The 461373-nt window shown below is 67.6% G+C and carries 425 protein-coding genes, 7 tRNA genes, 3 pseudogenes and 1 riboswitch (2 of these 436 cut by a window edge); of the genes and pseudogenes, 207 read left to right on the top strand and 228 right to left on the bottom strand.

Features of this window, described 5'->3' with window-relative positions; genetic code table 11:
- A protein-coding gene (locus tag ASE95_RS10750; protein ID WP_056635469.1) for a DUF6538 domain-containing protein crosses the window boundary here: on the bottom strand, positions 1-213 show its beginning. The gene continues 1212 nt to the left of window position 1, outside the view; only the first 213 of its 1425 coding nucleotides appear in the window; the start codon lies at positions 211-213; its stop codon lies off the left edge, out of view.
- A gap of 92 nt (positions 214-305) precedes the next feature.
- Positions 306-381: transfer RNA gene (locus ASE95_RS10745), tRNA-Thr, on the bottom strand.
- Between the two features lie 159 nt (positions 382-540).
- On the opposite strand from ASE95_RS10745, the gene ASE95_RS10740 reads away from it, so the two are divergent.
- From ASE95_RS10740 to ASE95_RS10725, 4 genes are all read left to right on the top strand, one after another.
- Positions 541-1773 carry a PAS domain-containing protein gene (locus ASE95_RS10740; protein WP_056635467.1) on the top strand — a complete coding sequence of 411 codons (1233 nt, stop codon included), beginning with the start codon at positions 541-543 and terminating at the stop codon, positions 1771-1773.
- 220 nt (positions 1774-1993) lie between these two features.
- On the top strand, positions 1994-6622 hold the full coding sequence (locus tag ASE95_RS10735; RefSeq protein ID WP_056635464.1) for an NAD-glutamate dehydrogenase: 4629 nt from the start codon (positions 1994-1996) through the stop codon (positions 6620-6622).
- Positions 6623-6807: 185 nt separating this feature from the next.
- Positions 6808-7659 carry a manganese catalase family protein gene (locus ASE95_RS10730; protein WP_056635459.1) on the top strand — a complete coding sequence of 284 codons (852 nt, stop codon included), beginning with the start codon at positions 6808-6810 and terminating at the stop codon, positions 7657-7659.
- Between the two features lie 148 nt (positions 7660-7807).
- Entirely contained in the window at positions 7808-8503 is a 696-nt protein-coding gene (locus ASE95_RS10725) for an FkbM family methyltransferase (protein WP_056635456.1), read from the top strand.
- Between the two features lie 408 nt (positions 8504-8911).
- Here the strand turns inward: ASE95_RS10725 and ASE95_RS10720 are convergent, their stop codons facing one another.
- From ASE95_RS10720 to cobS, 5 genes are all read right to left on the bottom strand, one after another.
- Positions 8912-9595 (bottom strand): Fe2+-dependent dioxygenase, encoded by a 684-nt coding sequence (locus ASE95_RS10720; RefSeq protein WP_056635453.1) that lies wholly within the window; start codon positions 9593-9595, stop codon positions 8912-8914.
- Between the two features lie 190 nt (positions 9596-9785).
- Complete coding sequence (locus ASE95_RS10715) at positions 9786-12185, bottom strand: TonB-dependent receptor (protein WP_056635450.1); 2400 nt, start codon at positions 12183-12185, stop codon at positions 9786-9788.
- Positions 12186-12240: 55 nt separating this feature from the next.
- Positions 12241-12522, bottom strand: a complete 282-nt coding sequence (locus ASE95_RS10710) for a ribbon-helix-helix domain-containing protein (protein WP_056635447.1) — start codon at positions 12520-12522, stop codon at positions 12241-12243.
- Between the two features lie 114 nt (positions 12523-12636).
- Positions 12637-14460, bottom strand: coding sequence for a cobaltochelatase subunit CobT (cobT, locus tag ASE95_RS10705; RefSeq protein ID WP_056635446.1), 1824 nt, complete (start codon positions 14458-14460; stop codon positions 12637-12639).
- A 183-nt stretch (positions 14461-14643) separates the two neighbouring features.
- Positions 14644-15648: a cobaltochelatase subunit CobS gene (gene cobS, locus ASE95_RS10700; RefSeq protein ID WP_056635443.1), complete on the bottom strand. Its 1005-nt coding sequence runs from the start codon at positions 15646-15648 to the stop codon at positions 14644-14646.
- 275 nt (positions 15649-15923) lie between these two features.
- On the opposite strand from cobS, the gene ASE95_RS10695 reads away from it, so the two are divergent.
- From ASE95_RS10695 to mazG, 11 genes are all read left to right on the top strand, one after another.
- Complete coding sequence (locus tag ASE95_RS10695; protein WP_056635442.1) at positions 15924-16325, top strand: VOC family protein; 402 nt, start codon at positions 15924-15926, stop codon at positions 16323-16325.
- Positions 16326-16342: 17 nt separating this feature from the next.
- On the top strand, positions 16343-17119 hold the full coding sequence (locus ASE95_RS10690) for a VOC family protein (RefSeq protein WP_056635438.1): 777 nt from the start codon (positions 16343-16345) through the stop codon (positions 17117-17119).
- A 236-nt stretch (positions 17120-17355) separates the two neighbouring features.
- The gene (locus ASE95_RS10685; RefSeq protein ID WP_056635436.1) at positions 17356-18138 is read left to right on the top strand and encodes a succinate dehydrogenase iron-sulfur subunit; all 783 of its coding nucleotides are present in this window, start codon (positions 17356-17358) and stop codon (positions 18136-18138) included.
- Positions 18139-18291: 153 nt separating this feature from the next.
- Complete coding sequence (gene zapE, locus ASE95_RS10680) at positions 18292-19386, top strand: cell division protein ZapE (RefSeq protein ID WP_056635433.1); 1095 nt, start codon at positions 18292-18294, stop codon at positions 19384-19386.
- A gap of 117 nt (positions 19387-19503) precedes the next feature.
- On the top strand, positions 19504-20469 hold the full coding sequence (gene mdh, locus ASE95_RS10675; RefSeq protein WP_056635430.1) for a malate dehydrogenase: 966 nt from the start codon (positions 19504-19506) through the stop codon (positions 20467-20469).
- A gap of 398 nt (positions 20470-20867) precedes the next feature.
- Positions 20868-21758 (top strand): succinate--CoA ligase subunit alpha, encoded by an 891-nt coding sequence (gene sucD, locus ASE95_RS10670; protein ID WP_056635427.1) that lies wholly within the window; start codon positions 20868-20870, stop codon positions 21756-21758.
- A gap of 126 nt (positions 21759-21884) precedes the next feature.
- The gene (locus ASE95_RS10665) at positions 21885-24854 is read left to right on the top strand and encodes a 2-oxoglutarate dehydrogenase E1 component (RefSeq protein WP_056635424.1); all 2970 of its coding nucleotides are present in this window, start codon (positions 21885-21887) and stop codon (positions 24852-24854) included.
- Positions 24855-24937: 83 nt separating this feature from the next.
- A complete protein-coding gene (gene odhB / locus ASE95_RS10660; RefSeq protein WP_056635421.1) occupies positions 24938-26152 on the top strand; it encodes a 2-oxoglutarate dehydrogenase complex dihydrolipoyllysine-residue succinyltransferase in 1215 nt (404 codons plus the stop codon).
- A gap of 122 nt (positions 26153-26274) precedes the next feature.
- Positions 26275-27675, top strand: coding sequence for a dihydrolipoyl dehydrogenase (gene lpdA, locus ASE95_RS10655; protein WP_056636243.1), 1401 nt, complete (start codon positions 26275-26277; stop codon positions 27673-27675).
- A 7-nt stretch (positions 27676-27682) separates the two neighbouring features.
- A complete protein-coding gene (locus ASE95_RS10650) occupies positions 27683-27994 on the top strand; it encodes a hypothetical protein (protein ID WP_056635419.1) in 312 nt (103 codons plus the stop codon).
- 104 nt (positions 27995-28098) lie between these two features.
- On the top strand, positions 28099-28836 hold the full coding sequence (gene mazG / locus ASE95_RS10645; RefSeq protein WP_056635416.1) for a nucleoside triphosphate pyrophosphohydrolase: 738 nt from the start codon (positions 28099-28101) through the stop codon (positions 28834-28836).
- 243 nt (positions 28837-29079) lie between these two features.
- Here mazG and hflX read toward each other — a convergent pair whose 3' ends face one another.
- The 7 genes from hflX to dusB form a co-directional block, all read right to left on the bottom strand.
- Positions 29080-30372: a GTPase HflX gene (hflX, locus tag ASE95_RS10640; RefSeq protein ID WP_056635414.1), complete on the bottom strand. Its 1293-nt coding sequence runs from the start codon at positions 30370-30372 to the stop codon at positions 29080-29082.
- Between the two features lie 10 nt (positions 30373-30382).
- A complete protein-coding gene (gene hfq, locus ASE95_RS10635; RefSeq protein ID WP_056635411.1) occupies positions 30383-30907 on the bottom strand; it encodes an RNA chaperone Hfq in 525 nt (174 codons plus the stop codon).
- A gap of 536 nt (positions 30908-31443) precedes the next feature.
- On the bottom strand, positions 31444-32814 hold the full coding sequence (gene ntrX, locus ASE95_RS10630) for a nitrogen assimilation response regulator NtrX (RefSeq protein WP_056635408.1): 1371 nt from the start codon (positions 32812-32814) through the stop codon (positions 31444-31446).
- 4 nt (positions 32815-32818) lie between these two features.
- The gene (locus tag ASE95_RS10625; protein ID WP_056635405.1) at positions 32819-35056 is read right to left on the bottom strand and encodes a sensor histidine kinase; all 2238 of its coding nucleotides are present in this window, start codon (positions 35054-35056) and stop codon (positions 32819-32821) included.
- A gap of 98 nt (positions 35057-35154) precedes the next feature.
- Positions 35155-36600, bottom strand: a complete 1446-nt coding sequence (gene ntrC, locus ASE95_RS10620; protein WP_056635402.1) for a nitrogen regulation protein NR(I) — start codon at positions 36598-36600, stop codon at positions 35155-35157.
- Positions 36597-37658 (bottom strand): two-component system sensor histidine kinase NtrB, encoded by a 1062-nt coding sequence (locus ASE95_RS10615; protein WP_056635399.1) that lies wholly within the window; start codon positions 37656-37658, stop codon positions 36597-36599. The genes ntrC and ASE95_RS10615 overlap by 4 nt, the downstream gene beginning before the upstream one ends.
- Positions 37658-38650, bottom strand: a complete 993-nt coding sequence (gene dusB, locus ASE95_RS10610; RefSeq protein ID WP_056635396.1) for a tRNA dihydrouridine synthase DusB — start codon at positions 38648-38650, stop codon at positions 37658-37660. Before dusB ends, ASE95_RS10615 begins: the two co-directional genes overlap by 1 nt.
- A 131-nt stretch (positions 38651-38781) precedes the next feature.
- Here dusB and ASE95_RS10605 point away from each other — a divergent pair, with 131 nt between their 5' ends.
- Genes ASE95_RS10605 through ASE95_RS10595 form a run of 3 tightly spaced genes read left to right on the top strand, consistent with a single transcriptional unit; the run spans position 38782 to position 40936 of the window.
- Positions 38782-39909, top strand: coding sequence for a bifunctional 2-C-methyl-D-erythritol 4-phosphate cytidylyltransferase/2-C-methyl-D-erythritol 2,4-cyclodiphosphate synthase (locus tag ASE95_RS10605; RefSeq protein ID WP_056635393.1), 1128 nt, complete (start codon positions 38782-38784; stop codon positions 39907-39909).
- Positions 39906-40427 carry a hypothetical protein gene (locus ASE95_RS10600; protein ID WP_056636241.1) on the top strand — a complete coding sequence of 174 codons (522 nt, stop codon included), beginning with the start codon at positions 39906-39908 and terminating at the stop codon, positions 40425-40427. The genes ASE95_RS10605 and ASE95_RS10600 overlap by 4 nt, the downstream gene beginning before the upstream one ends.
- Positions 40424-40936 carry a CinA family protein gene (locus tag ASE95_RS10595; protein ID WP_056635390.1) on the top strand — a complete coding sequence of 171 codons (513 nt, stop codon included), beginning with the start codon at positions 40424-40426 and terminating at the stop codon, positions 40934-40936. The genes ASE95_RS10600 and ASE95_RS10595 overlap by 4 nt, the downstream gene beginning before the upstream one ends.
- On the opposite strand, the gene ASE95_RS10590 is transcribed toward ASE95_RS10595, so the two are convergent.
- On the bottom strand, positions 40888-41358 hold the full coding sequence (locus ASE95_RS10590; RefSeq protein WP_056635387.1) for a type II toxin-antitoxin system RatA family toxin: 471 nt from the start codon (positions 41356-41358) through the stop codon (positions 40888-40890). The genes ASE95_RS10595 and ASE95_RS10590 overlap by 49 nt on opposite strands.
- Positions 41351-42280 (bottom strand): lipoyl synthase, encoded by a 930-nt coding sequence (lipA, locus tag ASE95_RS10585; RefSeq protein WP_056635385.1) that lies wholly within the window; start codon positions 42278-42280, stop codon positions 41351-41353. The genes ASE95_RS10590 and lipA overlap by 8 nt, the downstream gene beginning before the upstream one ends.
- 52 nt (positions 42281-42332) lie before the next feature.
- Here lipA and ASE95_RS10580 point away from each other — a divergent pair, with 52 nt between their 5' ends.
- Positions 42333-42962 (top strand): carbonic anhydrase, encoded by a 630-nt coding sequence (locus ASE95_RS10580; protein ID WP_056635382.1) that lies wholly within the window; start codon positions 42333-42335, stop codon positions 42960-42962.
- A gap of 111 nt (positions 42963-43073) precedes the next feature.
- On the opposite strand, the gene aspS is transcribed toward ASE95_RS10580, so the two are convergent.
- Positions 43074-44891: an aspartate--tRNA ligase gene (gene aspS, locus ASE95_RS10575; protein WP_056635378.1), complete on the bottom strand. Its 1818-nt coding sequence runs from the start codon at positions 44889-44891 to the stop codon at positions 43074-43076.
- A gap of 120 nt (positions 44892-45011) precedes the next feature.
- Here aspS and rnd point away from each other — a divergent pair, with 120 nt between their 5' ends.
- The 3 genes from rnd to ASE95_RS10560 all read left to right on the top strand — a co-directional run bounded on the left by rnd (position 45012) and on the right by ASE95_RS10560 (position 47664).
- Positions 45012-46187, top strand: coding sequence for a ribonuclease D (rnd, locus tag ASE95_RS10570; RefSeq protein ID WP_056635374.1), 1176 nt, complete (start codon positions 45012-45014; stop codon positions 46185-46187).
- Entirely contained in the window at positions 46184-46480 is a 297-nt protein-coding gene (locus ASE95_RS10565; RefSeq protein ID WP_056635372.1) for an I78 family peptidase inhibitor, read from the top strand. The genes rnd and ASE95_RS10565 overlap by 4 nt, the downstream gene beginning before the upstream one ends.
- Positions 46481-46809: 329 nt before the next feature.
- Positions 46810-47664 carry an MBL fold metallo-hydrolase gene (locus tag ASE95_RS10560; protein ID WP_056635370.1) on the top strand — a complete coding sequence of 285 codons (855 nt, stop codon included), beginning with the start codon at positions 46810-46812 and terminating at the stop codon, positions 47662-47664.
- A 3-nt stretch (positions 47665-47667) separates the two neighbouring features.
- On the opposite strand, the gene ASE95_RS10555 is transcribed toward ASE95_RS10560, so the two are convergent.
- Entirely contained in the window at positions 47668-48525 is an 858-nt protein-coding gene (locus tag ASE95_RS10555) for an endonuclease/exonuclease/phosphatase family protein (protein ID WP_235528267.1), read from the bottom strand.
- Positions 48526-48717: 192 nt separating this feature from the next.
- On the opposite strand from ASE95_RS10555, the gene cysD reads away from it, so the two are divergent.
- The 4 genes from cysD to ASE95_RS10535 all read left to right on the top strand — a co-directional run bounded on the left by cysD (position 48718) and on the right by ASE95_RS10535 (position 55530).
- Positions 48718-49629 carry a sulfate adenylyltransferase subunit CysD gene (gene cysD / locus ASE95_RS10550; RefSeq protein ID WP_056635368.1) on the top strand — a complete coding sequence of 304 codons (912 nt, stop codon included), beginning with the start codon at positions 48718-48720 and terminating at the stop codon, positions 49627-49629.
- Positions 49629-51539 carry a sulfate adenylyltransferase subunit CysN gene (cysN, locus tag ASE95_RS10545; RefSeq protein ID WP_056635365.1) on the top strand — a complete coding sequence of 637 codons (1911 nt, stop codon included), beginning with the start codon at positions 49629-49631 and terminating at the stop codon, positions 51537-51539. Before cysD ends, cysN begins: the two co-directional genes overlap by 1 nt.
- Positions 51540-51559: 20 nt before the next feature.
- Positions 51560-52288 (top strand): 3'(2'),5'-bisphosphate nucleotidase CysQ, encoded by a 729-nt coding sequence (locus ASE95_RS10540; RefSeq protein WP_056636239.1) that lies wholly within the window; start codon positions 51560-51562, stop codon positions 52286-52288.
- Positions 52289-52632: 344 nt separating this feature from the next.
- A complete protein-coding gene (locus tag ASE95_RS10535) occupies positions 52633-55530 on the top strand; it encodes a TonB-dependent receptor domain-containing protein (RefSeq protein WP_056635362.1) in 2898 nt (965 codons plus the stop codon).
- Between the two features lie 46 nt (positions 55531-55576).
- Here the strand turns inward: ASE95_RS10535 and ASE95_RS10530 are convergent, their stop codons facing one another.
- Both ASE95_RS10530 and ASE95_RS10525 read right to left on the bottom strand, forming a co-directional pair.
- On the bottom strand, positions 55577-55813 hold the full coding sequence (locus ASE95_RS10530; protein WP_056635357.1) for a hypothetical protein: 237 nt from the start codon (positions 55811-55813) through the stop codon (positions 55577-55579).
- 68 nt (positions 55814-55881) lie between these two features.
- Complete coding sequence (locus ASE95_RS10525) at positions 55882-56337, bottom strand: DUF3833 family protein (RefSeq protein WP_056635354.1); 456 nt, start codon at positions 56335-56337, stop codon at positions 55882-55884.
- 103 nt (positions 56338-56440) lie between these two features.
- Between ASE95_RS10525 and lldD the strand changes: the two genes are divergently transcribed.
- Entirely contained in the window at positions 56441-57577 is a 1137-nt protein-coding gene (lldD, locus tag ASE95_RS10520) for an FMN-dependent L-lactate dehydrogenase LldD (protein WP_056635350.1), read from the top strand.
- A 6-nt stretch (positions 57578-57583) separates the two neighbouring features.
- Here lldD and ASE95_RS10515 read toward each other — a convergent pair whose 3' ends face one another.
- The 4 genes from ASE95_RS10515 to ASE95_RS10505 all read right to left on the bottom strand — a co-directional run bounded on the left by ASE95_RS10515 (position 57584) and on the right by ASE95_RS10505 (position 64471).
- Entirely contained in the window at positions 57584-58651 is a 1068-nt protein-coding gene (locus tag ASE95_RS10515; RefSeq protein ID WP_082450093.1) for a YdcF family protein, read from the bottom strand.
- Positions 58651-61206 carry a TonB-dependent receptor gene (locus ASE95_RS10510; protein ID WP_235528266.1) on the bottom strand — a complete coding sequence of 852 codons (2556 nt, stop codon included), beginning with the start codon at positions 61204-61206 and terminating at the stop codon, positions 58651-58653. Before ASE95_RS10510 ends, ASE95_RS10515 begins: the two co-directional genes overlap by 1 nt.
- A gap of 156 nt (positions 61207-61362) precedes the next feature.
- Positions 61363-61500, bottom strand: coding sequence for a hypothetical protein (locus ASE95_RS17640; RefSeq protein WP_156347967.1), 138 nt, complete (start codon positions 61498-61500; stop codon positions 61363-61365).
- 106 nt (positions 61501-61606) lie between these two features.
- A complete protein-coding gene (locus ASE95_RS10505) occupies positions 61607-64471 on the bottom strand; it encodes a TonB-dependent receptor (protein ID WP_056635347.1) in 2865 nt (954 codons plus the stop codon).
- Positions 64472-64725: 254 nt separating this feature from the next.
- Here ASE95_RS10505 and ASE95_RS10500 point away from each other — a divergent pair, with 254 nt between their 5' ends.
- Positions 64726-66321, top strand: coding sequence for a sodium:solute symporter family transporter (locus ASE95_RS10500; RefSeq protein WP_056636235.1), 1596 nt, complete (start codon positions 64726-64728; stop codon positions 66319-66321).
- A 196-nt stretch (positions 66322-66517) separates the two neighbouring features.
- Entirely contained in the window at positions 66518-67864 is a 1347-nt protein-coding gene (locus ASE95_RS10495) for a gluconate:H+ symporter (protein ID WP_056636233.1), read from the top strand.
- A gap of 5 nt (positions 67865-67869) precedes the next feature.
- Here ASE95_RS10495 and ASE95_RS10490 read toward each other — a convergent pair whose 3' ends face one another.
- The 4 genes from ASE95_RS10490 to ASE95_RS10475 all read right to left on the bottom strand — a co-directional run bounded on the left by ASE95_RS10490 (position 67870) and on the right by ASE95_RS10475 (position 70844).
- A complete protein-coding gene (locus tag ASE95_RS10490) occupies positions 67870-68739 on the bottom strand; it encodes an FAD:protein FMN transferase (protein WP_082450092.1) in 870 nt (289 codons plus the stop codon).
- 98 nt (positions 68740-68837) lie between these two features.
- A complete protein-coding gene (locus ASE95_RS10485) occupies positions 68838-69683 on the bottom strand; it encodes a DUF4198 domain-containing protein (protein WP_056635344.1) in 846 nt (281 codons plus the stop codon).
- 20 nt (positions 69684-69703) lie between these two features.
- Positions 69704-70186: a DUF2271 domain-containing protein gene (locus ASE95_RS10480; RefSeq protein ID WP_056635341.1), complete on the bottom strand. Its 483-nt coding sequence runs from the start codon at positions 70184-70186 to the stop codon at positions 69704-69706.
- 10 nt (positions 70187-70196) lie between these two features.
- A complete protein-coding gene (locus ASE95_RS10475; RefSeq protein ID WP_056636229.1) occupies positions 70197-70844 on the bottom strand; it encodes a PepSY-associated TM helix domain-containing protein in 648 nt (215 codons plus the stop codon).
- A gap of 294 nt (positions 70845-71138) precedes the next feature.
- On the opposite strand from ASE95_RS10475, the gene ASE95_RS10470 reads away from it, so the two are divergent.
- Positions 71139-71327, top strand: coding sequence for a hypothetical protein (locus tag ASE95_RS10470; RefSeq protein WP_056635336.1), 189 nt, complete (start codon positions 71139-71141; stop codon positions 71325-71327).
- A 357-nt stretch (positions 71328-71684) separates the two neighbouring features.
- On the opposite strand, the gene ASE95_RS10465 is transcribed toward ASE95_RS10470, so the two are convergent.
- From ASE95_RS10465 to ASE95_RS10455, 3 genes are all read right to left on the bottom strand, one after another.
- Positions 71685-72599 (bottom strand): glycoside hydrolase, encoded by a 915-nt coding sequence (locus tag ASE95_RS10465; RefSeq protein ID WP_235528265.1) that lies wholly within the window; start codon positions 72597-72599, stop codon positions 71685-71687.
- Positions 72600-72853: 254 nt separating this feature from the next.
- Positions 72854-73903: a ferritin-like domain-containing protein gene (locus tag ASE95_RS10460; protein ID WP_162234677.1), complete on the bottom strand. Its 1050-nt coding sequence runs from the start codon at positions 73901-73903 to the stop codon at positions 72854-72856.
- Positions 73904-73944: 41 nt separating this feature from the next.
- The gene (locus ASE95_RS10455) at positions 73945-74904 is read right to left on the bottom strand and encodes a hypothetical protein (RefSeq protein WP_056635330.1); all 960 of its coding nucleotides are present in this window, start codon (positions 74902-74904) and stop codon (positions 73945-73947) included.
- Between the two features lie 246 nt (positions 74905-75150).
- Here ASE95_RS10455 and ASE95_RS10450 point away from each other — a divergent pair, with 246 nt between their 5' ends.
- Together ASE95_RS10450 and ASE95_RS10445 are read left to right on the top strand one after the other, a co-directional pair.
- A complete protein-coding gene (locus ASE95_RS10450; RefSeq protein WP_082450049.1) occupies positions 75151-78054 on the top strand; it encodes a TonB-dependent receptor in 2904 nt (967 codons plus the stop codon).
- A 482-nt stretch (positions 78055-78536) separates the two neighbouring features.
- Positions 78537-80084 carry a family 43 glycosylhydrolase gene (locus tag ASE95_RS10445; protein WP_056635324.1) on the top strand — a complete coding sequence of 516 codons (1548 nt, stop codon included), beginning with the start codon at positions 78537-78539 and terminating at the stop codon, positions 80082-80084.
- Between the two features lie 203 nt (positions 80085-80287).
- Here the strand turns inward: ASE95_RS10445 and ASE95_RS10440 are convergent, their stop codons facing one another.
- Entirely contained in the window at positions 80288-80476 is a 189-nt protein-coding gene (locus ASE95_RS10440) for a hypothetical protein (protein WP_056635321.1), read from the bottom strand.
- A gap of 207 nt (positions 80477-80683) precedes the next feature.
- Here ASE95_RS10440 and ASE95_RS10435 point away from each other — a divergent pair, with 207 nt between their 5' ends.
- The 3 genes from ASE95_RS10435 to ASE95_RS10420 all read left to right on the top strand — a co-directional run bounded on the left by ASE95_RS10435 (position 80684) and on the right by ASE95_RS10420 (position 85109).
- Positions 80684-82546 carry a DUF6055 domain-containing protein gene (locus tag ASE95_RS10435; RefSeq protein WP_156347965.1) on the top strand — a complete coding sequence of 621 codons (1863 nt, stop codon included), beginning with the start codon at positions 80684-80686 and terminating at the stop codon, positions 82544-82546.
- A gap of 518 nt (positions 82547-83064) precedes the next feature.
- Complete coding sequence (locus ASE95_RS10425; protein WP_082450048.1) at positions 83065-84084, top strand: glycoside hydrolase family 5 protein; 1020 nt, start codon at positions 83065-83067, stop codon at positions 84082-84084.
- On the top strand, positions 84081-85109 hold the full coding sequence (locus ASE95_RS10420) for a cupin-like domain-containing protein (protein WP_056635313.1): 1029 nt from the start codon (positions 84081-84083) through the stop codon (positions 85107-85109). Before ASE95_RS10425 ends, ASE95_RS10420 begins: the two co-directional genes overlap by 4 nt.
- Here ASE95_RS10420 and ASE95_RS10415 read toward each other — a convergent pair.
- Genes ASE95_RS10415 through ASE95_RS10395 form a run of 5 tightly spaced genes read right to left on the bottom strand, consistent with a single transcriptional unit; the run spans position 85106 to position 92223 of the window.
- The gene (locus ASE95_RS10415) at positions 85106-86116 is read right to left on the bottom strand and encodes a cupin-like domain-containing protein (protein ID WP_082450047.1); all 1011 of its coding nucleotides are present in this window, start codon (positions 86114-86116) and stop codon (positions 85106-85108) included. The two genes, ASE95_RS10420 and ASE95_RS10415, sit on opposite strands and share 4 nt — an antisense overlap.
- The gene (locus ASE95_RS10410; RefSeq protein ID WP_056636223.1) at positions 86113-87582 is read right to left on the bottom strand and encodes a tryptophan halogenase family protein; all 1470 of its coding nucleotides are present in this window, start codon (positions 87580-87582) and stop codon (positions 86113-86115) included. The genes ASE95_RS10415 and ASE95_RS10410 overlap by 4 nt, the downstream gene beginning before the upstream one ends.
- A 53-nt stretch (positions 87583-87635) precedes the next feature.
- Entirely contained in the window at positions 87636-89231 is a 1596-nt protein-coding gene (locus ASE95_RS10405; protein WP_056635307.1) for a tryptophan halogenase family protein, read from the bottom strand.
- Positions 89228-90712: a tryptophan 7-halogenase gene (locus ASE95_RS10400; protein ID WP_056636221.1), complete on the bottom strand. Its 1485-nt coding sequence runs from the start codon at positions 90710-90712 to the stop codon at positions 89228-89230. Before ASE95_RS10400 ends, ASE95_RS10405 begins: the two co-directional genes overlap by 4 nt.
- Positions 90709-92223 carry a tryptophan halogenase family protein gene (locus tag ASE95_RS10395; RefSeq protein WP_056635303.1) on the bottom strand — a complete coding sequence of 505 codons (1515 nt, stop codon included), beginning with the start codon at positions 92221-92223 and terminating at the stop codon, positions 90709-90711. Before ASE95_RS10395 ends, ASE95_RS10400 begins: the two co-directional genes overlap by 4 nt.
- A gap of 225 nt (positions 92224-92448) precedes the next feature.
- Between ASE95_RS10395 and ASE95_RS10390 the strand changes: the two genes are divergently transcribed.
- Entirely contained in the window at positions 92449-95988 is a 3540-nt protein-coding gene (locus ASE95_RS10390) for a TonB-dependent receptor (protein WP_056635300.1), read from the top strand.
- Between the two features lie 43 nt (positions 95989-96031).
- On the opposite strand, the gene ASE95_RS10385 is transcribed toward ASE95_RS10390, so the two are convergent.
- Positions 96032-97168, bottom strand: coding sequence for an endo-1,4-beta-xylanase (locus tag ASE95_RS10385; RefSeq protein ID WP_056635298.1), 1137 nt, complete (start codon positions 97166-97168; stop codon positions 96032-96034).
- Positions 97169-97687: 519 nt separating this feature from the next.
- Positions 97688-97778: transfer RNA gene (locus tag ASE95_RS10375), tRNA-Ser, on the bottom strand.
- Between the two features lie 93 nt (positions 97779-97871).
- On the opposite strand from ASE95_RS10375, the gene ASE95_RS10370 reads away from it, so the two are divergent.
- On the top strand, positions 97872-98720 hold the full coding sequence (locus ASE95_RS10370; RefSeq protein WP_200918788.1) for a peptidylprolyl isomerase: 849 nt from the start codon (positions 97872-97874) through the stop codon (positions 98718-98720).
- A gap of 5 nt (positions 98721-98725) precedes the next feature.
- Here ASE95_RS10370 and ASE95_RS10365 read toward each other — a convergent pair whose 3' ends face one another.
- The 7 genes from ASE95_RS10365 to ASE95_RS10335 all read right to left on the bottom strand — a co-directional run bounded on the left by ASE95_RS10365 (position 98726) and on the right by ASE95_RS10335 (position 108175).
- Positions 98726-99331: an ABC-type transport auxiliary lipoprotein family protein gene (locus ASE95_RS10365; RefSeq protein WP_056635292.1), complete on the bottom strand. Its 606-nt coding sequence runs from the start codon at positions 99329-99331 to the stop codon at positions 98726-98728.
- On the bottom strand, positions 99328-100293 hold the full coding sequence (locus tag ASE95_RS10360; RefSeq protein WP_056635290.1) for an MlaD family protein: 966 nt from the start codon (positions 100291-100293) through the stop codon (positions 99328-99330). The genes ASE95_RS10365 and ASE95_RS10360 overlap by 4 nt, the downstream gene beginning before the upstream one ends.
- Positions 100294-100296: 3 nt before the next feature.
- A complete protein-coding gene (locus ASE95_RS10355) occupies positions 100297-101247 on the bottom strand; it encodes an ABC transporter ATP-binding protein (RefSeq protein WP_082450045.1) in 951 nt (316 codons plus the stop codon).
- Positions 101247-102380 (bottom strand): ABC transporter permease, encoded by a 1134-nt coding sequence (locus ASE95_RS10350; RefSeq protein ID WP_056636219.1) that lies wholly within the window; start codon positions 102378-102380, stop codon positions 101247-101249. The genes ASE95_RS10355 and ASE95_RS10350 overlap by 1 nt, the downstream gene beginning before the upstream one ends.
- Before the next feature lie 88 nt (positions 102381-102468).
- The gene (locus ASE95_RS10345; protein ID WP_235528264.1) at positions 102469-103719 is read right to left on the bottom strand and encodes a DUF445 domain-containing protein; all 1251 of its coding nucleotides are present in this window, start codon (positions 103717-103719) and stop codon (positions 102469-102471) included.
- 45 nt (positions 103720-103764) lie between these two features.
- Positions 103765-106974 carry an efflux RND transporter permease subunit gene (locus ASE95_RS10340; RefSeq protein ID WP_056635286.1) on the bottom strand — a complete coding sequence of 1070 codons (3210 nt, stop codon included), beginning with the start codon at positions 106972-106974 and terminating at the stop codon, positions 103765-103767.
- Positions 106975-106987: 13 nt separating this feature from the next.
- Entirely contained in the window at positions 106988-108175 is a 1188-nt protein-coding gene (locus tag ASE95_RS10335; RefSeq protein ID WP_056635283.1) for an efflux RND transporter periplasmic adaptor subunit, read from the bottom strand.
- Positions 108176-108338: 163 nt separating this feature from the next.
- On the opposite strand from ASE95_RS10335, the gene ASE95_RS10330 reads away from it, so the two are divergent.
- A complete protein-coding gene (locus ASE95_RS10330) occupies positions 108339-109073 on the top strand; it encodes an SIMPL domain-containing protein (RefSeq protein WP_056635280.1) in 735 nt (244 codons plus the stop codon).
- Positions 109074-109136: 63 nt separating this feature from the next.
- On the opposite strand, the gene ASE95_RS10325 is transcribed toward ASE95_RS10330, so the two are convergent.
- The 3 genes from ASE95_RS10325 to ASE95_RS17635 all read right to left on the bottom strand — a co-directional run bounded on the left by ASE95_RS10325 (position 109137) and on the right by ASE95_RS17635 (position 110125).
- Positions 109137-109394, bottom strand: a complete 258-nt coding sequence (locus tag ASE95_RS10325; RefSeq protein WP_056635276.1) for a GlsB/YeaQ/YmgE family stress response membrane protein — start codon at positions 109392-109394, stop codon at positions 109137-109139.
- Positions 109395-109546: 152 nt separating this feature from the next.
- Positions 109547-109849 (bottom strand): CtrA inhibitor SciP, encoded by a 303-nt coding sequence (sciP, locus tag ASE95_RS10320; RefSeq protein ID WP_056635273.1) that lies wholly within the window; start codon positions 109847-109849, stop codon positions 109547-109549.
- A gap of 102 nt (positions 109850-109951) precedes the next feature.
- The gene (locus tag ASE95_RS17635) at positions 109952-110125 is read right to left on the bottom strand and encodes a hypothetical protein (protein ID WP_156347964.1); all 174 of its coding nucleotides are present in this window, start codon (positions 110123-110125) and stop codon (positions 109952-109954) included.
- A 106-nt stretch (positions 110126-110231) separates the two neighbouring features.
- Here ASE95_RS17635 and mnmA point away from each other — a divergent pair, with 106 nt between their 5' ends.
- The gene (mnmA, locus tag ASE95_RS10315; protein WP_056635270.1) at positions 110232-111329 is read left to right on the top strand and encodes a tRNA 2-thiouridine(34) synthase MnmA; all 1098 of its coding nucleotides are present in this window, start codon (positions 110232-110234) and stop codon (positions 111327-111329) included.
- 101 nt (positions 111330-111430) lie between these two features.
- On the opposite strand, the gene ASE95_RS10310 is transcribed toward mnmA, so the two are convergent.
- Together ASE95_RS10310 and ASE95_RS10305 are read right to left on the bottom strand one after the other, a co-directional pair.
- Complete coding sequence (locus tag ASE95_RS10310; RefSeq protein ID WP_156347963.1) at positions 111431-111673, bottom strand: hypothetical protein; 243 nt, start codon at positions 111671-111673, stop codon at positions 111431-111433.
- Between the two features lie 82 nt (positions 111674-111755).
- The gene (locus ASE95_RS10305; RefSeq protein WP_082450090.1) at positions 111756-112781 is read right to left on the bottom strand and encodes an SMP-30/gluconolactonase/LRE family protein; all 1026 of its coding nucleotides are present in this window, start codon (positions 112779-112781) and stop codon (positions 111756-111758) included.
- A 69-nt stretch (positions 112782-112850) separates the two neighbouring features.
- On the opposite strand from ASE95_RS10305, the gene ASE95_RS17285 reads away from it, so the two are divergent.
- Positions 112851-113015 carry a DUF2256 domain-containing protein gene (locus ASE95_RS17285; RefSeq protein ID WP_443025452.1) on the top strand — a complete coding sequence of 55 codons (165 nt, stop codon included), beginning with the start codon at positions 112851-112853 and terminating at the stop codon, positions 113013-113015.
- A 3-nt stretch (positions 113016-113018) separates the two neighbouring features.
- On the opposite strand, the gene ASE95_RS10300 is transcribed toward ASE95_RS17285, so the two are convergent.
- Complete coding sequence (locus tag ASE95_RS10300) at positions 113019-113873, bottom strand: type 1 glutamine amidotransferase (protein WP_056635261.1); 855 nt, start codon at positions 113871-113873, stop codon at positions 113019-113021.
- Positions 113874-114180: 307 nt separating this feature from the next.
- Between ASE95_RS10300 and ASE95_RS10295 the strand changes: the two genes are divergently transcribed.
- From ASE95_RS10295 to ASE95_RS10275, 5 genes are all read left to right on the top strand, one after another.
- Positions 114181-116616 (top strand): TonB-dependent receptor, encoded by a 2436-nt coding sequence (locus ASE95_RS10295; protein WP_056635258.1) that lies wholly within the window; start codon positions 114181-114183, stop codon positions 116614-116616.
- Positions 116617-116621: 5 nt separating this feature from the next.
- Positions 116622-117713 carry a glycerophosphodiester phosphodiesterase gene (locus ASE95_RS10290; RefSeq protein WP_056635255.1) on the top strand — a complete coding sequence of 364 codons (1092 nt, stop codon included), beginning with the start codon at positions 116622-116624 and terminating at the stop codon, positions 117711-117713.
- A 158-nt stretch (positions 117714-117871) separates the two neighbouring features.
- Complete coding sequence (locus ASE95_RS10285) at positions 117872-118234, top strand: DUF6481 family protein (RefSeq protein WP_056635253.1); 363 nt, start codon at positions 117872-117874, stop codon at positions 118232-118234.
- Entirely contained in the window at positions 118231-118902 is a 672-nt protein-coding gene (locus tag ASE95_RS10280; protein ID WP_056635250.1) for a spermidine synthase, read from the top strand. Before ASE95_RS10285 ends, ASE95_RS10280 begins: the two co-directional genes overlap by 4 nt.
- A 53-nt stretch (positions 118903-118955) precedes the next feature.
- Positions 118956-119924: a cation diffusion facilitator family transporter gene (locus ASE95_RS10275; RefSeq protein ID WP_056635247.1), complete on the top strand. Its 969-nt coding sequence runs from the start codon at positions 118956-118958 to the stop codon at positions 119922-119924.
- Between the two features lie 40 nt (positions 119925-119964).
- Here the strand turns inward: ASE95_RS10275 and ASE95_RS10270 are convergent, their stop codons facing one another.
- The 17 genes from ASE95_RS10270 to ASE95_RS17280 all read right to left on the bottom strand — a co-directional run bounded on the left by ASE95_RS10270 (position 119965) and on the right by ASE95_RS17280 (position 135520).
- Positions 119965-122049, bottom strand: coding sequence for a prolyl oligopeptidase family serine peptidase (locus ASE95_RS10270; RefSeq protein WP_056635244.1), 2085 nt, complete (start codon positions 122047-122049; stop codon positions 119965-119967).
- A 513-nt stretch (positions 122050-122562) separates the two neighbouring features.
- A complete protein-coding gene (nadA, locus tag ASE95_RS10265; RefSeq protein ID WP_056636217.1) occupies positions 122563-123561 on the bottom strand; it encodes a quinolinate synthase NadA in 999 nt (332 codons plus the stop codon).
- Between the two features lie 37 nt (positions 123562-123598).
- On the bottom strand, positions 123599-124306 hold the full coding sequence (locus ASE95_RS10260; RefSeq protein ID WP_056635241.1) for a DUF4230 domain-containing protein: 708 nt from the start codon (positions 124304-124306) through the stop codon (positions 123599-123601).
- Positions 124291-125154, bottom strand: a complete 864-nt coding sequence (locus ASE95_RS10255; protein WP_056635238.1) for an MBL fold metallo-hydrolase — start codon at positions 125152-125154, stop codon at positions 124291-124293. The genes ASE95_RS10260 and ASE95_RS10255 overlap by 16 nt, the downstream gene beginning before the upstream one ends.
- A gap of 63 nt (positions 125155-125217) precedes the next feature.
- Positions 125218-126810: a M56 family metallopeptidase gene (locus ASE95_RS10250; RefSeq protein ID WP_056635235.1), complete on the bottom strand. Its 1593-nt coding sequence runs from the start codon at positions 126808-126810 to the stop codon at positions 125218-125220.
- Positions 126807-127175: a BlaI/MecI/CopY family transcriptional regulator gene (locus ASE95_RS10245; protein ID WP_056635233.1), complete on the bottom strand. Its 369-nt coding sequence runs from the start codon at positions 127173-127175 to the stop codon at positions 126807-126809. The genes ASE95_RS10250 and ASE95_RS10245 overlap by 4 nt, the downstream gene beginning before the upstream one ends.
- Positions 127176-127372: 197 nt before the next feature.
- Positions 127373-127720: a Grx4 family monothiol glutaredoxin gene (grxD, locus tag ASE95_RS10240; RefSeq protein ID WP_056635231.1), complete on the bottom strand. Its 348-nt coding sequence runs from the start codon at positions 127718-127720 to the stop codon at positions 127373-127375.
- Positions 127721-127754: 34 nt separating this feature from the next.
- Positions 127755-127988 carry a BolA/IbaG family iron-sulfur metabolism protein gene (locus tag ASE95_RS10235; protein ID WP_056635228.1) on the bottom strand — a complete coding sequence of 78 codons (234 nt, stop codon included), beginning with the start codon at positions 127986-127988 and terminating at the stop codon, positions 127755-127757.
- Between the two features lie 5 nt (positions 127989-127993).
- A complete protein-coding gene (locus ASE95_RS10230; protein WP_056635225.1) occupies positions 127994-128317 on the bottom strand; it encodes a DUF1476 domain-containing protein in 324 nt (107 codons plus the stop codon).
- A 62-nt stretch (positions 128318-128379) separates the two neighbouring features.
- Positions 128380-129381 carry an NADPH:quinone oxidoreductase family protein gene (locus ASE95_RS10225; RefSeq protein ID WP_200918804.1) on the bottom strand — a complete coding sequence of 334 codons (1002 nt, stop codon included), beginning with the start codon at positions 129379-129381 and terminating at the stop codon, positions 128380-128382.
- Positions 129344-129973, bottom strand: coding sequence for a 3-isopropylmalate dehydratase small subunit (leuD, locus tag ASE95_RS10220; RefSeq protein WP_056635222.1), 630 nt, complete (start codon positions 129971-129973; stop codon positions 129344-129346). The genes ASE95_RS10225 and leuD overlap by 38 nt, the downstream gene beginning before the upstream one ends.
- A gap of 123 nt (positions 129974-130096) precedes the next feature.
- On the bottom strand, positions 130097-131527 hold the full coding sequence (gene leuC / locus ASE95_RS10215) for a 3-isopropylmalate dehydratase large subunit (RefSeq protein ID WP_056635219.1): 1431 nt from the start codon (positions 131525-131527) through the stop codon (positions 130097-130099).
- Between the two features lie 71 nt (positions 131528-131598).
- On the bottom strand, positions 131599-132288 hold the full coding sequence (locus ASE95_RS10210; protein ID WP_056635215.1) for a glutathione S-transferase: 690 nt from the start codon (positions 132286-132288) through the stop codon (positions 131599-131601).
- A 6-nt stretch (positions 132289-132294) separates the two neighbouring features.
- Positions 132295-132945 (bottom strand): 3-oxoacid CoA-transferase subunit B, encoded by a 651-nt coding sequence (locus ASE95_RS10205; protein ID WP_056635211.1) that lies wholly within the window; start codon positions 132943-132945, stop codon positions 132295-132297.
- Positions 132946-132982: 37 nt separating this feature from the next.
- Positions 132983-133927: an HAD family acid phosphatase gene (locus ASE95_RS10200; protein ID WP_235528286.1), complete on the bottom strand. Its 945-nt coding sequence runs from the start codon at positions 133925-133927 to the stop codon at positions 132983-132985.
- Complete coding sequence (locus ASE95_RS10195) at positions 133927-134637, bottom strand: CoA transferase subunit A (RefSeq protein ID WP_082450042.1); 711 nt, start codon at positions 134635-134637, stop codon at positions 133927-133929. Before ASE95_RS10195 ends, ASE95_RS10200 begins: the two co-directional genes overlap by 1 nt.
- 181 nt (positions 134638-134818) lie before the next feature.
- Positions 134819-135520, bottom strand: coding sequence for a peptidoglycan-binding domain-containing protein (locus tag ASE95_RS17280; protein ID WP_082450041.1), 702 nt, complete (start codon positions 135518-135520; stop codon positions 134819-134821).
- A 195-nt stretch (positions 135521-135715) separates the two neighbouring features.
- Here ASE95_RS17280 and ASE95_RS10185 point away from each other — a divergent pair, with 195 nt between their 5' ends.
- The gene (locus ASE95_RS10185; RefSeq protein ID WP_056635206.1) at positions 135716-137362 is read left to right on the top strand and encodes a thiamine pyrophosphate-binding protein; all 1647 of its coding nucleotides are present in this window, start codon (positions 135716-135718) and stop codon (positions 137360-137362) included.
- 58 nt (positions 137363-137420) lie between these two features.
- Positions 137421-138011 (top strand): exopolysaccharide biosynthesis protein, encoded by a 591-nt coding sequence (locus ASE95_RS10180; RefSeq protein WP_056635203.1) that lies wholly within the window; start codon positions 137421-137423, stop codon positions 138009-138011.
- A gap of 131 nt (positions 138012-138142) precedes the next feature.
- On the opposite strand, the gene ASE95_RS10175 is transcribed toward ASE95_RS10180, so the two are convergent.
- Together ASE95_RS10175 and thiS are read right to left on the bottom strand one after the other, a co-directional pair.
- A complete protein-coding gene (locus ASE95_RS10175; RefSeq protein WP_056635200.1) occupies positions 138143-138325 on the bottom strand; it encodes a CsbD family protein in 183 nt (60 codons plus the stop codon).
- 136 nt (positions 138326-138461) lie between these two features.
- A complete protein-coding gene (gene thiS / locus ASE95_RS10170; RefSeq protein ID WP_082450040.1) occupies positions 138462-139487 on the bottom strand; it encodes a sulfur carrier protein ThiS in 1026 nt (341 codons plus the stop codon).
- A gap of 73 nt (positions 139488-139560) precedes the next feature.
- On the opposite strand from thiS, the gene aroQ reads away from it, so the two are divergent.
- The 3 genes from aroQ to accC all read left to right on the top strand — a co-directional run bounded on the left by aroQ (position 139561) and on the right by accC (position 141928).
- Positions 139561-139995, top strand: coding sequence for a type II 3-dehydroquinate dehydratase (aroQ, locus tag ASE95_RS10165; protein WP_056636211.1), 435 nt, complete (start codon positions 139561-139563; stop codon positions 139993-139995).
- Between the two features lie 90 nt (positions 139996-140085).
- Positions 140086-140574 (top strand): acetyl-CoA carboxylase biotin carboxyl carrier protein, encoded by a 489-nt coding sequence (accB, locus tag ASE95_RS10160; RefSeq protein ID WP_056635197.1) that lies wholly within the window; start codon positions 140086-140088, stop codon positions 140572-140574.
- A gap of 4 nt (positions 140575-140578) precedes the next feature.
- A complete protein-coding gene (gene accC, locus ASE95_RS10155) occupies positions 140579-141928 on the top strand; it encodes an acetyl-CoA carboxylase biotin carboxylase subunit (protein ID WP_056635195.1) in 1350 nt (449 codons plus the stop codon).
- A 186-nt stretch (positions 141929-142114) separates the two neighbouring features.
- Here the strand turns inward: accC and ASE95_RS10150 are convergent, their stop codons facing one another.
- A complete protein-coding gene (locus ASE95_RS10150) occupies positions 142115-143134 on the bottom strand; it encodes a glycoside hydrolase family 3 N-terminal domain-containing protein (RefSeq protein ID WP_056635192.1) in 1020 nt (339 codons plus the stop codon).
- Positions 143135-143211: 77 nt separating this feature from the next.
- On the opposite strand from ASE95_RS10150, the gene ASE95_RS10145 reads away from it, so the two are divergent.
- Positions 143212-144096, top strand: a complete 885-nt coding sequence (locus tag ASE95_RS10145) for a MipA/OmpV family protein (RefSeq protein WP_056635189.1) — start codon at positions 143212-143214, stop codon at positions 144094-144096.
- Between the two features lie 21 nt (positions 144097-144117).
- Here the strand turns inward: ASE95_RS10145 and ASE95_RS10140 are convergent, their stop codons facing one another.
- Together ASE95_RS10140 and argS are read right to left on the bottom strand one after the other, a co-directional pair.
- Positions 144118-144852, bottom strand: a complete 735-nt coding sequence (locus tag ASE95_RS10140) for an SPOR domain-containing protein (protein ID WP_056635186.1) — start codon at positions 144850-144852, stop codon at positions 144118-144120.
- Positions 144852-146594 (bottom strand): arginine--tRNA ligase, encoded by a 1743-nt coding sequence (gene argS, locus ASE95_RS10135; RefSeq protein WP_056635183.1) that lies wholly within the window; start codon positions 146592-146594, stop codon positions 144852-144854. Before argS ends, ASE95_RS10140 begins: the two co-directional genes overlap by 1 nt.
- A gap of 158 nt (positions 146595-146752) precedes the next feature.
- On the opposite strand from argS, the gene ASE95_RS10130 reads away from it, so the two are divergent.
- On the top strand, positions 146753-147034 hold the full coding sequence (locus ASE95_RS10130) for a hypothetical protein (RefSeq protein WP_056635180.1): 282 nt from the start codon (positions 146753-146755) through the stop codon (positions 147032-147034).
- A gap of 208 nt (positions 147035-147242) precedes the next feature.
- Here the strand turns inward: ASE95_RS10130 and ASE95_RS10125 are convergent, their stop codons facing one another.
- From ASE95_RS10125 to ASE95_RS10025, 20 genes are all read right to left on the bottom strand, one after another.
- Complete coding sequence (locus tag ASE95_RS10125; RefSeq protein WP_056635177.1) at positions 147243-148406, bottom strand: deoxyguanosinetriphosphate triphosphohydrolase; 1164 nt, start codon at positions 148404-148406, stop codon at positions 147243-147245.
- 1 nt (position 148407) lies between these two features.
- Complete coding sequence (locus ASE95_RS10120; protein ID WP_056635175.1) at positions 148408-150477, bottom strand: SPOR domain-containing protein; 2070 nt, start codon at positions 150475-150477, stop codon at positions 148408-148410.
- Positions 150478-150797: 320 nt separating this feature from the next.
- Positions 150798-152297: a cell division protein FtsZ gene (ftsZ, locus tag ASE95_RS10110; protein ID WP_056635169.1), complete on the bottom strand. Its 1500-nt coding sequence runs from the start codon at positions 152295-152297 to the stop codon at positions 150798-150800.
- A 116-nt stretch (positions 152298-152413) separates the two neighbouring features.
- Positions 152414-153673, bottom strand: coding sequence for a cell division protein FtsA (gene ftsA, locus ASE95_RS10105; RefSeq protein ID WP_056635166.1), 1260 nt, complete (start codon positions 153671-153673; stop codon positions 152414-152416).
- A gap of 12 nt (positions 153674-153685) precedes the next feature.
- Complete coding sequence (locus ASE95_RS10100) at positions 153686-154678, bottom strand: cell division protein FtsQ/DivIB (RefSeq protein WP_056635163.1); 993 nt, start codon at positions 154676-154678, stop codon at positions 153686-153688.
- A complete protein-coding gene (locus ASE95_RS10095) occupies positions 154675-155610 on the bottom strand; it encodes a D-alanine--D-alanine ligase (RefSeq protein WP_056635160.1) in 936 nt (311 codons plus the stop codon). Before ASE95_RS10095 ends, ASE95_RS10100 begins: the two co-directional genes overlap by 4 nt.
- A complete protein-coding gene (gene murB, locus ASE95_RS10090) occupies positions 155607-156536 on the bottom strand; it encodes a UDP-N-acetylmuramate dehydrogenase (protein ID WP_056635157.1) in 930 nt (309 codons plus the stop codon). The genes ASE95_RS10095 and murB overlap by 4 nt, the downstream gene beginning before the upstream one ends.
- Before the next feature lie 100 nt (positions 156537-156636).
- A complete protein-coding gene (murC, locus tag ASE95_RS10085) occupies positions 156637-158040 on the bottom strand; it encodes a UDP-N-acetylmuramate--L-alanine ligase (protein WP_056635154.1) in 1404 nt (467 codons plus the stop codon).
- A gap of 52 nt (positions 158041-158092) precedes the next feature.
- Complete coding sequence (gene murG, locus ASE95_RS10080) at positions 158093-159253, bottom strand: undecaprenyldiphospho-muramoylpentapeptide beta-N-acetylglucosaminyltransferase (RefSeq protein ID WP_056635151.1); 1161 nt, start codon at positions 159251-159253, stop codon at positions 158093-158095.
- Positions 159250-160491 (bottom strand): peptidoglycan glycosyltransferase FtsW, encoded by a 1242-nt coding sequence (locus ASE95_RS10075; RefSeq protein ID WP_056635148.1) that lies wholly within the window; start codon positions 160489-160491, stop codon positions 159250-159252. Before ASE95_RS10075 ends, murG begins: the two co-directional genes overlap by 4 nt.
- Entirely contained in the window at positions 160488-161789 is a 1302-nt protein-coding gene (gene murD / locus ASE95_RS10070; protein ID WP_056635145.1) for a UDP-N-acetylmuramoyl-L-alanine--D-glutamate ligase, read from the bottom strand. The genes ASE95_RS10075 and murD overlap by 4 nt, the downstream gene beginning before the upstream one ends.
- Positions 161786-162856: a phospho-N-acetylmuramoyl-pentapeptide-transferase gene (mraY, locus tag ASE95_RS10065; RefSeq protein WP_056635144.1), complete on the bottom strand. Its 1071-nt coding sequence runs from the start codon at positions 162854-162856 to the stop codon at positions 161786-161788. Before mraY ends, murD begins: the two co-directional genes overlap by 4 nt.
- Position 162857: 1 nt before the next feature.
- A complete protein-coding gene (locus tag ASE95_RS10060; RefSeq protein ID WP_056635143.1) occupies positions 162858-164243 on the bottom strand; it encodes a UDP-N-acetylmuramoyl-tripeptide--D-alanyl-D-alanine ligase in 1386 nt (461 codons plus the stop codon).
- Entirely contained in the window at positions 164240-165655 is a 1416-nt protein-coding gene (locus tag ASE95_RS10055; protein WP_056635141.1) for a UDP-N-acetylmuramoyl-L-alanyl-D-glutamate--2,6-diaminopimelate ligase, read from the bottom strand. The genes ASE95_RS10060 and ASE95_RS10055 overlap by 4 nt, the downstream gene beginning before the upstream one ends.
- A 10-nt stretch (positions 165656-165665) precedes the next feature.
- Positions 165666-167381 carry a peptidoglycan D,D-transpeptidase FtsI family protein gene (locus ASE95_RS10050; RefSeq protein ID WP_056635139.1) on the bottom strand — a complete coding sequence of 572 codons (1716 nt, stop codon included), beginning with the start codon at positions 167379-167381 and terminating at the stop codon, positions 165666-165668.
- Positions 167378-167989, bottom strand: coding sequence for a hypothetical protein (locus tag ASE95_RS10045; RefSeq protein ID WP_056635137.1), 612 nt, complete (start codon positions 167987-167989; stop codon positions 167378-167380). Before ASE95_RS10045 ends, ASE95_RS10050 begins: the two co-directional genes overlap by 4 nt.
- A 2-nt stretch (positions 167990-167991) precedes the next feature.
- Positions 167992-168936 carry a 16S rRNA (cytosine(1402)-N(4))-methyltransferase RsmH gene (gene rsmH, locus ASE95_RS10040; protein ID WP_056636209.1) on the bottom strand — a complete coding sequence of 315 codons (945 nt, stop codon included), beginning with the start codon at positions 168934-168936 and terminating at the stop codon, positions 167992-167994.
- A 29-nt stretch (positions 168937-168965) separates the two neighbouring features.
- Positions 168966-169469: a division/cell wall cluster transcriptional repressor MraZ gene (locus tag ASE95_RS10035; protein ID WP_056636206.1), complete on the bottom strand. Its 504-nt coding sequence runs from the start codon at positions 169467-169469 to the stop codon at positions 168966-168968.
- 361 nt (positions 169470-169830) lie between these two features.
- Positions 169831-170178 carry a hypothetical protein gene (locus ASE95_RS18030; protein WP_200918787.1) on the bottom strand — a complete coding sequence of 116 codons (348 nt, stop codon included), beginning with the start codon at positions 170176-170178 and terminating at the stop codon, positions 169831-169833.
- 39 nt (positions 170179-170217) lie between these two features.
- The gene (locus ASE95_RS10025; RefSeq protein WP_056635135.1) at positions 170218-171207 is read right to left on the bottom strand and encodes a cysteine synthase A; all 990 of its coding nucleotides are present in this window, start codon (positions 171205-171207) and stop codon (positions 170218-170220) included.
- Positions 171208-171340: 133 nt separating this feature from the next.
- On the opposite strand from ASE95_RS10025, the gene ASE95_RS10020 reads away from it, so the two are divergent.
- From ASE95_RS10020 to aat, 4 genes are all read left to right on the top strand, one after another.
- Positions 171341-172624: a Y-family DNA polymerase gene (locus tag ASE95_RS10020; protein ID WP_082450038.1), complete on the top strand. Its 1284-nt coding sequence runs from the start codon at positions 171341-171343 to the stop codon at positions 172622-172624.
- Between the two features lie 69 nt (positions 172625-172693).
- Positions 172694-173080: a hypothetical protein gene (locus ASE95_RS10015; protein WP_056635133.1), complete on the top strand. Its 387-nt coding sequence runs from the start codon at positions 172694-172696 to the stop codon at positions 173078-173080.
- A gap of 291 nt (positions 173081-173371) precedes the next feature.
- Positions 173372-174079 carry a ParA family protein gene (locus tag ASE95_RS10010; protein WP_056635131.1) on the top strand — a complete coding sequence of 236 codons (708 nt, stop codon included), beginning with the start codon at positions 173372-173374 and terminating at the stop codon, positions 174077-174079.
- Complete coding sequence (aat, locus tag ASE95_RS10005) at positions 174076-174816, top strand: leucyl/phenylalanyl-tRNA--protein transferase (protein ID WP_082450037.1); 741 nt, start codon at positions 174076-174078, stop codon at positions 174814-174816. The genes ASE95_RS10010 and aat overlap by 4 nt, the downstream gene beginning before the upstream one ends.
- A 35-nt stretch (positions 174817-174851) precedes the next feature.
- Here aat and ASE95_RS18275 read toward each other — a convergent pair.
- The 4 genes and pseudogenes from ASE95_RS18275 to ASE95_RS09990 all read right to left on the bottom strand — a co-directional run.
- A pseudogene (locus ASE95_RS18275) lies at positions 174852-175085 on the bottom strand (DUF2155 domain-containing protein); the annotation flags it as partial.
- Between the two features lie 215 nt (positions 175086-175300).
- A complete protein-coding gene (locus ASE95_RS10000) occupies positions 175301-175696 on the bottom strand; it encodes an NADH:ubiquinone oxidoreductase subunit NDUFA12 (protein WP_056635128.1) in 396 nt (131 codons plus the stop codon).
- Positions 175697-175757: 61 nt separating this feature from the next.
- A complete protein-coding gene (locus tag ASE95_RS09995) occupies positions 175758-176399 on the bottom strand; it encodes a cold shock domain-containing protein (protein ID WP_082450036.1) in 642 nt (213 codons plus the stop codon).
- A 49-nt stretch (positions 176400-176448) separates the two neighbouring features.
- Positions 176449-176994: a regulatory protein RecX gene (locus ASE95_RS09990; protein ID WP_056635126.1), complete on the bottom strand. Its 546-nt coding sequence runs from the start codon at positions 176992-176994 to the stop codon at positions 176449-176451.
- 120 nt (positions 176995-177114) lie between these two features.
- Here ASE95_RS09990 and ASE95_RS09985 point away from each other — a divergent pair, with 120 nt between their 5' ends.
- The 3 genes from ASE95_RS09985 (at position 177115) to ASE95_RS09975 (ending at position 181593) form a co-directional block, all read left to right on the top strand.
- The gene (locus tag ASE95_RS09985; protein WP_056635124.1) at positions 177115-178878 is read left to right on the top strand and encodes a fatty acyl-AMP ligase; all 1764 of its coding nucleotides are present in this window, start codon (positions 177115-177117) and stop codon (positions 178876-178878) included.
- 233 nt (positions 178879-179111) lie between these two features.
- Positions 179112-181460, top strand: coding sequence for a putative bifunctional diguanylate cyclase/phosphodiesterase (locus tag ASE95_RS09980; protein ID WP_056635122.1), 2349 nt, complete (start codon positions 179112-179114; stop codon positions 181458-181460).
- 57 nt (positions 181461-181517) lie between these two features.
- Positions 181518-181593 (top strand) — tRNA-Trp (locus ASE95_RS09975).
- 335 nt (positions 181594-181928) lie between these two features.
- Here ASE95_RS09975 and ASE95_RS09970 read toward each other — a convergent pair.
- From ASE95_RS09970 to ASE95_RS09965, 3 genes are read right to left on the bottom strand one after another with little or no spacing between them, the layout of a single operon-like run.
- On the bottom strand, positions 181929-182393 hold the full coding sequence (locus ASE95_RS09970) for a hypothetical protein (protein WP_056635121.1): 465 nt from the start codon (positions 182391-182393) through the stop codon (positions 181929-181931).
- Between the two features lie 34 nt (positions 182394-182427).
- A complete protein-coding gene (locus ASE95_RS18440; RefSeq protein WP_268795830.1) occupies positions 182428-182562 on the bottom strand; it encodes a hypothetical protein in 135 nt (44 codons plus the stop codon).
- On the bottom strand, positions 182559-183656 hold the full coding sequence (locus ASE95_RS09965) for a CobW family GTP-binding protein (protein ID WP_056635119.1): 1098 nt from the start codon (positions 183654-183656) through the stop codon (positions 182559-182561). Before ASE95_RS09965 ends, ASE95_RS18440 begins: the two co-directional genes overlap by 4 nt.
- 143 nt (positions 183657-183799) lie before the next feature.
- On the opposite strand from ASE95_RS09965, the gene ASE95_RS09960 reads away from it, so the two are divergent.
- The 9 genes from ASE95_RS09960 (at position 183800) to ASE95_RS09920 (ending at position 194020) form a co-directional block, all read left to right on the top strand.
- Complete coding sequence (locus tag ASE95_RS09960; protein WP_200918786.1) at positions 183800-185035, top strand: GTP-binding protein; 1236 nt, start codon at positions 183800-183802, stop codon at positions 185033-185035.
- Positions 185032-185622: a DUF1826 domain-containing protein gene (locus tag ASE95_RS09955; protein WP_056635115.1), complete on the top strand. Its 591-nt coding sequence runs from the start codon at positions 185032-185034 to the stop codon at positions 185620-185622. Before ASE95_RS09960 ends, ASE95_RS09955 begins: the two co-directional genes overlap by 4 nt.
- A gap of 108 nt (positions 185623-185730) precedes the next feature.
- Positions 185731-187818, top strand: coding sequence for a M3 family metallopeptidase (locus ASE95_RS09950; RefSeq protein ID WP_235528263.1), 2088 nt, complete (start codon positions 185731-185733; stop codon positions 187816-187818).
- Positions 187815-189845 (top strand): TonB-dependent receptor, encoded by a 2031-nt coding sequence (locus ASE95_RS09945; RefSeq protein WP_056635114.1) that lies wholly within the window; start codon positions 187815-187817, stop codon positions 189843-189845. Before ASE95_RS09950 ends, ASE95_RS09945 begins: the two co-directional genes overlap by 4 nt.
- A 13-nt stretch (positions 189846-189858) precedes the next feature.
- Complete coding sequence (locus tag ASE95_RS09940) at positions 189859-190551, top strand: superoxide dismutase (RefSeq protein ID WP_056636191.1); 693 nt, start codon at positions 189859-189861, stop codon at positions 190549-190551.
- 284 nt (positions 190552-190835) lie between these two features.
- Positions 190836-191909, top strand: a complete 1074-nt coding sequence (locus ASE95_RS09935) for a potassium channel family protein (RefSeq protein WP_235528262.1) — start codon at positions 190836-190838, stop codon at positions 191907-191909.
- A 313-nt stretch (positions 191910-192222) separates the two neighbouring features.
- Positions 192223-193008, top strand: a complete 786-nt coding sequence (locus ASE95_RS09930) for an NUDIX hydrolase (RefSeq protein WP_235528261.1) — start codon at positions 192223-192225, stop codon at positions 193006-193008.
- A 35-nt stretch (positions 193009-193043) separates the two neighbouring features.
- On the top strand, positions 193044-193745 hold the full coding sequence (locus tag ASE95_RS09925) for an extensin-like domain-containing protein (protein WP_235528260.1): 702 nt from the start codon (positions 193044-193046) through the stop codon (positions 193743-193745).
- Entirely contained in the window at positions 193736-194020 is a 285-nt protein-coding gene (locus ASE95_RS09920) for a barstar family protein (RefSeq protein ID WP_056635112.1), read from the top strand. Before ASE95_RS09925 ends, ASE95_RS09920 begins: the two co-directional genes overlap by 10 nt.
- Positions 194021-194025: 5 nt before the next feature.
- Here the strand turns inward: ASE95_RS09920 and ASE95_RS09915 are convergent, their stop codons facing one another.
- The 4 genes from ASE95_RS09915 to ASE95_RS09900 form a co-directional block, all read right to left on the bottom strand.
- On the bottom strand, positions 194026-194565 hold the full coding sequence (locus ASE95_RS09915; protein ID WP_156347998.1) for a hypothetical protein: 540 nt from the start codon (positions 194563-194565) through the stop codon (positions 194026-194028).
- Positions 194566-194776: 211 nt separating this feature from the next.
- Positions 194777-195070, bottom strand: a complete 294-nt coding sequence (locus tag ASE95_RS09910; protein ID WP_082450084.1) for a hypothetical protein — start codon at positions 195068-195070, stop codon at positions 194777-194779.
- 33 nt (positions 195071-195103) lie between these two features.
- Positions 195104-195910, bottom strand: a complete 807-nt coding sequence (locus ASE95_RS09905) for a transglutaminase-like domain-containing protein (RefSeq protein WP_056636178.1) — start codon at positions 195908-195910, stop codon at positions 195104-195106.
- A gap of 92 nt (positions 195911-196002) precedes the next feature.
- Positions 196003-196743 carry a Bax inhibitor-1/YccA family protein gene (locus tag ASE95_RS09900; protein WP_056635106.1) on the bottom strand — a complete coding sequence of 247 codons (741 nt, stop codon included), beginning with the start codon at positions 196741-196743 and terminating at the stop codon, positions 196003-196005.
- An 87-nt stretch (positions 196744-196830) separates the two neighbouring features.
- Here ASE95_RS09900 and thpR point away from each other — a divergent pair, with 87 nt between their 5' ends.
- Both thpR and ASE95_RS09890 read left to right on the top strand, forming a co-directional pair.
- Complete coding sequence (gene thpR / locus ASE95_RS09895) at positions 196831-197406, top strand: RNA 2',3'-cyclic phosphodiesterase (protein WP_443025451.1); 576 nt, start codon at positions 196831-196833, stop codon at positions 197404-197406.
- A 63-nt stretch (positions 197407-197469) separates the two neighbouring features.
- Entirely contained in the window at positions 197470-199020 is a 1551-nt protein-coding gene (locus ASE95_RS09890; protein WP_056635105.1) for a spinster family MFS transporter, read from the top strand.
- Between the two features lie 4 nt (positions 199021-199024).
- Here ASE95_RS09890 and ASE95_RS09885 read toward each other — a convergent pair whose 3' ends face one another.
- Both ASE95_RS09885 and ASE95_RS09880 read right to left on the bottom strand, forming a co-directional pair.
- A complete protein-coding gene (locus ASE95_RS09885) occupies positions 199025-199567 on the bottom strand; it encodes a superoxide dismutase family protein (protein ID WP_056635102.1) in 543 nt (180 codons plus the stop codon).
- A 64-nt stretch (positions 199568-199631) separates the two neighbouring features.
- Positions 199632-200738 (bottom strand): CDP-alcohol phosphatidyltransferase family protein, encoded by a 1107-nt coding sequence (locus ASE95_RS09880; RefSeq protein ID WP_156347962.1) that lies wholly within the window; start codon positions 200736-200738, stop codon positions 199632-199634.
- Between ASE95_RS09880 and ASE95_RS09875 the strand changes: the two genes are divergently transcribed.
- The 5 genes from ASE95_RS09875 to ASE95_RS09855 all read left to right on the top strand — a co-directional run bounded on the left by ASE95_RS09875 (position 200631) and on the right by ASE95_RS09855 (position 204314).
- Positions 200631-201737, top strand: a complete 1107-nt coding sequence (locus ASE95_RS09875; RefSeq protein ID WP_056635099.1) for an inositol-3-phosphate synthase — start codon at positions 200631-200633, stop codon at positions 201735-201737. The genes ASE95_RS09880 and ASE95_RS09875 overlap by 108 nt on opposite strands.
- 13 nt (positions 201738-201750) lie before the next feature.
- Positions 201751-202482 carry a phosphocholine cytidylyltransferase family protein gene (locus ASE95_RS09870; RefSeq protein ID WP_056635097.1) on the top strand — a complete coding sequence of 244 codons (732 nt, stop codon included), beginning with the start codon at positions 201751-201753 and terminating at the stop codon, positions 202480-202482.
- An 89-nt stretch (positions 202483-202571) separates the two neighbouring features.
- Entirely contained in the window at positions 202572-202778 is a 207-nt protein-coding gene (locus tag ASE95_RS09865; protein WP_056635096.1) for a hypothetical protein, read from the top strand.
- Positions 202779-202823: 45 nt separating this feature from the next.
- Positions 202824-203156, top strand: coding sequence for a hypothetical protein (locus ASE95_RS09860; RefSeq protein WP_056635095.1), 333 nt, complete (start codon positions 202824-202826; stop codon positions 203154-203156).
- Between the two features lie 6 nt (positions 203157-203162).
- Positions 203163-204314, top strand: a complete 1152-nt coding sequence (locus tag ASE95_RS09855; RefSeq protein ID WP_056635093.1) for a saccharopine dehydrogenase family protein — start codon at positions 203163-203165, stop codon at positions 204312-204314.
- A gap of 15 nt (positions 204315-204329) precedes the next feature.
- Here ASE95_RS09855 and ASE95_RS09850 read toward each other — a convergent pair whose 3' ends face one another.
- Together ASE95_RS09850 and ASE95_RS09845 are read right to left on the bottom strand one after the other, a co-directional pair.
- A complete protein-coding gene (locus tag ASE95_RS09850) occupies positions 204330-207434 on the bottom strand; it encodes a PAS domain-containing protein (RefSeq protein ID WP_235528259.1) in 3105 nt (1034 codons plus the stop codon).
- Between the two features lie 66 nt (positions 207435-207500).
- On the bottom strand, positions 207501-209342 hold the full coding sequence (locus tag ASE95_RS09845; RefSeq protein ID WP_200918785.1) for a M61 family metallopeptidase: 1842 nt from the start codon (positions 209340-209342) through the stop codon (positions 207501-207503).
- Positions 209343-209545: 203 nt separating this feature from the next.
- On the opposite strand from ASE95_RS09845, the gene ASE95_RS09840 reads away from it, so the two are divergent.
- The 7 genes from ASE95_RS09840 (at position 209546) to ASE95_RS09815 (ending at position 213269) form a co-directional block, all read left to right on the top strand.
- Positions 209546-210553: an SDR family oxidoreductase gene (locus tag ASE95_RS09840; RefSeq protein WP_056635089.1), complete on the top strand. Its 1008-nt coding sequence runs from the start codon at positions 209546-209548 to the stop codon at positions 210551-210553.
- Positions 210554-210641: 88 nt separating this feature from the next.
- Positions 210642-211016: a response regulator gene (locus ASE95_RS09835; protein ID WP_056636165.1), complete on the top strand. Its 375-nt coding sequence runs from the start codon at positions 210642-210644 to the stop codon at positions 211014-211016.
- 205 nt (positions 211017-211221) lie between these two features.
- Positions 211222-211467, top strand: coding sequence for a translation initiation factor IF-1 (infA, locus tag ASE95_RS09830; RefSeq protein ID WP_022685627.1), 246 nt, complete (start codon positions 211222-211224; stop codon positions 211465-211467).
- A gap of 37 nt (positions 211468-211504) precedes the next feature.
- Positions 211505-212074, top strand: coding sequence for a Maf family protein (locus tag ASE95_RS09825; RefSeq protein ID WP_056636163.1), 570 nt, complete (start codon positions 211505-211507; stop codon positions 212072-212074).
- A complete protein-coding gene (locus ASE95_RS09820) occupies positions 212067-212993 on the top strand; it encodes a ribonuclease (RefSeq protein ID WP_056635087.1) in 927 nt (308 codons plus the stop codon). The genes ASE95_RS09825 and ASE95_RS09820 overlap by 8 nt, the downstream gene beginning before the upstream one ends.
- The gene (locus ASE95_RS17270) at positions 212990-213163 is read left to right on the top strand and encodes a DNA gyrase inhibitor YacG (protein WP_082450034.1); all 174 of its coding nucleotides are present in this window, start codon (positions 212990-212992) and stop codon (positions 213161-213163) included. Before ASE95_RS09820 ends, ASE95_RS17270 begins: the two co-directional genes overlap by 4 nt.
- 30 nt (positions 213164-213193) lie before the next feature.
- Positions 213194-213269: transfer RNA gene (locus tag ASE95_RS09815), tRNA-Phe, on the top strand.
- 93 nt (positions 213270-213362) lie between these two features.
- Here ASE95_RS09815 and ASE95_RS09810 read toward each other — a convergent pair.
- Positions 213363-214148 (bottom strand): FadR/GntR family transcriptional regulator, encoded by a 786-nt coding sequence (locus ASE95_RS09810; RefSeq protein WP_327196712.1) that lies wholly within the window; start codon positions 214146-214148, stop codon positions 213363-213365.
- A gap of 128 nt (positions 214149-214276) precedes the next feature.
- On the opposite strand from ASE95_RS09810, the gene ASE95_RS09805 reads away from it, so the two are divergent.
- On the top strand, positions 214277-217288 hold the full coding sequence (locus tag ASE95_RS09805; protein WP_056635078.1) for a TonB-dependent receptor: 3012 nt from the start codon (positions 214277-214279) through the stop codon (positions 217286-217288).
- A 113-nt stretch (positions 217289-217401) separates the two neighbouring features.
- Positions 217402-219591 (top strand): GH92 family glycosyl hydrolase, encoded by a 2190-nt coding sequence (locus ASE95_RS09800; protein ID WP_056635075.1) that lies wholly within the window; start codon positions 217402-217404, stop codon positions 219589-219591.
- On the opposite strand, the gene ASE95_RS09795 is transcribed toward ASE95_RS09800, so the two are convergent.
- Positions 219592-220053: an acyl-CoA thioesterase gene (locus ASE95_RS09795; RefSeq protein WP_056635071.1), complete on the bottom strand. Its 462-nt coding sequence runs from the start codon at positions 220051-220053 to the stop codon at positions 219592-219594.
- A 139-nt stretch (positions 220054-220192) separates the two neighbouring features.
- Here ASE95_RS09795 and ASE95_RS09790 point away from each other — a divergent pair, with 139 nt between their 5' ends.
- The 10 genes from ASE95_RS09790 (at position 220193) to nusG (ending at position 229580) form a co-directional block, all read left to right on the top strand.
- Positions 220193-221320 (top strand): zinc-dependent alcohol dehydrogenase family protein, encoded by a 1128-nt coding sequence (locus tag ASE95_RS09790; protein WP_056636159.1) that lies wholly within the window; start codon positions 220193-220195, stop codon positions 221318-221320.
- Positions 221317-222687 (top strand): aldehyde dehydrogenase family protein, encoded by a 1371-nt coding sequence (locus tag ASE95_RS09785; protein ID WP_056635069.1) that lies wholly within the window; start codon positions 221317-221319, stop codon positions 222685-222687. Before ASE95_RS09790 ends, ASE95_RS09785 begins: the two co-directional genes overlap by 4 nt.
- Before the next feature lie 139 nt (positions 222688-222826).
- Positions 222827-224551: a ubiquinone-dependent pyruvate dehydrogenase gene (gene poxB, locus ASE95_RS09780; RefSeq protein ID WP_056636157.1), complete on the top strand. Its 1725-nt coding sequence runs from the start codon at positions 222827-222829 to the stop codon at positions 224549-224551.
- A gap of 181 nt (positions 224552-224732) precedes the next feature.
- Complete coding sequence (locus ASE95_RS17265; protein ID WP_327196715.1) at positions 224733-225884, top strand: glycosyltransferase; 1152 nt, start codon at positions 224733-224735, stop codon at positions 225882-225884.
- On the top strand, positions 225881-226855 hold the full coding sequence (locus tag ASE95_RS09770; RefSeq protein ID WP_156347961.1) for an acyl-CoA dehydrogenase: 975 nt from the start codon (positions 225881-225883) through the stop codon (positions 226853-226855). The genes ASE95_RS17265 and ASE95_RS09770 overlap by 4 nt, the downstream gene beginning before the upstream one ends.
- On the top strand, positions 226852-227496 hold the full coding sequence (locus ASE95_RS09765; protein WP_056635066.1) for a PIG-L deacetylase family protein: 645 nt from the start codon (positions 226852-226854) through the stop codon (positions 227494-227496). The genes ASE95_RS09770 and ASE95_RS09765 overlap by 4 nt, the downstream gene beginning before the upstream one ends.
- Before the next feature lie 14 nt (positions 227497-227510).
- Positions 227511-228122, top strand: a complete 612-nt coding sequence (locus ASE95_RS09760; RefSeq protein WP_235528257.1) for a class I SAM-dependent methyltransferase — start codon at positions 227511-227513, stop codon at positions 228120-228122.
- Between the two features lie 179 nt (positions 228123-228301).
- A complete protein-coding gene (locus ASE95_RS09755) occupies positions 228302-228541 on the top strand; it encodes a hypothetical protein (protein ID WP_056635059.1) in 240 nt (79 codons plus the stop codon).
- A gap of 288 nt (positions 228542-228829) precedes the next feature.
- On the top strand, positions 228830-229027 hold the full coding sequence (gene secE, locus ASE95_RS09750) for a preprotein translocase subunit SecE (RefSeq protein WP_056635054.1): 198 nt from the start codon (positions 228830-228832) through the stop codon (positions 229025-229027).
- A 16-nt stretch (positions 229028-229043) separates the two neighbouring features.
- Positions 229044-229580, top strand: a complete 537-nt coding sequence (gene nusG, locus ASE95_RS09745) for a transcription termination/antitermination protein NusG (RefSeq protein ID WP_022687599.1) — start codon at positions 229044-229046, stop codon at positions 229578-229580.
- Between the two features lie 46 nt (positions 229581-229626).
- Here the strand turns inward: nusG and ASE95_RS09740 are convergent, their stop codons facing one another.
- Positions 229627-230535 (bottom strand): helix-turn-helix domain-containing protein, encoded by a 909-nt coding sequence (locus tag ASE95_RS09740; RefSeq protein WP_156347960.1) that lies wholly within the window; start codon positions 230533-230535, stop codon positions 229627-229629.
- Positions 230536-230851: 316 nt separating this feature from the next.
- On the opposite strand from ASE95_RS09740, the gene rplK reads away from it, so the two are divergent.
- The 5 genes from rplK (at position 230852) to dapF (ending at position 235019) form a co-directional block, all read left to right on the top strand.
- The gene (rplK, locus tag ASE95_RS09735) at positions 230852-231283 is read left to right on the top strand and encodes a 50S ribosomal protein L11 (protein WP_056635049.1); all 432 of its coding nucleotides are present in this window, start codon (positions 230852-230854) and stop codon (positions 231281-231283) included.
- A gap of 4 nt (positions 231284-231287) precedes the next feature.
- Positions 231288-231980, top strand: coding sequence for a 50S ribosomal protein L1 (gene rplA / locus ASE95_RS09730; protein WP_056635046.1), 693 nt, complete (start codon positions 231288-231290; stop codon positions 231978-231980).
- Between the two features lie 346 nt (positions 231981-232326).
- On the top strand, positions 232327-233490 hold the full coding sequence (locus tag ASE95_RS09725; RefSeq protein ID WP_056635042.1) for an alpha-hydroxy-acid oxidizing protein: 1164 nt from the start codon (positions 232327-232329) through the stop codon (positions 233488-233490).
- Between the two features lie 62 nt (positions 233491-233552).
- On the top strand, positions 233553-234023 hold the full coding sequence (locus ASE95_RS09720; RefSeq protein WP_056635039.1) for a DUF6456 domain-containing protein: 471 nt from the start codon (positions 233553-233555) through the stop codon (positions 234021-234023).
- 51 nt (positions 234024-234074) lie between these two features.
- Complete coding sequence (dapF, locus tag ASE95_RS09715; protein WP_056636147.1) at positions 234075-235019, top strand: diaminopimelate epimerase; 945 nt, start codon at positions 234075-234077, stop codon at positions 235017-235019.
- Positions 235020-235145: 126 nt separating this feature from the next.
- Here the strand turns inward: dapF and ASE95_RS09710 are convergent, their stop codons facing one another.
- The 3 genes from ASE95_RS09710 to ASE95_RS09700 all read right to left on the bottom strand — a co-directional run bounded on the left by ASE95_RS09710 (position 235146) and on the right by ASE95_RS09700 (position 238345).
- A complete protein-coding gene (locus ASE95_RS09710; protein WP_156347959.1) occupies positions 235146-236261 on the bottom strand; it encodes a GGDEF domain-containing protein in 1116 nt (371 codons plus the stop codon).
- Positions 236258-237568, bottom strand: a complete 1311-nt coding sequence (locus tag ASE95_RS09705; protein ID WP_056635034.1) for an HD-GYP domain-containing protein — start codon at positions 237566-237568, stop codon at positions 236258-236260. The genes ASE95_RS09710 and ASE95_RS09705 overlap by 4 nt, the downstream gene beginning before the upstream one ends.
- A 228-nt stretch (positions 237569-237796) precedes the next feature.
- Positions 237797-238345, bottom strand: a complete 549-nt coding sequence (locus tag ASE95_RS09700) for a hypothetical protein (RefSeq protein WP_156347957.1) — start codon at positions 238343-238345, stop codon at positions 237797-237799.
- A 286-nt stretch (positions 238346-238631) separates the two neighbouring features.
- On the opposite strand from ASE95_RS09700, the gene ASE95_RS09695 reads away from it, so the two are divergent.
- The gene (locus tag ASE95_RS09695; protein ID WP_156347956.1) at positions 238632-238811 is read left to right on the top strand and encodes a hypothetical protein; all 180 of its coding nucleotides are present in this window, start codon (positions 238632-238634) and stop codon (positions 238809-238811) included.
- Positions 238812-238892: 81 nt separating this feature from the next.
- Positions 238893-239060: a hypothetical protein gene (locus ASE95_RS17630; RefSeq protein WP_156347955.1), complete on the top strand. Its 168-nt coding sequence runs from the start codon at positions 238893-238895 to the stop codon at positions 239058-239060.
- 152 nt (positions 239061-239212) lie between these two features.
- Here the strand turns inward: ASE95_RS17630 and ASE95_RS09690 are convergent, their stop codons facing one another.
- On the bottom strand, positions 239213-239458 hold the full coding sequence (locus ASE95_RS09690; RefSeq protein ID WP_156347954.1) for a hypothetical protein: 246 nt from the start codon (positions 239456-239458) through the stop codon (positions 239213-239215).
- Positions 239459-239856: 398 nt separating this feature from the next.
- Positions 239857-239942: transfer RNA gene (locus ASE95_RS09685), tRNA-Tyr, on the bottom strand.
- A 217-nt stretch (positions 239943-240159) separates the two neighbouring features.
- Between ASE95_RS09685 and ASE95_RS09680 the strand changes: the two genes are divergently transcribed.
- The gene (locus ASE95_RS09680; protein ID WP_056635019.1) at positions 240160-240927 is read left to right on the top strand and encodes a TrmH family RNA methyltransferase; all 768 of its coding nucleotides are present in this window, start codon (positions 240160-240162) and stop codon (positions 240925-240927) included.
- Between the two features lie 44 nt (positions 240928-240971).
- On the opposite strand, the gene ASE95_RS09675 is transcribed toward ASE95_RS09680, so the two are convergent.
- A complete protein-coding gene (locus tag ASE95_RS09675) occupies positions 240972-241289 on the bottom strand; it encodes a 2Fe-2S iron-sulfur cluster-binding protein (protein WP_056636144.1) in 318 nt (105 codons plus the stop codon).
- Between the two features lie 65 nt (positions 241290-241354).
- Here ASE95_RS09675 and ASE95_RS09670 point away from each other — a divergent pair, with 65 nt between their 5' ends.
- Together ASE95_RS09670 and ASE95_RS09665 are read left to right on the top strand one after the other, a co-directional pair.
- The gene (locus ASE95_RS09670; protein WP_056636141.1) at positions 241355-241981 is read left to right on the top strand and encodes a DNA-3-methyladenine glycosylase family protein; all 627 of its coding nucleotides are present in this window, start codon (positions 241355-241357) and stop codon (positions 241979-241981) included.
- 71 nt (positions 241982-242052) lie between these two features.
- Entirely contained in the window at positions 242053-243000 is a 948-nt protein-coding gene (locus ASE95_RS09665) for a GGDEF domain-containing protein (RefSeq protein ID WP_156347953.1), read from the top strand.
- Positions 243001-243085: 85 nt separating this feature from the next.
- On the opposite strand, the gene ASE95_RS09660 is transcribed toward ASE95_RS09665, so the two are convergent.
- On the bottom strand, positions 243086-243514 hold the full coding sequence (locus tag ASE95_RS09660; RefSeq protein ID WP_056635014.1) for a DUF2147 domain-containing protein: 429 nt from the start codon (positions 243512-243514) through the stop codon (positions 243086-243088).
- Between the two features lie 148 nt (positions 243515-243662).
- Here ASE95_RS09660 and ASE95_RS09655 point away from each other — a divergent pair, with 148 nt between their 5' ends.
- Together ASE95_RS09655 and ychF are read left to right on the top strand one after the other, a co-directional pair.
- A complete protein-coding gene (locus ASE95_RS09655) occupies positions 243663-244961 on the top strand; it encodes an Nramp family divalent metal transporter (protein ID WP_056635011.1) in 1299 nt (432 codons plus the stop codon).
- A 70-nt stretch (positions 244962-245031) separates the two neighbouring features.
- The gene (gene ychF / locus ASE95_RS09650) at positions 245032-246132 is read left to right on the top strand and encodes a redox-regulated ATPase YchF (protein ID WP_022687615.1); all 1101 of its coding nucleotides are present in this window, start codon (positions 245032-245034) and stop codon (positions 246130-246132) included.
- 47 nt (positions 246133-246179) lie between these two features.
- Here ychF and ASE95_RS17625 read toward each other — a convergent pair whose 3' ends face one another.
- Positions 246180-246422, bottom strand: coding sequence for a hypothetical protein (locus ASE95_RS17625; protein ID WP_156347952.1), 243 nt, complete (start codon positions 246420-246422; stop codon positions 246180-246182).
- Between the two features lie 89 nt (positions 246423-246511).
- On the opposite strand from ASE95_RS17625, the gene ASE95_RS09645 reads away from it, so the two are divergent.
- From ASE95_RS09645 to bfr, 7 genes are all read left to right on the top strand, one after another.
- A complete protein-coding gene (locus ASE95_RS09645; RefSeq protein ID WP_056635008.1) occupies positions 246512-247858 on the top strand; it encodes an alkaline phosphatase family protein in 1347 nt (448 codons plus the stop codon).
- Positions 247855-248175 carry an ArsC/Spx/MgsR family protein gene (locus ASE95_RS09640; protein ID WP_056635006.1) on the top strand — a complete coding sequence of 107 codons (321 nt, stop codon included), beginning with the start codon at positions 247855-247857 and terminating at the stop codon, positions 248173-248175. Before ASE95_RS09645 ends, ASE95_RS09640 begins: the two co-directional genes overlap by 4 nt.
- Positions 248172-249599: a phospholipase D-like domain-containing protein gene (locus ASE95_RS09635; protein WP_056635003.1), complete on the top strand. Its 1428-nt coding sequence runs from the start codon at positions 248172-248174 to the stop codon at positions 249597-249599. The genes ASE95_RS09640 and ASE95_RS09635 overlap by 4 nt, the downstream gene beginning before the upstream one ends.
- 294 nt (positions 249600-249893) lie before the next feature.
- On the top strand, positions 249894-252125 hold the full coding sequence (gene purL, locus ASE95_RS09630) for a phosphoribosylformylglycinamidine synthase subunit PurL (RefSeq protein ID WP_056634999.1): 2232 nt from the start codon (positions 249894-249896) through the stop codon (positions 252123-252125).
- 340 nt (positions 252126-252465) lie between these two features.
- Positions 252466-253674, top strand: a complete 1209-nt coding sequence (locus ASE95_RS09625) for a DUF418 domain-containing protein (RefSeq protein WP_056634997.1) — start codon at positions 252466-252468, stop codon at positions 253672-253674.
- 54 nt (positions 253675-253728) lie between these two features.
- On the top strand, positions 253729-253899 hold the full coding sequence (locus ASE95_RS18270; protein ID WP_082450032.1) for a (2Fe-2S)-binding protein: 171 nt from the start codon (positions 253729-253731) through the stop codon (positions 253897-253899).
- Positions 253900-253987: 88 nt separating this feature from the next.
- Entirely contained in the window at positions 253988-254503 is a 516-nt protein-coding gene (bfr, locus tag ASE95_RS09620) for a bacterioferritin (RefSeq protein WP_056634995.1), read from the top strand.
- A 38-nt stretch (positions 254504-254541) separates the two neighbouring features.
- On the opposite strand, the gene ASE95_RS09615 is transcribed toward bfr, so the two are convergent.
- The 8 genes from ASE95_RS09615 to ASE95_RS09580 form a co-directional block, all read right to left on the bottom strand.
- Positions 254542-255045, bottom strand: coding sequence for an Hpt domain-containing protein (locus ASE95_RS09615; protein WP_156347951.1), 504 nt, complete (start codon positions 255043-255045; stop codon positions 254542-254544).
- Between the two features lie 66 nt (positions 255046-255111).
- Positions 255112-256479 carry a ribosome biogenesis GTPase Der gene (gene der, locus ASE95_RS09610; RefSeq protein ID WP_056634994.1) on the bottom strand — a complete coding sequence of 456 codons (1368 nt, stop codon included), beginning with the start codon at positions 256477-256479 and terminating at the stop codon, positions 255112-255114.
- A 268-nt stretch (positions 256480-256747) separates the two neighbouring features.
- The gene (locus ASE95_RS09605; RefSeq protein WP_056634991.1) at positions 256748-258073 is read right to left on the bottom strand and encodes a PQQ-like beta-propeller repeat protein; all 1326 of its coding nucleotides are present in this window, start codon (positions 258071-258073) and stop codon (positions 256748-256750) included.
- Positions 258070-258801, bottom strand: coding sequence for a tetratricopeptide repeat protein (locus ASE95_RS09600; RefSeq protein WP_056634989.1), 732 nt, complete (start codon positions 258799-258801; stop codon positions 258070-258072). The genes ASE95_RS09605 and ASE95_RS09600 overlap by 4 nt, the downstream gene beginning before the upstream one ends.
- A gap of 68 nt (positions 258802-258869) precedes the next feature.
- Positions 258870-259748: a 3-methyl-2-oxobutanoate hydroxymethyltransferase gene (gene panB / locus ASE95_RS09595; RefSeq protein WP_056634986.1), complete on the bottom strand. Its 879-nt coding sequence runs from the start codon at positions 259746-259748 to the stop codon at positions 258870-258872.
- Positions 259749-259772: 24 nt separating this feature from the next.
- Entirely contained in the window at positions 259773-260228 is a 456-nt protein-coding gene (locus ASE95_RS09590) for a hypothetical protein (RefSeq protein ID WP_056634981.1), read from the bottom strand.
- Positions 260229-260231: 3 nt separating this feature from the next.
- The gene (locus ASE95_RS09585) at positions 260232-260939 is read right to left on the bottom strand and encodes a Crp/Fnr family transcriptional regulator (protein WP_056634979.1); all 708 of its coding nucleotides are present in this window, start codon (positions 260937-260939) and stop codon (positions 260232-260234) included.
- Between the two features lie 254 nt (positions 260940-261193).
- Positions 261194-261270, bottom strand: a tRNA-Pro gene (locus ASE95_RS09580).
- A 167-nt stretch (positions 261271-261437) separates the two neighbouring features.
- Between ASE95_RS09580 and yajC the strand changes: the two genes are divergently transcribed.
- From yajC to ASE95_RS09560, 4 genes are all read left to right on the top strand, one after another.
- On the top strand, positions 261438-261776 hold the full coding sequence (gene yajC, locus ASE95_RS09575; protein ID WP_056634977.1) for a preprotein translocase subunit YajC: 339 nt from the start codon (positions 261438-261440) through the stop codon (positions 261774-261776).
- Position 261777: 1 nt separating this feature from the next.
- The gene (secD, locus tag ASE95_RS09570) at positions 261778-263379 is read left to right on the top strand and encodes a protein translocase subunit SecD (RefSeq protein WP_056634974.1); all 1602 of its coding nucleotides are present in this window, start codon (positions 261778-261780) and stop codon (positions 263377-263379) included.
- Between the two features lie 70 nt (positions 263380-263449).
- A complete protein-coding gene (secF, locus tag ASE95_RS09565; RefSeq protein ID WP_056636137.1) occupies positions 263450-264418 on the top strand; it encodes a protein translocase subunit SecF in 969 nt (322 codons plus the stop codon).
- A gap of 19 nt (positions 264419-264437) precedes the next feature.
- Entirely contained in the window at positions 264438-264824 is a 387-nt protein-coding gene (locus tag ASE95_RS09560) for an Mth938-like domain-containing protein (protein ID WP_056636134.1), read from the top strand.
- A 28-nt stretch (positions 264825-264852) separates the two neighbouring features.
- Here the strand turns inward: ASE95_RS09560 and ASE95_RS09555 are convergent, their stop codons facing one another.
- From ASE95_RS09555 to ASE95_RS09460, 20 genes are all read right to left on the bottom strand, one after another.
- Positions 264853-265266, bottom strand: a complete 414-nt coding sequence (locus ASE95_RS09555; RefSeq protein ID WP_056636131.1) for a DUF983 domain-containing protein — start codon at positions 265264-265266, stop codon at positions 264853-264855.
- 44 nt (positions 265267-265310) lie between these two features.
- On the bottom strand, positions 265311-265589 hold the full coding sequence (locus tag ASE95_RS09550; protein ID WP_056634972.1) for a DUF1467 family protein: 279 nt from the start codon (positions 265587-265589) through the stop codon (positions 265311-265313).
- Positions 265590-265655: 66 nt separating this feature from the next.
- Positions 265656-267296 (bottom strand): ribonuclease J, encoded by a 1641-nt coding sequence (locus ASE95_RS09545; RefSeq protein WP_056634970.1) that lies wholly within the window; start codon positions 267294-267296, stop codon positions 265656-265658.
- Between the two features lie 86 nt (positions 267297-267382).
- On the bottom strand, positions 267383-268171 hold the full coding sequence (locus ASE95_RS09540) for a type III pantothenate kinase (protein WP_056634968.1): 789 nt from the start codon (positions 268169-268171) through the stop codon (positions 267383-267385).
- 11 nt (positions 268172-268182) lie between these two features.
- Positions 268183-268887, bottom strand: a complete 705-nt coding sequence (locus tag ASE95_RS09535; protein ID WP_082450031.1) for a biotin--[acetyl-CoA-carboxylase] ligase — start codon at positions 268885-268887, stop codon at positions 268183-268185.
- A 19-nt stretch (positions 268888-268906) separates the two neighbouring features.
- Entirely contained in the window at positions 268907-270367 is a 1461-nt protein-coding gene (nuoN, locus tag ASE95_RS09530) for an NADH-quinone oxidoreductase subunit NuoN (RefSeq protein WP_056634966.1), read from the bottom strand.
- Entirely contained in the window at positions 270367-271920 is a 1554-nt protein-coding gene (locus tag ASE95_RS09525) for an NADH-quinone oxidoreductase subunit M (RefSeq protein ID WP_056634963.1), read from the bottom strand. The genes nuoN and ASE95_RS09525 overlap by 1 nt, the downstream gene beginning before the upstream one ends.
- 16 nt (positions 271921-271936) lie before the next feature.
- Positions 271937-274045: an NADH-quinone oxidoreductase subunit L gene (gene nuoL / locus ASE95_RS09520; protein WP_056634960.1), complete on the bottom strand. Its 2109-nt coding sequence runs from the start codon at positions 274043-274045 to the stop codon at positions 271937-271939.
- A gap of 6 nt (positions 274046-274051) precedes the next feature.
- Positions 274052-274366: an NADH-quinone oxidoreductase subunit NuoK gene (nuoK, locus tag ASE95_RS09515; protein ID WP_056636125.1), complete on the bottom strand. Its 315-nt coding sequence runs from the start codon at positions 274364-274366 to the stop codon at positions 274052-274054.
- An 8-nt stretch (positions 274367-274374) separates the two neighbouring features.
- Positions 274375-274986 carry an NADH-quinone oxidoreductase subunit J gene (locus tag ASE95_RS09510; RefSeq protein WP_056634958.1) on the bottom strand — a complete coding sequence of 204 codons (612 nt, stop codon included), beginning with the start codon at positions 274984-274986 and terminating at the stop codon, positions 274375-274377.
- A gap of 85 nt (positions 274987-275071) precedes the next feature.
- Positions 275072-275557 (bottom strand): NADH-quinone oxidoreductase subunit NuoI, encoded by a 486-nt coding sequence (gene nuoI, locus ASE95_RS09505; protein WP_056634953.1) that lies wholly within the window; start codon positions 275555-275557, stop codon positions 275072-275074.
- Position 275558: 1 nt separating this feature from the next.
- Positions 275559-276605, bottom strand: a complete 1047-nt coding sequence (gene nuoH, locus ASE95_RS09500) for an NADH-quinone oxidoreductase subunit NuoH (RefSeq protein ID WP_056634950.1) — start codon at positions 276603-276605, stop codon at positions 275559-275561.
- On the bottom strand, positions 276602-278596 hold the full coding sequence (gene nuoG, locus ASE95_RS09495; protein ID WP_056634946.1) for an NADH-quinone oxidoreductase subunit NuoG: 1995 nt from the start codon (positions 278594-278596) through the stop codon (positions 276602-276604). Before nuoG ends, nuoH begins: the two co-directional genes overlap by 4 nt.
- A complete protein-coding gene (gene nuoF, locus ASE95_RS09490; protein ID WP_056634943.1) occupies positions 278596-279900 on the bottom strand; it encodes an NADH-quinone oxidoreductase subunit NuoF in 1305 nt (434 codons plus the stop codon). The genes nuoG and nuoF overlap by 1 nt, the downstream gene beginning before the upstream one ends.
- Complete coding sequence (locus ASE95_RS09485) at positions 279897-280592, bottom strand: complex I 24 kDa subunit family protein (RefSeq protein ID WP_056634940.1); 696 nt, start codon at positions 280590-280592, stop codon at positions 279897-279899. Before ASE95_RS09485 ends, nuoF begins: the two co-directional genes overlap by 4 nt.
- A complete protein-coding gene (locus tag ASE95_RS09480; protein ID WP_056634936.1) occupies positions 280592-281872 on the bottom strand; it encodes an NADH-quinone oxidoreductase subunit D in 1281 nt (426 codons plus the stop codon). Before ASE95_RS09480 ends, ASE95_RS09485 begins: the two co-directional genes overlap by 1 nt.
- Positions 281869-282717: an NADH-quinone oxidoreductase subunit C gene (locus ASE95_RS09475; RefSeq protein WP_056634932.1), complete on the bottom strand. Its 849-nt coding sequence runs from the start codon at positions 282715-282717 to the stop codon at positions 281869-281871. The genes ASE95_RS09480 and ASE95_RS09475 overlap by 4 nt, the downstream gene beginning before the upstream one ends.
- Positions 282714-283283, bottom strand: a complete 570-nt coding sequence (locus ASE95_RS09470; protein ID WP_443025450.1) for a NuoB/complex I 20 kDa subunit family protein — start codon at positions 283281-283283, stop codon at positions 282714-282716. The genes ASE95_RS09475 and ASE95_RS09470 overlap by 4 nt, the downstream gene beginning before the upstream one ends.
- Positions 283274-283648 carry an NADH-quinone oxidoreductase subunit A gene (gene ndhC, locus ASE95_RS09465; protein WP_056634929.1) on the bottom strand — a complete coding sequence of 125 codons (375 nt, stop codon included), beginning with the start codon at positions 283646-283648 and terminating at the stop codon, positions 283274-283276. The genes ASE95_RS09470 and ndhC overlap by 10 nt, the downstream gene beginning before the upstream one ends.
- Before the next feature lie 106 nt (positions 283649-283754).
- A complete protein-coding gene (locus ASE95_RS09460) occupies positions 283755-284219 on the bottom strand; it encodes an NUDIX domain-containing protein (protein WP_235528255.1) in 465 nt (154 codons plus the stop codon).
- A gap of 111 nt (positions 284220-284330) precedes the next feature.
- On the opposite strand from ASE95_RS09460, the gene dcd reads away from it, so the two are divergent.
- Positions 284331-284885 carry a dCTP deaminase gene (gene dcd, locus ASE95_RS09455; RefSeq protein ID WP_056634928.1) on the top strand — a complete coding sequence of 185 codons (555 nt, stop codon included), beginning with the start codon at positions 284331-284333 and terminating at the stop codon, positions 284883-284885.
- A 627-nt stretch (positions 284886-285512) separates the two neighbouring features.
- Here the strand turns inward: dcd and ASE95_RS09450 are convergent.
- The 5 genes from ASE95_RS09450 to ASE95_RS09430 form a co-directional block, all read right to left on the bottom strand.
- Positions 285513-285863, bottom strand: a complete 351-nt coding sequence (locus ASE95_RS09450) for a tetratricopeptide repeat protein (RefSeq protein WP_235528254.1) — start codon at positions 285861-285863, stop codon at positions 285513-285515.
- Positions 285864-286049: 186 nt separating this feature from the next.
- Complete coding sequence (locus ASE95_RS09445; RefSeq protein WP_056634926.1) at positions 286050-286478, bottom strand: ExbD/TolR family protein; 429 nt, start codon at positions 286476-286478, stop codon at positions 286050-286052.
- A 24-nt stretch (positions 286479-286502) separates the two neighbouring features.
- Positions 286503-286973, bottom strand: a complete 471-nt coding sequence (locus ASE95_RS09440; protein ID WP_056634923.1) for an ExbD/TolR family protein — start codon at positions 286971-286973, stop codon at positions 286503-286505.
- 113 nt (positions 286974-287086) lie between these two features.
- Positions 287087-287878: a MotA/TolQ/ExbB proton channel family protein gene (locus ASE95_RS09435; RefSeq protein WP_056634920.1), complete on the bottom strand. Its 792-nt coding sequence runs from the start codon at positions 287876-287878 to the stop codon at positions 287087-287089.
- A 70-nt stretch (positions 287879-287948) separates the two neighbouring features.
- Positions 287949-288623 carry an energy transducer TonB gene (locus ASE95_RS09430; RefSeq protein WP_056634917.1) on the bottom strand — a complete coding sequence of 225 codons (675 nt, stop codon included), beginning with the start codon at positions 288621-288623 and terminating at the stop codon, positions 287949-287951.
- 223 nt (positions 288624-288846) lie between these two features.
- Between ASE95_RS09430 and ASE95_RS09425 the strand changes: the two genes are divergently transcribed.
- Positions 288847-289731 carry a hypothetical protein gene (locus tag ASE95_RS09425; protein WP_056634913.1) on the top strand — a complete coding sequence of 295 codons (885 nt, stop codon included), beginning with the start codon at positions 288847-288849 and terminating at the stop codon, positions 289729-289731.
- Here ASE95_RS09425 and ASE95_RS09420 read toward each other — a convergent pair.
- Both ASE95_RS09420 and ASE95_RS09415 read right to left on the bottom strand, forming a co-directional pair.
- Complete coding sequence (locus ASE95_RS09420; RefSeq protein ID WP_056634910.1) at positions 289706-290086, bottom strand: dihydroneopterin aldolase; 381 nt, start codon at positions 290084-290086, stop codon at positions 289706-289708. The two genes, ASE95_RS09425 and ASE95_RS09420, sit on opposite strands and share 26 nt — an antisense overlap.
- On the bottom strand, positions 290083-290715 hold the full coding sequence (locus tag ASE95_RS09415; protein ID WP_056634906.1) for a glutathione S-transferase family protein: 633 nt from the start codon (positions 290713-290715) through the stop codon (positions 290083-290085). Before ASE95_RS09415 ends, ASE95_RS09420 begins: the two co-directional genes overlap by 4 nt.
- Before the next feature lie 91 nt (positions 290716-290806).
- Here ASE95_RS09415 and ASE95_RS09410 point away from each other — a divergent pair, with 91 nt between their 5' ends.
- Genes ASE95_RS09410 through ASE95_RS09395 form a run of 4 tightly spaced genes read left to right on the top strand, consistent with a single transcriptional unit; the run spans position 290807 to position 293697 of the window.
- Positions 290807-291358, top strand: a complete 552-nt coding sequence (locus ASE95_RS09410; RefSeq protein WP_056634903.1) for a GNAT family N-acetyltransferase — start codon at positions 290807-290809, stop codon at positions 291356-291358.
- 10 nt (positions 291359-291368) lie between these two features.
- Positions 291369-291923, top strand: a complete 555-nt coding sequence (locus ASE95_RS09405; RefSeq protein WP_056634900.1) for a DUF1285 domain-containing protein — start codon at positions 291369-291371, stop codon at positions 291921-291923.
- 2 nt (positions 291924-291925) lie between these two features.
- On the top strand, positions 291926-292513 hold the full coding sequence (locus ASE95_RS09400; RefSeq protein ID WP_056636114.1) for a CoA pyrophosphatase: 588 nt from the start codon (positions 291926-291928) through the stop codon (positions 292511-292513).
- On the top strand, positions 292501-293697 hold the full coding sequence (locus ASE95_RS09395) for a CCA tRNA nucleotidyltransferase (protein ID WP_056634897.1): 1197 nt from the start codon (positions 292501-292503) through the stop codon (positions 293695-293697). The genes ASE95_RS09400 and ASE95_RS09395 overlap by 13 nt, the downstream gene beginning before the upstream one ends.
- On the opposite strand, the gene ASE95_RS09390 is transcribed toward ASE95_RS09395, so the two are convergent.
- On the bottom strand, positions 293667-295334 hold the full coding sequence (locus tag ASE95_RS09390) for a putative bifunctional diguanylate cyclase/phosphodiesterase (protein ID WP_056634894.1): 1668 nt from the start codon (positions 295332-295334) through the stop codon (positions 293667-293669). The genes ASE95_RS09395 and ASE95_RS09390 overlap by 31 nt on opposite strands.
- Before the next feature lie 93 nt (positions 295335-295427).
- The gene (gene parC, locus ASE95_RS09385; RefSeq protein ID WP_056634891.1) at positions 295428-297677 is read right to left on the bottom strand and encodes a DNA topoisomerase IV subunit A; all 2250 of its coding nucleotides are present in this window, start codon (positions 297675-297677) and stop codon (positions 295428-295430) included.
- Positions 297678-297762: 85 nt separating this feature from the next.
- Here parC and ASE95_RS09380 point away from each other — a divergent pair, with 85 nt between their 5' ends.
- From ASE95_RS09380 to purQ, 6 genes are all read left to right on the top strand, one after another.
- Positions 297763-298920, top strand: a complete 1158-nt coding sequence (locus tag ASE95_RS09380) for an OpgC family protein (RefSeq protein WP_056634888.1) — start codon at positions 297763-297765, stop codon at positions 298918-298920.
- A complete protein-coding gene (locus tag ASE95_RS09375) occupies positions 298899-299798 on the top strand; it encodes an alpha/beta hydrolase (protein ID WP_327196711.1) in 900 nt (299 codons plus the stop codon). Before ASE95_RS09380 ends, ASE95_RS09375 begins: the two co-directional genes overlap by 22 nt.
- Before the next feature lie 11 nt (positions 299799-299809).
- Positions 299810-300637: a DUF4349 domain-containing protein gene (locus ASE95_RS09370; RefSeq protein ID WP_056634884.1), complete on the top strand. Its 828-nt coding sequence runs from the start codon at positions 299810-299812 to the stop codon at positions 300635-300637.
- A 100-nt stretch (positions 300638-300737) separates the two neighbouring features.
- The gene (gene purC / locus ASE95_RS09365; protein ID WP_056634881.1) at positions 300738-301517 is read left to right on the top strand and encodes a phosphoribosylaminoimidazolesuccinocarboxamide synthase; all 780 of its coding nucleotides are present in this window, start codon (positions 300738-300740) and stop codon (positions 301515-301517) included.
- 45 nt (positions 301518-301562) lie between these two features.
- On the top strand, positions 301563-301793 hold the full coding sequence (purS, locus tag ASE95_RS09360; RefSeq protein WP_056634878.1) for a phosphoribosylformylglycinamidine synthase subunit PurS: 231 nt from the start codon (positions 301563-301565) through the stop codon (positions 301791-301793).
- Complete coding sequence (purQ, locus tag ASE95_RS09355; RefSeq protein WP_056634875.1) at positions 301790-302458, top strand: phosphoribosylformylglycinamidine synthase subunit PurQ; 669 nt, start codon at positions 301790-301792, stop codon at positions 302456-302458. The genes purS and purQ overlap by 4 nt, the downstream gene beginning before the upstream one ends.
- Before the next feature lie 34 nt (positions 302459-302492).
- On the opposite strand, the gene ASE95_RS09350 is transcribed toward purQ, so the two are convergent.
- Positions 302493-303236 (bottom strand): queuosine precursor transporter, encoded by a 744-nt coding sequence (locus ASE95_RS09350; RefSeq protein ID WP_056634872.1) that lies wholly within the window; start codon positions 303234-303236, stop codon positions 302493-302495.
- A 57-nt stretch (positions 303237-303293) separates the two neighbouring features.
- On the opposite strand from ASE95_RS09350, the gene ASE95_RS09345 reads away from it, so the two are divergent.
- The 8 genes from ASE95_RS09345 to ASE95_RS09310 all read left to right on the top strand — a co-directional run bounded on the left by ASE95_RS09345 (position 303294) and on the right by ASE95_RS09310 (position 310236).
- A tRNA-Arg gene (locus ASE95_RS09345) sits at positions 303294-303370 on the top strand.
- Positions 303371-303627: 257 nt separating this feature from the next.
- Entirely contained in the window at positions 303628-304068 is a 441-nt protein-coding gene (gene msrB / locus ASE95_RS09340; protein ID WP_056634870.1) for a peptide-methionine (R)-S-oxide reductase MsrB, read from the top strand.
- A gap of 60 nt (positions 304069-304128) precedes the next feature.
- Entirely contained in the window at positions 304129-304530 is a 402-nt protein-coding gene (locus tag ASE95_RS09335) for a hypothetical protein (protein WP_056634867.1), read from the top strand.
- Positions 304531-304552: 22 nt separating this feature from the next.
- Positions 304553-305158, top strand: a complete 606-nt coding sequence (gene cobO / locus ASE95_RS09330) for a cob(I)yrinic acid a,c-diamide adenosyltransferase (RefSeq protein WP_056636108.1) — start codon at positions 304553-304555, stop codon at positions 305156-305158.
- Between the two features lie 58 nt (positions 305159-305216).
- Positions 305217-305375: riboswitch (cobalamin riboswitch) on the top strand.
- Between the two features lie 192 nt (positions 305376-305567).
- Positions 305568-307520, top strand: coding sequence for a TonB-dependent receptor plug domain-containing protein (locus ASE95_RS09325; RefSeq protein ID WP_056636105.1), 1953 nt, complete (start codon positions 305568-305570; stop codon positions 307518-307520).
- Between the two features lie 226 nt (positions 307521-307746).
- Complete coding sequence (gene cobT, locus ASE95_RS09320) at positions 307747-308757, top strand: nicotinate-nucleotide--dimethylbenzimidazole phosphoribosyltransferase (RefSeq protein WP_056634863.1); 1011 nt, start codon at positions 307747-307749, stop codon at positions 308755-308757.
- 229 nt (positions 308758-308986) lie between these two features.
- Entirely contained in the window at positions 308987-309535 is a 549-nt protein-coding gene (locus ASE95_RS09315) for a histidine phosphatase family protein (RefSeq protein WP_327196710.1), read from the top strand.
- Positions 309532-310236: an adenosylcobinamide-GDP ribazoletransferase gene (locus tag ASE95_RS09310; protein ID WP_056634860.1), complete on the top strand. Its 705-nt coding sequence runs from the start codon at positions 309532-309534 to the stop codon at positions 310234-310236. The genes ASE95_RS09315 and ASE95_RS09310 overlap by 4 nt, the downstream gene beginning before the upstream one ends.
- Positions 310237-310239: 3 nt before the next feature.
- Here ASE95_RS09310 and ASE95_RS09305 read toward each other — a convergent pair whose 3' ends face one another.
- From ASE95_RS09305 to ASE95_RS09295, 3 genes are read right to left on the bottom strand one after another with little or no spacing between them, the layout of a single operon-like run.
- The gene (locus ASE95_RS09305; RefSeq protein WP_056634857.1) at positions 310240-311682 is read right to left on the bottom strand and encodes a cobyric acid synthase; all 1443 of its coding nucleotides are present in this window, start codon (positions 311680-311682) and stop codon (positions 310240-310242) included.
- Entirely contained in the window at positions 311670-312593 is a 924-nt protein-coding gene (cbiB, locus tag ASE95_RS09300; RefSeq protein ID WP_056636100.1) for an adenosylcobinamide-phosphate synthase CbiB, read from the bottom strand. Before cbiB ends, ASE95_RS09305 begins: the two co-directional genes overlap by 13 nt.
- A complete protein-coding gene (locus ASE95_RS09295) occupies positions 312586-313602 on the bottom strand; it encodes an aminotransferase class I/II-fold pyridoxal phosphate-dependent enzyme (RefSeq protein ID WP_056634854.1) in 1017 nt (338 codons plus the stop codon). The genes cbiB and ASE95_RS09295 overlap by 8 nt, the downstream gene beginning before the upstream one ends.
- A 37-nt stretch (positions 313603-313639) precedes the next feature.
- Between ASE95_RS09295 and cobU the strand changes: the two genes are divergently transcribed.
- The 4 genes from cobU to mobA all read left to right on the top strand — a co-directional run bounded on the left by cobU (position 313640) and on the right by mobA (position 317522).
- Complete coding sequence (gene cobU / locus ASE95_RS09290) at positions 313640-314155, top strand: bifunctional adenosylcobinamide kinase/adenosylcobinamide-phosphate guanylyltransferase (protein ID WP_056634851.1); 516 nt, start codon at positions 313640-313642, stop codon at positions 314153-314155.
- A 65-nt stretch (positions 314156-314220) separates the two neighbouring features.
- Positions 314221-315312 carry a Gfo/Idh/MocA family protein gene (locus ASE95_RS09285; protein ID WP_056634848.1) on the top strand — a complete coding sequence of 364 codons (1092 nt, stop codon included), beginning with the start codon at positions 314221-314223 and terminating at the stop codon, positions 315310-315312.
- A 74-nt stretch (positions 315313-315386) separates the two neighbouring features.
- Positions 315387-316700: an adenylosuccinate lyase gene (gene purB, locus ASE95_RS09280; protein WP_056634845.1), complete on the top strand. Its 1314-nt coding sequence runs from the start codon at positions 315387-315389 to the stop codon at positions 316698-316700.
- Positions 316701-316991: 291 nt separating this feature from the next.
- The gene (mobA, locus tag ASE95_RS09275; protein WP_056634842.1) at positions 316992-317522 is read left to right on the top strand and encodes a molybdenum cofactor guanylyltransferase; all 531 of its coding nucleotides are present in this window, start codon (positions 316992-316994) and stop codon (positions 317520-317522) included.
- A gap of 193 nt (positions 317523-317715) precedes the next feature.
- On the opposite strand, the gene ASE95_RS09270 is transcribed toward mobA, so the two are convergent.
- The gene (locus ASE95_RS09270; RefSeq protein ID WP_056634839.1) at positions 317716-318372 is read right to left on the bottom strand and encodes an arylesterase; all 657 of its coding nucleotides are present in this window, start codon (positions 318370-318372) and stop codon (positions 317716-317718) included.
- Here ASE95_RS09270 and ASE95_RS09265 point away from each other — a divergent pair.
- Complete coding sequence (locus tag ASE95_RS09265) at positions 318357-319064, top strand: ABC transporter ATP-binding protein (protein ID WP_056634836.1); 708 nt, start codon at positions 318357-318359, stop codon at positions 319062-319064. The genes ASE95_RS09270 and ASE95_RS09265 overlap by 16 nt on opposite strands.
- Positions 319061-321550: an ABC transporter permease gene (locus ASE95_RS09260; RefSeq protein ID WP_056634831.1), complete on the top strand. Its 2490-nt coding sequence runs from the start codon at positions 319061-319063 to the stop codon at positions 321548-321550. The genes ASE95_RS09265 and ASE95_RS09260 overlap by 4 nt, the downstream gene beginning before the upstream one ends.
- Positions 321551-321583: 33 nt before the next feature.
- Here ASE95_RS09260 and ASE95_RS09255 read toward each other — a convergent pair whose 3' ends face one another.
- Complete coding sequence (locus ASE95_RS09255) at positions 321584-322282, bottom strand: FadR/GntR family transcriptional regulator (protein WP_056634828.1); 699 nt, start codon at positions 322280-322282, stop codon at positions 321584-321586.
- A gap of 258 nt (positions 322283-322540) precedes the next feature.
- Here ASE95_RS09255 and ASE95_RS09250 point away from each other — a divergent pair, with 258 nt between their 5' ends.
- Genes ASE95_RS09250 through ASE95_RS09240 form a run of 3 tightly spaced genes read left to right on the top strand, consistent with a single transcriptional unit; the run spans position 322541 to position 326681 of the window.
- The gene (locus ASE95_RS09250) at positions 322541-323656 is read left to right on the top strand and encodes an HlyD family secretion protein (protein ID WP_235528253.1); all 1116 of its coding nucleotides are present in this window, start codon (positions 322541-322543) and stop codon (positions 323654-323656) included.
- A gap of 2 nt (positions 323657-323658) precedes the next feature.
- Positions 323659-325233: an MDR family MFS transporter gene (locus tag ASE95_RS09245; protein ID WP_056634822.1), complete on the top strand. Its 1575-nt coding sequence runs from the start codon at positions 323659-323661 to the stop codon at positions 325231-325233.
- The gene (locus ASE95_RS09240) at positions 325233-326681 is read left to right on the top strand and encodes an efflux transporter outer membrane subunit (protein WP_056634819.1); all 1449 of its coding nucleotides are present in this window, start codon (positions 325233-325235) and stop codon (positions 326679-326681) included. Before ASE95_RS09245 ends, ASE95_RS09240 begins: the two co-directional genes overlap by 1 nt.
- Here ASE95_RS09240 and ASE95_RS09235 read toward each other — a convergent pair.
- The 9 genes from ASE95_RS09235 to coxB form a co-directional block, all read right to left on the bottom strand.
- Entirely contained in the window at positions 326667-327209 is a 543-nt protein-coding gene (locus tag ASE95_RS09235; protein ID WP_056634816.1) for a TetR/AcrR family transcriptional regulator, read from the bottom strand. The two genes, ASE95_RS09240 and ASE95_RS09235, sit on opposite strands and share 15 nt — an antisense overlap.
- A gap of 68 nt (positions 327210-327277) precedes the next feature.
- Positions 327278-327994, bottom strand: coding sequence for a Crp/Fnr family transcriptional regulator (locus ASE95_RS09230; protein ID WP_056634813.1), 717 nt, complete (start codon positions 327992-327994; stop codon positions 327278-327280).
- Positions 327991-328335 (bottom strand): response regulator, encoded by a 345-nt coding sequence (locus ASE95_RS09225; protein WP_268795836.1) that lies wholly within the window; start codon positions 328333-328335, stop codon positions 327991-327993. The genes ASE95_RS09230 and ASE95_RS09225 overlap by 4 nt, the downstream gene beginning before the upstream one ends.
- Positions 328336-328370: 35 nt before the next feature.
- Positions 328371-329927: a sensor histidine kinase gene (locus ASE95_RS09220; RefSeq protein ID WP_056634807.1), complete on the bottom strand. Its 1557-nt coding sequence runs from the start codon at positions 329925-329927 to the stop codon at positions 328371-328373.
- 134 nt (positions 329928-330061) lie between these two features.
- The gene (locus ASE95_RS09215; protein ID WP_056634804.1) at positions 330062-331123 is read right to left on the bottom strand and encodes a c-type cytochrome; all 1062 of its coding nucleotides are present in this window, start codon (positions 331121-331123) and stop codon (positions 330062-330064) included.
- The gene (locus ASE95_RS09210) at positions 331120-331701 is read right to left on the bottom strand and encodes a cytochrome c oxidase assembly protein (RefSeq protein ID WP_235528252.1); all 582 of its coding nucleotides are present in this window, start codon (positions 331699-331701) and stop codon (positions 331120-331122) included. Before ASE95_RS09210 ends, ASE95_RS09215 begins: the two co-directional genes overlap by 4 nt.
- Entirely contained in the window at positions 331698-332105 is a 408-nt protein-coding gene (locus tag ASE95_RS09205; RefSeq protein WP_056634798.1) for a hypothetical protein, read from the bottom strand. Before ASE95_RS09205 ends, ASE95_RS09210 begins: the two co-directional genes overlap by 4 nt.
- Positions 332102-334627, bottom strand: a complete 2526-nt coding sequence (gene ctaD / locus ASE95_RS09200) for a cytochrome c oxidase subunit I (RefSeq protein ID WP_056634795.1) — start codon at positions 334625-334627, stop codon at positions 332102-332104. Before ctaD ends, ASE95_RS09205 begins: the two co-directional genes overlap by 4 nt.
- A complete protein-coding gene (gene coxB, locus ASE95_RS09195) occupies positions 334624-335553 on the bottom strand; it encodes a cytochrome c oxidase subunit II (RefSeq protein WP_235528251.1) in 930 nt (309 codons plus the stop codon). The genes ctaD and coxB overlap by 4 nt, the downstream gene beginning before the upstream one ends.
- A 113-nt stretch (positions 335554-335666) precedes the next feature.
- Between coxB and ASE95_RS09190 the strand changes: the two genes are divergently transcribed.
- Together ASE95_RS09190 and ASE95_RS09185 are read left to right on the top strand one after the other, a co-directional pair.
- Positions 335667-337259, top strand: a complete 1593-nt coding sequence (locus ASE95_RS09190) for an alpha-amylase family glycosyl hydrolase (RefSeq protein ID WP_056636094.1) — start codon at positions 335667-335669, stop codon at positions 337257-337259.
- Positions 337260-337268: 9 nt separating this feature from the next.
- Entirely contained in the window at positions 337269-338273 is a 1005-nt protein-coding gene (locus ASE95_RS09185) for a glycosyltransferase family 4 protein (RefSeq protein ID WP_056634792.1), read from the top strand.
- A 10-nt stretch (positions 338274-338283) separates the two neighbouring features.
- On the opposite strand, the gene ASE95_RS09180 is transcribed toward ASE95_RS09185, so the two are convergent.
- Together ASE95_RS09180 and ASE95_RS09175 are read right to left on the bottom strand one after the other, a co-directional pair.
- On the bottom strand, positions 338284-338814 hold the full coding sequence (locus tag ASE95_RS09180; RefSeq protein WP_056634789.1) for a response regulator transcription factor: 531 nt from the start codon (positions 338812-338814) through the stop codon (positions 338284-338286).
- A complete protein-coding gene (locus ASE95_RS09175) occupies positions 338811-340109 on the bottom strand; it encodes an ATP-binding protein (protein ID WP_056634786.1) in 1299 nt (432 codons plus the stop codon). Before ASE95_RS09175 ends, ASE95_RS09180 begins: the two co-directional genes overlap by 4 nt.
- A 283-nt stretch (positions 340110-340392) precedes the next feature.
- Between ASE95_RS09175 and ASE95_RS09170 the strand changes: the two genes are divergently transcribed.
- On the top strand, positions 340393-341166 hold the full coding sequence (locus ASE95_RS09170; protein WP_056634783.1) for a helix-turn-helix domain-containing protein: 774 nt from the start codon (positions 340393-340395) through the stop codon (positions 341164-341166).
- A gap of 60 nt (positions 341167-341226) precedes the next feature.
- Here ASE95_RS09170 and ASE95_RS09165 read toward each other — a convergent pair whose 3' ends face one another.
- From ASE95_RS09165 to cyoA, 5 genes are read right to left on the bottom strand one after another with little or no spacing between them, the layout of a single operon-like run.
- Entirely contained in the window at positions 341227-341928 is a 702-nt protein-coding gene (locus ASE95_RS09165) for an SURF1 family protein (RefSeq protein WP_056634780.1), read from the bottom strand.
- Entirely contained in the window at positions 341928-342356 is a 429-nt protein-coding gene (gene cyoD, locus ASE95_RS09160) for a cytochrome o ubiquinol oxidase subunit IV (protein ID WP_056634777.1), read from the bottom strand. Before cyoD ends, ASE95_RS09165 begins: the two co-directional genes overlap by 1 nt.
- Positions 342356-342988, bottom strand: a complete 633-nt coding sequence (gene cyoC, locus ASE95_RS09155) for a cytochrome o ubiquinol oxidase subunit III (RefSeq protein ID WP_056634774.1) — start codon at positions 342986-342988, stop codon at positions 342356-342358. The genes cyoD and cyoC overlap by 1 nt, the downstream gene beginning before the upstream one ends.
- Positions 342989-342990: 2 nt before the next feature.
- Positions 342991-344991 carry a cytochrome o ubiquinol oxidase subunit I gene (cyoB, locus tag ASE95_RS09150; RefSeq protein ID WP_156347948.1) on the bottom strand — a complete coding sequence of 667 codons (2001 nt, stop codon included), beginning with the start codon at positions 344989-344991 and terminating at the stop codon, positions 342991-342993.
- A 7-nt stretch (positions 344992-344998) separates the two neighbouring features.
- Positions 344999-346132, bottom strand: coding sequence for a ubiquinol oxidase subunit II (gene cyoA, locus ASE95_RS09145; RefSeq protein ID WP_056634767.1), 1134 nt, complete (start codon positions 346130-346132; stop codon positions 344999-345001).
- Positions 346133-346243: 111 nt separating this feature from the next.
- Between cyoA and ASE95_RS09140 the strand changes: the two genes are divergently transcribed.
- The gene (locus tag ASE95_RS09140; protein ID WP_056634764.1) at positions 346244-347572 is read left to right on the top strand and encodes an MFS transporter; all 1329 of its coding nucleotides are present in this window, start codon (positions 346244-346246) and stop codon (positions 347570-347572) included.
- 150 nt (positions 347573-347722) lie between these two features.
- On the opposite strand, the gene grpE is transcribed toward ASE95_RS09140, so the two are convergent.
- On the bottom strand, positions 347723-348274 hold the full coding sequence (gene grpE / locus ASE95_RS09135) for a nucleotide exchange factor GrpE (protein ID WP_056634760.1): 552 nt from the start codon (positions 348272-348274) through the stop codon (positions 347723-347725).
- 32 nt (positions 348275-348306) lie between these two features.
- Positions 348307-349350 (bottom strand): heat-inducible transcriptional repressor HrcA, encoded by a 1044-nt coding sequence (gene hrcA, locus ASE95_RS09130; RefSeq protein WP_056636091.1) that lies wholly within the window; start codon positions 349348-349350, stop codon positions 348307-348309.
- An 8-nt stretch (positions 349351-349358) separates the two neighbouring features.
- Here hrcA and ASE95_RS09125 point away from each other — a divergent pair, with 8 nt between their 5' ends.
- Positions 349359-349802: an STAS/SEC14 domain-containing protein gene (locus ASE95_RS09125; protein WP_235528250.1), complete on the top strand. Its 444-nt coding sequence runs from the start codon at positions 349359-349361 to the stop codon at positions 349800-349802.
- A 15-nt stretch (positions 349803-349817) separates the two neighbouring features.
- Here the strand turns inward: ASE95_RS09125 and ASE95_RS09120 are convergent, their stop codons facing one another.
- The gene (locus ASE95_RS09120; RefSeq protein ID WP_056634753.1) at positions 349818-350327 is read right to left on the bottom strand and encodes a DUF6438 domain-containing protein; all 510 of its coding nucleotides are present in this window, start codon (positions 350325-350327) and stop codon (positions 349818-349820) included.
- 76 nt (positions 350328-350403) lie between these two features.
- Here ASE95_RS09120 and rph point away from each other — a divergent pair, with 76 nt between their 5' ends.
- Complete coding sequence (gene rph / locus ASE95_RS09115; RefSeq protein ID WP_056634750.1) at positions 350404-351117, top strand: ribonuclease PH; 714 nt, start codon at positions 350404-350406, stop codon at positions 351115-351117.
- Positions 351114-351740 carry an RdgB/HAM1 family non-canonical purine NTP pyrophosphatase gene (rdgB, locus tag ASE95_RS09110; RefSeq protein ID WP_056634747.1) on the top strand — a complete coding sequence of 209 codons (627 nt, stop codon included), beginning with the start codon at positions 351114-351116 and terminating at the stop codon, positions 351738-351740. The genes rph and rdgB overlap by 4 nt, the downstream gene beginning before the upstream one ends.
- A 59-nt stretch (positions 351741-351799) precedes the next feature.
- Here rdgB and ASE95_RS09105 read toward each other — a convergent pair whose 3' ends face one another.
- Complete coding sequence (locus ASE95_RS09105; protein ID WP_235528249.1) at positions 351800-352351, bottom strand: CAP domain-containing protein; 552 nt, start codon at positions 352349-352351, stop codon at positions 351800-351802.
- A 115-nt stretch (positions 352352-352466) separates the two neighbouring features.
- On the opposite strand from ASE95_RS09105, the gene hemW reads away from it, so the two are divergent.
- A complete protein-coding gene (gene hemW, locus ASE95_RS09100) occupies positions 352467-353672 on the top strand; it encodes a radical SAM family heme chaperone HemW (RefSeq protein ID WP_443025457.1) in 1206 nt (401 codons plus the stop codon).
- A 53-nt stretch (positions 353673-353725) separates the two neighbouring features.
- On the opposite strand, the gene ASE95_RS09095 is transcribed toward hemW, so the two are convergent.
- The gene (locus ASE95_RS09095; protein WP_056634744.1) at positions 353726-354886 is read right to left on the bottom strand and encodes a Gfo/Idh/MocA family protein; all 1161 of its coding nucleotides are present in this window, start codon (positions 354884-354886) and stop codon (positions 353726-353728) included.
- A 128-nt stretch (positions 354887-355014) separates the two neighbouring features.
- On the opposite strand from ASE95_RS09095, the gene ASE95_RS09090 reads away from it, so the two are divergent.
- The 8 genes from ASE95_RS09090 to ASE95_RS09055 all read left to right on the top strand — a co-directional run bounded on the left by ASE95_RS09090 (position 355015) and on the right by ASE95_RS09055 (position 363227).
- On the top strand, positions 355015-355395 hold the full coding sequence (locus tag ASE95_RS09090) for a c-type cytochrome (protein WP_056634740.1): 381 nt from the start codon (positions 355015-355017) through the stop codon (positions 355393-355395).
- A gap of 32 nt (positions 355396-355427) precedes the next feature.
- Positions 355428-356471, top strand: a complete 1044-nt coding sequence (locus tag ASE95_RS09085; protein WP_056636081.1) for a sugar phosphate isomerase/epimerase family protein — start codon at positions 355428-355430, stop codon at positions 356469-356471.
- A 56-nt stretch (positions 356472-356527) separates the two neighbouring features.
- On the top strand, positions 356528-357838 hold the full coding sequence (locus ASE95_RS09080; protein ID WP_235528248.1) for an MFS transporter: 1311 nt from the start codon (positions 356528-356530) through the stop codon (positions 357836-357838).
- Entirely contained in the window at positions 357835-358743 is a 909-nt protein-coding gene (locus ASE95_RS09075; RefSeq protein ID WP_056634737.1) for a hydroxypyruvate isomerase family protein, read from the top strand. The genes ASE95_RS09080 and ASE95_RS09075 overlap by 4 nt, the downstream gene beginning before the upstream one ends.
- Positions 358744-358801: 58 nt before the next feature.
- Positions 358802-359383, top strand: coding sequence for a gluconate 2-dehydrogenase subunit 3 family protein (locus tag ASE95_RS09070; protein WP_056634734.1), 582 nt, complete (start codon positions 358802-358804; stop codon positions 359381-359383).
- Positions 359380-360216 carry a sugar phosphate isomerase/epimerase family protein gene (locus tag ASE95_RS09065; protein WP_056634731.1) on the top strand — a complete coding sequence of 279 codons (837 nt, stop codon included), beginning with the start codon at positions 359380-359382 and terminating at the stop codon, positions 360214-360216. The genes ASE95_RS09070 and ASE95_RS09065 overlap by 4 nt, the downstream gene beginning before the upstream one ends.
- 26 nt (positions 360217-360242) lie before the next feature.
- Complete coding sequence (locus ASE95_RS09060) at positions 360243-361922, top strand: GMC family oxidoreductase (RefSeq protein ID WP_056634728.1); 1680 nt, start codon at positions 360243-360245, stop codon at positions 361920-361922.
- 279 nt (positions 361923-362201) lie between these two features.
- Positions 362202-363227, top strand: coding sequence for a LacI family DNA-binding transcriptional regulator (locus ASE95_RS09055; RefSeq protein WP_056636075.1), 1026 nt, complete (start codon positions 362202-362204; stop codon positions 363225-363227).
- Positions 363228-363548: 321 nt separating this feature from the next.
- Here ASE95_RS09055 and ASE95_RS09045 read toward each other — a convergent pair whose 3' ends face one another.
- Both ASE95_RS09045 and ASE95_RS09040 read right to left on the bottom strand, forming a co-directional pair.
- Positions 363549-364052, bottom strand: a complete 504-nt coding sequence (locus ASE95_RS09045; protein ID WP_443025449.1) for a hypothetical protein — start codon at positions 364050-364052, stop codon at positions 363549-363551.
- Positions 364053-364128: 76 nt separating this feature from the next.
- The gene (locus ASE95_RS09040) at positions 364129-364485 is read right to left on the bottom strand and encodes a DNA primase (RefSeq protein ID WP_235528247.1); all 357 of its coding nucleotides are present in this window, start codon (positions 364483-364485) and stop codon (positions 364129-364131) included.
- A gap of 123 nt (positions 364486-364608) precedes the next feature.
- On the opposite strand from ASE95_RS09040, the gene ASE95_RS09035 reads away from it, so the two are divergent.
- Together ASE95_RS09035 and ASE95_RS09030 are read left to right on the top strand one after the other, a co-directional pair.
- Complete coding sequence (locus ASE95_RS09035) at positions 364609-365565, top strand: isopenicillin N synthase family dioxygenase (RefSeq protein WP_056634719.1); 957 nt, start codon at positions 364609-364611, stop codon at positions 365563-365565.
- A complete protein-coding gene (locus ASE95_RS09030; protein WP_056634716.1) occupies positions 365562-365804 on the top strand; it encodes a polymer-forming cytoskeletal protein in 243 nt (80 codons plus the stop codon). Before ASE95_RS09035 ends, ASE95_RS09030 begins: the two co-directional genes overlap by 4 nt.
- Positions 365805-365985: 181 nt before the next feature.
- On the opposite strand, the gene ASE95_RS09025 is transcribed toward ASE95_RS09030, so the two are convergent.
- Positions 365986-366504 carry a phosphoribosyltransferase gene (locus tag ASE95_RS09025; protein WP_056634713.1) on the bottom strand — a complete coding sequence of 173 codons (519 nt, stop codon included), beginning with the start codon at positions 366502-366504 and terminating at the stop codon, positions 365986-365988.
- 75 nt (positions 366505-366579) lie between these two features.
- Positions 366580-367779 carry a penicillin-binding protein activator gene (locus ASE95_RS09020; protein WP_056634710.1) on the bottom strand — a complete coding sequence of 400 codons (1200 nt, stop codon included), beginning with the start codon at positions 367777-367779 and terminating at the stop codon, positions 366580-366582.
- Here ASE95_RS09020 and rsmI point away from each other — a divergent pair.
- The 7 genes from rsmI to ASE95_RS08985 all read left to right on the top strand — a co-directional run bounded on the left by rsmI (position 367778) and on the right by ASE95_RS08985 (position 374413).
- Positions 367778-368632: a 16S rRNA (cytidine(1402)-2'-O)-methyltransferase gene (rsmI, locus tag ASE95_RS09015; RefSeq protein ID WP_056634706.1), complete on the top strand. Its 855-nt coding sequence runs from the start codon at positions 367778-367780 to the stop codon at positions 368630-368632. The two genes, ASE95_RS09020 and rsmI, sit on opposite strands and share 2 nt — an antisense overlap.
- A gap of 100 nt (positions 368633-368732) precedes the next feature.
- On the top strand, positions 368733-369500 hold the full coding sequence (locus ASE95_RS09010; protein WP_056634703.1) for a 3-keto-disaccharide hydrolase: 768 nt from the start codon (positions 368733-368735) through the stop codon (positions 369498-369500).
- Positions 369501-369644: 144 nt separating this feature from the next.
- Positions 369645-371570 (top strand): beta-N-acetylglucosaminidase domain-containing protein, encoded by a 1926-nt coding sequence (locus ASE95_RS09005; protein WP_056634701.1) that lies wholly within the window; start codon positions 369645-369647, stop codon positions 371568-371570.
- A gap of 91 nt (positions 371571-371661) precedes the next feature.
- Positions 371662-372258 (top strand): hypothetical protein, encoded by a 597-nt coding sequence (locus ASE95_RS09000; RefSeq protein ID WP_156347947.1) that lies wholly within the window; start codon positions 371662-371664, stop codon positions 372256-372258.
- Between the two features lie 131 nt (positions 372259-372389).
- The gene (locus tag ASE95_RS08995; RefSeq protein WP_056634696.1) at positions 372390-372770 is read left to right on the top strand and encodes a YraN family protein; all 381 of its coding nucleotides are present in this window, start codon (positions 372390-372392) and stop codon (positions 372768-372770) included.
- 31 nt (positions 372771-372801) lie between these two features.
- Positions 372802-373782, top strand: coding sequence for a glutathione synthase (gene gshB / locus ASE95_RS08990; RefSeq protein WP_056634693.1), 981 nt, complete (start codon positions 372802-372804; stop codon positions 373780-373782).
- A 19-nt stretch (positions 373783-373801) separates the two neighbouring features.
- Positions 373802-374413, top strand: coding sequence for a DedA family protein (locus tag ASE95_RS08985; RefSeq protein WP_056636068.1), 612 nt, complete (start codon positions 373802-373804; stop codon positions 374411-374413).
- Positions 374414-374439: 26 nt separating this feature from the next.
- On the opposite strand, the gene ASE95_RS08980 is transcribed toward ASE95_RS08985, so the two are convergent.
- Entirely contained in the window at positions 374440-375357 is a 918-nt protein-coding gene (locus ASE95_RS08980; protein ID WP_443025456.1) for a tyrosine recombinase XerC, read from the bottom strand.
- A gap of 80 nt (positions 375358-375437) precedes the next feature.
- Here ASE95_RS08980 and ASE95_RS08975 point away from each other — a divergent pair, with 80 nt between their 5' ends.
- Together ASE95_RS08975 and ASE95_RS08970 are read left to right on the top strand one after the other, a co-directional pair.
- Positions 375438-376883: a diguanylate cyclase domain-containing protein gene (locus ASE95_RS08975; RefSeq protein ID WP_056634689.1), complete on the top strand. Its 1446-nt coding sequence runs from the start codon at positions 375438-375440 to the stop codon at positions 376881-376883.
- Between the two features lie 95 nt (positions 376884-376978).
- Entirely contained in the window at positions 376979-379150 is a 2172-nt protein-coding gene (locus ASE95_RS08970; RefSeq protein ID WP_056636062.1) for a primosomal protein N', read from the top strand.
- A gap of 28 nt (positions 379151-379178) precedes the next feature.
- On the opposite strand, the gene ASE95_RS08965 is transcribed toward ASE95_RS08970, so the two are convergent.
- From ASE95_RS08965 to ASE95_RS08955, 3 genes are all read right to left on the bottom strand, one after another.
- Complete coding sequence (locus tag ASE95_RS08965) at positions 379179-380546, bottom strand: dihydrolipoamide acetyltransferase family protein (protein WP_056634686.1); 1368 nt, start codon at positions 380544-380546, stop codon at positions 379179-379181.
- Between the two features lie 4 nt (positions 380547-380550).
- Complete coding sequence (locus tag ASE95_RS08960; RefSeq protein WP_056636059.1) at positions 380551-381555, bottom strand: alpha-ketoacid dehydrogenase subunit beta; 1005 nt, start codon at positions 381553-381555, stop codon at positions 380551-380553.
- A 163-nt stretch (positions 381556-381718) separates the two neighbouring features.
- On the bottom strand, positions 381719-383017 hold the full coding sequence (locus ASE95_RS08955) for a 3-methyl-2-oxobutanoate dehydrogenase (2-methylpropanoyl-transferring) subunit alpha (protein WP_056634683.1): 1299 nt from the start codon (positions 383015-383017) through the stop codon (positions 381719-381721).
- Between the two features lie 195 nt (positions 383018-383212).
- Here ASE95_RS08955 and ASE95_RS08950 point away from each other — a divergent pair, with 195 nt between their 5' ends.
- From ASE95_RS08950 to ASE95_RS08935, 4 genes are all read left to right on the top strand, one after another.
- Positions 383213-383962: an ImuA family protein gene (locus tag ASE95_RS08950; RefSeq protein WP_200918782.1), complete on the top strand. Its 750-nt coding sequence runs from the start codon at positions 383213-383215 to the stop codon at positions 383960-383962.
- A complete protein-coding gene (locus ASE95_RS08945; protein WP_235528245.1) occupies positions 383877-386144 on the top strand; it encodes a Y-family DNA polymerase in 2268 nt (755 codons plus the stop codon). The genes ASE95_RS08950 and ASE95_RS08945 overlap by 86 nt, the downstream gene beginning before the upstream one ends.
- A gap of 36 nt (positions 386145-386180) precedes the next feature.
- Positions 386181-389450, top strand: coding sequence for an error-prone DNA polymerase (locus ASE95_RS08940; RefSeq protein ID WP_056634680.1), 3270 nt, complete (start codon positions 386181-386183; stop codon positions 389448-389450).
- Between the two features lie 65 nt (positions 389451-389515).
- Complete coding sequence (locus tag ASE95_RS08935) at positions 389516-390016, top strand: BLUF domain-containing protein (RefSeq protein ID WP_056634677.1); 501 nt, start codon at positions 389516-389518, stop codon at positions 390014-390016.
- A 34-nt stretch (positions 390017-390050) separates the two neighbouring features.
- On the opposite strand, the gene ASE95_RS08930 is transcribed toward ASE95_RS08935, so the two are convergent.
- The gene (locus ASE95_RS08930; protein WP_056634675.1) at positions 390051-391052 is read right to left on the bottom strand and encodes a fumarylacetoacetate hydrolase family protein; all 1002 of its coding nucleotides are present in this window, start codon (positions 391050-391052) and stop codon (positions 390051-390053) included.
- A 51-nt stretch (positions 391053-391103) separates the two neighbouring features.
- On the bottom strand, positions 391104-391721 hold the full coding sequence (locus ASE95_RS08925) for a S24 family peptidase (RefSeq protein WP_056634672.1): 618 nt from the start codon (positions 391719-391721) through the stop codon (positions 391104-391106).
- 85 nt (positions 391722-391806) lie between these two features.
- Between ASE95_RS08925 and ASE95_RS18025 the strand changes: the two genes are divergently transcribed.
- Positions 391807-391983, top strand: a complete 177-nt coding sequence (locus ASE95_RS18025; RefSeq protein WP_200918780.1) for a hypothetical protein — start codon at positions 391807-391809, stop codon at positions 391981-391983.
- On the top strand, positions 391980-392318 hold the full coding sequence (locus ASE95_RS08920; protein ID WP_056634669.1) for a hypothetical protein: 339 nt from the start codon (positions 391980-391982) through the stop codon (positions 392316-392318). The genes ASE95_RS18025 and ASE95_RS08920 overlap by 4 nt, the downstream gene beginning before the upstream one ends.
- Here the strand turns inward: ASE95_RS08920 and ASE95_RS08915 are convergent.
- The gene (locus tag ASE95_RS08915; RefSeq protein ID WP_056634665.1) at positions 392278-392619 is read right to left on the bottom strand and encodes a hypothetical protein; all 342 of its coding nucleotides are present in this window, start codon (positions 392617-392619) and stop codon (positions 392278-392280) included. The genes ASE95_RS08920 and ASE95_RS08915 overlap by 41 nt on opposite strands.
- 114 nt (positions 392620-392733) lie before the next feature.
- Entirely contained in the window at positions 392734-393291 is a 558-nt protein-coding gene (locus tag ASE95_RS08910; protein ID WP_056634662.1) for a type 1 glutamine amidotransferase domain-containing protein, read from the bottom strand.
- A gap of 129 nt (positions 393292-393420) precedes the next feature.
- On the opposite strand from ASE95_RS08910, the gene ASE95_RS08905 reads away from it, so the two are divergent.
- From ASE95_RS08905 to ASE95_RS08875, 7 genes are all read left to right on the top strand, one after another.
- Positions 393421-394434, top strand: coding sequence for a DNA topoisomerase IB (locus ASE95_RS08905; protein ID WP_056634659.1), 1014 nt, complete (start codon positions 393421-393423; stop codon positions 394432-394434).
- Position 394435: 1 nt separating this feature from the next.
- Positions 394436-395662 carry a mechanosensitive ion channel family protein gene (locus ASE95_RS08900; protein WP_082450023.1) on the top strand — a complete coding sequence of 409 codons (1227 nt, stop codon included), beginning with the start codon at positions 394436-394438 and terminating at the stop codon, positions 395660-395662.
- Between the two features lie 324 nt (positions 395663-395986).
- Positions 395987-397282, top strand: a complete 1296-nt coding sequence (locus ASE95_RS08895) for a dicarboxylate/amino acid:cation symporter (protein WP_056634656.1) — start codon at positions 395987-395989, stop codon at positions 397280-397282.
- Between the two features lie 54 nt (positions 397283-397336).
- Complete coding sequence (locus tag ASE95_RS08890) at positions 397337-397735, top strand: glycine zipper 2TM domain-containing protein (RefSeq protein ID WP_056636051.1); 399 nt, start codon at positions 397337-397339, stop codon at positions 397733-397735.
- Between the two features lie 222 nt (positions 397736-397957).
- Positions 397958-398425: a MaoC family dehydratase gene (locus tag ASE95_RS08885; protein WP_156347945.1), complete on the top strand. Its 468-nt coding sequence runs from the start codon at positions 397958-397960 to the stop codon at positions 398423-398425.
- Positions 398426-398440: 15 nt separating this feature from the next.
- Entirely contained in the window at positions 398441-399619 is a 1179-nt protein-coding gene (locus tag ASE95_RS08880) for an acetyl-CoA C-acyltransferase (RefSeq protein WP_056634653.1), read from the top strand.
- A 310-nt stretch (positions 399620-399929) separates the two neighbouring features.
- The gene (locus ASE95_RS08875; protein WP_056634650.1) at positions 399930-400433 is read left to right on the top strand and encodes a pyridoxamine 5'-phosphate oxidase family protein; all 504 of its coding nucleotides are present in this window, start codon (positions 399930-399932) and stop codon (positions 400431-400433) included.
- 62 nt (positions 400434-400495) lie between these two features.
- Here the strand turns inward: ASE95_RS08875 and ASE95_RS08870 are convergent, their stop codons facing one another.
- On the bottom strand, positions 400496-401740 hold the full coding sequence (locus ASE95_RS08870; RefSeq protein WP_056634647.1) for a polyhydroxyalkanoate depolymerase: 1245 nt from the start codon (positions 401738-401740) through the stop codon (positions 400496-400498).
- A gap of 183 nt (positions 401741-401923) precedes the next feature.
- Here ASE95_RS08870 and ASE95_RS08865 point away from each other — a divergent pair, with 183 nt between their 5' ends.
- Positions 401924-403699 carry an ABC transporter transmembrane domain-containing protein gene (locus ASE95_RS08865; protein WP_056634643.1) on the top strand — a complete coding sequence of 592 codons (1776 nt, stop codon included), beginning with the start codon at positions 401924-401926 and terminating at the stop codon, positions 403697-403699.
- 674 nt (positions 403700-404373) lie between these two features.
- Here the strand turns inward: ASE95_RS08865 and ASE95_RS08860 are convergent.
- The 5 genes from ASE95_RS08860 to ASE95_RS08840 all read right to left on the bottom strand — a co-directional run bounded on the left by ASE95_RS08860 (position 404374) and on the right by ASE95_RS08840 (position 409429).
- The gene (locus ASE95_RS08860; RefSeq protein ID WP_056634640.1) at positions 404374-404625 is read right to left on the bottom strand and encodes an ATP synthase F1 subunit epsilon; all 252 of its coding nucleotides are present in this window, start codon (positions 404623-404625) and stop codon (positions 404374-404376) included.
- Positions 404626-404758: 133 nt separating this feature from the next.
- Complete coding sequence (gene atpD, locus ASE95_RS08855) at positions 404759-406237, bottom strand: F0F1 ATP synthase subunit beta (protein WP_056634637.1); 1479 nt, start codon at positions 406235-406237, stop codon at positions 404759-404761.
- A 110-nt stretch (positions 406238-406347) separates the two neighbouring features.
- On the bottom strand, positions 406348-407226 hold the full coding sequence (locus ASE95_RS08850; protein ID WP_056634634.1) for a F0F1 ATP synthase subunit gamma: 879 nt from the start codon (positions 407224-407226) through the stop codon (positions 406348-406350).
- 99 nt (positions 407227-407325) lie between these two features.
- On the bottom strand, positions 407326-408855 hold the full coding sequence (atpA, locus tag ASE95_RS08845) for a F0F1 ATP synthase subunit alpha (RefSeq protein ID WP_056634631.1): 1530 nt from the start codon (positions 408853-408855) through the stop codon (positions 407326-407328).
- Between the two features lie 4 nt (positions 408856-408859).
- Entirely contained in the window at positions 408860-409429 is a 570-nt protein-coding gene (locus tag ASE95_RS08840) for a F0F1 ATP synthase subunit delta (protein ID WP_056636045.1), read from the bottom strand.
- Between the two features lie 199 nt (positions 409430-409628).
- Here ASE95_RS08840 and ASE95_RS08835 point away from each other — a divergent pair, with 199 nt between their 5' ends.
- The 4 genes from ASE95_RS08835 (at position 409629) to ASE95_RS08820 (ending at position 413714) form a co-directional block, all read left to right on the top strand.
- On the top strand, positions 409629-410453 hold the full coding sequence (locus ASE95_RS08835; RefSeq protein ID WP_056634628.1) for an Ada metal-binding domain-containing protein: 825 nt from the start codon (positions 409629-409631) through the stop codon (positions 410451-410453).
- A gap of 64 nt (positions 410454-410517) precedes the next feature.
- Positions 410518-412065, top strand: coding sequence for a CpaF family protein (locus ASE95_RS08830; protein ID WP_443025448.1), 1548 nt, complete (start codon positions 410518-410520; stop codon positions 412063-412065).
- 89 nt (positions 412066-412154) lie between these two features.
- On the top strand, positions 412155-413396 hold the full coding sequence (locus ASE95_RS08825; protein ID WP_235528244.1) for a retropepsin-like aspartic protease: 1242 nt from the start codon (positions 412155-412157) through the stop codon (positions 413394-413396).
- A 78-nt stretch (positions 413397-413474) separates the two neighbouring features.
- A complete protein-coding gene (locus ASE95_RS08820) occupies positions 413475-413714 on the top strand; it encodes a DUF6894 family protein (protein ID WP_056634625.1) in 240 nt (79 codons plus the stop codon).
- Between the two features lie 3 nt (positions 413715-413717).
- Here ASE95_RS08820 and ASE95_RS08815 read toward each other — a convergent pair whose 3' ends face one another.
- Together ASE95_RS08815 and ASE95_RS08810 are read right to left on the bottom strand one after the other, a co-directional pair.
- Complete coding sequence (locus ASE95_RS08815; RefSeq protein ID WP_056634622.1) at positions 413718-413921, bottom strand: hypothetical protein; 204 nt, start codon at positions 413919-413921, stop codon at positions 413718-413720.
- 146 nt (positions 413922-414067) lie between these two features.
- Positions 414068-414262, bottom strand: coding sequence for a hypothetical protein (locus tag ASE95_RS08810; RefSeq protein WP_156347944.1), 195 nt, complete (start codon positions 414260-414262; stop codon positions 414068-414070).
- A gap of 47 nt (positions 414263-414309) precedes the next feature.
- On the opposite strand from ASE95_RS08810, the gene ASE95_RS08805 reads away from it, so the two are divergent.
- Positions 414310-415119, top strand: a complete 810-nt coding sequence (locus tag ASE95_RS08805) for a class I SAM-dependent methyltransferase (RefSeq protein ID WP_056634617.1) — start codon at positions 414310-414312, stop codon at positions 415117-415119.
- 570 nt (positions 415120-415689) lie between these two features.
- Here the strand turns inward: ASE95_RS08805 and phaR are convergent.
- Complete coding sequence (phaR, locus tag ASE95_RS08800; RefSeq protein WP_056634614.1) at positions 415690-416247, bottom strand: polyhydroxyalkanoate synthesis repressor PhaR; 558 nt, start codon at positions 416245-416247, stop codon at positions 415690-415692.
- Between the two features lie 13 nt (positions 416248-416260).
- Here phaR and ASE95_RS08795 point away from each other — a divergent pair, with 13 nt between their 5' ends.
- Complete coding sequence (locus ASE95_RS08795) at positions 416261-417343, top strand: alpha/beta hydrolase (protein WP_056634611.1); 1083 nt, start codon at positions 416261-416263, stop codon at positions 417341-417343.
- 126 nt (positions 417344-417469) lie between these two features.
- Here the strand turns inward: ASE95_RS08795 and alr are convergent, their stop codons facing one another.
- From alr to ASE95_RS08750, 8 genes are all read right to left on the bottom strand, one after another.
- The gene (gene alr, locus ASE95_RS08790) at positions 417470-418519 is read right to left on the bottom strand and encodes an alanine racemase (protein WP_056634608.1); all 1050 of its coding nucleotides are present in this window, start codon (positions 418517-418519) and stop codon (positions 417470-417472) included.
- A gap of 549 nt (positions 418520-419068) precedes the next feature.
- A complete protein-coding gene (locus ASE95_RS08785) occupies positions 419069-420193 on the bottom strand; it encodes a DUF475 domain-containing protein (RefSeq protein WP_056634605.1) in 1125 nt (374 codons plus the stop codon).
- A 1066-nt stretch (positions 420194-421259) separates the two neighbouring features.
- On the bottom strand, positions 421260-421565 hold the full coding sequence (locus tag ASE95_RS08775) for a hypothetical protein (protein WP_056634600.1): 306 nt from the start codon (positions 421563-421565) through the stop codon (positions 421260-421262).
- 13 nt (positions 421566-421578) lie between these two features.
- Entirely contained in the window at positions 421579-423930 is a 2352-nt protein-coding gene (locus tag ASE95_RS08770; RefSeq protein ID WP_235528243.1) for a ribonuclease R family protein, read from the bottom strand.
- A 101-nt stretch (positions 423931-424031) separates the two neighbouring features.
- Positions 424032-424808 carry a metallophosphoesterase family protein gene (locus tag ASE95_RS08765; protein ID WP_056634597.1) on the bottom strand — a complete coding sequence of 259 codons (777 nt, stop codon included), beginning with the start codon at positions 424806-424808 and terminating at the stop codon, positions 424032-424034.
- A gap of 59 nt (positions 424809-424867) precedes the next feature.
- Positions 424868-425500, bottom strand: coding sequence for a DUF1190 domain-containing protein (locus ASE95_RS08760; protein WP_056634594.1), 633 nt, complete (start codon positions 425498-425500; stop codon positions 424868-424870).
- 10 nt (positions 425501-425510) lie between these two features.
- Positions 425511-425924: a DUF350 domain-containing protein gene (locus ASE95_RS08755; RefSeq protein ID WP_056634591.1), complete on the bottom strand. Its 414-nt coding sequence runs from the start codon at positions 425922-425924 to the stop codon at positions 425511-425513.
- A 22-nt stretch (positions 425925-425946) separates the two neighbouring features.
- Positions 425947-426588, bottom strand: a complete 642-nt coding sequence (locus ASE95_RS08750) for a DUF2491 family protein (RefSeq protein ID WP_156347943.1) — start codon at positions 426586-426588, stop codon at positions 425947-425949.
- An 84-nt stretch (positions 426589-426672) separates the two neighbouring features.
- On the opposite strand from ASE95_RS08750, the gene ASE95_RS08745 reads away from it, so the two are divergent.
- From ASE95_RS08745 to ASE95_RS08735, 3 genes are read left to right on the top strand one after another with little or no spacing between them, the layout of a single operon-like run.
- On the top strand, positions 426673-427098 hold the full coding sequence (locus ASE95_RS08745) for a YjfI family protein (protein WP_056636034.1): 426 nt from the start codon (positions 426673-426675) through the stop codon (positions 427096-427098).
- A 57-nt stretch (positions 427099-427155) separates the two neighbouring features.
- Positions 427156-427896, top strand: coding sequence for a PspA/IM30 family protein (locus tag ASE95_RS08740; RefSeq protein WP_056634588.1), 741 nt, complete (start codon positions 427156-427158; stop codon positions 427894-427896).
- Between the two features lie 6 nt (positions 427897-427902).
- Entirely contained in the window at positions 427903-429066 is a 1164-nt protein-coding gene (locus ASE95_RS08735; RefSeq protein ID WP_056634585.1) for a glutathionylspermidine synthase family protein, read from the top strand.
- Between the two features lie 235 nt (positions 429067-429301).
- Here ASE95_RS08735 and ASE95_RS08730 read toward each other — a convergent pair whose 3' ends face one another.
- The 3 genes from ASE95_RS08730 to ASE95_RS08720 all read right to left on the bottom strand — a co-directional run bounded on the left by ASE95_RS08730 (position 429302) and on the right by ASE95_RS08720 (position 434092).
- Positions 429302-429754, bottom strand: a complete 453-nt coding sequence (locus ASE95_RS08730; protein ID WP_082450021.1) for a VOC family protein — start codon at positions 429752-429754, stop codon at positions 429302-429304.
- A gap of 196 nt (positions 429755-429950) precedes the next feature.
- A complete protein-coding gene (locus tag ASE95_RS08725; RefSeq protein WP_056634579.1) occupies positions 429951-433283 on the bottom strand; it encodes a glycosyltransferase in 3333 nt (1110 codons plus the stop codon).
- A 68-nt stretch (positions 433284-433351) separates the two neighbouring features.
- On the bottom strand, positions 433352-434092 hold the full coding sequence (locus ASE95_RS08720; RefSeq protein ID WP_056634576.1) for a Crp/Fnr family transcriptional regulator: 741 nt from the start codon (positions 434090-434092) through the stop codon (positions 433352-433354).
- 192 nt (positions 434093-434284) lie between these two features.
- Here ASE95_RS08720 and ASE95_RS08715 point away from each other — a divergent pair, with 192 nt between their 5' ends.
- Positions 434285-437668 carry an amidohydrolase family protein gene (locus ASE95_RS08715; RefSeq protein WP_056634573.1) on the top strand — a complete coding sequence of 1128 codons (3384 nt, stop codon included), beginning with the start codon at positions 434285-434287 and terminating at the stop codon, positions 437666-437668.
- Between the two features lie 465 nt (positions 437669-438133).
- Here ASE95_RS08715 and ASE95_RS08710 read toward each other — a convergent pair whose 3' ends face one another.
- The 6 genes from ASE95_RS08710 to ASE95_RS08685 form a co-directional block, all read right to left on the bottom strand.
- Entirely contained in the window at positions 438134-441346 is a 3213-nt protein-coding gene (locus ASE95_RS08710) for a type I restriction endonuclease subunit R (RefSeq protein ID WP_056634570.1), read from the bottom strand.
- 25 nt (positions 441347-441371) lie between these two features.
- A complete protein-coding gene (locus ASE95_RS17255) occupies positions 441372-442646 on the bottom strand; it encodes a restriction endonuclease subunit S (RefSeq protein WP_082450020.1) in 1275 nt (424 codons plus the stop codon).
- Positions 442643-442993, bottom strand: a complete 351-nt coding sequence (locus ASE95_RS08700) for a helix-turn-helix domain-containing protein (RefSeq protein ID WP_056634567.1) — start codon at positions 442991-442993, stop codon at positions 442643-442645. The genes ASE95_RS17255 and ASE95_RS08700 overlap by 4 nt, the downstream gene beginning before the upstream one ends.
- Entirely contained in the window at positions 442990-443313 is a 324-nt protein-coding gene (locus tag ASE95_RS08695; protein ID WP_056634565.1) for a nucleotidyltransferase family protein, read from the bottom strand. Before ASE95_RS08695 ends, ASE95_RS08700 begins: the two co-directional genes overlap by 4 nt.
- Positions 443310-443714, bottom strand: coding sequence for an HI0074 family nucleotidyltransferase substrate-binding subunit (locus ASE95_RS08690; RefSeq protein WP_235528242.1), 405 nt, complete (start codon positions 443712-443714; stop codon positions 443310-443312). Before ASE95_RS08690 ends, ASE95_RS08695 begins: the two co-directional genes overlap by 4 nt.
- Positions 443715-443803: 89 nt before the next feature.
- Positions 443804-445375 carry a class I SAM-dependent DNA methyltransferase gene (locus ASE95_RS08685; RefSeq protein WP_156347989.1) on the bottom strand — a complete coding sequence of 524 codons (1572 nt, stop codon included), beginning with the start codon at positions 445373-445375 and terminating at the stop codon, positions 443804-443806.
- A 322-nt stretch (positions 445376-445697) separates the two neighbouring features.
- Between ASE95_RS08685 and ASE95_RS08680 the strand changes: the two genes are divergently transcribed.
- From ASE95_RS08680 to ASE95_RS08670, 3 genes are all read left to right on the top strand, one after another.
- Entirely contained in the window at positions 445698-448415 is a 2718-nt protein-coding gene (locus ASE95_RS08680; protein WP_056634557.1) for a MobA/MobL family protein, read from the top strand.
- An 84-nt stretch (positions 448416-448499) separates the two neighbouring features.
- On the top strand, positions 448500-449087 hold the full coding sequence (locus ASE95_RS08675; RefSeq protein WP_156347942.1) for a hypothetical protein: 588 nt from the start codon (positions 448500-448502) through the stop codon (positions 449085-449087).
- Positions 449087-449719, top strand: coding sequence for a hypothetical protein (locus tag ASE95_RS08670; RefSeq protein WP_056634552.1), 633 nt, complete (start codon positions 449087-449089; stop codon positions 449717-449719). Before ASE95_RS08675 ends, ASE95_RS08670 begins: the two co-directional genes overlap by 1 nt.
- Before the next feature lie 414 nt (positions 449720-450133).
- Here the strand turns inward: ASE95_RS08670 and ASE95_RS08665 are convergent, their stop codons facing one another.
- Positions 450134-451222 (bottom strand): DNA N-6-adenine-methyltransferase, encoded by a 1089-nt coding sequence (locus ASE95_RS08665; protein ID WP_056634549.1) that lies wholly within the window; start codon positions 451220-451222, stop codon positions 450134-450136.
- A 319-nt stretch (positions 451223-451541) separates the two neighbouring features.
- Here ASE95_RS08665 and ASE95_RS18265 point away from each other — a divergent pair.
- From ASE95_RS18265 to ASE95_RS08645, 5 genes and pseudogenes are all read left to right on the top strand, one after another.
- A pseudogene (locus tag ASE95_RS18265) lies at positions 451542-452845 on the top strand (S8 family serine peptidase); the annotation flags it as partial.
- A 1-nt stretch (position 452846) separates the two neighbouring features.
- Positions 452847-454049, top strand: a pseudogene (locus ASE95_RS18260) (S8 family serine peptidase); the annotation flags it as partial.
- Between the two features lie 21 nt (positions 454050-454070).
- A complete protein-coding gene (locus ASE95_RS08655; RefSeq protein ID WP_056634543.1) occupies positions 454071-454784 on the top strand; it encodes a hypothetical protein in 714 nt (237 codons plus the stop codon).
- 12 nt (positions 454785-454796) lie between these two features.
- Entirely contained in the window at positions 454797-455273 is a 477-nt protein-coding gene (locus ASE95_RS08650) for a hypothetical protein (RefSeq protein ID WP_056634540.1), read from the top strand.
- Positions 455274-455316: 43 nt separating this feature from the next.
- Positions 455317-455712, top strand: a complete 396-nt coding sequence (locus ASE95_RS08645) for a lysozyme inhibitor LprI family protein (protein ID WP_056634537.1) — start codon at positions 455317-455319, stop codon at positions 455710-455712.
- 274 nt (positions 455713-455986) lie between these two features.
- On the opposite strand, the gene ASE95_RS18570 is transcribed toward ASE95_RS08645, so the two are convergent.
- The 3 genes from ASE95_RS18570 to ASE95_RS08630 all read right to left on the bottom strand — a co-directional run bounded on the left by ASE95_RS18570 (position 455987) and on the right by ASE95_RS08630 (position 458915).
- Positions 455987-456166 (bottom strand): DUF6527 family protein, encoded by a 180-nt coding sequence (locus ASE95_RS18570; RefSeq protein ID WP_443025455.1) that lies wholly within the window; start codon positions 456164-456166, stop codon positions 455987-455989.
- Positions 456167-456384: 218 nt separating this feature from the next.
- A complete protein-coding gene (locus ASE95_RS08635; RefSeq protein WP_056634535.1) occupies positions 456385-457758 on the bottom strand; it encodes a ThiF family adenylyltransferase in 1374 nt (457 codons plus the stop codon).
- Entirely contained in the window at positions 457755-458915 is a 1161-nt protein-coding gene (locus ASE95_RS08630; RefSeq protein WP_162234675.1) for a multiubiquitin domain-containing protein, read from the bottom strand. The genes ASE95_RS08635 and ASE95_RS08630 overlap by 4 nt, the downstream gene beginning before the upstream one ends.
- Positions 458916-458994: 79 nt before the next feature.
- Between ASE95_RS08630 and ASE95_RS08625 the strand changes: the two genes are divergently transcribed.
- Both ASE95_RS08625 and ASE95_RS08620 read left to right on the top strand, forming a co-directional pair.
- Positions 458995-459297: a type II toxin-antitoxin system HigB family toxin gene (locus ASE95_RS08625; RefSeq protein WP_156347941.1), complete on the top strand. Its 303-nt coding sequence runs from the start codon at positions 458995-458997 to the stop codon at positions 459295-459297.
- Positions 459294-460442, top strand: a complete 1149-nt coding sequence (locus tag ASE95_RS08620) for an ImmA/IrrE family metallo-endopeptidase (RefSeq protein ID WP_056634525.1) — start codon at positions 459294-459296, stop codon at positions 460440-460442. The genes ASE95_RS08625 and ASE95_RS08620 overlap by 4 nt, the downstream gene beginning before the upstream one ends.
- Before the next feature lie 30 nt (positions 460443-460472).
- Here the strand turns inward: ASE95_RS08620 and ASE95_RS08615 are convergent, their stop codons facing one another.
- Positions 460473-461258, bottom strand: a complete 786-nt coding sequence (locus ASE95_RS08615; RefSeq protein WP_056634522.1) for an HAD family hydrolase — start codon at positions 461256-461258, stop codon at positions 460473-460475.
- A gap of 5 nt (positions 461259-461263) precedes the next feature.
- Positions 461264-461373, bottom strand: the end of a protein-coding gene (locus ASE95_RS08610) for a hypothetical protein (protein ID WP_056634516.1). 811 nt of this gene lie beyond the right edge of the window; the window shows 110 of its 921 coding nt (coding positions 812-921); its start codon lies off the right edge, out of view — the gene reads right to left on this strand; its stop codon occupies positions 461264-461266.

Here is a 461373-nt window from a genome sequence, read left to right as displayed (position 1 = left end):
GCCGCCGTGCTCAGCCAACGCCTTTCTTGCCGCCACCATCTCGGCATCCGTGGACATCGTGAGCGGGGGAATAGCCAGTTTGGCGTCGGCACGATCCTTCGTGCGCAGTGAGATCATCCACTCCCGCCGACCGTCGAGAAAAGGCCGCAGTTCCTCAGGCACGACCCGCCGAAAATAGTAGGTCGCGCCGCGCTTGGAGAGGTGGGTGCACATCGTTGTCGCCTCTGTTACGTTTGTAACAGGCGTCCGTCAAAAAGTGGCTGATTTGCTGAGGTTTTCAGCCTTCTCAGTAGCTTAGAGAAGGGTGGTGCCGCTTACAGGACTCGAACCTGTGACCCCCGCATTACGAATGCGATGCTCTACCAGCTGAGCTAAAGCGGCCTACCACGCACCGCATGCGGTGCGTCGTGGAGGCGGCGCTTAGCAGCGGGAAATGCGGCTGACAAGCGCTTCGCGGCTTTACCGTGCGTTTACCATCCATGGCGCAAAAGCGATCCCGCGATTCGGCTCAATGACAGGCCGCTCGCCGGGACGATGAGCATGGACAGCGCGCGCGGCTACGACGATCTTCGCCAGGACGACGACCCCACCGAGGGCGGCGTGGGCGAACCGCACGCGCCGATCGGCCCCGACGAGCGCCGGATGCATGTCCGCGCGTACAATCACTGGGTGTCGCTGCTGCGCGATCGTCCCTATCCGTCGATCGACGATCTGGAGCCCGACAGCATCGCCGATTTCGGCCCGCACAGCGTGCTGCTCGACTTCTCGGCCGGGGTCGAGGATCCCGCGATCCAGTATCTCGGCCGCACCCTGCGCGAGGAATGCGGGCTGGACCAGTCGATCACGCGCATCGCGGAGGTGCCGTCGCGCTCGCTGCTGTCACGGCTGACCGATCATTACCTGCAGATCATCGCCAATCGCGCGCCGATCGGCTTCGAGGCGGAATTCACCGGCACGCGCGGCCACAACACCATGTATCGCGGCATCCTGATGCCGTTCTCGTCGGACGCGCAGACGATCGACTATATCTACGGCGTCATCAACTGGAAGGAATTGGCGCCGGCCGTCGATCAGGCCGGCCTGGACGCGGAGCTTGCCGTCGCACTGCGCGCGCCGCGCCACGATCCGGTGCCCGGCGGCGTCTGGGCGGATGGCCCCTGCGCGGCGGGGCCGGAGGACGAGCCCGCGTACGAACCCGCACTTGCCACCCTGGACGATCGCCTCGCCGCCGCGCGCGACAGCGCCGCCGCTGCGCGCGCCGCGCATATCCGCAGCCACGCCGCGCTGTACCGCGCGCTGGGTCGCGCGCACGACGTCGCGCTCGCCGCCGACGAGGATCCCGCGCGACTGGCGATCCTCCTTGAGGAGGCCGGCATCCGTCCGCAGGCCCGCGCGCCGATGACCGCGATCGCCAAGCTCGTCTTCGGCACCGATCATGACAAGACCCGGCTGGCAGAGGCGGCGGCCGTACTTGCCTGGGCGCAGCGCACCGGCATCGGTGAGGGCGCGCTGGCCCACGCGCTCGAACGCGTCGAGGGCGGCGTGAAGGGGATCGTCGCGGCCGAGCGCGCCACGCGTCGGCCCGATGCGCCAGCGTCCGCGCTGCCGCTCGCCGATCGCGCCGTGCTCGCCGAACTCGCGATCGACAGCGGGCTGGACGAGGGCGCACCCGTCGTCCTGCTCGGACGCGCAACCGCGCACGGCATCGTCGTCGTCGGCGCGATCGGTGACGATGCGCGGCTCGCCGAACAGGTGCTGCGCCGCCTTTCCTGACGCAGATCCAGCGCGTCTGATAGGTCGTTCGTCATCGCGGACGTGACCCGCCATCCGGCCGCCCGGCCGGCCCGGCCCGGAGGCGAACGCCGTGCCTGAGGTCGTGCATGCCGGCGTCGCATGTCGTTGGCGCGCCGGCCGCGATGCCCCTCCCCTAACCCCTTCATGATGCAGTGCGGCAAGCCTTGAGGTAGCCCGTCAAGGGGCGCATAGCGGCGTCATGGCGGAAAAGTCTCTTCAGATACTGTCTGCGGCGCTGGCGGCGCGGCTCACCTATCGCGCACTGCCGGGCGAACTCGCCGGCTTCGGCGAGGACAAGCAGGCGGAGGCCGCGGCCTTCCTCGCGCAGACCGCGGCGGTGCGCCCCGCGGGTACGCCGGCGCTCGCACTGGAACAGCTGCCCGGCGACGGCGCGCGCCGTCGCATGCGGCTGGCGATCGTCAACGACGACATGCCGTTCCTGGTCGATTCGGTGGCCGCCGCGATCGGGGACCGCGACATCGCGGTCGATCGCGTCATCCACCCGGTGGTGCGCGTCACCCGCGATGCCGAGGGGCGGCTGACCGGGATCGAGGATGCCGACGGCCGACCCGAATCGATGATCTACGTCGAACTGGAACGCGTCGACGCGCGTGACCGGCGCGCACTGACCGATGAGATCGAGCGACTGCTCGCCGACGTCCGCGTCGCGGTACGCGACTGGCGGGCGATGCAGGGCACGCTGGCCGCCGACGCCGGTGTGATCGACGATGTCGGCGGCGATCCGGAAGGTGCGGCGCTGCTGCGCTGGTTCCTCGATCGCCACTTCACGCTGCTCGGGCACGAACGCTGGCATGCGGACGGCCATGCGGACCCGGTCGCGTCGCTCGGCATCGTCACCAACGATCATGAGGTGCCGATCCTCGCCGATCGTTCGCGGCGGCTGGCGGTCGACTATTTCGCGGCGGGCAATTCCGCGCCGCTGTTGCTGAAATCCAGCCTGATCTCGCCGGTCCATCGCCGCGTGCCGCTGGATCTGCTGGTGGTGCCGATCCACACCGGCGGGCGCGTCACCGGCCTGTCGATCCATGCCGGGCTGTGGACGTCCGCCGCGCTCAACGCGCCCCCGCGCAGCGTGCCGGTGCTGCGTCAGCGGCTGGCGGGCAGCGAGGCGAAGTTCGGCTTCGATCCCGCCGGCCACACCGGCAAGGCGCTGACCCACGCCATCGCCACGTTGCCGCACGACCTGATGATCGCGGTCGACGCCGCGTCGATGGAGGAACTGGCGCTCACCGCGATGAGCCTGGCGGATCGTCCCCGGCCCAAACTGGTGCTGGTCCCCTCCCCGCTCGGCCGCCACCTCTATGCTTTCGTGTGGCTGCCGCGCGATGAGATGACGACGGCGCGCCGCATCGCGATCGGTGAGATGCTGAGCGATGCCGCCAATGGTCAGGTGCTCAACTGGTCGACCAGCGTCGAGGATGGCCGTGTCGCGCTCCTGCGTTACACGATCGACCTGCGCGGCGCGGGCGTGCTGCCCGATGCGATGATGCTCGACGCCGCTCTCGAAAAGATGGTGCGCGGCTGGGCGCCGTCGATCGAGGCCGCGCTCACCGAAGAGGTCGGGCCGGCCCGGGCCGCGCGCCTTGCGCTGCGCCACGCCGCCGCCTTCCCCCCGCGCTATCGCACGGGTGCCTCCGCTGACGAGGCGGCGCGCGATATCGTCTCGATCGCCAATCTCGACGGCGACGCCGATCGTGAAGTGCGCTTCACCGCCGGCGGCGACGGCATGCTCCACCTCAAGATCTATCGTCAGGGCGGCGCGCTGGCGCTGTCCGACGCGGTGCCCGCGCTGGAGCATTTCGGGTTCCGCGTGATCGAGGAGATGCCGACCGCGCTGACCGACGAGGAACGCAGCTCGATCCACGACTTCACGCTCGAAACCAGCGCCGACGTGCCCGCCGTTCTCGCCGCCGCCGACACGCTGCAGGAAGCGCTGGCGCAGGTGCTGGAGGGTCGCGCAGAGGATGACGGTTTCAACCGGCTGATGCTGGAGGCCGGGCTGTCGCCCTCCGCGGTGGTGCTGTTCCGCGCATGGTATCGATATCTCCGGCAGGCGGGGATGAGCTACGGCCCGGCGAACGTCGTCGACACGCTCACCCGCGTCCGTGACGTCACCCACGCCCTGATCGACCGGTTCACCGCGATCCACGATCCCGCCTCGACGCTTGACGCCGATGCCGCGCAGGGCGTGATCGACGCCGGGCTGGATGCGGTCACCGGCATCGACGACGATCGTATCCTGCGCGCCTTCCGCGCGGTGATCGATGCCACGTTGCGCACCAATGCCTTCACGGATGCCGCAAACGAGGCGCTGGCTTTCAAGCTGGACAGCGCGAGGATTCCGGGCCTTCCCGCCCCGCTGCCGTGGCGTGAGGTGTGGGTCTATTCGCCGCGGGTCGAGGGTATCCACCTGCGCGCCGGCCCGGTTGCGCGCGGCGGGTTGCGCTGGTCCGATCGCCGCGACGATTTCCGTACCGAGATCCTCGGGCTGATGAAGGCACAGCGGGTCAAGAACGCGGTCATCGTGCCGACCGGTGCGAAGGGCGGCTTCTACGCCAAGCAACTCCCCGCTCCGTCCAATCGCGACGCGTGGCTGGCGGAGGGGACCGAGGCCTATCGCATCTTCATCCGCACCTTGCTGTCGATCACCGACAATATCGTCGCGGGCGAGGTGGTGCATCCCGAAGGGGTGACGATCCTCGACGGGCAGGATCCGTACTTCGTCGTCGCGGCGGACAAGGGCACCGCCACGTTCAGCGACGTGGCGAACCGCATCGCGCTCGATCGTGATTTCTGGCTGGGCGACGCCTTCGCCAGCGGCGGGTCGCAGGGCTACGACCACAAGGCGATGGGCATCACCGCCAAGGGCGCGTGGGTCTCGGTCCAGCGCCACTTCGCCGAACGCGGGCTGGACGTGCAGTCCGAGCCGATCCGCATCGTCGGCTGCGGCGACATGTCGGGTGACGTGTTCGGCAACGGCCTGCTGCTGTCGAAGGCGGTGAAACTGGTCGCGGCGTTCGACCACCGCCACATCTTCCTCGATCCCGATCCCGACCCCGCGACCAGCTGGGCGGAGCGCGCGCGCATGTTCGCGCTGCCGCGCTCCAGCTGGGCTGATTACGACACGGCGCTGATCTCCGCCGGTGGCGGGGTGTTCGCGCGCGATATGAAGTCGGTGCCGTTGTCGCCACAGGTGCAGGCCGCGCTCGGCATCGCCGCCGACCGGCTGGAACCGGCCGCGCTGATCTCCGCGATCCTGAAAAGCCCCGCCGACCTGATCTGGTTCGGCGGCATCGGCACCTATGTGAAGGCGGCGGCGGAAAACAACGCCACCGTCGGCGATCCCGCCAACGACCGGCTGCGCGTCGATGCCGAGGAATTGCGCGCCATCGCGATCGGCGAGGGTGCGAATCTGGGCGTCACCCAGGCGGCGCGCATCGCCTTCGCCGCGCGCGGCGGGCGGATCAACACCGACTTCATCGACAATTCGGCGGGCGTCGACTGCTCGGATAACGAGGTCAACATCAAGATCGCGCTCAACCGCGAGATGATCGAGGGCCGGCTGTCGTTCGAGGATCGCAACACCCTGCTCGGCAGCATGACCGACGACGTCGCGCATCTGGTGCTGGAGGACAACCGCCTCCAGACGCTCGGCCTGTCGATCGCGGAGGGCGGCGGCGCGCAGGCGCTGCCCAGCTATGTCCGCCTGATCGAGGTGTTCGAGGAAGCCGGCCGGCTCGACCGGCGGGTCGAGGGGCTGGCCGGCAACACCGACCTGCTGCGCCGCACCGGCGAGGGCCGCGGGCTGACCCGCCCGGAACTCGCGGTGCTGCTCGCCACTGCCAAGCTGTCGCTGCAGGACTCGATCGAGCAATCGCCGCTCGGCGACGATCCCGCGCTGCTGCCCGACCTCCACGCCGCCTTCCCGCGCGCGATGCAGGACCGGTTCGCCGCCGCGATTGACGCGCACCGGCTGCGTGGCGAGATCGTCGCGACGAAGCTCGCCAATCGCATCATCAACCGCATCGGCATCCTCCACCCCTTCGAACTTGCCGAGGAAGAGGGCGCGACCCTGTCGGACATCGCGGCGATGTTCGTCGTCGCGGAGCGTCAGTTCGATCTCGCCGCGCTGTGGCAGGCGATCGAAACGACCGCGATGCCCGAAAGCGGTCGCCTCGCGCTGTTCGACGAGGTCGCGGTGGCGGTGCGCTCGCAGATCGCCGACCTGCTGCGCGCCACGGCCCCCGGTACGATGCCGTCCACCGCGCTCGCGCGTCTGTCGGGCGGCATCGCGCGGCTTGAGGCGGCCACCGACGACCTGTTGCTCGACGAGACGCGCGCCCATTCGCGCCGCATCGCCGACACGCTGGAGGCGGCCGGCGCGCCGCACGATCTTGCGTTGCGGGTGGTGCGATTGTTCGAGATGGACGGCGCGGTCGGCCTCGCCGACCTCGGCGAGCGCGCAGGCATCGACGAAACGCCGCTCGCGCGCGCCTTCACCCGCCTTGGCGAGGGGCTGGGGCTGGACTGGGCGCAGGGCACCGCCACGCGCATCAACCCCAGCGACCCCTGGGAGCGGCTGTTGATCGCCGGCCTCGCCCGCGATTTCCAGCAACTGCGCCTCGACTTCCTCGGCCGTGGCGGCGGCACCGATCCGGAGGCGCTGGTCGATGAGTGGCTGGCCCGCAACGCCGCGCGCGTCGGTCAATTCCGCGCCGTCATCGATCGCGCGCGCAACGCGCAGGCACCCAATGCGGCGATGCTGGCGCAGATCGCGGGTCAGGCCCGCGTGCTGCTGGGACGCTGAACCGACGCGTCCTGCCCGTCACTCCGGCCCCGCGCCGGGGTGACGCGGCCCGCTGCCCCACAGGGTAGCCCGGCACCCCGCCGTTGATGCAGATCACCCAGAAAAAGCGGCGTTTTATAACGCTAGCTCAACAACTTATCGTGCCCTGATCGGTTGCCCCACCGCACCATAAGCGGAGAAGCAGCATGTATTATCACGACAGGCGTCTTCAATATCCCGTCACCGTCGAGAAGCCCGACCCCGCCTTCGCGCGGATGTTGCAGCAGGCGATCGGCGGCGTGGAGGGCGAGATCCGCGTCTGCATGCAATATTTCTTCCAGGCGTGGGGCAATCGCGCACCGACCTCCAAATATCGCGACATGCTGCTCCACACCGCCACGGAGGAGATCGGCCATATCGAGATGCTGGCGACGGCGGTCGCGCTCAACCTGGACAAGGCACCAGCCTCGCTTCAGGAAGAAGGCGCGGCGGACGGCATCGTCGGCGCGGTGATGGGCGGCGGCAACGGCCGGCAGGAGATCGAGGGGCTGATCCACAAGAACCTGCTGTCCGGCGGGCTGGCGGCCATGCCGATGGACTCCGATGGCGTGCCCTTCAACATGAGCCACATCTACGCCAGCGGCAACGTCGCGGCGGACATGTATTGCAACGTCGCGGCGGAAAGCACCGGCCGCGTGCTGGCGGTGCGGCTGTTCAACGCCGCGCATGACGAGGGCATGAAGAAGATGCTCCACTACATGATCGCGCGTGACACGATGCACCAGCAACAATGGCTGGCGGTGATCGAGGAACTGGGCGGCACGGCCAATCTGCCGATCCCCAATTCCTTCCCGCAGGAAATGGAAGATCAGGAGAACAACTACAATTTCTACGCCACGGCGGCGGACGGCACCTATCCGGAAGGGCGCTGGACCAGCGGTCCGTCGATCGACGGGCGCGGCGAGTTCACCGTCTTTCCGAACCGTCCGCTCGGCGAGGAACCGATCCTCGGCCCGGCACGCCCGGACAGCGGCGCGCAGGACGAGCAGATCGGCTGACGCACACGGTGCCGGGCGGGGTTCGCCCCGCCCGGTCGCCCCCGGCCGACCCCGGCACGTCCCGAAACCGGTCGCGGCGCATCCCAAGAAATCGGTGGCGCGCCCCCGCCCGCTCTGACATGCCGCGACAACGGCAAAGGGGGCTAACATGCTGAGTGCGCTGGCGAACAAGATCATGAACCGCTTCGGCGTGGAGGCGGTACGCGCCGCGACGTTCGGCAATTTCCTGCGCACCCGCGACATCGACCTCGTGGTCGACGTCGGCGCGAACCTCGGCCAATTCGCGGAGGGCGTGCGCGAACGCGGCTTCACCGGGCGGCTGCATTCGTTCGAGCCAGTCGGCAAGGTGTTCAAGGCACTGGAACAACGCGCCGCCAGTGACCCGAAATGGACGGTCACGCGCGCTGCGCTGGGCGCCGCGCCCGGCGCGGTCGAGATCAATCTTTACGACAACCACACGCTCAACTCGCTCCACGCGCTGGACGACGTTACCGCGCGGCGACTGGCGGTCGATCCGACCGTGCTGGGAACCGAGACGGTGCCGATGACCACGCTCGACGCCGCGCTCGCCGGCGATCCCGCACGGTCGATCCTGCTCAAGATCGACACGCAGGGCCACGAACGCGCGGTGCTGGAGGGTGCGGGCGAAACGCTGGCGCGTACCTCCGCGCTGCTGCTCGAACTGCCGGTGGTCGCGCTCTACGAGGGGATCTGGACCTTCAACGAGGCGCTGGCGCAGATCGATGCGCTCGGCTTCACCCCGGCGCAATTCCGCACCGTCAACACGATGCGCGACGATCCCGCCTGCGCGATCGAGTTCGACTGCCTGTTCCGCCGCAAGTAACCACTAACCGTCGAACGCACGGTCCGGACCGCATCGACGGACCGTTCACGACTTCATGCCGCGCCCGTCGCCGGACGCCGCTATTACCGAATGTCGCTCCGGCGGCATCGCCCGACACCGGCAGCCGGACCTGCTTCGGCGTGACGGTCAACGCCGTCAATCGACCGCCCGGCCCTTGCTTCGGGCCGGATCGGCGTTCGGCGCGCCGCAGGTGTCGGACTGATCGCCGATGAAGATGATCCATCGGCTCGGGCAAACCTCACTCGCACGATCGGCCGGCTTTGCCTCGTCCGCCCGTCATTGCGAGTACGACGAGGCGATCCGGCGTTTCGCACGACGTCTCGGCTTGCACCGCGACCCTCGCGATGACGGCGCTTGCAGGCAGACCGGCCGAATGTCGGCCCTCTCCTAGACCTCGGCCCAGCGTCGCAGCAGATTGTGGTACACACCCGTCAGTTGCACCGTGGCCGCCGCGCCATGCCCCTGCGCCGCCGCCACCGCCTGCACGCCACGATCGAGATCGAACAGGATGCGCCGCGCCCCGTCGTCGCGCACCATCGACTGTATCCAGAAGAAGCTCGCCAGCCGCACCCCGCGCGTGACAGCGGCGACGCGGTGCAGGCTGGATGCCGGGTACAGCACCATATGCCCCGCCGGCAGCTTCACCTCCTGCACCCCGAACTGATCCTCGATCACCAGTTCGCCGCCGTCATAGGTGCCCGGATCCTGGAGGAACAATGTCGCGGACAGGTCACTGCGGATCCGGAAGTCGCTGCCGCGCTTCATGCGGATCGCATTGTCGACGTGCAGGCCAAAATCCTCACCGCCCTCATATCGGTTGAACAGCGGCGGGAAGACCTTGGCCGGCAACGCCGCCGCCACGAACAGCGGCGCGCGCCCCAGCGCATCAATGATCGCGGCCCCCGCCTCGCGCGCCGCCGCGCCGTCCTCGGGCAATTGGCGATTGCGCTTGGCCAGCGCGGCCTGCGGCCCGGACGTGGCGTTGCCGTCGATCCACTCGCCCGCTTCCACCACGCCGCGCACCCGCGCCAGCGTCGCGGCATCGAGAACGTCGGGAATGGCGATCAACATGGCGATACGTCCGATAGATGGGTGCGTGATGGCCAGCGTAGCGCAGCGATCCGCACCGGCATACGCCGTGCTTCGATTTGCCGGGTCGCCATGCGCCTCGCGTGGCCGGCGCCGCGGCGCGACTCCGCCCGATCCGACCGCGCCACAACCATCACCCCGGATCACGTCCGGGGTGATGGTCGGCCGGACGTCAGAAGCTGTAGAACACGCTCAGCACCGCCTGCCGCCGGTCGCCGGGCATCGCCCAGCCGCCGGTCACGACGCCGCTGGCGTTCAGGTTGTTGCGCACGTTGGTCAGATATTTTTCGTCGGTGAAGTTCTGGACGTTCAGCTGCATCGTCAACCCCTCGCGGAAGCTGTACGCCATATAGGCGCGATGGATCAGGTAATCGTCCGCCTTCAGCAACGTCGCATTGGCAAGGTTCGGCACATAGGTCGTGATCGCCCCCTGATAGGTCAGGCCGTAGCCGACCTCCAGGCCGAACGGCAGCTTGTAGGTGGTGAACAGGCTGCCCGAATGCGGCGGTGTCTGCACCAGCCGCCGGTCGCGCTGCGGATCGGGGTTGGCCACGCTGTTGCCGCAGCCGGGGCCACCCGGCCGCGCCAGGCAGAAGTCCGATACCGATTGCAGCACCTTGCTGTCGAGATAGGTGTAATTGGCGAAGATCATCCATGCGGGCGTGACGTTGCCCGATACGCCCAGCGCGATACCATCGACGCGGCTGCGCCCGTCCAGAACCTGCACCGTCGGCAGCGCGGGGTCGTTCGATGGAATGCGGTAATTGGTCCGCTCGTTGCGGAACACCGCCGCGGTCAATTCCAGCCGACGCCCGAACAGCCCGGCCTTCGCGCCGATCTCGTAATTCTTCGCGGTCTCCGGTGCGACGTCGCACGTGCTGGTCACCACCGTGCCCGACACGCTGGTGCAGCCCAGCCGCACCGTCGCCGAAGACGGCGTCTTGGCATTGCCATAGCTGGCGTACAGGCTGACATCCTGCACGGGATGATAGACCAGCCCGGCGCGGTAGGAGAACAGCCGCTCGTTGTTACGCTGGCCCAACTGCGCGGGCAACGGCTGGGTCACTCCCGGTGCGACGGGGATCGGCAGCTGGTTGAACTCGGCAAGCTGCTGTTCCCAACGCACGCCGCCGTTCAGCTCGAAATGCCGGCCCAGTTCCAGCGTGTCGAAGGCGTAGACCGCGACGTTGCGCGTCGACGATTGCGCTCGCGACGTCGTCACGTTGTTGATCGGTCCGCGGTATACCGTGTCCGGGTTGCTGATCGCCAGCACCGGCAGCGGCGTCGTCGCCGATCCGTCCGCGTTGCGCAGCAGCGATCCCGCCGCGATCTTGTAATCCTCGACCATCATCGACACGCCGATGTTGGCGACGTTGCGGATGCTTCCCTCCGCGCCATGTTCCAGCCGCAGGTCGGTCTGGTTGGCGAACAGCTGGTTCTCCTGATCGCGCAACAGCCCGCGCGGGCCGGACGGCAGCCACTGGCCGGGGCGTAACGTCGTGGGGCACCCCGAGCCTGACGTGCCACCCGCCACCTGCACCGGCTGCGTGCCGCTCGCCAGACAGAAGGTGCCTTGTGGCGCACTGGTCACGCTATACTGCGCGACGCGCTGCCACCGCGTCAGGTTGCGGACCGACAGATGATCGTTGACCGAATGGCGCAGCGTCGCGGTCAGGCGGTCGATGTTCACGTCCTGCCGGTCGAGGTTGCGATAACCGTAATAATCGCTGCGATCCGCGCCGGTGATTAACCCGCCGACCAGATCGTTGTTGTAGTAAGGCACGCCGTACAACGGCGTGTTGCGATCCTCCTGATGGACATAGGCCAGCGTCAGGCTGGTCGGCGTGCCCATGCCGATCGTCACCGCCGGCGCCACGCCCCATCGCTCATACTTCTCCACGTCGCGGCCCGGCACGCCGTTGCGGTGGTACACCCCGTTCAATCGCACGCCGACCATGTCGGTGACCCGCTCGTTCGCGTCGATCGCGGCGCGGTAATAGTCGTCGGTGCCGATCGCGGCCTGCGCGATGGTCAGATCCTCGGGGCGCGGTTCCTTGCTGACCAGATTGATCGTGCCGCCGACCGATCCCGATCCGTTGAACACCGAATTGGCGCCATTGTAGATCTCGATCTGCTGCAGGTTGAACGGATCGGTGCGGCTGTACTGCGCGCTGTCGCGGATGCCGTCGATCGTGATGTCGTTGTTCGCCGAAAATCCGCGCAGGTTGATGCTGTCGCCATAGCCTCCGCCGCCTTCGCCCGCGCCGAAGGTGATGCCCGGGATCGTCTGCAACGCATCGCGCAGCGTCAGCAGGTTCTGCTTGCGCAGGGTCTGGTCCGAAATCACCGTCACCGTCTGTGGCATGTCGATCAGCGCCGACGTCGCCTTCGGGCTCTCCAGCTCACCCGGCCCCTGCACGCGCGCTCCGGTGACGACCACGTCGTCACGATCGATCCGTGCCCGGCCGTCCTGCGCGGCGGGCGCGCGGTCAGCCGCTTCGGCGGCGGCCGGCGCGCTGGCGATGAAGCCGATGCACGACAACGCAAGGAAGGATGTGGATGACGACGACATGATGACTGAGCCCCGCTTTTTCGTTGGGGCCAGCTATTGCGAGTGACTTTCAAAGTCAATCCTGATGCGAGTTATTCTCACCTCTGTCGCAAAATGTCGACGGATGTGCGACCAGCCACGAACGGATGGCGCTCGCGAGATTGGGTGGATCTCCCTGCGCGACACGCAGCGCATCGATCTGCGCGACCAGCGCCGACAGCGGCAGCGCCCGTTCGCGCGCCGCGCGTTCCAGCGCGCGCCAGAAAACCGGTTCGAGGCTGATCGACGTCGCATGCCCGGCGATCGTCACGGATCGCTTTACCGGCCCCACGAAGCCGCCTTCGGGCGCCGCAATCACGGTTCGCGCACCGCAATATATGCACCCGGCACAAGGCGGCTCCCGCTGGCGAACCGCGGCGTGCAGGCATATGCTGTCTGAGTTAATATCGTGTCGCAGAGGGGGCTGGCGTGCTCACTCGGCATCGAACAACGCGGCAAGCTGTTCGATAATCGTGCCGCCCAATTGCTCGGCATCCATGATCGTGACCGCACGGCTGTAATAGCGCGTCACGTCGTGCCCGATGCCGATTGCGACCAACTCGACCGGCGATTTCTTTTCGATCCAGGCGATTACCTGCCGCAGGTGCCGCTCCAGATACGATCCGGAGTTGACGCTCAACGTCGAATCGTCGACCGGCGCACCGTCCGAGATCACCATCAGGATGCGCCGCTCCTCGGGCCGCGCCATCATCCGCGCATGCGCCCACAACAGCGCTTCGCCGTCGATATTTTCCTTCAGCAACCCCTCGCGCATCATCAACCCCAGGGAGGTACGGGCGCGCCGCCACGGTTCGTCGGCGCGTTTGTAGACGATGTGCCTGATATCGTTGAGCCGTCCCGGCTGCGGCGGCCGCCCCGCCCCCAGCCAGGTTTCGCGACTCTGCCCGCCCTTCCAGGCCCGCGTGGTGAAGCCGAGGATTTCGGTCTTGACCCCGCACCGCTCCAGCGTGCGCGCCAGGATATCCGCGCTGATCGCCGCGATCGAAATCGGCCGGCCGCGCATCGAGCCGGAATTGTCGATTAGCAACGTCACCACGGTGTCGCGGAACTCGGTGTCGCGCTCCACCTTGTAGCTCAGCGATTGCATGGGGTTGACCACGACACGCGCCAGCCGCGCGGCGTCGATCAAGCCTTCCTCCTGATCGAAATCCCACGATCGCGACTGTTGCGCCATCAAACGGCGTTGAAGCCGATTGGCCAGTTTCGAGACAGTAGATTGCAGGTGCACGAGCTGCTGGTCGAGGTAGCCGCGGAGCCGGGTCAGCTCCTCGGCATCACACAATTCCGTCGCCGCCACGACCTCGTCGAACCGCTCGGTCCACACGCGATAATCGAATTGCGCCGACAAATCGTTCGACGGACGATTGGGGCGCACCGGCTGCATCCCTTCCTCGCCATCGTCGCCGGGCTCGCCCTCCGCATCGTCGATGTCGTCGCCCTCGAGTTCCTCGCTCTCGCCCTCCTGCGACCGGTCGTCGCGCTGCTGCCCGCGCGCCTCGACGTCGGTCTCGCCTTCTGCGCCTTCCGCTTCTTCCTCGTCGGCCTGGTCGGTGTCCTGGTTCTCCTCGCCTTCCTCGTCGTCGCCGCCCTCGTCGCTCTCCTGCGGCTCCTGCTCGCCCTCGACCAGCTCAAGCTGCTCGAGCAGCTTACGCGTAAGCCCCTGAAAAGCACGCTGATCGTCCAGCGCCAGCGCCAGGGCGCTCAAGTCTGCCTTCTCGCCGATCCAGTCGCGCACCAGCGCCAGTCCCGGCTCCGCCTCGACCGGCGGCAACCGGCCGGTCAGCGCCTCGCGCACCATCAACCCCAGGGCAGAGGGCAGCGGAACCTCGCTGCGGTTGCGCGCACGGGTGATCGGGTCGCTGCGCAACCGGACGTCGAGCGCGCGCGCCAGGTTGTCGGCGATCCCCGCGTAGCCACGACTGCCCAGCGCCTCCACCCGCGCGCTTTCGACCGCATCATATACCGCCCGCGCGGTCGCCTCTGCCGGTGCGCCGCGAAGGTGAAGTGCGTCGTCGTGGTGCCGCAAGCGCAACGCGAATGCGTCCGCAAAGCCGCGCGCCTCGGCCACCTGATCGGCGGGCAGCGTTCGTGCCGGCATCGGCACGCGCATGTGCTTGCCCGATTGCGCCGGCGCATCCGCGGTATAGGCGAGTTCCACCTCCGCCTCGTCGGACAACGCACGCGCGGTGCCGCCAAGCACGGCCTTGAAGCGATCGATCGGGGTATCAGTGGCCATTGTCGGACTATCTCGCAGCCAGGGTCTGCCAGCGTGCGATCACGCTTGCCCCGTACCAATATGTTGCTCGCTCCATCGACCGGACGTTGATCGACATCCTTGCGCACGGGGGCAGACGCGGACCGCAGCGCCGCCGGGATGGCGACGCGCCCGCACCCCGCAGCGGCCGCATGCCCCGTGCCATCAAGCTTTCGCGACCACGCTCTCGGGCAGATCCTTGCCGAACACGCGCTGGTAATATTCCGCCACCATGGCGCGTTCCGCCTCGTCGCACTTGTTGAGGAACGACAGTCGGAAGGCAAAGCCGACGTCACCGAAGATCAACGCGTTCTGCGCCCACGTTATCACGGTGCGCGGGCTCATAACCGTCGAAATGTCGCCGTTGACGAAACCCTTTCGGGTCAAGTCCGCCACGCGAACCATGTTTTCGACCAGCTTCTTGCCCTCGGGCTTGTCGTATTCGCCGGACTTGGCGAGCACGATTTGCGCCTCGGTCGCCGCGGGCAGGTAGTTGAGGGTGACGACCACGTTCCAGCGATCCATCTGGCCCTGATTGATCTGCTGGGTGCCATGATACAGGCCGCTTGTGTCGCCCAGCCCGACCGTATTGGCGGTTGCGAACAGCCGGAAATACGGGTTCGGGCGGATCACGCGATTTTGGTCGAGCAGCGTCAGCTTGCCTTCGGTCTCCAGCACGCGCTGGATCACGAACATCACGTCGGGACGCCCGGCATCATATTCGTCGAACACCAGCGCGGTCGGCGTCTGCAACGCCCATGGCAGCAATCCCTCGCGGAACTCGGTAACCTGCTGCCCGTCGCGCAGGACAATCGCGTCACGCCCCACCAGATCGATACGGCTGATGTGCGCGTCCAGATTGATGCGAATGCACGGCCATTTCAGCCGCGCGGCGACCTGCTCGATATGGCTCGACTTGCCGGTCCCATGATAGCCTTGCACCATCACGCGGCGATTGTGGGCGAAGCCAGCGGCGATCGCCAGGGTCGTATCCGGATCGAACACATAGGCGGGGTCCAGATCGGGCACACGCTCGTCCGCTTCCGAGAAGGCCGGGACTTCCATGTCCGAGTCGATCCCGAACAGGTCGCGCACGCGCACCATCTTGTCGGGCGCATCCAGAATGGTGGTGTCCCGGCTGTCGGGCTGCGTGTTCGGGATATCGGTCATGCGGTACGCCGTCTTGCTGGAGTGGCCCGAACCACTGCGAAGCCGGCGCGTCCGCGTCAACCCGCCGCGAACACCAGACCCGCCGTGGTTTGGCTGGTGGAACAGATACCGGAACGCCCGCGCCGCCGCCCGGTTGCCCGCCGATTCACCCAGGTGACCGTCGACGTGGCATGTGCCGCCTTTTTTTAGGTCCGACCGCCATTTAGCGATTGCCCGCGCGGACGATGGGCGCATCATCCGCGAAAATAGCGAATCGGAGTGGATGCGCCGTGCGGATGATCTTCGTGAACCTGCCGGTCAGGAACGTGGCCAGCGCCACCGCATTCTACACGGCGCTCGGTTTCGAGAAGAACCCGGCCTTTTCGAACGAGGTCGCATCGGCGATGCGCTGGTCGGACACGATAAGCGTGATGCTGCTCGACCATTCGTTCTACGCCACCTTCACCGACAAGCCGATCGCGGACACCCATGCCGTCAGCGCCGCCTTGCTATGCCTGTCCTTCGACAGCCGCGATTCGGTGGACGCGATCCACGCTGCGTCACGCCAGGCCGGTGGTCGGGAAACCCGCGCGGTGCAGGATCAACACTTCATGTACGGTGGCGCGTTCGAGGATTTCGACGGCCATACCTGGGAAACGATGTTCATGGACATCAGCAACGCCCCCGCAACCGCCTGACCCCAAAAGGAAGCCGCATGAGAAATCCGCACGGCACGCCGATCTGGTACGAATATCAGGCACGTGACGCCGACAGCGCCCAGACTTTCTATGCGGCGGCGCTCGGCTGGACGATCGCTACACCCCCCGCTGGCGGGCTGGACTATCGCATCGTCTCGACGGCCGATGGCGACGGCGTCGGCGGTATCATGACGACCCCTGCGGGCGCGGCGATCCGGCCGGGCTGGCTCCTCTACGTCGGTGTCGACGATGTCGACGTGGCGGTCTCGCAGGCGCTCGCCAGCGGTGGAGCGGTGCGGATGCCGGCCCACGATCTGCCCGGAGTCGGCCGGATCGCGCTGCTTGCCGATCCGGACGGCACGCCGTTCTACATCATGCGAGGTGCGATCGACGAGAGTTCGCGCGCCTTCGCCAGCGCGGACGACGCAACGCCCGGTCACGCCGTCTGGAACGAGTTGACCGCGCCCGATCAGGATGCGGCGATGGCCTTCTACGCCGCATTGTTCGAATGGCGACACGATGGCGCCATGCCGATGGGGCCACTGGGCGACTATCGTTTCGTATACCGCGACACGTCGTGCCTCGGTGCGACGATGCCGGTGTTTCACGGAGCGACGCCCGGTTGGCTGATCTATTTCCAGGTCGACGACGTCGATACCGCCATCGCCCGGCTACGCGATGCGGGTGGCACGTTGGAACAGGGGCCGGATCGGATCCCCGGTGGCGACTATTCGGCAGTCGCGCGGGACGGCGACGGCGCGCGCTTCGGCTTCGTCGGCCCGCGGCGGGGATGAGGGGCAAGGTCAGGGCGCCCGCGTCACGGGGCAAAGGCAATGGACGCGATGGCGCTGATCGCCTTCGCAGCGATAGAGCACGCGATCACCTCTTGAGACTCGGGACATAATGGCTAACTAGGCCAGCGACGGACATGTTTGCGGCCACGCTCGCGATCGTGTACCCGCCGCCCGAGTAATGGCGCCGGTGCGCCTCCTGCGCGCCGACGATCAACCGACGAAGACGAGACGCGCGCATGGCCGAGTTCACGCTCCCGAAAAACAGCAAGATCAAGGGCGGGCAGAAGCACGCCTCCCCGCAGCCAGGCGGAACGATGCGCAATTTCAAGGTGTATCGCTACGATCCCGATTCGGGTGCAAATCCGCGCTACGACACGTTCGAGGTCAATCTCGACGAATGTGGACCGATGGTGCTCGATGCGCTCATCAAGATCAAATCGGAGCAGGATCCGTCGCTCACCTTCCGCCGCTCGTGCCGCGAAGGCATTTGTGGATCGTGCTCGATGAACATCGACGGCCGCAACGGCCTGGCCTGCACCACCGCGATCGAAGACGTGAAGGGCGAGATCAAGATCACGCCGCTGCCTGCGATGGACGTCATCAAGGATCTCGTTCCGGATTTCACGCGCTTCTATGCGCAATATGCGTCGATCACTCCGTGGTTGCAGACGGTGACGCCGCCGCCGGCCGGCAAGGAGAGGCTCCAGTCGCCAGCGGAACGCGCCAAGCTGGATGGATTGTACGAGTGCATCCTGTGCGCCTGCTGCTCGACATCTTGTCCGAGCTACTGGTGGAACTCGGACAAGTTCCTTGGCCCGGCGATCCTGTTGCAGGCATATCGCTGGCTGGCCGACAGTCGCGACGAAATGACCGGCGAGCGGCTGGACGCGTTGGAAGATCCGTTCCGCCTGTATCGCTGTCACACGATCATGAACTGCGCGAACACTTGCCCCAAGGGGCTGTCGCCGGCCAAGGCGATCGCGGAAATCAAGAAGATGGAGGTCGAGCGGCTGGTCTGATCGGCCGCATCTGCGCTTCCCGCGCAAGAACCGGCGGACTGCCAGCAATCATCCGTGGCTTGATCCCGCCGCAATCCTTCCGCATTGCCTCGCGCTTATTGTGCATGGCAACATAAGTCGCGACGTTTCAGCGTTGCGGAAGGGTCGAATGAAATGGGCAAGGTGCTCGCCGCCTATCAGAAGCTGATCGACGCGGACGAGTTGCGGCCCGACGACGAGCAGGCGGCGGGCGCCGTGCGGCTGGATGCCCTTGCCGCCGAACTCGAGAAACCTCGCACGACCGGCGTGTTCCGCAGGCGTGTAATCCCTGCACGCGGCGTTTACCTGTGGGGCGGGGTCGGCCGCGGCAAGTCGATGCTGATGGACCTGTTTTTCACGCACGTCGCGATCACGCGCAAACGCCGCGTCCATTTCGCCGAGTTCATGCTGGAGGTGCACGCGCGGATTGCCGCCGAGCGCCGCAAGGAACAAGGCGACCCGATCGCCCCCGTTGCGGCCGCTTTGGCCGAAGAGGCGCAACTTCTCGCGTTCGACGAGATGATGGTCACCAACTCACCCGATGCGATGATCCTGTCGCGGCTGTTCACGGCGTTGATCGAGGCCGGGGTCACTGTGGTCACCACCTCCAACCGGGCACCCGCCGACCTTTATCGCAACGGATTGAACCGCGAGCATTTTCTCGGCTTTATCGCGTTGGTCGAGGAGCGCCTCGACGTTATCGCGCTCAATGGGCCGGTCGATTATCGCCGCGACCGGCTCGGTACGCAGCAGACCTGGTGCGTACCGAACGGCGAACAGGCCACCGCGGATCTTTCCGCCGCCTTCTTCCGTCTCACCGACTATCCGCCTGAGGATCGCGACCACGTCCCTTCCGAAGAACTGATGGTGCAGGGACGAACGCTGCGTGTGCCCAAGACGCTGAAAGGCGTGGCGGTTTTCGCATTCAAGAAGCTGTGCGGCGAGGCGCGCGGCACCGCCGACTATCTCGCCATCGCGCGTCGCTATCACACGGTGATCCTTGTCGGCATTCCCGTACTCGGGCCGGACAATCGCAACGAGGCGGCGCGCTTCGTCCAGCTGATCGACGCGCTGTACGAACACAAGGTCAAGCTGCTCGCCTCGGCGGATGCTGCGCCCGACCAGCTGTACCCGCACGGCGATGGCGCATTCGAATTCCAGCGAACGGCGAGCAGGCTGGAGGAAATGCGATCGGAAGACTATCTCGCCAAAGGCCATGGCACCGCTTAATGATGTTGCGAACCACTTGCAATTAAACTTTCACCGGTGGCGCTTTACGGGTTGCCCGATGCCCGCGAAGGGCGTAGTCGGCATGACCATTCGAACGTCAACGACGGAAGGGATGGGATGGCCCGCAAGAAGATCGCGCTGATCGGTGCCGGTAATATCGGCGGCACGCTCGCGCACCTCGCAGCACTGAAGGGTCTTGGCGACATCGTCCTGTTCGACGTGGTCGACGGCGTGCCGCAGGGCAAAGCGCTGGACTTGTCGCAATGCAGTCCGGTCGAGGGCTTCGACGCCAAGATCACCGGCACCAACGACTATGCCGATATCGCCGGAGCCGATGTGATCATCGTTACGGCCGGTGTCGCGCGCAAGCCCGGCATGAGCCGCGACGACCTGCTCGGCATCAACCTCAAGGTGATGAAGGCGGTCGGCGAGGGCATCCGCGACAACGCTCCGGAGGCGTTCGTGATTTGCATCACCAACCCGCTCGACGCGATGGTGTGGGCGCTGCGCGAGTTTTCCGGTCTGCCGCACAACAAGGTCGTTGGCATGGCCGGCGTGCTCGATTCCGCGCGCTTCAGCCACTTCCTTGCCGAGGAATTCGCCGTGTCGGTAAAGGACGTGAACACGTTCGTGCTCGGCGGCCACGGCGACACGATGGTGCCGGTGCTGGAATACAGCACCGTCAGCGGCATCCCGGTCAGCGACCTGATCGAGATGGGCTTTTCCACGCAGGAGAAGGTCGACGCGATCATCAAGCGCACCCGCGGCGGCGGCGGCGAGATCGTCGCGCTACTGAAGACCGGCTCGGCCTATTACGCGCCGGCCACCAGCGGCATCGCGATGGCCGAAGCGTATCTCTACGACCAGAAGCGGGTTCTTCCCGCCGCCGCGCATCTGACCGGCCAATACGGCGTGGACGATCTGTACGTCGGCGTACCGGTGGTGATCGGTGCGAATGGCGTCGAGAAGATCGTGGAGGTCAAGCTGTCCGACGAAGCGAAGGCAAACCTTCAGGTGTCGGTCGATGCGGTCAAGGAACTGCTGGTCGCCTGCAAGGGCATCGACCGCTCGTTGGAGAAGTAAGCTATCTTCCTGCCCCGGCAGCGCTCGGGGTTTCGTCCTGGTGGTTACCGGGAGGGCGGATGGTGGAGGAGCGTGGATACGACCATCTTGCGTCGAGCGCCGTAATTGGATGCTCGACGAAGACGTAGCCACCGCCCTGTCGGCGCGTTTCGGAACACCGCGATGACATCGCGAGCGTTTCCGTCGCCGGTACGGGCAAGACGTTGGTCTGGTTCGAGGTTCATGATCGTATCGATGATGCGATGTGTGCGAGAAGCAGACGAAGGAGTGGCGACGGAGCGGGACGCTGCGTCAGATCGTGGTGATGAACCCGGGCTGGCGCGACCTCTTTCCGAAGCTGGCACAGCAACTCGACTCCGGCCCGCGCCGGGGTGATGGCTAAAAGGCACAGGAACCCGATGAGCATCCTCGTCGACAAGAACACCAAGGTCATCACGCAAGGGATGACCGGCAAGACCGGCACTTTCCACACCAAGGCGGCGCTGGAATACGGCACGCAGATGGTCGGTGGCGTGACGCCCGGCAAGGGCGGCACCACTCACGAGGAGCTGGGCCTGCCCAACTTCAACACCGTGCACGAGGCCGTCGCCGCGACCGGTGCGAATGCGTCGGTGATCTACGTTCCGCCTCCCTTCGCCGCGGACTCGATCCTTGAGGCGATCGATGCGGAAGTCCCGCTGATCGTCGCGATCACCGAAGGCATCCCGGTGCTGGACATGGTGCGCGTGAAGCGTGCGCTGTCGGGCAGCAAGTCGCGGCTGATCGGTCCGAACTGCCCGGGCGTGCTGACGCCGGGCGAGTGCAAGATCGGTATCATGCCCGGCAACATCTTCAAGAAGGGCTCGGTCGGCGTCGTTTCTCGTTCGGGTACGCTGACCTATGAGGCGGTGTTCCAGACCTCGAACGCCGGCCTGGGTCAGACCACCGCGGTGGGCATCGGCGGCGATCCGGTCAACGGCACCAACTTCATCGACGTGCTGGAACTGTTTCTGGCCGACGAAGCCACGCAGTCGATCATCATGATCGGCGAGATCGGCGGCGACGCCGAGGAGCAGGCGGCGCAATTCCTGATCGACGAGGCCAAGCGCGGGCGCAAGAAGCCGATGGCCGGCTTCATCGCGGGCCGCACGGCACCGCCGGGACGTCGCATGGGCCACGCCGGCGCGATCGTGTCTGGCGGCAAGGGTGACGCGGAGAGCAAGATCGCGGCGATGGAAGCTGCCGGGATCAAGGTCGCGGCCAGCCCGTCCGAACTCGGCTCGACGCTGTTGAGCGTGCTGAACGGGTAAGATCATCTCGTCATCCCGGCTCGGTCGGGATCCAGAGCGGCAGGCGGGCCGCTCGCGGCTCTGGACCCCGACCTTCGTCGGGGTGACGCATAGAAGAAAAGCCGGGCGGCCCCGAGGAAGCGTGACATGGGCTACGAAGGCCAGGATTTCAGCGACATCGCCGGCGGCGTCAGCCCCGCGTTCATCGACGCGCTCTATGCGCGCTTCAAGGAGTCGCCGGACTCCATCGACACCGGGTGGCGTTCGTTCTTCGAAGGGCTCGAAGGCTCGATGGGCGCCCCGTCCTGGACCAACAAGCGCTGGCCGCTGACCACGACCGACGACCTGACCGCCGGGCTCGACCCGACGCAGATGGAGCCGGCCGCCAAGCCGCAGAAGGGTGGCAAGCCTGCCCCCACCCCGGCTGCCGCCGCACCGTCGCAGGATGAGATCGTCCGCGCCGCTGCGGACTCGATCCGTGCGCAATTGCTGATTCGCACCTACCGTGTCCGCGGCCATCTGGCGGCGAACCTCGATCCGCTCGGGCTGTCGTCGGCGCGCGAACTGCCCGCCGATCTGAAGACGGACTATCACGGCTTCTCGGACGGCGACATCGATCGCCCGGTCTATCTCGGCGGCACGCTGGGCCTGCAATGGGCGACGATCCGCGAACTCGTTGACACGCTGCGCGCCAATTATTGCGGCAACGTCGGCATGGAATACATGCACATCGCCGATGTCGAGGAGCGCAAGTTCCTCCAGGAGCGTATGGAGGGCAAGGACAAGCAGGTCGAATTCACCACGCAGGGCAAGAAGGCGATCCTGAACAAGGTGATCGAGGCCGAGCAGTGGGAGAAGTTCCTCGGTCGCAAGTATGTCGGCACCAAGCGGTTCGGCCTGGACGGCGGCGAAAGCATGATCCCTGCGTTGGAAAGCGTCATCAAATATGGTGGCGCTGCCGGCGTCAACGAAATCGTATTCGGCATGGCGCATCGCGGCCGCTTGAACGTCCTGGCCAATGTAATGGCCAAGCCGTTGCGCGTCATCTTCCATGAATTCGCTGGCGGCAGCGCCAACCCCGACGACATCGGCGGTTCGGGCGACGTCAAATATCACCTCGGCACTTCCACCGATCGCGAATTCGACGGCCACAAGGTTCACATGTCGCTGGTCGCCAACCCGTCACATCTGGAGGCGGCCGATCCGGTCGTGCTCGGCAAGATCCGCGCGATCCAGACGATCGACAAGGATCTGGAAACGCACGCCCGTTCACTGCCCGTGCTGATCCACGGCGATGCCGCCTTCGCGGGCCAGGGCATCGTGTGGGAATGCCTCGGCTTCTCGGGCATTCGCGGTTACAATACCGGTGGCTGCGTTCACTTCGTCATCAACAACCAGATCGGCTTCACGACCAGCCCGCAATTCGCGCGCTCGTCGCCTTACCCGTCCGATGTGGCAAAGGGCGTGCAGGCGCCGATCTTCCACGTCAACGGCGACGATCCGGAGGCGGTGACCTTCGCCACGAAGATCGCAATGGAATACCGTCAGAAGTTCCACCGCGACGTGGTGATCGACATGTGGTGCTACCGCCGCTTCGGCCACAACGAAGGCGACGAGCCCGGCTTCACCCAGCCGTTGATGTACAAGGCGATCCGCGAGCATCCGCCGGTCAGCCAGATCTACAGCCAGCGGCTGATCGCCGAAGGGGTGGTCGATCAGGCGTGGGTCGACGACAATGTGAAGCAATATACGACGTTGCTGGAAGGCGAGTTCGACGCCGGCGGCAGCTACAAGCCGAACAAGGCGGACTGGTTCGCCGGTCGCTGGTCGGGGCTCCACGCGCCCGCCGACGCTGAAAGCGCGCGTCGCAGCGTAGAGACCGGGATAGAACAAAAGCTGCTTGATTCGATCGGTCGCACGCTGACCACGGTTCCCGACAGCATCGCGATCCACAAGACGCTGGCGCGCGTGCTCGATGCCAAGCGCAACATGTTCGAGACCGGCGGCAATTTCGACTGGGCGACCGGCGAGGCACTGGCGTTCGGCTCGCTGCTCCACGAAGGATATGGCGTCCGCCTGTCGGGGCAGGATTCGGGCCGCGGCACCTTCTCGCAACGCCACGCGGTGTGGGTCGACCAGAATGACGAGCACAAATACGTGCCGTTGTGGACCGTGCCGCACGGCAGCTTCGAAGTGCTCGACAGCCCGTTGTCCGAATATGGCGTGCTGGGCTTCGAATATGGTTACGCGCTGGCGGACCCCAAGACGCTGGTGATGTGGGAGGCGCAGTTCGGCGATTTCGTCAACGGCGCTCAGATCATGATCGACCAGTTCATCGCGTCTGGTGAGGCCAAGTGGCTGCGTGCCAACGGCCTGGTGATGCTGCTGCCGCATGGTTACGAGGGTCAGGGGCCGGAACACAGCTCGGCACGTCCCGAGCGGTTCCTGCAACTGTGCGCTGGCGACAACATGCAGGTCGCAAACTGCACGACCCCGGCCAATTACTTCCACCTGCTGCGTCGACAGATGCACCGCAACTTTCGCAAGCCGCTGGTGGTGTTCACGCCCAAGTCGCTCCTGCGTCACAAGCTCGCGGTCAGCAGCGCCGCGGACTTCCTGGGCGACTCTCACTTCCGCCGCCTCCTGTCCGATCCGTCCGCTCCGGCGGACACCGAGACGAAGCGGCTGGTGCTGTGCACCGGCAAGGTTTCGTACGACCTGATGGAAGCGCGGGACGCCGCCGGCGATCAGCACACGCAGATCGTACGCGTCGAGCAGCTTTATCCGTTCCCGGCGGAGGCGCTGGCTAAGCGGATCGCGCGGATGACCAACCTGGAAGAGGTGATCTGGGCGCAGGAAGAGCCGAAAAACAACGGTTACTGGTTCTTCGTCGAACCGTTCATCGAGGAAGCGTTGGGTATCGCGAAGGCACGGGTCGCACGCCCGCGCTATGCCGGACGCACCGCCGCGGCTTCGCCAGCCACCGGGCTGATGAAGCGTCACCAGGCCGAGCAGGGTGCGCTGATCGCCGATGCGCTGGGGCATAACGTGCGCGACGAGATCCGTCGCACCCGTGACGCCGAGACGACCAAGAAGGCTGCGGCACCGTCCGCGTAATCCATTCCGATGTTAGTCGGTCCGGCGCGCGCCGGACCCGCTAACGACATTATCCGGCCACGGCCGCGACGACGAGGTGAGAGATGGCAACCGAAGTTCTGGTCCCGACGCTGGGCGAATCGATCACGGAAGCGACGGTCGGTGAGTGGCTGAAGCAGCCCGGCGACGCGGTCGCCGCCGATGAGCCCATTGCCAGCCTGGAAACCGACAAGGTCTCGGTCGAGGTGCCGTCGCCGGTCGCCGGCGTCATGGGTCAGCATGCCGCCAAGGTCGGCGACACGGTGGAGGTCGGCGCGCTGATCGCGACGATCGAGAGCGGCGATGGTGCGCCCGCGAAGGCCGCGGCACCGCAGCCAGCGGTTACCGAGGCGCCTGCCGCCACGAACGCGGCGCCCCACGACGCCGCCGCGCTTTCGCCGTCGGTGCGCCGTGCTGTCCTGGAGCACGGTGTAGATCCGTCGACGGTCAAGGGCACCGGCAAGGACGGACGCCTGACCAAGGAAGACGTTGCAGCCGCCGCGTCGAGCAAGCCCGTCGCTCCTGCGCCGGCGTCGGCAGCCGCCCCACAGACTCCTTCGGTCGCCGCGTCGACGGGCGGCCGCAAGGAAGAGCGCGTGAAGATGACGCGTCTGCGTCAGACGATCGCCAAGCGGCTGAAGGAAGCGCAGAACAGCGCCGCGATGCTGACGACGTTCAACGACGTCGACATGACCGCGGTGATCGAGGCGCGGGCCAAGTACAAGGATCTGTTCGAAAAGAAGCACGGCGTGCGGCTGGGCTTCATGGGCTTCTTCGTGAAAGCCGCGACGATGGCCTTGAAGGACATCCCTTCGGTCAACGCCAGCATCGAAGGCGACGAAATCGTCTATCACGATTACGCCGACATCTCCGTCGCGGTCAGCGCCCCAAACGGGTTGGTCGTGCCGGTGATCCGCGATGCGCAGGACCTGTCGGTCGCGGGTATCGAGAAGACGATCGGCGACTTCGGCAAGCGCGCCAAGGACGGCACGCTGAAGATGGATGAGATGAAGGGCGGCACCTTCACGATCTCCAACGGCGGTGTGTTCGGCTCGCTGATGTCGACCCCCATCATCAACCCGCCGCAGTCGGCGGTGCTGGGCCTGCACCGTATCGAGGAACGCCCGGTCGTTCGCGACGGACAGGTTGTGGTGCGCCCGATGATGTATCTCGCGCTCAGCTACGACCACCGCCTGATCGATGGCCGGGAGGCGGTGACCTTCCTGGTCGCGCTGAAGAACGCGATCGAGGATCCGACGCGTATCCTGATCGACCTGTAAGATGTGTACCCGGCTCCGGCGACCGCCGGAGCCGGGCATGACGGCGGATGTAAGCGGGCGCGGCGGTCACCATATCCGCCCCGTAACTGGCCCCCGGCCTGCGCCGGGGTGGAGGCATGGAAATGGCTGACGAACAGCAATACGATTATGACGTCCTCGTGATCGGCGCCGGCCCTGGCGGCTATGTGGCCGCGATCCGCGCGGCGCAGCTTGGCTTGCGCACCGCCTGTGCGGAAGCGCGCGAGACGCTGGGCGGGACCTGCCTCAACGTCGGCTGCATCCCGTCGAAGGCGTTGCTTCACGCCTCGGAACTGTACGATCACGCTGCCAACGGAGCGATGGCAAAGCTGGGCATCAAGACTACGGTCGAGCTCGACCTCGATACGATGCATGGCCAGCGCCGCGACGCGGTGAAGCAGTTGACCAGCGGCATCGAGTATCTCTTCAAGAAGAACAAGGTCACGTGGCTGAAGGGTCGCGCCGCGTTCAAGGATGCGCACAGCGTCGATGTCGCGGGCCAGACCGTCACCGCGAAGAACATCGTCATCGCGACCGGTTCCAGCGTCACCCCGTTGCCCGGCGTGGAGATCGATCAGAAGGTGATCGTCGATTCGACCGGCGCGCTCGACCTGCCGACCGTGCCCGAACATCTGGTGGTGATCGGCGGCGGCGTGATCGGGCTGGAGCTTGGCAGCGTGTGGCGCCGACTGGGCGCGAAGGTGACGTGCGTCGAGTATCTCGACCAGATCCTGCCCGGCTTCGATGGCGACATCCGCAAGGAAGCCAACAAGATCTTCAAGAAGCAGGGCATCGAGTTTGAATTGTCGACCAAGGTGACGAAGGTCGCGGTCGAGGGTGACAGCGCGGTGCTGACCGTCGAGCCGGCGCAAGGCGGCGAAGCCACCACGATCGAGGCAAGCCACGTGCTCGTTTCGATCGGACGCCGGCCGAACACGGACGGGCTGAACCTGGAGGCTGCCGGGCTGTCGGCCAATCCGCGTGGACAGGTCGAGATCGACCATGATTTCCGCACGGCGACCGATGGCGTGTGGGCGATCGGCGACGTAGTTCCCGGTCCGATGCTGGCGCACAAGGCAGAGGACGAGGGCATCGCCGTGGCCGAAAACATCGCCGGCCAGCACGGCATCGTGAACCACGACGTGATCCCGTCTGTCGTCTACACCTGGCCCGAAGTGGCCGGCGTCGGGCTGACCGAGGAAGCGGCGCGCGAAAAGGGCGAGATCAAGGTCGGCAAGTTCCCGATGATGGCGAACAGCCGTGCCAAGACCAACCACGAACCCGACGGGTTGGTGAAGATCATCTCCGACGCGAACACCGACCGCGTGCTGGGCGTGTGGTGCATCGCCAGCGTGGCGGGCACGATGATCGCACAGGCCGCGCAGGCGATGGAGTTCGGCGCCACCAGCGAGGACATCGCCTATACCTGCCACGCGCATCCGACCCATTCGGAGGCGATGAAGGAAGCGGCGATGGCCGTGCGCGGCAAGCCGATCCACATCTGACGCCGTCATGTCCGCCAGTGGTCAGACGCCACGTGCCGGGCGTGAACGCTACTGGCTCGCGCTTACCCGGGAGACACTGCCTGCACTGGCAGCCCCGCGTGGCTGGCCGGTGCGGGCAGACCATTGTTTCCAGCGCATCCTGCTCGACCATGCGTGCGGCGGGCGATGGTATGACCATATCGACGGCCGCCCCGCTTATGTTCACGCACCCGATGCCGTGCTGGCGGCGGCGATCGCGCTGGGCGAAGAGGTCGCGGCCGGCACCACGGACCTTGCGGCGCTGAACGACCGGTCGCTACGCTGGCGGGGCAAGCGTTAGGCGCTGGACGACGACCGTCAGCGCGCGTGCTTGCGCCGACGGCCTTCCACCGTCACCAGCGGGCGCGGGTGGCCGCGATCGGCAGCCGGCTACGGAGAACAGCGATGATCGAACGGCTGATCGCCATCATGGCGCGCCTGCGCGGGCCGGACGGCTGCGAATGGGACCGTGCACAGACCTTTGCGACGATCGCGCCCTATACGATCGAGGAAGCCTACGAGGTCGCCGACGCGATCGAACGCAGCAACCTGTCCGAGTTGAAGGATGAACTCGGTGACCTTCTGCTTCAGGTCGTGTTCCACAGCCGCATCGCCGAGGAACAGGGCGTGTTCGGGTTCGGCGACGTCGTGGCGGCGATCAGCGACAAGATGGAGCGCCGCCATCCGCACATTTTCGGCGACGAGGCCGAGGGCGGGCACCATCGCTGGGAAGAGGTAAAGGCTGCCGAGCGCGTGACCAAGGGCGCGACCGGCGCGTTGAGCGGGGTCGCGACCGGGCTGCCGGCGTTGCTGCGAGCCGAAAAGCTACAGAAGCGCGCGGCGCGGGTCGGGTTCGACTGGCCCGACGCTGCGGGGCCACGCGCCAAGATCGACGAGGAGCTGGCCGAAGTCGAGGGCGCCACGACCCCCGAAGATGTGGCCGAGGAGATCGGCGACCTGCTGTTCACGACGGTGAATTGGGCGCGACACCACGGCGTCGATCCGGAAGCGGCGTTGCGGGCCGCGAACGCGAAGTTCGAGCGTCGGTTCGCGGCGATGGAGAAGGAGGCGGGCGCTTCCTTCCCCGCGCTGTCGCTGGACGAGAAGGAAGCACTCTGGGTGCGGGCCAAGGCGGCGGAATAACCATCGTCGCGGGCGGCACGACGAGGATGAAGGTGTCACATTCTCGACCCCAAACAAGGTCTTAGGCCCGCCCGCCCGATCGGGACCGCCTCACGGGATTCGGACTGCACGCCCGTGAAGATACCCATCCGTTCGGACCAAGCGCATTAGCACGACCGGCGGATGGTACCATCCACCCGCCATCCCGTGCGTCGCGAAGCGTTGACGGCCCTTGTTGGCGATCCCGTCGGGCGTCGAACGCTTCTAGTGCTCGCGCGTCAGGAACCGCTCATGATCGGCCGGGGACATCCGCACGTGATAGACCACCTTCGCATCCTCGACATGGCTGTCCAATACCTCCCCATGCGCGTGGAGCCACGCCGCGGCGGCACCGTCGCCGGCATCGAGCGATAGCGCATATCGCTGATGCCCCTGCGTCAGCAGTTCGGCGACCTGCCGCACCAGCGCCTCGACGCCCTCCCCGGTCAATGCGGAGATCGCCACCACGTCATCGCGGCGCTGCGCCTCCGCCAGCAGATCTTCGCGCGTGTCGCCCCCGATCAGGTCGAGCTTGTTCCACGCCTCGATCACCGGCGTCTCATCGGTCACGCCGACCTCTGCCAGCACCGCCTCGACGTCGGCCTTCTGCGCCGCGCTGTCGGGATGTGCCACATCGCGAACGTGCACCAGCAGGTCGGCCGACACGACTTCCTCCAGCGTCGCCTTGAACGCCGCGACCAACTGCGTCGGCAGTTCTGAGACGAAGCCCACCGTGTCCGACAGGATCGCCTTGTCGATCCCCGGCAGGCTGATCTGGCGCAACGTGGGATCGAGCGTGGCGAACAACAGATCCTCCGCCATCACGTGCGCACCGGTCAGGCGGTTGAACAGCGTCGACTTTCCGGCATTGGTATAGCCGACCAGCGCAATGACCGGCCATGGCGCACGTTGCCGCCGCTCGCGATGAAGGCCGCGCGTCCGGGTGACCTGTTCGAGTTCGCGCCGCAACCGCGCCATCCGGTCGCGGATCAAGCGGCGGTCGGCTTCGATCTGCGTCTCGCCGGGACCGCCGAGGAAGCCGAAGCCGCCGCGCTGGCGTTCGAGGTGGGTCCAGCTGCGCACCAGCCGGCCGGACTGATAATCGAGGTGGGCGAGTTCGACCTGCAAGCGCCCCTCGGCGGTCGCGGCGCGTTCACCGAAGATCTCCAGGATCAGCCCGGTGCGATCGATCACCTTGGCCTCAAGCGCGGTTTCCAGATTGCGTTGCTGGATCGGCGTCAGATTGCCGTCGAAGACGACCAGCCCGGCATCCTCCATCCGTGCACGCGCGGCGAGCTCCTCGATCTGGCCCGAGCCGATCAGCGTCGCGGCGCGTGGCGTGCGGACGCGCAACGCCACCCGGTCGACGACGACCACGCCGATCGCGCCAGCCAGACCGGCGGTTTCCTCCAGCCGGGCATCGGCGTCGCGCGACGATCCGCCGAGGTCGGGATAGACGACGATCGCCCGCGCGCCGCGGGTGAATTCGTCGCGGTCGCGATCGAAACCGGTGCTCATGCTGGCCGTCTCACTCCTCCCCGCCGTCATCGTCGGCGTCATGGTCGTCATCTTCGTCCTCGTCCTGATCGCCGGACAGGTTCAGCGGCCGCGATGGCTGGATCGTCGATACCGCATGCTTGTAGACCAGCTGCGCCATGCCATCGCGCTGGAGCAGCATACAGAACAGGTCGAACCCGGCGATCGCACCCTGCAACATGACCCCGTTGACGAGGAACATCGTCACGGGATCTTCGGACTTGCGCACCGCCGTCAGAAAAATGTCCTGCAACAACGGCTGCTTGCGGGTGCTATCGGCCATCTGCCCGACGATTCCCGAGACATCGACCGGCCCGGCGGGCATGATCGTCGAAATGGCATGCTTGTAGATCAGCTGCGATTGGCCGTCGCGACGGAGCAGCACCGAAAAATTGTCGAACCAGGTAACGATGCCCTGGAGCTTGACCCCCTTGACGAGGAACATGGTGACGGGCGTCTTGGACTTGCGGAGCGCATTGAGGAACAGATCCTGAAGCGACGTCTGCTTGTCGGCCATGAATTACGTGTCCTTGTTCTTGGCGGGAGGTTCCCCGCGAGGCGCGCCGTTGCCGGCGTCGGTTGCGCCGCATGGAAGCGACCGAGCCAAGTTAGGGTTCCGCAGGGCCGGCGTCCAGATGACGGCGTCGCAGAAGCGCCGATTCGTCCGGCGACGGCGCGGAAGTTGACAAACCTCACACCACGTCGGGGCTGCCGACGCCCTGCCCGTCTCCCTGTGCGGAGCAGCGCGGTACGCGGGGTTGGCTGATGGTCGGGCATGGGCGCGACGGTAACCGGCGGCGGGAATGTAGGACAGCATAGCGGCTGACGGCGCGACTTCCCTCGCTCCGGACGGAGCGGAGTTGGACCGTACGCGGAACCCGGCCCGCGATCCCGCTTTCGCCACGGGCGGCAAATGATGGTGCCCGGGATCGCGTTCGTTATGACGCAGATCGGAGCGTCGCGCGAACGGCCACGGCGTTGTGGTCCGGCACTGGATTGCTTGGCTACGCTCGCAATGACGGTGTCGATACGGGGCCGACCGCGCCCCTTCAGCTATTCCTCGCGCGTCTCGGTGATCCCGAGCAGCTTCAGCTTGCGATGCAGGGCGGAGCGTTCCATCCCGATGAAGCTGGCGGTGCGTGAGATGTTGCCGGAGAAGCGGCGGATCTGCACGCGCAGATACTCGCGCTCGAACGTCTCGCGCGCCTCGCGGAGCGGCGCACCCATGATCGCGCTGCCGGCGGTCCCGGCATCCTGCGTACCAAGCACTTCAGCTGGCAGCAGATCGAGATCGATGCGCCCGATCCGGTCGCCCGGGGTCAGGATGATGGTACGCTCCACCACGTTGCGCAATTCGCGGACGTTGCCCGGCCATTCGTAGGATTGCAGCGCTACCAGCGCATCGGTGGCGATTTCCGGCGGCGGTACGCGGCGTTCGGCGGCATAATGCGCGACGAAATGCTCGACCAGCGCCGGAATGTCCTCGCGTCGCTCGGCGAGCGGCGGGATCGTCACCGGCACGACGTTGAGCCGATAGTAGAGGTCCTCGCGGAACCGGCCTTCGGCGATTTCGGTGCTCAGGTCGCGCGCGGTGGCGGAAACGACGCGGACATCGACCTTGACCACCCGCGTGCCGCCGACGCGCGTGAAGCTCTGATCGGTCAACACGCGCAGGATGCGGGCCTGCGTGGCCGGCGGCATGTCCGCGATCTCGTCGAGAAACAGCGTGCCGCCATGCGCCTGTTCGAGCAGTCCGGTACGGACGAGGTCACCGCCCTCCTCCACGCCGAACAATTCCTCCTCGATCCGCTCCGGGTTCATCCCCGCGGTGCTGGCGATCGCGAAATTGGCGTGGGCGCGCTGGCTCCAGCCATGGAGCAGGCGTGCCGCGACCTCCTTGCCGACCCCCGCCGGCCCCATGATGAGCACCCGGCTGCCCGTCGCCGCCACGCGCTTCAGGGTAGCGCGCACCGCGTTCACGGCCGTGGAACTGCCGGTCAGGTCGGTGCCGCGCCCGCTGGCGGCGCGCAGCGACTTCACCTCGGCGCGCAGCCGCTCGGTCTCGGTCGCGCGTTCGACCATCAGCAACAGGCGTTCGGCCTGGAACGGCTTTTCGATGAAGTCGGCCGCGCCCTTGCGGATCGCGGCGACCGCGGTGTCGAGCGTGCCGTGGCCCGAGATCACCAGCACCGGGATCGACGGATCGCGACGCTTGATCTCCTCCAGCAGTTCCAAACCGTCGAGCCGCGAGCCTTGCAGCCAGACGTCGAGCAGGACGAGGCTGGGCCGCCGGACGGCGATCGCCTCCAGCGCGGCGCCGCTGTCGCCAGCGGTGCGGGTGCCATAACCCTCGTCCTCCAGCACGCCGGCCACGAGTTCGCGGATGTCGAGTTCGTCATCGACGACGAGGATGTCGAGCGCCATGGGTTCAGATCCGGTTTCTGGTCAACGCGGCGATCATGCGACCGTCGTCGTGGGAAGGATGATCGTCGTCGGTGACCAGCGCGGCGAGCGGGCCGGTATCGAACGACAGGGTGACGATCGTGCCGCCGCCGGGCCGATCGGCGAAGGTCATGGTGCCGAAATGCTCCTCGACGATCTTCTTGACGATCGCGAGGCCCAGCCCCGTACCACGGGCGCGGGTGGTCATATACGGCTCGACGATGCGGTCGCGCTCCAGCGGCAGGCCGATGCCGGTGTCGCTGACCGCGATCGTCACGCGGTCGTCGACGTCGGCCAACGTCATGGTGATGCTGCCCTCGCTCGCGTCGGCCTCCTCGACCGCCTCGACCGCGTTCTTGACGATGTTGGTCAAGGCCTGGCCCAACTGACGGCGATCGCAAACCAGCGAGGGGGCGGGATCGGCGTGTTCCAGCGCGAAGCGGATGCCGGGATGCGCGACTTCGTGGAGGAACATGGTCTGCCGCGCGATGTCGACCAGCGATTCGTCGCGGAACACCGGCTTGGGCATCCGCGCGAACGAGGAGAATTCGTCGACCATCCGCCGCAGGTCGCCCACCTGCCGCACGATCGTGTCGGTCAGCCGCGCGAACGTGGTGTCGCCCGCCTCGATCTTGCTGCCGTAACGGCGTTGCAGGCGTTCGGCGGCGAGCTGGATCGGGGTCAGCGGGTTCTTGATTTCGTGCGCGATACGGCGTGCGACATCCGCCCATGCCGCGCGGCGCTGATCGGTCAGCTGCTGCGTGATGTCGTCGAAGGTGATGATCGGGCCGCTGCCGTCACGCGCGATCCGGGCCGCGAACGTCCGCATTTCACCTTGCACGTTCAGCTGCACCGCCGCTTCGCGCCCCGACTGGTCGAGCAGCGCATCGAGTTCGGGCGCGACGTCGTGCAGCTTGCGCCCGACCGGCGGCTCGGCCAGCCCCATCAGCACCTGCGCCGAGCTGTTGATGAGGCGGATGGTGCGGTCGGTGGCGTCGATGGAGATCACGCCGGCCGACACGCCCGACATCACCGCCTCGATCAACGCGCGGCGGCTGTCGAGTTGCGCGTTAGCGGTGGTGAGCGCGGTATTCTGCGCCACCAGCCGCGCGGTCATGCTGTTGAAGGCGTTGGACAAGGTGCCGATCTCGTCACGTTCGCGCGTTTCGGTGACGCGCGCCGACAAGTCCCCCCCCTCGACACGGCGGGCGGCATCGACAAGCTCGCCGACCGGGCGGACGAGACGATCGGCGACGGTCAACGCGATCCACACCGCGACCCCGACGATCAGCAGCGACACGATCAGGAGCGCGGCGTTGAAGCGCAATTGCAGCGAGCGGGCGCGGGCAATCAGCTGCCGGTAATCGGCCAGCACCGCGCTGCCGCGGTTCATCTGCGCCTCCAGCTGCTGGTCGAACACGCGCGCCGAATAGAGATAGGTGCCGGGTTCGTAGTCGAGCGGGGTCAGCGCGCCCACGCGGTCGGACGCCGGGATCACCACGGTGCGCGCGCCCGCGTCCAGCTTGGCGGTCATCGCGGGGGTGACGTTGCGGTCGAGCGGCCGGTCGTAGGGATTGACCAGCGCCAGCGTGCGCAGCTCGCCGTCCTTCCCACGCTGCACCACCAGCGCCTCAGACAGGTTGCGCAGGTACAATTGGTAGAACAGCCCCTCGGTGAAGCGCTTGCTGTCGATCGCATTGTCGCGCAGGTACCCCGCCAGATCACCCGACATGGTCACCGTCTCACTCGATACGCGGTCCAGTTCCTTGCGATAGCTTTCCTGCGCGATCGAAGCGGCGTTCTCGAACATGCCGCGTGCACGGTCCGAATACCAGAATTGCACGCCGTACTGGAACAGCAGCGAGGCGAAGATCGTCACCAGCAATGCCGGCACGGCGGCGACCAGCGAGAACAACAGCACCAGCCGCACGTGCAGCCGTCCACCGACCCCGACCGGCGAACGCGCGGCGCGGCTGATCGCGATCCGCCGGCCGAGCAGCATCATCAACGCGATCCCGGTGACGATATTGGCGACCAGCAGCGAGGCGACCAGTGGCGGCTGGATCAACCGACCTGGATCCCCCTCCCCACGTAAGGCGAAATAGCTGGCGACCGCCACCGCCACAGCGGCGGCCAGCACCATCAGCTCGATCGCGGGCGTCACGCCGACGCGGCGCCCCGCACCGGTCGGGGAAGAGGAGGAAGAAGTCACTCCTGCGAACATCCCCCTGTTGCTACAACATCAGTGTTGCATGGAAAACACATATTTAACGCACGTGATCGCGATCAAGCCACGGCGTGTCCCGCGCCATGGCGCCGCGGTCAGGCGTCGATCATCCCGCCACCACGCACGCCGACATCGATGCCGAGCATATCGAGCCGCTTGCGCAGCGTGTTGCGGTTCAGTCCGATCGCGCGCGCGGCACGCAGCTGGTTACCGCCGTGCCGTGCCAGCATCGCCTCGATCAGCGGGCGTTCCACCTCGCCGATGATGCGGGCGTAGAGCGACCCATCGTCCAGCGCGCGCGGTTCCTGCCGTGCCAGCCGCTCGATCATCGCGCGCACCGCCGCCTCGATGCCCGGATCGGGCGCGGCGTCCACGGCGTCGCCATTGCCGCGCCCGATCGTCGCGCGCAATTCGCCCGCACCGATCCGGTCGTCGCGCGACAGGGCGGCGAGCCGGCGCATCAGGTTCTCCAGTTCACGCACGTTGCCGGGCCAGTCGTGCGCCTCCAGCACCGCCACCGCCTCGCCCTCCAGCGTCTTGCGCGGCAGCCCCTCGGTCACGGCGCGATCGAGGAAGTGCCGCGCCAGTTCCGCGACATCGCCGCGCCGTTCGCGCAGAGGCGGCAAGGCGATGGGCACGACGTCGAGCCGGTAATAGAGGTCCTCTCGGAACTGCCCCCCGGCCACTGCCTGCCGCAGATCGCGGTTGGTGGCCGCGACGATCCGGACGTCGGCGCGGATCGTACGCGCGCCGCCGACGGTCGTGAACTCGCCAGATTGCAGCACGCGCAACAGCCGGGTCTGCGCCTCGATCGGCATGTCGCCGATCTCGTCGAGGAACAGCGTGCCGCCCGCCGCCTGCTCGAACCGTCCGGCGGTACGCTGCGCCGCGCCGGTGAACGCGCCGCGTTCGTGGCCGAACAATTCCGCCTCGATCAGGTCACGCGGGATCGCGGCCATGTTGATCGGCACGAACGGCGCGGCGCGGCGCGCGCCCAGATCGTGGATCGCGCGCGCCACCAGTTCCTTGCCGGTGCCCGATTCGCCCGACACCAGCACGGTCAGGTCGTTCGAGACGACCCGCGCGATCACCCGGTATACGTCCTGCATCGCCGGCGAACGCCCAATCAGCGGCAGCGAGGGATCGTCATCCGCCACCTGCGCTTCATCGGCGGCGCCGCCGCGCCGCGCCAGCGCCGCCGCAACGGTGCGGGTCAGCGTGTCGAGGTCGAACGGCTTGGGCAGGTAGTCATAGGCGCCCGCCTCCGTCGCGCGCACCGCGGTGGTCAACGTGTTGCGCGCCGACAGCACGATCACCGGCAAGTCGGGGCGTGTCGCCAGCACCCGCGCGACGTGATCGATCCCGTCGCCGTCGGGCAACACCACGTCGGTCAGCAACACGTCGGGAGGATGGCTTGCCAGTTCCCGCCCGAGTTCGGCCAATGTCGCGGCGGTGCGCACCTCATGGCCGGCGCGACGCAGCGCGTGCGCCACGACGGTACGGATCGCATCGTCGTCATCGACCAGCAGGACGCGCGTCATGCCACGGCCCGCGGCAGGAGGATGCGGAACACCGTTTCGTGCGGAATGCCCTCTCGCGAATATTGCACGATCCCGCCCATATCGCGCACCAGCTTGTCGACCAGCGCCAGCCCGAGCCCCTTGCCCTCCGGCCGCCCGGACACGAACGGATCGAACAAATGGTCGGCGATGTCGGCGGGTGCACCCGGCCCGCTGTCGATCACGCAGATCTCGATCGGCAACGGCGTACGTCCGCGCCCCTTGCCGGCGGCGACCGTCACGCCGTGACGGTAGGCGGTGGCCAGCGTGATCCGCCGTTCGCCACGCTCGCCCAGCGCCGCCGCAGCATTCTTGAGCAGATTGACGATCACCTGCAACAACGCGTCGCTGTTCCCCAACGCCTGCGGCAGCGACGGATCGTATCGCTCCTCGATCACGACGCCGCGCGCGAACCCCGCCAGCGCGACTCCGCGGGCATGGGCCAGCAACGGGTAGATGTTCATCGCCGCCACCTCGCGCGGCCGCGTGTCGGTGAAATCCTCCATATGGTCGATCAGCGCCGCGACGCGATCGACCTCGGCGATCATCAACTGGGTCAGCCCGGCGACATCGACGCCGTCCGCGATCAACTGCGCCGCGCCGCGAATGCTGGACAGCGGATTCTTGATCTCATGCGCCAGCATCGCCGCCGCGCCCACCGCCGATCGCGCCGCAGCCGCCCGGTCGGTCGAAACGCCCAGCCGCCGCGACGCGCCGGCATGGTGAAGCGTGATCGTTCGCCAGCCGGGATGGTCGACCACCGCCGCCTCCACCAGGTCGACGCGCAATTGCAGGCCGCGCACCGTCTGGATCGCCGCGTCGTAGATCGCGAAGGCATGCGCGTCGCGGCGCGCGTCGGCATCGGGGAACGACACGATCGCGGTCAGCGGCTGGCCCAGCATCGCGCGTTCGGACAGGTTCAGCAGCGTCTCGCACTCGGCATTCACCCGCGCGATCCGGTCCGCGGCATCGACCACCAGCACCGCGACCGGCAGCGCGGCGAGCAGTTCCGCCGCATCCGGGCCGCGAGTCGCCAGCATCACGCCGCGTCGCTCAACCGGTAGGGAGCGTAGAATTCCGCCAGCATCGCCTTGACGCGATCGGCGTCCGGTTCCTGATTGACACGGTTGCGAAACTCCGCCGAGCCGTTCAGCCCCTTGGTATACCAGCCGATATGCTTGCGAGCCATGTTGACGCCGGTGAAGGTGCCGTAGTGCGTCAGCATCGCATCGTAATGTTCGGCGATGACGCGATATTGCTCGTCCAGCGAAGGATCGGGCAATCGCTCGCCGGTGCGCAGCCAGTGCATGACCTGCGCCAGCACCCATGGCCGGCCATAGGCGCCGCGCCCGATCATCACGCCGTCCGCGCCCGATTGCTCCAGCGCCTCCGCCGCATCCTCGACCGAGCAGATGTCGCCGTTGGCGATCACCGGGATCGACACCGCATTCTTGACGCTGCGGATAAAGCGCCAGTCGGCCACGCCCTTGTACATCTGGTTGCGGGTGCGACCGTGGACTGTCACCATCTTCACGCCCAGATCCTCCGCGATCCGCGCCAGTTCGGGGGCGTTCAGGCTGTCGTGGCACCAACCCATCCGCATCTTCAGCGTCACCGGTGCGTCAACCGCCGCGACGATCGCCTCGATCAGCTGCGTCGCCAGCTTCAGGTCGCGCATCAGCGCCGATCCGGCGTCGCCATTGGTCACCTTGCGTACCGGGCAGCCCATGTTGATGTCGATGATCGCCGCGCCCTTGTCCCGCGCCAGCTTCGCCGCCTCTGCCATCTCGTAGGGAGTGCAGCCGACCAGCTGCATCGACACCGGTTCCTCCGACAGGTGCCAGGCCGCCTTCTGGATCGACTGCCGCGTCTCGCGGATCGCCGCCTGGCTGGCGATCATTTCGGTGACGTTCAGCCCCGAACCGTAGCGACGGACGAGCGTGCGGAACGGCTGGTCGGTCACGCCGGTCATCGGCGCAAGCACGACAGGCTCGTCGATCCGCACATCGCCGATCTGGATGGGTCGAAGCATAAGGGGTGCCGGTACTGCCTTAAAAATAGGCAGATACCCGATAGGGGCCGTGCTGGCAAGGTTGCGGCTGAGCGCTTCCGCGCGCGGCGAAGCCATTTCCTCGGGCCGCAACCTGCTCTAGGGCGCAACGCATGACCACGGTCGCCCTCATCGTCGCCGCCGGTACCGGCTCCCGCAGCGGCAGCGTTCTTCCCAAGCAATTCGCCCCGCTCGCCGGCCGCGCGATGCTGGCGTGGAGCCATGACGCGCTGTCGGGGCATCCCGCGATCGACCGCGTGGTCGTGGCGATCGCGCCCGGTCAGGAGCCGCTGCTGCATGCAGCGCTGCCGGGTGCCGAATGGGTGATCGGCGGGGCCGAGCGGCACGACAGCGTCGCGGCGGGGTTGGCCGCGCTGGGCGAGGCGACGCGCGTGCTGGTGCACGACGCGGCGCGGCCGTTCGTATCGGCGGCGGTGATCGATCGGCTGCTGGCGGCGCTGGACACCGCCGAAGGCGCGATCCCGGTGCTGCCGGTCGCCGACACGCTGGTCGCCATCGATGGTGTCACGGTGGCGCGGGATCGCCTGCGCCGCGTGCAGACCCCGCAGGCGTTTCGTCGCCATGCACTGGCCGAGGCACATGCGCGATGGGACGGAACGGTCGCCACCGACGACGCGCAGATGGTGCGCGCACTGGGCAGGACGGTGGCGATGGTGGAAGGCGATACGATGCTCGAAAAAATTACCTACCCCGCCGATTTCGCCGCCGCGGAGGCGCGCGTCGCCACCGAGACGCGCTCCGCCAGCGGTTTCGACGTCCACCGGCTGGAGGATGGCGAGGAATTGTGGCTGGGTGGCGTGCTGATCCCGCACCATCAGGGGCTGTCGGGGCACAGCGACGCCGATGTCGCGCTGCACGCGATCACCGATGCGGTGCTCGGCACGATCGCCGCCGGTGACATCGGCACGCACTTCCCGCCCAGTGACCCGCAATGGCGGGGCGCGGAATCGGGGCAATTCCTTCGCCATGCGCGATCGCTGGTCGAGCAGCGCGGCGGGCGCATCACCTTCGTGGACGTGACGTTGATGTGCGAAGCGCCGAAGATCGGGCCGCATCGGACAGCGATGCAGGCGCGTATCGCGGAACTTCTGGGCCTGTCGACCGATCGGGTCAGCGTGAAAGCGACCACCACCGAACGACTTGGCTTCACCGGACGCGGTGAAGGGATCGCCGCGCAGGCGATCGCCACCATCGAACTGCCGCGCACGTGGCCGGCATGAGGACGCTTGCCGCGCTTGGCACGATCGTGGCGCTGGTCGCGTCGCCGGTCGCCGCTGCACAGGGCGCGTGCCTGAATGCATCGGATGCCGAGTCGATCGCGCTGGTGGCGATGCCCGACATCATCCGCGATGCCGGGCGCGTGTGCGCCCGCTTGCCGGCCACCAGCCTGCTGCGACGGCAAAGCGGTGAGTTCCTTGCCAAATACGACCGGGAGGCCGATCGCGCCTGGCCGGCGGCACGCACCGCGATCGCCAAGCTCAGCGATCCCGCGGTGGAATTGCTGCTGCTCAGCGACTATGCGCGTCCGATGCTCACCTCGATCTTCGCCCCCCAGATCAGCGGACGCATCCAGCCCGCCGACTGTCCGACGCTGGACCGGCTGGTCACGTTGCTGGAGCCGCTGCCGCCCCGCAACACCGCCGGGATCGTCGTCGCCACCTTGCAATATCTCAAGGCGGAGAAGAACAAGGGCAAGCGCACCGACATTCCCGATCTGCCGGTGTGCCCCGCATCATGAGCGACATGACATTGCCGCCGGAACTGGTCGACGCCGCACGACGCGTGGTGGAGGCGAATCGGGCGCTGGGCCGCCGCGTCGCGGTGGCGGAAAGCTGCACCGGCGGCCTGGTGTCCGCTGCGCTGACCGAGATCCCCGGATCGTCCGAGGTGCTGGAAGCGGGCTTCGTCACATATTCCAATTCCGCCAAGCAACATCTGCTGAGTGTCAGCGGCGACGTGCTCGACACGTTCGGCGCGGTGTCGATCGCGGTGGCGTGGAGCATGGCGCAAGGCGCGCTGATCAAATCCGGCGCGGACGTGGCGGTGGCGATCACCGGGGTCGCCGGACCGGGCGGCGGCAGCGAGAAGAAGCCGGTCGGCACCGTCGTGTTCGCCCGCGCGGAGCGTGGCGGCGACCCGGCGGACGTGGTCGCCGACAAACGTTTCTTCGGCGATCTGGGCCGTGGTGGCGTGCGGCTTCAGGCGGCGCTGTGCGCGCTGGAATTGTTGCTGCCCGACGCGCCGTAGAGGACGGCGGCGCGTTCCTCGAACGCGCCGATCATCCGGCGCAGCGCGACGCCGAACACCTGCCCGGCCAGCATCTCGAACATCCGGTTCTTGAACGCGAAATCCACCGAGAAGTCGACCAGGCAACCGCCGTCACCATCGGCACGGAACCGCCAGTCGTTGTTCAGATACTTCAGCGGACCCTCGATATATTCGACGCGGATCGTGTCGGGATGGTGCTTCGTCACCTTCGACGTGAACGTCTCACGCAGGCCCTTGAAGCCGACGATCATGTCGGCCAGCGTCTCTTCCTCGCCGTCCTTGCGGACGCGCATCGCGCTGACCCACGGCAGGAACTCCGGATAGCGCCGCACGTCCGCGACCAAATCGAACATCTGCTGCGGCGTGTAGGGCAGCCGGCGCGTCTCGCTATGTTTAGGCATTCGGTCGCGTGGCCAGTTTTGCGTCGCGCGCCGCCTTCATCTTCGCGAAATCGTCGCCGGCGTGATAGCTCGACCGCGTCAGCGGGGACGAGGCGACCAGCAGGAACCCCTTGGCCCGCCCGATCGCGGCATAGGCGTCGAACGCCTTGGGGGTCACGAAATCCGCGACTTTCGCATGGCGAGGCGTGGGCTGGAGATACTGGCCCATCGTCAGGAAATCGATGTCGGCCGACCGCATGTCGTCCATCACCTGATGAACCTCCAGCCGCTCCTCGCCCAATCCCAGCATCACGCCGGATTTGGTGAAGATCGAGGGATCGAGTTTCTTGACGCTCTCAAGCAACCGCAGCGACGCATAATAACGAGCGCCAGGGCGGATCGTCGGATACAGCCGCGGCACGGTTTCCAGATTGTGATTATATACGTCCGGACGTGCGGCAACGATTGCCTCTACCGCCGCCTCATGCTTGTTACGGAAGTCGGGAGTCAGGATTTCGATGGTGGTGTTCGGATTGGTACGGCGAATTGCTTCGATGACTTTCACGAACTGCTTCGCCCCGCCGTCCGGCAGATCGTCGCGATCGACCGAGGTGACCACGATATGAGCAAGACCCATCTGCGCCGCCGCATCGGCGACGTTCTGCGGCTCCATCGCGTCGACCGCGCGCGGCATCCCCGTCTTCACGTTGCAGAATGCGCAGGCGCGGGTGCAGGTGTCGCCGAGGATCATCACCGTGGCGTGCTTCTTGGTCCAGCATTCCCCGATGTTCGGGCATGCCGCCTCCTCGCAAACCGTGGTCAGGCTTTTCGAGCGCATCAGCGCCCGGGTAGCCGCGAAGCCTTCACTGGTGGGTGCCTTCACCCGGATCCAGTCCGGCTTGCGTTGACGCACGGGAGCCGGGAGCGGGGTCATGTCGTTCATCACCGACAGATAGCGTTTACTCACTCCGGAAACAACGAAGGGCTTTTGTAGGATGAGAAAGTTCCACGACCTGATCGAGGGCTATTACCGCTTTCGCGGCAACGAATGGATCGAGGAGCGCGAAAGCTGGAGCAAGCTGGCCGATGGACAGCAGCCCAAGGTCATGGTGATCGCCTGTTCCGACAGCCGGGTCGATCCGGCCACGATCTTCGGCACCGTACCCGGCGAGGTGTTCGTGGTACGCAACGTCGCCAATCTGGTGCCGCCGTTCGACCCGTCCGGCGGCCTGCACGGCGTGTCGGCGGCACTGGAGTTCGCGGTCACGGTGCTGAAGGTGGACGAGATCCTGGTGCTGGGCCACGGCCAGTGCGGCGGCGTCAAGGCGTCGCTGTCCGGCGCGCTGCGCGATGCCAAGCCGGGTGAAGGCGGGTTCGTCGCGGAGTGGATCAAGCTGCTCGATGACGCGCGGGAGAAGGTGATCGCGGAGCATGGCGACGGCCCGGCGGGGCAGAAGGCGCTGGAGCAGGAGGGCGTGAAGGTATCGATCGAGAACCTGAAGACCTTCCCGTTCGTCCAGTCGCGCCTCAATGACGGATCACTGGCGCTGCACGGCGCGGTTTTCGCGATCAAGGACGGCAAGCTGAACGTGCTGCAGGAAGACGGACGTTACGAAGCAGCGTAAGCGGCGATCGTTCCGATGAACGCGGCCGCCCGTCCCCATGGCTGGGGCGGGCGGCCGTTTTCTTTGGCGAGCGGTGGACGGAGGGGACGAATTCGCCCCTCTCCCCTCGCCTCACCCGGCGTGCGGGCTGACCGTCGCGCCGACGTCCTTCTTCGGCGCATCCGCCGTCACGCGCACGCTTAGTTCGCGCAATTGCTTGACCGAGGCCGGCGACGGCGCACCCATCAGCAGATCCTCGGCACGCTGGTTCATCGGGAATAGCGAGATTTCGCGCAGATTCTGCGCGTCGCACAACAGCATGACGATCCGGTCGACGCCAGCCGCCATCCCGCCGTGCGGCGGCGCGCCATATTGGAATGCGCGGTACAGGCCGCCGAACCGCTCCTCGACATCCGCCTTGGACAGGCCGACCAGCTCGAACGCCTTGACCATCAGATCAGGGTGCTGGTTGCGGATCGATCCCGACGCGATCTCATAGCCGTTGCACACCAGATCATATTGATACGCCTTGATCGTCAGCGGATCCTGCCCGGTCAGCGCGTCCATCCCGCCCTGCGGCATCGAAAACGGATTGTGCGCGAACTCGACCTTCTTCTCGTCCTCGTCATATTCGTAGAAGGGGAAGTCGACGATCCAGCACAGCCGGAACGCACCCTGTTCGATCAGGCCGAGCTGGTCGGCGACGCGGGTGCGCGCCAGCCCGGCGAGCTTGGCGGCCTGCTCCTCCTTGCCGGCGGCGAAGAACAGGCCGTCGTCCGGTCCCAGCCCGAGCGCGGCATAGAGCGCCTCCATCCCCTCGGCCCCGTGGTTCTTGGCGATCGGCCCACCGAACTCGCCGCCCTTGCGGGTGACATAGCCAAGCCCGGCATGCCCCTCGGCGCGCGCCCATTCGTTCATCTCATCGAAGAACTTGCGGCTCTTCTCCGCGGTGCCCGGTGCCGGGATCGCGCGCACGACGCCGCCCGAGCCGACGATCTTCTCGAACAGCCCGAAGCCGGAGGTCGTGAAATGCGACGACACGTCGGTGATGATGAGCGGGTTGCGCAGGTCGGGCTTGTCGCTGCCGTATTTCAGCATCGCTTCGTGATGCGGGATGCGCGGAAACGCGCCCGACGGCGTCACGGTGCGACCATCGGCGAACTTCTCGAAGATGCCGCCGATCACCGGCTCCATCGTCTCCCACACTTCTTCCTGCGTGACGAAGCTCATTTCGAGGTCGAGCTGGTAGAATTCGCCCGGCAGCCGGTCGGCGCGCGGATCCTCGTCGCGGAAGCACGGCGCGATCTGGAAATACCGATCGAAGCCCGCGACCATCAACAGCTGCTTGTACTGCTGCGGCGCCTGCGGCAGTGCGTAGAACTTGCCGGGATGAATGCGGCTGGGCACCAGGAAGTCGCGCGCGCCCTCCGGCGAGGAGGCGGTGAGGATCGGCGTCGAATATTCGGTGAAGCCGACATCCTCCATGCGGCGGCGCATGTCGGAGATCACCTTGGTGCGGCGCACGATATTGGCGTGCAGCGTTTCGCGGCGCAGGTCGAGGAAGCGATAGCGCAGGCGGATGTCCTCGGGATAATCCTGCTCGCCCGCCACCGGCATCGGCAGTTCCTCGGCCGCCGACAGCACGGTCGCCCCGCGCGCGTAGACCTCGATCTCGCCGGTCGCGAGGTTCGGGTTCACGGTGCCCTCGGAGCGGCGCTTCACGCTGCCGTCGATCGTCACGACCGATTCGACGCGCACGCCGTCGAGGATCGCCAGCGCGGGCGAGTCGCTGTCGGCGACGATCTGCGTGATGCCGTAATGGTCACGCAGGTCGACGAACAGCACGCCGCCGTGGTCGCGCTTGCGATGCACCCAGCCGGACAGGCGGACGGTGTCGCCGGCCTGTTCGGCGGACAGCGCGGCGCAATTGTGGGTGCGATAGGCGTGCATGACGATGGTCTCTGACTAGGCGTCCCACGCAGGCGCGGGACGAAAGGTGCGATGATTGCGCCCTCCCCTTTCGGAACCCTCTTTGTCAACCCGGACGCACGCGGCTATGGACGACCACTTATGCATGTTCATCCGCTCATCACCGACAGCGCTACGCTCGCCAACCTGTGCGCGCGACTTTCCGACGCGCCCTTCATCACCGTCGATACCGAGTTCATGCGCGAGAGCACCTATTACCCGGAGCTCTGCCTGATTCAGATCGCCGATACCGAGGAGGCCGCGGCGATCGACCCGATGGCGCCCGGCATCGACCTGACCCCGCTGCTGAACCTGCTGGTCGACAATGAGGACGTGCTGAAGGTGGTCCATGCCGGCGGGCAGGATATCGAGATCATCTACAACCTGACCGGGCGCACCCCGCACCCGTTGTTCGACACGCAGGTGGCGGCGATGGCGCTAGGGCAAGGCGAGCAGATCGGCTATTCCAACCTGGTCGACAGCTGGCTGGGCATCCAGGTCGACAAGGGCGCGCGTTTCACCGACTGGGCGCGCCGCCCGCTGGACGCGCGGCAGATCGAATATGCGATCGGCGACGTGACGCATCTATCGAATATCTTCCCTAAAATGCTGGATCGGTTGAAGAAGACCGGGCGCGGCGCGTGGCTGGACCAGGAGATGGAGCGGCTGGCCGATCCCGCCAATTACGCCAACGATCCCGACGTGGCGTGGAAGCGCGTCCGCGTATCGAGCCGCAAGGCCGACGTGCTCGGCCGGTTGAAGGCGATCGCCCGGTGGCGGGAGCTGGAGGCGCAGGCCAAGGACCTGCCGCGCGGCCGGATCGTGAAGGACGAGACGATCGCCGATCTCGCCGGCCATCCGCCCCGCAAGCAGGCCGACCTCGCCAAGGTGCGCGGCCTGTCGCAGACGTGGGCGGGCAACGACATCGGCGCACGGTTGCTGGCGGCGATCGACAATGCCGCACCGCTGTCCGACGCGGAGATGCCGCCGCGCGAGGATCGCAAGCCCGGGCTGGGCAAGGAGGGCGCACTGGTCGCCGACCTGTTGAAACTGCTGCTGAAGATCCGCGCGCGCGACATCGACGTCGCGCCGCGGCTGCTGGCGCGCGGCGACGAGCTGGAAGCGCTGGCCGCCGGGCAGCGTGACGGGTTGCAGATCCTGCAGGGCTGGCGGTTCGACCAGTTCGGGCAGGACGCGCTCGATCTGGTCGAAGGACGCCTGGGCTTCGCTGTGCAGGATGGACGGTTGAAGATGACACGAACCGAGGCGGCGGCATGAAGCGCGCGGTCGCGCTGGTCGCCGGGGGGCTGTTGACAGCGGCAGGTTGCGCAAAGCCGGCGCTGCCGGTGGCAGGCAACGTTACACCGGGCGTGCAATGCGATGCCAACGCCGCGCAGGCGCTGGTCGGTCGTCCGGCGGCGCAGGTGGCGGCCGAGGCGCAGCGGCTGAGCGGTGCGCGATCGGTGCGGCGCTATGCCACCGGCGACATGCTGACGATGGATTTCCGTCCCGACCGGCTGAACATCGAAACCGATGCGGCGGGCAATGTGGTGAAGCTGAGCTGCGGTTGACCCGACGCGTCGGCGCTGCGCCGACGCGGAGCCTGGTCGTCGAACGTGAGCGCGGCCGTTCCAGATGCGGTCGCCACCTACGATAGTGGGTCATCGCGATCGCGAGGCCGGTCGCGGCGACGATCGTTACCAGGCCGAGCCGGTCGGTGGCAGGTCGGTAGCATCGCACGGCGACGCGCCCTTACCGGCGCCTGCCATGGTACGTTTGCGACCGATGTTAAGACCACGCGCAAATTGGCGACAGTCGTCAATTCTCGCGGAACGACCTTCCGTTATCGCGGCTTTATCAGTGCCTTACGGTCTGAACTGCCATTCGACGGGAGGCACCGATGCGAATCTTTCATCTGAACTGCGGGACCGATTGCCCGCTGGGCGGTGCGTTGTTCGACGGACGAAGCCGCGGCCCGCTCGGGCACATCGTGTGCCAGTGCCTGTTGATCGAGACCGATGCACATGGGCTGGTGCTCGTCGACACCGGTTACGGCCTGCGCGACGTCGCGCATCCCCACGCGCAGCCCGATCCGCGCATCAGCGTGCCATGGCGGATGATGCTCAACATCCGCCTGCACGAACGCGAGACGGCGATCCGCCAGATCGAGGCGATGGGGTATGCCGCCGGCGACGTGCGGCACATCGTCGCCACCCATCTCGACTTCGATCATGCCGGCGGACTGGAGGATTTTCCCAACGCCACCGTGCACGTGATGCAGCGCGAATATGACGATGCCACCGGCCCGCGTGCCGGGATCGTGGCGCGCAACCGCTGGCGGCCGGCGCAGCTGAACGGAGTGGATCGCTGGCAACGCTATGGTGCGCGCGGCGAGCGCTGGTTCGGGTTCGACGCGGTGCGCGATCTGGAAGGGTTGCCGCCGGAAATCCTGATGGTGCCGTTGCCGGGGCATACGTGGGGCCATGCCGGGGTCGCGGTGCGCAAGGACGACGGGCGGTGGCTGCTCCATGCCGGGGACGCGTATTTCTATCGTGGCGAGATGCGGCAGGCGCGGCGGCGCTGCACGCCGGGCCTGCGCGCATATCAACGGCTGATGGAGGTCGACGCCACCGCGCGGATCGACAACCAGCAACGCCTGCGGCGGTTGTCGATCGAGCGCCGGGACGCGGTGACGGTCACCTGCACCCACGATCCCGTCGAACTGGAACGGTTGCAGGCGGGACGACCGTTGTAACGGTCAGTCCGCCTTCACGACCGCGACGATGGGAAAATGATCGGACGGATAGCGCGCGCCGTCATGCGTGGTCAGCACGCTGGCGGACACCGGACGGAAGCCCTTCACCATGACGTAGTCGATCCACTTGCCCGGCTCGGCCGTGCCGGTGAAATCGTGGAAGGTGCCGGACGGCGCATCCTTCGTGCGCGCGGGTGCGGACGCGTCGGTCATGAACGCGGTCAGGCGACGAACCGCCGCGCTGTCCGGCCGGGTGTTCAGATCGCCGGTCAGCACGATCGGCAGGCCCCTGGCGATCGTTGGCAACCGCTTCGCGATCAACGCGGCGCTGCTGGTGCGCGCTTCCTCGTCCTCCGCACCGCGATGCGCGAAATGGGTGTTCGCCATGACGAAGCGCAGCGGCTTCTTGTCGCGCATCGTCTCGAACACGCCCCAGGTCACCATCCGCGGCAGGTTCGCGCCCCAGCTGATGCTGCCCGGCTTTTCCGGCGTCTCCGACAGCCAGAAGTCGCCGCTGCGCAGCAGCCGCAGCCGGTCGGCACGGTAGAAGATGCCCATATATTCGGTGTCGTGCCCGCCCAGCCGGTCCCGCCCGAACCAGCGATAGCCGGGCAGCGCGGTGACCAGATCCTCGCCCTGCGACCGGAGCAATTCCTGCGTGCCGATCACATCGGCATCCGCCTCCCGCACGGTGCGCATGAAGACCTCGCGCCGCGCCGACCACACGTTGGCGCCATCGGCGGGATTGGCGAAGCGTACGTTGAAGGTCATGACGCGCACTTCCTGCGCCAGCGCGCCGCCCGCGGTCATCAGCCCCGCCGCCAGTGCCGCCATCATCGCGGTCATCTTCACGCTTTTCATCGTAAAACCCTTCGTTTGTAGCGCCTTGCCTGCGACCGTAGCAGCAATGACCCGCGATGGGGACGACGACCGCATAAAAGCTGGCATTGCCGCGGCGCAATCAAATCCACGCCCCGCTCGTGCGCATTTCGGCGCAGGGGATGACAGGCGCATGACGGACCGGGACGCGCGCGCCGGTGCAGAGGTAAGTGAATGCTCGATCCGATCCGACTGACCCATCTCCAGCGGCTGGAAGCCGAGGCGATCCACATCATGCGCGAGGTGGTGGCCGAGGCGGCCAACCCGGTCATGCTGTATTCGGTCGGCAAGGACAGCGCGGTGATGCTGCATCTGGCGCGCAAGGCATTCTTCCCCAGCCCCCCGCCCTTCCCGCTGCTGCACGTCGATACCACGTGGAAGTTCCGGGAGATGTATCGCCTGCGCGACCGGATGGCGACCGAGAGCGGCATGACCCTGCTGATCCACCAGAACCCGGAGGCGATCGAACGCGGGATCAACCCGTTCGATCACGGCGCGGTGCACACCGACATGTGGAAGACCGAGGGGTTGAAGCAGGCGCTCGACAAATGGAGCTTCGACGCCGCATTCGGTGGCGCGCGCCGCGACGAGGAGAAGAGCCGCGCCAAGGAGCGCATCTTCAGTTTCCGCACCGCGACCCATGGCTGGGACCCCAAGAACCAGCGGCCGGAGTTGTGGAACCTGTACAACGCGCGCAAGAACAAGGGCGAAAGCATCCGCGTCTTCCCGATCTCCAACTGGACCGAGCTGGACATCTGGCAATATATCCACCTGAACGACGTGCCGATCGTCCCGCTGTATTTCGCGGCCGAGCGCCCGACCGTCGAGCGGGACGGAATGCTGTTGATGGTCGATGACGATCGTTTTCCGCTGCACCCCGGCGAGACGCCGGTGCTGCGGTCGGTGCGGTTCCGCACGCTGGGCTGCTATCCCCTGACCGGTGCGGTCGAGAGCCGCGCGACGACGTTGCCCGAGATCATCCAGGAAACGTTGCTGACCACCACCAGCGAGCGGCAAGGCCGTGCGATCGACAGGGATGCCGGCGGCGCGGGAATGGAAGTGAAGAAGCAGCAGGGGTATTTCTGATGACCGATGCACCTGCCTATGTCGTCGACGAACTGGTCGCGCGCGACATCGATGCCTACCTCGACAGCCATCGGCACAAGACGATGCTGCGCTTCATCACCTGCGGTTCGGTGGATGACGGCAAATCCACGCTGATCGGGCGGTTGCTGTACGATTCCAAGATGATCTTCGAGGATCAGCTGGCCGCGCTGGAGAGCGATTCGCGCAAGGTCGGCACGCAGGGTGCCGAGATCGACTTCGCGCTGCTGGTCGACGGCCTGGCCGCCGAGCGGGAACAAGGCATCACGATCGACGTCGCCTACCGCTTCTTCAACACCGACAAGCGCAAGTTCATCGTGGCGGATTGCCCCGGCCACGAACAATATACGCGCAACATGGTGACCGGCGCGTCGACCGCCGATCTGGCGGTGATCCTGATCGATGCGCGCAAGGGCGTGCTGACGCAAACCCGGCGGCACAGCTACCTGTGCCACCTGATCGGCATCCGCAACATCGTGCTGGCCGTCAACAAGATGGATCTGGTCGGTTACGATCAGGCGACGTTCGATGCGATCGTCGCGGATTATGCCGCCTTTGCGCGATCGATCGGGATCGAGACGTTCACCGCGCTGCCGATTTCGGGCTTCAGGGGCGACAATATCACGATCCGTTCCGCGCAGACGCCGTGGTACGACGGGCCGACGCTGGTCGAGCATCTGGAAACGGTCGAATTGCTGTCGTCGGTCGACGCCGACAAGCCGTTCCGTTTGCCGGTGCAATGGGTCAACCGCCCGCACCTGGATTTTCGCGGGTTCGCCGGGCTGATCGCGAGCGGCATCGTGCGGGTCGGCGATGCGGTGCGCGTGCTGCCTTCGGGAAAGACCAGTCGGGTCACCCGGATCGTGACGCTGGACGGCGATGTGGAGCAGGCGGTCGCCGGACAGTCGGTGACGCTCTGTTTCGCCGACGAGATCGACTGTTCGCGCGGCGACGTGATCGCCGCCGCCGACCGTCCCCCGCAGGCCGCCGACCAGTTCGAGGCGACGCTGGTGTGGCTGGCCGACGACGCGCTGCGCGTCGGGCGCAGCTACTGGCTGAAACTGGGGACGCAGACGGTGTCGGTGACGGTGCAGCAGCCGAAATACGTCGTGAACGTCAACACGCTGGAACAGCTTGCGGCCAAGACGCTGGATCTGAACGCGATCGGCGTTGTGGAGCTGACCACCGATCGCGCAATCGTATTCGAGCCCTATGCTGACAACCGCACGCTCGGCGGGTTCATCCTGATCGACAAGCTGACCAACGCCACGGTGGCGGCGGGGATGCTGCATTTCAGCCTGCGCCGTGCGCAGAACGTCCACTGGCAGGCGATCGACATCGGGCGCGACGCGCATGCGACGCTGAAGGATCAGCGACCGGCCGTGCTGTGGTTCACCGGCCTGTCGGGATCGGGCAAGTCGACGATCGCCAATCTGGTCGAGAAGAAGCTGCATGCGCTGGGGCGGCACACCTTCCTGCTCGACGGCGACAATGTGCGGCACGGGCTGAACAAGGACCTGGGCTTCACCGAAGCCGACCGGATCGAGAACATCCGCCGCGTCGGCGAGGTCGCGAAGCTGATGACCGATGCGGGGCTGATCGTATTGACCGCTTTCATCAGCCCGTTCCGTGCCGAACGCGAGATGGTGCGCACGATGCTGCCGGGTGGCGAGTTCGTCGAGGTGTTCGTCGACACGCCGTTCGAGGAAGCCGAGCGCCGCGACGTGAAGGGCCTCTATAAGAAGGCGCGGGCCGGGCAGTTGAAGAACTTCACCGGGATCGACAGCCCCTATGAGCGCCCCGAACGACCCGAGGTGCGTATCGACACGACGGCGACGACGCCCGAGGATGCGGCGGAAGAGATCGTCGCACTGCTGCTGCGGCGATCGTGAGCGGGGCTGTGGATGAGTCGATGAACGATGCGGCGCTCGCCGCGCATCTCGCCCGGACGGCGGGCGCGCTGCTGATGACGGTGCGCGACAGCGATACCGTGGCCGGCGCTGCGCTGGGCTGCGCCGGGGATGCGATCGCCAACCGCTTCCTCGTCGAGGCGCTGCGCGCGCAGCGACCCGACGACGCGGTGCTGTCGGAAGAGGAAAAGGACTGCCGCGACCGGCTCGACAGGTCACGGGTGTGGATCGTCGATCCGGTCGACGGTACGCGCGAATATGCCGAGCGGCGCGATGACTGGGCGGTGCATGTCGCGCTGGCGGTGGACGGCGTGCCGGCGATCGGCGCCGTGGCGCTGCCCGCGTCGGGGATCGTGCTACGCAGCGATGTACCGTTGATTGTGCCGCCCGCGCCCGCGCGGTTGCGGATGGTGGTCAGCCGCTCGCGCCCCGCCGCCGAGGCGCTGGCGGTCGCCGCGGCGCTCGAGGCCGAGCTGGTGCCGATGGGCAGTGCGGGAGCCAAGGCGATGAGCGTGATCCTGGGACAGGCCGACATCTACCTGCATTCTGGCGGCCAGTTCGAATGGGACAGCTGCGCCCCGGCCGCCGTCGCGCTGGCGCACGGCCTTCACGCCAGCCGCATCGACGGCAGCCCGCTGACCTACAACCAGTCCGACACGTACCTGCCCGACCTGCTGGTCTGTCGTCGCGAGCATGTGGCGGCGGTGTTGGCGGCGCTGCCACGCGACTAGACCGGATCGTCATCCAGCGCCTCACGGGTGCCGGACCGCTCGCCAGTGAAGATGATCCCCCTGTTCGGGCAAACCGTGTTCGCGCGGTCGGGCGCATTTGCTCGATCACCGCCGATGCATTCGCAATGAAGCGGCCCCACGTTCCACGCAGCGCCGTGAGCGATCCATCGATCCCAGCCCACCCCACACATCTATGAACACATATGTGTTAAATTTGGCACTATTAACGGAATTTAACCATCATCGGGCTGATCTGGCACTATAATTCTTGCAGCATCCACGGGCCGCCGGCCACACTTCTTCCTTCAGGCGCACATTATAAGCGCTCCATAACAGGGGACTTTATGCGGCACTTCCTTGCTCACCGTACCAGCGTCATCGCGTTCATCGCTGCGACCCTCGCGCCGGCCGGCGCCCTGGCGCAGGCTGCGCCCGAGCAAAGCCCCGTCGAAGCCGCAGCGGCCGAGGGGGGCGACATCGTCGTCACCGGCTCGCGTATTCGCCGCGATCCGCTGGACAACCCCTCACCGGTGGTCACTATCGACGACGCCGCAATCGCCAAGACCGGATTGTCGTCGCTCGCCGACGTGCTGCAACGGATCCCCGCATCGTCGGGCGGCCTGAACAGCAAGTTCAACAATTCCGGGAATTTCGGCAATCCGCCCGACGGTGGCGGCGTCGGCGCGGGGTCGGCAGCGATCGACCTGCGTTACCTCGGCGCCAAGCGCACGCTGGTGCTGGTCGACGGCCTCCGCTACGTCAACGGATCCAGCGCCAGCGGCATCCCCGGCACGGTCGACCTCAATTCGATCCCCGACGTGATGATCCAGCGCGTCGAGGTGCTGCAATCCGCCGCCTCCGCGCTGTACGGCTCGGATGCGATCGGCGGCGTGGTGAACATCATCACCAAGTCCGGTCAGAAAGGCTTCCGCGCGCAGGCGCAATATGGCCAGTATCTGCGCGAGAAGGACGGCGGCACGCAGAATTACCAGCTGAGCTGGGGCGGCGGGAACGACCGCGTCCACCTCGACCTCGGCGGCTTCTATACCAAGCAGGACCCGGTTCGCGCCGCCAACCGCTCGATTTCGCAGTTCCCCAATCCCGGCCAGACGAGCTGCACCGACGCGATCGGCGGCTGTTCGGGGGCGGCGCTGAACGGACGCGTCGTGTTCAGTCCGGGCAATCCGTCTCTGCCGGCGGGTGGGACGATCACGGTACGCAACGCGCCGTTGAGCGGGCGCGGCGTCTACGATCCGACGCTGGCCGGCGGGGATTTTCGCGCATTCACCGCGGCCGACCGCTTCAACTTCGCGCCATTCAACTATTTCCTGACCCCGAACGAGCGGTACGGCGGATTCATGAACGCGCGCGCTGAATTCTCGGAAGCGTTCAACCTGCGGCTGAAGGCGACATGGGCACATCGCCAATCGCAGAACCAGGCCGCGTTCCTGCCGCTCAACCTGGGGCCGGACGCCGGCAACGGCAATTTGCTCGACACGATCTCGATCGACGCGACCAACCCGTACAATCCGTTCGGCATCACGCTGAATTCGGGCGCGAATGGCCAGCCGGCGACCTATTCGCTGATCGGCCGCCGCCTGATCGAGGCCGGGCGACGCACCTATAATCAGACCGTGGACACCTTTACTGTCACAGGAACGGTCGACGGGCGCTTCTCGCTGTTCGGACGCAGCTGGTATTATGACGCCAATGCGGTGCTGGGTGCCAATGACGCCCATCAGCTGTTCACCGGCAACCTGAACGCTGCGCGCTTGGCGCAGGCGCTCGGCCCGGTCGCGGCGTGCACCGGCGAGTGCGTGCCCTTCAACGTGTTCGGCGGACAGGGATCGATCACGCCGGAGATGCTGGCCTTCGTCGGTTTCGACGAACGCTCGCGCAGTTCGCAGCGCCTGAAGGACTATACCGTCAACCTTTCAGGCGAGTTGTTCGACCTGCCCGGCGGTGCGGTGGGGGTGGCGCTTGGCTATGAGCATCGCGACCAGGAGGGCAGCTTCACCCCCGATCCGATCATTCAGGCCGGGCTGGGCGCGGACATCCCGGCGCAGGCGGCGCGCGGGCAATTCAACGTCGACGAATTCTACGGGGAAATACGCGTACCGTTGCTGCGCGACCTGCCCTTCATGCAGTCGCTGGAACTGAACGGCGCTGCGCGACACTCCGATTTCTCGACATTCGGCGGCAATACGACGTTCAGCGGCGGCGCGCTGTGGAAGCCGGTGAGTGACCTGTTGCTGCGCGGGCAATATGCCGAAAGCTACCGCGCGCCATCGATCGGTGAATTGTTCGGCGCGCAGTCTCGCTTCGACCAGACGCTCGACGATCCGTGCACCAGCGCGACGGGCGGATCGTTCCAGGGCAATGCCACGGTGCGCGCGAATTGCGTAGCCAACGGCGTGCCAGCCAACGGCAGCTACGTCGAGCCGCAGGGCGGTCAGATCAGCGTGCAGACCGGCGGCAACCGCAACCTTCAGCCGGAAACCGCGCGCACGTTGCTGTTCGGCGGCGTCTACAGCCCGGCATGGGCGCGCAGCGGCTTCGCCAGCGCGTTGAACCTTGAGGTCAATTACTACGACATCAAGGTCGACGGCGCGATCGCGTCGATCCCGGCCGAGGTGCTGCTTGCCCGGTGCGCGCAGTCCGGTGACGCGCTGTCGTGTGCGGCAGTCAATCGTACTCCGAACGGGTTCGTTTCGGCGATCAACGGCGTGCTGCTGAATACCGGCGGCATCCGTACCCGCGGCGTGGACGCGACGTTCACGATGCGCACGCGGCAGACCGGCGCGGGCACGTTCGGTCTGTCGGTCAGCGGCAACTACCTGCTGCGCTACGAAGAGGTCGTGCCCGCCACCACCGGCACCACGACCACCAACTACACCGGGACGGAGCGTGGCAGCCCCGATCAGGCGTATCCGCACTTCAAGGGTCAGGCGACGATCGACTGGGACATCGGCCCGGTCGCGGCGGCGTTCACCGGCCGCTACATCGACAACGTCATCGAGAACCAGGGACGCAACGAACTGGACCGCCGCTTCTACGGCGACGTGCAACTGACCTTTCGCCCGAACTGGGTCGGCGAGCGGGTGGCATTGACGTTGGGCGTCAACAACGTCTTCGACACCGATCCACCGGCATGCTTTTCGTGCAGCCTGAACAATTACGACCCGACCACGTACGACGTGCCGGGGCGGTTCGGCTATGCACGGGTCAGCTACGGCTTCTGACGCAGCAGCCGCCGGGTGGCTTGACGGCCACCCGGCGCGGTTTGCCTCAGTGGCCGGGAGATCCCTCGTGCCGCGCGCCCGCGATCATCCGAGCGGCGATGCGGCGGACCGCCTCGTCATCCTTGGACTCGTCGGTGGCGGGATCGCCGAGGTGATCGAGACTGGCCTCCAGGTGATCGAGCAGCCCGGGATGCCGCGCCTCGACATATTCGATCAGCTTGAACAGCAAGTGTTCGGCAGCGATCTCCCGCTGGCGGGTCTGTACGGATGCGGCGTCGTTCATCTTGTCTCTCCGGTCGCGAGCAGGCCAAACCGCCGGCCGCGGCCGCGCGTTCCGGCCGCCACGGCGGTTCAATCCAGCTTTTCGATCCGTTCGGTCAGTACCGCGACCTTGATGCCGAAACGCTTTGCCACCAGCCGATTGGAGAGGCTGCGCCCATCGGGGGCGAGCGTCAGGGACTGGCTGACGCGGAAGCCGCCGGTGCTGGTGAAGTCGATCTGCATGCGATCGCCCGTCACGACGCCGTCCACCGGGCCACGCGCGTCGGTAAGCGTTCCGGTATAGCGGCCGGGCGCGACACGGCGGAGCCGCCAGTGACGCATGCGCGACGGCTTGTCGCCCTCCTGCACCACCTGATCGAGCGACAGGCTGCCGTCTGGCTGGATGGCGCCGGTGCCGCGCACGGCGACGGGCTGCCGCGCGTGCAGGATCGCCTTCAGCTCAGCGGTGCCGCGCGTCCGACCGGTGAAAAAACGTAGCGGATCGAACGCGGGTGGGGCGGCGGCGAGCATGACGGCGAGCAACATCGCGACTGAACGCCCGTAGACGGGAAACGACCCGTCGACCGCTTTCCGCTTGCCCGCCGCCCACACTGCCCATAGCCCGACAGGGTCAGACCGAGGCCCCAACATGACCATCATTTCCTCGCCGCTCGATTTCCGCCGCGCCGCACAGCGGCGGCTGCCACGCTTCCTGTTCGATTATGCCGATGGCGGCGCGGGCAGCGAGATGACGCTGCGCGCGAACGTCGACGATCTCGCCAGACTGGGGCTGCGGCAACGTGTGCTGCGCAACGTGGCGGACCTCGATCTGTCGACGACGCTGCTCGGCGCGCACCGGCCGCTGCCGCTGGCATTGGGGCCGATCGGGATCGGCGGCATGTACCGCCGACGTGGCGAGGTGCAGGCGGCGCGTGCGGCGAACGCGGCGGGCATTCCGTTCGCGCTGTCGACGGTTAGCCTGTGTTCGCTGGCCGAAGTGCGCGCGGCGACGCCGGGGCCGCTGTGGTTCCAGCTCTACGTGATCCGCGACCGCGCCTTCATGGCCGACCTGATCGCGACCGCGAAGGCGGAGGGTGCGGAGGCGCTGGTCTTCACCGTCGACATGCCGGTGCCGGGATCACGGTACCGGGATGCGCATTCGGGAATGTCGGGGAAGCGTGGGCCGTTACGCCGCGTCATGCAGGCGATCGGCCGGCCCGGTTGGGCATGGGACGTCGGCCTGCACGGGCGCCCGCATCTGCTGGGCAACCTGCGCCCGGTGCTGGGCAATGCGTCGGGCATGAACGACTACATGGGCTGGCTGGGCGCCAATTTCGATCCGTCGATCGCGTGGGACGACATTGCGTGGATTCGCGCCGCCTGGGACGGTCCGCTGGTCATCAAGGGTGTGCTCGACCCCGACGATGCGCGCGCCGCCGCCGATGCCGGCGCGGATGCGATCGTGGTGTCCAACCATGGCGGACGGCAGCTGGACGGCGCATCGTCCACCGCGCGCGCCCTGCCGGCGATCGCGGAGGCGGTGAAGGGGCGGCTGACCGTGCTGGCGGACTCGGGTGTCCGCTCCGGGCTGGACGTCGTGCGGATGCTGGCGCTGGGGGCTGACGGCGTGCTGCTCGGGCGGGCGTGGCTCTACGCGCTGGCGACCGGCGGCGAGGCGGGGGTCGCGACGTTGCTGGCGCTGATCGAAAAAGAGATGCGGGTCGCGATGGCGCTGACGGGCGTTCGCAGCATTGCCGAGATCGACCGCTCGATCCTGCTGGAATAACCCGGTTTACGGGTCCAGCGGGTCGACAGGATCGATGCGCAGCGCAGTCCGCGACGGGCGAACCGCGATGTCGAACGGCGACACCCGCTGTCCCACGGTCGCCGGCTGATAGCCGAGTTCGCGCTGGTTGCGCGTGACGAACGCCGGGCTGGCGATCGCGTCGATATGGCCGGGATTGCTGACGACCAGCATGTCGCGGTCGAGCGGCGCGCCCAGCGCGACCAGCCGGCGGGTCGCGTTGCGCAGGTTGGTGGTGGTGTGGCGCGCATATGGCTCCACCACGATCGCCGAAGCGGGCACGCCGAACCGCTCGATCAGCGCGCGGCGCATCTCCAGCGCCTCGACATGCGGCGTGTCGCGCGGGTGCACCGCGCTGCCGCTGACGATGATAAACGGGGCCAACCCCTGCGCGAAACGCTCTGCCGCGAGGCGGACGTTCAGCTTGCCACGCGGGCTGAGCGGCGTGGCCGTGTCCTCCGGGCCGACACCCAGCGCAAGGATCGCGGCGTAGCGGTGGCGCGTCCAGTCCAGTCGGCGCGCCTTCGCCAGCGCTGCGGCGTTGTAACGGGGGTCGAGCGGCTCGAACGCGATCGCCGCGTCCTTGTCGTTGGCGTCGAGCAGCGCGAGCGCCAGCGACACGCTGGCGTCGCCCCCGATCGCAGGATCGTCCTGCTGCGCGCGCGCCAGCATCACCGCATCGGCGACCCTGACGGCAAAGGCCGGGCTGCCGAACGGTTCGTCGGACCCGTCGACCATCGGATAGCGCGGCAGCTTGCCGACGCCGTAGACGCGCAGCACGTCGTTGAGGCCATCGATCTGGCGACGGACGTCGTCCGAACCACGGGCGCTGGCATCGCGTTCGTCGTCGCGAACGATCGCGGCCTCGACGATGCACGCCGGTGCCTGCTCGCACGCCGCGATCCGCCCGTCGCGCGCGTCCACCGCCAGCGTGCGGCCGTGCAAAGCCGGGAAAAGCCGCGCCGCCATCGCGGCGAGCCGGGCATCGCGCACCGGCGCAGCAGGCGCCGGCGCGGCGACGAGCATCGCCGCCGCCAGCACCGACGCCCCGCGCATCACCATGCCTTGCTGACGATGAAGCGGACGCTGCGCCCGAAGATCGGACGGCCGTAGATCGCGTCTGCGGAGGTCTGCCCGTCGAACTGGTCGATGCGCGGATTACCCTCGGTCAGACCCTTGTTCTGGAAGATATTGTCGCCGACCACCTGGAACTGGAACCCGTCATGAGTCAGCGTCGCGCCCAGCCCGAAGGTGTTGTACGCGGGCAGACGTGTCTTGTTGAGCAGGTCGACGAAACGGCGGCCGGTATATTCATAGCGGCCATACACCTCGACCGTGTCGCCACCGGCATCGAACGAGAAGGTCGGCCGGACGTTGCCGAACACCTTGGGTTCGCGGATGATCTGATTGCCGTTGACGGCCGACGGATCGGCGCCCGAGCTGTTGGCGAGGTTCTTGTACTGCGGGTCCTGATAGGTGAACGAGCCGGAGACGAAGAACCAGCGCACCGGTGCCAGCGTGCCGTCGACCTCCACGCCCTTTACCTCGGCCTGCCCGATGAACGGCACCGCCTGATCGTTGCGGCCGGTTTTCGGGTTGAACGCGACGAACGACGCATTGAACGGATCGAACTTCGTGTAGAAGCCGGTCAGGTACAGATAATTGCGCCCGAACGACGCCTTCAGCCCGGCCTCGTACTGGTCGGCCTGCGTCTTCACCAGCACCGGATTGATGTTGTAATAGCTGCTCGACTGCGGCGGCACTTCGAGGTGCGAGGCACGGACATAGCCGCCGAAATTGTCGGTGACGTCGTAATTGGCTCCGACCGTCCAGTTGAGCGCGGTCGGGTTGTCCTTACGGCTCTGGCGTGCTCCATCGAAGGTGCGCACCGCATTGTCGGCCAGCGTTGCGGAATCGCCGAGGTTGACGCCGTCCTGGGCCGTGGTCAGCCCGTAACCCTCGATATGGTACCATTCGTGGCGGATGCCGCCATCGATGCGCAGACCGGGCAACACTTCCCAGGTGTCGTTGGCGTAAAGCGAGTAGACGGTCGAATCGACATCGCCCTGGTTGAGCGTGGTGCCGTAACGCAGCACGCCCTTGTCGGTGACCGACCCCAGAACCTTGCCGTTCGCATCATAGGCGAGGAGGTCCAGCGTACGCGGCTGCCCACGCACTTCCATCAGGTAATCCTGATACACCGCCTTGTTGGTCAGGCCGTAGGCCGAGGCGTAGGCGCCGACGCGCACGTCATGCGAGCCGATGCCGGTTTCGAACTTGCGCGTCACGCTGACGTCACCCTGCCCCGAATAGAAGCTGGAGCCGACGCCGCGATATTGCGCCGGCACGACCAGCCCCGAATCGGCATAGGGATCGTAGGCGGTCGCGCCGTTGGTGCCGGCGATCGCATAGCCTAGCCGCGCCACGGGATTGGCAGCGGTGCCGAACGCAGTGTTGGCGGCGGCGCGGAAGTCGCCGGCGAACGCATTGGCGTCGCGCGGGTTCGAGGTCGAATACAGCGCGTCGAAGTTCAGTCGGCCTTTCGTATAGCCGCCGCGCACCGCCAGCTGCCAGCCGCCGAACTCGCCGTCATATTGCAGGCCGACGTTGCCATATTCCATGTGCCGCCCATCGGCGAGATCGCGCGTCTCGCTCTGCGTCACACCGGCCGCGTCGCGGTACTTCAGCGTAACGCCGCGGAATGCCGGCGAGTTGAGCGTGCCGTGGAAGAAGTCGATGTAGCGGTTCAGCGACACCGACGGGTTGCGCGGGTCGGCGACCGGGATCGGGAGGTAAAAAGTGTTGTGATCGTTGAGGTAGTTCACGCTCAACCGCACCGAACCATTATCGAGATCGTGCTTGATGTTGGCACGGATCTGCCCGCCGCGATCGTTGGGAAAGCCATTGTCGCGCTGCCCGCCGTCGCGACGCAGGAACCCGCCGATCGCATAATAGGTACGCTCGCCGAGCGGCCCGGACTGCATCGCATCGAGGCGATAGAGATCGGTGGTGCCAGCGGTCAGCTGTACCTTGCCGCGCGTCGTTTCGGTGCCGGTGACGGTGATGTTGTTGACGATCGCTGCCGCCTGGCTGGCGAAGATCGGCGCGGGGCCGCCGCGCACCACTTCGACCCGCTCGGTCATCAGGTCGAACCGGTTGAGGCTGTCGCCGCGGAAGAAATTGCCGTTGATGTCGTGGAACAGCGGCAGGCCGTCCTGCTGGAACACCGCATAGCCGTCATCGGTCGGGATACCGCGGATGCGGGTGACGTTCTGCACCTCGCCGCCGGTCGCCTCGACCTGGATGCCGGGCAGCTTGCCGAGCAGGTCGGCGAAGTTGAGCGGGGCGAGCCGCTTCACATCGTCCTGCCCCAGCGAGTTGATCGCATACGACACGTCGAAGCGCCGCTGGCGACGCGCCGAACCGGTGACGATGATGTCGGTGGAGCCGTCGGTCTCCGCCTCGGCCCCTGCACCGGTTTCCGCGTTGGTCGTCCGGACGGCGGTCGCGGGTTCGGCGGCGGTCTGCGCCGAGGCCGCAGGCGCAACGACGCCCGCGAGCATCGTGAGGTAGGTGGCGCGTAGTAGCGCGCTCTTGGTGAAGGCGGTCATCTGGTCCCCGATACGGCTTTGCTTTGCGTGGCCGTTGGGCGGGAAAGACGACAGTTTTGTGAAATGCGAAAGAGTTATCGCTTGCGTGTCATCGAAGGCGCGCAAGGTGTGGCCGATCGGCCGCATGTCGCAGCGGCGATCGGCCTCCGCTCCGCCTCAGGCGTGACGCGAGGTCAGGCGCTGCGCCATCGCCCGCTCGACCGGGGTCAATCCGGCCATCGGGTCATCGTTGATGCGCCGCTTCGACGGGGGGGCAGCGGTGGGGCGGATCGAACTCCAGGTCGTGCGGGTCATGGCTTCCTCGGAGCCGGCTGGATGCCGACATGGTTAATCCGGTGAAAACATGAACTTGCGATGTTTGTTCCAGCCGCCGTCAGTGGCGGCTGGAACAGAGTGACCGTTACAGCTTGGCGCGGATACCGAAATTGTAGCGTGCGCCCGTGTCCTGCAACAGCAGGAAGCGATCCTCGATCGCGGACCAGTCGTGGACACGCTGATTGGTGACGTTCACGCCCTGCACATAGATCTGGAAGTTCGGCGTGATGTCATAACCGACGTTGAAGTCGAACTGGCCGTAGCTGGAGCGATTGCGCGGCCGCCCCTGATCCGAACGGCAGGCGCGCAGATATTCGGAGCGCCAATTGTACGAGCCGCGCGCCGAAATGCCGTATTTCTCGTAGAACACGCTGCCGTTGGCCGAATGCGGAGACAGTCCGTTATAGCCGCATTCGTAATCGCTCAGCGCCTGATCGCGCTCGGCCTTGCTGGCGACATAGGTGTAATTGCCGGTGACACCCAGGCCGGACAGGGCGCCGGGCGCCCAGTCGAGCGCATATTGGCCGCCGACCTCGATGCCCCGGATATTGCCGGTCTGCCCGTTACGGGTCCGGGTGTCCTGGAATACGCGGTCGAAACGCGCTACCGGCAGCGTCTGGAGTTCGAGGAAGTCGCTGAGGCTTTTGTAGAAGCCGCCCACGCTCAGATAGCTGACCGAGGACAGATACCATTCCAGCGACACGTCGTAATTGGTCGACCGGAACGGGCTGAGCGTCGGGTTGCCGCCGCTCGACAACGGCACCGACACACGCCCGCCGAAGCTGTTGTCGACGCCGAGGTCGGTAAGCGTGGGCCGCGTCACCGTCTGCGAGAAGGCGGCGCGGGCGACGAACTTGTCGGTGACGTTGTACTTGATGTTGGCCGAGGGCAGCGCGTTGACGTAGCTGTTGCGCACGGTGACCGGGCTCGCGGTGCCAAACGTATATTGCAGCGTGTCGTCGCCCGGCGTCTGGCGGATCGCCAGCACCGGCAGCTCGAACCCGCGCGATACCGTCTGCGTCCGCACGACGCGCACGCCGGCATTGCCGCTCCACCGTTCGCCGCCGAAGTTCATCGACATATATCCGGCCAGCACCCGCTCCGTCACGTCGAGGCGGCTGTTCAGGTTTTCACGTACGCCGAACGGCCCGCCGGGCAGCGCGAGCAACCGTGCCGCCTCCTCCGCCTGTTGCTGCGGCGTGCGACCGCCCCGCGCCTGCGCCAACCGCGCGGGATCGGAGAGGTACGCGATGATCGCATTGGGATCGTAGGTGAAGAACTGCTTGGGTGCCGCATCCGCCCCCGACGCGCCGGACAGGAAATTGTCGAGCTTGTACGCCTGGATCAGCGACGGATCGATCGGCAGCTCATAGCCGCAATAGGCGCACTGCCCGTCCTGGTTGTTACGCGAGAAACGCTGCTTCTGCCGATCGGTGTAGCCAAACCCGATGTTGACCGCCCGCAGCACACTGTCCTGTACCTTGTAGGTGGTGTCGAAGTGATATTCCTGCCCGTCGTCGCGCGCGCTGCCGTTCGACACGTCGAGATAATGCGCGGTGGCGATCGCGGGATCGGTGATGTTGCCCAGGTTGGAGACGATCGGCACGTCGCCGCCCTTGTTCAGGTCGAAGGCCGGCGCCGTCTTCGTCCGCGCGCCGACCACGACGAACTGCCCCGGCGTGCGCAGCGTCGCGCGGGTACGCGACACATCGAGCCGCATCTCGATGTCCTCCGTCGGATTCCATTTCAGGTTGCCGCCGACCTGATAGGTCTGCGTCAGCCGGTTGGTCGGGCCGGTGATGTTGTCGACCACCCCGGCCGGGTAGCCGCCCGCCGCGATCGCCGGGTTGGCGGCAAGGAAGTCCAGCCCGAAACGGTTGAAGTTGGTGACGGTGTTATTGGCATCGGTCTGCAAGCCGATGAACGGCTGGGCGAAGAAGGTGACGAAGTAGTTGCGGTCGGTGAAGACGTCGAACTTTGAATAGATGCCGTCGACGGTCAGCAGCAGGTTCTCGGTCAACTGCGCCTGTACCGCGCCCGCGACGTTGATGCGACGGCGGCGTTCCTGAAAGCGGTTGAACTGCACGTTCTGCGGCGTGTGGATCGGACCGCTGGTGGTAACCGCGCTGGCCGGCAAGCCGGTCTGGTCAGGGGAGCCGGCAACGATCTGTTGCGGGCCGAACAGCCAGCCTTCGGTCTGGATGAAATCGAGCTGGCTGTACCGATCGGTGTACGACCCGGACACGACCGCGCCGAACGTCTTGCTGTCGTTGGTCCAGGAAGCGACCGCGGACGTATCCGGCCCGACCTTGTCACGGAGCGAGTCGTAGATCGCGCCGGCCGACGCCGCGAAGTTGAAGCCCTTCTTCCCGTCGAGAGGCCGGGCGGTGATGATGTTCACGGTCGCGCCGATGCCGCCTTCCTGCAACTCCGGCACGCTCGACTTGAACACGTCGGTGCGCTGGATCATGTTCGACGACAGCGTATCGAACGAAAATTCGCGCCCTGGATTGTCGGTCGCCATGACGCGGCCGTTGACCAGCACGGTGTTGAACTCCGGCCCCAGCCCGCGGACGGTGATGAACTGCCCCTCGCCGCCCGAACGGTCGATCGCGACGCCGGTGATGCGCTGGAGCGACTCGGCGATATTGGCGTCGGGGAACTTGCCGACGTCCTCGGCGGAGATCGTGTCGACGATCTGCTGCGCATCACGCTTGATCCGGGCGGATGTCGCCAGACTGCTGCGGATACCGGTGACGACGATGTCCTGACCGGCCGCGCCGGCACTGCCATCGTCCTGCCCGACCTCTGCGCTGGTCGCGGTTGGCTCCCGCGGGGTCGCCGCACCGCCATCCTGCACCGATCCGGCCGGCGCAGCGGCCTGCGCCAGCACCGGGCTGCCCGCGATCACGCTGCCCAGCAGCAGACACACTTTCAGCGACGTTCGCATGACCCGTTCCTCTCCCGTTGACCGCGCAAATACCGCTACGGTTTTGCATTATTCACTCTGCTAAACCGATCCTTATTGTAATATCAATGCTTTATTAACGATCTCGACGACGTCGGGATGAAAAGCCTGCAGCGTGCCGCATGCGCTGGCGCGGGTTCGCAGGCGATCGCGCATTTCGGCTGACAGCCGCGACCGCTCTCGCCTACACATCGTCGCAGGACGAACCGCACGGGCGGTCGCGGGGGAGGACGGGCATGACGTTGCAGACGATCGATCTGGTCGTGGTCATCGGTTATGCGATCGGCATCTTCGCGCTGGCGCAATGGGTCAGCCGCGACAAACCCGGCGAGAGCAAGGATACGTCGGACTATTTCCTGGCGTCCAAATCGCTGCCGTGGTGGGCGGTCGGCGCATCGTTGATCGCCGCCAACATCTCCGCCGAACAGATCGTGGGCATGGCGGGATCAGGCTATGCGATCGGGCTGGCGATCGCGTCATACGAATGGATGGCGGGGGCGACGCTGCTGATCGTCGGCAAGTTCTTCCTGCCGATCTTCCTTCACAATCGCATCTACACGATGCCGCAGTTCCTGGAGCAGCGGTACGGCGGGTCGATCCGCACGATCATGGCGGTGTTCTGGCTGGCGCTGTACATCTTCGTGAATCTGACCTCGATCATCTGGCTCGGCTCCATCGCGGTCAATCAGGTGGCGGGGATCGACCAGAACGTCGCGCTGGTCGGGCTGGGCGCCTTCGCGGTGCTGTACCAGTTGCGGGGCGGGCTGAAGGCGGTGGCGCTGACCGATATCGTGCAAGTGACGCTGCTGGTGCTGGGCGGATTGCTGGTTTCCGCGCTGACGCTGCGCACCATCGGCGGCGAAGCCGGAATCGTCGGCGGCTTCGTGGAGCTGACACGCCGCGTGCCCGGGCATTTCGACATGATCCTGTCGCCGGACAACCCGCATTACAAGGAACTGCCAGGGCTGGCGGTGCTGGTCGGCGGCATGTGGATCGCCAACCTGAGCTATTGGGGATTCAACCAATATATCATCCAGCGCGCACTTGCCGCCAAGAGCCTGCCGGAAGCGCAGAAGGGCATCGTATTCGCGGCGTTCCTGAAATTGCTGATGCCGCTGGTGATCGTCGTTCCGGGGATCGCGGCCGTCGTGCTGGCGCCGGACCTTGCCAAGCCCGATCAGGCATATCCGGCGATGCTGCGGCTGTTGCCGCCAGGCCTGCTCGGGCTGGTGTTCGCAGCGCTGATCGCGGCGATCATCGCGTCGACCGCATCGAAGATCAACGCGATCGCCACGATCTTCACGCTCGATCTCTATGCGAAGCGTCATCGCCAGCCCACCGCCGCGGAAGATGGCCGCGCCGACCCCGCGCACGAGCGCAAGCTGGTGCTGGTCGGCCGGATCGCGGCCTGCGTATCGATCGTCATCGCGATGCTGACCGCCCGGCCGCTGATCGGCCAGTCGGATCAGGCGTTCCAGTTCATCCAGGAATTCTCCGGCTTCTTCACGCCCGGCATCACGGTGATCTTCCTGCTGGGGCTGTTTTGGAAACGCGCCAACGAAGCGGGCGCGATCGGCGCGGCGGTGGGATCGGTGGTGCTGTCCTATGTGTTGCGCGCCGCGTTGCCCGACCTGCCGTTCCTCAATCGCATGAGCCTCGTCTTCCTGCTCAGCCTGGCGCTGGCGATCGCCTTGTCGCTGCTGGTGCGTTCGCGAGCCGACGCCAATCGAGTCACGGTGCAGGGCATCGACTTTCGCACCAGTACGGGGTTCAATGCCGCCAGCCTGGGCCTCGTCCTGATCCTGATCGCGCTATACGCGACATGGTGGTGAGCGCGGCGCGCTTTTCGGATTGACCGAGGACGGTCGAACCGGCGAGCCTGCCGCCAAGCATCATCGAACATTGGATTTTCGCCGACATGACCTTCGATCAGCACCGGCCTGCCCGGCCGGCCATCGCGACGCGGGCACATCGCCGGCCGACCTGTTCGACAATTGCGCGCCTGCTGTGCGCGACGGAGGCCGGCCGTTGACGCTGCTGGCGGTGTTCGTCGCGGTCGGGTTGCTGATTCTGCTGATTACCGTGGCCAAGCTTCATCCGTTCGTCGCCTTCCTGCTGTCGGCGATCGCGGCGGCGCTGCTGCTGGGTAGCCCGCCGGCGGTCATCACCGGCAGCATCACCCGCGGGATCGGCGACATGCTGGGTTCGCTGACCGCCATCCTGTGCCTTGGGGCGATGTTCGGCCGCATCGTTGCCGACAGCGGCGCGGCGCAACGGATCGCGGACACGCTGATCGGGATCGCAGGGCGGCGGTGGATCACGGTCGCGCTGGCGGCGGCGGGATTTCTGGTCGGTATTCCGTTGTTCTATAACGTCGGCTTCGTGTTGATGGTGCCGCTGATCTTCTCGGTGGTGCAGCGTTCGGGCCTGCCGACCATCTACCTTGCCATTCCGATGCTGTCGGGGCTGTCGATCGCCCACGGTTTCCTTCCGCCCCACCCCTCTCCCACTGCGCTCGTCGGGCAATTCGGCGCCGATATGGGCCGGACGTTGCTGTACGGCCTGATCGTCGGCATCCCCACCCTGCTGATCGCCGGGCCGTTGTTCGCGCAAACGCTGAAGCGCGTGGCCGCCCGTCCGGTGCCGATCGTTCCCGCGACCCCGGTTCCGGACGCCGCCGCGATCCCCGCCGTCGAGGTGCCCGAACGACGGCTGCCCGGCACGCTGGTCAGCTTCGCGGTGGCGCTGACCCCGGTCGCCATGCTTGCGTTGGCGACGCTGGTGACGTCAACGGCGGGGATGTCCGAAGCCGCGTTGTCGGTCGCGGCGATCGTCGGGGACGCCAACGTCGTCATGCTCGTCGCGCTGCTGCTGGCGATCGTCGTGCTGGGTGTTGCGCAGGGCCGTGACCGTGCCGCGCTGTCCGCCGGGTGCGCCGACGCGGTCCGGGACATCGCGGGCATCCTGCTGATCGTCGCGGGTGCCGGCGCGCTGAAACAGGTGTTTGTGGACGGCGGGGCCGCGGCGGCGCTCGCATCATGGCTGGGCGGCCTCGACGTACCGCCACTGGTGCTCGGCTGGGGCATCGCGATGGTGATCCGCATCGCTTTGGGATCGGCGACCGTCGCGGGGCTGACCGCAGCTGGTATCGTCCAGCCGATGATGGCGGCAAGCGGTGTGGACCCGTCGTTGATGGTGCTGGCGATCGGCGCGGGCAGCCTGATGTGCAGCCACGTCAACGATTCCGGATTCTGGATGTTCAAGGAATATTTCGGGCTGACCCTGGGCGAGACGTTCCGGTCGTGGTCGGTCATGGAGACGCTGGTCGGCGTCTTCGGACTGGTGTTCACCCTCGCGCTGAGCGCGGTCGTCTAGCCCGTTCAGGGATCGGCCAGCATGGCAAGCAGCGGTGGGGAGAGCACCTCGCCGCCGGCCGGCGACGATGCGGTGACGAGTCGCACCGGATAGGCGCGCGTCACGGCGTCGTTGGGATAGGCGACCAGCACGATCGACGCGAGGGCGTCGGCCAGCGCCGCGGTCGGCGCGATCACGCTGGCGGCGACGATCCCGTTCGTGGGCGGTCGCCCGGTGCGCGGGTCGAGATTGTGCGCGCCGCGGACGTAGCTGCCCGAGGTGGCGACCGCGATACCATGCAGGGCGACGCGCAACGGCGGCAGGATGATGCCGGGTGGCACCTCAAGATCCACCCACCACGGATCGCCATCGGGGCGGACGCCGCGCCCGACGAACTCTCCGCCGATCTCGACGAGGTAATGCCGCGACCCTGTTGCGGCGAGCAGATCGCCGAGCGCATCCACGGCATAGCCCTTGGCGATCCCCGACAGGTCGAGCCGGACGCCACCGGGCTGGAACAACGAGCGTTGCCGCGGTCGCCACGCCAGCCGCCGCCAGCCGCCGCCGGCACGCGTCGCCGCTATCTCCCCGGCGTCCGGTACCGGACGCGGTCCGGGCGGGCCGAAACCCCACAGATCGACCAGCGCCCCGATCGCCGGATCGAACGCGCCGTCGCTTTGCTGGGCGAGTGACAGCGCAAGATCGACGACGCGGGCGAGATCGGGGGGAAGAACGTGCCACGTCCCCGCCGCGGCAGCGTTGAAGCGGCACAATGCCGATTCCGGTGCCCAATGGCTCAGTTGCGCGACGAGATCGGCGAGCCGCGACTCGATCGCGGCGGTCGTTGCCTCCGCCGACACTCGCCCGGCGCAGCGTACGCGCCACGTCGTTCCCATCGTCTCGCCTTCGAGCACGGTAACGGGCGCGGCCCGGTCGATGCCGGCGAATGCGGCGGGATCGATCGCGGCAGGCAGTGCGATCCGTGGAACGCCGGTCAGGGCGTCATTACCTCCAGCGTCGTCGTGTAGCTCATCCGCCGCTGCGTCGCGCGCGGGACGGTTGCCTTGGCGTCGGTCGCGGTCGCGTTCAGCCAGTACATCCCCGCCGTCGGCCATTCGACCGCGACCACGCCGTCCGCGCCCGTCGTCAGCTCGCGCGCACCCTCCGCATCGCGGTAGCGCTTGCCGCCGGGGACGACCGTCACCTTCAGGCCCGGTGCCGGCCGGCCATCGACCAGAAAGCGAAAGCGCGCGGGCTCACCGGCGACCAATTCGTCGGGATGGGTGACCGGATCGAACTCCAGCCCGGTACCGGTCGGCTTCAGCACGATCCGCGTCGGTTCGCCCGCGGTGACGAAGATCTCGTTGCGTGCCGACGTCTGCGTCAACTGCACGTCGGTCGCGTTCCCGGGAATATCGGCCACGGTCAGCGGTGGCTGGCGCTGCCCGCCCACGGCCGGCGGCGGCCCGCCGCGGCCCCCGACCCGCTTCTCCACGCCATCGACCTTGAAACTGCCCATGACGCCCGACATCTCGCTGCCGATCTTCCATGTGCCGGGCTTGTCCAGCCGAACGTCGAAGACCGACCGATAGCGGCCGGTGCTGCCGTTCTGCACCGCGCCCGGGGTGCCATCGGGCTGCCAGACCTTCACGTTCTCCAGTCGACCCGGCTGGTGATCGGCGTAGAACAGGTCGTTCGACACCGCATTGTCGACGGTGACCCAGCCGTCGGTATTGGAAAAGACCGTGCCGGACGGCAGCAGCCACATGCGGTGTGCAGACACCGCGGCAGGCAAGGCGAGCAGCGCGGCGGCGACGAGCAGGCGGTTACGGGTGAGCATCGCGTGGTTCTCCGGGGCGATCAGCGGGTGGTGACGGCGACGGGGCCGAGTTCGTGGCTGCCGCTGGCGCGCGCCGCGCCGGGCACGGTGAGCGGGACCTGCACCAGTTCCCGCCCGCCGGTTTCGCGCGCCGCCTCGACGTTGAGGACGTAGGCGCCCGGCTTCACGTCGGCAGGCAGCGCGATGGTATGCACCCCCGGCGCGCGGGTAGCGCCGCTCACGCCGTCGGCCGGCAGGTTCAGGCTGCGCCCCCCCTTGCGCCACCACGTCCGCAGGTCCGCCAGCCACTTCGTGCCCGGCTCCGCGCGGCCTTTCCGGACGTCGTACCAGAGCGCCAGCGTCCGGGCCGCGCCGCCGCCGACCGGCTCCAGCCACACTGCAACGTACGGGCGATGGTATTCGGCGACGGACAGCTGCGGCACGGTGACCTTGATGGTGCCGGCGTCGGCCGCGGCGGGTGCGGTGAGTACGCCGGCGACCAGAGCAAGGCGGGATAGGCGCATGGGAAACCTCTCAGTGGATCAGGAAGAGGGCGATGATGACGGGTGCGGCGAGACCCAGCGCGACGACCGGCCACGTCGATGGCCGATGCCGCGCGTGAAGCTGGAGCAGCAGCAGCCCGGTCAGGGTGAACAGGATGCAGGCGACGGCGAATACATCGATGAACCAGAACCACGCCGCCCCGGCGTTGCGGCCCTTGTGCAGGTCATTGAGGTACGAGATCCAGCCGCGATCGGTGATCTCCGCCTTGATCGCCCCGGTGGCCCGGTCGATGCTGACCCATGCGTCGCCGCCGGGGCGTGGCAGGGCGACATAGGCTTCCGCATCGGACCATTCGACCGCGTGGCCGGCGGGATCGACCTTCACCGCTTTCGCTACCGCGTCGGCCACCGCGCGCGGTAACGGCGCATCAGCGCCACGCACGCCGGCAAGTTGCGGAAGCAGCACGCGCGGCAGTGTTCCGGAACGATCGGCCACCGTCGGCGAGGCGGCGATACTGCCGGCGTGATTGAGCGTGATGCCGGTCACCGCGAACAGCAGCATCGCGACCAGCGATACGGCAGCGCTGACCCAATGCCACGTATGCAGCTGCTTGAGCCACCACGAGCGCCAGCGCCGCCTCTGCGGCTTGCGCGCTGTGGCCTGGGCTGGCGCTGTCACCGGTCGAAACGCCGGGGCGACCATTCGCGGCGGTCCGAGAGACGATCGACCGCCCGCGACGCAGTGGCTGCGGCGCGTGACGTCATCGGGAAAGTCGATCTTCGGGTCCGCATCTCGTCGAGCGAATATGAGCCAAGTACATGCTTGTCAATGCTATTGCGAGACGTTCTCATGCATCATCGAGTCTATCATCGCCGTTGAAGCGATTTGCGCCGGTGTTGTCTCTCGCCGCGAGAATCGCGACCAATTCGCGGGCCATCGTCCGGCCGAGCGCGTCGAGATCGAGCGTGAAGCATGTCAGATCCGGCGAAAGCGCCCGACCAGTCGGATTGGCGCCAGCCCGGTCACCGCGATGTCGCGCCCCGGCTCTATCGCGAGATCGAGGGCTTCATCGATTCGCTCCCGCAGGTCGTCAGCGTCGAGCCGCGCGACGTGCGTTGGGGAGCCAGCCTGTTGTCGGCGGGGGTGCGGTTCCGCTTCTGACCGGTGGCGGCGAGGAGAAGGTGGATGTTCGGATGCTCGGTCCGTCGGGTCATCTCCTTCTCCGCATGCGTCGTCAGAAGCGCGCCCGCGCCGCGCCGAAGACGCTGCGCGGATCGGCCGGCGCGTGCGGCCGCTGCGTGCCGTCGAACCAGACATATTCGTACCGGCACCTGGTCAGCGCCCTCAGGCTTTCTCGGCTATGCTGTATCGCTCGACGGACTGCTTCCGTCGTCCAGGCGCTGCCGTGTAGACCCTGTTGCATGGTGCATCCGTCCAGGCTTGCGCCGATGACGCGTCATCGAAGCTCGGGACCAAACGCCTGGCCTCTTAACGATGCAACTTGTCCGCCGGTGACGCTCAGCACACCTCGGCGGTCGACACCGGCGGCGCTCCGGGCGGAACGCGCGCCGGGTGCCTGTAAAACACGTCGCCCGGCAAGCGATGTCGCTCGCCATATACCTCCGACAGTACGTTGAAGAGCGCCACGTCATAGCCCGACAGATCGGCGTCGTTCAGGATCCGCCGCCCATCGAGCACAGTCAGCCGGTTGGAGTTGAACCAGGTCTGCGTCCCCTCTGCCCAATATTCGTCGACGGAGGTGGCGCCATATTCGCCCTTCCACAGATTGGCCGCCATCGCCGACACATAGGCACGATCGACGCGCGCATAGAGCGCCGGATCGGCGGTGCGAACCGCCTCAAGGATGGCGTGCGAGAATTCGTGCACGAAGATGTTCTCGCCGAAATACCGTGTGCCCGGCAGCCCCAGCAGGTTCTCGGTCGCGGCGCTGGTCAGATCGCCGCCCATGCCCCGCGCGCGGTCGTTCCAATATTGCGCATCGCTTTGCCGGCCGATCCGCTGGTCGTACAGCTTGCGCTCGCACGCTGTCAGCCGCGGGTCGTCGCGTGCTGGCTTCTTCCAGTCGCGCTGTTCGGGCAGATCGACGGTGCCTTCGTCCTGTCCCATGATCGCGACGCGAAAGCCGCGCGCGATCATCGCGCGGCGCAGGTCGGGGCGCTCGATCAGCATCGCCACGGCGATGTCGCGTGCCGTCAGCAGGGCCGCGTCCGGCACGGCCGCTGAGGAGACGACCGGCAACCCCGCCGCATCGACGTACCGTTTATAGAACGGATCGAGCTTCAGCCTTGCCGGTGGTGGACCGACCGCCTGTGCGACATAGCCTTCGCCACGCGCCGGGATGGCCGCGGCGATCGGCCCGAGTGCCAGTGCCACGACGAGGAAGCGAAGCGCGCGAAGAGTGTTGCTACGCATCGGCCCCTCGGCCCGGCGGCGACGCGGCGGGTGACCCACACCTGCGAGATGGGTCGATGTTCGACACGGCGCAACTCCGCAACGATGCCCGCCCCGCCGAACAACTGTGATGTCCCTGGTAATTCATCATCGTATTTCTTCCGCTCCGAACGGATCATCACGGTAGCGGCAACGCACCGGATACAGCTTCACGACACCTTGCCGCAGTGCCTGCACGCATGCGTGGCGGCATGCGTACGTGCAGGCCCGTTGTCTCAGGACAAGACGTTTGAACCGCTGGTACGAACCGGTCCGTTGACCCCGTTGGGAAAGAATGCGCCGCTGGTCTTCGGACTGGCCGAGGCATAGACCACGGCGAGAGCCTGCTCGGGTGTACGTCGCAAGGCATTGCGGTCTTCGTCTGCCGACAGGATATTGGCGTATTTGTTATCGCCGATACCCTCGTCCTGATTGCGATCGCTGTCATAGGAATCGCGCGCATCGCTCATGAACCCGGAGCGATCGAAGATGGTCGGCTTACCCCGCTCACCCTCGGCAAGCTCCATTTCTGCCGACGCCAACTTGAACAGGGCTGCCCGCAACACGGCATCGCGCGCGCCCGCGGCCGATGCCAGGGCTACGATCCCGGGTAGGAACGCCGCGCCGATCGAGCGGACTATATCGGCGATCGCACTGACCAGGACCCCGCTGAGGGCGATCGAACCCAACAGGAAATCGACCGGGGAGGCGTAGGGATCAAAGAAGACGGGTACACCGGTAGATGCCGGCGTCGGCGCTGCGTTAGGCCCACGAAACGCGACGGTGATCGCCTGAAAGGGGCCGCCCTGACCGCCGGTTATGTCGATCGCTGGCATGGCGGTGGCGCCGCCGCTGAGGATACGGCGCAGATAACCCAATTGCGCGACTGTGTCCGTTACGATCTCCTGCAGCTGCGAAAGCAGAAGCGGGTCGGAAAGGGCCACCCGACGGCCGCCCGTGACCGTACCGGCGGTGCCGCTGCCCCCCGTCAGTGCCGCGGGCAATGTCGTGCCGTTGACCGCTGCCTGAAGATAGGAACCCAACAGATAGTGAAGCTGGAGGACGAAGTTCAGTCGATCGGCGTCGGTGGGCGTATAGGCCGCCACCGTCGCCGCCGGGGTGGGCGCATTCGCGACCGGAACCGCCTCTGAACCCTGCACGTCATCGTCGCACGCTGACAACAGCTGGAGGCCCGCAGCCATTGCCGCGGTTCCACCGGCCAGCCGCATGAAGCGGCGCCGGTCGCCATGCACCATCGGTGCCGTATTGTTTGAAGTGCCCCTCATTTCAAGCTCCCCCCGATTTCCTGCCTGTCGATCACCGCTGCTCATCGGGCAGCACTGGTCTTGATGTTGCCATTCACGCCATCCGGGAAGAAGCCGCCCTTGGTCGTGGCCGTGGACGACATGAAGAGGATGTTGAAGACCTGCTGCGGCGTCATCGTGCCGACCAGGCCGTCGGCATCGAGCGGGCACAGATTCGCCACATCCCCGGTCTGCGCGCCGCCCGGCCAGATGCGTCGGTCCGGTCCGCGCAGGCCCGCGACCTGATCGTGCCACAGCGCTATCTGGTCCGCCATTTCGATCAATTCAGGTCGATCAACGGACATATCGACGATCAAGGCCCGTAGATTGGCCGTGTTGTTGCCGACACCGGCCGCAAACCCGCCCAGCCACGCCCGCGCGATCTCGTTCGTGATCAACGGTGCCATGCCGTGGACAGCCATTGGGTAGAAGTCCGTCAGCGCGAACAGGCCGAGTACGAAATTACCTTCGTTCTCATAGGGATCAAAAGTCTGGTCGGCTTCAATCGCACCCGCCGCCCGAAACATTGCGGTAAATGCCTGCGGCGACAGATCGACCGCCTTCTGCCCCGGCGCCTCGGCCCGCAGAAACCGGCGCGAAACCACCAATCGCCAAAAGCACTCATCGATAATCTCGTTGACGCGCGCCCGAACGCTTTCTGTGTCGATCGGCGTCGGCCGTGCGCCGGTCGCGCGGGTGACCGGCTGTCCGGTCAGTTCGCCCGACCGAATCAGTTCCACCCCCAACTGACGTCCACCTTTTTCGTCGGCATAAAATCCGGTCTGTGAGTAGTTGACGCTTGTGTAGAACATGTTCGTCAGCACCTGGAGCGGATCGATATCCACCCCCGCCGCGATCTGCGCCGATGCCGGCTTGGACGCACCCGCAGCTAATACGCTTCCAACCAGGCTCGCCAGCAACAACCGGCGGCTTTTGTGATCGGAAACGGACGTCACCGTTGGTGCTAGCGTCGATTCCTCCATGCTCCACTCCCTTTCTTAACGATGACCGGAATCATAAAGATTCTCGGCACTTGGCAAATATCCGCAGGCATAAGTCCGCATTTTTGCTTTATTTCAAATGCCCTCATTACGAACCGTAATTACGATAATCGTACAACGTATACGTTGAAGCAAGTCTTTTGTTGATGTATGAGGAACCTTCTAAGCTAGTCTGGTGACGTAACAAGCTACGCTCAGATGATAAAGTTGGTAAGTTAGGGGGGCGACATGATGTTGAGATCATTTCTTTTTGGTGGATCCGGTTTGTTTGCCATCACCATGGCGTCGACAATCCCCTGCACGGCGCAGACGGTCGATCCGCAGCCGGGGAACCCACCGGCGCAGGCCGCCACAGAAAGCCCGCAACAGGCAACGATCGAAATCGACGAAGCCCGTGCGGCGACCCCGAAAGAGCGCGGCGCCACCGCCGGGGCGCAGCGATTGCTGACCGGCAAGCCAGTACCTGCGAAGGCGGCCGTCCGGCAGAATGGCAAGGGTGACGAGGGACCTCGCGTGTCCAACGAAAGCGGTCGCCTGACTGGCGATATCGTCGTTGTGGGCATCAAGGAGAGCGCCGCGTCGGCGCGCAACGCCAAGCGGCGCGCCAGCCAGATCGTCGATGTCATCCTGGCGCAGGACGTCGGCAAACTACCGGATCGGAACGTGACAGAAGCCCTGTCGCGCGTTCCCGGCATCCAGATTACCCGCACCCGGGGCGAGGGCGCCGAGGTAAAGATCCGTGGCCTGAGCGGCGTCATGACGACGGTCAATGGATCGCAGAGCATGACCGGTGAGGGCCGGGGCGCGGCGCTCAATAACATCTCGTCCGATCTGATCGGGTCGATCGAGGTGTTCAAGACACGTACGCCAGACCAGATCGAAGGCAGTCAGACGGGAGTCGTCAACGTCAGCCTGCGCCGGCCGACTGACTTCAAGCAGGGGCCGACCTACATCTTCTCACTGAATTACGATTACGCGGATCAGGTCCGTACGTTCAATCCGACGGCCACGGCGATCGTAGGCTACAACGGAGAAACTGCGCTTGGGCAAATGGGTTTCTTGGTCACCGGCACGTTTTCAAAGTTCCTGTACAACGAATCGACCCGGTGGAACGGCTTTCCGGGGCGCCCAACCGACAATCGACAAATCATCGAGCCCACCGCGACGCCCGCAGACATCTTCATGCCGGGTACTGTCGGCTTCACGACGCAGGATGGCTCCACCCGTCGTACCGGATTACAGATTTCGTCAGAATGGCGCCCGGACGACCACTGGCGCTTCATCGCTGAAGGTGGGTTCAATAATACTCGCGGGACATACGTGGACAGCGACTTCAACATCCCGTTGTTTGATCCACAGCAAAGATTGAGCAATATCGTGCTTTCTGCCGACGGCAGGACGGTTAAGTCCACGTCGGTGGACGGAACGATGCCGTTCGGACCGGGTCGACAATACCGGCCGGGCGAGACACGAGATTACAACGCCAGATTTGAAGTGGATTACAAGAGCGATAGGTTTGAAACTACCGCATGGATGAACTACACGCGCTCCAATGACGAGAACAGCAATCTATACCATTGGGTCCGCTATAACCAGGCTCCGAAATTCGACGTAACGTTCAATACGGATAAAGATCCAAAGGGCGGACCCGACGTTTCCTTTAAGGGCGTAGATCTTCTCGACCGAAAAAACTATCGGTATGTCGATGGATTCACCCAAGGAAGGTACTACGGCTACAGCAAGGAAACCGAATTCAAGGCCGATCTTAAACTCAACACGTTTTCACAATTTATCGATCATTTCAAATTCGGCGTCCGGTACGCAAATCGCACCATTGAGCGCAACGACGCCTATCGGACCTTCGGCGATCTCCGCGTTCCGATGAGCGCACTACCCGGCTACAAGCTGTCGCAGGTCAAGCGCGGGTTCGCCGGCAGCAACGCTGCCGCCAACGCAAGCTGGCTAATGGGCGACGCGTCGTCCTTCGCCAAAGCACTCCCGACATTCCTATCGCTGGTTTCCCATGTTGATCCTGGTCTGACCAGCCTGAAACCACGATATCCGACCAATGAATTTTACGGTGGCGGGGAAAAGAGCTATGCCGTCTACGGCATGCTGCACTACAATATCAAGCTGGGCTTCCCGATCGAGGGCGTACTCGGAGTACGCGCCGTCAACACTCTGAACCAGTTGAAGGCATTTGGCAGCACGCGCGAGAATGTCCTCGAGAACGGCATCACCCGCATTGTCGAACAAACGACTCCGGCAACCGCAGACGGCAACTACCTCGATGTGATGCCGAGCCTTAACGCCGTTGTCCATTTCACCGACAAGATGCAGCTGCGCCTTGCTTATACGCGCGACATCGGGCGACCGGACCTGTTACAGTTGAGCCCACGCATTGCGCTCAATCTGGAAGATCGTGGCGCTCCGACAGCATCAGGAGGCAACCCCAATCTGGGTCCGATCGAGTCGAGCAAGTACGATGCTTCGTTGGAATGGTATTTCGGGCGCACCGGGGTGGTCAGCCTGGCGGCATGGCAGTGGAATCAGGATGGACTGATCGCAAACAGGATTAGGCCTGAGTTTATCGGAAAGCTGGACGGCGTGCCTGTACAGGCTGAGCGCCCGCGCAATTTGGGACGAGGCAAGTTTAGGGGCATCGAAGGTCGCGCCTCTACCTTCTTTTCATTCTTGCCAGGTATATTGCAGTCGTTCGGCGTCGACGTGAATGGTACAATCAACATCACCCGTCAGGCCTACCCGACGTTTGACAAAAATAACAGAGAATCGTTCATTTATGGACCGTACTTGTTCGTTTCCAAGTATGTATACAATGTGCAGGGATTTTACGAACGTAATGGCTTGAACATAAGGGTCGCTTACAACTGGCAGTCTCGCCAACAAATAGAGAGAAGCAAGGACAATCCTTATGCGAACCAGTATCAGGACCCTATAGAAAGACTGGATTCACAGATCGGGTATGACATCAACAAGAACCTGTCTATCGCGCTCCAGGCAAATAACCTCACGCGAAATGGCGTTCAGTGGTATTATGGGTCCCGTGATCTTCCGCGCGATATTCGCTATTTTTCGCGGCAGTATAGTGCCCGTATAACCGCACGATTCTGACGCGAAGTTTGAATTCGCGGATTTGCCAGAATATGACGGCGGCGATCGTAACGGCGTAGAAGAATATCCCGACAGGGATCGTAGCGGGATGTCATGGGGCGCCAGTTTTTGAGGTTGCCAAACATGATCTCGGCGCGGCTACGTCGCCGACAACGCCGCCCGTCATGGTCGATTGGCTCGTTGCATGGAGCCGAACAGCGGCATTTTCAGCATCGGCTCCGGATCGAACAAGGGTTGCCAAGTCGTGCCAGAGCTTGCCGCCAGCGCTTGGCGACATCGGTGAGAGTATGTTCGAAAGCGTACGGTAACGATGAACCGCGAACCCGGGAACGCGCGGAGGTTGAGCCGGAGAATACCGGCATCGACGCCGTCCGGAGGGCTGGACCGAACGGCGCCATTACGGCGCGCGTCGTGCCGCACGAGGGGCAGACCGCCAGGCCGGCGTTCGGCGCGCGCTTGCTCGGCGCCAAGGGAGACGTGAAATGAAGCCGATCCGCGCCGCCATGATGGCTGCCCTGCCCGCGATCGTGCTGGCGCAGGACCGGTCGCCGGTGACCGCACCGGGCAACCCCATCCTGGCCGACGGGCGATATTATTCGACGGACCCCGCGCCCGTGGTCAACGGCGACACGCTGTGGATACTCGCTGGCCGCGACGAGGCACCAGCGGGCGTCAACGATTTCATCATGAATGAATGGCAGCTGCTGTCGACGCAGGATCCTGCGTCAGGTCGATGGCGACACCATCCCGCGATCGCGAAGCCGGAGGCGGTGTTCCCCTGGGCCGAGCCGGGCCGCGCCTATGCCGGACAGATCGTGAAGGGGCCCGACCGTCGCTTCTACCTTTACGCCCCCGTGCTCCAGCGCGTCAGCGCGGCGCAGGACCGGTTCGCGATCGGCGTTGCGGTGGCCGACCGTATCACCGGCCCGTGGCGCGACGCGCATCCCGCCGGCCCGATCGCGTCACAACTGATGCCGGTACGCAACGACATCCAGAACATCGACCCGACCGTACTGATCGACGGCGACGGGCGCGTGTACATGTACTGGGGGACGTTCGGGCAGCTACGCGGCGTCGAGCTGGCGCGCGACATGGTGACGCTGAAGGGGCGACCGGTGTCGGTCGACAAACTGACCGGCTTCTTCGAGGCGCCGTGGCTGATGAAGCGGCGCGGCACCTATTACATGCTGTACGCCGGCAACAATGCCGGGCCGGATTCGCCTTGTACCCCGGCGCTTTACCATGCGTGCATCGCCTATGGCACCGCCTCGTCCCCGCTGGGCCCGTGGACGTGGCGCGGCACGGTGCTGAAACCGGTCAGCTCGACCACCAGCCATGCCGGCGCGGTCGAATTCAGGGGACAGTGGTATCTCGCCTATCACACTGCCGACGCGGTCGGTGGCGGGCATTTTCGCCGCAGCGTGGCGATCGATCGGATGGAATGGGACGACGGCGTCTTCCCCGCCGCGATCCGCCCCGTGACGCCGACGCGCCGCCCGGTCGCGTCCCCTGCCCCGACGCGGAACATCGCCGCTGCCGCACAGGCGCATGCCTCGAACGAGCCGGTCCCGGTTCAATACTGGATGAAGGCGCTGAACGACGGCATGGTGAAGGACGCGCCCCTGCCGCCCGACCTGTGGGGAAGCTGGTCGCCGCAGAACCCGCCGCAGCAATGGATCGAATATCGCTGGTCCCAGCCGGTGACGCTGGACGGCAGCCGCATCCAGTTCTGGGCCGATCACCCGGCCGGCTCGACCGAGGGCGTTGCACCACCGGCGCGGTGGCGACTGGAATATTGGGACGGCAGGTGGAAACCGGTGCGCGGCGTCAGTAGCTACGGCACCGCGCCCGGCACGTGGCAGACGTTGCGCTTCCCGGCGATCGCGACGCGCTGCCTGCGCGCGGTGCTCGACGCCTCGGGTGCGGGCACGAGACATGCGGGGCTGGCAGTGCAGGAATGGGAGGCGCTGGCGCCGCGCGCGGCGGTTCCGAAGGGGCTGGCAGCCGAAACGGTGGCGGCGTGCGGTTGAATGGCTCCCTCCGCCGCCGGGCAGAGGGTTAGGTCGATGCGACGTTACTCTGACTGGTAACGCTGCCCGCGTCAGCATCGCTTTGCGGTCGACACAGGTGGTGGTCCCCGCGAACGCGGACGGGGGTGCATGTCGAACACATCGCCGGCCAGACAGTGGTTGTAGCAGTAGATTTTCGAGAGCACGTGTAACGATGCCGGGTCCTATCCGGCGAGGTCGGCGTCGACCAGGATCAGCCGACCGTCGATTATCGCCAGCCGGTTCGAACTGAACCGCATCTGCGTGGCCGCGGCGCAATATTCGTCGACCGTGAGTGCGGCATATTCTCGCGCCCGCTTGCGCGCCTCGCCGCGCGCCGACCATTGAATGTTGAAGGTGATAGTCTCTGTCACATCTACATTCGTTGTGCAGCAGTCGGTTCAGAATACGAGAAGGCATCAACGGTCAACGCAATGGTGCGGCAAGTCGCGCTACAGCCGCGCTTTCGATCTGCGCACCCCCTGTGTCCCCACAGCCGGCATCAAAGTTACCACCGTGGCAGAGCTTGCAATTCCCCTACGATAAGCCATCGTATAACGGATACAGAAAAGGGGCAACCAATGCGTAAGCGGATGGGGACAGTTGCGCTATTGTCGGTAGCAGGTGCTGCTTTGGCCTGGGTATCGACGACCGAGACTAAGAACGGTCAACGTCAAATTTCAGTTGTCCCTGGCAACCCGAACCAAACATCTCTAATTGCCGGAGAATCCCTATTGGCTGCCGCTGGTACTGAGCGGGCCGCTGCATCGACGATTGGATGTCAGTCCACATCAAGTCGGTACCCGTGGGGCAGTGCTGCATTTCGGACCTGGACGCCGTTAAACGTTGGCAAGAGTGCAGGAACTCCCGGTTCTTACGATACGTCTGGCACCCGTACCGGCAGTCCATTTTCTGCAAGACTTATTCAGGCATACGGTCAGGATGTCGGCGAGTCGCGGCAATCGGTCGTGCTGGAGATGCCGGACGGGTGCCGCCGGCAGTTCAGGTCCTCGTCCTTCATCGCCGCCGATGTGAGTTTCATCCGGGCCGAAATTGACAATCACCCTTCCACATCCGACCCGAATTCCTATGCCGTTTCCGTTGCGGAGCAGAATCTGGTTTCCCTGGATGAGATACGCTCGGGCGCGGTGCGCACATATCAGACGCAACACTTCAACATCATGTACGGCACGAAGACCAGAAATTTCAGTTATCGCCATGAAGCCAGCCTCAACGTTCCATGGAATACCTTCATCGCGGAAGTGGGGCGATCGTTCGAAAGTGCGTGGCAAATCGATCGCCTCATCCTCGAAGCCCCAATGCCGTATTCCGGAAGCTCAGGACGCAAAAAGATCAATATCTACATTTGCGGCACCGGAATGCCGTTCATCGAAAATGGCGACGATACCGGCTGCGGCGCATCCGGTGCAGACGGCATCTTCGTCGATGCGCCCTCCGTGCAGGAAGGATCGCTCACGGCCATTCACGAGTTCGGCCATGCTATACAGTTTTACAGCGGTGGATTTCGCGATCGGGCCAGTGCAGGGCCGATCTGGGAAACCGGCGCCGAATGGACGGCGTTTACACAATCACAAACGGAAGAATACTTCCTGGTCGGATATCTGAGCAATTTGGAAAACGGACCGCTCTGGTCCAACAATCGTTACGGCAGCTTCCCCTTCATGTCGTTCCTGTTCGAGCAGGACAAGACACGACCTTTCCTGTGGTCGGGCTGGACCGGCAACTTGCGAGACGGCGCGGGCGCATCGAAGGAGGACTGGACAGAGACGTTCATTCGACAGGCGCAGGCGGCTGGTGTCTATCCCTCCGGCTACGCTTCGTTCGCCGATGACATGGGATGGTACGGCGCGCGCTTGGTTGCGATGGACTTTCTGCATCAGCAGGCACTGACGGACATTCGGAATTCCGATCTTGCCGGAAACGTCTACACATCCTTGCGAGCAAATGGCGTGGGCAACTACGCCTCGTCAACAGCGCGTCCGTTGCGGCAATGGGGCTCGCACCTCATACCGCTGACGGTCAACGGATCGCAGGTATCGGTGACCTTAAAGGGCGCTACTACCGGCAGTTCGGCCGCATGGCGCACCATGCTGGTTTCGGTCGGCGCAGACGGAACGCCTCGATACTCGACGATGGGCAAGATCACCGGCACGGGTTCGGCAACCATCACGCTCGGGGTGGCGAAACATGAGAAGATGTATCTCGTGGTGACGGCGACCCCGGGCGCATACCAATCGCTGGGCTGGCAGCCGGAAAAGGGCGCCGTCACCGGTGCTGCATTCCCCTATGCAGTGCGGATGACCGGGGCGACGGCCCTGTCCACGCCGGCCACGAAATGCACGTCCGTCATCGAGGGCGTCGATGGAATGAACCTCAATTATAACACCAATGGCAGGGTCGAGAGCAATGTTCCCTGCACGTGACCAGGCGCGAGCTGAAGAACTTTGAGACGTGTCCAATCTGGCTCACGAGTGTGGGAAGCGGTAGCCGACCGGGCAGGCAGCGCCGTCCGCTGCCGGTCTGGGCGGTCACGGCATCGGCGCGATACCTTTGCCGGGACGCGGGCGCCCCCTTTCGGGGCTGGCGGAAGGTGACGATGTCGCCGGGCTGACAGGAGTCGACCTGCTTGGCATGGGCGCGGATAAGACGCGCGGATTCGAGTCCGGTAGCGACCAGCGCGTTCTCCGCCACGTGTCGTCGTCCCGCAGCGCGGGCGGAACCGCTCTCCACACGGTGCAATTGTTCGTCGCCGGCGACGTTCAGCTGACGAGCGCCTGTCATTCCGCCAATGCGGCGGAGCGTCGTTCGCGGTAAGCCTGTCGATCAGTGGGATGGCGTTCCAAGCTGAAAACATCACCCCGCGGGAAATCACGATAAAGGACAAGAGCTTCGGGGTACAGTAATAGCCCGTTATGGTCTCTGATCGTGAAGGATCGGCTTGATGCCCCCAAGTTTTCTCCTGCTGAGCGCCGCCGCGTCCCTCGCCGTCCCGGCCGACAACCCTGCCTCCGTGAAGGCCGGTCCGGCCTGGGCCAGCGCCACGCGACTGAAACGGGGCGTCAACATCATCGGCTATGACCCGATCTGGCAGGATCGATCCAGGGCACGCTTCCAATCGCGCCACTTCAAGATCATCCGGCAAGGCGGCTTCGATTTCGTCCGCGTCGTCCTGCAATCGTTCCGGCACATGAATGCGCAGAACCGGCTCGATCCCAGATGGCTAGAAACGCTCGACTGGGTCGTCAGCGAAGCGTCGGCGGCCGGGCTTAGCGTGATCCTCGACGAACATGATTTCGACGTCTGTTCCAAGGCACCCGATGCCTGCGAGCCGAAGCTGCTCGCCTTCTGGCGCCAGATCGGCGACCGCTACCGCGACGCGCCCGACACCGTGCTGTTCGAGCTGCTGAACGAACCGCATGCGCCACTCGACGCTGCCCGCTGGAACGCGATGCTCGCCCGACTGATCCCGATGGTCCGCGCCACCAACCCGCGGCGGACTCTGGTGATCGGCCCGACGCGCTGGAACAATCTGGAAGAGCTGCCGACGCTACAACTGCCGAAAAGCGACCGAAACATTCTCGTCACCTTCCACTCCTACGAACCGTTCCGCTTCACGCATCAGGGCGCATCATGGGCCGGCGAGGCGGCCGATTTGAAGAACATTCCCTTCACCGTCGCCGACGAAGCACGTATCCGCAGCGATTATGACAAGGTCGCCGCCTGGTCGAAGGCGAACGACCGCCCGGTGCTGATGGGCGAGTTCGGCGCCTATGAGAAAAGCGGCACGCCGGTCGCCGCCCGGGCGCGCTACACCGCGACCGTGCGCCGCGAGGCGGAGGCGCACGGTTTCCCCTGGGCTTACTGGCAATTTGACAGCGACTTCATCGTCTACGACATCGACCGCGACCGGTGGGCCGAACCGATCCGCGCCGCGCTGATCCCCGAGGCAAGCAAGCGATGACAGCGCTGCCCCGCCCGGGTCAGGTCGCGGAACGCATGGCGGTCGATCCTGTGACCTTCGCCGAAGAAGTCGCGAGCGGCTATGCGCCGGTCGTTCTTCGCGGGCAGGTGCGCGACTGGGCGGCGGTGCGCGCCGGCCGCGACGGCGACCGCGCGATCGCCGGATACCTGTCCGGCTTCGGTGGCGGACAGCCACTTGACGTGATGATCGGCGCGCCGGAGATCGGCGGTGGCTTCTTCTACAACGACGATCTCACCGGCTTCAACTTCCACCGGCAGAAGGTCGTGCTGGGTCAGTTGCTCGGGCAGTTACTTCGTTATGCCGAAGACGCGACGATCGCGCCGCACGCACTCTATGCCAACGCGGTAACCGCCCCCGATCATCTGCCCGGCTGGGAGGCCAGCAACGCGCTCGGGCTGCCGACCGGCAATGCATCGGCGCGGCTGTGGATCGGCAATGCGACCCGCGTCGCAACTCATTACGACCAGTCGAACAACATCGCGTGCGTCGTGCACGGGCGCCGACGCTTCACGCTCTTCCCGCCCGATCAGATCGCCAATCTCTACATCGGCCCGCTCGACAACACGCTGGCCGGGCCGCCGTCGAGCATGGTCGATCCCGATGCGCCCGATCTCGCGCGATACCCGCGCTTCGCCGCTGCGCTTGCCGATGCGCAGGTTGCGGAACTGGAGGCAGGAGACGCGATCTTCATCCCGGCGATCTGGTGGCACCATGTCGCCGCGCTCGATCGGCTGAACGTGCTGGTGAACTACTGGTGGACGCACGAGGAAACGGCGTCACCGTTTGGCGCGCTGGTCCATGCGCTGATGGCGATCCGCGACCTGCCACCCGCGCCGCGCGCGGCGTGGCGCGCATGGTTCGACCATTATGTCTTCGATGCCGATGCCGCACAGGCCGGCGCGCATCTGCCGGAAGCGGCACGCGGCATCCTCGCCCCGGCCAGCCCTGCGCGGACCGAGCGCCTGCGCGGCTTCCTGATCCGGTTGCTCGGCGGACGCCCTTAGGACCGCGAGAGACTATCCCGCAGCGTCGCGCGGATGCGCGCCGCGGCCGTCGCGTCGATCGGTCCCAACACCCCCTTCGCGGCGTCCGGCAGATGCGCCGACGGATCGCCGTCGCCGCGGAACACCAATTGCTCGAAGACGGCTCGATAGGCGTTGCGCTGGTCGACGGGCAGCGGCGCGATCGACACCAGCGCGTGCAGCAAGGCATCGTACGGATTGCCTAACCCAACGGGTGCAGGGTTCCACCAGTAATTGACGAAGGCATTGACCGGGTCGAGCGAGTTGACGGCGTGCCACCAGTGAAACGGAATATAGATGCCGTCGCCCGGCTCCAGCGTCGCCGCCTGCGCGAAGCGCGCGGCCTCGGCGAAGCGCGGGTACCGCGCGAGATCTGGATTGTCGGGATCGACCAGGCTGACTGGCGTCCCGGCGGGGGTCAGCTCCAGCGGTCCCATGTAAAGATTCGCCACCTGCTCGGGCGGAAACAAGGTGAAGCGCCGCCGCCCCATCACCACGACGCCGATATTCTCCATCAGGTCGTAATGCGTCGCGACCCGGATCGCATTGCCCAGCCACATGCGCGGCACGACCTCGCCCGAGACCAGAGTGATGGCATTCTCGGCGGCAAACCCCGGCAACAGCTCGGGCAGCGGCACCGACTGGATCGCCATCGCATAGGGCTGCGCATGATCGCGATCGCGCAGCAGGCGGTCGAGGAACGGGTCGAGCGGCGTCTGCCCGCGCACGAAGTTCATCGCGCTTAAATCGGGGGTATAGAAGAACCGGCCGCCGATCGACGGTTCGCCGAGGATCGCCGACACCGGGTCCGGGCGGCTGAACCGTTTCAGATAGCCGACGCCCTCCTCCGCCGACGCGCGCGCCGCCGCCACTGCCGGCCACTCGCGCGCGATGCCGCGGAGCACCACCGGGCGTGCAGCGGGGCGGATCTCCTCCTCGAAGGTGCGGCGGTCGATGTACTCGATCTCGGGCAACGGCGCGGGGGTCATGCGGCAGCTTCCAGCAGGTCGCATCCGATCCGGCGCAGCACATCGTCCTGCGCCGGCAGCAGCGCCGCAGTCTCCGCGACCACGTGACGGATGTGCGCGAGCCGCGCCAGCGTCTCGGCATCCGACAGCAGGTCGGCGGCCGGGTGATAGCCGCTCGCGACCGCCCCCTGTCCGACCATCACCGACAACCAGCTCGTCTCGGTGAACAATTCCTCTCCCTCGCGGAACACCCGGCCGTTCGCACCGAAGATCGCCAGCTTCTCGGCCAGCCCCGGCGGCGGTGCGAGGGTACGGCAATAATCCCAGAACGCGCTGTCGCGGCGTTGCGTCGCCTTGTAGTGGAGGACCAGGAAATCGCGGATGTCGAGATAGTCGGCGACATGCGCGGCGTTGAACCGATCGATTTCGCGCTGGTCGAACCGCTGCGTCGGCCAATAGGTGAGCAATCGCGCGATGGCCGACTGGACGAGGTGGATGCTGGTCGATTCCAGTGGCTCCAGAAAGCCGCCCGCCAATCCGAGCGCCACGACATTACCCACCCACGCGCGGCGACGATGCCCGGCGGCGAAGCGCAGGAAGCGCGGATCGCCGAGCGGCGCGCCGTCCAGATGGGCAAGCAGCGTGGCGGCGGCCTCGTCGTCGGACAGGTGCGCCGAAGCGTAGACATAGCCGTTGCCGATGCGATGCTGGAGCGGGATGCGCCACTGCCAGCCGGCCGCACGAGCGGTCGAGCGCGTCAGCGGTTGCCGGTCGCCGCCGTTCGCACAGGGCACCGCCACCGCGCGGTCGCACGGCAGCCACTGGCTCCAGTCCTCGAACCCGGCCTGCATCTCGCCCTCGATCAGCAACCCGCGAAAGCCCGAGCAGTCGATGAACAGGTCGCCCGCGATCCGCGTGCCGCTGTCGAGCACCACGGCGGCGACATGGCCGTTCTCGGCGTCGCGCTCGGCCGTGACGATCCGCCCCTCGGTACGCCGGACCCCGTTCGCCTCCGCCAGCCGTCGCAGGAAACGCGCGTAAAGCCCCGCATCGAACTGGAAGGCGTAGCCCAGCTTCGACAGCGGCGAGCCGGGCTGATCCGGGCGGGGATGCGCGAAGCGCCCCTGCACGCCGGCGACGATCGCCAGCGAATAGGCATCGAGCGGCGTGGCGTCGCCAAGCGCCCGCCCTTTTAGCCAGAAGTGGTGGAACTCGATCCCCTTCATGTCCAGCCCATAGGAACCGAACGGATGGACGTAGCGGTGCCCGGGGTGGAGCCAGTCGACGAACTCGATCCCCAGCTTGTAGGTCGCGCGGGTCTCGCGCATGAACTCGGCCTCGTCGATGCCGAGCATCTTGTTGAACAACACGATCTGCGGGATCGTCGCCTCGCCCACGCCGACCGTGCCGATCGCTTCGGATTCGACCAGCTCGATGGCCAGCCCCGGCATCTCGCCCAATACGCGCGAGATCGCCGCCGCCGCCATCCACCCGGCGGTGCCGCCGCCGACGATCACGACCCGGCGAAGCGCGTCCGCCCTCACAGCGGGTCGGCCGAGAAGTCGAACGGCGTCTCGGACGCGAACGAGAAGGTCGGCGCTAATTCCGCCGACGGCACGGGCGTGGCAGCGCCCGGCGCGCCAGCGATGTGGCGCAGGAAGTCGCCGTGTGTGGGCAGTTGCGCGGCAACGTCGAGATAATCGCGTCGCATCTGTTCGAGCGCACCCGCCACCTTCTGCTCGTCCAGCGCATCGACGGCGGGCTCATGGCCCTCGGGCAAGACATGCTGCCCCATGCAGACGCTGACCCAGCTGGTCGTCGCGAACAGTTCGCGTCCCTCGCGGAACACGCGCCCCTTGCCGCGAAACAACGCGATCTTGCGCGCCAGGCTGTCGGGGATCGCCATCGTGCGACAACGATCCCAGAACGGGGTGTCGGCGCGGCGCGTGGCCTTGTAATGCAGGATCACGAAGTCGCGCACGTCGGCATAAAGCTCGTGCATCTGCGCGTTATACTCATCGCGCTCCACGGGATCGAAGCGGCGATCCGGGAATAGCGCGATCAGGCGCGCGATCCCCGACTGGACGAGATGGATCGAGGTCGATTCCAGCGGCTCGATGAACCCCGACGCCAGCCCGAGCGCGACCACGTTGCGGTTCCATGCCAGCTTCCGGCGCCCGGTGGTGAAGGCCAGGTGGCGTGGATCGGTGAGCGGCACGCCCTCCAGGTTCGCGAGCAACTCGCGCTCGGCCGCGCCCTGCTGCTGAAACTCGCTGCAATACACGAGGCCGTTGCCCATCCGCTGCTGCAACGGGATCCGCCATTGCCACCCCGCCCCGCGCGCGGTGGCCCGCGTGAAGGGTTCTGGATCGCCGGGATTGGCACTGGGCACGGCGACGGCGCGGTCGCACGGCAACCAGTGCCGCCAGTCCTCATAGCCGGTTTCCAGCGTTTCCTCGATCAACACGCCGCGAAAGCCCGAGCAATCGATGAAGAGGTCGCCGCCGACGATCTGGCCGTCGTCCAGCTTCAACGCGGTGACGTGACCATCCTCGGGACGCTGCGCAACGGCGACGACCTTGCCCTCGACGCGCTGGATGCCGTTGCGTTCGGCGAAGCGGCGCAGAAATCCGGCATAGCGCGCAGCATCGAAATGATAGGCGTAGAACAGGTCTTTTACCGCCGACTGCGCCTGCGGGGCAGGCGGTGCGAACCTGCCCGCCTGCGCTGCCACCGCGCTCATTGACCAGGCGGAAATGTCCGGCAGCACGCGCCGCTGCCGCTCGCGCAGGTACAGCTGGTGGAAATGCACGCCGCCGATATCGTGCCCGTGCGCGCCGAACGGGTGGAAGTACCGCTCGCCGACATCGCCCCAGTCGACGAATTCGATGCCAAGCTTGTACGTTCCGCCGGTCTCGCGGATGAAATCGTGCTCGTCGATGCCCAGCATCTGGTTGAAGGTGCGCAACGGCGGGATCGTCGCCTCCCCCACCCCGACCGTGCCGATCTCTTCGGATTCGATCAGCGTGATCCGGGTGACCCCGTTGTTCAGGAACCGCGACAGCGCCGCCGCCGCCATCCAGCCCGCGGTCCCGCCGCCGAGGATAACGACGCTCCGGATCGTATGTTCGTTCATTGGACCAGCCGTTCCCGCTGCATGTTGTGATATCCGTCGACCGCGGGGCAGCGGAGAACCGCCTGCGCGATCGCCGCCCGGTACGCCGCCATCGCACGGTCGCTGTCTTCGGCCGCGGTCGTGTCGATCAGCGGATCGATGCGGCGCGGCAGCACGCCCTGCCCCAGCAACACCGCCAGCCAGTCGTCGCGCGCGAATGTCTCTTCCTCGAAAAACGGCAGGCGTCCACGCTCTGTGAACAGCGTCAGCGTCCGCGCCAGGCTATCGGGCAAGGCATCTTGCCGCTGCCAGAACGGCCCGGCCCGGCGCGCGGTGGCATAATGGCAGAGCACGAAGTCGCGGACGCGTGTAACTTCGGCCTGCGCCTGCCGGTTGTAGTCTGCCACCTCGAGGGGGTCGCAGGACCGGCCCGGCAACATCGCCACGATCCGGTCGATCGCACTCTGCGCCAGATGCAAATTGGTGAAATCCAGCGGCTCGATGACCGTTGCGGCGTCGCCGACCGCGACGCAGTTGCGCGCCCATGCCGCCCGGCGCGTTCCTTGCCGGAACGAGATCGCGGCGCTCGCCGCCGTGCCGCCGGCCGCGGCCAGTTCGCGGCGCGCCTCGTCATCCGACGACAGATCGCCGGCATAGCACACTCCGTGGAGCGTCCGCCCCGCCGCCGCGCTGCGCCACCGCCATCCTGCCGGCAAGGCCGTGACGCGGTCCAGCGGCGATGCCGGTTCGGCGGCACCCTCCGCCGTCATCAGGCGATCGCAACGCAGCCACCCGCTCCACTCGTCCCAGTCGGCGTCGATCGCACCACGCACCACCGCGCGCGGGCCGCTGGCATCGACGAACAGGTCGGCCTCCACCGCGCGGCCATCGGCCAGCGACAGTCGCTCGACGAACCCGTCCGCCGCGCGCAGCCGCACCGCCGCGACCGCGCCGTCGATCACCTCGACACCCAGATGCCGCGCGAATGCCTCCAACATCGCGCGATACCGCGCGACGTCCAGCACCAGCGCGAGTTGCGTACCGGCGAAAGTCGCCACGGACGGCACCGGCATGCGTCCCGCCCGCGCCAGCACTGCCGCCGGCGCATGCGCATCGAACGGCGCGGCGGTGCCGACGCGCGCCGCACGCAGCCAGTGATGGTGGAAGGATGCAGTCCCGAATGGCTGCCCATATGGCCCGTAGGCGTGGACATAGGACGGCAGGTCCCCTGCCCACCCCTCGAACAGCGTGCCCAGCCGCCACCCGCCGCCGGCGCGCAGCACCGCGTCCTCCTCACGCAGGCCGAGGTCGTCATGGAAGCCGATTGTCGACGGCAAGGTGTGCGGCATGCGATCCGCCAGGGCATCCGCAGTGGGCGGCATCATCACGATGGCCACGGCGAGCCCCGGCACCCGCCGGCGCAGCGCCGCCGCCGCGGACCAGCCGACGATCCCGCCGCCGACGATCACGATCCGGCGGATCGGGGCATCCAGCATCGTCATGCCGCCGCCGGCATCGGACAATAATCCGCCAGGAAGTCGGCGTGATCGCGCATCGCGCCGACCGCACCGGCGATCTCGCCACGCATCCGCTCCAGCCCGGCGACGAGACTGTCGTGCGACGGCCCCTCCGCGCGCGGATCCGCGCCGGCGGGCAGGACGCGCTGTCCGAGGTAGACCGACACCCAGCTCGCGTCGAGGAACGCGCCCTCGCGATACTTCACCACGCGCCCGCGCCGGCGGAACAGCTCCATCTTCTCGGCCAGGCTGTCGGGGATCGCCATCGTCCGGACATAGTTCCAGAACGGGGAATCATCGCGTTCCGTCGCATGATAATGCAGGATCAGAAAGTCGCGGACGCGGTCGTATTCCATGTTGATCAGGCGGTTGAACTCGTCCCGGTCGATGGACGAGATCGCGCGTTCAGGGAAGAGTTCGACCAGCGCGGTGATGGCCTGCTGCACCAGATAGAGGCTGGTCGATTCGAGCGGCTCCAGAAAGCCGGAAGCAAGGCCGATCGCGACGACGTTGCCCACCCAGCTGCGGGTGCGCCGCCCGGCCGTGAACCGCACGGTGCGCGGGGCCACCAGCGGCGTTCCCTCGACCGCGGCGGTCAGCGCATCGGCTGCGGCGGTTTCCGACAGAAAGTGGCTGGCAAAGACGTAGCCGTTTCCGGTGCGATGCTGGAGCGGGATGCGCCAGCGCCAGCCCGACGGCATCGCCACCGCGCTGGTGAACGGCGTGACCGACGTCGCGGTTCGGCACGGCATCGCCACCGCGCGATCGGCCGGCAACCAGCGCGACCAGTCCTCGAACGGTTCGTCCAGTTCCTTGCCGATCAGCAACGCCGCGAACCCCGAGCAATCGACGAACAGGTCGCCCTCTATGCGCCGCCCGTCGTCAAGGAGGATCGCGGTCACGTCGCCGCTCTCCGGATCGCGTTCCGCTGCGACGATCCGCCCTTCGGTGCGGCGCGCGCCCAGTCGCTCGGCGAACCGGCGCAGATAAGGCGCGAAGGCAACCGCGTCGAACTGATAGGCGTAGCCGAAGGTGGAGGCGATCTGCTGCGCGTCACGCGACGGCGGGCCGAAGCGGTTCGCCCTCGCCAGCGCGCACGCCATCGAGAACGCCTCGATCGGTGGCAACGCCACGCCGGCGCACGCGAGCCGCGTGTAGTAATGGTGGAACTGCACGTCGCCGCCGCCGCGACCGAAGGTGCCGAACGGGTGGATGTAGCTGTCACCGATCCGCCCCCAGTCGCGAAACTCGATCCCCAGCTTGAAGGTGGCGCGCGTGGCCGCCATGAACTCGGCCTCGACGATGCCCAGCCGTTCGTTGAACGCGCGGATGTGCGGCAGCGTCGCCTCGCCGACGCCGATGATGCCGATCGCCTCCGACTCGACCAGCTCGACGGAGCAGCGCGTCGGCAGTAGCTTGGCGAGCGCGGCTGCGGTCATCCAGCCGGACGTGCCCCCACCGACGACCACCACGCGCTGTCGCGCTGTTTTCTCCATCCGCTCCACCCCCGCGCCGACACGCTCGTACGTGCCCCGACGACGCTCGTCATACCGCAGTTCCGGCCGCCGGGAAGCGGCATTCCCGCAGCGGCTAAAAGTTTCTGGTAGCGCAAACAAACCATCTTGCGTCAGGTCTATGACGGTCGTACCCAGAACAGGAAGATGCCGCGCGATTTTCGCGATGAGACATCGTTACAGGTTTGAATTAAGGGGGGGGATGTCATGACATTCGACGACGTGGTGCGTGCGCGTGGTGCGCATACCCGGATTCGCAACAAGGCCGTTCTCGCCGGTGTTTCCGCCACCGCGATGTGCGTATTTGCGCTAAGCTCGCCTGCCTATGCGCAGACCGGTGCCGCCAGCGGGCAGAACACCGCCGGCACCGCCCCCTCGGTCAACACGCCCGGCGCCGATCCAGCCGCGCAGCAGGGCACTGACACACCCGCCAGCGACGCCGCCGGCGCCGACGACGTCGTGGTCACCGGCATCCGGCAGAGCCTCGCCAACGCTCAGACGATCAAGCGCAATTCGGACACCGTGGTCGACGCGATCACCGCGCAGGATATCGGCGCGCTGCCCGACCGTTCGGTCACCGAGGCGCTGCAACGCGTGCCCGGCGTGTCGATCAACCGCTTCGCCGGCAACAACGACCCGGATCACTTCTCGGTCGAGGGGTCGGGCGTCAACGTCCGCGGGCTGAACTTCGTTCGCTCTGAATTCAACGGCCGCGACACCTTCTCGGCCGGTATCGGCGGGCAGGCGATCAACTTTGCCGACGTGCCGTCCGAACTGCTCGGATCGGTGGAGGTGTACAAGAACGCCACCGCCGACCTGGTCGAGGGCGGCCTCGCCGGCACCGTCAATCTCAACACGCGCAAGCCGTTCGACAACAAGGGCTTCCATATCGGCGGCGGCGTCGAGGCGAATTACGGCGATTTCGCCAAGAAGTGGGCGCCGACCGGGTCGCTGCTCGTGTCCAACACATGGGAAACGCCGATCGGGCGCTTCGGCATCCTCGCCAACGCCTCCTATTCGCAGCTCAAGAGCCGCGCCGACGGCATCCAGGTCACGAATTTTCAGACCCGCGACGGCGTTCAGGCGGCGACCGGCACCGGCACCAACACGACCGTCACCTGCCGTAACCAATTGCCCGGCAGCACCGATGCGAATTCCCTGCTGCCCGGCACCATCACCGGCGTCGGCGACGCATCCTTCCCCAATCCCGCGAACGTCTGCGGCAGCGCCGGCGTGCCTGGCGCGGACGGGTTCGCGGATCCGACCGGCATCGCTTATGCCCCGATCGGCGGCCAGTTCCGCAGCCAGGACTACAACCGCAAGCGTGATGGCCAGGCGCTGGCGGTGCAATGGCAGAGCACGGACGAGCGCACGACCTTTACGGCGCAGTTCCTGCGCACGCATTCCAGCAACGCATGGGGCGAACACACGTTCGAAACCGCGCCTGACCTGTCGGAATACAGCACCTACCCGGCCGGCTGCCAGCAGAACAGCAACGGCCCGCTCAACGGCGCTGGCAACACCACCACGCGCGCGGAGTGCCAGCTGAACGGGTCGGGCCAGTTCGCCTTCGGCAACAACCAGCGCGGCAACGGCTACAATCCAACCGGCGGGGCCTATCCCAATTACGTCTACGACAGCAACGGGCTGTTCCAGAGCGGTTTCATCACGCTGCCTGGTGCGGGCTGGCGCACCGCGTCGAGCGGCTCGGCCACAACGACGGTCCCGTCGGGCGGCACGCAGCAGTCGCTGTCGCGGCGGCAGGTCTATGACGAGAATCTGGTGAAGGACGCCGGCTTCAACCTGAAGATCAATCCGGACGACCATTGGTCGATCGGCCTCGACGTCGATTACACCTCTGCCAAGCACGACGTCACCGATCTCAGCGTGTTCGGGTCGACCTTCGCGGACACCGAGCTCGACCTGACCGGCAACCTGCCGGTCGTCATCCCGCACAAGCCGCTGACGCTGGCCGCAAATTGGGCGACGCCGAACCCGGCGATGGCGGCAGCCACCGACAGCCAGTATTTCGGCGGCCGCGACTTCCAGTTCTGGCGCGCCGCGATGGACCATATCGAACAGAGCGTCGGCGAGGAATATCAGGTCAAGGGCGACTTCGCCTACAAGTTCGACGACGGCGACTTTCTGCAGCGAGTGAAGTTCGGCGCCCGTTATGCCGAGCGCTCGCAGGACGTGCGCTACACCGCGTACAACTGGGGCGCGATCAGCGAGATCTGGTCCGGCGCCCCGGTGACCTTCAACCAGGGCGACACCAGTAGATCTTCGTTATATTCCTTTGACAACTTCTATCGCGGACAAACCAACGCACCGCCCAGCGCCTATTATTACAACGGCGACCTCATCAACGGCTACAATTCCGCCACGAGCTTCTTCCAGACCCAGAACGATATCTGGCGCAACACCAATGGTGCCACCGCAACCAACCGCTTCCTGGCGGCCGGGCAGCGCGCCGGCGCAATACCGGGTTCGGCGTTCCTGCCCTCCGAAGTGTCCAACGTGCGCCAGATGGACACGGCGGCGTATGCGATGCTGCAATTCGGCAGCAGCGAGCCGCTGTTCGGCGACATCCGCGTCTCCGGCAACGTCGGGCTGCGTTATGTCCGCACCACCGTCAACTCGCGGACCGAAACCGCCGTACCCAATCGCACCGAACTGGGCGTCGTCGATCCCTTCGCCACCCGGTGCGTCGCCACGTCGCGGCAGCTGCCTGACGGAACGACGCAGGTCACCCAGCCCGGCGGCGTCTGCAATCTGGGTGCGACCGAATATGAGCGGCTCCGTACGTTCGCGACCGACGGTTATGCGTCCCAGCCGGCGTTCTTCACCAACAGCTATGGTTATTTCTTGCCCAGCGCTAACCTGAAGCTGGGGGTGACCCGCGACGTCATTGTACGCCTTGCCGGGTCGAAGGTACTGACACGCCCCGACTTTGCGAACATTCGTCCTTATGTGACCTACGCGCTGGAGCCGGGGTCGGGCACGGTCACGATCAACGCCGGCAACCCGTACCTGAGGCCCGCCACAGCGTGGCAGTTCGACGCAACGGTGGAATGGTACTTCGCGCGCGTCGGGCAGCTGTCGATCGACGCCTTCTACAAGACTGTGGACGGCTTCTTCTACCAGTCGCTGGTCAACCGCTCGATCACCAACAACGGTATCACGCAGAACATCCAGGCGCGCGGTCCCGCCAACTTCAGCGGCAAGGGCAAGATCAGGGGCTTCGAGGTTGCATACCAGCAAACCTTCGACTTCCTGCCGGGCTTCCTCAACGGACTCGGATTCAACGGCAACTATACGTTTATCGACAGTTCGGGCCTGCCCAACTCGTTCCTGAACGGCGGCACCCCGTCGTCGGGCTCGACGATCGCGAAGGGGAACCTGCCCTTGGAGGGATTGTCGAAGCATAACTTCAACGCGACGGCCTTTTATGAAAAGGGACCGATTTCGTTACGCGCGGCGTACAACTGGCGCTCGCGTTTCCTGCTGACCGCCGCCGACGTGATCTTCCCGTACACGTCGATCTTCAACGACCAGACCGGGCAACTCGACGCGTCGGCCTTCATCAACATAAACCGCTACGTGAAACTGGGTGTGCAGGGCGTGAACCTCACCAATACGACCACGAAGCTGCTGCAAGCGTACAAGGGCGGCTCCGACGATCTGGCGCCACGGTCGTATTTCACCAACGACCGCCGCTTCTCGATCATCCTGCGCGCCAATTACTGATCCCGCACCGGGGAGGTAGCGTCGCAGCGCTACCTCCCATTTCTCAAGCCGGACGCGGCGGCGCTGCCGCCAGCGCTTGCGCGATCGCCGCGCGCAGCGGCTTGGGTCTGTAGTCGGCATCATAGGGACAGGGTCGCCGTGCCGCTTTGTCGGCACGCGGCTCGAACGGGCCGATCCAGCTGAAACGATCGCACAATCCCCAGGCGACCACGTCACGAAGCTGAGGATAGGAAAACATGACGTCAAGATAGCGCCGTGCATAATCCGCGACACCGCGATCACGCACCACGACGTCCGCCGGCAGGCCGTTGTCGCGCACGTCCAGCTCGGTAATGAGCAACCGATATCCCATGCCGGTCACAACATCGAGGAAGTGCCGCCAGTCGCGCTCATAGGAGCGGGCGCTGCCGTTCGTATCCATTCCGGCGGTCACGAGGTGCGATTGAACGCCGAGCGCATGGACCGGCACCCCGCGCCGCCGAAATCCTTCCAGCAGCCGCAGCACCCCGGCACGATGCGCCGCGTTGCCCGGCTCCCAGCTCATGTAATCGTTATAGACCAGTTCGGCATGGGGCGCCTGTTCGTGCGCGGTTCGGAAGGCGAGGTCGAGCGTCGCTTCCGTGCCTCCGAGCGCATGGCTCAGCGCGGTTTCCTCAAGCGCTCCGGTTTCCGGCGTCACCGCTTCGTTCACCACATCGTAACTGGCGATCCGCTTTCCGTAACGCCGCGTCACCCTGGTGATATGATCGACGAGGATGTCGCTCGCAGACTGTGCCGGACGCGCACCGAAGTCGTATTTTTCGAGCCATGTCGGCATCCACTTGCGGCGCTGCCAAAGCAGATTGTGACCACGTACCGCCATGCGATGCTGCGTCCCCCATGCCATGATGCGGTCGAACGCGGCGAAGTCGAACTGCCCAGGTGCGGGTCTGAGATGCTGCCACTTCATCTCGTTTTCGGCGACGAGCAGCCCGCAATCCTCCCGCAGCAGCGTGGCGTAAGCAGGATTGTCCATCGAAGCACCGTGCGAGAGCGCCGACAAGGCCGAGCCGAAACGCAAACCGCTACGCCGAGCCGCAGCATCAAGCCCCGCCTCACCCGCCGAGACGGCCGCATACGGCGCCAACGGGATGGCAAGTGCGCCCGCCAGGCTTTCCCGTCTCGTAATTTCGTGGATCATTTCAGAATCCTAGGCCATGACACCGCAGAGTACACGGTGTCGCAACGCCAGAACCATTTCCAGCACGATTACCTCATTAGCGGCATGAAGACGCTCCGCCGGGCAAGCGGCGCGGAGTGCGAAGAAATTTGCCACGCCGAGGCCTGGCTTCTCGTTTGTGCACCAACATCGGCTTGGTGTCGTGCATCAGGTCCACGACCGGCGTGTGACCACCCGGCACGAACACGCCCGCGAGCCGGTTGAGCCCGTCCGCGACCCGTTCCGCGTCGATGCCGACCATGCCAAGGCGATGCTGGAGAGCACCGACGAACGGGAGATCACGGCTGGGATGGTCGGCCGGTCGTCAGACGCGGTGCGCGAACGGGTGCGGCGCGATGAGGCGACTATCGGCGGGATTACCTGCGCGCGCTCGCCCGGCGCGTCGAGATCCCCGCATGATGTGATGGGAAAGCGACCTGCTCAGGATGCTCTTGACTCGCGCAAGGAGAGGCATCGGCGGCGCCCAGCCGGGGACCGAAGTGGCGGAGCGGGAGGGATTCGAACCCTCGATACGCTTTTGACGTATACTCACTTTCCAGGCGAGCGCCTTCGACCACTCGGCCACCGCTCCGCATAGCATGGAAGTGCTCGCCCTAGTGGCTGGAACGCGGCAACGCAAGCTGCTCGATTGCACCGTCGTGCGGAATGGGTCACGCTATGTGCCATGACCCTGCTGGCCTCTCTGCTCTCGCTGCTCCAGGCCGCGACCACCACACCCTTGCCACACGATCCGTTACCGCAAGACTGGCGCACGATCCCGGACGATGAAGTGCTTGTGATGCGGTTGTCGGGCGATCGGGTGGTGGTGATCCGCCTTGCCGCCGAACTCTCGCCTGCGCACGTCGATAACATCAGCCGGCTGGCGACGGCGGGCTGGTGGAACGGCGAAAGCGTTTACCGGGTGCAGGAAAATTGGGTGACGCAATGGGGAGACGCCACGGAGAAAAAGACGTTGCCGAGCGGTGTAGCCAGCAGCGTGACGCCCGAGTTCGAGATTGCCCATTTCAGGCCCGCACAGCGGATGTCGCGAACCGACACGCACTCGGCGGTTGCGGGGATCACCGCAGATGGCTGGCCGGTGGCAAGCGACGGGCGGGGGCATCAATGGCTTACGCACTGCTACGGCATGGTGGGCGTGGCGCGCGACGCGCCGCCGACGTCGGGGACGGGAGCGGAGCTGTTCACGCCGATCGGGCAGTCGGCTCGTCGCCTGGACCGGAACTATGCAGTGGCCGGTCGGGTGATCGAGGGAATGTCATACCTGTCGGCACTTACGCGAGGCCCGCCGCCGATGGGTGTTCTCGGCGATGCGAAGGGGCGGACAACGATCATTTCGGTCGCGCTGGCCAGCGACATGCCCCTCGCCACGCGCCCGCGCTTCGAATATCGTGCAGCCGATAACATCCGCTTCGCAGCGCTCGTTCGTCACAGGGAGAACCCACCGGCACCCACAATCGGCTCGGGTGGCGCCGACGTGTGTGAGATACCGCTGGAGGTGCGGCGCGCTCGCTGAGTGGGTCAGCGTTGCGCGGCGACCCAGTCGGCTACCTGCTGCGCGACCTGATTGGCGGCCTGGCTCAGCGCCACTGCCGACTGCGCGGCGTCGATCTCGCCGACCGCCACTCGTGCCTCGAAACGCCGCTTTTCCACGTTGGTCTTGCCAGCCGGCATGAACGTAGCGTCGTAAATCGCCACCGCCTCGCGCCGCGTGGCATCGACCCCGAAACTACGCAATTCGCCGCTCAGCGTCGCGCTGGGATCGTCAATCGACTGCGCGGGCGACAGCACGACCATCTGCGCGCGCGCCGTCAACGTATCCGACAACAGGCGCGCGAACAGCCGTGCCGGCGGCTCGGCCCATTGCGCGTCCTTGATATAGGCGATCGACGTGTCGGTCGCCTGCACCGGCACGCGCGTGCCGGCGATCGATTGGGGAACGGCGGGCACTTCGACCACGATCGAACGCCCGGTTGCCGAGCTCTGCCCGGTTCCCACGGTCGGCTGCACCTGCGGTGCGATCGTCAGCAACGAGGGCGGTGGCGCCGCCCCGAACCGGATGCACCCCGCCAGTGGCATCAGCGCGGCGACGACCAGGAGCTTGTTCGCGAAAGGACGCACGATCATTTCCCCTTATAGTCCGGCAGCGCCGGCTGCCCCACCAGCGAACTGGCACCACCCTGCTCTACTCGCTCCGAAATCGATTTCAGCGAGGAAGCGGTGATGCGCAGGTCGCGCACCAGTTGATTTACCTGCGGGATGGTCTGCTTGCTGAAGGTCGTCAGCCCCGGCCGTGCGTCGCCGATCGCCCCGTTCAGCGTCTCGGCGCTCTGTTGCGCGGCGGTGATCGCCTTGTTTAGATTGGCCATCGCCGGCTGCACGTCGTTGGCGAGCACGCCGTTGGTGGTCTGGGCCAGCGCCCCGATCTGTTCGGCCGCGTTCCCGGCCTGCGCGATCGCGACGCGGGTCTGCGCCAGCGTCGCCGCGATTTCGGGTCCGCGATCGGCCAGCGCGTCGGTCAACCGGTTCGTGTTGTCCAGAATGCCCGCGATCGACGCCTGGTTGCGGTCGCTCAGCATGCCGGTCAACCGTTCCGTAAGGGTCGACAGGCGCTCCAGCAATTGCGGTGCGGAATTCAGGATGGCGCCGATCCCGCCGGTCTTGGTCGGAATGACCGGCACGCCCAGCGGACATACGCTTTTCGCCGCTTCGCCTTCGGGACAGGCGATCGGCTGCGCGCCTTTGGTCGCACCATCGAGGCTGACCGTGCTGGTGCCGGTGAAGCTGCCCAGGATCGTCGCCGTGGTGCCACGCAGGATCGGCGTCTCGTCATTCACGCTGATGCGCACGCGGACATATTGTGGATCAGGCTGCCACAGCGATATGCTTTTCACCTGACCCGAAGGGACGCCTGAAAACGTGACCGACGACCCCTTGGCCAGCCCGTCGACCGCCTGACGGAAGAAGATGTCGTAGTCACGCTCCTCAGCCCCACCGATCCGCGCGATCCACACCGTAAATACCGCAACCAGCGCCAGCAGGATCAGCACCACCGCGCCGACGAGGACATGGTTCGAACGCGTTTCCATCTCTCAGCCCTTCTCGCCGGCCCGATGTGCCGGCCTGGTGACGTCGTCCGTCTTGGTCAGGTCAGTCGGCCCGCCGTGCCGCGCATGATCGTGCGTCGTCGCGCCCGGCGATTGCGCCATCCCGGCCGAGTTCGCGATAGCTGCCCGTTCGGCGCTACGCTCTTGCGAGGAAACGGCGGCGCGCCCACGCGGGCCATTGAAATATTCCTGAATCCACGGGTGATCCAGCGCCAGCAGTTCGTCGATCGTGCCGACCGCGATGACCCTTTTGTCCGCCAGCACCGCCACCCGGTCGCAAATCGCGTACAGTGTATCCAGGTCGTGGGTGATGAGGAACACGGTCAGACCCAGGGTCTTCTGAAGCGACTTGGTCAGGTCGTCGAACGCCGCTGCACCGATCGGATCGAGGCCGGCGGTCGGTTCGTCGAGGAACAGCAATTCCGGATCGAGCGCCAGCGCGCGCGCAAGCCCCGCACGCTTCTTCATCCCACCCGACAGCTCCGCTGGGAACTTCGGGCCGGCGTCTGCGGGCAATCCCGTCATGACGACCTTGTACGATGCGATCTCGTCGAGCAGCGTCAGGTCAAGTTCCGGATAGAATTCGCGCAACGGCACCTGCACGTTCTCGGCGACGGTCAAGGTCGAGAACAGCGCGCCGCCCTGGAACAGCACGCCCCAGCGCTTCCTTATCTCGACGGTATCCAGTTCGCTGCGATCCAGCGTCGGCTCACCGAAAACGTCGACCACTCCGCGGCTGGGCGATTGCAGGCCGATGATCGACCGCATCAGCACCGACTTGCCGGTGCCGGACCCGCCAACCACGCCGAGAATTTCCCCACGCCGGACTTCGAGGTCGAGATCGTCGTGGATCACCTGATCCCCGAAGACATTGCGCAGCCCGCTGACCTTGATGATCGGCGCATCGTCGGCGCGGGCGCGATTGTTCTGCGGCATCAGATCCAGCCGATCTGTTCGAAGAAGACGGCGAAGAACGCGTCGACGACGATCACCATGAAAATCGCCTGCACGACTGCCGAAGTCGTCTTGAGGCCGACCTGCTCGGCATCGCCCTTGACCTGCATTCCCTGGAAGCAGCCGGCGACCGCAATGATCGCCCCGAATACCGGCGCTTTGATCAACCCGACATAGACGTCGGTGATCGGCACGACCTCCCGGATCCGCGAGACGAAGGCGACCGGAGGGATACCAAGCGCGAACCAGCACAACAGACCGCCGCCGATGATCGCGGTGATCGATGCATAGAAGCCCAGCAGCGGCATCAGCATGACCGCGGCGATCGTGCGCGGCAGAACCAGCGCCTCCATCGGTGACACCCCGATCGTCCGCATCGCGTCGATCTCCTCGGTCAGCTTCATCGTGCCGAGTTGCGCCGCAAACGCCGAACCCGATCGGCCGGCGACCATGATCGCGGTCATCAACACGCCCAGTTCCCGCATCGAGATGCGACCGACAAGGTTGATCGTGAACGCTTCCGCCCCGAACTGGCGTAACTGCACGGCGCCCTGCTGCGCGATGACGACGCCGATCAGAAAACTCATCAGGCCGATGATGCCCAGCGCCGACACGCCGACCACCTCGAAGCGCTGGACCGTCGCGTTGAACCGGAAGCGGCTGGGATGGCGCATCACGCCCCAAAAGGCGATCATCGTCTCGCCCATGAATGCAAGCAAGCCGAGCGCTGTACGCCCCGCCTGTGCGCTTGCCTCCCCCACTTCGCCCAGCACGCGCCGGAACGCGGAGTGCGACTGGGGGCGCATCTGCACCGGCTGATCGGCGGCCTGCACCTGTTCGAGCAGGTTCTGACCGTCGCCGCTCAGCCCCTCGATCCGGGCCTGCCGCTCACGGGCGAACCGATGGATCACCCAGGCGCCGATCGTGTCGATCCGCTCGACCTGCGACAGATCGATGGCGGCGATGTCACCGTCCTGCCGCGACAAGCGCGCCGGCAGATCTCCGAGCCGCGAAAGCGAGAGATCGCCAGTGAAGCGAAGCACCTGCCCGCCGCCTCCGGAAGCTCCGTCGCGATCGTCGTCGCGCGCTACGCTGAAGTCGGCTGCCGCACTCATCGATTGGTCCATGCGGCAAAGCTCATCCCGTCACAAGCGCCAAACCCGGCGATCGTTCCGCGCGCGTATTCCTTTTGTGATCGCCCACTCACAAAACGACGTCGATCGTGTGGATGGCCACGCCCACCATCCCACCGACCAACGTCCCGTTGATACGGATGAATTGCAGGTCCTTGCCGACCGCGTTCTCCAGCCGCGCGGTGATCGTGCGTGCGTCCCATCCCCGCACCGTTTCCGATACCAGCCGGACGATCGCATCGCCGTAATCCGCCGCCGCGCCCACCGCCGTGCGGCGCACGAACCGGTTGATGATCCGCCCGAGTCGCGGATCGTTCTGCAAGGTCGCGCCCAGCTGTTGCAGCGCATCGCCCAATTTGCCGCGCATCAGTGCATCGGGATCGCGCGCGGCGCGCAACATCGCCGCCCGTGCCTGTTCCCACAGACCGTTGATCCAGTCCTGCATCGCCGGATTTTCCAGCAACTCGATCTTCAGATCCTCGACCCGTGCACGCATTCCGGGTTCGTGCTGAAGCCGCTCGGCGATGCCGGCCATGGATTCCTCGACCTTCAGACGCAGGGGATGGTCGGGATTGTCCGCCATATCGGCAACCAGTTTGTCGAGGCCGTCGATGATCTTGTTGGCAAGTGTCCCATCCAGACCGGTCCAGCGCAGCACCGCGCCGGCGCGGTCATGAACCATCGCCCGCACCAGATGCTCGTTGTCGGTCAACGCACCGCGCATCCAGCGGATCAGCGCATCGATCACCGGACGATGGCGATCCTCGGCGATGGCCGCCGACAGAGCGCGGCCGAGCATCGGCGACAGCTCCGTCTCACGCACCCGCGTCACCAGCATTGCGCGCACCATGCCGCCAAGACGTTCCTGATCGAGCGCCTGCAGCACCTCGATCGCCAGCCGCGAAGTGCCGCGCGTCAGCCGGCTGCCCCCCGCCCCGCGCGGGTTGGCAAGCCAGCGCCCGGCGGCGGCGGCGACGTCGATCCGCTGCATCCGGCGCGCGACCACCGCGGGAATCAGGAAATATTCACGCAGGAATTGCGCCAGCTGGTCGCCGATACGATCCTTGTTGCGCGGAATGATCGCGGTGTGGGGGATCGGCAGGCCCAGCGGATGGCGAAACAGCGCGGTGACGGCGAACCAGTCCGCCAATCCCCCGACCATCGCCGCTTCGGCGAAGGCGCGAACGAAACCGAAAGCGGGATGACGCGGCTCCAGCGCGCGGGACGCGAAGAACGACGCCGCCATCAGAACCAGCAAGCCGGTGGCGACGCGGCGCATCCGGATCAGGGCAGCAGGTGGGGGAGCGGCGCGAACGATCATTGCCGTAACAATCCCCGATCCGCGCCGAAGTTCACACCCCGCCCGTTACTCCGCGGGATGCGAACCCTCACCGCGGAACGGTATCCGCCCGTGCGGCGCGCCGATCGCATCTTGCGCGACATGGTCGATCACCGGATCGCCATCGCCCGGACGATAGGTGAGCAGCCGCCGGCCCAGCCACGGCCCGACCCGCCGCTCCACCCCGATCGCCAGCGAAAACGCCGCCGGCACGATCAGCAACGTCAGCAGGGTGGAGACGATAAGACCGCCGATCACCACGATCCCCATCGGGGCGCGTGACGCACCGTCGCCCGACAGCGACAGCGCGGTCGGCACCATGCCCGCCACCATCGCCACCGTGGTCATCACGATCGGCTGCGCACGCTTGTGCCCGGCGTCGACGATCGCATCATAGGATGGCACGCCCGACTGCATCTCCTCCAGCGCGAAGTCGATCAGCAGGATCGAGTTCTTCGCGACGATCCCCAGCAGCATCAGCAGCCCGATGAACACGGGCATGGACAAGGGATTGCCGGTCAGCCGAAGGGCGATCAAACCGCCCAACGGCGCCAGCGTCAACGACGCCATGTTGACCAGCGGCGGCAACAGCCGGCGATACAGCAGCACCAGAACGGAGAAGACCAGGAACACGCCTGCCGTCACCGCGATGATGAAGTTCTGAAGCATCTCCATCTGCCATTTGGCCTGTCCGACGCTCAGTTCGCCCACGCCGATCGGCAGGCTCTTCATCGCCGGCAACTGCTTGACCTTGGGCAACATGACGCTGATCGTCTGTCCCGGACTCAGGTCTGCGCCGATCGTCAGCTGCCGTTGCTGGTTGATGCGCTGGATGCGGGTCGGGCCGGAACCGAACCCGATCTCCGCGACCAGGTTCAGCGGCACCGATCCGCCGGTCAGCGTCGGGACGGGCAGGTTCTGGATCGTCGCCAGCCGCGAGCGCGAGCTTTGCTCCAACGCGACGCGGATCGGGATTTGCCGGTCGTTCAACGAGAAGCGCGCGCTGTTCTGGTCGATGTCGCCGATCGTCGCGATCCGGATCGCGTTCGACAAAGCCGCGGTCGTCACGCCAAGGCTGGCGGCCAGGTCCAGCCGTGGCTTGATGATGATCTCCGGCCGATTGAGGTCGCCTGCGATGCGCGGTGCGAGCAGGCCGGGGATCGTCCCCATTTCCTTGACCAGCCGGTCCGCCGCTTCGCGCAGCACGACCGGATCGTCGCCGCCCAGCGTGATCGACACGTCGCGATTGTTGTCGCCCCAGCCGAACTGCGACTGGAAATTGACGCGCGCGTCGGCGATCTTCGCGAGATCGGGCGACAGTGCGCGCTCGAACTCGGTCGAGGTCTTTTCGCGCTTTTCACGCAGCTGCGCGGTGACGCGACCCGATCCGACCAGCGTACGGGTGTAGACGCTCTCCACCTCGGGCTGGCGGCGGATCAGTGCATAGACCTGATCCACTACCGCCTGCGTGGCGTTCAGCGTGCTGCCCGGCGGCATGGTGATCGTAACGGTCGAACGCGGCATGTCGCGCGCGGGCTGGAACGTCATCGCCGAGGTGGCGAACATCGCGACGGTCAGGACGAACGACAGCACGCCCGCGCCGATCATCCACAGCCGGTGATCCCGCCAGTAGCCGAGCACGCGGTGCACCCCGCCTTTGGCACGCGCACGCGCCGCGGCGGTGCTGTCGAGCGTCCACACCAGCAAACGCTGATACCCGTTCAGCAACGGCCCGCCGCCATGTTCCACGTGCCCGCCGGCTTTCAGGAAATAGGCCGCGACCATCGGGGTGATGAGCCGAGCCACCGCAAGGCTCATCAGCACCGCCGCCACGACGGTCAGCCCGAAGTTCTTGAAGAACTGGCCGGCGATGCCCGGCATCAGTCCGACCGGCAGGAACACCGCGACGATCGCCATCGTCGTCGCCAGCACCGCCAGCCCGATCTCGTCCGCGGCGTCGATCGACGCCTGATACGCGCTTTTGCCCATGCGCATATGCCGGACGATGTTCTCGATCTCGACGATCGCATCGTCGACCAGCACGCCCGCGACCAGGCTGAGCGCCAGCATCGTCATGTTGTTGAGCGTGAAGCCCATCAGGTCCATGAACCAGAACGCCGGGATCGCCGACAGCGGGATCGCCAGCGCCGAGATGATCGTCGCCCGCCAGTCGCGCAGGAACAGGAACACGACGATCACTGCCAGGATCGCGCCCTCGATCATCGCGTGGATGGCGGTATTGAACTGCTCCAGCGGATATTTGGACCCGTCCAGACGCAGCTTGAAGCTGACCTGCGGGTTCCGCTTCTCCAGCGCCTCCAGCTTGGCGCGCGCGTCGCGGAACACGGTAACGTCCGATGCGCCCTTCGCACGGGTGAAGTCGAACGACAGCGCCTGCCGCCCGTCGACCGACGCGGCCGAACGCTGTTCCGCGTAAAGGTCGCGGACCGTCGCCACGTCGGACAGCCGGATCGTGCGACCGTTGCCGACGTTGATCTGCAACTGGCCCAGTTCATAGGCGGTTCGGGCGTTGCCCAGCACGCGCACCGATTGTTCCGCACCGGCGATCTCGGCGCGCCCGCCCGGTGCGTTGAGGTTTACCTGTCGCAGCTGGGCGTTGATCTGACTGGCGGTCAGCCCCTGCGCGGCCAGCCGTGCGGGGTTGAGGATCACGCGGATCTCGCGGCTGACTCCGCCATTGCGGGTCACCGATCCGATGCCGGGCACCGACATCAGCTCCTTCGTAACCGTATTGTCGATGTACCAGCTGAGCTGCTCCAACGTCATGTCGGTCGCGACCGCGGTATAGCTGCCCAGATCGTTGTCGTTGATCTTCACCCGCGCGACCTGCGGTTCCAGAATGCCCTCGGGCAGGTTGCCGCGGATCTGGGTGATGGCGTCGCGCGCCTCGTTCACCGCGCGGTCGATCGGCGTGCCGATGTCGAGCTGGACGATCGTGGTCGACGTGCCTTCCGACACGAACGACTGGATTTCGTCGATGCCCTCCAGAGAGCGCACCGCCGCCTCGACACGCTGCGTCACCTGGGTTTCCAGCTCGCTGGGGGCGGCGCCGGGCTGGGTGATGTCGATCGAGACGATCGGGAAGTCGATGTCGGGCTGTTCGTTGATGTCCATCCGCATGAAGCTGACGATCCCCGCCACCGTCAGCATCAGGAACAGGACGATCGACGGCACCGGGTTGCGGATCGACCACGCGGAGATGTTGCGAAAGCCCATGAATGCCGTCCTTTTACCGCGCGGCCGTCTTGCCGGTCGCCTTGGCGCGTTGCGGACGCACCATCTGACCGGGGGTCAGGAACGCGCCCGCGGACTGCACCACGCGCTCGTCGCCGGTCAGCCCGCTGGCCACCGCCACCCGATCCTCGGCGACGCTGCCCAGCGTCACGGCGCGCCGCTGCGCCTTGTTCTGCGCGTCGACGATATAGACGTAATTGCCGCGATCGTCGCTCAGCAGCGCGGATTGCGGCAGCTCCGGCTGGGTCGCCCCGCCGGCGGTGATCGTCGCGGACGCGAAGCCGCCGGGCCGCAGCGCGGTGTCATAGGACAGCCGGATGCGCGCGATACCCTGTCGGGTCTGCGGGTCGATCACCGGCGCCACCTGCCACACGCTGCCCGAAAAGGCGCGCGTATCGCCGACCGGCACGACCTTCGCGGGCGAACCGACGCGCACCCCCTGCAAGTCGCCCTCGGACAATTGCGCGCGCATCTCCATCTCGCCCCCCCTGGCCATGCGGAACAGCATGCCCGTGCCCGAACTGACGATCTGCCCCGGCTCGACCCCGCGGGTCAGGATCAGCCCGGCCGCCGGTGCGCGGATGTCGAGCCGTGCATTGCGCGCGCGCTGCTCCGACAAGGTCGCCTGCGCCACCTGCAAACGGGCACGCGCAGCATCGCGCGTCGCGATCCTACGCTGTACGTCCGCCTTGGAGATGAAGCCGCGGTCGACCAGGCTCTGCGCACGCTCCAGTTCGGACTGAGCGAGCGTCAGATCGGACCGCGCCACGTTGATCTGCGCCGCGAGCGACACCGCGGTTTGCGATTGGACCGAGCGATCAATCGTCGCCAGCACCTGTCCGGCACGCACCCACTGCCCCGGTTCGACCAGTACGCGCGACACCATGCCGCCTTCTCCGGCGACGCCGACCGGCATCTCACGGGTCGCGGCGAGGGTGCCGGTGGCGCTGACGGTGCGCACGACCTGCTGCGCGCCCGGAACGATCACGGTGACGGCCGGAGCCTGGCTGGCGGCGGTGGCAGGTGCCGCCTCGGACGTTCTGGACCGGGTGAAGAACCATGCGGCAGCGGCGGCCAGCAACAGGGCGATTCCACCGATCAGCAGCCAGCGCCGACGCCGACGTGGCGACCGATCCTCGATCACCAGCTGCTCGCCCTGCATCTCCCCGCCCTGATACGTCATGATTTCCCCTTCACGCCCGCGTGTATTACACGCATACGTCACCATGGCAAGCGGCGGACGACGTGAGGTTTCTTATAATCTTTGCAACGCCCTGTCCCGTTCATCTTGCATTCCGCCGCGCCATCGCAAAGGCCGGCTGACAAGGATCAAGGGAGATTTCCGCATGTATCGAATGCTGACCGGCGTGACGCTGGCCATCGGGGCGGGCATGGCCCTGCCTGCTGCGGCCCAGATGACGTCACCGGTTGCGGCCATCGTACCGGAAGGCGCGTTGCTGAACGTCAGCGCGACGGGGCGTGTGTCGCGGACCCCGGATCTGGCGACGATCACCGCGGGCGTGGTCACCCAGGCGACGGTCGCGGCCAATGCCTTGTCCGACAATGCACGGCGAATGGAAGCCGTGACGAAGGCGCTGAAGGCGGCCGGGATCGCGGCGCGCGACCTGTCGACCAGCAACGTCGCGCTGTCGCCGCAGTATCGATATGCCGAGAAACAGCCGCCCGTCATCACCGGTTATCAGGCGAGCAATACGGTGACGATCCGGTTCCGCGAGATCGCGCGCGCTGGAGCGGTGCTCGATGCGCTGGTGCGGGCCGGTGCGAACCAGATCGACGGCCCGCATCTGTCTCTGTCAGACCCCGAGAGCGCGCTGGACGAGGCGCGTAGCCAGGCGGTCGCCCGCGCCCGCGCCCGCGCCGAACTTTACGCCAGGGCCGCGGGATTGTCGGTGACGCGGATCGTCGGCATCGACGAGGCCGGTGAAAACAGTGGCGGTCGGCCGCCGATGATGCCGATGATGCGCGCCAGCATGGTGCAGTCCGCGGATGCCGAAACGACGGTGCTTCCGGGCGAAACGGACGTGACCGCTGCGGTCAACGTTCGTTTCCTTCTCAAATAAACGAAAGCGGCCGCCCGGTTCGCCCGGGCGGCCGCTATCAAGTGCTTCCGCTGCGACGCTGGCTCAGCGCACGCGACCGCGACGTGCCAGATTGACGATCGCCAGCAGTATGACCGCACCCAGCAGCGAAACCAGGAACGAGTAGATCGTCAGCGGCGCGTTGTTGATCGACCCGCCCGAGAAGATCAGACCGCCGAGGAACGCACCGATGATCCCGACGACGATGTTCAGGAAGATGCCCTGTTGCGCATCGGTACGCATGATCATGCTGGCCAACCAGCCGATGACGCCGCCGATGATAAGCCAAAGAATGATACCCATGTTACAACTCCCCTCAGATGCGCCCAAAGTGGCTGCTCTGGCGGGAATTACTCACGAACTCGGCACATTGTTCCGGCCCCGTAATCCCTTAGTCCGAAACCTGTGTTAGCGGGGGTTCCGCATTGTTCCGGTACGGGACGGGGCCGGTCGCATCAGAATTTCTGCTGGCGTTCGTACAACGACTTGTAGTGCTGGATGCGGGTGACCCGCAGCCCGGGCATCCCCGATCGGTCGATGGCGCGTTGCCAGCCGGCGAACTCCTCTACCGTCAGGCCGTAGCGCGCGCAGACGTCGTCGACGCTCAGCAAGCCGCCGCTTACCGCGGCGACCACCTCGGCCTTGCGACGGACCACCCACCGCGTCGTCGATGACGGCGGCAGCGAGTCGAGCGTCAACGGCTCACCCAACGGGCCGATCACCTTTACAGGACGAATGCTATTATGTTGTTCGATCATTCCAAACCTCGGTTCGGGGCCGTGACCCCATCTCCATGTCGTGACTGCTGCGTAACGGCTATGGATTGAACGGCTCCTAAAGCGGTGCGGTAAACGACCTCTTCATTGCTGCTTCCAACTGGAGAGCCGGGCGGCGGCATCGGCGTTGAACGCCCCGCCGGGCGGCGGGGGCGAAACGTCGAGCGCGCGCGCGACCTGCGCCGTGCGCGAGGCACGCTGACGGGCACGCAAACTATCGAGCAGCGGTGCATCGGGAGAAGGCGGTTCAGGAGTCATGTCGCGATCCTAGCCGCCTCGGTCTGAAGGGCGCGTAAAGTCGTTGGAAACGCTTCGTTCATTTCGGTTTACGCGCGGGTCGGGGCGGCTGTATGATGCTATCATCATGGATAGCGGTGAATTTCAGCTCGCGCCGGGCGCGCGGCGCATCGTCGTGGCGATGTCGGGCGGGGTCGACAGCTCGGTCGTTGCGGCGCTGGCCGCGCGCAGCGGTGCCGAAGTGATCGGCGTCACGCTGCAATTATACGACCACGGCGAAGCGACCAAACGCGCCGGCGCATGCTGCGCGGGTCGGGACATCCGCGATGCACGCGCGGTTTGCGACAAGCTGGGCATCGCCCACTATGTCTTCGACCACGAAAGCAGCTTCCGCACGAACGTGGTCGATCGTTTTGCCGACGAGTATCTCGCCGGACGTACGCCGATCCCCTGCGTCCAGTGCAATATGGGGCCGAAGTTCACCGACCTTCTGGCACTCGCCCGCGATCTCGGCGCGGATTGTCTCGCCACGGGTCATTACGTCCGCCGCGTCGAGGGCGCTGGCGGGGCGGAGTTGCACCGTGCCGCCGACCCGGCACGCGACCAAAGCTATTTCCTGTTCGCCACGACGCAGAAGCAGCTCGATTTCCTCCGCTTCCCGCTAGGCGGGCTACCCAAACCGCGGGTGCGCGAACTGGCCGCCGAATTGGCGCTGATGGTCGCCGACAAGCCCGACAGTCAGGACATCTGCTTCGTCCCCGACGGCGACTATGCGGCGTTGGTCAAGAAATTGCGGCCGGAGGCGGCGACGGGCGGCGACATCGTCGATCTGTCAGGAAGCAAGCTGGGCGAACATCGTGGACTGGTCCACTATACCGTCGGTCAGCGGCGCGGGCTGGAGATCGGCGGAAGCGCCGAGCCACTCTATGTCGTCCGGCTTGAGGCAGAGGCGCGGCGCGTCGTCGTCGGTCCCCGTATCGCTTTGGCCGTTGCGGCAGCACGGCTGGACGGCATGAACGTACTGGGTCCGCTGAATGGCCCGCTCACCGCCAAGGTGCGTTCGATGGCGAAGCCGGTTCCGGCGCGAATGGATGGCGACCGGCTGATCTTCGATGCGCCGGAATATGGCGTCGCTCCCGGCCAGGCGGCGGTGCTGTACGCCGGCGACCGCGTACTCGGCGGCGGATGGATCGCAGCGACCGAGCCGGCGCTCGCCGCCGCCTGACAAAAGGCCCGGCACCGCGAGGTGCCGGGCCAGTTTCGTCAGGGAGCAACTCCAGACGGTCCAAGTGACGGACTGCCCTGTATCGGCCGTCCGTAAGAGCATCAGAATGCGTTGGCAGCCACCCCGGTGTCGTTGCCATCCACCGCGTTCGACGGCAGCGCCGCGGCCTCGGCATTGTCGAGCGTGGAGGCGTTCTCATCTACCGGCAGCGCGTCGTTGAGCGCAATCTCGTTGCCGAAGTCGGCATTGACCGCGCTGTCGTTGGCGGTGGTCTTTGAGCCGCAAGCACCCAGCGACAGGGCCAACGCCGCCGCCGACACGCCCAAAACGATCTTCTTCATCAACGCACATCCCCTTCGTGGCCGACAGCCGCACGCTATCGCCCACCGATACTACACCACATCCATGGGATATCAATAGGTGCGGTTATCCCTGCCAGCCGGAACGCAGCGCAACACGCAGCACGCGATCGGACGAGGTGATGAACAGCGCTCGGCCGCCCTCGCCAAACGCCGCATTCGCTGCCGCCATGCCCGTCTCGATCATGCCGATCGCTTCTCCCTCCGGTGTCAGGAACATGATCCCCCCCGGCATCGAGCACACCAGGGTGCCATCGCGGGCCACCTTCATCCCGTCCGGAAGGCCCGGCTTCCCCGCTTGATGCGCCGCCTTGCCCGACACCAGCACGCGGGAGGCGGTCGGCATGCCGTCCCGCCCGAGATCATAGGCCATCACGCGCGGATCGGCGGCATCGGAAACCGCTACGTACAAGCGGCGCTCGTCCGGGGACAACGCGATGCCGTTGGGGCGGGTCAGCCCCGCTTCCACCAGCACCGCCTCACCTCCCTCGCGCCAGCGATACACGCCGTTCACGTCCATCTCGCGTGCCGGCGATGCGTCTTCACCCTTCAACCCGTAGGGTGGATCGGTGAACCAGATCGCTCCATCGCGCGCGACATGCATGTCGTTGGGGCTGTTGAAGCGCTTGCCCCGGTAGCGATCGACCAGCACCGTCCTGCGCCCCGTCGCCAGATCGACGCGGTCGAGCGAGCGTCCTCCGCTGTTGGCGATCAGCAATCGTCCCGCACGATCCAGCACCAGCCCGTTGGCACCGGGCTCGCGCAGGATCGCGGGGTCGGGATCGGGCGCGCCCGAGGGCGAGAGGAACGACGCCGTCCCCGACGTGCGTGACCAGCGGCGCACGATGTTGGCAGGCGGGTCCGAAAACAGAAGATAGCCGCCATCGCGCGCTACCCACACCGGCCCCTCAGCCCAGCGGATGCCGGTCGCGATCACCTCGACCGGCGTGTCCGCCGCGACGATCCGGTCGAACGCCGGAGCCAGCCGCCGTACCCGTGCCGTGACAACCTCCGGCGCGAACCCGGACAGCATCGCCCCCGCCAGACCGGCCACCACCACGCGCCGCCCCGGCCCGCCTGCTTCTGTGCGCATCATCCCGCTCCCTTGTCGTCCATCCAACGCGCGATCGTAGCATCGCCGACCGGGATCGAGCGACCGCCAATGGCTGTTGATGGTGCCATGGCGCACAAGAAACCGCATCTGCCCGAAAAGATCTGCGCGAGCTGCCATCGGCCGTTCGCCTGGCGCAAGAAATGGGCACGCGACTGGGATGCGGTGAAATATTGCTCGGATCGCTGCCGCGGGGTGGGCGAACGCCCCGCATGACAGCTACCGCGCGCCGCGCCGGTCGATCGTCGGCAGTGACGCAAGGAAGTTGACGATCTCACGCCGTCGCCCATCGACGTCGGCCAGTTCCCCATCCACGCCCAGTCGCCAACGCAGCGACCGGCGCTCCGGCGCATGGTGCAATGCCTCGATCACGTCGGCGCGCTCCGCGACCTCCTCTTCTTTCTCGGCCAGCCCCGCCTCGATCAGGCCATCCGCCTGCCGACGCAGCGCGATCGCGATCTCGCCCAGCGACAATTCGGGGTGATATTGCACGCCCCAGAACACGCCCTTGTCATGACGGATCTCGACCGCCTGAACCCGCGTCACGTTGTTGCCGGCCAGCAAGGTCGCACCGTCGGGCAGCGTCTCCACCTCGTCGCCGTGAACCGCCGGCGCGTCCCACGTCGCCGGCCGGCCTGCCAGCAGCGGATGCGCCCGTCCCGCTTCGGTAGCGACGATCCGTCGCGAAAAGCCCGCCTCCATCCGCTGCGGCATCTTGCGCACACTCCCGCCGGCCGCGACGATCGCCACCTGCAACCCGGCGCACGATCCGAACGACGGCGTTCCCGACGCGAACACCGCGCGCATGAACGCCAGCTGCCGGCGCACCTCGGGCGTGTCGTCGTAAACGTGCAGTGGGGATCCGGTGAGGAACACCGCATCGTAGCGCGCCAGACCGTCCGGGGTGAACACCGGCGCGTCCACGTCCGCCGGCTGGCAGATTTCGATCGTCGCCCCGGCATCCAGCTGACGCAACGTATCGGCATAGGTTTCGCCCGAACTTTGCCCGGTGTGCGCACGGCGCGCAGCGCGCTCGTCGGGGGTCTCGCTCTCGGCGACCAGGAATCGACGCATGATCGCTCACCTTTCCACGTCTGGGGAACCGCGCCAACGCACGACCCGGCGTTAAGCCGCCGCGGTCCCCGTAACGCCACCGCCGGGGGGGGCCGCGCCCGGCGGCAACGCTCCAGGCGCATCGCGGAGGGGCAGCGATGTCGGACGAACTTTCGCCCGCCAAGGCCCATGGGCGCGATTGTCACGCCGCCGCCGCGCGATCGTCACGAACGTGCAACCGATCGGTAACGCGCCCGCAAACAGCCGCGCCCAAGGCCGGATCACAATGCCGCGTCAGCCAAGACGCGACACGTAAAGGGAAAAGATCATGCTTCGTTCGATGTTGCTCGCCGGCAGCGCGCTGTTCGCGTGCGCGGCCAGCCCCGTGCTGGCACAAAGCCTCTCGACCGCGCCCGTCCCGACAAACGACGCGGCGGTGCCCGCCGCCGCAGCCGAACCGGCCGGCGGCGACATCGTCGTGACCGGTGCGGCAACCCGGTCGGTCGCGCAGATCACCGGGACCGAGATCCAGAAGATCCTCCCCGGCATCAGCCCGCTCAAGGCGCTTCAGACGCTGCCCGGCGTCACGTATCTGACTGCCGATCCGTGGGGCAACAACGAACAGAACATTTCGCTGTTCGTCCACGGCTTCAACGCGCAACAGCTCGGCTACACACTCGACGGCGTGCCGCTGGGCGACCAGCAATACGGCAATTACAACGGCCTCAGCCCGCAACGGGCCGTGATCTCCGAAAATGTCGGGCGCGTGCTGCTCGCATCGGGTGCGGGTGACCTCGGCACCGCCTCGACCAGCAATCTCGGCGGGACGATCGACACGTTCACCGGCGATCCGCACGTCGACTTCGGCATCACCGCCGCGCAGAGCGTCGGCAGCTACGATTCGACGCGCAGCTACGTTCGCCTCGACAGCGGCGACATCGGCCAGAACACGCGCTTCTACATCTCGGGCGTGCGCCAGCGGGCGCGGGCCTGGGATTTCGAAGGCTATCAAAAGGGCTGGCAGGCGAATGCCAAGCTGGTCCACGACGATGCTGCCGGCAAACTGACCGCATACTTCGCCTTTTCCGACAAGGCCGAGCCGAACGAGGATGCGACGGTCGTCTCCGCCACCCAGACGTACCAGCCCTACATCCGCCCGTTCCTGTATCCGGATTTCACGCGGGCTCGCGCCTATCTCGCCAATCAGCAGCCCTATAACGGCGCTGCCAGCTATGCCGCGGCGGGCGCGAACTACAGTAATTATTACAGCGCCGCGCTGCGCACCGATTATCTCGGCTATCTGAAATACGATTGGCGCGTGAGCGACGGGGTGACCTTCTCCAACCAGGCCTATTTCCACCACAATGATGGTGTCGGCATCGTCGCCGGTCCGATAACCGTCGCCGGGCTGCCGCAATTGTTCTCCTTCTACTATCCCGGCGTCGCGGGGAGCAGCCCGACCTCGGCCACCAATCTGGCGCGACTGTCGACGATCTTCGGCGGTTCGGATCTGGCCACCCGCACCACCGAATATCGCATCGACCGGGCGGGTGGCATTTCCACGCTGCGCGCCGAACTGGGCGACCACCAGATCGAACTCGGCGGCTGGTACGAGCATCAGAGCTCCGCCGCCTATCGCCGCTGGTACGCGCTGGACATCGACAATCCATCGTCGCCGTACAAACGGCCCGGCGACCTCGCCGACCCGCTCATCACGCAATATGGCAGCGAGATCCGGGTGACCGAGATCCAGGCGCATATCCAGGACGCATGGAAGGTCGTTCCGACCCTCACCCTGCAGGCAGGGTTCAAGAGCACCTTCCAGCGCGCTCGCCAGCGCGTGCCGGTGCAGCCGATCCCCGGATCGTTCACCGGATCGCGCGAATTGCCGGTCGGACGGATCGACACCGACGAATGGTTCCTGCCGCAAGCCGGCGCGCTGTGGGATGCGACCGACCATGAACAGGTGTTCGTCAACGCGCAAAAGAACATCCGCCAGTTCCAGACCAGCGCCGCCGCCGGCCTGTCGCCGTTCGCGCTTGGTACGCAAACACTGTTCGAATTCTTCAAGGACAATACCAAGCCGGAGACCAGCTGGACCTACGAAGGCGGTATCCGCACCCGCCGCGCGCTCGATCTTGGCCCGTTGACCGGGTTCGAGGGGCAGATCAGTTACTATCACGTCGACTTCTCGAACCGATTGCTGGCGATCAGTCCGACGCAGACGATCACCGCGATCATCAGCGGCGCGCCGATCATCGCCAACGTCGGCAGCGTGCGCACCGACGGCGTCGATGCGGCGGCGACATTGCGTTTCGGCCAGCGTTTCTCGCTGTACAACGCCTTGTCCTACAACAACTCGCGCTATGCGGACGACTACACCGTGGGGGCTGCGCAAACGGTGGTGCCGACGGCGGGCAAGAAGGTGCCGGGATCGCCCGACTGGCTGAACAAGACGGTCGCGACGCTGAGCGGCGACGGGCTGGAGTTGCAGCTTATCGGCGACTACATCGGTCGGCGATATGCCACGTTCACGAACGACCTGAGGGTGCCGGGCTATTTCACGCTGTCGGGCCGCGTCGGCTTCGACCTGCCGGTGTCCGGCACAGGGCTGGCCAAGAAGTTGAACGTCAGCCTGAACATCACCAACATCACCGACAAGAAGGCATATTCGACGCTGAGCATCGCTGCCGCATCGGGCACGTACAATTTCTTCCCGCTGGCACCGCGTCAGGCGTTCGTCACGCTAAGCGCCGGTTTCTGAGCGTGATGACGCGCCGCGCCGCCATCGGCTCCGCCTTGGCACTGGGGGTTGCGACCTCGGGCGGGGCGGCCGCGCCCGCCCCGCGTCCGCTGGTGTTCGCGCACCGCGGCGCGTCGGCTTTACGCCCTGAACACACGCTGGGTGCCTATGCCAAGGCGATCGCGGACGGCGCGGACTTCATCGAGCCCGATCTGGTGCCGACCAAAGACGGGGTGCTGGTGGCCCGGCACGAGAACAACATCGCCGAAACCACCGACGTCGCCGATCATCCGCGTTTCGCCGATCGCCGGACTACCAGAACGATCGACGGCGACGCGCAGACCGGCTGGTTCACGGAGGATTTCACGCTCGCCGAGCTGAAGACGCTGCGTGCCCGCGAGCGGCTGGGCGCGGTGCGACCGGAAAGTCGCGGCTATGACGACGCGTTCCAGATCGTCACGCTGGACGAGATCATCGACTTTACCGCGGCCGAGGCCGCGGCGCGCGGCCGTTCGATCGGCCTGGTCCCCGAACTCAAGCACTCCACCTATTTCGCCGGCGCCGGCCTGCCGCCGGAGGATCGTTTTCTCGCAGTGCTGGCCGCGCATGCCTATACCCGCCGTGCACCGGTGCAGGTCCAGTCGTTCGAGGTCGCGAACCTGCGCTACCTGCGCGGCAAAGTGCCGGCTGGCGGCAACGTCCGGCTGGTGCAGTTGATCGGCGGCCCCGCGCAGCGCCCCGCCGACGTGGTTCGGGCGAACGGGACGCTCGATTACCGCGCGATGATCGCGCCCGCCGGGCTGCGCGAAATGGCGGGCTACGCCGATGTCGTTGCGCCGAATACCCGTGCGCTGATCCCGCTCGACGCCGCTGGCCGGCTTGCCGCGCCGACCACGCTGGTGGCCGACGCGCATGCCGCCGGGCTACAGGTCTGCCCGTGGACCTTCCGTCCGGAGAACCGGTTCGTCGCCGCCGACTTCCGCAGCGGCGGCGACGAGAACGCCCGCAGCGCCGCCGGTTCGATCGCGGAAATGCGCCGCTATATCGCGCTGGGCATCGACGCGTTCTTCACCGACGACCCCGCGCTGGGGCGGGCCGCGGTCGACGGCGGCCGATAAAGCGGTTGCGTGGTCGCGGCCGTGGACGTATAAATCACGCCCGCCGGTCCAGCAGCTAGCGCTCGTCGGGCGCTCCCGACGGCTCCGCAGCGATGCGGGGCCGTTGTGCTATTTGCCGCCATCGGCGCTATCGTCGTACCCAAGGAGATTCTCGCAGCATGGCAGGTTACAAGGCCCCGGACTTCAACGAGCGCGCCGCCGCCGCCCGCGACGCGAAGGCTCGCGCACTCGACGCGTTGAAGAACAAGGCCGCCCCCGATCCTGCAGAGGTCGCTGCGCGTCTGGCCGCGCGCGAGGCCAAGGAAGCCGCCGAGGCGGAAAAGCGCGCTGCACGCAAGGCCGCGATCGAGGCCGAAAAGGCCGCCAAGGAAGAGGCGCGCGCGCAGGCAGCCGCCGAGGAAGCGGCCGCGGCAGAGGCCGCCGCGGCGTCCAAGCGCCCGCCGGTCCTGCCGACGGCCGCCGAACTCAAGGCCGCTCGCGACGCGCGGTACGCCGCACGCAAGGCCCGTCAGAAGAAGTGATTCGCCCGGAACTGGTCGGCGTGGCGGAGGTGCCGGACGGCCCGCCGCTCCGGCTGTTCCGCCGCGGTGCCGACTTCATGATCGTGCTCGACCGCAACGAATTGATGAGCACGCGGATGAGCGGCTCGGAAGTGGCGCTCGGCACGATGACGTGCGACCGCATCGCCGATCGCCCTGCGCCGCACCTGCTGATCGGCGGCTACGGCATGGGCTTCACGTTGCGAGCGGTCCTTGGACGGCTGGATGCCAAGGCGCGTGTCACCATCGCCGAACTGGTGCCCGGCATCATCGAGTGGGCGCGCGGGCCGATGGCGGCGCTGACCGCCGACTGCCTCGACGACCCCCGCGTCCTGCTGGAGATCGGCGACGTCGGCGCGGCGATCCGGGCCGGTTCCGGCCGTTACGATGCCATCCTGCTCGATGTCGACAATGGCCCCGACGGGTTGACCCGTCCGGGCAATGACGGGCTGTACGGTCCACGCGGGCTCGCCGCGGCGCGCAGCGCCCTACGCTCCGGCGGCGTGCTGGCGGTATGGTCCGCCGCGCCCGATCCGCGCTTCGCACGGCGGCTGGCGGACAGCGGGTTCGCGGTGGACGAGGTGAAGGTCCGTGCCCGCGACAACGGCAAGGGCGCGACCCACGTCATCTGGTTCGCCATCCGCCACTAAGCATCCGTACCGACGCCGTTCCTTCTGATGCGGCGCGATGATAAGGGCGATGCATGGTTTCCGGGCATCACCACCACGGGCATGGCCACGGGCATGACCACGATCACGGCCACGGCCACGGCCACGGCCATTCCCATGCACATCATGCCCCGCCGGAACGTTGGGACCATGTATTCGCGATCGGCATCGGGCTGAACCTCGCCTATGTCGTCGCGGAGGGGGCCGCCGGTTTCCTGTTCGGGTCGGTCGCGCTGCTGGCGGACGCCGGGCACAATCTGTCCGATGTCCTTGGCCTCGCCGTCGCCTGGGGCGGGGCGGCGCTGGCGCGGACCGCACCGTCGAAGCGCTTTACCTATGGGTTGAAGGGGTCGACGATCCTCGCCGCGCTCGCCAACGCCCTGCTGTTGCTGGTCGCGATCGGCGCGATCGCGCTGGAGGCGGTGCAGCGCTTCGGCGCACCCGCGCCGGTTTCCGGACCAAGCGTCTCGGCGGTTGCGGCGGCGGGAATCGTCGTCAACGCCGTCACCGCGTGGTTGTTCGCCAGGGGACGCAAGGGCGATGTCAACGTGCGTGGCGCGTACCTCCACATGCTGGCCGACGCGATCGTATCGGCGGGGGTCGTCGCAGCGGGGGCGGCGATCTGGCTGACCGGGATCGCGTGGATCGATCCGCTGACCAGCCTCGTCATCGCGGTGGTGATCTTCTGGCAAACCTGGGGATTATTGCGCGAGACGGTGGAGATGGCACTGGCCGCCGTGCCACGCGGCATCGACTACGACCGGGTGAAGGAGGCGCTGGCCACGCTGCCGGGCGTCGCCACCGTCCACGATCTGCACATCTGGCCGATGTCGACCACCGAACCGGGGCTGACCGCGCATCTGTCGATGCCCGCCGGTCACCCCGGCGACGGGTTCCTGCATGCTGCGCAGGCCATGCTCCACGACCGGTTCGGGATCGGCCATGCGACCTTGCAGGTCGAAACCGGCGCGGCCTGCGCGCTGGCGGACGACGGGCGGGTATAGTCCCGCTCCGCCACCCCCGGCACCGGGCGTCCGGTTCGGGCTACTTCCCCATCAATTCCCGCCGCAGGAAGGCGTCGAGCAGCGCCGCACGTCGTGCATCCTCCGCATGGTCGGCCCCGACCGAATGGCCGCCCTCAAGATACTCGTGAAAATACACACGGTTACCGTGTTGCTTCAGCAGCGCCGCGAGTTTGCGCGCATGGCCGGGATGGACGCGATCGTCCTTGGTCGAGAGATAGAACAGCACCGGGGGGTAGCGCACCCCGGCCTTGACGTTCTGGTACGGCGAGTAGCGGCGGATGAATGCCCAGTCCGCCGGCTTGTCGGGATCACCATATTCGTCGATCCACGACGCGCCCGCCGACAGATGCGAATAACGCTGCATGTCCTCCAGCGGCGACCCGGCGATCACCGCGCCGTAAAGGTCCGGGCGCTGCTGCATCGCGACACCGACCAGCAACCCGCCGTTGGAGCGGCCGGAGATGGCGATCTTCCCCCTGGTCGACACGCCGGTGCGGACCAGATCGTCGCCGACCGCATGGAGATCGTCGAACACGTTCTGGCGCTTTTCCCGCAACCCGGCCTGATGCCAGCGCGGCCCGTATTCGCCGCCGCCGCGCAGATTGGCGAGCACATAGGCCCCGCCCTGTTCGACCCAGAACAGTGCCAGCGGCCCGGCGCGATATGGCTGGCCGGTCAGATAGGTCGGCGTCTGCGCCGCGCGGAAGCCGCCATAAGCGTGGATCAGCGCCGGCGCACGGGCGCCCGCGCCCTTTTTCGTGACCAGGAAATAGGGCACTTGCGTGCCATCGCGCGAGGTCGCGAACCGCTGCACCACCTGATATTTCGTGGCGTCGAAGCGGGCGGGCAGCGCCTGCACGGTGCGCGGTGCGGCCCCCGCGCGCACGGCATACAGCGTCGGCGGGGTCAGCATCCCCTCCACGGTCACGAACGCCGTGTCGCGCTGGCCGGCGGTGGTGCCGAGATGCACGGTGCTGTTGTCGGGCAGCGCGACCGGCGTCGGCGTCCAGCGCCCGTCGCCCTGCCGGCGCAGCGCCAGCAGCCGGCCCGACACGTCATCGAGCAGCTTGACCCACAACACATGATCGCTGGCGGACACTTCCTCGATCGCCTGCTTGTCGCCCGGCGCCATCACCAGTTCGCCGCGTGTACGACGCCCGGCGACGATATCGTGCAGCGGCCATGCGACCAGCGCGCCGGCAGCGAAGCCATCCGCAGCCTTGTTCAGCTTCGCCACCGCGCGCCCGTCGATCACGTCGAGCACGTCGGCGCCCTTGGGCAGGCCCAGCGGCACGAAACGGCCATCGGCGGCCTGGACCAGCAACTCGCGCTCGAAAAAGGTATGCCCGACGCTGACCACCGGCCAGCGGCGGGTGGCATCGACGAACGATCCCGCGCTGACCTCCACCGCGCTGGCGGGCGATTCATGCACCGTCGTCGCGGCGGCGAGCGGCGTGCCGCGCTTCCACAGCCGGGCGATACGCGGGTAGCCGGAGGTGGTCAGCGACCCCTTTCCCCAATCGGTGGTGACGAGCAACGTGTCGCGATCGACCCACGCCACGTCGCTCTTCGCCTCCGGCAGGACGAAGCCGCCGTCGACGAACCGGCCCGTGGCGAGATCGAATTCGCGAACCACCTGCGCGTCGGTGCCGCCGGGGCTGAGCCGTACCAGACAACGCGCGTAATCCGGCTCCAGACAGCTGGCGCCATGCCATACCCAGCTCTTGCCCTCCGCCTTGCCCAGCGCGTCGACGTCGATCAACGTCCGCCATTGCGGCTTGCCGGCGGTATAGTCGTCCAGCGCGGCGATCCGCCACAGCCCGCGCGGATTCTTCGCATCGCGCCACAGGTTCGTCACCCGATCGCCCAGCACCGCGTCGGCGTCGGCGATCTGCGCCTCGTCGTCGAGGATCGCCTTCGCGCGGGCGCGATCCCGTTCGTAGCGAGGGTCCTTCGTAAGCAACGCCTCGGTCTCGGCATTCCACGCCTTGACCTGCCCCAGCGCGCGCGGCCCATCGATCTCCTCCAGCCAGCGGTACGGATCGGCGGCGGGTGCGGCGGCGAGGACAACGGGGGCGAGCGCGAGCGGGATCAGGCGTTTCATCGCGACGTGGTAACCCGTGCCACGATCGAGAGAAAGGGTCTTGCCGGCCGAGCGGCGGCCGCGCGGAAGTTGACAAACCTCACACCACGTCCCCGTCGGAGACGTTCCGGCGCAAGCGTGATGGGAGGGGATGTGGCGGACGATGCGGTGGGAGCGATCCGAGCCATGACCGGCCGACCTTACCAGCGCACGAATGATGTAGGACAGCGGGAGCAATGCGGGGCGGGGCGGGGCGGTGCGGGGCGCGGCGCGGCGGGATCACCGCGCCCGCCGGGTCCGCGCGACGTCCACGCCGGATCGACGTTCAGCGTCTTACGAGTGCCGAACCGCTCCCCGATGAAGATGATCCACCTGTCGGGGCGAACCGCGCGCGCACAATCTGGCAGGCTTGCGCCGTCCATCCGTTATGGCAAGCGCAAGGAAGCAATCCAGCGTTCCGCATGACGCCTTGGCTGCTTCGCTACGCTCGCCATGACGGCGGTTCCGGGGATCCCCGTCGAAAGTCGATCGGCGCTAGTCGCCGGTCACCTTCACCGGGCCGAGATCGCCCTGCCCGACGCTGGTGTCGGCCATCGCCAGCATTGCGTCGAGGCTCTTCTTGGCCTGCAATCGCAAACCTTCCTCCATCTCGATCCGGGGCGACAGGTCGCGGAGGCTGACGTACAGTTTCTCCAGCGTATTCAGTGCCATGTACGGACAGATGTTGCAGTTGCAATTGCCGTCGGCACCGGGCGCACCGATGAAGGTCTTGCCGGGAAGCGCCTTTTCCATCTGGTGGATGATGTGCGGTTCGGTCGCGACGATCAGCGTGTCGCCGGGCATCGCCATCGCGTAATCGAGGATGCCGCGCGTCGAGCCGACGTAATCGGCATGGTCGAGGATCACCGCCGGGCATTCCGGGTGCGCGGCGATCGGCGCGGCGGGGTGCTGCGCGCGAAGTTTCAGCAATTCGGTTTCGCTGAACGCCTCGTGCACGATGCAGACGCCGGGCCACAGGATCAGGTCGCGTCCGGTCGCGCGTGCCAGATAGCCGCCGAGATTGCGATCCGGGCCGAAGATGATCTTCTGGTCCGCCGGGATCTTCGCAAGGATCGCTTCGGCCGAGGAGGAGGTGACGATGACGTCGCTGAGCGCCTTCACCGCGGCCGAGCAATTTATATAGGTGAGCGCGATCGCATCGGGATGCTGTGCGCGGAACGCCGCGAACTGATCGGGCGGGCAGCTGTCCTCCAGGCTGCATCCGGCATCCATGTCGGGCAGGATCACCGTCTTGTGCGGCGACAGGATCTTGGCGGTTTCCGCCATGAAGCGCACGCCGCAAAAGGCGATCACGTCGGCATCGGTCGCCTGCGCCTTGCGGCTGAGATCCAGGCTGTCGCCGACGAAATCGGCAAGGTCCTGGATCTCGGGCTTTTGATAATAATGCGCGAGGATCACGGCGTTGCGCTCCTTGCGGAGGCGGTCGATCTCGGCGCGCAGGTCGATGCCCGCAAGGTTCGTCGGCTGTTCCATGCCGCAGCAGATGGCCCGCCCGCGCGGCGGGATCAAGTCAGCGTGAGTTGCCGAGCACTTCGTCGAGCGAACGGGTCATGTCCCAGCGGTCGCGATTGTCGGGGCGCGGCTCCCCCGCGAAGCGCACCTCGACCCGAACCGGCAGTCCCGCGGCCTCCAGCGTGCCCGCGAACAGCCGCTCCAGCGCGGCGCGGCCGTTGTCCCGCGCCCTGGCGAGGTTTTCCGGTTCGCGTGCCTTCGCCGCGACGACGTCGGTTGCCTTGGCCGACACGCGTTTCTGCAACTCGGCCATGGCCGCGCGCGTCGGCAGGACGCCGGACGTCGTGTCGAGCGTCACCCGGCTTTCGTCGACATTGGGCGTGCCGACGACGACGTCGGGCACCTCGACCAGCAAGGTGCGCCGTCGTTCGTCATAGCGGAAATCGCGCGGGCGCAGCGATCCGAGCGCGACGAAATAATCGACGTCGTACGGCGCCTTGATCAGGCGGACGTACTTCAGCCACCCGAACATGCGCGTCGTCGCGGCGGTGGATTGCACGGTGCCGGACAGATGACTGACGCGCAATTCGTTGCTGCCGTACAGCCGGCCGGCAACGACGCGGGCAACGGCGAGGCCATCCGCATCGGTGGTGACGGCATAATGTTCGGTATAATGGCGATAGCCGACCCAGGTGGCGACGACGATCGCGCCGGCGATCGCCAGCGATACCAGCAACCTGCCCACGCCGGTCAGACGATCCGCCATACGTCCCCCTCCTGCCCCACCAGCCCGCGCCGCGCCAGATCGAGGAGATGCGCCAGCACCGAGCGCGATGCCGCACCAGCCAGCCGCGAGTCGATGCCGACGTACATCCGCGCGACCATTGCCGGCACCGCGTGCGGCGCGCCGCCCAGTATGCGCATGATCTGGCCCTCACGCTGCTTGCGGTGGCCGAGCATCCCGCGCACCAGCCGCTGCGGTCGATCGACCTGCTCGCCATGGCCGGGATAATAGACGCGATCGTCGCGCAGCAGCAGCTTTTCGAGACTGGCCATATAATCGCCCATGTCGCCGTCGGGCGGCGAGACGACGCTGGTCGCCCAGCCCATCACATGATCGCCGGAGAACAGCGCACCGGTTTCGCGCAGCGCGAAGGCGAGGTGGTTGGAGGTGTGACCGGGGGTCGCGATCGCCTCCAGCATCCAGCCGTCACCCGCGATGCCCTCGCCCTCGATCAACACCCGATCGGGTGCGTAACCAACGTCGAACGCGGCATCGGCTTGCTCGCCCGCCGCGCGCACCACGATCGGGTCGCAACCGACGATCGGCGCGCCGGTCTCTCGCGCCAGCCGCGCTGCGCCGGGCGAATGATCGCGGTGGTGGTGGGTGACCAGGATCGCGCGCACCGGCCGCCCCGCGATCGCGCGCAGCAACGCGGCGTGATGCGCGGGATCGGCCGGGCCGGGATCGATCACCGCGACGTCGCCGGCCGCGTCCCCGACGATATGCGTTTGCGTGCCGGTATGCGTATAGGCCGAAGCGTTGGGGGCCAGCACACGCGTCACCAGCGGTTCCAGCGTCACGGCCACGCCGGTGGGAAGGTCTTCGGCCATCTTGCCGTCACATGGCGGTGCCGCCCGGCGGGTGCAAGCCCCCGCGCGGACGGCACGCCATCGTCAGTCGCGCGTGGCGATCCGCGCGCGCAGTTCGGCGATCGCCTTGTCGATGCCGGCCAGCGCCGCGGCGCGATGTTCCTGCGGGACATCGGCGTTGGCGAACATACCGGCGCGCGTGCTTTGCAAATCGGTCAGCGCGGCGCGCAGCGACTGACGCTCGATCCGGCCGGAGGCGCGCTCCAGTTCGGCGGCGTCGCGGCGGATGCGCGCGACATCGAACCGCGCCGCCTGCCGCTGCATCGCCGCGGCCTGACGCTGCAGGCGGGCGCTGTCGATCGCCGCCGCGCGGCCGAGTTCGGCCGCCCGACGGTGAAGCGCGGCGTCGCGCATCGCCGTCGCTTCAACGGTGCCGGGCGCGGGCGGGACCGGCGGCACCGGGGGCATCGGCGGCACCGGGCCGACGGGCGGTACGTCCGGCATCGGCGGAGCAGGCGGCATCGGCGGAGCAGGCGGCACGTCGGGCATCGATGGCGCGGGTGGCACCGGCGGCACCGGATGCGCGGCGAGATACGCGTCGGCCTGCGCGCCGGTGTAGGTGACGGTGCGCCCATCCGTGGTCACCGTCACCTTCGTCGTGCGCCCGCGCTGGCGGTCGGTGACGATGTGGCGAGTGACGGGGGGCAGCGGCGGCTCCACCGGCATATCCACGCCGGTCGCATCCTCCACACCCGCGCGCACCCGCTCGGCGGCCTGCGTGCCCGATGCGGTGAACGCCAGCCCGATGATCGCGATCGCCGCGATCGCCGCGCCGCCCGCCGCCATCTGCACGCGCGTCGCCTTCTTCCTGCCCAGCATCTTCAGTCTCCCTTTCAGATCCTTCACGGTGTTGAGGTGGCAGGCCGGCGACACCGCCCGCCCATGCGCGGCCTTCACGATCGCGCAGCCATAAGCGTGGCGCGCCGCGCCGTCGGTGCGCGCCAGCACGCGCGCGTCGTTCGCCATTTCCTGATCGGCGCGGAATTTGCGGAAGGCGATCCACGCCAGCGGGTTGAACCAGTGCAAGGCCAGGACGGCGAGCGCGACCCAATTGGCGATCAGGTCGCCGCGCGCATGATGACCCAGTTCGTGTTCGAGCGCGAGCGCGCGTTCCTGCGGGTCGAAGCGCGCCGCGAAGTCGCGCGGGAACGCGACCACCCGGTCGAACACGCCGAACGCCAACGGGCCGTCCGCCGCAATGCTGTGCACCACCGTCACCGATCCGACGCGGTCGACCGCGATGCCGTGACGCAGCACCTTGTAGCGGAACCGCCAATAGCCGAACGCCTGCCACGCCATCAGCGTCGCGGCCCCCGCCAGCCACAGCCACAACGCCACCGACGGCCAGCCGATCGATGCCGCGGTCGTTTCGACCGGCAGCGTGGCGACCGGATGACCCAGCGAGATAATCAGCGGTTCGGCGGCCGGCAGCACCGGCAATGCCTCGCCACGCCACCCTTCCGGCAACGGCGGCAGCAGCAGGCGGAGCACCGGAAGCGCCCACAAGGCATAGGCCACGTGCGCGCCGAACGCGCGGCGCACCGGCGCGCGCAGCACGACGACCGCCAGCATCAGCAGCGCCGACCCCAGCATCGCCTCGATCGCCCAGGCGGTCATTGCTTCAGCGCCTTCAACAGCGCCTCGATCTCGGTGATGTCCTGCGCGCTCAGCGCGTCCCGCTCGGCCAGGTGCGCGACCAGCGGGGTCAACCGCCCGCCGAACAGCCGGTCGATCAGCCGGTCGGACTCGCGCGCGACATAATCCTCGCGCTGCACCGCCGGGCTGTAGAGATAGCGCCGGCCGTCGACCTCGTGCCGGACCGCTTCCTTGGTCAGCAGCCGTCCGAGCAGCGTCTTGACGGTCGCGGCGCTCCACCCCCGCGCGGGGTCCACCCGTTCGGTCACGTCCTGCGCGGTGAGCGGACTATCGTCCCATAACACCTCCATGACCGCATGTTCGGCATCGCTGATCCGCTCGACCACGACTCGCTCCCTCGCTCCAGCCTTCGACTACGCCTGTAATCGTCACGATTACGATTGTAGTCAATAGCGGATCGTTGGCACGACGATGCTTCGACATGGCTGCAGGACGAAACGACCCGGGTGCCGCCATCGGGCACCCGGGTCGTTTCACCACACCAGCCAGGACGAACGCCGTGGAGGCGCTCTGCCGCCGGGCCTTACGCCTGCGGTGCTTCCACCGCCTTCGCGGCACCGGCCTGCTGGAACAATTCACCCAGCTCGCCCGCCTCGTACATCTCCATCATGATGTCCGACCCGCCCACGAACTCGCCGCCGACATACAGCTGCGGGATGGTCGGCCAGTCCGAATAGCCCTTGATCCCCTGACGGATCGCCTGATCCTGCAACACGTCGACGCTCTCGAACGCCACGCCCAGCCGCTCCAGGATCGCGATCGCGCGGCTGGAGAAGCCGCATTGCGGGAACAGCGGCGAGCCCTTCATGAACAGCACCACCGGGTTGCTCTTCACCAGCGCGTCGATGCGGGCATGGGCGTCGTCGGTCATTTGGTCATCCTCACGATACGGTCTTGCTGGTCGCTTACTTCGGGACGGCGGTGGTCAACTGCAAGGCATGCAGCACGCCACCCATCCGCCCGCCCAGCGCGGCATAGACCGCCTGATGCTGTCGCACGCGCGGCATCCCCGCGAACGACGCCGCCGTCACGCGGGCCGCCCAATGATCGTTGTCGCCGGCCAGATCGGTCATCTCGACCTCCGCATCGGGAATCCCGGCCTTGATGAGCGCGACGATCTCGTTACCTTCCATCGGCATCCGCGTTACTCCGGCTGGATCAGTTGACGGCGCGCCTCGATCAGCTGCTCGTCAAGCGCGCGGCGCACCACCGCCTCCTCGACATCGACGTTCGCCGCGGTCAGATCGCCATAGATCTTGCGCACGACGTCATCGTCGCCCGCTTCCTCGAAATCGGCCTGCACCACCGCCTTGGCATAGGCATCGGTTTCGGCCGGGGTCAGCTGCATCAGCTGCGCCGCCCATTGCCCGACCAGCCGGTTGCGCCGCGCGATGATCCGGAACGCCACCTCCTCGTCGCGGGCGTATTTCGCCTCGAACGCGCGTTCTCGATCGTCGAAAAGGGTCATGCTGGCTCCCGTCGGTACATCCGCGATGGATAGTCCGCGCGGGCTCCCTGTGCAACGCCTGCTCAATCCGCGACGCGCACCACCAGCTTGCCGATCGCGGTGCGCGCACCCAGCCGCGCGATCGCCTCTCCGCCGCGCTCCAGCGGAAACACCTGCGTCACGCGCGGTGCGATCCGGCCGTCGCGCCACAGGTCCAGCAACCGCATGATGTGCGCGCGGTTCGCCGCCGGATCGCGCCCCGCGAACGCGCCCCAGAACACGCCGCACACGTCGCAGCTTTTCAGCAGCGTCAGGTTCAGCGGCAGCCGTGGGATGCCAGCGGGAAAGCCGACGACGAGATAGCGGCCCTCCCACCCGATCGAACGCAGCGCCGGCTCGGCATAATCGCCGCCGACCGCGTCGTAGATCAGCTGAAATCCACCTGCGCCGCCCGCCGCCTTGAACCGGTCCGCCAGCGCCTTCGACGCCGGCTTGTCGAACGGCGCATGGGGGTAGACGATCGCCTCGTCCGCGCCGGCCGCCCGCACCGCCGCCGCCTTCTCCTCGCTCGACACCGCGCCGACCACATAGGCGCCGAACGCCTTGCCCAGCTCGACCGCGGCCAGCCCGACACCGCCCGATGCGCCCAGCACCAGCAACCGGTCGCCCGCCGCGATCCGCCCGCGATCGACCAGCGCATGGATGCTGGTGGCATAGGTGAGCAGCAGCGCCGCACCTTCCTCGAACCCGCGCTCGTCGGGCAGCGGGAACAGCGCATCGGCCGGCACCGCGCGCCGTTCGGCGAGGCCGCCCATCAACACGGTGCCGATCACGCGGTCGCCGACCCGCCATTGCGTGACGCCGGCCCCGACCTGCGCGACCACGCCGGCGATATCGCCGCCCGGCGCGAACGGGCGCGGCGGCTGAAACTGATAGCGATCCTCGATCACCAGCACGTCGGGATAGTTGATCGAACAGGCACGTATCGCGACCACCACCTCACCCGGCGCGGCGACCGGATCGGGCAGGTCGCCGACCTCCAGAGTTTCAGGTCCGCCCGGCGCCCTCGACAGCAATGCCCGCATCTGCCCGCTCTCCCATGATCCAGGGGCGCTCTTCATCGAGCAGCTCCTCGAACTTCGAAATCGCGGTATCCTTTGCCAGTGTCAGCCCGACCTCGTCCAGCCCCTCCATCAGGCAACGGCGGCGGAACGCGTCCAGTTCGAACGGGAAGCGATCCTGGAACGGAGTGGTGACGGTCATCGTTTCCAGATCGACCGTCACCGGATCGGTCTTCGCGACCTCGACCAGCCGGTCGACCGCCTCCTGTGACAACACCACCGGCACGATGCCGTTCTTGAACGCATTGCCGGAAAAGATGTCGGAGAAGCTCGGCGCGATCACCGCCCTGACGCCCATGTCGCCCAGCGCCCAGGCGGCGTGCTCGCGGCTCGATCCGCAGCCGAAATTATCCCCCGCGATCAGGATCGGCGCGCCGGCATAGCGCGGATCGTCGAAGATGTTGCCGGGTTGCGCGCGCACCGTCTCGAACGCCCCCTGCCCCAGCCCGGAGCGCTTGATCGTCTTCAGCCAATGCGCCGGGATGATGACGTCGGTGTCGACGTTCTTGGCGCCCCACGGATAAGCGACGCCGGAAACACGGGTGACCGCCTCCATCAGCGCGCCGGACGGCTCGGCGGGATCGCCGGCTTGGCGATCGCGGCATAGGCGGCCACGCCGCTCAGCACCGATCCGGCGATCAGGAACATCAGCACCTTCTTCATTTCACGTTCCTCCGTCTCAGCCCATCAGTTCGCGGACGTCGGCCAGCCTTCCGGTGACCGCCGCCGCCGCCGCCATTGCCGGCGACAACAAATGGGTACGCGCGCCAGGTCCCTGACGTCCCACGAAATTCCTGTTGCTGGTCGAGGCGCAGCGCTCACCCGGCGGCACCTTGTCCGGGTTCATCGCCAGACACATCGAACAGCCCGGTTCGCGCCATTCGAACCCCGCCTCGGTAAAGACGCGGTCCAGCCCCTCGGCCTCGGCCTGTCGCTTGACCAGCCCCGATCCGGGGACGACCATCGCGCGCACGCCATCGGCGACATGCCGCCCGATCGCCACCCCGGCGGCGGCGCGCAGATCCTCGATCCGGCTGTTGGTGCAACTGCCGATGAAGACGTGCTGGACGGGCACGTCCTGCATCCGCATCCCCGGCGCCAGCCCCATGTAATCCAGCGACTTCTGCGCCGCCTCGCGCTTCGACGGGTCGGCGAAGCTTTCGGGCGCCGGCACGACGCCGGTGATCGGCACGACATCCTCCGGGCTGGTGCCCCACGTCAGCACCGGCGCGATCGCGCTGCCATCCAGCACCACGCTGCGGTCGTAACGCGCGCCCGCATCGCTCGGCAACGTCCGCCACCATGCCACGGCCTTGTCCCAGTCCGCGCCGGTGGGTGCCAGCGGGCGGCCCTTCAGATAGGCGAAGGTCGCTTCGTCGGGCGCGATCATCCCGGCGCGCGCACCGCCCTCGATCGACATGTTCGCGATCGTCAGCCGCCCCTCGACCGACAGATGGCGGATGACCTCGCCGGTGAACTCGATTACATGGCCGGTGCCGCCCGCCGCGCCGATCCGTCCGATGATCGCCAGCACGACGTCCTTGGCGCTGACGCCGTAGCCGAGCGTGCCGTCGACGCGCACTTCCATGGTCTTCGACGGCGACAGGATCAGCGTCTGCGTGGCGAGCACATGCTCCACCTCGCTGGTGCCGATGCCGAAGGCGAGCGCCCCCAGCGCACCATGCGCGGAGGTGTGGCTGTCGCCGCACACCATCGTGGTGCCGGGCAGCGTGAAACCCTGTTCAGGACCGACGACGTGGACGATGCCCTGGCGCGCCGACAAGGCGTCGATATAGGGCACGCCGAATTCGGCGACGTTGCGGCGCAGCGCGCCCAGTTGCTCCGCGCTCTCGCGATCCGCGATCGGCAGTTCCTGCCCGTTCGCATCGATGCGCGCGGTCGTGGGCAGGTTGTGATCCGGCACCGCCAGCGTCAGTTCGGGCCGGCGCACGCGGCGACCGGCGGCGCGCAGCCCCTCGAACGCCTGTGGACTGGTCACCTCATGCACGAGGTGCCGGTCGATATAGATCAGGCAGGAGCCATCGTCGCGACGCTCGACCACATGAGCGTCCCAGACCTTTTCGTACAATGTGCGCGGGATGGTGGACATGATGCGCGGCTGTTAAACGAAAAGCATCGTCGCTCCAAGTTCACGCGACACGAAATGTCGTGGCGGCGGCGTCAGGGACGGACGCGATGGTCCGCGGTCACAATGCCCACCGCCGCAACCTCCGCCTCGTGCGTGGCCTCGCGGAAAGTTTCGGCCAGCGCAGCCGCCTCCCACACGCGCATCGCGGGCTGGTCGAGCATCCACGCCACCCAGCGCGCGCCGGCTGCACCGACGTCGATGCCATAGGTGCGCACACGGTAGGCGACCGGCGCGAAAAAGGCGTCGACCGCGCCGAACGCCGCGCCCGCCAGCCACGGGCCGCCGAAACGCGCCAGACCCTCCGCCCACAATTCCGCCAGCCGCTCGACGTCACGCGCCAGCCGCGGCGACGTTTCATCGGGCGTCACCCGCTGCCCGACGGTCATCGTCCGCCCGGCGCGCAGTGCGCCGAACCCGCCATGCATCTCGGTCGCCGCGCACATCGCCCAGGCGCGCGCCGCCGGGTCGGTCGGCCACACGCCATCATGCCGCTCCCCCAGATACAGCGCGATCCCCAGCGAATCCCAGATCGTGCGTCCGTCGTGGAGCAGCACCGGCACCTGCCCGGTCGGGGAAAAGGCGCGGAACGCTGCGTGATTGTCCATTGCCGCGAACGGTTCGATCCGGTCGGTGAACGGAATGTCGAGCATCGTCATCAACAGCCACGGACGCAGCGACCAGCTGGAATAATTCCGGTTCGCGGTGATGAGCGTATAGGCCATCCCCGATCAGTCCACGTAGTGCGCGGTGGTCTTGGCCCTCACCTCGTCGGCGGTCACGCCGGGGGCCAGTTCGACCAGCCGGAACGGCGCGTCGTGACCGGGGCGCTGGAACACCGCCAGATCGGTGACGATCATGTCGACGACGTTGCGCCCGGTCAGCGGCAGGGTGCAGGCGGGGATGAACTTCGGCGTGCCGTCCTTGGACACATGCTCCATCACGACGATGATCTTCCTGACCCCCGCCACCAGATCCATCGCGCCGCCCATGCCCTTGATCATCTTGCCCGGGATCATCCAGTTGGCGATGTCGCCGCCCTGCGACACCTCCATCGCGCCCAGCACGGTCAGGTCGATATGCCCGCCGCGGATCATCGCGAAGCTCTGCTCGCTGCCGAAATAGGCCGAGGAGGGCAGTTCGCTGATCGTCTGCTTGCCGGCGTTGATCAGGTCGGGGTCGACCGCATCGTCATAGGGGAACGGACCGATCCCGAGCATCCCGTTTTCCGATTGCAGCGTCACGGTGATGCCGTCGGGAATGTTGTTGGCGACCAGCGTCGGGATGCCGATGCCGAGGTTGACGTAATAGCCGTCGCGCAACTCGCGTGCGGCGCGCGCGGCCATGCCGTTGCGATCCCAGCCCCTGGCTTCGTGCGGCATCAGTTCAGGCTCCCGTTCCGAAAGATTGTCGTGGCGATCATGGCGCGTCGCTCCAGCGTTTGTCGGGCGGAAAGGTCTCGTCCCAACCCGTGCCAAGCCCGGTGCCGTAGACCGGGTTGGGCAGCACGAACCAGCCGTTGCCCCAGCGTCCCTCGATCGGGCCGACCGCCGTCAGCATCCGCCGCCCGATCGCCGGCGCCGGTCCCGGCGGATTGAACAGATCGGCGAAATCGCCCAGCTGGTCGCCGGCCAGTGCCACCACGCAATACTTCGCGGCGATCGCGGCGCGGCGTCCGTCCTTGCCCGAACGATCGTCGACATCGCCCTTCAGGAACAGCGTGTCGCCGTGGGTGAACGCGCCCAGCCCCGCGGCGGCCAGCGCGCGCACCGTGGCGTCGGCATTGGCGGCGGAACGATTGGTGTTGATGACCATGGTGACGCCCATCGCGCGCAGTGCATGGAACGCCGCCACCGCACCCGGCACCGCCACGACCTTGTCCATGCCGCCCTTTTCCCAGCGCTCCCAACGCTTTTGGTCGAAGGGGCGCGGGTGTTGCCCGTCGTCATATTCGTAGCCGAGGTTCAGCACCGCCGTTTCGTCCATGTCGAGCACCACCGCCGGGGGCAGCGTGCCGCACGGCAACGTCTCCGGCATCGCCGCGGTCGCGCCGGGCACCAGCACCGCCGACCCCGGCCAGCGCGGCAGCGTGCCTGCCCGCCGCTGCGACGGCAGCCGTCCGCGCCGGTCGCGCGCCGATTCCAGCACGTCGCGGACGTAGCGGACCATGCCGTTATACGCCTGTTCCGACAGCGCCGCCGCCTCGCCCGAGCCGTACAGCCACGCCATGCCCGGCGGCACGGCGAGCGGCGCGGGCGGATCGACCGCCGTCGCGGGCGCGCTCGGCCGCCCGAGCAGCACCTGACGCTGCGCCGCGCACCCGCCCAGCGTCGCGGCCAGCGCCAGCAGGACGCCCGCGCGCATCACGCCGCGGCGCGCTCACGCACGGTGCGGAACTCGATCTTCTTGTCGTACGGACTGCCGACGATCATCCGCTTCACATAGATGCCGGGCAAATGGATGTGATCGGGATCGAGGCTGCCGACCGGCACGACTTCCTCCACCTCGGCGACGCAGATCCTGCCGGCGGTCGCCATCGGCTGGTTGAAATTGCGCGCAGTCTTGCGGAAGATCAGGTTGCCGCTCTCGTCCGCCTTCCACCCCTTGATGATCGACAGATCGGCGCGGATGCCACGTTCGAGGATATATTCCTCCCCGTCGAACTCCTTGACCTCCTTGCCCTCGGCCACCTGGGTGCCGACGCCGGTCTTGGTGTAGAAGCCCGGAATACCCGCCCCGCCCGCGCGACAGCGTTCGGCCAGCGTGCCCTGCGGGCAGAATTCGACCTCGAGTTCGCCAGCCAGGAATTGCCGCTCGAACTCCTTGTTCTCGCCGACGTAGCTGGAGATCATCTTCCTGACCTGCCGCGTGCGCAGCAGCTTGCCCAGCCCCTCGCCATCGATGCCGGCATTGTTGCTGGCGATCGTCAGCCCGGTCGTCCCGGCATCGCGGATCGCATCGATCAGCCGTTCGGGGATACCGCACAGCCCGAACCCGCCGGCGCAGATCGTCATGCCATCGAACAGCAGACCGTCCAGCGCGGCGGCGGCATCGTCGTACACCTTGTTGACCACGGCTTGCGCTCTCCCTCGTCAATCGGCCGCGCCGCTTCACCCGCTACGCGGACAGCGGAACTGCCGGGCGGCGACGCGGTATCGCGAACGTCCGTTCATTAGCGCCGGGCACGGCCAAGGCAACGGTCGCGATGCCGCGCCCCCGTACGAATACGGGGACGCGGCGACGAAGGTACACGCTTCAGAGAGGCAGCGCCGCGCGCGTCTCCGCCCCGACCACGCCGTCGACGGCCAGCCCGTGCAGCGCCTGGAAGGCGGCGACCGCGTCGGCCGTGGACGGGCCGTAGACGCCGTCCTGCGGACCCGGATCGATCCCGGCCTGCTTCAGCGCCTGCTGCACCGCGAGCACGGCATCGCCGCGCATGAACGGCGACGCAAGGTGCAGCAGGTCACCGGCCGGCGCGAGCACGACCGTCATGCCGGCGTCGCTGACGTAAGAGACTCCGGGAACGACCGCGCCGGTGGTCCACAAGCGCGACGCCGCATCCTTCACGACCAGCACGCCGTCCTTCGCGCATCGTGCCTCGACCGTCGTGCCGTCTCCGCGCGAGATCGCGACATGCCCGACCTTCATACCGAACGCACCGGGTTTGCGGATCAGGATCGCGCCCGGCGTGGCGATCGCCTGCTCGACCGGGATCAGCAGATCGCCGGCGGCCGCATCCTCATACCACCAACCCGAAAACGACTCGCCGGATTGAATGTTCGGCGGACGCACCGCCATCACCGTCCGGTACGTGTGATAGACGCACCACGCCACGAACTCCGCGCAATCCCATGGTCCTGACCAGTCCGGATTGGCCAGATGAACCCGCGCGCCCAGCACATATCGCTGCCGGTCGCGCGTCATGGCGCGATCGACCAGATCCTGTCCGACGTACATCCTGTCTTCCCCCGTGACGGCAACGAACCCCCCGGCCGGATCGGTCGGAGCCGGCGCGGCTGCCGTCGGGCGAAATGCTATCGATGATGCGGACGGATCGGCGCTCAGGTAGGTCCGAATCGGATCGGTCGACGGGCGTCCCGGCTCCGCGCTTTTCGGGTCGACCGCATCGCTCGGGCGGCATATCAATGACCTATGACCAACCCACGCACCGGCGGCCGCCTCCTCGTAGACCAGCTCGTCGCACAAGGGTGCGACCGGGTGTTCACCGTGCCGGGGGAGAGCTTCCTCGCGGTACTCGATGCGCTGCACGATACGCCCGCGATCGAGGTGGTTACGTGCCGACAGGAAGGCGGCGCGGCGTTCATGGCCTGCGCCGACGGCACGCTGACCCACCGCCCCGGCGTCGCCTTCGTCACGCGCGGCCCCGGCGCGACGAACGCATCGATCGGCGTGCATGTGGCGATGCAGGATTCGCAGCCGATGATCCTGTTCATCGGCGACGTCGATCGCGCGACCCGCAACCGGGAGGCGTTTCAGGAAGTCGATTTCGCGGCGATGTTCGCGCCTTTGTGCAAATGGGCGGCGCGGATCGACGATGCGCGGCGCATTCCCGAATATGTCGCCCGCGCCTATGCCACCGCGATGAACGGCCGCCCCGGCCCGGTCGTGCTGGCATTGCCGGAGGACATGCTGCTCGACACCGTCACCGCCACCGACCGGGCGCGGATCGAGCGCGCGCGACAGGACGTCGACCCCGATACGCTCGATCGCCTGCGCGACCTGCTCGCCACCGCCGAGCATCCGCTGGCGATCGTCGGCGGCGCGGGCTGGGACATTACCGCCGCCACCGCCTTCGCCGATTGGGCAACCCGCGCCGGGGTGCCCGTTGCCGCCGCCTTCCGCCGGCAGGATGCCATCGCCAACGATTGCCCGGCCTATGCCGGCAACCTCGGTTATGGCCCTAACCCGGCACTGGCCGCGCGCGTCCGCGCCGCCGACCTGTTGCTGGTGGTCGGCGCACGGCTGGGCGAGGCGACGACCGACGGCTATGCGCTGATCGCGCCCGATCACCCCGGGCAGCGGCTGGTGCACGTCCATCCCGATCCGGAGGAATTGCACCGCGTCTATGCCACCGATCTCGCGATCTGCGCCGGCATGGCGGAGTTCGCCGAGGCGCTGGTGCCGCTGGACGGCCCCGCGCATCCGCATGCCGCCGAGGCGCGGACCGAGTTCGAGGCGTGGCGCACACCGCATCCGCGCGACGGCGTGGCGCTCGATCTCGGCCCATGTGTCGCGGCGATGCAGGCGGCGCTGCCCGCCGACACGATCATCTGCAACGGCGCGGGCAATTTCTCGGGCTGGTGGCATCGTTACTGGCAGTACGCCGGGCCGGGGACGCAATTGGCGCCGACCGCCGGCGCGATGGGATACGGCCTGCCCGCCGCGGTCGCCGCCGCGCTGCGGCGTCCGGGGCGCAGCGTCGTCGCGGTGGCGGGCGACGGCGACTTCCTGATGAACGGTCAGGAACTGGCGACCGCGATCCAGCACGGTGCCGATCTGCTGGTCGTTGTCGTCGACAACGGCACCTATGGCACGATCCGCATGCATCAGGAGCGCGAATACCCCGGTCGTCCCGCCGCGACCCGGCTGCACAATCCCGATTTCGCCGCACTGGCCCGCGCGTATGGCGCCACCGCAGAGACGGTCGAACGCACTGCGGACTTCGCCCCCGCGCTGGACCGGTTGCTGGCCGCAGGCGGCGTGCGCCTGCTCCATTGCCGCACCGACATCGAAGAGATCACGCCGGCCACCACCCTGTCGGCGATCGCACGACACTGACGCGGGTCCGCACGTCACGGCAGGCAACCGCCGCCGGGCGATGCGGGTTTAGCATCGCATGGCAGACGAACCGCACAGTGTCGGCGACATCCTCGACGCGATCGAGGGTCTGGCGAAAAAGCAGGACGAGGTCGCGGTCGGCGATGTCGTGGAGGCGCTGGGCAGCCGCGGGTTCGGGCCGTTCCTGATCGTCATGCCGTTGATCGACATTTCACCGGTGGGCAGCATCCCCGGGCTGCCCACCGCGATGGCGGCGGTGATCGCGCTTATCGCGGTGCAGATGGCGCTGGGCCGCCGTCACCTGTGGCTGCCCGGTTTCGTGCGCAAGCGCTCGCTGGCGTCCGGGAAGGTGTGCAAGGCAGTCGACAAGACGCGTGGGATCGCGCGCTTCATGGATCGCTGGTTCCACGGTCGCCTGCCCGCGCTGACCAGCGGGCCGTTCGTCCGCGCCGCGGCGTTCGGCGTGATCGCGCTGGCCTGCGCCGTCCCGCCGCTCGAATTGCTTCCGCTCGCCACCACCGCCCCGATGCTGGCAATCGCCGCCTTCGGACTGGCGATCACCGTGCGCGACGGCGCATTGATGATCGTCGCAATGGTATTGGCGATCGCTGCGGTCGGAATCGGGATCGGACTATTGGGAAGCAGGTAACGCCTGCGATATCGCGGCCGACGTGAACGACTTCTCCGGGCGAGCCCGCCTGCGTTTATGATGACCGATAACAAAAAAGGTCGCCCCGCAATTTGCGGGGCGACCCTCGTCAACTTACGTGACGGCAAAGCCTAGATATCGTCGCCAAGTGCGCCCTTGACCTTACCCTTGACTTGCTCGCCCTTGCCTTCGACCTGCTGGGCCTTGCCCTCCGCCGCGAGATCGGCATTCTCGGTATTATTGCCGATCGCTTCCTTCGCCTTGCCGATGGCCTCGTTGACGTTGCCCTTGATCTTGTCGGTCAGCTCGCCCATCGTCGATCTCCTCGTTGAAAACTATCGATGACAGAACGGTGCTGGCACCATGCGGTTCCGGGTCGGCGGCAATTCCCTTGCCTCAGATCAATTCGGGGGATCGGATCAAACCAGAGACTTAGGCCGGATCGCAGGCTCAGATCAGGCCGGAAAGCGGGCTGGACGGATCGGCGTAGCGGCGCTTGCCCATGCGTCCGGCACGATAGCTCATTCGCCCACCCTCGACCGCGGCCTTCATCGCCGCCGCCATCAGCACCGGGTCCTTCGCCTCGGCGATGGCAGTGTTCATCAGCACGCCGTCGCAGCCCAGCTCCATCGCCACCGCCGCGTCGCTCGCCTGTCCGACGCCGGCATCGACCAGCACGGGAACGCCCGCCCCTTCGACGATCAGCCGGATCGTCACCTGGTTCTGGATACCCAGTCCCGAGCCGATCGGCGCGCCCAGCGGCATGATCGCCACCGCGCCCGCCTCTTCCAGTTGCTTCGCCGCGATCGGATCGTCGACGCAATAGACCATCGGCTTGAACCCCTCGCGCACCAGCACCTCGGTCGCGGTCAGCGTCTCGCGCATGTTGGGGTACAGCGTCCGCGCCTCGCCCAGCACCTCCAGCTTGACGAGATCCCAGCCGCCCGCCTCGCGCGCCAGCCGCAGCGTGCGGATCGCGTCGTCGGCGGTGAAACAACCTGCCGTATTGGGCAGATACGTCACCTTCTTCGGGTCGATATAGTCGGTCAGCATCGGGGCGTTCGGATCGCTGACGTTCACGCGGCGCACCGCCACGGTGACGATCTCCGCGCCCGATGCCGCCACCGCCGCTGCGTTCTGCGCGAAATCCTTGTACTTGCCGGTCCCGACGATCAATCGCGACCGGAAGGTGCGGCCCGCGACCGTCCAGCTATCGTTGGCGGTCGCTGCCATCGGATCCGCCGCGACCGGATGGTCGCCGCCGCCGACGAAGTGGACGATCTCCAGCTCGTCGCCGTCCTCCACCGTCACCTGCGCCAGCGTGGAGCGCGGCACGACCTCAAGGTTGCGTTCCACCGCGACCTTTTCAGGGACCAGCCCCAGCGATTGCGCCAGTTCGGCGATGGTGATCCCGGCGGTCACGCGCTTGTGCTCGCCGTTCACGGAAATGGTGATGGTGCCGTCGGTATGTGCCATGCCTGCCATTTAGGCGCGCGGGCGCGGCGGGGCAACGTTGCGCCGGGCGGCGCGGGGTGCGATGGTGCCCGCGATGACCGACACCGTCTATGTCCTGAACGGCCCGAACCTCAACCTGCTCGGCACGCGCGAGCCGGAGATCTATGGCCATGACACGCTGGACGACATCGCCGGGGCGCTGGAGGATCGGGCGCGCGAACTGGGTCTGTCCATCGACATGCGTCAGTCCAACCACGAAGGGCATCTGGTCGACTGGCTGCATGAGGCGCAGGCGCATGATGCGCGCGCGGTTATCCTGAACGCCGGTGCCTTCACCCACACGTCGGTGGCGGTGCACGACGCGATCAAGGCGATCCGCACGCCGGTGATCGAGGTGCATCTGTCGAATCCGCACCTGCGGGAGGAATTTCGCCACGTCTCGTTCGTCGGGCGTGCTGCAAAGGGCACGATCGCGGGGTTCGGCGCATTGTCCTACCAGCTCGCGCTTGAAGCCGCGGCCCGCTTCTGACAGGAGGCGCGCCCGGGCCGACGATGTCGGGTCGAAAAAATCGGGCCAAGGAAATTGGGTCAGGAATCGGGTCAGGGAAATCGGGGTTGCATGTCTGACATCTCTCACAACAGCGGCGCGATGCAGGTCGACGTCGAGCTGGTCCGCCAGCTGGCCGAACTGCTGGATACCACGCAGCTGACCGAAATCGAGGTCGAGGACGGCGACCGCAAGATCCGCGTCGCGCGCAAGGCCGCCGCGATCAACGCCGCGCCGGCGATGCATTACGCGCCTGCGCCGGCCGCTGCCGCGCCCGTCGCCGTCGCGCCGCAGGTAGATGTCGCCGGCCCGTCCGCAGCGTCGGACGCCAATGCGGTGCGCTCGCCGATGGTCGGCACCGTCTATCTCGCCGCGGAACCGGGCGCGAAGCCGTTTTCCAGCGTCGGGCAGAGCGTGGCCGCCGGCGACACGCTGCTGATCGTCGAGGCGATGAAGGTCATGAACCCGATCACCGCCCCTTCGGCGGGCGTGGTCAAGGCGATCCTGGTCGACAACGGCCAGCCGGTCGAGTTCGACCAGCCATTGGTGGTGGTCGAGTAAGCCTGTGGCCCAGATCAAGAAACTACTGATCGCCAACCGCGGCGAGATCGCCTTGCGCATCCACCGCGCCTGTCACGAGATGGGCATCAAGACGGTGGCGGTCCATTCCACCGCCGATGCGGACGCGATGCACGTCCGGCTGGCGGACGAGGCGATCTGCATCGGGCCGCCGGCGGCGACCGACAGCTACCTCAACATCCCGAACATCATTTCCGCCGCCGAGATCAGCGGCGCGGACGCGATCCATCCCGGTTACGGCTTCCTGAGCGAGAACGCCAAGTTCGCCGAGATCGTCGAGCTGCACAATCTGATCTTCGTCGGACCGAAGCCCGAACACATCCGCGTGATGGGCGACAAGGTGGAGGCCAAGCGCACCGCGGGTGCGCTGGGCCTGCCGCTGGTTCCCGGTTCGGATGGCGCGATCAGCGACGTGGACGAGGCGAAGGAACTGGCCGGGCGGATCGGCTATCCCGTCATCATCAAGGCGGCCAGCGGCGGCGGCGGACGCGGCATGAAGGTGTGCCAGTCGGCCGACCAGCTCGAAACGCTGATCCAGCAGGCGGGCACCGAGGCGAAGGCCGCGTTCGGCGACGCCACTGTCTACATGGAAAAGTACCTCGGCAACCCGCGACACATCGAATTCCAGGTGTTCGGCGACGGCAACGGCCATGCGATCCATCTGGGCGAGCGCGACTGCTCGCTCCAGCGCCGCCACCAGAAGGTGGTCGAGGAAGCACCCTCTCCGGTCATCACGGCGGCGGAGCGCGACCGGATGGGCGGAATCGTGGCCAAGGCGATGGCCGATATGAGCTATCGCGGCGCGGGGACGATCGAGTTCCTGTGGGAAGGCGGCGAGTTCTATTTCATCGAAATGAACACCCGCCTGCAGGTCGAGCATCCGGTGACCGAAGCGATCACCGGGCTGGATCTGGTGCGAGAACAGATCCGCGTGGCGGAAGGCCATGCGCTGACGCTGCGGCAGGAAGACGTGGTCTTCCGCGGCCATGCGATCGAATGCCGCATCAATGCCGAGGATCCGCGCACGTTCATGCCCTCACCCGGTCTGGTGAAGCAATATCACGCACCGGGCGGCATGCACGTCCGGGTCGATTCGGGGTTGTACGCCGGCTACCGCGTGCCGCCTTATTACGACAGCATGATCGCCAAGCTGATCGTCTACGGCACCACCCGCGAAGGCGCGCTGCGCCGCCTGCGCCGCGCGCTGGAGGAGTTCGTGATCGAGGGGATGAAGACCACCATCCCGCTGCATCAGGCGCTGCTCGACGACCCCGAGTTCCGGCAGGGCGAATATACGATCAAGTGGCTGGAGGAATGGCTGGCCAGGCAGGATTGAGGCCGACGTCCGGCGGACGTTCGACGCCTGGTCTGCTCGCCGGCAGGGGACGGAAAATCCTCACTGTCCGGTGGGCTTGTCCGCTCGAATCGGCGTTCAGGCCCACCAAATCGCGTCACCCCGGGCTGGCCCCGGGGTTCTGTACTTTCACCGGCCCGGCATCGCCGCTGGCAAGCGCACCCGGCCTCAAGGCTGCGGCGCCTCCTCCACCAACGCCAGCAACCGGTCGCGCTTGTCCACCAGCGCCGCCATGTCCCCGGTAGGAGCCACCCGTCCCGCCATCGCACGGTCGAGTCGCGCGCGTGCCGCTGGCGTGATCTCGCCCAGCCGGGCGGCGATCTCCTCCATCTCCGCCATCCGCGCCCAGCAATCGAGCACCACGTCGCATCCCGCCGCGATCGCGCCCGCCGCCTTGTCGCCCGCCGATCCGCTCAGCGCCTTCATGTCGATATCGTCGGTCATCAACAGGCCATCGAAGCCGATCCGACCGCGGATCACCTCCTCGATCACCGTCGGCGACAGCGTCGCCGGCCGGTCGGCATCCCATGCGCGATAGACGATGTGGCTCGTCATCCCCATCTGGGCATGCGCCAACGTGCGGAACGGCGCGATGTCGTCCTCCAGTTCCTCGGCGGAGGCGGTGACGGTCGGCAAATGATAATGCGTGTCCAGCAACGCGCGCCCGTGGCCCGGCATATGCTTGACGATCCCGACGACGCCGCCCGCCGCCAGCCCCTCCAGCGTCGCGCGCCCCATCGCGGCGACACGCATCGGCTCGCGACCGAACGCGCGGCATGCGATCGCCTCGGTCGTGTCTGGACGGGCCACGTCGAGGATCGGGTGGCAATCGACGGTGATCCCGACCTCCGACAGCATCAACCCCAGCGCATGACCATTGGCGCGCGCCGCCTCGATCCCGGACATCGGCGCCCGTTCGTACAGCCGGTCGAACGCCGGACCGGCGGGGAACGCCGGCCATTCCGGCGGTGCCAGCCGAGCGACGCGCCCGCCCTCCTGATCGACGAGGATCGCGACATCGTCGCGCCCCTCCATCTCCCGCAGCGAATCGGTCAGCGTGCGCACCTGCGCGCGGGTTTCGACGTTGCGGCGGAACAGGATGTAGCCGGCCGGGCGCACCGCGCGGAAGAAGGCGCGTTCCGCCTCGGTCAGGACGGGGCCGGACAGGCCGAAGATGACAGGCTTCATGCCCGCGCTTCTACGGCGGATCGGGCCGGCGTGGAATTGCCTTTGCGCCGGGCGCGGGGAAGCGTAGCAGCGCGGCGATGAAGGAGACGGCAATGCGGTGCAGCGGGTGGTGGAACGGGACGACCCTGGCGATCGGCATCGCCGCCGCGACGCCCGCCAGCGCGCAGGACGTGCCGGTTCCTCCCGATGCGATCGCGCCTACCGAGGCGGCGGAGCCCTATTCCCCGACCCTGCCGGTCGACGCGCCGGTAGAGCCGCCGCTGCGCATCCGCGTCGCGCTGGGGCCGCAGTTGCAGCCGGGCTTCCCGGGCAACGACACCCTGCGGCTCAACCCGATGATCAGCATCGCCCGCACCCGCGGCGACACGCCGTTCCGCTTCGGTGCACCGGGCGACGGACCGTCGATCGCGCTGTTCCGACGCGGCCGGCAGCTGGAGATCGGGCCGACCTTTCTGCTGACCGGGCGGCGACGCAGCGGTGACCTGTTGCCCGGGCTGCCAGTGGTCGATCGCACGTTCGAGGCGGGCATCTACGCGCTGTGGTGGCAGAGCGACCGGGTGCGACTGCGCGGTGCGGTGCGCCGCGGAGTCGGCGGGCACAATGGCTGGATCGCGCAACTCGGTGCCGACTATGTCCGGCGTGACGCCGATCGCTGGCTGGTGTCGCTGGGGCCGCGCGTGACGCTGGCCGATGCACCGTTCCAGCGCAACTGGTTCGGGGTCTCCCCGGAAGCGTCGATCGCCACGGGGCTGCCGCGCTATAATGGTGGCAGCGGGCTCTATTCGGTCGGTCTGACCAGCCGCGTCAACGTGGAACTGACGCGGCATTGGGGGCTACAGGCCCAGGCGCTGTACGAGCGGCTGATCGACGATGCCGCCCGGTCGCCGATCATCCGGCGGGTCGATTCGCAAAACCAGCTGTCGGTCGGCGTCGGCGCGACCTACAGCTTCTCGATCCGCTAGGCTCCGTTCGGCGCGCGGGCGCTACCCGGTGACGAAGCACCCCTCACCCGCCAGCTTCAGTCGCGCACACAGATCGGCGGCCGCGCCCGCGCTGCCCGCCTCGACGCGCAGGCGATAGACGGTGCGCCCCTTCACCACCGCTGGCTGCACGACCTTGGTCAACGTCGCGACATAGCCGAAGCGGCGCGCGATCTGGCTCCAGGCGGTATTGGCGACCGCCGCGCTCGGGAACGCGCCCAGCTGTACCATCGCACCGCCGGAACCCGCGCCCGGCACCGGTGCCGCCGGGGCGGCGACCGGACGCTGCGCGCGCAATGGTGCGCTCGCCTGCGGCACGGCGGCGCTGGCCGAGGCACCGCCCGATCCCGCCGCGCTGGGGGTGGCGGCCGGCGTCGTCGCGCGCGCGACCGGTGCCTCGGGCACCTGCCGCAGATCGATGGCGGCGTCGGTGGCGCTACCCGCGCTTGCCGCGATCGCCGAGTCACCCTCGCCGATCACCTTCATGCCGCCCGGCTCCTCCGGGCGCATCTTGTAGTCGCCCGCCGGTGCCGCGATCAGCCGCCCGTCGCCCGCCCCCTCTGCGAACTTCCACTTGTAAAGCCCGAACACCACCGCGGCGAGCAACAGCAGGCCGACCGCGACCAGCGCGACGATCCGCCCGACCGGCACCGCATAGGGATCGTCCGCCTCGACCGTGTCGAGCCACGGCAGGCGATCCGCGTCGCTCACCCGCCCGATCGGCTCCCCGTCACGCATCAATGCATCTCCGCAACCGCCTCTACCCCCATGATAGCGAGGCCATTGCGGATAATCTGGCCGATCGCCGCCGCCAAGGACAGTCGCGCGATCGTGACGCCGTGATCGTCGGGCACCAGGAAGCGGCGATCCGGGCGGTCGTTACCGGCATTCCACAGCGCGTGGAACTCGGCAGCCAGATCATAAAGATAGAAGGCGATACGATGCGGTTCCCGCGCGGTCGCGGCGGTTTCCACCACCCGCGGGAACTGGCTGGCCAGCCGCACCAGCGCCAGCTCCTCCGTATCAAGCCGGGACAGATCGGCGCGCGACAGATCACCGTCGCCGATCGCGATACCCGCCTCGGTCGCGCGGCGGTGGAGCGAATGGACGCGGGCGTGCGCATATTGCACGTAGAAGACCGGATTCTCCTTCGACGCCTCGACCACCTTGGCGAAATCGAAGTCCATCTGCGCATCGGCGCGGCGCGTCAGCATCGTGAAGCGGACCACGTCCTTGCCGACCTCGCGCACTACGTCGGCCAGCGTCACGAAATTGCCGGCCCGCTTCGACATCTTCACCGGCTCGCCACCACGCAGCAGCCGCACCATCTGCACCAGCTTCACGTCGAAGCGCGTCGCCCCCTCGGTCAGCGCCGCGACCGCCGCCTGGATGCGCTTCACCGTGCCGGCGTGATCGGCGCCCCAGATGTCGATCAGCTGATCCGCATTCGCCGCCTTCTGGAAATGGTAGGCCATGTCCGCGCCGAAATAGGTCCAGTTGCCGTTCGACTTGCGGATCGGGCGGTCCTGATCGTCGCCGAACTTCGTCGAACGGAACAGCGGCAGCTCCACCGGCTCCCAATCCTCGGGAGTCTCGCCCTTGGGCGCTTCGAGGACGCCGTCGTAGATCAGGTCGCGCGCGCGCAGCACCGCCTCGGCCGCCTCGGGCTTGCCCGCGGCCTGCAATTCCGCCTCGGACGAGAAGATGTCGTGGTGGATGCCCAGCAACGCCAGATCATCCTTGATGAGCACCAGCATCGCCGCCACCGCGCGGGTGCGGAACAGCGCCAGCCACTCGCCCTCCGGCGCGGCGGCGTAGCGGTCGCCGAACTCCTGCGCCAATGCCTGCCCGACCGGGACCAGATAGTCGCCGGGATACAGCCCTTCGGGCACCGCGCCGACTGCCTCGCCCAGCGCCTCGCGATAGCGCAGGTGGGTGGATCGGGCGAGCACGTCGACCTGCCCGCCGGCGTCGTTGACGTAATATTCGCGGATCACCTTGTTCCCGGCGAACTCCAGCAGGCTGGCCAGCGCATCGCCGACCACCGCGCCGCGGCAATGCCCCATATGCATCGGCCCGGTGGGGTTGGCGGAGACGTATTCGATGTTCACCGTTACGCCCTGCCCGCGGGTCGAGCGGCCATAATCGCCACCTTCCTGCCGGATAGTCGCGATCTCCTCCCGCCAGACATCATCATGCAGTTTCAGGTTGATGAAGCCCGGTCCGGCCACCGAAACCTCCGCCACCTCGGGCAGTGCGCGCAATTCGCCCGCCAGCGCCTCGGCCAGCGCGCGCGGGTTGGTGCGTGCCGGCTTGGCCAGCACCATCGCGGCGTTGGTGGCCAGATCGCCGTGCGTCGCGTCGCGCGGCGGCTCGACCGTCACGTTGCGGCGGTCGAGATCGGCGGGCAGCGTGCCCGCGACGGTCAGCGCATCGAGCGCGGCATCCACATAAGCGGTGAAACGGGTGAAAAGCGTCATGCACGCGCGCTTAGCCCAAGGGGGGTCGGGACGCAAAAGCCGTCGGTGCACCAAACGCCCTTGCGGCACCTGCAATGACGAATGCGCGACCGACAATTGCCCTTGTGCACCGCAACACGGATGCTGCGCCGCGTCATCTACTGACAGGAAAACGAACGATGCGCACGCTCACCATCATCGCCGCTGCCGCCGCCATCCTGCTGCCCGCCGCCGCGCTTGCCGCCCCTGCCGAGCGCAGCTTCACCCGCGACGGGCACAGCTACGTCTACACCGTCACCCCGAACGGGGACGGCACCACGCTGATCCAGGGACATGAAGTCGGCAGCGACGAACCGTTTCGCCTCACGGTCAAGGGCACGCGCGTCTCCGGACAGGCAAATGGCCGCACGGTGTCCTTCCGCGCTCCCCGGCCGCTGGCCCAGGTGCTCGCCAGCAACTGAGGGTTGACCGGTCTTCCCCGCGCGTCGGGCGGCCAGCGGGACCGTGCGTCGTCGCGGCCATGCCGGGGTTCCACTTCCGCTGCGCTCGTCAGCGAGCGGCCCCCCGGTTCACGGCCGGGGAGGCCATGGAAAAGGACCATCACCGGGCGGCGATGAGGGCGCCTCCGGACGGCTCCTCACGATACGGGGCAGCCGTGCCGTCCGGGGGTCAGAACCCCTCGGGCAGGTCGATCGGCCCAGCCGTCTCGCGATAGCGCGATACCGCATAACGATCGGTCATCCCGGCGATGAAGTCCGCGATATGGCGGCTGACCTCTGGTTCTGCTTCGGGCAGCCGCAGCCGCCATTCTTCCGGCAACAAGCCGGGATCGCTGTGATAGGCCGCGAACAGGCCCGCCACCACGCGGTGCGCCGCGCCTGCCGCCGCCAGTTGCCGGGGATGGTGGTACAGGTTGGCGTACATGAACCGCTTCAACGCACGCTCGGCCGCCGCCATTCCGGGTGAGAAGCCGATCAGCGGCGTGCCGGCGGCGCGCACGTCTTCGACACTGGCCACCCCGGCCGCCGCGATCCGCGTGCGCGACTCGGCGATCAGGTCGTTCACCATCGCGCCGATCTGGCTGCGGATCAGCTCGCCCGCCAGGCGGTCGGCGGCCACATCCGGGAAGCGCGCCGTCACCCGTCGCCATCCATCGGCGACCAGCGGCACTTCCCCGATCTGCTCCAGCGTCAGCAGCCCGGCACGCAGGCCATCGTCGATGTCGTGATTGTCATAGGCGATGTCGTCCGCCAGCGCCGCGACCTGCGCCTCCAGCGAGGCGTGACTGGTCAGTTCCAGTCCCGCCTCCCGGTCCGCCTCCGCCAGCGCCCATGCCGGTGCCGCGATCGGTCCGTTGTGCTTGGCCAGTCCCTCCAGCGTCTCCCACGTCAGGTTCAGCCCCGGCCAGCGCGGATAGGGCCGCTCGATCCGCATCAGCGTGCGCAGCGTATGGCCATTATGATCGAACCCGCCCGCCGATCCCATCGCCTGCCGCAACGCATCCTCGCCGGCGTGGCCGAACGGCGGATGGCCGATGTCATGCGCGAGGCACAGGGCCTCGGTCAGATCCTCGTTCAACCCCAGCACCCGCGCGATCGTCCGCCCGATCTGCGCCACTTCCAGGCTGTGGGTCAGGCGGACGCGGAAATGATCGCCGTCCGGAGCCAGGAACACCTGCGTCTTGTGCCGCAGGCGGCGAAAGCTGATCGAATGGATGATCCGGTCGCGATCACGCTGGAACGCGTCGCGCGGGCCGCGATCGGCGCTTTCCTCGGCATGCAACCGTCCATGGCTGCGCGCCGGGTCCGACGCCCAGGGCGCGCGATCGTTCATATTACTTGCCGCCCAGCCGTGTCATCTTCTGCCCGGCCTCACTGGTGAAGCTGAACGCGGACAAGCCTTGCTTCTTCAACGTGTTGACCATCGCGCGCGCCTCCGCCTCGGTTTTGAACGGCCCGGTCACCAGCCGGTTCGTGGCGCGGTTCGGCACGCTGTACGCGCGCTTGCCGGCCAGCGCGTCGGCCTTGTCCTGCGCGCCCCTCCACGCCTTGGGCAGGTCGGCGGCGTTCGCCCCGCTGGCGATCTGTACCCAGATACGCTCGGGCTCGGCGCGCGCGGCCTTCTTCTCGGCAGCTTCCTTGGCGGCCGCTTCCTTCTTTGCCTTGTCGGCGGCGAGTTCCTTCGCACGTGCCTTGCGATCGATCGGCTTGGGCGCGGGTTTCGCCTCCTCCTCCTCGACCACCGGTGCCTTCTGCGCGGCGCGCTTCGCGGCGGCCAGCCGGGGGCGCTTCTGATCGTCGGCGGCGGCATTGCGCTCAGCCGTGCGCGCCGCCTCGTCCAGCGCCGCCGCCGTCGCGGGGGCGGGCGGCGCAGCGACGACGACGGGTACGCGCTGCGCACCCGGCATCGGCGCGACGCCCAGTTCGGTGGCGGGCACCGAGATGCCGGCGACGATCCGGGCGAGGATCGAGTCTTCGCTGATCCGTGGCGGGTTCGCGCGGACCGGCGGCGCGGCGATCCGGCGCGCCGGTGGCGGCACCGGCCGCGTCGTGACCGCGGCGGCGACCTGCGGCGGCGCGGTTCGCGCGACCGTGGCAGCGACGGAAGCCGGCGATGACGCGACCTGCACCGATGGCGCCGGTGACGTTCGCGCCGCCGATGACGCCACCTGCGCCGGTGGTGCCGGAAACGTTCGCGTCCCCGACGACGCCGCCTGCGCCGTGGCGGGCGGATTTACCGCCGCACTGCCGGGTGACCCCGGCGCGGGTCCGGCCTGCGCGACCCGCGTCGGCGCGGAAGCGGCCACGCCGGCCGGTTCCGGCGCACCGGACTGCGCGACTTGCGTGGTCGAAGGCGCTGAAGGGCCGGCCCCTTGCGGAGACGCTGACGCCGGATTCGGCTGGACCGCGGTCGCGACCTGCGGGGGCGGCGTTGCCGTGCGCGCCGCCGCTGCCGTGGCGCGCGCCGCGCGATCACGGCGGCGTTGCTCGCTGCGCGACAGGCGCTGCTGGGTCGGCAGCGGCTGTACGACCGGTGCCGACGCCACCTGCACGCGCCCCGGAGTGTCGAGCGGCTTCAGCGTCGGTACGGATCGCGCATCCGCCAGCCGCGCCGCCGTCGGCGTCACCTCGCCGAAATGCACCGCAAAGGCCCGGTCGACCGGCGAAAGCGTCGGCAGCCGTTGAAAGAACGCCGCCAGCCCGCCGGCCATGCCGCGCGGCATCATGCTGGCCGCGATCCGGTTCGCACCGCTCACGTCGCCATTCATCGCCAGGATGAAGGCGCGGGCGCGCCATGCGCCGCGATCCGACCGACGCAACAGCGCGTCGATCTGCGCCAACGCCTCTTCCTGCCGGCCCGAAATGCCCAGCGACAGGGCGTAGCGGCGGCGAACCTCGTCCAGTTCGGCCGCATCGCGTCCGCCCTGCTGCAAGGCGAGCCGATAATCCTGCTGCGCACGCTCCTGCTCGCCGATCAGGTCATAGGCCAGCCCGCGATCGTCGGCATAGCGCGCCATCGGTGCGCCATGCCGTTGCGCCTGCTCGAAGAAACGCAGCGCCTCGCCCGGCCGTTCGCCATTGACCAGGATGCGCGCGATCCCCGCCTTCACCCGGCCGTTGTTGGGATCAATGGCCTCGGCGCGCTTGTAGAATGCCGCCGCCGCCGTCGCGTCGCCGAGTGTGAATGACAATTCGCCCGCCTCGATCAGCGCCGACAGGTCGCGGGGGGCGCTGCCCAGCCGACGGACCACATCGCCCAGACGGTCGGCATCGGGATTGGGGGTGGCGACCACTTCCTGCGCCAGCGCCGGTGCGATCGCCAGCATCGGCGCGACGGTTAGCGCCAGCGCCAGCGCCAGCGCCATGCGCCGGAAAAGCGCGGGGCGGTGCACGGGACGGATCATGCGACATGCTCCCGGTCCACCGCACGGATACCCGCCGGCCGGACGATCCGCGCAGGCGCGGTGCCCGGTCGGACGCTGGTGACGGCTGATGCGTCGGGGCGGAAGTGCGCAATCATGGCCGGCGTCGCAATATGTTCGATCGATCCGCGCGCGGCATCCCGGAACCGCTCCGGCACAGTCGCGACAACGGGGGGCGTGAGGTCATCGCGCCATAGAGACGCGGATCGAGCTACCGGCAATGACAACGTCGGCAGCGGTGCGACGAAGCGAGCCGTCGCGGCGATGCATGGCCTGCGCCCGCATCGCCGCGCAGCCGGCGGTTACTGGTTGTTCTGGCGGTGAAGGAAGCGCGGCACGTCGCCAGGCTCCCGCGTGTCGTCTTCGGCGGCACGGCCACCGGCGTTGCGAGTCGCGTTCTGCATCCGCTCGAACAGCGTCCCGCCCAGCTTCACCCGCGGTGCCACGGGTGCTTCTTCCTCGCCGCCCGGCGACAGGAAACGGCGACCGGCTGGGTTCGCCGTCGGCGCCGGTGCCGGTGCGGGCATCAGCGACTCGGCACCCAGCACCAGTTCGTCCTCGGTCGGGCGCGCGGGCGACGGATCGATTCCGGCACCGGCGTTTGCGGGCGGCACGCCTTCGGCCATCGCGCCTGCGGCCGCGCCGCTCGGCTGCTGTGGCGGCACGGCGGAGGTCGCATCATAAGCGGTCGGTTGCGGCGCGGCGGCCTGCTGCGGCGCTGGAGCGGCTGCGACCGGGCCGGCGGCAGGCGAATCGGACCGGCGCGGGGCCGAGAAGCTGAAGGTGCGCGGCGGCTCCGACGGCGCGCTGGCGGATGCTGGCGTGGCTGCCTGGCCGACGCTCTCTATACCGGTGGCGACCACCGAGACGCGGATCTTGCCTTCCAGCTCCGGATTGAACGCCGAACCCCAGATGATGTTGGCGTCCGGATCGACCAGCTCGCGGATGTGATTCGCGGCTTCGTCCACCTCCAGCAGGCGCATGTCGTCGCCGCCGGTGATCGACACGATCACGCCCTTGGCGCCCTGCATCGACACGCCGTCGAGCAGCGGGTTGGCGATCGCCTTTTGCGCGGCGATCAGCGCGCGGTCGTCGCCTTCCGCCTCGCCGGTGCCCATCATCGCCTTGCCCATTTCCTGCATCACCGAACGGACGTCGGCGAAGTCGAGGTTGATGAGGCCGGGCATGACCATCAGGTCGGTGATGCCGCGCACGCCCTGCTGCAGCACCTCGTCCGCCATTTCGAACGCCTGCTTGAACGTGGTGTTCGCATTGGCGACCAGGAACAGGTTCTGGTTCGGGATGACGATCAGCGTATCGACGAACTTCTGCAGTTCCTCGATGCCGGCATCGGCCGACTTGGAACGACGATTGCCCTCGAAACTGAACGGCTTGGTCACGACGCCGACCGTCAGGATGCCCATGTCGCGCGCCGCCTTGGCGATGACCGGGGCCGCACCGGTGCCGGTGCCGCCGCCCATGCCGGCGGCGATGAAGCACATGTGGCTGCCCTCGAGCAGACGCGACAGTTCGTCGATCGTCTCTTCAGCGGCGGCGCGGCCGATTTCGGGACGGCTACCCGCGCCCAGCCCTTGCGTGATCTTCGCGCCGAGCTGGATCTTCTGATCCGCCTCCGACTGTTTCAGCGCCTGGGCGTCGGTGTTCGCGACCAGGAAGTTCACGCCCTGCACGTCGGCGCGCATCATGTTCGCGATCGCATTGCCGCCGGCCCCGCCGACGCCGATCACGGTGATACGCGGCGTCAGGTCGTCCACGTCGGGCGTGATGAATTCGATGCTCATCGCAAACTTACTCCGTCCGCCCGTCGCGCAGATACGTCAACGGGCCGTTTACACCGATGTGCAACATGCGAGCGCGCGGCGAAAGAGGAAACACCGCGAAACGCCCTGCTATCGCGTCAATAATTCGCCCGGGCCGCCTGCACCAGCTTCCAGAAGCCGCGCATCCCGCGTTGGCGATGCACCATCTGCTGCGACGGCACCAGCCCCCGCAGGTCGATCGGGTCGCTTGCCGCGAAGAAAGCGAGACCGGCCAACGTCGCGAAACCCGGCCCGGCATGCGCCTCCGGCAGCCCGGTCAGCCCGCGCGGCCGCCCGATCCGCACCGACCGGCCCAGCGCCTGCTGCGCATAATCCGCGATGCCCTTCAGTTCGGCGCCGCCGCCGGTCAGCACCACCTGCCGTCCGACCGGACCTTCGAACTTCAGTTCCCTCAGCGCATTCTGGATCTCGCCGACCAGATGCTCCAGCCGCTGGCGAATCACCGCGATCAGCGCCGCCTTGGTGATCTGCAACGCCTCCGAATCCTCCTCCTGCGTGCGCTCGCGGATCGTCACCATCTCGTGATTGTCGCGCGGCGACGCATTGGCGGAGCCATGGAAGCATTTGATGCGCTCGGCCTGCAATCGCGTGGTGCCGAAGGCGCTGGCGATGTCGTCGGTGATGTCCGCCGCACCGAACGGGATCGACTTCAGCCCGACCAGCATCGAGCCCGCGAACAGCGACACGTTGGTGATCCCCGCGCCGATCTCGACCAGCGCCACGCCCAGGTCCCGTTCCTCGTGCGTCAGGCACGCCAGCCCGGTCGCGACGGGGCTGGCGATGATCGACTTCACCTCCAAGTGCGCGGAACGAACGCACAGGTCGAGGTTGCGCACCGGCGAACCATCGGCGGCGATGACGTGGATGTGCACGCCCAGCCGGTCGGCGTGCAGCCCCAGCGGCTTCTTCACGCCGGTCAGCCCGTCGAGCGTATAGAGCGCGGGTTGCGCATGCAGCACCATCCGCCCCTGCGGGTCGATCGACTGTCGGCCTTCGTGGAGCAGCGCGTCGATATCGGCCTGTTCGATGCGCATCCCGCCCAGTTCGGCCTCGATGAACGCCTCGTCGCTTACCAGCCCGCCGGCCGAGAAGCCCGCCCAGACGTTCTCGATATTGAAGCCGGCGATGCGTTCGGCCTGCTCCACCGCCTCGCGCACCGCGACCTCGGTCGAATCCATGTCGGCGATATAGCCGCGCTTGACGCCGCGGCTCTCGCGCTGGCCGGTGCCCAGCACCACCAGTTCGCCCCCATCGCCCTTTTGCGCGATCATCGCCGATACCTTGGACGAGCCGATGTCCAATGCCGTGATCAGGCCGTCCGGTGCTGCCTTCGCCATTGCCCTACCCCCTCATGCCTCGCCGCTGCGCAGCGCATCGCCCGCCCGCGCCTCGGTGATCTTGTCGTCGTCGCCGGTCACGTTGCCACCCGCCGTGCCCGTTGCGGCGGCATCGGCGGGCGGATCGTTGCGCCCGTCGTCCGCCACCTGTTGCTTGTCCTGCCCGGCGCGGCGCGCGAACATGCGCGCCGGGTCGCGCAGGTCGAAGCGCAGCCAGCCCTTGCCCAGCAACGGGTCCGCCCCGTCCATCTGCGCGAACTTTATCAGCGCCTGTGGTGCGCCGTCCTGCGGCAATGCCAGAGTCTCGCCGGTGGTGAAGGTTAGATCCCACCGCCGGTTGCCGACCCAGGTCGCGGCGCGGATGCGCGGGCGCAGCGCAGGCGCGGCGGCGAGCAGCGCCTGATAGCCCGGCTCCTGTTCGTTCGCGCCCGGACCGATCACCAGCGGAAGGTCCGGCATCCGCGCGGCGGAGACGGGGGCGAGCAATCGCCCGGTCGCGTCGATCAAGGTCAATTGGCCGTGATCCTGCCAGATCGCCGCCGGCTCACGCTCGGTGATGTGGATCACCAGCCGATCGGGCAGCCGCCGCGCGACATAGGCGTCGGCGATCCAGCCGTAGGCCAGCAACCGGTCGCGCACCCGCTCCAGATCGACGCGCAACATCGCGCGGCTCGACTGGTCCTCCAGCGCGATCGCATAGACGGTCTCGCGGTCCATCCGCTTCAATCCGGTGATGTCGACCTGCTCTACCCGCAGCCCGGCACGACCCGCCGCCTCAGCCACGCCGGCGCCGATCGCCTGCGGCACGCCCAGTAGATTGGCGACGAACACCGAGGCGATGGCGACCCCGCCCAGCACGGTCCACGTCACCGCCTTGCGCAGCGTATCCTCACCGATCGGCAGCTTCGCGATCAACCGGTCGCCCAGCGACGCCTTGGGCACGCGCCGCCGGCCTGCCGGGCGGCGCGGCGGCGGCGATGCGCCACGCTTGATCGTGCGGCTCATCGCGCCACCGCCTCGTCGACGATCGCCTGCACCAGCTCCGGATAGCTCATGCCGGTATGCCGCGCCTGTTCGGGCACCAGGCTGAGCGGGGTCATGCCGGGCTGCGTATTCACCTCCAGCAGGAACAGCCCGTCGACCCCGCGCTCGTCATCCCAGCGGAAGTCGGAGCGGCTGGTGCCGCGGCACCCCAGCACCCGGTGCGCCTGCAGCGCCAGCGCCATGCACGCCTGCGTGATCTCGTCGGGGATTTCGGCGGGGAAGATGTGGTCGGTCATCCCGTCGGTATATTTGGCGTCGTAATCGTACCAGCCCGATTTCGGCCGCAACTCCGTCACGCCCAGCGCGCGCGAACCGTCGACGCCGTCCAGCACCGCCGTCGTCAGCTCCCGCCCGCGCACATACGGTTCGGCAAGCAGCTCGTCGAACGCCTGCCACGGCCCGGTCGCATCGCGCGCGACCGGATTGCCGTAATTGCCCGCGTCGGTGACGATCGCCACACCGACCGACGATCCTTCGTTGACCGGTTTCAGGACATAGGGGCGCGGCAGCGGATCGCCCGCGTGGATCTCCGCCGCGGTGACGATCCGCCCGCCCGGCATCGGAATGCCCGCCGGGACCAGCACCTGCTTGGTCAGCACCTTGTCGATCGCGATCACCGACGTCGCCAGCCCGGAATGCGTGTAGCGCAGCCCCATCAGATCCATCAGACCCTGCACGCTGCCGTCCTCGCCCGGCGTGCCGTGCAGCGCGTTGAAGACCAGATCGGGCGCCGCCTCCGCCAGCCGCGCCGCGACGTCGCGCCCCATGTCGATCCGTGTCACCCGGTGCCCGCGCGATTCCAGCGCGTCGGCCACGCCGTTGCCCGACGACAGCGACACCTCGCGCTCGGCGGACAGGCCGCCCATCAGCACCGCGATATGAAGCGCCGTCATGCGCCCTCTCCCGTTTCGGGAGCCACGCCGACGCGCTGGATCTCCCATTCCAGTTCAACATCGTGCGCCGCCTTCACGCGCGCGCGCACGTCCTCGCCCAGCGCCTCGATATCGGCGCTGGTGGCCGTGCCGAGGTTCAGCAGGAAATTGGTGTGCTTCTCGCTGACTTGCGCGTCGCCGCGCCGCAGCCCGCGGCATCCGGCGGCATCGACCAGCGCCCACGCCTTGTGCCCGTCCGGGTTCTTGAACGTCGATCCGCCAGTCTTCGAGCGTAGCGGTTGCGATGCCTCGCGCGCCGCCGCGATCCGGTCCATCTCGGCCTGGATCGCCGCCGATTCGCCCGGTACGCCGCGAAACGTCGCCGCCACCACCACCGCACCCTCGGGCAACGCCGAATCACGGTAGGTATAGTCGAGCTCGCCGGCCGACAGCGTGCGTCGCTCGCCCGAGCGCAGGATCACGTCGGCCTCGACCAGCACGTCGGCGGTTTCGCGGCCATAAGCGCCGCCGTTCATTCGCACGAACCCGCCGACCGTGCCGGGAATCGAACGGAGGAATTCCAGACCCGCCACCCCGGCGTCGCGCGCGGTGGAGGACACCAGGATGCCGCTCGCCCCGCCGCCGCAGCGCAAGGTGATGCCATCGAGCGCGGCGACGCCCGCGAACGGCTTGCCCAGCCGGATCACGACGCCGGGCACCCCGCCGTCACGCACGATCAGGTTCGAGCCCAGCCCGAGCGCCATCACCGGCATCGCCGGGTCGAGCGCGCGCAGGAAGTCGCCGAGATCGTCGGCATCGGCCGGCTCGAACAGCCATTGCGCCGCACCGCCCGCCTTGAACCAGACGAGCGGCGCCAGCGGTGCCTGCGCGGTCAGCCGGCCCCGAACGGGTGGAAGCGCGCTCACCACGGACCGCCCCGCCCCCATCGCGTCCGTGACTGCGCGGCGACCGTACCGGCACGACCCGGGAAACGCGGCATGACGACCGGTCGCGTCCGCCGGCGGAGCGAGGAGTCGAAACGGTCGGTCACGCGCGCGCCTCGATCGCGGCGGCAAGGCCCGCGGCCCATTTGGTGATATCGCCCGCGCCCAGGCAGATCACCTGATCGCCCGCGCGCAACTCGCCCGCCAGTTCCTCGGCCAGCGCGGCGGCATCCGCCACCACCGCCGCCTGCCGGTGGCCGCGATCGCGCAACCCTGCGACCAGCGCCTCGGCATCGACTCCCGGCACCGGAGCCTCGCCCGCGGCGTAGACCGGCGTGACATAGACGAGGTCCGCGTCGTTGAACGCGCCGCGGAAATCCTCCATCAAATTGCCGAGCCGCGAATAACGATGCGGCTGCACCACCGCGATCACGCGCCCCTGCGCCGATTCGCGCGCCGCCGACAGCACCGCACGGATCTCCACCGGATGGTGTCCGTAATCGTCGACGATCGTCGCACCCGCCACTTCGCCGACCTTGGTGAAGCGCCGCTTCACCCCCGTGAACCGTTCGAAACCCCGGCTGATCGTGGCATCGTCGATACCCAGTTCCAGCGCGACGCCGATCGCGGCGAGTGCGTTCTGGACGTTGTGGCGGCCCGGCATCGGCAGGTCGATTCCCTCGATCGAGCGCACGCTGCCGTCGCGTTCGCGGATCTGCGCCTCGAACCGGTTACCGCCGGGGTAGGGGGTGACGTTCACGCCGCGCACATCCGCCGACGCCGCGAAGCCGTACGTGACGATCCGCCGGTCGCGGACGCGCGGGATCAGCGCCTGCACCTCGGGATGATCGAGGCACAGCAACGCCGCGCCGTAAAAGGGCACGTTCTCGACGAACTCGACATAAGCGTCCTTGGCGCGGTCGAAGCTGCCGTAATGGTCGAGGTGTTCGGGATCGATGTTGGTGACCACCGCGATGGTACCGTCCAGCCGCAGGAAGCTGCCGTCGCTCTCGTCCGCCTCCACCACCATCCAGTCGCTGGCGCCCAGCCGCGCATTGGAGCCATAGCTGTTGATGATCCCGCCGTTGATGACGGTGGGGTCGACGCCCCCGGCATCCAGCAGCGCCGCGACCATCGAGGTCGTCGTCGTCTTGCCATGGGTGCCCGCCACCGCGACGGTCGATTTCAGCCGCATCAGCTCGGCCAGCATCTCGGCACGGCGCACCACGGGGATACGATTGCGCAGCGCGGCCTCCACCTCCGGGTTGCCGCGCTTCACTGCGGTGGAGGTGACCACCACCGCTACGCCGTCGACATTGGCCGCCTCGTGCCCGATCGTCACCGCGATGCCGCGCGCGCGCAGCCCCTCGATCACATAGCCTTCGGCCACGTCGGAGCCCTGCACCTCGTAGCCCAGGTTGTGCATCACCTCGGCGATGCCGGACATGCCGATCCCGCCGATGCCGACGAAATGGATCGTGCCGATGTCAGTCGCGACCCCCTTCACCGAACGCCTCCGACGAAAGGCGTCGCCGGTCCTGCGCTTGTCGGAAGGCCCGTCATGCGAACGCCCGCTTCGTCTGCGCCTTGCCCACCATCACGCGCGCCTTGGGCGCGTCCAGGCTCTCGACCAGGTCGGCCAGATCGGTGACGGCGTTGGGCGCGCCGCACGATCGCGCGCGCGTGGCGGCGTTGCCGAGGGCTTCGGGATCGAGACCGAGTTTCTGCATCTGCTTGGCGAGTTCCGGCGGGGTGAAGGCGGTCTGCGGGATGGTACGCGCGCCGCCCGCCACCGTGATCTCGCGCGCGTTCACCGTCTGGTGGTCGTCGGTCGCCGAGGGGAGCGGCACGAGGATCGCGGGGCGCCCGGCGGCGGTCAGCTCCGCGATCGTCGATGCCCCGGCGCGCGCGATGACCAGATGCGACCAGCCGAGTTGTTCCGGCAGGTCGGGCAGGTACGTGGCAAGATCGGCGGCGATATCGAGGCTCGCATATTTCTCGCGCACGGCATCGATATCCTCGATGCGCGCCTGATGCGTCACCTGCAACCGCCGCCGGAACGCGACCGGCAGGAGCGCGAGGCCGTCGGGCACCACCTGGCTCAACACCGACGCGCCCTGGCTGCCGCCGGTCACCAGCACGCGGAAGATGCCGTCGTCCTCGGGCACCGGATAGGGCTTCGCGCGCAGCGCCAGCACGCTTTCGCGCACCGGATTGCCGATCAGATGCGCCTTGGCGCGGTGGCGCGGCTTCATCCGCTCGGTCTGCGCATAACTGGTCGCGATCGCATCGACGCGCCCGGCCACCAGCCGGTTGACCCGCCCCAGCACCGCATTCTGTTCGTGGACCGCGGTCGGGATGCCCGCGGCGAACGCCGCCGACAATGCCGGAAACGCCGGATAGCCGCCGAACCCGATGACGGCGGCGGGCCGGAACGTCCGGTACAATTCGCGCGCCATCGCCCGCCCCTGCACCATCAGCCGCGCCGCCTTCGCCCAGCCCAGCGGCCCGCCCGCGAAGCGGCCGGCGGGGATCACATGGGTCTGCACATCCTCGAACAATCCCGGAAAGCGCACGCCTCGCGCATCGCTGACCAGCGCGACGCGGTGCCCGCGCTTCGTCAACTCGGTCGCCAACGCCGCGGCAGGCACCATATGCCCGCCGGTCCCGCCGGCGGCGAGCACGTAGTGGCGGGGGCGGAAATCGCGGACCTGCGTCATTCGGCGCTCCAGCGTTGCTGCGCGATATAGGGACTGCGCAACAGGAACGGATTGCGGCGCGTGAACGCCAGCAGCAAGCCCATGCCCATCGACAATGCGATCATCGACGATCCGCCATAGCTGATGAACGGCAACGTCATGCCCTTCGACGGGGCCAGCCCGGTATTCACCGCCATCGAGATCAGCGCCTGCGCACCGAACTGCACCGCCAGCCCGGACGCGGCGAGCAGCCGGAACGGATCCTGTTCGTCCAGCAGCTTCACGAACACCCGCACCACGATCGCCAGAAAGGTCAGCGCGACGATCATGCACGCCAGCAGGCCGAATTCCTCGCCGATCACCGAAAAGATATAGTCGGTATGCGCCTCGGGCAGGCCGAACTTCACGGTGCCCCCGCCCGGCCCGGTGCCGAACCAGCCACCCGACGTCAGCGTATTGTGCGCGGCGTTGGTCTGGAAGTGATCCGCCGCGCCCTCACCCTCCACGCCGGGGAACAGGAAGGCGTCGATCCGCTTGGTCGCGGTGCTGTAGAACAGATACGCCGCGACCAGCGCGACGGGGATCATCGACAGGAACCCGACGATCACCCGCGTCGGCGTGCCCGCGATCATCACCAGCGCCAGCCAGATCGTGCAGAAAATCACCGTCTGCCCGAAATCGGGCTGGAGCATCAGCAACACCGCAATCGCCCCGGTCAGCCCCGCGGTGATCGCGGTGACCGGCAGGTCGGCATCGCGCGACTTGAACGACAGCAGCCACGCCACCGTCACGACGAAGAACGGCTTCAGGAACTCGGACGGCTGGAACTGCGCGAAGCCGAACCCGACCCAGCGCCGCGCCCCGTTCACGCTGACGCCCAGGAACGGCACGAACACCATCAGCGCGATGCACACCGCCGCGCCGATCAGCGACATGCGCCGCGCCATCGTCAGCGGCAGCATCGAGACGACGAACAGCACCGGCAACGACACTGCCACCCACATCGTCTGCCGCCAGAAGTAATGCAGCGGCGCGAACTTCAGATGCTCGCCCGAATAACGCACCGCGCTGGCCGGTGACCCCGCGGCCACCGCAATCAGCCCGATCGCGATCAGGAACAGCGCGAGCAACAACAGCACGCGATCGATATCCCAGAACCACGTGCCCAGCGGCGACGGATCGCCACGCCCGCCGCGATCGCGCAACGCGATCTTCTCACGCGTGCGTTCGCCACGGTGCCCGGCGCGAACATCGGTCATGCCAGTTCCTCCACCGCGGCGCGAAACGCCAGACCGCGCGCCTCGAAATCACGAAACTGGTCGAACGAGGCGGCGGCGGGCGACAGCAGCACGACGTCGCCACGCTCCGCCTCCTGCGCCGCCAGCTTCACCGCCCGCTCCAGCGTCTCGACCTCCGCGACCGGCACCTGCCCGCGCAGCACCGCCGCGAAGCCCGGCCCGCCCTCGCCGATCGTATAGGCGCGCACCACGTTACCGAGATGCGGCAGGCACGCGTCCAGCCCGTCGCCCTTCACCTTGCCGCCAACGATCCAGTGGATGCGCGGGAAAGCGGCAAGCGCGGGCGCGGTGCTTTCGGGATTGGTGGCCTTGCTGTCGTTGATCCACGCCACGCCGCCCAGCGTCGCGATCCGCTCCATACGGTGCGGCAATCCGGTGAAGCTTTCCAGCGCGCGCGCGATGTCGTCGGCGCCGATGCCCAGCGCCTCGGCGACCGCGACCGCCGCCTGCACGTTCTGGGCATTGTGGGGGCCTTGCAACGACGGCCAGCGCGCCTGATCAGCGGGCAATGGCACGCCGTCGATGAAGCGCATGTTCAGCCCCGCGGGCGCGTCGGCGAGCACGTCGAACTCGGCCTCCGCCTCGTAATCGACGATCGCCAGATGCGGCAGCGTCTGCATCGCGAACAGCCGCGCCTTGCTGGCGGCATAGTCCGCCAGCCCTTGGTAACGGTCCAGATGGTCGGGCGTGACGTTCAGCAGCACCGCTACGTCGCAATCGAGCGTTTGCGTCAGGTCGATCTGATAGCTGGACAATTCCAGCACATAGACGCCCCCCTCCGCCAGCGGTTGCTGCGCGAGGATCGGCAGGCCGATGTTGCCGCCCATCAACGCCGGTATGCCTGCGGTGTCGAGGATGTGGTGGACCAGCGCGGTCGTGGTCGATTTCCCGTTGGTGCCGGTGATCCCGACGACGCGGTGCGCCGGCAGGTCGCCGCGCGCCTGCGCGAACAACTCGATGTCGCCGATCACCGGCACGCCCGCCACGCGCGCCGCCGCGGCAAGCGGGTGCGTGTTGAGCGGCACGCCGGGGGAAACGATCAGCGCGTCGAACGCGGCAAGGTCCAGCGTCGCGGGATCGGCGATCGTCAGCGCCGCGCCGGCCAGCTCGTCCTCAAGCGCACCGCACTTTGTCACGTCGCCGTCCCACGCGGTCACGCGCGCACCACCTTCGAGCAGCGCCCGAACGGTCGCGGTGCCCGAGCGCGCCAGCCCGAGCACCGCATATGTCTTTCCGGCCCAGTCTCGCGCGACGATCATCGCAGCTTCAACGTCGAAAGGCCCGCCAGCGCCAGCACCAGGGCGATGATCCAGAAGCGGATCACCACGGTCGGCTCGCTCCACCCCAGTTGCTCGAAATGGTGGTGGATCGGCGCCATGCGGAAGATGCGCTTGCCGGTGCGCTTGTACCAGAACACCTGGATGATCACCGACAGCGCCTCGACCACGAACAACCCGCCGATGATCCCCAGCACGATTTCGTGATGCGCGACCACCGCGATCGTGCCGAGGGCACCGCCCAGCGCCAGGCTGCCGGTGTCGCCCATGAACACCGCCGCGGGCGGGGCATTATACCACAGGAACGCCAGCCCGCCGCCGACCACCGCGCCGCAGAAGATCGCCAGTTCGCCGGCGCGCGGCACGTGCGGGATGCCGAGGTAATCGGCGAACTTCACGTTACCCGCCAGATAGACGATCAGCATGAACGCGACGGAGGCGATGATGACCGGCATCGTCGCCAGCCCGTCCAGCCCGTCCGTCAGGTTCACCGCATTGCCGAACGCCACGATCGTGAACGCCGCGAACAGCGGATAGGCGTAGCCGAGGTCGATGAAATAGCGGTTGGTGAACGGCAGGTACAGGCCGGAGCCGTTCTCCTGCATCACGATCCACGCCGCCACCCCGGCGATCGCGAACTCCAGAAGCAACCTGACCCGGCCGGACACGCCCGCGGTGCTGGCCTTCCGCACCTTGTCGTAATCGTCGAGGAAACCGATCGCACCGAAGCCCAGCGTCACGAACAGGCATGCCCAGACGAACGGATTGCGCAGGTCCATCCAGATCATCACCGACAGCACCAGGCTGGTCAGGATCATCAGCCCGCCCATCGTCGGGGTGCCGCGCTTGGCGAGATGGGTCTGCGGTCCGTCGGCGCGGATCGGTTGTCCCTTGCCCTGACGCACGCGCAACCAGCCGATGAACTTCGGCCCGATGATCAGGCCGATGAACAGCGCCGTCGCCACCGCCGCGCCGGCGCGGAACGACAGATAGCGGATTAGGTTGAAACCACTCGTGAAACCGAGTTGTTCGGCGATCCAGTACAGCAACTCAACCTATCCCGTTCGCAAGCGCGCTCACCAGCCGCGACAGGCCCACGCCGTTCGACCCCTTCACCAGCACGGCGTCGCCGGGGCGGATCAACGCCCGCAACCGGTCGAGCGCCTGCGCAGCATCCGGCACATGGACGAAATCGATCCGACCCTCAAGCGCTTCGGCCAGCGGTGCCATCGCCTGACCGACCAGCACGGCCGCTTCGACGCGTGCCGCGATCACGTCCGCCGCCAACCCGGCATGGAAATCCGCCGAGCCGTCGCCCAGCTCACGCATTTCGCCCAGCACCGCGACGTGCCGACCCGGTGTCTGCGCCAACACCGCCAGTGTCGCGCGCATCGATGCCGGATTGGCGTTGTAGCTTTCGTCGATCAGCACCGCTTCGCCGCTGGCGTCGCCCTTGCCGCCGACCGCCACGGTGATCCGCGCGCCGCGTCCGGGCAATCCGCCCAGTTCCGCCAGCGCCAGTCCGGCCAGCGCCACGTCCGCGCCGACCGCATCGGCCACCGCCAGCACCGCCAGCGCGTTGGAGATCCAGTGCCGCCCCGGTTGCGCGATCGTGAAATTCAGTTCGCGCCCGCCCACGGTCGCGTTGACGAAGCTGCCCCCGCCGCGCAGCGTCATCGCGTCGCCCGCACCGACATCGGCGGCACGGTCCATCCCGAAGGTGACGATCCGCCCGGCATAGGGCTTGGCCGCCTCGATCAGGCGGTCGCGGTGCGGGCTGTCGAACGGCACGATCGCGGTGCCGCCCGGCTCCAGCCCCCGGAAGATCTCGGCCTTGGCATCGGCGATCGCGCGCTCGTCCGGGAAAAACTCGGTATGCGCCGGCGCGATCGCGGTCACCAATGCGACGTGCGGGCGCACCAGGGTGGTCAGGTGCGCCAGCTCGCCGGGGTGGTTCATCCCCATTTCAAGAACCGCGAAATCGGTGGCCGCGGGCATCCGCGCCAGGCTGAGCGGGACGCCGGTGTGGTTGTTGTAACTCTTGACCGAGCGATGCGCGCGGATGCCCGGCGCACGGTCGAGCGCGGCGAACAGCGCCTCCTTGGTCGACGTCTTCCCGACCGATCCGGTCACCCCGATCACCTTGCCGGCGACCCGTGCGCGCGCCGCGCGCGCCAGATCCTCCAGCGCGGCGAAGGTATCGCCGACCCGCACCGACGGACGGGACACCGGCTGCGACACGATCGCGCCGCCGGCCCCTTGCGCGAACGCCTGCTCGACGAAGCGGTGCCCGTCGGTCTGCTCGCCGGTCAGCGCGACGAACAGGTCGCCGTGCCCGACTTCGCGCGAATCGAACGCCACTCCGTTCACGGCGAAGTCGCCGGACATTGTACCGCCGGTGGCGGCGGCGATCTCGGCGGCGGTCCACAGCGTCATGCCGCCACCTCGCGCGCGACCGCGACGTCGTCGAATGGCAGCACCAGATCGCCGACGATCTGCCCCTGTTCATGGCCTTTGCCCGCGATCAGCACGATGTCGCCGCTCCGCGCCTCTGCGATGGCGGCGGCGATCGCACTGCGCCGGTCGCCGATCTCGCGCCCGCCCGCCGCACCCTCCAGCAGCGCGCTGCGGATCGCGGCCGAATCCTCGCTACGCGGATTGTCGTCGGTCACGATCACCACGTCCGCCGCCGCCGCCGCGACCTTGCCCATCGGCACCCGCTTGCCGGAGTCGCGGTCGCCGCCCGCACCCAGCACCAGGATCAGCCGCCCTTCGACATGCGGGCGCAACGCCGCGCAGGCCGCCTCGATCGCGTCGGGGGTATGCGCGTAATCGACATAGACCGGCGCGCCGTCGGCGGTGATCGCCGCGCGCTCCAGCCGTCCGCGCACCGGCTGCAACCGCGCCAGCCCGGCGATCGTCGCGGCCACGTCGCCGCCGGTCGCGATGACCAGCCCGGCGGCGATCAGCGCGTTGGCGGCCTGATACCCGCCGATCAGCGGCAGCGTGACGCGGTGTTCCGCATCCGCCGCACGGATCGTCAGCCCCTGCCCCAGCAACGTCGGATCGCGCGCGACCAGCCGCAGGTCGTCGCCATGCTCGCCCACGGTCAGCACGCGATTGCCGCGTTCGCGCGCCAGATCGATCACCCGCTCGGAATTCGCATCATCGACCCACACCACCGCGGTGCCGTCGTCCGCCAGCACCTGCGCGAACAGCCGCAGCTTCGCGGTGAAATACGCCGCCATGTCGCCGTGGTAATCCAGGTGATCGCGGCTGAGGTTGGTGAACGCCGCCGCCTGTACCGGCAGCCCCTCGGTCCGGTACTGGCTCAACCCATGGCTCGACGCCTCGAACGCGAGATGGCTGACCCCCTCGCGCGCCAGCCCGGCGACATTCGACAGGAAGGTGACGACGTCCGGGGTAGTCAGCCCGGTCACCACCCGCTCGTCGGCGGTCGCCACGCCCAGCGTCCCGATCGACGCGGCATGGTGCCCCGCCATTCGCCACAATTGCCGCGTCATCTCGACGGTAGAGGTCTTGCCGTTGGTGCCGGTCACCGCGACCGCGACCGGCGGGAACGGCGCGAAGAAGCGGGCGGCCAACCGCGCGAAGCACTCGCGCGGGTTATAGTCGCGGATGTGCAGCGCACCCTCGACCTGCGCCTCCGGCCGCGCGACCACCGCGATCGCCCCGGCCTCCACCGCCGCCGGGATGTAATCCTCGCCGTTCACGCGTGCGCCCTCGAACGCGCCGAAGATCGTGCCCGGCGCCACCTTGCGATGGTCGATGGCGAACCCGGTGACCGCCACCTCGCCGCCGCCGTCGACCAGTTGCGAAAGCCTCATGCCGCCCGCCTCATTGGCCCTCGCCCTTGGGACGACGATCGGGATCGTCCCACAAGGTCGGCACGATGTCCGACACATCGATATCGCGATTGTCGTCCGGCACCACGCCCAGGATCGCGCCGACCCGCGCGATCGTGCGCCCGACCACGGGGGCGACGTTCCACGCGGCGGTCTTCCACCCACCGGTTTCCTTGGTGCCGAGCGGCGAGTCGAGCATCGCCACCACGACATAGCGCGGCGCGTCCATCGGGAAAGCCGCCGCGAACGTGGCGACATTGCGCGACCGGTCGTACCCGCCCGCCACCGCCGCCTCGGCGGTGCCGGTCTTGCCGCCGACGCGGTAACCCGGCGCATCGCCCTTGCGTCCGGTGCCGCGCATCACGATCAGCCGCAGCATCTGGCGCATCCGCGCGCTCGTCGCCTCGCTGATGACACGCCGCCCGGCCGGCGCATGGCCCGGCTGCACCTTCAGCAGCGTCGCCGGTCGCCACGTGCCGCCGTTGACCAGCGCCGCATAGGCGTTGGCCAGATGCAGCGGCGTCACGGCGATGCCGTGCCCGTAGGCGGTGGTCATCGTCGTGGTGCGCGCCCAGAACGTCGGCCACAGCGGACGCCCCTTCTCGCGCACTTCGATATCGGGGCGGGTGTCGAAGCCCAGCTTGCGGAACATCGCCTGCATGCGCTGCGGCCCGACCTCGTCGGCGACGCGCGCGGTGGCGATGTTCGACGAATAGATCAGCGTCTCGGCCATGTTCAGCCACCGCTTCGGATCGCCGCGTTCGTCATGGATCGTGAACCGGCCGACCTGCAACGGATGCGTCGCATCGAAGCGGCGCTGGAACGAGGTGACCACCCCGGTATCCATCGCGGCAGCCATCGTGATCGGCTTGAAGGTCGATCCCAGCTCGAACACGCTCTGCGTCGTGATGTTGCGCAGCTGCTCGCTGCCCGACATGCCGACCCGGTTGGGATTGAACGTCGGCAGCGACACCATCGCCACCACTTCGCCGGTCGCGGCGTCGAGCACGATGCCGCCGCCCGCGCGCGCGGAGAAGGTGGTCATCGCGCGGCTCAGCTCGCTCTCCATCGCCGCCTGCACGCGCGTGTCGATCGAGAGCGTCACCGGCTGGCCGATCGTCGCCGGGTTGGTCAGTCGCTCGTCCAGCGCACGCTCGATCCCGCTCATCCCGTGCCCACCGCTGATAAAGCCCAGCACGTGCGCGGCCATCGTCGATTGCGGGTACAGGCGCTGCGTCTCGCGCTCGAACACGATCCCCGGCTCGCCGATCGCGTTCACCGCCTCGACCAGCGCCGGGCTGGCGCGACGATTGAGATAGGTGAAGCTGACCGGCTTGGTGATCTGCGCCAGGAACCACGGCTGGTCACCCTTGTCGGGCATCAGATCGGCCAGTTTCTGCGCGATTTCCGCCGGATCGCCCAGCAGCTTCCTGGGGTGCACGCCGATCGTCCACGCGTCGATCGTCCGCGCCAGCGGCGCGCCGTTGCGATCGACGATGTCGCCGCGCGGCGCGGCCAGCACCGCGGCCGTCCCCCGCTCGCCACCCGACAGCACGCCCAGCATCGCCAGCCGCCCGATCACGATCAGCACGCCGGCCGCGAACACCAGCATCAGCATCATCAGGCGCAGGTGCTGCGTCGCCAGCAATTGCTGGCGCTGGTCGCCCGAGCGGCCGGCACGTAACGGTCGGGCGACCAGCGTGGTCACCGCAAGCGGCTCCGCTCGGCGCGCGCGCCGCTCAGCAGGTCACCGATCGTATTGTCGCTCAGCAGCCCGCGGTCGAGCATCGCGACCTTGGCGGCCTTCACCGGCGCAGCGGCGGCGCGCGCCGCGACCCGCGTCACCGTGACCGGCATGCTGGCGGCGGCGACCTGCACCGCGGCGACCTTCACGACGGCGGCGCCGGCACTGGCGGTCGCCACCGCCGGGGTGGCGACCGGCGCGACGACGACCGGCGCGGACGGCACGATCAGCTGCGCGGTCTGCACCGGCACGTCGCGCCCGGGCACCGGCATGCCCTGTACCGGCGACAGCGCGGCCAACGCGCGCTCGTCACGAACGAACTGCCGCGCGGTCGGCACGGTCAACGCCAGCGTGTTGCCGTTCCAGCGTTCCAGCTGCGCCAGATTCGCGCGCACGTCGAATTCGGTTTCCAGCGCGCGGATGTCGCGTTCGGCGCTCACGATACGGCGGTCGACCTGCTCCAGCCGCTTGCGCTCCGCCGCGACCTGCGACGAGACGAGATAGAAGCCGATCGCCACGACCGCGCAGCCGGACAGCCATCCCAGCCCCTTCAATCGATATATCGCCGCCATCGTTACGCCTCCAAACGCCAAGGGGCCGCCCCGGTACGCCGGGCGGTGCGAAGTGTGGCGGAGCGGGCGCGCGGGTTCGCGGCCAGCTCCGTTTCGCCCGCGCGGATCGCGCGGGCGGTGATCTCGAAGGTCGGTGCGCGTGTCGGCGCAGTGACCGGCATGTGGCGCGATCCGCCGGGCGCACCGCCCGACCGGTCGCGCAGGAAACGCTTCACGATCCGGTCCTCCAGCGAATGGAAGGTCACGATCGCCAGCCGCCCACCGGGCGCCAGCACGCGCTCGGCCGCTTCCAGGCCGCGCTCCAGCTCGTCCAGCTCGCCGTTGACGTGGATACGCACCGCCTGGAACGCGCGCGTCGCCGGGTCCTTCTTGTCGTGCGGGCGGTGGCCCAGCGCCTTGCGGACCGCATGCGCGAACTGCGCGGTCGTCAGCAGCGGGCGCGCCGCGACCACCGCACGCGCGATCCGCCGCGATTTCGGTTCCTCGCCATAGCGATAGAGGACGTCGGCGATCGCCTCCTCTTCCGCCTCGTTCAGGAAATCGGCGGCGGACATGCCGTCCTGGCTCATCCGCATGTCGAGCGGACCGTCGCTCTGGAACGAGAAGCCGCGCGCCGCCTGGTCGAGCTGCATCGACGACACGCCGATGTCCATCGTCACGCCGTCCACCGGCACCGCGTCCAGCGCCGCCAGTTCCGCGACCATCGCCGAGAAGGTCGCCGGCACCAGCGTCAGCGCCGCCTCACCCTCCAGCGCGCGTCCGGCGGCGATGGCGTCCGGATCGCGATCGAACGCGATCACCGCCGCGCCGGTCGCCAGGATGGCGCGCGTGTAGCCGCCGGCACCGAAAGTCGCATCGACATGGCGCTCGCCGGGGGCGGGGGCGAGCGCATCGACGACTTCGGTCAGCAGGACGGGAACATGCGGGGCGGCGAAGCCGGACACCATATCGTCCGCGACGTTGTTCACGACGCCGGTCATGACAGGGGTATCCCCTTGTCCTCGCAGGCGAACTCGACATATTCCTTCAGGAACGGGTCGATGCCCGGCGTCTCGATCAGGACGCTGGGCGCCCAGATCGTGATCCAGTTGAACGCGCCCAGGAACACCGCCGCGCCCGCGATGCGTGCGTAACGGCGTTCGAACGTCGGCATGATGAACCGCCCCGATCCGTCGAAGGGCAGCGGCTCCGCGCCGCCTGCGCGATCGAGGATGTTATAGTCGGTGCGGCCGCTGGTCGCGAATTGCGCGGCGTCCAGCGCCTCCAGCTTCGCCTTCCAGAACGGTACGAAGCCGGGGTCGTAGGCGATCAGGCAACGGTGTTCGGGATGCGGGGCGATGATGACGGTGCCGCCATCCTTGCCGTCGTCGCGCGGCGCGTTCTTCGCGAGTGTGGCGCGAAGGGTGTTGGGAATCGCGACCCGGCCCTTGTCATCGACAAGGCCAAGTCCCTTTCCCTGATAATCCACCCTGTCGTTCACGCCCACCTCGCACCTGGAGCGCACGATCCTCCTGCCCGGCGCACGACCCTCGCCGCACGCCGACGTTGCTGTCAGCAAACAACAGTGGTCTGCCCCCAATGTCGTAGTGGTTAGGTATCAGGGTTAAACGGGGAAGAGAAGGGATTTTCGGGGAAAGTCGGGGAGAGGCGCTACAAGCGTCGGAATCTCGCGGAATTCCGTAGCATAGCCTGTGCACGGGATGTGCCGCGTGCGCCCGCACGCAGCCGAATCGCGGAGGAAAACTCGTAAATTTCCGGGGCCAGGCACGTCCTCCCCGATTCTCCCCGGCGTACGCCAGGAAGACGGCGTCGACCCGCGGGCAAGTGCCGCGGCGTCGGTTTCACAACGTTCCGTTGCTCGCGGCAGGGTTCGGGACGGGGGGCGATTCGGGCTGCGGGGCCGGCGTGGGTGCTGCGCCGGGGGTCACGCCCATTTCCGCGAGCGGCTCGTTGGTCGCGGTCGCGCCGGGGGCGGAGGCCGGTGCGCTCATGTTGGCGACCTGTTCCGGCTGCGCCGCACCGATGACGTTGACGGGTTGCTGCTGATTTACCGAAGAGAAGATCGCGCTGGCGAGCCCGATCAACAGGACGACCGCGGCCAGCCCGATCATTCCGACGCGCACCCGCTGGCGCGTCTGCTCTGCCTGCTGCCGTTCGGCAGCGGCCTTGTCTTTGCGTGTCACCTTCATCGGTCGCGCAATTCTACCCGATCATCGCGCGACTGTCGATCAATTCGTTAACGCGGCACCCCGCACCAGTCCCTTGGCCGCCAGCCAGGCCGGATCGTACAGGGTGGAAAGGTAACGGAAACCGGTGTCGCACAGGATCGTCGCGATTCTTTTGCCCGGTCCCAGCCGCTCGGCCAGCCGCACCGCGCCCGCCACGTTGATCCCCGACGACAGCCCGAGGCACAGTCCCTCCTCGCGCAGCAACCGGTCGGTCCAGTCCAGCCCCTCCTGATCGGGGATGCGGAATTGCGTATCGATCGGCGCACCCTCCAGATTGGCGGTGATCCGCCCCTGCCCGATCCCTTCCGCGACCGACGACCCTTCCGCGCGCAGCTCGCCGCAGGCGTAATAGTCGTACAATGCCGCGCCATGCGGGTCGCTCAGCGCGATGCACACCGCCGGATCGTGCGCCTTCAATCCCAGCCCGACCCCGGCGAGCGTCCCGCCCGTCCCGACCGCGCAGGTGAAGCCATCGATCCGCCCGTCCATCTGCGTCCAGATCTCCTCGGCGGTGCCGACGATATGCGCGCGGCGATTCGCGATATTGTCGAACTGGTTGGCCCACACCGCGCCCGGCGTCTCCTCCGCGATCCGCCGCGAAGTGTGGACGAAATGGCACGGCGAGGAATAAGGTGCCGCCGGCACCGTCACCAGTTCGGTGCCCAGCGCGCGCAGCGTGTCCATCTTCTCCTTGGACTGGGTGTCGGGCATCACGATGATCGTGCGATACCCCCTGGCGTTGGCGACCAGCGCCAGCCCGATCCCGGTATTGCCGGCGGTGCCCTCCACGATCGTGCCGCCGGGCTTCAGCACCCCGCGCTCCTCGGCATCGGTGACGATGAACAACGCGGCGCGATCCTTCACGCTCGCGCCCGGGTTCGCGAACTCGCACTTGCCGAAGATGTCGCAGCCGGTCGCCTCGCTTGGTCCTTTCAGTCGGACAAGTGGCGTGTTGCCGATCAGGGCCAGCGTATCGGGGGTGGTAAGCATGCCGCGTAGATGCGGATGCCGCCGGTGATCCGCAAGCGAATGAAACTATCCACCGCCCACCCGCGGCTTGCCCGCCCTCGCCATCGCCTCCCGCATCTGTCATGTTCCCGTTTCGTTTTCAGCCGAGTCGCCCATGCACGATCTGCCGCCCCGTCCGCTGCGTTGGCTGTTTCTCGACCTGAACAGCTATTTCGCGAGCGTGGAGCAACAATTGCAGCCGGCCCTGCGCGGTCGCCCGGTGATCGTAGCCCCGGTCGGGTCGGACACGACGGTGGCGATCGCCGCGTCGATCGAGGCCAAGCGCTTCGGCATCTCGACCGGGACGCCTGTGTGGGAGGCGAAGCAATTGTGCCGCGAACTGGTCGTCACGCCCGCACGCCACGAACGCTATGTCGCGTTCCACCACGCGATCGTCGCAGAGATCGAACGGCACGTGCCGGTCACCCGCGTCTGTTCGATCGACGAGGTCGCCTGCCGCCTGCTCGACAATGAAAACCGCCGCGACCAGGCCGAGGCGCTGGCGCGGCGGATCAAGGCAGGCATTCGCGAACGCGTCGGCGCGTGCCTGACCTCCTCGGTCGGCATCGCGCCCAACCGCCTGCTCGCCAAGCTCGCATCCGATCTGCAGAAGCCCGACGGGCTGGTCGTGTTCGAGGCGGCGGACCTGCCGCACGCGCTGTATCGCCTGTCGTTGCGCGACATCAGCGGGATCGGCGCGAAGATGGAGCGGCGGCTGGCACGCGACGGCGTCAACGACATCGCGCAATTGCTCGCGCGCCGCCCGCGCGACGCGGGCCATGCCTGGGGCGGCACCAACGGCGACCGGCTATGGTATCTGCTCCACGGCGTCGACCTTGCGGACAAGCCGACGCAGAGCCGCACGATCGGGCATAGCCACGTCCTGTCGCCGGGCAAGCGCGGCTATGGCGCGGTGCGGCTGACGGCGCGGCGGCTGGCGTTGAAGGCCGCCAGCCGCCTGCGCCGCAAGGAATATCGCGCGCGGTTGCTGGTGCTCCACGCCCGGTTCGAGGATGACAAGACCATGTGGCGCACCTCCGCGAAACTGCCCGCCACGCAGGACAGTTTCGCGGTGCTGGCGATCCTCGACACGTTGCTGCCCCGCTTGCGCGCGCAGGAGCAGGCGCACCGCAGCGGATGCCGGATGATCGGCGTGACCCTGGCCGAGATCGAACCGGTCACGGGCGAGCAGCATTCGTTGTTCGCGCATCTGGACGCCGACGATCCGCTGGCGCGCGAGACCCGCGGCCTTGCGCTCAGCCGCGCGATGGACCGCATCAACGAACGATTCGGGCGGCACGCGGTTTCGGTTGGCGCGACGCACGGCGGACGGCTCGACCGGGTCGGCACGAAGATCGCGTTCGGACGCATCCCCGACATGAACGAATTCCACGAGTGACCGCGCGCCTGATGCAGCGCAGCAACCGCGCACTTGACGGAGTAATGTGCATCGGCATAGCGGCCCCTCATGCACAAAACCCTTCCCCTTTCGGTGGCCGCCGCCCTGTTGGCGTTGTCGGCCTGCAACTCGGAACCCACCTCGCCGCAGGTGCTGGACAGCAATCCCGATCCGATGGCGTCGACGCTCGCCAATGCCGGCCCGATCGAACTGCCGCCTGCGATCAAGGCGGAAAAGACCATGCGCTGCAAGGATCAGAGCCTCGCCTACGTCACCTTCTTCGACGGCGACAAGCAGGCGGTGGTGCGCACCGAAAAGGGTGGCGCGGCCACCACGCTGAAGAGCGAGAAGGCCGGCGATCCGCTGATCGCGGAAGGCGGCTGGAAGATGACCGGCTCGACCAGCGAGATCAAGCTGACCACGCCGGGCAAGCCCGAACTGGTCTGCCACTCCTGATCCGCGACGCGGGGGCGGCCAGACACGGCCCGCCCCCGCCGCCGGCCGGGGCATAGTCCCGGACCGGCCCATGCGGAGGCTTTCGGACCGCACCGCATCGCTTTCATCGAACGCTTTTCCGCCGTCAAACCCACCTGAGCCGCAGCCGGCCTCGACGGTATCGTGGCCGGCCGCGCCGCACGCGGATCGCATCGCGCGGCGCGACGACGAACATCACCCCCGTTGCTCGCACCGCTTCCGGTCCGCATCATCTTCTTGCCCCGCTCGTCCCCGGGCCGTAGCCTTGGGCGCATGACGACGGTCGCGATCTACAGCCTTAAAGGTGGCGTCGGGAAAACGACGCTGGCGATCAATCTGGCGTGGTGCGCCGCCACGATGTCGGCGCGCCGCACGCTGTTATGGGATCTGGACCCGCAAGCATCCGCGACATGGTTGCTGGGCGATGGCGCCGCGCACGATCGCGCCGGGGCGTTGTTCGCGCGCGGCGTCGCGCCTGACAAGCTGATCCGCGCCACGCCGTTCGATCGGCTTGACCTGCTGCCCGCCGATGCCTCGCTGCGCGATCTCAACCACCTGCTGCGCGCGCTCGACAAGAAGCGCCGCCTGCGCAAGCTGATCGCCGAACTGGGCGATCACGACACCGTGATCCTCGATTGCCCGCCCGGTCTGACCGAGACGGCGGAGCAGGTGGTGCGCGCCGCGGACCTGCTGGTCGTACCGGTCGTGCCCTCCGCCTTCTCGCAACAGGCGTTCGCCATGCTGGACCGCGCGTTCGGCGGACAGGTGCCGATGCTGCCGGTGCATATGATGGTCGACCGGCGCCGCGCCTTGCATATCGAGGCGGTGGAACGCCACCCCGACTGGCCGGTAATCCCGATGGCGAGCGCGGTCGAGAATGCCACCGCGCAGCGTCTGCCGACCGGCGTCGCGCAACCACGCAGCCCGGCCGCCGCCGCGTTCGCGCAGTTGTGGCGCACGATCGAGCAACTTCGCACTTGACCGCCCCGACGCCCGCGGCCGGGACGCTCGATCCCGCCCTGCTGCTCAGCGCCTATGCGGTCGGCGTATTTCCGATGGCGGACAGCCGCGATGCGGACAGCATCTATTGGGTGGAACCGCGCCGCCGCGCGATCCTGCCGCTGGATGGCTTCCACCTGTCACGCTCGTTGCGGCGGGTCGTCGCCGCCGATCGCTTCCGCATCACCGTCGATCGCGATTTCGCGCAGGTCATCGCCCTGTGCGCCGAATCCGCCGCGGATCGCCCGGACACGTGGATCAACGCGATGATCGAACGCGCGTTCATGCGGCTCCACGCGCTGGGTCATGCCCATTCGGTCGAATGCTGGGATGGCGACCGGCTGGTCGGCGGGCTCTATGGCCTCGCGCTCGGCCGCGCGTTCTTCGGCGAAAGCATGGTCAGTCGCGCCACCAACGCGTCCAAGGTCGCGATCGCCGCGCTGGTCGCGCGGTTGAAGGCCGGCGGCTTTACCCTGCTCGACTGCCAATTCATGACCACCCACCTCGCCTCGCTCGGCGCGCAGGAGATCGATCGCGCCGATTACATGGCGTTGCTGGGCGCGGCCCTTTCCTCGACCGGCTCGTCCGCCGCGGCATCGTCCGGCGCAGCCGCCGCCGCCGATGCCGGCGATTTCTTCGCGCTCGATGCGGCTGCCGGCGGCGCCGACGGCGCGGTGTCCGGGAACGCCATCGTGCAGCTCCTGGTCCACACGTCGTAGACGGGGTCCGTGACGATGTTGAGCGCCGGACGCTCCTTGTAGAGCCAGCCGGAGAACACGCGCCGCCAACCGGTGTCGGCGCGGCGCACCTCAAGCTGGACGAACGCGCCCGTCAACTGCTCCGGCTCCCACGGGGCGGTCTTCTCGCACGCGCGCAGCCGGACGATCACGTCGCCGATCCGCCCAGCCTGACCGGGCTTCAGCGTGATGTCACGGCTGACGCCGTTGCGTTTGTTGAGCAGCCCCAGCACCGCGACCCGCTGCGCCATCGGGGTCGATCCGGCATCGACCGGCGCGTCCTGCCCGTCGGTGCGCACCTCGTCGTCGCCGAGCGGCGGCATCGTACCCGCGCGGTCGGGGATCGGCGTGCTCACGATCGGAGTATCCGAAGGCGCGGCCGGCGGTGTCCCGCGCAGGCTCAGCCCCGCCCAGGTCACCCCTGCCGCCGCGATCAGAACCAGCCCGCCGATCGCGAGCGGGCGCTTCACGCGTCGGGGCTCCACGCCTCGTAATCGCCGGTCGCGGCGGCACGGTTGCCACCCTTCTCCAGCGCCCCTTGCGGACGATAGGCGTATGCGGTGCCGGTCATGTTGGGCACGGCCGGCTTTTCCCAGCGGCGCGGCGGCGGCAGCACCTCGGTCGGCACGCCGTCCATCTGGCGGTGCAGCCAGCTGAACCATTCGGGCGGAACGCGGCTGGCGTCGTTCGCGCCGGCATAGATGACCCAGCGGCGCGGCTCGCCCATCGTGTCGCGGCCGCCCAGCCAATAGGTATTGCCCAGCGAATCCTCGCCCACCTGCCGCTTGCCGCGCAGGCCGTAGAAGATCGTGCCCCAGCTTGCGCCGTTCCACCAGGTGAAGGGGTTGAGGTTGATGCCCATCGTGCCGCCTCGCTTACCCGCGTGCGCCCGCGCGTTCAATGCCCGATGCGCATCGCCGTCATCACTCCGGCGCGGCGACCCCCACCGCCAGCGGCCCCTTGCGTCCCGGCACCACCCGGGCGCGCAGCCGCTGCTCGGGCTCGACGTCGGCGATCCCGGCGCGGCGCAGCGTTTCCATATGGACGAAGATGTCGCCCGGCCGCGCCAGCGCCACCAGGAACCCGTACCCCTTGATCCGGTTGAACCATTTCACCGACACGTCTTCCCAGTCGGCCTGCGCCGCCGCGTCGTCGGGTACGATTTCCGGGTCGAGCCGCGCCAGATCGCGGTCGCGCACCGTCTCCGCCGCGGTGGCCAGATCCAGCGCGGTGATCGCCACCGCCTGCCACCCGCGCGCGCCCTGCACGGCGCGGCCATGCACGCGCGTCCCCTCCGGCAAGGTGCGGCGGCCATAGGCCTGGAGCACGGTGAAGTGCAGCAGCACGTCGCCCATCGCCGTGTCGTCCGCGACGACGAACCCGAACCCGCGCGTGGCGTCGAACCATTTGAGTACGCCCGAAAGCGCGACCGTCGGCAGGTCGCCCGCGCCACGGTCAGCGCCAGCGTCCGGGATTTCGCCGGTGCGGATCGTCCCGCCATCGATCGATGCGACCGGCCCGTCCTGCACGTCGCGTCCCGCCCCCTTGCAACCCCTGATCCACATCGGTGCACTGCACCATGGCCGAAAGCAAGTCGCGATCTACTACGACCTACTATTCGGCCTCCGGCACCTCGCCCGGCGCGGCGTCAACCACGCGGCGCGCGGTGGCCAGGTCGTGCCCCGCCCGCAGCAGCGCGGCCAGGTGCCGCTCCCGGTCGCGCGGGTCGGGGCGCACCGTGGCGAACGGACCGATCCGCTTGCGCCGCGCCAGCCGCAGCGCGCTCTCCAGCGCCGCGCCGCGCGCCTCGGCCACCGCCGGCGCGCGATCCTCCTCGTCCAGCCCGGCGGCACGCAGCGTCTCGGCGATGCGCCGCGCGCCATAGCCGCGCCGCGCCAGCGCCGCGCCCTTCTGGTCCGCGAAGCCGCGATCATCGACATACCCCGCATCGGCCATCCGCTGCGCGACCGTCGCGGGGTCGACCGCTTCCCCATCCCAGCCGCGCTCGCGGATCTTGCGCGCCAGATATTGCGTCAGCTTTCCTCGCGATGTCGCGAACCGCTCGACATAACGCAGCGCCAGCCGGTCCAGCGCAGCGGCGTCCAGCGGGGGTGGCGCGGGACGGCGGCCGGACGGGGTGGTGGATCGAGGAGCGGACACGCCTTGATTGTGCCACAGTAACCATGGAGTCTGGGGGTCAATTTTAACACGTGACGGCAAACCCGCCCTTTTTGCCGATCAACCATTGCGCCCACGTTACAGGTGCGACAGGAACACAGGATGACGATCGACCTCGCCCCGATGACCGCCACCGCGACGGCGAAGCCGACGGCCACGCCGACGGACGATCGTCTGCCGCGTCGCTTCTCCGACTTCGCTACCTTGAGCGAAGCGCTTGATTATGCGGCCGATGGCGTGCGCGGATTGAACTTCCACGATGCGCGCGGCACGCTGGTGCACAGCTATTCCTATGCGGAAATGCGCGCCGATGCCCATGCCGCCGCGCTGCGGCTCATCGCGGCCGGGGTCGCCCCGCACGACCGGATCGCGCTGATTGCCGAGACGGGCCCGGAATTCGCCGCGCTGTTCTTCGGCACGGTGCTCGCCGGTGCGTGGCCGGTGCCGCTGCCGCTGCCGACCTCGTTCGGTGGCCGCGAAGCCTATATCGACCAGCTCCGCGTCCAGCTCGCCAGCTGCGATCCGAAGCTGCTGATGTATCCGGCCGAACTGGCGCTGCTTGCCGGCGCCGCCGCGCAGGCCGCCGGGGTGGAAGGTGTCGACTGGTTGGAATTCGGCACCCGCCCCGCCCCCGACGCCGCCTTGCCGCAAGCCGGCAGCGACGACGTCTGTTACCTGCAATATTCCAGCGGCTCGACGCGCTTCCCGCATGGCGTCACGGTCACCCACCGCGCGCTGCTCAGCAACCTCGCCGCCCACGCGCATGGCATGCAGATCGTCGAGAGCGACCGCTGCATCTCGTGGCTGCCCTGGTATCACGACATGGGGCTGGTCGGCTGCTTCCTGTCGCCGCTCGCCAACCAGGTGTCGGCCGATTACCTGAAGACCGAGGATTTTGCGCGGCGGCCGTTGTCGTGGCTCGACCTCATCAGCCGCAACGCCGGTACCACGCTCAGTTACTCGCCGACGTTCGGCTACGACATCTGCGCGCGGCGCATTTCGTCGCAGACGAAGGCGTCGGACCGGTTCGACCTGTCGCGCTGGCGGGTCGCGGGCAACGGCGCGGACATGATCCGTCCCGACGTGATGCAGGCGTTCGTCGACGCCTTCGCCGACGCCGGGTTCCAGGCCACCGCCTTCCTGCCCAGCTACGGCCTGGCGGAGGCGACGCTGGCGGTGTCGCTGATGCCGCCCGGCGAAGGCATTCGCGTCGAGCTGGTCGAGGAAACCGAGCTGTCCGGCGCGCACCATGGCGAGGATCGCCCGCAGCGCTACCGCGCGATCGTGAACTGCGGCAAGGCGGTGCGCGATATGGAAATCCAGGTGCGCGAGGAGGACGGCACCCCGCTGCCCGACGGCGCGATCGGCAAGGTGTGGTGCCGCGGCCCCAGCGTCATGGTCGGCTATTTCCGCGATCAGGCTTCGACCGACGCCTGCCTGGTCGATGGCTGGCTCGACACCGGCGACATGGGGTACATGTCGGACGGCTACATCTTCATCGTCGGCCGCGCCAAGGACATGATCATCATCAACGGCCGCAACCACTGGCCGCAGGATATCGAATGGGCGGTCGAGCAATTGCCCGGCTTCAAGGCCGGCGACATCGCCGCCTTCGCGATCACCACCCCGGGTGGCGAGGAGACGCCGGCGGTGCTGGTGCAATGCCGCAGCTCGGACGAGGAGGAGCGCGTGCGCCTGCGTGACGAGATCCGCGACCGCGTTCGTTCGGTCACCGGCATGAACTGCGTGGTCGAGCTGATCCCGCCGCGCACGTTGCCGCGCACCAGCTCGGGCAAGCTGTCCCGCGCCAAGGCGCGCAACCTGTATCTCGCCGGTGAGATAAAGCCCTACGACCTCGCCGCCTGATCCCGTCGCGCCGGCAAGGTTTGCCGGTGCGAGGATTTTTTTACCGGGCCGCGTCGCACGATCCTGGCATGATGCGGGAAGATGCGACAGCGTAAGCCGCTGTTTGATAGCCGAAACGATGCAGGGAGCGGCTATCCCGGCGTCGACACCGCGCCCGGCAACACCGTGCCGTGCACAGGCAAGTGCGTGCCGGGGCAACGCTTCGTCAACCAGCGTGGTGTTATGCCCGCAGGGTGACCGGATCTCTCGCCTCTCCGCTGCCGACCATCCCCTTGCGCGCGCTGCTTGGCCTGCGCGACGGAAGCGATCCCGACCTTTGGGCGCGCATTCGCGCGGCGCAGCTGTTCGCCGGGCGACAGCGCGCGCTGTTGCTGCTGGCGGCCAATCTGATCGGCGCGGCCATCGTGACGATGTTGCTCGAAAGGCGCGTGCCGGCGATGTGGCTGGCGGCATGGGCCGTCTCGGTCGGCGTCGTGGCGGTCGGCACCGCGATCCGGCGCCTGCGCGCGCCGGGCCGCGCCGGTGGCTATGCCGAGCTGGCGACGATGCGCCAGCCGATCGCGGAGGCGCTGGCGCTCGGGGTGGCGTGGTCGATCGTGCCGCTGGCGATCGCGCAACACGTCGATGTCGCCACCGCGCTGGCGCTGCACGTCGTGATGGCGGTGCTGATGGCCGCTACGGCGCTGGCCATGGTTTCGCTGGTCATGGCGGCGGCGATCTTCATCGGGATGCCCGCCATGGCCGCCGCCGTTTCGCTGACGCTGGCCGGCAGCCCGCTCGGCGCCATGGCGGACCTGCTGTTCGCCGCGCTGCTGTGCATCGCCACGTTCGACCGCGCCCGCGCGCTTGCGCTGCTCCACGTGGCGGAAGTCGGGCTGGCCGAGCGTGACGAGACGGTCGGCCTGCTGCTGCGCGATTTCGATGACACGTCCTCCGACTGGCTGTGGCAGACCGATGCCGCGCGGCGGATCGTGGAGCCCAGCCCGCGCTTCGCGGTCGCCTGCGGGCTCGATCGGGACGACATCGACGGGCGTCCGTTGCTGGAAGTGCTGGCGGGTCCCGGCTGGAACACCGGGCATGTCGCGCCCGCGCTGCGCGAACTGGCGACGCGGCTGCAGCACCGCGAGAATATCCGCGACCTCGACCTGCCCGTCGTCGTCCGCGGCGAGCAGCGCTGGTGGCAGATCGCCGCCTCGCCGCGACGCGACGCCGACGGGCATTTCGGCGGCTTCCGCGGCGTCGCCTCCGACGTGACGGAGGCGCGCGCCTCCGCGGCGAAGATCGCGCGGCTGGCGCGGTTCGACACGCTCACCGGGCTGCCCAACCGCTTGTTCGTAAACGAGTCGCTGACCGAGGCGATCGCCCGCGCAGAGCAATGGCGCACCCGCTGCGCGTTCATGATGATCGACCTCGACCGCTTCAAGGCGGTCAACGACACGCTTGGCCATCCGGTCGGCGACCGGTTGCTGGGCAAGGTGTCGGAACGGCTTGCCGCGCTGGTCGGCGACCGGGAACTGGTCGGCCGGCTGGGTGGCGACGAATTCGCGGTCGTCGTGCGCGACGCCGACGATCCCGGCCATGTCGAGCGGCTGGCGGCGACGATCATCGATACGCTGTCGCAGCCGTACGAGGTCGACCAGCACACGCTCTACATCGGCGCATCGGTCGGCGTGGCGACATCGCCCCGTGACGGGCGCAGTGCGGAAACGCTGATCCGTTCCGCGGATCTGGCGCTCTACCGCTCCAAGGATCAGGGCGGCGGCACCTTCCACGCCTATGAACCGCAACTCCATGCCGAGGCGGAGGAACGCCGCGTCCTCGAAATGGCGCTGCGCAAGGCGCTGGAGAACGAGGAGCTGTCGCTCGACTATCAACCGGTGGTCGACGCGCGGACCGGCGCGTTGCGCGGGTTCGAGGCGCTGTTGCGCTGGCGGCATCCCGCTTTCGGGCAGATCCCGCCGTCCAAGTTCGTGCCGATCGCGGAGGAAGCGCGGCTGATCTCGGCGATCGGCGAATGGGTGGTTCGCACCGCCTGCGCGGAGGCGGCGGGCTGGCCGGAGGACGTGCGCGTGGCGGTGAACGTATCGCCCGAACAGCTCCACAACCCGCATTTCGTCACGATCGTCACCGAAGCACTCGCGAACAGCGGCATCGCGCCCGCTCGCCTCGACCTGGAGGTCACCGAAAGCGTGTTCCTGCGCGAGGGCACCGGCGCGGTGCGCGTCCTGCGGGAGATACTCGCGCTCGGCGTCGGGCTCAGCCTCGACGATTTCGGCACCGGCTATTCCTCCCTGGGGTATCTCGGCTCGACGCGCTTTTCGTCGATCAAGATCGATCGCAGCTTCGTGCAGACCGCCGCCGCCGGCCGGGCCGAGGCGATCGCGATCATCCGCGCGGTCGTGGCGATGGCCGACAGCCTCGACATGACCACCACCGCGGAGGGGGTCGAAACCGAGGCGGAGCTGCGCATGGTCCAGGACCTCGGCTGTCGCAACATCCAGGGCTATTACTTCGGCCGCCCGCTGCCCGTCGCGGAGGCGCGCGCGCTGGCGATGCGCAGCGTGCAGACGCGCGCCGCCTGATCATGGTCAGCAATCGCTTGACGAACGGGACGGATACGTTCAACAGCACGCCCGCATAGGAGTGTAGCTCAGTTGGTAGAGCATCGGTCTCCAAAACCGAGGGCCGTGGGTTCGAGTCCCCCCACTCCTGCCATTATTCAACCGCTTAATGGCCGGACCGCGAACCGATAAAGCGGCCTTCGCGCGTGGTCGGCGCGGGGCAAGAACCCGGCCGGCAGACCGCCCGAGCGGTTTCGCCGAATCGTCCCGTCATCTCGCTACGATGCCCGTGCGTCGGCAGCCGGGACGATCGAGGATTTCCGATCGCGCCGTGATCCGGCGGATCTGGCACTTCGGCTCATCGACCACTCGACGGCCGATCCTCGGCAGATACAGCACGCCCGTCCGTCAGGGCCGCCCGTCAGGGCCGCCCATCAAGGAATGAGGCGGCTTCCCTGACACTGCTCCGTGTCGGTTTTACGGTGCCTATTACGGCTGGTACGGCAATGACGATTGATGCAGCACGATCCGCACCTTTGCATCCTTGCACTCCTTGAACACAAAGCTCTTGTTCACGAAGATGTGACTGTCGTCCAGACCGATGAAGTGGACGTTGCACTGCACGATCGCCAGATCGCCATGCAGGATAAAGTCTTCCTTGCTATACCACACCTTTACCCAGGGCTTCAGCTTGAATCCCTTATCGTCACGGAATTCGTCGCTGCCCCCTGTGAAATAGGCCAGGGCACCGTCCTTCGTCGGTCGGAAAGTCTGGGCGCCGAACGCCAGGGTCGGCTTGAACAGAACCTTGCCGCCGTCATAGTCGTAATTGTCGCTGAGCACCTGTGTCGCGACGGCGCGCGCATCCCCACCGTCGGCGTGAGCCTTGCCGACCGCGACCACATTGTCGCACCAGGTCTGCAGGGCGCCGTGCACCATGTCTTCGGTAAACATCTCGCTTGATCCTTCTCGAATGTTACGTGCGCGATCACAGAAGCCCAGCGCGACGCCGCCATGACGTCGTCCCGCCACGGCCGCACAGGCCGTCATCGGCGCTGTCGGTGCTGGCGAAATCCAACCAGCGGGTCGGCATGCGATCGGCGAAAGCGTCGATGCCGATCATGCCGGCATCCCCGCAGCCACGCTTTCGATCAGCCCCTGAAAGCTGACGTCGTGTAACCCCATCGTCATCAACGCGAGCGTGCCACGGAGCTCCTCGGGATCGATGTTGCGGGTGATGAACACCATCCGCGTCCGCCGGTCCGCCGACGGCCAGCGATCCAGTTCGACCGGCGGGTGGAAGACGTGCTGCACGCCATGGACGACCACGGGCGCATCGTGCCCGGCAAGGTTCACGATCCCCTTCACGCGCAGCAGGTCGGCACCCTTGAACATGGTGAGCAGCCCCAGCCATCGGTCGAAAGCGAGCGGGTCCAATGGGGTGTCGAACGTCAGGCAGGTCGCGCGAATGCCGTCGTCGTGCCGGTTCACGTCATGATGATGGTGGTGGTGGTGATCGGGGCGACTTGCCTCGTCCGCCAGCCAGCGGCTCACGTCGTCGCTCTTGCTGGCGGGATCCCACAAACCGACATCGAACAGCAACGCGGGATCGACAACCCCGTTCGTCGTCGCGATGACAGGTGCGCCCGGGTTGAGCGCAGCGACCCGGTCGCGGATCACGCGCTGCTTGGCGGCGTCGGCGAGATCGGTCTTGGTCAGCAGGATCCGGTCGGCGACCGCGGCCTGCTTCACCGCTTCGGCCTGCGTGTCCAGCGTCGCCATGCCGGCGGTCGCGTCCACGGTCGCGATGACGGCGTCGAGCCGGTACAGCGTCGCCAATTGTGGATCGGTCATCAGCGTGTGGAGGATCGGCGCCGGATCGGCCAGCCCGGTGGTCTCGATCAGCACCCGGTCGAACCAGCACCGTCCCTCGCGCGCGAAGCGCCACGGCGCCGCGCGCAGCGTCCGCGAAAGGTCGCCGCGGATAGTACAGCACAGGCAACCGCCGATCATCTCGACGACCAGATCCTCGTTCGATCGTGCGATCAGTTCATGGTCCAGTCCGACCGCGCCGAACTCGTTGATGACGACCAACGCGCGCGCCATGCCGGGCGAGCGGACCAGGTGGTTGAGGACGGTCGTCTTTCCGCTGCCCAGAAAGCCGGTCAGCACCGACACCGGAATGCGCGCTCCCGCGCCCGCAAGGACGCCGCTCATGCCTCGTCTTCCGTCACGCCGACACACACCGCCAAGGAATCGAGCGCGCGCTGGTTGGGCTGGCCCGTCATCTGGAGGGCACTGGACATCGATCTGGTTCTCCGTTTATGTGATGTTGTATCGTATCACATTGGATGATTGTCATGGCAAGCCCCCTCCCATCCGATCGTCGTTTACCCGTGACTGTCTTGTCCGGCTTTCTCGGTGCGGGCAAGACGACGCTGCTCAACCACATCCTCGCGAATCGCGAGGGACGACGGGTGGCGGTCATCGTCAACGACATGTCGGAAGTGAACATCGACGCCGATCTCGTCCGCGGCGGAGAGGCGGCGTTGTCGCGGTCGGAAGAAGCGTTGGTGGAGATGACCAACGGCTGCATCTGCTGCACGCTGCGTGACGACCTGCTGGTCGAGGTGCGTGCGCTCGCGGCGGCGGGCCGGTTCGACTATCTGGTGATCGAGTCGACCGGCATTTCCGAGCCGCTGCCCGTCGCGACCACCTTCTCGTTCCGCGACGAGGAGGGCGCGTCGCTGGGCGATGTCGCACGACTGGACACGATGGTGACGGTCGTCGACGCGCTGAACCTGCTGGCGGACTATTCCAGCGAGGATTTCCTCGCCGATCGCGGCCAGACGCTGGGCGAGGAGGACACGCGCAGCCTGGTGGGCCTGCTGGTCGAACAGATCGAGTTCGCCGATGTGGTGATTGTCAACAAGGCATCGTCGGTGTCGTCCGGGCAGCTCGCCACGGTCAGGAAGCTGGTCGCCAGCCTCAACGCCGATGCGATCATCGTCCCCGCCGATCATGGCCGCATCGATCTTGACCTCGTGCTCGCCACCGGCCTGTTCGACGAGGAGCAGGCCTCGCGTCACCCGCTGTGGGCCAAGGAGCTGTACGGCTACGCGCACCATCAATCCGAGACGGAGGAATATGGCATCGAGAGCTTCGTCTACCGCGCACGCGCGCCGTTCGATCCGGTCGGGTTCCATGCCTTTCTGACGGATGGCGGCCTTGACCATGTGGTGCGCGCCAAGGGCCATTTCTGGCTGGCGACCCGCCCCGACTGGGTCGGGGAGCTGGCCGTCGCCGGCAGCCAGACCGGGACCGCGCGGATGGGCCGCTGGTGGGCGGCGGTGCCCAGGCATCAATGGCCAGACGACGCGCGTTTCGAGGAGTTCGTCGCGAAACACTGGGATCCCATCTGGGGCGACCGGCGGCAGGAACTGGTGTTCATCGGCATCGGCATGGACGAAGAGCACATCCGGCGGCGGCTCGATGCCTGCCTTGTGCCGGCCGCAACGTTCACGCCCGCGCTGTGGACGGCGTTGCGCGATCCGTTCCCGGCCTGGGGCGAGCGTCAGCTGGAAGCCGCCGAATGACGCTGACCATGCTGGAGGGTGCCGTCACGTTCGGTTACGACCGTGCCTCACTCGATGCGATCGCCCGACCCGAAGCGGCGCTGGCGATCTGGTGGCGGCCGCTATCCGATGCGCTGCGGTCCGCGCTTGCGGTACTCGACCTCGATGCGATCGGCGATCTGTCGGTCGACGTCGATGCCGATGCGCTGCTCGATGGGACGCTGCGCGACGCGGGCTATCCCGATCCCGTCGCTACCCTGCTCGCCGGGGATGTCGGCCTGTTGCTGCGGCGACATGCCGCGCTGACGGGTGAGGATCGACTGCGCCTGCGGCTGGAAGTGATCGAAACCGATGCTTGCCGTCGCTTCCACGCCGATTACGTCACGCTGCGACTGTTGTGCACCTATCTCGGCCCCGGTACGCAATGGTGCCGCAGTGCGGCGGTGGAGGCGATCTGCGAGGTGCCGACCGGCGCGGCAGGCGTGTTCAAGGGCCGGTTGCTGATCGATCCGCCGCCCGTGCTTCACCGCTCGCCGCCGATCGTGGCAACCGGCGCGCGGCGCCTCGTGCTCGCGATCGATCCCATCCGAAGTCGCCACGTCCCGTAAGAAGAAGCGTCAGCATCATCGACAATCCCGTCGCCGGAGACGGGTAAGCTGCCGCAGGGGGCGGCGCCGCATCCCCGGCGGTTACGCCATCATCGCAAAAGGACTTTCATGAACCGCCGTACCTTGTTGATGTCTGGCGCCGCCATCCCGTTGCTTGGAGCGCCCCTTTACGCGGCGTCCCCCGCCAACCCGCTGCTGGGTGAGTGGCCCGACGGCGTGCCGCCCTATGGCGCGATCCGTCCAGCCCACTACCGCCCCGCCTTCGCTTCGGCGCTTGCGGCGGCGCGGGCCGAGCACCGGGCGCTGACCGCCGCGGGTTCGTCACCGACGTTCACCGATACGATCGAGGCGATGGAGCGATCGGGGCAGCAACTGGCGCGCATATCGGCAGCGTTCTTCACGGTGTCGGGTGCCGACGCGACCCCGGAGATTCAGGACATCGAGGAATCGATCGTGCCTGATCTTACCCGCTTCTCCAACGAAACCTCGCTCGATCCGGTGCTCTTTGCCAGGGTCGATCGCCTGTTCCGCCGTCGCGAGACGCTCGGACTCGACCCGGAACAGACGCGGCTGCTGGACGAGACGCATCGACGCTTCGTTCGGGCCGGCGCAGCGCTCGCTCCCCCGGCGCGCACGCGCGTTGCCGCGATCAACGAGGAGATGGCCGCGCTCGGCGTGCAATTCGGGCAGAAACTGCTCGCCGACCAGAAAGCCAGCGATGTACTGCTCACCGAGGCGGAGGTTGCCGGCCTGCCCGCCGATCAGAAGGGCGCTGCCGCCACCGCCGCGCGCAAGGCCGGCAAGCCCGGCTATCTCATCCCCGCCACCCGCTCCGCGGTCGAGCCGTTCCTGACCGCGGCGACGAACCGCGACGCGCGCGCGAAGGTGTTCCACGCCTTCGATCGGCGCGGGGCGAATGCCAATGCGAACAACACCGCCGCCATCATCCGCCGCCTGGTCGAACTGCGCATCGAACGCGCGAAGCTGATGGGTGCCGCCAGCCATGCCGGTTTCGCATTGCAGGACGCGATGGCGAAGACGCCGCAGGGGGCCACCGACTTGCTGATGCAGGTGTATCGCCCCGCGCTGGCCCGCGCGCACGAGGAAGAACGCGCGTTGCTCGCACTGGCCGACGCCGACGGGATCGACCGGATCCAGCCATGGGACTGGCGCTTTTATGCCGAACGGGAACGCCGCCGTCGCTTCCGGCTCGACGAGGCGGCGGTGAAGCCGTATTTTCCGCTCGACGGCATGGTCGCCGCGCTGATGGACACGGTGAAGCGGCTCTACGACATCCGTTTCGTGCCGCGCGCCGATGTCCCCGGCTATGCCGAAGGTGTGAAGGTGTGGGAGGTGCGCGAAGCGAACGGGACGTCGACCGGCCTGTTCTACGCCGACTGGTTCGCCCGCCCGACCAAGCGGCCCGGCGCGTGGATGAACGCGTTGCGCGACCAGAGCGACTTGCTTGGTCAAGGCGCGATCGTGGTCAACAACTGCAACTTCACGCCGCCGGCACCGGGCGAGCGCGCACTCATCAGCATCGACGACGCCGAGACGCTGTTCCACGAGTTCGGCCATGCCCTGCACGGCTTGTTCAGCAAGGTGCGCTACCCCAGCCTGTCGGGCACGGCGGTATCGCGCGACTTCGTCGAACTGCCCTCGCAAATCCACGAACACTGGGCCAGCCAGCCGGCGCTCCTGCGCGCCCATGCCCGTAACGCCGCGGGCGAGCCGATCCCGGAACCGATGCTCGCGGCGTTGCTGGAGTCGCGAACCTTCAACCAGGGCTATCTGACCGTTCAGCAGCTTTCGTCCGCGATCCTCGACATGCGCCTTCACTCGCTTGGCGCGTTGCCGGCGGATTTCGACACGCAGGCCTGGGAAGCGGCGCAGCTCGCCGATCTCGGGGTTCCGCAAGCGGTGGGGATGCGGCACCGGCTCGCGCACTTCAGCCACATCTTCGACGGCGGCTATGCGGCCGGCTATTACGCTTATACCTGGGCGGAGGTGCTGGATGCCGACGGTTTCGCGGGCTTCGAGGAGCGTGGCGACGTGTTCGACCGGGCGCTCGCGACGAAGCTGCGGCGCGAGATTTTGTCGCGCGGCAACAGTCGCGACCCGGCGGAGAGCTACCTCGCCTTTCGCGGCCGGATGCCCGATGCCGCCGCGCTGCTGCGCAACCGGGGGCTGGCATGACATCGCGCCTGTTGCTGGCCGTCGGCGCGCTGATGGCCACTCCCGCAGCCGCGACCACGACGGACGATCCCGCCAAGCCCGTCGACCGTGACGACATCGTCGTCACCGCCACCTTTCAGCGCGATCCGCGCGACGCCGCGTCGCCCGTGTCGGTGCTGGCCGACGAAGCGCTCGACCGGTCGCTGCGACCACAGATCGGCGACGCGCTGGCGCGGCTGCCCGGCGTGTCCGCCACCAGCTTCGGCCCCAACGCCTCGCGCCCGGTCTTGCGCGGGCTGGCCGGCGAGCGGGTGCGCGTGCTGACCGACGGGATCGGCGCGTTCGACGTGTCGAACACCTCGGCCGACCATGCGGTGGCGATCGATCCGTTGCTCGCCGGACGGATCGAGGTGCTGCGTGGGCCAGCCTCGCTACGCTTCGGATCGTCGGCGATCGGCGGGGTCGTCAACGTGCTCGACCGCCGCGTGCCGACGCACGTACCCGAAGGGCTGCTGTCCATGCAGGCGCGCCGATCGCTCGGTTCCGCGGCGGACGAGCGATCCGCGGGCGCGAACATTGGCGTGCGCGTATCGAACCGCTTCGTCGTGGCCGGTGGCGGCAGCCTGACCGACACCGGCGACCTGCGCGTGGGCGGCGCGGTGCTGTCCGCGCCGCTGCGCGATCAGGCGCGCAAGAGCACCGATCCGGCCGTTCGTGGCCTCGCCGACCTGTCGGGCCGCCTCGCCAATACCAGCGCGCGGACGCGCACCGCCAACCTGGGTGCCGCCTTCATCGACGAGGGCGGCGATCTGGGCGTCGCGATCACCCGCTACGAAACGCGGTACGGCCTGCCGATCCGCTATGCGCTGACGCCCGGTGCCGAACAGGAGGCGGTGCGGATCGCGGCGGAGCAATGGCGCGCCGATCTGCGCGCCTCCGTGCTGCTGCCCGGCCCGTTCGAGCGGCTGTCGCTGCGCGGCGGCTATGCCGATTACAGCCATGTCGAGGGCGACAGCACCAACGGCACCACCTTCGCCAACAGGGGCCTGGAGGCGCGGGCCGAGTTGCGCCAGCGCCAGCGTGGCAGCTGGCAGGGCGTCAGCGGCGTACAGACTTTCTTCCGCGATTTCCGCGCCGTGGGAGCCGAAGCCTTCGTGCCGCCCAACGAGACGGTGCAGAACGGCCTGTTCACGCTTCAGGAGGTCGCGGTCGGCCCGGTACGGTTCGAAGGCGGTGGGCGGGTCGAATGGACCGGCATACGCGCGCAAGCGGCAGGCTTCGATCGCAATTTCACCGCGACATCGATCGCCGGCGGCGCGTTCGCGGCGGTCGCGCCCGGCGTGAAGCTGGGCGTGAACCTGTCGAGCACCGCCCGCGCCCCGGCGGCGGAGGAACTGCTGGCGGATGGCGCACATATCGGCACCCAATCCTACGAGATCGGCGACACCGGCTTCGGGATCGAGCGCGCGCGCGGAATCGAATTGGTCGCCCGGCTCTCCGGGTCGGCGTGGCGGCTCGATGCATCGGCCTATCGGACGCGCTTTGCAGGCTATATCTACGAATTCGAGACGGGGCAGGTGATCCAGGATCTGCCGGTCTTCCGCTTTGCACAGGGCGATGCCACGTACCGCGGATTCGAGGTCGAGGGCGAGGTACGCTTCGTCGCGCGTCCCGGCCTGACGCTGAAGGCCGATGGACTGGTCGATGCGGTGCGCGCCACGATCGACGGCTTCGGCCCCGCCCCGCGCATACCGCCGTTGCGGCTGCTCGGCGGGATCGAGGGGCGTGGCGACCGCATCGGTATGCGCGCGGAAGTCGAGCATAGCACCCGCCAGACGCGCGTCACCGGCTTCGAGACGACGAGCGATGCCTTCTCACTCGTCAATCTCAGCGCCGACTGGACGCCGCTGTCCGGACGCGGACTGCGGCTTACGCTGAGTGCCAGCAACCTGTTTGACGTGATCGCCCGCCGCCACGCGAGCTTTCTCAAGGATTATGCCCCGCTGGCCGGTCGCGACGTGCGACTGGGCCTCAGCGTCGGGCTGTGAAGGAGACATCTCGATGCGATACCGGCCCGCCATCCTCGCCATCCTCGCCCTCGCTGCGCCCGCCGCCGCGCAGGAACGACCCGCGGTTCCCGCTTTTGCGCTCGCCCCGCTTCCTTACCCGGCGACCGCGCTGGAGCCGGTGATCGATGCCGAAACGATGACCCTGCATCACGACCGGCATCATCAGGCTTATGTCGATGCGCTCAACAAGGCCGTTGCCGCCGATCGCACGCTTTCCGGCCATCCGCTGGAACACCTGCTCGCGCAAGCGGGATCGGCCCCGGCGGCCGTCCGCAACAACGCCGGCGGCCACTGGAACCACGACTTTTTCTGGAAAACGATGACGCGCCCCGGCACCGGCGGCGACCCGTCGCCGGAACTCGCGCGCGCAATCGATGCGGCGTTCGGCTCGATGGAGCGGATGAAGGCGGCGTTCAAGCTGGCCGGAACCGGCCGGTTTGGCTCTGGCTGGATATGGCTGATCGTGGGGGCGGACGGCAGGCTCGCGGTCACATCGACCCCCAATCAGGACAATCCGTTGATGGACGTGGCGGCGACGCGCGGCACGCCGCTGCTCGGTAACGACGTCTGGGAGCACGCATATTACCTCAAGCACCGCAACCGCCGTGCCGATTATCTCGATTCATGGTGGCAGGTCGCCGACTGGAAGACGGTGTCGAAGCGGTTCGCCGAAGCGAAGCGCTGAACCGCCGGCCACCGGTCTGATACGACGATACGACGTGACGTCACCCGAAGCGGACGGCGGTGAAGATCACGACGACGGCCGGTATCGCAAGGTCCGGTGCGATGCGGGCGGATTCGGCACGCGATCGAGCATCCACGGCCGGATGGCAGTCGCCCGTTGCAGCGCGCGGGCATGATGTGCAAGGCTCGATGCCTCAGCGACGCTGCCCGGCTCCCTGCCCGTGAAATGGACGACGGCAGCTTCTGGAATACCGGGGACGGAAGCATGATGATGGACCCGGCCCCGTGAAGCATCAGCGACCGATCAGGACGGCCTTGCCACCGGGCCGGCTGGCGGCGCGCGCCGCCGTGCTGGCGGCGCGTCCGCGCTTCTACCGGGCCGGACGCCTGTCGCCGCTGACCACGCTCGCCATTCGCGGCGTGGCCGTGCTGCTGCTCGTCGGCATCGCGCTTGGCGGTCACTGGATCGAGCGCAGCGGTCTGCGCGACAACACCGATGGCGCGGTCAGCTTCCTCGATATCGTCTATTTCACCGTCATCACCGTGACCACGGTCGGCTATGGCGACATCGTGCCGGTGAGCGACGCGGCGCGCATGTTCGACACGTTCGTCGTCACGCCGATCCGGATCTTCGTCTTCCTTATCTTCCTTGGAAGCGCGTACAGCTTCATGCTGAGGCAAGGCTGGGAGCGGTGGCGTATGGGTTTCATCAGGCGCGAGCTGAAGGATCACGTCATCGTCTGCGGCTACGGGCGTTCGGGTTCGGCGGCGGTGAGCGAACTGCTGGAGCGTAACCATCCGGCCGAACACATCGTGGTGGTCGACACGAACGCCGATCGGCTGCGGCTTGCCGAGGAGCTCGGCGTCGCGACGGTCGAGGGCGATGCGACGCACAACAAGGTGCTCGAAATCGCGAAGGTCGAGACGGCACGCACCGTCATCGTCTGTCCCGGGCGTGATGATACCGCGGTGTTGATCATCCTGACGTGCCGCCGGCTGTCACCGCATGCCGCCGTGGCCGTGTCGATCGGCGCGATCGAGAACGAACTGCTCGCACGCGACGCCGGCGCCAGCATCATCGTCAACCCGGTCAGCTTCGGCGGGCAGTTGCTCGCGCAATGCACGGCCGGGCCGCACGTCGCCGACTATGTGGCCGACCTCGTCACGCGCAACGGCAAGGTCGAGCTGCGCGAGCGTACGGTGCGGGCGGATGAGGTCGGCAAATCGCCCGGTGATGTGACCGGCGGCCAGATCGTGCGGGTCTACCGCGGCGATCGTGCGATCGGCATCGACGATCCTGACGCGCAGCAACTGCACGCGGGCGATTTCGTGATCGAGCTGGTCGAGCCGAAGCGCTGAACTGCCGCCGGACATCGCAGGCACGCTCCACCTGCTCGTCGCCCGGCTGGTGGACAAGGCTGGCGAAACGGCGGGAAATACCCGCCGCGGCCGAAGCATCGCTCGATCCTGTTGCGATGTCGGTAGAGCCGCTGGCCATGCGCGACGGGCCGTGCGGTACCACCTGGACGGGATCACAACCCGACCCTTGCACCAGCGGCGTCGACCGTTACATTCGCCGGTACCAACCCCGGCAGGCGCCGAAGGAATTATCCTTGTGTCGAATGCTTGAGGTCTTTCGGCGAGCTTCCGCGCAGTTCCATCAACCGCCGCCATGACATCGCGAACCGACATGCCCGGCGCCACCCCCGCCGCGACGATCCCCGCCGCGACGATCATCATCATGCGCGATCGCCCGGACGGCCCTTCCGACATCCTCATGGTCGAACGCGCCGGCGCGATGGCGTTCGCGCCCGGCGCGATGGTGTTCCCCGGCGGCCGCGTCGATCCCGCCGACCGCACCTTCGCGCTGGCGCTCGGCTGGACCGACATCGACGAGGGCGCGGCGCGCATCGCCGCGATCCGCGAGACGATCGAGGAGGCGGGTCTGCCGATCGGCGTCACCCCGCTGCCCGATGCCGCCGCGATCGCGACGATGCGCGCCGCGTTGCACGGCGGAGCGCCGCTGTCCGCCGCACTCGCCGCCGCCGGTGCGACGCTCGCGCTCGACGATCTGGTCGCGTTCGCGCGCTGGCGGCCCGATCACATGCCGGTCCGCCGGTTCGACACCCGCTTCTACCTCGCGCGCCTGCCAGCCGCCGCGTCGCCGCCGCAGGTCGACGGGACGGAGAACGTGCGGCTCTGCTGGGCCAGCGCTCGGGCGGTGCTGGCCGATGCGGATGCGGGGCGACTGGCGATCATCTTTCCAACGCGTTGCAACCTCGAACGACTTGCCCGGTTTGCCGATCATGCCGCCGCGGTGGCGCACGCCCGCGCCACACCGGTGCGCATGGTCGCGCCGTGGACCGAACGGCGCGACGGGAAGGACTGGCTCTGCATTCCGGACGACCTCGGCTACCCCGTGACCGCACATCCGCTGGACGAGGTCCGGCGCGGATAGCGCGCACGTTCCGCCGCATCGTCGCATGCGTCGCCGTGCTGCTGCTGCTCGCCACCGTTGCGCTGGTCGCATGGGGGGCATTGCGGGGACGGCCTCAGGATTTGCCTTGGGCGCCGCTCGACCTCGGGGAGCCGGTCGGCCTGTTCACCGGACGCAAACTGACCGCGCTGACCGGTGACGCCGCCGGATGCCGTGCGTTGCTGTCGCGGGCCGGGGTGCGCTTCACCGCCCTTCCGCCGCGCCGCGAACGCCAGTGCGGCTATGACGATGCGGTGCGGCTGACCCGCGGCGGCGCACGGGCCACCGCCTTCGCACCCGCCGACCTCGGCATCGCCTGCCCGGTCGCGGCGGCGGTGGTGATGTGGGAATGGGACGTCCTGGCCCCGGCGGCGCGCCGGCACTTCGGCGCGCGCGTGGTGCAGGTCGATCATTTCGGCAGCTATTCGTGCCGCCGCCTCTACGGCCGCGATGCCGGCGCGTGGAGCGAACACGCCACCGCCGACGCGATCGACATCGCCGGGTTCCGCCTGTCCGACGGCACGCGGATCAGCGTCGCGCGCGACTGGCCCGCCACCGGCGATGACGCCGCGAAGGCGGCGTTCCTGCGGGAGGTGCGCGACGGCGCGTGCCGGCTGTTCGCCACCGTCCTGTCGCCCGATTACAACGCCGCGCACCGCGACCATTTCCACCTCGATCAGGCGGCGCGCGGGGCCACGGGCTGGCGCGCGTGTCGCTGATCCGTCTCGACGCGCGCGACTGGCGGACGCGCGAACAATTCTGGGCGGCGCTGCTTCCCGCACTCGGCGCGCCCGATTGGCACGGGCCGAACCTCGACGCGCTTTACGACGGATTGGTCGCCGGCGAAAATCGCGTTCGCCCCCCGTTGTCGGTCGAGATTTGCACGACGACGCCCCTTCCCGCCGCACTGATGGCGTATCTGGCGCGCGTCGGCATCGTTTTCGAAGACGCAGCGCACGACATCGGGCTGGCGATCGCGCTACGCATTGTCTGAGTAGATCAGTGCGGCAGCGCCGCCGTATCGACCTTCTCGACCCAATAAGGAAAGAATGCCGGCTGCCGTGACGACCAACCCGAAGCGGTCGCCGCCGCTTCGCTGATCGACTGCAACAGCCGCCGCCGCAATTCGGGATGAAGGTGCGGCATCGCCGCCGCCGCGCAAAACGCCGACGGCAACCACGGGCGCACCCGCGCCCCGACCAACCGCTCGAAAAGGAAGCGGAATGCCGAGAAGGATGTGATCCGTCCCTGCCCCAGGTCGAATGCCGCCAGCGTGATCAGCGGTGCCAGAACCTGCTCCGCCGCATCCAGTCCGCTGTCGTCGGGAACCAAGGCCCTCAACGCGGGCAGGCGACGATAATGCTGCGCCTGCGCCCGGATGCTCGCGGTTTCCACCACGTCGCGCGACCAGCGCGCCAGTGCGTCGTCGCGGTCCAGCCCGATATCCAGACTCCGTCGGATATAGCGCTGGGTCGCCGCCGGGAAGGTCGCGAACTCCTTCATTTCCGCCAGCGTCATCGCGCCCTCGGCCGCCCGCATCCTTTCCATCGCCACACCCCGCCGTGCATGATCCAACCATCGAAAGAATGCGGGAAAAGGGTTAATTATCGCCTTAACCGCGCCGTCTTCCGATCGTCACAAAGCAGCACGCGCTCCGCTGCGCCGCAACAAAGATGCGACGAAGCGAAGCGCTGGATCTCGAAATAGCGATGTACGGTGACGATCGGGCAACGTTCGATCGCCGCCGTCCTCAGGCGTCGCGCTGGCGCTCCGCTTCCTCGGCGGCGTCGAAACCGGAGGACGGGGCGGGCTCGCCGCGCCCCGGCTGGGTGATCGAGACCGGGTCGGATGCATCCATCGTCTCGTCCAGTCCGGCGTCCAGCCGCGCATCCTCGCTACCGGGGTGCTTGCGCAGCCGCTTGTCGATCGAGCGATCCTGCCCGGCGTCCTGCCGGGCGTCCTTCGATCCCCCCGCATTGCCGGCCTCGGGTGCGACCGACAGGCTGTCGAGCGCGCGTTCGTCGATCGGGCTCGCTTCGGTCATCATACCCTCCTCATGATTTTTGGACATATTCGCTTACATCCCAACGCCGGACGTCGCGCCGCGTTCCTGCCCGACCCGCGTCACCCGCACGCGTTGCTCCCACAACATCGCCGTCCCGAAGATCGTCATGAACGCGATGTCGGTGGCATCGCGGCCCACTCCCACCAGCGCCATCTCGTCGGGACGGGCCATGCCGGTGGCGTCCAGCAGGTGCCACGCACCGTCCAGCCACAACTCCGCCACGGCGTGGAAATCCTGGGGATCGACATCCGGCGCATAGACCGACGCGCAGCGCGCCGGGATCTCCGCCGCCCGCGCCAAAGCAACCAGCAGATGCGCATAGTCACGGCACACGCCGCGGCGCTCGGCGAAAGTATGCAATGCCCCTGCTCCCGGCGGCCCCGGCATATATTCGAGATTTTCCCGCACCCACTCCGCCAGCGCCTGCGCCAGAGCACCACCCTGCAACCCCGCGAAAGTGCGCCGCACGAAGTTCTCGAACCGGTCGGATTCGCAATAACGGCTGGGAAACAGATAGGGGATGGTCGTGGCCGGCAGGTAAGCCGCGGGCGTCGCGGGCAGATCGCCGATCGGCAGCACAGGACGATCGATCACCACCGTCGCGCTGTAATGCGCGACCAGTCGACCCTCGGCATGTGCCCAGCAACGCTGTCCGATGCCGTCCTCGCCCGCCACCGCGCGGATCGGATGATCGGATTCGATCATCAGCGCCTGCTTCTCCAGCAATTGATCGGGCCGGGCCGCGACCTCGATCTGCAGCAGGACGTCGGCCGGGGCCGGAAAGCCATAATCCAGCATGGCTTCGATCGAAAGCCGCATCGCCACCAATGTCCTTGCGAATGAAGTCAAAAAAAAGGGCCCGGCGATTGCCCGCCGGACCCTTTAGCGTTCGAACGCCCAATCCCGTGGGATCAGTCGCGGTTCCCGCCGAACAGGCGGAGAATGAACAGGAACATGTTGATGAAGTCGAGGTACAGGCTCAGCGCCGACATCACCACGGCCTTGCCGACCATCTCGGGGCCATGGCCCGCGACCTGGAAGTACAGGCTTTTGGTACGCTGCGTGTCATAGGCGGTAAGCCCGGCGAACAGCAGCACACCGACCAGAGAGATGAGCAGGCCCAGCGGACCCGAATTTACGAACATGTTGATCAGGCTGGCAACGATCAGGCCGACCAGGCCGATGATCAGGAACGTGCCGAATGCCGACAGATCACGCTTCGTCGTATAGCCATACAGGCTCAACGCCGCGAAGCCCGCCGCGGTGGCGGCGAACGCCTGCGCGATGGCGATCGGCGAATAGACGAAGAAGATCGACGACAGCGACAGGCCCATCGCGACCGCGAAGCCCCAGAACATCGCCTTCAACGTCGACGTCGAGAACTTGCCCTGACCGAAGCTCATCGCGAAGACGAAGCCGAGCGGTGCCAGCGCGATGACCCAGCGCAGCGGCGTCTGGAAAACGGCCTGCGCATAGCCGGACAGCGCAAACGCCAACGCCACGATGCCGGTCAGCAGGACGCCCGACGCCATGTAATTGTAAACGGACAGCATGTACGACCGCAGGCCGGCGTCGCGCGCCTCCGTGCGGGTGCCCGAAGCGGTCCCGCCGAACGGGGCAGCGGAGGGCCGGGGATCGGACCAATTGGCCATTGTCTCTTTGCTCCTTCATCCGGACAGATATGTCGGATACAGGGAATATTGCGCGCCGGTCCCCCGATTTCAAGCGAGGGTCGGCCCATGACGGTGACAGCAAAGGTTCGTTACAGCATCATGCATCGCCTGTTCGTCGCGTTGCGCCCGCCCCCGCCGGTTCGCTCGCTGCTCGTGGATCCGATGGGCGACGTGCCCGGCGCACGCTGGCAGGATGACGGGCAACTGCATCTCACCACTCGCTTCATCGGCGAGGTCGACCGGCGTCAGGCGGAGGATATCGCCGCCGTGCTGGCTACGGTCGTCGCGCCGGTGCCGGTCGCGCGGATCGACGGGGTCGGCACGTTCGACCGGCGTGGGCGGGTCGATACCCTGTGGGCGCGGGTCGCGCCGCCGGAGCCGCTCGCGGCGCTTCATCGCAAGGTCGATCAAGCACTTGCGCGCGCGGGCGTAGCGCCGGATACGCGCCGCTACCTGCCCCACGTCACGCTGGCGCGGCTGGCGCGCGGCGCCGCCGATCCGATGGCCGTCGATCGCTGGATCGCGCGGCACGCCGGTCTCGCCAGTCCTTCGTTCCCGCTCACGCACCTGACGCTCTACGAAAGCCGGCTCGGGCATGACGGTGCCCGCTACGAAACGGTGGCGCGCTGGCCGCTCGAATAAGGCGGGAGACGTCCCCTTCCCTTCGATCGCGACGCTGTTAAGCTCGCCCGAAAGAGAGGGTGCATGACGCAGACGGACGATACCCGCGCGAGCGGCTATGCATGGTATGCGCTGGGCCTCCTGTTCCTGGTCTACGTCCTCAACTTCGTCGATCGTCAGGTGATCTCGATCCTGGCCGAGGACATCAAGCGCGATCTGAACCTGCGCGACGAGGATCTCGGCTTTCTGTACGGCACCGCTTTCGGGGTGTTCTACGCTTTATTCGGCATCCCGCTGGGGCGCTTGTCCGACAATTGGCACCGTGTCCGCCTCATGACCGCCGGGCTTTCCTTATGGTCGGCGATGACCGCCTTGTCCGGGCTGTCGTCGACCGGAACGCAGCTTGCCGCGGCGCGGATCGGCGTCGGGGTGGGAGAAGCCACCGCATCGCCGTCCGCTTACTCTTTGATATCAGACTATTTTCCCAAGCGGCTGCGCGCCACCGCTTTATCGATCTACTCGGCCGGACTGTACGTCGGCGGCGGCTGCTCGCTGTTTATCGGTGGATTGATCGTGCAGAACTGGAATCGCGCCTTCCCCACCGGCGGACCGCTCGGCCTCGCCGGATGGCAGGCCGCGTTCCTCGCGGTCGGCCTGCCCGGCCTCCTCCTCGCGCTCGTGATCGCCACCCTTCGCGAACCCGTCCGCGGCGCGGTGGAAGGGTTACCGACTCCACCGCCGCACCCCGCACCCTTCCGTGCGTTCGCCGACGAACTGGTGACCATCCTGCCGCCGCTCACGCTGATCGGTGCCGCCCGCGGAGGACGCCGCGCGCTGCTCGTCAACCTCGCCGGCCTTGCCACCACCATCGCGATCGTCGTCGGCCTGCACGCTGCCGGTGAACCGCTGCCCCAGTGGATCGCGGTGGGGATCGGCGGTTATGCCGTCTTCTCGTGGGGTTGCGCCCTGAAACGTCGGGATCCTCCTACGTTCGCGCTGATCCTCGGCACCCCCGCCTTCGTCTGCACGGTGCTCGCCTACGGCCTGAACGCGTTCATGGCCTATGCCGCCAGCTTCTGGGCGGCGCCCTATGCGATCCGTGTGCTGGGGGTGACTCCGGCGCAGGCCGGCCTGTTCATCGGCGGTGCCGGCGCAGCGGCCGGGTTCATCGGCGTGACCACCGGCGGAATGCTCGCGGATCGCCTGCGCCGCAGCAATCCGGCCGGGCGGCTGGTGCCGGTACTGGCGAGCGCGGTGCTTCCGGTGCCGTTCATGGTGGTGGGCTACACGACATCGACCCCGGCCGTGCTCTACGTCTGCATCTTCTGCGCGCAGGTTTTCGCGGCCTGGGGACTGGGGTCGGCAGCGGCCGCGACGCAGGATCTGGTGCTGCCGCGCATGCGGGGTACGGCGACCGCGACCTTCTTCATCGGCACGACGCTGATCGGCCTCGCGCTGGGACCATATCTGGCCGGACGGATCTCGACGCTCACCGGCAGCCTGTCGACCGGCATGCTTTCGCTGCTGCTCAGCGTACCGATCACGATCGCGGCAGGGCTGGCCGCCTATCGCCGCTTCCCCGCCGCCGAGCGCACGCGCGAAGCGCGCGCCCGGGCGGCAGGCGAACCGATCTGACCGCTCAGGCGGGCTGGAACACCCCGCACGCGATGCGCCCGCCGGAATTGCCGCTGGGATCGGTTTTCAGATCGTCGGCCTGGGCATGGATCACCATCGCCGCGCCGTCCGCGTCCAGCATTCCGGCCAACGTCGCGCCCGGTATGGTCGCACCGACGGTGCCGCGGCCGTCGTTGCCGATCACCAGATTGGGAAGATCGCCGTGATGCGGCCCTTGCGGGTTCATCGCACCATGCTTGGCCTGGGTCGGGTTCCAGTGCCCGCCCGCCGTGGCGAAGTCCGGGGCGTCGCAGCGCCCGACCATATGCACGTGCGCACCGTGGGTGCCCGGCGGCATGGCGCTGGCATCGACGGTGAAGCGCACGCCGCCCGCCACCTCGGTCGCGGTGGCGCGACCCGCCGACCCGCCGCTGGCGGTCGCCAGCATCGCGGTCGCGCTCGCCCCGCCGGCCACGGGGGTACCCGTCGCTATCTTGCCCTCGTCGTTGCACCCGGCCAGCGACAGGCCAAGAAGCCCGGCACCCGCCATCATCACCATCCGTCGCATCGTTCGTGCTCCTCCCATGTCTATCTCTCCAGCAACCCGCCGCGCCTTCGGCGGGTTCCGGCGATCATCGATGGCTGCTCGCGATCAGACGCGCGATGCGCTTGCCCAGAAACGCGGCTTGCATGATCGCCATCACCAGCGCGACGTTCAGCACGACGATCTCGATCAGGAAGAACCACAGCGGCGTGCCCGCGATCATGCTCAGTCCGAGAAGGATGGTACGTGGATTCGCGCCCAGCACCGCCAGCAGCGGCAGCGCACGCGACCCGACCTGCCGCGCGATCTCCGCGATCCGCCGTCGTTCCGGCGGATCGGCTTCGGCACTGGCGACCAGCGCGTTGACGACCTGCGTCGGCCGGGACAGCGCGTGCCACACGTTCAGGTACAGGTTCGACAGGGCGATGCCGATGCCGCGTCCGTCGGAACGGGCGTTCTGCAGCCACGGCGTATTGTACGCCCACCATTGGTAGGTTCTTCGCTGACTTTCCGAGAACACTGACTGCACCGCCCGACTGAACCCCGCGGCGAATGCAATCGGCCAGGCGACCCACCCGATCCGGTCGTCCATCGAAGCCGCGAGCAGCAGATAGAGGACGCCATGACCGGCATAATCGCACAGGCCGTCGACGATCTCGCCAGATGGCGACGCGCGTCCCGACATGCGGGCCAGCGCGCCGTCCGCCCCGTCCACCACGTGCCAGGCGCAGTGCAGGAAAAAGCCGAACGCGATCGCGGCGGGAGTCGCGATCCATGCGTAGAGCACCGCCGTCGCCATCACCAACACGGCCCCGGCCACCGAAACCATGTTCGGCGTTACCGGAGTCGGCACCAGCGCGCGCGCCAGCACATGGGCCAGCGGATGATAAAGAGTACGATTTAGAAAGCCTTGTAACTCTCGCGGCTTTCCCGCCACAGCCGGTTCAGATTCGTTCACGCGTCCCTCGCGAGATTGCTTCGGTGCGCCTATACAGGCCATCGGCTCGCTTGACAGATGCATCGTATCTGTCACGAAGCGGCAACGTTTTTGACTTTCGTCCGGCCATGCGTCGGCAAGTGGGGTAGAATGGCGACGATCAAGGTGGCGGTTATCGGTGTGGGCAATTGCGCGAGCAGTCTCGTGCAGGGCAAATACCATTACGCCGGCAGCAACACCGCCGCGGGCCTGATTCACGAGGATATCGGCGGCTACAAGGTCGGTGATCTGGACTTCGTGGCGGCCTTCGACGTCGATTCGCGCAAGGTCGGGCTCGATCTGGGCGAGGCGATCTTCGCCAAGCCGAACTGCACGAAGGTTTTCCACGCCGACGTGCCGAAGACCGGCACGATCGTGAAGATGGGCGCCAAGCTGGACGGCGTTGCGCCGCACATGCTGACAGCGGCCAACGATCGCGGGTTCGAGATCAACGACACGCGCGACGCCGAAAAGGCGGAGATCATCGCCGAACTGAAGCGTACCGGCGCAGAGATCCTGGTCAACTTCCTGCCGGTCGGCAGCCAGGAGGCGACCGAATTCTACATGGAATGCGCGCTTGAGGCTGGCCTCGGCGTCGTCAACTGCATGCCCGTGTTCATCGCGTCGCGTCCGGAGTGGGAGAAGAAGTTCGCCGACGCCGGCCTGCCGATCATCGGCGACGACGTGAAGGCGCAGGTCGGTGCGACGATCGTCCACCGCGTGCTCAGCAACCTGTTCGGCCAGCGCGGCGTGACGATCGATCACACCTACCAGCTGAACACCGGCGGCAACACCGATTTCATGAACATGCTCGATCGCAACCGTTTGGCGAGCAAGAAGGAATCGAAGACCGAGGCCGTGCAGGCGGTGATCGCCGAGCGGCTGGCGGACGAGAACATCCACGTCGGTCCGTCGGACTACATTCCGTGGCTGGGCGACAACAAGCTGTGCTTCCTGCGGCTTGAAGGCGACCTGTTCGGCGGCGTGCCGATGAACCTGGAGCTGCGCCTTTCGGTCGAGGACTCGCCGAACTCGGCGGCCGTGGTCGTCGACGCGATCCGTTGTGTGAAGCTGGGCATGGAGCGCGGCATCGGTGGCGCACTGGAAGGCCCGTCGGCATTCTTCTGCAAGCATCCCCCGCAGCAGGTGACCGACGACGTGGCGGCGGCGATGACGAACGAGTTCATCCACGCCGACACGCGTCTCGCCGCCGAGTAAGGGCGACACGACCTTGCACGCGCTGATCGTCGCAGCCGGCTATGGCAGCCGGCTGCGCGAGGTGTCCCCTTCCAAGCCGCTCACGCTGGTGAACGGCGTGCCGTTGATCGAGCGCGTGCTGCGCGCCGCCGTCGCTGGCGGTGTCGACGGGGTCACCGTTGTCACGGGTCATGAAGCGGATCGGCTGGAACGTCATCTTGCGATGGCCGCTGCGACGATCGGCGTACCGGTCCGCTGCGTGCGAACCGCCGACTGGTCGTTGCCGAACGGCCATTCGGTGCTGACGGGCGCGGCGACGATCGGCCCGCGCCGTCATTTGTTGATGATGGCGGATCACCTGATCGATCCTGTTTTGGTGGCTCGCGTCATCGCCGCTCCCGAAGCGGCGCTGACCCTCGGCATCGATCGCCGGCTCGACAATCCTCTGGTCGATCTGGACGACGTCACGCGCGTCCGCACCGACGGCGATCGTATCGTTGCGATCGGCAAGCATCTGCCTGACTATGATTGCTACGACACCGGCGTCTTCGCTGTCGATGCTCGCTTCCACGATGCGTTGCGCGCAGCGGTCACGGCCGGCGGACCGGTTTCGATTTCGGCGGGCGTGGAGACGCTTGCGGCTGCGCGGGGCGCGCGCGTCGTCGACATCGGCACGGCGTGGTGGCTCGACGTGGACGATCCTCGCGCACTTGCGCAGGCGGAAGCCGCCGTGGCCCGGCAAAGCGCCCACCCGCGCGCGGCCTGACAGCAACAAATCTTAACTCCGCAGCCGGGAACACGCACGACGGATCGGCTATTGCACCCCGAACGAATTCCTCGTCGGAGCGCGATCCCATGACCAACGACCATCCCCACGTCGTCCGCCACAGCATCGCGGGTTGGCCGGCATTGCTGGTGATCTGCCTGTTGATCGCCGGCGTGCTGTACCTGACGCTTGGTCGCCAGGCAGAGGCCGCGAAGGTCAAGCCGGCTACCGGCACGGCGCGGGCGATGGCGCTGGCCGCCGAGCAGCATCCCGCCAGTCAGCCCACGCCCCGCTGACCCGCGCTTGCGGGATCGTGAGGAGCCGTACCGCGTTGAAGCGGCATGACCAACTCCTCAGCGCCCCCGCAAAACCCGCCGCCCCCCTTCGATAAAGACACGGGCACCTTCGGCCAGGAGTATACGCTCGATGACGAGCGGCGGATGGGTGAACAGGAGCCGTCCGGCTCGGTGTCGCCGCGACGCTCGCAAGTGCCCGATCAGGCGTCCTCCACGCCTGACAGCGGGCGACGGGCGTCGTTCGATCCCGAAACGGGTGCGGTGCACGGCAGCGGCGCAAGCGCGGGCGGCGGACATGAGGGAGAGGATCCCGACGACGACCGCACCGGCGGTGATGGTATGCCGCTGACGGGTGCCGGTTCGACGAAGCAGCGCTGACGCGACATGGCGGACGACTTCGACATCGTGCTGTTCGGCGCGACCGGCTTTACCGGAGGTCTGGTCGCCGAATATATCGCCAGCCGGTACGACGGCCAGGCTCGCTGGGCGCTCGCCGGTCGCTCCGCTGCGAAACTTGCGAAGGTGCGTGAAGCGCTTGGCGTGGATGTTCCCCTTCTTGTCGCAGACAGCGATGATGCCCGCGCGTTGCGGGATATGTGCAGCCGGACGCGTGTCGTCATCAGCACGGTCGGCCCGTATCAGCTGCACGGCAGCGCGCTGATCGCCGCCTGTGCCGAAACCGGAACGGCGTATGTCGATTTGTGCGGCGAGCCTGGCTGGATGCGGTTGATGATCGACGCCCATCATGACGAGGCGAAGCGCAGCGGGGCCCGGATCGTCTTCTCCTGTGGCTTCGACTCGATCCCGTTCGACCTTGGCGTACTCACCCTACAGGAAGCGGCGGTGGCGCGGTTCGGACAGCCGGTGCCGCGAGTAAAGGCGCGGGTGCGCCGCGTGAAGGGCGGCTTCTCGGGCGGCACCGTGGCCAGCCTCAAGGCGACGCTGGCCGCGGCGGCGCGCCAGCCGTCATTGCTGGGGCTGCTCACCGATCCGTTCGCGCTCACCCCCGGGCACGCCGGTCCGCACCAGCCGGCCGGACTGCTTCCCGAATACGACGCCACGCTTCAGGCGTGGGTGGCGCCGTTCATCATGGCTCCGATCAATACCAAGAACGTCCATCGCACCAATTTCCTGCTCGGACAGTCGTGGGGCGATCTGGTGTATGACGAGATGGTGGTGACCGGCCTTGGCGATCTCGGCAAGGCAGCGGCGGAGGCGATGGCGAAGCTTAACCCGTTTGCCGGAGACAAGGGGCCCAAGCCCGGCGAGGGTCCATCCAGGGCGGAGCGCGACGCCGGTCATTTCGACATCCTCTTCGCCGGCTTGATGCCGGACGGCTCCCGGCTCGACACCGTCGTGACCGGTGACAGCGATCCCGGCTATGGCTGTACGTCCCGGATGCTGGCCGAAAGTGCCCTGTGCCTGATCCGCGACGTGCAGGGCGAGGGCGGCATCTGGACGCCCGGTGCCTTGATGGGCACGTCGCTGCGCGACCGGCTGGTCGCGCATGCGGGCATGACGTTCACCGCCGGATAGTCGCCGCCGGCGGCGTCAGCTGCGCTCGTCCTCCCGGGTAATTGTGCGTCGGGGAACATCCACCACCGCAGCCAGCACGTCGCGCGCGCCATATGGCTTGGCCAGCAGATATGCGCCCGGCAACTTGCCCTCGACCGCGCCGATGTCGCCGCTCGCCACCACGATGCGGATACCGGGACGCAGTTCGGCTGCACGTGCCGCGAGTTCCAGCCCCGATGATCCGGGCAGATGCACATCGGTGACCAGAACGTCGATCAACGCGGTTTGCAGCGCCGCCATCGCTTCCTCGGCGCTGGCGGCATCGACGACCACGTGCCCCGCCTCCTGCAAGACCTCGGCCGTCGCACCGCGGATCAATGCATCGTCCTCTACGAGCAGGACGGTACGGCGATCGCCTGTCGGCTCGACCGGCCGGGCGACAGATCCTGAATGCGGCACGGCGGCGCGTTGGCGTTGACCCTGGTTGGCCAGCACGTGGCGGATCTTCCACGCCAGCGCCTCGCGCGTGTACGGCTTGGACAGCAACTCGACGCCCGCGTCCAGCCGCCCGCCATGGACGATCGAGTTCTCGGTATAGCCTGAGGTGAACAGCACCGCGATATCGGGCAGGCGCTGCCGGGCCTTGCGCGCCAGCTCCGGGCTCTTGAGCGTACCGGGCATCACCACATCGGTGAACAGCAGGTCGATCGCGATGCCGCTTTCGACCACGTTCAGCGCGCTCTGCGCATCGACCGCCTTCAGCACACGATAACCGAGGTCACCCAGCATCTCGACGACGGTGGCACGGACCTCGTCATCGTCCTCGACCACCAGCACCGTCTCGTTTCCGCCGGTGATCGGTCCGGTATCCGGCACGACCTCGACGTCCTCGCTCTCCATTGCACGGGGCAGATAGAGGCGGATCGTCGTCCCGTGCCCTGGCTCCGAATAGATGTTCACGTGCCCGCCGGATTGCTTGACGAACCCGTACACCATCGACAGGCCAAGTCCCGAACCCTTGCCCTCTGCCTTCGTGGAGAAGAACGGCTCGAACACCCGGGCAACGATCTCCTGGTCCATGCCGCACCCGGTGTCGCTTACCGCCAGCATCACATATTGTCCCGCAAGCACCTCGTCATGGCGGCGCGCATAATCGTCGTCCAGATGCGCGTTGGCCAGTTCGATGGTCAGCCTTCCGTGCCCGTCCATCGCGTCGCGCGCGTTGATCGCAAGATTCAGCAGCGCGTTCTCGATCTGGCCGGGATCGATGAAGGTGTTCCACAATCCGCCACCGAAGATCGTTTCCACCTCGATCCCCTCGCCGATCGCGCGGCGCAGCATGTCGTCCATGCCCTGTACGAAGCGGGTGACGTTGACGACCTTGGGCTCCAGCGCCTGCCGCCGCCCGAACGCCAGCAGTTGCGCGGCCAGCCGCGCGCCGCGCGACACCCCCGCCAGCGCGTTGGCGACCCGCGCTTCCGCACGATCGTTGCCGGCCACGTCCTTATGCAGGAGCTGAAGGTTGCCGGAGACGACCTGGAGCAGATTGTTGAAATCGTGCGCGACGCCACCGGTCAGCTTGCCGACCGTCTCCATCTTCTGCGATTGCGCCAGCTTGCGTTCCGCATCGTTGCGCGACGCGATCTCCGCGATCACCCGCGCTTCCAGCGTGTCGTTGAGCTGTCGCAGCTGCTCTTCGGCGCGCTGCCGATGGCGAACCTGACGTTCGAGCTGACCGGCATGGTCGCGCAACGCCGCCTCCGCGACGCGCTGGTGCGTGATGTCGGTGTGGACGCCGACCCATTCGGCCACGGCGCCGTGCGTGTCGATGCGCGGGACGGCACGCACCGCAAACGTCCGCCACGTCCCGCAATGGCGCCGCACGCGATGCTCGAACACGAAGGTGGATTTCGTCGCGACGGCACGCTGCCACGCTGCCACGGTCGGCTGCACGTCGTCGGGGTGCACCGCATCCGTCCAGCCATAGCCCTGATATTGTTCCGGAGTCTGCCCGGTCAGCATCGCCCAGCCCAGCTGCTCGCCGGACATCCGTCCATCGGCATCGTTGGTCCACAGGACGCCGTGGGTCGCTTCCATCGCGGCGCGGAACCTGGCGTTGCTGGCATTCAGCGCTTCTTCACGCAGGACGCGATCCTCGACGTCGAGCACGATCACCTGAAAGCCGACCACGATGCCGTCTGCGTCGCGTCGGGGCAGATATCGTATGTCGGCGCGACGCCACGACCCGTCGCCATGCCGCAGCGTCGAATCCTCCACGATCGTTTCGCCGGCCAGCGCCCGCTCCATCAGCGGCAACCGTCGCCGGAAATTATCCTCCCCGATCACGTCGCGCGCGTGCTGCCCGATCACGTCGTCGGCACTCATGCCGAACCATTCGAAGTAATATTGGTTGGCGTAGCGATAGACGAGATCGCGATCGATGAACGACACCAGCAACGGCAAGGCATCCGTCACGAGGCGCAACTCCGCCTCGCTCGCGGCCAATCGCCGCTCCAGCGTCAGGCGTGCGGTGTTGTCGAGAACCGTGCACAGCACCCCACCCACCGAGCCGTCGGTTTCGGTGACAGGCGTATAGAACAGGTCGAAATATAATTCGGTCGGTTGCCCGTCGCGCAGCAACGTCAGCGGCTGATCGCGATAGCTGACGACCTCGCCGGCGAAACCACGCTCCAGTATCGCCTGGTTCCAGTCCCAGATCTCCGGGAACGCCGTTGCAGCTCCCTTGCCGAACATCCAGGGATGACGCGTTCCGGCAACCTCCCGATAGGCGTCATTGTACAGCATCACGCCTTCACGGCCCCACATCAGGGCCTTCGCGACCGGCGAGTTGACCACGTTCGCCGCCGTCACCCGCAGCGCTGCCGACCAATGTTCGACCGGACCCAAAGCGTGATGGGTCCAGTCGCCGTCGCGGATCATCCCGCCCGTTTCGCCCCCACCGATCGGCCAGTCGCGCAGCGCTTCAGGGGGCGCCGGCTGATCGCGCAGCAGCTTCAATGCGGCACAAACGACGTCACTGGCGCTGCCGTACTCGCCGGCCTCCGTGCTGTGGGCGATGAACGCCTCCAGGTCTGACGTGAGCGAGACGTTGCGCGATTGCCGCTGAGCCATGATGCGCATGTCGACCTTGCTCTACTGTGTGTCAATGAATGACACAAAGACAGGAACTTGACGCCGAATGGTTAACTAGCCGTTAAGCCATCGGGCGCGGAACGCACGCTGCCGCGCACTGAGCCGCCGGCCGATCGTCTCGGCGCGGACGACCTGCACGCGCGGATCGGCCACTGCACGAACGCTGCGCTGTTGCTCCACCCCGTGACGCGCGAAACGGATCGTCGTCGTCGCACCGGGAGTCAGTCGGCCGAGCGCGGCCTGCCACGCCGCGGCATCTGCAATCGGCGCGCCGTCGATCGTCAGCAAACGATCACTCCCGTCCAGTCCCGCAATGTCGAGCGGAGAGCCCGCAACGGGTGCTGTCGATAGTGCCACGCCCTCGGGCGTCGTCGTGATTCCCTCGCCCCCTATCCAGCCCCGCGTCGGCGCGGCACGGCGCAGCACGAGCCCGGCCTGCGCCAGCAACGGCGCGAAATCCGGTAACGCGCTGCAACGAACGGAGGCAGCGAAGAACGCATCGGCAAAGGCGACGTCACCCGTCACGCTGCCAAGGGCATGACGAAGATCGTCGGCCCCATATGGTTGTTCGGTTCGCCCGTGGCGGTGCCACAGATGGCGCATGTAATCGTCGAGCGACAGCCTGGGAAAACGCTGACGGATCGACAGATCGAGGGCGAGCGCCACGATCTGCCCGTAAGGATAATAGGATAGATAGACGTCCGGTCCGACCTGATCGATTGGGGAAGCGGCGTCGGCGAGCGGTGCCCGCAGGCTCATCTCCTGCGGGCCGGCGTTGCGCCGCGCCGGCGACAACAGCACCTGGTTGAGCGTCGTGCCCATCGCGCCCAGCCAGTCGTCGATGCCGGTCAGCCCCGCACGGCGCAGCATCAGCGGTCCATAATAGTTCGTGAACCCTTCCGCGAACCACAGCGAGGGCGTGGCATTGGCGCGGCTGAAGTCGAACGGTTCCAGCTCGCGCGGCCGCAATCGCTCGACATTCCAGGCGTGAAGAAATTCGTGAGAGATGGTGCCGAGTTGCTGCGCGTTGATGCCGTCCAGCGGAGCGCGCCCGCTGACGACGGTCGAGTTGCGATGCTCCATCCCGTCCCCCGACACCTGCGGCAGATAATCGGCGAGGAAGGTGTAGCTGCCATGGTCGAAGCGTGGCCATTCACCGAACAATGCCCGATGTTGGGGGATCAATCGCCTGACCTGCGCCGCAAGCACGTCGACGTCGGCGGGGGTGCCACGGTGGTGGACGACCAGCCGGATCGTTGCGCTGTCGCCGCCATCGCCGACGCTCCACTCACGCAATTCGTGACGCCCGACCTCGATCGGACTGTCCATCAGATAGTGCAGATCCGGCGCACTGAACGTGGCCGTCATCCCGGGAACGGGGGGAAGTTGGGTGGCAACGCGCCAGCCGGGTTCCGGAGGCACGATCCGCACCGTGACCGGCGCGGCTTCATAGCCGGCAGCCCACAGCAGCGTCGCAGGCGGATTGAGATGCGCATGGGTCGCGTCGATCTGCGCATACGTGCCGTCGCCACGATTGCCGAACAACGTGTAGCTGACCACGACCGTGCCGTCGTGCCCGGTGACGCTCCAGCCATAGGGGTCGCTACGGGTCAGCGGCAGCGGACGTCCCGCCCCGTCGGTCGCCGTCACCGCATAGACGTTCTTGGCGAACTCGTGCAGCGCGTACCGTCCGGGCGAGGATCGTGCCATCTGTACGCGCAATGGCCCCGCCGGAACGCCCCGCCACGTCGCCACGATACGTGCCTGATGATGCGCCACGTCCGGAAACGACAGGTCGTAGCGCACCTGTCGCGCCCCTTGTGCGTCGGCGGATGCGCTCAGCATCAGCCACCCTGCGGCACCGGCTGCACGGGTCGCGCGGGTCCATGTCGTCATCGCCATCTCCGTCATGCTTCGCCTTCCAGCACGCAGGCCGGCAAACGACAATCGCCATGCTGTCAGCAAATCTGTACAATCGCTTGAACCGATGCGGGCGCGGCGGGTTCTAGAAGGAATATCGACAGATATTGGAATGGTTTACATTGCGTTATTCCCGTCCTCTCTCCCTTTCACGCAACTGACATGCAGGGAAAAGTCCCGTGAACCTCAAGCTTAAACCGCTGCCGGACCAGGTCATGCTCATCACGGGGGCGAGTTCCGGGATCGGGCTGGTGACCGCGCGGATGGCGGCGTCCCGTGGTGCCAGGGTGATGCTGGTGGCGCGCGATGGTGAGACGCTGGCCGGTGTCGCGCGTGAGATCGAGGCTTCCGGCGGCAGCGCGGATTTCGCGATTGGCGACGTCGGCGACCTGCGCGACATGCAACGTGCGGCAACGAAGACGGTGGAGCGGTTCGGCCGCATCGATACCTGGGTCAACGCCGCGGGCGTGGCGATCTACGGCAAGCTGCTCGACACGCCGATGGACGAGCACGAGAAACTATTGCGCACCAATTACTTCGGTGCGGTTCATGGGTGTCTGACGGCCGTCGAGCATCTCCAGCGCGAAGGCGGTGCGATCATCACGGTCGGCTCGATCGTGTCCGACATCCCCTCCCCCGGCATGGGCGCCTACGCCGCCAGCAAGCATGCCGTGAAGGGGTATGTCGACTCGCTGCGGATCGAGATCATCGCCGACCGCCTGCCCGTGGCGGTGACGCTCATCAAGCCCGCCGGGATCGACACGCCGATCGCGGATCATGCGGCCAATCATCTCGGCGGTGCCGCGTTGCTGCCCCCACCGGTATACGCGCCGGAACTGGTCGCCGAGGCGATTCTGGATGCCGCACAACATCGTCGCCGCGACGTGACGGTCGGCGGAATGGGGCGTTTGCAGGTGCTGGGCGCACTCCACTTCCCCACGCTGCTCGACCGGCTCGGCCCGTTGCTGCTGCCGTGGCTTCGGGATCCCACGCGCGCGGCAAGCCAGCATGACAACCTCGCCGCGCCGGTGAACGGCGGGCACGAGCGGTCGGCCGACCAGCATGGCCGCCGGGTCAGCGTGTACGAAACCGTGGGCCGGCATCGCTTCGCCACCGCGACCGTGACAGGAGCTGCGCTCGGACTCGCGGCATTGACATGGCTTCGTCAGCGAAGCGCAGACCAGTGACCGCCTTTTCGAAAGGCGCATCGATGCACCGCCCGGCCGCTTTACCGTGGCCGCCCATCGCCGCGACCCAACGATGCGTGGCGGCGGCATGATCGGCGCTCACGCCACGACGGTGCTGATCGTCGAAGACGAATTGTTCGTCCGGATGATCGGGGCGGACGCGTTGGAGGAAGCGGGCTACCGCGTCATCGAGGCCGGCTCCGCCGACGAGGCGCTCGATGTGCTGGAGCGTGGGCGTGATGTGAAGGTGCTGTTCACGGACATCCGGATGCCCGGCTCGATGGACGGCCTGCGGCTGGCGGCGGTCGTCCACGAACGCTGGCCTGCGATCCGGATATTGCTGACCTCGGGCGATACGCACCCGACTCGCGACGCCATACCCGATGACGGCCGTTTCCTCGCCAAGCCGTATCGCTTCGACAGCCTCTCGCGCGAACTCGACACATTGCTGGCGGCGGGCTGAGCGGTCCCCGGCAGACCGTTCCGATGTCCGCCCGGTACCATCGACGCGGGTGATCGGCGCATCGCTGCAGTGGGCTTGCACGGCGCGACCGACCGACCTATCTGCGGTACATCACGGCGTCGCAACGGCGCCCGGCGTCGCGCGCCTTTCCTTTTTTCGTTCTCTCGGCTAAGGCCGCGCGCACTCAACGCGAAAGAGACACCGTTTGGCGAAAGAAGAACTCCTCGAGATGCGCGGGCAGGTGGTTGAACTGCTGCCCAACGCGATGTTCCGCGTCCGGCTCGAGAACGATCATGAAATCCTTGGCCATACCGCCGGCAAGATGCGCAAGAATCGCATCCGTGTGCTGGTCGGGGACGAGGTGCTGGTTGAGCTGACACCATATGACCTGACCAAGGGGCGGATCACCTATCGCTTCATGCCGGGTCGTGGCGGCCCCGGGCCATCCTGACGACGGACCGCCGGCCGGTCGCCGGCGCATTCCGATGATCCGTCTCGTCCTTGCCTCCTCCTCGCCGCGCCGCCGTGACCTGCTCACGCGGATCGGCGTCGTGCCCGATCGCGTCGTCGCGCCCGATATCGACGAAACGCCGGAGCCGCGTGAGGTGCCGCGCGACTATGCGCTGCGTCTCGCCACGCAAAAGGCGCAAGCAGTCGCCCGTGACGCAGGCGAGGCGGTGCTGGCGGGCGACACCACGATCGCGCTCGGTCGCCGCATCCTGCCGCCGGCCGGGACCGAGGATGTGCAGCGCGCGTTGCTGCGCGCCCTGTCCGGGCGTCGTCATCACGCTTTGTCCGCAGTTTGCGCGATCGCACCGGATGGCACGGTGCGCACGCGCCTCGCAGATACGATCGTGGCCTTCAAGCCGCTGTCCGCCGCCGAGATCGACGCTTACGTCGCGTGCGGCGAAGGCCTGGGCAAGGCCGGAGGATATGCGATCCAGGGCCGGGCCGAGGCGTTCGTGCGCTTCCTCCACGGCAGTCATTCCGGCGTGGTCGGCCTCCCGCTGTTCGAAACCCGCGCATTGCTTTTGGCGAGCGGCGTGTCCTTTGCCTGAATGGCTCTACGAGGACGGGATCGGCGAAGCGCGGGCAGCGCTGGTCGACGACGATCACATCCTCGCCGCCCGCATCGAACTCCCCGGCACCTTGCGCGTCGGGACGATCGCGCGCGCGCGGCTGACCGAGCGATCGGTCGCGACGCTCGACGACGGCGAGGAAGTCTTGCTCGATCGCGCACCGTCCGGTGTGACGCTCGGGGCGTCGCTGACGATCGAGGTCGTCCGCGAGGTAATACCCGAACCCGGACGCGCCAAGCGCGCGCGCGGCCGGGCCGTCGATGCGGAACCCGCCCCCGGCCCCGACCTGCTGGCCCGCATCACCCGATCCGCTCATCCCGTGCGCGTGCTGCACGCGCACGAGGCTGACGCGCTGGAAGCCGCCGGCTGGTCCGAGGTGATGGAAGAGGCGCAGACCGGTGAAATCGCCTTTTCAGGCGGTGCATTACGGATGACGCCGACCCCGGCCATGACGTTGTTCGATGTCGACGGTGAGGGGCCGACCGACGTGCTGGCGCTGCGGGCCGCAGTCGCGGTGGCACATGCGATCCGCCGCCATGCGATCGGTGGATCGATCGGCATCGATTTTCCCAGCATCAGCGGCAAGGCGTTGCGCAATGACGTCGCCGCCGCGCTCGACGCCAAACTTCCCGGACCATTCGAGCGGACTGCGGTCAACGGCTTCGGCTTTCTTCAAGTCGTCCGTCCGCGGCCGCGGGCATCGTTGCCTGAACGACTGCTGCAGGATGCGACAAGTGCGGCGGCGCGCGCCACGCTGCGCATGATCGAACGGACGCCGCCCGGGGCATCCAACCGCTTCCGGCTGCCGTCGGCGGTGCGCGAGCGGATCGAATCCCGCGACGACTGGATGGCCGCGCTGATGCGCCGCACCGGCCGCGCCCCTATCTTCGACCGATGACCAAGTCTCGTTGCCCGATCTGCGCCGCACCGGCGACGCCCACGCATACCCCGTTCTGCAGCCGCGGCTGCAAGGATCGCGACCTGCTGAGATGGCTCAGCGACGGGTATCGCCTTCCCGGCGCAACGATCGACACGGAATCGCTGGACAGCCACGCCGACACCGATTAGGGGACGCGCCTCGCCGCTGAAAAGCGGTGCGCCCAAGTAGCTCAGTTGGTAGAGCATACGACTGAAAATCGTAGTGTCGGTGGTTCGATCCCGCCCTTGGGCACCACTTCCCCCACTAAGTGCTGGAAGTGGTCCGGCCGACAAGGTCGCCCTTCATCTCTCCTACCGGACGATCCGCGATCGGTCATTGCGGGTAGGTTCAGGGATGCAACCGGCGGCGAACGGCGTCGCGTTGTTCGTCGATGCGACTTTGCGTCTGCCGCAAGGCTTCTACTTCGGTCGCGTTCAACAGATCATCGACCACCCGTTTCAGATGCTCGCGCATCGCGTGACGGGCCGCATCGGCGTCGCGGGCGCGCAATGCCTCGACGATCGAACGGTGTTCGTCGACCCGCGGATGCACGCCCTCGCGACGCGCCTCGGCGAAGATGTGGGCGCTCAGCGGCGCGCGATCGCGCAAACTCCATAGCGTCTCCACGACCGTGCCGATCACGGTGTTGCCGGTCGCCTCGGCGATTCGTTGATGAAAATGCCGGTCGATCTCCATCGCTTGGGGAGTGGCGGGGTCGCAGCCTGCCATCTGCTCCAGCAACCCGTCGAGTTCCGCAAGCGCTTCGTCGTCGATCACGGATGCCGCCAGCGCCGCCCCCTCGCCCTCGAAGAGGATACGCGCCTCGATCAACTCGAACGCACCGATATCCAGTTCGCGCGGCGAAGGCAATTGGCCTGACGGCGCAGTCACATACAGGCCCGATCCATGACGCGCCTCGACAAGCCCATGAATTTCCAGCGCAATCATCGCCTCGCGGATTGTCGGCCGGCTCACACCGAACTCCTCGGCCAGTTCACGCTCGCCGGGCAAACGCATACCAATCGTATAGCGGCCCGCTCCGATCGACTCGCCGATCGCCGCGACTATGCGCTGGTACAGCTTTTCTTGACGCTGTTTCATGCACTTACCTCTCCCATCCATATTTGTTGACACATTAGGCCAATCCGGACATATTGGCCTTACCAATAGGTCGGCCAATAGCAAAGCAGGTCGATCTCAGAAAAGGGCTGCAGAACAGTCGAAATGACGGAGCGCAATGCTTCGATGGGGAGGGGATGATAATGAGTCTTGCCGTTTCGCGGCGTCGTTCGTTCGACGCGACACTATTTGCCGCAACGATGCTCGCCGGCACGCCAGCTTTCGCGCAACAGGCTTCGACCGCGCCGCAGGCCGTCGCAAATCCTGCGACCCCCACGGTCGCGACCCCCGCCAACCCCGATCAGACGACCGCCGCGGATCCGCAATCGCAGCCGGAGGCGCTGCCGCAGCCCGAAGGCGACATCGTCGTCACCGGTTTCCGGCAGAGCTATGCCGACGCGATCCGGTCGAAGCGTAACGAGATCGCGATCACCGACGGCATCTCCTCCGACGGGCTCGGGCGCTTCCCCGACCTGAACGTCGGCGAAGCGTTGCAGCGCGTTCCCGGCGTGCAGATCAACCGCGAAGCCGAAGGCCGCAACGCCACCATCAACCTGCGCGGCTTGCCCGGTGAATATGCGCGCCTGACGCTGAACGGCGTGGCCTTCGCCGAGCCGATCCTGACCGAAGCCGCACCGCTGGGTGCGTTCAACGCCGACATCTTCAGCGCGATCGTCATCGACAAGTCGCCGCTCGCCAACGCACAATCGGGCGGCCTGTCGGGCAACGTCGATCTGCAGATCGCCCCCGCGCTCAGCCGCAAGGAAGGCGGCTTCGTGAAGGCGGCGCTGGAATACAACCAGCTTGGCGACAAGTTCGCGCCCGCGGGAACTGTAGGTTACAATCATCATTTCTCCGACAGCTTCGGCGTCTTCGGCGTCCTGGCCTACAAGAAAGAGAATTTCCGCCGCGACACGGTCCAGTTCAACAGCTACTCGCCGTTTTCCGCCGGCCAGGCGCAGGCCAATGCCGGGGTGCTGGGCAGTTACTATGCGCGTTCGGCCGCCTGCCCGTCGTGCACCGGATCGACCACGACGACCGGCGTCCTCTACAATTCGCAGCTTCGTCAATATTCGCGGCTCAATCCGGGCGATCTCTACACCGGTGCGGCGGGCGCGGAATGGAAGCCGGACGATCGGACGCGCGTCAGCCTGACCGGCTTCTACACCGATCGACGTCTGCCCAAGACGATGCAGTACCTCTCGATCGTCGGAAACAACGACACCAGCGTGCTGACGCCGCGTTCGGACCCGATCCGGCTGGATGATGGCCGCTACGTCGTGACCGACTTCGATTTCACGAACCCGGCCGATCCGCGATCGTCGACGCGCCGGCTCGGCATCCGTCAGAGCAGCTGGGGGATCAACGGCAAGGCGGAATGGAGCGACGACGCATGGCGGCTGTCGACCGTCTTGACCGCATCGAAGGCCAACAACCGCTCCGAAGAGACGTCGATCGATTTCGACCGCTTGCAGACCGCCGCCGGTAACGGCGCGGCCGGCACGCTGCGCACGGGCGCGGGCGACGTCGGCAACTTCGGCTATGTGCTCTCGCCCGATCCGCTCATCACCAGCGCGGTGCCGAACTGGTTCTGGGGCGGCGTGGCCGATCCGACGCAATTCTACAATTCACCGACCAACGCCGGACGCACCAACCGCTTGCAGCTGACCGGCACGCAAAGCTACGCCACCAACGAACTCCTCGCCTATCAATGGGATGTCGAGCGCACCTTTCAGGACAGCGTACTGAGCGGCATCCAGGCCGGCTTCCGCTTCGAACACAACAAGTTCATCTCGCAAGGGTACCGCACGCAGGCCTTCGGCCTGCAAACCCGGAACATCGACGGCAGCTTCGTGCAGACCGCACCGGTCGCCGACGATTTCTTCGGCGGAAAGCTGGGCAATTACAGCACCAACTGGCAGTCGACCCGCTACGATTACGCGCTGTCGAAATTGCTGCCAGTCACGCTGTATCCGGGCGGCGCGCTGTCGCCCGCGGGATTCAACATCCGCTACAACGATAACAATTACGCGCTCTACAATTTCACCAACCAGACCGACGTCGCCTCCGGCTATGCGCAGGCGAAATATGCGTTCGACATCGGGGGCATCCGCATCCGCGGCAACGGCGGACTGCGTTATGAATACGCGCGCAATTCGATCGACTCCCTGGACCGTCTGTCGTTGACGGGCACGATCGGGTCGCCGGCCGATTTCCGCAACAACAACTACACCCAGCGCTATGGCAAGCTGCTGCCGTCGTTCATCATCGTCGCCGATCTGAGCGAGAAGCTGCTGCTGCGCGGCGCGGCCTATCGCACCTATGTCCGCCCGCAGCCCCGGCAGTTCTCGCCGACCACGATCGTCGGCAATCCCAGCAACGGCATCTATTCGGTGACGCTGGGCAGCCCCGATCTGCGCCCGTATGACTCGACGTCGTTCGATGCGTCGCTCGAATGGTACAACCGGCCCAACGGCATCATCTCGGTGGCGGGATTCCAGAAGCGGATCACCGGCCTGATCGGGCAGATCACCGACTCCGCGCAATTGTGCCCGGCCGACGGGACCGCGCTGGGCCTCGGCACGCTCCGCATCAACGGCGATCGTTGCGAAAGCAGCCAGATCTTCACCGGCGGCGCGGTGCCGACGCCCTTCCTCGTCACCGCCAGCGGCTTCCAGAACCAGGAAAATCCGATCACCGTGCGCGGTGTGGAATTCAACCTGCAGCAGTCGCTGGACTTCCTGCCCGGTGCGCTGCGCCACCTCGGCGGCGGCTTCAATTATGCCTTCACCAGCATCAGCGGACGCACCGCCACCGGTGCCGATGCCACCCTGCCGGGCGTGTCGAAGCACAATGCCAACGTCATCGGTTATTACGAAACCGACAAGGGTGGCCTGCGGCTGGTGTACAACATCCGCAGCAAATACGACCTTGCCTCCGCGGGCACGTTCACCGGTGCGGCGCGGCAGGTGAAGGCGCGCGGCCAGCTCGATCTCTCCGCGTCCGCCAATCTGACCGAGACGGTGTCGCTGTCGTTCGATGCCTACAATCTGACCAACGCCATCCGCATCGAATATGAGAATGATCCGCGGCTGATCCGGCGGGCGGATTACGACGGTCGGACCTTCACGATCACGGCGCGCGCGACCTTCTAGGGCTCTCCCCGGGCGACCGGCGACGCTTCCCCGCGGAGGCGTCGCCGCTTGGTGGTTTCAAACGGCGGCCATCTATGATGTGCCTGTCCGACAAATGTAGTGCAGGAGCGCGCATGAAGACGAGCACGACCGTCGCCCTCGGCCTGATGGTGTCGGTGACCGCGACCGCCGCGCTGTCCACGGACGGATCGGGCCTGTTCCGCTACGTCGATCCGCGCATCGGCACCGGCAACGACGACCAGGGTGACACCGTGCCCGGCCCCACCCGCCCCGCCGGCTCGATCCACCCCAGCCCGCAGACGCTGGTCGGCAGCAACGCCGGCTATGACAAGGACGCGCCGATCAGCGGGTTCGCGCAACTGCATACGCAGGGGTCGGGAGGGCGCACCAGTTACGGCACGTTCCTGATCTCGCCGCAGACCGGCGCGCCGGTATTCGACGAGGCGCGACATCTCTCGCCCAAGGCGGACGAGCGGCTGGCGGCCGACGCCTATGCCGTGACGCTGACCCGCTACGGCATCCGCGCCGAGGTGACCCCTGCCCCCTTCGCCGCGATGTATCGTTTCACCTATCCGGCCGGTCAGCCCGCGACGATGGTGTTCGACGTCACCCGCAAGATCCGCGGCGAACTGGCGAGCGCGGGCGCGGACCTGACGCTCGATCCCGTCCACGGTCGCATCGCCGGGCGGGTTCGCGCGCGCAGCTACTGGAACCCGGCCGAGGTCGATATCTGGTTCGCGGCGCAACTCGATCGCGCCCCGACCCGCTGGGGCGTCCGCGTCGGCAAGGACGATCGCGCCGGCGCGACACGGGCGACCGCGCCCGCCGACACCCGACTGGCGGGCTGGTGGCAGTTCGACGCCTCGCCTGACACGCCCGTGAAACTCAAGATCGCGGTTTCGTTCACCAGCGCGGCGCGCGCCGCCGAATTGCTGGCGGAAGACATTCCCGGCTGGGATTACGACGCCGTTCGCCGTGGCGCACAGGCGGACTGGAACCGCGAGCTTGCCCGCGCCACGATCGACGGTGTGGGCGACGCGGACAAGCGCCGTTTCTACACCGCGCTCTATCATAGCGCGATCCAGCCACGCGACCGCAGCCGTGACCAGCCGGTCGAGGAGCGATCGACGGCGCATTGGGACGATTACTACACGCTGTGGGACACCTATCGGACCGGCTTTCCGCTGATGTCGTTGCTCCGCCCCGGCATCTATCGCGACAACATCGCCTCGATCGTTCGCACCTTCGAGCGTTATGGCGCGGCGCACACCACTTTCGTCGCCGGGCGCAATTATCATGTCGGCCAGGGCGGCGATGAAGTCGACAACGTGCTGGGCGAGGCGCTGATCCGCGGCGTGCCCGGCATCGACTGGAACAGCGCGGCGCGGGTCGCGCTCCACAACGCGCAAGAGGAACGTCGTCCGCGCTATCTGGTGCAGGGCTGGTTCGCGGTCGGTGATCGCAGCCCGGAACCCGATAACCAGCGCGCGCGCTCCGGGTCGTCGACCCCGGCCTTCGCGCTCAACGACTTCTATGCCGCCCGGCTGGCCGCCGCGATCGGCGCGACGAAGGACGCCGCCGCGCTGATCGAGCGCTCGCGAAGCTGGCGCAACGTCTGGAACCCAACCGCTGCCAGCGACGGCTTCACCGGCTTCATCATCCCGCGCCACGCCGATGGCCGCTTTCAGGCACTCGATCCCAAGATCGGCTGGGATGGCAAGAAGTACGACAATGTCGGCTTCTACGAGGGCACGGCATGGGTATATTCCTATGCGATGCTCCACGACATACCCGCTATGGTGGAGATGATGGGCGGCCAGGCGCGCTTCACCGAACGGTTGCGCCACGCGCTGGACACCGGGCTGATCGACATCACGAACGAACCGAGTTTCGCCACGCCGTGGCTGTTCAGCGAGGTCGGCCGCCCCGATCTCGCCAGTTACTGGGCCGATCGCATCTTCCGTCGGTTCACCGCCAATGCCTATCCCGGCGACGAGGACAATGGCGCGATGAGCTCGCATTATGTGTTCAACCGGCTGGGACTGTTTCCGAAGCTGGCGAGCGACCGATATTATCTCCACGCGCCCCATCAACCACGCGGCACGATCACCGGACCCGCGGGGCGACGCTTCACGATCGTCACCCGAAACTGGAAACCGGGCCGGATCTACATCGCGGCGGCCACGCTGAACGGACGTCCGCTAACCGCTCCCTTCCTGCGCCAGTCCGACATCACCGCGGGCGGCACCTTGTCGCTGACCGTGTCCGACCAACCGACCCGCTGGGGCAGAACGACCCCCTGATCACCAAGGATCGCTGATTTTCGGCGCAACCGGGGCAAGCGTTTCCAGCCGGTCCCGCCACGTACCGGGCAGTGGCACCGGCCGGCGCGTCACACGGTCGACGCAGACGTGGGTGAACAGCGCCTCGGCCGCGGCTTCCGTCCCATCCGCCACGAAAGCGCCCAGCCGGTACGTCACGCTCGACGTGCCCAGCCGGTCCAGCACCATTCCGATCTCGACCGGTTCGGGATAGGTGATCGACCGCGCGTACCGGCACCGCGTTTCCACCACCAGTCCGATGGGGTCACCGTGGGCGACGTCCAATAGCCCTGCCGCGATCAGCCAGTTGTTCACTGCGGTGTCAAACCAGTGATAGTAGATCGCGTTGTTGACGTGGCCGTAGGCATCGTTGTCGCTCCACCGCGTGACGATCGGCTGCCACCATGGATAGGCGCTTCGCGGCAGAAGTGTCTCGCGTGTCATGATCGTCCCGTTCGTCCTGGCCGCCGGTCGCCGCGATCCGAAGCGACGTCGAACACATGCCTGGCGCGCTTGCGGGATCGCGACGGGGCGCGACACATTATGTACCCTGCATGCCACCGCGAACAGGATCGAACCATCCATGAAGATCGAGGCCGCCGTCCTGCGCCAGCGTGGCGCGCCGCTTCCGTATGACGACAGCCGCCCGCTTCGGATCGAGACGCTGGAACTCGACCCGCCCCGTGCGGGCGAGGTGCTGGTGCGGATCGCCGCGGCGGGCCTGTGCCATTCCGATCTGTCGGTCATCAACGGCGATCGTGCCCGGCCGATACCGATGGCCCTGGGCCATGAAGCGGCCGGCATCGTCGCGGCGCTGGGTTCCGACGTGGATGATCTGGCGATCGGCGATCATGTCGTCATGGTGTTCATGCCGAGTTGCGGCCACTGCCTTTCATGCGCGGAGGGTCGACCGGCGTTGTGCGGCCCCGGTGCCGCGGCGAACGGCGCCGGGACATTGCTGTCGGGCGGCACGCGGCTGCACGATGCGGACGGCACCGTCCACCATCACCTCGGATGCTCCGCCTTCGCCAGCCACGCGGTGGTTTCGCGCCGCTCGCTGGTCCGGGTCGACCGCGATCTGCCGCTGCACGAGGCGGCGCTGTTCGGCTGCGCGGTGCTGACCGGGGTCGGCGCGGTGGTGAACACGGCGAAGGTCACTGCGGGACAAAGCGTCGCGGTGGTCGGGCTGGGTGGCGTCGGGCTGGCGGCGGTGCTCGGCGCGATAGCGGCCGGGGCGGCGCAGGTGATCGCCGTCGACCTGATGGAAGACAAGCTGTCGCTCGCCCGCGATCTCGGCGCGACCGCAACCATCCTGGCCGGTCCGGAGGCAGCGCAGCAGGTGCACGCCCTGACCAGCGGCGGGTGCGACGTGGTGATCGAGATGGCGGGATCGGTGCGCGCACTGGAAAGTGCGGTCGCGATGACCCGGCGCGGCGGGACGACCGTCACCGCCGGGCTGCCGCCCGCCGACGCCGCACTGGCGGTCAACATCGTCGCGCTGGTGGCGGAGGAACGCACCCTGAAGGGCAGCTACATCGGCACCTGCGTGCCGACGCGTGACATACCGCGCTACATCGCGCTGTATCGCGCCGGGCGCTTGCCGGTCGATCGACTGGTCACCGGCTATCTGTCGCTGCAAGACATCAACCGCGGCTTCGACGACCTCCATGCCGGTCGCGCGGTACGCCAGATCATAAGGTTCGACGTATGACGCGCGTTTTCTCGACCAACCCCGCCACGGGCGCCATCATCGCCGAACATGCGCTGTTGACCGGTGCTGCGATCGATGCCGCGCTGGAGCACGCCTGGGTCGGCTGGACCGCGTGGCGCGAACGGCCTGTCGCACACCGCGCGGACCGGCTGCGAACGCTGGCGCAGCTATTGCGCGCGCGCGCCGAGGCGCTGGCCGCCTTGATCGTCGCCGAAATGGGCAAGCCGATCGTGCAGGCACGCGGCGAGGTCGAGAAGTGCGCCGGCCTCTGCGACTGGTATGCCGCCAACGGCGCGGCGATGCTCGCAGACGAGGTGCTGCCGGTCGAGGACGACGGCGTCGCCATGTTGGTGTGGCAACCGATCGGCCCGGTGTTCGCGGTCATGCCGTGGAACTTCCCGCTGTGGCAGGTGCTGCGCGCCGCCGTGCCGATCCTGCTGGCGGGCAACGGTTTCGTGCTGAAACACGCCGACAACGTGCTGGGCTGTGCCGCCGCGCTGGCGGAGGCGATCGACGCGGCCGGCATCGATGCCGGCGCGTTCACGCACTTGCCGGTGGCGCAGGACGACATAGCCGCCGTCATCGCCGACCGCCGCGTCGCCGCGGTCACCGTCACCGCCGGGGTCGCGGCGGGCGCGGCCATCGCCGCCGAGGCGGGGCGGCACCTGAAGAAGTCGGTGCTGGAACTCGGCGGGATCGATCCCTTCGTCGTGCTCGCCGATGCCGATGTGGAGGCCGCGGCCCAGGCGGCGGTGCGTTCGCGCTTCCTGAACACGGGGCAGGTGTGCATCGCCGCCAAGCGGCTGATCGTCGAGGCGTCGGTGCTGGACGCCTTCACCGCGCGCGTGGTCGAGCTGACCGCCGCGCTGGTGGTCGGTGACCCCGCGGACGAATCCACCTTCATCGGCCCGCTGGCGCGCGCACGCGGGCGCGACGAACTGCACCGCCACGTACAATCCAGCATCGCCGCCGGCGCGCGGCTGCTGCTGGGCGGCGCGGCGCTGCCCGGGCCGGGTCATTATTATGCGCCGACGGTGCTCGCCGACGTCACCACGGCGATGGCGGCCGGGTGCGAGGAATTGTTCGGTCCCGTCGCGGCCATCCTTCGCGCGAACGATGCCGATCACGCCATATCGCTGGCCAACGCAACGGATTACGGCCTGTCGGCTGCGTTGTGGAGCAGTGACCGGGCACGCGCCGACCGTCTGGCGCGCCGCATCCGGGCGGGAGCGGTGTTCGTCAACGGCATCTCCGCCTCCGACCCGCGCGTGCCGATCGGCGGTGTCGGCAAATCGGGCTACGGCCGGGAGCTATCGACATTCGGCCCGCGGGAATTCGCGAACGCGAAGCTGATCTGGACGCGATGAGACGGCGTCGCCGAAGGGATCGCAGCTGCAGCGTCTGCAATCGCTCATACGCATTTTGATCGGGCGCTAATTACCGCCGATGCGTTGCACGTCCATGCTCGGGCCCCGTCGGCCTGCGACAACCATGGATGCCGGAACGATGAGCAAGACGATCGCCGATCTTCTGAACGATACGCTGGTCGAGGCCGGGGTGGAGCGCATCTGGGGCGTGACGGGCGACAGCCTGAACGCCTTCAACGACAGCATGCGTCGCTCGGGAGAGATCGCGTGGATGCATGTCCGCAACGAGGAGGCCGGCGCGTTCGCCGCGGGCGCGGAAGCGGCGGTGACCGGCAAGCTCGCGGTGTGCGCGGGCAGTTGCGGTCCGGGCAACCTGCACCTCATCAACGGTCTGTTCGATTGCCACCGCAACCACGTCCCGGTGCTGGCGATCGCGGCGCATATCCCGTCGAGCGAGATCGGACTGAACTACTTTCAGGAAACCCATCCGACCGAGCTGTTCCGCGAATGCAGCCATTTCTGCGAGATGGTGCAGGACGCGCGGCAGATGCCGGAGATACTCCATCGCGCGATCCGCACCGCGATCGGTCAGCGCGGCGTCGCGGTGCTGGTGATCCCGGGCGACGTCGCCTTGCAGGATGCGCCCGACACGCGCGCGGTGCCTTTCCCGGCCCTGGCGGCACCACGCCTGCTGCCCGACGAGGCGACGCTGCGGCAGATCGCCGATCTGGTCAACGGATCGAAGGCGGTCACGCTGCTGTGCGGCGCGGGCACCGCGGGCGCGCATGACGAGGTGGTGGCGCTGGCCGCCGCGCTGAAGGCCCCGATCGTTCACGCCTATCGCGGCAAGGAGTGGATCGAATACGACAATCCCTATGACGTCGGCATGACCGGATTGATCGGCTTTTCGTCGGGCTATCACGCGATGATGGAATGCGACACGCTGCTGATGCTCGGCACCGACTTCCCGTATCGCAACTTCTACCCGGAAAAGGCGAAGGTCGTTCAGGTGGACCGCGATCCCGGCGCGCTGGGGCGGCGCGTTTCGCTCGACCTGGGTGTGGTGGCCGACGTCGGCGAATGCGCGCGCGGGCTGCTGCCGCTGATCGCGGCCGCGCGGGACGGCGCGTTCCTCGACAAGGCGCGCGCGCACTATCGCGATGCCCGTCAGGGACTCGATGATCTCGCCACCCCTCGCGCCGGTGACAAGCCGCTTCACCCGCAGTTCGTCGCGACGATGGTCGACCGGATCGCGGCGGCGGACGCGGTCTTCACGGCGGACGTCGGGACACCCGCCGTCTGGGCCGCGCGTTATCTGACGATGAACGGCAAGCGGCGCCTGATCGGCTCGTTCAATCATGGCTCGATGGCGAATGCCCTGCCGCAGGCCCTGGGTGCGCAAGGCGCGTTCGCCGGGCGTCAGGTCGTGTCTCTGTCGGGCGATGGCGGTCTGGCGATGCTGATGGGAGACATGCTGACCGCGGTGCAGATGCAGCTGCCGATCAAGATCGTCGTCTTCAACAATTCGACGCTTGGCTTCGTCGAGATGGAGCAGAAAGCGGCGGGATATGTCGACACCAACGTGTCGCTCCGCAATCCGGACTTCGCGGCGATCGCGCGCGAAATGGGGTATTTCGGCGCACGCGTCACCCGCTCGGACACGCTGGAGCAGGCGTTGCGCGATGCCTTCGCCCACGACGGCCCCGCGCTTGTCGATGTGGTGACGGAGGGGCTGGAACTCGTCATGCCACCCAGGATCCAGGCTGAGCAGGCAAAGGGCTTCAGCCTGTACGCCGCCCGCGCGGTATTGAGCGGTCGCGGAGACGAGGTGATCGAGCTGGCGAAGGCCAATCTCTTTCGGTGAACAGCGGCGTGACGGGCACGCGCGACTGGAACGGTGCGCCGGACCGATCGAGGAGCACGGGCAATCCGTCCCGATGGCATCGTGACGAACAGCTTGCCCGACGACGCGCGCTGATTTTCTACGGCGCTGAACAAGAATCGCGCCCGCCCGTTACGTCGCCGAACCAAGCGCCTGCTTGAGGGTGTGCCTCCATGGCACAAGCTGCCGGAGGAATTCTCATGCCCAGGTTAGGATTGGTCGACCCGCCCGCAAGAATCTTCGAACAGGCCGGGCGCGAGGCCATCGGTTGAACCGTTTGGCCGGATCGCAAGGTGACACGCCCGCCATTGCGATATGCATACCGGTGCGCGACGAGGTGGCAAGATTGCCGCGTCTGTTCGACGCCCTTGAGCAGCTCGTGGTTCCGGCCGGTGCGTCGGTCCGGGCCTGCCTCCTGCTCGACGGCTGCGTCGACGGGAGTGCGGACGTAGCCGCCTCCTACCGGCGACGGTCGCGTCATATGGTGCGTACCGCCGCTGTGGAGCGGTCTCCCTCGAATGCCGGCATTGCGCGTCATCGCGCGATGCGCCTCGGTATGGAAGCGCTCGGCCCCGCCGGTGGCATCCTGCTGACCACCGATGCCGATAGCTGGCCGCGTCGGGACTGGCTGGAGGCGACGACGTCGGCGCTCGATCACGCCGACGTCGTCGCCGGCAATGTCGTTAGAAGGGGAGGAGGCAGCCACGCCGGACAGGATCGGATCGAGCGTTACTACACGCGCCTGTTCGCGCTGCGTCGGCGGGCCGACCCGGTCGGCTGGGAAAGCGCCACCACGCATCACCACGCCAGCGGCGCAAACATCGCTATCCGATCCGATGTCTACGATAAACTTGGCGGCTTCGCGCCGCTCGTCAGCGGCGAGGACGCACGACTGATCGACGATGCATCGCGCGCGGGCCTCCGGGTACGCCGCGATGCCGCGAGCGTCGTGTACACATCGGATCGACGCGATGGGCGGGCACAGGGCGGGCTGGCGACGACGCTGACCATGCTGGACCGTCAGGGGCTGGCCGGCGTCTGCGTGACCCATCCCGCCGACCAATTGTGGCAATATGATCGACACGCGCTTGCGCGACGGGCCTTCGCGACCGCCGACTTCAACCTGCTGGCCGGCGCGATCGACCTCGCGGTCGATCATATCCTCGGCGTCGCGCGCGATTGCCCCAATGCCGAAGCGTTCGCGATGCGTGTCGTGCCCATCGCACCGCAGGGGATGCGTCAGGTGACGCTTGCCGTCGCGGAAGCCGTCCTGGCGACATTGGCCGCAGCCACCCCGCCGGCGCAAGCCGCGTGACCGCGCTGTGCGCCCGCATCGCGGGGCTGAGCGCCGAACTGGGCGATGTCGCGGACCCGCGCGACCGGTCGACGCTCCTGGAATTGCTTCGGCTGCTATACCGCGTCGGGCGGGAGGATCTGCCGCTCGGTCGCCTGTTCGAGGGGCATGTCGATGCGATGCAGATCGTGTCGCGCTACGGGACGGCGGAGCAACGTGCGGCGATGACCGGGGTGGTTGATGCTGGTGGCGCCATCGGCGTGTGGAATGCCGATGCCCCCGGTGAGCCGCTCCGGCTCGCCGCCGGCGGGCTGACCGGCGGCAAGGATTTCGCTTCGGGCGCCGGCGTGCTGACGCACGCACTGGTCACCGTCGATGCACCGGCGGGGCGCCAGCTGGTCATGCTGGACCTCGCGCGGGTCCCTCCGGCGATCGATCGCGAAGTCTGGAGGGTCGTCGGCATGCAGCGATCCGAAACCCATTCGGTTCGCTGGCATGATGCTCCCCTTCCGTCCGATGCCCTTCTGGGGCTGCCCGGCGACTACGTTCGCGAGCCGTGGTTCAGCGGTGGCGCGCTGCGGTTCGCCGCGGTTCAGGCCGGCGGCATCGCCAGCCTGGTCGACGGCACCCGCGATCACCTCCTGAAGGCCGGGCGGGCGGATGATCCGCATCAAGCCGGACGATTGGCCCGGCTGTACGCCGTTGCCGAAGCAGCGGCCGCGTCGGTCCGTCACGCGGCCGACGGATGGTTTCGGGATGATGCCGCGCGCCTGCCCCTGGTCGCCGCCGCGCGGGCGGCGGTCTACGCCGCGGGCGGCGAAGCGATCGGGCTGGCACAGGAAGCGGTCGGGGTTCAGGCGCTGTTCCGCGATCACCCCCTTTCCGCCCCCGTCACGGATCTGTCGATGTACTTGCGGCAACCGGGTCCGGACGCGCAGCGGATGCAGGTCGGCGCCGCCGTGGCGGCCGGGACGCTACGGGTGACGCTGTGACGCGGCGGCTCGGGCATGCGCGATCGGTGCTGGTGGTCGCCCCCCACCCCGATGACGAGGCGATCGCCGCCCATGGCCTCATCGCGCGCCTTTCGCGGCGCGGCGTCCGGGTGTGCGTGCTGGTGGTAAGCGACGGCGCGGGCTCGCATCGCGGCAGTCCCACGTGGCCGCGCCGGCGCCTGACGCAAGAGCGTCGGCGGGAAACGCGCCGGGTAATGCGCAGGATCGGGGTCTGTGCGGCAGCCGTCACCTTCCTCGACCTGCCCGATGGTCAGCTGAAGGCGCATGCCGACGACGTGCGCCGCCTTGTGGCCAGGGCGGCCCGGATGTTGCCGAAGCCGTTGCTGGGGCTCGCTCCTTCCAGGGCGGACGATCATCCCGACCACCGCGTGGTCGCTGCGGCCGCGCGGCGCCAGATGGGCGTGCGCTGGTGGGCCTATCCGGTCTGGCCCGCCGGACGACGGCTATGCGGTGCGCAGCCGATCCACCTGACCACGCAGGAACGACTGGTGAAGCGCCATGCGATCCGCAGCTATCGCACCCAGGCCGGGCGCATCCTCGACGATCCGGCCGGGTTCGCGATGACGGCGCGACAGATCGCCGCTTTCAGCCGGCCGCAAGAGGTTTTCGCACCCGTATGACACCGATGAAGGCGATGACGATCGAGGGTTTCGAGCGAACCTTTTCCGGCGATCCCGATCCATGGCGCACGTTCGAGGATCGTGATGAGGCGATCAAGCGCGAAGCGATCCTGCACGCCATCGGCCCCGGGCCGCACGGTCGTATCCTGGAACTGGCGGCCGGCAACGGCTCGAACAGCCGGGCGATCGCGGCACGCACGCTTCGGCTCGACGCGACGGAGGCGACGTCCGCGGGTACCCGCCTCGTCGCTGCGGCGCTACGCTCGCACCAGCCGCGCGCGCGCGCGATCCGGCTGGCCGTACCGGGACGGCTTCCGCGAAGGCACTACGACGTGGTCGTGATCGCGGAGCTGCTATACTATCTCTCACCTCGCGAGATGAAGCGGACGGCGCGGGACGTGGCGCGGGCCTTGCGGCCCGGCGGGACGCTGGTGCTGGCCCACCACCGGATCGACTTTCACGACTTCGCGCAACATGCCGCACATCTGCACGCCGACTTTCTGAAGCAGGGCGGCGGATCATGGCGCACGCGAACGGTCAGGCGCACAGGCCGCTGGTCGGTCCTGACCTGCACTTGTTCGAGCATCAAGACCGCGAACGATTACAAGCAACTACGCCTCAACTGACATATGCGGCAGCCGGCCATGGCCGCGCTTTCGCCAGTTCGTCATCGACTTCAGGGTTGATGGCTCATCTCTACTGCGACCATCCGATTGTCGGGAACGGACCCAAACCGCGGCTTGCGTGTTGTGGCTCGTACCGCCATAGCCCGATCCGGGTTACGTCCACCAAGGGAGTTTTTCACATGCGTTCGATCCTCGCCGGCGCCGCCGCGCTCAGCCTCATCGCCACCCCTGCGCTCGCCGCAGCTGCCAACCCGGCCGCCAGCCTGTCGGTCGCGCAGTCGCGCGCCGCTTCGCCTTCGGCCAAGAAGAGCGACCTGGCCGGTGCCGGCCTGTTCGGCGCGATCATCGCCGCTGGCGTCGCCGCGATCGGCGTCATCGCGATCGTCAAGGACAACGACGACGATTCCGACAGCAACTGATCGGGATCCGCGCGCCGCCCGGACGGCGCGCGATCGTTGACGAAGGGGTCGGGCGCGCTGCGTCCGGCCCCTTTTCGTTTTGGCCGGCGATTGCGGCCCGCGATCGGCGGGGGCATCCATCCGCCCCGCTTGCCTTTTCCCGGGCACGATCCTATGTCGATCGACACATCCGACAGCGCGGACGGCTTGCCACCGCTTCCCGGTCATCGACCGGGCAGCGGTAGCGGGTCCATGCCGGGACTTTTTTCAGGCTCAACCAGGGCCAGGGCTCAACGAGGGCGCAGATCCGTGGCGAAGACGACCCCGCTGGAATTCATCCGTCAGGTCCGGACCGAGACCGCGAAGGTCGTATGGCCGACCGGGCGCGAGACGGTGATGACCGGTGTGATGGTCGTCATCATGACCACCGTGCTCGCGCTGTTCTTCCTCTCGGTCGATTCGATCTTCAACGCCGTGGTCAACGCGTTGCTGAGCCTGGCGCAGTAAGGACGGAATTCTAAACATGGCGCGCTGGTACATCATCCACGCCTACTCGGGTTTCGAGGGCAAGGTCCGCGATTCGATCATGAGCGAGGCGACCCGCATGGGTCTCGAGCAACTGGTCGAGCAGATCGAGGTGCCGACCGAGACGGTCACCGAGGCGCGGCGCGGCAAGAAGATCGCGGTCGAGCGCAAGTTCATGCCCGGCTACGTGCTGGCCAAACTGGCGATGAACGACGACGTCTACCACCTCGTCAAGAACACGCCCAAGGTTACGGGCTTCCTCGGCTCCTCGGGCAAGCCGCAGCCGATCTCGGATGCCGAGGCGGCCCGGATGCTGAATTCCAAGGAAGAAGCAGCCGCCGCTCCCAAGACCAAGGTCAAGGTCGATTACGAGATCGGCGACGCGGTCAAGGTGCTGGAAGGTCCGTTCGCCAGCTTCAACGGCACGGTCGAGGAACTCGATTTCGACAAGTCGAAGGTCAAGGTCTCGGTCAGCATCTTCGGTCGCGCGACCCCGGTCGAGCTGGACTTCGAACAGGTCGAGCGCAGCAAGTAAGCGCTTTGCGATGCCCCGTCCGCGCGTTCAGCCGGACGGGGGCATCTCAGCCGGACGTGGACATCGGCGTCGCGGGCTGGCCCGGTGCGCCGCCAAGTACGTCGTCGCGCCACGGCACGGCGACGACATGCGGCGCCAGATCGACGTATTTGCGTTGCTGGCGCACCTCCAGGCTCGGCGTGAACAGCATTGTCGATGTGCGGCGGAACTGCGCCGGCGTCATGCCCACGAACTCGCGGAACTCCCGGTTCAGGTGCGACGCGTCGTAGAAGCGTAGCTCGGCGAGTGCGTCGGCGGTCGGCACCGCCAGCCCGCGCATCACCGCCGCCACGTCCAGAAAGCGGCTGCGGCGGAGCACGGTCTTGGGCAAGTGACCGAACTGGGCGCGTACCACGCGATCCAGCCGACGCCCCGACATGCCGAATTCCGCCGCGATGTCCGCCACCGGGCGGGTCGGATCGACCTGCGCGATCCGTTCGAACGCCGCGCTCACCGGATCGGCGGGAACCGCGCGGATGACGACCCGATCACGCACCACCTGCTCCATCCGCGCGAACGTCTGCTCGACGTCGTAGACGTCCGCACTGGCCCAGCGCAGCGCCGCGCCCCATTCACCGTCGAGCGGCAACACACGGTCGGCCAGACGATCCGCAGGCTCGTCGCAGAAGGCGAACCAGCCGCCGGGCCGCATCGAAAAGCCGGCGGCGATCACCGGCCCGCGACACCGTACCGGGAAGCGGCGTTGCTGCGCACCGAACAACATCGGCCCTTCGTAACCGACCCAGCGATCGTCGACCAACGTCTCCCATGTTCCGCCCAGCGGCACGCGGACATAAGTGTTTTCGTGGAGCAGGAAGTCGTCGAGCAACGCGTCCCCGGGCCGCTCGATGATCGTGACGAAGAATCGCGCGACGTAATCGGCGAGCGAGGGCGGCGGGGCACGGCTGAGCGACAACGGCGCGCCGTTGTGTGAAGCTCCCGTCCTCGGAACCAGTTCGCCCATTCCGAAGGGGCTACGGCCGATCCGCGCGGCAGGCAATCTTCTTGCCCGGGATCAATCTGGATTGGGTCGAACTGTGCGAAAGCGGACATTCACCCCGCTACCGTGATGTTCCCGTTGCGCAATCGCACGGGATCGGCTACCGGCGCACGCTTCCCATCCAACAGATTGGAACGTGCGGGAGGGTGCTGCGACGGTGGCACCCGGACGAACCGCTAGACTTGAACCGGGCGCACCGGCAACGGCCGCGCCCCGTAACAGAGTGAGACAGATGGCAAAGAAGATCACAGGCTATATCAAGCTGCAGGTCCCGGCCGGTTCCGCCAACCCCTCGCCGCCGATCGGCCCGGCGCTGGGTCAGCGCGGCGTGAACATCATGGAATTCTGCAAGGCGTTCAACGCACAGACCGGTGACGTGGAGAAGGGCTCGCCCCTGCCGACCGTCATCACCGTCTATGCCGACCGCAGCTTCTCGTTCGTGACGAAGACGCCCCCGGCGACCTTCCTCATCAAGAAGGCGGCGAACCTCAAGGCCGGCTCGAAGGAGCCGGGCAAGGTTTCGGCGGGCAAGATCACGCGTTCGCAGCTGGTCGAGGTCGCGCAGACGAAGATGAAGGACCTGAACGCCAACGACATCGAAGCGGCGACCAGGATCATCGAAGGATCGGCCCGCGCGATGGGCCTCGAAGTGGTGGAGGGCTGAGACCGTGGCGAAGCTGAGCAAGAAGCAGAAGGCGATCACGGTCGACCGTGAGAAGCTCCACGGCATCGACGAGGCGATCGCGATGGCGAAGTCGGGTGCGACTTCCAAGTTCGACGAGACCATCGAGGTCGCGCTGAACCTGGGCGTCGATCCGCGTCACGCCGACCAGATGGTTCGCGGCGTCGTCACGCTGCCCGCCGGCACCGGCAAGACGGTGCGCGTCGGCGTGTTCGCACGTGGCGCGAAGGCTGACGAGGCACGCGCCGCCGGCGCCGACGTCGTCGGTGCAGAGGACCTGATGGAGACGATCCAGGGTGGCACGATCGATTTTGATCGCTGCATCGCGACCCCGGATCTGATGGGCGTCGTCGGTCGCCTCGGCAAGGTGCTGGGGCCCAAGGGCCTGATGCCGAACCCGAAGCTGGGCACGGTGACCATGAACGTCGCGGAGGCCGTGAAGGCAGCCAAGGGCGGTCAGGTCGAATATCGGGTCGAGAAGGCGGGCATCATCCACTCGGGCATCGGCAAGGCGTCGTTCGCGCAGGAAGACCTGCGTCGCAACTTCGACGCGCTGGTCGACGCGGTGGTGAAGGCCAAGCCGTCGGGTGCGAAGGGCAAGTACGTCCGCAAGGTCGCCGTCAGCTCGACGATGGGTGCGGGCATCAAGGTCGACACCGCGGAAGTCGCCGGCGCGTAAAGGCGTTCGCGGGTAGCGTCGCCACCCGCGAGACACCTGCCACCGTCGGCGCGGTCCACCGGGCCGTGGCCGGCGGAGCACCCGGAGGCCGTGCGATGCCCGGCCGATGAGAAAGGAACAGCCGAGGTCGCCTGGCGCGCCTCGGCTTTTTCATGGTCGCCGCCGAACGCCTTTCCGACCGCTCCGGTCACGTGTCGAACCACGACGAACGGACGCCATCGGCGCGGCGGCGGGCCGCATCCCGCCCGGGCGAACGGCGTCGGGCGGCGCGGCCGCCACCACCCACCGCAACGCCATCGACAACCCGCGTGCGTCCCGGCAGTCTCCCTCCGAGCTGGAGAGGATCATGCCGCATTACGGCGACTATCAGAACGCGATCTACTTCGCGGGCCTGTCGGGTGCCGTCCCGCAATGGCCGGTCGATCACGCCACGCTGCGCGCCCGCGCGGAGGCGCATTGGCCGCCTTCGGTCCGCGATTACGTGCAGGGCGGCTGCGGTGACGAGGCGACGCAGGATGCCAACGCCGCCGCCTTCCACCGCTGGGGCATGATCCCGCGGATGATGGTCGACACCACACGGCGCGACCTGTCGACGACGATGTTCGGCCACGCCTTGCCCGCGCCGCTGTTCATGGCACCGATCGGCGTCAACGGCATCTGCACCGACGACGGCCACGGCGATCTCGCCGCCGCCCGCGCCTCGGCGGCGACAGGCGTGCCGTTCTGCGCCTCCACCCTCGCCAACGATCCGCTGGAGGATGTCCGCGTCGCGTGCGGCGAAACGCCCGCGCTGTTCCAGCTCTACACCCCGCGCGACCCGGACGTGGCGGCGAGCATCGTCGCGCGCGCCGAGGCCGCGGGCTATGCCGCATTGGTCGTCACCCTCGATACCTGGGTGACCGGCTGGCGTCCGCGCGACCTGAACACCGCCAGCTTCCCGCAATTGCGCGGCGCGGTGCTCGCCAATTACTTCACCGATCCGGCGTTCCGCGCGCTGCTCGCCCGCCCGCCGGAGGAAGACCCGCAAGCCGCCATCGCGGCGTGGGTGACGACGTTCGGACGCGTGCTGACGTGGGAGGACATGGGCTGGCTCCGCTCGCTGACGACGCTGCCGATCGTCCTGAAGGGCATCTGTCACCCCGACGATGCGCGCCGCGCGATCGATGCGGGGGCCGACGGCATCTACGTCTCGAACCATGGCGGGCGGCAAGCGAACGGCGGGATCGCCGCGATCGACTTGCTACCCGCCGTCGCCGATGCGGTCGCCGGCCGCATACCGGTGCTGTTCGACAGCGGCGTGCGCTCCGGCACCGATATGGTGAAGGCGATCGCGCTGGGCGCGGACCTCGTGGGCCTCGGTCGCCCATATTGCTACGGGCTGGCACTGGGTGGTGGGGACGGGTGCGCGCACGTCCTGAAATGCGTGCTGGCGGAGGCGGACCTCCTGATGGCGGTCAATGGCTGGCCGAGCCTCGCCGCGGTTCGCGCCGCCGGTGCGATCCGCCTTTGAAAACCGCTGTCCTACATCCTCCAACATCTGCTGCCACCGCCTGACACAGATGGAGAACATGGATGAGGGACCTGGTCGAACAGACGATCGACGCACAAGGCCGCCGCGGTCCGCTCGCGGCGCACGGGCGCGGCCAGCGCAGCGTCACCGTCAACCGCCGCGAATCGCCGCTGGCGTGGCTGGCGGCGCGCAAGCTGGTCACCGCGCGCCAGAACGAAGCGGGCGAGCGGTTGCAGGTCGATCACGAACGCGCCGCCCTGGGGCCGGCGGTGACGATGCGCTGGGCGGCGCGGGTCGACGGCGGTGGCGGCGCGCGGCTCGACCCCGCCGAAGCGCAGCTCGCCGCCAAGCGACGCTTCGACGCGGCGATCGCCGCCGCCGGCCCGGGCCTGTCCGACGTGCTGTGGCGCGTGGTGTGCGCGGGGGAAAGCCTGCCCGACAGCGAGCGGGCGCTTGGCTGGCCCACGCGCAGCGGGCGGCTGGTGCTGACGCTCGCACTTGATCGACTTGCCGATCACTACCGCCTGCCCTGATTCGGCGACGCGACCCTTGCCCTGGCCCGTCCGCGCCAGCAGATAGGCATGATGGAATGCCGCTTCATCAAATGTCACGGGTCGGGCAACGACTTCCCGCTGGTCGACGGTCGCACGCTGGCGCTGTCGGACGACGATTGGGCGCGGCTCGCCCGCGCACTGGCGGATCGTGCCGGGCCGGTCGGCGGCGACGGGCTGCTGGCGCTGACCGCCGGCGATGCGCAGGCGGCGTTCGGGATGCGGATGTTCAACAGCGACGGGTCGGAGGCGGAGACGTGTCTCAACGGGCTGCGCTGCGTCGCGCGTGCCGGGTTCGAGGCGCTGGGCATCGACCGCGCCGTCGCGCGGCTGAAGACCAGTCATGCCGCGGTCGCCGCCGCCGCGCCACTCGCCCCGTCGGTCTACACGATCGAGGAGGTTGCCGGCCCCGCCGCGCTCGATCTCGCGCGCTGGCCGCTCACCGGTGCCGGTACGCAGCTGGTCGACGCTCCGCTGGAGGCGCTCGGTACCGATCGGCTGTTCACCGCGGTGGCGATGCCCAACCCGCATCTGGTCGCGTTCGTCGATCGCATCGACGAGGCCGAACTGACCGGTCTGGGGCAACGGTGCGAGACGGCACCCGACTGGCTGCCCAATCGCGCCAACGTATCGTTCGTCGAGGTCCGCGATCCCGCGACGCTGTTCGTCCGCACGTTCGAGCGGGGAGTCGGGCTGACCGACAGCTGCGGCAGCGCGATGGCCGCCTCCACCTACGCCGCGTGCCTGACCGGGCGCATCGCGTTCGGCGAAGCGGTGACGGTGCTCAACCGCGGCGGACTGGTGCGCGCCTCCGCCGCCGCCGATGCGATGGTGACGCTGTACGGCAATGCCACATGGGAATGGGAGGGCGTGGTCACGGTCGACCTCGCGCACTGCCGCGCGGGCGATTTGCGCGTGTTGCGTCGCCACGATGCGGAGATCGCCGCCTGGGCGCAGGTTGCCGACGCCGCCCGCTAGAGGGTCGCGCCGATCGCATCTTCGATGCCGCCCGGAGTTACGGTATCGCGGGAACCGGAAACGGCGATCGGTGCCGGCCCGATGCGGTAGTTCGCCGCTGGCCGGCAGATACAGGTACTGCGGCCGCTATGCTCCTGCCGAACGCGCGACGCGGTTCTTGCCGCTGTTCTTGGCAGCGTAGAGCGCCAGATCCGCGGCGGCCAGCGGATCGCCGAGGCCCAGCGGCGTAACGCCCGCCGAGAACGTCACTTGCCCGATCCCTTCCCCGCTGTCCTGATGGATCAACGTGCGTTTCGACAATCGGTCGCGTACGCCGTCTAGGATCGTCATCGCCTCGTCCATCGCCATGCCGTCGAACAGCAGCGCGAACTCCTCGCCACCGTAGCGCGCGACCAGCACCTTGATCGGCAGTTGCGACCGCAGGAAAGCGGCGACGAATTTCAGTACCCGGTCGCCCGCCGGATGGCCGAACCGGTCGTTGACCTGTTTGAAATCGTCGATGTCGAGCAACGCGACCGCCGCGTTCCGCTGGTCCGGGTCCACCACCAGCTCGCGCAGCCGGTTTTCGAAACTGCGTCGATTGGGCAATCCGGTCAGATGATCGTGTTCGGCGGCCCGACGCGCGCGGTCCAGATCCTGACGGAGCGCGTCCGCTTCCTCGCGCGCGCGGTGCAGCTTGGCCTCCACCAGCCGCGACGCCTTCACCGCGGCCTGCGTCAGCCCGATGACCCGCGCCAGCGTCGCCTGCGGATCGCTGCTCAGTCGCCCCGCCTCCGCGTGGAGCGCGGTGCCGAACGTTTCCACGCCCCCGCGCGATTCGCCCGCTGCCGCCAGGCAGTCGGCGATCCGCGCCTCCAGCGCCCCGGCGATGCGGGCAAGCTCGACCGCCTGCTCTTCGTCATGGCCCTCCGCGATGCGCATCACGACGGCGTCGCTCAGTCCGTCGGTGCCGTGCAGCTGTCGGGCGACTGCCGCCCGGGTGTGGACATCCTCACCGGATACATAGGCGTGGAGCACGCCGTAAGCGCGCGGGGACGGGGTCAGTCCGTGTGCGAAGATCATCGTGCCGATGTCGTCGAACAACCGCCGCCGCAGCGTGATGCGCCGATCGGTGACGTTGATCGGCGGCGGCGGCGGCGCGGGCGCCGGCTCCGTCGTCGGTGGAGGCGGCAGGTCGCCGGCCAGCCAGCCAAGCACACGGTCGCGGCGGCGTATCGCAACCGGTATGGAAGACAGGCTCACGACAACACTCCCCTAGGTGGTGCGGCGATCGGTTCGCCCGTTTCGTCGTCCGCGCGCGGCATCGTGCCGGCGCGGATCGCCGCCTTCATCCCGTCCCAGCGCTCGCCGAACCAATGACTGCCGCGTTCGGCGCGGTGCACCGGATCGCCATCATGCGATGCGATCGCGTCCTGAAGCGGAAGCAGCCGATGCTGCGGAATGTCGTAGAAAACGCGGACCCGCGGCTCGGTCGGATGCTGGTCGTTGCCCTCCATCACCAGCGCCAGCCGGCTGGACGACAGCCGCACCAGCCCGTCGATCGGCTGGATGCCGATGCTGTCGATGAACGACGTCAGCAGGTCCTGATCGAAATGTCCGCTCCACTGCCGCATCCGCGACAAGGCGTCGCTGGGCGCCCACGGACGCTTGTACGGGCGCTGCGATGTGACGGCATCATACACGTCGCAGATCGCGCTCATCCGTGCCGCCAGGCTCAGTTGCTCGCCGGTCAGGCCGAAGGGATAGCCACGCCCGTCCACCCGCTCGTGATGATGCAGGCAGACGTCCAGCACCGTTTCGGAAACCGTCGAACCGGCCCTCAACAGCGCATGGCCTTTTTCGGGGTGGTGGCGCACCAGCGCGATTTCGGGCGGGTCGAGTTGGCCCGGCTTCACGAGCAGCGCGCTCGGCACAGCCATCTTGCCGATATCGTGGAGCAGCCCCGCCAGCCCCAGTTCGTGGACGTCGGCGTCGGGCAGCGCCAGATGCTGCCCGAAATTGATCAGTAGCGCCGCGACGGCGATCGAATGGATGTACGTATATTCGTCCTTGGTCCGCAGCCGCGTGACGTTGAGCATCGCGCCGGGATCGCGCGTCATCGCTTCGCCGATCTGCCCGACCAGCGGCGCCATCGCGTTGACGTCCACCGCCTTGCCCAGTCGCACCTCGTCGAACATCGCTCGCACGACGCCTTTCGATGCGTCGACCATCGCCAGCGCGCGCTCTTGCGCCGACAAGGGCGTACGACGCCGCCGTGTGACCGCGCGATCGATCGTCGACGCCTGCGGTTCGGACGCGTCCGGTTCCGCTCCGGACACCGGAATGACGCTTGCGGCGGTCGGCTCGTTCACAGCGGCAACCGCGGGGCCGACGCCCCTGGCGGTATCGATCACGATCTCGCCGATCCCCGACTCGCGCAGCTTCCTGATCTCGCTTGTCCGTGCGAGGACAAGCTGCGAGCGCCAGAACGGACTGGCCATCCACCCCCCCGCGACGGAGTGGACGAACATGCCCACGCGCGCCTCTTCGGTCTTGATCGTCACCAGCACGACGTGTCGCCCCTCTTCATCGCCGTACCATGCCCCACTATTAATTAAGGTTGGGTTCGACTGGCGTATCGGCCGCGAAAAAAAGGACCCTTTCGGTCGCAACTCATGCCGCTCGGCATGTCGCGGATCGTCGATGCAGGTATCGAAACACGATGCGGGGCCGGGCCGGCCTGTGCCTCGGGTCGTGAGCAGGATTCCCCGGCGGGGTTCGCGACCCCGCCCGACGGTTCATGGAATGCTGATCGTGCCGGCTGTCGTGCCCGGGTAGGAACTCAGCGCCGCCTGGCTCAGCTCGAACGCCAGCCGCTCGGCTAGCGCGCCGGACGTTTTCCCGGCACGCACCGTGACTGCGGACCCCTGCCAGAACGCCGTCGCGCCGCCGCGCTTCCGAAGGCGGATCTCGATCATCGTCCGCTGCATCGGGACCAGCACCGATTTGCGCCGTGCGATCGGGATGCTCACGCTCGCGCCGGCGACCACCGGCGTTTCGCCGCGCGCCTTTGCCACCGACGTGCCCACCTGGCTCCGCGTCGTGATCACTTCCGCAACATAGGCCGCATGGTCGCGATCATCAAGGAGAGTGAACCCTTTATCTCCAAGGACCATCAGCGCGGCCTCCCGCGATATGCGGCTCCATCCCTCGTCGTGATCGGCATCCGTGGGTGAGATGACCGCGACCGTACCGCCGCCCTGCGGCGGCGATGGCGGGTTCGCCTGCGCGCCGGTCACCGCCGCGGTCGCGCCGCTCACCAGCATCATGATCGCCCTGAACCTCACGCCCGCATCCTTTGCTTGCCGGGTCGCCGCGCGGAAGACCGGGCCGATTCTCGTTGTGGAGGAACGAACGCATGACGATGGGACATGCTGCCACCGGGCCGTTGCGCGACCGGGAAACAGCGCCGACCCTCGCCGCAACGCGATCTCCCAGCCCGATGGCGCTGAAGTCGAGGCAGCATCGAAATTTGGATGGATGCCGCCCATCAACAATCCAAGTCACTGAATCTATTGGGAACTTGGCCGGGCACCACGCCTTGTTGACGTATAGTCGAAGATGGAGGCCATCATGGCACAGAAGGGAGCCGGCGGTAACCAGGGAGCGATCCCGACCGAGGGCGGCGACGGAGCACGCGGCAGTCTCGGCACCGGACGAGGCGGCGGCACCGGGACCGGCGCGAAAAAGACCGCCAAAAAGAAGTCGCCGTCCGATGGCGACAATGCCGGGCAAAAGATCAGCGGCGCGTGAGCGGCTTGCTCGTCCCCGCGGAACGGGCACGGCGACGACAGGCGATCACAGATCCGGCCGAACGAACTGGCGGAGCAAGCAATGACCGATCCGAAGATGCCGAGCCGGCGCGCACTGCGTCTGCTCATGATCATGGCCGTCTCCATTGCGGTGATCTGGGTGATCGTCTTCGTCGGCGAAAATATCAGCCACAGCCGGATCAAGATGGAGCAGGAACGGACAGGCGGCGGCGTGCCACGTCCACATTAGCCGTTCGGGAAAGCGCGACGGAATCGCGCGATCTCCGCTTCGAACCCGAACTCAGAATCGTTGCAAAGTGATTGGCGTTTGAAAGATCATGCAACGCTTCTCTTTACATTTCATGGACAAGTCCAGTCGCCTGATCGAGAGCTCCGACACGGTTACTTGAACTCGGTGATCGACAAGGTGACGGTGAACGCCAGTTCTTCATCGCTACCGATCTCCTTGATCGCGCAATCCGCGATCCGAACGGGTTCGGGCGTGGCCGCGTTCAGCAGGCGTTCGACTGCCGCTCGAACCGCCGACTGCCGGGCGATCCCGATATCAGGGTAGGCTGCGACTATCGCATCGACCATTTCTCCGTCGATGATCGCTATATCAAAATCAGGCATAATCCAGATTGGCACAAATCGACGGCAAAATCCCTGACCTGCATCAATAAAGGGCCGGATCGGTCTAAAATAGATGCCCCCGGGGGGGGGCATGCAGCATGAATGCGCTCACGACCGAAGTGGTGCCTCCACCCGCAATGCCCTGTTTTCCCGCTTGAAAGCACGAACGGTGGATCGTTGACCCACGCCGCTCTCACTCGTGCCAATATGGTGCTATCTTGCCCGACGCTCACCGCCGGGATTGAACGGAGTCCACTCGGAGCGGATCAGCCGGGAAACCCAGCCACTTCCGCACCACCGCTCCGGCCACGACCATGCGACACGCAACGGCGCGCGGCTGCCAGCCGACGACGCTACGTCGAAGTCCCTGGAGGCGGGCACCGGTTGATCTTGTTGGGATAACCCGGAAGGGTTGGTGGAAGGGACTGGATTCGAACCAGTGTACACTTGCGTGGGCAGATTTACAGTCTGCTGCCTTTAACCACTCGGCCACCCTTCCACGAGCGGCGCTGTCAAAGCGAGGGCGCGCAATGCCCGCGCGGTGGCGGTCTGTCAACGCCCCTTCCGTCCATTGGCGCGACAAAGTTCGCTGCGGTTGCACTCCGTCGCGGCGGCGCATAGCGTCCGCGCCCGCCCGCCCCTCGACAATCACGGACCCGAACCGTCATGCGCCTGCCCTGCCCCATCATTGCCACCCCTGCCGGAGGCGCACGCTGATGGCGCGCCGCGGTCACCGTCCCAGCCAGGCACCCGGCAACCGCCCGCGCTTTTGGGGCCGCCATGCCGTCATCGCCGCACTCGCCAATCCGGAACGGGTCGTGCGCAAGATCTGGGGCACGCGCGAGGCGCTGGGCGCGCTCGACCTGCCGTCGGTGCTGCCGGTCGTCTATGCCGATGTCGCCGATCTCGGCCGGCTGGTCCCCTCCGACGCGCCGCACCAGGGCATGGTGGCGGAGGTCGATCCGCTGGAGGACGTCTGGCTGGGCGACCTGCTGGAACAGGGTGCCGCCGACGATGCCGAGCGTCCGCGCCCGCTGGTGGTGCTCGATCAGGTCACCGATCCGCACAACGTCGGCGCGATCCTGCGTTCGGCGGCGGCGTTCGACGCGCTGGGCATCGTCACGCAGGACCGTCATGCCCCACCCGAATCGGGCGCGCTCGCCCGCTCCGCCAGCGGAGCGCTGGAAAGCGTGCCGTGGGTGCGGGTCGTCAACCTCGCCCGCGCGCTGGAGGAAATGGCGGAGGCCGGTTACTGGCGGATCGGCCTGACCGGCCACGCCACGCAGACGCTGCCGCAGTCGCTGGCGGAGATCGGCCCTGCACGCCGCATCGCGATCGTGCTCGGCGCGGAGGGTGAAGGAATGCGCCAGAACACCGAGACGCATTGCGACGAACTGGCGAAGCTGCCGATCTCCGGTCGGGTCGAAAGCCTCAACGTCTCGAACGCCGCCGCCATCGCACTCTACGCCGCGACGATACGATAAGGCGTTCGCGTCATCCCCGCACCGGCGGGGATGACGCCGATCGCTCAATCCTCCGCGGCGATCCGCACGCGCAGGCCGTCGAGCGCCGGGCCGAATTCGATCTGGCACGACAGCCGCGAGGTGGCATCACGCTCCGCGGCCGAATCCAGCAGATCGTTCTCGTCCTCGCTCATCGCCGGCAAGCGGTCGGCAAAGGCGGGGTCGACATGCACGTGGCACGTCGCGCAGCTGCAGCAACCGCCGCACAGCGCCAGTATCTCGTCGATGCCCGCATCGCGGATCACCTCCATCACCGAAAAACCTGTCTGGCCCTCCAGTTCGCGTTCTTCCCCGCTGCGGGTCTCCACGATAAGCTTGGCCATATGTTCTCCACCCATGATCGCTGCGCCCATGACGGCAAGCCCACCCGCATGCAATGGCCCATGCGATGGGGCTGAACGCTGTCGACCTCAACGCCGGACTCGACGCATTGGCCGCACGCGAACCGGCCTTCGCCGCGGCGCTGGAACGTGTCGGCTACCCCGCGCCGCGGGTCCGCGCCCGTGGTTATGCCACGTTGCTGCGCACGATCGTCGGGCAGCAGGTGAGCGTGAAGGCCGCCGATGCGGTCTGGCGCAAGCTGGAGGCGTTGGGCGACCCGACCGATCCCGCGGTGGTCGCCGCGCTGGACGACGACATGCTGCGCGCCTGCGGCTTTTCGCGCCAGAAGACCGGCTATGCGCGCAGCCTGGCCGAGGAGGTGACGACCGGACGGCTCGATCTGGACCATCTGCCCGCCGACGATGAGGAGGCGATCGCCCAGCTGATGCGGGTGAAGGGCATCGGCCGCTGGTCGGCGGAGGTCTATCTGCTGTTCGCGGAGGGGCGGCCGGATATCTGGCCCGCCGGCGATCTGGCGGTGCAGATCGAAACCGGCCGAATCCTCGGGCTGCCCGAACGCCCCGGTGAGAAGCTGACGCGCGACCTTGCCGAGCCATGGCGTCCGCATCGCGGCGCGGCGGCGATCTTCACCTGGCATCATTACGGTGCGGGGGCGGACGCCGCACCGGTCTGAACGCATGTTTCATGGCATCTTAACGATGGCGTCGAATAGAGGAGGGACAGGCTGCTGGCGGAAGAAGGGTGATGAAGACGGCTTTCGACCGCGCGCGCCGCGCGCTCAACTTCCTCGAACTGCATCAGCTCGATCCGACGCCCGCGCATTTCGAATTCGCGCTGGCGCTGATCGCCGCACCGGGATCGAAGCTGTCGGAGGCGGTCGCGCTGCATACCGATGACGGATTGCGGCTCAATGCGGCGGCGGTGCACCTGCTGGTCGAACGATTCCTGGCCCCGCCGCGCGAACAGACGCTCGATCGCCGCGAACGCACCGTCGCGCGACAGGCGCAGGAACTGGGCACCCTTACCAGCGACGCACATCACCTGACGGAGGCGCTCGGCCGCGACATGGGGGAAATGGTCGGGCAGGACGGCGATCTACCCGCCACCGCCGCCGACTTCGTCGTGCGCCTGTCCGATGCCGAACGCGAACTGGCGGTGCTGCGTAGCGAGGTCGTGCGTCTGCGCGACAATATCGTACCGCTGCCCATTCCCGAGGACACCGGCCGCGACGATCTGACCCAGGCGCTCAACCGCAGCGGCGCGCGCGGGCTGATCGAGCGTGCGGACGAAGCGGGTCGGGGGCATGTCGTGCTGGCGTTCAGCGTCGACGCGCTGGAGGCGATCAACGATCGTTATGGCCGCGCGGTCGGCGACAACGTCCTCAACGCGTTCACCCAGACCCTGCAACAGGCGTTCGAGGACGAGGAGCTGATCCGCTGGAGCGGTAACGAATTCCTGTTCATCACCCGCGACCTGCCTATCGCGGCGGCACGGCTGCGCATCGAACAGGCGCTCGCCTCCTTCGCCGCCCGCCGCCTGCGACTGCGCGGCAGCGGCGAGCCGATCGGCATGGTCACCGCTTCGGCCGGCATCGCCACCGGCCTTGCCGGCGGACAGGAGGAATCGCTGATCCTCGCCCGCTCCCATGTCGCCCTTGCCGCAAGCCGCGGCGGCAACCAGCTGGAAGGGTAAGCGCAGGCGACCGGCGTGTGTTCACCTGACGCCGCGGACACCTGTGACCGCCGCCGCCTCGTGCGCTATGTCCACGCCACAATGCCTATTTCGCCGGCTGCCACGTCTGCGTCTTGCAGAAGAATGCGATGCATCCCTTCACCGCCAGCGTCCCGTCGGCATTCTTCGCCACGATCGATTTGTACGTCTTGCCGTTGCGCGGGTCGTAGATCTTGCCGCGCCAGTCCGTGCCAGCATCCTTGAACTCCGACAGGATCGGCATGCCCAGCACCGGTCGGCTGCGCAACGCGGCATCGGAATTGTTGACGTCGGTGTCCGGCGCGCCGGGGCGCTTCTTCAGGATGCTGGTCAGCTTGCCGCAAACGACACCGCCGCACGGGCCGACGGTGATGACCCCGGCACCGTCCTCGGTCAAATAGCGTCCGGCGATCGGCGTCGCGGCGAATGCGGTGGCGGGGACCATGACGGGCACGGCGGCGAGCAGCGCAAGCGCGGCGGAGGGCAGGAAACGCATGGCCGAAACTATCGTGGATCAACGATGAACGCGCAATGCACGATCCCGCGTCGCCCGCCGGGACCGCGTTGATCCACGGCAAGCCGCGCGGCGGTTTGCGCGGTGTGCGGTTGAAACCTGTGGACTTCTCCCGCATTCACCTGTCCCGATGCTTCCCACCCGTTCGCTTGGCGACAGTTTCGCCTCCGTCCCTGTTCCGCACGGGGCGGGATTCTGGCGCAAGCTGCTGGCGTTCGTCGGTCCCGGCTGGCTCGTCGCGGTGGGCTATATGGATCCGGGCAACTGGGCCACCGACATCGCCGGCGGATCGGCATTCGGCTACACGCTGCTCAGCGTCGTGTTGCTGTCGAACCTGATGGCGATCGTGCTGCAGTCGCTGTCCGCACGGCTCGGGATCGGCGCGGGGCTGGACCTGGCCCAGGCATGCCGGCGGCATTCGTCGCGGTCGGTGTCGTGGCTGCTGTGGTTCCTGGCCGAGATCGCGATCGTCGCCTGCGACCTTGCGGAGGTGCTGGGCACCGCCATCGCGCTGAAGCTGCTGTTCGACATGCCGTTGATCTACGGCGTGCTGGTCACCGTCCTCGACGTGTTCCTGATCCTTGCGCTGCAACGCTACGGCTTTCGCCGGCTGGAGGCGTTCATCGCCGCGCTGTTGATCGTCATCGCCGGCTGTTTCGCGTTCGAGCTGTTCTGGGCGCGGCCGGATTGGGGCGCCGCCGCCGCCGGGCTGGTCCCCTCGCCCGAGATCATGCGCAATCCCGCGATGCTCTACATCGCGATCGGCATCCTTGGTGCGACGGTGATGCCGCACAACCTCTACCTCCATTCCTCGATCGTCCAGACCCGCGCGTACGGCGACGAAGAGGGCAACCGGCACGAGGCGCTGAAGCTGGCGACGATCGATTCGACCGTCGCACTCGGGCTCGCCTTCTTCATCAATGCCGCGATCCTGATGCTCGCCGCGGCGACCTTCCATAGCGCGGGACGGTTCGAGGTCGCGGAGATCGAGGATGCGCACCGCCTGCTCGCCCCGATGCTGGGCGTCGGCGCGGCCAGCGTATTGTTCGCGGTCGCCCTCCTCGCCAGCGGGCAGAATTCGACCGTCACCGGCACCCTCGCCGGGCAGATCGTGATGGAGGGCTTTCTCGACATCCGGCTCGCGCCGTGGCTGCGCCGGCTGGTGACGCGCGCGATCGCGATCGTCCCCGCGGTGGTGGTGGTCGCCTCGACCGGCGACCGTGGTGCGACGAACCTGCTGGTGCTCAGCCAGGTAATCCTCAGCCTGCAACTGCCGTTCGCGGTGATCCCGCTGGTGCTCTACACCGGCAACCGCGCGCTGATGGGCAGCTTCGCCGCGCCGCGCTGGCTGGCCGCGCTGGCCTGGCTGATCGCGGTGGTGATCGTGGTGCTGAACGGCTATCTGCTGTGGGGCATGGCGGTCGGCTGACCCGCCCCTCTAGCCACGCGCGCGCCACTCGCCTATCTGGCGCGCTTTCCTCATCACACAGGTTTTCGCCATGGGTTTCCGCTGCGGCATCGTGGGCCTGCCCAACGTCGGCAAGTCCACTCTCTTCAACGCGCTGACCGAAACGGCCGCGGCGCAGGCGGCAAACTATCCGTTCTGTACGATCGAGCCGAACGTCGGCAACGTCGGCGTCCCCGATCCGCGCCTGTCGAAGCTCGCCGCGATCGCCGGCTCGGCCAAGATTATCGAGACGCAGCTCGGCTTCGTCGACATCGCCGGGCTGGTGCGCGGCGCCAGCAAGGGCGAAGGGCTGGGCAACCAGTTCCTCGGCAACATCCGCGAAGTGGACGCCATCGTCCACGTCCTGCGCTGTTTCGAGAACGACGACATCCAGCACGTCGACAACCGCGTCGATCCGATCGCCGATGCCGAGACGGTCGAGACCGAGTTGATGCTGTCCGATCTCGACAGCCTCGAAAAGCGCGTGCCCAATCTCGCCAAGAAGGGCCAGCAGGGCGACAAGGAGGCCAAGCTGGGCGCTCTTGTCCTAGGCCGCGCGCTCGATCTGCTGCGCGAGGGCAAGCCGGCGCGCCTGACGCAGGTCGCCGATCCGGAGGAGCAGCGCGTGCTCGACCAGGCGCAGCTGCTCACCGCCAAGCCGGTGCTCTACGTCTGCAACGTCAACGAGGAAGATGCCGCGAACGGCAACGCCTTCTCCGCCCGCGTGTTCGAGAAGGCGGCGGCCGAGGGCGCGCAGGCGGTGGTCGTCTCCGCCGCGATCGAGGCCGAGATCGCCACGATGCCGCCCGAGGACCGGCCCGAGTTCCTCGCCGAGCTCGGTCTGGAGGAAACCGGCCTCGCCCGCGTCATCCGCGCCGGCTACGCGCTGCTCCACCTGCTGACCTTCTTTACCGTCGGTCCCAAGGAAGCCCGCGCCTGGACGATCGAGGCCGGGTCGAAGGCACCGCAGGCGGCGGGTGCGATCCACTCCGACTTCGAACGCGGCTTCATCCGGGCCGAAACGACCGCGTTCGACGACTACATCGCCTGCAATGGCGAAGCGGGCGCGCGCGATGCGGGCAAGCTGCGTCAGGAGGGCAAGGAATATGTCGTCCATGATGGCGACGTCCTGCTCTTCCGTTTCAACGTGTAAGCCGATCGCCGTTCCGGACCCGGTCCGGGATGGCGCGAATCGCTCCGTTACTTCCGCGCGCCCTCCGCGACGGGCTTGTTCAGCAACTCGCCGTAAGGCGCGCGCATGTTCGCGCCCTCGTGCGGCTGCGGCTCCAGCCACTCGGGTGTTCCACCGGGCGCGGGGGTGATCTGCATCACCGGCGTTCGTGGTGCGGGCGCGGTTGCCGTCGGCGTGGGGGCGGCGGGCGGCGTCCGCTCCTCCCCGCTTCCGCCACAGGCGGCCAGCGAGACACAGATCAGGGGAAGCAACCGGCGCATCCCTCCACAAAGCGCGGCACACCGATCGCGTTCCCGCAACTGGTCTTTGTTCTGAAAGACACGCGGCGTAAGCGCGCGCCATGACTGTCCGCCTGCTCCCGCTCGCCGCGCTGCTCGCCACGCTTTCCGCATGCGCCTTCCCCCACGATCCGCCCGCGCTGTCCGCGGTGACCACCCGCGCCGCGCCGGCCGCTACCGCCGCCACCGCCCAGCGCCCGTCCGTGACGATCCTCGTCTCGATCGACGGTTTCCGTCCCGACTATCTCGACCGCGGCGTCACGCCGCACCTGTCGCATCTCGCCGCGACCGGCGTGTCGGCGGCGATGCGCCCGTCCTTCCCGTCCAAGACCTTCCCCAACCACTGGACGCTCGTCACCGGGCTGGTCCCCGATCACCACGGCATCACCGCCAACAGCATGGAGGACGCCGCCCGCCCCGGTGAGACCTTCACCATGGCCACCGACGATCCGTTCTGGTGGAATGCCGCCGAACCGGTCTGGGTGACCGCCGAGCGCGCCGGCATCCGCACCGCGACGATGTTCTGGCCGGGTGCCAGCGTCGCCTGGGGCGGCACCCGCGCGGCGGCATGGCCGTACGAGACGACCGGCGGCACCCGCCCGTCCGACTGGCAGCAATATGCGGAGCCGGTGAACGATCGCCAGCGCGTCGATGCGTTGATCGACTGGCTGCGTCGCCCCGCCGCCACGCGCCCGCAGTTCCTGACGCTGTATTTCGAGGAGGTCGACACCGCCGGCCACCGCTTCGGCCCCGCCGACCCGCGCACCACGCAGTCGATCGCCAGCGTCGACGCCGCGATCGGCCGCCTGACCGCGGAGCTTGCCGGTCTGGGACAGCCCGCCAACCTCGTGATCGTCTCCGACCACGGCATGGCCCCCACCGACACCCGCCGCACCATCGCGCTCGACACGATCGTTCCCGCCACCGATGCGCGCGTGGTCGAGGCCGGCCCCTACGCCACGCTCGCCCCCCTGCCCGGCCGCGACGCCGCGGTCGCCGCCGCGCTGCTCCGCGCGCATCCGCACATGCAATGCTGGCGCAAGGCGCAGATCCCCGCCCGCTTCCGCTACGGCACCCACCCGCGCATCCCGCCGTACCTGTGCCTGGCCGAGGACGGCCCCGGCGGCGGCTGGACGATCGCGAAGACCGCGCCGACCGCGCAGGCGGCGGGCGGCAACCACGGCTTCGACAATGACGCGCCGGACATGCGCGCGCTGTTCATCGCCAGCGGCCCGGCGTTCCAGGCAGGCAAGCGCCTGCGCAGTTTCGATAATACCGCCATCGCCCCGCTGCTGCGCAACCTGCTCGGCCTGCCCGCCGGACCGGGGCTCGACGGCACAGACTCTCCGTTCCGCGGCGTCCTAACCGCTGGACCGGCGGCGCGCGCCCTGCCACACGGTGTCCGATGAAGGCCACCATCTTCCACAACCCGCGCTGCTCCACGTCGCGCGCGGCACTGGCATTGCTGAACGACGCGGGGGCCGATGTCACCGTCGTCGAATACCTGAAGACCCCGCCATCGCGCGACGAACTCGCCCGGCTGTGCGCGCGCGCCGGGGTCGCGCCGTCCGCGGCGCTGCGCAAGGACGCGCCCGCCGTCGCCAACGATGACGAGGCGCTGGACCTGATGGTGCGCGATCCTGCCACCATCCAGCGCCCGTTCGTCGAAACTGCCGCCGGCGTCGTGCTTGCGCGTCCGGCCGACCGCGTGCGCGACCTGCTGTGAGGCTTCCGGACGCCGCGCGCTGGCGCGTGGAACAGGCGACGCGCGCCTCCGTCGTCGTCGATGCCGACGATTATTTTCGCGCCGCGCGTCAGGCGATGCTGAACGCCCGGCACCAGATCCTGCTGGTCGGCTGGGATTTCGACGCGCGCATCCGCCTCGCATGGGACGACGATCATCCGGAGGCACCCGCCGACGTCGGTGACTTCATCACGTGGCTGGTAAAGCGCACGCCGGGGCTGCAAGTCCATATCCTGCGTTGGGATACCGGCGCGATGAAGACGCTGGGTCGCGGCAAGACGTTGTGGACGCTGCTGAAATGGCGCTGGCGGCAACCACGCATCCACCTGAAGCTCGATGGCCACCACCCGCTCGCCGCGTCGCAGCACCAGAAGATCGTCGTCATCGACGATTGCCTCGCCTTTTGCGGCGGCATCGACATGACCGACGAGCGTTGGGACACGCGTGAGCATCGTGACGACGATCCGCACCGCCGCTCGCCCAGCGGCCGCGCGTACAAGCCGTGGCACGACGTCACCACCGCGCTGCAAGGCCCGGTCGCCGTCGCGCTCGGCGAGCTGTGCCGCACCCGCTGGCAGATCGCCGGCGGCGCTCCGGTCGCGCCGCCGCCCGCGCGGGAGGGGACGTGCTGGCCCGAAAGCCTGACCGCGCAATTCACCGACATCGATGTCGCGATCTCGCGCAGCCAGCCCGAACATGACGGGCAGGAAGAGGTGCTGGAGATCGAGCAGCTCTACCTCGCGCTGATCGCGGGCGCGACGAAGCGCATCTACGCCGAAAGCCAGTATTTCGCCTCGCGTCGCATCGCGGAGGCGATCGCGAAGCGGCTGGCAGAGGATGATCCGCCGGAAATCGTCGTCATCAATCCCGTCACCGCGCAGGGGTGGCTGGAACCGTTGGCGATGGACACCGCGCGGGCGCGCCTGGTCGCCGAACTGAAGAAGCGCGATCGCCACGGCCGCTTCCGCATCTACCACCCGGTGACGAAGGGTGGCGGGCCGATCTACTGCCATGCCAAGGTGACGGTGATCGACGAGGTCGCGCTGCGCATCGGTTCGTCCAACTTCAACAACCGCTCGCTGCGGCTCGACACCGAATGCGACGTCACGATCACCGAGCAACCGGAGACGATCGCCGCGATCCGCGCCGATCTGCTTGCCGAACACCTCGACGCCGATCCGGCGGATGTCACCGCGCGGATCGAGCGCGATGGTCTGATCGCGACCATCGAGGCGCTGCGCGGCAGCGGCCGCACGCTGGTGCCCTATGAGATCGACGACCTGACCGGTGTCGAGAAATGGTTGGCCGACAACGAGGTGCTCGATCCCGAAGGACCGGGCGAGATGTTCGAGTCGTTCGAGAAACGCGGCCTGCTCCGCCGGCTGCGGCGACGGCGGCGGAAGTAAGCCGCCCGTCATCGCGAGCGAAGCGAAGCAATCCGGGGCGTCCCGCGCTACCTGCGCCACATCATGCCGCCGACAATGGCACTCACCCCGACGGCGACCCGTGGCGCGGGCATAATCCAAAGCCCGCGCCTCCCGACCCCGTCTGACTGCCGCATCCGGAGCGGGTCCACGGGCACGCCACGGTCCATGGTCCGCCAGCACGGCCCCTCGCCCACCCTCCCGAAACCCCCGCCCGAACCCCGAACCCGCAAACCGCATCTGGCATCCGCGCCCGCGCCCCGCTATGCGCCGCGCATGACCGCCATCACGCCACAGATCGTCGCCGACCACGGCCTGTCTCCCGAGGAATATGAGCGCGTGCTGGGCGCGCTCGGGCGCGAGCCGAACCTCGTCGAACTCGGCATCTTTTCGGTGATGTGGTCCGAACACTGCAGCTACAAGTCGAGCCGCATCCACTTGAAGAAGCTGCCGACCGAAGGGCCGCAGGTCATCTGCGGCCCGGGCGAGAATGCCGGCGTGATCGACATCGGTCCTGGTCCGGATGGCCGGGGCCAGGCCGCGATCTTCAAGATGGAGTCGCACAACCACCCGTCCTACATCGAACCGTATCAGGGCGCGGCGACCGGGGTCGGCGGCATCCTGCGCGACGTGTTCACGATGGGCGCGCGCCCGGTGGCGAACCTGAACGCGCTGCGTTTCGGCCGGCCCGACCATCCGAAGATGCGCCACCTGATCTCGGGCGTCGTCCACGGCATCGGCGGCTACGGCAATTGCGTCGGCGTGCCCACGGTCGGCGGGGAGGTGAACTTCCACCCCGCCTATGACGGCAACATCCTCGTCAATGCGATGACGGTCGGCGTCGCGGATACCGACAAGATCTTCTATTCCGCCGCCAGCGGGATCGGCAATCCGATCGTCTATGTCGGCAGCAAGACCGGGCGCGACGGTATCCACGGCGCGACCATGGCCTCGGCGGACTTCGGCGAGGATGCCGATGCCAAGCGCCCGACCGTGCAGGTCGGCGATCCCTTTACCGAGAAACTGCTGATCGAGGCGTGCCTCGAACTGATGGCCTCCGATGCGATCGTCGCCATCCAGGACATGGGCGCGGCCGGCCTCACCTCCTCCTCGGTCGAAATGGCCTCGAAGGGCGGCGTCGGCATCGAGCTGGTCATGGACGACGTGCCGCAGCGCGAAGCGGGCATGACACCGTACGAGATGATGCTCTCCGAGTCGCAGGAGCGGATGCTCATGGTCCTGAAGCCGGGCCGCGAGGATTTCGCGCGCGCGATCTTCGAAAAGTGGGAACTCGACTTCGCGATCATCGGCCATGTCACCGATACCGGGCGCATGGTGCTGAAATGGCGGGGCGAGACGGTGTGCGACATCCCGCTCGGGCCGCTCGCCGACGACGCGCCGCTCTACGATCGCCCGCATGTCCCGACGCCGGCCGCCAAGGCGCTGGTGAACGTGCCGGAGAGCAAGGACCCGGCCGCCGACCTGCTCGCGCTGATGGCCTCGCCCGATATCGCCAGCCGTCGCTGGATCTGGGAGCAATACGATCACATGGTCGGCGCCGACACCGTGCAGCGCCCCGGCGGCGACAGCGCGGTGGTGCGCGTCCACGGCACCGACAAGGCGCTGGCGATGACCACGGACTGTACCCCGCGCTATTGCTTCGCCGACCCGGTCGAGGGCGGCAAGCAGGCGGTGGCGGAGGCGTGGCGCAATCTGACCGCGGTCGGCGCGACCCCGCTGGCGATCACCAACTGCCTCAACTTCGCCAATCCGCAACGCCCGGAGATCATGGGCCAGATCGTCGGCTGCCTCGACGGCATGGCGCAGGCGTGCCGCGCGCTCGACTTCCCGATCGTCAGCGGCAACGTCAGCCTCTATAACGAATCGAAGGCGACCGGCGGTGGCTCGGCGATCCTGCCCACCCCGGCGATCGGCGGCGTCGGCCTGCTCAAGGACTGGCAGAAGAACGCCACGATTTCCTTCAAGCAGACCGGCGACATCATCGTCGTCGTCGGCACGCGGCGCGGCGACCTCGGCCAGTCGCTGTGGCTGCGCGAGCTGCACGGGCGCGAGGAAGGCCCGCCGCCGCGCGTCGACCTCGATCTGGAACGCCGCGCCGGCGACTTCATCCGCGCGCAGATCACCGCCGGGCATCTGGGCGCGGTTCACGACGTGTCGGACGGCGGCATCGCCGTGACGATCGCGGAGATGGCGCTGGCCGGCAATATCGGCGCGATGATCGATCGCGCGCTGCCGCACGATACCGCCGCCTCGCTGTTTGCCGAGGATCAGGGCGTGTACGTCGTGACCGTCCACGACCATGCGCTGCTCGACTTCCTGCAAGCCGCGCTCGACGCCAATGTCGAGGCCGAGCCGCTTGGCCGCACCATCGGTACGCGGATCATCTTCGAGCTGGCGGGCGGCGATTATTGCGTGCCGCTCGACGCGCTGCGCGCCGCACACGAAGGCTTCTTCCCCAAACTGATGGCGACCGAGGCGGCGCTATAGGCCGGTCTCACCGGGTGGAACGCGGCGACGGGCACGTCGCCGCGTTCGCCCCGACCGGCCGTCATCCTGTGCCCGACGGTTGTGGAGCCGGCCGGCGCGCCGCCCGACCGGTCGCGGACGTCGATCTCGCCCCGGCCCGCTCCGATGGCCGTGCGAACGATGCGACCGCGCCGACGCGCGCTCCACCGCTCGGCCGCGCTCCGCACCGCGAGGGTCGGCATGGCCAGCCCGTCGTCGCGATGTGCGCCGGCAAACGCCCAACGAACCGGTCGCGTTCGCCCCGCCATCCACGTGGTCCCGTCGCCATACAGGACTGCGCCCGTCGCATCCCCGGCCTGCGATGACCGAAGACTCGACACCTGTCCGCCCCACCCGCATCGTCGCGCTCGATTTCCTGCGCGGCGCGGCGTTGCTCGGCATCCTCGTCGCCAACCTGCCCGGCTATGCGCTGCCGGTCGCGGCTTATTTCTCTCCGGCGGCAGCGGGCGGGACCGCGCCCGCGGACATCGGGGTGTGGGCGCTCACCTTCGTGCTGGTCGAGGGCAAGATGCGCGGGCTGTTCGCCACGCTGTTCGGCGCATCGATGCTGCTCGTCGTCCAGCGCGCCGATGCGCGCGGCGACAATGGCGCGGCACTCCACCTGCGCCGCATGACGGCTCTTTTCGTCATGGGCTGCGCGCACCTGTATCTCGTCTGGAGCGGCGACATCCTCGCACTCTACGCGATGGTCGGCGCGGTCGCGCTGCTGTTCGCGGGCGCGCCGATGCGGCTGCTGCTGTTCGCCGCCGCCGCCGCCTTGCTGGTCGCGACGATCAACGGCCTCGCGATCGCCAGCCTCGGCGGCAACGTGCTGGAGGCGGTGTTCGGCCGCTCCACGCCCGCCGCGCTCGCGCGGGAAGTCGCGGCGCTGCGCGGATCGTGGGCCACCAACGTCGCATGGCGCTGGCACGAGGAGGCGGGACCGCTCACCGCCTTTCTCGCCAATGGGCCGGAAACGCTGGCCTATATGCTGCTGGGCATGGCGGGATTGCGTAGCGGCTTCCTGACCGGTGCATGGCCGCGTCGCCGCTACGCCATCGTCGCCGCGCTCGCGCTCGGTCTCACGCTGCCCGTCTATGCCATGCTGGCGTGGCGGACGATCACGCATGATTTCGCTGCGGGTGCGGTCGTCCTCGCCAGCTTCGTCGCCGCGCCGCTGCTCCGCCCGCTCGCCGTCGCGGGCGACGCCGCCGTCCTGCTGCTCGCGCTCGGCACGGGGCCGCTCAGCGGCCGTATCGCCGCGGCGGGTCGCGTGGCGCTCAGCAACTATCTGGCCTGCAGCATCGCCTTCACCGCCTTGTTCTACGGCTGGGGCGGCGGGCAGTTCGCGCGCTGGGACCGCTCGTCGCTGTACCTGCTGGTCGTGCCCGGCTGGGCGGCCATGCTATTATGGCCGCGCTGGTGGCTGGCGCGTTTCGCCCATGGGCCTGCGGAATGGCTGTGGCGCGCGGCTATCCGCGGCCACCTCGCCCCGCTTCATCGCACTTCTTGCGAGCGCGACGCAATTTAGCTTGCGATCCATTCGCATTATTGGCATGACACGACCATCGCCAAGGGAGTCCTTATGGTCGTCTGCGTCTGCAATGCGATACGCGAGTGTCAGGTTCGTGAAGCCGCCCGATCCGGCGCGACGACGGCCTGCCAGGCCTATCGATGCTTCGGTCGTCAGGCCAAGTGCGGACAATGCGTAGCGTTCGCACGAGAGATCATCGCTGACGAGCGCGCTGCGGCGTAACGTTCTCAATCAGCATTGACCTGGTTTACGGCTTCCAAGCCGCGCCCGACATCTGTATCCGGCCTTCATTCAATTGGAGGCCGTTACGATGAAGGGTGACCCGAAAGTCATCGAATTCCTGAACGAGTCGCTCAGGAACGAGCTGACCGCGATCAACCAATATTGGCTGCATTACCGCCTCTTCGATCACTGGGGCGTCTACAAGCTCGCCCAGTTCGAGCGGCACGAATCGATCGACGAGATGAAGCACGCCGACTGGCTGGCGGAGCGCATCCTGTTCCTCGACGGCCTGCCCAACTTCCAGCTGCTCGGTCGCCTGCGCATCGGCGAGACGGTCGAGGAGATCCTGAAGGCCGATCTCGCGATGGAGATCGAGGCGGTCGCGCAATTGAAGGCGGCGGTCGCCTATTGCGAGGAAGTGAAGGACTATGTCAGCCGCGAGCTGTTCGCGCGCATCCTCGCCAGCGAGGAGGAGCATGTCGACACGCTGGAGCGTCAGTTCGAGATGATCGAGCGGATGGGCATCCACAATTACATCCAGCTCAACTCGGTCAGCGAGCATGACAAGCCCGCCGCCGGCGCGGCACCCTACCTCAACGGCTGATGACGGATGCGGCGGGCGTGATGCCCGCCGCACCCCATCTACCCCGATTTACGCCCGAACCCCCCGCGCGCACGTGGCAGAGGGAGGGGCAGAGGGAGGGGCAGAGGGAGGGGCAGCGGCGGTGCCATCACCGCCGACGTCGGGGCCGCCACGACGGCAGCCGTGACGCCCGCCATCGGCGCGACGTCGCGCTCCAGCAACGCCAGCGTCTGCAACAACACCGGGCGCAGCGCGACGACGTCCTCGATCGCGTCCTGCGGCGAATCGTGATGTTCGATGCACGACCGCGCGTGATCCTCGATCTTCTCAGCCAGCGTCGCCAGCGCGTCGGCGCCGAACTGCCGCGCCTCTCCCTTTAGCGTATGCGCCGGGATCACCATCGCCACCGCATTGTCCCGCCGCACCGCTTCCTCCAGCGCGCATAGCGACTTGATGCCATCCTCGCGGAAGTAGCCGAGGATGCGCGCGAATCCGGTCCCCAGCTCGGCCCGGGCTCGCGCCAGCGTCGGCCCATCGACCAGATTGCTCGTTTCCACCGCCACCAACGTCTCCTGCTGCGGACTCCGCGGCGAAGACGTAGCGGCAACCGGTAAACGGCAGGTAAGCGGCTATTTCGCGAACGGGTTCTTGGGTGCGCGCAGCATCAGCCGCACCGGCACCGCACCGAACCCCAGTTCGCGGCGGATGCCGTTGATAAGATAGCGCTGATAGCTCATCGGCAGTTCGTCGACGCGCGTCCCGAACAGCACGAAACCGGGCGGACGCGTCTTGGCCTGCGTCAGGTAGCGCAGCTTGATGCGCTTGCCCCCCGGCGCGGGCGGCGGGTTGGCCTCGATCGCACGCTCGAACCAGCGGTTCAGCTCGCCGGTGCCGACACGCCGCGACCAGGCGGCGCGCGTCTCGAACGCCGCGGCCAGCAACTGGTCGATGCCCTTGCCGGTCGCCGCCGATACCGCCAGCAACGGCACGCCCTTCACCTGCGCCAGCCCCTCGTCCAGCGCCTTCTTGACGCCGTTGAACAGGCTGGAGGCATTTTCCGCCACGTCCCACTTGTTCAACGCGATCACCAGCGCACGGCCTTCTTCCAGCACGCGGTCCGCGATGCGCAGATCCTGCGCCTCCAGCCCCAGCGTCGCATCGAGCAGCAGGACGACCACCTCGGCGAAATCCACCGCGTGCAGCGCGTCGGCCACCGACAGCTTCTCGAGCTTGTCCTGCACCTTGGCGCGCTTGCGCATCCCGGCGGTGTCGATCAGTCGCACGTCGCGCGGGCCGTCGATCGAACCATGCCACACCCAGTCGACCGAGATCGAGTCGCGCGTGATACCGGCTTCCGGCCCGGTAATCATCCGGTCCTCGCCCAGCATCCGGTTGACCAACGTCGACTTGCCCGCGTTCGGCCGCCCGACGATCGCCAGCTTCAGCGGCGCATCGAGTTCGTCGACATACGGCTCGTGCTCTTCCTCGACCTGCAATGGCTCCAGATGCGGCAGCAGCGATTCGAACAGATCGACCACACCCTCGCCATGCTCGGCGGAAAACGGCACCGGATCACCAAAGCCCAGCGCCATCGCCTCGTACACGCCCGATTCGCCCGCGCGCCCCTCGGCCTTGTTGGCCAGCACGATCACGGGGGTGTCGGCGCTGCGCAGCCAGCGTGCGATCTCTTCGTCCAGCGGCACGATCCCGGCCCGCGAATCGATCACGAACAGTGCGACGTCGGCGTCGTCGACCGCCGCCTGGGTCTGCTGGCGCATCCGGCCCGGCAACGTCTCCGGATCCTCGTCCTCATAGCCCGCGGTATCGACGACGCGAAATTCCAGCCCGAGCAGGTGCGCGTCACCCTCGCGCCGGTCGCGCGTGACGCCGGGCCGGTCGTCGACCAGCGCCAGCCGCTTGCCGACCAGACGATTGAACAGCGTCGACTTGCCGACATTGGGACGGCCGACGATCGCGACGATGGGAAGACGGGACATGCGCGTGACCTAATGATTTATCGGCAAGGGCGATAGTGCACACACGCCGTCGCCCCGGCGAAGGGGATGACGGGATACACGATCCAACGCCGGATCGCCTGCCCGTCGTGCAGGTTGCGGCGATCTCCGTCGGCGCGGGGCGCGACGTCCGCCGCGTCGACGCCACCCGCCGCGACCGCCGCTTGGGACGCCGGGCGGATATACGCCCCTCACCCCGCCACGGGAAAGCGAAGACCCGTCCGGCGGCGGAGAAGGAATGACCGGCGCGTCACCGCCAGGCGGTGATGACGCCCTTTTCGTCCAGCGTGTACAGCGTCTGGTTGGCCACGATCGGTCCCAGCGAGAATTCGCTGCCCGCCTCGATCGTCGTCTGGACGCTGCCGTCGATCGCGGAGGCGCTGACCATCTCGCCGCGCGAATTGGTCATCCACAGCCGGTCGCCGGCCAGCACCGGGCCGAACCAGTTATACGGGTCGCTGCGCTTTTCCTCGTTCTTGAACGCGCGCAGCTGGCTGACCCAGCGCAGCTTGCCGTTGGCGCGCGACAGGCACACCAGCCGCGCATCGTCGGTCACCACGAAAATCCACTCGCCCGCCACCCAGGGGGTCGAGATGCTGGCGAGGTTCTGCTCCCACATCCGCTGCCCGGTGGCGATCTCCAGCGCGACCATCCGGCCGCCCTGCCCGACCGCGTAAGCACGGCCGTCCTCGATCACCGGATCGGCGTCGATGTCCGCCAGGCTCGACACCGACGTCGTGATCGAGGTGCGCGACAACGCATCCTGCCACAACGTCCGCCCATTCTCGTAGCGATAGGCGTTCAGCTCGCCGCTCGAAAAGCCTGCGACCACCGTACCGGAACTGGCCGCCGGCGCCGCGACGCCGAACACGCCCTGCGTTTCCAGACTTGCCGATTGCGTCCACACGACCTTGCCGTCGGCCTGCCCCAGCGCGAAGATCTGATTGTCCTGGCTCAGGACATAGACCTGCCCGTTGGCCACCGTGGGCGCACCGCGCAACGGCCCGCCCGGCTTGGCGCGCCACACGATGCTGCCATCGGCGGCGTTCACCGCGACGACATCGCCCAGCCCGTCGGTGCTGTACAGCTTCCCCTCGTCATAGCTCACCCCGCCGCCGAACCGCGCGGAGCGATTCTCGTCGTTCTCGGGCAGCGCACGCGTCCACAGCTTGGCGCCGGTATCGGCGGCGAAGGCGTGGAGCGTGGCATCGACGTCGACCGCGAACAGCTTGTTCTCGGCGATCACCGGCCCGGCGGCCAGCCGCGCGCGGTTGCTGCCGCCGTTGATCTGCGCGGTCCACACCTTGGCCGGCGTGGCGGACGCGATCAGCAGATGGCCCATCGACTTGGCGGCATTGCCGCCCGGTTGCGACCAGGCATCGTTGGCGACGCCCACCGGCAAGGTCACCGGCACGTTCTCCAGTCCCTTGTCGACCGTCGCCTGATTCTCGGACATCAGGATCGGCACTCGCTGGCCGATCGTCGGCGTCTTCTTGGGCGAACCCTTGAAGATGCCGCAGCCGCTCAATCCCACCAGCGCGGCGAGCGCCAGGCCGGTCGCCACCCGTGTCGTCATCGCGTCGTCACACCTTTGTTGCCGGCCGAAGCGGCCTTCGCGCCGGGCGTCGTGCCGGCGGTCTTGTCATCCAATACGCCCGCCATCTGAACCGCGCGTTGACGTATCGAGCCCGGCACCTGCTGGTCGGCGGCGATCCGCGCGAACACCTGTCCGGCCAGATCGCGGCGGCCCTGTTGCAGGTATGCGGCCGCCATCAACTCGCCCGCGCTGCCCAGCCACGGGTTGCCCGACACCGCCAGCGGACGCATCCGCTCCACGACCACTTCGGGCTTCACCGCATCGAACTCGGCGCTGGTCTGACGGATCGTCGCAAGATCGCGGAACGGCTGCGCCACCGACGAATCCTGCGCCACGCCCGCGAACTTGGCGGCGGCACCCTTCAGGTCGTTCTTCTGCAACAGGATGTCGGCCTGGGTGAAGATCGCCAGCACCCGGTATCCGTCGCGGCCCGACTGCGTCAGTGCAGCCAGCGGCTCCGCCGCCGCCCTGGTGTCGTTCGACGCCAGCGCGTCATAGGCGATCTGCAATTGCTCGCCCTCGCGCCCGGCGGCCTGTTCGCGGCGATGTTGCCAGAACAGGACCGCCGCCAGCGCGATCAACGCGACGACGACGCCCGCGATCATCGCCACGCCATAGCGCCGCCACACGTGGATCGCCTGGTCGCGACGCAGCTCGTCGTCGACCTCGCGCAGGAACGCTTCATTGTTTTGCGGCGTCAGGGCCACCGAATACTCCGGGCTATACGGAAAACGACTGGCGTGTAGCCGCTCGCCCGACGAAACGAAAGGGCCGCTCAATCCCGCGGCGCGTACAGTTGCTCCGCGCCGGGAAAGCTCCGGTCGCGCACCTCGCCGGCGAATCGCTCCGCCCGCTCCGCCACGAACGCCGCCATGTCGCCATATCGCTTCACGAAGCGCGGCGTCCGCTCGAACAGGCCCAGCATGTCCTCGGCGACCAGCACCTGACCGTCGCAACGTGCCGAAGCGCCGATCCCGATCGTCGGGATCGCGACCGCGTCGGTGATCGCCGCCGCGACGGGCTCCACCACCCCCTCGATCACCAGCGCAAACGCGCCCGCGCCTGCCACCGCGTGCGCATCCGCGACGATTTTCTGCGCTTCGTCCGCGCTGCGTCCGCGCGCGCCATAGCCACCCAACGCGTTTACCGCCTGTGGCGTCAAACCTATATGTCCGACAATAGGGATACCTCGCTCGACCAGGAAGGCGATGGTCGACGCCATCGCCGTCCCGCCCTCCAGCTTCAGCGCCGCGGCACCGGTCTGCTTCATCAACAGCGCAGCATTTTCAAAGGCCTGTGCGGGTGATGCTTCGTAACTGCCGAACGGCATGTCGACCACCACGGTGGCATGATGGCTGCCCCGCACCACCGCCGCGCCGTGCGCCGCCATCATCTCCAGCGTGACGGGCACCGTCGACGGCAAACCGTAGATGACCTGCCCCAGGCTATCGCCGACCAGCAGCATGTCGCAATGCGCGTCCATCAGCTGCGCCATGCGCACCGTATACGCGGTCAGCATGACCAGCGGCGCGCCGGTGCCGGCTGCGATCGCGGCCTTGCGAGCGCGAATAGCGGGCACGGTCAATCGCTTCATCGGTGCGGAGACGGGGGTGGCGCGGCTGGTCGCCGCATCGATCGTGAAGGTCGTGGACATGGTGGCAGTGCTACGCCAGTGCGTTCAAACGATCCACCCGCGTCGACGCGCAAGGTGCGCCAGTTGCAACGCCAGCGCGCCGATGGCGAGGATCAGCAGCGGAAAATACAGCACGAACGGGCCCTTGACCGCGATGATGTCCGTCATCGCGAACATCCAGCCGAACTGGATCATCACCGCGACCAGCGACACCGTCAGCAGCGGCACGGCATGGCGCGACCGCAGCATCAGTGCGATCGCGCCCAGCAGCATCGTGCCGGTCGCGATCGCGTAGTCGAGCCGGTACCACCACGGCAGCCCATCGAAAAGTGCACGATCATAGTCGCTTGCCGCGCCCATCGCCGCCGCGCCCTGCGTCAGCTGCGACACGCATGCCCACACGCCCAGCGCGCCCCACAACAGCAGCACGCCCGTCACGATGCGGTACCACCACGGTCCGCGCCCCGCCCGTATGCCGATGCCGATCCGATCCTTGTTCATCGCTCAATGCGTAGCCGCGTCGGGCGACGGCGGCGACTGGTAATCGGCCATCCGCGCCAGTTCGTCGGGCTGCAACAGCGTCACCTCGCGGCCGATCAGCGCGATCAGCTCCTGCTGGCGCATCGCCTGCAGCGTGCGGTTGACGTGGACGCTGGTCAGCCCCAGCAGGTCGGCGAGCATCTCCTGCGTCAGCGGCATCTGGAACGACTGCTCGCTCACCAGCCCCACCGGCAGCAACCGCCCGCGCACCTCCAGCAACAGTTGCGCGAACCGCTCGATCGCCGACTGGCGTCCCAGCCGGGCGGTGGCATCCAGCAGGTGGTGGAGGGTCAGCGTCGCGTGACGTCGCAGCGCGTCGTCGAACACTGCGGGATCGGGCGTGCGCAGGCCGTCCAGGTCGATCAACGTCGCGGTGCTCAGCGCGACGATCGTCGCGGGATAGGGCGACCGGCGGTCGAGCACGATCGGGTCGCCGGGCAGGAACAGATGCTGGATCTGCCGCCGGCCGTCGACGAAATGTCGGACATATGCGGCCCACCCCGATCGCAAAGCCACCACCCCCACCGGCCACTCCCCGCCATGGACGATTTCGCGCCGCGCGCGCACGGTCCGCGCCGCGAATCGCCGTGTCCGGATGCCGATGGCTTCGGCTAGTCCGGGGGATAGCAGGTCGAGGCGATGACGCACCGGATCGCCGGCGGCGATGGTCACGCGTCTTGACGCACCATCATCGATCGGCGCGGAGGACGGTACCGCCCGCGTCATGACGACGGGCGCGGTGGCGCCGCACGGCCTGCAATGTTGAAGTCGGCGGCTGGTGCCATCCCTTCCCCCTCTTCGGGAAACGGGCATCTTGCCTCTGCGAAGGCGCTCGCGCTTCGCAGGGTCACACCACATCGTTCCCGAACCCGTACTATAACAGGTTAAAGTACGGGACCGGAGGGATTTTTCCTGATTGTAACTCTTGGTCGGGGCGACAGGATTCGAACCTGCGACCCCCACACCCCCAGTGTGATGCGCTACCAGGCTGCGCTACGCCCCGACCGAGGGGGCGCCTCTACGCCCGGTCGCGGCGCGATGCAAGCGGGTAGGACGCCACGCCTGCGGTCACGCGACCGCAGGCGTGTTGCGCGCGCCGCGCCGCGATGATAGCGGCTGCGGCTTCGCGCGGCCGTATCCCGGCCGCCCAACGGTCATGCACGGAAACCGATGCTTATCTCTCCCGCTTATGCGCAGACCGCCAGCGGCGCCGCCCAGGGTGGCGGCCTTGCCGGCTTCATCAGCCTCGCGCCGCTGCTCCTTGTCTTCGTCGTTTTCTATTTCCTGATGATTCGCCCGCAACAAAGCCGGATGAAGGCGTTGCAGGCGGCGGTCGCCGGGGTGAAGAAGGGCGACTCGGTCGTGACCGCCGGCGGACTGGTCGGCAAGGTCACGAAGGTAGAGGACGCCTTCATCGAGGTCGAGATCGCGCCGAATACGCGTGTGCGTGTGGTGAAGGCGACGCTGGCGGAAATCACTCCGCTGGGCGGCAAGCCGGCGAACGACTGACATGCTGGACTTTCCCCGCTGGAAGGTCGTGAGCATCTGGCTGCTGCTCGCGGTGCTGGTATCGCTGTCGATCCCGACGTTCCTTCCCGAGCGCTTGACGAACGGCTGGGGCTTCCACGTGCCGCGCGTCAACAAGGGGCTGGACCTCGCCGGCGGCAGTTACCTGCTGCTGGAGGCGGATACCAACGACGTCGCCACCGCGCGGGTCGAGGCGATGCGCGAGCAGGTGCAGACCGAGATGCGCCGCCAGAACCCGCGGATCGAGATCGGCGAGATCTCCGGCCGCGGCGGTCAATTGTCCTTCCTGCTGCGCAACCCTGCGCAGGTCGACGCCGCACGCGAACGCCTGCTCCAGATCACCGGCACCGGTGCCGGGATGACCGGGCAGCGGCAGTGGGACATCCAGGTCGTGGATACCAGCCGCTTCGTCCTCACCCCCACCGCCGCCGGCCTGACGCAGGCGATCGAGACTGCGATGGGCGACGCGACCGAGGTTGTACGCCGGCGCATCGATGAAATGGGCACGCGCGAGCCGACCATCGTCCGTCAGGGCAGCAACCGCATCGTGGTGCAGGTGCCCGGGCTTCAGGATCCGCAGGCGCTGAAGGACCTGCTCGGCAAGACGGCCAAGCTCGAATTCAAGCTGGTCGATCTGAACGCCGATCCGCAGGCACTGGCCAAGGGCCAGGCACCGGCCGGCGACCAGATCCTGCCCTACCCCAACAATCCCTCGGGCATTCCGTTGATCGCGGTGAAGCGCCAGACGATCATCACCGGCGACATGCTGAGCGATGCGCGTCAGGAGTTCGAGCCGCAGACCAATGCGCCGCAGGTGGCGATCACCTTCGACAGCCAGGGCGGTCGCCGCTTCGCGCGCGCCACGCAGGAAAACGTCGGCAAGCCGTTTGCGATCATCATCGACAACGCCGTCATCTCCGCCCCCAACATCAACGAACCGATCATGGGCGGCCGGGCCTCGATCAGCGGCGGCTTCACGGTCGAAAGCGCGAACCAGCTCGCGATCGCGCTACGCTCGGGCAAGCTGCCGGTCGACCTGAAGATCGTCGAGGAGTCGACCGTCGGCCCGGATCTCGGTGCCGATTCGATCCGGGCCGGCATCCTCGCCTCCGCGGTCGCGGTGGCGCTGGTCGTCGCGTTCATGCTGGTCACTTATGGCCGGTTCGGCGTCTATGCGAACCTGGCAGTCGTCATCAACGTGTTCGTGATCCTGGGCGTCATGGCGCTCATCAACGGCACGCTGACGCTGCCGGGCATCGCGGGATTCGTGCTGACGATCGGCACCGCCGTCGACGCCAACGTGCTTATTAACGAGCGCATCCGCGAGGAGCGGCATCGTGGACGCAACGTGGTGCAGGCGGTGGAGCTGGGCTATAAGGAGGCCAGCCGCACGATCTTCGAGGCGAACGTGACGCACGCGATTTCGGGGATCATCATGTTCGTGCTCGGCTCCGGCCCGGTAAAGGGGTTCGCGGTCGTTTTGCTGATCGGCATCGCCACCAGCGTGTTCACCGCCGTCACCTTCACGCGCATGCTGGTCGCGGGCTGGCTGCGCCGCACCAAGCCGAAGACGATCAACATATGACACACCAACCGTCATGCCGGCGGACGTCGGCAATTCCCGGCACCGGGATGGCGCGTTTTGGAAGCGACCTATGAAACTGCTCAAGCTCGTCCCCGACGACACCAATATCGATTTCGTACGCCTGCGCGGCTGGGCGTTCGGCTTGACGCTGCTGCTCAGCGTGCTTGCCGTCGGGCTGACGTTCTACAAGGGCCTGAACTTCGGCGTCGATTTCGAAGGCGGCCTGATGATCGAGGAGCGGTTCGCGCAGGAACCCGATCTCGGCCGCGTGCGCGAGGTCGTCGATGCGCAAGGCGTCGGCGAGGCGGCACTCCAGCCGTTCGGCGACAAGCGCAACATCACCATTCGCCTGCCGGTTCAGCAGGGCGGCGATGAAGGGGCGACCAACACCGCGGTCCGCAAGGTCGAGGGCGCGCTGGCCAAGGCGTTCCCCGGCACTGAATTCCGTCGCTACTCGACCGTGTCGGGCAAGGTCTCGGGCGAATTGATCCGCAACGGTATCCTCGCCGTGGTGCTGGCCGTGCTCGGCATCGGCCTGTTCGCGATCTTCCGGTTCGAATGGCAATTCGGCGTGTCGACGATCGTGGCGATCGTGCACGACTTGCTGATGACGCTCGGCTTCTTCGCGCTGACCCAGTTCGAGTTCGACCTGAACATCGTCGCTGCTGTGCTGACCATCATCGGCTATTCGATCAACGACAAGATCGTCATCGACGATCGCATCCGCGAGAACATGCGCCGCTATCGCAAGATGGAAATGCGCGAGATCATCAACCTGTCGGTCAACGAGACGCTGCCGCGCACCGTTATGACCTCGCTGACGATCCTGCTTGCGCTCGGCGCGCTGCTGTTCCTCGGCGGACACGTGCTGCGCGGCTTCACTGCCGCAATGACGCTGGGCATCATCGTCGGGACCTATTCGTCGATCTACGTGTCGTCCTCGCTGCTCATCACCCTTGGCCTGCGCGCAGAGCCCGAGAGCGAGAAGCCGGTGCGCAGCACCATCGACAATGCCGAGCGCGTCGGACCGCGCTCCTGACCCGTTGGGAAGCGACGCGATGAGGATAGATCGGGAGCGCGACGCCGCTGGTCCGCTGGTGCGAGGCTTCGGCCCGACCGGTTTCAAGGTCGACGCCGCCGACGGCACGATGGGCATCTATCCCGCGCTGCTGCTGACCGCGACGCGCGCCGACGGCTGGACGCCTCCCCTGCTGGAGGCGCTCGACGAGACCGCCCTGGCACCACTGCTGCACGAGCCGATCGAGTTCGTTCTGCTCGGCACCGGAGCCACGCTGCGACGGCCGCCCCGCGCATTGGTGACGGCACTGGAGGCACGCCAGATCGGGATCGAGCCGATGGACAGTCGTGCCGCCGCCCGCGCCTGGGGCGTGTTACGCGCCGAGGGACGTCCGATCGTGGCCGCGCTCTACCCGCTCGAAAGCTGAGCGCCGCACTCCCGCGCCGCGCCAACACCTACTCGTCGCGGACCAGCCGCCCTTCGCGCGCCTTGAAGTAGAATTGGCTCGCCACCAGCCAGCCCTTGATCGGGCGTAGCGGCAACACCGTGCTGATCAGCAGCACTGGCACGCTGACCAGCCCGTGCACCCACCACGGCGGGCTGGCGAGGATCTGCAGCATCAGCGTGAAGACGACGCCCGGGAGGCACGCGAACAATTGCACGAAGACCGCAGGGCCATCGGCCGGATCGGCGTAGGAATAGTCGAGCCCGCATACCGGACAATGATCGCGGATGGTCAGGAAGCCGCGGAACAGTGGCCCCTGCCCGCATCGTGGACAGCGCCCGCGCACCCCGGTGCCCAGTGGCGACAGCCGCGGCCAGGCGTGGCCAGTGGCGTCGGTCAGGCGAGGATCGGGCGCGTCGGTCATCATCTATGCTTGCGCTCTTCGCTGATCGATTGCCACGATATACGTCACTCGACCACGTTGGTGACATCGACATAGTCGAGCGATTGCGTCGTCACCCAGCCGAACTCGTAATTGGCGACGAACAGCGCGAACAAGGCCGTCGCGACGATCGTGGTGCGAACGAGCACCTTGCGTAGCGAAAATTCGTGCGGGGCGCTCTCGGCGCTGCCGGGAAAATGCGCCTCGCCCGCTTCGGCGGACGTGCGCACCCCGAACGGCAGCACCAGAAAGACCGAGAAGGCCCAGAACAGAATGTAGATCGCCAGCAGCGAGGTCCACCGCATCGTCAGCGCGCTCCGCGCACGACGATACGATCATGGTGCGGGCCGGCGATCGGCATCACGTCCCGCTCAGACCTGCACGATCACGACATCGACGATCGGCTTCTTGCCGGTCCACCGCGTCGCCACCTTGCGCACCGCCATCCGCACGTCCTCGCGCAGCCGCTCGCGGTCACGCGGGCGGCCCGCCATCGCCTCCGCCGCCGCCTCGGCCGCCTCGATCAGGAACGGATCACGCTCGTCCTCGACCGGTACGCCCTGCACGCGCACTTCCGGCGTTCCACCGGCGCGACCGTTGCGGTCGACCGCGATACCCACCGACACCTGCCCGTGGATGGCGATACGGCGGCGCTCGTTGATCGTGCTGCCATCGGCGGGCAGGATCACGTCGCCGTCCAGCACCAGTCGCCCGACCGGCACGTTGCCGATCTTCTTCGGCGCGCCCGGCGCCAGCCGCACCAGATCGCCGTCGCTCTGCACCAGTGCGTTCGGGATACCCTGCGACAGGCCGTATCGGGCGTGCTCCATCATGTGCCGCATCTCGCCGTGCACGGGTACCAGCGACGTCGGCTTGATCCAGCCGTACATCTGCGCCAGTTCCGGCCGACCGGGGTGCCCGGAAACATGCACATGCGCCTGCTTCTCGGTCACCATCTCGACGCCCTTTGCGGCAAGCTGGTTCTGGATGCGCCCGATCGCGACCTCGTTGCCGGGGATCTGCTTGGACGAGAAGATCACCATATCGCCCATGTCGAGCGCCACCGGGTGGCTGCCCGCGGCGATCCGTGCCAGCGCGGCGCGCTCCTCGCCCTGCCCGCCCGTTGCGACGATCAGCACCTTGTTGCGCGGCAGGCGCATCGCGGCGTCGACGTCGATCGTCTGCGGGAAGTCCTTGAGATAGCCGGTCGCCTTCGCCACGCGGATGATCCGGTCCAGCGAACGCCCGGTGACGCACAGCCGCCGGCCGGTCTCCTCCGCGACCTTGCCGAGCGTATGGAGGCGCGCGGCGTTGGACGCGAAGGTGGTCACCACCACGCGACCCCGCGCACGCGCGACGCTTTCGGCGAGGCCGATGCGGACGCTGGCTTCGCTGCCCGATGCCTCGCTGTTGAAGACGTTGGTCGAGTCGCACACCAGCACGTCGATGCCCTCGGCACCGATCTCGGCCAGTTCCTCCGGCGAGGACGGCTGTCCGATCACCGGCGTGGGATCGAGCTTCCAGTCGCCGGTGTGGAACACCTTGCCTGCCGGTGTCGCGATCACCAGCGCATTGGCTTCGGGGATCGAGTGCGACAGCGGCACGACCTCGACCTCGAACGGGCCGACCTTGAACGACTTGCGCGCCTGCACCAGCCGGATCTTGACGCGGTCCTCGATCCGCTCCTCTTCCAGCTTGCCACGCACTAGCCCGGCGGTGAACGGCGTCGCGTAGATCGGCACGCCGAGGTCCTCGGCAAGGTACGGCAGCGCGCCGATGTGATCCTCGTGCCCATGGGTCAGGACGATTCCGACCAGATCATCGATCCGCTCCTCAATGAAGCGCAGATCCGGCAGGATCACGTCGATCCCCGGGTAATGCGCGTCGGCAAAGGTCACGCCGCAATCGACCATCAGCCACTTGCCGGCATGGCCGTACAGCGTGACGTTCATACCGATTTCGCCCGACCCGCCCAGCGCGCAGAAAAGTAGCTCGTTATTCTTCGGTGTCATTCTAATCCTTCAAGCACCGGCATCGCCGCCTGGCCGCGCAATCTGCGACAGGCATGGGGAAACGAATGCGCGCGCCGGCGTGGCGTTCATCCGTTGATATGGGCGCGTTCATACATGATCGCCAGTCCCTGGATCGTCAGGTCAGGTTCGATCGCGTCGAAGGCGTCGGTATGTCGTTCGAACAATGTGGCGAGCCCGCCGGTGGCGATGACCTTGACCGGACGGCCGATCTCGCGCCGCATGCGCACCACCAGCCCTTCGATCATCGCGATATAGCCCCAGTAGATGCCGATATTCATCTGGTCGACCGTGTTGCGGCCGATGACGCTGTCGTTGGCAGGCGCCTCGATCGCGATCCGCGGCAGCTTGGCGGCGGCCATCACCAGCGCATCGAGCGACAGGTTGATGCCGGGCGCGATGATCCCGCCCTTGTACGCGCCGTCGAAATCCGAATGGTCGAACGTGGTCGCCGTGCCGAAATCGACCACGATCAGGTCACCCGCATGCAGCGCGTGCGCCGCGATCGTGTTCACCGCGCGGTCCGCACCAAGGCTGCGTGGCTCGTCGACGTCGACGGGCAATTGCCATTCCACCGGTTCGCGACCCGCCACCAACGCCTGGGTGCGGAAATATTTGGAGGCCAGCACCTCAAGATTGTGGAGCGCGCGCGGCACGACTGTGGCCACGATCACCGCGCCGACATCGTCGCGTGTGTATCCTTCCAGCGCCAACAACTGGCTGAGCCACACCGCATATTCGTCAGCGGTGCGGCGTGGATCGGTGGCGATGCGCCATCGCGCCCGTATCTCCCGCGTGGTCGGTTCGACCAGAGCGAAGACGATATTGGTGTTGCCGGCGTCGACGGCGAGCAGCATCTCCCCTCCCCTCACACCAGAAACACGTCGCCGGCATGGATGACACGCCGCGTGCCATCGGCCAACCCCAGCAGCAACGCCCCGCCGTCATCAAGGCCGAGAAATCGTCCCCGGACGCTCAGCCCGTCCGGAAGGCGCACGTCGAGCACCGTACCTTGCGGATGGGCGCGCTCCGCCCAGCGCGACGCGACCGGTGCGATACCACCCGAGCGCCACCGCGCCAGCCACGCCGCGAACCGATCGGCAAGATCGTCGAGTAAAGTCGCGGCGTCGACGATCGCGCCCGCGGCATGCAGGCTGGTGGTTGCGCGATCATCCAGCGCCGGATGGTCCACGACGTTGACGCCGATCCCGATGACCACATGCGCGCCCGCTCGTTCCAGCAGGATGCCGGATAGCTTCGCGCCATCGAGCAGCAGGTCGTTCGGCCACTTCAGCCGCAGCCACGTCGCGTCGGGCAGAACCGCGCCGACCGCCTCCTCCAGCGCCACCGCCGCCACCAGCGCCAGCCCCGGGGCGAGCGGATCGTGCGGCGACACCTCCACGATCGTGCTGGCGTACAGATTGCCCCACGGCGACTGCCACGCCCGTCCCTGACGGCCACGTCCGGCTGTCTGCTGTTCGGCACGAAGCCAGACGCCTTCCCCGACCTCGCTGTTGCCGGCCAGGGCCAGCAGGTCCACGTTGGTCGAACCGGTCGCCGGTACCGTTAGGATGCGTGCCAGCGCCGGTGCCTCAGAAAAGGCTGCCCGCGGCGGCGAGCGTCCACGCCGACAACGCTGGAATCGCCAGATAACCGAGCGGCGAGACGATGACCGCCGCGACCGCGATCACTCCACCTTCCAGCCTGTCGCCGGGACCGAACGCCGCGGCCGGTTCGTCGAAGTACATCGTCTTGACCAGCCGGAGATAATAATAGGCCCCGATCACGCTGAACACCACGCCGACCACCGCCAGCGGGAACAAGCCCGCCTCGACCGCGGCATAGAACACCGCGAACTTGGCGTAGAAGCCGAACAGCGGCGGAAGGCCCGCGAGCGATAACATGAACGTCGCCAACGCCGCGGCCAGGGCCGGCCGCGTCCGCGACAGTCCCGCAAGGCTGTCAATCGTCTCGACCGGCTGCCCGTCCGCGTCGCGCATCTGCAGCACGACCGCGAAGCTGCCCACCGTCATGACGACGTAGATCGCCATGTAGCTGAGCACCGAGGCCACACCCTCGGGCGTGCCGGCCGCCAGACCGATCAGCGCGAAGCCGACGTTGTTGATCGACGAATAAGCGAGCAGGCGCTTGATGTTCTGCTGTCCGATCGCGGCGACCGCGCCCAGCAGGATCGACGCCAGCGCCGCGAATATCACGATCTGCCGCCATTGCCCCTCCGCCGGGCCCATCGCCTCGATCGCGACGCGCACGCCCAGCGCAATGCCGGCTACCTTCGGCGCGGACGCGAAGAACGCCGTCACCGGCGTCGGTGCACCTTCGTACACATCCGGGGTCCACATGTGGAACGGCACCGCGGAAATCTTGAACGCGATCCCCGCAAACACGAACACCAGCCCGAACAGCAGACCCAGCGATCGCGCATCGCCGGTCAGCGGCGTCGAGGCGAACGCACCTGCAACCTCGTCGAACAGCGTCGATCCGGTGAAGCCATAAACCAGGCTGATCCCGTACAACAGGATACCGCTCGCCAGCGCGCCCAGCACGAAATACTTCAGGCCGGCCTCGGCCGATCGGGCATCCTGTCGCATGAAGCTCGCCAGCACATAGCTCGACAGGCTGAGCAATTCGAGACCGACATACAGCGTCAGCATGTCGGCGGCCGACACCATCATCCCCATGCCACAGGCGGACAGCAGGATCAGCACCGGATATTCCGGGCGCAGATCCGCGCCCACGGTCCGGCGGAAGAAGTCGGGTGCGATCATGATCGCGATCGCCGACGCCACGTAGATCAGCACCTTGGCAAACGCGGCGAACGCATCGGCGCGGTACAGGCCGTAGAACGCACTGCCCCCGCTGGACGCCGGGCCGGTCAACGCGATCATCGCGCCGGCCAGCACCGCGACCCCGGCCCATGACACCGCTTTGGTCGATGACGGGCCGCCCCAGGCCGACACCAGCATCAGCGCGATCGCGCCGACTGCCAGCACCAGCTCGGGCAGGGTCATCGCGAGGTTGGCGGCGTAATCCATCAGTGCGCGCTCCCATGCGCTGTCGCTGCATGCGTCGTTGTTTCGGCATGGGCCGCCGGGACGATCCCGGTGCCCTTCGTCGGAAGCGAGTCACCAGCCGGGCGAGCGCGGTCGATACGGGCCAGCAGGATCTGCGTGTCCTTGCGCATCGGCGCCAGGAAACTTTCCGGATAGATACCCATCCACAGCACCGCCGCGGCGATCGGGACCAGCAGCCACAATTCGCGCGGGGTCAGATCGGACATCGCGCGAACCTCTTCCGACTTGATCTCGCCGAACACCACCCGGCGATAAAGGTACAGCATGTACGCCGCGCCCAGGATGATCCCCGTGGTGCACACCAGCGCGATCGTGGTGGAAACCTGATACGTTCCCATCAGGCTCAGCAATTCGCCGACGAAGTTGCTGGTGCCCGGCAAGCCGACCGACGCCATCGTGAACAGCAGGAACAGGATCGCATAGCGCGGCATGTTGTTCGCCAGCCCGCCATAACGGCTGATCTCACGCGTGTGCAGCCGGTCGTAGATCACGCCGACGCATAGGAACAGCGCACCGGATACGAGGCCGTGACCCAGCATCACCATCATCGCGCCCTCGATCCCCTGGGCGTTGAAGGCGAACAGGCCGATCGTGACGATCGCCATGTGCGCCACCGATGAATAGGCGATCAGCTTCTTCATGTCGGACTGCACCAGCGCGACGAGGCTGGTGTAGACCACCGCCACCGCGCTCAGGCCGAAGACCAGCCAGACGAGGCTGGCGGACGCTTCCGGAAACATCGGCAGGCTGAAGCGCAGGAAGCCATAACCACCCAGCTTCAGCAAAACGCCGGCCAGGATGACCGACCCGGCGGTCGGTGCCTGCACGTGCGCATCGGGCAGCCAGGTGTGGACCGGCCACATCGGCATCTTGACCGCGAACGAAGCGAAGAACGCCAGCCACAGCCATGTCTGCACATCGGCCGGGAAGTCGTAGTTCAGCAGCACCGGGATGCTGGTCGTGCCGGCGGTGATGCTCATGTAGAGCATCGCGATGAACATCAGCAGCGAGCCGAGCAGGGTGTACAGGAAGAACTTGTACGACGCGTAGATACGATTCGCCCCGCCCCAGATACCGATGATCAGGAACATCGGAATCAGGCCGGCTTCGAAGAAGATGTAGAAGAGGAACAGATCCTGCGCTGCGAACGTGCCGATCATCAGCACTTCGGTGAACAGGAAGGCCGACATATACTCGGGCACGCGCTTCTGCACCGCCTGCCAGCTGGCACCGATGCAGATCGGCATCAGGAACACCGACAGCACGATCAGCAGCAACGCGTAACCGTCGATACCCAGCGCCCAGCCGAACCGGCCGAACAGCGGTGCATACTCGACGAACTGCCATTGCGCGCCCCCGACGTCATAGCTGGTCCACAGCACGACGCCGAGCGCGAGATCTAGCAACGTGGCGACCAGCGCGGTCATCCGCGCGGCCGATGGAGAGAGGAACAGGCACGCGACGGCGGCGATCGCAGGGATCGCGAGCATCAACGAAAGGATCGGGAACGACATTTTCCTTCTCCCCCGCTCAGCCAGCGATCGCCCACGTGACCGCGGCGGTAAGCCCGATCAGCATGACGAAAGCATAGGTATAGACATATCCGGTCTGGAGGCGGACGGCGACGCGGCTTCCCACCTGCACCAGCCACGCCGAGCCGTTCGGCCCGAAGCGGTCGATGGTCCCCTCGTCGCCACGGTGCCACAGCAGGCGGCCGATCGCGAAAGCGGGTCGGACGAACAGAAAGTGGTACAGTTCATCGAAATACCACTTCCGCAACAGGAACCTGTACAGCGGCTGGAACGTGTCCGCGAACTTCGCAGGCGCATCCGGCGACCGGATGTAGGTCATGTACGCGATCAGCAACCCGGTCAGCATCGCGATCGTCGCGGACAGCTGCACCGGCAGTGGCACTTCGTGCATGGCATGCATCAGATGCTCGTTGAAGAACAACGCGCCCTTCCAGAATGCTCCGGCGCTCTCCGGCTCGATGAACCAGCGATGGAACACGAACCCGGCGGCCACGGCGCCGACCGACAGCACGATCAACGGGATCAGCATGGCCAACGGGCTTTCGTGCGGATGATACCCGCCGGTGCCCCTGGGCATCTCGTTGAAGCCACGCGATTCGACGTGCGGCGCATGGCCGGCATCCTCGGCCGCGGGCGTCGGGTGATGCGCATCGTCATGGTCATGCACAGCGTCATGGCGGTGACTGTCTTCATGGCCGTGACCGTGCGCGTCGTGCAGCGCGTGCTGGATATGCTCGGAAGCGGCCCAGCGCGGCTCACCCCAGAAGGTGAGGAACATCAGCCGCCATGAATAGAAGCTCGTCAGCAGCGCCGCGAACACCCCGACCATCGACGCGACGGGCGCGCCGCCGGCCCAGGCCACTTCGATGATCGCATCCTTCGAGTGATAGCCTGCGAACCCACCGATACCGTAGATACCGACGCCGGTGATCGCCAGCGTACCCAGCAGCATGCCCCAGAAGGTGATCGGGATCGCCTTACGCAGACCACCGTAGAAGCGCATGTCCTGTTCGTGGTGCATCGCATGGATCACCGAACCGGCGCCCAAGAACAGCAACGCCTTGAAGAAGGCGTGCGTGAACAGGTGGAACATCGCCGCGCCATAGGCACCGACGCCGGCTGCGAAGAACATGTAACCGAGCTGCGAGCAGGTCGAATAGGCGATCACGCGCTTGATATCGGTCTGCGTCGTCCCGACGGTGGCTGCGAACAGACAGGTCGCCGCGCCAATGAAGGTGACGAAGCCCATCGCGGTCGGCGACATCTCGAACATCGGCGACAGGCGGCACACCATGAACACGCCCGCGGTTACCATCGTCGCGGCGTGGATCAACGCCGACACCGGGGTCGGGCCTTCCATCGCGTCGGGCAACCACGTGTGCAGCCCAAGCTGCGCGGACTTGCCCATCGCGCCGACGAACAGCAGCAGACACAACACGGTCATCGTGTCGGCGCGGAACCACAGGAAACCGATCGTCGAGCCGCCCATCGACGGTGCCGAAGCGAGGATCGCCGGGATGGAGACGGTATCGAACACCAGATACGTGCCGAAGATGCCGAGCATGAAGCCCAGATCGCCGACGCGATTGACGACGAACGCCTTCATCGCCGCCGCATTGGCCGACGGCTTGCGGAACCAGAAACCGATCAGCAGATAGCTGGCGAGACCGACGCCTTCCCAGCCGAAGAACATCTGGATCAGATTGTCGGCGGTCACCAGCATCAGCATCGCGAAGGTGAACAGCGACAGATAGGCGAAGAAGCGCGGCTGATCCGGATCCTCGCTCATATAGCCCCAGCTATAGAGATGGACGAGCGCCGAGACGCTGGTGATGACGACCAGCATGACCGCCGTCAGTGCATCGACGCGCAGCGCCCAGGACACGTCGAACGTGCCCGACGTCATGAAGTGCAGCACCGGTGTGACGGTCGCCTCGCTGGTGCCGGCAAGGAAGCCGATGAACACCGGCCACGACAGCGCGCACGACACGAACAGCGCGCCGGTCGTCAGTGCCTTGGGCAGCGTCTCGCCGAACGACTTGTTGGCGAAACCGGCGATGATCGCCGCGAGCAGCGGCAGGAAAACGATGAAGAGGATCGAGTGCACCGGTACTTATCCCTTCATCCGGCTGGGGTCGTCGACCGAGATCGACCCACGGCCGCGGAAGAAGATGACGAGGATCGCCAGCCCGATCGCCGCCTCGCCGGCAGCGACGGTCAGCACGAACATCGCAAAGACCTGTCCGACCAGATCCTGCAACGCCGCGGAGAAGGCGACGAGGTTGATGTTCACCGCCAGCAGGATCAACTCGATGGCCATCAGGATGACGATGATGTTCTTGCGGTTGAGGAAGATCCCCAGCACGCCCATCGTAAACAGCAGCGCCGCCACGACGAGGTAATGGACGAGGCCGACGCCTCCGGACATCGCCGCGTTCACAGCTGAACCCCTTGCCCGATCTCCGGCCGCACGTTGCGTGTCGCGTCCTGCGGACGGCGCGCATTCTGGCGCGAGATGTTCTGATACCGCGAACCCGAACGCTCACGGTGGGTCAGCACGATCGCACCGATCATCGCCACCAGCAGGACCAGGCCAGCGCCCTCGAAGATGAACAGGTAACGCGTGTAGAGCAGGTTACCGATCTGAACGATGTTCGGCACGACATGGTCGGTGGGTGCCGCGCGACGCGCGAGGTCGATCCCGCCGGCGCTCCACGCCCCCACGCCGATGAGGATCTCGGCGACGAGTGCGACGGCCAGCACCAGGCCAATCCCGAAATAGCGCACGAAGCCGGCACGCAATTCGGTGAAGTCGATGTCGAGCATCATGACCACGAACAGGAACAGCACCGCGACCGCGCCGACATAGACGATCACCAGCAGCATCGCGATGAACTCGGCGCCGACCAGCACCATCAGTCCGGCCGCGTTGAAGAAGGCGAGGATGAGCCACAGCACCGAATGGACCGGGTTGCGCGACGAGATCGTCATCGCACCGGAAACCAGCACGATGGCGGCGAACAGATAAAAGGCGATGGCCTGGATCATAGCGCCTTCCCCGCACGCATGCGCCCGCGGAGCACGCTGAAATGAACCGTCAAAATCATGTCGACCCCTGATGTCACGCGAGCGCCTACCGGTACGGCGCGTCGGCGGCAAGGTTCGCGGCGATCGCGCGTTCCCACCGGTCGCCGTTGTCGAGCAACTTGGCCTTGTCGTAGATCAGTTCCTCGCGCGTTTCGGTCGCGAAATCGAGGTTCGGGCCTTCCACGACCGCGTCCACCGGGCACGCCTCCTGACACAGGCCGCAATAGATGCACTTGGTCATGTCGATGTCGTAGCGCGTCGTGCGGCGGCTGCCGTCATCACGCGGTTCGGCCTCGATCGTGATCGCCTGCGCCGGGCACACCGCCTCGCACAGCTTGCACGCGATGCAGCGTTCCTCGCCGTTGGGATAGCGGCGCAGGGCGTGCTCGCCACGGAATCGCGGACTCAGCGGATTCTTCTCGTACGGATAGTTGATCGTCGCCTTGGCCTTGAAAAAATACTTCAAGGTCAGCGCATGCGCCTTCACGAACTCGTAGAGTGTGAACGCCTTGATCGTTTGCGCGATACCCATCTTACACTCCCACGCGCATGAACATCAGCACGCCCGATACCAGGAACACCCAGAACAGCGATAGCGGCAGAAAGATCTTCCAGCCCAGCCGCATCAGCTGGTCGTAACGGTAACGCGGCACCGTCGCCTTGATCCACGAGAAGACGAAGAAGAAGAACAGAATCTTGGCGAACAGCCAGATAATCCCCGGCACGACGTACAGTGGCGCCCAGTCGAACGGCGGCAGATACCCACCCCAGAACAACGTGGCGTTCAGCGTGCACATCAGCAGCACGTTGGCATATTCACCAAGCCAGTAGAGCGCGAAGGCCATCGACGAATATTCGGTCTGATACCCCGCGACCAGTTCGCTTTCCGCCTCGGTCAGGTCGAACGGCGCACGCTGCGTCTCGGCCAGCGACGAGATCAGGAACACCACGCTCATCGGGAACAACAGCGGGTTGAACCCGAAGCCGTTGATGAAGCCGTACAAGCCCTTCTGCGCCTCGACGATCGTCCCCAGATTGAACGACTGCGCCCACAGCACCACCGAGATCAGCACGAAGCCGATCGCGACTTCGTAGCTCACCATCTGCGCCGCAGCCCGGATGGCCGAGAAGAACGGGTATTTCGAGTTGGACGACCAGCCTGCCAGGATGATCCCGTACACGCCAAGCGACGACGCCGCGAGCACGTAGAGAAGTCCGACGTTGATGTTCGCCAGCACGACGCCGGGCTGGAACGGCACCACCGCCCAGACGATCAACGCGACCGTGAACGTGATGATCGGCGCGAGCAGAAACAGCCCGCGGTTCGCGGCCGATGGAACGATGGTTTCCTGCAGGAACACCTTTAATCCGTCCGCAAACGACTGCAGCAACCCGAACGGGCCGACGACGTTCGGCCCGCGCCGCAGCGCCATGGCCGCCCAGATCTTGCGATCGGCGTAGATGATCATCGCCACCGACAACATCAGCGGCAACGCGATCAGCAGGATGCCCGCGATCGTCGCCAGGAACCACGCCCAGTCGAACGAAAGGCCGACGGTATGTTGAAAGAAGTCGGTCACTCCGCCGCCTCCGCAAAGCTTTCGCCATGCACCAGTTCCGCCGAACAACGCTGCATCGTCGGCGACGCCCGGCAAATGGCGTTGGTCAGGTAGAAGTCCTTGATTGGATAGCCTTCCAGCACACCCTGCGCGGCAGTGCCCGGCGCGGGCGAGGTCCACGCGAAGGTGCGCAGACCCTGCGTGGCCAGATCGGGGCAATCGAGCGCCATCGCCGCGCGCAGCGCGTCGAGCGTGTCGAACGGCAGCGTGCGACCCAGTCGCTCGCTCAATGCCCGGAAGACCGTCCAGTCCTCACGCGCATCGCCCGGCGGGAACACCGCCCGCTCGCCACGCTGCACGCGCCCTTCCAGATTGACCCACGTCCCCGATTTCTCGGCATAGCTGGCACCCGGCAGGATCACGTCGGCGTGATGCGCGCCGCGATCGCCGTGATGACCCACATAGACCTTGAAACCGCTGAAACGCGCATGATCGCACTCGTCAGCGCCAAGGAAGAAGGTGAGCTTCGCATCGTACAGCGCGGAAATACCCGCCTTTTGCGCATAGCCGAGCATCAACCCGCCCATTCGGCTCGCCGCCATGTGGACGACGTTGAAGCCGTTCCACCCGTCCTTCACCAACCCCAGCGTATCGACCAGACCCAGCGCCGCGCCATGCGCCCCCTTCAGGGCTGCACCGCCGACGATCACCATCGGCTTGGCCGCCTTGCCAAACAACTCGTTCACCCGCTCGGGCAGGTTCCCGAGCACGCTCAGGTCGGCGCCGAGCCACTCGACCTTGTAGGTCAGCTCGGTTTCCGGTCCGATTGCGAAGACCTTGGCCCCCTTCTTGATCGCCTTGCGGATGCGCGTGTTCACCAGCGGCGCTTCCCAGCGCAGGTTCGTGCCGATCAGCAGGATCGCGTCCGCCTCTTCGGTGCGCGCGATCGTTGTATTGTAATTCACCGCCGCAAGGCTGGACGTATCATAGTCCATGCCGGTCTGCCGTCCTTCGAGCAGCGACGAGCCGAGCGAGGCGAGCATCGCCTTGGCCGCGAACATCGTCTCGCAATCGACCAGATCGCCCGCGACCGCCGCGATCGAGCCGCCGTGATCCACCGCCGCGATCGCCGCGAACGCCTCGTCCCAGCTTACGGCGTGCAGCTTGCCATCGCGCCGCACATACGGGCGGTCGAGCCGCTTGCGCACCAGACCATCGACCGCATGGCGCGTCTTGTCGCTCGCCCATTCCTCATTCACGTCGTCGTTGACGCGCGGCACGCAACGCAGCACCTGGCGACCGCGGCTGTCGAGGCGAATGTTGGTGCCCACCGCATCCATGACGTCGATGGTCAGCGTCTTGCGAAGCTCCCACGGACGCGCCTCGAACGCGTATGGCTTGCTGGTCAGCGCGCCCACCGGGCACAGATCGACCACGTTGCCGGACAATTCGCTGGTGACCGCTTCCTCCAGATAGGAGGTGATCTGCATGTTCTCGCCGCGATAGATCGCGCCGATTTCCTCGACCCCCGCGACTTCCTCGGCGAACCGGATGCAGCGCGTGCACTGGATGCAGCGGGTCATGACCGTCTTCACGATCGGCCCCATGTACTTCTCGGTCACCGCGCGCTTGTTCTCGTCGAACCGCGAATGGCCGCGACCGTAAGCGACCGACTGGTCCTGCAAGTCGCACTCGCCGCCCTGATCGCAGATCGGGCAATCGAGCGGGTGATTGATGAGCAGGAATTCCATGATGCCCTCGCGGGCATGCTTCACCATCGGCGTGTTGGTGAAGATTTCCTGGTTCTCCGCCGCCGGCAGCGCGCAGCTCGCCTGCGGCTTCGGCGGGCCGGGCTTCACCTCGACGAGGCACATCCGGCAATTGCCGGCGATGCTCAGTCGCTCGTGATAGCAGAAGCGTGGGATCTCCTTGCCGGCCAGCTCGCATGCCTGCAGCACGGTGGCACCCTGCGGCACCTCGATCTCGACTCCGTCGACTTTGACCTTGGGCATTATTCGGCAGCTTCCTGCATGGGGGCGAGGTCACCCCCCCGTTCCTTGATGCGACGTTCCAGCTCGGGCCGGAAATGCTTGATCAGGCCCTGGATCGGCCACGCTGCGGCGTCGCCCAGCGCGCATATCGAGTGACCCTCGACCTGTTTGGTCACCTGCTGCAGCATGTCGATCTCGCCGATTTCGGCGTCGCCGGTCCGCAACCGCTCCATCATCCGCCACATCCACCCGGTGCCCTCCCGGCACGGGGTGCACTGGCCGCAACTCTCGTGCTTGTAGAAGTACGAAAGCCGGCTGATCGCGCGCACGACGTCGGTCGACTTGTCCATGACGATCACCGCCGCGGTGCCGAGCCCGGAGCCGACCGCCTTCAATCCGTCGAAGTCCATCGGCGCGTCGATGATGTCCTTGGCGGGCACCAGCGGCACCGACGAACCACCCGGGATCACGCAGAGCAGATTGTCCCAGCCGCCACGGATACCGCCGCAATGCTTCTCGATCAGTTCGCGGAACGGGATGCTCATCGCTTCCTCGACCACGCAGGGCGTGTTCACGTGCCCCGAGATCTGGAAGAGCTTGGTCCCGCGATTGTTTTCCGCACCGAAGCCGGAGAACCACGCGGCACCGCGCCGCAGGATCGTCGGCGCGACTGCGATCGATTCGACATTGTTGACCGTCGTCGGGCAGCCATACAACCCCGCCCCGGCGGGGAACGGCGGTTTAAGGCGCGGCTGGCCCTTCTTGCCCTCGAGGCTTTCGAGCATCGCGGTCTCTTCGCCGCAGATGTACGCACCCGCGCCGCGATGAACGAACACGTCGAAGTCATAGCCGGAGCCGCAGGCGTTCTTGCCGACCAGCCCCTTGTCGTATGCCTCGGCGACCGCCGCGAACAGCGTTTCGGCCTCGCGGATATACTCACCGCGAATATAGATATACGCCGCCCGCGCCCGCATCGCGAACCCCGCGACCAGCGCGCCTTCGATCAGCTTGTGCGGATCGTGGCGGATGATCTCGCGGTCCTTGCACGATCCCGGCTCGGACTCGTCGGCGTTGATGACCAGGAAGTTCGGCCGGTCCGGCTTGGGTTCCTTGGGCATGAACGACCATTTCGTGCCGGTCGGAAATCCCGCCCCGCCGCGCCCGCGCAATCCCGATGCCTTGACGACGTCGATGATCTTGTCCTGCCCGAGTTCGAGCAGCGCCTTGGTATTGTCCCAATCGCCACGCGCCATCGCGGCGTCCAGTCGCCACGATTGATAACCGTACACGTTGGTGAAGATCCGGTCGCGATCGTGCAGGCTCATGCTCCAACCTCCTGCGTCGCATCGCCCCATTCGGACCGGTAATCGTGATTGTCGGTCACCATCGCGGTCAGCGAGGTCGGTCCGCCCTTCGGCTCGACGGTGTGACGCCCCGGCTCCTGCGTGCCCGGCCGCAGCGTGCCGCCGCTGGCCAGCGCATCGATGATCGCGATCGTCCGATCGTAATCCAGGTCCTCGTAATTGTCGTCGTTGATCTGCACCATCGGCGCCGACGCGCAATTGCCCATGCACTCGACCTCGGTCAGCGTGAACAGGCCATCGGGCGTGGTGCGCCCCTTGATGAGGCCCTTGTTCTTGCACGCCGCCAGCACGTCGTCCGACCCGCGCAACATGCACGGGGTGGTGCCGCACACCTGCACGTGGAACCGGCCGACGGGTGCCAGATTGAACATCGTGTAGAAGGTCGCCACCTCGTACACGCGCATGTACGGCACGCCGATTTCGCGTGCGACGAACTCGATCACCGGAACAGGCAGCCAGCCCTGCGTCTGCGTCTCCGCGCCGACCTGCCGCTGCGCCAGGTCGAGCAGCGGGATCGATGCGGATTGCTCGCGCCCGGCGGGGTAACGCGACAGGATCGCGTCCCGCTTCGCCTTGCTGTCGTCGCTCCACTGGAACGCGCTCCAGCGTGCGCGGACTTCCGCTTCGTCGGGGATTACGGGTGCGTCAGCCATCAGCGGTCACATTCGCCAAAAACGATATCCATCGCGCCCAAGATGGCGGTGGTGTCCGCCAGCATGTGGCCGCGGCTCATGAAATCCATCGCCTGCAGGTGCGAGAAAGCGGTGGGACGGATCTTGCAGCGGTACGGTTTGTTGCTGCCGTCACTGACCAGATAGACGCCGAATTCGCCCTTCGGGCTCTCGGTCGCGACATACACTTCGCCCGCCGGAACGTGATAGCCCTCGGTATACAGCTTGAAGTGATGGATCAGCGCCTCCATCGATCGCTTCATCTCGCCGCGCTTCGGCGGCACGACCTTGCGATCGAGCGACGCGATCGGCCCTTCCGGCATATCGCGCAGGCACTGCTTCATGATCCGCGCCGATTGGCGAACCTCCTCCACGCGCACCATGAACCGATCGTAACAATCGCCACGCGTTCCGACCGGCACGTCGAAGTCCATCTTCGCGTAAACGTCATATGGCTGCGACTTGCGCAAATCCCATGGCACGCCGGCGGCGCGGATCATCGGGCCGGAGAAGCCCCAGGCGATCGCATCCTCGCGGCTGACCGTCGCAATATCGACGTTGCGCTGCTTGAAGATGCGGTTGTCGGCCACCAGACTGATCGCATCTTCGAACAACCGCGGCAATCGCGTGTCGAGCCATTCCGCCAGATCGGCGAGCAGCTTGACCGGCAGATCCTGGTGCACGCCCCCGACGCGGAAGTAATTGGCGTGCATGCGCGCGCCCGAAATCCGCTCGTAAAAACCCATACAGTCTTCGCGAATCTCGAACAGCCACAGGTTCGGCGTCATCGCGCCGACGTCCATGATGTGCGAACCCAGATTCAGCATGTGGTTCTTGATACGCGTCAGCTCCGCGCACAGCACGCGAATGTACTGCGCACGCAACGGCACTTCGAGATCGAGCAGCTTTTCTGCCGCCAGCACGAACGTATGCTCCATGCACATCGGCGAACAATAATCGAGCCGGTCGAAATACGGCAGCGCCTGCGCGTAGGTCTTGTATTCGATCAGCTTCTCGGTGCCGCGGTGCAACAGGCCGACGTGCGGGTCGATCCGCTCGACGATCTCACCGTCCAGCTCCATGACCAGCCGCAGCACGCCATGCGCGGCCGGATGCTGCGGACCGAAGTTGATCGTGTAATTCTGGATCGCGACGTCGCCCTCGTTCGGGTGCGAGGCGTCGGTGGCATGGACGATCTTCTCGATCGCCGGATCGACCTCGCGGTCGACCGCCTGATCCTTCTGGACGAGCGTGTCGGTCATTGATTCTGCCCTCGGTCCTTCGTCGGCACGACGTCGGGGTCGGCCGGTTTCGGCTCGGCATCGGCTTCGGGACGCCCGGCACCGGTCTGCGTGGTGCTGGTCGTGTCCTTCTTAGCGTAGGGCTGGCTCGGTGCCGGCGCATCGCGCTTCGGCGTTTCGCCGGTTCCGGCCTTCTGCACCTCGGTCGCGGTGGCCGGTGTCGGCGCGCCCTTCGCCTCGGGCAGCTTCGCCTTCTCGTCGCCGGGCAGCACGTATTCCGCGCCCTCCCATGGACTGGTGAAGTCGAAAGTGCGGAAATCCTGCGCCAGCTTCACCGGCTCGTACACGACCCGCTTCAACTCCTCGGAGTAGCGCATCTCGACGAAGCCACTCAGCGGGAAGTCCTTGCGGAACGGATGGCCGCGGAAGCCATAATCCGTGAGGATGCGGCGCAGATCGCGGTTGCCTGCGAACAGCACGCCGAACATGTCGTACACCTCGCGCTCCAGCCAGCCGGCGACCGGCCACAGCCCCGTCACGGACGGCACGGGCGTGTCCTCGGTCGCGCCGACATGGACGTGGAGACGATGGTTGCGCGTCAGCGACAACAGGCAATACACCACCTCGAAGCGCTCGACGCGCTCCGGGTAGTCGACGCCGGCGATCTCCATCAACTGCTGGTATTCCAGCCCCGGCGTGTCGCGCAGCGCGGTCAGCGCCGGCACCAACGCGTCGCAAGAAACATGCAGCTGCACCTCGCCCGCCACCACGAACGCATCGAGCAAGGCCGCGCCGATCGCGCCGCGTGCCGCATCGATCGTGGCGTCGTTCAGCGTCGCGGCAAATGCAGGAGCAGGCGCCCTCACCGTTCGATGCTCCCCGAACGGCGGATCTTCCGCTGCAACTGCATCACGCCGTACAGCAACGCCTCCGCGGTCGGCGGGCAGCCCGGAACGTAGATGTCGACCGGAACGACACGATCGCAGCCGCGCACGACGCTGTAGCTATAATGGTAATAGCCGCCGCCATTGGCGCACGACCCCATCGAGATGACGTACTTCGGCTCCGACATCTGGTCATAGACCTTGCGCAGCGCCGGTGCCATTTTGTTGCAGAGCGTACCCGCGACGATCATCACGTCCGACTGGCGCGGCGACGCACGCGGCGCGGCGCCGAACCGCTCCATGTCGTAACGCGGCATGTTGACGTGGATCATCTCCACTGCGCAGCACGCCAGCCCGAACGTCATCCACCACAGCGAGCCGGTACGCGCCCACTGGAACAGGTCTTCGGTTGACGTGACCAGGAAGCCCTTGTCGGTCAATTCACCGTTCAGGCTGTCGAAGAATCCCTGATCGGGCGCCAATACGCCGCCCGCCGGTTCCGGATTGTTGACGAGCCCGATCGGCCCGGAGTGTGCTTCTACTCCCACTCCAGCGCTCCCTTCTTCCATGCATAGACGAGGCCGAGCGCCAGTTCGGCGATGAAGATCATCATCGAGATCCAGGCGGTCCAGCCCAGCGTGAAAACGCTGACTGCCCAAGGATATAGGAACGCCGCTTCCAAATCGAAGATGATGAACAGGATCGCCACGAGATAAAATCGCACATCGAATTGCGATCGGCTGTCCTCGAACGCGGGGAACCCGCATTCATATTCGGACAGCTTCTCGGGCGACGGCTTGGCCGCGCCGGTCAGCTTGGCCACTGCCATCGGCAGGAAGACGAACGCGCTCGACAAGGCGAGCGCCACCCCCAGGAACAGGAGGATCGGTAGGTATTGCGACAGATCGACCACTATGTCTCTCTCGCCTCTCTCGCAGCTGCGAACGGAACGGGCACGCTCTAGACCCCCGCCCCCGGAGGGGCAAGGCCGCGAGGCGGTGAGAATGAATCGCAGCTGACTACCATGCGTTATCGCGTGGGCGGCGGCCCTGCCACTCCGCGATCCGTCGCCGAGTCGCCGGCGACGTAGCGGCCGGCAGCGCGCCGGGGTCGACGAAGATGGCTTCCGCCAGTTCACGCCGGTCGGGCACCGGTGTATCGTCGGTGCGCGCGGCGAACAGGAACACGGTGTCGGGCCGCCCCTCCGTTCGCGACTCGTGACGCGCGATCAACGTCAGCGCGTGCACCGTGCAGCCGGTCTCCTCGCGCAATTCGCGCGCCGCCGCCATCGTCGGCGCTTCGCCACGCCCGATCCCGCCGCCCGGCAGCATATAAAGGTCGCTGCGCCCGTAACGGTGGCGGACCAGCAGCACCCGTCCATCAGCATCGCTCACGATCAACTTTACGCCGCGCGTCGGCCATTTCAGCAGCGCCAGCATCCGGAGGCGTAAGCGATAGGCGAGCGGCAGGAGCGACGACAGCATCGCCGCTTTGCCTAGCCCATGCAGGCCCGACCCGCCATCGCGGCGGCACGCGGACCTTGCGCGCCGTCGCGCCAGCCGCGAAAGCGCACTGTCTATCGGGGGAATTGCATCATGTCCGTCATGTCCGACCGCTGGATTCGCGAGCACGCGCAGCGTGACGCGATGATCGAGCCGTTCGTCGAGTCGCAACGCCGCGACGGCTGCATCAGCTACGGCTTGTCCAGCTACGGCTATGACGCGCGCGTCGCGGACGAGTTCAAGATTTTCACCAACGTCGACAACGCGCTGGTCGACCCCAAGGACTTCGCCGCCAACAGCTTCGTCGATCGCAAGACCGACGTCTGCATCATCCCGCCCAACAGCTTCGCGCTGGCCCGCACGGTGGAATATTTCCGCGTCCCGCGCGACGTACTGGTGATCTGTCTCGGCAAGTCCACCTACGCTCGATGCGGCATCATCGTGAACGTCACGCCGCTTGAACCGGGATGGGAGGGCCATGTGACGCTCGAATTCTCGAACACCACCCCGCTGCCGGCCAAGATCTATGCCAACGAGGGAGCGTGCCAGTTCCTGTTCCTGAGCGGCAACGAGCCGTGCGAGACGAGCTATGCGGATCGCGCCGGCAAGTACATGGGGCAGCGTGGAGTGACGTTGCCGCGATTGTAAGAGGCGCGCCGTCGTCGTCTCGGCTCCTTCGCACGAGCCACTTGCGACTCCGGTCACCCGGCCAAGCGTCATGGAGGTGCGCGACCAGATCAGGCTCTCGACGTTGCGGCAACATCTCGTGCCCAGCTGGCCTGCCCCGCATCCGGCGGTTCGATGCAGGACGACTTCGGTTCGCGTCAGGTGCCGTAACGAACGGATCACACGGAACGCGACCATCGCTGTCACGCATGAGAAGTTTGGAAGAAGCCGCGGTCGGGACAAGCATCCCGCCGCGTAAAGGTAGTGCCCCAGGCGAAATGGCCGATCAGCCTGGCCCCTCGGGAGGGAGCAAGCACAGGGCCTCGTATGGCCTGACCATCGAGCCGAGCGGAGACGCTGGCAATATCCGGCGCGATCGCTTTGTCCGGCCGGTCGGCCAAAAGATCAGGTCGCCGTACTCACCGGCCACTCATACCGCCGGCGGAGTGCCGGCAACATGGGACATTTACGCCGGAATGTGGCCCACGTGCCGGCTTCGGTCGTCAACCTACGGTACGACGTCGCTCTCCACCACAGCCTCGTCGCCGAACCACGGGAGGGTCGGGGTGTCGCGAGGGCAACACAATGTGCCCCGCAGGCAACGCCTGATTAGCGGGTCGCCATCGTCGTCGTCAGCCGCGCCAGGCCTTTCTGCGCCAGCGTATGCGACGATTGAACGCTGCCATCCGCCAGATCCATGGCAACGGGATCGGCGCCCAGCACATCACCATATAGGGCACGGGCCTGCGCGTCACGGCCAGTCCGTGCGTAGATGGCCGCGAGATTGAGCATCAATTCAGGGCGCTCGGGGAAGATCGTCCGCTCGGCCTCGATCGTACGCTCCGCCTGGGTCAGGCTGCCAGCGGCAATCGCCTGATAGCCGACGCGATCCTTCGCACTCGCCGGCATCACTGACAAAGCTGCGACTAGCACGCCAGGGAACATGATGTTCTTGAGCATTTCACCCTCCTGTCTCGTACGCGCCCGACAAGCGCGTTACGTTTTTATGACATGAAGGTGTCACTTATTTGACAACCGCGCAAGCGGTTTCGGGGTACCACCGCCTGCCGCCGGCCCTCCGACGAAAAAGGGCGGCCCCGCAGGACCGCCCGTTCACTTCCGTCGGAGACCGGACCGCCGAGGCGATCAGAACTCCTTGTAATATTGCTCGTTGCCGACGAACCCCAGCTTGGTCACGTTCGACCGCTTGATGTCGGCCAGCGTCTGGTCGACCACGTCGTAGCGGGTCGCCGGATCGGGCTGGAATTGCAGCTCGGGCTCCGGACTCATCGCCGCCGACTGGTCCAGATACTGGCGCAGCACACCCGAATTCACCGGTGTGCCGTTCCAGGTGATCCCCCCAGCAGCGTCGATCGCGATCTTGTTCTTGATCGGGTCGACCGGCGGCTTCTGCGCCTTGGGATCGTTGACCGGCAGATCGACCTTCACGGCATGCGTCGGGACCGGAAGGGTGATGATGAACATGATGAGGAGCACGAGCATGACGTCGATCAACGGCGTCGTGTTCATCTCCATCATCGGTTCGCCGTCATCGCGGCCAGCACTCATTGCCATGTCAGCTACTCCTCACTTGCCGCGTCAACCGGCGACGGTCGGCTGCGAGATGAACCCGACCTTGGCAAAGCCGGCCATCTGCATGTTGTAGATCGTCCCCGCCACGCAGCGCCACGGCGTGTTGACGTCGGCGCGGATATGCGCCTCGGGCAGTTCCAGATCAGGATTGCCGACGCCACCCTGACGGTCGATCTCGGTCTTCAGCTTGGCGACCGCACGATCCAGCAATTCCTGGTGGGTCACAGGCGTGACGCCCCAGAACACCTGGCATCCGCCGTCGCCCGCCGAGTTGACCGAGAGCGAGACGTTCTCGGGCTTGGTCACGGTCGGATCGAACCGAACGCTCGGCAGCTTGATGCCCTTGACCGTCTGGATCGCGACCGGAACCGCGATCAGGAAGATGATGAGGAGAACCAGCATGACGTCCACGAGTGGCGTCGTGTTGATGTCCGACATCGGTTTTTCAGCGGAGTCCCCGCCAACGCTCATCGCCATGGATCAGGCTTTCCTATTCTTCATTCCGTTACGCCGCACCGCCAGGGCGGTCACGGCGCAGCGGGCGGTGATCGACGGGGCCGCCGTGCTGGCGGCCCCGCTTGCACCATCGCTTACGGGCGGGTCTGCACGCCGCCGGCCTGGCCGGCCGTCGTGGTCGCCGCTGCCGGCTTTACCGGCGCCTTGGCGACGGTGTTGCCGATCGACGGGCGAACCGCACCGTTCGATGCCAGGAAGCCGAGCACGTCGTTCGAGAAGGCCGACAGGTCTTCAGCGATCGACTTGTTGCGGCGCTGCAGCCAGTTGTACGCCAGCACCGCCGGAACCGCGACGACCAGGCCGAGCGCGGTCATGATGAGCGCCTCACCGACCGGACCCGCGACCTTGTCGATCGACGGATCGCCCGACGCACCGATCTTGATCAGCGCGCGGTAGATGCCCACCACGGTGCCGAACAGACCGATGAACGGCGAGGTCGCGCCGACGGTCGCCAGGAACGCCAGACCACCACCCAGCTTCGAGTTGATCGCGGCTTCCGAACGCGCCAGCGAGCCGTGCAGCCAGTCATGCGCCTCGATCGGATCGGTCAGCTTCGAATGCTGCTCCTGGGCTGCCAGACCGTCGTCGACCAGCTGCTTGTACGCCGAGTTCTTCTCCAGCTTCGCCGAGCCTTCGCGCAGCGAATTGCTGTTCCAGAACTGCGCCCGCACGCGCTTGGCCTGGTTGATGATCTTCTGCTGCTCGAACAGCTTGGAGAACAGGATGTAGAAGGACACGACCGACATCACCACCAGGATGGTGAAGACCGACTGCGAGATGATGCCGCCTTCCTTGAGCGCCTGCTGCAGGCCGAACTGGTTCTCGGCTGCCGCGGTCCCACCCGCGGCGAGGATGTTGATGATCATTCGGTTTCTTCCTTAAGCCAGATAAGTTGTCGGCCGGCGATGGTGGTCCGCGCGGCCAGGGTCACGCGGATCAATTGGTTGGCAGCACCCATCGCACCGGCAGCGTATAGCTGGAGGTGACGGGATTGCCGGTGGCATCGATCGCCGGGCTGAACCGCACGCGGCTCTTGGCAATGCGACACGTCGCCTGGTCGAGCGCCGAGGAATTGCTCGACGTGGTCACGACGCAATCGGTCACGCGCCCGTCGGTGCCCACGGTCAGCTTCGCGACGACACGACCCTGTTCCTCGGCACGGATCGCCGACGGAGGATAATTGTCGGCCCCGAAGAACTGGCCCGGGTTGCCCTTCAGACCGGCAGCCTTGCTGACCGCTGGCGGAGCCGGCGGCGCGGGCGGCGCGGGTGGAGCAGGCGGAGCGATCGTCGGCGTCGGGACATACGTCGTCGGCGGCGTCGGAACCGTCTGCACCGCGATCGGCGGCGGGTTCGGGTTACGCACGATCGGCGGCGGCGACACCACCGGCGGTGGCGTCATCGGCGTGTCCGGCGGCGGGGGCGGCGGCTCCTCCGGCGGCGGGGGCGGTGGCTCCTCGACGTCGAACGTGTTCAACTTTTCGACCTGCTTCTTGACGAAATTCGTCGCGAGGCCGGTTATGAAGGCATAGCCAAGGGCGACGTGGATCAGCGCGACGATTACCAGCGCGCCTACCTTGCCCCCGCTCATCTTCTGGTCAGAATAGGCCATTCAGCAACGAAACTCCCTCATCCTGCGGCCCGTGCGTGGCCGGATCGCGACCCGGCCGGGTTGTTTACCTTTCCGTAGCGCCCGATGGACTACCACAGACACACAAGTCCTATCGCGCCCGTTTTGGGAGCGCAAACGCTTTGTCGGACGCAACAAACGTACAACCGGACTGCGACGTTTTTATTTCTGTATCGTTTATGCGCGCACGTCTATCCCATGCATCATGACCAAGCGTATTTTTTTCCAACTTTTTTGTAGCGTTGCGCTGCTCGCGCCCTCCGCCCCGGCCCACGCCCAGGCCGCACCGCCGGTCAGCGCAGCCGCTGCCACCCCCGATTACGCCACCTTGGCGGACCTGGTGATCGCCAGCCCGTTGGTGATCGACGCGACGATTCGCTCCGCATCGCGCATCAAGGGGGCCGAGGCGGCCGGCGCGACCCCCGGCACCACGCGGTTCTACGTGGAGGCCGACGTCGCCACGCTGGTGCGCGGCGCAAGCGCGATCCCGTCACGGATCGGCTGGGTGGTCGATGCCGCGCCGGATTGGCGAGGCCGTCCACCGTCGTTGAAAAAGCGTCGTGTTCTGGCCTTTGCGCGTCCCGTTGCGGGACAATCGGGGCAAGTTCAGCTGGTCGAACCAGGTGCGCAGCAGGATTGGAGTGCCACGCTGGAGCAACGGGTGCGCAAGATTGCGTCGGAACTGGCCGCACCCGATGCACCTCCGGTAATCACCGACGTCGGCAATGCGTTTCACGTTCCCGGTGCCTTGCCCGGCGAGGGGGAGACGCAGATTTTCCTCCGCACCCGCGATTCCCGCCCCGCCGCCCTGTCGGTGCTTCGCCGCCCCGGCGAGCAGCCGCGCTGGTCCGTAGCGCTCAGCGAGATCATCGACGACGCCGCGGCCGCGCCGCAACGCGATACGTTATTATGGTATCGGCTGGCCTGCGCGCTGCCCGCGACCCTGCCCGAACGCAGCACCGCGGCGCTGGCACCCGACGACGCGAGCCAGGCGCAGGCCGATTACGCGTTCGTCATCGAGCAACTCGGCGCCTGCCGCTCCACCCCCGCCGCCGCGCCGCCGGTCAGCGGCGATGACGTACCAGCGTGATGCCTATCGATTCGCCGGCCTCCGCGATCGCCAGCTTGACGATCTTCACCTTCACGCGCCGGACGCGCACGTCCTGGAGGAACAGCGTCTCGGCGATGTGATCGGCCACCGCCTCGATCAGCGTGAAATGACCGGCGGTCGACAGCGCGTCGGTCGCCGCATGTTTCAGGTCGAGATAGTTCTTGGACGCGGACAGCGGTGTGTCCGGCGCGTAGTGCGACGGCGCGTCGAGCAGCACGGTCAGGTCGATCCGCAGCGGCTGCGGCAGGTGCGTTTCCTCGGAATAGATGCCGGTCAGTACCTGCACCTCGAGGTCGTGGACCTCCAGTTCAAGCGTGTCGCGCGCGTCGCTCATGCGGCGGCACTCGGACGTGCCGCGACCGATTCGTACCAGCGCATGACGTTCGCCGCTTCGCCCGCCCCGCCCAGCCCCGCAGCGGTCGCGAAATCCACCGCCGTCAGCGCGGAGATGTCGGCGAAGCTGTAGCGGTCGCCCCCGATCCACTCGCTTTCGCCGAGTCGCGAGTCGAGCGTTTCGACGAACGCGCCCCACATCGCACGCCCACGTTCCGCCAGCGCCGGGATCTGCTCCAGCGGCGGCCAGCGGCCCGTCTCCGCCCGCCCCGCGAATCGGGCCGCGGTGTTGCGCAGCGCATAGACCACGCCGGCATAGCCCTCCGCTTCGATGCGCCGCGTCCATACCGCGATGCGTGCGATCTCGACCGGACGCGCGCCGAACAAAGGCGGATCGGGGTGCAGTGCCTCGAAAAAGCGGCAGATCGCGACCGAATCGCCGATCACCTCGCCGTCGTCGAGTTGCAGCGCCGGCACGGTGCCGCGCGGGTTGATCGCGAGATAGGCGGGCTGCAAATGCTCGCCCGCGCGCAGGTCCACCGCAACGCGCTCGACCGAGATCGCTTTCTCCGCGAGGTAGATCCGCACCCGGCGCGGGCTGGGTGCCCGATCGGCGTCGTAGAGCTTCATTCGGTCAATCCGGTTGCGTTCGGTGCCGACCCCGCTAAAGCCCGCGCGCCCGGGCGTCCACCTCGATCGCGGGGCAGGAGGAATCGCACGCGTGATCCAGATGGTGCCGATCGGGACGGTGGACGACGCCGCAGTGGAGCGCTTGCTCGACGTCGCGTTCGGCGCGGATCGTCACACGCGGACCGCCTACCGCCTCCGCGCCGGCATCCGCGCGATCCCTGAACTCAGTTTCGCACTGGTCGGAGATGACCGACTCCTGGGGTCGATCCAATGCTGGCCGGTGCGCTTCGACGCCGACGACGGCACGACTTGGCCGCTGGTGCTGGTCGGACCGGTCGCGGTCGCCCCCGATCGGCAGCAGGAAGGGCATGGCCGCCGGTTGATGGAGGCGGCATTGACCGCGGCGGCGGGCGGGCCGCCGCTGATGCTGATCGGCGATCCGGAATATTACGGACGCTTCTTCGGGTTCGACGCGGCGGCGACCGCGCTGTGGCGGCTGCCCGGCCCTGTCGAACGCCACCGGTTGCTCGCGCGCGGGGCCGGGGTTCCATCGGGCGGCGGGGCGGTGGGTCCGCGAGTCGCGGCGGATGCAGCCGCCTCGCAGCAAAGTCACGACCTTTACCGGGGCCGCCCCGCGTCCTAGTTGGGCGATCATGCCGATGGCACCGCCCCCCGATTTCGACACGCTGACGATCGCCGACATCGCGCGGCTGACGGCCGACGATCGCCTGCCGCCGGTCGAACGCTGGCACCCCGCGCATTGCGGCGATAGCGAGATGCGGATCGCGCGCGACGGAACCTGGCTTCATCAGGGCTCGCCGATCGCACGTCCGGCGATGGTTCGCGCGTTCAGCCGTATCCTGCGGCGCGAACCGGATGGCGGCTACGTCCTTGTCACGCCGGCCGAAAAGCTCGACATTGCGGTGGAGGATGCGCCGTTCGTCGCTTTGGAAATGAAGGCGGAGGGTGAGGGCCGTAACGCGACGCTGGGGTTCCGGCTCAACACCGGCGACGTGGTCACGGCATCTGCTGCGCACCCGCTGCGCTTTGTGGAACAGCCCGATGGGCCGCATCCGTACCTGCTCGTCCGCCCAGGCCTGGAGGCGCTCGTGGCGCGTTCGGTCTATTACGAACTGGTCGAGCGCGCGCTGGCCGACGGAGCGAGCCCGCCGGGCGTGTGGAGCGCCGGTGCGTTCTTCGCGCTGTGATGGTGCCCCTTGCCGACCGGTTGGCGGCGGCACTGACCCGAGCCGCAGGGTCGCCGCCGATCGCAGGTGACGATCAAGATCCTTCCGGGATGGACCCGCTGAGCGCGGCAGCAGTGCTGGTGGCGATCACCGACCGCGCCGAGCCGGGCGTGTTGCTCACCCAGCGCACCGAAACGCTGCGTCACCACCCCGGTCAGGTCGCCTTTCCCGGCGGCCGGCTCGATCCCGGAGAGGATGCGGTGGCCGCCGCGCTGCGCGAGGCGGAGGAGGAGATCGCCCTTCCCCGCGCCGCTGTAACGGTGATCGGCACGGTCGACCCGTATCGCACCGGCACCGGGTTCAGCGTCACGCCGGTCATCGGCGTGATCCCGCCCGATCTGCCGCTGGTGACGAGCGAGGCGGAGGTCGCCAGCGTCTTCGAGGTACCGCTCGCCTTCCTGCTCGACGCCGCCAACCATCGCCCCGCCGCGGCGATGTTCGAGGGGCGGGAGCGGCGTTACGTGGAGATGTTGTGGAACGATCGGCGAATCTGGGGCGCGACGGCGGGGATGATCGTCAACCTTTCGCGACGGTTGCGATGGCCGGCGTGACGCTGCCCGACGCCGGATGGCGGACGTGGCCGGGTCTCGACCGGCTGACGACGGCGCTGGACGCCGCGTCGGGCCACGCGCGCTGGGTCGGCGGCGCGGTGCGCGATTCGTTGCTGGGCCTGCCGGTTGCCGACCTCGACCTCGCCACCAGCTTCGCGCCGCAGGAGGTGGTGCGGCGACTCGAAGCCGCCGGGATCAAGGTGGTGCCGACCGGGATCGCGCATGGCACCGTCACTGCGATCGCCGACGGTACAATGGTCGAGGTGACGACGCTGCGCCGCGACGTCGTCACCGATGGCCGTCACGCGGTGGTCGCCTTCTCCGACGATTGGCGAGAGGATGCGGCGCGGCGCGATTTCACGATGAACGCGCTCTACGCCGATCCCGCGACCGGCGCGGTGTTCGACTGGTTCGGCGGGCTCGACGATCTGGCGGCCCGGCGCGTGCGCTTCATCGGCGATCCGTTGCGGCGCATCGCCGAGGACCATCTGCGCATCCTGCGCTTCTTCCGCTTCCATGCGCGGTTCGGCGAAGTCATCGACGCGGATGGGCTGGCGGCATGCGTCGCGCGCGCCAACGACCTGATGGCGCTCAGCCGGGAGCGGATCGCCGCCGAATTGCTCAAGCTGCTGGTCGCACCGCGCGCGGTGCCGGTGGTGGCGTTGATGCAGGAACGCGGCATCCTTCGCCCGGTGCTGCCGGAGATCGACGCGGCCGGTGCGGCGCGGCTCGCCACGCTGGCCGGGCGCGAGGCTGCGGCGGGTGTTCCCGCAGCGGCGATCCGCCGCCTCGCCGCCCTGATCGCCCCCGAGGCCGCCGAAGCGATCGGCGCGCGGCTGAAGCTGTCGAACGTCGATCGCAAGCGGCTGATGCAGGCCACCGCCGGCGCGGGTGAGGAAGGGCCGCTGGCGCTCGGCTATCGCGCCGGCGTGGAGGGCGCGATCGACCGGTTGCTACTGGCGGGGCAGGATCCGCGCCCGCTGCTCGCATGGGATCGGCCCGTTCTGCCCCTCGGCGGCGGTGCGCTGGTGGCGCGCGGGCTGGCGAAGGGGCCGGATGTGGCGCACACCTTGCGCCGTATCGAGGATCGCTGGATCGCGGAAGGCTTCCCGGCGGAGGAACGCGTGGCGGCGATCGCCGACGCGGAAGTGGATCAGGCGTTGCGCTCGCGCAGGAACGCATAGGCGTCGTCGGGCTCCAGCGGACGGGCATAGGCATAGCCCTGACCGAATGTGCATCCCAGCGCGGCCAGCGTCTGGCCGACCTCATGCGCCTCGATACCCTCGGCGACGGTCGCCATCCCCAGCGCCTGCGACAGCCCCAGTATCGCGCGCACGATCGCCACCTTGTCGCGGTCGGTCAGCAACCCGGTGACGAAGCTGCGATCGATCTTCAGCACGTCGATCGGCAGCTTCTGGAGTGAGGCGAGGTTGGAGAAGCCGGTGCCGAAATCGTCCATCGCGATCGTGACGCCCAGCCCCTTCAACCCGGTCAGCACGCGCGCGATCCGGTCCGGATCGGCGATCAGCGCGCTCTCGGTGATCTCCAGCTTCAACCGCTCGCCGGCCAGGCCGGAGTCGTGGAGCGCCTTCTCCACCACCGCCGGAATGCTGTCGCGCTGCAACTGGATCGGCGACAGGTTAACGGCCACCGCGGCGTCGCAGAACCCGCCGGCGCGCACGTCCCACGACGCCAGCGTCCGCAACGCGCTGTCGAGCGCCCAACGCCCCAGCGGAACGATCAACCCTGATTCTTCCGCGACCGGGATGAAGCGGGCCGGTTCGTGGCGAACGCCTTGTTCGTCGGTCCACCGCGCCAGCGCCTCGAACCCGTTGACCCGCCCGGTCGCCAGATCGCAGATCGGCTGATAGACCAGATTCAGCTGCTCGCCTTCGATCGCGCGACGCAGCGCGGTCTCCATCGCGAACTCGGCGCGCGCATTGTCCAGCGCGCGGGTCTGGTACGATTCGGCATTCTTCGTCGATTTCGACTTCTTCATCGCCACCTGCGCGTGGCGGATGATGTCCTCCGCGTCGCCGACCCCGGCATCGCCGAACGCGATCCCGATCGCGCACGAAACGCGAAGCTCATATTCGCTCAGCCGGAACGGCGTCGCCAGCGCGTCGCGGATGCGCCGCGCGACCTGATCCGCTTCCTCGCGACCGGCATCGATCGTCAGCAGCACGCCAAATTCGTCACCGCCGGTGCGCGCCAGCGTGTCGCGCGCGCGCAACGCGCCCTTGATCCGCCGTGCGACCGTCATCAGCAATTCGTCGCCCGTCAACGATCCGAGGCAGGCGTTGAAGCGGCTGAATCGCTCCAGGTCGATCATCAACACCGCCCAGGGCGCGTCGCCCAGCGCGATGCTCGCCTCCAGCGCGTCGGTGAACCCGCCCCGATTGGGCAATCCGGTCAGGCTGTCGGTCGCCATCTCGCGCCGCAGCGTCTCCTCGGTACGCACCTCCGCGGTCTGATCGACGAACGAAACGATGCACGCCGGATCGCTGCGGTACGGCAATCGCGACAGGCTGACCCGGTAATGCCGCCGCTCGACGGTGGCGCCGGTCTGCCATTCGCGCTCCGCGCTCGGTACGTTGCCGGCCAGGAACGTCTCGACCATCGGCGCGATCTGCGGGTCGTCGATCAGTCCGACGCGCGCGAAGGCGCGGTTATGGCTTTCCCGGTGCACGCGGCCTTCGTGCATCGCGAGCAGCGCCAGCGGGATCGGCACCAGGTCCAGCGCCCCGTCCCGCGCTGTCAACGCGGGCGAATCGGGCTGGGTCGCCAGTTGCCGGGTCAGCCATGTCGCACGCGTTGCCATCACCGATCGCAATAGCGGCGAAGGGTTAAGGCGGGCTTTAAGTGCGGCGGCGAGCGGCTGCGGCGGTGCCGGGGGCCGTATCCCGGACCAGCGCTAGAAACGATTGTCGCGCGGGAACCCGGTCGGCGGCATGCGGCCGGCCGCGCCGCGCGCGGTGCGCCACTGCGACAGGTCGCTTTCGGTGCGCGTGCGCCCGCTGTCGCCGCCCATCGCCCAGCTCAATCCATCCGCGAACACCAGGGTTCGCGCATCGGCCAGCCCGCCGCCACCGTACCGCTGCAACTGCACGCCCTGCCCGCGTCCCATCTCGGGCAGGTCGGCGATCGGGAACAGCGCCAGCTTGCGATTGTCGCCGATCACCGCGACGAAATCGTCCCCCGCCTGGATGGGATAGACGACGACCAGCGTCGCGCCGGCGCGCGGGGTTACCACGGTCTTGCCCTTGCGCGTCTCCGCGATCACGTCGGCGGCGGGCACGATGAAGCCGCGACCGTCGCTGGCGGCCACCAGCAGCCGCGCCGATTTGCTCGCGCTCAGCAGCGCGACGATCGGCACGCTGCCGTCCAGATCGATCGACGCACGCACCGGCTCGCCGAACCCGCGTCCGCCCGGCAATTTGTCGGCCGCCAGCGTGAAGAACCGGCCGTTCCCCGCCGCCAGCAGCAATTTGTCGGTGGTCTGCGCGTGAAAGGCGAACGCCGGGCCATCGCCTTCCTTGAACTTCAGCGTCTCGGGCGCGGACAGGTCGACATGGCCTTTCATCGCGCGGATCCAGCCGCGCGCCGACAGGATGACGGTGATCGGCTCGCGCTCGATCATCGCCTCAAGCGGGATGTCGCGCGCGGCGGCCTGCTCCTCGATCGTCGTGCGCCGCGCGCCCAGCTTGGTCTCCGGGCCGTAGCGATCGCGCACCTTGCGGAAGTCGCTCTTCAACCGCGTGCGTTGCTTGCCTTCCGACGCCAGCAGCGCGGCCAGCCCGGCCTGCTCCTTCTCCAGCGACTCGCGCTCGCGGCGCAATTCCATCTCTTCCAGCCGGCGCAGGCTTCGCAGCCGCATGTTCAGGATCGCCTCGGCCTGCCGGTCGGTCAGCTCGAATTCGGCGATCATCACCGCCTTCGGCTCGTCCTCGGTACGGATGATCTCGATCACCCGGTCGAGATTGAGGAACGCGACGATATAGCCGCCAACCAGTTCCAGTCGGTCGGCGATCTTGCCCAGCCGGTGCTCGGTCCGGCGGCGCAGCACCACGAACTGATGCTCGACCCATGCCGCCAGCGCGGCGCGCAGGCTCATGACCCGCGGCGTGCGGTCCTTGTCGAGGACGTTCAGGTTGAGCGGTACGCGCACCTCCAGGTCGGACAGCCGGAACAATCCGTCCATCAACACCTGTGGATCGACGGTGCGGCTGCGCGGCTCCAGCACCATGCGGATTTCCGAGTCGCTCTCGTCGCGAACGTCGGCGAGGATCGGGAACTTGCGATCGTTGATCAGGCCGGCGATCTGCTCGATCAGCTTGCCCTTCTGGACGCCGTACGGAATCTCGCTGACGACGATCGTCCACGCCCCGCCCTTCTCGCGCTCGATCGCCCAGCGGGCGCGCACGCGGAACGCGCCGCGCCCGGTCGCATAGGCTTCGGCGATGATCGCGGGCGCATCGACCAGCAGCCCGCCGGTCGGCAGGTCCGGTCCGCGCACATGCTCAAGGATCGCGGCATCGTCGGCGTCGGGCCGGTCGATCAACATGATCGCGGCGTCCATCAGCTCGGCGGCATTGTGCGGCGGGACGCTGGTCGCCATGCCGACCGCGATGCCGCTGGCGCCGTTGGCCAGCAGGTTCGGGAACGCGCCGGGGAACAGCTCCGGCTCCTGCTCCTCGCCGTTATAGGTCGCCCGGAACTCGGTCGCGTCCTCGTCCAGGCCGTCCATCAGGTCGATCGCGACCTGGGTCAGCCGCGCCTCGGTATAGCGATATGCCGCGGCGTTATCGCCGTCGATGTTGCCGAAATTGCCCTGTCCGTCGACCAGCGGGTAACGCAGCGCGAAATCCTGTGCCAGCCGCACCATCGCATCGTAGACGGACTGGTCGCCATGCGGGTGGTACTTGCCGATCACGTCGCCGACGACACGCGCGCATTTCTTGTAGCCCGACGCCGGATCGAGCTTCAGCAGCCGCATCGCCCACAGCAGCCGGCGGTGAACGGGCTTGAGCCCGTCGCGCACGTCGGGCAACGACCGCGCGGTGATCGTCGACAGCGCATAGACAAGGTACCGCTCGCTCAACGCACTGTCGAACGGGGCGTCCAATATGCCGATCGGAGGGTTGTCGGATAGGTCGCTGGCCATGAATGGCTATCCGCGTATCAGGCGGAAGCGTCCGCGTTAAGAGGCTCCCGACCGGGAATCGTGGTCGGGGCCATTGGGAGTGCGAATGCCACGCTACGGAATGATCGACGGCCTGCGCGGCTTCTTCCTCGTCTTCATGCTGATAAATCACCTGGTTTTCCAGGGCGACTACTGGATGCAGCAGGTCAACCACAACAAGCTGGCGTTCGTCGAGGACGCGCAGGGGTTCGTGTTCCTGTCCGGGTTGATGATCGGGCTGGTCTATGGCCGCAAGATGCTGAAACTTGGCTATGAAGAGGGTCGAGCCCAGGTGTGGCGGCGCGCGTTCCAGCTGTATCGCTACGCCATGGGCATCGTCGTCGCGGTGCTGGTCGCGCGTGCGCTGCTGCCCGGTGCCGGGGTGGCATGGGGCAATTGGCTGGGGCACACCAGCCTGCCGGGCGACCCGCTGCGGCTGGCGGCGGTGGCGACGTTCCTGTTCCAGCCCACCGTCATGGACATCCTGCCGCAATACGTCCTCTACATGCTGGTCGCGCCGCCGGTGCTGCGCTGGTGCCTCGACGGACGAGTCGCGCTGGTCGCCACCGCATCGGGGCTGCTGTGGGTCGCGGGGCAACTGGGCCTTCAGCATGTCCTCACCGACCCGCTCGGGCGCTGGGTGACGAGCACCGACGGACAGGGACTGCGCGCCAGCTTCAACCTGCTCGGCTGGCAATTGGTGTTCTTTTCCGGGCTGATCGCGGGCGCGCTCACCGCATCCGGTCGCGTCGTCTGGGGCAAGGTGTTCCACGCCGACGACGCCACGCCCGCGATCGCCGCGCTGGCGACGTGCCTGTTCTTCGCCCCGCTGCGCTTTGCCAGCGCCTATGGTGCCCTGCCGCAATGGTTGATCGATCGCATCGACACCCTCGGCATCCGCGGCGACTTCGGCCCGATCTATCTCCTCAACTTCGTCGCCGCCGCGACCGGGCTGGCATGGCTGCTGATCGCCGGGCCGGACCATCGTCGCCCCGGCGTGCGGCGCGCTGCGGCCGTGGCGCGCGGGCTGTTCTCGCTGTCGTTCCTGCGCCTGCTCGGGCGACATTCGCTGCATGTCTATGTCTGGCACGTCGCGATCGTCTATGCGGTCTATTATGTCGATCAACGTCACGGGCCGTATGCGGAATGGTTGAAGACCCTCGTCGCGCTCGGCGGCATCGCCCTGCTGTCGCTGCCCGCGCTGTGGCGGGAACGCCGCGCCTGATCGCACTTGCCGCCGCGCTGCTTGGCGCGGCATGTACGCCGGCCATGCCGCACGCGCCGCTTACCTGGGCCGATCTGTCCGCCCGCCCGCGCCCCGCGCCCGACGCGACGGTGGCCTATGGCACCGACACCATGCAGAAGGTCGACGTGTGGCTGCCGGCGGGCAAGGGGCCACACCGCACCGTGCTGATGGTCCACGGCGGCTGCTGGCAGACGGAGATCGCGGACCGTCGGCTGATGGACTGGGTGGCGGGCGATCTGCGCGCGGCCGGCTATGCGGTGTGGAACATCGACTATCGTGGCGTCGATCGCGACGGCGGCGGCTATCCCGGCACCTTCGCCGATGCGGCGGCGGCGGCCGACGCGTTGCGCGACCATGCCGCCCGGTTTGCGCTCGACACGTCGCTGGTCGTCGCGGTCGGCCATTCCGCGGGCGGGCACCTGGCTTTGTGGCTCGCCGCCCGCGCCCGCCTTCCCGGGTCCAGCCCGCTCGCCACCGCCACGCCGCTCGCGATCGCGCATGTCGTCAGCCTCGGCGGATTGCCCGATCTGGAGGACACCGCCGCCAGCCCCGACAACGGCTGCGGCACGCGGGTCGTCGCGCGGCTGGTCGGCACCGGCCGGACCGATCCCTACGCGGACACCTCCGTCCCGCGGCTGCTGCCGCTCGGGATACCGCAGGATCTGGTCAACGGCCGCGAGGATCGCATCATCCCGCTGCGCATGGCGACCGGCTATGTCGCCCGGGCGCGGGCCGCCGGGGACGAGGTGGCGTTGCACGAGGTCGCCGATACCGGCCATGTCGAACTGGTGACCCCCGGCACCCCGGCCTGGTCGGAAACCAGACGGCTGATCGCTGCGGCGTTCGCCGGCAAGTGAAAGGGACGGCCATGATGATACGGCGGATGATCCTCGGCGTCGCCCTGCTGCTCGCCGCCTGCGGCAGTGCGCAGAACAGCGGCAAGCTCAACACGTTCGACGTCGAGAAACCCACCGCCGATGCCGACGCCGACTCGCCACGGATCGCCTATAGCTATGCGCTGGCCTACCGCCTCGATCCCGGCACGCTGGATGCGGTGCACCGCGACCACCTCGGCCTGTGCCGCAAGCTGACCCGCCAGCGGTGCATCGTCATGGAGGACGCCGTGACCCGCAATCCGCGCGGCGACGATGCAGGCACCATGCGATTGCTGGTCGACGCCCGCCTCGCCGGCACCTTCGGACAGCGGCTGGACACGCGCGTGTCGCAGGCCGGCGGCGCGCTGCAATCGCGCCGCGTCACCGCCGAGGACGTCACCAGACAGGTCATCGACGTCGATGCCCGGCTGCGCGCCAAACAGGCGCTGTCGGACCGGCTGCTCAGGCTGGTCCAGAACGGCGGCGGCAGCGTCGGCGATCTGGTCGCCGCGGAAAAGGCCTATGCCGAGGTGCAGCAGGAACTGGACGCGGCGCGTTCGCTGCGCACCGAATTGCAACGCCGCGTCGCGATGTCGGAGGTGACGATCACCTATGCCGTCACTCCGTCGGGCGGCGTCTGGGCGCCGATCCGGCTGGCGTTCCGCGACGGCGGCGATTCGTTCGCGGTCAGCGCGGCGGCGGCGATCACCTTCGTCATCGCCGCCACGCCGTGGCTGGTGATCGTCGGCCCGGCGATCTGGCTGCTGGTCCTCGGCTGGCGGCGCTTCCGCCGCTGGCGCGCCAGCCGGTCACGCGCGTGATTTGCAGCCCCCGCCCCCTTCCCCTATAGCCACGGCTGATTTCCCGCCCCGGCCGTCCGCAAACCTGCGCCGCCGGGGCGCTTCTTTTCGAGGGGCAAGCATGGCACGCAGGCGGCAGATCTACGAAGGCAAGGCGAAGATCCTCTACGAGGGTCCGGAGCCCGGCACGCTGATCCAGTATTTCAAGGACGACGCCACCGCCTTCAATGCCCAGAAAAAGGGCACGATCAACGGCAAGGGCGTGCTCAACAACCGTATCAGCGAGCATATCTTCACGCTGCTCGACCATATCGGCGTGCCGACGCACTTCATCCGTCGCCTCAACATGCGCGAACAATTGATCCGGCAGGTCGAGATCGTGCCGATCGAGGTCGTGGTCCGCAACGTCGCCGCCGGCTCGCTGTCGAAGCGGCTGGGGATCGAGGAGGGCGTGAAGCTGCCGCGCACGATCCTTGAATATTATTACAAGGACGACGCGCTCGGCGATCCGATGATCTCCGACGAACATATCGCCGCGTTCGGCTGGGCCAGCCAGGAGGAGATGCACGACATCGCCGATCTGGCGATTCGCGTGAACGACTTCCTCAGCGGGCTCTTCGCGGGCGTCGGGATCCGGCTGGTCGACTTCAAGCTGGAATTCGGCCGCATCTGGGACAACGACTACGGCCGCATCATCCTGGCGGACGAGATCAGCCCGGACGGTTGTCGCCTGTGGGACATGGAATCGAACGAGAAGCTCGACAAGGATCGCTTCCGTCGCGATCTCGGCGGCGAGGTCGAGGCCTATCAGGAGGTCGCCCGCCGGCTGGGCCTGTTGCCCGAGGGCGGTGACACCGCGGTGCTCGACCTCGAAGAACATCGCAAGAGCCGCGGGAAGTAACCACCGGCTTGCCCCGGCGCGCGCGCCGGGGCATAGCGCGCGGCCATGAAACTGCGCATCCACGTGACGCTGAAACCCGGCGTCCTCGACCCCCAGGGCAAGGCGATCGAACACGCGCTGGCCGGACTCGGCTTCGGCGGTGTCGGCGGCGTGCGCGTCGGCAAGCTGATCGAGCTCGACGTCGCCGACGACACCACCGATGCGGACGTCGATGCGATGTGCCGCCGGCTGCTCGCCAACACCGTCATCGAGAACTACCGGATCGAGCGCGCGTGAAGACTGCCGTCATCGTCTTCCCCGGCTCCAACTGCGACCGCGACATCGCGGTGGCGCTGGAGCAGGCGACCGGCACCGCTCCGCTCATGGTCTGGCACCGCGACACCGAACTGCCCGCCGGCATCGGCGTGGTGGCGGTGCCTGGCGGCTTCTCCTACGGTGACTATCTGCGCTCCGGCGCGCTGGCGGCACGCTCGCCGATCATGCGCGCGGTCGGCGAACAGGCCGCACGCGGGCTGAAGGTGCTGGGCGTCTGCAACGGCTTTCAGGTCCTGACCGAGGCCGGGCTGCTGCCGGGCGCGCTGATGCGCAACGCCGGGCTGAACTTCGTCTGCCGCGATGTCGCACTCACCGTCGAAAACGCCGCCACAGCCTTCACGCGCGCTTATCGCGCGGGGGAACGGGTCAGCTTCCCCGTCGCGCATCACGACGGCAATTACGTCGCCGACGCCGATACGCTCGACCGGCTGGAAGGCGAAGGTCGCGTCGCGTTCCGCTATGCCGAGGACGTCAACGGCAGCGCCCGTGCGATCGCCGGCATCGTCAGCGCCGACGGCAACGTGCTCGGCATGATGCCGCACCCCGAACGCCGCATCGAGGGCGCGCACGGCGGCATGGACGGACGGCGGATGTTCACCGGGCTGCTGGAGACGGTCGGGGCATAACCGCTCCGCCGGCCGGCCGGCCTTGTTCGCCCCGCTACAGGTCGGCGCGGAACGGGGAAAAATCGGTTCCCCGGTCGTACACGTCCAGCCCCTCGGCGCGTTTCAGCGCGCCGACCACCCAATACGTCAGCGGCGTCAGCAGCACTTCCCAGCCGACCTTCAGCGCCCATTGCGTGAACAGCACCACCATCACCAGCTGCGGCGTCCAGCCCGCGGCGCCCCAGAACGCCAGCGGATAGAAGATCGCGCTGTCCACCGCCTGCCCCGCCACGGTCGATCCGATCGTGCGCATCCACAGGTGGCGCCCCTCGGTCATCACCTTCATCCTGGCAAGCACGTAGGAGTTGACGAACTCCCCGGCCCAGAATGCGCACATGCTGGCGAACACGATCCGCGGCACCTGCCCGAACACCGTCTCGTACGCCGCCTGGTTGCGCCAGTCGGGCGCGGGCGGCAGCGCGACGACCACCCATGCCATCCCCGCCATGAACAGCGTCGCGGCGAAGCCGACCCAGATCACCCGCCGTGCCCGGGCGTAGCCATAGACCTCGGTCAGCACGTCGCCGATGACATAGCTGACCGGAAAGAACAGGATGCCCGCGCCGAACGGCCAGTCGCCGATGCCGGGCAGCCGCACCTGCGCCACCTTGCCAGCGCCCAGCACGTTCGACAGCAACAGGATCGCGACGAACGCCGCCATCACCACATCGTAATGGCGCAACCGCCCGCCATCGATCCGGTCCGCCGCCAACCGCGTTATGCCGGTCCTTTCCCTCATGCCGGGATCATGCCCCCCATTCCTTCCACCCGCAATCCGCGCTAGGCGCAGCGCCGGGCGCCCGTAGCTCAGATGGATAGAGCAAGGAGCTTCTACCTCCTTGGTCGGGGGTTCGAATCCCTCCGGGCGCGCCATTTTCCTGTCGATCTCGCCTGTTGTTCCCGTGGACGACGAGCCACCACGCCGAACGCCCGCGCCTCCGCCGTCCCGAACGGCCGCCCCGCGAAGCGCTCGCACCGGTCAGGCAACCCGCGCAGGGCGCAGCCGTTAATGCTCTGACGGCACGAACGATGATGGCGTATGCCATGCGGAGCAGCGGTTTGGCGGGCATCCCGTGACCAACTTGCGCTTGGAGGTCGTCACCGCTCCGCCGAAACGAAGGAAGGACGTCATGACCGACTATCGCAAGACCGACGAGGCATTGGCCCGGCTGACCCCGGAACAATATTACGTGACGCAGGAAAGCGGCACGGAACGCCCCGGCACCGGCGAATATCTCGCCAACAAACAGGCGGGCATCTACGTCGACATCGTCTCGGGCGAGCCGCTGTTCGCCTCTGCCGACAAATACGAATCACATTGCGGCTGGCCCAGCTTCACCAAGCCGATCGACGCCGCGCACGTGGAGGAGCTTCACGACGACACGCACGGCATGGTGAGGATCGAGGTGCGCTCCGCCGGGGCGGACAGCCATCTGGGCCATGTGTTCAACGACGGCCCGCGCGACCGCGGGGGCTTGCGGTATTGCATCAACTCCGCCGCGCTGCGCTTCGTGCCCCGCGAGGAGATGGAAGCGCAGGGATACGGCACCTACCTCGATCAGGTCGGCTGAGTTGACGTAGCCGGCGCGCAGCGCTTTGACGCCGTGCTTTCGACGGGAAGGTGATCGGACGTGACCGACCAGGACGACCGCGCTGCACGGCGCGCAGGGGATCGCGAGCGGCGCGCGCAGGAACGCGTCGCTGCCGCCGTCGCCCGCACCGAACATCGCGCCGCCGAGCGTGACGCTGCCGGCCGCCGTCGTGAGGAGGCGCGAGAGGCGCGTCGGCAGGAGGAGGAACAGCGTCGCGCCACGCTGGTCGACGAACGTGAGGCTCGCCCGCGCCGCCGCAGCACCGGGTCGCTTGCGCGGACCGGCGAAAAGCCGGTGGAGCGCGATACCCGCCATTACGCCACCGACCGTGACCCGACGCGCATCCGCACGCTGGCGGCGCGCGGCGCCTCGCCGGAGGCGCTGGCCAGCGTGTTCGGGATCAGCGTGGCGGAGGTGGAAGCCGCGCTGGCCGGGGCGTGATCGCGTCGCTATGCACGGCGGCATGACCGACGATCGCGACCAGCGCCACAACGAGAAAATGCGCCGCGTGCAGGCCGCGCGCCGTACTATGATGGAAAGCAAGACGGTCGAACGCGGCCTGCTGATCGTTCACACCGGCGCGGGCAAGGGCAAGTCGACCGCCGCCTTCGGCATGGCGGTGCGCGCGATGGGGCACGGCATGAAGGTCGGCGTCGTGCAGTTCGTGAAGGGCGCGATGACCACCGGTGAGAAGGCGATCTTCGATGCCTTTCCCGATCTGATCGAGTTTCGCGCCATGGGTGAGGGCTTCACCTGGGACACGCAGGACCGCGCGCGCGACGTTGCGGCGGCGCGCGCCGCGTGGGACGAGGTGCAGCGGATGCTCGCCGACCCGGCGATCGCGATGGTGATCGCCGACGAGCTGAACATCGTCCTGCGCTACGATTATCTGCCCGTGGACGAGGTCGTGGCGGTGGCGACCGCGCGCGCGCCGATGAAGCATCTGGTCATCACCGGCCGCAACGCCCCCGATGCGCTGATCGAGGCCGCCGACCTGGTCACCGAGATGACGCAGGTGAAGCATCCGTTCCGCGACGGCGTGAAGGCGCAGGCCGGCGTCGAGTTCTGATCGCGGTTCCGCCGCCGATTGACCCGCGCGCGTCGCGCGGTTAGGGCGCGCGCCGCGACAGGTTCCCCTTCACCGGGGATCAAAAGGGAACGGGTGAACCCCGGCTGCCCCTGCAACTGTAAGCGGCGAGCCAGCGCGCCTCATGCCATTGATCCGGTCGCCGGATCGAGAAGGCGGCGCGGTCCGGCGACGACCCGCTAGCCAGGAGACCTGCCTGCCGCATGTCGTCCTCCGCTCGGGCAGGGTGCGCCGGTCGGACGGGAAGATCGCATCGGGCGAACCCGGCGGTCGGGCCCAGCGTGACGATGTCACCGCCGCGGCGGTCGACGACGCGTGGATCGGGCCGCTGGCCGCGATCGTCGCGCGCGGCGGCCGGCGCGGCCTCATGTCGTCAAAAGGTCGCTCCGCCATGTCGCTTCGCATCGCCATCCTCCCGCTGCTGCTCTGCCCCGCCGTCGCGTTCGCGCAGGAACCCGCCCGGGCGCCCCGCCCCGACGTCGCCGCCCCGGCCGACGGCGACGACATCGTCGTTTCGGCCAACCGTGCGCCGGTCGGCGCGGATCGCGTCACCGCCGCAGTCACCGTGCTGGACAAGGCCGCGATCGACCGTGCACAGGATCTGTCGGTCGGCGATCTGCTGCTGCGCACGCCCGGCGTATCGCTGTCGCGCAACGGCGGCTACGGCACCACCACGTCGCTGCGCATCCGTGGCGCGGAGGCGGACCAGACCGTCGTCGTCATCGACGGCGTGAAGATCAACGACCCCTCCTCCCCCGGCGGCGGCTACAATTTCGCCAACCTGCTGGTCGGCGACGCCACCCGGATCGAGGTGCTGCGCGGGCCGCAGTCGATCCTGTGGGGCAGCCAGGCGATCGGCGGCGTCGTCAACATCGTCACCCCGCTGCCCACCGCCGCGCTCGAGGGCAGCCTCGATCTGGAGGGCGGCGCGCGCGAAATGGTCAGCGCCCGCGCCGCGCTGGGCGGTACCACCGGGCCGCTGGCATGGCGCATCGGCGCGCAGACCTTCACCACGCAGGGCATTTCCGCGCTGGCGGCTGGGACCGAGCGCGACGGTTTCTCGAACCGCAACGTACAGGGTCGCGCGGTCGTGACGCTCGGGCCGGGCGTCAGCGCCGACCTGCGCGGCCATTATGCGGACAATCGCAGCGATTTCGACGGGTTCGGCGGCGACACGCCCGAATATGGCCGCAACCGCGAGTTCGTCGGTTACGCAGGCATCAACATCGACCTGTTCGACGCCCGGCTGCGCAACCGCTTCGGCTATGGCTACACGGACACCGATCGCACCAACGAAGACCCGTCGCGCCCGTCGCAGCCCCGCACCTTCGATGCGGTGGGGCGCAACCACCGCCTCGAATATCAGGGCACGCTGGCGATCGTGCGCGGGGTCGATGCTGTGTTCGGCGTCGAGAACGAGGTCAGTCGCTTCACCACCGCCTCCTCCGATTTCGCGCCGCCGTTCGCGCTGGGCGATCCCGCACGCGGCCGCGCCGAACTGACCAGCATCTACGGCCAGCTCGCGCTTCAGCCGTTCGGCGGGCTGACCCTGAACGGCGGGGTGCGCCACGACGATCACAGCCGCTTCGGCGCGCAGACGCTGTTCGCAGGCGGCGCGAACTGGCTGCTGCCTACCGGCACGATGCTGCGCGCCAGCTATAGCGAGGGCTTCAAGGCGCCGACCCTGTACCAGTTGTTCTCCGAATACGGGAACCGCGCACTCGCCCCCGAACAGGCGAGCGGCTGGGAAGCCGGCGTCGAACAACGCGTCATGGGCGACCGCCTCGCGATCGGCGGCACCTATTTCCAGCGCCGCACCCGCGACCAGATCGTCTACACCGGCTGCACGTTCGGCGGCACCGATCCGCTCTGCCTGGTGCCGGGTTCCACCACCGATCAGCGCTTCGGCTATTACCAGAACGTCGCCCGCGCCTTCGCGCGCGGGGTCGAGGCGGTCGCGCGTGCGCAGATCGGCGCGCACCTGTCGCTCGCCGGCAATTACAGCTGGACGCTGTCGGAGGATCGCTCCGCCGGCACCACTTTCGGAAACTGGTTGCCCCGCCGTCCGCGCGACACCGCCAACCTTTCCGCGACCTACAGCTTTGCCGAGGCCGGATCGCTCGGCATCGCCGCGCGCTGGGCGGGTGCATCGTTCGACGACGCCGCCAATCGCACCCGGCTCGACGGCTACACGCTGGTCGATCTGCGCGGCGAGCTGCCGCTGTCGCCGCAGGTACGGCTGTTCGCGCGGGTCGAGAACCTGTTCGACGAACGCTATGAGACGATCGCCCGCTACGGTGCGCTGGGGCGCAGCGTCTACGCCGGCGTGCGCGGCCGGTTCTGACGCGCCGCCGATCGCGGTCGCGGCGGCCACGGTTCGCCGTGCTCCGGCATCGCACGTCGCGACTGCGCACGCGCGGCCGGATCGGCTATGTGCCCGCCCATCTCACTCCTGAGAACCGGGACCACGACCTGATGCGCCACCTTCCCGACCCCGACACCGGACCGACCAGCGGGGCGGCGGAGGAGCGCAGATCCACCCGCCGGTCCGCACCTGCGAAAGCGACGACATGACGCGCTTCACGTCGGTCGCCGCCTTCGACGCCGCGCTCGCCGCGCTGCCGCGCGCCGACGCCGCCGCCCGCGCGGCGGCGTCGGCACGGCAGGCGCGCCTCACCAAGCCGCCCGGCTCACTCGGCCGGCTGGAGGACATCGCGCTGTTCATGGCCGCCTGGCAGGGCAACGCCCGGCCGCGTTTCGACACCGGGCGCGTGGCGATCTTCGCCGGCAATCACGGCGTCGCGGCGCGCGGGGTCAGCGCCTTTCCCCCCGCCGTTACCGCGCAGATGGTCGCCAATTTCCAAGTCGGCGGCGCGGCGATCAACGCGCTCGCCGCCACCGCCGGCCTGTCGTTGACGATCGTGCCGCTGTCGCTCGCCCGGCCCACCGGCGACATCACCATCGAACCCGCGATGAGCGCGGCCGAATGCCTCGACGCGCTCGATGCCGGTGCGGCGGCGGTCACGCCCGGCCTGGACCTGTTCGTCCCCGGCGAGATGGGGATCGGCAACACCACCCCGGCGGCGGCGCTGTGCGCGGCCAGCTACGGCGGCGCGGCGGTGGACTGGGTCGGCCCGGGCACCGGCGTTGCGGGGGATGCGCTCGCGGCGAAGGTCGCGGCGGTCGACGCCGCGCTCGTCCGCCACGCCGACGCCACCACCCCGTTCGAGCGACTGCGCCGGCTGGGCGGACGGGAGATCGCCGCCATCGCCGGCGCGATCCTCGCCGCGCGGGCAGCGCGCGTGCCGGTGCTGCTCGACGGTTTCATCACCGGTGCCGCGCTCGCCCCGCTCGCCGCCGCGCAGCCCGCGATCGTCGACCATTGCCTCGCCGGCCACGTCTCCGCCGAACCGGGCCATGCGCGACTGCTGGCACGGCTCGGCCTCGCTCCGCTGCTCGCGCTCGACATGCGGCTCGGGGAAGCGAGCGGCGCGGCGCTCGCCGCCACGCTCGTCCGCGCCGCCCTCGCCGCGCACAACGGCATGGCCACCTTCGATCAGGCCGGCGTGTCGGAGGCATGATCGCCCCGCATACCACCTCCGCTTGCCACGATGCGCTGGCAAGCGCCCGGCATAACGGAATGGGCGCTACCGCGACGATCCCGCGCCACCCTGCCCCCTCACCGTCGCCGTCACCATCGCCGTCGCCGGCTTCGGCCTCGGCCCGTGATCGCGCCGCCGCATCGGGCCGCACGCCCCCGCCCGTACGCATCGGCATCGCCGCCGGCGATCGGCTTCGCCGGGAAGCCGCATGATCGCCGCGCGCACCGTCCACCTGATGCGTCACGGCGCGACCGTGCTGCCGGGGCGCTGGCTGGGCCACCGCGACGTCGCCGCCACCGCGGACGGGATCGCCGCCTGCGCGCGGGCCGCCGCCACATGCGCCTTCACGCACGTCGTCAGTTCCGACCTCGTCCGCGCCAGCGCCTGCGCCGCCGCGATCGCACCACAGGTCCGGCACGACGCGCGCTGGCGCGAACTGGATTTCGGCGCATGGGACGGCTGCGATCCCGCCACCCTTGATGCGGATGCGGTCGCCGCCTTCTGGCGCGATCCCGACGCCGCGTCCCCGCCCGGCGGCGAACGCTGGTCGGTGCTGGTCGCACGCATCGCCGATGCGCTGGCCGCGCTCGACGATGGGGCGCTGGTCGTCACCCATGGTGGCGCGATCCGCGCCGCGCTGGCGGTGACGTGCGGGTTCGACACGCGACAGATATGGGCCTTCGACCTGCCTTGTGCGTCCGTGATCACGCTGCGGCTGTGGCCCGATGCGGCGCAGATCGTCCGGCTTGCCGCATGATCCGTTTGTGGCTCGCCTTCGGCTTTCTTACGCGGCTGCCGGTGCCGCACGTCTCCGGCACGCCGGGCGACGTCGCCGCCGCGATCCGTTGCTATCCGCTGGTCGGCATGGTCGTCGGCGCGATCGTCGCAGGCGCGATGTGGGCGGCGTCGATCGCATCGCACGATCCGTGGATCACCGCGCTCGCCGGGCTGGGCGCCTGGGTCGCGGTCACCGGCGCGCTGCACCTCGACGGGCTGGGCGATGTCGCGGACGGTATCGGTGCGGCGCACGGCGACCGCACCCGCCTGCTGGCGGTGATGCGCGATCCGCACGCCGGCAGCTTCGCGGTCGTCACGATCGCGCTGCAGTTGATCGCCAAACTGGTGCTGCTCCACGCCTTGGCCGGCGACGGGCGCGTGGCGCTGGTGCCGTTCGCCACGCGCATCGCGCCGCTCTGCTGGGCGCGCTGGATTGCGCCGCTCGGCACGGGGCTGGGGGCGCAGGTCGCGACCGCGGCACGCCCGCGCGACATCGCGGGCTGGGCCGCGGTGCTGGCGGCGGCCTGCGTCGTCGCCCCGGCGTTGCTGGCGACGCCGCTGCTGGTCCTCGCTTATGCCGCATGGTGCCGGCGTCGGCTCGGCGGGGTCAACGGCGACGCACATGGCGCGGGGATCGAGCTGCTCGAAACCGCGCTGCTCGCCGTGCTGGCCTGCGCCTGACGGTCAGGACCGCGCCAGCGCCAGCAAGCCGTCGACATCCAGGTGCCGCTCCAGCCCGTCGGCGATCGCATCCAGCGCGGCATCGACCGACGCATGGTGGTCCGGCCCCGACCCCGCCTCCGCCAGCCACGCACCGCGCTGCTCCGCCAGCCCGAACAGCCCGTGGACATACGTGCCCGCCACCAGCCCGTCCGCGCTGGTCGCGCCGTCGCGGCGTCCGTCGTCGAACGCCGCCACCGCCCGCGCCGTATCCGGGCCGACGGTTTCGCCCAGATGCATCTCATACCCCTCGAACCGCGCGCCGCGCGCGTGCCCGCGCACCTCACGCAGCGCCTTGTCGCCGCCCAGCACGGTATCGACGTCCAGCAACCCCAGCCCCGCGACCTGCCCCGCCGGCCCCTCCAGTCCCAGCGGATCGGCCACCGTCCGCCCCAGCATCTGATACCCGCCGCACAATCCCAGCACCGCCCCGCCGCGTCGCCGATGCGCGATCAGGTCGATGTCCCACCCCTGTTCGCGCACGAACGCCAGATCGGCGATGGTCGCCTTGGACCCCGGCAGCACGACCAGCGCCGCCGCGGCCGGGATCGGCGCGCCCGGCGGGATCATCGCCACCTCGATACCGGGGTCCAGCCGCAGCGGATCGAGGTCGTCGAAATTGGCGATGTGCCGCGTCACCGGGCACGCCACCAGCACCCGCCCGGCCACGCCCGCGCGTGGGCGTTCCAGCACCACCGCATCCTCGCTCGGCAACCGTGCCGCTTCGTGCAGCCATGGCACCACCCCGAACCCGCGCCACCCGGTCCGCGCCGCGATCGTGCGATAACCGTCGTGGAACAGCGCGGGGTCGCCTCGAAACCGGTTGACGATGAACCCGCGGATCATCGCCGCATCGCCGTCGTCCAGCACCGCACGGGTGCCGACCAGCGATGCGATCACCCCGCCGCGATCGATGTCACCGACCAGCACCACCGGCACGCCCGCTGCGCGCGCGAACCCCATGTTGGCGATGTCGCCGGCGCGCAGGTTGATCTCGGCGGCCGATCCGGCCCCTTCGACCAGCACGATATCGGCCTGCTTCCGCAGCGCGGCGAAACTCTCCAGCACCTCTACCAACAGCCCCTCGCGACCTTCACGCCACCGCGCTGCCGCCAACGTGCCGCGCATCTGCCCGCGCACGATCAGCTGCGAGGTCCGGTCGCCCTGCGGCTTCAGCAGCACCGGGTTCATGTCGACGTGCGGCGCGGCCCGCGCGGCGATCGCCTGCGTCGCCTGCGCCCGCCCGATCTCCCCGCCCTCGGCGGTGACGGCGGCATTGGTGGACATGTTCTGCGGCTTGAACGGGCGCACCGTCACGCCGCGATTGGCCAATGCGCGGCACAGACCGGCGACCAGCACCGACTTGCCCACGTCCGATCCGGTTCCCTGCAGCATCAGCGCGCCCATGCGATCACCCCCGTCACGATCCACAGCAGCACGCACGCCCTGACAAATACGCGCAGCGCCCGACGCAGGTCGGTGGTGGTGACCGCCGCGCGTCCGTCGCCGATCCACTGCTTGTCCGACAAGATACCGTCATAAACGACCGGTCCGGCCAGCCGCACGCCCAGCGCCCCGGCCATCGCCGCCTCGGTCCAGCCGGCGTTGGGGGAGGCGTGTCGCCGTGCGTCGCGCCACATCACCCGCCACCCGCCGCCGCCCGCGATGCACAGCAGGATCGCCCCGATCCGCGCCGGGATCAGGTTCGCGACATCGTCGATCCGCGCCGTCGCCCAGCCGAATGCGCGCCAGCGCTCCTCGCGGTGGCCGATCAAACTATCGCCTGTATTGATGGCCTTATACGCCCAGACGCCTGGTAATCCGCCGACCAGCAACCAGAATAGCGGCGCCACAACTCCGTCGCAGAAGCTTTCCGCCAGGCTCTCGATCGCCGCGCGCCCCACCCCCGCTTCGTCCAGAGTCGCGGTGTCACGGCCGACGATCATCCCCACCGCACGCCGCGCCGCCGGCAGGTCGCCGCGCTCCAGCGCCAGCACCACCGGACGGACGTGATCGTACAGGCTCCGCTGCGCCAGCGCCGGCCACGCCAGCACCGCCACCCCCGCCCAGCCGAGCCCCAGCGCCCGCACTCCCCGCTCCGCCAGGGCCGCCAGCCCGGCCGTCATGGTGACGGCCAGCAAAGTCGTCGCTATCCCAAGTACTTGCCGCGGCAGATCGGGCCGGTTCCACCGCCTCTCGCACCACCCGATCACCCGCGCGATCCCGCCGACCGGATGCCCGATCCGGGCATAGAGCCACCCCGGCCACCCGACCGCCGCCTCGATTGCCAGCGCGGCGAGCGCCACCGGCTCAGTCACCCGCCAGCGCCGCCGCCAGTCGCGCAAACCCGCCCGCGGGCAAGCCCAGCCGCAGCCTGCGCGCATCCTCTTCGAACGGCCGCGTCAGAATGCCCGCCCGCGCAAGCCGCGCGAAAACGGCCGGCGCGCGATCATCCTCCACCAGCCGGAACAGCGGGCACGCCCCGCGCGCGACCAATCCATGCCGCGCGAGCAGCGCATCCATCGCGACCGCCTCCTCGGCCAACCGCCCGCGCATCGCCGCCGCCGCTTCGATATCGCGATATGCCGCAACGCCATACGCAAGAGCGGTCGCCGAGACCGGCCAGCTGCCCAGCCACGCCGCGACCCGCTCCACCACCGCGCCCAGCCCGGCGACGAACCCCAGCCGCACCCCGGCCAGCCCGTAGAACTTGCCGAACGAGCGCAGCACCACGACGCCGTCATCGTCCGTCAGCAGCGGCATCACGCTTGCGTCCGGCATCGCATCGGCGAACGCCTCGTCGATCACCAACACCCCGCCGCATGCCGCCAGCCGCCGCGCCACCTCCAGCAATCGTGCCGGCGCCAGCATCCGCCCGTCAGGGTTGTTGGGGTTCGCCAGCAACAGTGTACCCTGCGTCACCGCCTCGATCTCTTCCGGCGCGATCATGGCTGCACCGGGCAGCGCGTCACGATGCGTGCGGTAACAGGGGGTTACGACATACCACGGCGGCGGCAACCCGGCCGTCGCAAGCAATCGCAGCGCCACTTCGCTCCCGGGCGTCGCCGCCAGCGCGCCGCCAAAGCCGAAAGCCGCTCCCGCCGCCGCCAGCAACGCCGCCAGCCCGTCCTCCGACGGCAGGCGACACTGATCGATCGCCAGCGGCACCAGCGGCTGCCACGGATGCGGATTGATTCCGGTGGACAGGTCCAGCCATGGCCGTGGCGCGGCGGGGAACAGGCGTGCCGCCTCTTCCAGGCGACCCCCGTGGAAGGTCAGGTCGCGCAACGTGTATCGAGCCTCGACTTGGCGGACGGCACCCTCCATCAGCGTTCGCGCGCTGGCAGGCAAGGGGCAAGATCGCATGAACGACGATGCATGGCGCACCCGGCTGGTGCTCGGCGGCGCGCGCTCGGGCAAGAGCCGCCATGCGCAGGCACTGGCGGAGGCGTTCGCGCCGCCGCGCGTCTTCGTCGCTACCGCGCAGGCGTTCGATGCCGAAATGGTTGACCGGATCGCCCGCCACTGTGCCGATCGCGACGCGGACTGGCGGACGATCGAGGCGCCGCTCGCGCTGGCGGAGGCGATCGCCTCCGCCGACGCGCCGGTGGTGCTGGTCGACTGTCTGACGCTTTGGACGTCGAACCTTTTGCTGGGTGACGCCGACATCGACGCCGCGACCGATGCGCTGCTTGCCGCGCTGGCGATCACGCCAGCGCGCATCGTGCTGGTGTCGAACGAGGTCGGCTGGGGGATCGTACCCGACAATGCGCTGGCGCGGCGTTTTCGCGATGTGGCCGGGCGCGTCAACCAACGCGTTGCCGCTACAGTCGACCGGGTCGATCTGATCGTCGCAGGCCTGGCTATGCGTTTGAAATAAGACGGATTGACTTAGTCGCCCGACATCCGCAGCCTCGTATCGCAAAAGAAAAAAGGGAGACGGGGATGGAGATCGGACGCCGCACGCTTATCGCCGCTGCGCCGCTGCTGGTCGCCGGCGGTGCCTGCGCGCAGCCGGCCGGACGCAAGCTCGGCTATGCGATCGTCGGACTGGGCGGCTACGGCCTGGGACGCATCATTCCCGAGTTCAAGAATTGCACGCATAGCCGGCTGGCGGCAGTGGTCAGCGGTGACGCTGCCAAGGCGAAGAAGGTCGCCGCCGAACATGGCCTCGCCGATAACGCCATCTATTCCTACGCCAATTTCGACAGCATCCGCGACAATCCCGATGTCGATATCGTCTATGTCTGCCTGCCCAACTCGATGCATGCCGAATATTCGATTCGCGCCGCCAAGGCCGGCAAGCATGTCATGTGCGAAAAGCCGATGGCGGTGTCGGTCGCGGAATGCGAGGCGATGATCGCGGCGTGCAAGGCGGCGAAACGCAAGCTGATGATCGGCTATCGCTGCCATTTCGAGCCGACCAACATCGCGGCGATGCGGTTGGCGAAACATCCGGACACCGGCAAGATCCGCTACGTCCGTTCCGAACACGGCTTCACCGCTGGCGATCCGAATGCGTGGCGGCTGAAGCGCGCGCTGTCCGGTGGCGGATCGTTGATGGACATGGGCGTCTACAGCCTGCAGGCGGCACGATACATGACCGGAGAGGAGCCGGTGGCCGTCACCGCGCGCGAATCGACGGACCGCAGCGATCCACGCTTCCGCGAGGTCGAGGATATGATCGACTGGACGCTCGAGTTTCCGTCCGGCGCGATCGCCAGCTGCCAGTCGATGTATTCGGCGAATCAAAACCACATCCTGCTGATGGGCAGCAAGGGCCGCGTCGAACTGGAACCTGCAACCCGCTACGACGGCAACAAATTGTGGACCGGGCGCGACGGGCGCGAACAGCAGGTGTCGCCACCGCCCGGCCCGGCCAAAACGCAATTCGCCGGGCAGCTGGATCACCTGTCGCAATGCGTCACCGATGGCCGTGAACCGATCGTCTCGGGGGAAGAAGGCCTTCGCGACATGCGGATCGTGGAAGCGATCTATCGCTCGGTGCGGGAGGGCAAGACCATCCGGCTGGCGTGACGGGCGCGGGCATTTGCCCGCCCGCGCCCACACTGCTACCCGCCCGCCGGACTCCAAATCGAAGGACCGCGCGCATGATCCCCCGCTACTCCCGCCCCGACATGGCCGCGATCTGGGAGCCGGAGGCGCGTTATCGCATCTGGTTCGAGATCGAGGCGCATGCGACCGAGGCGCTGGCGGAACTGGGCGTCGTCCCGGGAAGCGCCGCCGACGCGCTGTGGCGCTGGTGGGCGACGAACCCGTCTATCGACGTCGCGGCGATCGACGCGATCGAAGCGGTTACCAAGCATGACGTCATCGCCTTCCTGACCTGGGTAGCCGAGCAGGTTGGCGACGACGCACGGTTCATGCATCAGGGCATGACCTCTTCCGACGTGCTCGACACCACCTTGTCGGTGCAGCTGGCGCGCGCGTCGGACATCCTGCTTGCCGATCTCGACCGGCTTCTGGAGGTGCTGGAGCGGCGCGCGCACGAACATAAGCTGACGCCGACGATCGGCCGCAGCCATGGCATCCATGCGGAGCCGGTGACCTTCGGCCTGAAACTGGCGCAGGCGCATGCCGAGTTCCGCCGCAACCGCAACCGCTTGGCGGCGGCGCGCGACGACATTGCGACATGCGCGATCTCCGGCGCGGTCGGCACGTTCGCCAACATCGATCCCCGTGTGGAGGCACATGTCGCCGACAAGCTGGGTCTTGCAATCGAGCCGGTCTCGACTCAGGTCATCCCGCGGGATCGTCACGCGATGTTCTTCGCGACGCTCGGCGTCATCGCCAGTTCGGTCGAGCGGCTGGCGACGGAGGTCCGCCACCTGCAACGTACCGAAGTGCTGGAAGCGGAAGAGTATTTTTCGCCGGGCCAGAAGGGTTCGTCGGCGATGCCGCACAAGCGCAACCCGGTACTGACCGAGAACCTGACCGGCCTTGCGCGCATGGTGCGCGGCTACGTCACGCCCGCGCTCGAAAATGTCGCCCTCTGGCACGAACGCGACATCAGCCACTCCTCGGTCGAGCGTTACATCGGCCCCGACGCGACGATCACGCTCGACTTCGCGCTGGTGCGCCTGACCGGCGTGATCGACAAATTGCTGGTCTATCCCGAACGGATGCAGAAGAACCTCGATCGCATGGGCGGGCTGGTCCATTCGCAACGCGTCCTGCTCGCGCTGACCCAGGCGGGCGTCAGCCGCGAGGATTCATACAAGCTGGTCCAGCGCAACGCCATGAAGGTGTGGGAATCGGACGGCGAATTGTCATTGCAGGAGTTGCTTAAGGCCGATCCGGAAGTCACCGCAGCGCTGTCGACCGCCGAAATCGACGAGAAGTTCGACCTCGATTATCACTACCGCCATGTCGATACGATCTTCGAGCGCGTGTTCGCCCGCTAAGGACTCGGCTGACGCAGCGGTTGCGAATCCGTTAAGCTACCGGTTGCAAAGGGTGCAAGTACGAATGCGTTGTTCGATTATTGCGCAGCGGGGTAATAAAACGCACATGCCTCGGTGCCGGATTACTCCGGCGATCGGAGACTATTCCCATGCGCATGTTCGAAACCGCTGCCAGCACCGCGCTGGCCCTTGCGGCCCAGGCGCTGGTGGTCGGCGTGGTGTTCACCACGCTCTGACCCATCGGCACACCGCCCCTCTGACGGGGGGCGGATTGCCCGTTTCCACTTTCCTGTGAATATTCTGGGTGCCGTTCTCGCCGGTGGCAAGGCAACGCGCTTCGGCAGCGACAAGGCCTTGGCATTGCTGGACGGGACCGCGCTGATCGATCACGCGCTCGCCAGTCTGCGTCCCTATAGCGCGACGCTGGTGGTGGTCGGGCGTCCATCCGCGCCGGTGGCCACCGTGCCGGACCTGCCGTTCCCGGATCTCGGCCCGCTCGGCGGGATTGCCGGCGCGCTGGCCCATGCCGCCGATCACGGCTTCGACGCGGTGCTGACCACCGCCTGCGATACACCCACCCTGTCGCCCGAACTGATCGCCGCGCTGATCGCGGCCGCACCGGCCTATGCGGCAGAGGCACCGACGATCGGCCTGTGGCCGGTTCGTCTTGCGGTGCCGTTGCTCTCTTACCTGCTCGACGATCAGCCCCGCGCGATCCGCCGCTGGGCGGTCAGCGAAGGCGCGATGCCAGTGCTACCCGGCGTAGCCTTCGCCAACATCAACACGCTCGACGATCTTACCAGCCTCGGCCAGGCCGGATAGCATCGCCGCGGGCAGACTGCCCCATAGGCATCACTGATATCCGCCTTCTTCCTCGCGCTCCTCGGCGGCCTGTTCCTGCGCCTCTTCCATCGCGGCGGCCTGATCCTCGTCGGTCTCATGCTTGTCGGGGTCGGTCATCATGATCGCGTCTCCTTGCACCCCATCAACCCCCTCGAACGACAAGCGATCCCGTTCACTTCAGCGCGCGGCGCGCCGCAGGCGCGATCCGCCGCACGACGATATCGACCCCGCGTGCATTGGGGTGCAGCCCGTCGCCCTGAAACAAATCACGCTGACCGGCCACGCCGTCGAGGAAGAACGGGTACAGGGCCACGCCGTGCTTGCGCGCCAGCGCCGGGTACATACCCTCGAACGCGCGCGCATAATCGGCACCCATGTTCGGCGCGGCGCGCATGCCGGCCAAGAGCACCGGAATGTTGCGCGCGCGCAGTTCGGTCAGGATACTATCGAGGTTCGCGCGCGCCTGCGCCGGCGGGAGGCCGCGCAACATGTCGTTCGCCCCGAGTTCGACGATCACCAGATCCGGCACCGCCTTCAGCCCGCGCAATCCCCAGCGCAGCCGCGCCCGCCCCTGCGCCGCGGTATCGCCCGCCACGCCGCCGTTGCGAACCGTGGCCGCGACGCCCTGCCGCCGCAGCTCGGCCTGCAGCCGTGCGGGAAAGCCCTGCGCGGGCGGCAGGCCGTAACCCGCGGTCAAACTGTCGCCGAACGCCCATATCAATGGTGCCCGCGGTGCCGCGGCAGCCGGTGCCGCCAGCAACATCAGCAGGATCGGATGGACAAGCCACCGCCACCCTTCGTATCGATGCGATCGTGACCGGTTCCTCATCCCCCATCGATAACGCCCCGATCGTCGCGCGCAACGTGCGACTCGCCCTCGGCCGCGCGCCGGCGCGGGTGGAGATCCTCCACGGCGTCGACCTGACCGTCGCGTCAGGAGAAACCGTGGCGCTCCTGGGCGCGTCGGGATCGGGCAAGTCGTCGTTGATGGCGGTGCTCGCCGGGCTGGAACGCCCGACTGCCGGCGAGGTGCGCGTGGTCGGGCGCGACTTCACGACGCTGGACGAGGATGCGCTGGCCGTGGCGCGGCGCGGGCGGATCGGCATCGTGCTACAGGCCTTCCACCTGCTGCCGACGATGACCGCGCTGGAAAATGTCGCGGTGCCGCTCGAACTCGCCGGCGATGCGAACGCGTTCGTCCGCGCGCGCGATGAGCTGGCGGCGGTCGGGCTGGCCGCACGGGTCGACCATTACCCCGCGCAGCTCTCCGGCGGCGAGCAGCAGCGCGTGGCGATCGCGCGCGCCCTGGTCGGGCGACCGGCATTGCTGTTCGCCGACGAACCGACCGGCAATCTCGATACCGCCACGGGTGCGACGATCATGGACCTGCTGTTCGAGCGTGCGGCGCAGGCGGGCACGACGATGCTGGTCATCACCCACGATCCGGCGCTGGCGGCCCGCTGCGCGCGCGTGGTCGAACTGGCCGACGGGCGGATCGTCGCCGATCGCCGTCGCGCGTGAGCATCGCGCTCAGCCTCGCGCTGCGTGACCTGCGGCGCGGCGGGCGCGGGTTGCTGCTGCTGGCGATGTGCCTGTTCCTTGGCACCTCTGCGCTGGCCGGGATCGGCAGCTTGTCGGCGGCGATGCTTGCCGCGCTCGATGCGCAGGGTCGCGCGATGCTGGGCGGCGATGTCGAGCTGGTCGTCTCGCAACGCCGCGCAAATCCGGAGGAACTCGCCGCCTTCGCCGCTGCGGGTCCGGTCGCGGAGGTCGTGTCGATGCGCGCGATGGCCCACGCCGGCTCGGACGCCGCGCTGGTCGACTTGCGCGGCGTCGACGATCGTTGGCCGCTGGTCGGGCGCTTCCGTCTCGCTACCGGGGCCCTCGCCCCACGTCCGCACGGCCGGGAGGCTGCGATCGCGCCTGCCTTGGCGGAGCGGCTGCGCGTGGGGGTCGGTGACACGCTGCGCCTCGGCACCACGCCGTTTCGCATCATCGGGTTGATCGCCGAGGAACCCGACCGGCTCGGTGCGGGCTTTGCGCTCGGCAGCCCGGTGTTGGTCGACATGGCCGGGCTGGATGCCAGCGCACTGATACAGCCGGGCAGCCTGTACCGCAGCGGCTATCGCATCGTGCTTCCCTCCCCGACGGGGGCGGAAGCCACTGGCAAGCGCCTTGCGGCCCGCTTCCCCGGCGCGGGCTGGACCCCGCGCACCACCGACAATGCCGCCCGCGGCTTGCGCGGCGGCGTCGCCACGCTGGGACAGTTCCTGTTGCTGGTCGGCCTCGCCGCGCTGGCGATCGCCGGCGTCGGCGTGGGCAGCGGCGTGTCGGCCTATCTGGCGGCGCGCACGCGCATGATCGCCACGCTCAAGGTACTGGGTGCGCGTTCCCCGCTGATCGCCCGGCTGTTCCTGATCGAGCTGGGGCTGGTCGGCGCCGTCGGGACCTTGCCCGGGCTGGTCCTGGGTGCAGCGGTGCCGTGGATCGTCAGCCGGGCCGCAGGCGATGCGCTGCCGATCGCGCCGCGGCTCGCGCTCTATCCCCTGCCGCTCGTCACCGCCGCGGCGCTGGCGGTGCTGGTCGCCTTGCTGTTCGCGCTACCCGCACTGGCGCAGGCGCGGCGGGTGCCCGCCGCGACGCTGCTGCGCGATGCACTCGCCGACGCCGGTCGGCCGTCGTGGCGCGTCCTCGCCGCGATGGCGCTGTTGCTCGCGCTGCTGGTCGCGCTGGCGGTGCTGTCGTCCAGCGACCGGTTGCTCGCACTCGGATTCGTCGCGGCGATCGCCGGGCTGGTCGTACTGCTATGGCTGGTCGGCATCGCGCTGCGTCGCCTGCTCGCGCGGCTGCCACGGCCACGCGCCGCCTTGCCGCGACTCGCGCTCGCCAACCTCCACCGGCCGGGGGCGGCCACGGACCGGCTGGTGGTGGCGCTCGGCCTGGGCTTTTCGCTGTTCGTCGCGTTGGCGGTCATCGATTCGAGCCTGTCCGCCGAACTGGTCGGCAGCGCCCCGGCACGCGCGCCGCGCTTCTTCGCCGCGGACGTACCCGCCGAAGAGGCGACGACCTTCCGCGACGCCGTCCGCCGCGCCGCGCCCGGTGCCCGGATCGAGGCGGTGCCATCGCTGCGCGGTGCGATCGTCGCGATCAAGGGCGTGCCGGTCACGCAGATCAAGACGCTGCCGGCCGACGCCTGGGTGCTACGCGGTGACCGCACGCTGACGTGGTCGGCCGCAGTGCCGCCGCGCAACGAGGTCGTCGCCGGCCGATGGTGGCCAGCCGGTTATCGCGGCCCGCCGCTCGTCTCGATCGAGGATCGCGCCGCGACTGCGCTGGGCCTGCGGGTCGGCGACGCGATCACCGTATCGGTGTTGGGCGTCGACGTACCGGCAAGGATCGCGGCACTGCGCAAGATCGACTGGAAGGGGTTGGGACTGAACTTCGCGATCGTGTTCTCGCCCGGCTATATCGAGGAAGCGCCCCATAGCCTGCTCGCCAGCATCTACGCGCCCGCAGTGCGCGATGGCGCGATCGCGCGGAGCGTCGGCGAAGCGATGCCCTCGGTCACGCTGATCCGTACCGGCGATGTCATCGGGCAGGTCTCGGCCCTGCTCGGGCAGATCGCCACCGCGGTGCGCGTCGCCGCTGCGGCGACGGTGCTGGCCGGGCTGGCCGTGCTGATCGGGGCGGTCGCCGCGTCGGGGCGCGCGCGTCGCTATGATACCGTCGTGCTCAAGTTGCTGGGGGGCAGCACCCGGCAGGTGCTGGCGGCGCAGGCAATCGAATATGCGTTGCTTGCCGCCTTGCTGTCGGCGGTCGCGCTGGCGGCGGGCGGGGCCGCGGGCTGGTACGTCGTCACTCACGTCTTCGACATGCGCTGGGCACCCGATGCGGCGCGGGTGGCGCTGACGCTCGGCACCGCCAGTCTGGTCACGCTTGGTATCGGCGTCGCGGGCAGTATCCCCGCGTTGCGCGCCCGCCCGGCGCAAATGCTGCGAACGTTGTAGTCAGGGCCCAGGTCAGTCAGGCCGTTCGGTAGTTCAGGGCTTGGCGGGCGGATCGATCAGCGTCAGCACGTTGACGATCAACGCGCGCATCGCCGCATGCGCCGCCGCAGCATCGCCGGCGAGGATCGCGTCGCGCACGGCGGTATGTTCGGCGATGTTCGCGCTGCGCCCCGCGATACGATTGGTGAAGCGGATCGAGGTGCGCAGCGCCGTGCTCACCATGTCGCGGAACTGAGCGAAAAAGGGATTGTTCGACGCCCGCAGCACCGCGACGTGAAAGGCGATGTCGGCGTCGAGCGTATCGTCCTCGCCACGTTCGGCGGCCACCATCCGCACCAGTCCCGCCGAGATCGCCGCCTGTTGCTCGGTGCTCGCGCAGCGTGCTGCGAGCGCGGCAGCTTCCGGCTCCACGCCCACCCGCAATTCATTGAAGTGGCGTAGCAGATCGATCGACGCCTCTCGCTCCAGCAACCAGCGCAGGACGTCGGGGTCGAGAAGGTTCCATGCCTCCTGCGGGCGCACGAACGTCCCCTGCTTTGGCCGTGCGCCGAGCAGCCCCTTGGCGGCCAGCATCTTCACCGCCTCGCGGGTGACCGAGCGACTGACGCCATGTTCGCGCACGATGTCGGCTTCGTTGGGGAAAGATCGATCGACGTAATCGCCGACCACGATCGCACGACCAAGCGTCTCGTGAAGTCCATAGGTCAGATTGCGACCGAACGTTTGCTGCACCGACGATTGTCTCCCCTCCGTGCCCGCCCATCACGCGTCGCATCGCGGCAACGTACCCGCTGCATTGCGCCGCGGCGAGTACAATCGCGCTGACCCACTTCTGCACGATCGCTACGTTTCGCACTTGCAGCGCAACCTTAACCGGACATATCGTCCGCTTACGGTCCTCGCAGGGCCGAGTCCCCCTGTCGCTGCTGGACCGAACCTATGTCGCAAGAGGCTGCCCCGCCCAACGCACCGCACGAAGCGGCCGCGTCCTTGACGCCTCCCGCAAAACGCCGGCTGAGCGGCCGCGCCAGGGCGATCCTGATCGTCGTCGCCCTTGCGGCGCTCGTCGGGGGCACGATCTGGTATCTGCGCTACCAGTCGCATGGCCGGTATATGCAGGAAACCAACGACGCGCGCGTCGATGCGGATATGGTGACGGTCGCGCCACGCGTCGCCGGCTATGTCGCCGAAGTCTTCGTCACCGACAATCAGGACGTACGTGCAGGTCAGCCGCTGGTGCGGATCGACCCCCGGACCTCACGCGCGCAGGCCGCGCAAGCCGAAGCCCAGATCGCGGTCGCCGATGCGCAGACCGACAGCGCGCGTGCGCAGGTCCGCGAACAATATGCCGCGATCGACCAGGCGCGCGCGCAACTGGCATCGGCCCGTGACAAGGCGGCGCACGATGCTGCCGAGGTCGCGCGCTACCGCCCGCTTGCCGCATCCGGTGCGGAAACCCGGCAACAGCTCGCGCAATTGCAACTGGCGGCGCAACAATCCGCGCAGGCGGTTCGCGCGCAGCAGGCTGCGGTCGCCATGCAGCAGCGCCGCATCGCGACTTTCGCGACCCAGGTGAAACAGGGCCTCGCTCAGGCGCAGGCGGCGCGCGCGCAACAAAGCGCCGCCGACGTCGATGTGAACGCCACCCTGATCCGTGCCGCTATCGGCGGGCGGGTCGGCGACAAAACCGTGACGGTGGGGCAGTATGCCGGCACGGGTGCACGCCTGATGACGCTGGTGCCGCTCGACCGGCTCTACATCACCGCCAATTTCAAGGAAACGCAGCTTGCGCTGATGCGCCCGGGCCAGCCGGTCGAGATCAAGGTCGATGCGCTCGACGGCATTGCGCTGAAGGGCCGCGTGGCCAGCTTCTCGCCCGGCACGGGGGCGCAGTTCTCGCTGCTGCCGCCCCAGAACGCGACCGGCAATTTCACCAAGATCACCCAGCGTGTGCCGGTCCGTATCGCACTGGAAGCGACCGCGCGGACCCGCCGCCTGCTCGTGCCCGGCCTGTCCGTGGAGGTGACCGTCGACACCAAAGGCGCGAAGGACGACATCGAGCGGCTGCGCGACGAACAGCGCAAGGCCAATCGGCAGGAGCGCTGAAGATGGCGAGCGCCGCCACCACTCCCCGCAACGAAGCCTTGCCGGCGGGCGGCGCAGAGCGTGCCGATCTTGCCGCCTGGCTGGCGGTCGCCGCCGGCACGCTCGGTGCGTTCATGGCGACGCTCGACATCTCGATCGTCAATTCCTCCCTGCCGACGATCCAGGGCGAGATCGGGGCGAGCGGTACGGAGGGAACGTGGATCGCCACCGCCTATCTGGTCGCCGAAATCGTCATCATTCCGATGGCCGCATGGCTCGACCGGCTGCTGGGATTGCGGACTTTCCTGCTGGTCGCAGCGGTGCTGTTCACGATCTTCTCGGTCATTTGCGGTACCGCCGACACGCTGACGCAGATGATCGTCGGCCGTGTCGGGCAGGGGTTCACCGGCGGCGCGATGATCCCCACCGCGCAAACGATCATCGCGCAGCGCCTGCCGCGTTCGCAGCAACCGATCGGCATCGCAGCCTTCGGGATGACCGCGATCCTCGGCCCCGTCCTCGGTCCGCTGGTCGGCGGCTGGCTGACCGAGAACATCAGCTGGCACTATGCCTTCTTCCTCAACCTGCCGATCTGCGGCATCCTCGTCCTGCTGCTGCTGATCGGCCTGCGCCACGAACCGTCGCGCCTTCACCTGTTCCGCGAGGCCGACTGGCTCGGTATCGCCGGCCTGGCGCTCGGGCTGGGCGGGCTAACCGTCTTTCTCGAAGAAGGGCAGCGCGAGCAATGGTTCTCCTCCGAACTGATCCGCTGGATGTTCGCGGTGACGGTATTCGGCTTCGGCCTGCTGATCGCAGGACAGGTCTTCGCGCGGCGGCCGATCATCAAGTTGCGGCTGCTGCTTGACCGGCAGTTCGGTTCGGTCGCGTTGATGGGCATGGTGCTGGGCATCGTGCTGTACGGCACGTCCTATGCCATTCCGCAGTTTCTCGCCGCGATCGCGGACTACAATGCGCTGCAATCGGGCAAGGTCGTGCTGCTGGCGGGCATCCCCAGTTTCCTGATGATGGCGTTCGTCCCGATCCTGCTGGTGCGCGTCGATATCCGGCTGGCGGTGGGTGCGGGATTGCTGATCATGGGCGTATCGGCGTTGCTCGACGCCAATCTGACGATCGATTCGGTCGGGCATGATTTCACCGCGTCGCAGCTGCTGCGAGGCGTCGGGCAGATCCTGGCGATGCTGTTCCTCAGCCAGGCTGCGATCCGTTCCGTGCCGCCGGCCGAGGCGGGCGACGCCTCCGGCCTGTTCAGTGCGATGCGCAACCTCGGCGGCAGCTTCGCGCTGGCCGGTATCGCGATCATCCAGGACCAGCGTTCGTGGTTCCATTCCCGCCGGATCGAGGAGTCGCTCGACGCCAATTCGGTGCGGGTGCAGGAATATCTCTCGACAACCGCTCCGTCGCTTGGCGGACCACAGGCTGCACTGCGCACGCTGGGACAGCAAATCCAAGGGCAGGCGCTGGTCATGACCTACAACGACATCTTCTGGATCATGGGTATGGGTACCTTCCTGGTCCTCCCGCTCGTGCTGTTTCTCCGTCCGCTTCCCAAGGGTGCCGCGCCGGCGGCGATGCACTGATGCGCCATGCGATTCCCCTGCTTACGCTCGCGCTGCTCGGCGCCTGCACCGTGGGCCCCGACTATAAGGGTCCGCCCGCCATTGCCCGGGAGGCGGTCGCACGCGGCACGTTCGTCCGCGCGCAAGACGCTGCGCTCACCCCCGCCCCGGGACTCGCGCGCTGGTGGGAGCCACTGGGCGACGCGACATTGACCGCGCTGGTCGAAGACGCTCTGGCGCACAGCCCGACGATCGAAGCCGCGGCGGCGAACCTGCGCGCGGCGCAGGCGCAATACCGGCAGCAGCGCGCCGCGCGGCTGCCCAGCGTCAGCGCCAGTGGCGTGTACCTCAACGCCCGCCTGCCCGGCACCGGGATCGGCGATGGCGGTGGCGGTGGCGGAGAAGACGGCGACACAGCGCTCGATTTCTACAACCTCGGCGGCACCGCATCGTGGGAGCCCGATCTGTTCGGCGGCGGCCGGCGCGCGCGCGAACAGGGTCACGCTGCCGCGGAGCAACGTTTCGCGCAACTTGCCGATGCACAGGTGACGCTGTCGGCGCAGGTGGCGCAAGCCTATGTCGGGTTGCGCGACGCGCAGGCGCGTACGGCGCTGAACGCGCAGTCGAGCATGCTGCAACGTCGGCAACTCGCGCTGGTCGAGCAGCGCTACACCGCCGGCACCGCCTCCCGATTGCAGGTCGAACGGCTCCGTACCCAGCTGAACGAAACCGATGCGCAAACCATCCCGCTCGCCGCGCAGATCGACGAGTACAAGGGTCAGCTGGCGATCCTGGCCGGGCGCGCGCCCGGCGCGCTGGACGCGACGCTCGCACCGGCTCGCCCGGTGCCGCTCCCGCCGGCGCAGGTACCGATCGGCGACCCTGCGGCGCTGATCGCGCATCGCCCGGACATCCGCGCCGCGGAGCGCGAGCTGGCGGCGGGCAGCGCCCGGATCGGCGTGGCGACCGCACGGATGTTCCCTTCACTCAAGCTGATGGGGATCGTCGGGCTCGGTGGCACGGGTATCTTGGATGTGCTCGACCCGTCGAAGCTGGCGACCCTCGCCGCGCCGATGCTCAGCTGGTCATTCCTCGATTTCGGACGCAACCGTGCCGCCGTTGCGCAGGCAGAGGCACAACGCGACGCCGCGGCGGCGCAATATCGTCAGGCGGTACTGGAAGCATTGCAGGACGCGGAAACCAGCCTGTCGCGGTTCGGAAATACCCGCGCGCAACTAGCGCAATTGCTGCTCGCCGATCAATCCGCGACACGGGCGGCGCGGCTCAACGCGCAGCGGGTAGAGGCCGGGACCAGCACCCTGGTCGACCAGCTGGACGTCGAACGCCAACGTGTGTCCGCCGCGATCGCCGTCGAACAGGGTCGGGCGCAGTTAACCGGCAATTACATCGCGGTGCAAAAAAGCCTTGGGCTCGGCTGGATCGACCCACCCGGGTCAGCGCGGCCGTAGCCCCGCCATCACCAGCGCCAGTCCTTCATCGAGCAAGGCGTTGCGCAGCGCCGCAGGTGCCGGCATGATGATGGCGCCCAGCATCCGCATCGCCAGCATCAGTTCGCGCGCGCCCATTCCGATGCTGATCGTGCCGTCACGCCGCGCCCGCACCGCAAGCGGCTCCAGCAGCGCCTGCAGCCGATCGCGCAGGCCATCGAATGCGGCGCGATTCTCGCCATCGAGCGGCATGTCGATCGCCAGTCGTGCGAACAGCCGGGTCGCATCGGCGCCCTCGATGACGACCCGGGCCAACGCGCGGTCTAGCGGCAGGTCGACATCGACCAACGGCGCCAGCCTGTCGATCTCATGCTCGAACACCGCCAGTGCCAGCGCCATGCGATCCTTGAAGTTGCGGTAGAAGGTGCCTCGACCGACACCGGCCGCATCGGCCACCTCCTCCAGTGGCACGAAATAGCCCGATCGCGCGAAGCATATCCGCGCAGCCTCGATCAACGCTGCCCGGCGGGCCAGCGCGTCGCGTCGCATCGCACGCCCGCCATCGTTGCCCGGACCTTCGTGGTTCGCGCCCGCGCGGTCGATTACCTCGGCGGCGTTCAGCGTGCGGAAACGCGCACCGGCGCGTGGCCGATCTTTCGGGCCAGCCCGGCGGGATCGCTCAGCCGCACATGCCCAACCCGCCATTGCAGGTCGCCCTCACGACGGGCCTGCTGCAGCATGCGGTTCACATGAACGGAGGTCAGCCCCAGCGCGTCCGCCAGCGTCTCCTGTGTGAGCGGCAGATCGAACCCATTGCTGTTCGCGGTGCCGTTCAGCGTCAGACGCTCGTGCAATTCGAGCAACAGGTCGCTGATCCGCTCCTGCGCGTTCAACCGCCCCAACCGCGTGATCTGCGCCAGCAAATGTCCTTCGTCCATCGCGCGGCTGATCGCATAGGCAGCATGAAGCGGCGTGCCGGTTTCCGCAGGCGGCAACGGGCACACCGTCACGTCCGACATCGCGACCACGGTCGACACGGCCAGCGCGTAGGGATGATCGCACCATCCGATCAGATCACCGGGAAGCAGGAAGCTGAGGAACTGTCGGCGTCCGTCCGGCAGCAGCCGCACACGCGCCGCCCAACCCGACAGCAGCAGCAGCGGCTCGGCGATCTCGCGTCCCTCGGTGATGACGTCCCGCCGCACACGGATCGGGTGGGCATGGGCCAGCGCGTCGTTCAACGCCGCAACCGCGGGGGCGTCGAGCGACGTCAGCGCCATCAGGCGCGTCAGCGCCGGTTCACGCACCTCGCCGCGCAATTGTCCCCGGATCATCGACCTTCCTCCATGTCGCATAAGGCGCGGACCGCCGCGACTACCGCATTGTTATTGAACGGCTTGGCGAGCAACGGCACATCGCGCAGCGGTTCGGGCAACGTCCATCCGTCATAACCGGTCAGGAACAGAAATGGTATCCCCAGCGCTGCCAGTCGCTCTGCGACGGGGAAGCACATGGCACTGCCCAGGTTCACGTCCAGCATCGCCACGTCCACGCCGCCGCGATCGACCAGCGCCATTGCATCGTCCACCCGCCCGGCAGGGCCGACGACCACCATGCCCTCCGCCTCCAGCGCCCGCTTGAGGTCCGACGCGATGAAATATTCATCCTCGACGATCAGGAGACGCCTGCCCTTCAGATTGCCGGTGGTCGTCAGAACAAGCTTCCTTCCTCAAGAAGCGGCATCGTAATAGTGCAGCGCACGCCGCCCCCCACGAATGCCAGATGCGTGTCCGCACCATATTGATATGGCAACGCCTCGCAAATCAATTCAGTCCCAAACCCTTGACGGCTAGGCGAAATAGGCACTGCCGGCACGCCCTTTTCGATCCACGCCAGCCGCACGTGCTGCGTGCCGTCGCCATCCACGTCGCACGACCAGTCGATCTCCAGAACCGCGCCGGGCACCTTCAACGCCCCGAATTTGACCGCGTTCATCGCCAGTTCGTGCACCGCCAGTCCGATCGCCTCTGCGGCGCGCGGCGGCAACGGCACATCCGGTCCCGACAGGGCCAGGGCCGCACCATCGGCCACCCCGATGCTCAGCAATTCGTCGCGGATCAGGTTTTCCAGATCGACATGGCCGCTGGCGGTCTGCGTGACGATGGCCTGGGTGCGCGCAAGGGCGTCGAGCCGTCCGCGGAAATGGTCGGACACATCCTCCATCGCGCCACCGGCCTCTACGGTCCGCGAAAAAACCGACCGTACCACCGTCAGGATGTTGCGTACGCGGTGCTGGAGTTCCGCCACCAGCCGTCGTTGCCGCTCTTCCAGCTGGCGCACGACGTGGACGTCGGTCGCCGCGCCGAACCAATGCGTGTCCGCCGATTGCTGGTCGCTTACCGCCACCAACCGCATCAGGAACCAGCGATGCACACCTCCCCGGCACCGGATCCGCATCTGCTGCTCCATCGGTTCCGCCGTGGCGTAGGAATGACGAAACGCAGCCTCTACCTTGTCGCGGTCGGCGGGGTGCACCCGATCCAGCCAGCCCCAGTCCGCCGCCGCCCGCTCACTCTGTCCGGTCAGTTCGGACCATTGCCCGTTCGACATGACATTGCGGCCGGCGTGATCGGCGCGCCACAGGATGGCAGGCACCAGCTCCATGCTGACCCGCCTGATGTCCTCGCTTTCGCGCAGCGCCAGTTCGGCACGCTTGCTGTAGAGCGCCTGCACGATCGCGGGCGCCAGTTCCTCGGCGGCCATCCGATCGACATCTCGGAACCCTCCCGGGCGGTTGCCCAGCGCGATCAAACCGATAAGTTCGCCCTGTCGATGCAACGGCACCCCCAGGAAGGACGAGAGCGGCGGATGACCATGCGGCACGCCGATCGCATCGGGATGAGCCGAGGCGTCGTTGGCGATCAGGCTGGCGTTGTCGTTGATCACCCGCCCGTACAGGCCGTGCAGGTCGAAGTGCGTCGGCACGCCTTGCGGCCCCAGGCCAGGCCATGTCTGATGGAACAGCGCCCAGGCGCGATCGCTGATCGCCAGATCGTGGATCTGGTCGCGACCTTCCGTCAGCTCCGCCATGAAACTGAACGTCGCGCCGGTGACATCCTCGGCCACCGCCAGACACAATCGTCCCAATGCCTCTTCCGACGTCGCGCCCAGCGCTTCATGAAAGATACGATTGATCGCCCGCAGCACCGCATTCTTGCGCGCCAGCGTTGCCAGGAGATCGGTTTCGTCTTGGGCTTCGGCCTTCAACGCCGGCTCTCCTCGCTTCGTGTCGGTCGTCCTGCCTGTTAGCCGTACGACGACGGCGGCGCGCTACCTTCGGGCGAGTCCCGCAGCGTCGGTAGCCCAGAATGACGATTTAAAGCGACGATGCAAGCATGCGATCAGCGCGCGTCCCCAGCCAGATAGCGGGCCAGGGGATCGATCAGCTCCTCGGGAATGCGCCGGGCGATGACCGGCATCACGTTTTGCGGCAAGCGCGCGTCGATCTCCTTGCCGTCGCCTTTCCAGTAACGCAGCCGCGCCGCGATATAGCCGGCGCGCTGCCCGGCAAGCACCGGCTGCGGCTTGCCCGCCCCGTGGCAACTGGCGCAGGCGGGCAATTGCCGCTCGGGCAGGCCACGTTCGACGATCACCCGCGCGCGCGGGTCGCCCCGCGGCACGCCGCCCAGTCCGGGCATGCCCGCAAAGTGCGCGGCCAGTTCGCGACGCTCCAGCGCGGTGAGGGTGGCCGCGGCGTTGCCCATTACCGCGCTTGCCCGCCGGCCGTCGGCATAGGCCGCCAGCGCCGCCTCCAGATAGCCCGCACGCTGCCCGCCGAGAACCGGGATGTCCGGCTGCCCCCGCCCGCGCCCATCGGGGCCGTGGCAGGCGACGCAACCCGCCAGCACATTGCTGCCCAAAGCACGCGCGTCGGTGGTCCCGGCCCCCTGCGCCTGCCCGCTCAGCGCCCGATATTGCGCGGGCGTCATCGTCGGCAGGCGACGGACGAATGCGACCATCCGCCGGATCTCGTCGTCGCGCTTCGCCGCGCCCCACGCCGGCATGCCGGTATATTTCACGCCGTGCCGCAAGATGTAGAACAGCTGCGTATCGCTCCAGTGCCGGGCGTTGATCGCCAGATCGGGCGCGGGCGGGGTCGCCTCCTGCATCACCGGCGACGGCCGCTGTCCCGGCGCCCCATGGCAACTGGCGCATGCCGAGGCGAAATGCCCGGCGGCGCTGACCAGCTGCCCGTCCTTCTCGATCACCTCGTCGGGGGCATCGAAGAAGGCGTGGGTCTTGACCGAATTGCGCATCGTCCAGTGCAGGAACCAGTCGGTGATCGGCCAGTGTCCCGAAGAGGCGGCGATGTTGAAGATCCCCGACCAGGCGAACAGCAACCCCGCGGCGGCCAGCATCGCCAGCGCGGTGATGGCACGCCTCCATGTAACCCGGATCGTCATGCCGCCGCGCGCTCCCTCAACATCGTGCCGAGCAACGCGAGACCGCCGAGGCAATAGGCCGCACCACCCACCACCAGCATCACCAATCCGCCCATCTGCTGATCGGCCAGCGCATCCAGCCCCGGGGCAGGGTGCATCGCCATCATCGCGTACAGCGGTCGCGGCGCGAGCGCGATCAACGCGCCGAGCAACGTCATATGCATCGACGTCAGCAGCAGCGCCGCTACCCCGCTGGCCGGATGCGTCAGCGCGGCGCGCCACAAACCGTATCCGACCCCAAGGAACATCGCCTGCTCGACCACGGCGACCGCGACGTTCGCGTCGGCGAGCGCGCGGATCGCCGGGGCGTGCCATGCCCATACGACGACGAACTCGATCGTCGCCCAGCCCAGCGGCGCGCCGCCTCCGGCATCGTGTCCGGCACGTCCCACGCCGGAACTGCGAGACGCCATCCCGAACGCCAGCACCGGCGCCGCCACCGCCACCGCGCCCATGTGCGCCGCCATATGCCCGGTCATGCCCAACCCGGCCAACGCCAGCCCGGCCGCCGACAGTGCAAGGAGGACGCCCGCGATCACCGGCAATCCGTCAGCATCAACGCGGGCGCGGCGGTGAAGATCACCGCGACGAAACTCAACCCCGCCAGCAACAGGGTGGACTTCGCAAGGAAGCGCAGCCGGTCGATATCGGTGCCCTCGTCATGCGGTGCCGGATCACCCGGCGTCCGCGACTGCATCCAGGCGATCGCCCCCGATGCGACGATGATGCCGAGCGCGACCAGCGTGCCGATCACGAATGCGGTGGTGAAGCGTGGAAACGCGCCTTGCCTGGCGCAACTGACCGCGACCCACAGGTAGCAGAACATGAAATGCACCGCCCACACGCCCGGCGGCACGATCAGCGTCCACAGCGTGACCCGCAGATCGCGAAGCCGTGCGCCCAGCGTGCGGCGGCCTTGGCCACGGGGTGTCTCCCGCTTCATTGCGCCCCCGGAAACAGGCCGATCGTCGCGTAGGTGACGATCGCGGTCAGCGCCATGAAATGCTGGTAGACGGTGATGTTGCGGACGTCGGCGTCGTATTTCGGGGTCATCTTGCCCGCGAGACTGCGCGCCAGCGTGTACAGCTGCATGATCGCGCCCACGCCCGAATGTGCGGTGGTCCAGATCACCAGCGTCCACACGATCGCGGGATAGACGTGCAGCTTGGGCGCCAGCCCCGATAGCCATGGCCCGGCCAGCCCGGCACCGATCGCCGCGAGCGACGCGACCGCCCCCGCCGCCAGCAAGCCGCGCGCCACGCCGACCGCACCGCGCGCATTCGTTTCGCGCGCCGCGATCGTCATGATCCATCCCGCCAGCGACACCGCCAGCGCCACCATCGGCCAGAACGTCCCCGGTCCGTCCAGACCGACGCCCGACGGCGGGAAATCCTCATGCCGCGTCCAGAAGAAGAAGTAGCCGAACACCAGACCGGAAAACGCCGTCGCGTCCGCCATCATGGTGATGAACATCGCCCACCACCCGCTCGCCGACACGCCTGAGATGTACAGCGGCAGCTCGATGCCGTGGCCGATCGACTTGCGTTCCTTCTCGGGGATCTCGGCGGTGCCGGTCCACAGCCACAGCAGGATCATCGCCAGCGTCACCACCGCGCCCGCCAGCGCCGCCCAGTAAAGGTGATAGGTGGTCAGAATGAACACGCTGCCCAGCGCGATGGCGGTCAGCATCGGCTTGATACTCGGTCCGCCCAGCCGCACCACCTGCACCGGCCGCGCGTCCAGCACGCTGGTCACGATCGTCTCGCGACGGCCTTCTTCGGCATCGGGCAGGAAGAAGCGCCCCTCGTCGACCTTCGCGACGAAGTTCTTCTGGTCCCAGATCGGATAGCGGCTCTCGATCAGCGGCACCGATCGGATACCCCAATCCTCATCGTCCGGATGCGCCAGCCATTCGAGCGTCCCGGCGTTCCACGGATTGCGTGGTGACTTGGCGCGGCGGGGGCTCAGCATCAGGTCGACGCACACGATCGCGACCCCCGTCGCGAACACCCATGATCCGACCGTCGACGCCAGGTTCAGCCCGCCGATGCCCAGTTCCTCCGGATAGGTGAACACGCGTCGCGGCATCCCCAGCAAGCCGGAAAAGTGCATCGGAAAGAACGTCAGGTTCGCGCCGCCGAACAGGAACCAGAATGCGATCCGCCCCAGCCGATCGGACAGCTTCTTGCCGGTGATCAGCGGCCAGTAATAATAGAGCCCGCCGAACAACGGGATCAGCGTACCGCCGATCAGCACGTAGTGCAGGTGCGCGACGATGAAGTAGGTGTCGTGCGCCTGCCAGTCGAACGGTGCGATCGCCACCATCACGCCGGTGAGTCCGCCGATCACGAAGATCGCGATCGATCCGGTCACGTACAGCAACGGCGTCGACCACACGACGCGCCCGGCCCACATCGTCGCGACGAACGCGAAGATCTGGATGCCGGTCGGGATCGCCACCGCCTCCGACGCGGCGGAGAAGAACGCCAGGCTGATCTTGGGCAGCCCGGTCGTGAACATATGGTGCACCCACAACCCGAACGACAGGAACGCCGTCCCCACCGCCGCCAGCACGATCCACGGATAACCCAGCAGATGCCGGCGCGCGAAGGTCGGCACGATCATCGCGAACAGCGCGATCGACGGCAGGAACACGATATAGACTTCCGGGTGGCCGAAGATCCAGAACAGGTGCTGCCACAGGATCGGGTCGCCCCCCTTGGCCTGATCGAAGAACGGCCACCCAAGTAGCCGCTCCATCTCGAACAGCACGTCGCCCGCGATCAACGGCGGGAACGCGAACAGGATCATCACCGCCACGACCAGGATGTACCAGGCGTAGAGCGGCATCAGGTTCAGCCGCATCCCCGGCGGACGGCATTTCAGGACGCCGACGATCAGCTCGACCGCCGCCGCCACCGACGACACCTCGATGAAGCTGAGCCCCAGCATCCAGATGTCCGCGCCCAACCCCGACAGGTCGGTGCGGGTCGTGAACGGCGGGTACATGAACCACCCGCCGTCGGGCGCGACGTCGAAGAAGATCGAGCCGGTGACGAAGACGCCGCCGATCAGGAAGCTCCAGTAACCGAACGCCGACAGGCGCGGGAACGGCAGGTCGCGCGCGCCCAGCAGCTGCGGCAGCAGGATGATCGAGACCGCCTCGAACATCGGCACCGCGAACAGGAACATCATCATCGAACCGTGCAGCGTGAACAGCTGGTTGAAGGTCGATGGCGTGACAAGGTCGTTGGCGGGCACCGCCAGCTGCGCGCGCATGATCAGCGCCAGCACCCCTGCGAACAGCATGAAGCCGAACGCGGTCAGCGTATACCACACGCCGACCTGATTGTTGTTGGTGTCGGTCCAGCGGAAGAACCAGCCGCTGGGCGGCTTCCACACCGCGCGAAGCCGTTCCTCCTGCGACGCACGCAGTGCCAGATCGTCCTGGTCGTGGAGACTCATTGCAACTGCTCCAGCCAGCGCGCGATCGTCGCGGCGTCATCGTTCGTCATCTGCGGATAGGCGGGCATCCGCGCGCCGGGCTTCACGTCGGGCGCATGTTTGATGAAACGCACCAGATTGGCGTGGGTCAGCTTCTGCATGCCCGCCGCCATGGTGGCGCGTGCGCCGAGATGCGTCAGGTCCGGCCCGATCGTTCCGTCGCTCAGACCGCGCACCTGATGGCAGCCGCCGCAGCCATTGGCCGCGAACAGCCGCGCGCCCGCGCCGGCCACGAGTGCGGGTGTGCGCTGCGCCGCCAGCCATGCATCGAACGCCGCCGGCTCCATCGCAACGACATCGAACGCCATCAATGCGTGGCTCAACCCGCAAAACTCGGCGCATTGCCCGCGGAAGCGCCCGGCACGCGTCGCATGGACGACCAGCTTGTTGGTACGCCCGGGCACCATGTCCATCTTGCCCGCCAAACCCGGCACCCAGAAACTGTGCAGCACGTCGCCGGCCTCCAGCAGCAGCTCGACATTGCGGCCGACCGGGATGCGGACTTCGTTGGCGGCGTCGACCGGCGTTCGGCCCGCCGGACGATATTGGACCCGCCACCAGAATTGCTCACCCTCGACCATCACACGCAGGTCGCCGGGCTTTACGGAGATCGGGCGCATCGCCGGCAGCGTCGATACCAGCAGTGTCAGCAGCACGATCGTCGGCACCACGCCGCCCGCCCACAAGACCAGCCGCATGCCCTGTTTGTGAGTCAGCGCGCCTTCACGCGAACGACCGGCCGTGTACATCAGCGCGGCCAGGGCAGCGGCGATCACCACCGCGCCGAGCACCATCCACCCGGTCAGCCCCGCCAGCCACGCCGCCTCCGTGCCGAACGTCGTAAACGCCGATTGCCGCCCCGAACCGAAAATATATGCCCCCTGCACAATCGACTGCAAAGCCCCGAGGCAGCGGCATTGTTCCTTCGCGGCGGGTGACGAATTGTTGCCCACTTCGTGACTTGCGCGATTGCGGTCCGCCCGGCAGGTTCCGCATCCTGATGAGCGAACGACACGATCATCCCTGGTGGGAAAGCGGCACCGTCTATCAGGTCTATCCGCGCTCCTTCCAGGACAGCGACGGAGACGGCGTGGGCGATCTGGCCGGGATCGAGCGCCGCCTCGACCATATCGTGTCGCTCGGCGTCGATGCGATATGGCTGTCGCCGATCTTCCCGTCGCCGATGGCCGACTTCGGTTATGACGTGGCGGATTATTGCGCGGTCGACGCGCTTTTCGGTGATCTCGCCGCGTTCGATCGCCTGCTGGCGGCGGTGCATGCCCGCGGGCTGCGGCTGTTGCTCGATTTCGTGCCCAATCACAGTTCGGACCAGCACCCGTGGTTCGCCGCCAGCCGGTCGAGCCGTACCGATCCGAAACGCGACTGGTACATCTGGCGCGATCCCGCCGCCGATGGCGGCCCGCCCAACAACTGGATCAGCGATTTCGGCGGGTCGGCGTGGGAATATGACGCCGCCACCGGTCAATATTACCTGCATGCCTTTCTGAAGGAGCAGCCCGACCTCAACTGGCGCAACCCCGAACTGAAGGCGGCGATGCTGGATGCGATGCGCTTCTGGTTCGATCGCGGCGTGGACGGGTTTCGCATCGATGTGCTGTGGCACATCGTCAAGGCGGACCGCCTGCCCGACAATCCGCGCAACCCCGCATGGTGCCCCGGCGTCCGCGACCGCGATCGCCTGCTCCAGCATCATTCCACCGACCAGCCGGAAGCGCATGCGATCTCCGCCGAAATGCGCGCCCTGGCCGACGGCTATGGCGGACGCGTGCTGATCGGCGAGATCTTCCTGCCCAACGACCGCCATGCGCGCTGGTTCGGCACCGTCGATCGGCCGCAGGTCCACCTGCCGTTCAATTTCCAGCTGATCGAGTCGAGCTGGGATGCGGCCGGACTGCGCGGAATGATCGCGGCGTACGAGGCGTCGCTGCCGCCGCACGGCTGGCCCAATTGGGTCATCGGCAGCCATGACGCACCGCGCATCGCGGCGCGGCTGGGCGAGGCGCAGGCACGGGTCGCGGCGATGCTGCTGCTGACGTTGCGCGGCACGCCGACGCTCTATCAGGGCGACGAACTCGGCATCGGCCGGGTGGACATCGCCGCCGATCGCATCCGCGATCCGCAGGATCTGCGCGAACCCGGACTCGGCATCGGCCGCGACCGGTCGCGCACCCCGATGCCATGGGACGCGAGCGCCCATGCCGGGTTCAGCACCGCCGAGCCGTGGTTGCCGCTCAACCCCGACTGGGCGACCCGCAACGTCGCGGCGCAGGAGGGCGATCCGGCGTCGATGCTGACGCTCTACCGCCGGCTGCTCGGGCTGCGGCGTGCGCATCGGGCGCTGTCGGTCGGCGCATTCCGGCTGCTGGACGCGGCCGACGGCGTGCTCGCCTACGAACGTCGCCATGGCGACGAGCTGCTGCGGATCGCGCTCAACCTGACGGGCGAGGCCCGCCCGCTGCCCATCGAGGGCGAACCGCTGCTGTCGACCCATGCCGGCGATCCCGTCGCGACGCTGCGCCCGAACGAGGGCGTGATCCTCCGCCGGGGTGACGATGAAAGAACAATGACGTAGGGCGAGCGAATGAAAATCGCCATGCTCGCCCCGATCGCGTGGCGCACTCCGCCGCGCCACTATGGCCCGTGGGAACTGGTCACCCACCTGCTGACCGAGGCGCTGGTGGCGCGCGGCGTCGACGTCACGCTGTTCGCCACACTTGACAGCATCACCGCCGCCACCCTCGACGGCGTCGTGCCCGCGTCCTATTCCGAGGACCCGTCGATCGACGCCAAGGTGTGGGAATACCGCCACCTGTCGCACCTGTTCGCGCAAAGCGCGCGCTTCGACCTGATCCACAACCAGGCCGACTTCCCGGCCCACGCCTTCGCCGCCGTCGTCGACACGCCGATGGTCACCACCATCCACGGCTTTTCGTCGGACCGCATCCTGCCGATGTACGCGCCGTTCCAGGACCGCGTCCACTACGTCGCGATCAGCGAAGCCGACCGGCACCCGGACCTGCGCTATGCCGCGACGATCCACCATGGCATTCCGATGGCCGACTTCCACTTCGACCCGCACGGCAGTGACGCATTGCTGTTCTTCGGCCGCCTCCACCCCGACAAGGGCGCGGCGGAGGCGATCGCTGCGGCGCGTGCCAGCGGTCGCGCGCTCGACATGTACGGCATCGTGCAGGATCAGGGCTATCATGACCGTGCCGTCGCCCCCGAACTCGACGACGCGATCCGCTACCACGGCGCGGTCGGCGGCGCGGCGCGGATCGCCGCACTGGGCGGTGCACGCGCGCTGCTCCACCTCATCAACTTCGACGAGCCGTTCGGCCTTTCGGTGATCGAGGCGCTGGCGTGCGGCACACCGGTGATCGCGACGCGCCGCGGATCAATGCCCGAACTGATCGACCACGGCGTCACCGGCTTCCTGGTCGACACGCCTGCCGAGGCGGTGGCCGCGATCGCGCGCGTCGCCGATCTGGACCGTGCCGCCTGCCGCCGCGCGGTCGCCGAGCGGTTCAGCGTCGAGCGGATGGCCGATGCCTATATCGCGCTCTACCGGCAGATATTGGGCTAGTCGTTCGTGCTCACAGATGCCGCTTGCCCAGTTTGCGCGCCAGCGTCCGCCGGTGCATGCCCAGTCGCCGCGCCGCCTCCGACACGTTGAACCCGCAATCCGCCAGCGTCTGGTGGATATGCTCCCATTCCAGCGTGCGTAGCGAAGTGGGCGGCGCCACCAGCTCGACCGACGCATCGCCCTGTCCACCCGCCTGGAACGCCGCCTCGATATCGTCGGAATTCGCGGGCTTCGACAGATAGTTGGTCGCCCCCAGCTTCACCGCCTCCACCGCTGTCGCGATGCTGGCGAAGCCGGTCAGCACCACGATCCGCATCGTCGCGTCAAGCGCATGCAGGCGCGCCACGCACGACAGGCCCGATGCATTGCCCAGCCGCAGGTCGACCACCGCGTGATCGGGCCGCAACGCCGCGACCGTGGCGTCGAGTTCGTCGGGGTCGGCGATCGCGCGCACCTGATACCCGCGCCGCTCGAACGAGCGTGCCAGCGTGCGCGCGAACACCTCGTCATCCTCGATGATCAGCAGCCGTCGCTCGGTCATGCGCCCTCCCCCGGGATCGATATCGCCGCGATCGGCAGCGTCAGCGTCACCTCGCCCCCGCCGCCGTCGCGGTTGCGCGCCGACACGGTGCCGCCCAGCGTGCGCAGAACGTTCACCGCCAGGAACAGCCCCAGCCCGGCACCGCGCCGCGTCTTCGTGCTCAGATACGGTTTGCCCAGCCCGTCGAGGATCGCGGGCGCGAAGCCGCGCCCGTCGTCGCGGACCGACAGCACCAGCCGGTCGCCATCCCACCACGCGCACAGCGCCACCTTCCGCCCGCCCGCCTCCACGGCATTGTCGAGCAGGTTGGTGATCGTCTGCGCCAGCGCCTTGTCCGCCACGATCCGCGGGTCGCCGGTCATCAGATGCTCATAGGCGGCGGCGACCTGTGTCTTGCCGCGCCAGTCGCCGACGATGCCCGACAGGAACGTCTTCAACGTGGTGCGCACCGGCGCGTTGCCGCGGACCTCGCCGGAGGCGAGCAGCACCTGGCTGAGGATGTCCTTGCAGCGGGTCACCTCGGTCCGCATGTCGTCGAGGTCGGCGAGCAGCGCGGGCGAGGCGGCGATCGCCGGCTCGCGCCGCCAGTCGCCCAGCATCACCGCGATCGAAGACAGCGGCGTGCCCAGTTCGTGCGCCGCGCCGCTGGCGAGCAGCCCCATGCGCACGATATGTTCCTCCTCGGCCGCGCGCTGGCGCAGCGCCGCCAGCCGGGCGTCGTGTTCGGACACGTTGCGCACGATCCGCGTCACGAACAGCGTCAGCAGCGTCGCGGTGAGCGTGAAGTTGAACCAGCTGCCCGCGACATAGGGGAGCGACAGCGTCGAGGCCCAGCCCGGCGGCAATGCGAAGGGCGGCGCGGCATGGGCCAGCCACGCGAACAGCGCGCTGGTCAGCGCGACCATCGCCCAGCTGGCGGTATCGCGCAGCAGCAGCGCCGCGATCACGACCTGGAGCAGGAACAAGGTGACGAACGGATTGCCGACGCCGCCGCTGAGATACAGCTGCGTCGTCAGGCACGCGACATCGACCAGCAGCGTCGCGAACAGCGCGCCATAGGTGATCGGCCGCAGCCCGACGATCCGCGCGATCGCGATATTGAGCGCCACCAGCACCGCCACGCCGCCCAGCATCGGCGCGAGCGGCAGGTGGATGCCGACCGCGAAATGCACCAGCAGGATCGTGGCGAGCTGCCCGCCGACCGCCAGCCAGCGCAGGATCGACAACAACCGTACGTTGCGCCGTCCGGCATCCTCGCGCAGCCCGGTTCCGGCGATGATGTCAGATGCGGCCATATACCGTTCCTATGGCGGATCGGATGGGCAGCGCCATCATCCATATCGAGTCGAGCGATGTACCGGCCCGCCGCCTGCGCGGAAGTTGACAAAGCTCACACCACGTCTGCCTCGCGATCGCGGGCGAACCGGCACCGTCGATGCGATGGCGTGCGGCGCGATCGGGGTGGCGGGCAGGCATGACCGGTAGGATAGGTGAAGCGCCCGGCGTAGGACAGCGGCGCGATGGATTGCGCGCCCCGAATACCCTACGCCGTCGTTTCGGCAACGGCACAGACGGTTTATGCGCGACGACATCGGAACCTTGACCGACCGGGAGAAAGAGACGCTGCGCCTGCTCCTGAAAGGGCATGACGCGAAGTCGATCGCGCGACGCCATGACCTGTCGGTCCACACGATCAACGAACGCCTGCGCGATGCGCGGCGCAAGCTGGGCGTGTCGAGCAGTCGCGAGGCCGCGCGCCTGCTCGACGAGGCGGAACGGCCATCCCCCGAAATGATGAGGGACGAGGTTTTCGGGGTGGTCGCCGCGGCCGCCGACATGCTTCCCCCGGACGCGACGGATCGGGGGTGGAACGTCACCCGCCGGTTCGTCTGGCTGAGTGGAGGAATGTTCATCATGTCGCTTTTCATCGCGATGGTCGCCGTCGTCACCGTGGCCGGCACCGCGCCGGCCGGTAACGACACGGCGCAGGAGACGACCAGCGTCACCGCGTCCGATGCGGCCAGCCTCGAAACGGCGCGTACGTGGTCCGCGTTGCTGGACGACGGACGCTGGGACGAAAGCTGGCGCGCGGCGGCGACCATGTTCAAATCGCAACTGGGGGCGGCGCAGTGGAAGGCGATGGTTCAGCCGGTGCGCGGATCGCTGGGAGCGATGTCGTCGCGCATCTTCCAGAACGTAACGAAAGCCCGCTCACTCCCGGGAGCGCCGGCCGGGTCCTATGAGGTTATCCAGTTCCGGACGGTTTTCACGCACAAGGCCGATGCCGTCGAAACCGTCACGCTGGTCCGTGAGGGCGACACATGGAAGGTAACGGGATATTTCGTGAAGTAACCGGATGATCGCGGGCGCGCCGGCGGGTCTGTACGCACGAACCCTGCCGGTGGCGACGCGCTATGCCGTGCTCGTGCGCCCCGCCCGCGCGATCCGCCATGCGAAGAACGCCATCATTCCCGCCAGCGTGAACCACGTCAGCGCATAGACCAGATGGCTGTTGCGGAAACGGACGACGGTCAACCCGCCACGTGGCCAGCGCTCGTCCGGCGTCGCCTCGGCATCGATGAAATACGGTGCCGTCGTGCCCAATCCGCGGGCGCGCGCGATGGCCGCGACGTCGCGCGAATACCAACGATCGGCGGGCGGATCGTTGTCGCGCAGGAAACCGCCCTCCGGCTCGGTGACGCGCAGCAACCCGGTAACGCTGGCCCGTCCGGTCGGGGGCGGCAACGCGGCCCGCGCCTCGGGCGGTACGAAACCGCGGTTGACGAGGATCGTGCCGGCGGGCGTGTCGAGCGGCGACAGCGCCCAGAACCCGCCGCCCAGGTCGGTGACCGCCTGCACGAACACCGGCGGCACTGCGCGCCACGTGCCGCCGGCGATCACGCGGCGATAGGCATCATCCTCATCGATGGTCGCCCAGCGCGTGGGCGGCGGAGCGGGTTCGGGCGGCGCGTCCAGCCGTGCCTCGACCCGCTCGATCAGCGCCAGCTTCCATGCCCGCCGCTCGACCTGCCAGACGCCCAGCGCCGCCAGCGCGATCGCCAGCAGGGCCGCGAGTGCGACAAGGGCGGATCGGGACCGGCGGCGCGAACGCATCACATCCCGCCGCTCGATTGCTCCATCTGCATGCCCGGCATCATGTTCAGGTTCATGTGATACATCACCCACAGCGACCCGGCGATCACGATCAGCACGATGATGGCGGTGAAGATCAGCGCCAGCATCGTCCAGCCGTTCTCCGACTTGGTGTTCATGTGCAGGAAGTAGATCATGTGCACGACGATCTGCACCATCGCCAGCGCCATCACGATCCCGGCGGTGACGCGCGGGTCGGCGATCACGCCGGTCATCACCAGCCCGAAGGCGGGTGCGGTCAGCAGCACCGACAGGATGAAGCCGATCCAATATTCGCGGCGCGAACCGTGCGGCGCGCCGCCATGATCGTCGTCGTGCGGGTGGCCGTCCGCGTCATGTGCGCTGTGCACCGCCGAACCGGCGTGGCCATGTGGTGTCCCGGCAGCCATCAGCGCAGCACTCCCAGAAGATAGACGAAGGTGAAGACGCCGATCCAGATGACGTCGAGGAAGTGCCAGAACAGCGACAGGCACTGCAGGCGGCGCACGTTGGCCGGTTCCAGCCCGCGCCTTGCCACCTGCACCATCAGCGTCACCAGCCAGATGATGCCGAACGTGACGTGCAGCCCGTGCGTGCCGACCAGCGTGAAGAACGCCGACAGGAAGGCCGAACGCTGCGGCCCGGCGCCTTCGTGGATTAGATGGCTGAACTCGTACAATTCGATCGCGAGGAACGCGGCACCGAACAGGCCGGTGATGCCCAGCCAGCGCAGCGTCGCCGATGTATTCTTCTCGTCCGCGTTCAGCATCGCGAAGCCGTAGGTGATCGACGACAGCAGCAGCATCGTCGTGTTCAACGCCACCAACGGCAGGTCGAACAATTCCTTCGGCCCCGGTCCGCCGGCGTAGCTGCCGCCATAGACCCCGTAGGAGGCGAACAGCATCGCGAAGATCAGGCAGTCGCTCATCAGGTACAGCCAGAACCCCAGCATCGTGCTGGCGCCCGGCGGATGCTCGTGCTCGTCCAGGTCGTAATAGACCGGGTTCTCCGCTCCCGGCGGGGTCTGCGTCTTCGTGCTCACCGTTACACCCCTGCCGTCTGGAGCGCGTGGGTACGCGCATCCTCTGCCGTCACGATGTCCTCCACGGGGATGTAGAAATCGCGGTCGTAGTTGAAGGTATGGCCGATCGCGACCGCCAGCAGCGCGACGAACGCCACCGCCGCCAGCCACCAGATGTACCAGATCATCGCCACGCCGACGACCGTCGACAACCCTGCCAGGATCACGCCCGCACCGGTGTTCCTGGGCATGTGGATCTTGCGAAAGCCGGTGGTCGGACGCTCGGCCTTCTTCGACTTCATGTCGTGCCATGCGTCGAGATCGTGGACGACCGGCGAGAAGGCGAAGTTATAGGCCGGCGGCGGCGAGGACGTCGCCCATTCCAGCGTGCGGCCGTTCCACGGATCGCCGGTCGTGTCGCGCAGCTTCTCCCGGTCGCGGATGCTGACGTAGAATTGCATCAGCATGGCACCGACCCCCGCGGCGATGATGGCCACGCCGACCGCGGCGACCACGAACCAGATCTGCAACGACGGATCGTCGAACGCGCGCAGCCGGCGGGTGACGCCCATCAGCCCCAGCACGTACAGCGGGGCGAACGCGACCCAGAAGCCGACGACCCAGCACCAGAAGCTGATCGTGCCCCAGAACTTGTCCAGCTTGAACCCGAAGGCCTTCGGCCACCAGTAATTCACGCCCGCGAACATCCCGAACAGCACGCCGCCGATAATGACGTTGTGGAAGTGCGCGATCAGGAACAGCGAGTTGTGGAACTGGAAGTCGGCCGGCGGCACCGCCAGCATCACGCCCGTCATGCCGCCGATCACGAACGTCAGCATGAACGCCACCGCCCACATCATCGGCAGCTCGAACCGGATCCGCCCGCGGTACATCGTGAACAGCCAGTTGAAGATCTTCGCACCCGTCGGGATCGAGATGATCATCGTCGTGATGCCGAAGAAGCTGTTGACGCTGGCGCCCGAACCCATCGTGAAGAAGTGGTGCAGCCAGACGAGGTACGACAGGATACAGATCACGATCAGCGCGTAGACCATCGATGTGTAGCCGAAGAGCCGCTTGCCCGAGAAGGTCGAGACGACTTCGGAGAACACGCCGAACGCCGGCAGGATCAGGATGTACACTTCCGGGTGGCCCCAGATCCAGATCATGTTCACGTACATCATCGGGTTGCCCCCGCCGGTGTTCGTGAAGAAGTTCGTGCCGACGTACCGGTCGAGGCTGAGCATCGCGAGAACGGCGGTCAGCACCGGGAAGGCCGCGACGATCAGCACGTTGGTGACCAGCGCCGACCAGGTGAAGATCGGCATCTGCATCAGGCTCATGCCGGGTGCGCGCATCTTGATGATCGTCGCCAGCAGGTTGACGCCCGACAGGAGCGTGCCGACGCCCGCGATCTGCAAGGCCCAGATGTAATAATCCACGCCGACATCGGGCGAGTAATCGATCCCCGACAACGGCGCCATCGCCAGCCAGCCGGTGCGTGCGAATTCACCCACGAACAGGCTCATCATCACGGTCACCGCGCCGCTGACCGTCATCCAGAAGCTGAAATTGTTCAGGAACGGAAAGCTGACGTCGCGTGCGCCGATCTGGAGCGGGACGACATAGTTCATCAGGCCGGTGACGAAGGGCATCGCCACGAAGAAGATCATGATGACGCCGTGCGCGGTGAACACCTGGTCGTAATGGTGCGCGGGCAGGAAGCCCTCGTTACCGCCGAACGCCACCGCCTGCTGCGCGCGCATCATCAGCGCGTCGGCGAAACCGCGCAGGAACATGATCAGCGCCAGCACGATATACATGATGCCGATCTTCTTGTGATCGACGCTGGTGAACCACTCCTTCCAGAGATAGCCCCACAGCTTGAAATAGGTCAGCGCACCCAGCACCGCGGCGCCACCGACCGCCACCATCGCGAAGGTGGCGACCAGGATCGGTTCGTGGATCGGGAAGCTTTCGAGCGTGAGCCGCCCGAAGATGGTCTTTACGAGGTCGTCCGACATGATGTCCTCAAGCCTCCCTGGAGGCGTTGGCGCGCGGCAGCGCGGGAATTTCTAGCCTGGTCATGTTGCGGTTGCTGCCCGCGCCCGGATCGTTCTGGCCCGGCGATGCGCCGTGCGGGGCGCTGAGATGCTCGCTCTCGCCCTTTTCCGACGGATCGCGCGTCAGTGCCCCCTTGGCCTCGCCGGGGCGCGGCGCACGGTCGTTCACCGCGGGGCCGCCGTGCGACATGCCCTCCATGCAGCTTTCACCGGGCTTCGTGCACATGCCGACGATCCGCTTGAACAATCCGGCATCGATGTTGCGGAAGCCGATCGGCCGCACCTTCTCGCTCGGACGCTCCAGCTTCAGATAGGTGGCGTTGTCGAGCTGCCAGCGGTTGCGCTTCACGCCCGCGACCCATTGGTCGAAGCGCGCGGGCGTCACCGAATGCGTCCAGAAGGTCATGTGCGAGAAGCCCGCGCCCGAATAATTGCCGGAGCGGCCCGCGAACTTGCCGGTGCGGTTCAGCACACCGTGCAGCACCGTTTCCATGCCGGGCATGGTATAGACCATGCCCGCCATCGCCGGCACCCACAGCGTGTTCATCACGGTGGAGGAGGTCATGGTGAACTTCACCGGACGATCGACCGGCACCACCAGTTCGTTGACGGTCGCGATCCCCTGTTCGGGATAGATGAACAGCCACTTCCAGTCGAGCGAGACGACCTGCACCTCCAGCGGGCGCACGTCGTTCGCCACCGGCTTGCCCGGCGCGGTCCGCGCCAGCGGGCGGTAGGGATCGAGCGTGTGGGTGCCGACCCAGGTCAGCGCGCCCAGTGCGATGATGATGAGCAGCGGCGCGGCCCAGATCACCAGCTCCAGCCCGGTCGAGTGATCCCAATCGGGTTCGTACGCCGCCTCGGTATTCTGTTCGCGATACCGCCATGCGAACACCACCGTCAGCGCCATGACCGGCACGATGATGAGCAACATCAGCACCGTCGACCACACGATCAGACTCGACTGCTGCGCCGCGACATCGCCGGCCGGGCGCATGACGACGGTGTTGCAACCACCAAGCGCGACGAGCGCACCCGCGGCGGCCAGGTAGCGGACGAAAGGCGTGCGGCCAGGCGCACGTCGGGCGGGACGACGGATCATGATGGCGCAGCTAGGCTTTGCTGCGTCGCAGCGGAATAGGACATTTTGTCCCATCCACGCGCGCGATCGATTAGGCTAGGGCAACGCCGGAATACGTCCGATCGATCGGGAATGAATATGGCCACCGCTTCGTCCACGTCGCTCGAGCAGGATGCTCGCGCCCTCCATAGCAAGGGGGACCATGACGTGCGCCCCGGTGAGATCGCGATCGGCGTCATCATCGGGCGAACCTCAGAATTCTTCGACTTCTTCGTCTATGCGATCGCCTCGGTGATCGTGTTCCCGGCGGTGATCTTCCCCTATCTGGAACCGGTCGTCGCCACGCTGTGGTCGTTCGCGCTGTTCCCGCTGGCGTTCATCGCACGTCCGATCGGCACGCAGATCTTTATGAAGCTCGACCGCCGCTACGGCCGCGGCACGAAGCTGACGATCGCGCTGTTCCTGCTGGGGACGTCGACCGTGCTGGTGGCGTTCCTGCCCGGCTATGCCACGATCGGCCATTCCTCGGCGATCCTGCTGGCGCTGTTCCGGGTCGGACAGGGAATCGCGCTGGGCGGGGCATGGGATGGCCTGCCCTCGCTGCTGGCGCTCAACGCGCCGGAAAAGAAGCGCGGCTGGTGGGCGATGGTGCCACAGCTGGGTGCGCCGCTGGGCCTGATCGTGGCCAGCGCGCTGTTCGCGTTCTTCGTCTCGACGCTGGCGCCGGAGGACTTCATTTCCTGGGGCTGGCGTTATCCGTTCTTCGTCGCCTTCGCGCTGAACGTCGTGGCGCTGTTCGCGCGGCTGCGCATCGTCGTCACTCCCGAATATGCCAAATTGTTCGACAGCCGCGAACTCACGCCGTCGCGCGTCACCGCGACGGTCAAGGCGCAGTGGCGCAACATCGTCATCGGGGCGTTCGCGCCGCTGGCCAGCTTCGCGCTGTTCCACATGGTCACCGTGTTCCCGCTGTCGTGGGTCAAGCTGTACACGCAAGAGGACATCTCGACCTTCCTGATGATCGAGGTGCTCGGCGGGGTGGTCGGGCTGGCCGCGATCGTACTGTCGGGGTTGCTCGCCGACCGCATCGGCCGACGCAGCGTGCTGGGCTATACCGCCGCGGGCATCGCGGCGTTCAGCGGCTTCGCACCGCAGCTGCTGAACGGCGGCCGCGCGGGCGAGATCCTGTTCATGGTGATGGGGTTCATCCTGCTCGGCCTGTCGTTCGGCCAGTCATCGGGCGCGGTGACCAGCAACTTCCCGAAGCGCGCACGCTACACCGGTGCGGCACTGACCTCCGATCTCGCCTGGCTGTTCGGCGCCGGCTTCGCGCCGCTTGCCGCGCTGGCGCTGACGCAGGCGTTCGGGCTGGCGGCGGCGGGTGGCTATCTGCTGTCGGGTGCGCTCGGTACGCTCGCCGCGCTCGGCCTCAACATCAACCTGGCGCGCCGCCTCGACTGAGACGGGGCCGCTTCGTCCCATAGAAAAAGGGCGGGCGCGGTGAACACCGCGACCCGCCCTTTTCCCATTCCTCGTCCTCGCAGACGCCGCGACGATCCATCGGCGGGCGACCAGCCCCCGGATCGCCGCGCCGCCCCGGCGACGCGTGCGTCAGTCCGGCTTTTTCGCGACCCCGACCAACGCCGGGCGCAACAGGCGGTCCTTGATCATCCAGCCGGTCTGCATCTCCTGCACGACGGTGCCCGGCGGCTGATCGCTCGGCATCTCCATCATCGCCTGATGACGGTTGGGATCGAGCATCTCGCCCAACGCCTCGATCTTCGTCAGGCCATGACGGCCGAACACGTTCGCCAGTTCGCGACCGGTGGCTTCCAGCCCGGTGACCAGCCCCTTGAACTTGTCGTCCTCCCGCAGCGCCGCCGGGATCGCGGTCAACGCACGGTCGAGATTGTCGGCCACCGACAGCACGTCGCGCGCGAAGCCGGTCGCGGCATAGGCGCGCGCGTCGGCGGCATCCTTTTCGGCGCGGCGGCGGACGTTCTGGATGTCGGCCTGCGCATAGAGCGTTTCCTGACGCGCGGCGGCGAGCTGTTCCTCCAGTTCGGCGATGCGCGTGGTGGCGGCGTCATGCTCCGCGACCTCGGGGGCGGCCTCTGCGGTGGCGTCGCGCAGGTCGTCGGCGGGGGTGGCGTTGTCGGTCATTCGCTTCCTGTTCGTTGCTGTGCGCCGCGTCCCTACCCGAGCAGGCGGGCAAGCGTCGCGGCCGTGAAATCCACCATGGGCACGACGCGGGCGTAGTTCAACCGCGTCGGCCCGATCACGCCGACCACGCCGACCACGCTGCCGTCGCGCCCGCGAAACGGCTTGGCGATCACCGACGAGCCCGACAGCGTGAACAATTTGTTCTCCGCGCCGATGAATATCCGCGTTGCATCCCCGGCGCGCGCCGAATCGAGCAGCGCCGCCACTTCCTGCTTGCCGTCGAGATCGTCGAGCAGCGCGCGGACCCGTTCGACGTCCGCGGCCTCGGCATCGTCGAGCAACCGTCCGTGGCCGCGCACGATCAGCACCGCACGACGCGCGCCATCCTCGCTCCACACCGCCAGCCCGCGTTCCACCAGCGCACGCGCCGCCGCGTCCAGCGCCGAGCGGCCCGCCGCCAGTTCGCGGTCCAGCCGCGCGCGCGACTCGGCCAGCGTCAGCCCGGCGAGCGTCGCGGTCATGTAATTGCCCGCCTCCACCAGCGCGCCCGGTGCCACCCCCGGCGGCAGATCGATGACGCGGTTTTCCACCGTGCCGTCCTCGCCGACCAGCACCGCCAGCGCTTGCGCGGCGCCGAGCGGCACGAACCCGATCGAACGCAGCACCGCCTCGCGCTTGGGCACCATCACCAGCCCGGCGCACGCCGACAGGCCGGACAGCGCCGCGGTGGTCGCCGCCAGCGCTTCCTCCACCGGCCCTCCGGTGCCGGCGCGCGCCTCGATCTGCCGCCGCTCCTCGTCGCTGGGCGCGTGCGCCTGCATCATGCCGTCGACGAACAGCCGCAGCCCGCGCTCGGTGGGCATCCGCCCCGCCGAGGTGTGCGGCGCGGCGAGCAGCCCCGCCACCTCAAGCTGCGCCAGCACGCCGCGAATCGAGGCGGGTGACAGGTTCAGCCCGGCCTGCGCCAGCGTTCGCGAGCCGACCGGCTGCCCGCTTTCCAGATAACCGTCGACGACGCGGCGGAAGATGTCGCGCGCGCGGTCGGTCAATTCGGTGATGGGCGGCGATGGGGTCACGCGCGCCGATGTATGCGCGCGCGCCGCCCGGCTCAACCACAGCGTCCTTCATCTTTCCGAAACGAGGCCCGATGCATGAGTCGATTTCAAGGAAATCAATGATGTACGATGTTTCGTTCGAGCTAGACGCACACCTGCTGGCGATCCGCTGGCACCGGATCTTCACCGCCGCGGAGGCCGCCGCCTATACGCAGGACGTGATGCGCCGTTTTCTCGCCGCGCGCTTCCGCCCCGGTTATCGCCTGATCATCGACATGAGCGCGTGCGGTCCGCAGCCGCAGGATACGCTGGCCGCGCTTGCGCGGCACATGGCCCCCTTTCCCAAAGCCAGCCGGATCGCGATCGTCGTCGTCGGCGCGATCGCCCGCGCGCAGGTTCGCCGGGTCATGACGCAACCGTACCTGCGCCTGTTCGACGACGCCGCCTCCGCACGGGCCTGGCTGGTCGATTGATCCGGGGAACGCGGCTTACCGTTTCCCGATGAACGCCGCGATCGGCAGCATGCCGGGCACGGCGCGCAATGCTTCGGCGATCGCCGCGTTCTGCGTGGCGCAGCCATAGTAGAAGCCGAGATGCCCCGATCCGCCGCTCGCCTGCGCCCAGCGCACGTCGACGCGCGGCATGTCGGTCGGCGCCATGCCGCAATCGGGCGATTCCATGTCGATCGACCGCTCGCCGTCGGGGCGATACGGCTCCAGCGACGCGGCCAGCCGCCGGTAGACCGCGACACCGGCGGTGAAATCGCGTCGCCCGGTCACTGCGGTGTGCTGCACGCCCTCGAACGTGCCGGTGCCGTCGGCACGGACCGTGACGGTATAGACGGGGCAAGTGCCGTAGCATGCACCGGTCGCGTAACTGATCTCGTCTCCCTCGATCGCGCGCGGCACGCCCGGCCCGGATCGGGCCCCGGCATGCGTGCATCCCGTCGCCAGCAGCAACGCCGCCATCATCGTCGTTACCGTCGCCGTCGCGCGCATACCCGTCTCCCTGATCGCTGGCGCCCGCGCACCAACCCGGCTAGGGCATTGACGATCCGACCTTGAGGAGAGTTGAATGCGCCCCAGCGGCCGCACACCCGACCAGATGCGCCCCATCACGATCGAGCCGCGCTTCACGCGCCATGCCGAGGGATCGGTGCTGATCGGTTTCGGCGATACCAAAGTGCTCGTCACCGCCTCGATCGAGGAGCGCGTGCCGCCGTTCCTGCGTGGCAAGGGACAGGGCTGGGTCACCGCCGAATACGGCATGTTGCCGCGCGCCACCCACACGCGCAGCAGCCGCGAGGCCGCCAAGGGCAAGCAATCCGGCCGCACGCAGGAAATCCAGCGGTTGATCGGGCGTTCGCTGCGCGCGGTCACCGACATGACGGTGCTGGGCGAGCGGCAGATCACCCTCGACTGCGACGTGATCCAGGCGGACGGCGGCACGCGCACCGCGTCGATCTCCGGCGCGTGGGTCGCGCTGCGGCTGGCGGTGGACAAGCTGATGGCCAGCGGCAAACTGACCGCCGACCCGATCAAGCAGAAGGTCGCCGCGGTGTCGTGCGGCATCTATCACGGCAATCCGGTGCTCGACCTCGATTACGACGAGGATTCGAACGCCGACGCCGATGCCAATTTCGTGCTGCTCGAAAACGGTCATATCGCCGAGGCGCAGGCCACCGCCGAACACGCCACCTATGACGAAGAAGCGTTGCTGCGCCTGCTGCGCCTGTCGCGGATCGGCTGCGCGGAGATCTTCGCCGCGCAAGGGCGCGCCGTCGCATGAGCGGAGAGGGCAAGGAGCCGCAGGCGATCCGCAAGCTCGCCCCCGGCAAACTGGTGATCGCCAGCCACAATGCCGGCAAGGTGCGCGAGATCGGCGCCCTGCTGGAGGGGCGCGGGCTGGAGGTCGTCTCCGCCGCGGCGCTCGACCTGCCCGAACCGGAGGAGACCGGCACCACCTTCGTCATGAACGCCGAGTTGAAGGCGCGTGTCGCGGCGGATTTGTCGGGGTTGCCCGCGCTCGCCGACGACAGCGGGCTGTGCGTGGATGCGTTGGGCGGCGATCCCGGCATCTTCTCGGCGCGGTGGGGCGGCGAGAACAAGGACTTCGGCCATGCGATGCGGCTGGTCGAGGACAAGCTGGCCGAAACCCCGCACGCGCCGCGCGACGCGCATTTCGTCTGCGCGCTCGCGCTGGCGTGGCCCGATGGCCATGTCGAATGGTTCGAGGGGCGGGTCGACGGCACTCTCGTATGGCCGCCGCGGGGCGAGAAGGGGCATGGCTATGACCCGGTGTTCCAGCCGGTCGGCCACGACGTGACCTTCGGCGAGATGGACGAACCGGCCAAGAACGAGATCAGCCACCGTGGCGACGCCTTTCGCCAGCTGGTGGCGGCGGTGTTCTGACCCTTGCACCCCGGCCCGTCGCCGGGGTGGAAGTCCGCCGAGGTCGGCCGCGTCCGCGCCTAATAGGCGCGGCGTCCGCGCACCTCGCCGCGCGGCGAATAGCGGCACACCAGAAAATCCTCCGCCTGCCCCGGCTCCATCGCGCAGCCGACCTCCGTGGTGTCGCGCCACACGATCTGAACGTAATGCGCTGCGTCCTGCCAACGACCGGTGCGGCTGAAGCGCGGACTGGGGGCGTTGCGGAACTGCCGCCGCTCCGCCAGCCAGTATCGCACCATCTCGTCATAGGCATAGCCGCCGCGCGTGCCGGAGAACAGATTCTCCCCCTGCCCCGCGCGGCCCGCGGGTTGCTCGGCATGGAACAGCCGCCCGCGGCGGGCCAGTTCGCGCGCATGCCGCGCGGCGGCAACCGCCAGCCCGGGGCTCCACGCCAGCGGTGCCAGCCCCAGTTCGCCGCGTGCGCGATTGTGGGCGTCGAGCATGTCGCGACGCAGCAGGTTGGCGTCGCGCGGCGGCGTCGGCCGGCGCATCCGCCACTCCACACCCGCCGCACCGACGGGGGCGGAGAGAATCACCACGAGTATTAACGCGACCAGCGGGCGTACAACCATCACCGCCCGCGATGCCAAATCCCGCGCGCGACGGCAACATGGGTAAGTGAACCGCATGCGCCGCCGGTGGCCTTTGCCGCAGCGAACCGCCATATGCGCCGCGACCATGGCCACGATCGACCTCGCCCCGCCCGACGATAGCGCCCCGGACGCCGCGGCGCGCGACCGTGCCGCGCGCGCCGCGGCGCCGCTCGCTCTGTATATCCACTGGCCGTTCTGCGTCTCCAAATGCCCGTATTGCGACTTCAACAGCCACGTCCGCGCCACCGTGGACGAGGGTGAGTGGCACCGCGCGCTGCTCGCCGATCTGGCGCATGAGGCGGCGTTGCTGCCGGGGCGGCGGCTCGGCTCGATCTTCTTCGGTGGCGGCACGCCCTCGTTGATGCCGCCCGCCACCGTGGCCGCGCTGATCGATGCCGCCACTGCCGCCTGGACGCCGCTGGGCGATGTCGAGATCACGCTGGAAGCCAATCCTTCGTCGGTGGAGGCGGCGCGCTTCGCCGATCTCGCCGCGGCCGGGGTCAATCGCGTCTCGCTCGGATTGCAGGCGCTGGACGACGACGCGCTGCGCTTCCTCGGGCGCGCGCATGACGTGGCGGAGGGAATCGGGGCGCTGGCCGTCGCGCAGACGAATTTCGCGCGGGTCAGCTTCGACCTGATCTACGCGCGCCCCGGCCAGTCGCCGGCGGCATGGGACGCCGAGCTTGCCCGCGCGCTGTCGTTCGGGACCGAGCATCTGTCGCTCTACCAGCTGACGATCGAACCCGGCACGCGCTTCGCGACCGAGGCGGCGGCGGGGCGGCTGGCGATCCCGGATGGCGACGACGCCGCGGACCTGTTCGAACTGACCCGCGCGCGCACCGCCGCCGCCGGAATCCCCGCCTATGAAATCTCCAACCACGCCCGCCCCGGCGCGGAGAGCCGCCACAACCTCGCTTACTGGCGCTACCGCGATTATGCCGGCATCGGCCCCGGCGCGCACGGCCGCCGCGACCATCTGGCCACGTTCCGCCGCCGCAAGCCCGAAAACTGGCTCGCCGCGGTGGCGCGCAACGGCCACGGGCTGGAGAGCGAGGAGCCGCTCGACGCGGTGACGCGCGTCAGCGAGGCGTTGCTGATGGGCCTGCGGCTGGCCGAGGGCGTCGATGTGGAGGCGATCGCGAACGCGGGCGGGATGCCGGTCGACGCGATCGTCGATCTCGCCGCCGTCGCCGCCTTGCCCGATCTGATCGTCCGGGAAGGCGCGCGGTTGCGCGTGACGGAGGCGGGCATGATCCTGCTCGACGCGATCCTGCCGCGGGTGGTGCGCGCGGGCGATTGATCCCTGCACGCACCACCGGATTTCGATACGTGCCGGGCGAGACCGGCACGCCGTCAGTCCGCCAGGCCGCTCCACTTCTGGTCCGATGCGGCGTTGGCGACCACCGCCTCGACGAAGGCCATCGTCCGCACGCCGTCCGCCGCGCCCGGGAACCACGCGGGGCTGCCGCGCGCCGCCACCGCATCGCCGCCGCGGATCGTCGCCGCCACCGCGCGATACAGATTGGCGAACGCCTCGATATAACCCTCCGGATGGCCGGCGGGCGTGCGTACCCGCGCCATCGTCGAGTCGGCCAGTCCCGGTCCGCCGGTCCGCACCAGTTCCGCCGGGCGATCGAGCCAGCGCAGCGTCAGCGTGTTCGGCTCCATTTGCGCCCAGTCCAACCCGCCCTTCTCACCGTGGATGCGCAGCCGCAGGCCGTTTTCGTCGCCTGCCGCCACCTGCGTCGCCTTCAGCACGCCGCGCGCGCCCCCCGCGAAGCGCAGCAGCACGCTGACGTCGTCGTCCAGCCGCCGGCCGGGCACGTGCGTGGTCAGGTCGGCGCACAATGCCTCCACCCGCACGCCGCCGACATGCTCAGCCAATTGGAAGGCGTGGGTGCCGATATCGCCCAGGCATCCGCCCAGCCCGGCGCGCGCCGGATCGGTGCGCCATTCCGCCTGCCGGTTGCCCTCACGGTCCAGCGCGCTGCTGAGCCAGCCCTGCGAATATTCGACCTGCACCAGCCGGATCGCGCCGAAATCGCCGCGCGCCACGCGCGTCCGTGCCTCCTCGATCAACGGATACCCGCTGTAGGTGAAGGCCAGCGCGTAATGCCGCCCGCTGCGTTGCGCCGCGGCGGCGATGGCGTGCGCCTCCTCCAGGTTCAGCGACATCGGCTTTTCGCAGACGACGTGGAAACCGGCGTCCAGCGCCGCGATCGACATCGGCGTGTGAAGGTGGTTGGGCGTGACGATCGACACCGCGTGGATCCGCTCGTCCTCCGGCAATGCGCGCTCCGCGGCGAGCATCGCCTCCAGCGATTCGTACACGCGCGCGCCGTCCAGACCCAACAGGTCGCCGGTCCGCCGGTTGCGCCCGTCGTCGCTGCTGAACGCGCCCGCCACCAGCCGCCAGTCGCCATCCACGCCTGCGGCCATCCGGTGAACCGCGCCGATGAACGCACCTTCGCCTCCGCCGACCATGCCCAGTCTAAGTGGTTCTACCCGCGTCATTCATCCTCCCGTCATCCGCATACCGACATTACGAAGACCGTAACGTCAGCCGCCTTGCTATCGCCCGGTTTAGCGGTAAACTGGCGTCAATCAAATTGGCTTTGGCAAATCGGGTTTGGAGAGATGCGATGAAATTGATCGCAGGGCTGATCGCGGCCCCGATCGTCGCCACGATGGCGTTGGCCGTATCGGCCCCCGCCCCGGCGCAGCAGAACGGACAGCAGGCGTTCGCGGCATGCAAGGCATGCCACACCGTGAACAAGGGCGGGCGTAACGGCATCGGCCCCAATCTAAGCGGCCTGTTCACCCGTCCCCCCGCCTCCGCGCCGGGCTTCAACTATTCGCCCGCCATGAAGAAGGCGCAGTTGAAGTGGGACGACAAGACGCTGAACGAATATCTCGCCGCCCCGCAGAAGAAGGTGCCGGGCACGCGGATGCCGATCGCGACCCCGGACGCCGCAAAGCGGGCCGCGATCATCGCCTATCTCAAGTCCGAGACGGCCAAATGAGCGACGCGCCCACCCCGGTTTCCGCCCCCGTGATGCGCGGTCCCGGCGTCTTCCTGGCGCAGTTCATGGGTGACGCCGCGCCGTTCGACACGCTGGACAATGCCGCGCGCTGGATGGCGGATGCCGGGTATGAGGGCGTGCAGATCCCGACCCGCGACGAACGATGCATGGATCTCGCCCTCGCCGCCGAGAGCCAGGATTATGCAGACGAGCTGACCGGGCGCTGCCGCGAGGCGGGTGTGGCGATCACCGAATTGTCGACCCACCTTCAGGGCCAGCTGGTCGCGGTCCACCCGACCTACGACACCGCCTTCGACGTCTTCGCGCCGGAGCACTTGCGCGGCAAGCCCGCCGAGCGGCAGGCGTGGGCGGTCGACCAGCTGAAGCTCGCCGCAAAGGCCAGCCGCCGCCTGGGGCTGGACGCGCATGCCACCTTCTCGGGCGCGTTCGCGTGGCCGTTCGTCTACCCATGGCCGCAACGTCCGGCCGGGATGGTGGAGGAGGCGTTCGCCGAACTCGGCAAGCGCTGGCGTCCGATCCTCAATACCTTCGAGGAGGAAGGCGTCGACCTCTGCTTCGAACTGCATCCGGGCGAGGACCTGCACGACGGTACCACGTTCGAGCGGTTCCTGGACGCGGTCGGCGGGCACAAGCGCGCCAACATCCTCTACGATCCCAGCCACTTCGTGTTGCAGGCGATGGACTATCTCCAGTTCATCGATTTCTATCACGACCGGATCCGGATGTTCCACGTCAAGGATGCCGAGTTCAACCCGACCGGCAAGGCGGGCGTGTACGGCAGCTATTCGGATTGGGTCGATCGCCCCGGTCGCTTCCGTTCGCTGGGTGATGGGCAGGTCGATTTCGGCGGCATCTTCTCGAAGCTGACGCAATATGGCTATCGCGGCTGGGCGGTGCTGGAATGGGAATGTTGCCTGAAGAACGCCGAGGATGGCGCACGTGAGGGTGCACCGTTCATCGCCGCGCACATGATCCGTCGCCCCGACCGTGCCTTCGACGATTTCGCCGGCGGATTCGATCCCGCTGCCAACAGGCGGTTGCTTGGACTCGACTGATCGGCCAAGCTGCTAAAAATACGATAATAGAATCATAACGGCAAAAGGGGTTGAGGGTGCAGGCTGAGGCAGCGGCGTATATCGGGCCTAATCGCTCGCGATTGTTCTGGCTGAGCGTGCTCGCGCTCTTCACCGCCGCGGTCAGCGCGTCGTTGCGCGCCGCGGTGGCCAGCAGCCTGAAGGCGCAATGGATCGATCCCATCGCCCCGGTCGAGGCAGGAGAACTGATCGGCGCCGCGCTGGGTTCCGCGTTTCTGGGCTTTGCGATCACGCTGTTCGTCGCCAGCGCATTGCTCGACAAGATCGGCACCAAGCGCATCCTGATCGGCTGCGGCATCTGCTTCCTCGCCGGCACCGCGTTGATCGTCGGGGCGGGCGTGCTGGCGAGCGGCATGGCGATCTACACGCTCGTCTGGCTGGGCATGATGCTCAGCGGCATCGGCTGGGGCCTGGCCGAAGCGTCGATCAACCCGCTGACCGCGCGCCTCTACCCCGAAGAAACCACCCATCGCCTCAACGTGCTGCACGCCTGGTATCCCGGCGGGCTGATCGTCGGCGGGCTGGCCGGCGTGCTGCTGGCGGCCGTCATGCCGTGGCAGGCGATCATGGGGCTGGTGTTCCTGCCCGCGATCGGCGTCGTCGTCATCGCCGCCACCACCGATTTCCCGCCGCCGCCGCGCGCGGTCGAGGGTGAGAGCTTCGGCACGATGATCGGCGAGGTGTTCCGCCGCCCCAGCTTCTTCGTCTGGTTCGGCGCGATGTTCCTGACCGCGTCGTCGGAACTGGCGCCGGGCCAGTGGCTCGACGTCGCGCTCACCAACCGCGTCGGCATGCGCGGCATCCTGTTGCTCGTCTATGTCAGCGCGCTGATGTTCGTGTTCCGTCACTTCGCCGGCCGCGTCGCCGCGAAGCTGTCGAACCCCGGGCTGCTGTGGATCTCCAGCCTGCTCGCCGCGATCGGCCTGTTCCTGTTGTCGCGCGCGCAGTCGCCGGTCGCCGCCCTGCTCGCCTCCACGGTGTGGGGACTGGGCGTGTGCGCGATGTGGCCCACGATGCTCGCATCGGTCGCCGAACGCTATCCGCGCGGCGGGGCATGGGCGCTCGGGCTGGTCGGCTCGGCGGGCGCGCTCGCCAGCTTCTTCGTCCTGCCCGCGCTCGGCGGCATGTTCGACGAGGCGAAGGTCCGGCTGGCCGGCGGACCCGAGGCGTTCAAGCAGCTGTCGGGCGAGGCGCTGCGCCAGGTCGAGGACGCCGCCGCATCGCAGTCGTTCGCGAAGCTGGCGCTGGTGCCGATCGTGCTGCTGCTGGTGTTCGGGCTGGTCTGGTTGTCGGAACGCCGCCGCCGCACGGGGCCGACCGCGGCATGACGCCGTCGCGCCGGTCCATTCTGGCGGGCGGCGTCGCTGCCGCGCTGTCCTCCTCCGCGCAGGGAGCGGGTAAAGTGAGCAACGCCGCCACCTTCTCGCTCCATTACGCGCCGCACGAAGGCAGCTTCGCCAGCCGCGGGAACCGGCTGGAACAGATCGCGTTCGCCGCCGACCAGGGCTTTCGCGCGTGGGAGGACAACGAGGCGCGCGCGCGTTCGGTCGCCGAGCAGGAGGCGATGGCGAAGGCACTGCAACAGCGCGGCATGACGATGGGCGTGTTCGTCGCGTCGATGCCGAAATGGTCGGAATTCCGCCCGATCTTCGGCAGCGACGACGGTGCTGAGCGTGAGGCCTTTCTTGCCGACGTCCGTGCCTCCGTCGACGTCGCCAAGCGGCTGAACGCCAGCCACATGACGGTCGTCACCGGGTTCGTCGACCGCAAGGTGCCGATCGAGATCCAGACCGGGCGGGTCATCGACCTGATGCGCCGCGCCGGCGACATCCTGGCGCCGCACAAGCTGACGCTGGTGATGGAGCCGCTCAACACGCGGACCGACCATCCCAACGTCTATATGCAGTCGTTCGCGGCCGGTTATGCGGTGGCGCGCGGGGCCAACAGCCCGGCGGTCAAGGTGCTGGCCGATTGCTACCACGAACAGATCCAGTCGGGGAACCTGATCCGCTCGCTCGGCATGGTCTGGGACGAGGTCGGCTACATCCAGTTCGGCGACAATCCCGGCCGCAAGGAGCCGGGGACCGGCGAAGTCAATTATCACAATATAGTGCGTTACTTACGTGAACGCCGCTACAGCGGCGTCATCGGTATGGAACATGGCAATTCGGTGCCGGGGCGGGCGGGCGAGGATCGGCTGATCGCCGCTTACCGCGCGATCGACGTCGCATGACGATGGGCATGACGATGGGCCGGATAGCGCGCACGCCACATATTTCGGGAGAGGGTGAGTGATCGACAGACGACATGCCTTGGGCGGCATCGCCGCCATGTTCGGGGCGCAATTGTTCGCGCCCCTCGCACGCGCGGCCACCGCATCGGCGGCGGCGACCAAGGGCGGCGGCGTTCCCGTCATCAGCGAGGGGCCACCCAGCGTCCAGGTCTTCACCGCGCCGCAACGCGCGTTGATGACCGCGCTCAGCGAGCGCGTGGTCCCCACCACCGACACGCCGGGCGCGATCGCCGCCGGGGTGCCGATGTATATCGAAAAGCTGCTCGCCGACTGGTCCACCCCGGAGGATCGCGTGCCGATCGTCGTCGGGCTGGACGCGATCGAGGCGCGGGCGAAGGCCGATTACAGGAAATCCGCCACGCAGGTCACGCCGGCGCAGATGGACGCGCTGCTGACGATGGCGATGGAGGACAAGTTCCCCGGCGGGAAGGCGTTCTTCGGCCCGTTCCGCCAGATGGTGATCGCCGGCTATTACACGTCGGAAATCGGCATCACGCAGGAACGCGAATACCTGCCGGTGCCCGGCGAATATAACGGCGCCTTCCCTTATGCTCAGGTCAACAAGGTCTATTCGTCATGATGATCCATCGTCGTAATGTCCTTGCCGGGGCCGGCGGCCTTGCCGCCCTCGGCCTGTTCGGGGTGTCGGCCGAGGCGGCGCAGCTCGGCGCGATCGGGCTCCAGCTGTACACGATCCGCGAATTGTTCGGGCCGGACCCGATGGGCACGCTCGAGAAGGTCGCGAAGATCGGCTACCGCGAAGTCGAATATGGCGGCGGCGGTTATGAGAAGATGGACCATGCCGCGCTGCGCGCCACGATGGACCGTCTCGGGCTGAAGGCGCCGTCGGTGCACATCGGCTACGACCTGCTGCTCAACGACTTCGACGCCATGGTGAAGATGGCCAAGACGCTGGGCGCGGACACCGTCATCCTGCCGTACATGACCGATCAGCATCGCACCGAAGCGGGCTGGACGGCGGCGCTGCCCAATTTCAACCGCTTCGCCCGCGATCTGCGCGCGGCCGGACTGGGCTTCGCCTATCACAACCACGATTTCGAGTTCACCAACAAGCCCGGTGGCGTCAGCCTGTACGACCGCATGCTCAAGGCGTGCGACCCGGCACTGGTGAAGGTAGAGCTGGACCTCTTCTGGGCGATCGCCGCCGGGGAAGATCCCGCCGCGCTGATCCGCCGCCTGTCGGGCCGCATCTACGCCTATCACGTGAAGGATCGTCGTCCCGACGGCAGCATGTGCGCGGTCGGCGACGGCAAGGTCGATTTCGGTGCGATCTTCAAGCTGAACCGCACCGCCGGCGTCCGCCACTTCTATGTCGAGAACGACCAGGCACCCGCGCCCTATCTACCCGACATCACCACCAGTTTCCGCACGCTGCGCGCCCTGCGCGTCTGATCGCGCCGACGGAGAGGACAATACACATGGCAGCGACCGATACTTTCGACGCAATCGTCATCGGCTCCGGCGTCAGCGGCGGTTTCGCCGCGAAGGAACTGACCGAAAAGGGCCTGCGCGTCCTGATGCTGGATCGCGGCATCATGGTCGAACACGGCGAGGGCTATGATTACGACGGCAAGCCCGCTTACGAGGTGCCCGCGCGCAATTCGATGCCCAAGGAGCTGATGGAGAGCGACTATTTCATCTCCAAGCACGGCTATGTCACGCCCAGCAACCGCAAGTTCTACAACGACGACCGGCTGAACCCCTATGCCTTCGACGAAGGCAGCAAGTTCTACTGGATCCGCCCGGCCGCGGTCGGCGGCAAGTCGCTGATCTGGGGCCGCTGGTCGTTCCGCTGGGGGCCGGAGGATTTCGAGGCGAACAAGCGCGAGAACGTCGGCGGTGCATGGCCGATCACGTACGAGGACGTGCAGCCGTGGTATGATTACGTCGAGAAGTACATCGGCGTCTCCGGCTCGCGTGAGAACCTGCCGCAATTGCCCGACAGCCAGTTCCAGCCGCCGATGGACATGAACATCGCGGAAAAGTGGATCAAGCCGCGGCTGGAAAGCAAGTTTCCGGGCCGCAAACTGATCAACACCCGCCTGTCCAACATGACCGAGGACAAGCCGGACCAGAACCGCACCAAGTGCCAGTATCGCAACCAGTGCGGTAACGGCTGTTCGTTCGGCGCATATTTCTCGACGCAGGCGGTGACGCTGCCGGCGGCGCGCGCGACCGGGCGGCTGACGCTGCGTTCCGACGCGGTGGTGACCAAGCTCGACTACGATCCCGCCAAGAAGCGCGTGACCGGCGTGCGCTACATCGACGGCAAGACCGGGCAGGAGCAGGTCGTGACCGCGCGGATGGTGTTCCTGTGCGCCTCCACGCTGGCGACCGTGCAGATCATGATGAACTCCAAGCGGCCCGACGGACGCAGCTGGTTCGACAACAGCGGCACGCTGGGCCGTTACGTCATGGATCACATCTTCCGCGTCAGCATCGGCGGCAACATCCCCGGGATGACCGACTTCATCGAATATGGCCGTCGCCCCGGCGGCGTCTACATTCCCCGCTTCCGCAACGTCGGCGGCGAGGAAGGCGTCGGTTTCAAGCGCGGCTATGGCTATCAGGGTTCGGCCTTCCGCGCCCCCGCCGCGCCGGTCGGGTTCGGCAAGTCGATGAAGGACGGCATGCGCCGTTACGGCAATTGGCAGTTCGGGATGACCGCGTTCGGCGAGTGCCTGCCGTACGAGGACAATCGCGTGTCGCTGACCCCCGGCAAGGTCGACCGGTTCGGCGTGCCGCTGATGAAGTTCGATGTCACGTTCCGCGACAACGAGCTGAAGATGATGGCGGATGCGCGGGCGCAGGGCGAGGCGATGCTGCGTGGCGCCGGGCTGACCGACGTGAAGAGCAGCGAGGGCGAACACGTCCCCGGCGACGCGATCCACGAAATGGGCGGCGCGCGCATGGGTGCCGATCCGCGTACGTCGGTGTTGAACAAGTGGAACCAGGCGCACGACGCGGCGAACCTGTTCGTCACCGACGGTGCGCAGATGGCGTCGGTGTCATGCGTCAATCCGTCGCTGACCTTCATGGCGCTGACGGCACGTGCCGCCGACAATGCGGTCAAGCTGATGAAGGCCGGCACGATCTAGGCCGGTCGACATCAAGCGGTCCCGCGCAGTGGACGGTCGCCCCGGTGCCGATCCGGGGCTCCGCCGTCCGCCTGTCGCAGGAGAAGCGCGCCTTCCGGAAACGATGTCCGGGGCGCGCTTCGTCGCCGACGGGATCGCTTCGTTCTGGATCGACAGGCGGCGATCCGTCACGGGTCGCATCATGACCCGACCAGCCATGAACAGGCGGCACGGCGAGCGGGGGCGGGTTACGCCACGGCCCGCCTGCCCCACATGCCCCGCGATGCGCGGGCCGCCGCGATGACCCGGCGTCGCCGCGAGGGCGTCACGATCCGCGCGGTGGCGGAGCGGGCGGGCGTGTCGGCCATGACGGTGTCGAACGTCATCAACCGCACCGGCCGCGCCAGCCCCGCGACCGCCGCCGCGGTTCACGCCGCGGTCGCCGAACTCGGCTACGTCCCCAACGTCGTCGCGCGGCGGCTGGCGCGTGCCCGTGCGACCACGGTCGGCCTGCTCTACAGCGGGCGACGTGCGCCGTTTCTCGATGCGATCCTGGTCGGCGCGTTGCGCGCCACCAACGCACGCGGGCTGCAATTGCTGCTCCATCAGGAGGAGCCATCGTCCCGCGCCGCCGCCGAGCACGCGGCGCAGTCGCTGGCGCGCGGCGGTGCCGATGCGCTGCTGCTCGTCCCGCCTTTCGCCGAGTTGCTGAGCGGATCGGACATGCTCGCCACCCTCCGGTTGCCGGTGGCGGCGATCGCGACCGGCCATGTCCTGCCCGACATCGCCACGGTGCGGATCGACAATCGCGCCGCAATGGCGGAGCTGACCGCGCTGCTGATCGCGCGCGGCCATCGCCGCATCGCGCTGATCGCGGGCAATCCCGGTCATTCCGACAGCGCGGAGCGGGTGGAGGGTTATCGCGACGCGCTGGCCGCACATGGCATAGCGGCCGATCCGGCGCTGTTGATCGCCGGCCGCTACGACCAACCCTCCGGCGAGGCGGCTGCGCAGCTGCTGCTGGCCCGAAACCCGCTGCCCGATGCGATCATGTGCAGCAACGACGACATGGCCGCCGGGGTGATCGCGGCCGCGCACCGGCGCGGCGTGCGCCTGCCGCATGATCTGGCGGTGACCGGGTTCGACGACACGACGCTGGCGGCGCGGATCTGGCCGTCGCTCACCACCGTCCGCCAACCGGCCGAGGACATGGCGTTCCGTGCCGCAGAGCGCTTGATCGGCACCGGCGACGGCGACACGTCGGCCACCGACCTGATCGTCGCCCATGCGATCATCGAACGCGAATCGACCGCGCCTCGGATGTGACGGGCGATGCCCAGCTTTCCGCGCGCACAACGATCACCCGCCCGACCCCAACGCCGACGCCGACGCCGACATAGCTTCGCTACGGTCGCAACGACGGGTGGATAACGCAATTCCGCCCGATCAGGCGAGTACGCAGCGCCCGTACGGATGGATCATCTTCATCGGCGAGCAGTCCCGCACCCGTGAAGCGCTGAACGTCGATCCCACCCGGTGCGATATCGCCACCACGGGCGCCAGCGACCCGGCTCGGCGGCCATCGACGGCTCGCGAACCGTGACGAACCGGGCGTCGCACCGGCATCACGAAATTCGCATCATCCGGTCAGGGGCGGACGCGCCCGGCCAGCACCGGTTCGTCCAGATCGATTGCGACCCGCCGCGTCCTGTCCGCCTTGCGACCCGCCGAGCGGCCAAGGCCATTCACCATGTCGCCGATAAGCATGAACGAGTTCGTCGCCTCGCCCTCACGCTCGCAGCAGCTGCCGGGCGCGATCAATTTCTGCACCCCCCGCAACAGCGCGGTGCCCATGCCGAACACGTCCAGCCCGGCCTGACATCCACCGACCAGTGTCGCGCATGGCGAATCCTCGGCGTTCAGCGCACCCATTCCGGTCCTGTCGCGATTGACCGCCACCGGGCGGGTTGAGACCGCCTCTCCTGGCAGCGGCAGTGCCTGCGCCGGAAGCGGATCGGCACATACGACCACCTCGTCCCCGGCCTGTCGGCGTGTGCATGGCTGGCCAGCGACGGGGGCAAGGATCGAGTGCGACGTCGCTGGCGGGGACGGCGGCGCAGCGGCCGCCTGTAGCAGGAGCGCGAGGATCAACATCGCCCGCCATGGTGCGCCGCGCCCCGCACTCCGTCAATGCACGCGGTCGATCCGTGCCCGCGTTACCGAAGGATCAGGGCCGCAACGCGGTGTCGCTGCGATCGTCCAGTTCGTCGTCCTCGACGCTGCCGTCGTCGAACTCCTCCTGGACCTCGTCTTCCTCGATATCGGCGTCATCCGCTTCCGCCGCGATGTCCTGACCGGCGACCTCGCCATCGGTCATCACCAGCTCGTCCTCGTCCTCCGCATCGTCGTCGATGCCGACGTCCGGCTCCAGGTCGACGATGATCGTGCCGTCGCCCGGTCCGTCGCGGGTCGCCTCCAGGATCTCGGCGCGCTGGCTCTCGTCATAGCCATCCTCGTCATAGCCGTCGTCGCCCGAACCCTGACCGTGCACCTGATGACCGCCCATCGCGTCGCTCCTCTTCATGAAGCTGATCGAACGGCAGACGCCACCGCGCGGTTCCGTCCACCCGCCGCCGCCGCGCCGCCCCGCTGGCATCACCGCGCGCAAGCACCTAACTAAGGTGCCCAGAACAACGGATTGTCCCTGATGCCCGATACGCCCGCCGCCGACGTCCCCACGCTGAGCCTTGCCGATCAGGATCGTGATCCGCGCGCGTTCGCCACCGCGCTTGGCGCATCGTTCGAGCGGTTCGGATTCGCGATCGTCGCCGACCACGGCGTGCCGCAGCCGCTGATCGATCGCGCCTGGGCGGATACTGCGGCGCTGTTCGCGCGGCCCGAGGACGAGAAGCGCCGCTACCACGCACCCGGCGGCGGTGGCGCGCGTGGCTATACGCCGTTCAAGACCGAGATCGCCAAGGATGCGCGCCACGTCGACCTGAAGGAATTCTGGCACGTCGGCCGCGAACTGCCCCCCGGCCACCATTATGCCGGCGACATGGCACCCAACGTCTGGCCGGACCGTCCGGAGGGGTTCCGCGACACCTTCGTGGAGCTGTTCGCCGCCTTCGACCGCGCCGGGGACCGGCTGCTGTCGGCGATCGCCCGGCACCTCGGCCTCGCGCCGGACTGGTTCGATCCGGCGGTGAAGGACGGCAATTCGGTGCTGCGCCTGCTCCATTATCCGCCGATCCCCGCCGATGCCGAGGGCGTGCGGGCGGGCGCGCATGAGGACATCAACCTCATCACCCTGTTGCTGGGCGCGGAAGAAGCCGGACTGGAATTGCGCGACCGGGCCTCCGGCGAGTGGCTGGCGATCAAGCCGCCCGAAGGGGCGATGGTCGTCAACGTCGGCGACATGCTGCAACGGCTGACCAACCACGTCCTGCCCTCCACCACGCACCGCGTCGTGAACCCGCCGCCCGAACGACGCGGACATTCGCGTTATTCGATGCCGTTCTTCCTGCACCCCGCGCCCGATTTCCTGATCGACACGCTGCCGCAGACCATCACCGCGGAAAACCCGAACCGCTATCCCGAACCGATCACCGCCAACGGCTATCTGCGCCAGCGGCTGATCGAGATCGGGCTGATCAAGCCATGAGGGATTTTTCGGGCATCGTCACCGGCGCGATCCGCCTCGACCACGATGGCGAGGTATCGGGGATCGTCAGCGGCGACATCACGGTCGCGGCGGGATGCCGGGTGGTGATCTCCGGCATGGTGCGCGGCGACATCACCGCCGAACCGGGCGCGGAAGTGCGGATCACCGGCATCGTCAACGGCGCGGTCCATGCCGAGGGCGCGAGCATCCACGTCACGGGGATCGTCACCCTGCCGTAGCGCAGAGCCCGGAGCGGGCCGTCGCGTCCGTCATCGCCATCGGACCGGCCAGGCTGGATCGACATCCAGCGCTTCATGGAGCAAGTCTGCGCGATCGTACGCGCGCGGTTCGCCCGAACAGACGGACGATCTGGGATGTCGAGCGATCCGGCACCCGTAAAACGCTGGATGTCGACCGGATTTAGGCCGTCCGTTCCGGTATTGCCGCCGCGTCGGCGGCGATCGAGGTCGCCGGGGCCAGCGCCTCCCACGGGAACACGAACCAATCCTTGGTCACCGAACGGTCGATCGTCCGCGCTGCCCATTCGACCCGCGTCGCCGAGCTGCGATTGTCGATCAGCGTCGCGAAGCGCACCGCGCCCGCCGCCGCACCGGCCCGTTCCAGCAACGTCCGCAGCCGGGCGATCGTCCGCCCCGAATCGTTGATGTCGTCGACGAACAGCAGCCGCGCGCCCTCGCGGGTGTGCGCCGCCAGCCGTTCGAGTGCGGGCGCGGCGCGCGCATCGTCCTGCCCGGAGTAATCGACCGATTCCATCGGCACCCCGGCGGCGTGGCTCAGGTAGACGGCGGGGACCAGCCCGCCGCGCCCGACGCCGACCAGCAAGGTCGGGCGCCACGCGGCGTCTCGGGCGATCAGCGCGGCCAGCGCGCGGACATCGGCTATCAGTTCGGCATGGGTGACGGCGGTCAGGATCGGCATCACGACGCCTTACACGACCGCCGCCGCGCGAACATACCCCCTGCCACCGGACAGCCGCACTATTTTACAGGTCTGTCATTTTCCGAACCCGGTCGGGGCGGGCGACACGGTAGTCGTCTCGCCGCCACGGATCTCCTGCACCTCCAGCGCGCGCTCGGCGACATTGTCGCGGCCGAACCGGAACGCGCCATCGATCCCCGAAAAACCGTCCGCATCGCGCAGCCGGCTCTCCGGAAACGGCGATCCCGGTCGCCACTCGCGCGCGATCCGCACCACCAGCAGCACCGAGTCGTAGCCGAGGCTCGACAGCCGATAGGGCGCGGCGTTGAACCGGGCGCGGTAATTGCGCGCATATTGGCGGTACAGCGCGTCGGGCACGCTGGCGAACCACGCGCCGTTCAGCGCCGCCGACGATCGCGCCGCGCCGTCCGAGTTCCACAATTCGGTGCCGAGGATCTGCGTCGACGGGCTGTTGCGCCGCACCAGCGGCACCGCGGTCGCCGCGGTGGCGGCGCTGTCGGCGACCAGCACCGCACCGAACGGCGCGTCCTTGGCCATCCGCTGCACCGCGGTGCCCAACGCGCCGGGTCCGCGATCATAGGTCTGGAGCGATACCACCCGCCCGCCCGCCTGTTCGACCGCACGCAGGAACGCGGTGGACGCGCGGCTGCCGTACAGCGCGTTGGGCACCAGCCCGCCGAAATTGTCGACGCCGCGCCCGCGTGCATAGGCGACGACGCGCTCGATCGCCTGCGCCGGGGCATAACCCAGCACGTAAGCACCGTTGCCCGCCACGCCGGTATCGTTGGAAAAGGACAGCACCGGCACCTTCGCCGCGCGCGCGATCGGCGCGACCGCGCGCACATCCTCGGCCAGCAACGGCCCCAGAATCAGCTGCGCGCCCTCAAGTATCGCGCGCGCCGCCGCCGCACCCGCGCCGGTCGCGGTGTCGTAGCTGGTGATGCGCACCTGCTGGTTGCGCGTGTCGAGCAGCGCCAGCTGGGTGGCATTGGCCAGGCTGCGCCCCACCCCGCCATTGCTGCCGGTCAGCGGCACCAGCAACGCGACGCGGTTGCGCGCGGCATCCTGCGCCAGCCCGGTCACCACCTCGGGCGCGGCCTCGCGCGGGGGCGGCGCGGGTTGCGCGGTCGGTGCGGTCTGCACCGGACCACGCGGCACCACCGTCGAACAGGCCGCCAGCAACAGCGCCCCCGTGACGGTGACCAGCCGCGATAATGCGTTCGACCATTGCGAACGCCCGATCGCCTCTGCCATGACTACTCCCGTGAACCCGTTGACCCCCGGCCTGTACATCGTCGCCACCCCGATCGGCAATCTCGGCGATCTTTCTCCCCGCGCAGCCCAAGTGCTTGCCGGAGCGGACATTATCGCCGTGGAGGATACGCGCGTCACCGCCGGCCTGCTCCGCCACATCGGCACGAAGCGGCCGATGACCCCCTATCACGACCATAACGCCGAACATGTCCGGCCGCAGTTGATCGCGCGGATGGCACGCGAGATCGTCGCTCTGGTGTCCGATGCGGGCACGCCGCTGATCTCCGATCCCGGCTTCAAGCTGGTGCGGGACGCGCGCGCCGCCGGGCATCAGGTGGTCACCATCCCCGGCCCGTGTGCCGCGGTCGCCGCGCTGACGCTCGCCGGCTTGCCCACCGATCGCTTCTTCTTCCTCGGCTTCCTGCCGTCCAAGGAGCAGGCGCGTGCCACCGCTATCGCCGAGGTGGCGAACGTGCGCGCCACGCTGGTGATCTACGAATCGGGGCCACGCCTCGCCGCGTGCCTGTCCGCGCTGGCCGCCGGACTCGGCGACCGGGAAGCGGCGGTCACGCGGGAGATCACCAAGAAGTTCGAGGAGGCGGTCACCGGCACGCTGTCGATGCTGGCGGCGCGCTACGCCGATGCGCCACCCAAGGGCGAGATCGTCGTCGTCGTCGCCCCGCCCGAACCGCCCGCGCCCCCCGCTGCCGAGGACGCGGACGCGGCGCTGGTCGAGGCGCTGACCCGCCTGCCCGTGTCGAAGGCGGCGGGCGAGGTCGCCAAGGCACTCGGCCTCGACCGCAAGACGCTCTACGCCCGCGCGATGGAGCTGAAGGGCGCCCCCGACGCTTGACGGTGCCGTGCCGATGGTGGGGCAAACGCATGAGCGGGCGTTGCCGTACCGCGGCGGCGACGGTAGCACCGCGGCATTCCTTCCTCGCCGCGGAGCCGTCATGAAGAAGCTGCTGATCCTGTCGTGCCTCCTGCTCGCCGCCGCCGCGCCCGCACCGAAGGAGAAATGGGAGCGGATCTTCGACGGTCGCACGCTTACCGGCTGGACCCCCAAGATCACCGGGCGCGCGGTCGGGGAAGATCCATTGCGCACCTTCGTGGTGAAGGACGGCGCGATCACCGTCACCTACGATCGGTACAAGGCGTTCGGCGGGGCGTTCGGGCATCTGTTCTGGAAGGCGCCCCTCACCGCGTATCGGCTGCGCTTCGACTATCGCATGACCGGCTCGTCGATGACCGATATCGAGGGCTGGCAGAACCGCAATTCCGGGCTGATGCTCCATGCGCAGGCACCCGCCACGATGACCCGCGATCAACAATTTCCGGTCAGCCTGGAATTCCAGTTGCTCGCCGTGCCCCGCCCGAACCGCGAGCCGAGCGGCAATCTGTGCACGCCCGGCACCACCGTCGAGTTCGAGGGCAAGCGCCCGACCAGCCATTGCGTCACCGGCACCGGCCCGCTGGTGCCGCTGGGCCAATGGACGCATGTCGAGGTGGAGGTAACGCCCGACGGCCGCGTGACCCACATCCTGAACGGCAAGCCCGCGATCACCTACCGCGCTGCGCAACTCGACCCCGACGACAAGGATGCACAGCCGGTGATCGCCGCGGCCGGCGGATCGCTGGCGCTGCGCGGCGGCTATGTCGCGCTGCAAAGCGAGGGGCAGCCGACCCAGTTCCGCAACATCGAAGTCTTGCGGCTCGACTGAGGGCGAACCTTCGACTTACCGATGGCGGGGCGCCGATGAAGCCCGTGAGATCGTGCGGTTTTCGGCCTGACGATCCGCGACTTGCCCCCCCGTGAACATCTCCTTACACCGGTACGCAATACCAATACGATACCGGAGAATGACATGACGCGACGCGCCCGCCGGATCGGCCTGCCCCTGCTCGCCGCCACGCTCATGACACCCGTGGCACATGCCGCGACGCGCCCGGCGATCTTCCCGGCACCGACCGAAATGACGCTCGCGCCCGGCACGGTCATGCTCGGGCGCGCGGTCACGCTGGTCGCCGCGTCCGGCACCGATCCCGCCACCGTCGCGCTGGTCGAATCGATCCTGCGCGATGCAGGAGTCGCCACGATCACCCGCCGCACCTCGGCGAAGGGCGATCAGCCGCACGTCATTCTCGGCACCACCGCGGCCGCGATCGTCCGCACCGCGCTGTCGGGCATCGCGGCCGACGACCATGTCGAAGGCTATACCCTGACCGTCGATCCCGCCGGTGCGGGCACGATCACCCTTGCCGGCCATGACGCCGACGGCCTGTTCCACGCGGCGCAGACGTTGCGCCAGCTGGTGCAGCGCACCGAATTGCCCGCCGTCACGATCCGCGACCATCCCGCGATGCCGGTGCGCGGCACGATCGAGGGCTTCTATGGCAAGCCCTGGAAGATGGCCGAGCGCACGCGGCACCTCGATTTCCTCGCCACGGTGAAGGCCAATACCTACATCTACAGTCCCAAGGACGATCCCTACGCCCGCGATCGCTGGCGGGAGGCGTATCCGGCCGGGACGCTGGCGCAGCTCGGCACGCTGGCCGCCGCGGCGCGCCGCAACCATGTCGATTTCGTCTATGCGATCTCGCCGGGGCCGTCGGTCTGCTTCTCCGCGCCGGCCGATCTTCAGGCGATGCAGCGCAAGTTCGACGCGCTGCGCGGCATCGGCGTCCACCGCTTCTACGTCGCGCTGGACGACATCGAATACAAGAAATGGAACTGCGACGCCGATCGCGCCGCCTTCGGTCCGTCGGGTGCGGAGGCTGCAGGCAAGGCGCAGGCGCAATTGCTCAACGCCGTGCAGGCCGACCTGACCCGCCGCGACCCGCAGGCTCCGCCGCTCATCATGGTGCCGACCGAATATTACGATGCGAAGGAGACGCCGTACAAGGCGGCGCTGCGCGAGAACCTCGATCCCAGGGTGGTGGTGCAATGGACCGGCACCGACGTCGTGCCGCCCGCGATCTCGGTTCCGGATGCCAGGGCCGCAACCAAGGCGTTCGGGCGCAAGACGCTGCTGTGGGACAATTACCCGGTCAACGATTTCGCGCAGACCACCGGCCGGCTGCTGATGGCCCCCTATGCCCGGCGTCAGGCCGGGCTGGCGACGGAGCTGACCGGCATCCTGTCCAACCCGATGAACCAGGAAGCGCCCAGCCGCGTCGCGGTGACCGGGGTCGCCGCCTTCGCGTGGAACGACAAGGATTATGATCCCGAGCGGACGTGGACCTTCGCCGCGCGCGAACTGGCCGGCGGCGACGATCGTGCCACCGCCGCGTTGCTGACCTTCTTCGACACGCAGCACATGGCCCCGACCTTCGGCAGCCAGCCATGGCAGGAGCAGGCACCCCGCCTCCGCGCGTTGCTGAACCACGTGCGCGATACGCTCGCCACCGGTGATGCGCCCGCGCGTGGCGCCGCCCTCGCCGATCTCGCCCGCGCCGCCGACGACCTTGCCGCCGCGCCGGACACGATCCGCGCCGGCGTGGCGGACGCGTCGTTCGCCGAACAGTCGCGCCCGTGGCTCGACGCTACCGCGCTATGGGGCCGCGCGCTGCAACAGACCGCCGCCGGCCTTGCCGCCGCCGACGCCGCCAGTCCCGCCGCCGCCCGCTATTTCGCCGATGCGCGCCGGCTGGCGGGTGAGGCAGCGGCGGTCCAGTCGATCCCCGGCGCGACGCGCTTCGACGGGCCGATCCGGATCGCCGACGGCGTCCTCGACCGCTTCGTGGCGGATGCGCCGGAGCTTGTGGTGATGCAATTACCTCATTCGAAATGATTTTCTCAATCACCGCCATAGTTTCCGCCGTCGCGTTGACCGATCGGTAACCGGTCCCGCCTAGCTGCCTGTTCGGGGCTTGGAGGCGCACGTGGGATTACTGGATTCACTCGCCGGCTTCATCGACAACGACACGCTTGCCGAGACGTTCGCGATAAAGCCTGACGATCCGTCGCGGCTGCGGCGGCCGCTGCTGGACGGCATCAAGCGCACGCGCGAACAATTCGCCGCGCGCGGCACCGATGCGGTCAAGGCGGCAAGCCGGTGGTGGCAGGTCCAGAACGGCGTCGTGGCGCTGACCGTGAAGGTCGGCGGCGGCGTCCTGAACCTCAACGATGCCGCCACCAACCACATTCCGGAGCCGGTGTTCGACAAGTTCCTGCACCAGTTCGAACAGGCGGTGAATGCCGGCGAACTCGACGACGCGCTGAAGGCCCGACAGGCCGGGAGGGCCACGGCCGACAAAAGCGCCGGTCGTGACAAGACGCCGGTGGCCGGCGAGCGCCACCCCAGCATCGACCGCGATGACTGGGACAGCCTCGCCTGGGCGGAGCGGCAGAAGGTCAACGCGCTGTTCCGCGCCGGACGCAATCCCGACGGCAGCCTGATCGCGGTCAGCGGCTACAAGCCCGACGCGCCGCTCGCCGCGCAGGACGTGTCGGCGTTCAGCGATACGAGGACGCGCTGACACCCGGCGGGTAGAGGCCGGAGACCGGATCGACGATCCACGTCGCGGCGGCGGGGCGGTCGTCCCGCGCCGGCCTCGATCGCCATCACCGCGCTTGCCGGCACCGCCCGCACCCGCCATCCTCGCCCGCGATGCGCCCGCCTCCATCCCGCCCCACCGCCGTCCGCCGCGCCGCGGAGGAGGCCGGGCGACGCGGCGAGCGGCTGGCGGCATGGTGGTTGCGGCTGAAGGGCTGGCAGATCCTCGACCGCCGCGTCCGCACCCCGGCCGGCGAGGTGGATCTGGTGGCAAGGCGCGGCGCGTTGATCGCCTTCGTCGAGGTAAAGACGCGCCGCACCCCCGCCGAGCTCGACCATGCGATCGACCAGCGCCGCCTGGCCCGCGTCGCCGCCGCCGCGGAGGTGCTGATGCCGCGCTACGCCACGGCGGGCGAAGATATTCGCGTCGACGTGATCCTGCTCGCCCCCGGCACGCGGCCCCGCCATATCGAGAATGCGTGGATCGGCTACTGACAGCCGCCCCCCCACCCCCTACATCGCGGGCATGATCAAGCCGCTTACCGTCGCCGTCCAGATGGACCCGCTCGACCAGATCAACATCGCGGGCGATTCCACCTTCGCGCTGATGCTGTCCGCGCAGGCGCGTGGCCACCGGCTGTTCCATTATGCCGCCGAAGACCTGAACTGGTCGGACGGGCGATTGTGGGCCAGGGCGCATCCGGTCACCGTGCAGCGCGTGGCGGGCGACCATTTCCGCTTCGGCGATCCGGTGTCGCTCGACATCGGCGAGCAGGCCGACGTGGTGCTGATGCGACAGGACCCGCCCTTCGACCTGGGCTATATCACCGCCACCCACCTGCTGGAGCGCGTCGCGGACCGCACGCTGATCGTCAACGATCCGGTCAGCGTCCGCAACGCGCCGGAAAAGATGTTCGTGCTCGATTACGCGCGCTTCATGCCGCCGACGCTGGTGACGCGCTCGCTGGAAGAGGCGCGCGCATTCCTGCGCCGTCATGGCGAGATCGTCGTGAAGCCGCTGCACGGCAATGGCGGCAAGGCGATCTTCCACGTCCGCGCCGCCGGTGAGAACCTGTCGGCGTTGATCGAGGTATTCAACCAGACGTGGCGGGAACCGCACATGGTGCAGGCGTTCCTTCCCGACGTCGCGAAGGGCGACAAGCGCATCGTGTTGATCGACGGCGTGGTCGCGGGCGCGATCAATCGCCTGCCCGGTGAAGGCGAGATCCGCAGCAATCTGGCGGTCGGCGGCTCGGCGCAGAAGACCGCGCTGACCCCGCGCGAGCGTGAGATCTGCGACGCGCTCGGCCCGGAGCTGAAGCGGCGTGGGCTGATCTTCGTCGGCATCGACGTGATCGGCGGCGAATGGCTGACGGAGATCAACGTCACCTCCCCGACCGGGATCGTCGCGATCGAGGCGTTCGACGGCACCGATGTCGCCGGGCTGATCTGGGATGCGGTCGATCGCCGGCTCGAAGAACGCGCGCTGGCGGAACGCGCCGCCTGATCCCGCCGTTGGCGGAGGCGTGACCGACTTCATCATCCACTGGATCGTCGCGGGCGGCTATCTCGGCATCTTCCTGCTGATGGCGCTGGAAAATGTCGTGCCGCCGATCCCGTCGGAGGTCATCATGGGGCTGGGCGGGATCGCGGTCGCGCGCGGGCAGATGGAGATGATCCCGCTGCTGCTATGGGGCACCGCCGGCACCACCGCCGGCAATGTGTTCTGGTACGCGATCGGCCGCCGGCTCGGCTATGCGCGTTTCCGGCCGTTCGTGGAACGCCACGGCCGCTGGCTGACGATGGAGTGGGAGGACGTCGAGCATGTCCAGCACTTCTTCCACCGGCACGGCGGCTGGGTGATCTTCGTCTTTCGCTTCATGCCGACGTTCCGCACGATGATCTCGCTGCCCGCCGGCATGGCGGCGATGCCGATGTGGCGTTTCCTGTCGATGACGTTCCTGGGCAGCATCATCTGGAACGGTGTGCTGGCTTGGGCCGGCTATCAACTGGGCAGCCGCTTCGCCGAACTCGATCGTTACGTCGGCCCGGCGGGCATCGCGGTGACGGTGCTGGCGCTCGGCTGGTACGGATGGCGCGTCGCGACGTGGAAACCGCGCGTTTCGCCACCGGAATAGTCCACCGTCACGCCGGGCGGCACGGGTCAGCCGCGCGGGTGCGCGTTGCGGTATACGTCCAGCAGATGCGCGGCATCCACGCCGGTATAGACCTGCGTCGAGCTCAGGCTGGCATGGCCCAGCAACTCCTGCAGCGCGCGCAGGTCCGCGCCGCGCCCCAGCAGATGCGTGGCGAAGCTGTGGCGCAGCGCATGCGGTGTCGTCCGGTCCGACAGCCCCAGCCGCGCCCGCGCCGCGCGCACCCGCGCGCGCACGATCCCGCCGTCCAGCGTGCCGCCGCGCACGCCGCGGAACAGCGCCGCATCACGCGTCAGCGGCCATGGCGTCAGCCGGGCATAATCCTCCACCGCCGCGCGCACCGGTGCCAGCAGCGGCACGATCCGCGTCCGGTCACGCTTGCCGGTCACGCGCAACGTCTCGCCCAGCGGCAGCACCGCCCCGGTCAGCCCCAGCGCCTCGCCGATCCGCAGCCCCGCACCGTACAGCAGCAGCAGCACCGCCCAGTCGCGCGCCGCCACCCATGGCTCGTCGCTTTCCTCCATGACGTCGGTGGCCAGCGCCACCGCCTCGTCGGGGGAGATCGGCCGCGGCATGCCCTTCTTCACCCGTGGCCCCTTCAGCCGCGGTGCCGCACCCGCGCCCCCGGCCCAGTCGAGGAACCCGCGCACCGCCGACAGTTCGCGCGCGGCCGATGCATTGCCCAGCCCACGTCCGCGCCGCTGTGCCAGATAGGCACGCAGGTCGCCCGCGCTGACCCGCAGCAACGCCGCACGGTCCACCGCCTCGCCCCAATGTTCGCCCAGGAACGCCACCAGCCGCTCCGCCGTCGCCCGGTACGCGCGCACGGTATGTTCCGAACGGCGACGGTCGCGTGCGAGGTGGATCGACCATTGCAGCGCAAGCGGAAGCTCGTGCGGCGGCGTCGACAGCGGCGGGGCGGACAAATCGGTCACCTTGCCGCATCTCCAGCGGTTGAATGATCTTGGCAAACCAAAATTAACGCTGACTCAGCTAAGCTTCACCGATGACGCGAATATTTTCCGGATCCGATGTCCATGGCGAGGCTGCCCGCGCCGCCGCGCTTGAAGCGCTGGCGCTGCTGGGCACCGAACCCGAACGGGAATTCGACGCGCTGGTCGCGCTGGCCGCGGAACTGCTCGGCTGTTCCACCGCGCTGCTCAATCTGGTCGGTCACGACCGGGTATTCGTCAAGGCGCGTACCGTCCCCGGCGCCGCGGTGTTCGAGCGCGAAACCGCCTTTTGCGACCGCACCGTGGTGGAGGATCGCCTGACCGTGATCGACGACACGCTGGCCGATGCGCGGTTCCGCGAAAGCCCGCTGGTCACCGATGCGGGAATACGCTTCTACGCCGGTGCACCGCTTCACGTTCCCGATCCCGACGGCGTGCGCCGCGCGGTCGGCACGCTGTGCGTCGTCGACAATCGCCCGCGCCAGCCCGATCCCCGCGAACTCGCCGCGCTGAACCACCTGGCCACCCTTGCCGAGGCATTGCTGGAGGCGCGCCGCACCGCGCTGAAGGCGATCCACATCGCCACCACCGGGGAGGAACTCGTCACCCGTCTGGGACGGCAGGACCAGATCTTCCGTCAGGCCGAACAGGCGGCGGCGATCGGATCGTGGCGGCTGTCGATCGACGACAACGTGCTCGACTGGTCGGACAACGTCTATCGCATTCACGGCCTGCCGGTCGGCGACAAGCCGGAACTGGAACATGCATTGCGCTTCTACCCGCGCGACAGCCGTCCGCTCGTCCGCGCCGCGCTGGAGGAGGCGATCGCCAACGGTCGGTCGCTGGCGATCGAAAGCGATCTCATCACCGCCGACGGTCGTCACCGCCGCGTCCGCGCGATCGCCGATCCCGAAATCGTCGATGGACGCGTCGTCGCGATGGTCGGCGTGTTCCAGGACGTCACGGAGCGCCATGCGCTGGAACAGCAGTTGCGCCGCTCCGCCGATACCGATGCGCTGACCGGCATCGCCAATCGCGCCGCCTTCGACCGGGAATTGACCGCGGCGATGGAGCGCGCACGTCGCCACCACACCCCGCTCCACCTCGCGCTGATCGACCTCGACGGGTTCAAGGCGATCAACGACACGCTGGGCCATGGTGCCGGCGACGACGTGCTGCGGCTGACCGGCGCGGCGCTGTCCGAACCGTGGCTGATGGGCAGCATCGCGGCGCGGATCGGCGGCGACGAATTCGCGGTGATCGTCGAACATCCCGCGCTCGCCAGGGATACCGCCGGCTTGCGTGAACGGCTGGAGGCGGCGCTGCGCGTGCCGGTCGAATCCGGAGGCGTGACGATGAGCAGCGCCGGCTCGGTCGGGATCGCCGGATATGACGACGATTGCCATTCGCTGCGCGACTTCGCGCGCCGCGCCGACACGATCCTGTACGCCGCCAAGCGCGCCCGCGTCGGTGCCCGCAACATCCGTCGCGTCGCATAGCGGCAGGCGCAGCCCGCGTACCGGCCACGGTCGACCGGCGCTCGACTCCGCATCAGCTTCCCTCCGACTCGCCTACGCCCCATATGGCGTCCACCATGTCCTCCCGCGCGCGCGTCCTCGTCATGAACTCCGCCCTTGGGCCGCTCGACTACCGGGTGCCGCACGGGATGACGGTAGAGCCCGGCTCGGTGGTCGTCGCGCCGCTGGGGCCGCGACAGTTGCTCGGCGTCGCGTGGGAGGCGGAGCGGATGCCGTCGGACGCGGAGGTCGGCGACAACCGCCTGCGCAACCTGCTGGCGGTCGCGGACGTGCCGCCGCTGCGCGCCCCCTTGCGCCGGCTGATCGAATGGACCGCCGATTATTACCTTGCCCCGCCCGCGGCGGTGGTGCGGATGGCGCTGTCGTCCACCGCCGCATTGGAGGGCGGGCGCAGCGTCGTCGAATATCGCGCCACCGGCCATGTTCCCGACCGTCTGACCCCGCAGCGCGAACAGGCGCTGGGGCGGATCGGCGACCGGCAGGGGCTGATCCGCGAGCTCGCCACGATCGCCGACGTCAGCGACGCGGTGATCCGCGGGCTGGTGAAGGCGGGCGCGTTCGAGGGCGTGCCCGTCGACATCGACAGCCCGTACCCGGTGCCCGATCCCGATCACGCACCCCCGACGCTGTCCGACGATCAGCATGCCGCCGCCGCCACGCTGGTCGGCGACGTGGATGCCGCCGCCTTCCGCCCGACGTTGCTGGACGGGGTCACCGGCTCGGGCAAGACCGAGGTTTATTTCGAGGCGGTCGCCGCCGCGATCCGCGCCGGGCGGCAGGTGCTGGTGCTGCTCCCCGAAATCGCGCTGACCGAACCGTTCCTGAAGCGCTTCCACGATCGTTTCGGCTGCGAGCCGGTGGCGTGGCATTCCGGCCTGCGCGCCACGCAGCGCCGTCGTGCATGGCGCGCAATCGCCAGCGGCGAGGCGCGGGTGACGGTCGGCGCGCGCTCGGCGCTGTTCCTGCCTTATGCGAACCTGGGGCTGATCGTCGTCGACGAGGCGCACGAAACCAGCTTCAAGCAGGAGGACGGCGTCCATTATCACGCGCGCGATGTCGCGGTGATGCGCGGGCTGTTCGAGGCGTGCCCGGTGATCCTCGCCAGCGCCACGCCCGCGATCGAGACCCGTCACCAGGTGGCGCTCGGCAAATATGCCGAGGTGAAGCTGCCGGGGCGCTTCGGGGTCGCGCAGATGCCGACCATCGAGGCGATCGACCTGATCGCCGAGCCGCCGGAGCGCGGCCGCTGGATCAGTCCCCGGCTGGTCAAGGCGCTCGAAGACACGCTGGAGCGCGGCGAACAGTCGCTGCTGTTCCTCAATCGTCGCGGCTATGCGCCGCTCACCTTGTGCCGCACGTGCGGGCACCGCTTCCAATGCCCGAACTGCACCGCGTGGATGGTCGAGCACCGCCTGACCCGCCGTCTGGCCTGCCACCATTGCGGGCATATCGAACCGGTGCCGCGGCTGTGCCCGGAATGCCAGAACGAGGATACGCTGGTCGCGTGCGGGCCGGGGGTGGAGCGGATCGCCGACGAGGTCGCGGCGCTGTTCCCGACGGCACGCGTCGCCGTGGTCACCTCCGACACGATCTGGAGCCCCGCCAAGGCAGCCGAATTCGTCGCGCGGATGGAGGCGGGCGATATCGACATCGTCGTCGGCACGCAGCTGGTGACCAAGGGCTATCACTTTCCCAACCTGACCAACGTCGGCGTCATCGATGCCGATCTCGGGCTGGACGGCGGCGACCTGCGCGCGGCGGAACGCACCTTCCAGCAGATCCGCCAGGTGTCGGGCCGGGCCGGGCGCGGGGCCAAGCCGGGCCACGTTTTCATCCAGACGCACAGCCCGAAGGCGCCGGTGATGCAGGCGCTGATCACCGGTGATGCCGACGCCTTCTACGCCGCCGAAACCGAAGCGCGCGAGGATGCGGGCGCGCCACCCTATGGCCGCTATGCCGCGATCATCGTGTCCAGCGAGGATCAGGGGGCCGCGCACGACACCGCCCGCACGATCGGCCGCGCCGCGCCGCGCATCGACGGCATGGAAGTCTATGGCCCCGCCCCCGCACCGCTGGCGATGCTGCGGGGACGGCACCGGTTCCGCCTGCTGGTGCACGCACGCCGCGCGCTGGACGTGCAGGACGTGATCCGCGCGTGGCTCGCCGAACTCGAATGGTCCGCCAAGGTCCGCGTCGCGGTGGACGTCGACCCCTACAGCTTCCTGTAGCGCACTGTCACCGCTGGACCCGGCAAGGTCAGTCGGCGAACAACAATACCGGCGTTTCCAGATACTTCTTCAACGCCTGCACGTAGCTGGCGGCATCCCAGCCATCGACCACGCGGTGGTCGCAGCTGATCGACAGGTTCATCAGCTTGGCGCGGACGATGTCGTCACCCCCTTGTCCGTTCGGCCGGAACACGGGGCGTTCGACGATCTTGTTCGGGCCGACGATCGCCACTTCGGGCCGGTTGATGACCGGGGTCGTCGCGATCCCGCCCAGCGGCCCCAGCGAGGTGACGGTGATCGTGCCGCCCCCCATCTCCTGCGGGGTCAGCTTGCCGGCGCGCGCCGCACCCGCCAGCCGCGTGATCTCGGTCGCCAATTGCCAGACATTGCGGTCCTGCGCGTCGCGGATGACGGGCACGGTCAGCCCGGCATCGGTCTGCGTCGCCATGCCCAGATGCACGCGGCCCGACCGCGTGACCACCCCGGCCTCGTCGTCGTAGCGGGCGTTGAGCATCGGGAAATCGGGCAGCGTCCGGCACATCGCGACGATCAACAGCGGCAGCATCGTCAGCTTCGGCCGCTCGCCACGATGGTCGTTCAAATCGGCGCGCATTTCTTCCAGCGCGGTCACGTCGATCTCGTCGACATAGGTGAAATGCGGGATGTTGCGCTTCGACGCCGCCATGTTCTCGGCGATCCGCCGCCGCATGCCGATGACGCGCACCTGCTCGTCGTCGCGCGCACGGCTGGCATGCGGCGCGTGATAGCCTTGCGTGCCGCCATAACGCAGAAAGGCGTCGAGATCCGAATGACGGATACGGTCGCCGTCGGCGATCCGCACCTGCGCCAGATCGACATTCAGATCCTTCGCGCGCGCGCGCACCGCCGGCGACGCGAGCACCTGCGCCTCGCCGCGTCCGGCGGACGTGGGCGTGGAAGCAGGAGCCGGCGCAGGCTGGACCGACGCGGCACCGTCGCCCGATACGTCACCCGCCGGTCGCCGGTCGCCGTCGCCGTCGCCGTCGCCAACTCCCGCCGACTGTTGCCGCGCCGGCGGGGCCGCATCGGCCACCTCCTCCACGCCGGGGTTTTCGGCCTCCAGCGTGTCGGGCCCGGTGGCGGGCGATGCCGCCTCTTCCGCGCCGCCCTCTTCGCCCTCGACCTCGATCACCACCAGCGCGGCACCGATCGACACCTGATCGCCGACCTCGCCCGCGATCTCGACCACGACGCCCGCGACCGGTGATTCCATCTCGACGGTGGCCTTGTCGGTCATCATGTCGGCCAGGCTCTGGTCCTCCTCGACACGGTCGCCGACGGCGACGTGCCACGCCACGATCTCGGCCTCGGAAATGCCCTCGCCGATGTCCGGCAGTTTGAAGGTGAAACGCGCCATCGTGTTAGTCCTTCAGGATTTTCTTGAGCGCCTGCCCGATCCGCACCGGTCCGGGGAAATAGGCCCATTCCAGGCTGTGCGGATACGGTGTGTCGAACCCGGTGACCCGCTCGACCGGTGCCTCCAGATGATAGAAGCAGCGTTCCTGCACCAATGCGGCCAGCTCCGCACCGAACCCGCCGGTACGCGTCGCCTCGTGGACGATCATGCAGCGCCCGGTCTTCTTCACCGACGCCTCGATCGTCTCGATATCCAGCGGCACCAGCGTACGCAGGTCGACGATCTCGGCGTCGATCCCCTCGTCCGCCACCACCTGCGCGCAGACATGCACCATCGTGCCATAGGCCAGGATCGTCAACGCCGCGCCCTCGCGCACCACGTTCGCCTTGCCCAGCGGAATGCGGTAGTAACCGGTCGGCACCTCGCCACCCGGATGCTTCGACCAGTTTTCCGCCGGGCGATCCCAATGGCCGTTGAACGGGCCGTTGTAGATGCGCTTCGGCTCGAAGAAGATCACGGGATCATTGTCCTCGATCGCCGCGATCAACAGCCCCTTGGCGTCATAGGGCGTCGCCGGGATCACCGTCTTGATGCCGGAGACATGGGTGAAGATTCCCTCCGGCGATTGCGAGTGCGTCTGGCCGCCGAAGATGCCGCCGCCGAACGGCGAGCGCACCGTGATCGGGGAGATGAACTCCCCCGCCGATCGATAGCGCAGCCGTGCCGCCTCGCTGACCAGCTGGTCGAGCGCGGGGTAGATGTAATCGGCGAACTGGATTTCCGGCACCGGACGCAGGCCATAGGCACCCATGCCCACCGCGACGCCGATGATCCCGCATTCGGTGATCGGCGTGTCGAAGACGCGCGTCTTGCCGAACTTCTTCTGCAACCCTGCGGTGGCGCGGAACACGCCGCCGAAATAGCCGACGTCCTCGCCCATCACGACGATCGACGGGTCGCGCGCCATCGTCACGTCCATCGCCGAATTGATCGCCTGGATCATGTTCATGCGGGTGGTGGCGGCGGTGTCGTCCGCCGGTTGTTCGATCGTATCGGTCATCGACTTATCCCGTCGCCCCGGGCCGGACCCGGGTTCCCGCATGCGCGCGCGGGAAGTGAGGAAGCGGAACCGCGGACCGGGTCCGCGGTGACGAAGCGGCGGTGGGTCGCGGTCACTTGCGCGCCCATGGCCGCCCGCTGGCGGTTTCCTCGTCGATCATCTGCTGGCGTTGCTCGCGCAGGTGCCACGGCATCTCCTCGAACACGCCGTCGAACAGCGAATCCAGCGGTTGCTGCAATCCGTGCCCCAGGATGCCGTTCTTCTCGGCCTCCTTCTGCGCGGCGCGGACTTCCTCGGCGACCTCGCGGTCCATCGTCTCCTGCCGCGCGTCGTCCCACTCGCCGATCGCGACCAGATGGTCCTTCAGCCGCCGGATCGGATCGCCCAGCGGCCACGCGGTCGCTTCCCCCGCGGAACGGTATTGCGACGGATCGTCGGAGGTCGAATGCCCCTCGGTCCGGTAGGTGAAATGCTCGATCAGCGTCGGGCCGGCGTTGGTGCGCGCGCGCTCCGCGGCCCAGGCGGTGGCGGCATAGACCGCCAGCGCATCGTTGCCGTCGACGCGCAGCCCCGCGATCCCGTAACCGACCGCGCGGGCGGCGAACGTCGTCGCCTCCGCCCCGGCGAAGCCCGAGAAACTGCTGATCGCCCATTGGTTGTTGACCACGTTGAAGATCACCGGTGCACGATAGACGGTGGCGAAGGTCAACGCGGAGTGGAAGTCGCCCTCCGCGGTCGAACCCTCGCCGCACCATGTCGCGGCGATCCGCGTATCGCCCTTGGACGCGCTGGCCATCGCCCAGCCCACCGCCTGTGGATATTGCGTGGTCAGGTTGCCGGAGATCGAGAAGAAGCCGAACCTCTTCTCCGAATACATGATCGGCAATTGCTTGCCCTGCAACTTGTCGCCCAGATTCGAATAGATCTGGTTCATCATGTCGACCATCGGGCAACCGCGCGCGATCAACAGTCCTTGCTGGCGGTACGACGGGAAACACATGTCCTCGGCATCCAGCGCGTGCGCGGCGGCCACCGCCACCGCCTCCTCGCCCAGCGATTTCATGTAGAAGCTGGTCTTGCCCTGCCGCTGCGCGCGGAACATGCGTTCGTCGAACGCGCGTACCGTCGCCATGTGGCGCAGCATCCGCCGCAGCGTGTCGGGCGACAATCGCGGGTTCCACGGGCCGACCGCCTGGCCCTGCTCGTCGAGCACGCGCACCATCGTATAGGCCAGCTCTGTGAAGCCGCTTGCGGCCTCGGCGGTATCGGGGCGCCGCGCCGCGCCGGCCGGGGGCACGTCGACATCGGCGAAATCCACCGCGTCGCCAGGTCGAAATTTCGGCTCGGGAACGTGCAGCGACAGCGGCGGCAGGTTGCCGCGCGGACGCAAAGTGCCGGGATCGTCGGCCAAATCCTGCTCTCCACCGCGCGTCGCATTGGTGCCGACGCGCTTTCCATCCCTTGTAATATTGTTTCAATCGCAACGAAAGCCCCCTCGTCGCATTCGGCTGGCCGGGCAACGATCTCAGGGCTATCCAACGAATTGACTCGACTCGCCACTTTAGAACAAAGTAGGAACGACATTCCTGATGGAGTCGTACCTGCCGTGGCCGAATCGAGCGTTCTTCAATCCTTGCGCGACACGCTCCGCGCGATCGAGGGCGATGGCCATCGCCGTCGCCCGGTGCTGCCGTTCGGCATCGGCGCGATCGATTCGCGGCTGGCGAACACCGGGCTCAGGCTCGATGCGCTGCACGAGGTGGCGGCCGGTACGCCCTCGCTCGGCGATGACGCGTCCGCGACGCTGTTCATGGCCGGAATCGCCGCGCGCGCCTGGGGGCCGATCCTGTGGGTGGTGCGCCGCCGGGATCTGTTCGCGCCCGGCCTGTACCAGTCCGGCCTCGCCCCCGAACGCGTTCTTTATGCCGAGGCTTCCGACGATGCCGAGGTGCTGGCGTTGATGGAGGAAGGTTTGCGCCACCGCGCACTGGGCGCGGTGATCGGCGAAACCCGCCGCGCCGCGATGGCCTCCACCCGCCGGCTGCAACTCGCCGCGGAGGGCGGACGCACGATCGCGCTGCTGATGAAACGCCACGCGCGTGAGGGGGCCGATCCCTTCGCCGTCCCCTCCGCCGCGGTGACGCGCTGGCGGGTCACGTCCGCCCCCTCGGCGCCGCTGCCGGTGCCCGGTGTCGGGCGGGCGCGGTGGGACGTGAACCTCGTCCGCCAGCGCGGCGGCGAATCCTTTCAAACCATCGTGGAGGCATGCGATGAAACGGGTCGCCTCGCTCTACCTGCCCGACTGGTCGATCGACCGGCTGCGGCGGGCCGAGCCAGCCCTCGCGCCGCGGCCTGAGCGCGTCGCCCTCGATCTCGCCGCGCTCAAGGCGGCGGGCGACGCCGAACGGGGCGGCAAGCAATGCGACGCGCCGCGCAACACCGGCTGGCGTCCCGGCGCGCGCTGGGCACGCGACGATGCCGCCGTCGCGTCGCCGCTGACGGGCGTGGACGACACGACCGGCGGGGCGAATACCTGCCGCGCGGGCGAAAGCCGTGCGGATGTCGCACGCCACATCGCCGCGCTCCCCGCGCACCAGCGTCCGCCGATGCGTGAGATGGGCCGCCGCAGCGAGGCGGCGGAACATCCCTACAAGCGCCTGCCCGGCGACGACGGCGGCAAGGCGAGCGGCTGGCCCGAGCCGGCGATGGTGGCGGTGCGCACCCATGGCGAGGGCGTGCGTCGGTCCGGCGAACGCCGCGATCGCCCGCGTGGCACCGGCGACGACCGGGCGCCCGCCTCCGGCCTCGCCGCATGGCAGGCGATGCCCTCGATCCGCTACCCCGGCGACGGTCCGCACCCCGACAAGCACGCCGCCAGGCAACGCCCCGGTTCCAACGACGCCGGTGCGACCGTGAAGGACGTCGCCGCCTTCTTCGACACCGGGCGCAGCACCGCCGCCGCCGTGTCGCGCGTCTGCACCCCCGCGTCCGCTGCCCCGGCCCCCAGCCCCGCCCCCGCATTCGTCGCGCACGACCCCGCTCCACCGCTGGTCACCGTGCGCAAGACCGGCAGCCGTATCGAGATCGCCGCCGTATCCGCCGCCGCGCGCGCGCTGGGCATCGAACCCGGCACCGCGCTGACGCAGGTGCGCGCCGCCACCCCCGACGTGGTGGTGCGCGATGCCGACGATGCGGGCGATGCGCGCGACCTGCACCGGCTGGCCGTGGCGCTCGCCCGCCGCTGGTCGCCCACCGTGGCGGTCGCCGATGCGCAGTCGCTGTTCCTCGACCTGAGCGGCGTCGCGCATCTCCACGGCGGCGAGGCGCGGATGGCGCGGCGGATCGTGCGGCTGCTCGCACGGCTCGGCATCGGCGCGCGCATCGCGATCGCCGACACGCCCGGCGCGGCATGGGCGTGCGCGCATCACGCCGCCGACCGCATCACCATCCTGCCGCCCGGCGAGACGCTCGACGCGCTCGCCCCGCTTCCCGCCGCCGCGCTGCGCATCGACGATCACGCGCTGGAACTGCTCCGCCGGCTCGGCATCGACACCGTCGGGCAACTCGCCGCGCTGCCCCGCGCGCCACTGGCGCGGCGTTTCGGGCGGGCGGTGCCGCTGCGGCTGGATCAGGCGGGCGGGCGTGTCGCCGAACCGCTCGATCCGGTGACGCCGCCGGTCGCGATCATGGTGGAGCAACGCTTCGCCGAACCGCTGCTCACCGCCGATCCGATCGCGCACTGGATCGCGCAGCTGGTCGCGCGGCTGGCGCAGGAACTCGCCGCGGGCGGGCGCGGCGCGCGCGTCCTGTTGCTCGCCGCGACGCGGATCGACACCGTGATGCAGGTGATCCGCGTTGGCTTCGCGCGCCCGACCCGTGCGCCCGCGCATATGCTGCGGCTGCTGTTGCGGCAGGTGGAGCGGATCGACCCCGGCTTCGGGATCGAGGCGCTGGCGCTGCACGTCCACCGTGCCGATCCGCTCGATGCGGAGACGCTGGACACCGACCTGGCCGATGGCGAGCGACCCGATCTCGCGCCGCTCGTCGATGCGATCGTCAACCGTATCGGCACGCGCCGGCTGTGGCGCGCGCGCGCGGTGGAAAGCGACGTGCCCGAACGCTCGGTCGGCGGGGCCGCCGTGCTCGACGCGCACGACGGCGACACGCAGGCGCTGCGTCGCGACGATGTCCGCCGGCTCGACCTGCGCGGCAGCGACCATCCGTGGCATCCGCGCTGGCCACGCCCGACGCGGCTGCTGCGCCGGCCCGAACCGGTCGACAACGTCATGGCCGAACTGCCCGATCACTGGCCGCGCCGTTTCACCTGGCGTGGCATCACCCACCGCATCGTGCGCGGCGACGGACCGGAACGGATCACCGGCGAATGGTGGCGGCGCGTCGCCGAGCGCGAGAGCGTGCGCGATTATTTCCAGGTCGAGGACGACGAAGGCCGCCGCTTCTGGCTGTTCCGCCGCGGCGATGCGCAGCGCAGCATCACCGGCGACCTGTCGTGGTACGTGCATGGCACGTTCGGCTAACGCTCCCGCCGGCCGATCCGCACGATCCGCCGCCGCATGACCTACAGCGAGCTGCAGGTCACCACGCATTTCTCGTTCCTGCGCGGTGCGTCGTCGTGCGAGGAATTGTTCGCCACCGCCGCGTTGATGGGCATGCCCGCGCTGGGTATCGTCGATCGCAATTCGGTCGCCGGCGTGGTGCGCTCGCTCCATGCCAGCGAACAACTGGCCAGCGACAGCGGACTCGTCGTCCGCGCGATGCCGGGCTGTCGGCTCGACTTGGTCGATGGCGCGTCGCTGCTGGTGTGGCCGGAGGATCGCGCCGGCTGGTCGCGGCTCACCACCCTGCTCAGCCGCGGCAAGGCGCGCGCCGATGCGCAGCGCGGCGAAAAGGGCCGCTGCTTCCTCCATTGGGAGGACGTCGCCGCGCACGCGCGCGGGCTGGTCGCCGCGCTGGTGCCGGGCGACGATGCCGACCCTGCGCAATTGCGCTGGATGGCCGACCTGTTCGGCGGCGACGGCCATGTCTGCCTTACCCATCACCGCCGCGCCGGCGAGCAACTGCGCCTGCACCGGATCGCGGAGGCGGCGCGCTTTCATGGCCTCGCCCCGCTCGCCACCGGCGACGTGCTGTACCATGCGCCCGACAAGCGGATGCTCCACGACGTCGTCACCGCGATCCGCGAGAAATGCACGATCGACGACCTCGGCCTGCGCCGCACGCGCAGCGCCGACCGCCATCTGAAACCGCCCGACGAGATGGAGCGGCTCTACCGCGATCATCCGCAGGCGCTCGCCGCCAGCGCCGCGATCGTCGAACGCTGCACCTTCTCGCTGCGCGAGCTCGACTACCAATATCCCGAGGAACGCGTGATGACCGCGCTGTCCCCGCAACAGGCGCTGGAGCGATTGTCGCGCGACGCGCTGGCGCGGCTGTTCGACGGCGCCCCGCCCGCCCCCTATGCGACGCTGCTCGAACACGAACTCGGGCTGGTCCGGAAGATGGACTATGCGGCCTATTTCCTGACCGTCAATTCGATCGTCAGCTTCGCGCGCGGTCAGGGCATCCTGTGCCAGGGGCGGGGCAGCGCCGCCAATTCGATCATCTGCTACGTGCTGGGCATCACCTCGATCGACCCGATCAAGCACCAGCTGCTGTTCGAGCGCTTCATTTCCGAAGAACGCCGCGAACCGCCCGACATCGACATCGACTTCGAGCATGAACGCCGCGAGGAAGTGATCCAGTGGATCTACGACACTTACGGCAACGACCATGCCGCGCTGACCGCGGTGGTCAGCCGTTTCCGTACCCGCGGCGCGATCCGGGAGGTCGGCAAGGTGCTGGGCCTGCCGGAGGACATGACCGGCGCGCTGGCGTCGCAGGTCTGGGGCTGGTCGAACGAGGGCGTGCCGACCGAGCATGTCGCCGCGCTCAACCTCGACGCGGGCGAGCCGCGGCTCGCGCTCGCGCTCGAATTGGCGCGCGAACTGATCGGCACCCCGCGCCATCTGTCACAACATCCCGGCGGTTTCGTGCTGACCCGCGCGCCGCTGTACGAACTGGTGCCGATCGAACCCGCCGCGATGGAGAACCGCCGCGTCATCGAATGGGAAAAGGAGGATATCGAGGAGCTCGGCTTCATGAAGGTCGACATCCTCGGTCTCGGCATGCTCGGCTGCATGCGCCGCGCGTTCGACCTGCTGCGCGAACACCGGGACATCGACATGACGCTGTCCAGCGCCACGTTGCAGGACGACGATCCCGCCACGTTCGCGATGATCGAGAAGGCCGACACGCTCGGCGTGTTCCAGATCGAAAGCCGTGCGCAGATGAGCATGTTGCCGCGCATGAAGCCGCGCAACTTCTACGATATCGCCATCCAGGTCGCGATCGTCCGCCCCGGTCCGATCCAGGGCAATATGGTGCATCCGTATCTGAAACGGCGCGAAGGCCGGGAAGCGATTGAATATCCCAGTCCCGCGCTCCGGCGCGTGCTGGAAAAGACGTTGGGCGTGCCGCTGTTCCAGGAACAGGCGATGCAGGTGGCGGTGATCGGCGCGGGCTTCACCCCCGGAGAAGCCGACCGGCTGCGCCGCGCGATGGCGACGTTCAAATCGACCGGCGGCGTTGGCCCGTTTCGTGAGAAGCTGATCGCCGGGATGCTCGGCAACGGCATCACGGAAGCGTTCGCCGACCGGCTGGTCAAGCAGATCGAGGGGTTTGGCAGCTACGGCTTTCCCGAAAGCCACGCCGCCAGCTTCGCCAAGATCGCCTACGCTTCGTCATGGATGAAATGCCATCATCCCGACGTGTTCTGCGCCGCCTTGCTCAACGCGCAGCCGATGGGCTTCTACGCCCCGGCGCAGATCGTCCGCGACGCGCGCGAACATGGCGTGGAGGTCCGCCCGGTGTGCGTGCTCGACAGCGAATGGGACACCGCGCTGGTCGATGCGCGCGGTCCCGCCGCACGCCGCCGGCACAGAGCCCCGCTGCGCCTCGGGCTGCGTGTCGTGGCCGGGCTGTCCGGTCAGGATGCCGGCCGCATCCTCACTGCCCGTGCCGACGCGCGCTTCACCAGCGTCGAGGACTTGTGGCGGCGCTCCGGCGTCCCGCTCGCCACGCTGGAGAAGCTGGCGCGCGCCGATGCCTTCCACGCGCTCGGGCTCGACCGGCGGCAGGCGCTATGGGCGATCCGCGGGCTGGGCGAGGCGCCGCTGCCGCTGCTCGCCGCGATCGAACGCCGCGAGGAACCCGTCACGCTCACCCGGCTGACGCAAGGGCGAGAGGTGGTGGAGGATTACCGCGCCACGCAATTGTCGCTGCGCGCGCATCCGCTGCATTTCCTGCGCCCCCGCCTTGATGACCAGCGCGTCACGCGCTGCGTCGATCTGGGCACGCGGGACGGCAAACCGGTCGAGGTCGCAGGGATCATCCTGGTCCGCCAGCGCCCCGGATCGGCCAAGGGCGTCCTGTTCATCACCATCGAGGACGAAACCGGCGTCGCCAACGGCATCCTGTGGCCCGACCGGTTCGAGGCGCAGCGCCGCGTCGTCATGTCCTCGGCGATGGTCAGCCTGAAGGGGCGCGTGCAGGTGGAGGGCACGGTGGTCCACGTCATCGTCGACCGCGTGACCGACCTGACCGCGATGCTGCGCCAGGTCGGCGACGTCGATCTGCCCCGGCTGGTGGCGCGCGGCGACGGCGCGACCCATCCCGGCGCACCCGATCGCGGCGACCCCGGCTGGCGGGTCCGCCCGCGCTCCGACTATCATTTCCGCGACCGTGCCGAGGCAGATATCCCGGTCCGAAGTCACGACTTTCATTGACCGCAATCCGTATCCTGTACAAATTATCCGCTGACATATTTTTAATGTATGTCTATTAATCGATCATGGTCGGTCCGATTTTTCAGCTTGTGTACATCAGCCGCGCCGTTCGCCCGTTCGAAGATGCAGAGCTGGAGGAACTGTCGCGGGTGGCCACCACCTCGAACACCCGGCTCGATATCACCGGGCTGCTGCTGCACGACGGCCGCCGCTTCATCCAGGCGCTGGAAGGCGATTTCGCCGCGGTCGACGCCACGATGGCGCGGATCGCGCGTGATCCGCGCCACGAATCGATCGCCTTCGTCGAACGCGTGCACGTTCCCCGCCGTCAGTTCGGCGGATGGGCGATGGACACGCGCCGCGTCGGCGACACCACCGATACCGACGCCTTCCTCACCGACCTGGAACGCACGCTGCGCGATGTCGACGATCGCCGGCTGGTCGCCGCCTTCATCGGCTTCGTGATGCTGGGTCGTCCGCACCTGCGCGCGCTCCGGCGACAATCGTCGGCGGCGCGCGACGCTGGCGACCTTCCGCAGACGATCTGCGGCGCGACCTCGTCCTGAAGCACGCTGGCCGGCGCGCGCGCCGGCCCAACGCTCAGCCGACCGATTGTTCGATCGTGCCGAAGATCGGATGGTGGCGATCGTCCTCCATCCAGATGCGCACGGTATCGCCCCTGCGCAGGAACGGCGTCTTCGCTGCCCCCCCGTGGATCGTCTCGATCGTGCGCAGCTCCGCCAGGCACGAATACCCCACGCCGCCGTCCGCGATCGGCCGCCCCGGACCGCCCTCGCCATCGCGGTTGGACACGGTGCCCGATCCGACGATCGTTCCCGCCGACAGCGTGCGCGTCTTCGCCGCATGCGCGATCAGCGTGCCGAAATCGAACGTCATGTCTTCGCCCGCATCGGCGCGGCCGAACGGTGTGCCGTTCAGTTCGACCATCAACGGCCGATGCAGCTTGCCGTCCCGCCACCATCCGCCGAGCGCCTCGGGCGTCACGAACACGGGTGAGAAGGCCGACGCCGGCTTGGACTGTACGAACCCGAACCCCTTGGCGAGTTCGGCGGGGATCAGCTGGCGCAGCGACACGTCGTTGGTCAGCCCGACCAGCCGGATCGCCGCCAGCGCCTCCTCGCGGGTCGCGCCCATCGGCACGTCGCCGGTGACGACCACCACCTCGCCCTCCAGATCGCAGCCCCAGCTTTCGTCGGACAGCGGGATCGCATCGCGCGCGCCGAGGAAACTGTCCGACCCGCCCTGGTACATCAGCGGATCGTTCCAGAAGCTGTCGGGCAACTCCGCCCCGCGCGCCTGCCGCACCAGCGCCACGTGGTTCACATAGGCCGATCCGTCCAGCCACTGGTAAGCCCGCGGCAGCGGCGCGGCGGCGTCATGTTCGTGGAAGCGTTCGCGCGGGATCGCCTCGTTGCGCAGGTCGGTGGCAAGCAGGTCCAGCGCCGGCGCGATCCGCTCCCAATCGTCGAGCGCGGCCTGCAACGTCGCGCAGATGTGCCCGGCATCGGCGTACCAGGCCAGATCGTCGGATACCACGACCAGACGGCCGTCGCGCCCCTGCTTCAGACTGGCGAGTTTCATGCGCTACCTCTCCTTGTTTCCAGCCGGTGTAACCGTATCGCCGCGCTCCCGCTACAGCCGCCGCAGCAGCAAGCGCGCGCGCCCGATCACCTCGATCTCCGCCGCCGCGACGTGTTCGACCGGCCATAATGGATTGTCGCTGCGGATCTCGATCGTGTCGCCGTGCAGCGCCAGCCGCTTCACCATCACCGCCTCGCCCCGCCGCAGCACGTAGATCGCGTCGCGCGCGCCGATCCGCCGCGCCGCACGGTCGATCAGCAAGCGGTCGCCATCGCGCAGCGCCGGCGCCATCGAGTCCCCGGTGACGCCGATCAGCGAGGCATCGCCCGCCGCGATCCCCGCCGCGCGCAGCGCCGCGCGGGGCAACGGCTCGGTGCGGATCAACCGTTCGTCGGCCACCCGCCCCGTGCCCGCCGCTGCGGTCACCGTCAGCCACGGCACCGCCACCTCCTCGCTCACCGGCGCAGGCGCGCCCAGCGCCGCTTCGTCGATCGACAGGAAATCGGCCAGCATCCGCCGCTCGCGCTCGGGCAGGACGCGCGGCGTGCCACGGTTCACGAACTGCCCGAGATACGCCTGATTTCGCCCGAGCATCCGCGACAGCGCGGACAGCGCCACGCCGCGCGCCCGCGCCGCCCGCGTCAAAACCTGCTGCGGCGTCTCATCCATCGCCGCACCCTAGGCTGAGGATTTTTCCTCGACAAGCGGAACAAAGAAGAACATATAGGGAACATGGCCGATCGGAGGTGATTCCATGAACCTGTTGAGCGATATCGATGTGTATCTACGGCGCACCGGGGTGGCGGAGACCACGTTCGGGCGGCGCGCGGTGAACGATCCACGGCTGGTGCGCGATCTGCGCCGGGGACGCGTTCCGGGGCCGGCGCTGTGCGCGCGGGTCGAGGCGTTGCTGATGGCGCGCCGGCCGTGAGCGCGTCCCGCTTCGAACGCGCGGTGACGCGTTCGGCGGCGCGCGCCGGGGCGCCGGTGGCGGTGGAGCGCCACACCGCGACCGGCTGGCACAGCGCGACCTTCTCGGGCGATCGCCACGAACTGGTGGTCAGCGCAGCACCGGGGGCGCCGTTGGATCGCTGGACGGACGGGCTCGCCGCCCTCGACCTCGGCATTCCCGGTCAGTTGCTTGCCGACCTTCGCGTCGCGACCCGCGAACGCAGCGGCGACCGGGTGACGCTCCACCTCGAAGGGCTGACCGTCGCGTGCGAGGTCAGCGCGCCGGGATGCGGTGCAGCATACGCTCCAGGATGATCGGATCGACGAACGCCGCCGCCGATGCGACCACTGCCGGCCCGACCGTACGGCGCAGCGCCCCGGGATCGAACGCGCTAAGCGGCAGGTTCAGGTCGCGCGGCAACGGTTGCTCGCGCGGCGGCGAAATCCACGCGCCACCCGCCGCACGGTCCGGCTGCTCGACATGCGCCCGCAACGGACCGCGATGCGGGCGGGAATTGTCCGCCCATAAGGGCAGCCGCGCCATCGCGGCGCGCATCGAAGCGAGAACGCCCTGGCTGCGGGCGGCTTGCGGGTGAAGCATGGCGTCATCGAACATGCTGATGGTGTAGGGTGCGATTGGTAACCGTCTGGTTAACCACGCGCTCTCTATCGTGGCGCTTGTAAGGAGGCCGTCACGCGGGTCCTGCCCCGGCATGACGGCCTGCCCCGGTCAATCGGCGTCGGCCAGTTCCTCGACCAGCGCGTCGATGATCGCCTTGTTGAAGGCGGGAATGTCGTCGGGCTTGCGGCTGGTGATCAGATTGTCGTCGATCACGACTTCCTCGTCCTCCACCTCGGCCCCGGCATTCTCCAGGTCGGTGCGGATCGACACGAACCCGGTCAGCCGCCGCCCGTCGATCACGTCCGCCTCGGCGAGCAACCACGGTGCGTGGCAGATCGCGGCGACGATCTTGTCCTCGTCCATGAACTGCTGGACGATCTCCACCGCGCGCTCCTCCACGCGCAGCTTGTCGGGGTTGGCGACCCCGCCCGGCAACACCAGCGCGTCGTAATCCTCGACCTCGACCTCATCCAGCGTGATGTCGGGCGTGGCGGTCTCCGCCTTGTTGATGTCGCCCTTCATGCCCTGAATCGGATCGCGCCTGATCGACGCGAGCGTGACGGTGGCCCCCGCCGCTTCCAGCGCCTTGCGCGGCTCGAACAATTCCACCGTCTCGAACCCGTCGGCGGCGATCATCAGCACGCGCGCCTGCGACAAATCGGCCATGTGTATCTCCTGATGGAAAGGGAGTTTCCGCCGCGCTCAACCCGCCGCGCGCCGCGCCCGTTCCGGAACGATGCGACAGGCCGCGCATTTCGAACGGCATGTTGGCGCAACACCGGCGGAAGGGTGAGGGTGGCGGACGGAATCGTTTATTGCGAGGATGACGGGCCGGGGATCACCCGCAAGCGCACGCGTCACGGCGCCTGGGCCTATTACGATGTCGCGGGCAAACGCATCACCGATCGGGACGAGATCGACCGGCTGAACGCGATCGGCCTGCCCCCCGCTTACACCGACGCATGGTTCTGCCCCGATCCCGATGGACACATCCAGGCGGTCGGCTGGGATGAGAAGGGCCGCAAGCAATATCGCTACCACCTCGGCTTCCGTGCGCAGCAGGAGGCGGCGAAATACGACCTGTGCGCCCCGTTCGGCCGCGCGCTCACCAAATTGCGCGCACGGGTGGAGGCCGATCTCGAACGGCGCCGCCATACCAAGGAACGCACCGTCGCGGCGGTGGTGAAGCTGCTCGACGTTGCCGCGCTGCGCATCGGGAACGAAACCTATGCGAAGACGAACAAGAGCTTCGGCCTGACCACGCTGCGCGATCGCCACGCGCAGATCAGCGGCAGCACGCTGCGGCTGGAATACAAGGCGAAGTCGGGCAAGCAGCGCAAGCTGAAGATCACCGACGGCAGCCTGGCGCGCTTCGTGAAGAAATGTCAGGACCTGCCCGGCCAGAAGCTGTTTCAATATGTCGGCGACGACGGCGCACCGCACGCGGTCACGTCGTCGGACGTAAATGCCTATATCCGCGCGGCGATGGGCGCAGGTTTCACCGCCAAGCATTTCCGCACCTGGGGGGCCAGCGTCGTCGCGTTCGAGGCGCTGGCGACCGCACCCGCGCCGATCGGGCTGAAGACGATGCTTGAGCCGGTGGTCGAACACCTCGGCAACACCCCCGCCATTGCGCGCAAATCCTACGTCCATCCCGCGCTGATCGACCTTGGGAAGGACAAGGCGGCACAGGCCGCATTCCGCCAGTCGCTGCGCCTGCCGCGTGCCACCCAATATCTGACCCGCACCGAACGAGGGCTGATCGCTTTCCTCGATACGTGCGGCGCGTGCGAGATGAAGGCCGCCTGACATGAGCAACAACAGTGCCGCCGCCGCCGGAAAGGCGGCGTTCGATTCCGAGCGCGTCGGCGCGCAGGTCGATGCGCTGTTCCGTTCCAGCATCGTCTGGCTGCAACAGAATTGGCTCCAGATCCTGATCGCGATCGGGATCGGCGTGGCGATCGCGCTGACGTTGTTCTGGTTGCGCAGCTTCGGCCCGCGGCTGGCGAAGCGTAGCGCTTCGGGCAAGGGCTGGGCGGCGGTGCTCGGCCGCGCGATGGCGCGCACCAACGCCTTCTTCATCGTCATGCTCTCGGCCAAGCTGGTCGACGGCTATGCCGCGACCCCGCCGGAGGTCGACAAGACGATCACCTTCCTCTTCACGGTCGCCACCGTGTTCCAGGCGGCGATCTGGGCGCGCGAGCTGATCCTGGGCGCGATCGAGCATCGCACCCGCGACGAACATTATTCGGGCGAGGCGCTGCTCAGCGCGATGGGGCTGATCCGTCTGCTGGTAAGCTTCGCGGTGTTCGCGATCGCGCTGGTGGTGGTGCTCGACAATCTCGGCGTGAACGTCACCGGCCTGGTTGCCGGTCTCGGCGTCGGCGGTATCGCGATCGGTCTGGCCGCGCAGGGGATCTTCGCCGATCTGTTCGCGGCGCTGGCGATCATCTTCGATCGCCCGTTCCGGCGCGGCGACAAGATCAGTTACGACAGCACCAGCGGCGTGATCGAGGCGATCGGCCTGAAATCGACGCGGATCCGCGCCTTTACCGGCGAGTTGCGGATCATCTCCAACCGTAACCTGCTCGACAAGGAGATCCAGAACACCTCGCTGCGCGATCACGTCCGGGTGTCGTACGTGATCGGCGTCGCTTACGAAACGCCGCCGGACACGCTGGCGCGCCTGCCTGCGTTGCTGACCGAACTGGTCGAGGCGGAGGGCGCGAAGGTCGCGCGCGCCGGGTTCGAGACGTTCGGCGCCTCCAGCCTCGACTACGCGCTGCAGGTCGACACCCCCGGCGACGACTGGGCCAATGCGCACGCCACGCGCGACCGGCTGATGGTGGCGATCATGCGCCGCTTCGCCGCCGAGGGTATCACGATCGCCTACCCCACCCAGACCACCTACACCGCCGCGCCCGACGGAACCCTGGTCATGCCCTACGCCGACCCGCGCGCCACCGCGCCGAACGGGCAAGCCCCTGCGCCCACGAACGGGGGCCAGGTTCGGCCACCCTCATCCCGTCTTGCCTGACATGGCAAGGCGATCCGGTGCCGGACCACGCCACTCCCGATCACGCCGTCACGCATGCCACGACGGTGCCGCAACGCGATCGGCGTCCCCGGCGCTGTCCTACACCACCGCCACCCGGTAGACGTACGCCATGCCGCAGCACCGCCACCCGCAGCGTTTCGCATCACCGGTGAGGCGGACGCGGGGAACCGTGCATCCGGTGCCGACGTGGCGTGAACTTTGTCAACTTCCGCGCTCGGCCGCCGCGTCGTGCACAAGCGGCGCTCCCCGCCTGCAAATGCAAAGTTGCTGGCGTCGCTCCCCTCGCGCGCCCACCTCCATCGCATGAAGAAACCTTCCTTCACCGTGCAGGTCTTCGCCGGCATGGCCATCGGCGTCGCGCTCGGCTTTCTCGCGCGCGGCGCGCCCGATGGCGTCTTGGCCGAGATGCTGCGCCTGACCGGCGAGAGCTTCGTGAAGCTGCTGAAGGCGCTGGTCGTTCCGCTGGTCTTCACCGCGCTGGTCGCCTCGGTCGCGGCGTTGCGCGACCTCGGCAATGCCGCGCGGCTCGTCGGGCAGACGTTGCTGTGGTTCGCGATCACCGCCTTGATCGCCGTGGGGATCGGCCTGACGCTCGGCACCCTGCTCCAGCCTGGCGTTCGCGCCGGCGTCGATGCGGCCAGCGCGGTCGCACCGGGCACCGCCGGATCATGGCTCGATTTCCTGCGCGGGCTGATCCCCGGCAACATCCTCGGCCTCGAAGCATCGACGAAGCTGAAGGACGGGGCCGCGACCACCGGCATATCGTTCAACGTGCTGCAATTGATCGTCGTCGCGATCGCGGTGGGTGCCGCGGCGGTGAAGGTCGGCGCAGCCGGAGAGGCGTTTCTGACCGTGAACGCCGCGCTGCTCGCGATCTTCCGGCAATTGCTGCGCTGGGTCGTCCGGCTCACCCCGATCGGCACCGCGGGGCTGATCGGCACCGCGATCGTCCGCTACGGCTGGTCGTCGCTCGCCGCGCTCGGCAGCTTCGCGGGCGCGGTGTACCTCGGTCTCGCACTGGTGCTGTTCGGCGTCTATCCCGCGCTGCTCGCCGCCAATCGCCTGTCGCCGCGCCGCTTCTTCGCGGTCGCCTGGCCGGCGATCCACCTCGGCTTCGTGTCGCGCTCGTCGATCGCGACGCTACCGGTAACCGAGGATGTCGCCGAAAAGGCCGGAGTGCCGCGCGATTATGCCGCCTTCGCGGTGCCGTTCGCCGCCACCACCAAGATGGACGGGTGCGCGGCGATCTATCCTGCGGTGTCGGCGCTGTTCGTCGCGCAATATTACGGCGTCGCGCTGCACGCGCCCGATTACGTGCTGATCGCGCTCGTCTCGGTGATCGGTTCGGCGGCGACTGCGGGGCTGACCGGCGCGCTGGTGATGCTCACGCTGACGCTCACCACGCTGGGCCTGCCGCTGGAAGGGGCCGGACTGCTGCTGGCGATCGACCCGATCCTCGACATGGGGCGCACCGCGGTGAACGTCGCGGGGCAGGTGGTCGTGCCGCTGATCGTGGCGCAGCGCGAGAAACTGCTCGTGCCGTCAGCCGCGCCGACGAACGATCAGGCCGGAACACAGGCCGGGCCGCAGGCGGCGTGAACCCTTCTTCCGCCTGCGACGTTCGTGCAGGCAAGAGAAGGAGCATTGATCGAGATGAAGAAAGCCCTGCTGACGGCGCTGGCAATCGCCACCGTCTCCGCCCCGATGGTCGCGGCACCGTCCGCCGACGCGCAGCGCCGGGATCGCGATCGTGAACGCGGCCGCGATTACCAATGGCACGGCGACCGTGACGACTGGGACGCGTCGCGCGATTATCGCCGCGGCAATTACCGTGAGCGTCGCCTGAGCCGCGAGGATCAGGTGTATCGCGGCAAGGACGGTCGCGCCTATTGTCGCCGCAACAACGGCACCACAGGGCTGGTGGTGGGCGGCGCGGGCGGCGCGTTGCTCGGCAATCTCGTCGGCGGCGGCTTGCTGGGCACGCTGGCCGGCGGCGGCGCCGGCGCGCTGCTCGGTCGCGAGATCGACCGTGGCAAGGTGCGTTGCCGCTGATCGTCGACCGACGACCACCGGGTCCGTCCCCGGCGATCATGGCCCGCCGACGCGACCCGATCGCGTCGGCGGGCTTTTTCGTTCCCGCACGCCGGATCCATCTTAGAAGGTCGGGTCTGCCCGTCTTTACCAGCGCCCATGGCGACAATTCGGGCTTTAGGTCCGCCACCCCCTTGCCGATCGCCGCATCGCCCGCGTAGACAGTGGCGAACTTGGCAAAGGGTGCGCATCGTGACGCCGGAGGAGATGGAGGCTGCGGTCGGTCGGGTCGGCGTCTCCGACTGGATCGTCGTGAGCCAGGCGATGATCGACGCCTTTGCGGAGGCGACCGGCGACCGGCAATTCATCCACGTCGATCCCGAGCGCGCCCGCGCCACGCCGTTCGGCACCACCATCGCGCACGGTTTCCTCACGCTGTCGCTGCTCCCGCAGCTCGCCGCCGCGACGCCCGGCCTGCCCGGGCCGGATGGAGCGACGATGCAGGTCAATTACGGCGGCAACCGTGTCCGCTTCCTCGCCCCCGTCCCCTCCGGCACGCGCATCCGCGGCCATTCGCGGCTGCTCTCCTTCGCGGAGAAGCGCCCCGGCCAGTATCAATCCACGTCCGAGATCACGGTGGAGATCGAGGGGCAGGCCAAGCCCGCGATGATCGCCGAATGGATCACGCAGATCTTCGTCCAGCATTCCTAGCGAAAGGCCGCCTCCATGCGCTCCGCCGTCATCGTCTCCACCGCCCGCACCCCGATCGGCCGCGCCTATCGCGGCGCGTTCAACGACTTGCCCTCGCCCACGCTTGCCGCGCATGCGATCCGCGCCGCCGTCGAGCGCGCCGGGATCGACGGTGCGGAAATCGATGACGTGGTGATGGGCGCAGCACTTCAGCAGGGGCATCAATCGCCCAACATCGCCCGCACCAGCCTGTTGCGCGCCGGCCTGCCGACGACGGTGCCGGGCATGTCGCTCGATCGCCAGTGCGCATCGGGGCTGATGGCGATCGCCACCGCCGCCAAGCAGATCGTCGGCGACGGCATGCAGATCGCGATCGGCGGCGGGGTGGAGAGCATCAGCATGGTGCAGACCCCCGAGATGCGCGTCGCGCCCGATCGCGAATTGCTGGCGATGCACCCCGACATCTACATGCCGATGCTGCAAACCGCCGAGGTCGTCGCCAAACGCTACGGTATCAGCCGCGAGGCGCAGGACGAGTACGGCTATCGCTCGCAGATGCGCACCGCCGCCGCACAGGACGCCGGGCGCTTCGATGTCGAGATCGTCGCCGTCACCGCCACCAAGGCGAACGTGAACAAGGAGACCAAAGAGGTCACCCATGAAAAGGTGACGCTGACCAAGGACGAGGGCAACCGCGCCGACACCACGCTGGATGGGCTGCGCGCGTTGAAGCCGGTGCTCGGGCCGGATCTCAACATCACCGCCGGCAACGCCTCGCAATTGTCCGACGGTGCCTCGGCCAGCGTCCTGATGGAGGAGAAGCTCGCGGAGCAGCGCGGGCTGGCGCCGCTTGGTCGTTATATCGGCATGGCGGTGGCCGGCACCGCCCCCGACGAGATGGGGATCGGCCCGGTCTTCGCGATCCCTAAGCTGCTGGAGCGCAACGGGCTGACCATGGACGATATCGGCCTGTGGGAGTTGAACGAGGCGTTTGCGGTGCAGGTGCTGTATTGCCGCGACAAGCTGGGCATTCCCGACGAATTGCTGAACGTCGACGGCGGCGCGATCGCGATCGGCCACCCTTATGGCATGTCCGGCGCGCGCATGGTCGGCCACGCGCTGATCGAGGGCAAGCGCCGCGGCGTTCGTTACGTCGTCGTGACGATGTGCGTCGGCGGCGGCATGGGCGCGGCAGGATTGTTCGAGGTGCTGTGATCTTGAAGGCCGGCGTCGCACCACCTCATGTGAGCTCCTGCCGCTGCCACGGCCGGGGCTAACATGCGTTTGGAGCCGGGGCTGCGACCCGGACCCCGCCCGTGTGCGACGCCTCGATCACCCGCACGACCGGAACCGAGAAGGCGATAAAGATGCCGGGGAACATGCACGGGTCGGCGAACGTCATCGTGCACTCCCTTGCGATGGCGGCGGATCTGCCGCGACTGACGCTCATGACGCTTGCAGAACAATCGCGCAACCAACGCCCCACCCCCTCGTTCTCCCGTCGAACCAGAACAGGAGATGCGATATGGCCGATGCCAACACCGATCCGAAGAAGCTGAAGTCCGATCTGTGGAAGAAGATGGCCGACAGCCCCTTCGTCATGGTCGGTCCGGCCGATGGCCACGCCCATCACGAACCGCTGACCGCGCAACTCGACCAGGATCAGGTCGACACTCTGTTCTTCTTCATCGGCAAGGACAATCGTCTCGCCGGCGGCGGTCGCGTGATGGCGCAATACGTATCGAAGGGGCATGATTTCTTCGCCTGCCTCGACGGACAGGCACGCATCGACAACGACGCGGCGCAGATCGACAAGCTGTGGAACAACCAGGTCGAGGCATGGTTTCCGGGCGGGCGCAACGACCCCAATCTGGCGCTGCTGCGCGTCGACATCGACTCCGCGGAATTGTGGGAATCCGATATCTCGCTGACGGGCCGCGTGAAGATGCTGTTCGGCGGCACGATCACGCCCAGCGAGGACGGCAGCCACGCCAAGGTGCAGACGACCGCGGAAAACACGTCGGCCTGATCGCCGCCGACGCGGGGAAATGAACGGGGCCGGTCGCCAGCAGCGACCGGCCCCGTTTCACATCAATTCGCGGCCATCCATTCCTCGACCACCGGCGCGATGCGGTTGCGCCACTTCGATCCGTTGAAGATACCGTAATGGCCGACCGCTTCGGCCATGTAATATCGCTTCTTCGCCTCGGGCAGCGCGGTGGCGATCGTCAGCGCCGCCTTCGTCTGCCCCAGCCCGCTGATGTCGTCGCGCTCGCCCTCGATCGCCAGCAGCCCCACGTCGGTGATCGCGCCGGTATCGACCTTGCGCCCGCGATGCATCATCTCGCCCTTGGGCAGGCTGTGCGACTGGAACACGGTGTCGATCGTCTGCAGGTAGAATTCGGCGGTCATGTCGCAGACCGAGCGATATTCGTCGTAGAAGCGCTTGGTCGCGTCCGCGCTGTCGTCGTCGCCGGCCACCAGATGCTTGAACAGTTCGAAATGGCTCATCATGTGGTTGCCGAGGTTCATGGACATGAACCCGGACAATTGCAGGAAGCCGGGATACACTTTCCGCCCCGCGCCGGGGTACAGCATCGGCACCGTGGCGATCACGTTCTGCTCGAACCACGCGAACGGCCGCTCGGTCGCCAGCGTGTTCACCGCGGTGGGTGCCTGTCGCGTGTCGATCGGGCCGCCCATCATCGTCAGGGTGCGCGGCCGGCACGGATGACGATCGGCGCTCATCAACGCGGTCGCCGCCAGGCACGGCACCGACGGCTGGCACACCGCCAGCATGTGCGCACCATGCGCGCCGTCCGCCGGACCGTCGTCATCCGCGCCGATCGCCTCCTGGAAGGCGACGAGATAGTCGATGTAATCGTCCAGATCGAACCGCCCGTCGCGCGTCGACACCAGCTTCGCATCGCGCCAGTCGGTGATGTAGACGTCGGCGACCGGCAGCATCCGCTCCACCGTACCGCGCAACAGCGTGGCGAAATGGCCGGACATCGGCGCGGCGATCAACAGCCGCGGTCCGCCTTCCACACCCTCGCGGCGGAAGCGCTTGAGCTGTCCGAACGGCAGTTGCAGCACGATCTCCTCGGTGACGCGCACTTCGCGCCCGTCGATGATGGTGCTGTCCAGCCCGAACGCCGGCTTGCCTCGCGATGCGGAAGCGTGGGCGAACACCTCAAGCGCGGACGCCATCACCGGCCCGCCGCCCAGATAAGCGAACGGATTGGAAGGATTGTTCAGCCAGTTCGCACCGGTGGTGGCCATCGCGCTGGCCGAGGCCAGCCACGATCGCTGGAATTCATAGGCATCGTACAACATGCGTCTTCCCTTCCCGGCCCGCAGGCACGGTAACCTGAAGCGACTTTGCCCATCGCAACGCGTCTGCAACGATCACGATACGTGTCCGCTCCGCCAGGTACAACATGGGTTGTCCCAAAGCGGCATGTATCGCGCCGGTACGGCAATTGTTGAGCGCGTCGTCCGGCACTGCTAGGCCGCGCCATGGCCAGCGCACCCGACGTCGCTCCTTCCCGCCGTCTCGGCAACCTCGCGATGGTGTTTCGTCACGCGGCAAAATACCCGTTACAGATTACCGCCGCCTTTATGGCGCTGGCGGTCACCTCGGGCGCGACGATCGCTATTCCGTACAGTTTCAAACGCGTGATCGACCGCGGCTTTGCGGGCAGCGACGCATCGCCGGACGCGGTGGCCCAGTCGTTCCACTATATGCTGATGATCGTCGTGGTGCTGGCGCTGGGCACCGCGGTGCGCTTCTACTTCGTCGCATGGCTGGGCGAACGGGTGGTCGCCGACATCCGGACGGAGGTGCAGCGCCATTTGATGACGCTCAGCCCGTCCTTCTACGAAACCAATCGCCCTTCCGAAATCGCCTCGCGGCTGACTGCGGACACGGGTCAGATCGAAACGGTGGTCGGCAGCACCGTCTCGATCGCGCTGCGCAATTCGTTCACTGCGGTCGGCGGCCTCGTCTATCTTTTCGCGATCTCGCCAAAGCTCGCCGCGCTGCTGCTGGCGGGCATCCCGCTCATCATCGCGCCGATCGCGCTGCTGGGCCGCCGTGTCCGCAACCTGTCGCGCATCTCGCAGGACCGGGTTGCCGACGTCGGCTCGATCGTGGTCGAGACGCTCGGCGCGATGAAGATCGTCCAGGCGTTCGGGCAGGAACGCCGTGAAAGCGCGCGGTTCACCGACGCGGTGGAGGCGACGATGGCCACCGCGCGGGAACGCATCGCGTTGCGGGCGGTGATGACCGCGATCGTCATCGGGCTGATCTTCGGCGCCATCACGCTCGTGTTGTGGGAGGGCGCGGAGGACGTCGCCGCCGGGCGACTGTCGGGTGGCGCGATCGCCGCCTTCGTGCTGACCGGCGGGATCGTCGCCGGCGCGTTCGGCGCGCTGACCGAGGTGTACGGCGACCTGCTGCGCGGTGCCGGGGCTGCGGGCCGGCTGGCCGAATTGCTGGCCGAGCGTGCGGAGATCGCCGCCCCCGCACACCCGGTCGCGCTGCCGCAGCCGCCCGTCGGCAGCGTCGCATTCCGCCACGTCGAGTTCCGCTATCCCAGCCGCCCGGACGTCGCGGCGTTGCACGATTTCTCGCTGGACGTCGCGCCGGGGGAAACGCTGGCGGTGGTCGGCCCATCGGGCGCGGGCAAGTCGACGCTGTTCCAGCTGCTCCAGCACTTCTACCGCCCTGCGACCGGGCAGGTCCTGGTCGACGGCGTCGACCTCGCCACCGCCGATCCGGCCGCGGTGCGCGCGCGGATCGCGATGGTGCCGCAGGAAACCGTGATCTTCGGCACGTCCGCGCGCGACAATCTGCGTTACGGCCGATGGGATGCCGACGACGCGCAGGTCTGGGCCGCGGCGGAGGCGGCCAACGCCGCCGACTTCCTGCGCGCGCTCCCGGATGGCCTCGACACGTTTCTGGGCGAGGGTGGCGCGCGCCTGTCCGGTGGTCAACGTCAGCGGGTGGCGATCGCCCGCGCCTTGCTGCGCGATGCGCCGATCCTGTTGCTCGACGAGGCGACCAGCGCACTCGACGCCGGGAGCGAGCGGCTGGTGCAGGATGCGCTGGAACGGCTGATGGCCACCCGCACCACGATCGTCATCGCCCACCGCCTCGCCACCGTCCGCGCCGCCTCGCGGATCGTGGTCATGGACGGCGGCCGCATCGTCGAACAAGGCACCCACGCCGCGCTGATCGCCGGCGGCGGCCTCTACGCCCGCCTCGCCAGTCTGCAATTCAACGACGCCTGACGCGCCCGACGGGTTCGCGACGGCACCTGTTAGCGCGCACCCAGGCGGGCCCCACGTCGGCGTGGGACAGCGTTGCATACAGGGTTGAGCAAGCGGGCGCCTCCGCACAGGCGAATAAACGCCCGTTCGACGCAGCGAATCGTGATATGCCGGCTATGGCCCGGCCCCGGCTCTGCTTCCGGCTGACCCCGCCGCACCGCTCTGCCTCCGGTTCGGCCGCTCTGGACCAGGGCTGGTCTCGCCTTCGACCCCGGCTCGTGCTTCCGTCGCGGCCCGGCTCCGGCTCGGGCCTCGACGTGTGCCACGGAACCTATGGCATCGAACCTTTGCGGCGCAGGCCGATCCCTGTCACGACGATCAGCCAGCGGTTTGTGATCCCGCGCAGCGCAGCCGAACCTGCGGGGCACCGACCAGCGCCACACTGCCCGAGCGGCCTGACGCCGCCGACATGGGCCATGCGCATTCTCCGCGGCCCGAATGACCGGTGGGAGACTGGCGCTACATCCGACATCGACCTCGCCGTCCAAGGACAAGCTTGAGGTCAGCGAGGGCTGACCCGCGGCCGGATGGGCGCGCCGTGACTTTCGTCCCGCAAATCATTCGCGGCAAGTGGTCGCCTCGACGATCACTGTCACATCGACGGGATCGCTCGCCCCGCGACGGAGCCGGCGGAATCAGCCGGCGTGTTCGGCGAGGACCGTAAGCCCGCGCGCGTTCACTTCGGCGAAGCCGCCGCGGATTGCGATCGTCTCGGGCTGCCCGCCCGCCGTCTTCTGCACCAGCACGTCGCCGTCGCGGATCGTCGACATGAAGGGCGCATGGCCCTCCAGCACCGCGAAGTCGCCATCGACGCCCGGGACGGTGATCATGTGGACATCCTCGGAACGGACGAGACGCTCGGGGGTGACGAGTTCGAAATGCAGCATGGGGTTCGTCCTTCTCCCGCTTCCCGGCGGGAAGGGGGCGGGGTGACGCATGGTGATGGCGAGGCGATCCGTCTTCCGACAGCGCCCCGCCTGTCGCCCCCCTTCCGGCCCGGAAGGAGCGCGACGGAAGCGTTCAGGCTTCCTTGGCCATCTTCTCGGCCTTCGCGACCGCTTCGTCGATCCCGCCGACCATGTAGAAGGCGGCTTCCGGCAAGTGATCGTACTCGCCGCTCACCACCGCCTTGAAGCTGCGGATCGTATCTTCCAGCTGCACGAACTTGCCGGGGATGTTGGTGAACACCTCGGCGACGTGGAACGGCTGGCTCAGGAAGCGCTGGATCTTGCGCGCGCGGCTCACGGTCAGCTTGTCCTCTTCGGACAGCTCGTCCATCCCGAGGATGGCGATGATGTCCTGCAGCGACTTGTACTTCTGCAACGTGGCCTGCACCGCACGCGCCGTCTCGTAATGCTCCTGCCCCACGGTGCGCGGCTCCAGCACGCGGCTGGTCGAATCCAGCGGATCGACCGCCGGGTAGATGCCCAGTTCGGAGATGGCGCGGTTCAGCACCGTCGTCGCGTCAAGGTGCGCGAACGACGTCGCCGGGGCGGGATCGGTCAGATCGTCCGCGGGCACGTACACCGCCTGCACCGAGGTGATCGACCCCTTGTTGGTGGAGGTGATGCGCTCCTGCAACGCGCCCATGTCGGTCGACAGGGTCGGCTGGTAACCCACCGCCGACGGAATACGACCCAGCAGTGCCGACACCTCGGCGCCCGCCTGCGTGAAGCGGAAGATGTTGTCGACGAAGAACAGCACGTCCTGCCCTTCCTGGTCGCGGAAATATTCCGCGATCGCCAAGCCCGAGAGCGCGACGCGCGCACGTGCGCCCGGCGGCTCGTTCATCTGGCCGTATACCAGCGCGACCTTCGATCCCTCGCTGATCGCATTGCCCTCGGCGTCCTTGGCGATCACGCCCGCGTCGAGGAATTCGTGGTACAGGTCGTTGCCCTCGCGCGTCCGCTCGCCGACGCCCGCGAACACCGACGTGCCGCCATGGCCCTTCGCGATGTTGTTGATCAATTCCTGGATCAGCACGGTCTTGCCGACGCCCGCGCCGCCGAACAGGCCGATCTTGCCGCCCTTGGCGTAGGGGGCGAGCAGGTCGATGACCTTGATGCCGGTGACCAGAATCGCATTCTCGGTCGACTGGTCGATGAAGTCCGGCGCCTTGGCGTGGATCGGTGCGCGCAGGTCGGTCGCGATCGGGCCGCGCTCGTCGATCGGCTCACCGATCACGTTCATGATGCGGCCCAGCGTCGCCGGACCGACCGGCATCAGGATCTGCGCGCCGGTGTCGGTGACTGGCTGGCCGCGGGTCAGCCCCTCGGTCGCGTCCATCGCGATCGTGCGCACGGTATTCTCGCCGAGGTGCTGCGCGACCTCGAGCACCAGCCGCTGGCCGTTGTTATGGGTCTCCAGCGCCGAAAGGATCGCGGGCAGCTGCGACGGGAAATACACGTCGACCACCGCGCCGATGATCTGGCTGATGCGGCCCGTGTTGTTGGTCTGGCCCGTGAGATGGGTCGGGCGATCCTCTAGGACGGTGGCCATTGCTTCGTTCCTTGCCTTCTACTCGTGATCCCGGCATCGGCCGGGATCTCCCTCCACGGGAGTGTCGCTTGCGGCACATCCTCCGGCACGAAGCCGGAAGATGCGTGAGATTACAACGCTTCGGCGCCCGAGATGATCTCGACCAGCTCGGTGGTGATCGCGGCCTGACGGGCACGATTGTACTGAATGCTCAACCGCTTGATCATGTCGCCCGCGTTGCGGGTCGCATTGTCCATCGCGGTCATGCGGCTGCCCTGCTCGGATGCGGCATTTTCCAGCATCGCGCGGAACACCTGGATCGCCACGTTACGCGGCAGCAGGTCGGCCAGGATCGCTTCCTCGCTCGGCTCGTATGCGACCGTCGCATCGCCGCCTGCCGCAGACTTTGCGGCGGCTCGTTCGGGGATCGATACCGGGATGATCTGCGCGCCGATCGGCTCCTGCACCAGCGCCGACTGGAACCGGGCATAGAACAGATGCGCGATGTCGAACTCGCCCGCCTCGAACCGGCGGATCAGGTCGTCGGCAATGTCCTTGGCCGCGTCGAAGCTGGCGGTCTTCAGCTCCGACAGGTCATGGTCAGCGACGATACCGTTCGGATAGAAACGGCGCATCACCCGCCCCTTCTTGCCGGCCAGATAGAAGCGCACAGTCTTGCCCGCGGCTTCCAGTTCCTCGGCCTTGCGGCGGGCGGCACGGACGATGTTGGTGTTGAACGCACCCGCCAGCCCGCGCTCGGACGTGGCGACCACCAGCAGATGCACCTGGTCCTTGCCGGTCCCCGCCAGCAGCGGCGACGCGCCGACGCCGACATTGCGCGCCAGGCTGGCGACCACGCCCTCCAGCCGCTCGGCATAGGGACGCCCGGCGACCGCCGCCTCCTGCGCACGGCGCAGCTTGGCGGCGGCGACCATCTTCATCGCCTTGGTGATCTTCTGCGTCGACTTCACCGAGCCGATGCGGATCTTGAGGGCCTTGAGTGACGCCATTTCTTCCCAACTTCGTCGTCCCGGGAAGCCCCGGGATCTCGTGCCACCGACCGCTCGCTCGCGGCCGCACACCCCGGCCTGCGCCGGGATGCCACGCTGTTACGCGAACGTCTTCGCGAACTGCCCGAGCGCTTCCTTCAGCTTGCCCTCGGTATCCTTGCCCAGTTCGCGGCTGTCGCGGATCGCGGTCAGCACGTCGGCATGGTCGGTGCGCATGTAGCTCAGCATCGCCGCTTCGTAGCGGTTGACGTCGGCCACGGGCACCGTGTCGATGAAGCCGTTGGTGCCGGCATAGATCGACACCGTCTGCTCCTCGAACGGCATCGGCGCGAACTGCGGCTGCTTCAGCAATTCGGTCAGGCGCGCGCCGCGGTTCAGCAGCCGCTGCGTCGATGCATCCAGGTCCGACCCGAATTGCGCGAACGCCGCCATCTCGCGATACTGCGCCAGCTCCAGCTTGATCGAGCCGGACACCTTCTTCATCGCCTTGGTCTGCGCCGCGCCGCCGACGCGGCTGACCGACAGGCCGACGTTGATCGCCGGGCGGATGCCCGCGAAGAACAAATCGGTTTCGAGGAAGATCTGCCCGTCGGTAATCGAGATCACGTTGGTCGGGATGTACGCGGACACGTCGCCGGCCTGCGTCTCGATGATCGGCAGCGCGGTCAGCGAGCCCGAGCCATTGGCCTCGTTCATCTTCGCCGCACGCTCCAGCAGGCGCGAGTGGAGATAGAAGACGTCGCCCGGATAGGCTTCGCGGCCCGGCGGACGACGCAGCAACAGCGACATCTGGCGATACGCCACCGCCTGCTTGGACAGATCGTCATAGACGATGACGGCGTGCATGCCGTTGTCGCGGAAATATTCGCCCATCGCGCACCCGGTGTACGGCGCGAGGAACTGCAACGGAGCCGGATCGGATGCGGTCGCGGCGACGACGATGGAATATTCCATCGCGCCATTCTCTTCCAGCGTGCGGACCAGCTGCGCGACGGTCGAACGCTTCTGCCCGATCGCGACGTAGATGCAGTACAGCTTCTTCGATTCGTCGGTGCCGGCGTTGGCCTGCTTCTGGTTGATGAACGTATCGATCGCCACCGCCGACTTGCCGGTCTGACGGTCGCCGATGATCAGCTCGCGCTGCCCACGGCCGACCGGCACCAGCGCGTCGATCGCCTTCAGGCCGGTCTGCACCGGCTCGTGCACCGACTTGCGCGGGATGATGCCGGGCGCCTTCACCTCGACGCGGCTGCGCTGATCGGTCAGGATCGGGCCCTTGCCGTCGATCGGATTACCCAGACCATCGACCACGCGGCCCAGCAACGCCTTGCCGACCGGCACGTCCACGATCGTGCCGGTGCGCTTGACGGTGTCGCCCTCGCGGATTTCGGAATCCGACCCGAAGATCACGACGCCGACATTATCGGCCTCAAGGTTCAGCGCCATGCCCTGCACGCCGTTGGCGAACTCGACCATCTCGCCCGCCTGGACGTTGTCGAGGCCATAGATGCGCGCGATGCCGTCACCGACGCTCAACACCTGCCCGGTTTCCGAAACCTGCGCCTCGGTGCCGAAACTGGCGATCTGGTCCTTGATGACGCGGGAGATTTCTGCGGCGCGGATGTCCATCAACTCAGCCTTTCATCGCGCTGGCAAGCGCATTCAAACGGGTACGGATCGACGAATCGATCATCTGGGAACCGATGCGGACGACCAGGCCGCCCAGGATCTGCGGGTCGACGGACAGGTCCACCGACACCTCGCGACCGACACGCTGGCGCAGCTGCTGCCTCAACGCGTCGACCTGCTCGGGCGACAACGGATGCGCGCTGGTGACCTCGGCGGTCGTTTCGCCGCGATGGCGCGCGGCCAGCGTGCGGAACGCGCGGATGATCTGCGGAAGCGCGGCCAGCCGGCGGTTCTCCGCCAGCACGCCCAGGAAGCTGCGCGTCGTCGCGTCCAGCCCCAGTGCGTCGGCGGTGGCCAGCACCGCCTTTACCGCTTGCCCGCGGGCGATCACCGGCGACGCCGTCAGCATCGCGAACTCGCTTGATTCGGCCAGCGCGTCGCGCACCGCCGTCAGGCTTTCCTCGACGCGATCGACCGCACGGGCCTCCACCGCCAGATCGAACAGCGCACTGGCATATCGACCGCCGAGACCGGCCTGGATGCTGCTGCCCTGATTACCGCCGGAACTCTCCACGCGATCCAAATTCCTCGTCATGACCCAAAGGTGCAATACCCATGCGAACGGATGGCGCAACGAAAGCGCCTCGCTTGGGGTACGGCGCGCGTAGCAAAGGGGCCGCCGCGATGCAACCGGAGTGAAACGATCGGCGCGGCCGGTTCGGGCGCAAGCGGCGGGATGCCGTTCGCGGCGCCCCCCTGCTACAACCGCCGCCATGGATGCCCCGATCGACCCGGATACAGCATGGGCCGCCTTCGTCGCGCGCGACCGCGCGTGGGACGGGCGGTTCGTCGTCGCGGTGCGCAGCACGCTCATCTACTGCAAGCCCAGCTGCGCCGCCCGCCGCCCGCGTCGCGACAACGTCCGCTTCCTCGCCGATGCCGCCGCGGCGCGTGCCGCCGGCTATCGCGCCTGTCGCCGCTGCCTGCCCGATTCGGTGGCGCGCGACCGGGCGGCTGTGGTGCAGGCCGCGGCGCTGATTGCCGACGACGCGACATGCCCGCCGCTGGCGTCGCTCGCGGCGGCGGTTGGCTATGCCCCGCATCATTTCCACCGGCTGTTCCGCCGGCTGACCGGCGTCACGCCCGCCGCACTCGCGCGGACGCACCGCGCCGACCGCGCGCTGGCGGCGTTGCGCGCCACCGCCAGCGTCACCGCCGCGATCTACGATGCCGGCTATGCCGCCCCCAGCCGCTTCTATGTCGATGCCGCGCGGCTGGGCATGACCCCGCACACCGCTGCGGCGGGGGGCGCGGGGGAGGGGATCGGCTGGGTCGCGCTCGCCGCTCCGCCCGGTACGCTCCTGATGGCGGCGACGGCGCGCGGCTGGTGCCGGTTCGCGTTCGAGGACGACGATGCCGGGCTGCGCACCGCCTTCCCCGCCGCCACGCTCCACCCCGGCACGGCGTCGCTGCACGCCCGCGCCGCCGCGCTGGTGGCGGCGACCGGCGCGATCGCCACCGACGCCAGCCTGCCGCTCGCGCTCCGCCGCGTCGCATTCCGCACCTTGCTGCACGCCGCCGCCGCGCGGTGTGGTTAGCCGAATCGTAAGCCTTGTCCGCTAGCTACCCTCGGCTGAGACAGTGTGAGGACGATCAGGCCCGATGAACGCGTTCGGACGCCGCAACGGCGGCATGGGTAATGGGGGCAACGGGACGGGCGTCGGCACCGCGGGCGGCGGCGCACGCGGCGGCTTCGGCGTGGCGCGCCCGATGCACGTCGGGCCCGGCAGCAGCCTGCGCGACGATGCGCCGGTGGAGACCGCCCCGCCCCTCGATGCGCTGGCCGCGCTCGATCCGCTCACCCCGCAAAGCCAGATCGACGCGATGCAGCGGCTGTCGGATCGCCAGAACGCCACCGGTGAGGCCGGGTCGAGCCGCATGGAAGGGTTCGAGGCGTCGATCCACAAGATCAAGGAGCAGGTGCTGCCGCGCCTGCTGGAGCGTGTCGATCCCGAAGCCGCCGCCACGCTCGGCAAGGACGAGCTGGCGGAGGAGTTCCGCCCGATCATCGGCGAGGTGCTGGCCGAACTGAAGCTGACGCTCAACCGCCGCGAACAATTCGCGCTGGAAAAGGTGCTGGTCGACGAATTGCTCGGGCTGGGCCCGCTCGAGGAATTGCTGTCCGATCCCGAGATCAGTGACATCATGGTCAACGGACCCGACCAGACCTTCATCGAGCGCAAGGGCCGGCTGGAACTGGCGCAGATCGCCTTCCGTGACGAGGAGCATCTGTTCCAGATCGCGCAGCGCATCTGCAACTCGGTCGGCCGTCGCGTCGACCAGACCACGCCGCTGGCCGACGCCCGCCTGAAGGACGGCAGCCGCGTCAACGTGATCGTCCCGCCGCTCTCCCTGCGCGGCACCGCGATCTCGATCCGCAAATTCTCCGCCAAGCCGATCACGCTCGACATGATGGCCGGCTTCGGCAGCATGAGCACCAAGATGGCGACCGCGCTGAAGGTGGCGGGCGCCTGCCGCTTCAACATCGTCATCTCGGGCGGCACCGGCTCGGGCAAGACCACGATGCTCAACGCGCTGTCCAAGATGATCGACCCGGGCGAGCGGGTGCTGACGATCGAGGACGCGGCCGAACTGCGGCTGCAGCAGCCGCACTGGCTGCCGCTGGAAACCCGCCCGGCCAATCTGGAGGGTCAGGGGGAGATCAGCATCCGCGATCTCGTGAAGAACGCGCTGCGTATGCGCCCGGACCGCATCATCCTGGGCGAAATCCGTGGCAGCGAGTGTTTCGACATGCTCGCGGCGATGAACACCGGTCACGACGGTTCGATGTGCACGCTCCACTCCAACTCCCCGCGCGAGGCGCTGGCGCGCATGGAGAACATGGTGATGATGTCGGACATCAAGGTGCCCAAGGAGGCGATCAGCCGCCAGATCGCCGATTCGGTCGACCTCATCATCCAGGTGAAGCGCCTGCGCGACGGCAGCCGCCGCGTCACCAACGTGACGGAGGTGATCGGCATGGAAGGCCCGGTGATCGTCACGCAGGAATTGTTCAAGTTCGAGTATCTCGACGAAAGCGCCGACGGCAAGATCATCGGCGAATATCGCTCGATGGGCCTGCGCCCCTACACGATCGACAAGGCCAAGCAGTTCGGCTTCGACCAGGCGTATCTGGAGGCATGCCTGTAAGATGACGCGGCCAGTTCGCGCGCACGCCCGACGACGGGACGCATCGCGCGCGGCGTGACACGCCCGCGCGATCCGCTACACCTGCGGTCGTGCCGATCCCGTCGCTACTCCCGCTGGCCGCCCTCCTTGCCGCACCGATCGCGGCCCCGGCTACGGCCCCGGTTCAGCCCCCGGTTCCGGCCCCACTCTCCGCGTCCGCCGATCCGCGCGCGGCCTGGGCGGGCCGGTCGGCGCTCGCGCCCGATGCGGAGACGCGCTGGATTCCGTTCGACCTGACGCCCGGCAACCAGATCCGCTTCACCATGGCGCTGGACGGTCGCCCGGTCACCGCGATCCTCGATACCGGTGTCAGCTATTCGGTGCTCGCGCGCCGCTATGCCGACGCGCACGGGCTGGCGGTGCAGGCGGAGGGGCGCGCCACCGCGATCGGCGGCACCGTGGCGATCGGGCGGGTGGCGACGCAGCGGCTGGCGATCGGCGCGGTCACCCGGCGCGGCGGCAGTCTGGGCGTGGCCGACCTGCCCGCCGCGGCGACGGGCGGAACGCGCGCGATCGACCTGCTGGTCGGGCGCGACCTGACCGCGCCCTATGCGCTCGACATCGACTATCGCGCGCGTCGCTTTCGCCTGTTACGCAGCGGCAGCCGCCCGTTCGCCGGGGTCGCCGCCCCGCTGACGATCGCGCCGGACTTGCGGATCTATCTCGGCGCGATCGCGGTCGGCGGGCGGGCGATCGCGCCGATGGTGGTGGATACCGGCGACGGCTCCGCGATCACGCTCGGCCCCGCCGCTTGGGCCCACGCGCGCACCGCCGCCGGCCCGGTCACCAGCACCGTCTCGTTCGGACTCGCCGGCCCGGTGGTCTTCGACATGGCGATCCTGCCGGAGGTCCGGGTCGGCGAGACCGAAGCGCGCGATGTGGAGGTGCGCGTGGAGCCGGTCGGCGGCTTCTCCGACACGATCGGCGTCGCGGGCCGGATCGGCTCGGGCTTCCTGCAGCGCTATCGCGTGCTGCTCGATCCCACCGCGGGCCACATGCTGCTCGCGCCCACCGCCGCTGCCGCCACGCCGCCGGTCCGCTCGACCAGCGGCCTGCTGCTCGGGCTGACCGGGGACCGGTTGAAGGTGCTGCATGTCATGCGCGGCAGTCCCGCGGCGGCCGGCGGCTGGCGCGACGGCGACATGATCTGCACCATCGACGGAGCGCGGGTCCGCGCCGATTACGCCACCAGCGCGCTGGCGGGGTGGGCCACGGCGGCGGCGGGGCGCAGCGTTACGCTTGGCGATTGCACCGGCGGGCGCCGTCGATTGATGTTGCGACGTTTCTATTGATGCAGATCATTTCGGCGATAGTTCACGCGGGGTTAACGAGACGGTAACGTTTGCACCACTCGATCACTCCGGGACATTATGCCGCAATATCACATCACCTTCGCCGGTCGCGAGCAGGATCGGGTTCCGGTCGAATGCGCCGATCTCCCCGCCGCCCGCAATCAGGCGATCCAGCGGCTCGGTGCCTATCTCGCCAGCCATCCCGGCTTCGCGGAGGAGGGACATTGGCGGGTTACGGTAGAGGATGACGTCGGGCGCGCCGTCGCCACGGTGATCGTCGCCACCGTCACCCCGCGTCCGGTCGGCCCGGAAACCTGACGCTCAGCGTGAGCGGGCGTCGCCGGTGCGGGGTTCGCTCATCCGTTGTTGTCCGCGTGCGCGTGCCGCGCTCCGCACCAGTTCCTCGCTCAGCCGCATCGCGGCTTCCGCAGTCAGGTTGTAGCTGGCGCCACAGCGCGACAGCACGGTAACCACGCCCTCATCGGCGCTTACTGCTGGCGCCATCGTACACAGATCTGCCTTCATGCCTGCACCTGCCGTGATGGTCGGGGCTGGCCTGTCGTCGTCGCACTGCCGATCGTGCCGATGTGGCACAGTCGGCGGCGCGCCAGTGCACGTCATCCAGCGATCCGCCAACAACCCGTGACGCGACTACCGGTTCCGTTGTCGGATTAGGGCTTTAGCGCCACCCATCCCGCGATGGCCGCGACGATTAGCGCAATGGCCTGCACCCATGTCCAGTCGATCCAGCCCACCGCGTCGGGGTCGACCCGGTGCCGTCGCCGGTGATCGCGCCACCCCGCCGCGACCGCGATCGTCACCGCCGTCGCGGCTATCGCGAACGGCAGGACTTGCGCATCGCTCACCGCCACGTCAGCCTCGCATATCCCCACCCGCGGAGAGGTTTCCTTCCATGCATCGTCTCGCCCCCGTTCTGCTTCTCGCCCCCGCGCTGCTGGTGACGCTGCCCGTCACGGCCGTGCACGCCGCGCCAGCCGTCCCCGCTCCGATCGCGGCGGCGGTGAAGGCGCCGACGCGCAGCGCCGCCAATACCGCACGCGACCGTTATCGCCACCCCGGTGCGACGCTGGCCTTTTTCGGCGTCCGGCCCACCGACACCGTGGTGGAGGTCTGGCCGGGCAGCGGCTGGTATAGCGAGATCCTGGCCCCGCTCACCGCAGCGCGCGGGCGCTATTATGCGGCGGGTCCGTGGGAACGCGGGCTGAACGGAGTGCGCGGGCTGCAGGCGAAGGACGCGGCCACTTACGGCAAGATCACGCTCGCCGCGCTGCCCGCCGCCGCGGGGCAGCCGGGCGTGCCCGATGGCAGCGCCGATGTCGTGCTCACGTTCCGCAACGTCCACAATTGGCGCTTCGGTGGCGAGGATCAGGCGCGGCAGATGTTCGCCGCGATGTTCCGGATGCTCAAGCCCGGCGGTACGCTCGGCGTGGTCGAACATCGCCTGCCCGAGGCGCGCGACGCCGCCGCCGAGGAAAAAAGCGGCTATATGAAGACCAGCACCGTCGTCGGCTACGCCACCGCCGCCGGGTTCCGGCTGGCCGCCCGGTCGGAGGTGAACGCCAATCCGAAAGATACCGCCGACTGGCCGAACGGGGTGTGGACGTTGCCGCCCAGTTACGCGCTCAAGGACGTCGACCGCGCCCGCTACGCGGCGATCGGCGAAAGCGACCGGATGACGCTGAAGTTCGTCAAGCCACGCTGACCGGCAGGCTGCCGGCCCCGCCTCGTTCCAGCCCCGGCGGGGCTATCCGCGGCATCCCGGCCTCGCACCGGGGTGCCGCGTCCTCGGCGACCATCAACCTGCGGCACGATGTGTCGCGCCCGGGGTAACGAACCGACGCTTCGATGCCCCATATGGTCCGTCCGGCCGCCACGAACGGCGCCCGTCCGTCCTCGGTGCGGGATCGTGGATGCCGTCGCCGCGATGCCGGTTCACGCCCGACGTTCTCGGCCTTCCACCATACGACGCAGCGCACACTGGCCCGTCATCCCGAACGGCCACGGGTCGCAGCAGCGCCTCCGCGCTCCTCCACGCCGTTCTTCGCTCGCCACACTGCAAGGATCGCCGGGCCAGACGCCCGACGTGCGCTATCCTGACGCGGCCTGAGACGCACGCGTCATCCTCCGGCGCGTCTGATCCGCGGTCGAAACTCCCTTGCCGCCACTTCCCGCGAGAGCGGCGACCCGGCGCGGCGCGGACGCCCCACCGGTTCCGTGGCATCCCCGCGCCCACTCGCCCGCGGGGCGACGCAGTCACCCCCGCCGCCGTGGTTCACTCGCCCAGTTTGTCGACCTTGTCGCGCAACTGCGCCAGTTCGGCCTTCAGCGCGGCGATCTCGCCGTCCTTCGTGCCGTTGCCCGTCGCACCCGCGTTACTCGCCGGCACAGGCGGCTTGAACGCCTGCGCCGCCACCTCGAACATCTCCAGGTTACGCTTGGCGATGTCCGCGAACGGCGATCCGGCGAACGCGCCTTCCACCGCGGTCTTGAACTGGGTCTGGTTACGGCGGAAACTGTCCATCGACGCGTCCAGATAATCCGGCACCATCGCCTGCATCGAATCACCGTACAGCGCGATCAGCTGGCGCAGGAAATTGACCGGCAGCATCGTCTGCCCGCGGCTTTCCTCCTCCATGATGATCTGCGTCAGCACGTTGTGGGTGATGTCGTCGTCGGTCTTGGCGTCGACCACCTTGAACTCGCGCCCTTCCCGCGTCATCGCGGCAAGGTGCTCCAGCGTGATGTAGGAGGAGCTTTCGGTATTGTAGAGCCGGCGGTTGGCGTATTTCTTGATGACGACCACTCCGTCGGTGGCGTGCTGCTTCTTCATCGCTCGAGATCCCATGACCGAACCATTGTGCGGTATCGCACAGAATATCGCGCTGCAACATCGCTTATACGGGCCGCGGCCGTTGCCGCTGTTCCTCGACATGCTGCGCCGCGAAACCGCAACATCGCCCGAGCGCACCGCCGCCGCGCTCGCCGGGCTGCGCCGTTATCAGGACGCGCCGCGACGGCGACGACGTGCGCGCCCGGTTCGCTATCGCAGCGGCGCGGCGCGGCTGCGTGACGGCGCGCGGGGCAGCGATGCGCCGCCGGTCGTCCTGATCCCTTCGCTCATCAACCCGCCGTTCGTGCTCGATCTCGCGCCGGGTCATTCGCTGCTCGAACACCTCGCCGCCGCCGGTTTCCATCCATGGCTGGTGGATTGGGGAACGCCGCGCGCGCAGGATGCCGGGCTCGATCTGGCCGGCCATGTCACGCGGCGGCTGCTGCCGCTGCTCGCGCGGCTGCCGCGGCCGCCGCTGCTGGTGGGTTATTGCCTCGGCGGCACGCTCGCGCTGGCCGCCGCCGCCGCGTTGCCGCCCGGCACGGTCGCGGGCGTCGCGACGATCGCCGCGCCGTGGCGCTTCGGCGGCTATGGCGATGCGCCGCGCGATGCGCTCGCGTCGCTGTGGGCGCAGGTCGCGCCGGGATGCCGCGCGTTGGGCGTGGTGCCGATGGAGGTGTTGCAGACCGTCTTCTGGCAACTCGATCCCGCGCGCACGATCGCCAAATACGCCGCCTTTGCGACGATGGCCCCCGCCGCCGCCGCGCGCTTCGTCCTGCTGGAGGATTGGGCGAACGATGGCGCGCCGCTTGCCTATGCCGCCGGTGCCGATATGTTCGAAGGGCTGTTCGCCGCCGATCGCCCCGGCCGGGGCCGATGGACGGTCGACGGGACGATCGTCGTGCCGCACGATCTGCCCTGCCCCGCGACCGAGTTCGTCTCGCTCACCGATCGGATCGTCCCCGCGGCCACCGCGATCGGGCTGCCGTCACGCCACGATATTCACGCCGGGCACGTCGGCATGATGGTGGGTGGTCGCGCGCGCAACCTGCTGTGGGATCCCCTTACCGCCTGGCTGCACGCGCATACCGGCTGACGCCGCGCGGCACCGCCCGCCTGTGGAGGCGACCATCGCCACCGTCGCATGACGCGCGCTGCCCCGACAATAGCCCCGATCGTACCGTCTGATCCTCCGTGCCACCGCCCCGGGGGTGGTGCGGCGTCACGACCAATGCCGGTCGAACCGCCGCCCCATGCCCGTAAGCAGCTCATATTGGCTGATACCGCTCGCCTCCGCGACATGCACCAGATCGTCGTCGAACCGGACCCAGTCGCCCTCCCGCACGTCTGCCCGGCCAACATCGAGCGCGACCAGGTCCATCGAAACCCGTCCCACCACCGGCAACGCCGCATCCCCCGCGAACGCGCACCCACGGCTCGACAAGGCCCGGCGATAGCCGTCGGCATAGCCCAGATTGACGATCGCCACCCGCGTCTCGGCCGAGGCCTGCCACGTCGCGTTATAGCCCACGGTCTCGCCCGCCGCGATGGTGCGGCATTGCAGCACCTCCGCCGCGATCGTCGCCACCGGGCAGATCGCGCCGACCAGCCCGGCCACCGGCACCCCGCCGTACAGCGCCAGTCCCGGTCGTGTCAGATCAAAGTGATAGCCGGCACCCAGCGCGATCCCCGCGGAGTTCGCAAGGCTCATCCGCGCCGCATTCGTCCGTCCGGCCAGCGCCGCGAAGCGTGCACGCTGCGCCTCGTTCATCGCGTGTCCGGGTTCGTCGGCGCACGCCAGATGGCTCATCAGCGTGTCGACCACCACATCGTCGAGCAAGCCGGCGGCGATCTCTTCGGCGGCGATGCCGAGCCGGTTCATCCCCGTATCCACCATCACGTCGCACGCCCGTCCCGGCGCGGCGAACCGCCACCGCGCGACCTGTGCGGCCGTGCTCAGCACCGGGCGCACGTCCGGCAACGCCGCCAGCAGCGTCAGATCCGCTTCCCGCAACCCATGCAGCACCGCCAGCGATACGCCTGCCTCGCGAGCCAGATCGGCCAGTTCCTCCGCCTCGGCCCAGCTGGCCACGAACAGGTCCCGGCATCCCGCCCCGATCAGCCGCTGCACCACCGCGCGCGCACCGAGGCCGTACCCGTCCGCCTTCACCGCCGCTCCGCATGCCGCCGGTCCGCTCAGCCGCGCCAGCGCGCGCCAGTTGGCGACCAGGGCGTCGGACGACAGGTACAGGCGATTGGGACGATGCGGCATGCGAGGGGAGTTAGCGCCTGCACCGCCCGCGCGCCACCATGCCGTCGCAGTGCGCGTGGCTGCACCCGACCTCCGCCTCACGATCGAACTTCGGGATAGCGACCCTGATCCGGACCAGGCCACCGGCACTACCGCCAGCGGGTAGCACGGCGAGCACCACCCATGCCTCCGCCGCATTCCTCACCCGATGTCCACAGCCGCAGTTGCGCGCCGTCGACGCCGGCCGGGCGTGACACTCCTGGTCGCTCGCGAAGAATTTTCAGCCGACCTCATAACGATACCCTTGCCGCAGATCGTCGCCATCGCGGGCGGAGCATCTGCGGTCAGGTTGTTGCGCGCTATCTCGCGTCAGGTCGTGTGGCCGGCCGCGCGAAGGAACGCGTCGGAGAACATGCCGAACGTCTGATGCCGCGGCCCGCGTCAACCCCGGCGCCCCCTTGCCGAGGCTGACATGCCGAGATGCGACAAACTTGCCGATCGAGGGGCCTGTTGAAAAGCTGTGGATAAGTCGGTGATAACCGCTGGACTATCGCTGGACATCCCTGTGGATCAACGCTGCATATCCCTGTGGGCGACCGGTTCATGGTCCGTGGATAAGTGGTGAGTTGCCTGTGGAATGGCTGTGCACGAAACGGGCGGTACGGCATCGCGGCGATTGGCCCGAACGGAGGCGAGGAAGGCCAGCCCGATGAACGCTGCGCCGATCAGCCCGGTGAGCGTCGCCGGCACGTCGATGCGAACCGAGATCAGCATGATCGCCGCCAGTATGATGATCGCGTAGAAGGTGCCGTGTTCGAGATAGCGATATTCGGTCAGCGTCCCGCGATCGACCAGCATCACCGTCATCGACCGAACGAACATCGCCCCGATACCCAGCCCCAGCGCGATGACGAACGGGTCGTCCGACAGGGCGAACGCGCCGATCACGCCCCCGGACGAGAAACTGGCGTCGAGCATTTCGAGATACAGGAACACCGCCAGCCCGGACTTTGCGACGACCGCGCCGGTCGGCGCCGCATTTCCGTCGCCGGCGGTCACAACGCCGATCGCCTGCACCGCGACATACGCGATCAGCCCGAACAGCCCGGACGTCAGGAAGGTCATGCCCTCCGTCGCAGGCACCAGCCGCGACAGGCCGAACAGCGCCAGCAACACGATCGCGATCGACATTCCCGCCGCATGCGACAAGCCCGCGAACGGGCGCTCGACCATGCCGATCCAGTGCGTGTCCTTTTCCTCGTCAAGAAAGAAGGTCAGCCCGACCATCGCCAGGAACGCGCCGCCGAAGCCTGCGATGCCGGCATGCGCGCCGGTGATGATCCGCTGGTAAGTGACCGGATCGTTGGCGGGGAGCCGGGCCGCATCGATCGGCCCCAGCCCGGCGGCGATCGCGACGATCACCAGCGGGAGGATGATCCGTATCCCGAACACCGCGACCACGATGCCCCACGTCAGGAAGCGCCGGCGCCACACCGGCGACATGTCGCGCAGCACCGCGGCGTTGATCACCGCATTGTCGAACGACAGCGACACTTCCAGCACACCGAGGACCGATATGGTCCACAACGTGGCCAACGTGCCGGCCACATCGTGCGTGATCGTCCAGCCCAGCCATGCCCCGGTCGCCAGACAGAGCAAAGTGAACGCCAGCGATCCCTTGAAATACCCCGGCATCACCCGCCCCCATCGATCCTCCCTGCCCGCAATCCGACGCAATTCCCGTCGCACTGTTTGTCACGCGCCGGTCGATCAGCATCCCCGCGCGCAGCCGCAGGTCATCGGCCATCCGCACCCCGACCGGCGGCTGGTCAGGCATCGCCGACGACACCACGCTTCTGGTCGCGCATTCGTCGGGCACACAGTCGCCGAGGTCCGCAAACACCGGCATGCGCGCGATCTCGCTCCACACCCCAATGTTGATGCGCAGCGTTTCGCCCGATGCGATGCCGCCGGTCCGGTCCTCGCCGCGCGGTTCGACGAAGGGCGCGTGGTGCGATTTCCCGAACGCGCGCGCCGGCACGTGCATTACGCCCGAGCGCCCGTCCCCCGACTGTCGCTGGCAGCCGGGGTCGAAGTCGGTCGCGCGTCCTCGCCACGGCGCGCATGACACCGCGCACCCGCCCGCATCGGACAGGCGACCTGCCCAAACCACCAGTCATCGCCCGAGCCCCCGTGGAAAGCGCCCGAAACGGCACGCCTCCCGTCCACCGGGTTGCCGCGCCATGTCGGCGACCGCAATCGCCGCCGGGCACAGCTGCATCCGTTTCGGATGCGTCTTCCTCGTCAGCCCGCATCTACGGCCGGATGTCGCGCTACGAAGGGACGCCGCGTGGAGGTGGTGGAACACGAACGGTGGCGGGCGGCGGTCGACGACGTGGTGGCCAGCGATCGTGCGAGGCGATGCTGCCGGTGCGCCGATCGATGGCGGGGATTGCGCCGGCGCTCCGGTGGACAAGGAGATATCGGGCCTGTTCGCCGGTGCCGCCAAACAGGCGGCGGAACATTGCGCACCCGGCAACACGAGGTTCCACGCGGCACCCGGTCCGATCGGCCCAAGGATCGAACAGGTGGCGCGACCAGCCGCGATCCGCGCAGGGCGCCGCCGTACAATTGGTGCCCGAACGCGGCGCCACGATCGCGAGACCGCATGCACCGGTCACGGTCTGCACGTGAAGAAACCCTGTGCGGCTGGTGGCGACATGATCGACCGGCACGGCGCCGCGCCGACCGTCGCGGCCAGCTAGCCGCCGATCGCCATCGCACCCGCCGCGGCGAAGCCGGCGATCGCCAGAATGCCGAGCACGCGTGCCAGCGACTCCTTGCGATAATCCGCCAGCCGTTCCTCGTTCAGCCAGTACAGCCCGTCCGGGGTCTTCTCGATCGCCCCGAACGCCAGCATCCGCTTGAACACCCGCCGGTCCAGCCGGGCGTCGGGGGTCTCGTAGCGGGTCGCCGTCGCCTTCGACGTCGCCCCGGCCGAGGTGAAGTACCAGCTGACGCGGTTGCGCGCCTTGGCGATCATCGCCGCCATCACCGCTCCGGACATCGTCGTTCTTCCTCTACTTCTTGCGATTCTCGTGGCGCAGGTTGCCCGGCCGCCCACGCCGCTTCAGCACGCGCGGCGGCTTGCCGCCCTTCGCCTCCGCGCGGTCGCGCCCGCCGCCGCCGTACCGGCCCTCGGGCATTTCGAAGCGCAGCGCTCCGGACACCGGATTTGCCTCCGCCAGCCGCAGCGCCATGCGCTGCCCCTGCGCGAACGTGTCGCCACTGTGTTCGCCGACCAGCCGCCGCGCGGCTTCGTCGAACCGGAAATATTCGCCGCCCAGGTCGCGTACCGGCATCAACCCGTCGCCGCCGATCCCGTCCACCGTGGCGAAGAAGCCGAAATTGGTCACGCCGGTGATCCGCACGTCGACCAGTTCGCCGACCCGCTCGGCCAGAAACGCCGCGACATAGCGATCGATCGTCTCGCGCTCCGCTTCCATCGCGCGACGCTCCAGCTTGCTGATCGTCTCGCCCGCCCGCTCGAAATCCTCGTCGCCGTTCAGCCCGCCGGGGCCAAGCCCGTAAGCGGAGACCAGCGCGCGATGCACCATCAGGTCGGCGTAGCGGCGAATGGGTGAGGTGAAATGCGCATAGCTGCCCAGCGCCAGACCGAAATGGCCGAGGTTGGCGGGCGCATAATAGGCCTGGGTTTGCGTGCGCAGCACCTGCTCCATCACCTCCGGGCGGAACGGCACGTCGCCGACGCGCTCAAGGATGCGGTTGAAGGTGGAAGGCTTGACCACCTGCCCCAGCGCGAACGGCACCTCGAACGTTTCGAGATAATCCTTCAGCGCCACCAGCTTCTCACGCGCGGGCGGCTCATGGACGCGGTACATCACCGGCGCCTTCTTCGCCTCCAGCGCCTTGGCCGCGGCGACGTTGGCGGCGATCATATATTCCTCGATCAAACGGTGCGCATCCAGCCGGTCGCGCGGCGCGACCGACATGATTCGCCCCTTTTCGTCGAGCACGACCCGCCGCTCGGGCAGATCGAGATCGAGCGGCTCGCGCTTCTCGCGCGCCGCTGCCAGCGCACGCCAGCAATCCCACAGCGGCACCAGCGCGGCGTCGACAAGCCCGACGTCCCAGCCGAAGCCGGTGCCAGCCGCCACCGGGACGTCGGTGCCCGCCGTCTCGACACCGGTCACCTCCCGGTCCGTACCGCGCGCATCCATCGCCGCCTGCGCCTCTTCATAGGCGACGTTCGCCGCCAGCCGCACCACCGCGCGCGTGAAGCGCCACGACTTCAGCGTGCCGGCCTTCGTCACCTGCATGTGACACGCCAACGCGGCGCGATCCTCACCTTCCTTCAGCGAGCAGACATCGGCCGACAGCACCTCCGGCAACATCGGCACCACGCGATCCGGGAAGTAGACCGAATTGCCGCGCGTCCGCGCCTCGCGGTCGATCGCGCTGCCGGGGCGGACATAGAAACTGACGTCGGCGATCGCCACGATCACCTTCCACCCGCCGTCGTTTGCGGGATCGTCATCCGGCGTCGCCCAGACCGCATCGTCATGGTCGCGCGCGTCGGCGGGGTCGATCGCGACGATCGGCAACCGGGTCAGGTCTTCGCGCCCGCCCGACCCGCCGACCTCGCCGATCGGTTGACGCGCGACGCGCTCCGCCTCGTCCAGCGCTTCCTGTGCGAAGGTGTCCGGAATGCTCAGCTTGTGGATCGCGATCAGCGAGAAGCTGCGCGGCGCAAACGGATTGCCCAGCCGCTGCACCACGCGCGCGGTAATGCGCGGCGGGCGTCCGGCCATTTCCGCCAGCACCAGATCGCCGGCCTGCGCATCGCCGGCGTCGGCCACCATGAACTCGCGACGCTCCTTCTTGTCGACCGCCTGCAACCACAGCCGCCCGCCCTCGCCGCGCAGCACCCCGACGACCTGCTCGGCCGCAGGGGCCAGCACCTTCATCGGATGCGCGGTCCACCCGCCGCCGGTCTCCTCGGTCCGTGCCAGCACGCGTTCGCCGACGGCCAGCGCACCGCGCTTGCGGTCACGCACGCGGATGCGCGGCGCGGGCACGTCGGCCTCCCAGCGTTCCGGCACCGCCCACACGTTACCGCCCTCGTCGACGTCGGCGATGCGCAGCACGGTCACCTTGGGCAGCCCGCCCATCTTGTGGAAAGCGCGACCGGGCGCGGAGTCGATCAGCCCCTCGTCCCCCATATCCTTCAGCAACGCCTTCAACGCGATTTTCTGCTGCGCGCTCAACCCGAAGGCGCGCGCGATCTCGCGCTTGCCGGTGGGCGTCGCGGAGGTGGCGATGAAGTCGAGGATCTGCTCGCGCGTGGGCAGGCCGGGGGTCATGTTCTTTGGCACGCTATCGAGATAGGCATTGCAACGGCCGAACGCCATCGCCCGCTTCGATCGCGCATCGTCCTCCCGACCGCGGCGCGGTCATGGCGGGCGCAGCAAGACGGTCCCGTGTTCCGCCGGCCGGTATGCGCATAACCGGATTACCGTCCCGCAGCCATCGTCTCGCTGATCGGCATTTCCGGCCGATCCGACATCGTGCGCACCACGGTTTCGAACCGGTCGCCATGGATGCGGATCTCGTTGAAGGCCGGCGGCGAATTGCGCGTCCGCTTCGACAGCGTGCCCGCCCCGATCAGCCGCACCGTCCAGCCGTTGCGCTCATAGGCGACGTCGAACGGATCGTGGACATGGCCCGACAATACCGCATGCACCCCAGCATCGGCAAAGGCGGCGAGCGCGACGTCGCCACGCCGCGTCCTGGCGGTGCCTTTCGTGCCGCCCTCGATCAACGGATGATGCCCGGCGACGAAGATCAGGTTGCCGCGCGGCGCCGCCTCCACCAGCGCCATCGCACGGCGCAGCGATCCGCTGCTCACCCGTCCCTTGGACCAGTTCCAGCGCCATTGCGCGCGAGCGGTCGTCTTCAGCGGCACGATGGTGATGCCGTCGATCTCCAGCGGCTTCTCGATCATCTTTTCGACCGCCGCATAACGCGAATAGGGCGAGAACAGCCGCCGGAGCGGATCCCAGTAATACGGAATGTCGTGATTGCCGACCTCCAGCGTCACCGGCACGCCCAGGCTGGCCAGCCACGCACCGCCGTCGTCGAACTCGCGCTTGGTCGCGCGCATCGTCAGGTCGCCGGTCATGATGACCGCGTCGGGCTTTTCCTGCGCCACCACGTCGCGGAACCATGCGACGGCGACGGGGTCCTCGGCACCGAAATGCACGTCACTGACGTGAAAGAAACGGGTCATCCCTGTACCTTGTTCGTGTTTGCGTCAGGGGCGAACGCATGGACCCGCAATCGGCTGCGTTATCCGCCGAACGATCGGCCGCCGCCCCATCCGCCGCTGGACCGCGCCGATACCCGCCCGCCGAAGCCACCGCGCGACACCACCGAACTGCGCGTCTGGATACGCTGCGTGGTGACCGGCGCGGTGACCGCGCGCGATCCCACCTGGTAATTATAGCCGCGCCCGCCATAGCCGCCGTTGGTCAGCCACGCGCCGCCCGGTGTGTACCAGCTGTTGTTGCGACCATTGCGGTACAGGCCGTTGTAGCGATAGCCGCCCGACCCGTTCAGCATTTGCCCGATCATGAATCCGGTCAGCAACGGCACGAAGAAACTCTGCCCGCCCTCGTTGCGCGCCAGGCACTGCCCGCCACCGAACTGATCCTCGCACAGACCCTTGCTGTCGAAACGCGGGGCGGCCTTTTCGTCGGTCTTCCGGGCTTCCTTGGCGGCATTCTCGCACGTCACCTTGGCGAACGCGCCGCTCGCCACGCACTCCTCGACGGTACTGAACGCCGACACCTCGGTCGGTGGGCCGAAGCGCGCCTGATCATCGGGCGCGCCGTCGCAGCCGGACAGCATCGCCAACGCGCCCGCGGCGGTCAGCCCGGCGGCGGCGGAGCGCTTGCGCGGCGGAAAGGGTCGGTCGATCATCGCTTTGGCCTCAATAGGTCATGCAGGCGGCGTTGAGCAGCCCGACCGCGATCGACGTCGCCGCCATATAGACGGCGCTCGCCACGTTGCCGGTCTCGATCCGCGCCACCAGGTCGCGAATGACCATACGCCGCACCACCAACGACGCCACCACCTGGATCACCCCGGCCAGCACGCCCCATGCGACGAACTCGACCGGGTTGGCGGTCACCTCCAGCGCGGAGGCCAGCGGCAGCGCGAAGCCGACGATCGCGCCGCCGAACACGATCGCCGCGGCCATGTTGCCCTCGGCCACCAGCCGCCGCTCGTCATATGGCGTCGAGATCTGGTACAGCCATTTGAACCCCGCAAGGAACACGCAGGCGATGCCGAACGCCAGCAGGAAGTGCCCCGCGCCGAACAGGAAATTGGTCAGGTCGAACATCGGTCGGCGTGCTCCCGGTTAGTCAGGCGGAGAATTCGGCCGGCGACAGCGGCAGGCCGATCATGATGTCGTGGGTCGTATCGCCGCCCTCGGGCCGCGCCGACAGCGCCAGCAGCAATTCCTGCCCCTCGGGCGCGAGATCGCGGACATACAGCATGCATTGCTGGCGGATGTGCTTCACCGGCGCGCCGTCGCGCTCGTAATACAATGCTTCCCACAGCTGCACCGGAGGCTGCACCCGTTCGTCGCCGTCGTACCAGAAACGACGGAACGGCGGCAGCCCGGCCTCGTCCCAGCGCGGCTGGCTCAAACGGTCGCGGAATGCCGCATCGTCCCAGCCGCCGGTGGCATAGGTCGACGACCATGGCCGGAACAGCGTGAAATCGTCGGCGTCCGATCCGTCCGGTTGCTGGCTGACCGCCTGCAACATCATTTCGTCGTCGGTGTAGAAGCGGTGAACGTAACCGCCGCCGTCGTCCAGCTTGATGATCCCTTGCGCGGTAATCTCCAGCGTATCGCGGTCCAGCGTGAACGTACCGCCGGCCAGTCGTCGCCACGCCAGCGCGTCCAGCCGCACCATCCGCCCGATCGTGATGTCGCGCACCACTGCCACTTGCGCGCGGGTGGCCTCGCGCCCGCCGCCGAACAGGCCGCCGAAGATCATGCCGTCGTTCCCATGTGCCCATGCACCTTGCCAAACGCTGCGGGCTTATGCTTGGAGTGTCAAGCATACGGAGGGCCTGTGAACGTGACCGACACAATGCAGCGGTGGACGATCGAGCGGCTGGCGGAGGCGCTGGGCGCTTCGGAACAGAGCGAGGAATTGCAGGTCGAGCGGGTCGGCGACGTCCTGCGCGTGACGATGCGCGACCACGGCGATCTCGCGATATTCATGAGTTGCGCGGGCGAGCAGATCGTCGTCTCCTCGCTGCTATGGCCGGTCGACGAGATGCCGGACACCGCGGCCTTCAACCATTTCCTGCTGAAAGCGCAGAAGATGGTGCCGCTTTCCAATTTCGCGATCACCGACGTGGAGGATCGCGAATATTACGAGCTGATCGGCGAATTGTCGGTCGAATCGTCGTTGCGCACGATTTTGATCGAGCTGCGGGCGCTCGCCCATAATGCGCTGGATGCCGCCGCGGACCTGCGGCACGCGTTCGGCACCGCCTGAACGATCGGGTCTGAGGAACCTGGCCCGGCGAAGCGGGCCAAAGGAACTGGAAAAGTCATGTCGATGTGGAAGCAATTGGTCACGCTGATCCGCGGTAGCGCGCACGAAGCCGGGCAATCGGTGGTGGATGCGCGCGCGCTGACGATCCTCGATCAACAGATCCGCGACGCCGGATCGGCGCAGGCCAAGGCGCGCGACGATCTGGCCACCGTCACCGCCAAGCGCCGGCTGATCGAAAAGGATATCGAGCAGCTCACCGCGCAGCGCGACAAGTACGAGGCGTCGGCACGAGCGGCGATGGGCCGCGGCGACATGGACCTCGCGCGTGAGGTGGCCGAGCGGCTGGCGGTGATCGAACGCGAAGTGAACGCCAAGACCCCGCAGGTCGCCGACATGCGCGGCGCCGAGGACCGGATGCGCGGCATCATCAAGTCGGGCGACGGCAAGATCGAGGCGTTGCGCCGCGAAGTCGACGTGGTGCGCGCGAACGAGAGCGTGCAGCAGGCGCAGGCGCAGATCGCCAGCAACACCCATGGCGCGCAGTCGCAGCTCGGCTCCGCGGCGGACAGCCTGGCCCGGCTCAAGGAACGGCAGGCGGTGCGCGAGGAGAAGTTCCGCGCCTCCGCGGAGCTGGAGGATATGCGCACCGGCGCGGACCTCGATGCCAAGCTGGAACGTGCCGGGCTGCTGCCGGGATCGTCGAGCGCCGACGACATCCTCGCCCGCCTCTCCGCGCCGCGCGACGGCGGCGAGGCTCGACGCGAGACCGGGCGGCTCGACGACAAGTCCGGCGGCTGACGCGGCGTGGAGCGCATCGTCATCGGTGAGCGCGCCGGCTGGCAGGATGTCGCCCGCGAGATGGGCTTCACCTTCCACCACATGGACGGCCAGCGTTACTGGGACGAGCGCGCTTATTACCGCTTCTCGCTGGACGAGGTAGAGGAGCGCATCGAGGCGCCCAGCGCCGAATTGCACACCCTGTGCCTCGCCTTGGTCGAGGAGGTCGTCGGCAGCGACACGCTGATGCATCGGCTGGCGATCCCGCCCGAGATGCGCGACGTGGTGGCGGCATCGTGGCGCGCGAAGGCACCGTCGCTCTACGGCCGGTTCGACTTCGCCTATGACGGCACTGGCCCGGCCAAGCTGCTGGAATACAACGCCGACACGCCGACGAGCATCTACGAGACCGCGCTGTTCCAATGGCAGTGGCTGGAGGATCGCCTTGCCGACGGCACGTTGCCGGCCGGCGCGGACCAGTACAACCGCCTCCACGACGCGCTGGTGGCGCGGTTCGGCGCGCTGTTCACTGCCGGCAGCACGGTCCATTTCGCCAGCGTCGCCGACCATGAGGAGGACCGCCAGACCGTCCGCTATCTGGAGGATGTCGCCCGACAGGCGAAGCTCGACGCGGCCTTCGTCGCGATCGACCGCATCGGCGTTGATGGCGAGGGACAGTTCGTCGACGAGGAAACGGTGCTGATCGCGGCGCTGTTCAAGCTTTACCCGTGGGAAGACATGCTGCGGGAGCCCTACGCCGCGCATCTGCCCGCGACGAAGACGCTGTTCCTCGAACCGGCATGGAAGGCGCTGCTGTCGAACAAGGGCATGTTGCCCCTGTTGTGGGAACGGCATCGCGGCCATCCCAATCTGCTTCCGGCCGCCTTCGCCGACGATGCCGCGGGCGTCGCCGCGATCGGCGATCGCTGGGTGCGCAAGCCGTTGTTCTCACGCGAGGGCTGGGACATCCACCTGCACGACGGCGCCGCCGACGATCGCGGTCCCGAGGGCGGCTACGGCGAGGAGGGGCATATCGTCCAGACGCTCAGCCCGCTGCCGGTATTCGACGGGCAGCACGCGGTGATCGGCTCGTGGATCGTGGGTGACGAACCGGTCGCCATGTCGATCCGCGAGGACGACGGCCCGATCACCCGCGACCTCGCCCGCTTCGTCCCTCACGCGATCGTCTGACGCCACCTCGCCGTCGTCGTGAGCGCCCCCCGGGGATGCTCGACATTCAGACCGCGCCCGCCGAAACGACGGCCAGGCGCGCCCCCGAATGCAGCGAACAACCCACAAGCGAGCGCGGCAGCCCGCGTCATCGCCACCTGCCGGCCGTCGGGGCCGCGGGTCGGTCCCGCCTGAACGCCCCGGCGCATCCTCGCTGCGGCGGCACGGGGCGGACTGAACGCCCCGACACGGATACTTACGGCTTCGTCGCCACGCCCCGGCTGTCGCTCACTTCCAGCCAGTAACCGTCCGGGTCCTGCGTATAGATCTGCCGCACGCCGTCGAAGCGCGTCTGCATCGTCCGCGCCTTGCCGGCCAGGTCGGTCCACGGCCGTCGCTGCGCGTCGAGCCAGCGGGTGACCGTCGCCAGATCGTCGACATGGATCGCCAGATGCTCGTTGATGTTCGACGGCTTGGGCGCCGTCCGCCCGTCGAGGATGTGCAGCGCGAAGTCGTGCCCCAGATCGAACCAGCGACGGTTGGCCAACGGCGTCCGGATCTGCCGCAGCCCGAACGCCTCGCGGTAGAAGGTGGCGCTGCGGTCGAGGTCCGACGCCTGGATCGCGACATGTTCGCCTTGCGCCGGGGGTGACCCACTTGCCGGCTGCGTAGCCGCTGCCATTAGAAACAGGGCGGATAACAATGACATCGGCGACTCTCCCAATCGAGATTTCGCCGCACGTTATCTTTTTTGATGCGCGACGCCAGCACCGAACCACGGGCGCTGTCCTACATCGCCGTCCTCGGGCACGACCATGTCATGCTGCCCCGCCCCACCCTCAACATTCGCCGCGCAGGGGTCTCAACATTCGCAACATTCGGCAACGAACGGTTACAAACATCGCCTAGGCCGCGACGCGCCATGCCTCTTCTCCTGCGTCCTCCGCCGCGCCGGTCACCGCGACGCTGCCGGTCCGCTCCAGCTTGCCCCAGCCGACCTTCGGCCCGGTGGCGGCGACATGGATCGCGCGCAGCACCACCGCGTACAGCAACTGACGGTAACCGAACCGCTGCATCAACAGCCGCACCGCCGGGAAGCGTGCCTCGCGTCCGTCCAGCCGATAGGCGATCCAGCCGCACAGCAGGTCGATCGCCGCGAACGCCGCCCAGAAGGCCGCGACGGTCAGCGCATCACCGCCCGCCGCGTCCCAGCCGCGATCGTACACCCGCCATGCCGTGCCGCCGACGCCCAGCAGCAAGGCGATGTCGATCAACGGCGCGGCCAGCGTGAACAGGAACTGGAACACCAATGCCTGGGGCAACCCGACCCGCCCCAGACCGCCAGCGCCGCCCCGGCCCAGCAAGGCGCGGTGCTTCCACAGGCATTGCAGCGTCCCGAACGCCCAGCGGAACCGTTGCTTGAACAGCGCACGGACCGTCTCCGGCGCCTCCGTCCACGCAACCGCGTCATTGTCGCACCGCACGCGCCATCCGGCGCGCTGCACCGCGATGGTCAGGTCCTGGTCCTCGGCCAGCGTGTCCTCGGGATACCCGCCGACCGCGTCCAGCGCGATGCGCCGCCACGCGCCGACCGCGCCCGGCACGACGGTCACCGCACCCAGCGCCGCCAGCGCACGCCGCTCCAGATTCTGCGCGGTGACATATTCCAGCGCTTGCCAGCGGGTGATCAGGTTGTGGCCATTGCCGACCCGCGCATTGCCCGCCACCGCGCCGACCCGCGGGTCCGCGAACCAGCGCGTCAGCTTGGCGATCGTGTCGGGTTCGAACTGCGTATCGGCGTCCAGCGCGATCACCACGTCGCCCCGCGCCTGCGCCAGTGCGGTATTCAGCGCGCGCGCCTTGCCGCCATTCTCCAGCGTCAGCAACCGCACCCGCGGATCGATCCCGAACGTGCGCGCCACCACGTCCGACGTGCCGTCGGTCGATCCGTCGTCGATCACGATCACTTCGATGCGCGGCCCGGTGCTGGCCAGGATGCCGCGCACCGACGCCTCGATCACCCGCGCCTCGTTGAAGGCCGGGATCAGCACCGAGACGAACGTCGGCACCAGGTGCGGCGCGCCCGCTGGCGCCGCCTCACGCCGCCGCTGCCACAGCGCCAGGGCAGTCAGTGCCAGCGCGCGCGCGATGCCGATCGCGATGATGGCGGCGAACAGCGCGGCACCCGCATCGCGCAGCCATGCCAGCCCGTCGAACAACCCGCGCGTGCCCGCCGCGCTGCCCGCTTCCTTGCCCGACAACATCGGCATGACTTGCCCCCGGTCCAGCCCCGCGAGCGTCGAGGTGGCGACGAAATCGTATCCGCGCGCGCGCAATCCGTGGATGATCAGCGGCAGCGCGGCGAGCGTCTGGGTCCGGTCGCCGCCCGAATCGTGGAGCAGCACGATCTGCGCCGGGCGTTCCACGGTGCCGGCCGCGACCTGCGCGATCACCCGCCGCGCGATCACCGCCGCCGCCGGACCCTGCCAGTCGAGTGGATCGACGTTCAGGCCGACGGTCACATACCCCAGCCGCGCCGCGACGCGCGTGGCGTGCAGTTCGTCGCGGCGGTCGGGATCGGCATCGCCCAGAAAAGGCGGCCGGAACAGCGTCATCGCCCGTCCGGTATACGCCTCTACCAGCCGCTCGGTCGCCTTCAGCTCCAGCGCGATCGCGGCTTCGGAACGGCGCGACAGGTCGGCGTGGGAGGTCGAGTGATTGCCCAGTTCGCTGCCCTGCGCGACGATCCGCCGCAACAGCGCGCCTTGCCCCAACGCATTGGCACCGGTGACGAAGAACGTCGCCGGGACCTTCTCGCGCGCCAGCACGTCGAGGATCGCCGGCGTCCATGCCGGATCGGGACCGTCGTCGAAGGTCAGTGCGATCTGCCGGCGATGCGCGCCGGTCCGCTCCACCACGTCCGGCTGCGGCAGCCGCACATAGGATGCCTGGCGGATCAACTCGCCGTCCCACGTCACCCGTCGCTCGCCCGCGCGCGTCTCGGCGGCCATGCGCATGATCTCCCCGGTGCCGCGCACCGCGATCCCCGCCGGCGCCGGCAATGCGCGCAGGTCGGGTCGCCCCGCGCCGGACAGCGTGCGCCAGACGTGCGGGTCCTCGCTGCCGAGCCGCCACAGGGCCACGCCGGCCGCGCCGGTGCGGCGCACCACCGCCATCTGGTTCGCGGCGCTCGGCGCATCCAGCAACCACACCTGATGGTGCCGGCCCGCCGCGTCATAATCGAAGCGGCTGTTGCCGCTTGCCGCGTCGAACCGCGGCACCGTGCCCGCGCGCGCGGCCAGCGCCCATGCATCGTCGATACCCAGCGGGGTGGTGGTGCGCCCGTCCCAGTCATAAGCGTAGCTGCCGATCGCCACGATCGCCTTGTCCGCCCCGGCCCGCCCTACCGCCTGCGCGACGACGCGTGCGAACCACGGCTGCGACGCGATCGGCCCCGCTGCGCCGCCCATCCAATGTTCGTCATAGGCCATCAACACCAGCCGGTCGGCTACAGCGGCATAGGCACGCAGGTCCCAGTCGGGATCGGCGACCGGCGCGGCCAGCATCACCATCCATCCGCGCGGCGCGAAGCTGGTGCGCAGCTCGCCCAGGAACGTGCGATAATCGCGGTGCGCGGTCGCGGGCAGGCTTTCCAGATCGAGCATCACGCCCGCCCCGCGCTCGCGCGTGACCAGCGCGACGATCTGAGCTGCCAGCCGCGCGCGCGCCACCGGGTCGGCCAGCAGCGCAGCGGTGCCCGCGCCGTCCCAGCTGCCGTCGTCGGCGGCGTTCTGCACCATCGGCAGGACGCGCGGCGGTGTCGCGGCGCGCGCCACCACGCCGCGCATGAACCAATCCTCTTCCGCCACGAAGCGATGGTCGGCGCCGGTGACGGTGGCCAGGCCGGGAACCAGCCATTCCAGTTCGCCGACATGATCGGCCAGCGATCGGCGCGACGGCGCGTCCCACGGCATGTAGAAGCCCATCGTCCCGCCGGTCAGCCGCGCACCGCTGCGTGGCGGCAACCATGCCCCCGCCTCGACCGCCACCGGCGCCGACACATCCCGACGATGCGGCGCATCAAGGCGTGGTGCGAACCGCGGCGCGGTGCCGGTCATCGGGCGCAGGATCGCCGTGGCCAGCATCGCGACGAGCAGCAACGGGATCGCCACCCCCGCACCAATCGCGAGGCGCACCCACCGGGCGCGTCGCCCGCTGGCATCGTAGAATATCGCCACGCCTGTATCCGCCCCATCGCCAGATCGATGGGGCGGCGATACGGTCACATCACCAAGAAGCAGTTAACCTACGCGGCATGCTCACCCGATAACCAGCTGCTATCACGCGACATCACCCGTTGCTGACGCGCCGACATCGATCGCAGCCGGGAGGCGTCCAGCAGCACGATCCGCTGGCGATCGCGCGCGATCAGTTCACCTTCCACCATCTGCCGGAACACGCGGTTTACATGAACCGCAGTCAGCCCGAGATAGTCGCCGATCTGTTCCTGCGTCACCGGCAGCTCGAAGCCCTCGCCATCGGCGATCCCGGCGACACGCAGGCGGTCGTCGATGTCGAGCAGCAACGCAGCGACGCGTGCGAGCGCCGACGTGCGGCCGATCGCGGCCAGCCGGTCCATCAACGCCACCCGTTCGCGCTGCACGCTCAGGAACATGCTGGCGGCGAAACGCGGCGAACTCGCGAACAGCGCGCCGAACGCCGCCACCGGCACGCGGCTGATCGTCACCGCGGTCAACGCGGTCAGCGTGTCCGCCGCCTGCGCCAGGCACATGCTGGGCGTGCCGAGCAGATCGCCCGGCAGGTGGAACTTCACGATCTGTCGCTCGCCGCCAGGCAGCAGCACCGACGATCCCACCCACCCGCTCAGCAGGATGTAGATATGCCGCGGCGGTTCGCTTTCGCGCCGCAACACCGCGTGCCGCGGCAGATCGACGGGCGCTTCGCCCAGAGCGAACACCGCCTGCCGGTCGGCATCGTCAAGCAGGTTGAATTCTTTGAAGCGATGGAAAGGTAATCGTTCTAGCACAAGGGGTTCCCGGCAAAGACTGCCGCGGCTCTAACGCGACAGGTACCGCCTCGACGCTGATCCATTTTACTCAGCCGCGCACTTTCCGCAGATGTTTGGCACAGCCGCGCTTTTCCCTCGTGACCCTGCTGGCGGATCGGCTAACCATGTCGCCGAAACTGGGGACAAGACACCATCGTGACCTATCGTGCCATGACCGCCGTCGCACTCTGCCTCCTCGCCGCGCCGCTAGCCGCGCAAGTGACGCCGCCCGCCGACAAACCGGTCGAACAGACCCAGGCGCCCGAGAATGAAGCGACGACCGCACTGCCCACTGCCGCCGACGCGCTCCCCCCACCCGCCCCGGTATCGACGGAGGCCGGCACCACCGCGGCCAAGCCAGCGAAGTGGGACGTCAACGCGCCGCGCGGATTGCGCACGCGACAGGTGAGGATGTCGGTCGACGAAGGCAGCTGGATGAATGTCGACGTCGCGCCGGACGGGCGGACGATCGCCTTCGACCTGCTTGGCGACATCTACACCATGCCGGTCGCCGGCGGCTCGCCGACGCGTATCGCGGAGGGTCTGGCGTTCGAGCACCAGCCGCGCTTCTCGCCGGATGGACGTCGGATCGCCTTCACCTCCGATCGCGGCGGCGGCGACAACATCTGGGTGATGAACGCCGATGGCAGCGACAAGCGGCAAGTGACGAAGGAAGATTTCCGCCTGCTCAACCAGCCGACGTGGAGCCCGGACGGGCGCTTCATCGCCGCCAAGAAGCATTTCACCACCGGCCGCTCGCTCGGCACGGGCGAGGTGTGGCTGTACCATGTCTCCGGTGGCGGCGGCGTACAACTGGTGAAGCGCGCCAGTGAAGTGCTGCAAAAGGAACTGGGCGAGCCGACCTACGCGCCAGATGGCAAGAGCATCTATTATACCCGAAACACGTCGTCCGGGCCGATCTTCGAATATGCGCAGAATTCGCGCACCGCCTTGTTCGACATCGAACGCTACGACATCGACTCCGGCGAGATCACGACGGCGGTGACCGGCGTCGGCGGATCGGTGCGCCCCACACCCTCGCACGACGGCAAGCGGATCGCATTCGTGCGGCGCGACAACAACATCTCGAAGTTATGGGTCAAGGACTTCGCCACCGGCGTGGAACGCATCGTCTACGGCCCGCTCGACCGCGACGTGCAGGAAACATGGGCGGTGACGGGCGTCTATCCGAACATGAGCTGGACGCCCGATGACACCGGGCTGGTCTTCTGGGCGGGCGGCAAGCTGCGCCGTGTAGGGGCGGATGGCTCAGGCGCGACGGTGATCCCGTTCCGCATCGACGACACCCGCGTGATCGCAGAGGCGGTACACCCGCAGGTCGACGTCGCACCCGATCGCTTCGCGACGAAGGCGACGCGGTGGGCGACCGTATCGCCGGACGGCCGGCAGGTCGTGTTCGAGACGCTTGGCAAATTGTGGGTCAAGCCGCTGGCCGGCGGCGCGGCGAAGCGGCTGACCCGCGGCACCGATGAAATGGAGCTGTGGCCGAGCTGGTCGCGCGACGGCCGCACGATCGTGTTTACCGGCTGGACCGACGCAGGGCTGGGTCAGATCCGTACCGTGGCGGCCAGCGGCGGCGCGGCGAAGACCGTCACCACCGTTGCGGGCCATTACCGTCGCGCTCGCTTCTCGCCCGATGGCAAGACGATCGTGTTCGAACAGGGCGAAGGCGGTCAGCTGACCGCCCCGCGCGGCAACCCCGGCATCGGCGTGTACCGCGTGGCGACCACTGGCGGCGCACCGGTCCGCGTTGCGAAAGACGCAGCCGCGCCGCAGTTCGGCACCGCCGGCGACCGCGTGTTCCTGATCGTCAACGAGGGTGACAAGCGCCAGCTGGTCAGCACCGATCTGTCGGGCGAAAACCGTCGCGTCCACGCAGCGGGCGAACTGGTCAACGATTTCCAGGTCTCGCCCGGCGGCGACTACGTTGCGTTCCGCCAGAATTACGAGGCATTCGTCATGCCCTTGATGCCCGGCAAGCAGGCGGTGGAAGTCGATATTAAATCCGGCGCCCTACCGGTGACCCGCGTCAGCGGCGATGGCGCAGACTTCATCAACTGGTCCGGTGGCGGCAAGCGCCTGCACTGGAGCGCCGGGCCGACGCTCTATTCCGCCGATACCGCCGCCCTGTTCCGTCAGGCCCCCGTCGGGGACGACGCGCCCGGCTTCGTCGCGCCGCGCACCGGCGTGTCGCTGTCGATGGACGTCGCCGCAGCCAAGCCGACCCGCACCGTCGCGCTGACCGGCGCGCGCGTCATCACGATGGCGAGCGCGGATGGCGGCGCAATCGACGACGCCACCGTTCTTATCCGCGGCGACCGGATCGTCGCGGTCGGGCCCCGCGCTTCCGTACAGGTTCCGGCCGGCGCGACGACCGTCGACGTTGCCGGCAAGACGATCGTTCCCGGCTTCGTCGATGCGCATGCGCACGGACCACAGGGCGACGACGAACTGGTCCCGCAACAGAATTGGTCCGCGATGGCCAATCTCGCGTTGGGCACCACCACGATCCACGACCCCTCCTCGCGCTCGGCGGAGATCTTCCCCGCGGCCGAAATGCAGCAGGCCGGCATGGTGCTGGCACCACGCACCTTCTCGACCGGCGAGGTGATCTACGGCGCCAAGAGCCCCGACGTGTATGCGCAGATCGACACGTACGACGATGCGCTGTCGATCGTCCGCCGGCTGAAGGCGCAGGGCGCGCACAGCGTCAAGAACTACAACCAGCCGCGTCGCGAACAACGGCAGATGGTCGTCGCCGCTGCACAGGCCGAGGGAATGGAAGTCGTGCCGGAGGGCGGTTCGCTCTTCACGCTCGACATGTCGCTGGTGCAGGACGGCAATTCCACCGTCGAGCACAATGTCCCGCTCGAACGTTTCTACGATGACGTGGTCAGCCTGTGGTCGCAGACGAGCGTTGGCTACACCCCGACACTGGTCGTGGCGTACGGCGGACCGGCGGGCGATCCATACTGGCGCGCCCACAGCGACGTGTGGCGGCACCCGCTGCTAACGCGCCACGCGCCGCCTGCCCTCCTGGCTGCGCAGAACGCCCGCCGCGAGATCGCGCCCGAAGAGGATTACGTCGATGGCGTCACCGCGCGCGAAGCGCGGAAACTGGCGGTCAAGGGCGTGCCGGTTGCAATCGGCGCGCACGGGCAGCAGCCCGGCCTGGGCGCGCACTGGGAACTGTGGAGCTTCGTGCGCGGCGGGATGACGCCGGTCGAGGCGTTGCGCGCGGGCACGATCGTCGCGGCGACGTCGCTCGGCTACCAGAAGGACGTCGGCTCGCTGGAGCCGGGCAAGCTTGCCGATCTGGTGGTGCTCGACGCCGATCCGACCGCCGACATCCGCAATACTGACAAGGTGGCGCGCGTGATGCTGGGCGGCCGCCTCTACGATGCAGCGACGCTGAACGAAGTAGCGACCGGCACGCGCAAGCGTCTGCCTTACTGGTGGGAAAACGGCGCTGATGGCGGTGCGGACACCGGCGCTCGCATTACCGTCGGTCACGGGCACGGCGACGTCGATTGACGCCTCGCTACCGATAACGGCCCTTGTCGCGCCGCACGGGTCTGCCGGTGTGACGGGGCACCAATGATGACCGGCGGGGGATGGTCGGGCGGACGCTCACCTGCTCCGCCGGTCGACGGCATCTCCGGCTCCGTGCACGTGCATCGCGCGCAGGACGATGGGTTTCACGACGCGGTGCCTTGAGCATCGCCGACGGCTACGGTGCGCATGGGCGCGCATGGGCCATCGCCTTCGCGCTGGAAAACAGCGCCGAATCGCGTTGACGCGACCCCGGCGCCCGTGGCAACGGGATCACGCCGCGGGTGTAGCTCAATGGTAGAGCAGAAGCTTCCCAAGCTACAGGAAATGGCAGAAAACTGTCGTTTCTGCTGTAAACCGACCTAAATCGGCCATCGTGAAATCAATAGCTTAGCCGAGGCCCTGTAAACCGCGCCAGGCAGGTTTTCGCCTTGCCTTCGCGAAAAATCACCATGCGCCTGCCAGCAATTCGGCCTGCTGGATGACAGTCTGGACAGCTGCATCCTGAAGGTCGGGTGGATAGCCGTATTTACGCAGAATTCGCTTCACGAGCACACGCATCCTGGCTCGGGCACTCTCGCGGTGGGACCAATCGACGGTGGCGTTAGCGCGCAGGTTGTTGACCAGTTCGGCGGCGATCACCTTCAGGCTGTCGTTGCCCATGATGTCAACGGCGCTCTCATTGTCGGCGAGCGCGTCGTAAAAAGCGATCTCCTCCGGGGTCAGCCCTTCCGACTCGCCGCGGGCCTGTTCAGCACGGATTTGCTTCGCGAGGTCGATCAGCGTCTGCAGCACCTCGACCGTGCTGACAGCGTTGGTGTGATAGCGGGCGATGGCGTCGGTCAGCCGTTCGGAATAGCGGCGGCTCTCGACGGCGTTGGTGCGGCTGCGCGAGCGGATCTGGTCACCGAGCAGCTTCTTCAGCGCCTCCAGCGCCAGGTTCGGCCGCTCCATCGCCTTCACCTCGGCCAGGAAGTCGTCGGACAGGATCGAGATGTCCGGCGTTGTGAGGCCGGCGGCGCGCAGGATGTCGACGATCTCGGTCGACACCACCGACTTGTCGATAAGCTGCTGGACGGCGAAGTCGCGGTCTTTCGCAGAGCCGCTGCCGCCGCCCGTCTTGGCAAGAGCGGCGCGGACCGTCTGGTAGAAGGCGATGTCGTCGCGGATCGCGCGGGCCTCGTCGCTGGCCGCGGCCAGCGCGAAGGCCTTGGTCAGCGCGAGCACGGCGTCCTGGAAACGGCGGTGCGCTGCCTTGCGGGCCTCGTCGCTTGCTTCCTTCGCCGCCGCCTCATGCTGCCGGGCGAGGATAAACTCGATCGCTTCGGCCAGGCATTTCAACCGTTCGACCGGTGTGCCGGAAACGCCGGGCGTGCAGTCGAAGCCGTGGAACATCGCGCGGACCACGTCGAACTTCTCGAGCAGCACCGCGACCGCCTCCGCCTCGTCGATCCCGGTTTCGGCAGCGTCGGAGGCGGAATACTGGCCGAGCGCCTTCTTCAGGTTCTGGGCGATGCCGATGTAATCGACCACCAGCCCCGCCGGCTTGTCGCGGAACACGCGGTTCACGCGCGCGATCGCCTGCATCAGGCCGTGGCCGCGCATCGGCTTGTCGATGTACATGGTGTGCATAGACGGCGCGTCGAAGCCGGTCAGCCACATGTCGCGCACGATCACGAGCCGCAGCGGATCGGTCGGGTCTTTCGCCCGGGCTGCCAGCAGGTCGCGCCGCGCCTTGTTGCCGATATGCGGCTGCCATGCAGGAATGTCGGCTGCCGACCCGGTCATCACGACCTTCACCGCGCCCGTCTTGTCGTCGTCGCTATGCCATTCGGGCCTGAGCGCCACGATCGCCTCATAAAGCGTCACGCAGATGCGGCGACTCATGCAGACGACCATTGCCTTGCCGTCCATTGCCGCCAGCCGGTCCTCGAAATGGGCGACCAGATCGGCGGCGACCATCTCCAGGCGCTTCTTCGATCCGACCAGCTTCTCCACGGCGGACCAGCGCTGCTTCAACCGTTCCTGCTCGCTGAGCGCTTCGTCTTCGGTAAGGCCGTCGATCTCGGCGTCGATGACCGGCAGTTCCTCGGGCGGAAGCTCGATGCGGGCCAGCCGGCTCTCGTAGTAGATCGGCACCGTCGCGCCGTCCTCGACCGCGCGGGCAATGTCGTAGACGTCGACATAGTCGCCAAACACGGCGGGGGTGTTGACGTCATCCTTCTCGATCGGCGTTCCGGTGAAGCCGATGAACGAGGCATTGGGCAGCGCGTCGCGGAGATACTTGGCGAAGCCATAGGCCAGTTCGCCGGTCTTGCGGTCGATCCGCGCGCGGAAGCCATATTGCGATCGGTGCGCTTCGTCCGCGATGACGATGACGTTACGGCGGTCGCTGATCGCGGGATAGTCGCTGGTCCCCGGCGGAGGGGCGAACTTCTGCATCGTGGTGAAGATCACCCCGCCGGACGCGCGGTCGAGCCGTTCGGTCAGGTCCTCGCGACTGTCGATCTGGATCGGCGTCTGGCGGATCAAGTCGGCGCACATCGAGAAGGTGGCGAACAGCTGATCGTCGAGGTCGTTGCGGTCGGTGATGACGACGATCGTCGGATTTTCCAGCGCTGGCTCGCGCACCAGCAACCCGGCGTAGAAGGCCATCAGGAAGCTCTTGCCCGACCCCTGCGTGTGCCAGATCACGCCGATCCGGCGGTCGCCGGCCGGATGCGCGGCAGCGTCGGGCAAGCCGTAGCGCATCGGGCTTTCCCGCATCGCGTCCGCCGCTAATACGCCCGGCACTGCGCGCAGCGTCGCGGCGACAGCGCGTTGGGCAGCGTGGAACTGGTGGTAGCCGGCGATGATCTTGACGATGCCGCGCCCGGTGTCGCCGAACACGGTCAAGTCGCGGATCAGCATCAGCAGGCGCTGCCGGTCGAGCACGCCGGCGATCATCACCTCCAGCTCGGGCACGCCCTTGGCCGCGATGTCCTCCCCGTCGACGGTGCGCCACGGCATGAAGCGTTCCTGATCGGCGGTCAGCGACCCGATCCGCGCCGTCATACCGTCCGACGCGATCAGCAGCGCGTTGGTGCGGAAGAGCGATCCGATCTCGCTCTTGTACGTCTGGAGCTGATTATAGGCGCCGGTGACGGTGGCGTTTTCGTCGCCCGGGTTTTTCAGCTCGATGACCCCGATGGGCAGGCCATTGAGAAACAGCACGATGTCAGGCCGACGGGTGTGGCCGCGCTCGATGACGGTGAACTGATTGATCGCCAGCCAGTCGTTCATGTCGAAGCCACCAGTGGGCGCGGTGAAATCGACCAGCCGCACCCGGTCGCCACGGATCGCGCCATCGGCCGCGCGATACTCGACCGGCACCCCCTCCACGATCAGCCGGTGGAGCCGCCGGTTTTCCTCGACCTGCCCCGGCATCTCGACCGCCAGCACCCGGCGGATCGCATCGGCGCGCGCGTCGGCAGGGATCTGCGGGTTAAGCCGATCGACCGCGGCAGTCAGCCGCGCGGTTAGGATGATGTCGGTGTTGGCAGCGCGCTCAGGCGCCTTGCCGTCGGGCGAGGCGTCGATGCCGTAGGCGACCTGCCAGCCCTGTTCAGCCAGCCAGGCGAGCGCTGCGTCCTCGACGACGGATTCGGTGAGCTTCGCCATCAGGCGCGGGTGCCGGGAGCGCGCGTCATGCCGCCAACGCCTCGACGTCGCGAACGCGGAGTTCGCCTGACATCAGCCTGGGAAGGAGGGCGTCGCGGGTGGCGGCTAGGGTGCGGGATTCGATCAGGTTGTCGATCATACGCTGCTGTAACGGCGCAATGATCTCGCCAAAGGCCACGACAGAAGGCTGCGGAGGACAGATCGTAGTTGCTGCTGACAAATGCCCCCTCTGGATATGACCCATCGTCGTCGCCTTCGATGCCGCGATCATCTGAAAATCCTCCAAATGGTGCCAGACCCAGTGGGTATAGAACCACGCGGGATACTCCAGCGAGGTTACTTTGAAGAGGTGCTGGTTCAGCGCACCTCGGCCACCTGTCCAGAACTTGGCAAGCAAGCTGCCTGACCAAGAAAACAGGAAGTCGCCGTCCTCAATGATGTACTTCGACGGCAAACCCGGTGACGCGCGGTTCGAGTTTGCCGATATGCCGGATCGCATTTCCGCAATCTTTATGACTGGAATATCCTTCTCGCCCGGAACCGCCGGGTATTTCTGCAAGGCCAGCCCGTTCAAGAACTCAGCAATCTTGTCGAGTGGTTTCATCTGCCACCCCTCCGGCACGCCATCGTCGCCGAGGCGGTCGGGAAAGAGGGACCAGAGATCGGGGGCGAGCCAGGCGGGTTGGCCTTCGGCCTTAGCGCGGGTGGGGCCGAAATCGACGAACCAGTCCCGGAACAACGCCCGCGCGCTCGCCTCCAGCGTTTCGTTCATTCGCCTGTTGAGTTCAATCTTGTTGTCGAGGGCGGAGAGGACGGCGGCAATAGTTCGTTGATCAGTGATAGGAGGAATGGGCAGCAAGAAGTTTGGCACGTCGGAGCAACGCAAGCTGTTAAATATGGCGCCTACGTTCATGAACTTGTCGATCTGCGCCCACCATTGTGGGCTGGTAGCCAACCATCGCAAAAATTCGGGCAGGATGTGCAATCCGTCGGCACGCAATAGGACGAGGTTCTGTCCGACAGCGAAGTCGACTCTGTCGCCGACCGGCGCGGTCACCCCCGGGTTCGTTCTCCGCGACAAGACGATGTCATGCTTCTTGGGCCGGGCTTTCTTGGTCCAAGTTGCAAAGTCGTCGGCGCTGATCTGCCTTGCGTCGTCAAAAGCAATGCGGCCACCAGTCATCTGCGGAATGGCTACATAGGGGTAGCCGAACGCTACTGGGTTCGGCGTCGCATGGACACAATCGATCAACGCTACGCCAGCTTGCTTCAGCGACATGGTCTCCCATGATGTCGTCATGCCGCCCCATCCACAAACAACGCCACCAGCCGCTGATTCATATAGTAGTTATTCCGTCCGATCCGCTGCTTGTCCAGAAATCCTGCCGCCGCCAGCGTGTCGAGATATTTCGTCGCGGTCGGTCGGGACACACCTAGTTCCTGCTCGACATATTTGATCCGCGTATAGGGGTGGCGGAACAGCTCGTTGAGCAGGTCCTGCGAATAGCCTTTGGGGTGGTCGGCCCGGATGCGCTGCTTGTAGTCGGCCATCAGCACCCGCATCCCTTCGATCAGCGCCAGCGTGTCCTTCGCCGTCTGCGCAACGCCGCGCGCCTCGGTGGCGACGCTTGCCTCACCAGCGTTCACGCCGTCAGCCGTCCTGGCACCAGCACGCGAAGGTCGGGCGCGACGATCGCGCGGAACCGGTCGCTCGTCGTCGTCCAGTCGATCAGGTCGACCTTCCAAGGCAGGTCGCTTTCGTCGAATGCCTCCGCCAGATCGGCCATGACCGACGGCGGGATCGGATTCGACGCGCATAGCGCCAGATCGAGATCGGACATGGGCCGTGCCCTGCCCTTTGCCCGGCTGCCATAGACATAGACGGTCGTGTCGGCGGGAAGATGCTGCAGCAGCGTCTCGCGTACGATCGCATCATGCCGAGCTTCGATGGCGATCGGCGAACTCATTCGGCTCGCTGCGTCATTATGTCGTGCAGGTATCGCACCTCTTCGATGAAGGCGGGTATCCCGGCAACGACCCTAATCGCCTTCGTCTCGTCATAGGTGTGCGACGTGATGTTCCGATCGTCGCGATATTGCTTCCACCGTGACCATTCGTTCAACAGCAGGCCGCGCTCGTTCGCGGTGCGGATGAGCGTGGGAAAGCTCATCTGCGCAACGGCATCCGGGTTGGCGTCGCTCATCGCCAAATAGCGGCGCAGCATCTTGTGCGCGAGATCATAGGTGAATTCGAATCGCTGGATCAGGCCATCGCGGATCTGCGTGTCCGACGTGTCACCTAGATAGCGCGCCTGACCTTCTTCGAGCCGGGCGATCGCGCTGGCGAGCGGTGTCAGATCAATCGGCACGACAGCTCTCCCGGCTCGCATCGTCCTGCAAAAACATCGCGGTTTCTTTTACACATGCGCCGCGACGTGCAAAACTTTCGCGGTTTTCTTTACACATTCGGGCGCTCGTCCGGCACGACCACTCCCGCCAGCCGCTGACGGATGACGTCGGTCAGCCGCGCGCTTTCGGCGAACTGCTCCTCCAGCGTCGCCTGGAGGGTGGCGAAGCGTTCGACGAAAGGAACGACGTCCGCTTCGACGTCTTCGGCGCCGACATAACGACCGGGCGTGAGAACATAGCCGTGGCCAGCGATGACGTCGTGGCGGGCGGCGCAGGCGAAGCCGGGAACGTCGGCATAGCCCTCCCCCTCGCGCCAAGCGTGATAAGTGTCGGCGATCTTCGCGATATCCGCATCGCTGAACTCGCGCCGCGTGCGGTCGACCATGTGGCCGAGCTTGCGCGCGTCGATGAACAGGATCTCGCCGCGACGGTCGCGCAGCTTCCTGCTGCGGCCGATGCCGTTCGACTTGTCCTTCGCCAGGAACCAGATGCACACCGGGATCTGGGTCGAATAGAAGAGCTGGCCCGGCATCGCGATCATGCAGTCGATCACGTCGCCGTCCACCATCGCCCGGCGGATGTTGCCCTCGCCATTCTGGGTCGAGGACATCGACCCGTTGGCCAGGATGACGCCGGCGGTGCCGGTGGGTGCCAGATGGTGCAGGATGTGCTGGAGCCAGGCGAAGTTGGCGTTGCCGGCCGGCGGCGGGCCGAACTGCCACCGCGCGTCCTGCTTGATCCGGTCACCGCCCCAGTCGGAGATATTGAACGGCGGGTTGGCGAGCACATAATCGGCGCGGAGGTCGGGCAGTTCGTCCTTGTGGAAGCTACCCTCGCTGTTCCAGCGGATGTCGGCGTCGATGCCGCGCACCGCCAGGTTCATCATCGCCAGCCGCCACGTCGTGTGGTTGGATTCCTGACCATAGATGGCGATGTCGCCGATCCGCCCGCCGTGGCTTTCGACGAACTTCTCCGACTGGACAAACATGCCGCCCGACCCGCAGCACGGATCGTAAACGCGGCCCTTGTACGGCTCGAGCATCTCGACCATCGTCCGGACGACCGAGCGCGGCGTGTAGAACTCGCCACCGCGCTTGCCCTCGCTGCCGGCAAACTGGCCGAGGAAATATTCGTAGACCCGGCCCAGCAGATCGCGGGACGCGTTGCTGGCGTCCTTGAAGCCGATGCCGGAGATCAGGTCGATCAGTTCGCCCAGCATCACCGCGTTCAGGCCCGGGCGGGCGTAATCCTTAGGCAGCACGCCTTTAAGCCCCGGATTGACCTTCTCGATCTCCAGCATGGCGTCGTCGATGACCTTGCCGATGCCGGGCTGCTTCGCGTTTGCCTGAAGGTGCGACCAACGTGCGCCCTTCGGCACCCAGAAGATGTTGTCGGCGCGGTATTCGTCCTCGTCCTCGGCACCCTCGGGATATTCGGCGAGCAGTAGGGCGTGCTTCGCCTCGAACCCTTCGGATATGTGCTTCAGGAAGATAAGGCCGAGCACGACATGCTTATAGTCCGACGGCTCCATATTGCCGCGCAGCTTGTCGGCGGCTCGGAAAAGCTCCGCCTCGAAACCCAGATCCCCGCCCGCCGTCGTCTTCTTCGCCGCTCTCGCCATCATCGCCCCAATGCTGCTCGCGCGAACGGATACCCGGCCAGGGACCGCGCCGCCAGACCGCGATGGATCTGGCGAAGGTTTTAAGGGCGGATGAGGAAATTTCAGGCGCAATTCCGCGTCGCTGGGGAAACCCCGAGCGACGCTGGCGCGCGGACCCGATCGCCGGGTCCGGTTGGCGCCTTGCGGGCGCGGTCCTCCTCACCCGCCGGCGGGTGATCCGGAAGGCACTGGTTGCCGTTGCGATGGGGGGTCTGGCGGCCGGCGCCGATCCATTCCAGACTGAAGCCGTCACGCCGTCAGCACGGCGTGCTGGAGGCGGAACGTGGTCGGCGAGCGGGCGATCAGCCAGAGTATCAAAGCAGCGAATGGCAAGTTCGCCGCGCTGCTGCGCGCGCGCGAGGAAGACGAGCAGTTGCTCCTCATTGGGCGGGTCCGGATCAAGGAGCAGGCGAAGGAAGAGGCTGCCAGACGGCCGACCAGCGGCCGAAGTGCGTGGAAGATCGCCGCCGACTTCAGCGCACCGCTGCCCCGTCCGGGTCGTCCGCGGGCGGCGGATGGGATGACGAGCAGCTTCCACTTTCATTGCTGCAGCGTCACCCGATCGTCGCTTGGCACGAAAGCGGGCGCCGTGGCGGCGAACCATGCAGCCTATGTCGAGCGGGACGAGGCTGTGGAAATCGCGTCGGCGCTCGACCACGCCGGCTATGTCGAGCGCGGCGATGCGGTCGAGATCGCGGATCGCGCGCTCATCTTCAGCAACATATCGGATGATCCCGAGGGTCGCCGCGCCTACTGGGAGGCGGTCGACCACTGCGAGCGGCAGGGCCATGCGGGCCTGAGTATCAAGGCCGCCGTGATCGGCCAGTGGCTGAACGCTGCGGCCGACGACCTCCCGCCGGCGTTCGTCACCCATTGCCGTGCCGAGCATAACCGATGGGCAACCAGTCGGGTGAAGCCGAAGTCGTTCAAGCCGAAGCGCTACCGCGCCGACGAGCGTGACTGCGCGGCGATCCTCGACGTCTTGCGGCGCGCGCCGGGGTGGCCGGACAAGGATCCGCCGGTCGTCTTCACGCCCGGTTCCGCCGGCCGGACGCAGTATCGTTACGTCGCCGAGCTGCCCCATGAACTTGGTGCCGACGATCGCGCTGCAATCGTTCGCGACTTCTGCGACCATCTCGGCTCCTTCGCCCTCGACGCGGAGGGGCGATCCTCGGGCATGATGTATACCGCGGTGATCCACGCGCCGGGCCCGGGCAACGACAGACGCAACTACCACCTTCACGTCATCGCGCATGATCGCCCCGCCAAATGGATGCCCGGCCCGGGCAAGTGGGATTTCGAGATTGCCGAGGAGTTCAGGCGCAAGGGCGAGACCCGCGTCCGCTATCCGCACCGGCAGGAAAAGATCGTCGAGGTCACCCGCAGCCTCGCGCCGGACAAGCGGCCGGAGCACTATAACGCCGCGATCGCTGGCAAAGCTTTCGTGCCACACCTGCGGGAACGCTTCGCCGGCATCTGCAACGACCGGCTTGCGCTGCGGGGCATCCAGCGCCGGATCGACGCGCGGTCGCACGAGGCGCTCGGAATCCACAAGGAGCCCGAGATCCACCTCGGCACCCGGGCCGCCGCGCTGGAGCGGGCGGGCGTGCCGACCACGGTCGGCCGCTACAATGCGGCTGCCAGCTGGCAATACGCCGCGCTAGCCGAGCGACGCAGGACCGAGAGCTACTTCGCGCCCTGGCAGCAACAAGATGGTGTGCTGGCGAAGAGCGTCGCCGGGTCGTCCGAAGGCGTTGCCCTGATGGTAGAACGCCGCGCCGTGCTGCTTGCGCTTGCGGAGACACGGGATCTGGCGTGGGAAAACGATCGCCTCCGTCACCAGGCGCGGTCCCGTGCGCAGGCGACGCTCGACCATTGCGTCATGTCCCTTGCCCAGGTGAGTGGTAGCGTCGCGCACCGTAGGGCGATCGAAAAGCGCAAGCAGGAAGCGGAGGAGCATCTTGCCAAGGTCGAGGCCGCCATCGCGGCGGGTGAGGCCGACATCCAGGCGGCAGCTATAGCGATCGGCAAATTGCACCTGCAGCATGTCGCGATCGACGCCCGCCTGGCGGAACTCGCGCGCGAGAGGAAGGCGCGCTTGAAGCTCGTGGGTGGCCTCGAATTCGCTCCGCCCGTTGGAATGACCTTCGAACAGCAGGGGCTGCAAGCCATCGGCGCACTGGCTGGCGCCAGCTCGCTCGCGTCGGTGGGTGCGATGGCGGGCGTGCCCGCCAATGACGACGCGATAGACGACAACGCATCGATCCAGCGGCGTGCGTATGTTGTCGGTGCCGCACCACCAGCTGAACCAGTGACTATACCCTTCAACGATGGGCGACATCGTGCGAGTGGGGAAGCCGCCGCTTCGGCCGAAGCGACGGCGCCGGATCGGATAACCGAGGCTGTTACACGCGACGAGCCGCGGCCAGCGCATGTGGTCCCGCGTCGGGCCGACGAAGTTTCGCGCATCAAGCTTGGACGGCGCCACCAGCTCGACGCCCTGTTCCTGCACATCGCGCAAAACCGTGTCCCGGTTATCAGGGTCGCCGGGAGATTGACCGTCGACGCGCTGTCGCGGAGCGACGCGGTGTTGTTGGCCAGCCCGTCTTTTCAGGTGCTGATCGACAAGCGGCTGACCGGCATCGCCAAATCGCAGGCGTCGGAGATCAAGCGGCTCGGCGACGCGATATGGCAGCAAGCGTTCGACCCGACCACCGGAGAGGGACCAGAGGCGCTTCAAACCTTGTGGCAGCATTGGCGCAAGCATCCGGACATTCGGCGCGTGCTGCCGAAGCCGAACGGTGTCGGCGCCGCCTCGCCGACCGGGAACCTACCGGAGCAGAAAGATACGGCACGTGCCGACGACAGGAAGCCCGTCGGTGGCTTGGCTGCCCTGGCAGCAACCGTGATGTCGACGTCTGACGGTCGCCCGACGAGGTCGAAGGGATTGGTGACCGGCTCGGCACCGGCGGCGCCGGTGAGCAAGGGGCCAGAGCGCTAGCCGCGGCTCGCACATCCGGGAAGGACCGCCGGGGCCGGCGGGAAGAAGCATGGAGGAAGCCTGCGGCTGTGCCGTGAAGGCGAAATGATCGCGCAGGGGCGGCGTGCAGCCCGCCGCCCCCGCGCAAGAACAAGGACTTCCATGTATATCGTCACCAAGGAGCGTGCGCTGGCTCAGGCGCGCGCACTGTCCGGCGCGCTGGCGCTCGCCGAACGGGCCGGCTGGACCTTCGACCGTAAGACGTCGCTGATGCTGCGACCGCCGTTCAGCAACTATCTCCACGTCGCGGCGGCCGAGTTGCTGCTGGTGCCCTCGATCGATCCGTCGCGCGGGGACATCGCGATCATCGACCGCGGTATGCGCGAAGCGCGCTGCGACGCGCTGGTCGTGAAGGCGTCGACCGCGGGCAAGCCGATGCTCTACTGCGCCGTCGGCCGCTGGCGCCGCCAGCAGAACCTGTGGTGTCACGAGCGGCGCCCGTGGCTGACGGAACACGGCCAGGTCTGGCTGGTGGCGGAACACGTCTGGGCCGAGGATCCCGGGACCTCGATCCTGCTCGGCCCGAGGCGCCTTCAGGTCGCCCCCGAACCACCCAGGCTTTACGCCCACGAAATGGCGGCGGGGTTCGAGCGCGCCGATGTCTTCCTCGCGCAGATCTGGGGGGACCTGTGATGGCGTCGCTCCCATGGATCAGCCCGGCCGCCGCCGACGACATGCTGTTCGACGACCCGCTGGGGTCGTCGCCCGACTTCGGCTTCGCGCTGATGCGGCCCCGGGCGAAGGGCAAGCGCAACACCACCGCCGATCTCGCCCGCGCGAAGCTCCAGCCGAGCAAGCCGGACGATGCGGCGTGGGGGCCGGACGGGCTGTGGCCGATCACCTGCACGACCAGTCGTCTGGTGCCCGCGCCCGGCGTCGCGATCGAGCCGGATGCGCTGGAGGGGGTGTTCGCCGGCTATGACGCCAGGGTCAAACCGCACCAGCAACTGCTCGCGGTCGTCCTGACGATGCGGTTCGGTCACGATTGGCAGCCGGCCGACATCCTGTCGATGGTCGGCACCTATGCGCTCCGCCACCTCGCGCTCGAACGCCGCCTGACCAGCCTTACCGTTGTCCATATGCCCGGCGACGAGTTGTCGGCGCGGCGCCCGCACGCGCATTGCGTGGTGCCAGCACGGGTTCACCGTGCCAGCGGATGGGGGGAGCTGCACCGCGATCTCGTCGTCAAGGACGCACAGGTCGCCTTCGAGGCTGAATGGTCGGCGTTCCACGACGAATGGGCGCCGCGTTTCGCGCCCGGCTGAGCATGCCTGCCAGCACCCGCGATGATGATCGCGGGTGCCTTCGGCCATGGCGGCGCGGCGCCCGCCAGACGGGGAATGGTCCGATGAAGTGTCCCCGATGGTGGGGACGAAATCGGGAAGAACCAGATGACAACCAACACCGCCGCCCGCGCTCACCTCGCCGCTGTCTCCACGATGCTCTTGGGCAACCGCACGTTGCGGCCGTCCGCGGCGCTGCTTGCCGGCCACCGGCTCGATCCGCTCGCGCGGCTGCGGTTGGGCCAGATGGCCTGCGATGCGCAGGCCGACCTCGTCCACCTCACCTTCGAGGAGCAGGCGGGCGAGACCGTGATGACCGACATTGCGATTTTCGTGCCGCGCGACCGGATCTGCTTTTCACACCCCGGCTGCCGGTTGTGGCTGTCGAAGACCGGGTCACGCGCGCTGCTCCTGCCGCAGCCGCATGTGCGCGGCAGCTTCCGCCTCGCCCCCGGCGAGATCATCCACTTGCCCTTCAAGCCCACCGACGCCGAGCAGGGCATCGCCCGCGCCGGGGCGCGCTTGAGCCGGCTGGTAGAGCACGGCGTCGATGTCGCGGGCCGCGTCGTCATCAACGACTGGCCGATCTGGCAGTGAGGCGAGCCCGCGTGAGCGGGCCAACCAGTATCCCTCGGCGATCTCCGCCCAGCGTGCCCGCTGTTCGGCCGAGGTGCCGAACGCCACCAGCATCAAGGAGAAAGGCGTGTGCTGCGACCGGCCGCGGATGTCGGCGAACCGGACCCGGCCCAGCAAGAGGAAGATATCCGCCTCGACGGTCAACGTCTCGTGGAAAAAGCGCGAATCGACGCGCACGGGGACGAGGCAGACGACGCTGCCGACATTCCCCCGCGACCATTGGTCATGCGCGCGCTTCAGCCAACGAAGCGTTTCGCTGAAAGGAGGATTGACGAAGGCGAGCCGGCCCGACCAGTCGTCGACGAATCCATCGCCGCCTTCCTCCAGGAGGATGCGGCGCTTCGCGACCACCGGGCTCAGCGTATGACCACACGGGTCGAGGTCGATCGCGCCGAACGCATGGTGGACCTTCGCCAGGAACTCGGGCGGGGTGAAGCGGACGTCACGGTCGGCCTTGTCGCCTTCGCCCCAATGAGCGCGCTCCATTGCGCGGCGCCGGGCTTTCGGTGCCAGCACGGTCAACAGGCGGAGCAGGCTGGCGACCGATCCGCCGCCGCGCTCAAGGCCGGCGAGCGTCGTGCGCGATAACTTCGCGCGTGATGCCGCCTTCTCCAGCGTCCAGCCACGCCGAAGCCGGCTGGCGCGCAGTTTTGCGCCAAGGGTGTCGCCCGGCCCAAGACCGGTCAGCCTGAAGTCGATCGCGGTCATCACCGCCGCAAGGGTCTCGACCGAACCGACGCCCCGCTCGAGCCGCTTGATCTTCTGCACAGGGACGCCAATGCGCGCCGCGAGCGTGGATTGGGACACGCCCGACGACCTGCGGGCCTCGATGAGCGCCGCGATCAACATCAGATACCAAAAGGGTTCATATACTGGTCGATATGAGTAGCCGTATGCGCTGGGTCAATACTTGCCCGGATCGCAATCGCACGGACTCTATTACTTCGCGGCAACGCACGAAGAATGTTGTGTGCTTGCGACAAATGTAAACATCTCTTTACCATGTCAATAATACCCGACGTCGGGTCGCGAAGATTTGCGTTGCCGACAGGCGGGAAGATCGCTTAACCTGCCTGCGCTCACCAGCAGGTGGGCCGAGGCGTGGAAACCTCGTCAAAGAGAGCCGTAGACCCGGTCCGAACCAGTTTCGGCCGGGAGGCGGACGCGTATGTCCAGGGCCTTCGGGCCTAAAGGCGTTCGCGCCTGTCTCTTTGCAGGTTTCCAACTTCCGGCTTTCGGGCCGGCACCGCCTCGTGAACAGGGGCGGTGCCGCCGGCTGGAGCCGACCGGCACCGACGCGAACGGGGTTCGGGCGTTGGGTGTTGAGGGACGGAAGCGCGGGGACCGCGCATGTATAACGAACATATCGGTGATCTCGGCGGGGCTGCTGTTGGCCGCCTGTGGCGGCGGGGGTGGCGTTAATTCTGGCGGGTCGACTGCGCCGCCGACCGCCACACCCACACCCACACCCACACCCACACCTGCTCCGACACCGACAACATCTGCCGACAGCGCCGAATACAAGGCCTCGGGCGCCGTGGTGATCGCCAAGGCCGCCTACGCCTATGACCGCGCCATTACCGGCAAGGGTGTGACGATCGCGGTGCTCGATACCGGCATCAACCGCTCAACACCCGAATTCACCGGGCGCATCTCGGCGGACAGCACCGGCTTCGAACAGCGCGTCGCGCGCTGCGGCACCTGCCCCGCGGAGACCCTCGCGCTTTATGCGATCGACGACAAGCAGGGCCACGGCACGACCGTCGCCTCGGTCGCGCTGACCGCGCGCAACGGATCGGGGCCGCAGGGCGTCGCGCCCGAGGCGACGCTGCTGGCGCTCAAGATCGTCGGGGCCGACCTGTCGGGCCAGACCGCCGGCAGCACCGGGCCGATCCCCGAGAGCGGAAGCGCCAACGCGATGCTGATCGCACCCGCGATCCGCTACGCGGTCGAGAAAGGCGCGTTCGTCAGCGTCCTGTCACTCAACGGCTTCGGCACGGGCCAGATCGCGCAGGATCAGCGCGCCGCGATGGATCAGGTGCGCCTCGCCGACCGGCTGCTGGTCAATTCGATCGACAACGCGACCGGCAAGGACAGCTTCACCGGGGAGTTCGCGGAGAACTTCGTCGGCACCGACCGCGCCAACAAGGACTGGTTCCTCTTCGCGATCGGGGTCGACCAGAACGGCAATCCGCGCAGCGCGAACGGCAATGCCGGTCCGCTCGCCGACCGGATGCTCGCGGCGGGCGGCAACAACGTCCAGGTCGTCGACAAGGACGGCAATATCGTCAGCGTCACCGGCAACAGTTTCGCCGCCCCGGCGGTCGCAGGGGCGGCTGCGCTGCTCAAGCAATATTGGCCGCAGCTGGGCGGCAAGGCGATCAGCCGCATCCTGCTCGACACCGCGACCGATGCCGGTGCGCCGGGCGTCGACGCGGTCTATGGTGCCGGCATCCTCAACGTCGAGAAGGCNGGCGGCAAGGCGATCAGCCGCATCCTGCTCGACACCGCGACCGATGCCGGTGCGCCGGGCGTCGACGCGGTCTATGGTGCCGGCATCCTCAACGTCGAGAAGGCAATGCAGGCGCAGGCGCCGGCGTCTGCCTTCGCGGCAGCCGATGCTGTGCTGACCCGCTTCTCCTCGCTGACCACCTCGGCACCGTTTGGCGGGTCGGCTGCTGCGTCGGCGCTGAGCGGTCAGGTCGGCGGCATGACGGTGCTCGATCGCTACGGCCGCGATTATACGATGACAGGGTCGGCCGGCGTGCGTACGCGTGGGTCCGGGCTGCTCGCCGGGGCGGTGCTCGCCTCGACCGATGCGCCGTGGCGCGCGGCGCAGGCTCAGGCCGCGCGCTTCGGCTTCGCGACGAACGTCGGCGCTCAGGCGATGCGGCGTCCGGACGTTCCCGCCGTCGTGTCCTTCTCGCCTGCCGCCGGGCAGCAGGTCACGCTCGGCACGAACGTCGCGATCGGCGGCGGGAGCGGGCTGGCGGGTTCGCCGCTGCGCGGTATCGCGTCGATGCCGGTCGGCAGCATGTCGGCATGGTCCGGCGGGGGTTGGTCGGCCTCCTTTTCGATTGGCACGTCTCGGGACGGGCGTCTCCGGCAACAGGTCATCGGTTTCGCCATGCCGCTGGGCCTCGGGTTCGAACTGTCCGACCTTGCCGAACGCGGTCAGGTGCTCGGCATGCGCGGCGACGCGACGCTTGGGCTGAGCGGCGCGCGGACCACGCTCGCCACGCTGATTTATCGCCAGAGGCTGGCAGGCGTCGACCTCACCGCCCGTGCCTCCGCTTCGTCGACCCGGGCGTCGGGGGGTTCGGACCTGCTGCGCTTCGGCGGACCGCTGATTGGAAGCGCCTTTGCGCTGGAGGGTGCAAGCGGCCTGTTCGGCGGCCGCGCGACGCTCGGCCTGTCGTCGCCGCTGCGGGTCGAGCGCGCCCGTGCGGTGCTGCTCGCGCCGGTGTCGTTCGACCTGGTCAGCGGTGCGCTCGTGACCCGCACGATGGCCGTCGATCTCGCGCCGGATGCCCGCGAGCTGGACCTCGAACTCGGCTGGATGACCTCGCTGTCGCGCACGTCATCGCTGCGGTTCGGCGTCGCGCACGCCTTCGACGCCGGCCACGTCGCGGGCGTGTCCGACACCGCCGGCTTCGTCACCATCGCCATCCGCTGAACGACACGAGGGAATAGACACATGAGGAAGACGTTCACCGCCGCGGCCATCGTGCTCGCCGCCGCACCCGCCGGCGGGACGCCGGCTGCCGCGACACCGCAGGCCGTCAGTGGCGCGAAGACGCCGGCTTTCCCGCTCGACGTTGCCGGGGTGAGGCTCGGCATGTCGGCGAGCGAGGCACGCGCCGCGCTGGTGAAGGCCGGCTATGCGATGCCCGCGACCAATGGCGTGAGCTACGGCCCGAGCTTCGCGGCGCGTATCCGGGCAGAGGCGGCGCGGCGGCGGACCGGCGCCGCTTCCTCACCGGCGATGACCGACCGGGTGATGACGCAGCTCAAAGGCGTCGGTCCGAACCGCGAGGCCATCACCGTCGGCCTGACCGCAGCACCCGCCGGCGGTTCGACCGTCACCAGCGTCTATCTGACGATGCCGCAGGACGGGATGAAGGGCGACGCCTTCCTGCGCCAGGTCATCGCCAAATACGGCAAGCCCGATGGCAGCCGGGATCAGGGGATGACGCTCGCCTGGTGCAGTGCGCCGCTCAAGTCCGTCTGCGGCATGATTACGCCGTTCCAGCGCCGGCCGGAGGCGCTGCCGAACCTGACCGCGTCGGTCGTCTACAACGACAATACGATCAGGCTGCAGGACGGCACCGAGCAGGACCGCGACCGTGAGCGGGCCTATGCCGCGGCCGTCGATGGCGCCGCGCCCAAGACCGACCGCGCGGCGTTCTGAGGGCGCACGGTCATGATCGCCGTGATCGGAGCCGTCGCGATCGTCGCCCTGTTGATGCTGGTCGGTGTGCTCAACGCCACCGGCTTCTTCCGCGCGCTGCCGCTGATCCTGCTGCTGTGTGTGCTGTCGTTCGTTGCCGCGATGGTCGCCAAGGTGAACCTCGGACCGGAGTGGACGGCGTGGGCGGGGCCCGGTGTCCCGGCCGCGCTGCTGCTGTGGGCGGCGTGGCGACCGGGATCGTCGCGCGCGAAGCTGTGGATCATGAGCGGGGCGTCGTTCGCCATGAACAGCCTCAAGTGGCTGGCACTGATCGCCTGCGGGCTGACCTTGCCGGCGAACGGCTTCCATCTCGATGTGTGGCTGACCCGCGGCTGGCCATGGGCGGCGCTGGCGGCAGTCGCATGGGGTGTGCAGGTGCTGATGGACCGGGTGACGATCCGGTCGATTGCCAAGGAACCGGGTGCGGCCGGCCGGATCGAAACGTTGTAAGTCGGAAGCGTTTGGCGGGACCGGGACGGAGGAAGGGATAGATATGTCGATCATCATCGCGACGCTGCTCTTAGCGGCCGGCAACCCATGTTCGGGTTCGACCACGCCGGAGGTCGAGCAATGCCTAGCTGGGGACCTTGCCCGCGCCGATACCGAGCTCAACCGATATTATGCTGCGGCGGTGGCGCGCCTCACTAAGGAACAAGGCACGACCGCGCTGGCAAAGCTGCGCGCGTCCGAACGGGCGTGGATCGCCTATCGCGACGCCGAATGCGATGCCGTCTATGAATGGTGGAGCCAGGGCACGATCCGGGGTGCCATGGCGCTCGGCTGTCGGACAAGGATCACCAAAGCGCGCGCAATGGTCATCTGGCAGAACTGGCTTACCTATGCCGACAGCACGCCACCGCTGCTGCCGAAGCCTAAAAGCCCGGATTGATATGGGATCTGGAAAGACGCGGACGTGCGTTCATGGTGGATTACAGCCTGACCGCTTCCGGGAGCCGAGGTTGAGTAAGCGGCCTTTCGTTCAGACGTTGTCGGCCGACAGCTATGCGCCCAACCTTGGTCATTTCCTGGATTGAAGGTTTCCCCAATTGCGGCTGGTCTCCTCCCTGTCGATCGCGAACGGATGAAGATTATCGACAATCAGGATTACACGAGCCGGGGCAGCCGAGACGTCGAACCTATCGAAAAGCCGGTGACCAGAGAGTTTAACACCAGTGCACGCGTCCGGCCCGCAGCCAGAAGTGTGACCGGCACCCTGTTCTGCGCCAGACCGACGGCGTCAGGCTCGCGTGGCCACGAACATCGACATGCAGAGCCCAGTGCTGGTCCGCTTCCTCGATGAGCGGCAACTCGATGATCTCGCGGCAGCCACACGGGCAGCGCATGCCGACACTCCATAACTCGTCACCATCGCGCGCAACGACCAGCCGACGCGCGGGCAGCTTGGGTGGCAGCACGTCGAAATCGAGGAAGTCCGTGCGCCACCTCGGCCTTAGCCGTTCGTGCCCCTCCCGCCAAAGCCGCCTCAGGTCGAACCTGCGAGCGGCCTGCCACATCCGCGCTGGCTTGAAGCAGGTGGCTGCCCGCCACCAACGAGACAGGCTCATTCCGGCACCCCGAGGCGAGGCAGGCGAAGCAGCGGCTCGGTGCCACCGCGGCCGAGCAGCTTGTCCGAGCCCACCGCGAAGTCGTCCTCGTCGAAGTGGTCCTCATCACCGCCGGCGAGACTGAAGCGCGTCCTGGCGTAGCCGCGGTTGGGATCGAGACGGAACGGGAAGGCGCGCAGGATGAATTCGTTCATAGCCGCCGATGCCGCGCGCATGTTGAGCGAGATGACTGAGGGCGCCTGCTCGACTGCGCCGTCGATGTAACCGGCCGCCAACTCGATGGCGTGGGCCTCGGGCGCCACATCCGCGAGATACTCGGCCCGCAGGGTCTTCGGTGTGTACACGCCGCGGGTACGCAGGCTCGAGCCGCCGGGCTGCACATAGTCGATCCGGCCGACAGCATCGATGATCGAGACCTCGCCCAACGTATCCGTCCTGGCTGGGATCGTAACGCCCATGTCGAACAGCGGCATTACGAACGCTGACGCCATCAGATCAGCGATCTGGCGCGCGTGGAGCGTATCGACGCAACTGAACAACACATCGCCCTGGGCGGCCGCGATCACGGCGTCGCGCGTGTCGATCGAGGCGGGCACGGGAATCGCGACATCGGGACCACGATACTCGGTGATGGCGCGCGCGAAGGCGGCAACCTTAAGCAGTTCTGCGGCGGCGTCGGCACGGGTCGAGTTCAGTATGCGATTCAGGTTGCGGCGCTCGATCCGGTCGAAGTCGATCAGGATGACGCGCCCGAAACCGAGGCGTGCCGCCTGCTCAGCGACGACCGTCCCGGTGCCGGACACGCCGATCACCACCGCGGAGAGCCGGGCGAGCACATCCGTCATCCCGCTCGTGAACGCCGGGGCACGCTTGGGTGCGCCCGCCAACTGGAACACGATGTCGTCGCCCACCACCGTCACGAGATCAACGGGGCGCACGGCCATGTCGGGATCGTAAAGCCTCGGCAGGACCGTGCCGTCCGGCACCATGATCGCCGAGCCGTGCGCCCGGCCGTATGCTTGGAAGAGCGACGACACGGTGATCCGATCGCTAGTGTCGTCGCGATCGGAGAAGCCGAGCAGCCCCCCCGGATGGGAATGGGCGAGGATCAAGGCCAACCCGTCGCGCTCGCCCTGATCGATCGCCCGCTCAAGCCACGCGCCCGGCCAAGAAACGAAGTCCGGCGTGCGCTGGAAACAGTCGGCATGCGGCACCAGCATCACTTCGCGGACCACGTAGCGGCTGCGGTGGCCGGGGCCCCGCGCGCACAGCAGGATAGCTGCGGCCTCCAGGCCGTCGCCGGGGAAGAGATGGGCGCGCAGCGCGCGGTGCTGGACACCCGCCATCGCGATGGAGGTACGCGGCATCATTCTCCCGCCTCCTTTGCCAGCGCAGCCTCGATCAGTGCGAACTGCGTGATGACGTTGTCGGCATCGGGGTCCCACGGCTGGCCGGGGCGGTAGCGTGACCAGCCCACGAAGGGCTTGCCGTTAATCGTTCCGGTAAGCTGTGTGTTGGGGATCGCCCGCCCGTTCGCAAGCGCGAGCGGCGGGTGGGCATAGAAGCCATAGATCTGCGCCTGCGGATAGTCCGGGGGGATCTCCAGGGCGATGTCGCTGGTCGCCACCGTGAAGCCCGCCGGCAGCGGATAGTTGCGCACGATCAGCCAGCGCCGCTCCAACTCGACGACCGTTTCCCACACCAGGCCGACGCGGTTGAGATAGGCAACGTCCTCTTCCAGCAGGGAGAAGGTGCGGCGAGGCGCGGGCGCCTCGCCGTTGTCAACCGCGCGGGGCATGAGGCGAAGCTTTTCGATACCCGGCCTCGACAGGTCGACGACAGTGTCGAGCGTGACCTCGGCCTTCTGCTCGCCGACCACCTTCAGGAAGATCTGCCACGGCTTCGAGGGATCGAAACGAGCCTTCACGAGCGCGTCGCGGACGACGACCGTCGCGGTGGTGAACTCCACTACGACACCATGGACGTTCAGCTTCCACATGCGCTTGACGGAGATGAACCCCTCGATTCCCGGCTTATCGAGGTCGATCAGCGTGGTGGCCTGGATTTCCTCGTCCGCGCGATCGACGCGCTGGAGGTAGAGCACGCAGTTGTCGGGTACGCCTGCGAGACGGCGGAGCGCCGCACCCGTGATGGCGCCGCCCGGCCATTCATAGCGCTCGCCGTCCACGCGCAGCAGCGAGATGTGGTCGGCGAGGAACGCCACAAAACGCTCGCCGCCAGCAATCTCCAGCTCCTGATCCGGACGAAGGAGGTCCATCTCACCGTTGTCCAACACACGCATCACGACCGCGTCGGCGGGCGGCTTGCAGCCGGCGGCGCGGGCGATCTGGTGCGCGGTGGGCGTCCCGTCGCTGATCTTCAGCGGAACGAACTCGAGATTCGCGCCGGCCACCATGATGACCACGCCGGCACGGATATTAACAACTGCGTCCATGTTCATTGCCTCCCGGGTCATCGATCCCCATATGGGAGCGATGACGTGAATCGTCATATCCAACAGGTTCATCCGATTCGCAAGAAAATTCATCGCTCCCATATTGGGACCAATTTTGCTTGCATTATCCTGGCGGCTATGCGAGAGCACGATGAGGCTGACCGGTAGACCCGAACTTTTGAAATTCGCGCGGATGGCCGGTGGTCGGTTAGGTGATGGCGTGCGAGCGCTCGCCGCCGAACTTGAGGCTGCCGCGTGGTCGAACAACGCCGACGTCCGGAAGGCCTTTCCGTCGTCGGACCTCTCCGGACGCCGCCTCACCGTCCCCTTCGACGGTGACCATTGCGCGGTGATCGCTATCAGTTATGAAAAGGGCGTGGCCTTGGTGGAATACGCAGGATCGTGCGCGGGGCTAGCAAAGCTCCGCGCGAAGAAGTCGGATGGACGCGCATGAGCGTGGCGCCGATCCGCACTGACGCGCAGTACGATGCCGCCAAGGCCCGCATGTCCCTCCTCATCGACAAGGACGATCCCGCCTCGCTGGACGAATTCGAGATATTATCGCTCGTAGTCGAAGACTTCGAGAAACGGACCTATTTCATGGACGCGCCAACGCCCGTTGCGGCCATCCGTTTCCGCATGGATCAGGCTGGGTTGAAGCCGCGCGACCTTGAGCCCTACATCGGATCCCGCGCGCGCGTGTCAGAGGTCCTGTCGGGCGCGCGGCCGCTGTCGCTCGACATGATACGCGCGCTCAACCGGCACCTCGGTATTCCCGCCGCGTCGTTGATCGGTGAGGGCGCCGCCGCCAAGTCGCCGGAACCGTCTATCGCGGCGCTGAAGAAGCTCCGAAGCCTAAAGCTTATGAACGCGAAGGAGACGTTCGCCGCTTTCATGAATCGGATAGGGGGCCCGCAGGAGGCCAACGCCCATCTCCGCAAGTCGCGCACGGAGCGCACCAACGCGAAGACCGATCAGGTCGCGCTGGCCGCGTGGCTGGCCGCAGTTCGCCATCTCGCGAACGGGGTCGAGATCACCAAGCCGAAGCGCAAGGAGCGGGGAGTCGAGGCGGCACGGAAGCTGGCGAAGCTCAGCGCTGCACCGAACGGTCCGGCACTCGCGCGCGAATTACTTAGGAAATGGGGCATAGTCCTGGTGACGCTTGAGCACCTGCCGGGCACCTATCTCGACGGTGCGGCAATGTGTCGAGGCGACGGCGTGGACGTGATCGCAATGACACTGCGCCACGATCGCATCGACAACTTCTGGTTCACGTTGCTGCACGAGTTCTGCCACGTATCCGAGCATCTCTCGGGCGACACTACGCTCATTCTTGATGATCTGGAGTTGAAGAGCTCAGACGACATCGAAAGCGAGGCCGACGAGTTCGCGATGAACGCGCTTATCCCGCCCGAGATCTGGACGGAGATGGCATCGCGCGACATGCACACCGCCGACATCAACGCGATTGCCGACGCGGCCCGCATCCATCCGGCCATCGTCGCCGGTCGCTGGCAGCGCGAACATTCAGAATACCGCCGCTTCTCGAAACTCCTCGGACGAGGTGACGTCCGGCTACACTTTGGGCTTCACGTCTAAGCGCATCGGATTGCGCAGTTGCGCGGAATCCTACGCGCGGGGTGCCAATTCGGCGGCGTCAGCGCGCGAGGAACCGATCGTGGCAATGATCCAGTCGATGGCGCGATCGAAGCGATCAGCCACATGGTCGGCTTCGCGCCACGCGGCGGTTTCGATCCAACCAGGTCTAAAGCCGCTTGGTACGAGCACGCCGGTGCATCCCGCAGTTTGCGCGGGCAGAATGTCGCGATCGGGCTGATCGCCGATCACGACAACAGGTGTGGGTGCGAAGCGGCGACGCTGGCGATCGAACTGCTCGACGTTTTTCGTGCCTTCACTCACGCCTTTGACGAGATGGGCAATGCCAAGCGTCGCTGCCCGAGAACGCTGACGGTCGGCTGACCCTTCGGTCAGAATCCAGACCTCGATGCCGGTATCTCGTGCCGCGACGAGACCATCAACGACCCCGCTCAGCAACTCCGGCCCGCGCCCTAGCGCCTCGAAATAACGCCCGACGATCGCTTCTTCAGTTTCCGCAACGGCGGGAGGCGTATGGTGACTGCCCGTCAGACGAGCCGCTTCCACCGGCCCATGGCCGAGATTGCCTAGGGCAAGCGCCCGCACGAGGAGGTGCGGCGGATAGCGCAGATGTCGATGGTCAATCTTCGCCAGCGCCTGATCATAGGCGCGGACATGACCGAGGGCGTCGCTGCGGCCCTGCTGATCGAAGAGGCGATCGACATCTGCCAGGAGTGCCAGTTGCGCCTCAGCGAAGACGCTGTCGGTATCCCATAGCGTGTTGTCCGCATCGGCGAGAATGACAGGGGTTATGGCCACCGCAGCTACCGATCAAACACGGCAAGGACATTGAGATCGATCCCTGCCTTCAATGTGCCGACCATCCGAATGCCTTGGCGATAGCCACGGCGGACCATGTTATAGGCAAAAACCC

Origin of the sequence: Sphingomonas sp. Leaf231, assembly GCF_001421995.1 — a bacterium.
In the GTDB taxonomy this organism is placed as follows: domain Bacteria; phylum Pseudomonadota; class Alphaproteobacteria; order Sphingomonadales; family Sphingomonadaceae; genus Sphingomonas.
Note: the sequence above shows the minus strand (reverse complement) of the source record. Positions and strands in the feature narration are given on the sequence as shown.

What these genes read in the sequence shown, in the direction of transcription:
- ASE95_RS09855 (WP_056635093.1), top strand. Translation starts at nt 203,163, where the DNA reads ATGGCGGACGACTTCGACATCGTGCTGTTCGGCGCGACCGGCTTTACC.
- ASE95_RS08760 (WP_056634594.1), bottom strand. Translation starts at nt 425,500, where the DNA reads ATGATCGACCGACCCTTTCCGCCGCGCAAGCGCTCCGCCGCCGCCGGG.
- ASE95_RS10450 (WP_082450049.1), top strand. Translation starts at nt 75,151, where the DNA reads ATGATGTTGAGATCATTTCTTTTTGGTGGATCCGGTTTGTTTGCCATC.
- ASE95_RS09590 (WP_056634981.1), bottom strand. Translation starts at nt 260,228, where the DNA reads ATGAACAAGGATCGGATCGGCATCGGCATACGGGCGGGGCGCGGACCG.
- ASE95_RS10000 (WP_056635128.1), bottom strand. Translation starts at nt 175,696, where the DNA reads ATGGGCATCAACCTCAACCCCTTCACCTGGTGGAACGGCGCAAGCTGG.
- ASE95_RS09095 (WP_056634744.1), bottom strand. Translation starts at nt 354,886, where the DNA reads ATGACGCGGGTAGAACCACTTAGACTGGGCATGGTCGGCGGAGGCGAA.
- ASE95_RS09540 (WP_056634968.1), bottom strand. Translation starts at nt 268,171, where the DNA reads ATGCTGCTCGCCGTCGACGCCGGCAACACCAATATCGTCTTCGCTCTG.
- ASE95_RS09055 (WP_056636075.1), top strand. Translation starts at nt 362,202, where the DNA reads ATGACCCGGCGTCGCCGCGAGGGCGTCACGATCCGCGCGGTGGCGGAG.
- ASE95_RS10470 (WP_056635336.1), top strand. Translation starts at nt 71,139, where the DNA reads ATGTCAGATCCGGCGAAAGCGCCCGACCAGTCGGATTGGCGCCAGCCC.
- ASE95_RS18570 (WP_443025455.1), bottom strand. Translation starts at nt 456,166, where the DNA reads ATGCGCTGCCCGTGTGGCTGCCGCGAGATCATCGAGTTGCCGCTCATC.
- ASE95_RS08775 (WP_056634600.1), bottom strand. Translation starts at nt 421,565, where the DNA reads ATGTCCGGAGCGGTGATGGCGGCGATGATCGCCAAGGCGCGCAACCGC.
- ASE95_RS09140 (WP_056634764.1), top strand. Translation starts at nt 346,244, where the DNA reads ATGAATATGGCCACCGCTTCGTCCACGTCGCTCGAGCAGGATGCTCGC.
- murB (WP_056635157.1), bottom strand. Translation starts at nt 156,536, where the DNA reads ATGGGGGCGGGGCGGTCCGTGGTGAGCGCGCTTCCACCCGTTCGGGGC.
- mdh (WP_056635430.1), top strand. Translation starts at nt 19,504, where the DNA reads ATGGCCCGCAAGAAGATCGCGCTGATCGGTGCCGGTAATATCGGCGGC.
- ASE95_RS08625 (WP_156347941.1), top strand. Translation starts at nt 458,995, where the DNA reads ATGAGGCTGACCGGTAGACCCGAACTTTTGAAATTCGCGCGGATGGCC.
- ASE95_RS09970 (WP_056635121.1), bottom strand. Translation starts at nt 182,393, where the DNA reads ATGTTTACCGAAGACATGGTGCACGGCGCCCTGCAGACCTGGTGCGAC.
- ASE95_RS10555 (WP_235528267.1), bottom strand. Translation starts at nt 48,525, where the DNA reads ATGAAAAGCGTGAAGATGACCGCGATGATGGCGGCACTGGCGGCGGGG.
- ASE95_RS09440 (WP_056634923.1), bottom strand. Translation starts at nt 286,973, where the DNA reads ATGGCGATGAGCGTTGGCGGGGACTCCGCTGAAAAACCGATGTCGGAC.
- ASE95_RS10020 (WP_082450038.1), top strand. Translation starts at nt 171,341, where the DNA reads ATGCACGATCTGCCGCCCCGTCCGCTGCGTTGGCTGTTTCTCGACCTG.
- ASE95_RS08815 (WP_056634622.1), bottom strand. Translation starts at nt 413,921, where the DNA reads ATGAAGGCAGATCTGTGTACGATGGCGCCAGCAGTAAGCGCCGATGAG.
- ASE95_RS10200 (WP_235528286.1), bottom strand. Translation starts at nt 133,927, where the DNA reads ATGCGCGCGGGCGTCCTGCTGGCGCTGGCCGCGACGCTGGGCGGGTGC.
- purL (WP_056634999.1), top strand. Translation starts at nt 249,894, where the DNA reads ATGACCGCCATCACGCCACAGATCGTCGCCGACCACGGCCTGTCTCCC.
- ASE95_RS09800 (WP_056635075.1), top strand. Translation starts at nt 217,402, where the DNA reads ATGAAGACGAGCACGACCGTCGCCCTCGGCCTGATGGTGTCGGTGACC.
- ASE95_RS09215 (WP_056634804.1), bottom strand. Translation starts at nt 331,123, where the DNA reads ATGACGATCCGGGTTACATGGAGGCGTGCCATCACCGCGCTGGCGATG.
- ASE95_RS10350 (WP_056636219.1), bottom strand. Translation starts at nt 102,380, where the DNA reads ATGAGTGCGGCAGCCGACTTCAGCGTAGCGCGCGACGACGATCGCGAC.
- cobS (WP_056635443.1), bottom strand. Translation starts at nt 15,648, where the DNA reads ATGACCGATATCCCGAACACGCAGCCCGACAGCCGGGACACCACCATT.
- ASE95_RS09005 (WP_056634701.1), top strand. Translation starts at nt 369,645, where the DNA reads ATGACGCGACGCGCCCGCCGGATCGGCCTGCCCCTGCTCGCCGCCACG.
- ychF (WP_022687615.1), top strand. Translation starts at nt 245,032, where the DNA reads ATGGGTTTCCGCTGCGGCATCGTGGGCCTGCCCAACGTCGGCAAGTCC.
- ASE95_RS09230 (WP_056634813.1), bottom strand. Translation starts at nt 327,994, where the DNA reads ATGATCCGGGGACAATTGCGCGGCGAGGTGCGTGAACCGGCGCTGACG.
- ASE95_RS10425 (WP_082450048.1), top strand. Translation starts at nt 83,065, where the DNA reads ATGCCCCCAAGTTTTCTCCTGCTGAGCGCCGCCGCGTCCCTCGCCGTC.
- ASE95_RS10485 (WP_056635344.1), bottom strand. Translation starts at nt 69,683, where the DNA reads ATGCTCACCCGTAACCGCCTGCTCGTCGCCGCCGCGCTGCTCGCCTTG.
- ASE95_RS09185 (WP_056634792.1), top strand. Translation starts at nt 337,269, where the DNA reads ATGAAAATCGCCATGCTCGCCCCGATCGCGTGGCGCACTCCGCCGCGC.
- cobU (WP_056634851.1), top strand. Translation starts at nt 313,640, where the DNA reads ATGAACGACGATGCATGGCGCACCCGGCTGGTGCTCGGCGGCGCGCGC.
- ASE95_RS09875 (WP_056635099.1), top strand. Translation starts at nt 200,631, where the DNA reads ATGGCGACGATCAAGGTGGCGGTTATCGGTGTGGGCAATTGCGCGAGC.
- ASE95_RS08895 (WP_056634656.1), top strand. Translation starts at nt 395,987, where the DNA reads ATGAAGAAACCTTCCTTCACCGTGCAGGTCTTCGCCGGCATGGCCATC.
- ASE95_RS08930 (WP_056634675.1), bottom strand. Translation starts at nt 391,052, where the DNA reads ATGAAACTCGCCAGTCTGAAGCAGGGGCGCGACGGCCGTCTGGTCGTG.
- ASE95_RS09910 (WP_082450084.1), bottom strand. Translation starts at nt 195,070, where the DNA reads ATGACCGAAGCGAGCCCGATCGACGAACGCGCGCTCGACAGCCTGTCG.
- ASE95_RS09950 (WP_235528263.1), top strand. Translation starts at nt 185,731, where the DNA reads ATGAACCGCCGTACCTTGTTGATGTCTGGCGCCGCCATCCCGTTGCTT.
- lipA (WP_056635385.1), bottom strand. Translation starts at nt 42,280, where the DNA reads ATGAACGACATGACCCCGCTCCCGGCTCCCGTGCGTCAACGCAAGCCG.
- hfq (WP_056635411.1), bottom strand. Translation starts at nt 30,907, where the DNA reads ATGGCCGACAAGCAGACGTCGCTTCAGGATCTGTTCCTCAATGCGCTC.
- ASE95_RS09165 (WP_056634780.1), bottom strand. Translation starts at nt 341,928, where the DNA reads ATGCGTTCGCGCCGCCGGTCCCGATCCGCCCTTGTCGCACTCGCGGCC.
- ASE95_RS08795 (WP_056634611.1), top strand. Translation starts at nt 416,261, where the DNA reads ATGACCGAACCATTGTGCGGTATCGCACAGAATATCGCGCTGCAACAT.
- ASE95_RS08665 (WP_056634549.1), bottom strand. Translation starts at nt 451,222, where the DNA reads ATGTTGATCGCGGCGCTCATCGAGGCCCGCAGGTCGTCGGGCGTGTCC.
- ASE95_RS10060 (WP_056635143.1), bottom strand. Translation starts at nt 164,243, where the DNA reads ATGACGCTGTGGACCGCCGCCGAGATCGCCGCCGCCACCGGCGGTACA.
- ASE95_RS10530 (WP_056635357.1), bottom strand. Translation starts at nt 55,813, where the DNA reads ATGAACGACGCCGCATCCGTACAGACCCGCCAGCGGGAGATCGCTGCC.
- ASE95_RS09395 (WP_056634897.1), top strand. Translation starts at nt 292,501, where the DNA reads ATGGCCGGCGTGACGCTGCCCGACGCCGGATGGCGGACGTGGCCGGGT.
- ASE95_RS09040 (WP_235528247.1), bottom strand. Translation starts at nt 364,485, where the DNA reads ATGAAGAGGAGCGACGCGATGGGCGGTCATCAGGTGCACGGTCAGGGT.
- ASE95_RS10330 (WP_056635280.1), top strand. Translation starts at nt 108,339, where the DNA reads ATGTATCGAATGCTGACCGGCGTGACGCTGGCCATCGGGGCGGGCATG.
- ASE95_RS09405 (WP_056634900.1), top strand. Translation starts at nt 291,369, where the DNA reads ATGCCGATGGCACCGCCCCCCGATTTCGACACGCTGACGATCGCCGAC.
- ASE95_RS09675 (WP_056636144.1), bottom strand. Translation starts at nt 241,289, where the DNA reads ATGGCCAAGCTTATCGTGGAGACCCGCAGCGGGGAAGAACGCGAACTG.
- ASE95_RS09030 (WP_056634716.1), top strand. Translation starts at nt 365,562, where the DNA reads ATGAGGGATTTTTCGGGCATCGTCACCGGCGCGATCCGCCTCGACCAC.
- ASE95_RS09900 (WP_056635106.1), bottom strand. Translation starts at nt 196,743, where the DNA reads ATGGCCAATTGGTCCGATCCCCGGCCCTCCGCTGCCCCGTTCGGCGGG.
- gshB (WP_056634693.1), top strand. Translation starts at nt 372,802, where the DNA reads ATGATCAAGCCGCTTACCGTCGCCGTCCAGATGGACCCGCTCGACCAG.
- ASE95_RS09890 (WP_056635105.1), top strand. Translation starts at nt 197,470, where the DNA reads ATGACGCAGACGGACGATACCCGCGCGAGCGGCTATGCATGGTATGCG.
- lpdA (WP_056636243.1), top strand. Translation starts at nt 26,275, where the DNA reads ATGGCTGACGAACAGCAATACGATTATGACGTCCTCGTGATCGGCGCC.
- grxD (WP_056635231.1), bottom strand. Translation starts at nt 127,720, where the DNA reads ATGACCGACGACGCCCATGCCCGCATCGACGCGCTGGTGAAGAGCAAC.
- nuoI (WP_056634953.1), bottom strand. Translation starts at nt 275,557, where the DNA reads ATGGGTATCGCGCAAACGATCAAGGCGTTCACACTCTACGAGTTCGTG.
- ASE95_RS09245 (WP_056634822.1), top strand. Translation starts at nt 323,659, where the DNA reads ATGGCGAGCGCCGCCACCACTCCCCGCAACGAAGCCTTGCCGGCGGGC.
- ASE95_RS10505 (WP_056635347.1), bottom strand. Translation starts at nt 64,471, where the DNA reads ATGCGAACGTCGCTGAAAGTGTGTCTGCTGCTGGGCAGCGTGATCGCG.
- ASE95_RS08900 (WP_082450023.1), top strand. Translation starts at nt 394,436, where the DNA reads ATGAGCAACAACAGTGCCGCCGCCGCCGGAAAGGCGGCGTTCGATTCC.
- ASE95_RS10340 (WP_056635286.1), bottom strand. Translation starts at nt 106,974, where the DNA reads ATGGGCTTTCGCAACATCTCCGCGTGGTCGATCCGCAACCCGGTGCCG.
- ASE95_RS10500 (WP_056636235.1), top strand. Translation starts at nt 64,726, where the DNA reads ATGACGTTGCAGACGATCGATCTGGTCGTGGTCATCGGTTATGCGATC.
- ASE95_RS09390 (WP_056634894.1), bottom strand. Translation starts at nt 295,334, where the DNA reads ATGGCAACGCGTGCGACATGGCTGACCCGGCAACTGGCGACCCAGCCC.
- ASE95_RS09370 (WP_056634884.1), top strand. Translation starts at nt 299,810, where the DNA reads ATGATGATACGGCGGATGATCCTCGGCGTCGCCCTGCTGCTCGCCGCC.
- ASE95_RS09175 (WP_056634786.1), bottom strand. Translation starts at nt 340,109, where the DNA reads ATGGCCGCATCTGACATCATCGCCGGAACCGGGCTGCGCGAGGATGCC.
- ftsZ (WP_056635169.1), bottom strand. Translation starts at nt 152,297, where the DNA reads ATGAGCATCGAATTCATCACGCCCGACGTGGACGACCTGACGCCGCGT.
- ASE95_RS09670 (WP_056636141.1), top strand. Translation starts at nt 241,355, where the DNA reads ATGGGGCTGAACGCTGTCGACCTCAACGCCGGACTCGACGCATTGGCC.
- secF (WP_056636137.1), top strand. Translation starts at nt 263,450, where the DNA reads ATGAAACTGCTCAAGCTCGTCCCCGACGACACCAATATCGATTTCGTA.
- ASE95_RS08740 (WP_056634588.1), top strand. Translation starts at nt 427,156, where the DNA reads ATGTCGATGTGGAAGCAATTGGTCACGCTGATCCGCGGTAGCGCGCAC.
- purC (WP_056634881.1), top strand. Translation starts at nt 300,738, where the DNA reads ATGGCACGCAGGCGGCAGATCTACGAAGGCAAGGCGAAGATCCTCTAC.
- ASE95_RS10625 (WP_056635405.1), bottom strand. Translation starts at nt 35,056, where the DNA reads ATGTTCGCAGGAGTGACTTCTTCCTCCTCTTCCCCGACCGGTGCGGGG.
- ASE95_RS09325 (WP_056636105.1), top strand. Translation starts at nt 305,568, where the DNA reads ATGTCGCTTCGCATCGCCATCCTCCCGCTGCTGCTCTGCCCCGCCGTC.
- ASE95_RS09380 (WP_056634888.1), top strand. Translation starts at nt 297,763, where the DNA reads ATGCCACGCTACGGAATGATCGACGGCCTGCGCGGCTTCTTCCTCGTC.
- dusB (WP_056635396.1), bottom strand. Translation starts at nt 38,650, where the DNA reads ATGCTTCGACCCATCCAGATCGGCGATGTGCGGATCGACGAGCCTGTC.
- ASE95_RS10305 (WP_082450090.1), bottom strand. Translation starts at nt 112,781, where the DNA reads ATGCGCACAGAAGCAGGCGGGCCGGGGCGGCGCGTGGTGGTGGCCGGT.
- ASE95_RS08915 (WP_056634665.1), bottom strand. Translation starts at nt 392,619, where the DNA reads ATGTTCGATGACGCCATGCTTCACCCGCAAGCCGCCCGCAGCCAGGGC.
- der (WP_056634994.1), bottom strand. Translation starts at nt 256,479, where the DNA reads ATGTCCCGTCTTCCCATCGTCGCGATCGTCGGCCGTCCCAATGTCGGC.
- ASE95_RS09755 (WP_056635059.1), top strand. Translation starts at nt 228,302, where the DNA reads ATGCGTTCGATCCTCGCCGGCGCCGCCGCGCTCAGCCTCATCGCCACC.
- ASE95_RS09105 (WP_235528249.1), bottom strand. Translation starts at nt 352,351, where the DNA reads ATGGTTGTACGCCCGCTGGTCGCGTTAATACTCGTGGTGATTCTCTCC.
- ASE95_RS17635 (WP_156347964.1), bottom strand. Translation starts at nt 110,125, where the DNA reads ATGACTCCTGAACCGCCTTCTCCCGATGCACCGCTGCTCGATAGTTTG.
- ASE95_RS09995 (WP_082450036.1), bottom strand. Translation starts at nt 176,399, where the DNA reads ATGTGGATCAGGGGTTGCAAGGGGGCGGGACGCGACGTGCAGGACGGG.
- ASE95_RS08865 (WP_056634643.1), top strand. Translation starts at nt 401,924, where the DNA reads ATGGCCAGCGCACCCGACGTCGCTCCTTCCCGCCGTCTCGGCAACCTC.
- ASE95_RS08820 (WP_056634625.1), top strand. Translation starts at nt 413,475, where the DNA reads ATGCCGCAATATCACATCACCTTCGCCGGTCGCGAGCAGGATCGGGTT.
- sucD (WP_056635427.1), top strand. Translation starts at nt 20,868, where the DNA reads ATGAGCATCCTCGTCGACAAGAACACCAAGGTCATCACGCAAGGGATG.
- ASE95_RS09640 (WP_056635006.1), top strand. Translation starts at nt 247,855, where the DNA reads ATGAAGGCCACCATCTTCCACAACCCGCGCTGCTCCACGTCGCGCGCG.
- ASE95_RS08650 (WP_056634540.1), top strand. Translation starts at nt 454,797, where the DNA reads ATGATCGCCGTGATCGGAGCCGTCGCGATCGTCGCCCTGTTGATGCTG.
- secD (WP_056634974.1), top strand. Translation starts at nt 261,778, where the DNA reads ATGCTGGACTTTCCCCGCTGGAAGGTCGTGAGCATCTGGCTGCTGCTC.
- ASE95_RS10515 (WP_082450093.1), bottom strand. Translation starts at nt 58,651, where the DNA reads ATGCGCGGGGCGTCGGTGCTGGCGGCGGCGATGCTCGTCGCCGCGCCG.
- ASE95_RS09930 (WP_235528261.1), top strand. Translation starts at nt 192,223, where the DNA reads ATGACATCGCGAACCGACATGCCCGGCGCCACCCCCGCCGCGACGATC.
- ASE95_RS08910 (WP_056634662.1), bottom strand. Translation starts at nt 393,291, where the DNA reads ATGGCCGATTTGTCGCAGGCGCGCGTGCTGATGATCGCCGCCGACGGG.
- ASE95_RS10325 (WP_056635276.1), bottom strand. Translation starts at nt 109,394, where the DNA reads ATGGGTATCATTCTTTGGCTTATCATCGGCGGCGTCATCGGCTGGTTG.
- ASE95_RS09760 (WP_235528257.1), top strand. Translation starts at nt 227,511, where the DNA reads ATGACGATCGAGGGTTTCGAGCGAACCTTTTCCGGCGATCCCGATCCA.
- ASE95_RS10385 (WP_056635298.1), bottom strand. Translation starts at nt 97,168, where the DNA reads ATGATCCACGAAATTACGAGACGGGAAAGCCTGGCGGGCGCACTTGCC.
- rsmH (WP_056636209.1), bottom strand. Translation starts at nt 168,936, where the DNA reads ATGGTGTCCGGCTTCGCCGCCCCGCATGTTCCCGTCCTGCTGACCGAA.
- ASE95_RS09480 (WP_056634936.1), bottom strand. Translation starts at nt 281,872, where the DNA reads ATGACCGACACGCTCGTCCAGAAGGATCAGGCGGTCGACCGCGAGGTC.
- ASE95_RS09310 (WP_056634860.1), top strand. Translation starts at nt 309,532, where the DNA reads ATGATCCGTTTGTGGCTCGCCTTCGGCTTTCTTACGCGGCTGCCGGTG.
- ASE95_RS09555 (WP_056636131.1), bottom strand. Translation starts at nt 265,266, where the DNA reads ATGACCGACGCGCCCGATCCTCGCCTGACCGACGCCACTGGCCACGCC.
- ASE95_RS09420 (WP_056634910.1), bottom strand. Translation starts at nt 290,086, where the DNA reads ATGAGCGACGCGCGCGACACGCTTGAACTGGAGGTCCACGACCTCGAG.
- ASE95_RS10590 (WP_056635387.1), bottom strand. Translation starts at nt 41,358, where the DNA reads ATGCCTAAACATAGCGAGACGCGCCGGCTGCCCTACACGCCGCAGCAG.
- ASE95_RS08710 (WP_056634570.1), bottom strand. Translation starts at nt 441,346, where the DNA reads ATGGCGAAGCTCACCGAATCCGTCGTCGAGGACGCAGCGCTCGCCTGG.
- cysD (WP_056635368.1), top strand. Translation starts at nt 48,718, where the DNA reads ATGCTCGATCCGATCCGACTGACCCATCTCCAGCGGCTGGAAGCCGAG.
- ASE95_RS09720 (WP_056635039.1), top strand. Translation starts at nt 233,553, where the DNA reads ATGAGGGACCTGGTCGAACAGACGATCGACGCACAAGGCCGCCGCGGT.
- ASE95_RS09430 (WP_056634917.1), bottom strand. Translation starts at nt 288,623, where the DNA reads ATGGCCTATTCTGACCAGAAGATGAGCGGGGGCAAGGTAGGCGCGCTG.
- ASE95_RS08925 (WP_056634672.1), bottom strand. Translation starts at nt 391,721, where the DNA reads ATGGATGAGACGCCGCAGCAGGTTTTGACGCGGGCGGCGCGGGCGCGC.
- ASE95_RS10400 (WP_056636221.1), bottom strand. Translation starts at nt 90,712, where the DNA reads ATGACGATGCTGGATGCCCCGATCCGCCGGATCGTGATCGTCGGCGGC.
- ASE95_RS09680 (WP_056635019.1), top strand. Translation starts at nt 240,160, where the DNA reads ATGGCGCGCCGCGGTCACCGTCCCAGCCAGGCACCCGGCAACCGCCCG.
- ASE95_RS10535 (WP_056635362.1), top strand. Translation starts at nt 52,633, where the DNA reads ATGCGGCACTTCCTTGCTCACCGTACCAGCGTCATCGCGTTCATCGCT.
- phaR (WP_056634614.1), bottom strand. Translation starts at nt 416,247, where the DNA reads ATGAAGAAGCAGCACGCCACCGACGGAGTGGTCGTCATCAAGAAATAC.
- murD (WP_056635145.1), bottom strand. Translation starts at nt 161,789, where the DNA reads ATGATCGTCGCGCGAGACTGGGCCGGAAAGACATATGCGGTGCTCGGG.
- ASE95_RS10445 (WP_056635324.1), top strand. Translation starts at nt 78,537, where the DNA reads ATGAAGCCGATCCGCGCCGCCATGATGGCTGCCCTGCCCGCGATCGTG.
- ASE95_RS10250 (WP_056635235.1), bottom strand. Translation starts at nt 126,810, where the DNA reads ATGACCGCCTGGGCGATCGAGGCGATGCTGGGGTCGGCGCTGCTGATG.
- nadA (WP_056636217.1), bottom strand. Translation starts at nt 123,561, where the DNA reads ATGGAACAGCCGACGAACCTTGCGGGCATCGACCTGCGCGCCGAGATC.
- ASE95_RS10235 (WP_056635228.1), bottom strand. Translation starts at nt 127,988, where the DNA reads ATGCCGATGGAAGGTAACGAGATCGTCGCGCTCATCAAGGCCGGGATT.
- ASE95_RS10395 (WP_056635303.1), bottom strand. Translation starts at nt 92,223, where the DNA reads ATGGAGAAAACAGCGCGACAGCGCGTGGTGGTCGTCGGTGGGGGCACG.
- ASE95_RS09905 (WP_056636178.1), bottom strand. Translation starts at nt 195,910, where the DNA reads ATGCGGCTTTCGATCGAAGCCATGCTGGATTATGGCTTTCCGGCCCCG.
- ASE95_RS09865 (WP_056635096.1), top strand. Translation starts at nt 202,572, where the DNA reads ATGACCAACGACCATCCCCACGTCGTCCGCCACAGCATCGCGGGTTGG.
- ASE95_RS10230 (WP_056635225.1), bottom strand. Translation starts at nt 128,317, where the DNA reads ATGACCCTTTTCGACGATCGAGAACGCGCGTTCGAGGCGAAATACGCC.
- ASE95_RS10480 (WP_056635341.1), bottom strand. Translation starts at nt 70,186, where the DNA reads ATGCGCCTATCCCGCCTTGCTCTGGTCGCCGGCGTACTCACCGCACCC.
- ASE95_RS09560 (WP_056636134.1), top strand. Translation starts at nt 264,438, where the DNA reads ATGAGGATAGATCGGGAGCGCGACGCCGCTGGTCCGCTGGTGCGAGGC.
- ASE95_RS10435 (WP_156347965.1), top strand. Translation starts at nt 80,684, where the DNA reads ATGCGTAAGCGGATGGGGACAGTTGCGCTATTGTCGGTAGCAGGTGCT.
- ASE95_RS08970 (WP_056636062.1), top strand. Translation starts at nt 376,979, where the DNA reads ATGTCCTCCCGCGCGCGCGTCCTCGTCATGAACTCCGCCCTTGGGCCG.
- ASE95_RS09550 (WP_056634972.1), bottom strand. Translation starts at nt 265,589, where the DNA reads ATGCGGTGGACCTCGCTGCTGGCGATCTACATTCTGTTCTGGGCCTTC.
- ASE95_RS10290 (WP_056635255.1), top strand. Translation starts at nt 116,622, where the DNA reads ATGACGCGCCGCGCCGCCATCGGCTCCGCCTTGGCACTGGGGGTTGCG.
- ASE95_RS10125 (WP_056635177.1), bottom strand. Translation starts at nt 148,406, where the DNA reads ATGAACGATCGCGCGCCCTGGGCGTCGGACCCGGCGCGCAGCCATGGA.
- ASE95_RS10360 (WP_056635290.1), bottom strand. Translation starts at nt 100,293, where the DNA reads ATGGAAACGCGTTCGAACCATGTCCTCGTCGGCGCGGTGGTGCTGATC.
- cobO (WP_056636108.1), top strand. Translation starts at nt 304,553, where the DNA reads ATGACCGACGATCGCGACCAGCGCCACAACGAGAAAATGCGCCGCGTG.
- ASE95_RS10410 (WP_056636223.1), bottom strand. Translation starts at nt 87,582, where the DNA reads ATGGCGGCGGCGGCGATCTCGCGCGTATTGGGCGAGATGCCGGGGCTG.
- ASE95_RS09315 (WP_327196710.1), top strand. Translation starts at nt 308,987, where the DNA reads ATGATCGCCGCGCGCACCGTCCACCTGATGCGTCACGGCGCGACCGTG.
- ASE95_RS09425 (WP_056634913.1), top strand. Translation starts at nt 288,847, where the DNA reads ATGACCAAGCGTATTTTTTTCCAACTTTTTTGTAGCGTTGCGCTGCTC.
- ASE95_RS10355 (WP_082450045.1), bottom strand. Translation starts at nt 101,247, where the DNA reads ATGCCGCAGAACAATCGCGCCCGCGCCGACGATGCGCCGATCATCAAG.
- ASE95_RS10595 (WP_056635390.1), top strand. Translation starts at nt 40,424, where the DNA reads ATGAGCGACATGACATTGCCGCCGGAACTGGTCGACGCCGCACGACGC.
- ASE95_RS10695 (WP_056635442.1), top strand. Translation starts at nt 15,924, where the DNA reads ATGATCTTCGTGAACCTGCCGGTCAGGAACGTGGCCAGCGCCACCGCA.
- rdgB (WP_056634747.1), top strand. Translation starts at nt 351,114, where the DNA reads ATGAGCGGAGAGGGCAAGGAGCCGCAGGCGATCCGCAAGCTCGCCCCC.
- ASE95_RS08935 (WP_056634677.1), top strand. Translation starts at nt 389,516, where the DNA reads ATGGTCGGTCCGATTTTTCAGCTTGTGTACATCAGCCGCGCCGTTCGC.
- rph (WP_056634750.1), top strand. Translation starts at nt 350,404, where the DNA reads ATGCGCCCCAGCGGCCGCACACCCGACCAGATGCGCCCCATCACGATC.
- purB (WP_056634845.1), top strand. Translation starts at nt 315,387, where the DNA reads ATGATCCCCCGCTACTCCCGCCCCGACATGGCCGCGATCTGGGAGCCG.
- ASE95_RS10015 (WP_056635133.1), top strand. Translation starts at nt 172,694, where the DNA reads ATGCACAAAACCCTTCCCCTTTCGGTGGCCGCCGCCCTGTTGGCGTTG.
- ASE95_RS10715 (WP_056635450.1), bottom strand. Translation starts at nt 12,185, where the DNA reads ATGTCGTCGTCATCCACATCCTTCCTTGCGTTGTCGTGCATCGGCTTC.
- ASE95_RS10415 (WP_082450047.1), bottom strand. Translation starts at nt 86,116, where the DNA reads ATGACCCCCGCGCCGTTGCCCGAGATCGAGTACATCGACCGCCGCACC.
- ASE95_RS08890 (WP_056636051.1), top strand. Translation starts at nt 397,337, where the DNA reads ATGAAGAAAGCCCTGCTGACGGCGCTGGCAATCGCCACCGTCTCCGCC.
- ASE95_RS09285 (WP_056634848.1), top strand. Translation starts at nt 314,221, where the DNA reads ATGGAGATCGGACGCCGCACGCTTATCGCCGCTGCGCCGCTGCTGGTC.
- ASE95_RS10740 (WP_056635467.1), top strand. Translation starts at nt 541, where the DNA reads ATGGACAGCGCGCGCGGCTACGACGATCTTCGCCAGGACGACGACCCC.
- ASE95_RS09605 (WP_056634991.1), bottom strand. Translation starts at nt 258,073, where the DNA reads ATGACGACACGGGTGGCGACCGGCCTGGCGCTCGCCGCGCTGGTGGGA.
- cyoD (WP_056634777.1), bottom strand. Translation starts at nt 342,356, where the DNA reads ATGGCTGCCGGGACACCACATGGCCACGCCGGTTCGGCGGTGCACAGC.
- ASE95_RS09190 (WP_056636094.1), top strand. Translation starts at nt 335,667, where the DNA reads ATGAGCGAACGACACGATCATCCCTGGTGGGAAAGCGGCACCGTCTAT.
- ASE95_RS17280 (WP_082450041.1), bottom strand. Translation starts at nt 135,520, where the DNA reads ATGTACGTCGGACAGGATCTGGTCGATCGCGCCATGACGCGCGACCGG.
- zapE (WP_056635433.1), top strand. Translation starts at nt 18,292, where the DNA reads ATGGGCAAGGTGCTCGCCGCCTATCAGAAGCTGATCGACGCGGACGAG.
- ASE95_RS10540 (WP_056636239.1), top strand. Translation starts at nt 51,560, where the DNA reads ATGAACGATGCGGCGCTCGCCGCGCATCTCGCCCGGACGGCGGGCGCG.
- ASE95_RS09020 (WP_056634710.1), bottom strand. Translation starts at nt 367,779, where the DNA reads ATGGCAGAGGCGATCGGGCGTTCGCAATGGTCGAACGCATTATCGCGG.
- ASE95_RS10615 (WP_056635399.1), bottom strand. Translation starts at nt 37,658, where the DNA reads ATGCTGGCGACTCGCGGCCCGGATGCGGCGGAACTGCTCGCCGCGCTG.
- ASE95_RS10140 (WP_056635186.1), bottom strand. Translation starts at nt 144,852, where the DNA reads ATGCGTGACGGGGAGCCGATCGGGCGGGTGAGCGACGCGGATCGCCTG.
- ASE95_RS09625 (WP_056634997.1), top strand. Translation starts at nt 252,466, where the DNA reads ATGACCGAAGACTCGACACCTGTCCGCCCCACCCGCATCGTCGCGCTC.
- ASE95_RS08805 (WP_056634617.1), top strand. Translation starts at nt 414,310, where the DNA reads ATGCATCGTCTCGCCCCCGTTCTGCTTCTCGCCCCCGCGCTGCTGGTG.
- ASE95_RS08645 (WP_056634537.1), top strand. Translation starts at nt 455,317, where the DNA reads ATGTCGATCATCATCGCGACGCTGCTCTTAGCGGCCGGCAACCCATGT.
- leuC (WP_056635219.1), bottom strand. Translation starts at nt 131,527, where the DNA reads ATGTCCACCATCCCGCGCACATTGTACGAAAAGGTCTGGGACGCTCAT.
- ASE95_RS09085 (WP_056636081.1), top strand. Translation starts at nt 355,428, where the DNA reads ATGCGCGGTCCCGGCGTCTTCCTGGCGCAGTTCATGGGTGACGCCGCG.
- ASE95_RS10275 (WP_056635247.1), top strand. Translation starts at nt 118,956, where the DNA reads ATGGTTTCCGGGCATCACCACCACGGGCATGGCCACGGGCATGACCAC.
- ASE95_RS08975 (WP_056634689.1), top strand. Translation starts at nt 375,438, where the DNA reads ATGACGCGAATATTTTCCGGATCCGATGTCCATGGCGAGGCTGCCCGC.
- ASE95_RS09415 (WP_056634906.1), bottom strand. Translation starts at nt 290,715, where the DNA reads ATGAAGCTCTACGACGCCGATCGGGCACCCAGCCCGCGCCGGGTGCGG.
- ASE95_RS08880 (WP_056634653.1), top strand. Translation starts at nt 398,441, where the DNA reads ATGCGCTCCGCCGTCATCGTCTCCACCGCCCGCACCCCGATCGGCCGC.
- ASE95_RS09660 (WP_056635014.1), bottom strand. Translation starts at nt 243,514, where the DNA reads ATGCGTTTCCTGCCCTCCGCCGCGCTTGCGCTGCTCGCCGCCGTGCCC.
- ASE95_RS10180 (WP_056635203.1), top strand. Translation starts at nt 137,421, where the DNA reads ATGGCAGACGAACCGCACAGTGTCGGCGACATCCTCGACGCGATCGAG.
- ASE95_RS09850 (WP_235528259.1), bottom strand. Translation starts at nt 207,434, where the DNA reads ATGCGCATCATGGCTCAGCGGCAATCGCGCAACGTCTCGCTCACGTCA.
- atpD (WP_056634637.1), bottom strand. Translation starts at nt 406,237, where the DNA reads ATGGCCACCGTCCTAGAGGATCGCCCGACCCATCTCACGGGCCAGACC.
- ASE95_RS09940 (WP_056636191.1), top strand. Translation starts at nt 189,859, where the DNA reads ATGCGATACCGGCCCGCCATCCTCGCCATCCTCGCCCTCGCTGCGCCC.
- rsmI (WP_056634706.1), top strand. Translation starts at nt 367,778, where the DNA reads ATGACTACTCCCGTGAACCCGTTGACCCCCGGCCTGTACATCGTCGCC.
- ASE95_RS08730 (WP_082450021.1), bottom strand. Translation starts at nt 429,754, where the DNA reads ATGTCATTGTTATCCGCCCTGTTTCTAATGGCAGCGGCTACGCAGCCG.
- ASE95_RS10460 (WP_162234677.1), bottom strand. Translation starts at nt 73,903, where the DNA reads ATGAGGGGCACTTCAAACAATACGGCACCGATGGTGCATGGCGACCGG.
- ASE95_RS08835 (WP_056634628.1), top strand. Translation starts at nt 409,629, where the DNA reads ATGGATGCCCCGATCGACCCGGATACAGCATGGGCCGCCTTCGTCGCG.
- cysN (WP_056635365.1), top strand. Translation starts at nt 49,629, where the DNA reads ATGACCGATGCACCTGCCTATGTCGTCGACGAACTGGTCGCGCGCGAC.
- ASE95_RS08870 (WP_056634647.1), bottom strand. Translation starts at nt 401,740, where the DNA reads ATGTTGTACGATGCCTATGAATTCCAGCGATCGTGGCTGGCCTCGGCC.
- ASE95_RS10370 (WP_200918788.1), top strand. Translation starts at nt 97,872, where the DNA reads ATGACCCTGCTGGCCTCTCTGCTCTCGCTGCTCCAGGCCGCGACCACC.
- ASE95_RS10120 (WP_056635175.1), bottom strand. Translation starts at nt 150,477, where the DNA reads ATGATCCGTCCCGTGCACCGCCCCGCGCTTTTCCGGCGCATGGCGCTG.
- ASE95_RS10175 (WP_056635200.1), bottom strand. Translation starts at nt 138,325, where the DNA reads ATGGGCGAGCTGACCGACAAGATCAAGGGCAACGTCAACGAGGCCATC.
- atpA (WP_056634631.1), bottom strand. Translation starts at nt 408,855, where the DNA reads ATGGACATCCGCGCCGCAGAAATCTCCCGCGTCATCAAGGACCAGATC.
- ASE95_RS17640 (WP_156347967.1), bottom strand. Translation starts at nt 61,500, where the DNA reads ATGACCCGCACGACCTGGAGTTCGATCCGCCCCACCGCTGCCCCCCCG.
- ASE95_RS10100 (WP_056635163.1), bottom strand. Translation starts at nt 154,678, where the DNA reads ATGAGCCGCACGATCAAGCGTGGCGCATCGCCGCCGCCGCGCCGCCCG.
- ASE95_RS18270 (WP_082450032.1), top strand. Translation starts at nt 253,729, where the DNA reads ATGGTCGTCTGCGTCTGCAATGCGATACGCGAGTGTCAGGTTCGTGAA.
- ASE95_RS10580 (WP_056635382.1), top strand. Translation starts at nt 42,333, where the DNA reads ATGAGAAAGTTCCACGACCTGATCGAGGGCTATTACCGCTTTCGCGGC.
- dcd (WP_056634928.1), top strand. Translation starts at nt 284,331, where the DNA reads ATGTCCGTCATGTCCGACCGCTGGATTCGCGAGCACGCGCAGCGTGAC.
- ASE95_RS10735 (WP_056635464.1), top strand. Translation starts at nt 1,994, where the DNA reads ATGGCGGAAAAGTCTCTTCAGATACTGTCTGCGGCGCTGGCGGCGCGG.
- ASE95_RS10345 (WP_235528264.1), bottom strand. Translation starts at nt 103,719, where the DNA reads ATGATCGTTCGCGCCGCTCCCCCACCTGCTGCCCTGATCCGGATGCGC.
- ASE95_RS10010 (WP_056635131.1), top strand. Translation starts at nt 173,372, where the DNA reads ATGACGACGGTCGCGATCTACAGCCTTAAAGGTGGCGTCGGGAAAACG.
- ASE95_RS09460 (WP_235528255.1), bottom strand. Translation starts at nt 284,219, where the DNA reads ATGCTGTCGTCGCTCCTGCCGCTCGCCTATCGCTTACGCCTCCGGATG.
- ASE95_RS09305 (WP_056634857.1), bottom strand. Translation starts at nt 311,682, where the DNA reads ATGGGCGCGCTGATGCTGCAGGGAACCGGATCGGACGTGGGCAAGTCG.
- ASE95_RS09075 (WP_056634737.1), top strand. Translation starts at nt 357,835, where the DNA reads ATGACGCCGTCGCGCCGGTCCATTCTGGCGGGCGGCGTCGCTGCCGCG.
- ASE95_RS10285 (WP_056635253.1), top strand. Translation starts at nt 117,872, where the DNA reads ATGGCAGGTTACAAGGCCCCGGACTTCAACGAGCGCGCCGCCGCCGCC.
- ASE95_RS09450 (WP_235528254.1), bottom strand. Translation starts at nt 285,863, where the DNA reads ATGCTCAAGAACATCATGTTCCCTGGCGTGCTAGTCGCAGCTTTGTCA.
- ASE95_RS09785 (WP_056635069.1), top strand. Translation starts at nt 221,317, where the DNA reads ATGACGCGCGTTTTCTCGACCAACCCCGCCACGGGCGCCATCATCGCC.
- ASE95_RS17255 (WP_082450020.1), bottom strand. Translation starts at nt 442,646, where the DNA reads ATGACGACATCATGGGAGACCATGTCGCTGAAGCAAGCTGGCGTAGCG.
- ASE95_RS10075 (WP_056635148.1), bottom strand. Translation starts at nt 160,491, where the DNA reads ATGACCGATGTTCGCGCCGGGCACCGTGGCGAACGCACGCGTGAGAAG.
- ASE95_RS10145 (WP_056635189.1), top strand. Translation starts at nt 143,212, where the DNA reads ATGAAGGAGACGGCAATGCGGTGCAGCGGGTGGTGGAACGGGACGACC.
- ASE95_RS09945 (WP_056635114.1), top strand. Translation starts at nt 187,815, where the DNA reads ATGACATCGCGCCTGTTGCTGGCCGTCGGCGCGCTGATGGCCACTCCC.
- ASE95_RS09125 (WP_235528250.1), top strand. Translation starts at nt 349,359, where the DNA reads ATGTATGCGCGCGCGCCGCCCGGCTCAACCACAGCGTCCTTCATCTTT.
- ASE95_RS10690 (WP_056635438.1), top strand. Translation starts at nt 16,343, where the DNA reads ATGAGAAATCCGCACGGCACGCCGATCTGGTACGAATATCAGGCACGT.
- poxB (WP_056636157.1), top strand. Translation starts at nt 222,827, where the DNA reads ATGAGCAAGACGATCGCCGATCTTCTGAACGATACGCTGGTCGAGGCC.
- ASE95_RS08875 (WP_056634650.1), top strand. Translation starts at nt 399,930, where the DNA reads ATGGCCGATGCCAACACCGATCCGAAGAAGCTGAAGTCCGATCTGTGG.
- ASE95_RS09060 (WP_056634728.1), top strand. Translation starts at nt 360,243, where the DNA reads ATGGCAGCGACCGATACTTTCGACGCAATCGTCATCGGCTCCGGCGTC.
- ASE95_RS09240 (WP_056634819.1), top strand. Translation starts at nt 325,233, where the DNA reads ATGCGCCATGCGATTCCCCTGCTTACGCTCGCGCTGCTCGGCGCCTGC.
- ctaD (WP_056634795.1), bottom strand. Translation starts at nt 334,627, where the DNA reads ATGAGTCTCCACGACCAGGACGATCTGGCACTGCGTGCGTCGCAGGAG.
- alr (WP_056634608.1), bottom strand. Translation starts at nt 418,519, where the DNA reads ATGCCGCATCGTCCCAATCGCCTGTACCTGTCGTCCGACGCCCTGGTC.
- ASE95_RS10525 (WP_056635354.1), bottom strand. Translation starts at nt 56,337, where the DNA reads ATGTTGCTCGCCGTCATGCTCGCCGCCGCCCCACCCGCGTTCGATCCG.
- ASE95_RS08695 (WP_056634565.1), bottom strand. Translation starts at nt 443,313, where the DNA reads ATGAGTTCGCCGATCGCCATCGAAGCTCGGCATGATGCGATCGTACGC.
- aroQ (WP_056636211.1), top strand. Translation starts at nt 139,561, where the DNA reads ATGACCGACACCGTCTATGTCCTGAACGGCCCGAACCTCAACCTGCTC.
- ASE95_RS09120 (WP_056634753.1), bottom strand. Translation starts at nt 350,327, where the DNA reads ATGCGCGCGACGGCGACGGTAACGACGATGATGGCGGCGTTGCTGCTG.
- ASE95_RS10255 (WP_056635238.1), bottom strand. Translation starts at nt 125,154, where the DNA reads ATGGCCGAAGACCTTCCCACCGGCGTGGCCGTGACGCTGGAACCGCTG.
- ASE95_RS10295 (WP_056635258.1), top strand. Translation starts at nt 114,181, where the DNA reads ATGCTTCGTTCGATGTTGCTCGCCGGCAGCGCGCTGTTCGCGTGCGCG.
- ASE95_RS18025 (WP_200918780.1), top strand. Translation starts at nt 391,807, where the DNA reads ATGAACCTGTTGAGCGATATCGATGTGTATCTACGGCGCACCGGGGTG.
- ASE95_RS10390 (WP_056635300.1), top strand. Translation starts at nt 92,449, where the DNA reads ATGACATTCGACGACGTGGTGCGTGCGCGTGGTGCGCATACCCGGATT.
- ASE95_RS10045 (WP_056635137.1), bottom strand. Translation starts at nt 167,989, where the DNA reads ATGGCGGCGATATATCGATTGAAGGGGCTGGGATGGCTGTCCGGCTGC.
- ASE95_RS09545 (WP_056634970.1), bottom strand. Translation starts at nt 267,296, where the DNA reads ATGACACCGAAGAATAACGAGCTACTTTTCTGCGCGCTGGGCGGGTCG.
- leuD (WP_056635222.1), bottom strand. Translation starts at nt 129,973, where the DNA reads ATGGAGGCGGTCACCCGTGTTTCCGGCGTCGCTTATCCGTGGGGCGCC.
- ASE95_RS10490 (WP_082450092.1), bottom strand. Translation starts at nt 68,739, where the DNA reads ATGGGAACGACGTGGCGCGTACGCTGCGCCGGGCGAGTGTCGGCGGAG.
- ASE95_RS10405 (WP_056635307.1), bottom strand. Translation starts at nt 89,231, where the DNA reads ATGAACGAACATACGATCCGGAGCGTCGTTATCCTCGGCGGCGGGACC.
- ASE95_RS09010 (WP_056634703.1), top strand. Translation starts at nt 368,733, where the DNA reads ATGAAGAAGCTGCTGATCCTGTCGTGCCTCCTGCTCGCCGCCGCCGCG.
- ASE95_RS10730 (WP_056635459.1), top strand. Translation starts at nt 6,808, where the DNA reads ATGTATTATCACGACAGGCGTCTTCAATATCCCGTCACCGTCGAGAAG.
- ASE95_RS18440 (WP_268795830.1), bottom strand. Translation starts at nt 182,562, where the DNA reads ATGATCGGCATCGACGCTTTCGCCGATCGCATGCCGACCCGCTGGTTG.
- ASE95_RS10150 (WP_056635192.1), bottom strand. Translation starts at nt 143,134, where the DNA reads ATGAAGCCTGTCATCTTCGGCCTGTCCGGCCCCGTCCTGACCGAGGCG.
- rnd (WP_056635374.1), top strand. Translation starts at nt 45,012, where the DNA reads ATGCATGTTCATCCGCTCATCACCGACAGCGCTACGCTCGCCAACCTG.
- bfr (WP_056634995.1), top strand. Translation starts at nt 253,988, where the DNA reads ATGAAGGGTGACCCGAAAGTCATCGAATTCCTGAACGAGTCGCTCAGG.
- purS (WP_056634878.1), top strand. Translation starts at nt 301,563, where the DNA reads ATGAAACTGCGCATCCACGTGACGCTGAAACCCGGCGTCCTCGACCCC.
- ASE95_RS09795 (WP_056635071.1), bottom strand. Translation starts at nt 220,053, where the DNA reads ATGACACGCGAGACACTTCTGCCGCGAAGCGCCTATCCATGGTGGCAG.
- ASE95_RS10365 (WP_056635292.1), bottom strand. Translation starts at nt 99,331, where the DNA reads ATGATCGTGCGTCCTTTCGCGAACAAGCTCCTGGTCGTCGCCGCGCTG.
- ASE95_RS10260 (WP_056635241.1), bottom strand. Translation starts at nt 124,306, where the DNA reads ATGGCGGATCGTCTGACCGGCGTGGGCAGGTTGCTGGTATCGCTGGCG.
- ASE95_RS09025 (WP_056634713.1), bottom strand. Translation starts at nt 366,504, where the DNA reads ATGCCGATCCTGACCGCCGTCACCCATGCCGAACTGATAGCCGATGTC.
- ASE95_RS08655 (WP_056634543.1), top strand. Translation starts at nt 454,071, where the DNA reads ATGAGGAAGACGTTCACCGCCGCGGCCATCGTGCTCGCCGCCGCACCC.
- ASE95_RS09295 (WP_056634854.1), bottom strand. Translation starts at nt 313,602, where the DNA reads ATGGAGGGTGCCGTCCGCCAAGTCGAGGCTCGATACACGTTGCGCGAC.
- yajC (WP_056634977.1), top strand. Translation starts at nt 261,438, where the DNA reads ATGCTTATCTCTCCCGCTTATGCGCAGACCGCCAGCGGCGCCGCCCAG.
- ASE95_RS09435 (WP_056634920.1), bottom strand. Translation starts at nt 287,878, where the DNA reads ATGATCATCAACATCCTCGCCGCGGGTGGGACCGCGGCAGCCGAGAAC.
- ASE95_RS18030 (WP_200918787.1), bottom strand. Translation starts at nt 170,178, where the DNA reads ATGAAGGTGACACGCAAAGACAAGGCCGCTGCCGAACGGCAGCAGGCA.
- ASE95_RS10225 (WP_200918804.1), bottom strand. Translation starts at nt 129,381, where the DNA reads ATGCGGGCATTGCTGTCGAGGGCGCCGGGCGGACCTGAAACTCTGGAG.
- ASE95_RS10210 (WP_056635215.1), bottom strand. Translation starts at nt 132,288, where the DNA reads ATGGCCTATACGCTCATCACCGCGAACCGGAATTATTCCAGCTGGTCG.
- ASE95_RS10560 (WP_056635370.1), top strand. Translation starts at nt 46,810, where the DNA reads ATGCGAATCTTTCATCTGAACTGCGGGACCGATTGCCCGCTGGGCGGT.
- ASE95_RS09725 (WP_056635042.1), top strand. Translation starts at nt 232,327, where the DNA reads ATGCCGCATTACGGCGACTATCAGAACGCGATCTACTTCGCGGGCCTG.
- ASE95_RS10420 (WP_056635313.1), top strand. Translation starts at nt 84,081, where the DNA reads ATGACAGCGCTGCCCCGCCCGGGTCAGGTCGCGGAACGCATGGCGGTC.
- ASE95_RS08755 (WP_056634591.1), bottom strand. Translation starts at nt 425,924, where the DNA reads ATGTTCGACCTGACCAATTTCCTGTTCGGCGCGGGGCACTTCCTGCTG.
- ASE95_RS09985 (WP_056635124.1), top strand. Translation starts at nt 177,115, where the DNA reads ATGACGATCGACCTCGCCCCGATGACCGCCACCGCGACGGCGAAGCCG.
- ASE95_RS10300 (WP_056635261.1), bottom strand. Translation starts at nt 113,873, where the DNA reads ATGCGTCGATTCCTGGTCGCCGAGAGCGAGACCCCCGACGAGCGCGCT.
- ASE95_RS08670 (WP_056634552.1), top strand. Translation starts at nt 449,087, where the DNA reads ATGGCGTCGCTCCCATGGATCAGCCCGGCCGCCGCCGACGACATGCTG.
- sciP (WP_056635273.1), bottom strand. Translation starts at nt 109,849, where the DNA reads ATGATCGAACAACATAATAGCATTCGTCCTGTAAAGGTGATCGGCCCG.
- dapF (WP_056636147.1), top strand. Translation starts at nt 234,075, where the DNA reads ATGGAATGCCGCTTCATCAAATGTCACGGGTCGGGCAACGACTTCCCG.
- murG (WP_056635151.1), bottom strand. Translation starts at nt 159,253, where the DNA reads ATGACGCAGGTCCGCGATTTCCGCCCCCGCCACTACGTGCTCGCCGCC.
- mazG (WP_056635416.1), top strand. Translation starts at nt 28,099, where the DNA reads ATGATCGAACGGCTGATCGCCATCATGGCGCGCCTGCGCGGGCCGGAC.
- ASE95_RS08675 (WP_156347942.1), top strand. Translation starts at nt 448,500, where the DNA reads ATGATCGCGCAGGGGCGGCGTGCAGCCCGCCGCCCCCGCGCAAGAACA.
- thiS (WP_082450040.1), bottom strand. Translation starts at nt 139,487, where the DNA reads ATGGCACATACCGACGGCACCATCACCATTTCCGTGAACGGCGAGCAC.
- ASE95_RS08960 (WP_056636059.1), bottom strand. Translation starts at nt 381,555, where the DNA reads ATGAACATGATCCAGGCGATCAATTCGGCGATGGACGTGACGATGGCG.
- ASE95_RS17270 (WP_082450034.1), top strand. Translation starts at nt 212,990, where the DNA reads ATGACCAAGTCTCGTTGCCCGATCTGCGCCGCACCGGCGACGCCCACG.
- ASE95_RS08860 (WP_056634640.1), bottom strand. Translation starts at nt 404,625, where the DNA reads ATGCTGCATTTCGAACTCGTCACCCCCGAGCGTCTCGTCCGTTCCGAG.
- nuoF (WP_056634943.1), bottom strand. Translation starts at nt 279,900, where the DNA reads ATGAGCCTGCACGATCGCGACCGGATCTTCACCAACGTGTACGGTTAT.
- ASE95_RS09525 (WP_056634963.1), bottom strand. Translation starts at nt 271,920, where the DNA reads ATGTCGTTCCCGATCCTTTCGTTGATGCTCGCGATCCCTGCGATCGCC.
- ASE95_RS09885 (WP_056635102.1), bottom strand. Translation starts at nt 199,567, where the DNA reads ATGCGACGGATGGTGATGATGGCGGGTGCCGGGCTTCTTGGCCTGTCG.
- ASE95_RS08785 (WP_056634605.1), bottom strand. Translation starts at nt 420,193, where the DNA reads ATGCCGGGGTATTTCAAGGGATCGCTGGCGTTCACTTTGCTCTGTCTG.
- ASE95_RS10650 (WP_056635419.1), top strand. Translation starts at nt 27,683, where the DNA reads ATGTCCGCCAGTGGTCAGACGCCACGTGCCGGGCGTGAACGCTACTGG.
- ASE95_RS09270 (WP_056634839.1), bottom strand. Translation starts at nt 318,372, where the DNA reads ATGAGGAACCGGTCACGATCGCATCGATACGAAGGGTGGCGGTGGCTT.
- ASE95_RS10455 (WP_056635330.1), bottom strand. Translation starts at nt 74,904, where the DNA reads ATGGAGGAATCGACGCTAGCACCAACGGTGACGTCCGTTTCCGATCAC.
- hflX (WP_056635414.1), bottom strand. Translation starts at nt 30,372, where the DNA reads ATGAGCACCGGTTTCGATCGCGACCGCGACGAATTCACCCGCGGCGCG.
- ASE95_RS17285 (WP_443025452.1), top strand. Translation starts at nt 112,851, where the DNA reads ATGGCTGTTGATGGTGCCATGGCGCACAAGAAACCGCATCTGCCCGAA.
- ASE95_RS08945 (WP_235528245.1), top strand. Translation starts at nt 383,877, where the DNA reads ATGAAACGGGTCGCCTCGCTCTACCTGCCCGACTGGTCGATCGACCGG.
- ASE95_RS09170 (WP_056634783.1), top strand. Translation starts at nt 340,393, where the DNA reads ATGCGCGACGACATCGGAACCTTGACCGACCGGGAGAAAGAGACGCTG.
- accB (WP_056635197.1), top strand. Translation starts at nt 140,086, where the DNA reads ATGTCTGACATCTCTCACAACAGCGGCGCGATGCAGGTCGACGTCGAG.
- ASE95_RS10600 (WP_056636241.1), top strand. Translation starts at nt 39,906, where the DNA reads ATGAGGACGCTTGCCGCGCTTGGCACGATCGTGGCGCTGGTCGCGTCG.
- ASE95_RS09035 (WP_056634719.1), top strand. Translation starts at nt 364,609, where the DNA reads ATGCCCGATACGCCCGCCGCCGACGTCCCCACGCTGAGCCTTGCCGAT.
- ASE95_RS09350 (WP_056634872.1), bottom strand. Translation starts at nt 303,236, where the DNA reads ATGAGGGAAAGGACCGGCATAACGCGGTTGGCGGCGGACCGGATCGAT.
- ASE95_RS10095 (WP_056635160.1), bottom strand. Translation starts at nt 155,610, where the DNA reads ATGACGGCGCTTCATATCGCGGTGCTGATGGGCGGCCTGTCCGCCGAG.
- ASE95_RS10130 (WP_056635180.1), top strand. Translation starts at nt 146,753, where the DNA reads ATGCGCACGCTCACCATCATCGCCGCTGCCGCCGCCATCCTGCTGCCC.
- ASE95_RS17630 (WP_156347955.1), top strand. Translation starts at nt 238,893, where the DNA reads ATGACCGATCCGAAGATGCCGAGCCGGCGCGCACTGCGTCTGCTCATG.
- panB (WP_056634986.1), bottom strand. Translation starts at nt 259,748, where the DNA reads ATGTCCACGACCTTCACGATCGATGCGGCGACCAGCCGCGCCACCCCC.
- odhB (WP_056635421.1), top strand. Translation starts at nt 24,938, where the DNA reads ATGGCAACCGAAGTTCTGGTCCCGACGCTGGGCGAATCGATCACGGAA.
- ASE95_RS10185 (WP_056635206.1), top strand. Translation starts at nt 135,716, where the DNA reads ATGACCAACCCACGCACCGGCGGCCGCCTCCTCGTAGACCAGCTCGTC.
- ASE95_RS08850 (WP_056634634.1), bottom strand. Translation starts at nt 407,226, where the DNA reads ATGGCGTCACTCAAGGCCCTCAAGATCCGCATCGGCTCGGTGAAGTCG.
- ASE95_RS09090 (WP_056634740.1), top strand. Translation starts at nt 355,015, where the DNA reads ATGAAATTGATCGCAGGGCTGATCGCGGCCCCGATCGTCGCCACGATG.
- ASE95_RS09655 (WP_056635011.1), top strand. Translation starts at nt 243,663, where the DNA reads ATGCTTCCCACCCGTTCGCTTGGCGACAGTTTCGCCTCCGTCCCTGTT.
- ASE95_RS09790 (WP_056636159.1), top strand. Translation starts at nt 220,193, where the DNA reads ATGAAGATCGAGGCCGCCGTCCTGCGCCAGCGTGGCGCGCCGCTTCCG.
- ftsA (WP_056635166.1), bottom strand. Translation starts at nt 153,673, where the DNA reads ATGGCGAAGGCAGCACCGGACGGCCTGATCACGGCATTGGACATCGGC.
- aspS (WP_056635378.1), bottom strand. Translation starts at nt 44,891, where the DNA reads ATGCACGCCTATCGCACCCACAATTGCGCCGCGCTGTCCGCCGAACAG.
- cobT (WP_056635446.1), bottom strand. Translation starts at nt 14,460, where the DNA reads ATGGCCACTGATACCCCGATCGATCGCTTCAAGGCCGTGCTTGGCGGC.
- ASE95_RS09510 (WP_056634958.1), bottom strand. Translation starts at nt 274,986, where the DNA reads ATGATCCAGGCCATCGCCTTTTATCTGTTCGCCGCCATCGTGCTGGTT.
- ASE95_RS09835 (WP_056636165.1), top strand. Translation starts at nt 210,642, where the DNA reads ATGATCGGCGCTCACGCCACGACGGTGCTGATCGTCGAAGACGAATTG.
- ASE95_RS09960 (WP_200918786.1), top strand. Translation starts at nt 183,800, where the DNA reads ATGGCAAGCCCCCTCCCATCCGATCGTCGTTTACCCGTGACTGTCTTG.
- ASE95_RS10335 (WP_056635283.1), bottom strand. Translation starts at nt 108,175, where the DNA reads ATGACGTATCAGGGCGGGGAGATGCAGGGCGAGCAGCTGGTGATCGAG.
- ASE95_RS08620 (WP_056634525.1), top strand. Translation starts at nt 459,294, where the DNA reads ATGAGCGTGGCGCCGATCCGCACTGACGCGCAGTACGATGCCGCCAAG.
- msrB (WP_056634870.1), top strand. Translation starts at nt 303,628, where the DNA reads ATGACCGACTATCGCAAGACCGACGAGGCATTGGCCCGGCTGACCCCG.
- ntrC (WP_056635402.1), bottom strand. Translation starts at nt 36,600, where the DNA reads ATGACGCGCGTCCTGCTGGTCGATGACGACGATGCGATCCGTACCGTC.
- nuoK (WP_056636125.1), bottom strand. Translation starts at nt 274,366, where the DNA reads ATGTCCGGAGGCGTCGGCCTCGTCCATTACCTCGTCGTGGCGGCGCTG.
- ASE95_RS09805 (WP_056635078.1), top strand. Translation starts at nt 214,277, where the DNA reads ATGAGTCTTGCCGTTTCGCGGCGTCGTTCGTTCGACGCGACACTATTT.
- ASE95_RS09695 (WP_156347956.1), top strand. Translation starts at nt 238,632, where the DNA reads ATGGCACAGAAGGGAGCCGGCGGTAACCAGGGAGCGATCCCGACCGAG.
- ASE95_RS09235 (WP_056634816.1), bottom strand. Translation starts at nt 327,209, where the DNA reads ATGCGACGCGACGCGCTGGCCCGCCGGGCAGCGTTGATCGAGGCTGCG.
- cyoB (WP_156347948.1), bottom strand. Translation starts at nt 344,991, where the DNA reads ATGTCGGACGACCTCGTAAAGACCATCTTCGGGCGGCTCACGCTCGAA.
- ASE95_RS08685 (WP_156347989.1), bottom strand. Translation starts at nt 445,375, where the DNA reads ATGGCGAGAGCGGCGAAGAAGACGACGGCGGGCGGGGATCTGGGTTTC.
- ASE95_RS09845 (WP_200918785.1), bottom strand. Translation starts at nt 209,342, where the DNA reads ATGACGACATGGACCCGCGCGACCCGTGCAGCCGGTGCCGCAGGGTGG.
- ASE95_RS09065 (WP_056634731.1), top strand. Translation starts at nt 359,380, where the DNA reads ATGATGATCCATCGTCGTAATGTCCTTGCCGGGGCCGGCGGCCTTGCC.
- ASE95_RS08830 (WP_443025448.1), top strand. Translation starts at nt 410,518, where the DNA reads ATGAACGCGTTCGGACGCCGCAACGGCGGCATGGGTAATGGGGGCAAC.
- ASE95_RS09485 (WP_056634940.1), bottom strand. Translation starts at nt 280,592, where the DNA reads ATGGCTGACGCACCCGTAATCCCCGACGAAGCGGAAGTCCGCGCACGC.
- ASE95_RS08965 (WP_056634686.1), bottom strand. Translation starts at nt 380,546, where the DNA reads ATGGCGCGTTTCACCTTCAAACTGCCGGACATCGGCGAGGGCATTTCC.
- ASE95_RS10465 (WP_235528265.1), bottom strand. Translation starts at nt 72,599, where the DNA reads ATGCGTAGCAACACTCTTCGCGCGCTTCGCTTCCTCGTCGTGGCACTG.
- nuoN (WP_056634966.1), bottom strand. Translation starts at nt 270,367, where the DNA reads ATGGATTACGCCGCCAACCTCGCGATGACCCTGCCCGAGCTGGTGCTG.
- ASE95_RS08715 (WP_056634573.1), top strand. Translation starts at nt 434,285, where the DNA reads ATGACCGCCGTCGCACTCTGCCTCCTCGCCGCGCCGCTAGCCGCGCAA.
- ASE95_RS10510 (WP_235528266.1), bottom strand. Translation starts at nt 61,206, where the DNA reads ATGACCGCCTTCACCAAGAGCGCGCTACTACGCGCCACCTACCTCACG.
- ASE95_RS08630 (WP_162234675.1), bottom strand. Translation starts at nt 458,915, where the DNA reads ATGAACCTGTTGGATATGACGATTCACGTCATCGCTCCCATATGGGGA.
- ASE95_RS09860 (WP_056635095.1), top strand. Translation starts at nt 202,824, where the DNA reads ATGACCAACTCCTCAGCGCCCCCGCAAAACCCGCCGCCCCCCTTCGAT.
- nusG (WP_022687599.1), top strand. Translation starts at nt 229,044, where the DNA reads ATGGCGCGCTGGTACATCATCCACGCCTACTCGGGTTTCGAGGGCAAG.
- ASE95_RS10205 (WP_056635211.1), bottom strand. Translation starts at nt 132,945, where the DNA reads ATGCCGCACGAAGCCAGGGGCTGGGATCGCAACGGCATGGCCGCGCGC.
- nuoG (WP_056634946.1), bottom strand. Translation starts at nt 278,596, where the DNA reads ATGCCCAAGGTCAAAGTCGACGGAGTCGAGATCGAGGTGCCGCAGGGT.
- ASE95_RS10025 (WP_056635135.1), bottom strand. Translation starts at nt 171,207, where the DNA reads ATGCTTACCACCCCCGATACGCTGGCCCTGATCGGCAACACGCCACTT.
- argS (WP_056635183.1), bottom strand. Translation starts at nt 146,594, where the DNA reads ATGACGCTTTTCACCCGTTTCACCGCTTATGTGGATGCCGCGCTCGAT.
- parC (WP_056634891.1), bottom strand. Translation starts at nt 297,677, where the DNA reads ATGGCCAGCGACCTATCCGACAACCCTCCGATCGGCATATTGGACGCC.
- ASE95_RS10055 (WP_056635141.1), bottom strand. Translation starts at nt 165,655, where the DNA reads ATGAGGCTTTCGCAACTGGTCGACGGCGGCGGCGAGGTGGCGGTCACC.
- lldD (WP_056635350.1), top strand. Translation starts at nt 56,441, where the DNA reads ATGACCATCATTTCCTCGCCGCTCGATTTCCGCCGCGCCGCACAGCGG.
- ASE95_RS08635 (WP_056634535.1), bottom strand. Translation starts at nt 457,758, where the DNA reads ATGATGCCGCGTACCTCCATCGCGATGGCGGGTGTCCAGCACCGCGCG.
- ASE95_RS09445 (WP_056634926.1), bottom strand. Translation starts at nt 286,478, where the DNA reads ATGGCAATGAGTGCTGGCCGCGATGACGGCGAACCGATGATGGAGATG.
- ASE95_RS09645 (WP_056635008.1), top strand. Translation starts at nt 246,512, where the DNA reads ATGACTGTCCGCCTGCTCCCGCTCGCCGCGCTGCTCGCCACGCTTTCC.
- ASE95_RS08765 (WP_056634597.1), bottom strand. Translation starts at nt 424,808, where the DNA reads ATGACCCGTTTCTTTCACGTCAGTGACGTGCATTTCGGTGCCGAGGAC.
- ASE95_RS10565 (WP_056635372.1), top strand. Translation starts at nt 46,184, where the DNA reads ATGAAGCGCGCGGTCGCGCTGGTCGCCGGGGGGCTGTTGACAGCGGCA.
- mnmA (WP_056635270.1), top strand. Translation starts at nt 110,232, where the DNA reads ATGGATAGCGGTGAATTTCAGCTCGCGCCGGGCGCGCGGCGCATCGTC.
- ASE95_RS09965 (WP_056635119.1), bottom strand. Translation starts at nt 183,656, where the DNA reads ATGAGCGGCGTCCTTGCGGGCGCGGGAGCGCGCATTCCGGTGTCGGTG.
- ASE95_RS08750 (WP_156347943.1), bottom strand. Translation starts at nt 426,588, where the DNA reads ATGATCTTCGGCGGCCTGTTCGGCGGCGGGCGCGAGGCCACCCGCGCG.
- ntrX (WP_056635408.1), bottom strand. Translation starts at nt 32,814, where the DNA reads ATGGCGCTCGACATCCTCGTCGTCGATGACGAACTCGACATCCGCGAA.
- ASE95_RS10725 (WP_056635456.1), top strand. Translation starts at nt 7,808, where the DNA reads ATGCTGAGTGCGCTGGCGAACAAGATCATGAACCGCTTCGGCGTGGAG.
- ASE95_RS09180 (WP_056634789.1), bottom strand. Translation starts at nt 338,814, where the DNA reads ATGACCGAGCGACGGCTGCTGATCATCGAGGATGACGAGGTGTTCGCG.
- cobT (WP_056634863.1), top strand. Translation starts at nt 307,747, where the DNA reads ATGACGCGCTTCACGTCGGTCGCCGCCTTCGACGCCGCGCTCGCCGCG.
- ASE95_RS10270 (WP_056635244.1), bottom strand. Translation starts at nt 122,049, where the DNA reads ATGAAACGCCTGATCCCGCTCGCGCTCGCCCCCGTTGTCCTCGCCGCC.
- ASE95_RS09915 (WP_156347998.1), bottom strand. Translation starts at nt 194,565, where the DNA reads ATGCGGGCGGCCGAGGGCGCGATGACGCTGGCGGAAATGAAGGAGTTC.
- rplK (WP_056635049.1), top strand. Translation starts at nt 230,852, where the DNA reads ATGGCAAAGAAGATCACAGGCTATATCAAGCTGCAGGTCCCGGCCGGT.
- thpR (WP_443025451.1), top strand. Translation starts at nt 196,831, where the DNA reads ATGACGGTGACAGCAAAGGTTCGTTACAGCATCATGCATCGCCTGTTC.
- grpE (WP_056634760.1), bottom strand. Translation starts at nt 348,274, where the DNA reads ATGACCGACAACGCCACCCCCGCCGACGACCTGCGCGACGCCACCGCA.
- ASE95_RS10665 (WP_056635424.1), top strand. Translation starts at nt 21,885, where the DNA reads ATGGGCTACGAAGGCCAGGATTTCAGCGACATCGCCGGCGGCGTCAGC.
- ASE95_RS08940 (WP_056634680.1), top strand. Translation starts at nt 386,181, where the DNA reads ATGACCTACAGCGAGCTGCAGGTCACCACGCATTTCTCGTTCCTGCGC.
- ASE95_RS10605 (WP_056635393.1), top strand. Translation starts at nt 38,782, where the DNA reads ATGACCACGGTCGCCCTCATCGTCGCCGCCGGTACCGGCTCCCGCAGC.
- ASE95_RS09955 (WP_056635115.1), top strand. Translation starts at nt 185,032, where the DNA reads ATGACGCTGACCATGCTGGAGGGTGCCGTCACGTTCGGTTACGACCGT.
- ASE95_RS10720 (WP_056635453.1), bottom strand. Translation starts at nt 9,595, where the DNA reads ATGTTGATCGCCATTCCCGACGTTCTCGATGCCGCGACGCTGGCGCGG.
- ASE95_RS09205 (WP_056634798.1), bottom strand. Translation starts at nt 332,105, where the DNA reads ATGAAGCGGGAGACACCCCGTGGCCAAGGCCGCCGCACGCTGGGCGCA.
- ASE95_RS09665 (WP_156347953.1), top strand. Translation starts at nt 242,053, where the DNA reads ATGAAGACGGCTTTCGACCGCGCGCGCCGCGCGCTCAACTTCCTCGAA.
- cyoA (WP_056634767.1), bottom strand. Translation starts at nt 346,132, where the DNA reads ATGATCCGTCGTCCCGCCCGACGTGCGCCTGGCCGCACGCCTTTCGTC.
- ASE95_RS10685 (WP_056635436.1), top strand. Translation starts at nt 17,356, where the DNA reads ATGGCCGAGTTCACGCTCCCGAAAAACAGCAAGATCAAGGGCGGGCAG.
- ASE95_RS08770 (WP_235528243.1), bottom strand. Translation starts at nt 423,930, where the DNA reads ATGGCGTTCGGCCGTTGCAATGCCTATCTCGATAGCGTGCCAAAGAAC.
- ASE95_RS08995 (WP_056634696.1), top strand. Translation starts at nt 372,390, where the DNA reads ATGCGCCCGCCTCCATCCCGCCCCACCGCCGTCCGCCGCGCCGCGGAG.